The 414,450-nt window shown below is 48.0% G+C and carries 343 protein-coding genes, 16 tRNA genes, 1 rRNA gene and 5 pseudogenes (1 of these 365 cut by a window edge); 87 read left to right on the forward strand and 278 right to left on the reverse strand.

Annotated features, from left to right (window positions below; translation table 11 throughout):
• A protein-coding gene (locus AC50Y5_RS19195) for a polymorphic toxin-type HINT domain-containing protein (protein WP_494862982.1) crosses the window boundary here: on the reverse strand, positions 1-1,433 show its start. 4,945 nt of this gene lie to the left of the window's left edge; 1,433 of the gene's 6,378 nt are visible here — the first part of the coding sequence; the start codon lies at positions 1,431-1,433; the stop codon falls past the left edge of the window.
• An 83-nt stretch (positions 1,434-1,516) separates the two neighbouring features.
• A complete protein-coding gene (locus AC50Y5_RS19200) occupies positions 1,517-3,091 on the reverse strand; it encodes a carbohydrate binding domain-containing protein (protein ID WP_494862984.1) in 1,575 nt (524 codons plus the stop codon).
• Between the two features lie 408 nt (positions 3,092-3,499).
• On the opposite strand from AC50Y5_RS19200, the gene AC50Y5_RS19205 reads away from it, so the two are divergent.
• Positions 3,500-4,462, forward strand: coding sequence for an RluA family pseudouridine synthase (locus tag AC50Y5_RS19205; RefSeq protein WP_494862986.1), 963 nt, complete (start codon positions 3,500-3,502; stop codon positions 4,460-4,462).
• Positions 4,463-4,579: 117 nt separating this feature from the next.
• Here the strand turns inward: AC50Y5_RS19205 and AC50Y5_RS19210 are convergent, their stop codons facing one another.
• The 6 genes from AC50Y5_RS19210 to AC50Y5_RS19235 all read right to left on the reverse strand — a co-directional run bounded on the left by AC50Y5_RS19210 (position 4,580) and on the right by AC50Y5_RS19235 (position 11,186).
• Positions 4,580-5,218: a PepSY domain-containing protein gene (locus AC50Y5_RS19210; RefSeq protein ID WP_494862988.1), complete on the reverse strand. Its 639-nt coding sequence runs from the start codon at positions 5,216-5,218 to the stop codon at positions 4,580-4,582.
• Between the two features lie 129 nt (positions 5,219-5,347).
• Positions 5,348-6,157: a PepSY domain-containing protein gene (locus AC50Y5_RS19215; RefSeq protein WP_494862990.1), complete on the reverse strand. Its 810-nt coding sequence runs from the start codon at positions 6,155-6,157 to the stop codon at positions 5,348-5,350.
• Positions 6,158-6,284: 127 nt separating this feature from the next.
• Positions 6,285-7,976 (reverse strand): dihydroxy-acid dehydratase, encoded by a 1,692-nt coding sequence (gene ilvD / locus AC50Y5_RS19220; protein ID WP_494862992.1) that lies wholly within the window; start codon positions 7,974-7,976, stop codon positions 6,285-6,287.
• A gap of 24 nt (positions 7,977-8,000) precedes the next feature.
• Positions 8,001-8,666 (reverse strand): GntR family transcriptional regulator, encoded by a 666-nt coding sequence (locus tag AC50Y5_RS19225; RefSeq protein WP_494862994.1) that lies wholly within the window; start codon positions 8,664-8,666, stop codon positions 8,001-8,003.
• A gap of 340 nt (positions 8,667-9,006) precedes the next feature.
• Complete coding sequence (locus AC50Y5_RS19230) at positions 9,007-10,482, reverse strand: sensor histidine kinase (protein WP_494862996.1); 1,476 nt, start codon at positions 10,480-10,482, stop codon at positions 9,007-9,009.
• Complete coding sequence (locus AC50Y5_RS19235) at positions 10,479-11,186, reverse strand: response regulator transcription factor (protein ID WP_494862998.1); 708 nt, start codon at positions 11,184-11,186, stop codon at positions 10,479-10,481. The genes AC50Y5_RS19230 and AC50Y5_RS19235 overlap by 4 nt, the downstream gene beginning before the upstream one ends.
• A gap of 416 nt (positions 11,187-11,602) precedes the next feature.
• Here AC50Y5_RS19235 and AC50Y5_RS19240 point away from each other — a divergent pair, with 416 nt between their 5' ends.
• On the forward strand, positions 11,603-11,899 hold the full coding sequence (locus tag AC50Y5_RS19240; protein ID WP_099519187.1) for a DUF6509 family protein: 297 nt from the start codon (positions 11,603-11,605) through the stop codon (positions 11,897-11,899).
• Positions 11,900-11,966: 67 nt separating this feature from the next.
• Here AC50Y5_RS19240 and AC50Y5_RS19245 read toward each other — a convergent pair whose 3' ends face one another.
• From AC50Y5_RS19245 to AC50Y5_RS19275, 7 genes are all read right to left on the reverse strand, one after another.
• Positions 11,967-14,909 carry an S-layer homology domain-containing protein gene (locus AC50Y5_RS19245; RefSeq protein ID WP_494863000.1) on the reverse strand — a complete coding sequence of 981 codons (2,943 nt, stop codon included), beginning with the start codon at positions 14,907-14,909 and terminating at the stop codon, positions 11,967-11,969.
• Between the two features lie 1,131 nt (positions 14,910-16,040).
• Positions 16,041-16,310: a glutaredoxin family protein gene (locus AC50Y5_RS19250; RefSeq protein ID WP_056041432.1), complete on the reverse strand. Its 270-nt coding sequence runs from the start codon at positions 16,308-16,310 to the stop codon at positions 16,041-16,043.
• A 23-nt stretch (positions 16,311-16,333) separates the two neighbouring features.
• Complete coding sequence (locus AC50Y5_RS19255; protein ID WP_494863002.1) at positions 16,334-18,364, reverse strand: ABC transporter ATP-binding protein; 2,031 nt, start codon at positions 18,362-18,364, stop codon at positions 16,334-16,336.
• 62 nt (positions 18,365-18,426) lie between these two features.
• Positions 18,427-19,323 (reverse strand): ABC transporter permease, encoded by an 897-nt coding sequence (locus AC50Y5_RS19260; protein WP_494863004.1) that lies wholly within the window; start codon positions 19,321-19,323, stop codon positions 18,427-18,429.
• Positions 19,324-19,351: 28 nt separating this feature from the next.
• Positions 19,352-20,278 carry an ABC transporter permease gene (locus AC50Y5_RS19265; protein ID WP_056041425.1) on the reverse strand — a complete coding sequence of 309 codons (927 nt, stop codon included), beginning with the start codon at positions 20,276-20,278 and terminating at the stop codon, positions 19,352-19,354.
• Between the two features lie 48 nt (positions 20,279-20,326).
• A complete protein-coding gene (locus AC50Y5_RS19270; protein ID WP_494863010.1) occupies positions 20,327-22,009 on the reverse strand; it encodes an ABC transporter substrate-binding protein in 1,683 nt (560 codons plus the stop codon).
• A 14-nt stretch (positions 22,010-22,023) separates the two neighbouring features.
• On the reverse strand, positions 22,024-23,361 hold the full coding sequence (locus tag AC50Y5_RS19275) for an LLM class flavin-dependent oxidoreductase (protein WP_494863013.1): 1,338 nt from the start codon (positions 23,359-23,361) through the stop codon (positions 22,024-22,026).
• Positions 23,362-23,657: 296 nt separating this feature from the next.
• On the opposite strand from AC50Y5_RS19275, the gene AC50Y5_RS19280 reads away from it, so the two are divergent.
• From AC50Y5_RS19280 to AC50Y5_RS19290, 3 genes are read left to right on the forward strand one after another with little or no spacing between them, the layout of a single operon-like run.
• Positions 23,658-24,083: an ABC transporter substrate-binding protein gene (locus AC50Y5_RS19280; RefSeq protein WP_494863015.1), complete on the forward strand. Its 426-nt coding sequence runs from the start codon at positions 23,658-23,660 to the stop codon at positions 24,081-24,083.
• A gap of 33 nt (positions 24,084-24,116) precedes the next feature.
• The gene (locus tag AC50Y5_RS19285; protein ID WP_494863017.1) at positions 24,117-24,380 is read left to right on the forward strand and encodes a hypothetical protein; all 264 of its coding nucleotides are present in this window, start codon (positions 24,117-24,119) and stop codon (positions 24,378-24,380) included.
• On the forward strand, positions 24,358-26,013 hold the full coding sequence (locus AC50Y5_RS19290; protein WP_494863019.1) for a helix-turn-helix domain-containing protein: 1,656 nt from the start codon (positions 24,358-24,360) through the stop codon (positions 26,011-26,013). Before AC50Y5_RS19285 ends, AC50Y5_RS19290 begins: the two co-directional genes overlap by 23 nt.
• Positions 26,014-26,535: 522 nt before the next feature.
• Here the strand turns inward: AC50Y5_RS19290 and AC50Y5_RS19295 are convergent.
• The 7 genes from AC50Y5_RS19295 to AC50Y5_RS19325 form a co-directional block, all read right to left on the reverse strand.
• Positions 26,536-28,251 (reverse strand): ABC transporter ATP-binding protein, encoded by a 1,716-nt coding sequence (locus AC50Y5_RS19295; protein ID WP_056041417.1) that lies wholly within the window; start codon positions 28,249-28,251, stop codon positions 26,536-26,538.
• Between the two features lie 219 nt (positions 28,252-28,470).
• Positions 28,471-29,352, reverse strand: coding sequence for a carbohydrate ABC transporter permease (locus AC50Y5_RS19300; RefSeq protein ID WP_494863021.1), 882 nt, complete (start codon positions 29,350-29,352; stop codon positions 28,471-28,473).
• A gap of 13 nt (positions 29,353-29,365) precedes the next feature.
• The gene (locus AC50Y5_RS19305; RefSeq protein WP_494863023.1) at positions 29,366-30,247 is read right to left on the reverse strand and encodes a carbohydrate ABC transporter permease; all 882 of its coding nucleotides are present in this window, start codon (positions 30,245-30,247) and stop codon (positions 29,366-29,368) included.
• Between the two features lie 95 nt (positions 30,248-30,342).
• A complete protein-coding gene (locus AC50Y5_RS19310) occupies positions 30,343-31,668 on the reverse strand; it encodes an ABC transporter substrate-binding protein (RefSeq protein ID WP_494863025.1) in 1,326 nt (441 codons plus the stop codon).
• Positions 31,669-31,778: 110 nt separating this feature from the next.
• Complete coding sequence (locus AC50Y5_RS19315; RefSeq protein WP_494863027.1) at positions 31,779-32,567, reverse strand: response regulator transcription factor; 789 nt, start codon at positions 32,565-32,567, stop codon at positions 31,779-31,781.
• Complete coding sequence (locus tag AC50Y5_RS19320) at positions 32,542-34,323, reverse strand: cache domain-containing sensor histidine kinase (protein WP_494863029.1); 1,782 nt, start codon at positions 34,321-34,323, stop codon at positions 32,542-32,544. Before AC50Y5_RS19320 ends, AC50Y5_RS19315 begins: the two co-directional genes overlap by 26 nt.
• Before the next feature lie 374 nt (positions 34,324-34,697).
• Positions 34,698-36,071, reverse strand: a complete 1,374-nt coding sequence (locus AC50Y5_RS19325; RefSeq protein WP_494863031.1) for an aldehyde dehydrogenase — start codon at positions 36,069-36,071, stop codon at positions 34,698-34,700.
• 132 nt (positions 36,072-36,203) lie between these two features.
• On the opposite strand from AC50Y5_RS19325, the gene AC50Y5_RS19330 reads away from it, so the two are divergent.
• The 3 genes from AC50Y5_RS19330 to AC50Y5_RS19340 all read left to right on the forward strand — a co-directional run bounded on the left by AC50Y5_RS19330 (position 36,204) and on the right by AC50Y5_RS19340 (position 37,171).
• Positions 36,204-36,539 (forward strand): DUF1904 family protein, encoded by a 336-nt coding sequence (locus AC50Y5_RS19330; RefSeq protein ID WP_494863033.1) that lies wholly within the window; start codon positions 36,204-36,206, stop codon positions 36,537-36,539.
• Positions 36,540-36,701: 162 nt separating this feature from the next.
• Positions 36,702-36,854, forward strand: coding sequence for a DUF1540 domain-containing protein (locus tag AC50Y5_RS19335; RefSeq protein WP_074905010.1), 153 nt, complete (start codon positions 36,702-36,704; stop codon positions 36,852-36,854).
• Between the two features lie 56 nt (positions 36,855-36,910).
• Positions 36,911-37,171: a cysteine-rich CWC family protein gene (locus AC50Y5_RS19340; RefSeq protein WP_494863507.1), complete on the forward strand. Its 261-nt coding sequence runs from the start codon at positions 36,911-36,913 to the stop codon at positions 37,169-37,171.
• Positions 37,172-37,194: 23 nt separating this feature from the next.
• Here the strand turns inward: AC50Y5_RS19340 and AC50Y5_RS19345 are convergent, their stop codons facing one another.
• The 4 genes from AC50Y5_RS19345 to fur all read right to left on the reverse strand — a co-directional run bounded on the left by AC50Y5_RS19345 (position 37,195) and on the right by fur (position 43,737).
• Positions 37,195-39,300: a putative bifunctional diguanylate cyclase/phosphodiesterase gene (locus AC50Y5_RS19345; RefSeq protein ID WP_494863035.1), complete on the reverse strand. Its 2,106-nt coding sequence runs from the start codon at positions 39,298-39,300 to the stop codon at positions 37,195-37,197.
• A 25-nt stretch (positions 39,301-39,325) separates the two neighbouring features.
• Entirely contained in the window at positions 39,326-41,794 is a 2,469-nt protein-coding gene (locus AC50Y5_RS19350) for a putative bifunctional diguanylate cyclase/phosphodiesterase (RefSeq protein ID WP_494863036.1), read from the reverse strand.
• A gap of 113 nt (positions 41,795-41,907) precedes the next feature.
• Complete coding sequence (locus tag AC50Y5_RS19355) at positions 41,908-43,059, reverse strand: response regulator (RefSeq protein ID WP_056041403.1); 1,152 nt, start codon at positions 43,057-43,059, stop codon at positions 41,908-41,910.
• A gap of 195 nt (positions 43,060-43,254) precedes the next feature.
• Positions 43,255-43,737, reverse strand: a complete 483-nt coding sequence (gene fur, locus AC50Y5_RS19360) for a ferric iron uptake transcriptional regulator (protein WP_056041400.1) — start codon at positions 43,735-43,737, stop codon at positions 43,255-43,257.
• Positions 43,738-44,324: 587 nt separating this feature from the next.
• Between fur and AC50Y5_RS19365 the strand changes: the two genes are divergently transcribed.
• The gene (locus AC50Y5_RS19365; protein ID WP_494863037.1) at positions 44,325-45,926 is read left to right on the forward strand and encodes a sensor domain-containing diguanylate cyclase; all 1,602 of its coding nucleotides are present in this window, start codon (positions 44,325-44,327) and stop codon (positions 45,924-45,926) included.
• Between the two features lie 98 nt (positions 45,927-46,024).
• Here AC50Y5_RS19365 and AC50Y5_RS19370 read toward each other — a convergent pair whose 3' ends face one another.
• Both AC50Y5_RS19370 and AC50Y5_RS19375 read right to left on the reverse strand, forming a co-directional pair.
• Entirely contained in the window at positions 46,025-46,807 is a 783-nt protein-coding gene (locus AC50Y5_RS19370) for an SDR family NAD(P)-dependent oxidoreductase (RefSeq protein WP_494863039.1), read from the reverse strand.
• A 160-nt stretch (positions 46,808-46,967) separates the two neighbouring features.
• Positions 46,968-47,387: a helix-turn-helix domain-containing protein gene (locus AC50Y5_RS19375; RefSeq protein ID WP_162241938.1), complete on the reverse strand. Its 420-nt coding sequence runs from the start codon at positions 47,385-47,387 to the stop codon at positions 46,968-46,970.
• A gap of 216 nt (positions 47,388-47,603) precedes the next feature.
• Between AC50Y5_RS19375 and AC50Y5_RS19380 the strand changes: the two genes are divergently transcribed.
• From AC50Y5_RS19380 to AC50Y5_RS19395, 4 genes are read left to right on the forward strand one after another with little or no spacing between them, the layout of a single operon-like run.
• On the forward strand, positions 47,604-49,145 hold the full coding sequence (locus AC50Y5_RS19380) for a spore germination protein (protein WP_494863041.1): 1,542 nt from the start codon (positions 47,604-47,606) through the stop codon (positions 49,143-49,145).
• Between the two features lie 53 nt (positions 49,146-49,198).
• Positions 49,199-50,305 (forward strand): GerAB/ArcD/ProY family transporter, encoded by a 1,107-nt coding sequence (locus AC50Y5_RS19385; protein ID WP_056041393.1) that lies wholly within the window; start codon positions 49,199-49,201, stop codon positions 50,303-50,305.
• Positions 50,302-51,522 carry a Ger(x)C family spore germination protein gene (locus AC50Y5_RS19390; RefSeq protein ID WP_056041391.1) on the forward strand — a complete coding sequence of 407 codons (1,221 nt, stop codon included), beginning with the start codon at positions 50,302-50,304 and terminating at the stop codon, positions 51,520-51,522. The genes AC50Y5_RS19385 and AC50Y5_RS19390 overlap by 4 nt, the downstream gene beginning before the upstream one ends.
• Positions 51,523-51,551: 29 nt before the next feature.
• Entirely contained in the window at positions 51,552-51,767 is a 216-nt protein-coding gene (locus tag AC50Y5_RS19395) for a hypothetical protein (protein WP_056041389.1), read from the forward strand.
• Between the two features lie 32 nt (positions 51,768-51,799).
• On the opposite strand, the gene AC50Y5_RS19400 is transcribed toward AC50Y5_RS19395, so the two are convergent.
• From AC50Y5_RS19400 to AC50Y5_RS19410, 3 genes are all read right to left on the reverse strand, one after another.
• Positions 51,800-52,411 (reverse strand): DUF1349 domain-containing protein, encoded by a 612-nt coding sequence (locus AC50Y5_RS19400; RefSeq protein WP_235533292.1) that lies wholly within the window; start codon positions 52,409-52,411, stop codon positions 51,800-51,802.
• A 13-nt stretch (positions 52,412-52,424) separates the two neighbouring features.
• On the reverse strand, positions 52,425-52,889 hold the full coding sequence (locus tag AC50Y5_RS19405; protein WP_056041387.1) for a GNAT family N-acetyltransferase: 465 nt from the start codon (positions 52,887-52,889) through the stop codon (positions 52,425-52,427).
• Between the two features lie 97 nt (positions 52,890-52,986).
• Positions 52,987-53,550, reverse strand: coding sequence for a GNAT family N-acetyltransferase (locus AC50Y5_RS19410; RefSeq protein WP_494863044.1), 564 nt, complete (start codon positions 53,548-53,550; stop codon positions 52,987-52,989).
• 85 nt (positions 53,551-53,635) lie between these two features.
• Here AC50Y5_RS19410 and AC50Y5_RS19415 point away from each other — a divergent pair, with 85 nt between their 5' ends.
• Positions 53,636-55,699, forward strand: a complete 2,064-nt coding sequence (locus tag AC50Y5_RS19415) for an ATP-dependent helicase (protein WP_494863046.1) — start codon at positions 53,636-53,638, stop codon at positions 55,697-55,699.
• Positions 55,700-55,755: 56 nt separating this feature from the next.
• Positions 55,756-56,760: an HD-GYP domain-containing protein gene (locus AC50Y5_RS19420; protein ID WP_494863048.1), complete on the forward strand. Its 1,005-nt coding sequence runs from the start codon at positions 55,756-55,758 to the stop codon at positions 56,758-56,760.
• Between the two features lie 279 nt (positions 56,761-57,039).
• Here the strand turns inward: AC50Y5_RS19420 and AC50Y5_RS19425 are convergent, their stop codons facing one another.
• From AC50Y5_RS19425 to AC50Y5_RS19440, 4 genes are all read right to left on the reverse strand, one after another.
• Positions 57,040-57,543 carry a ferritin gene (locus tag AC50Y5_RS19425; protein WP_056041379.1) on the reverse strand — a complete coding sequence of 168 codons (504 nt, stop codon included), beginning with the start codon at positions 57,541-57,543 and terminating at the stop codon, positions 57,040-57,042.
• An 81-nt stretch (positions 57,544-57,624) separates the two neighbouring features.
• Positions 57,625-57,855: a DUF1450 domain-containing protein gene (locus AC50Y5_RS19430; RefSeq protein WP_056041378.1), complete on the reverse strand. Its 231-nt coding sequence runs from the start codon at positions 57,853-57,855 to the stop codon at positions 57,625-57,627.
• A 139-nt stretch (positions 57,856-57,994) separates the two neighbouring features.
• A complete protein-coding gene (locus AC50Y5_RS19435) occupies positions 57,995-59,410 on the reverse strand; it encodes a S41 family peptidase (protein WP_056041376.1) in 1,416 nt (471 codons plus the stop codon).
• Positions 59,411-59,484: 74 nt separating this feature from the next.
• A complete protein-coding gene (locus AC50Y5_RS19440; protein ID WP_494863050.1) occupies positions 59,485-60,471 on the reverse strand; it encodes a Gfo/Idh/MocA family protein in 987 nt (328 codons plus the stop codon).
• A 153-nt stretch (positions 60,472-60,624) separates the two neighbouring features.
• On the opposite strand from AC50Y5_RS19440, the gene AC50Y5_RS19445 reads away from it, so the two are divergent.
• A complete protein-coding gene (locus AC50Y5_RS19445) occupies positions 60,625-61,422 on the forward strand; it encodes a Cof-type HAD-IIB family hydrolase (RefSeq protein ID WP_056041373.1) in 798 nt (265 codons plus the stop codon).
• Between the two features lie 366 nt (positions 61,423-61,788).
• On the opposite strand, the gene AC50Y5_RS19450 is transcribed toward AC50Y5_RS19445, so the two are convergent.
• From AC50Y5_RS19450 to cysT, 4 genes are read right to left on the reverse strand one after another with little or no spacing between them, the layout of a single operon-like run.
• Positions 61,789-62,856, reverse strand: a complete 1,068-nt coding sequence (locus AC50Y5_RS19450; RefSeq protein ID WP_494863053.1) for a sulfate ABC transporter substrate-binding protein — start codon at positions 62,854-62,856, stop codon at positions 61,789-61,791.
• Positions 62,857-62,901: 45 nt separating this feature from the next.
• A complete protein-coding gene (locus AC50Y5_RS19455; RefSeq protein ID WP_099519152.1) occupies positions 62,902-63,966 on the reverse strand; it encodes a sulfate/molybdate ABC transporter ATP-binding protein in 1,065 nt (354 codons plus the stop codon).
• 3 nt (positions 63,967-63,969) lie between these two features.
• Positions 63,970-64,767, reverse strand: coding sequence for a sulfate ABC transporter permease subunit (locus tag AC50Y5_RS19460; protein ID WP_494863055.1), 798 nt, complete (start codon positions 64,765-64,767; stop codon positions 63,970-63,972).
• A complete protein-coding gene (gene cysT / locus AC50Y5_RS19465) occupies positions 64,764-65,579 on the reverse strand; it encodes a sulfate ABC transporter permease subunit CysT (RefSeq protein WP_414811819.1) in 816 nt (271 codons plus the stop codon). The genes AC50Y5_RS19460 and cysT overlap by 4 nt, the downstream gene beginning before the upstream one ends.
• A gap of 662 nt (positions 65,580-66,241) precedes the next feature.
• Here cysT and AC50Y5_RS19470 point away from each other — a divergent pair.
• Positions 66,242-67,603 (forward strand): DJ-1/PfpI family protein, encoded by a 1,362-nt coding sequence (locus tag AC50Y5_RS19470; protein ID WP_494863057.1) that lies wholly within the window; start codon positions 66,242-66,244, stop codon positions 67,601-67,603.
• Between the two features lie 199 nt (positions 67,604-67,802).
• On the opposite strand, the gene AC50Y5_RS19475 is transcribed toward AC50Y5_RS19470, so the two are convergent.
• Both AC50Y5_RS19475 and AC50Y5_RS19480 read right to left on the reverse strand, forming a co-directional pair.
• Entirely contained in the window at positions 67,803-68,438 is a 636-nt protein-coding gene (locus tag AC50Y5_RS19475; RefSeq protein WP_494863059.1) for a YigZ family protein, read from the reverse strand.
• 24 nt (positions 68,439-68,462) lie between these two features.
• Positions 68,463-69,812 carry a glucose-6-phosphate isomerase gene (locus tag AC50Y5_RS19480; protein ID WP_056041363.1) on the reverse strand — a complete coding sequence of 450 codons (1,350 nt, stop codon included), beginning with the start codon at positions 69,810-69,812 and terminating at the stop codon, positions 68,463-68,465.
• Between the two features lie 225 nt (positions 69,813-70,037).
• On the opposite strand from AC50Y5_RS19480, the gene AC50Y5_RS19485 reads away from it, so the two are divergent.
• Positions 70,038-70,934 (forward strand): NAD(P)-dependent oxidoreductase, encoded by an 897-nt coding sequence (locus tag AC50Y5_RS19485; RefSeq protein WP_056041361.1) that lies wholly within the window; start codon positions 70,038-70,040, stop codon positions 70,932-70,934.
• Between the two features lie 127 nt (positions 70,935-71,061).
• Here the strand turns inward: AC50Y5_RS19485 and AC50Y5_RS19490 are convergent, their stop codons facing one another.
• The 10 genes from AC50Y5_RS19490 to AC50Y5_RS19535 all read right to left on the reverse strand — a co-directional run bounded on the left by AC50Y5_RS19490 (position 71,062) and on the right by AC50Y5_RS19535 (position 84,491).
• Entirely contained in the window at positions 71,062-71,619 is a 558-nt protein-coding gene (locus tag AC50Y5_RS19490; RefSeq protein WP_056041359.1) for a DUF420 domain-containing protein, read from the reverse strand.
• Positions 71,620-72,182: 563 nt separating this feature from the next.
• The gene (locus AC50Y5_RS19495) at positions 72,183-73,811 is read right to left on the reverse strand and encodes a response regulator (RefSeq protein ID WP_494863061.1); all 1,629 of its coding nucleotides are present in this window, start codon (positions 73,809-73,811) and stop codon (positions 72,183-72,185) included.
• Between the two features lie 83 nt (positions 73,812-73,894).
• On the reverse strand, positions 73,895-75,643 hold the full coding sequence (locus tag AC50Y5_RS19500; RefSeq protein ID WP_494863066.1) for a sensor histidine kinase: 1,749 nt from the start codon (positions 75,641-75,643) through the stop codon (positions 73,895-73,897).
• Positions 75,644-75,741: 98 nt separating this feature from the next.
• A complete protein-coding gene (locus tag AC50Y5_RS19505; protein ID WP_494863071.1) occupies positions 75,742-77,445 on the reverse strand; it encodes an extracellular solute-binding protein in 1,704 nt (567 codons plus the stop codon).
• 24 nt (positions 77,446-77,469) lie between these two features.
• Entirely contained in the window at positions 77,470-78,351 is an 882-nt protein-coding gene (locus AC50Y5_RS19510) for a carbohydrate ABC transporter permease (RefSeq protein WP_056041352.1), read from the reverse strand.
• A gap of 12 nt (positions 78,352-78,363) precedes the next feature.
• Positions 78,364-79,293, reverse strand: coding sequence for an ABC transporter permease (locus AC50Y5_RS19515; protein WP_494863074.1), 930 nt, complete (start codon positions 79,291-79,293; stop codon positions 78,364-78,366).
• A 341-nt stretch (positions 79,294-79,634) separates the two neighbouring features.
• A complete protein-coding gene (gene ppnP, locus AC50Y5_RS19520; RefSeq protein WP_046233271.1) occupies positions 79,635-79,952 on the reverse strand; it encodes a pyrimidine/purine nucleoside phosphorylase in 318 nt (105 codons plus the stop codon).
• Between the two features lie 30 nt (positions 79,953-79,982).
• Complete coding sequence (gene tkt / locus AC50Y5_RS19525; protein WP_494863076.1) at positions 79,983-82,001, reverse strand: transketolase; 2,019 nt, start codon at positions 81,999-82,001, stop codon at positions 79,983-79,985.
• Positions 82,002-82,416: 415 nt separating this feature from the next.
• The gene (gene purU, locus AC50Y5_RS19530; protein WP_494863078.1) at positions 82,417-83,307 is read right to left on the reverse strand and encodes a formyltetrahydrofolate deformylase; all 891 of its coding nucleotides are present in this window, start codon (positions 83,305-83,307) and stop codon (positions 82,417-82,419) included.
• A gap of 65 nt (positions 83,308-83,372) precedes the next feature.
• Positions 83,373-84,491 carry a deoxyribonuclease IV gene (locus tag AC50Y5_RS19535; RefSeq protein ID WP_494863080.1) on the reverse strand — a complete coding sequence of 373 codons (1,119 nt, stop codon included), beginning with the start codon at positions 84,489-84,491 and terminating at the stop codon, positions 83,373-83,375.
• 102 nt (positions 84,492-84,593) lie between these two features.
• Between AC50Y5_RS19535 and AC50Y5_RS19540 the strand changes: the two genes are divergently transcribed.
• The 3 genes from AC50Y5_RS19540 (at position 84,594) to AC50Y5_RS19550 (ending at position 86,714) form a co-directional block, all read left to right on the forward strand.
• Entirely contained in the window at positions 84,594-85,031 is a 438-nt protein-coding gene (locus AC50Y5_RS19540; RefSeq protein WP_494863082.1) for a DUF2621 family protein, read from the forward strand.
• A gap of 267 nt (positions 85,032-85,298) precedes the next feature.
• On the forward strand, positions 85,299-85,790 hold the full coding sequence (locus AC50Y5_RS19545; RefSeq protein ID WP_494863084.1) for a LytA/YqiH family protein: 492 nt from the start codon (positions 85,299-85,301) through the stop codon (positions 85,788-85,790).
• Between the two features lie 18 nt (positions 85,791-85,808).
• A complete protein-coding gene (locus tag AC50Y5_RS19550; RefSeq protein ID WP_494863086.1) occupies positions 85,809-86,714 on the forward strand; it encodes a TIGR01777 family oxidoreductase in 906 nt (301 codons plus the stop codon).
• Between the two features lie 14 nt (positions 86,715-86,728).
• On the opposite strand, the gene AC50Y5_RS19555 is transcribed toward AC50Y5_RS19550, so the two are convergent.
• The 10 genes from AC50Y5_RS19555 to AC50Y5_RS19600 all read right to left on the reverse strand — a co-directional run bounded on the left by AC50Y5_RS19555 (position 86,729) and on the right by AC50Y5_RS19600 (position 97,379).
• Positions 86,729-88,378: a DUF6382 and FHA domain-containing protein gene (locus AC50Y5_RS19555; RefSeq protein WP_494863088.1), complete on the reverse strand. Its 1,650-nt coding sequence runs from the start codon at positions 88,376-88,378 to the stop codon at positions 86,729-86,731.
• 74 nt (positions 88,379-88,452) lie between these two features.
• Positions 88,453-88,965: an A24 family peptidase gene (locus AC50Y5_RS19560; RefSeq protein ID WP_494863090.1), complete on the reverse strand. Its 513-nt coding sequence runs from the start codon at positions 88,963-88,965 to the stop codon at positions 88,453-88,455.
• A gap of 48 nt (positions 88,966-89,013) precedes the next feature.
• Positions 89,014-89,973, reverse strand: a complete 960-nt coding sequence (locus AC50Y5_RS19565; protein ID WP_494863092.1) for a TadE/TadG family type IV pilus assembly protein — start codon at positions 89,971-89,973, stop codon at positions 89,014-89,016.
• A complete protein-coding gene (locus tag AC50Y5_RS19570; protein WP_494863094.1) occupies positions 89,930-92,206 on the reverse strand; it encodes a hypothetical protein in 2,277 nt (758 codons plus the stop codon). The genes AC50Y5_RS19565 and AC50Y5_RS19570 overlap by 44 nt, the downstream gene beginning before the upstream one ends.
• Complete coding sequence (locus tag AC50Y5_RS19575; RefSeq protein ID WP_494863095.1) at positions 92,203-92,952, reverse strand: pilus assembly protein; 750 nt, start codon at positions 92,950-92,952, stop codon at positions 92,203-92,205. Before AC50Y5_RS19575 ends, AC50Y5_RS19570 begins: the two co-directional genes overlap by 4 nt.
• A complete protein-coding gene (locus AC50Y5_RS19580) occupies positions 92,924-93,112 on the reverse strand; it encodes a Flp1 family type IVb pilin (protein ID WP_494863099.1) in 189 nt (62 codons plus the stop codon). The genes AC50Y5_RS19575 and AC50Y5_RS19580 overlap by 29 nt, the downstream gene beginning before the upstream one ends.
• Positions 93,113-93,150: 38 nt before the next feature.
• Complete coding sequence (locus AC50Y5_RS19585) at positions 93,151-94,017, reverse strand: type II secretion system F family protein (protein ID WP_494863104.1); 867 nt, start codon at positions 94,015-94,017, stop codon at positions 93,151-93,153.
• 12 nt (positions 94,018-94,029) lie between these two features.
• Entirely contained in the window at positions 94,030-94,980 is a 951-nt protein-coding gene (locus tag AC50Y5_RS19590) for a type II secretion system F family protein (RefSeq protein ID WP_494863509.1), read from the reverse strand.
• Positions 94,865-96,217 (reverse strand): TadA family conjugal transfer-associated ATPase, encoded by a 1,353-nt coding sequence (locus AC50Y5_RS19595; protein ID WP_081419070.1) that lies wholly within the window; start codon positions 96,215-96,217, stop codon positions 94,865-94,867. Before AC50Y5_RS19595 ends, AC50Y5_RS19590 begins: the two co-directional genes overlap by 116 nt.
• Positions 96,204-97,379 carry a P-loop NTPase family protein gene (locus AC50Y5_RS19600; RefSeq protein ID WP_494863106.1) on the reverse strand — a complete coding sequence of 392 codons (1,176 nt, stop codon included), beginning with the start codon at positions 97,377-97,379 and terminating at the stop codon, positions 96,204-96,206. The genes AC50Y5_RS19595 and AC50Y5_RS19600 overlap by 14 nt, the downstream gene beginning before the upstream one ends.
• Before the next feature lie 512 nt (positions 97,380-97,891).
• Between AC50Y5_RS19600 and AC50Y5_RS19605 the strand changes: the two genes are divergently transcribed.
• Positions 97,892-100,372, forward strand: coding sequence for a right-handed parallel beta-helix repeat-containing protein (locus AC50Y5_RS19605; protein ID WP_494863108.1), 2,481 nt, complete (start codon positions 97,892-97,894; stop codon positions 100,370-100,372).
• 131 nt (positions 100,373-100,503) lie between these two features.
• Here the strand turns inward: AC50Y5_RS19605 and AC50Y5_RS19610 are convergent, their stop codons facing one another.
• From AC50Y5_RS19610 to AC50Y5_RS19755, 30 genes are all read right to left on the reverse strand, one after another.
• Positions 100,504-102,174, reverse strand: a complete 1,671-nt coding sequence (locus AC50Y5_RS19610; RefSeq protein WP_056041325.1) for a hypothetical protein — start codon at positions 102,172-102,174, stop codon at positions 100,504-100,506.
• Between the two features lie 293 nt (positions 102,175-102,467).
• Positions 102,468-104,315, reverse strand: a complete 1,848-nt coding sequence (locus AC50Y5_RS19615; protein WP_494863111.1) for an ABC transporter ATP-binding protein — start codon at positions 104,313-104,315, stop codon at positions 102,468-102,470.
• Positions 104,312-105,508 carry a nucleotidyltransferase domain-containing protein gene (locus AC50Y5_RS19620; RefSeq protein WP_494863113.1) on the reverse strand — a complete coding sequence of 399 codons (1,197 nt, stop codon included), beginning with the start codon at positions 105,506-105,508 and terminating at the stop codon, positions 104,312-104,314. Before AC50Y5_RS19620 ends, AC50Y5_RS19615 begins: the two co-directional genes overlap by 4 nt.
• Positions 105,492-105,977: a lasso peptide biosynthesis B2 protein gene (locus AC50Y5_RS19625; protein WP_494863511.1), complete on the reverse strand. Its 486-nt coding sequence runs from the start codon at positions 105,975-105,977 to the stop codon at positions 105,492-105,494. Before AC50Y5_RS19625 ends, AC50Y5_RS19620 begins: the two co-directional genes overlap by 17 nt.
• Before the next feature lie 27 nt (positions 105,978-106,004).
• Complete coding sequence (locus AC50Y5_RS19630) at positions 106,005-106,346, reverse strand: lasso peptide biosynthesis PqqD family chaperone (RefSeq protein ID WP_494863115.1); 342 nt, start codon at positions 106,344-106,346, stop codon at positions 106,005-106,007.
• Complete coding sequence (locus AC50Y5_RS19635) at positions 106,339-107,289, reverse strand: aldolase (RefSeq protein WP_494863117.1); 951 nt, start codon at positions 107,287-107,289, stop codon at positions 106,339-106,341. The genes AC50Y5_RS19630 and AC50Y5_RS19635 overlap by 8 nt, the downstream gene beginning before the upstream one ends.
• Positions 107,290-107,512: 223 nt before the next feature.
• Positions 107,513-107,677, reverse strand: a complete 165-nt coding sequence (locus tag AC50Y5_RS19640; RefSeq protein WP_155973484.1) for a paeninodin family lasso peptide — start codon at positions 107,675-107,677, stop codon at positions 107,513-107,515.
• 2 nt (positions 107,678-107,679) lie between these two features.
• A complete protein-coding gene (locus AC50Y5_RS19645) occupies positions 107,680-109,635 on the reverse strand; it encodes an asparagine synthase-related protein (RefSeq protein WP_494863119.1) in 1,956 nt (651 codons plus the stop codon).
• A gap of 114 nt (positions 109,636-109,749) precedes the next feature.
• Complete coding sequence (locus AC50Y5_RS19650) at positions 109,750-111,087, reverse strand: UDP-glucose dehydrogenase family protein (protein WP_494863121.1); 1,338 nt, start codon at positions 111,085-111,087, stop codon at positions 109,750-109,752.
• Between the two features lie 73 nt (positions 111,088-111,160).
• Complete coding sequence (locus tag AC50Y5_RS19655) at positions 111,161-112,351, reverse strand: hypothetical protein (RefSeq protein ID WP_494863123.1); 1,191 nt, start codon at positions 112,349-112,351, stop codon at positions 111,161-111,163.
• 2 nt (positions 112,352-112,353) lie between these two features.
• Positions 112,354-113,754, reverse strand: coding sequence for a sugar phosphate nucleotidyltransferase (locus AC50Y5_RS19660; RefSeq protein ID WP_494863513.1), 1,401 nt, complete (start codon positions 113,752-113,754; stop codon positions 112,354-112,356).
• A gap of 18 nt (positions 113,755-113,772) precedes the next feature.
• A complete protein-coding gene (locus AC50Y5_RS19665; protein WP_494863125.1) occupies positions 113,773-115,017 on the reverse strand; it encodes a glycosyltransferase family 4 protein in 1,245 nt (414 codons plus the stop codon).
• A complete protein-coding gene (locus AC50Y5_RS19670) occupies positions 115,014-115,580 on the reverse strand; it encodes a putative colanic acid biosynthesis acetyltransferase (RefSeq protein WP_046233296.1) in 567 nt (188 codons plus the stop codon). Before AC50Y5_RS19670 ends, AC50Y5_RS19665 begins: the two co-directional genes overlap by 4 nt.
• Entirely contained in the window at positions 115,577-116,746 is a 1,170-nt protein-coding gene (locus tag AC50Y5_RS19675; RefSeq protein WP_494863126.1) for a glycosyltransferase family 4 protein, read from the reverse strand. Before AC50Y5_RS19675 ends, AC50Y5_RS19670 begins: the two co-directional genes overlap by 4 nt.
• 3 nt (positions 116,747-116,749) lie before the next feature.
• Positions 116,750-117,886, reverse strand: a complete 1,137-nt coding sequence (locus AC50Y5_RS19680) for a glycosyltransferase family 4 protein (RefSeq protein ID WP_056041302.1) — start codon at positions 117,884-117,886, stop codon at positions 116,750-116,752.
• Between the two features lie 29 nt (positions 117,887-117,915).
• Positions 117,916-119,409: an O-antigen polymerase gene (locus AC50Y5_RS19685; RefSeq protein ID WP_056041299.1), complete on the reverse strand. Its 1,494-nt coding sequence runs from the start codon at positions 119,407-119,409 to the stop codon at positions 117,916-117,918.
• Positions 119,410-119,504: 95 nt separating this feature from the next.
• Positions 119,505-120,968 carry an oligosaccharide flippase family protein gene (locus AC50Y5_RS19690; RefSeq protein WP_494863129.1) on the reverse strand — a complete coding sequence of 488 codons (1,464 nt, stop codon included), beginning with the start codon at positions 120,966-120,968 and terminating at the stop codon, positions 119,505-119,507.
• 4 nt (positions 120,969-120,972) lie between these two features.
• Entirely contained in the window at positions 120,973-122,211 is a 1,239-nt protein-coding gene (locus tag AC50Y5_RS19695) for a hypothetical protein (protein WP_494863130.1), read from the reverse strand.
• 68 nt (positions 122,212-122,279) lie between these two features.
• Positions 122,280-123,287, reverse strand: coding sequence for a GDP-mannose 4,6-dehydratase (gene gmd / locus AC50Y5_RS19700; RefSeq protein ID WP_494863132.1), 1,008 nt, complete (start codon positions 123,285-123,287; stop codon positions 122,280-122,282).
• 253 nt (positions 123,288-123,540) lie between these two features.
• Positions 123,541-124,479, reverse strand: coding sequence for a GDP-L-fucose synthase family protein (locus tag AC50Y5_RS19705; protein WP_494863134.1), 939 nt, complete (start codon positions 124,477-124,479; stop codon positions 123,541-123,543).
• Between the two features lie 256 nt (positions 124,480-124,735).
• A complete protein-coding gene (locus tag AC50Y5_RS19710; protein ID WP_494863135.1) occupies positions 124,736-125,425 on the reverse strand; it encodes a sugar transferase in 690 nt (229 codons plus the stop codon).
• A gap of 167 nt (positions 125,426-125,592) precedes the next feature.
• Positions 125,593-126,480: a UTP--glucose-1-phosphate uridylyltransferase GalU gene (gene galU / locus AC50Y5_RS19715; RefSeq protein WP_056041290.1), complete on the reverse strand. Its 888-nt coding sequence runs from the start codon at positions 126,478-126,480 to the stop codon at positions 125,593-125,595.
• A gap of 281 nt (positions 126,481-126,761) precedes the next feature.
• A complete protein-coding gene (locus AC50Y5_RS19720; protein ID WP_056041288.1) occupies positions 126,762-127,454 on the reverse strand; it encodes a CpsD/CapB family tyrosine-protein kinase in 693 nt (230 codons plus the stop codon).
• Positions 127,435-128,187 carry a YveK family protein gene (locus AC50Y5_RS19725; protein WP_056041286.1) on the reverse strand — a complete coding sequence of 251 codons (753 nt, stop codon included), beginning with the start codon at positions 128,185-128,187 and terminating at the stop codon, positions 127,435-127,437. The genes AC50Y5_RS19720 and AC50Y5_RS19725 overlap by 20 nt, the downstream gene beginning before the upstream one ends.
• A 678-nt stretch (positions 128,188-128,865) precedes the next feature.
• Positions 128,866-130,062: a GNAT family N-acetyltransferase gene (locus AC50Y5_RS19730; RefSeq protein WP_494863138.1), complete on the reverse strand. Its 1,197-nt coding sequence runs from the start codon at positions 130,060-130,062 to the stop codon at positions 128,866-128,868.
• A 233-nt stretch (positions 130,063-130,295) separates the two neighbouring features.
• Entirely contained in the window at positions 130,296-130,697 is a 402-nt protein-coding gene (gene ndk, locus AC50Y5_RS19735; RefSeq protein ID WP_056041281.1) for a nucleoside-diphosphate kinase, read from the reverse strand.
• A 70-nt stretch (positions 130,698-130,767) separates the two neighbouring features.
• On the reverse strand, positions 130,768-131,367 hold the full coding sequence (locus AC50Y5_RS19740) for a suppressor of fused domain protein (RefSeq protein ID WP_155973482.1): 600 nt from the start codon (positions 131,365-131,367) through the stop codon (positions 130,768-130,770).
• A 9-nt stretch (positions 131,368-131,376) separates the two neighbouring features.
• Positions 131,377-132,339 carry a class II fructose-bisphosphatase gene (glpX, locus tag AC50Y5_RS19745; protein ID WP_494863518.1) on the reverse strand — a complete coding sequence of 321 codons (963 nt, stop codon included), beginning with the start codon at positions 132,337-132,339 and terminating at the stop codon, positions 131,377-131,379.
• Between the two features lie 98 nt (positions 132,340-132,437).
• On the reverse strand, positions 132,438-133,238 hold the full coding sequence (locus AC50Y5_RS19750; RefSeq protein WP_056041279.1) for a pyruvate, water dikinase regulatory protein: 801 nt from the start codon (positions 133,236-133,238) through the stop codon (positions 132,438-132,440).
• A complete protein-coding gene (locus AC50Y5_RS19755) occupies positions 133,235-133,924 on the reverse strand; it encodes a helix-turn-helix transcriptional regulator (protein ID WP_056041278.1) in 690 nt (229 codons plus the stop codon). The genes AC50Y5_RS19750 and AC50Y5_RS19755 overlap by 4 nt, the downstream gene beginning before the upstream one ends.
• A gap of 302 nt (positions 133,925-134,226) precedes the next feature.
• Here AC50Y5_RS19755 and AC50Y5_RS19760 point away from each other — a divergent pair, with 302 nt between their 5' ends.
• The 3 genes from AC50Y5_RS19760 to AC50Y5_RS19770 are packed head-to-tail and all read left to right on the forward strand — an operon-like array spanning position 134,227 to position 136,819.
• Entirely contained in the window at positions 134,227-135,288 is a 1,062-nt protein-coding gene (locus AC50Y5_RS19760) for an ABC transporter substrate-binding protein (RefSeq protein WP_494863141.1), read from the forward strand.
• Entirely contained in the window at positions 135,263-136,021 is a 759-nt protein-coding gene (locus AC50Y5_RS19765; RefSeq protein WP_494863143.1) for an ABC transporter permease, read from the forward strand. The genes AC50Y5_RS19760 and AC50Y5_RS19765 overlap by 26 nt, the downstream gene beginning before the upstream one ends.
• Positions 136,022-136,045: 24 nt before the next feature.
• Positions 136,046-136,819 carry an ABC transporter ATP-binding protein gene (locus tag AC50Y5_RS19770; protein WP_494863145.1) on the forward strand — a complete coding sequence of 258 codons (774 nt, stop codon included), beginning with the start codon at positions 136,046-136,048 and terminating at the stop codon, positions 136,817-136,819.
• Positions 136,820-136,909: 90 nt separating this feature from the next.
• Here AC50Y5_RS19770 and AC50Y5_RS19775 read toward each other — a convergent pair whose 3' ends face one another.
• Positions 136,910-138,694: a M3 family oligoendopeptidase gene (locus tag AC50Y5_RS19775; RefSeq protein ID WP_494863147.1), complete on the reverse strand. Its 1,785-nt coding sequence runs from the start codon at positions 138,692-138,694 to the stop codon at positions 136,910-136,912.
• Between the two features lie 341 nt (positions 138,695-139,035).
• Here AC50Y5_RS19775 and AC50Y5_RS19780 point away from each other — a divergent pair, with 341 nt between their 5' ends.
• A complete protein-coding gene (locus AC50Y5_RS19780) occupies positions 139,036-139,242 on the forward strand; it encodes a YycC family protein (protein WP_494863152.1) in 207 nt (68 codons plus the stop codon).
• Entirely contained in the window at positions 139,239-139,481 is a 243-nt protein-coding gene (locus AC50Y5_RS19785; RefSeq protein WP_056041267.1) for a hypothetical protein, read from the forward strand. Before AC50Y5_RS19780 ends, AC50Y5_RS19785 begins: the two co-directional genes overlap by 4 nt.
• 187 nt (positions 139,482-139,668) lie before the next feature.
• Here AC50Y5_RS19785 and AC50Y5_RS19790 read toward each other — a convergent pair whose 3' ends face one another.
• The 3 genes from AC50Y5_RS19790 to AC50Y5_RS19800 form a co-directional block, all read right to left on the reverse strand.
• Entirely contained in the window at positions 139,669-140,376 is a 708-nt protein-coding gene (locus AC50Y5_RS19790) for a DUF2225 domain-containing protein (RefSeq protein ID WP_494863156.1), read from the reverse strand.
• A 14-nt stretch (positions 140,377-140,390) separates the two neighbouring features.
• Positions 140,391-140,771 carry a globin domain-containing protein gene (locus tag AC50Y5_RS19795; protein ID WP_172455524.1) on the reverse strand — a complete coding sequence of 127 codons (381 nt, stop codon included), beginning with the start codon at positions 140,769-140,771 and terminating at the stop codon, positions 140,391-140,393.
• 205 nt (positions 140,772-140,976) lie between these two features.
• A complete protein-coding gene (locus AC50Y5_RS19800) occupies positions 140,977-141,864 on the reverse strand; it encodes a LysR family transcriptional regulator (protein WP_056041264.1) in 888 nt (295 codons plus the stop codon).
• Positions 141,865-141,984: 120 nt separating this feature from the next.
• Here AC50Y5_RS19800 and AC50Y5_RS19805 point away from each other — a divergent pair, with 120 nt between their 5' ends.
• Positions 141,985-143,370: an MFS transporter gene (locus AC50Y5_RS19805; protein WP_494863158.1), complete on the forward strand. Its 1,386-nt coding sequence runs from the start codon at positions 141,985-141,987 to the stop codon at positions 143,368-143,370.
• A 108-nt stretch (positions 143,371-143,478) separates the two neighbouring features.
• Here AC50Y5_RS19805 and AC50Y5_RS19810 read toward each other — a convergent pair whose 3' ends face one another.
• The 4 genes from AC50Y5_RS19810 to AC50Y5_RS19825 all read right to left on the reverse strand — a co-directional run bounded on the left by AC50Y5_RS19810 (position 143,479) and on the right by AC50Y5_RS19825 (position 147,949).
• Positions 143,479-144,993, reverse strand: a complete 1,515-nt coding sequence (locus tag AC50Y5_RS19810) for a DUF3502 domain-containing protein (protein ID WP_494863160.1) — start codon at positions 144,991-144,993, stop codon at positions 143,479-143,481.
• A 115-nt stretch (positions 144,994-145,108) separates the two neighbouring features.
• A complete protein-coding gene (locus tag AC50Y5_RS19815) occupies positions 145,109-145,993 on the reverse strand; it encodes a carbohydrate ABC transporter permease (protein ID WP_494863162.1) in 885 nt (294 codons plus the stop codon).
• A gap of 12 nt (positions 145,994-146,005) precedes the next feature.
• Entirely contained in the window at positions 146,006-146,962 is a 957-nt protein-coding gene (locus AC50Y5_RS19820) for an ABC transporter permease (RefSeq protein ID WP_056041257.1), read from the reverse strand.
• 399 nt (positions 146,963-147,361) lie between these two features.
• Positions 147,362-147,949, reverse strand: a complete 588-nt coding sequence (locus AC50Y5_RS19825) for a TetR/AcrR family transcriptional regulator (RefSeq protein ID WP_494863165.1) — start codon at positions 147,947-147,949, stop codon at positions 147,362-147,364.
• Between the two features lie 125 nt (positions 147,950-148,074).
• Between AC50Y5_RS19825 and AC50Y5_RS19830 the strand changes: the two genes are divergently transcribed.
• Complete coding sequence (locus AC50Y5_RS19830; protein WP_494863167.1) at positions 148,075-148,926, forward strand: alpha/beta fold hydrolase; 852 nt, start codon at positions 148,075-148,077, stop codon at positions 148,924-148,926.
• 63 nt (positions 148,927-148,989) lie between these two features.
• On the opposite strand, the gene AC50Y5_RS19835 is transcribed toward AC50Y5_RS19830, so the two are convergent.
• Positions 148,990-151,251 (reverse strand): helix-turn-helix domain-containing protein, encoded by a 2,262-nt coding sequence (locus AC50Y5_RS19835; RefSeq protein ID WP_494863169.1) that lies wholly within the window; start codon positions 151,249-151,251, stop codon positions 148,990-148,992.
• A gap of 198 nt (positions 151,252-151,449) precedes the next feature.
• Between AC50Y5_RS19835 and AC50Y5_RS19840 the strand changes: the two genes are divergently transcribed.
• Entirely contained in the window at positions 151,450-153,018 is a 1,569-nt protein-coding gene (locus AC50Y5_RS19840; protein ID WP_494863171.1) for a glycoside hydrolase family 43 protein, read from the forward strand.
• Positions 153,019-153,034: 16 nt separating this feature from the next.
• Complete coding sequence (locus tag AC50Y5_RS19845; RefSeq protein ID WP_494863173.1) at positions 153,035-154,456, forward strand: glycoside hydrolase family 28 protein; 1,422 nt, start codon at positions 153,035-153,037, stop codon at positions 154,454-154,456.
• Positions 154,457-154,508: 52 nt separating this feature from the next.
• On the opposite strand, the gene AC50Y5_RS19850 is transcribed toward AC50Y5_RS19845, so the two are convergent.
• A complete protein-coding gene (locus AC50Y5_RS19850; protein WP_056041249.1) occupies positions 154,509-155,390 on the reverse strand; it encodes a helix-turn-helix transcriptional regulator in 882 nt (293 codons plus the stop codon).
• A gap of 85 nt (positions 155,391-155,475) precedes the next feature.
• Here AC50Y5_RS19850 and AC50Y5_RS19855 point away from each other — a divergent pair, with 85 nt between their 5' ends.
• From AC50Y5_RS19855 to AC50Y5_RS19875, 5 genes are all read left to right on the forward strand, one after another.
• Positions 155,476-156,366 (forward strand): pectinesterase family protein, encoded by an 891-nt coding sequence (locus AC50Y5_RS19855; RefSeq protein WP_056041247.1) that lies wholly within the window; start codon positions 155,476-155,478, stop codon positions 156,364-156,366.
• A 33-nt stretch (positions 156,367-156,399) separates the two neighbouring features.
• Positions 156,400-157,506: a dienelactone hydrolase family protein gene (locus tag AC50Y5_RS19860; RefSeq protein WP_494863175.1), complete on the forward strand. Its 1,107-nt coding sequence runs from the start codon at positions 156,400-156,402 to the stop codon at positions 157,504-157,506.
• Positions 157,463-158,587, forward strand: a complete 1,125-nt coding sequence (locus tag AC50Y5_RS19865; RefSeq protein WP_494863177.1) for a glycoside hydrolase family 88/105 protein — start codon at positions 157,463-157,465, stop codon at positions 158,585-158,587. The genes AC50Y5_RS19860 and AC50Y5_RS19865 overlap by 44 nt, the downstream gene beginning before the upstream one ends.
• Positions 158,588-159,063: 476 nt before the next feature.
• Positions 159,064-160,260 carry a sporulation integral membrane protein YlbJ gene (gene ylbJ / locus AC50Y5_RS19870; RefSeq protein ID WP_494863179.1) on the forward strand — a complete coding sequence of 399 codons (1,197 nt, stop codon included), beginning with the start codon at positions 159,064-159,066 and terminating at the stop codon, positions 160,258-160,260.
• Positions 160,261-160,367: 107 nt separating this feature from the next.
• Positions 160,368-161,165: an NAD kinase gene (locus AC50Y5_RS19875; protein ID WP_056041239.1), complete on the forward strand. Its 798-nt coding sequence runs from the start codon at positions 160,368-160,370 to the stop codon at positions 161,163-161,165.
• 67 nt (positions 161,166-161,232) lie between these two features.
• On the opposite strand, the gene AC50Y5_RS19880 is transcribed toward AC50Y5_RS19875, so the two are convergent.
• The 10 genes from AC50Y5_RS19880 to AC50Y5_RS19925 all read right to left on the reverse strand — a co-directional run bounded on the left by AC50Y5_RS19880 (position 161,233) and on the right by AC50Y5_RS19925 (position 172,203).
• Entirely contained in the window at positions 161,233-161,622 is a 390-nt protein-coding gene (locus AC50Y5_RS19880) for a helix-turn-helix domain-containing protein (protein ID WP_056041237.1), read from the reverse strand.
• Between the two features lie 27 nt (positions 161,623-161,649).
• On the reverse strand, positions 161,650-162,936 hold the full coding sequence (locus AC50Y5_RS19885; RefSeq protein ID WP_494863524.1) for an LLM class flavin-dependent oxidoreductase: 1,287 nt from the start codon (positions 162,934-162,936) through the stop codon (positions 161,650-161,652).
• 15 nt (positions 162,937-162,951) lie between these two features.
• Complete coding sequence (locus AC50Y5_RS19890; protein ID WP_056041235.1) at positions 162,952-164,121, reverse strand: LLM class flavin-dependent oxidoreductase; 1,170 nt, start codon at positions 164,119-164,121, stop codon at positions 162,952-162,954.
• Positions 164,118-165,461 carry an LLM class flavin-dependent oxidoreductase gene (locus AC50Y5_RS19895; protein ID WP_081419066.1) on the reverse strand — a complete coding sequence of 448 codons (1,344 nt, stop codon included), beginning with the start codon at positions 165,459-165,461 and terminating at the stop codon, positions 164,118-164,120. The genes AC50Y5_RS19890 and AC50Y5_RS19895 overlap by 4 nt, the downstream gene beginning before the upstream one ends.
• A gap of 43 nt (positions 165,462-165,504) precedes the next feature.
• Entirely contained in the window at positions 165,505-166,860 is a 1,356-nt protein-coding gene (locus AC50Y5_RS19900; protein ID WP_056041233.1) for an LLM class flavin-dependent oxidoreductase, read from the reverse strand.
• A 26-nt stretch (positions 166,861-166,886) separates the two neighbouring features.
• A complete protein-coding gene (locus AC50Y5_RS19905) occupies positions 166,887-168,239 on the reverse strand; it encodes an LLM class flavin-dependent oxidoreductase (RefSeq protein WP_056041232.1) in 1,353 nt (450 codons plus the stop codon).
• 228 nt (positions 168,240-168,467) lie between these two features.
• Positions 168,468-169,049 carry a nitroreductase family protein gene (locus AC50Y5_RS19910; RefSeq protein ID WP_056041230.1) on the reverse strand — a complete coding sequence of 194 codons (582 nt, stop codon included), beginning with the start codon at positions 169,047-169,049 and terminating at the stop codon, positions 168,468-168,470.
• A gap of 24 nt (positions 169,050-169,073) precedes the next feature.
• Entirely contained in the window at positions 169,074-170,084 is a 1,011-nt protein-coding gene (locus AC50Y5_RS19915; protein WP_056041229.1) for a FecCD family ABC transporter permease, read from the reverse strand.
• Positions 170,084-171,070 (reverse strand): FecCD family ABC transporter permease, encoded by a 987-nt coding sequence (locus AC50Y5_RS19920; RefSeq protein WP_056041227.1) that lies wholly within the window; start codon positions 171,068-171,070, stop codon positions 170,084-170,086. Before AC50Y5_RS19920 ends, AC50Y5_RS19915 begins: the two co-directional genes overlap by 1 nt.
• A 104-nt stretch (positions 171,071-171,174) precedes the next feature.
• The gene (locus tag AC50Y5_RS19925) at positions 171,175-172,203 is read right to left on the reverse strand and encodes an ABC transporter substrate-binding protein (protein WP_494863192.1); all 1,029 of its coding nucleotides are present in this window, start codon (positions 172,201-172,203) and stop codon (positions 171,175-171,177) included.
• Between the two features lie 261 nt (positions 172,204-172,464).
• Between AC50Y5_RS19925 and AC50Y5_RS19930 the strand changes: the two genes are divergently transcribed.
• Positions 172,465-174,057 carry a helix-turn-helix domain-containing protein gene (locus tag AC50Y5_RS19930; protein WP_494863194.1) on the forward strand — a complete coding sequence of 531 codons (1,593 nt, stop codon included), beginning with the start codon at positions 172,465-172,467 and terminating at the stop codon, positions 174,055-174,057.
• Positions 174,058-174,124: 67 nt separating this feature from the next.
• Here AC50Y5_RS19930 and AC50Y5_RS19935 read toward each other — a convergent pair whose 3' ends face one another.
• The 9 genes from AC50Y5_RS19935 to lipA all read right to left on the reverse strand — a co-directional run bounded on the left by AC50Y5_RS19935 (position 174,125) and on the right by lipA (position 187,711).
• A complete protein-coding gene (locus AC50Y5_RS19935) occupies positions 174,125-175,468 on the reverse strand; it encodes an MFS transporter (protein ID WP_494863196.1) in 1,344 nt (447 codons plus the stop codon).
• Entirely contained in the window at positions 175,465-176,799 is a 1,335-nt protein-coding gene (locus AC50Y5_RS19940; RefSeq protein ID WP_494863198.1) for an LLM class flavin-dependent oxidoreductase, read from the reverse strand. Before AC50Y5_RS19940 ends, AC50Y5_RS19935 begins: the two co-directional genes overlap by 4 nt.
• Positions 176,800-176,818: 19 nt before the next feature.
• Positions 176,819-179,971, reverse strand: a complete 3,153-nt coding sequence (locus AC50Y5_RS19945) for an IucA/IucC family protein (RefSeq protein WP_494863200.1) — start codon at positions 179,969-179,971, stop codon at positions 176,819-176,821.
• A gap of 4 nt (positions 179,972-179,975) precedes the next feature.
• A complete protein-coding gene (sbnB, locus tag AC50Y5_RS19950) occupies positions 179,976-181,013 on the reverse strand; it encodes a 2,3-diaminopropionate biosynthesis protein SbnB (RefSeq protein WP_494863202.1) in 1,038 nt (345 codons plus the stop codon).
• Positions 181,010-182,005, reverse strand: a complete 996-nt coding sequence (sbnA, locus tag AC50Y5_RS19955; protein ID WP_494863204.1) for a 2,3-diaminopropionate biosynthesis protein SbnA — start codon at positions 182,003-182,005, stop codon at positions 181,010-181,012. The genes sbnB and sbnA overlap by 4 nt, the downstream gene beginning before the upstream one ends.
• 5 nt (positions 182,006-182,010) lie before the next feature.
• Positions 182,011-183,852 carry an IucA/IucC family protein gene (locus AC50Y5_RS19960; RefSeq protein ID WP_494863206.1) on the reverse strand — a complete coding sequence of 614 codons (1,842 nt, stop codon included), beginning with the start codon at positions 183,850-183,852 and terminating at the stop codon, positions 182,011-182,013.
• Complete coding sequence (locus AC50Y5_RS19965) at positions 183,849-185,693, reverse strand: IucA/IucC family protein (protein ID WP_494863208.1); 1,845 nt, start codon at positions 185,691-185,693, stop codon at positions 183,849-183,851. The genes AC50Y5_RS19960 and AC50Y5_RS19965 overlap by 4 nt, the downstream gene beginning before the upstream one ends.
• A 290-nt stretch (positions 185,694-185,983) precedes the next feature.
• Positions 185,984-186,766 (reverse strand): YutD family protein, encoded by a 783-nt coding sequence (locus AC50Y5_RS19970; protein ID WP_494863212.1) that lies wholly within the window; start codon positions 186,764-186,766, stop codon positions 185,984-185,986.
• Positions 186,767-186,802: 36 nt separating this feature from the next.
• On the reverse strand, positions 186,803-187,711 hold the full coding sequence (gene lipA / locus AC50Y5_RS19975; protein WP_056041212.1) for a lipoyl synthase: 909 nt from the start codon (positions 187,709-187,711) through the stop codon (positions 186,803-186,805).
• 261 nt (positions 187,712-187,972) lie between these two features.
• On the opposite strand from lipA, the gene AC50Y5_RS19980 reads away from it, so the two are divergent.
• From AC50Y5_RS19980 to AC50Y5_RS19990, 3 genes are all read left to right on the forward strand, one after another.
• A complete protein-coding gene (locus AC50Y5_RS19980; protein ID WP_494863217.1) occupies positions 187,973-189,043 on the forward strand; it encodes a M23 family metallopeptidase in 1,071 nt (356 codons plus the stop codon).
• A gap of 277 nt (positions 189,044-189,320) precedes the next feature.
• Positions 189,321-190,259: a helix-turn-helix transcriptional regulator gene (locus AC50Y5_RS19985; RefSeq protein ID WP_063892662.1), complete on the forward strand. Its 939-nt coding sequence runs from the start codon at positions 189,321-189,323 to the stop codon at positions 190,257-190,259.
• A 34-nt stretch (positions 190,260-190,293) separates the two neighbouring features.
• On the forward strand, positions 190,294-190,782 hold the full coding sequence (locus AC50Y5_RS19990) for a DinB family protein (RefSeq protein WP_494863526.1): 489 nt from the start codon (positions 190,294-190,296) through the stop codon (positions 190,780-190,782).
• A gap of 104 nt (positions 190,783-190,886) precedes the next feature.
• Here the strand turns inward: AC50Y5_RS19990 and yunB are convergent, their stop codons facing one another.
• Positions 190,887-192,131: a sporulation protein YunB gene (gene yunB / locus AC50Y5_RS19995; protein ID WP_494863220.1), complete on the reverse strand. Its 1,245-nt coding sequence runs from the start codon at positions 192,129-192,131 to the stop codon at positions 190,887-190,889.
• 170 nt (positions 192,132-192,301) lie between these two features.
• Between yunB and AC50Y5_RS20000 the strand changes: the two genes are divergently transcribed.
• The 4 genes from AC50Y5_RS20000 (at position 192,302) to AC50Y5_RS20015 (ending at position 193,866) form a co-directional block, all read left to right on the forward strand.
• A complete protein-coding gene (locus tag AC50Y5_RS20000) occupies positions 192,302-192,493 on the forward strand; it encodes a hypothetical protein (RefSeq protein WP_150131560.1) in 192 nt (63 codons plus the stop codon).
• 49 nt (positions 192,494-192,542) lie between these two features.
• Positions 192,543-193,028 (forward strand): hypothetical protein, encoded by a 486-nt coding sequence (locus tag AC50Y5_RS20005; protein ID WP_056041204.1) that lies wholly within the window; start codon positions 192,543-192,545, stop codon positions 193,026-193,028.
• Between the two features lie 165 nt (positions 193,029-193,193).
• The gene (locus AC50Y5_RS20010) at positions 193,194-193,661 is read left to right on the forward strand and encodes a hypothetical protein (protein WP_494863222.1); all 468 of its coding nucleotides are present in this window, start codon (positions 193,194-193,196) and stop codon (positions 193,659-193,661) included.
• A 16-nt stretch (positions 193,662-193,677) separates the two neighbouring features.
• Positions 193,678-193,866, forward strand: a complete 189-nt coding sequence (locus AC50Y5_RS20015; RefSeq protein ID WP_494863224.1) for a hypothetical protein — start codon at positions 193,678-193,680, stop codon at positions 193,864-193,866.
• Positions 193,867-193,918: 52 nt separating this feature from the next.
• On the opposite strand, the gene AC50Y5_RS20020 is transcribed toward AC50Y5_RS20015, so the two are convergent.
• From AC50Y5_RS20020 to AC50Y5_RS20030, 3 genes are all read right to left on the reverse strand, one after another.
• Positions 193,919-195,844: an LTA synthase family protein gene (locus tag AC50Y5_RS20020; RefSeq protein WP_494863226.1), complete on the reverse strand. Its 1,926-nt coding sequence runs from the start codon at positions 195,842-195,844 to the stop codon at positions 193,919-193,921.
• Between the two features lie 187 nt (positions 195,845-196,031).
• A complete protein-coding gene (locus AC50Y5_RS20025; RefSeq protein WP_494863227.1) occupies positions 196,032-198,122 on the reverse strand; it encodes a YhgE/Pip family protein in 2,091 nt (696 codons plus the stop codon).
• 126 nt (positions 198,123-198,248) lie between these two features.
• A complete protein-coding gene (locus AC50Y5_RS20030; RefSeq protein ID WP_494863228.1) occupies positions 198,249-198,833 on the reverse strand; it encodes a TetR/AcrR family transcriptional regulator in 585 nt (194 codons plus the stop codon).
• 363 nt (positions 198,834-199,196) lie between these two features.
• Between AC50Y5_RS20030 and AC50Y5_RS20035 the strand changes: the two genes are divergently transcribed.
• Entirely contained in the window at positions 199,197-199,616 is a 420-nt protein-coding gene (locus AC50Y5_RS20035) for a DUF4395 domain-containing protein (RefSeq protein ID WP_494863528.1), read from the forward strand.
• 86 nt (positions 199,617-199,702) lie between these two features.
• On the opposite strand, the gene AC50Y5_RS20040 is transcribed toward AC50Y5_RS20035, so the two are convergent.
• Together AC50Y5_RS20040 and AC50Y5_RS20045 are read right to left on the reverse strand one after the other, a co-directional pair.
• Positions 199,703-204,802 carry an alpha-L-arabinofuranosidase family protein gene (locus AC50Y5_RS20040; RefSeq protein ID WP_494863230.1) on the reverse strand — a complete coding sequence of 1,700 codons (5,100 nt, stop codon included), beginning with the start codon at positions 204,800-204,802 and terminating at the stop codon, positions 199,703-199,705.
• Positions 204,803-205,082: 280 nt separating this feature from the next.
• Positions 205,083-206,228 (reverse strand): WD40/YVTN/BNR-like repeat-containing protein, encoded by a 1,146-nt coding sequence (locus tag AC50Y5_RS20045; protein WP_494863232.1) that lies wholly within the window; start codon positions 206,226-206,228, stop codon positions 205,083-205,085.
• Between the two features lie 248 nt (positions 206,229-206,476).
• Here AC50Y5_RS20045 and AC50Y5_RS20050 point away from each other — a divergent pair, with 248 nt between their 5' ends.
• A complete protein-coding gene (locus AC50Y5_RS20050; protein WP_494863234.1) occupies positions 206,477-208,507 on the forward strand; it encodes an acyltransferase family protein in 2,031 nt (676 codons plus the stop codon).
• A gap of 184 nt (positions 208,508-208,691) precedes the next feature.
• Here the strand turns inward: AC50Y5_RS20050 and AC50Y5_RS20055 are convergent, their stop codons facing one another.
• The 3 genes from AC50Y5_RS20055 to AC50Y5_RS20065 form a co-directional block, all read right to left on the reverse strand.
• Positions 208,692-210,182 (reverse strand): RtcB family protein, encoded by a 1,491-nt coding sequence (locus AC50Y5_RS20055; protein ID WP_494863236.1) that lies wholly within the window; start codon positions 210,180-210,182, stop codon positions 208,692-208,694.
• Positions 210,183-210,321: 139 nt separating this feature from the next.
• Positions 210,322-212,292 carry a hypothetical protein gene (locus AC50Y5_RS20060; protein ID WP_494863238.1) on the reverse strand — a complete coding sequence of 657 codons (1,971 nt, stop codon included), beginning with the start codon at positions 212,290-212,292 and terminating at the stop codon, positions 210,322-210,324.
• Positions 212,267-214,000, reverse strand: coding sequence for a WD40 repeat domain-containing protein (locus AC50Y5_RS20065; RefSeq protein ID WP_494863240.1), 1,734 nt, complete (start codon positions 213,998-214,000; stop codon positions 212,267-212,269). Before AC50Y5_RS20065 ends, AC50Y5_RS20060 begins: the two co-directional genes overlap by 26 nt.
• Before the next feature lie 237 nt (positions 214,001-214,237).
• Between AC50Y5_RS20065 and AC50Y5_RS20070 the strand changes: the two genes are divergently transcribed.
• The gene (locus AC50Y5_RS20070) at positions 214,238-215,266 is read left to right on the forward strand and encodes a DUF3829 domain-containing protein (RefSeq protein WP_494863242.1); all 1,029 of its coding nucleotides are present in this window, start codon (positions 214,238-214,240) and stop codon (positions 215,264-215,266) included.
• A 70-nt stretch (positions 215,267-215,336) separates the two neighbouring features.
• Positions 215,337-215,741, forward strand: a complete 405-nt coding sequence (locus AC50Y5_RS20075) for a transposase (protein ID WP_494863244.1) — start codon at positions 215,337-215,339, stop codon at positions 215,739-215,741.
• Positions 215,742-215,745: 4 nt separating this feature from the next.
• On the opposite strand, the gene AC50Y5_RS20080 is transcribed toward AC50Y5_RS20075, so the two are convergent.
• The 36 genes from AC50Y5_RS20080 to AC50Y5_RS20255 form a co-directional block, all read right to left on the reverse strand.
• Positions 215,746-216,963, reverse strand: coding sequence for a glycoside hydrolase family 5 protein (locus tag AC50Y5_RS20080; RefSeq protein WP_494863246.1), 1,218 nt, complete (start codon positions 216,961-216,963; stop codon positions 215,746-215,748).
• Between the two features lie 493 nt (positions 216,964-217,456).
• Positions 217,457-217,804, reverse strand: coding sequence for a hypothetical protein (locus tag AC50Y5_RS20085; RefSeq protein ID WP_494863248.1), 348 nt, complete (start codon positions 217,802-217,804; stop codon positions 217,457-217,459).
• Positions 217,805-217,867: 63 nt separating this feature from the next.
• Positions 217,868-218,242 carry a hypothetical protein gene (locus AC50Y5_RS20090; protein ID WP_494863250.1) on the reverse strand — a complete coding sequence of 125 codons (375 nt, stop codon included), beginning with the start codon at positions 218,240-218,242 and terminating at the stop codon, positions 217,868-217,870.
• Positions 218,243-218,620: 378 nt separating this feature from the next.
• Complete coding sequence (locus AC50Y5_RS20095) at positions 218,621-219,067, reverse strand: oxidoreductase (protein WP_494863252.1); 447 nt, start codon at positions 219,065-219,067, stop codon at positions 218,621-218,623.
• Between the two features lie 31 nt (positions 219,068-219,098).
• Positions 219,099-219,554, reverse strand: coding sequence for an SRPBCC family protein (locus AC50Y5_RS20100; protein WP_494863254.1), 456 nt, complete (start codon positions 219,552-219,554; stop codon positions 219,099-219,101).
• Positions 219,555-219,639: 85 nt separating this feature from the next.
• On the reverse strand, positions 219,640-220,164 hold the full coding sequence (locus tag AC50Y5_RS20105; RefSeq protein ID WP_494863256.1) for a YfiT family bacillithiol transferase: 525 nt from the start codon (positions 220,162-220,164) through the stop codon (positions 219,640-219,642).
• 97 nt (positions 220,165-220,261) lie between these two features.
• On the reverse strand, positions 220,262-220,642 hold the full coding sequence (locus tag AC50Y5_RS20110) for a VOC family protein (RefSeq protein WP_056041168.1): 381 nt from the start codon (positions 220,640-220,642) through the stop codon (positions 220,262-220,264).
• Between the two features lie 85 nt (positions 220,643-220,727).
• Positions 220,728-221,255, reverse strand: coding sequence for a DinB family protein (locus tag AC50Y5_RS20115; protein WP_442952558.1), 528 nt, complete (start codon positions 221,253-221,255; stop codon positions 220,728-220,730).
• A 117-nt stretch (positions 221,256-221,372) separates the two neighbouring features.
• Positions 221,373-222,119 (reverse strand): sulfite exporter TauE/SafE family protein, encoded by a 747-nt coding sequence (locus AC50Y5_RS20120; RefSeq protein ID WP_056041166.1) that lies wholly within the window; start codon positions 222,117-222,119, stop codon positions 221,373-221,375.
• A gap of 30 nt (positions 222,120-222,149) precedes the next feature.
• Positions 222,150-222,635 (reverse strand): hypothetical protein, encoded by a 486-nt coding sequence (locus AC50Y5_RS20125; protein ID WP_494863259.1) that lies wholly within the window; start codon positions 222,633-222,635, stop codon positions 222,150-222,152.
• 109 nt (positions 222,636-222,744) lie between these two features.
• A complete protein-coding gene (locus AC50Y5_RS20130; RefSeq protein ID WP_494863261.1) occupies positions 222,745-223,080 on the reverse strand; it encodes a hypothetical protein in 336 nt (111 codons plus the stop codon).
• Positions 223,081-223,243: 163 nt separating this feature from the next.
• Positions 223,244-223,738 carry an NUDIX domain-containing protein gene (locus AC50Y5_RS20135; protein WP_494863263.1) on the reverse strand — a complete coding sequence of 165 codons (495 nt, stop codon included), beginning with the start codon at positions 223,736-223,738 and terminating at the stop codon, positions 223,244-223,246.
• An 836-nt stretch (positions 223,739-224,574) separates the two neighbouring features.
• Entirely contained in the window at positions 224,575-225,216 is a 642-nt protein-coding gene (locus tag AC50Y5_RS20140; protein WP_494863265.1) for an ABC-2 transporter permease, read from the reverse strand.
• A complete protein-coding gene (locus tag AC50Y5_RS20145) occupies positions 225,217-226,080 on the reverse strand; it encodes an ABC transporter ATP-binding protein (RefSeq protein ID WP_494863267.1) in 864 nt (287 codons plus the stop codon).
• 3 nt (positions 226,081-226,083) lie between these two features.
• Positions 226,084-226,458 carry a GntR family transcriptional regulator gene (locus tag AC50Y5_RS20150; RefSeq protein ID WP_056041156.1) on the reverse strand — a complete coding sequence of 125 codons (375 nt, stop codon included), beginning with the start codon at positions 226,456-226,458 and terminating at the stop codon, positions 226,084-226,086.
• 385 nt (positions 226,459-226,843) lie between these two features.
• Positions 226,844-227,260, reverse strand: coding sequence for a GNAT family N-acetyltransferase (locus AC50Y5_RS20155; protein ID WP_494863269.1), 417 nt, complete (start codon positions 227,258-227,260; stop codon positions 226,844-226,846).
• A 234-nt stretch (positions 227,261-227,494) separates the two neighbouring features.
• Positions 227,495-227,926, reverse strand: a complete 432-nt coding sequence (locus AC50Y5_RS20160; RefSeq protein ID WP_494863275.1) for a hypothetical protein — start codon at positions 227,924-227,926, stop codon at positions 227,495-227,497.
• A gap of 226 nt (positions 227,927-228,152) precedes the next feature.
• On the reverse strand, positions 228,153-228,509 hold the full coding sequence (locus AC50Y5_RS20165; protein ID WP_494863278.1) for an SdpI family protein: 357 nt from the start codon (positions 228,507-228,509) through the stop codon (positions 228,153-228,155).
• Positions 228,502-229,083: a GNAT family N-acetyltransferase gene (locus AC50Y5_RS20170; protein ID WP_494863280.1), complete on the reverse strand. Its 582-nt coding sequence runs from the start codon at positions 229,081-229,083 to the stop codon at positions 228,502-228,504. Before AC50Y5_RS20170 ends, AC50Y5_RS20165 begins: the two co-directional genes overlap by 8 nt.
• 85 nt (positions 229,084-229,168) lie before the next feature.
• The gene (locus AC50Y5_RS20175; protein WP_494863282.1) at positions 229,169-229,363 is read right to left on the reverse strand and encodes a hypothetical protein; all 195 of its coding nucleotides are present in this window, start codon (positions 229,361-229,363) and stop codon (positions 229,169-229,171) included.
• Between the two features lie 318 nt (positions 229,364-229,681).
• Positions 229,682-230,026 carry a hypothetical protein gene (locus AC50Y5_RS20180; protein ID WP_056041152.1) on the reverse strand — a complete coding sequence of 115 codons (345 nt, stop codon included), beginning with the start codon at positions 230,024-230,026 and terminating at the stop codon, positions 229,682-229,684.
• Between the two features lie 61 nt (positions 230,027-230,087).
• A complete protein-coding gene (locus AC50Y5_RS20185; protein WP_494863529.1) occupies positions 230,088-230,399 on the reverse strand; it encodes an ATP-grasp domain-containing protein in 312 nt (103 codons plus the stop codon).
• Between the two features lie 34 nt (positions 230,400-230,433).
• On the reverse strand, positions 230,434-230,778 hold the full coding sequence (locus AC50Y5_RS20190; protein ID WP_494863284.1) for a hypothetical protein: 345 nt from the start codon (positions 230,776-230,778) through the stop codon (positions 230,434-230,436).
• Between the two features lie 149 nt (positions 230,779-230,927).
• Entirely contained in the window at positions 230,928-231,968 is a 1,041-nt protein-coding gene (locus AC50Y5_RS20195; RefSeq protein WP_494863286.1) for a YfiT family bacillithiol transferase, read from the reverse strand.
• A gap of 108 nt (positions 231,969-232,076) precedes the next feature.
• A complete protein-coding gene (locus AC50Y5_RS20200; RefSeq protein ID WP_494863288.1) occupies positions 232,077-232,622 on the reverse strand; it encodes an O-acetyl-ADP-ribose deacetylase in 546 nt (181 codons plus the stop codon).
• A 101-nt stretch (positions 232,623-232,723) separates the two neighbouring features.
• Positions 232,724-233,179: a hypothetical protein gene (locus AC50Y5_RS20205; protein WP_494863290.1), complete on the reverse strand. Its 456-nt coding sequence runs from the start codon at positions 233,177-233,179 to the stop codon at positions 232,724-232,726.
• 127 nt (positions 233,180-233,306) lie between these two features.
• Entirely contained in the window at positions 233,307-233,939 is a 633-nt protein-coding gene (locus tag AC50Y5_RS20210; RefSeq protein WP_494863292.1) for a hypothetical protein, read from the reverse strand.
• Between the two features lie 188 nt (positions 233,940-234,127).
• Positions 234,128-234,490, reverse strand: a complete 363-nt coding sequence (locus tag AC50Y5_RS20215; RefSeq protein ID WP_494863294.1) for a hypothetical protein — start codon at positions 234,488-234,490, stop codon at positions 234,128-234,130.
• A gap of 16 nt (positions 234,491-234,506) precedes the next feature.
• Positions 234,507-234,836 carry a hypothetical protein gene (locus AC50Y5_RS20220; protein WP_494863296.1) on the reverse strand — a complete coding sequence of 110 codons (330 nt, stop codon included), beginning with the start codon at positions 234,834-234,836 and terminating at the stop codon, positions 234,507-234,509.
• A 136-nt stretch (positions 234,837-234,972) separates the two neighbouring features.
• A complete protein-coding gene (gene bglB / locus AC50Y5_RS20225) occupies positions 234,973-236,043 on the reverse strand; it encodes a beta-galactosidase BglB (RefSeq protein ID WP_494863298.1) in 1,071 nt (356 codons plus the stop codon).
• 35 nt (positions 236,044-236,078) lie between these two features.
• Positions 236,079-238,634, reverse strand: a complete 2,556-nt coding sequence (locus AC50Y5_RS20230; protein ID WP_494863300.1) for a hypothetical protein — start codon at positions 238,632-238,634, stop codon at positions 236,079-236,081.
• A 5-nt stretch (positions 238,635-238,639) separates the two neighbouring features.
• A complete protein-coding gene (locus tag AC50Y5_RS20235) occupies positions 238,640-239,464 on the reverse strand; it encodes a carbohydrate ABC transporter permease (protein WP_494863306.1) in 825 nt (274 codons plus the stop codon).
• Positions 239,464-240,369 carry a carbohydrate ABC transporter permease gene (locus tag AC50Y5_RS20240; protein ID WP_494863308.1) on the reverse strand — a complete coding sequence of 302 codons (906 nt, stop codon included), beginning with the start codon at positions 240,367-240,369 and terminating at the stop codon, positions 239,464-239,466. Before AC50Y5_RS20240 ends, AC50Y5_RS20235 begins: the two co-directional genes overlap by 1 nt.
• A gap of 96 nt (positions 240,370-240,465) precedes the next feature.
• Complete coding sequence (locus AC50Y5_RS20245; protein WP_494863310.1) at positions 240,466-241,758, reverse strand: ABC transporter substrate-binding protein; 1,293 nt, start codon at positions 241,756-241,758, stop codon at positions 240,466-240,468.
• 37 nt (positions 241,759-241,795) lie between these two features.
• Positions 241,796-242,662 carry an AraC family transcriptional regulator gene (locus AC50Y5_RS20250; protein ID WP_056041471.1) on the reverse strand — a complete coding sequence of 289 codons (867 nt, stop codon included), beginning with the start codon at positions 242,660-242,662 and terminating at the stop codon, positions 241,796-241,798.
• Between the two features lie 247 nt (positions 242,663-242,909).
• Positions 242,910-243,827 (reverse strand): ketopantoate reductase family protein, encoded by a 918-nt coding sequence (locus tag AC50Y5_RS20255; protein WP_494863312.1) that lies wholly within the window; start codon positions 243,825-243,827, stop codon positions 242,910-242,912.
• Between the two features lie 152 nt (positions 243,828-243,979).
• On the opposite strand from AC50Y5_RS20255, the gene AC50Y5_RS20260 reads away from it, so the two are divergent.
• Positions 243,980-244,534 (forward strand): TetR/AcrR family transcriptional regulator, encoded by a 555-nt coding sequence (locus tag AC50Y5_RS20260; protein WP_056041116.1) that lies wholly within the window; start codon positions 243,980-243,982, stop codon positions 244,532-244,534.
• On the opposite strand, the gene AC50Y5_RS20265 is transcribed toward AC50Y5_RS20260, so the two are convergent.
• The 13 genes and pseudogenes from AC50Y5_RS20265 to AC50Y5_RS20325 form a co-directional block, all read right to left on the reverse strand.
• The gene (locus tag AC50Y5_RS20265; RefSeq protein WP_056041114.1) at positions 244,524-244,754 is read right to left on the reverse strand and encodes a hypothetical protein; all 231 of its coding nucleotides are present in this window, start codon (positions 244,752-244,754) and stop codon (positions 244,524-244,526) included. The two genes, AC50Y5_RS20260 and AC50Y5_RS20265, sit on opposite strands and share 11 nt — an antisense overlap.
• Before the next feature lie 231 nt (positions 244,755-244,985).
• Positions 244,986-245,402, reverse strand: a pseudogene (locus AC50Y5_RS20270) (GNAT family N-acetyltransferase); the annotation flags it as partial.
• Between the two features lie 223 nt (positions 245,403-245,625).
• Positions 245,626-245,991: a hypothetical protein gene (locus AC50Y5_RS20275; RefSeq protein WP_056041111.1), complete on the reverse strand. Its 366-nt coding sequence runs from the start codon at positions 245,989-245,991 to the stop codon at positions 245,626-245,628.
• Positions 245,992-246,123: 132 nt separating this feature from the next.
• Positions 246,124-246,591 carry a hypothetical protein gene (locus tag AC50Y5_RS20280; protein ID WP_155973476.1) on the reverse strand — a complete coding sequence of 156 codons (468 nt, stop codon included), beginning with the start codon at positions 246,589-246,591 and terminating at the stop codon, positions 246,124-246,126.
• A gap of 72 nt (positions 246,592-246,663) precedes the next feature.
• Positions 246,664-247,236 (reverse strand): hypothetical protein, encoded by a 573-nt coding sequence (locus tag AC50Y5_RS20285; protein WP_494863315.1) that lies wholly within the window; start codon positions 247,234-247,236, stop codon positions 246,664-246,666.
• Positions 247,237-247,337: 101 nt separating this feature from the next.
• The gene (locus AC50Y5_RS20290; protein WP_155973475.1) at positions 247,338-247,742 is read right to left on the reverse strand and encodes a hypothetical protein; all 405 of its coding nucleotides are present in this window, start codon (positions 247,740-247,742) and stop codon (positions 247,338-247,340) included.
• A 140-nt stretch (positions 247,743-247,882) separates the two neighbouring features.
• Positions 247,883-247,951: pseudogene (locus AC50Y5_RS20295) on the reverse strand (hypothetical protein); the annotation flags it as partial.
• Between the two features lie 6 nt (positions 247,952-247,957).
• A complete protein-coding gene (locus AC50Y5_RS20300; protein WP_494863318.1) occupies positions 247,958-248,209 on the reverse strand; it encodes a hypothetical protein in 252 nt (83 codons plus the stop codon).
• An 11-nt stretch (positions 248,210-248,220) separates the two neighbouring features.
• Complete coding sequence (locus AC50Y5_RS20305) at positions 248,221-248,685, reverse strand: hypothetical protein (RefSeq protein ID WP_494863324.1); 465 nt, start codon at positions 248,683-248,685, stop codon at positions 248,221-248,223.
• Between the two features lie 111 nt (positions 248,686-248,796).
• On the reverse strand, positions 248,797-249,279 hold the full coding sequence (locus AC50Y5_RS20310) for a hypothetical protein (RefSeq protein ID WP_494863329.1): 483 nt from the start codon (positions 249,277-249,279) through the stop codon (positions 248,797-248,799).
• Between the two features lie 183 nt (positions 249,280-249,462).
• Complete coding sequence (locus AC50Y5_RS20315; RefSeq protein WP_494863331.1) at positions 249,463-249,831, reverse strand: hypothetical protein; 369 nt, start codon at positions 249,829-249,831, stop codon at positions 249,463-249,465.
• Positions 249,832-250,009: 178 nt separating this feature from the next.
• On the reverse strand, positions 250,010-250,891 hold the full coding sequence (locus tag AC50Y5_RS20320; protein ID WP_494863333.1) for a methyltransferase domain-containing protein: 882 nt from the start codon (positions 250,889-250,891) through the stop codon (positions 250,010-250,012).
• A gap of 51 nt (positions 250,892-250,942) precedes the next feature.
• Positions 250,943-251,596: a DUF4279 domain-containing protein gene (locus AC50Y5_RS20325; RefSeq protein ID WP_494863335.1), complete on the reverse strand. Its 654-nt coding sequence runs from the start codon at positions 251,594-251,596 to the stop codon at positions 250,943-250,945.
• Between the two features lie 980 nt (positions 251,597-252,576).
• On the opposite strand from AC50Y5_RS20325, the gene AC50Y5_RS20330 reads away from it, so the two are divergent.
• Positions 252,577-254,031 (forward strand): glycosyl hydrolase family 28 protein, encoded by a 1,455-nt coding sequence (locus AC50Y5_RS20330; RefSeq protein ID WP_494863337.1) that lies wholly within the window; start codon positions 252,577-252,579, stop codon positions 254,029-254,031.
• A 107-nt stretch (positions 254,032-254,138) separates the two neighbouring features.
• Here the strand turns inward: AC50Y5_RS20330 and AC50Y5_RS20335 are convergent, their stop codons facing one another.
• The 6 genes from AC50Y5_RS20335 to AC50Y5_RS20360 all read right to left on the reverse strand — a co-directional run bounded on the left by AC50Y5_RS20335 (position 254,139) and on the right by AC50Y5_RS20360 (position 263,293).
• Complete coding sequence (locus AC50Y5_RS20335; RefSeq protein ID WP_056041090.1) at positions 254,139-255,791, reverse strand: extracellular solute-binding protein; 1,653 nt, start codon at positions 255,789-255,791, stop codon at positions 254,139-254,141.
• A 67-nt stretch (positions 255,792-255,858) separates the two neighbouring features.
• Entirely contained in the window at positions 255,859-256,740 is an 882-nt protein-coding gene (locus tag AC50Y5_RS20340; RefSeq protein ID WP_430153717.1) for a carbohydrate ABC transporter permease, read from the reverse strand.
• Positions 256,741-256,769: 29 nt separating this feature from the next.
• Complete coding sequence (locus tag AC50Y5_RS20345) at positions 256,770-257,741, reverse strand: ABC transporter permease (RefSeq protein ID WP_056041087.1); 972 nt, start codon at positions 257,739-257,741, stop codon at positions 256,770-256,772.
• 210 nt (positions 257,742-257,951) lie between these two features.
• Complete coding sequence (locus tag AC50Y5_RS20350) at positions 257,952-259,565, reverse strand: extracellular solute-binding protein (RefSeq protein ID WP_494863340.1); 1,614 nt, start codon at positions 259,563-259,565, stop codon at positions 257,952-257,954.
• Positions 259,566-259,603: 38 nt separating this feature from the next.
• The gene (locus AC50Y5_RS20355) at positions 259,604-261,955 is read right to left on the reverse strand and encodes an AraC family transcriptional regulator (RefSeq protein WP_494863342.1); all 2,352 of its coding nucleotides are present in this window, start codon (positions 261,953-261,955) and stop codon (positions 259,604-259,606) included.
• A gap of 168 nt (positions 261,956-262,123) precedes the next feature.
• On the reverse strand, positions 262,124-263,293 hold the full coding sequence (locus AC50Y5_RS20360) for an MFS transporter (RefSeq protein WP_056041083.1): 1,170 nt from the start codon (positions 263,291-263,293) through the stop codon (positions 262,124-262,126).
• 165 nt (positions 263,294-263,458) lie between these two features.
• On the opposite strand from AC50Y5_RS20360, the gene AC50Y5_RS20365 reads away from it, so the two are divergent.
• On the forward strand, positions 263,459-264,199 hold the full coding sequence (locus AC50Y5_RS20365; protein WP_494863345.1) for a MerR family transcriptional regulator: 741 nt from the start codon (positions 263,459-263,461) through the stop codon (positions 264,197-264,199).
• Positions 264,200-264,340: 141 nt separating this feature from the next.
• Here the strand turns inward: AC50Y5_RS20365 and gnpA are convergent, their stop codons facing one another.
• Positions 264,341-266,506 (reverse strand): 1,3-beta-galactosyl-N-acetylhexosamine phosphorylase, encoded by a 2,166-nt coding sequence (gene gnpA, locus AC50Y5_RS20370; RefSeq protein WP_494863347.1) that lies wholly within the window; start codon positions 266,504-266,506, stop codon positions 264,341-264,343.
• A 12-nt stretch (positions 266,507-266,518) separates the two neighbouring features.
• Positions 266,519-267,538: a glycoside hydrolase family 88/105 protein gene (locus tag AC50Y5_RS20375; RefSeq protein ID WP_494863349.1), complete on the reverse strand. Its 1,020-nt coding sequence runs from the start codon at positions 267,536-267,538 to the stop codon at positions 266,519-266,521.
• Positions 267,539-267,769: 231 nt separating this feature from the next.
• Here AC50Y5_RS20375 and AC50Y5_RS20380 point away from each other — a divergent pair, with 231 nt between their 5' ends.
• Together AC50Y5_RS20380 and AC50Y5_RS20385 are read left to right on the forward strand one after the other, a co-directional pair.
• Positions 267,770-268,711 (forward strand): helix-turn-helix domain-containing protein, encoded by a 942-nt coding sequence (locus AC50Y5_RS20380; protein ID WP_494863351.1) that lies wholly within the window; start codon positions 267,770-267,772, stop codon positions 268,709-268,711.
• 125 nt (positions 268,712-268,836) lie between these two features.
• Complete coding sequence (locus AC50Y5_RS20385; protein ID WP_056041055.1) at positions 268,837-269,196, forward strand: winged helix-turn-helix transcriptional regulator; 360 nt, start codon at positions 268,837-268,839, stop codon at positions 269,194-269,196.
• A gap of 114 nt (positions 269,197-269,310) precedes the next feature.
• Here the strand turns inward: AC50Y5_RS20385 and AC50Y5_RS20390 are convergent, their stop codons facing one another.
• The 7 genes from AC50Y5_RS20390 to AC50Y5_RS20420 form a co-directional block, all read right to left on the reverse strand.
• The gene (locus AC50Y5_RS20390; RefSeq protein ID WP_494863353.1) at positions 269,311-270,486 is read right to left on the reverse strand and encodes an MFS transporter; all 1,176 of its coding nucleotides are present in this window, start codon (positions 270,484-270,486) and stop codon (positions 269,311-269,313) included.
• Between the two features lie 331 nt (positions 270,487-270,817).
• Entirely contained in the window at positions 270,818-273,466 is a 2,649-nt protein-coding gene (locus tag AC50Y5_RS20395) for a glycosylhydrolase-like jelly roll fold domain-containing protein (protein WP_494863355.1), read from the reverse strand.
• A gap of 60 nt (positions 273,467-273,526) precedes the next feature.
• Positions 273,527-275,095 (reverse strand): type 2 periplasmic-binding domain-containing protein, encoded by a 1,569-nt coding sequence (locus tag AC50Y5_RS20400; RefSeq protein ID WP_494863357.1) that lies wholly within the window; start codon positions 275,093-275,095, stop codon positions 273,527-273,529.
• Positions 275,096-275,160: 65 nt separating this feature from the next.
• Entirely contained in the window at positions 275,161-276,030 is an 870-nt protein-coding gene (locus tag AC50Y5_RS20405) for a carbohydrate ABC transporter permease (protein ID WP_056041051.1), read from the reverse strand.
• Between the two features lie 2 nt (positions 276,031-276,032).
• Complete coding sequence (locus AC50Y5_RS20410) at positions 276,033-276,938, reverse strand: ABC transporter permease (protein WP_494863359.1); 906 nt, start codon at positions 276,936-276,938, stop codon at positions 276,033-276,035.
• Positions 276,939-277,089: 151 nt separating this feature from the next.
• Positions 277,090-278,673 carry a helix-turn-helix domain-containing protein gene (locus tag AC50Y5_RS20415; protein ID WP_494863361.1) on the reverse strand — a complete coding sequence of 528 codons (1,584 nt, stop codon included), beginning with the start codon at positions 278,671-278,673 and terminating at the stop codon, positions 277,090-277,092.
• A 41-nt stretch (positions 278,674-278,714) separates the two neighbouring features.
• The gene (locus AC50Y5_RS20420) at positions 278,715-280,484 is read right to left on the reverse strand and encodes a cache domain-containing sensor histidine kinase (RefSeq protein WP_494863363.1); all 1,770 of its coding nucleotides are present in this window, start codon (positions 280,482-280,484) and stop codon (positions 278,715-278,717) included.
• A gap of 429 nt (positions 280,485-280,913) precedes the next feature.
• Between AC50Y5_RS20420 and AC50Y5_RS20425 the strand changes: the two genes are divergently transcribed.
• Entirely contained in the window at positions 280,914-281,489 is a 576-nt protein-coding gene (locus AC50Y5_RS20425; protein ID WP_056041045.1) for a chloramphenicol phosphotransferase CPT family protein, read from the forward strand.
• 54 nt (positions 281,490-281,543) lie between these two features.
• On the opposite strand, the gene AC50Y5_RS20430 is transcribed toward AC50Y5_RS20425, so the two are convergent.
• A complete protein-coding gene (locus AC50Y5_RS20430; protein ID WP_056041464.1) occupies positions 281,544-282,665 on the reverse strand; it encodes an NADH-dependent flavin oxidoreductase in 1,122 nt (373 codons plus the stop codon).
• Between the two features lie 229 nt (positions 282,666-282,894).
• On the opposite strand from AC50Y5_RS20430, the gene AC50Y5_RS20435 reads away from it, so the two are divergent.
• On the forward strand, positions 282,895-283,326 hold the full coding sequence (locus tag AC50Y5_RS20435; protein WP_056041044.1) for a MerR family transcriptional regulator: 432 nt from the start codon (positions 282,895-282,897) through the stop codon (positions 283,324-283,326).
• A 256-nt stretch (positions 283,327-283,582) separates the two neighbouring features.
• Here AC50Y5_RS20435 and AC50Y5_RS20440 read toward each other — a convergent pair whose 3' ends face one another.
• Positions 283,583-283,942 (reverse strand): hypothetical protein, encoded by a 360-nt coding sequence (locus tag AC50Y5_RS20440; RefSeq protein ID WP_056041042.1) that lies wholly within the window; start codon positions 283,940-283,942, stop codon positions 283,583-283,585.
• Between the two features lie 661 nt (positions 283,943-284,603).
• Between AC50Y5_RS20440 and AC50Y5_RS20445 the strand changes: the two genes are divergently transcribed.
• Together AC50Y5_RS20445 and metE are read left to right on the forward strand one after the other, a co-directional pair.
• Positions 284,604-284,840: an RNA chaperone Hfq gene (locus tag AC50Y5_RS20445; protein WP_494863366.1), complete on the forward strand. Its 237-nt coding sequence runs from the start codon at positions 284,604-284,606 to the stop codon at positions 284,838-284,840.
• Positions 284,841-285,646: 806 nt separating this feature from the next.
• Entirely contained in the window at positions 285,647-287,917 is a 2,271-nt protein-coding gene (metE, locus tag AC50Y5_RS20450; RefSeq protein ID WP_494863368.1) for a 5-methyltetrahydropteroyltriglutamate--homocysteine S-methyltransferase, read from the forward strand.
• Positions 287,918-287,937: 20 nt separating this feature from the next.
• Here the strand turns inward: metE and AC50Y5_RS20455 are convergent, their stop codons facing one another.
• The 3 genes from AC50Y5_RS20455 to AC50Y5_RS20465 form a co-directional block, all read right to left on the reverse strand.
• Positions 287,938-288,879, reverse strand: a complete 942-nt coding sequence (locus AC50Y5_RS20455) for a LysR family transcriptional regulator (protein ID WP_494863370.1) — start codon at positions 288,877-288,879, stop codon at positions 287,938-287,940.
• A gap of 298 nt (positions 288,880-289,177) precedes the next feature.
• The gene (locus AC50Y5_RS20460; RefSeq protein ID WP_494863372.1) at positions 289,178-289,402 is read right to left on the reverse strand and encodes a hypothetical protein; all 225 of its coding nucleotides are present in this window, start codon (positions 289,400-289,402) and stop codon (positions 289,178-289,180) included.
• 655 nt (positions 289,403-290,057) lie between these two features.
• Entirely contained in the window at positions 290,058-294,173 is a 4,116-nt protein-coding gene (locus AC50Y5_RS20465; protein WP_494863374.1) for a leucine-rich repeat protein, read from the reverse strand.
• A 717-nt stretch (positions 294,174-294,890) separates the two neighbouring features.
• Between AC50Y5_RS20465 and AC50Y5_RS20470 the strand changes: the two are divergent.
• A pseudogene (locus AC50Y5_RS20470) lies at positions 294,891-295,646 on the forward strand (IS5 family transposase).
• A gap of 137 nt (positions 295,647-295,783) precedes the next feature.
• On the opposite strand, the gene AC50Y5_RS20475 reads toward AC50Y5_RS20470, so the two are convergent.
• Positions 295,784-296,401 carry a TetR/AcrR family transcriptional regulator gene (locus tag AC50Y5_RS20475; protein WP_056041024.1) on the reverse strand — a complete coding sequence of 206 codons (618 nt, stop codon included), beginning with the start codon at positions 296,399-296,401 and terminating at the stop codon, positions 295,784-295,786.
• Between the two features lie 395 nt (positions 296,402-296,796).
• Here AC50Y5_RS20475 and AC50Y5_RS20480 point away from each other — a divergent pair, with 395 nt between their 5' ends.
• Complete coding sequence (locus AC50Y5_RS20480) at positions 296,797-297,729, forward strand: alpha/beta hydrolase family protein (protein ID WP_494863377.1); 933 nt, start codon at positions 296,797-296,799, stop codon at positions 297,727-297,729.
• Positions 297,730-297,899: 170 nt separating this feature from the next.
• A pseudogene (locus tag AC50Y5_RS20485) lies at positions 297,900-298,997 on the forward strand (DHA2 family efflux MFS transporter permease subunit).
• 745 nt (positions 298,998-299,742) lie between these two features.
• Here AC50Y5_RS20485 and AC50Y5_RS20490 read toward each other — a convergent pair.
• Both AC50Y5_RS20490 and AC50Y5_RS20495 read right to left on the reverse strand, forming a co-directional pair.
• Complete coding sequence (locus tag AC50Y5_RS20490) at positions 299,743-300,594, reverse strand: TrmH family RNA methyltransferase (RefSeq protein WP_494863379.1); 852 nt, start codon at positions 300,592-300,594, stop codon at positions 299,743-299,745.
• 9 nt (positions 300,595-300,603) lie between these two features.
• Positions 300,604-301,269, reverse strand: a complete 666-nt coding sequence (locus AC50Y5_RS20495) for a potassium channel family protein (RefSeq protein WP_056041014.1) — start codon at positions 301,267-301,269, stop codon at positions 300,604-300,606.
• A 195-nt stretch (positions 301,270-301,464) separates the two neighbouring features.
• Between AC50Y5_RS20495 and sspI the strand changes: the two genes are divergently transcribed.
• On the forward strand, positions 301,465-301,695 hold the full coding sequence (gene sspI / locus AC50Y5_RS20500; protein WP_056041012.1) for a small acid-soluble spore protein SspI: 231 nt from the start codon (positions 301,465-301,467) through the stop codon (positions 301,693-301,695).
• 6 nt (positions 301,696-301,701) lie between these two features.
• Here sspI and AC50Y5_RS20505 read toward each other — a convergent pair whose 3' ends face one another.
• From AC50Y5_RS20505 to AC50Y5_RS20550, 10 genes are all read right to left on the reverse strand, one after another.
• Positions 301,702-302,961 carry an alpha-D-ribose 1-methylphosphonate 5-triphosphate diphosphatase gene (locus AC50Y5_RS20505; RefSeq protein ID WP_494863382.1) on the reverse strand — a complete coding sequence of 420 codons (1,260 nt, stop codon included), beginning with the start codon at positions 302,959-302,961 and terminating at the stop codon, positions 301,702-301,704.
• 248 nt (positions 302,962-303,209) lie between these two features.
• Positions 303,210-304,313, reverse strand: coding sequence for a M24 family metallopeptidase (locus AC50Y5_RS20510; protein ID WP_494863384.1), 1,104 nt, complete (start codon positions 304,311-304,313; stop codon positions 303,210-303,212).
• Positions 304,314-304,558: 245 nt separating this feature from the next.
• The gene (locus AC50Y5_RS20515) at positions 304,559-305,662 is read right to left on the reverse strand and encodes a Gfo/Idh/MocA family protein (RefSeq protein ID WP_056041008.1); all 1,104 of its coding nucleotides are present in this window, start codon (positions 305,660-305,662) and stop codon (positions 304,559-304,561) included.
• On the reverse strand, positions 305,655-306,356 hold the full coding sequence (locus AC50Y5_RS20520) for a ThuA domain-containing protein (protein ID WP_056041006.1): 702 nt from the start codon (positions 306,354-306,356) through the stop codon (positions 305,655-305,657). The genes AC50Y5_RS20515 and AC50Y5_RS20520 overlap by 8 nt, the downstream gene beginning before the upstream one ends.
• A gap of 18 nt (positions 306,357-306,374) precedes the next feature.
• The gene (locus AC50Y5_RS20525; protein ID WP_056041004.1) at positions 306,375-307,541 is read right to left on the reverse strand and encodes a Gfo/Idh/MocA family protein; all 1,167 of its coding nucleotides are present in this window, start codon (positions 307,539-307,541) and stop codon (positions 306,375-306,377) included.
• A gap of 20 nt (positions 307,542-307,561) precedes the next feature.
• The gene (locus tag AC50Y5_RS20530; RefSeq protein ID WP_056041002.1) at positions 307,562-308,590 is read right to left on the reverse strand and encodes a LacI family DNA-binding transcriptional regulator; all 1,029 of its coding nucleotides are present in this window, start codon (positions 308,588-308,590) and stop codon (positions 307,562-307,564) included.
• 184 nt (positions 308,591-308,774) lie between these two features.
• The gene (locus AC50Y5_RS20535; RefSeq protein WP_056040999.1) at positions 308,775-309,104 is read right to left on the reverse strand and encodes a hypothetical protein; all 330 of its coding nucleotides are present in this window, start codon (positions 309,102-309,104) and stop codon (positions 308,775-308,777) included.
• A 269-nt stretch (positions 309,105-309,373) separates the two neighbouring features.
• A complete protein-coding gene (locus AC50Y5_RS20540) occupies positions 309,374-310,960 on the reverse strand; it encodes a peptide chain release factor 3 (RefSeq protein ID WP_494863388.1) in 1,587 nt (528 codons plus the stop codon).
• A gap of 147 nt (positions 310,961-311,107) precedes the next feature.
• Positions 311,108-312,664 carry a glucose-6-phosphate dehydrogenase gene (gene zwf, locus AC50Y5_RS20545; protein WP_056040996.1) on the reverse strand — a complete coding sequence of 519 codons (1,557 nt, stop codon included), beginning with the start codon at positions 312,662-312,664 and terminating at the stop codon, positions 311,108-311,110.
• Positions 312,665-312,807: 143 nt separating this feature from the next.
• Positions 312,808-313,578 carry a YwmB family TATA-box binding protein gene (locus AC50Y5_RS20550; RefSeq protein WP_494863390.1) on the reverse strand — a complete coding sequence of 257 codons (771 nt, stop codon included), beginning with the start codon at positions 313,576-313,578 and terminating at the stop codon, positions 312,808-312,810.
• Positions 313,579-313,889: 311 nt separating this feature from the next.
• Here AC50Y5_RS20550 and AC50Y5_RS20555 point away from each other — a divergent pair, with 311 nt between their 5' ends.
• Together AC50Y5_RS20555 and AC50Y5_RS20560 are read left to right on the forward strand one after the other, a co-directional pair.
• The gene (locus tag AC50Y5_RS20555) at positions 313,890-314,264 is read left to right on the forward strand and encodes a hypothetical protein (protein WP_494863392.1); all 375 of its coding nucleotides are present in this window, start codon (positions 313,890-313,892) and stop codon (positions 314,262-314,264) included.
• Between the two features lie 91 nt (positions 314,265-314,355).
• Complete coding sequence (locus AC50Y5_RS20560; protein WP_494863394.1) at positions 314,356-315,039, forward strand: hypothetical protein; 684 nt, start codon at positions 314,356-314,358, stop codon at positions 315,037-315,039.
• A gap of 38 nt (positions 315,040-315,077) precedes the next feature.
• Here AC50Y5_RS20560 and AC50Y5_RS20565 read toward each other — a convergent pair whose 3' ends face one another.
• The 11 genes from AC50Y5_RS20565 to AC50Y5_RS20615 form a co-directional block, all read right to left on the reverse strand.
• Positions 315,078-315,737, reverse strand: coding sequence for a response regulator (locus tag AC50Y5_RS20565; protein ID WP_056040989.1), 660 nt, complete (start codon positions 315,735-315,737; stop codon positions 315,078-315,080).
• 40 nt (positions 315,738-315,777) lie between these two features.
• Positions 315,778-316,863: a sensor histidine kinase gene (locus AC50Y5_RS20570; protein WP_494863396.1), complete on the reverse strand. Its 1,086-nt coding sequence runs from the start codon at positions 316,861-316,863 to the stop codon at positions 315,778-315,780.
• Positions 316,864-316,942: 79 nt separating this feature from the next.
• Positions 316,943-317,635, reverse strand: a complete 693-nt coding sequence (locus AC50Y5_RS20575) for a PspA/IM30 family protein (RefSeq protein WP_056040988.1) — start codon at positions 317,633-317,635, stop codon at positions 316,943-316,945.
• Positions 317,636-317,637: 2 nt separating this feature from the next.
• On the reverse strand, positions 317,638-318,135 hold the full coding sequence (locus tag AC50Y5_RS20580) for a PspC domain-containing protein (protein ID WP_063892659.1): 498 nt from the start codon (positions 318,133-318,135) through the stop codon (positions 317,638-317,640).
• Between the two features lie 5 nt (positions 318,136-318,140).
• Positions 318,141-318,815: a PspA/IM30 family protein gene (locus AC50Y5_RS20585; protein ID WP_046232873.1), complete on the reverse strand. Its 675-nt coding sequence runs from the start codon at positions 318,813-318,815 to the stop codon at positions 318,141-318,143.
• A gap of 33 nt (positions 318,816-318,848) precedes the next feature.
• Positions 318,849-319,145: a LiaF transmembrane domain-containing protein gene (locus tag AC50Y5_RS20590; protein WP_056040985.1), complete on the reverse strand. Its 297-nt coding sequence runs from the start codon at positions 319,143-319,145 to the stop codon at positions 318,849-318,851.
• Positions 319,146-319,558: 413 nt separating this feature from the next.
• Positions 319,559-321,127 carry an ABC transporter substrate-binding protein gene (locus AC50Y5_RS20595; RefSeq protein ID WP_056040983.1) on the reverse strand — a complete coding sequence of 523 codons (1,569 nt, stop codon included), beginning with the start codon at positions 321,125-321,127 and terminating at the stop codon, positions 319,559-319,561.
• A gap of 85 nt (positions 321,128-321,212) precedes the next feature.
• Positions 321,213-322,142: a carbohydrate ABC transporter permease gene (locus tag AC50Y5_RS20600; protein WP_056040981.1), complete on the reverse strand. Its 930-nt coding sequence runs from the start codon at positions 322,140-322,142 to the stop codon at positions 321,213-321,215.
• A 32-nt stretch (positions 322,143-322,174) separates the two neighbouring features.
• On the reverse strand, positions 322,175-323,089 hold the full coding sequence (locus tag AC50Y5_RS20605) for an ABC transporter permease (RefSeq protein ID WP_056040979.1): 915 nt from the start codon (positions 323,087-323,089) through the stop codon (positions 322,175-322,177).
• A gap of 276 nt (positions 323,090-323,365) precedes the next feature.
• Positions 323,366-324,973, reverse strand: a complete 1,608-nt coding sequence (locus tag AC50Y5_RS20610) for a helix-turn-helix domain-containing protein (protein ID WP_056040977.1) — start codon at positions 324,971-324,973, stop codon at positions 323,366-323,368.
• Positions 324,966-326,729 carry a sensor histidine kinase gene (locus AC50Y5_RS20615; RefSeq protein ID WP_494863402.1) on the reverse strand — a complete coding sequence of 588 codons (1,764 nt, stop codon included), beginning with the start codon at positions 326,727-326,729 and terminating at the stop codon, positions 324,966-324,968. Before AC50Y5_RS20615 ends, AC50Y5_RS20610 begins: the two co-directional genes overlap by 8 nt.
• Before the next feature lie 280 nt (positions 326,730-327,009).
• Between AC50Y5_RS20615 and AC50Y5_RS20620 the strand changes: the two genes are divergently transcribed.
• The gene (locus tag AC50Y5_RS20620; protein WP_494863406.1) at positions 327,010-328,521 is read left to right on the forward strand and encodes a methyl-accepting chemotaxis protein; all 1,512 of its coding nucleotides are present in this window, start codon (positions 327,010-327,012) and stop codon (positions 328,519-328,521) included.
• A 100-nt stretch (positions 328,522-328,621) separates the two neighbouring features.
• Here the strand turns inward: AC50Y5_RS20620 and AC50Y5_RS20625 are convergent, their stop codons facing one another.
• Positions 328,622-329,110, reverse strand: a complete 489-nt coding sequence (locus tag AC50Y5_RS20625) for a SitI3 family protein (RefSeq protein ID WP_099518979.1) — start codon at positions 329,108-329,110, stop codon at positions 328,622-328,624.
• A 209-nt stretch (positions 329,111-329,319) separates the two neighbouring features.
• On the opposite strand from AC50Y5_RS20625, the gene AC50Y5_RS20630 reads away from it, so the two are divergent.
• Positions 329,320-330,357 (forward strand): NAD(P)/FAD-dependent oxidoreductase, encoded by a 1,038-nt coding sequence (locus AC50Y5_RS20630; RefSeq protein WP_056040966.1) that lies wholly within the window; start codon positions 329,320-329,322, stop codon positions 330,355-330,357.
• A 110-nt stretch (positions 330,358-330,467) separates the two neighbouring features.
• Here AC50Y5_RS20630 and AC50Y5_RS20635 read toward each other — a convergent pair whose 3' ends face one another.
• On the reverse strand, positions 330,468-330,845 hold the full coding sequence (locus tag AC50Y5_RS20635) for a VOC family protein (RefSeq protein WP_494863408.1): 378 nt from the start codon (positions 330,843-330,845) through the stop codon (positions 330,468-330,470).
• 207 nt (positions 330,846-331,052) lie between these two features.
• On the opposite strand from AC50Y5_RS20635, the gene AC50Y5_RS20640 reads away from it, so the two are divergent.
• Positions 331,053-331,538 (forward strand): RNA polymerase sigma factor, encoded by a 486-nt coding sequence (locus AC50Y5_RS20640; protein ID WP_494863410.1) that lies wholly within the window; start codon positions 331,053-331,055, stop codon positions 331,536-331,538.
• Positions 331,538-332,209, forward strand: coding sequence for a zf-HC2 domain-containing protein (locus AC50Y5_RS20645; RefSeq protein WP_494863412.1), 672 nt, complete (start codon positions 331,538-331,540; stop codon positions 332,207-332,209). Before AC50Y5_RS20640 ends, AC50Y5_RS20645 begins: the two co-directional genes overlap by 1 nt.
• Positions 332,210-332,374: 165 nt before the next feature.
• Here the strand turns inward: AC50Y5_RS20645 and AC50Y5_RS20650 are convergent, their stop codons facing one another.
• The 15 genes from AC50Y5_RS20650 to AC50Y5_RS20720 all read right to left on the reverse strand — a co-directional run bounded on the left by AC50Y5_RS20650 (position 332,375) and on the right by AC50Y5_RS20720 (position 353,060).
• Entirely contained in the window at positions 332,375-333,355 is a 981-nt protein-coding gene (locus AC50Y5_RS20650; protein ID WP_494863417.1) for a cell wall hydrolase, read from the reverse strand.
• A gap of 295 nt (positions 333,356-333,650) precedes the next feature.
• Positions 333,651-336,989: an ATP-binding protein gene (locus AC50Y5_RS20655; protein ID WP_494863420.1), complete on the reverse strand. Its 3,339-nt coding sequence runs from the start codon at positions 336,987-336,989 to the stop codon at positions 333,651-333,653.
• A gap of 189 nt (positions 336,990-337,178) precedes the next feature.
• On the reverse strand, positions 337,179-338,171 hold the full coding sequence (locus tag AC50Y5_RS20660) for an ABC transporter substrate-binding protein (RefSeq protein WP_494863421.1): 993 nt from the start codon (positions 338,169-338,171) through the stop codon (positions 337,179-337,181).
• On the reverse strand, positions 338,168-338,392 hold the full coding sequence (locus tag AC50Y5_RS20665) for a hypothetical protein (protein ID WP_494863423.1): 225 nt from the start codon (positions 338,390-338,392) through the stop codon (positions 338,168-338,170). Before AC50Y5_RS20665 ends, AC50Y5_RS20660 begins: the two co-directional genes overlap by 4 nt.
• A 49-nt stretch (positions 338,393-338,441) precedes the next feature.
• Positions 338,442-339,173 carry an SDR family oxidoreductase gene (locus AC50Y5_RS20670; RefSeq protein WP_494863425.1) on the reverse strand — a complete coding sequence of 244 codons (732 nt, stop codon included), beginning with the start codon at positions 339,171-339,173 and terminating at the stop codon, positions 338,442-338,444.
• Between the two features lie 29 nt (positions 339,174-339,202).
• The gene (locus tag AC50Y5_RS20675) at positions 339,203-339,946 is read right to left on the reverse strand and encodes an SDR family oxidoreductase (protein ID WP_494863427.1); all 744 of its coding nucleotides are present in this window, start codon (positions 339,944-339,946) and stop codon (positions 339,203-339,205) included.
• Positions 339,943-340,248: a phosphopantetheine-binding protein gene (locus tag AC50Y5_RS20680; RefSeq protein ID WP_056040947.1), complete on the reverse strand. Its 306-nt coding sequence runs from the start codon at positions 340,246-340,248 to the stop codon at positions 339,943-339,945. The genes AC50Y5_RS20675 and AC50Y5_RS20680 overlap by 4 nt, the downstream gene beginning before the upstream one ends.
• A 66-nt stretch (positions 340,249-340,314) precedes the next feature.
• On the reverse strand, positions 340,315-342,750 hold the full coding sequence (locus tag AC50Y5_RS20685) for a beta-ketoacyl synthase N-terminal-like domain-containing protein (protein WP_494863429.1): 2,436 nt from the start codon (positions 342,748-342,750) through the stop codon (positions 340,315-340,317).
• An 18-nt stretch (positions 342,751-342,768) separates the two neighbouring features.
• Entirely contained in the window at positions 342,769-343,659 is an 891-nt protein-coding gene (locus tag AC50Y5_RS20690) for a GNAT family N-acetyltransferase (protein WP_494863431.1), read from the reverse strand.
• The gene (locus AC50Y5_RS20695) at positions 343,631-344,914 is read right to left on the reverse strand and encodes a dicarboxylate/amino acid:cation symporter (RefSeq protein ID WP_494863434.1); all 1,284 of its coding nucleotides are present in this window, start codon (positions 344,912-344,914) and stop codon (positions 343,631-343,633) included. Before AC50Y5_RS20695 ends, AC50Y5_RS20690 begins: the two co-directional genes overlap by 29 nt.
• Positions 344,915-345,091: 177 nt before the next feature.
• Positions 345,092-345,475 carry a hypothetical protein gene (locus AC50Y5_RS20700; RefSeq protein ID WP_056040939.1) on the reverse strand — a complete coding sequence of 128 codons (384 nt, stop codon included), beginning with the start codon at positions 345,473-345,475 and terminating at the stop codon, positions 345,092-345,094.
• Positions 345,476-345,577: 102 nt separating this feature from the next.
• Positions 345,578-348,496, reverse strand: a complete 2,919-nt coding sequence (locus AC50Y5_RS20705; RefSeq protein WP_494863439.1) for an NHLP bacteriocin export ABC transporter permease/ATPase subunit — start codon at positions 348,494-348,496, stop codon at positions 345,578-345,580.
• 26 nt (positions 348,497-348,522) lie between these two features.
• A complete protein-coding gene (locus AC50Y5_RS20710; protein WP_081419050.1) occupies positions 348,523-350,679 on the reverse strand; it encodes an NHLP family bacteriocin export ABC transporter peptidase/permease/ATPase subunit in 2,157 nt (718 codons plus the stop codon).
• A gap of 196 nt (positions 350,680-350,875) precedes the next feature.
• A complete protein-coding gene (locus AC50Y5_RS20715) occupies positions 350,876-351,835 on the reverse strand; it encodes an NHLP bacteriocin system secretion protein (RefSeq protein ID WP_056040934.1) in 960 nt (319 codons plus the stop codon).
• A gap of 34 nt (positions 351,836-351,869) precedes the next feature.
• On the reverse strand, positions 351,870-353,060 hold the full coding sequence (locus AC50Y5_RS20720) for an ABC transporter substrate-binding protein (RefSeq protein ID WP_494863441.1): 1,191 nt from the start codon (positions 353,058-353,060) through the stop codon (positions 351,870-351,872).
• A 282-nt stretch (positions 353,061-353,342) separates the two neighbouring features.
• Here AC50Y5_RS20720 and AC50Y5_RS20725 point away from each other — a divergent pair, with 282 nt between their 5' ends.
• The 3 genes from AC50Y5_RS20725 (at position 353,343) to AC50Y5_RS20735 (ending at position 357,548) form a co-directional block, all read left to right on the forward strand.
• A complete protein-coding gene (locus AC50Y5_RS20725; protein ID WP_494863443.1) occupies positions 353,343-354,062 on the forward strand; it encodes a response regulator transcription factor in 720 nt (239 codons plus the stop codon).
• Between the two features lie 153 nt (positions 354,063-354,215).
• Positions 354,216-355,976 carry a glycosyltransferase gene (locus tag AC50Y5_RS20730; RefSeq protein WP_494863445.1) on the forward strand — a complete coding sequence of 587 codons (1,761 nt, stop codon included), beginning with the start codon at positions 354,216-354,218 and terminating at the stop codon, positions 355,974-355,976.
• 63 nt (positions 355,977-356,039) lie between these two features.
• Positions 356,040-357,548: an S-layer homology domain-containing protein gene (locus AC50Y5_RS20735; protein ID WP_494863447.1), complete on the forward strand. Its 1,509-nt coding sequence runs from the start codon at positions 356,040-356,042 to the stop codon at positions 357,546-357,548.
• Between the two features lie 102 nt (positions 357,549-357,650).
• Here the strand turns inward: AC50Y5_RS20735 and AC50Y5_RS20740 are convergent, their stop codons facing one another.
• Positions 357,651-362,153 carry an invasin domain 3-containing protein gene (locus AC50Y5_RS20740; protein ID WP_494863448.1) on the reverse strand — a complete coding sequence of 1,501 codons (4,503 nt, stop codon included), beginning with the start codon at positions 362,151-362,153 and terminating at the stop codon, positions 357,651-357,653.
• Between the two features lie 369 nt (positions 362,154-362,522).
• Between AC50Y5_RS20740 and AC50Y5_RS20745 the strand changes: the two genes are divergently transcribed.
• Entirely contained in the window at positions 362,523-367,004 is a 4,482-nt protein-coding gene (locus AC50Y5_RS20745) for an AAA family ATPase (RefSeq protein ID WP_494863450.1), read from the forward strand.
• Between the two features lie 59 nt (positions 367,005-367,063).
• Positions 367,064-367,924 (forward strand): alpha/beta fold hydrolase, encoded by an 861-nt coding sequence (locus tag AC50Y5_RS20750; RefSeq protein WP_494863452.1) that lies wholly within the window; start codon positions 367,064-367,066, stop codon positions 367,922-367,924.
• An 87-nt stretch (positions 367,925-368,011) separates the two neighbouring features.
• Here AC50Y5_RS20750 and AC50Y5_RS20755 read toward each other — a convergent pair whose 3' ends face one another.
• The 8 genes from AC50Y5_RS20755 to AC50Y5_RS20790 all read right to left on the reverse strand — a co-directional run bounded on the left by AC50Y5_RS20755 (position 368,012) and on the right by AC50Y5_RS20790 (position 380,699).
• Positions 368,012-369,019, reverse strand: coding sequence for a FecCD family ABC transporter permease (locus AC50Y5_RS20755; protein ID WP_494863454.1), 1,008 nt, complete (start codon positions 369,017-369,019; stop codon positions 368,012-368,014).
• Positions 369,016-370,023 (reverse strand): FecCD family ABC transporter permease, encoded by a 1,008-nt coding sequence (locus AC50Y5_RS20760; protein WP_056040923.1) that lies wholly within the window; start codon positions 370,021-370,023, stop codon positions 369,016-369,018. The genes AC50Y5_RS20755 and AC50Y5_RS20760 overlap by 4 nt, the downstream gene beginning before the upstream one ends.
• A gap of 33 nt (positions 370,024-370,056) precedes the next feature.
• Positions 370,057-371,034 carry an iron-hydroxamate ABC transporter substrate-binding protein gene (locus AC50Y5_RS20765; RefSeq protein ID WP_494863456.1) on the reverse strand — a complete coding sequence of 326 codons (978 nt, stop codon included), beginning with the start codon at positions 371,032-371,034 and terminating at the stop codon, positions 370,057-370,059.
• Positions 371,035-371,248: 214 nt separating this feature from the next.
• Complete coding sequence (locus AC50Y5_RS20770) at positions 371,249-372,904, reverse strand: helix-turn-helix domain-containing protein (protein WP_494863458.1); 1,656 nt, start codon at positions 372,902-372,904, stop codon at positions 371,249-371,251.
• Between the two features lie 400 nt (positions 372,905-373,304).
• On the reverse strand, positions 373,305-376,733 hold the full coding sequence (locus tag AC50Y5_RS20775) for an S-layer homology domain-containing protein (RefSeq protein ID WP_494863460.1): 3,429 nt from the start codon (positions 376,731-376,733) through the stop codon (positions 373,305-373,307).
• 206 nt (positions 376,734-376,939) lie between these two features.
• Complete coding sequence (locus AC50Y5_RS20780) at positions 376,940-378,118, reverse strand: Ger(x)C family spore germination protein (RefSeq protein WP_056040915.1); 1,179 nt, start codon at positions 378,116-378,118, stop codon at positions 376,940-376,942.
• Positions 378,093-379,211, reverse strand: coding sequence for a GerAB/ArcD/ProY family transporter (locus AC50Y5_RS20785; RefSeq protein ID WP_494863462.1), 1,119 nt, complete (start codon positions 379,209-379,211; stop codon positions 378,093-378,095). The genes AC50Y5_RS20780 and AC50Y5_RS20785 overlap by 26 nt, the downstream gene beginning before the upstream one ends.
• 18 nt (positions 379,212-379,229) lie before the next feature.
• On the reverse strand, positions 379,230-380,699 hold the full coding sequence (locus AC50Y5_RS20790) for a spore germination protein (RefSeq protein ID WP_235533281.1): 1,470 nt from the start codon (positions 380,697-380,699) through the stop codon (positions 379,230-379,232).
• A 201-nt stretch (positions 380,700-380,900) separates the two neighbouring features.
• On the opposite strand from AC50Y5_RS20790, the gene AC50Y5_RS20795 reads away from it, so the two are divergent.
• From AC50Y5_RS20795 to AC50Y5_RS20805, 3 genes are all read left to right on the forward strand, one after another.
• Positions 380,901-381,017 carry a ribosomal protein L7/L12 gene (locus AC50Y5_RS20795; protein WP_081419046.1) on the forward strand — a complete coding sequence of 39 codons (117 nt, stop codon included), beginning with the start codon at positions 380,901-380,903 and terminating at the stop codon, positions 381,015-381,017.
• 127 nt (positions 381,018-381,144) lie between these two features.
• Positions 381,145-382,605 carry an MFS transporter gene (locus AC50Y5_RS20800; RefSeq protein WP_494863465.1) on the forward strand — a complete coding sequence of 487 codons (1,461 nt, stop codon included), beginning with the start codon at positions 381,145-381,147 and terminating at the stop codon, positions 382,603-382,605.
• 287 nt (positions 382,606-382,892) lie between these two features.
• Entirely contained in the window at positions 382,893-386,813 is a 3,921-nt protein-coding gene (locus tag AC50Y5_RS20805; protein ID WP_494863467.1) for a reverse transcriptase domain-containing protein, read from the forward strand.
• Positions 386,814-386,988: 175 nt separating this feature from the next.
• Here AC50Y5_RS20805 and AC50Y5_RS20810 read toward each other — a convergent pair whose 3' ends face one another.
• Positions 386,989-387,900: an NAD(P)-dependent alcohol dehydrogenase gene (locus tag AC50Y5_RS20810; RefSeq protein WP_056041449.1), complete on the reverse strand. Its 912-nt coding sequence runs from the start codon at positions 387,898-387,900 to the stop codon at positions 386,989-386,991.
• 101 nt (positions 387,901-388,001) lie between these two features.
• Between AC50Y5_RS20810 and AC50Y5_RS20815 the strand changes: the two genes are divergently transcribed.
• The 4 genes from AC50Y5_RS20815 to AC50Y5_RS20830 all read left to right on the forward strand — a co-directional run bounded on the left by AC50Y5_RS20815 (position 388,002) and on the right by AC50Y5_RS20830 (position 390,710).
• Entirely contained in the window at positions 388,002-388,583 is a 582-nt protein-coding gene (locus AC50Y5_RS20815) for a MarR family winged helix-turn-helix transcriptional regulator (protein WP_494863469.1), read from the forward strand.
• Positions 388,584-388,640: 57 nt separating this feature from the next.
• Positions 388,641-389,453 carry an NAD(P)H-binding protein gene (locus AC50Y5_RS20820; protein WP_494863471.1) on the forward strand — a complete coding sequence of 271 codons (813 nt, stop codon included), beginning with the start codon at positions 388,641-388,643 and terminating at the stop codon, positions 389,451-389,453.
• A gap of 78 nt (positions 389,454-389,531) precedes the next feature.
• Positions 389,532-390,113, forward strand: a complete 582-nt coding sequence (locus AC50Y5_RS20825) for a Crp/Fnr family transcriptional regulator (RefSeq protein WP_494863473.1) — start codon at positions 389,532-389,534, stop codon at positions 390,111-390,113.
• Positions 390,114-390,170: 57 nt separating this feature from the next.
• A complete protein-coding gene (locus AC50Y5_RS20830; RefSeq protein ID WP_056040898.1) occupies positions 390,171-390,710 on the forward strand; it encodes an SDR family oxidoreductase in 540 nt (179 codons plus the stop codon).
• Positions 390,711-390,874: 164 nt separating this feature from the next.
• Here AC50Y5_RS20830 and AC50Y5_RS20835 read toward each other — a convergent pair whose 3' ends face one another.
• Positions 390,875-393,625: a winged helix-turn-helix domain-containing protein gene (locus AC50Y5_RS20835; protein ID WP_494863476.1), complete on the reverse strand. Its 2,751-nt coding sequence runs from the start codon at positions 393,623-393,625 to the stop codon at positions 390,875-390,877.
• Positions 393,626-393,840: 215 nt separating this feature from the next.
• On the opposite strand from AC50Y5_RS20835, the gene AC50Y5_RS20840 reads away from it, so the two are divergent.
• Positions 393,841-394,830, forward strand: coding sequence for an aldo/keto reductase family protein (locus AC50Y5_RS20840; RefSeq protein ID WP_494863478.1), 990 nt, complete (start codon positions 393,841-393,843; stop codon positions 394,828-394,830).
• Positions 394,831-394,877: 47 nt separating this feature from the next.
• Here AC50Y5_RS20840 and AC50Y5_RS20845 read toward each other — a convergent pair whose 3' ends face one another.
• Entirely contained in the window at positions 394,878-395,819 is a 942-nt protein-coding gene (locus tag AC50Y5_RS20845) for a helix-turn-helix transcriptional regulator (RefSeq protein WP_056040895.1), read from the reverse strand.
• A gap of 108 nt (positions 395,820-395,927) precedes the next feature.
• On the opposite strand from AC50Y5_RS20845, the gene AC50Y5_RS20850 reads away from it, so the two are divergent.
• The gene (locus AC50Y5_RS20850; RefSeq protein ID WP_056040894.1) at positions 395,928-396,743 is read left to right on the forward strand and encodes an alpha/beta fold hydrolase; all 816 of its coding nucleotides are present in this window, start codon (positions 395,928-395,930) and stop codon (positions 396,741-396,743) included.
• Between the two features lie 13 nt (positions 396,744-396,756).
• Here AC50Y5_RS20850 and AC50Y5_RS20855 read toward each other — a convergent pair whose 3' ends face one another.
• Positions 396,757-397,656 carry a LysR substrate-binding domain-containing protein gene (locus AC50Y5_RS20855; protein ID WP_494863481.1) on the reverse strand — a complete coding sequence of 300 codons (900 nt, stop codon included), beginning with the start codon at positions 397,654-397,656 and terminating at the stop codon, positions 396,757-396,759.
• 226 nt (positions 397,657-397,882) lie between these two features.
• Here AC50Y5_RS20855 and AC50Y5_RS20860 point away from each other — a divergent pair, with 226 nt between their 5' ends.
• Positions 397,883-398,701, forward strand: coding sequence for an arylamine N-acetyltransferase family protein (locus AC50Y5_RS20860; RefSeq protein ID WP_494863483.1), 819 nt, complete (start codon positions 397,883-397,885; stop codon positions 398,699-398,701).
• A 200-nt stretch (positions 398,702-398,901) separates the two neighbouring features.
• Positions 398,902-399,549, forward strand: a pseudogene (locus AC50Y5_RS20865) (transcriptional regulator).
• Positions 399,550-400,122: 573 nt separating this feature from the next.
• Here the strand turns inward: AC50Y5_RS20865 and AC50Y5_RS20870 are convergent.
• Both AC50Y5_RS20870 and AC50Y5_RS20875 read right to left on the reverse strand, forming a co-directional pair.
• Positions 400,123-400,995: a sugar phosphate isomerase/epimerase family protein gene (locus AC50Y5_RS20870; protein WP_494863533.1), complete on the reverse strand. Its 873-nt coding sequence runs from the start codon at positions 400,993-400,995 to the stop codon at positions 400,123-400,125.
• The gene (locus tag AC50Y5_RS20875) at positions 400,973-401,782 is read right to left on the reverse strand and encodes a phytanoyl-CoA dioxygenase family protein (RefSeq protein WP_494863484.1); all 810 of its coding nucleotides are present in this window, start codon (positions 401,780-401,782) and stop codon (positions 400,973-400,975) included. Before AC50Y5_RS20875 ends, AC50Y5_RS20870 begins: the two co-directional genes overlap by 23 nt.
• A gap of 292 nt (positions 401,783-402,074) precedes the next feature.
• On the opposite strand from AC50Y5_RS20875, the gene AC50Y5_RS20880 reads away from it, so the two are divergent.
• From AC50Y5_RS20880 to AC50Y5_RS20895, 4 genes are all read left to right on the forward strand, one after another.
• Entirely contained in the window at positions 402,075-402,908 is an 834-nt protein-coding gene (locus AC50Y5_RS20880) for a helix-turn-helix domain-containing protein (RefSeq protein ID WP_056040889.1), read from the forward strand.
• Between the two features lie 54 nt (positions 402,909-402,962).
• Complete coding sequence (locus tag AC50Y5_RS20885) at positions 402,963-403,595, forward strand: hypothetical protein (protein WP_494863486.1); 633 nt, start codon at positions 402,963-402,965, stop codon at positions 403,593-403,595.
• An 84-nt stretch (positions 403,596-403,679) separates the two neighbouring features.
• Positions 403,680-404,351 carry a nitroreductase family protein gene (locus tag AC50Y5_RS20890; RefSeq protein ID WP_494863488.1) on the forward strand — a complete coding sequence of 224 codons (672 nt, stop codon included), beginning with the start codon at positions 403,680-403,682 and terminating at the stop codon, positions 404,349-404,351.
• Between the two features lie 112 nt (positions 404,352-404,463).
• Complete coding sequence (locus AC50Y5_RS20895) at positions 404,464-405,447, forward strand: aldo/keto reductase (RefSeq protein ID WP_056040883.1); 984 nt, start codon at positions 404,464-404,466, stop codon at positions 405,445-405,447.
• A gap of 221 nt (positions 405,448-405,668) precedes the next feature.
• On the opposite strand, the gene AC50Y5_RS20900 is transcribed toward AC50Y5_RS20895, so the two are convergent.
• From AC50Y5_RS20900 to AC50Y5_RS21015, 24 genes are all read right to left on the reverse strand, one after another.
• Positions 405,669-406,346, reverse strand: coding sequence for an Lrp/AsnC family transcriptional regulator (locus tag AC50Y5_RS20900; protein ID WP_494863491.1), 678 nt, complete (start codon positions 406,344-406,346; stop codon positions 405,669-405,671).
• A gap of 147 nt (positions 406,347-406,493) precedes the next feature.
• Positions 406,494-408,056, reverse strand: coding sequence for an ABC1 kinase family protein (locus tag AC50Y5_RS20905; RefSeq protein ID WP_494863493.1), 1,563 nt, complete (start codon positions 408,054-408,056; stop codon positions 406,494-406,496).
• Positions 408,057-408,182: 126 nt separating this feature from the next.
• A complete protein-coding gene (locus tag AC50Y5_RS20910) occupies positions 408,183-408,485 on the reverse strand; it encodes a phasin family protein (protein ID WP_056040878.1) in 303 nt (100 codons plus the stop codon).
• Between the two features lie 295 nt (positions 408,486-408,780).
• Positions 408,781-409,533, reverse strand: coding sequence for an alpha/beta hydrolase fold domain-containing protein (locus tag AC50Y5_RS20915; RefSeq protein ID WP_494863495.1), 753 nt, complete (start codon positions 409,531-409,533; stop codon positions 408,781-408,783).
• Positions 409,534-409,750: 217 nt separating this feature from the next.
• Positions 409,751-410,677, reverse strand: coding sequence for a hypothetical protein (locus tag AC50Y5_RS20920; RefSeq protein WP_494863497.1), 927 nt, complete (start codon positions 410,675-410,677; stop codon positions 409,751-409,753).
• 262 nt (positions 410,678-410,939) lie between these two features.
• Entirely contained in the window at positions 410,940-411,512 is a 573-nt protein-coding gene (locus AC50Y5_RS20925; RefSeq protein ID WP_494863499.1) for a DUF4352 domain-containing protein, read from the reverse strand.
• A gap of 426 nt (positions 411,513-411,938) precedes the next feature.
• Complete coding sequence (locus AC50Y5_RS20930) at positions 411,939-412,538, reverse strand: tyrosine-type recombinase/integrase (protein WP_494863501.1); 600 nt, start codon at positions 412,536-412,538, stop codon at positions 411,939-411,941.
• 185 nt (positions 412,539-412,723) lie between these two features.
• Positions 412,724-412,802, reverse strand: a tRNA-Leu gene (locus AC50Y5_RS20935).
• A gap of 14 nt (positions 412,803-412,816) precedes the next feature.
• A tRNA-Arg gene (locus AC50Y5_RS20940) sits at positions 412,817-412,893 on the reverse strand.
• Positions 412,894-412,907: 14 nt separating this feature from the next.
• A tRNA-Cys gene (locus AC50Y5_RS20945) sits at positions 412,908-412,981 on the reverse strand.
• A 7-nt stretch (positions 412,982-412,988) separates the two neighbouring features.
• Positions 412,989-413,063 (reverse strand) — tRNA-Gly (locus tag AC50Y5_RS20950).
• Positions 413,064-413,070: 7 nt separating this feature from the next.
• Positions 413,071-413,145 (reverse strand) — tRNA-Gln (locus AC50Y5_RS20955).
• A 31-nt stretch (positions 413,146-413,176) separates the two neighbouring features.
• Positions 413,177-413,252: transfer RNA gene (locus AC50Y5_RS20960), tRNA-His, on the reverse strand.
• Positions 413,253-413,276: 24 nt separating this feature from the next.
• Positions 413,277-413,350, reverse strand: a tRNA-Trp gene (locus tag AC50Y5_RS20965).
• A gap of 9 nt (positions 413,351-413,359) precedes the next feature.
• Positions 413,360-413,443, reverse strand: a tRNA-Tyr gene (locus AC50Y5_RS20970).
• A 5-nt stretch (positions 413,444-413,448) separates the two neighbouring features.
• Positions 413,449-413,524 (reverse strand) — tRNA-Thr (locus AC50Y5_RS20975).
• 33 nt (positions 413,525-413,557) lie between these two features.
• Positions 413,558-413,633: transfer RNA gene (locus AC50Y5_RS20980), tRNA-Phe, on the reverse strand.
• Positions 413,634-413,645: 12 nt separating this feature from the next.
• Positions 413,646-413,722: transfer RNA gene (locus AC50Y5_RS20985), tRNA-Asp, on the reverse strand.
• 35 nt (positions 413,723-413,757) lie between these two features.
• A tRNA-Met gene (locus AC50Y5_RS20990) sits at positions 413,758-413,834 on the reverse strand.
• 17 nt (positions 413,835-413,851) lie between these two features.
• Positions 413,852-413,927 (reverse strand) — tRNA-Val (locus AC50Y5_RS20995).
• A 71-nt stretch (positions 413,928-413,998) separates the two neighbouring features.
• Positions 413,999-414,073: transfer RNA gene (locus AC50Y5_RS21000), tRNA-Glu, on the reverse strand.
• A gap of 35 nt (positions 414,074-414,108) precedes the next feature.
• Positions 414,109-414,199, reverse strand: a tRNA-Ser gene (locus AC50Y5_RS21005).
• 4 nt (positions 414,200-414,203) lie between these two features.
• Positions 414,204-414,279 (reverse strand) — tRNA-Asn (locus AC50Y5_RS21010).
• Positions 414,280-414,358: 79 nt separating this feature from the next.
• Positions 414,359-414,450 (reverse strand): 23S ribosomal RNA (locus AC50Y5_RS21015); the annotation flags it as partial.

Genomic DNA, 414,450 nt, shown 5'->3' on the forward strand with positions numbered 1-414,450 from the left:
GGCTTCGTTACTGTACCTCTATAGTTCTGCTCCCATGTTCTTGTATCAGAACCAGGTTTCGTTACGGTACCCGAATAATTAGCCCGAAACTGTTTTGTGCACACATAGTTTTTTGTCCCATTAGTCGGGCAGCTTTTAATAATATCTGGCGCTCCCGACAATCTATATAGCGCGCCTTTAAAGCCGCCACTATCATAGATTTTATAATCTGGACAATCCACACCTGATGAAGTAGCTTGCCAAACCCCATTATTATTATATACACCCGGAATATTGTTATAGCATTCCGCCTTTTCTATTCGAGAGGCAGCAGGCGTTTCGCTTCCGGAAATTGCAGTGGCACTTCCCGTAGGATAAAGTGTCCCACTATAACCATTTTGATTATAAAGAATATACGTATTTGCAAAATTATTCGTTGTGCTCGTCTTTTTTGCTGTCTCAGTACGTGAATCTGCTGGTATCGTATAGCTAATCCCAGCTGCCTTTACTTGATTCGCTTGTGCCTGATCCGCATAGGTTCCTTTTGTCTTAATCTCCTCTCTCATCACTTCCGTATTTAGATCTGGTATTCCATCCCCATTACTATCTTCTTGCACCCATGTTTTCTCCACATATCTCACATGATATTGGGTAAGCAGTTGTTTGCGTGTGGCATTAAATTGGACATAGTATTTATATACACCTTGATTATAATAATTCGCCCCAAACTCTGGTTCATAGAACTGAGAATCATTTGAATCATATTGCCGAGTTAAAGCAAACGACAATCCGTTTCTGCCAGGCAGCGTCATATCTGCTTGGTTCAAGGAAAGGCTGCCCGACAAACTGGAAATGGATTCATTATTCCCACCTACGCTATAAGGCGCCTCATTCATTGAAGTTTTAGAATAAACAGGTGGCTTTTCCATAACAGGTGCAGGGGTATCGGCTAAGGCTTGCATCGCCATTAAGTTGCCTTTTTCAGAAGCACTATTTTTCCCAGCACCAAAATCTTCTTCGTACACACTATCTGTGACCGCAGCATCAGGATCGTAAACACTTCCAGCTACAGATGATTCGCTGAGATCTACCACTGTCGTATTTCTAAAAACAGGATCAATTAAATCGTCGTATACACTTCCTGTAACGGTAGAGGATACGTTTACCTCTGCTGGATACATGGCTTGAACAGCTTCCTCGTAAGAAATACTTTCAAGCTCCGCCTTAAATAGCGCTGAATATACTTGGCTAAGCGTAAAACCAGCATCCAACTGTTGCTGTACAAAAGATTCCGTTACAGCAAATCGGTCTATTACGGTTTGCATTGTAAAATCAATATTCTCTTCTTGCTCTTGCGCGCTTACGGTCTGTCTTTCATAGCCGCCTACGGTTCCTACTAAGAACGAAAGAATAAGTATGATGGCTAGGTTGCGCATCAAATGCTGGAATTTCAACGATGATCTCTCCCATGACTTAACAGAATAGGTTTTGTTATTTAATAGTTAATCTAGATCTCATGTATCTTCCTAATTTTTTATTACTTCGTAATAATGAAATCATCGACATAGAACCCGCCCGTTCCATTTACACTTTCCACATACAAGGAAAGAGAAGCCGCGGTACCGCTATACTCATAATTCCCTTCCATATAGACCCATTCGCCATCCGTAACCGCAGTAGCGCTCACATTGTCATAATCATTAACACCGCTCTGAGACTGGCGATTAATTGTCATCAATAAATCGGTCGAAGGAACACCTTGCTGCAAGCGGAACGCCGCTTTAACTTTATATTTGGTATTAGGAAGCAATTTGCCTGTTAAATTGAGCAATGGTCCCTGCCACTGTGCCGTACGGTTGCTCACTTTCAAGCTGCGCAATCCACTGTTGGCTGTCTCTCCTACATTGGTCAAGACGACTCCATCTCCTTGCGCATTCCAGCCCTGAAGGGTCTCATCTTCAAAATCTGTTTTCACAACTGGAGGTGGAACGACATACTTCTCAACCTTAAACTCATCCAAATAGAAGCTTGCAGAGGCATTAGCACTTTCCATATAGATGTTCAAACTAGCGACTGGTCCTGTGAAGGTGTACTTCCCTTCAAAAGCAACCCAGCCGTCCACGGTTACATGATTTGCACTCACATTGTCATAATAATGCAAACCGCTGCCATCACCGCGATTCATGGTTAATAGAATATCTGAAGCTGCTACTCCTTGTGGTAAACGAAGCTTGCCAGAAATCGTATATGTTAATCCTTTTTTCATATAGCTAGTTAGATCTAGGGCTGGACCTTGCCAAGTGGCTGTCCTATTACTGATTTTTAAGCTGTTGCTTCCACTGCTTGCAGCTTCTTGCGTATTGGTTACCATTACGCCTTCACCTAGCGGGTACCAGCCTTGCGTAGTGCCATCTTCGAAATCATGAACCAGCGGTGCTGGCTCTGGCGTATAGGCTTCAATGCTAAAGTTATCTATAAAAAATGAAGCATTAGGGCTAGCGCTTTCCACATATAGATATAGGCTGCTTGCCGCGTCATTCAATTGATAAATGCCTTCAAGGACAGTCCAATCACCAGACGTTGCTGTTTTTGTATTAATATTATCGTAGGAGTTGCTGCCATCTGGCATCGTCCGGCGGATTGTCATCATCATCAAGGAAGCAGGAGTACCTTGAGGTAAACGTATGAATGCTTTAATCCGATAGCTTTGTTTCGGAGCAATTTGATTTTTCACATTCAAGATCGGCCCCTGCCATGTAGCGGTTCGATTGGAAACCTTCATACTTCGCATGCCTCCGTAGGCAACTTCTTGCGAATTGGAAAGTAAAACTCCGTCCCCTTGGCCTATCCACTCATAAACACCTTCATTTTCAAAATCTTGGTATAAATCAGGCCCCACTTCAACTGGAGGTTCTGTCGATGGTTCTTCCGTTGTTTTGGTGACCGCAGCGGTTAACCTATTCCCATTAGCATCATAGGTGAACTCCACATGATCCCCATTCGAATACTCAATTTTGGTCAAACGATTTAATGAGTCATACGTATACGTTGCCGCAAAAATCGAGGAACTGGCCAAACAAAAAATAATAACAGCAAGCATACCGATTTTCACGATAAATGCCCTGTTATTACCCTTAAAAATCTGTTCTCTTTTTAACTTTCCCTCTCTTGCCAACCCTTATCACCCTTTTGACTTCGAATTATGTACAAACATTACTATATGTTAATGTTTATTATTTTTCCTTAGCTTTTTTGTCGAATTAACAATTAATTTGTCGAATTCATAAAATATTTTACTTGATTCGACATTTCACTTATGCTCGCTACTAAAACCACCCTAACAATAGTAAAAAATCACAGTTTCTCTACCCATATAGGGGCTTTGCGCTTTTCCTATTGCATACACACAAGTTAGAGATGCCTCAGCCCATCCGCCATTTTTCAACCGCCGTACATAGAATTATCCCTTCCAACCGTGGTATAGTGATAGCAGCAGTGAACAAGCAGGGGGTATTTAAGCATGTCTAGGAAACAAAATGAAGGCGGCAAGCCGCGTAAAGCCGCGCAGGCCAAGCAATTCACGGTCAACGAGCCGTCGGAGCTGCTGGCTTTTTTATTGATCCACTTGGCCAGCATGGGACGCAATTCGGTAAAATCAGTTTTGGCGCGTGGGCAAGTATCGGTCGATAAGCGCGTACAAACGAAATATAATTTTCTGCTCGAAGTCGGTCAGACGGTTAGCATAAATACGGAAAAAGCGGTAGAAGCGCCGCCGCTGATGGGACTCACCATTTTGCATGAGGACGATGCCATTATCGTCGTGCAGAAGGATGCGGGACTGCTGTCCATCGCTTCCTCCAAGGATGAGCAGGAGGTTACCGCTTACCGCCAGCTGACAGCGCATGTTCGAACCTTTGATCCGAAAAATCGGATTTTCGTCGTGCATCGCCTGGACCGTGACACCTCGGGTGTCATGATGTTTGCCAAAACCGAGAAGGTGCAGCAATCGCTCCAAAACAATTGGCAGGAAGCCGTCAAGGAACGCTCCTATGTAGCGCTTGTCGAAGGCAAAGTACGCAAGCCCGAAGGCACGATCCAATCGTGGCTCAAGGAAAGCAGCACGCTGAAAATGTATTCCAGCTCCCATCCGAATGATGGACAGCATGCTGTAACCCACTATAAGATGATTCAGGCCAACGACAGCTTCTCCTTATTGGAAGTGCATCTGGAGACTGGCCGCAAAAATCAGATCCGCGTCCACATGGAGGATATCGGCCATCCGATTACCGGAGACAAAAAATATGGAGCGCGGCTCAAGCCAATCGGCAGACTCGGCCTGCATGCGCGCGTGCTTGCTTTCGAGCATCCGCACACCGGCAAGCTGCTCCGTTTTGATACGGGCATTCCCAAGCTGTTCCTTAATCCGTTTAAAAATGCTGCTCCAGCCCCGCAGGCTGGGCAAGCACCGAGAAAACAGCGCTAAAGCTGCATAAGCAGCTTTATGCCTGCTTATAAAAAAGGGAGCATCCGCAGATGCCCCCTTTTTTTTCCATTCCATCGCTTTATTTTCAAAATAAATACGCTCGCTTGCTATGATTGCTTAATCCTCATCATAATGATCATCGTCATCGTAGTCATCATCATCGTGGTAATCTTTATCCACGGACAGCACTTTTCCCGTTGCTGCATCGACTTCTACTTCAGCTTTACCGCCAGTAATGCGCAAATCGACCTCGTAAATGATTTTGCCATCTTCACGATCGCGTTCAACCTTAACTACCGTTCCTCCAACTTTAGCAACCGCAATGGCTCCGGCTTGCTCAGCCGTCTTTAAAGCTGCCGTTCCCGTACTTGTTGATGGGCTCGCTGCTGGCTGATTCACTGTCCCTGCGTTCGACGCTGTTCCTGCTCCAGTTGTCGCTTGATCTGCACGGCGATCGTCGTCATCATCGTCGCTGTCATAAATGCCTAGCAGCTTGCCGCTGTAAGCATCGATATGCACATCGACTTCATTCTTATAGGCTCCGCGCTCGACTTCCACCTCGTAAAAGATGCCTGTTTGATTCCGCTCCAGGTCTACACCGTCAATACGGCCGTCTACATGCTTCAAGGCGATTTTTTTGGCTTCGGCTTTGCCGATCAAGGTTTTCGTATTTGAAGCAGCCGTTGCTGCACCGCCCATTGCGCCGAGCGCCAAAGTAACCGATACAACGCCTATCCAGATTTTTTTATTCATCATCATCATGTTCCTCCCATTCTCAAATGTCTCTCGCTTGTCTCACCTTTACTTTACCTGCGGCAAATGAGATGACCATGACAGCAACATTAGAATTTGATGATAAAAAGCTGAGCTGGCGCTCATTTACACTTAGTCGTCTTCTCGATCGTCATCGTCCTCATCCCATGTGATAGACATAATGGCTCCCGTTACAGCATGTACCTGTACCGTTGCCTCACGGTCGTCTGGCGTGTCGATTTCAACTAAATAATACCGGCTGCGATCGGAGCTTTTCAGCTCAATGTCCTCCACCTTGCCTTTAATTTGCTTGAGCGCAATCGCTTCCGCTTCATCTGGAGATATGCCCTGCTTGGCAGGGGATGCTGCTGGTGTTTTTCCTCCGTTGCCGTTTCCGTTTCCGTCACTCGGCTTCGGACTTGGTTTGGGGCTTGAATTCGTTGCTGAACTTGAGCTTTGCCCTGGGCTTGAATTTGGTCCCGGACTTAAACTTGTCTCTGGGCTGGGATTTGGCGCTGGACTTGTGCTTGGCTCCGGGCTCGGCGTTGCCACTGGGCTCTGGCCCAGCGTCGGCTCTGCCGCTTGTTCCGAAGCTGAGGGATCAGTTGGCTGATTGGATGAGGAAACGGGCGGTGTTTCCCCAGCAGCAGGCAGCCCGCCATCTATTAGCTTTATTGAAACGATGCCTCCGCCTTTTGCATCGACAGCGACATCATATATGCCTTGATCAGCCTGCAGCTTTACTTCATAGACGTTATCGCCCAGCTTAGCGCTAACGATTTTCCCAACATATTGCTGAAGAACCTGCTCGCTCGCTTGCTCCTCCGTAATGGAAGGCCGCGCGTCAGCAACGGATTGCCACCATAATCCTCCCGCAATACAGATAATGACCACACAAGCTATCGTTAAACCAAGCATCAGTTTCTTTCGCTGTTGTCCCATCGTTACACCCCATTTAGATCAGAAACATGCCTTTCAAGCTCATAGCTCGAAAGGCATGCTGTATTACAACCTATTATATAACCTGTGGATTAGAATTTGGTGAGAACTACAACCTAGTCCATGCTGTTTACAAATCCAGATCGGTTACCGCGCCTTTTGAAGCGGAGGATACGAGCCGGGCATATTTGCCGAGCACGCCTGTTCTTACTTTGAGCGGCGGCTGCACCCACTTCGCAAGTCTCGACTCAAATTCCTGCGACGAAATTTCCATGTTCATTTCCTGCGTCTCGCTGTCGATCGTAATGATATCGCCCTCTTGCAGCAAGCCGATTGGCCCGCCAACCTGGGCCTCAGGCGTGACGTGTCCGACAACAAAGCCGTGCGAGCCGCCCGAGAAGCGGCCATCAGTCATAAGCGCAACTTCGCCGCCGAGCCCTTTTCCGCTAATCATCGCCGTAATGGAGAGCATTTCCGGCATGCCGGGTCCGCCCTTCGGCCCGACATAACGAATGACGAGCACATCGCCTTTTTTGATGTCATCACGCGCAATCGCATCGGCAGCCTCCTGCTCGCTGTCGTATACTCGGGCGGGGCCGCTAAAACGCATCTTTTTAAGGCCCGACATTTTAGCCACTGCCCCTTCAGGCGCCAAATTGCCTTTCAAAACAACCAAAGGTCCTGTCGGCTTTAATGGCTGCTCGAAGGAACGAATCACATCCTGTCCGCTGTCCAGCGGATCGGCTTCCGCCAAATTCTCTGCAAGCGTTTTGCCTGTTACGGTCATGCAGTCTCCGTGCAGCAGCCCTTTTTCAAGCAGCAGCTTCATAACGCCCGGCACGCCGCCGATATTGTTCAAATCCTGCATCACATATTTGCCGCTTGGCTTCAAATCGGCCAGATGGGGAACGCGGCTGCGCACCCGTTCAAAATCATCCAGCGTCAGCTTCACGCCAGCCGAATGCGCGATCGCCAGCAGATGAAGCAGCGCATTGGTTGAACCCCCGAGCGCCATCACGACGGTAATCGCATTTTCGAAAGCTTTCAGTGTCATAATGTCGCGGGGCCGAATATTTTTTCTCAGCAGCTCAATAACCGCTTTGCCCGCTTCCGTACATTCCACCGATTTATTCGGGGCAATGGCTGGTGTGGAGGAGGAGCCGGGGAGTGCCATGCCCATCGCTTCTGCCGCCGAAGCCATCGTATTCGCCGTGTACATTCCGCCGCAGGCGCCAGCACCGGGACAAACGCTGCACTCTACCTCATGCAGCTCCTCATCCGTCAGCTGTCCTTCCTGATATTTCCCTACCGCTTCAAAGGCAGTAACGATATCAACATCCTTGCCATGCAGCTTGCCTGGCTGAATCGTTCCGCCATATACATAAACAGACGGAAGGTTCATCCGCCCAATGGCCATCAGGCAAGCCGGAGTATTTTTGTCACAGCCGCCAATCGCCACCAGCCCGTCAAACCGCTCAGCATTAACGACCAGTTCAATGGAATCGGCAATCGTTTCCCGGCTCGGCAGCGAGAACAGCATCCCCTCATGTCCCATCGAAATGCCATCCGACACCGTAATGGTATTAAAAATAAGCGGAGCCCCGCCGTGCTGCTTGACCCCCGCCTTCGCTTCCCGCGCCAGCTGGTCGATATGAATGTTGCAAGGCGTTACTTCGCTCCATGTGCTGGCGACGCCAACCATCGGTTTTTTGAAATCCTCATCCTGAAACCCTACCGCCCGCAGCATGGCCCGGTTCGGCATCCGGTTTACCCCTTCGCTTATATCCTTGCTGCGTCCACGCAAATCTTCCTTCTCGGACATGTCCATCCATCCCCTCATCGTTGGTTAAATAATGGCATAAAGCTCGCGCATAGGGCGCAATAAATTTTGCTTCATCATGGCTGCCGCCCGTTCAGGGTCGCCAGCCTCCATAGCTTCAATAATTGCCTGATGTTCTTCGACTGATACATGCGTCGCCTGAACAGGCTGTTTTAGAAACACATATTTAAAGCGGCGAATATGTACCTGAAGCGAGGCGCTGTAAGAGGCCAGGTATTCATTATCTGCGGCTTCCACGATCACATTATGAAACTGCTCGTCCAGCTCCATCGCCTGAAAGGGCAGCCCCTGTTCAATCGCCGCTGAGAATTCGGCATTCAGCTGCTTCAGCTGCTCAATTTGTTCGGGCACAATGACACTGGCAGCCGTCTCTGCCGCTAAAGCGTGCAAGGAGGCCAGCGTCGAATACATTTTCAAAATATCGGACTTCTCCAAGCTTTTGACCTTCGTATAGTTGCCCGGATACACCTCGACGAGCTTCTGCACTTCAAGAATTTGCAAGGCTTCGCGGACAGGCGTCCTGCTGACCCCTAAAGCTTCCGCCAGCTCTGCATCGCCAATCTTCTCGCCGGGAAGCAAGGTACCATCAATAATCCATCGCTGAATTTGGGAAAGCGCTCGTTCTTTCGCTGAAATTTTAATCGGTGTTGTAAAATGGCTCGGAATAGGCATGCGCATCTTCCTTTCTTGTATGTAATATATCGCATACATATACGTATATCAATCTTTTTTTTATCCATTCCTTTGTTTCCCCGTTTAGACAAGGTGAAACGGCTTTCGCCGTCCTCTGGCGGCGCAGCGCGTTTCAGTCCGAGAAATATAGAGAAAGGATGGAAAAATCATATCCTTCCCTATATTTCAAGGTGAAACGGCTTTCGCCGTCCTCTGGCGGCGCGGCGCGTTTCAATCCGAGAAATATAGAGAGAGGATGAGAAAATCATTTCCTTTCCTATATAAAAAAAGAAAGCAGCCCTCCGGACTGCTTCGGGCTGCTTCTAGCATCGGGTAGCTGTTATTTTCCAGCTTCCGTTCTTTTCACTTTAATCGTCGCCGTCGTTCCGACGCCCTCCTCGCTTGCAAGCGTTAGGCTTGCGCCAATAGCTGCCGCGATTTCCTTCGCCAACGCGAGCCCAAGACCAGCGCCGCCAACGTCCTGGCGGCTTCTTGCCTCATCGACCCGGTAAAAGCGGTCGAATACTTTAGAGAGCGCCGCTTGCGGAATGCCGATTCCCCGGTCAATGACCCGGATCACGCTGTAATCGCCGCTCGCGCCAATTTCCAGCGTAATCGCAGCGCTGCTGTATTTGCGCGCATTATCCAGCAGGATGAACAGCAATTGACGCAGCTTATTCGCATCTGCATACCCGTAAATGCCCGGCTGGCGGCCTTCCACCCCGATCTCCGAAGTGTGCGAATACTCTGCTGCCTCTAAGTCCGCCCCAGCCAGCTTGCCGCCACTGCTGTCGCTGCTTCTGCTGCTTTCATTGCTTGCAAGTCGCACCTGAATATCTCGTCCATACGCCTTCTGGAAGGCTTTGGACGACTCGCCGGCGAGCTGCGCCAGATCAACGCTCTCCATCGTTAAGTTCCACTGCTCCTTGTTGCGAGCCAGCATCAGCAGCTGTTCGGTCATCTCCTTCATTCGCACCGCCTCGGAGTGTATCGCATCGATCGATTCTACGAACAGGTCGGGACGATCCAGCCCCCGGCGCTTCAATAAGCTGGCGTAGCTTTCAATGACCGTAAGCGGCGTTTTTAGCTCATGGGAGGCATTCGAAACAAACTGCTCCTGCTTCTCAAAATTCGTTTCCAGCAAGGCGATCATCTCATTGAAGGTCGCTCCCATTTCCGCAAGCTCATCCTGCGACTGGCCTTCCGGCTGGATTTTGATAAACGTGCCGCTGCGCTGGATTGCCCGCATCGTATGCGTCATATGGGCGATGGGACGCACGATGATGCTTCCGAGCAGACGCCCTGAAGCCACAACAGGAATCATCGCGATGGCCGTTACCGCCAGCAAAACAATTTGCAGCACCTTCAGCTGGTCTGCCGTGCCCTGCACACTTTCCGTCACCTGAATATTGACGACCGCGCCATCCGTCCAAATGACGGGAATCGATACAAGCGCGTAGCTATTCCCCTTGAAATCAATGTTTTCAATCCGCTTCTCCGCTGCATAAACAGCTTCCCGCTCGCTAAGCAGCTGCTCGCCTGGCGCAGTGACCAGCAGCTTGTCCGCCCCTTCGGCTGTCACCATGCGCAGCATGCCATTCAAGGGCACATACGCACGCAGCAAATCTGCGATCGGCACCGTCCCGGCCGACTTCAGCATGCCTTCGGAAATTTTCAGCGCTTCTGCCTCCACCCGCTCCATTTGGCTTGTCATCGTCAATTTGCTGAATAGCGCATAAACGGACAAGTTCATAGCTACGAGCAGAACCGCGAATAAGGCAGAGGAATAAAGATGAATCCGGCTGCGCAGCTTCATTGCGCTTCCTTGAGCACGTAGCCGACTCCGCGCACCGTATGGATGAGCTCGCTGGCAAAGCCTGTATCGACCTTTTTGCGCACATAGCGAATGTACACATCAACGACGTTCGTGTCGCCGTAGTAATCGTAGCCCCAGACTGCCTCAACTATTTGCTCGCGCCCCAGCACTTGGCGCTGATGCTTCAGCAGGTAGCTGAGCAAATCAAATTCGCGCGGCGTCAGCTCGATGCTTTTGCCCGAACGAATAACCTCGCGCGTCGTCTCATTCAGCTTTAAATCGCCAGCCAGCAGCCATGTCCCGTCCACTAATTGTGCGCCGCCTGCCTCTGCGGGAATCAAGCGCTGTCTAAGTGCCGCCCGAATTCTCGCCAGCAGCTCCTCAATTTGAAAAGGCTTCGTCATATAATCGTTAGCGCCCAGATCAAGCCCAGACACCTTGTCCTCTACGGAGCTTTTCGCCGTCAGCAAAATAACAGGCGTAGCAGCATCGGTCGCCCGGATTCGCCGTAAAATTTCGATGCCGCTAATGCCTGGAAGCATAACGTCAAGCAATACTAAATCCCATTCGCCTGTTCGGTACAGCTCAAGCGCCTGCAAGCCGTCATTCGCCTTGGAGACGCGATAACCTTCCGCTTCCAGCTCAATCTCCAGCACCCGGGCGATTTTTTGCTCATCCTCTACAATTAATATGGACTCATTCATTGCTGTCCCTCCCTGTCTCTCCGCTCCTGCCCACATCCTCAATCCAGCATGTGTGATTACGTTTATATTAGGCTATTTGTGGCAGAGGAAGCAACAACCGAGCCAAGCAGCAACCGCGAATACCCAAATGACAAACTGTTATTCCAATAAATTGGAATACTTCTGTTTCAAATTTCGACAACGCGATTAATAATAACTACAAGCTTGTATATGATTATGCGAGGGGGTCCATGTGATGAAGCTCCGCCGTTATTTGGCACAACTTGTAATCGCTATCTCCGTCCTGCCGCCTAAAGGCGACAATACCGACAAAGCACATAAATCGAGCTAATAAATCCAGCTTATACATAGGAAAGCCTGCCTTCGCGAAGCAACTCTGCTATAATGGAGGGAAAACCACATCAAAGGATGATACGATGATAGAAATTTCCAGCTATAGCGTGCAATATATTAAAGACCCTTTCGGCATTTTAACCGGTAAACGCTACGAGTTTATTATCGATATTGAAGCAGCCGAGGACGATGATATTTATTCGCCTAAAGGGCTTTATGTACGTGCTGTATTTGCCAAGGATGGCGACCAAGCCAAAATTGCCAAGCACGAAATCATCGAGCGCGAGACGGAGCGCATTTTGGATTTTGAGCTGGAAGACGAGGAGGAGCAGCTTGTGCTTGCCTTCTGCCAGGAGCATTGGCACGAAGCAGACGAATAAAAGGCTGTTGAAAAATAGGGCTGGCCCGCAAGCATATACATCTGCTTGCGGGCCAGCCCTTCGTTTATTACTCTGTTTTTGCAGCCTGAGCTTGCGAGAATAGCGTATGGAGCCTGTAGATGACGACCGTCGCATCCGCACGGTTGGTCGGATCAATCGCGCCGAAGCTGCCGTCCGGCTTGCCTTTCATTAATCCCGCTTGTGCCACAAGCGCTACAGCGTCCTTCGCATAAGCAGCAATGGTCTGACTATCGGTGAACACAGGCACACTGCCAGCAGGCAGTTCCGGCAGCGTCTGGCCTGTCGCTTTCCAGCCGCTGGCAAGCATTACCGCCATATCCTGCCGTGTAATCGGCTCGTTCGGCTCAAATAAGCTGCCTTCTCCGCCGCTTGCTTGCGCCAGAAGCGCTGTAATGCCCGCTTTCTCAGCTGCGGCAATATAAGGCGCATACCATGCGCTTGCAGCTACATCCGCAAAGCTTGACGTACCCTCTGGCACAAGTCCGAGCGTACCCACCAGCAGCTTGACGAACTCTGCTCTAGTTACCTGCGCACCCGGCTGGAACTCCGTATCATTTTTCCCTGTTATAACGCCCTTGCCATATAAAAAAGCAATCGCTTGCTGCGCTTCCGCGTACACGCCGCTCAAATCCGTGAATTCATAGCTAATGCCATCCTTCAATTCGCCAACGACAATCCCCAGCCCATTCGTCGCCATATACACACGGCCGTAGACCCTTGGATCGCCTGTAATCGCCGTATTAGCCGAACCGAATTGATGCTGGTCATCATTGATGCGAACCCAGTTTTTGCCGAGATCCTTCGAGCGGAAAATGCCATATGTGCCGCCGATCTTCGCGTAGGAATAAAGCGTCATATTTGTTTTTCCCGGTGCCGCTTTGCCAAAACCAATCGTTGCCGCTTCCTCCACGCCTGCAACCTTCGCAAACGTCTTGCCTGCATCGGTCGAATGCCATAAGCCATAGGCACTTTCGACTTTTTTGTTGTCTTTGGCTCCAGCGATCCAAATGTCGCCTTCTTTGCCTGGCATCGCCTTGAAGTTGCTTGTAATCACTTGCGGCAAGCCTGTCGCCTTCGATGCAGTGAACGTCGCTCCGCCATCCTTGCTGACGTAGAACACACCCGCGGCGAAGCCGTAGAAGAGCTTCGGATTTACCCGATCTGCCGATACGCGAGCCTTTTCCGGCAAGCCCTTCGAAGCCGTCCACGTTTTTCCTAAATCGGTGGAGTAGCTGACTGGCCGCGCTGTCTGTTCATCCGCGCTGCTCGGGCTCCATACGATTGTACTGCCGTCTGCGCTTACAGCAGCAAAGCCGCCGCTTGTTTTGTCCTCTTCCGCCGCTGTCCAGGCGTTCGCTGCCGGCGTCCACGTTTTGCCGTTATCTGTGGAAACACCCATTCTTGCTGCTGTCCCTTCCGCATGTCCGACACGTACGACGATATCTGGCTTCAGCTCGGCAAAATCAATATCCGTGCTCGTACCGATATACGGGCTCGTGATCATCTCCGGCGCTTGGTCCAGGCTTTCATGGCGGAAGCCGCCAATATCGCCCATCGCGCTCAGCAATGGCGCCCCTGACGGCGGGCTGATGAGGCCAAGTACAGCTGTTTCTTCAATACCGTCTGCCATGACGGTAATATCGACCTTTTTGTCTTTATCAAAATCCGTTAAGTTGCTCGCGCCGAACAGCGTTGCGCCCGTGCCGTACATCATATTGTCCGAATTAAACGGATCAATTTCCAGATCGCCAATCATCCAGCCAAGCTTCGGCGCGATTTCGGGAAGCTCTTTTTTCTCGCCCCAGTCCAGCCAAGGGGAATCCGCATATTCAATCGTAAAACGATTTTCCCGGTTCGGATTTTTCGAGAAATCGAGCGTCCAGAAAGGCTCCCACGTCGCACCGCCATTTGTACTGCGGTAAATGACATCATCCGGCCACCACTTGTTCATCGTCGCTACCATTAGCGTATTCGGCTGCCGCGCATCTACAGCCAGTCCGCCATACGGATTGTCCGTATTTCCGGTAGGGCTAATATCGGTCCATGCGCCGGTTGCCGTATCCAGCTTCCACACGGCGCCTTTGCCGCCATCATAAGGGCCGACAAATTCATTGTATGTAACGTATAGATGGCCTTTGCCGTCCAGCACCCCATGATGCGGTACAAAACCTTGCTTCGGCTGCCCCGCTACTGCTTCCCATGTTTCCCCGCCGTCCGTGCTGCGGTATATGCTTTGCTCATTGTCAGCCACGCCGACATAAATCGTTTGCGACTTTTTGCCCTTCGAGCCCGTCGCTTGATCGAACGTAATCCAAGCCACGCCAACGATATCGTCAAAATAATCCTTTACGTTGCCGCTCGCTGTAAAGCTGTCCACTTTGCTCCAGGTTTCGCCGTAATCCGTACTGCGCCACAGACCATTGCCGCTGCGCGCCCCGAGATACAAAATTCGATTGTCATTCGGATCGATGACCAGCCGCTCGCCCATCGAGCGCCCCGGCATATTGCCGCCAAGCTTGAACGGGAGCACTGTCCGCTGCCAGCTGTTTCCTTTGTCCGTCGAGCGCAAAATCATGCCCGGCGTATCTGTCCAATCATTCGTGTACGTGCCTACCGCCGCATAAACCCGATTCGTCTCCACAGGGTCCGTCGCGATGCTTTCCACGCCCAGCATGCTCCATTCCTCGAAGCCTACAAAATCCAAGAGCTGAATCCAGCTTTGCGTCGCGGAATCGAAGCGATAAGCGCCGCCAATGTCCGTCCGCGCATAAATCAAATCCTTCTCGGAAGGATTATACACAATGCCGGGAACAAAGCCACCACCCACGACCTTCGCCCTTCCCCAATCATAGGCGGGCTGCTGCCCCGCTGTTTTGCTGCTGTTTTTGTCTGCCGCTGGAGCTGGGGCCGGAGCCGCCGCTGCGCTTCCTACTAGCGAAGCCGTTAATGCCGCTGCTGTCAGCAGACTGCCAAATGTCCGAATAACCATTATAAATTCCACCCTTTCCATCATAAAGTTCCTGTTTCTGTAAGCGCAAACATTTGTGCGAATCGACATTTGCCTGCGCCAGCTTCGTTATCTAAACTATTTTACTCTATTTAAGGCTGGTATTTATACCCTTAAAATTGATTTTTATATCATGGAAAAATCAGGGGGAAGAAAATTGTAAGTTGAACCTTTTCGGCGGTCAGGTGCGATGGTCGCTGCTGCGAGAAAGATTGGGCTTCCGGCCGCTGTTGTTTTCCGATTTCTTTTATTATTCCTCGCTGAGGAAGAAATCCGAAAACAATAGTCCATGCTTACGAAGATGCTTTCCTCCGGAAAGCTTTAGGCGGACACTGAGCATATGCTTACGAAGCAGCTTTCCTTCGGAAAGCTAAGCTTAGCTTTAACTCCTCCAGCTCCAACCTTTCTCTCCGCCGCTCTCTGCACCTTCCCACTCAAACAAAAAGGGAAAAACCATCCATCAGTAACATAAACCTACTGACGGACAGTCTTTCCCTCTTAAAGCTTCAAAAGGTTACGCTTTTGGAATCTAAATACTTTTCACCATAAGCCCTACTAAGCTACTAATTTAGAGTTTTTAGGGCGTATATGCAAACATAAGCAAGCCAGATCCAGATCGAATTTAGCGTCAAAAGCGTTCCCTCTCCTGCTGGGAATATCCGCCTCATGAATAGAATCATATGACCGAAAATATGTACCGGAAGGAAGTCTCATGTTTTTGTTTCAGTGGTTAACTCCCGCGTATAGCTAGACTTGGCGGACACAGCAGCCGCTATTTCAACAAAATCAAGGGTTAAGGCACAGGCTGCGGACTCAGGAGCCGCTAATGAGCTGCTTTTAACCATTTTGACGGGTTTATGAGGACGATAGCGGTTTTCCTGTCCGCTTACGGCCAAAAATCAATTCAAAATCCAGAATAGCGGAAACTCAGTCCTCCAAAAAAAGGGAACACCAATAGCTGTATGCTCTTGGCAGCAATGGCATGCTCCGGTTTGCATATACACCCTAGAGCTATAAGTGCTTCTTCCCGTCTCTGCCCCTAGACCGTCAACTCAGGTGTAGCAAGGTACATCTGAGTTGACGAGCAGTGGGCTTCTCACGCTTTCGAACCCCTTAGCCTGCTACTGGGGCAGGTGAGATTAGCGCTTTGATTTTTTCCAAATCCCAGTCCGTAACGGCGGTGTAGACGCCGTCGCTGCCAATTTCCACTACAGGAACGTGGCGGATGCCGTATTTGGCTTCAAGGACGTCGCGCAAATAATCTTTGCCTTCAATATCGATATTTTCATAGGGCTGGTTGTTTTGTTCCAAAAATTGTTTCACTGTGCCACAATACTGGCAGCCTGTTTTGCTCCATACAATTACCTTTTTTGCTGCGGACATCGTTACAGCCTCCTTTATAAATATTAACCTAATACATAGTGGCAAGCGGCATAATGCTCGCTGCCAATGAGCTGCAGTTCGGGCTCCGCCTCCCTGCAGCGCTCCGTTGCCATAGGGCAGCGCGTATGAAAGCGGCAGCCGGAAGGCGGATTGGCCGGAGAGGGGATTTCTCCTTCAATCGCGCGAAATGTTCGCGTTCGCCCGGGGCCGGGCTGGGGGATGGAAGCAATTAATCCTTGCGTATACGGATGCGCTGGGTGGAGGAACAGTTCCTCGCTGGGCGCAATTTCGACCAGCTTGCCCAAATACATGACGCCGATCCGGTCGGAAATATGTCTGACGATATTCAGCCCATGGGCGATAAACAAATAGGTCAGATTCATTTTTTGCTGCAAATGCTGCATGAGGTTGACGATCTGTGCCTGCACCGACACATCCAGCGCCGATACCGCTTCATCCGCAAGAATAAAGCTTGGATTAAGCGCTATGGCACGGGCAATGCCAATACGCTGGCGCTGCCCGCCGGAAAATTCATGCGGATAGCGGCTGTACCAGTCTGCCTTCAGCCCGACAAGCTCCATGAGCTCCTCTACGCGCGCTTTTCTTTCCTTGCTGCCAGCATGGTCATGGACGCGCAGCGGCTCGCCGATAATGTCGCCGATACGCCAGCGCGGATTAACCGAGCCATACGGATCCTGAAAAACAATTTGCATATCGCGCCGCGCCTGCCGCAGCTCCGAGCTGCTTTGCCCGGTCAGCTCCCTGCCCTGAAACTTAACGCTGCCAGCCGTCGCCTGCTCTAATTGCAAAATGACCCGCCCAAGCGTCGATTTGCCGCTGCCAGACTCCCCGACGAGGCCAAAGGTTTCCCCTTTTCTAATGGAAAACGAAACATTGTCCACCGCTCTGACCTGCGGGCCTGAACGATGCAGCAAGCCTCTCTGGATCGGATAAAATTTGCTTAGCCCGCTTACCTCGAACAGATTTTCGCCTTGCCGGCCAGCTTCTTGGAGAGCCACAATCGGTGACTCAGCGCTTGTTGCATTTGTTAGCTCAGCACTAGCCGTCCACTCCTCGGATTGAACGAGCTGCTCGGCATGCCAGCATGCGCTCAGCCGTTCGCCTATCGCAAGCAGCGGCGGGCTTTCGCTGCGGCATCTATCCGTCGCATAGGAACAGCGAGGGTTAAAACGGCAGCCGGACGGCAGCTCCGACAAGCTCGGGATAGAACCCTCGATGGAATGAAGCTTGACGCTGCGGTCGCTGTCCATCGTCGTAATCGATTGCAGCAGCCCTCTCGTATACGGATGATGCGGCTGCCCGAACAGCTCGGCTGCGGTCGCCTGCTCGACAACCTGCCCGGCATACATAACGATAATGCGATCCGCCATCTCGGCGGCAATGCCCATATCATGGGTCACTAGCAAAATCCCCATATTAAATTCTTCTTTAAGCTCTTGCAGCAAATGTAGAATTTGCGCCTGAATCGTCACATCCAGCGCCGTCGTTGGCTCATCCGCAATCAGCAGCTCTGGCCCGCAAGCGAGCGCCATTGCGATCATAGCCCGCTGCAGCATGCCCCCCGACAGCTCGCCCGGATACTGCTTCATTCGCGCCTCCGGCTCAGGAATGCCGACCCGGCGCAGCAAATGGACAGCCCGTTCCCACGCCTCGCGCTTTTTGCCACGCTGATGGCGCTCAATAACCTCGGTAATTTGGCTTCCAATTGTAAAAATCGGATCAAACGCCGCCATCGGCTCTTGAAAAACCATCGCCATCCGCTTGCCCCGCAGCGCGCGCAGCTCCTTCTCCGGCATCGCGACGAGATCCGCATCTCCCAGCCGCATGCTGCCTCCGGCAATAACGCCGTTCTCATAGTCGATCAGGCGCATAATGGCTTTGGACGTAATCGTTTTGCCGCTGCCGGATTCGCCAACGAGGCATACCGTTTCCCCAGGCGCAATATGAAGCGAAACGTCTGTAATGGCTCTAAGCAAGCCCCGTTTCGTCTTAAAATCAACCGTCAGATGCTCCATCGTGAGCAATTGGCTCATTTACGCTGCCTCCTTCCGCCTTCCTTCTATCAAGCCCGACGTCTATGCTGTCTTATACTGTCTTATGCTCTGCTTTGCTTTGGATCTAATTGATCGCGAACCTTGTCACCCAATATGTTGATGGAGAGAACAAACAGCGTGATGGCAAGGCCCGGGAAGGTGCAAATCCACCAAGCTACGGTCAAATAGCCGCGGCCCTGAGAGAGCAGCGCCCCCCAGTCTGGAATTTCTTTTATCGTGCCAAGTCCTAGAAAGTTAAGGCCTGCTCCGGTCAAAATCGCCGTGCCAATGCCGATTGCCGCCATGACAAACATCGGCGATAAAGAATTCGGCAGCACATGCCTTACAAAGATCGATAGGCTGGACGTTCCAATTGAGCGGGAGGCGGTAATGAAGGGTCGGCCTTTAATGCTCATGATTTGCCCGCGCATCACCCGCGCGTACCCGGGTATCGATGCCGCCGCAACAGCCAGCACGACATTCATCAGGCTTGGCCCCAGCGCCGCTGCAATCGCAAGCGCCAGCAACACGCCCGGAATCGTCATCAGCACGTCGATCAGCCGCATAAATACAGCATCGACTACGCCGCCAATGTATCCCGCTATCGCTCCAATCGCTCCGCCCGTCATACAACCGACAAGCACCGATACGAAACCGATCAACAAGGAATCCCGGCTGCCATGCACGACAACGCTGAATACGTCACGGCCAAAATAATCCGTCCCGAACACATGCTGAAGGCTTGGCGGCTGCATAATTTGCTCCGTATCCATCAACGTAGGCGAATAAGGAGCAATCAAGCTCGGAAATAAAGCACAGCTGATAATAAACAACACGATAACGGCTGCGGCATAAATCAGCAGATCCGCAGGCGCCAGCCTTATTTTTTTGCGGGATTTCGCAGCACCTTCTGTCCTGCTCCCTTGCCATATCTGTTTGCCAATGACGGCTTGCTTCATATGAATCTTTTGCCCCTTTCTACCTGCGCTACTGGGTACGCCTTACGCGCGGATCGATCAACGTATAGGAAATGTCCACAAGCAAATTCACAACAATATACACGATCGCCGAGAAAAAAATAACGCCCTGCACGACTGGCAAATCCTTTGCCATAATCGCGTCAGCAATAATTCGCCCAATGCCTTGGCGTGAGAATACCGTTTCAATAACGACCGTTCCGGCCATCAAATCGCCAATAATAACGCCAACCATCGTCAATGCCGGAATTAGCGCATTTCGCAGCGCATGCTTATACATGATGAACCGCCCTGGCAGCCCCTTCGCCCGCAGCGTGACGATAAACGGCTCATTAATGACCTCAAGCATGCTATTGCGAACCATCCGCACGATAAAGCCTGAGCCAACGAAGCCCAGCGTAATGGCGGGCAGCACCAGCGTGCTGAAGCCATCCGAGCCCATAGCCGGAAACCAGCCCAGCTGCACCGAAAAAATCAGAATAAGCAAAATGCCCGACCAAAATGTCGGCATCGAAATGCCGAACAAACCAACCATTCGCGCGACGATGTCAATCCAGCGATTGCGATGAATGGCCGACAGCACGCCTAGCGTGACGCCGATGATGACCGCAAGAAGCGAGCTTAACGCCGTCAAAGCGAGCGTGGCGGGAAAGTGCTCGACGATCTTCGGCAGTACCGGCTCCGAATTAACGATTGATTTTCCAAAATCGCCCTGCAGCACATGCAGAAAATATTCGCCAAGCCGCTCATAGAACGGCTGGTTTAGCCCAAGCTGCTCCCGCAGGTTAGCAATCATCTCCGGTGTGGCCGAAGACGGATCAAGAATAAGGAGCGCAGGGTCGCCGGGCAGCACATTGACGATACAAAAGACGAGCACCATCGTGCCGACCAGTACCAGCAAGGACGTATAAAGCCGAACGCTTACCGCTTTTAACATACTCCATCTCCGCTCCTTTCCCACTTTTATTATTAAATTACGATATGATTACTTGGTTATATACACATCATTAAAGATCGGATAGCCCAGCGAGTCAAAAGCTAATCCCTGCACCTTTTTCGAGGCGGCTACTGTATAAGGGAACACATAAATCGGAATAATGACGGCCTTATTAATAATAAGCTGCTGTGCTTCCTTATAGATTGCTTCACGTTTCGTCTGGTCCTTCTCGATTGCGCCATCCTCAAGCAGCTTATCCAGCTCAGGATCGGCTAAATTCGGCAAGTTTTGACGGGACCCCGGCGCTGTTGTGTGATAGATGGAATAAAGCGCGTTAGGATCAGAATTGACCTGGCTGTTGCCATAAAGATCATAGTTATTGTTCGCATACACGACGGTTGCGACATCCTTCGTAATTTCCACATCTACCTGAATGCCCAGCGGCTTAAGCTGCTGCTGCACGATAGCGGCAATATCATTGCGCTTCTCGCGGTTCGGCGAGCCATCGACATAATGGAGCGTCAGCTTCTTGCCGTCTTTTTCCCTAATGCCGTCGGCCCCTGCTTTCCAGCCCAGCTCGTCAAGCAACTGCTTCGCTTTCTCGATATCCGGCTTTACGCCGCCCTCCAGCGAAGCGTCATAGCCGAAAATGCCTGGTGAAAGCGGCGACCACGCCTGCTCATACGTTCCGAGATACAGCGTTTTGACAATTGCCTCGACATTGATGCCCAGCTGCAGCGCCTGCCGAGCCTTCAGTTCATTCCATGGCGCCTTGCTATGATTAATGAACAGCGTATAAGGCAGGCCAACGGTATTAGCTTGGTATAGCTGGCTGTTCGCATCATTTTTCAAGGAGAGAATATTTTGCGGGGGTACCGTCTCAGCGGCAAGCACCTGCCCGCTTTGTACGCTTCCAATCCGCGTAGCCTCCTCAGGCACAATTTTGAAAATGATTTTATCCAAATTCGGCGCGCCCTGCTGGCTGACCGTTTCCGGCGCCCAGTTGTAATCGGGGTTTTTCTCTACGACGATTTCCGAATTTTCATCCCATTTTACAAACTTGAAGGGTCCTGTTCCGACGGGGTGCTTAGTGAATTGATCGCCGTCTTTCTTCGCCGCCGTCGGCGACACAATGCTGAGCAGCGCTTGGCTTACATTGCCCAAGAACGCCTGCGACGGCTCGGATAGGTTCAATTTGACCGTATACTCGTCAATAACCTCCGAGGATTCATAGGGCCTAACGAGTGCTAATGCATTCGCCGCTTTTGTCTCCGGGTCAATGATCCGGTCAAAGCTATATTTCACCGCTTCAGCGTTGAAAGGTGTGCCGTCCTGAAACTTTACATCCTGGCGAAGCTTGAACGTATATGCTTTGCCATCCTCCGACACCGACCATTCCGTTGCCAGCCAAGGCTTGATCTCTCCGCCTGGAAGCTGGACGACCAGCGTGTCGTAAAGCGTACGGATGACCCTGACCGCAACGGCAAGGCCGCTGCGATGCGGATCAAGCTGATCGGGAGAGGTCGCAAGGGCATAGCTCAGTTCGCCGCCTAGAGCAGGCGTGCTGCTCTGCTCCGCCGAAGCTGCTGGCGCCTCGCCAGTACTGCTTCCGCCAGTCGCCGCGCTGTTTTTGCCCGTACCCCCGCTGCATCCTGCCAGCACGAGAGTAACCGCTAGCGCCATGCTTGCCATTTTCATCCAAACGACTCGTTTGTTTAATGCTGTGCTCATATCTCTCATCCTCCCTAAACGGTCGTCACCTTGGTTTTGGCATAACGGTTTTCTGGCACAGGCACACCGAGATGTCCGCGCAGCGTGTCATGCTCATATTCCTCGCGGAACAGGCCGCGCTCCTGCAAAATCGGCACAACCTGGTCAACGAACTCCGTCAGACCCGTCGGGATAGATGATCCGACAATAAAGCCGTCTACCGCGCCCTGCTCAAACCATTGCTGGATTTGATCCGCAACTTTAACGGGAGTGCCAATGAACGTCGGCCGCGGCGTCGTTTCTTGGAGCGCCACTTGGCGAAGCGTCAAGCCGCCTTCCTTCGCCTGCCGCTTAATGCGGTCCGTCGTGCTGCGGAAGCTATTTTGACCAATGTCACCAAGCTCAGGGAACGGCTCATCAAGCGGGTATTGCGAAAAGTCATGGTGGTCGAAATACCGTCCCAAATAATCAAGTGCCTTCTCAATATTTACAAGCTGCGCCAGCTCCTGATATTTGCGTTCTGCTTCTTCATCCGTCGCACCAATGATTGGCGCAATGCCTGGCAAAATGGCGACATCCTCCGAAGAGCGTCCATGCGCAGCTGCACGGGCTTTCACATCATCATAAAACTGCTTGCCCTGCTCGATGGATTCAAAATGGGCAAATACCGCATCCGCTACTTTGGAAGCGAAGTTCTTGCCATCCTCCGACGAGCCTGCTTGAAAAATAACCGGATGGCCCTGCTTCGATCTCGAAATGTTCAGCGGTCCCTGTACCGAGAAAAACTCGCCTTTATGATTCAAGGTGTGCAGCTTCTCCGGGTCAAAAAACTGGCCGCTTTCTTTATCGCGAACAAACGCGTCATCCTCCCACGAATCCCACAGCCCCCGGGTGACGTCCAAATATTCATTCGCAATCCGGTAACGGGTCGGATGGTCGGGATGCTCGGTCTTGCCGAAGTTTTTCGCTGAGCCTTCAAGCGGCGAAGTGACGATGTTCCAGCCTGCACGGCCGCCGCTAATATGATCAAGCGAGCCAAATTGTCTCGCTACGGTGAAAGGCTCGCTATAAGACGTCGACAGCGTGCCGACTAAGCCAATCTTCGATGTAACCGCACCAAGTGCTGATAAAACCGTCAACGGCTCAAAGCGGTTTAAAAAATGGGGAATTGATTTTTCATTAATATATAAGCCATCGGCAATAAACACAAAATCAAACTTGCCAGCTTCCGCCTTCTGCGCCTGCTGCTTGTAAAATTCAAAATTAACACTGGCATCAGGCTGTGCGTCGGGGTGTCTCCATCCGGCAATGTTGCCGCCTACTCCGTGCAAAATGGCGCCTAGCTTCAATTGTCTCTTTTTAGTTGTTGTCAAGATTGTTCCCTCCTGTTGGTTGTTTGCTTTTAATTTTATTATTCCTAGTGGTTTTGTCGTATTTAATAATGATTGAAACGAGTTTACCATCGATTGCCGAATAAAAGCCAATAGAGCTTTTCTATTTTGGCATTAAAAAAATCGATGATCCCCTATTAAGAGGAAGCGGCGCTTGATTTTGTCCCAAGCATTTACTGCTGTTTGTCCATTGAACGTATTTGCAGCCTCCATTATGATAAATGGTGTTCGATAATGATTATCATTGTCTAAAGATAAAATAAAATGGGGGTACCAAATTGAAAACAACTAGAAATGTTGTCACGACTGCCGCAAGTCTTGCTCTTATGATGGGAATGCTATTGTCCGCATGTTCGGCAGAAGCGAAGCGCATTATATATACAGGGAGCGATGTTGGCGACATGCTGGCGCTCGGCGTAACGCCTATTGGCGCAGCACTGGGCATTATTAAAGAGCAAGTCGCATTTCCCGAGCTGCTGGATGGCATAGAGGATATTGGAGATTTGCTTGGCGATGCCGAAAAAATAACGGCGCTTGATCCCGATTTGATTTTGCTTGATAGCGGCGGTACTTATTATGAAGAAGGTGCTTTCGACACCTTGTCCAAAATCGCGCCAACGGTCACTTATGATCGTCTCGAAACGAATGAGCGCCTCCGCATGCTTGGCGATATTGTAGGCAAGCAGCAGGAGGCTGAGGAGTGAATTGCTTCCTATGAGGCAAAAGTTAAAGAGGCTGTGGCCAAGCTTAACGTCCAAACGGGAGAAAGCGCATCTGTCTTCCTTTTGCTTGGCAAGGAATTCTATGTCATGGGCGATAAAAGCTTCGCAGCTACGCTGTACCATACACTTGGCTATACGCCAGCCCCAGAAATACAGAAAAATCTGATTGACGCAAATGAACGATTCGCTAACATATCGAATGAACTGCTGCCTGATTTTGCCGGCGATTGGCTATTCGTCCTGACGGATGAAGACGATGCGGCGCGCTCTGCTACTTGAATCTTTATTTTTCTCTTTTAAGGCGGCCACTCCGCTGCTGGGCAACAATCCAGCAGCATTAATAGATGAAGATACGCTCTCCCATCACACACTGTTTGCTATTACAGCAGGCGATGCTTTAGGACAAATGGAGGGAAGAACGCCCATACAGGTTCGCCAAGGCGATTGCCTGCTGCTGCCCTCCGGGGAGATGCTGCGTTTCGCGGCTAAATCAGAGAGCAGCTTCCAGTGCATCCGAATAACCTTCGACCTTTATAAAATCGGACAAGCCTGCCCCGAAGCAAGCCTTGGTGATCGCTTTCCCTATTTTGTGCCGATTGCGATTCGGCCTCTTTCGCTGATGCTTGACGCTTTGGAGCAGCTATCGCTTATCGGACAAAACGCCCTCCCGCTCGCTCGCTTCAAGCAGCAAGTTAAACTGCAGGAGCTTTTTGCTGTACTGCTGGAGCAGCACGAGCGCAACAATCAGGAGGACAGCGCTGTCGCTGCGGTTGAATCGACGGTAGCTTATATGCAGGAGCATTATCGCGAGCCGATTACGGTCGAGAAGCTGCTTCAAATCTCCGGCGTAGGCCGCTGGAAGTTCAGCACCTTGTTCCAGATGCTCACCGGACACAAGCCGCTCGACTATTTAACCGAGCTGCGAATGAACCGGGCCAAGGAGCTGCTGCTGCTTCGCCAGCAGGAACCGCTCCGTGAAATCGCCCACAGCGTCGGCTTTCAGGATGAATATTATTTTAACCGCCGTTTCCGGAAGCAGATTGGGCTGTCTCCTAGACAATACGCAAGAAGAATCACGGATGCCGCCGCCTCTGCTGACTGGGCAGGCCGCGAAGTCAAGCTGCCGCTGCAATCGACACGCATTGTTGCAATAGGCTATTCGCTTGGCGACATGCTGACGCTGGGCATCAAGCCGATCGGAGCGGATTTGTCGCTTATCGGCAAACAGGTCGTTTTCCGAGGCGAGCTCCAGCATATTGCGGATATTGGCAGCAAGGGCGATACGGCTATTATTGCTGAGCTTGAGCCTGAGCTGATTCTCCATTGCAATCTCCAGCATGAGTCTCCAGAAGCACTAGCGAGCATCGCCCCAACTTTGTTTATTGAAAAAAATGCCTCCACTTATGTACGGCTTCGGCAAGTCGCCGACATTTTAGGTAGAACCGAGCAGGCAGAGCGCTGGATTTCCGGCTTCGAATCCCGTATGGACGCGATGTGGCAAGCTGTACGCCCGGATTTGCTGCCCTGTGAAACGGCATCCATCTTCGTTGTTGTCAGAGGCGATTTGTATTTGATGGGCAATCACGGTATGGCGCTGTCCATTTACCATCCGCATGGTTTTGAGAAGCCTGACAAAGTCCAGCAGCTGTTTCACGCCAACGTCCCCTTCATGAAAATCGATGCTGCACAGCTGGAGGAATGTTCAGGCTCGCGGATTTTTCTGCTGAGCACAGATGATGCTTTATCCAGAGAAACGATCCGCCACATCATAATGAGCAAAAGCTGGCAGCAGTTGCCTGCTGTACGCAGCGGCCGCTTTCACATGGCAGATGCGATGTGGAACTTCGATGATCCATTAACGCGCGATCGGCTGCTGAGTGTGCTGCCCAACCTTTTGCGCCAAAGCTCCTGAGCCGAAATTTCACAGCCTGTTAGGGAGTGTATTTGTGTTCACACGCAAGAACCTACGTACCACTAGCCAGCTTTATGTACTTCGTTTCAGGGGTTACTCCCTGCACAAAACTAGTCTTGGTGGACACAGCAGCCGCTATTATAGCAGGAACATGAGTTATGCCACTGGCTCCGGACTCAGGAGCCGCTAATGCGCTGACAATCACCACTTTGACGGGATTAGGAGGACAATAACGGCTTTCCTGTCCGCGCACGGCTAGAAATCGGGTCAAAAGCCAGATTAGCGGAACCTCAGTCCTCAAAAAAAGAAGGAGCGTCCCGGGCTGCGTGATCTCAGCCATCATCACAAGCTGCGGTTTCTCAACCTTGATATGAATGGCAAAAGGCTCAGCATGAGATTAATTCCCTCATACTGAGCCTTTTTTCCATCCACTTACGCTGTTAGTGTCTAGTTAGCGTTTTCTTTAGTAGTATCAAGTTAGTGGTGCCTATTAAGTGCCTAGTTAGTGCTTAGTAGCCTCTACTAGGCGCCGAACTGCGCTTTATGCAGGCGGTTATATACACCTTTAATCGCCAGCAGCTCATCATGGCTGCCCTGCTCTTTAATGCCTTCCTCCGTAACGACCACGATGCGGTCAGCGTTCTTGATCGTCGCCAGGCGATGCGCAATGACGAGCGTCGTGCGCCCTTTGGACAGCTCAGCCAGCGCCTGCTGAATCGCTGCTTCCGTAGCCGTATCAAGCGCCGAGGTCGCTTCATCAAGAATAAGGATCGGCGGATTTTTCAGGAACATGCGGGCAATGGAAAGACGCTGCTTCTGTCCGCCAGACAATTTGACGCCGCGTTCGCCGATAAGCGTATCAAGGCCTTGGCCCTGCGAAAGAATAAGCTCCTCCAGCTGCGCTCTGCGAGCCGCCTCCCAAATTTCTTCCTCGGTAGCATTCAGCTTGCCGTAAGCAATATTTTCACGAATCGTGCCATCAAACAAGAACACATCCTGCTGGACGATACCGATTTGGCCGCGCAGCGAATCGAGCTTAATTTTCCGAATATCGAGGCCATCAATCTCAATCGCCCCGCCCGTCACCTCATAGAAGCGCGGCAGCAGGCTGCATATCGTGGTTTTGCCGGCTCCCGATGGTCCAACAAGAGCTACCGTCTCTCCTGTTTTCACAGTCAAATCAATATGATTCAAAATCGATTTGCCTTCCTCATAACCGAAGGAAACATCGCGGAATGTGATTTCTCCTTCTAGGCGGCTAATCGCCTTCGCATCCGGCGCATCCTCAATATCCGGCTCCGTCTCGAGCAGCTCCAAATAACGCTTGAAGCCGGCAATTCCCTTCGGATACGTCTCAATAACCGAGTTGATTTTTTCAATTGGACCGAGAAACACATTGGAAAGCAGGACAAATGCCATAAATTCCCCGAACGTCATTTGACCTTGAATGACGAACCATGTACCGCAGGCGAGTACAAACAAGGAAACGAATTTCATCAGTATGTAGCTGATCGATGAGTTCCAAGCCATAACGCGGTAAGCGACCAGCTTCGTTTGAAGAAAACGGCCATTGTTCACTTCAAATTGCTCCACTTCATGCTTCTCGTTGGAGAACGCTTGAACGACGCGAATGCCGCTAACTGTATTTTCAACGCGGGCATTATAGTCAGCAATATCGGAAAACATCCGATGGAACGCCTTGGACATTTTGCGGCTGAAATACAGCGACAGGTAGACCATCAGCGGAATAATAATAAACGTCAGCACCGCCAGCTGCCAGTTAATGGTCAGCATGAGCCCGAATGCGCCCAGCAGCGTCATAACGGCGATAAACATGTCCTCCGGCCCATGATGGGCAATTTCCCCGATATCCATCAAGTCATTAGTCATCCGCGATACAAGATGCCCCGTCTTATTATTGTCGAAGAAACGGAATGATAGCTTCTGAATGTGGTTGAACAGTCTGCTGCGCATATCCGACTCAATCTGAATGCCCAGCTTATGACCCCAATACGTCACGACATAATGGAGAAACGCACTTACAATATAAATGCCAATCAAGCCTACACAGGCCCATAAAATCCATTTCCAATTGCCCGAAGGCAGCAGATCATCCACGACCCGGTTCAAGGCGAGCGGGAACACCAGCTCCAGCAAGGCTGCAAAAACCGCGCAGGAGAAGTCCAGTATGAACAACCCTTTATAAGGTCGGTAATATTCAAAAAAACGGCGAAGCATGTCATCATTCCTCTTCTGTCATAATGGCAAGACTAATTGGAAAATAATCCAATGCTGATAATGATTATAATTATCAGCATTCCCAGTTTATCGCAGCCCACTTTTTAAAGCAATGGACAAAATGGAGATTACCAAAAAAATAATACATCCCCTTTTACAATATTTAAAAAACAAAAAAAGACCTACATGAAGAGTTAGGTCTTAGAATTAATTAATCGCTTACCCTTTAACCGAACCTGCCGCAATCCCTTCAACAATACGATTGCTAAGGAACAGAAACGTGATCAAAATCGGAAGAATGCTAATCATGAGAGTGGCTCCAATGGCCCCCCAATCCGTCGTATACTGACCGATAAAATTTTGCACGCCGACAGTCAACGTTTTATAAGAATCAGAGCTAATAAACGTGTTAACAAAAATAAATTCATTCCAGTTATAAATCATGTTGATGATCGCCGTTGTAGCAAGCACGGAGCTTGTCATCGGGAATACAATCCGGAAGAACATCCGGTTGACCGAGCAGCCGTCAATGATAGCGGCTTCCTCCACCTCGCGCGGCAGCGCATAGTAGAACCCCAGCAGAATCATGATCGTTATCGGCATGTTAAAAGCAACATAAGATAAAATCAGAGACAGGGGATGGTCCGTTAGCCCCGCTTTATTAAACAGGCTGAACAGCGGAATTAGCGTGGAATGAACCGGAATCATCATGGCCACCATGAATAGGCCCAGGACAAGCGAGCTGCCCTTCCACTTCATTCTTGTGACGGCATAAGTGACTAAACTGCCCAGCATCACAGTGATAACCGTAGCTGAAACGGTGATCCAGACGCTGTTAAAAAAATAAACATCAATGTTCCCGGCGCTCCAAACCTTCTCATAGTTCTCCCATCGAGGATTCATCGGCAGTGACAAGGGCGGTAGATTGAATACCTCCTGATTGTTTTTAAGAGAGAAAAACAACAGCCAAACAAGAGGAAATAGCTGCAGCGCAGCTACCATAATCAAAACAGCATATAAAACGCTATACCCCAGCTTGATGCCGATCCCCGGTTTTAATTCCGGCAGCTCATTCCGAATTTTTATATTCCTAGTAACCATGAAGTCTTCCTCCTTACGAGTATTGGATCGTATCCTTTGAGGCCGTTAATTTGCGAATGACCCAAGTGATAGCCAAACAAATAACCAGCAGAAAAAAGCCGATTGCGCTGCCATATCCAAAATCGTAGGCTCGAAACGCTTCATGATACATGTACGAGGCCATAACTTCACTTGCCCCATTGGGACCTCCATCTGTCATAACAAAGATCAAATCAAAATATTTCAATGAGCCCACAACAGCCAGTACAATCGTTACTTTAATTACTTCCATCACAAGCGGCAGCTTAATCATCCAAGCAATTTGCAGGGCATTCGCTCCGTCAATTTTGGCTGCTTCCTCAAGTGACGCCGGGATGTTTTTCAGAGCCGCATAATAAATCAAAATATAAAAACCCGCATACTGCCACAAAATCGGAATAAATAAGGCATACAATACGAGCGATGGCTCAGCGAGCCATGCGGGAGGATTGGCAAAACCAAGTGATTCCAACATGCTGTTCAGCACGCCGTTAGTTGGATGATAAATTCTGAGCCAAAGCTGCGCAATCGCTACCGATGATAGAAGCATAGGGATGAGATAGATTTTGCGAAATAAATTCGCTCCGTTAATTCGCGCGGCTAACACCATTGCTACAATAAGGTAGAGCAGAAGGCTTATTCCTGAGAAAACGGCAAGCAGCAGAGAATGCCATGCGCTGTTCCAGAAAGTTGCATCCTTGAACAACGCGAGGTAATTATCCAACCCAACAAAGGTCATCGCACCAATGCCATTCCATTTATTCAAGCCATAATAAGCGGTTAAAACAATCGGAATGTATACAATAGCTAATATTAATAACAGAGACGGCAGCACATATAAAGCAATTATTTTTTTGTTAGAAAGCACTTTGTCCAAATGGGCCGACTCCTTTCCTTCATAATGAATGAGCGGAAGACATATTGGAGCCATGCCCACAGCTATGTCTTCCACCGATCAATCTCAGGGGACGATTATTTCCCTTCGGAAATGGCTTTATCATGCTCTTCCGAGAATTTCTCAGGTGTCACTGCCTTTCCAAACAGAGCTTGAATCATATTCAGATGAGTTTCGGCTGCACTCGCCTGCATTTGAACATCTGCAAACAAGGTAATGCTGCTTGCTTGATTCATTTCGTTAAATAAATCAATGTAAAGCTGCGGCAGCTCCATGCTGGATGTATCCACTTTAGTCGCAGGAATAACGCCCGCACCCGTCACCGCTTGCTCTCCCCACTGGGTTACAAAGTATTCGATGAATGCTTTCGCTTCCGCTTTTACCGCAGAATTTTCGGATACGAATAGACCGACACCCGGACCGCCTACCCAGCTGTTAATGTCACCTTTTCCGCCCTCAACTTTCGGGAATTTAAAGAAACCAACACTGTCACGGAATTCTTTCGGGATATCTTCATTTGTCGTAAAGTTTGGCAGCTCCCATGTGCCCATCATATACATAGCAGCTTTGCCATTCAGAAACTCCGACTTTGCTTCCTCATTGGACAAACCGTTGAAACCCTTCACGAATGCATGGCTGTCTACCAGTGTCTGTACTTCAGTCGCTGCTTGCAGCAATCCTTCGTCTGTAAAGGCTCCTTCGCCGTTTATCGCACCGGATAATGTCTGCTGCCCAGCGATTCGATCAGCTAGGTACATATACCAGAGCGAACCCGTCCAACGGTCCTTGTTGCCAAGCGCAATCGGCGCGATTCCATTTTCAGAAAGTGTTTTTGCAACAGCCTTTAAATCCTCGTAGGTTTGCGGGATTTCAAGCTTGTATTTCTCGAATATGGATTTATTATAGTAAACCGGAGCAATGTTGAATTCAAGTGGGAGCGCATACGTTTTACCATCAATCGCATATGCCTCTGTCGTACCGGATACGAACTTGCCGTTCAGCTCGCCGCTTAGCAAGTCGTCTACAGGTGTAAACAGCTTTCCTTCCACATACGGCTGCAAGAACCCGGCCGCCCACGTTACACCGACATCCGGCAGTTTATTGGATGCCGAAAGCACCTTCAGCTTATTTTTATATTGCTCGTTATCCAGCACTTCTTGCTTGATCGTCACATTCTTATGCTCATCCTGATAGGCTTTAATTATTTGATTTACGATTTTGTTTTGGCCTGCTGACACACCCTCTGGCCATAAATGCATAAAGTTAATCGTAACCTGCTCACCGCTCTCGCCTGCTGTCTCCTTACCGCCGCTGCTGCTTTCATTACTGTTTGTGCCGCAGCCAGCTGCTACCAGAACCAGACAAAACGCCAATAAGAGCATCAATCCTTTTTTCTTGAACACGTTTACATCCCCTTTAATTCTAATTAAAGCGTATTAAATCCGCTTTAATTAGATTGTAGCAATACTGTTCGCAAGCCGTAAGGACATAAGCATTGGGAGTAATACCATAATTATTGGATACTTTTTTCTGAATTAGAGACGCTTTGACGATACTGCCTTGGACTAGTGCCCTCTATGGAACGAAACACTTTGACAAAATATTTTGCTGTTTGGTAGCCCACCTGCTCTGAAATTTCTGCTATAGAGTCTCTCGTATTGACCAGCAGCTCCTTAGCCCGCTGCACTCGTCTGCGACTCAAATAATCGCTGAAGGTTAGACCTGTCTGCTCTTTAAATAGAACGCTGAAGTAGCTCGCATTCATATGCAAATGGTCTGCAACTGCACGCATGGTTACCTGCTGGCTCAGATGATCATCAATATGGCGCAGCGCTTCACGCACCTGAATGCTGTACTGCTTCTCCTCTTGCACCGTCCCCAGTAATTTGGGGTCAAAAAGTTTCTGCATTCTTACCATCCTGCTTATCTCTTCTTCCCTCTTCAAAGCCAGCTCGACTGCCTGCACTAATTTTTCTTTAACTAATGGCTTTAGCAAATAAGAGACGACCCCAAGCTGGAGCGCTTTCTGAGCGTAATCGAATTCAGGATGCCCGGAAATAACGATAACCACAGGGGGAGGTGTCAGATCGCCTAATCGTTCGACCAGCTCCAGGCCACCCACCTCCGGCATTCTAATATCGGTTACAAGCAGATGAGCTTCATTTTGCTGTAACCAAGCTAAAGCTTCCACCCCGCTGGATGCCATTTCGATCCGATGCCGGCCGCAGGACCACGCTTCCAGCGTTTTACGAATCCCCTGCCTTGTTCTAGGTTCATCATCCACGACTAAGATGGTCTTCATCTCTTCCATTCCCCTCCAATCTATCAGGTATTTCAAACGTAACGGATGTTCCGCGACCAGGCTCGCTCTCAATACTCAGCCCGCTTCCAGCCGCATGATAATAAAGCCTCAATCTTCGCTCCACATTTGACATGCCAACACCTGTACCTTTATTGCTGCTCCCATAACCTTCTTTCATGAATGCCTGAAGAGACTCTACTGCGGCGGCATCCATACCCGGTCCATCGTCCGTTATCATTACTCGCATAAACCCTTCCCGATTTGAAGGCTCGGCACGAAGGACGACCGTTCCCGGCCCGACTCGCTGCTCGACTCCATGCAAGATAGCGTTCTCTACGAGCGGTTGGATTAATAGTTTGGGCACGGGTACAGTTCTGCACGCCTCTGCCGCCTCTATTCGCCACGACAGTCTGTCCACCATTCGCATCTCCATAATTCTTAAATAACGCTCCGCATGATCCAATTCATCACCTATCGTAACCCACTCATCATCTTCCGTTCGGTTGATTACATAACGAAACAAGCCTGACATGGCAAGTACGACTTTCGCAAGGTCCTCTTCCCCTTTATCATCAAGCTCCCAATAGAACGCTTCCAATGTGTTAAACAGAAAATGAGGATTAATTTGGGCTTGGAGCGCTTTCAGTTCTGCTCGACTCTGTATAATTTCCTTCTGGTAGACGACCTCAATGAGCTCATTCAAGGAATCGACCATTTGGTTATATGTATGGTTGAGCTCATTGATTTCCATAGTTGAGGAGGTATTCGGGTTCGCCTTCAACGTGCCAAATCTAGCACCCCGCATCGCTTTAATCAAGTTTAATATCGGTCTGGTAATCATCGTTGACAAAATAAAGCTCAATACCAGAAACAACACCCCCCCGACCGCACCAGATACAAGAATAGCAGTCCGTAGAACTGAAATGCCTGCCGTTGCATAATTTACAGGTGTCAATATCGCCAGCTTCCACCCCGTTTCCTTCGATTGCTGCTCAATCGCTATATACGATTCATCGCCCACCGTAATCGCTTCTCCACCATGATCAAGAATATTTTCCTCCCTTGCATCCACAGCTAAATCCGAAAAAATTTCTTGGCCCGCTCCATCAAATAAAGCCATATGCTCCCGCGTTTCATTCTCATTTTCCGCTACGGCATTTGTAAGCTCAAAATAGCTTTTTTCAATATGAACGACCAAATAGCCAGCATGAATGAAGGAACGGTCCACTAAGCGAATATGGCGAATAGCAATGACAACGTTTGAATCCTGTGGGTCAAAGCCAAGCCATACCAAGCGACCTTTGCCGTTATCTGCTTGGTCAATCCACTCCTTCGGCACCCGGCTTTCCAGACTAATGTCATCTAGCGGAAACAGCCTTCTATAATCACTGCTGTACATTTCAAGCGCTCGGATCCCCGTGACATACGCTTCATATTTCCGCGCTTCCTGCTGCAGCGACTGACGCTCTTCAAAGCGGATCGTATTGCCAAACATTTCCTCTGTCAATAATCGCTGAATAGACGCATTCGTAGCCACCTGCGCAGTAAGCGTATCGATTTGTCCCAGAAGCACATCAAGCTTCCCCATAGCTTGAACGGCGGTCTGTTGAATATGCTTCTCCGCACTGTTTCGCAAGAGCACGGATACCTGACCATACGTAAAGTAGCCGACCGATGCCAGCACGATAACCATTACAAGCATAAATCCAATTAATATTTGATTGCGCAGCGTATTCAACTGTCCTAGCTTCTTCAAGAGATACATTCCTTTCTATCGTTACTTTATCGAAACTACTTGAATAAGCCGTCACTAATAGGGGCTTGCTGCAATTTTAGCTGATTCTCAAAAAATGCTATGGAGTTAGCTTCACGATACGACCTCTTTTTCATCCTATTGTTTGTTCGTATATTCTACTTTGTTTTCCATAAATTTAATATAGAGAGTAATTATACAGTAATTACAAGGTTTAAATTTTCTGTTTGCTTTCCGAATATTGTATAGCTTCTAAAACCGATTTCCGCTAACATTTTTGACTAGAGAAATCATTATTTTGCAAATCGCTTTAGAACAGTACCGTTTTCGTAGTATTAAAAAAACCTCCTAAAATTCAGGAGGCTTTACGATTGCAATTATCTGAGCAGCTTGCGTATCAGCTTCTTGCCCCACTTGGACGTCGGATAGCGGAAAGGCATATCAAAGCGCGTTGTTTGTTTAAGCAAGCTTTTCTGATGAGAGAAAGTATAAAAGGTTTTCTCCCCGTGATAGCTGCCCATGCCGCTGTCTCCCACTCCGCCAATCGGCAAATGCGGCGATGCCATATGCATTAAGGTATCGTTGATGCAGCCGCCACCAAACGACAGCTCCCTCGTAATCCGGCGCTGCACCTCCGTGCTCTCTGTAAACAAATACAGCGCTAACGGATGCGAACGCGCGGCAACGGCCGACATAACCTCCTCAATCGATTGAAACGTCATAAGCGGAAGCAAGGGGCCAAAAATTTCTTCCTGCATAACTGGCGCCTGCCAATCCACACCTTCCAGTACCGTTGGCGCAATGACCCGGCGCGCAGCATCCTTGTCTCCGCCAATTATAATGCGCCCGTCGTTCATAAAGCTGGCAAGCCTCGCGAAGTGCCGATCGCTAATAATATGCGTGTAGCTGTCATTATGGAGCGGCTCGCTGCCATACAGCTCTTCAATCGCAGCCTTCAGCAGCTTGACGAAGCGTTCCTTTACTTCTTGATGAACGTATAAGTAATCCGGTGCAACGCAGGTTTGTCCAGCGTTTGTAAACTTGCCGAATGCAATCCGCTTCGCTGCAAGCGCCAAATTCGCATCTTTATGCACGATGCAGGGGCTCTTGCCACCCAACTCCAGCGTTACCGGCGTCAAATGCTTGGCAGCTGCCGTCATTACGATTTTGCCAACGCCAACGCTCCCGGTAAAAAAGATATAATCAAGCTTCTCTGCCAGCAGCTCCGTGCTAACCTCGGCATCGCCAAGTACTGTCGCAGCCCACTCCGGCTCAAAGGCTTCTGCTATGATCCCTGCCAGGGAGTCCGCAACATTCGGCGCCAGCTCCGAAGGCTTCAAAATGACGGTATTGCCTGCTGCAATCGCTCCAATAAGCGGAACAAGCGCCAACTGGACCGGATAGTTCCATGGCGCAATAACGGCTGCAACGCCATAAGGCTCCGAAATGACTTTGCTCGTACTGCCAATATGCGTCATTGCTGTCTTAATGCGCTTTGGCTTCGCCCAGCCTCTTATATGCTTAATCGTATGCCTAAACTCCGTATAGATGAGGCCAAGCTCCATCGCATACGCGTCAAACTCCGATTTATTCAAATCCGTCTTTAAAGCTGCAAGCAGCTTCTGCTCATGCCTTTGCATCACCTCGCGCAGCTTTTCGAGCTTCTGAATGCGCGCCTCAACCGAGCGTGTCTTGCCGCTCTCGAACCATTGTCGCTGCCTAGCAACGACTTCAGCCACCGTTATTGCCATCGTTGTCCAACATCCTTTCCTTGCAATGAACCCCCGCTAAATAGGAATTTCTGTTAAGATAAAGATAACTTGCTTTATAGTAGACTGCAAGTTATGCAATTTAAAATGACGAACTAGAAGGAGAACTTTCATATGCCTCATTTATTATTTCGCGGTGTGCCTGCACCTAGCTTGCGCAGCATCGCGCCTGAGCTTGTTCAAGAGCTCGCTGTCCTCTGTGATTGCGGAGTAGATAATTTCACTATAGAGTGCCTCGCAACCACTTCCATTTATGGAGGACTTGCCGATGATTGTTCGTTTCCTTTTATTGAAATTGGCTGGTTTGAACGCGGACAGGAGGTTCGGGACCGCTTTGCCGCTATTGTTCACCGTTACATGGAGAGGCTTGAGTTGGCGGAAGCAGAAATCGCCTTTCGTACCTACAGCGAGAATGCTTATTACATAGAGGGCAAGCCTTTCAGATCCTGATAAATCAGGCCAGCTGCAGGAGTGGACAGGTTGTAAATGATGGTTTCATTTGGTAAGATAGACGGGTAACTATCTACAAAGCACAAATAACCCCTTACGCCAATAAGAGGTCAATAAGCTTTATATTTGTGCACCGACTACTAACCATGGGAGGTGATAGTAATGGCTAAAGACGTATTGTGCGAAGTCGACTCTTGCCGTCATTGGGTAGATGACAACAAATGCAGCGCTTCATCAATCTATATCGTCAGCAATAGCAGAGATGCTGCACACGAAGCTAGCGAAACAGATTGCCGAACTTTCGAAACGAAATAACTGATCTGATGGAAGGGATGTTGCGGTCCCTTCTTTCTTTATGTATTTTACCAATAATGATTATTATTATCAAGTGTTTTATAGAAATTTTTTTTACCCTTAGAGGAAAGGGGCTTACCGCCTTGAAAAAATGCCCATTATGCGGCGGACCGGGTGGCTGCGCCATAGAAGCGGGGCAAGTGCCCCACTCCTGCTGGTGCTTCCGGGAGCGCGTTCCACAAAGTCTGCTTGAACAAATTCCGCCTGCACAGCGCAACCAGTCATGCGTCTGCCAAAACTGTGTCCTACAAGCTAAAGCCGACCTTCAATTGGATTAAACGCTGCCACAACCAAACTGCCGTTAATGCTTCAATTCGCCCCATATGCCATCATTTTCCTCTTGGATCGCTAAATACTTTTCCTCCAGCACCTGAGCCGGCAGCGGACGGCAATAATAGTAGCCTTGAATTTCCTTGCAGTCATGACTGGTTAGAAAATCGAGCTGCTCCTTCGTTTCAATCCCTTCCGCGATTACTTCCAGCTTTAAATGCTTGGCCATGGAAATAATCGTGGCGACAATCGCTTGATCGCTCTCATCCGTTGTAATATCTATGATGAAGGAACGGTCAATTTTCAGCTTATATATTGGATAATGCTTTAAGTAGCTGAGCGAGCTGTAGCCCGTCCCGAAATCATCGAGGCTGATTTTAACACCGCAGCTATTTAATTCATTTAATATTCCAATGGAATGCGAGGCGTCCATCATCATGCTCTCGGTAATTTCCAGCACTAGAAAGCTCGGATCAAGCCCCGTTTCTTCTAAAATAACATGAATTTGCTGAACCAGATTTGGCTGAAGAAACTGTCTTGCCGATAAATTGACGGATACCGATGCGAAAAAAAAGCCCTCATCATGCCACTTCTTCATCTGCCTGCAAGCCTCGCGCATCGTCCACTCGCCAATGCTGTAAATCAAGTCGCTTTCCTCAGCTACCGGAATAAATACACCAGGCGAGATTATGCCTTTTATTGGATGCTCCCACCTAATCAGCGCTTCGACGCCAATCATCTTATTGTCAATGGAGCTAATTTGCGGCTGGTAGTACAATCTAAATTCCTCGCGTTCCATCGCCTTGCGCAGCTCGCTCTCCAGTTCCAGCCTAAGCTGAAGCTGCTCATTAAATTCATACGAATAAAACTGATATCCGTTTTTACCGTTGCGCTTCACTTCATACATCGCGGTATCGGCATTTTTGAGCAGTTGTACCGTATCCTGTCCATTGTCAGGGTAGACGGCAATTCCAATGCTGACCGTCGTATAAAAATCGCTGTCCTTCAGTCGGTAGGGCTGCTGAATAGCAGCGGTAATCCTTCCTGCGAGCAGACCGAGCTGCTGCTCATCCTGAAAGCGATTAATTAATAACGTAAATTCATCTCCTCCCATTCTGGCTACTAAAGTTTCACTGTCTCTTACACAAGATTGAATACGACAGCCCATCTCCTTCAGGAACACATCCCCGTAGGCATGTCCAAGTGAATCGTTAATATTTTTGAAACGGTCAAGGTCAAGTACCATAACGGCAAAACGGGAAACCTGCTTGCTCCCATCGCTAAGACTTGCACTGCTTCGCTCAATCATTTTCGACAGCTGTTGGTTGAAATGGGAGCGATTCGGCAAACCGCTTAAAGAATCATGAAAAGCCTGGTGAATCATATCACGCTCCGCTTTTTTTCGGGCGCTATTATCGCGGATGATCGTCAATACGGCTGGACGGCCGTTATGGTCAATCATTTTGCTCATCGTTTCAACCTCAAAAACCTCATCGCGAAAGCTAATAAGCTGAATTTCTTTAATATTGGTACGCTGCTTCGTCTTATACATCATTTTTATGCGCTTAGCTACATTGTCCCAATCGCTAGGATGAATAAACCGAAAAATATTCTGGCCAAGCAGCTGTTCACTGCTCCCGCCAATCGTCTGCTCAGCCACATGGTTGATGAAAACAATTTTTGAGTCCTGATGAATGACAATCGGATCTAAGTATATGTCTAGCAGCTCGTTGTAACGCGCCCTAATAGCCTCGCTTTCCATCTGCTGCCTAATCGATTCCGAACGATCCCGAATGAGAAGATGGCTGCCTAAGCTGCTGTTGCTGGCATCATAAGGGAGCTTGTACAGCTCCCAACTGATAACTCCCCCTTCCGAATCGTCAAAATATAAAAAATGACGCTCCGAACAGGTGCCATCTGGCCGGCTCAAAAATTGCTCAAGCCTTGCGCCCTCCTCCTTCGTTATCCGTCTCAGCTCTGACAATCTGGCTCCCGGAAGCAAATCGCGGATAGCCCCCCGCTGATATTGTTTAGCAGCCTCATTCATATGAAGAATGACGCCATTTTCTCCGATTGTAATGATCGGCTCAGGAAACTGCTTGTACATATTCGGCAAAGATTTCTTCCAATAGTCCACCTTATCACCTCCGCTCTCTGTTGAATCAGGAATGAAATGCTGTTTTCTCTTGGCGACCAGGTATGAAAAATTCCTCTTCTACATCAATAGCGGACAAAGGACGGCTGAAATAATAGCCTTGTATTTTCTCGCAGTCCTTGTCAGTTAAAATGTCCAGCTGGGCTTTCGTTTCAATGCCTTCGGCAATAACCTCCATATTTAAATGCTGGGCCATGGAAATAATGGTGGATACAATCGCCTTATCGTTGTCATTTTCCGTAATATCGCGAATAAAGGAACGATCGATTTTCACCTTGTGAATCGGGAACATCTTCAAATAGCTAAGCGAGCTGTAGCCCGTTCCAAAATCATCGAGACTAATTCGCACGCCAAAATCATTGAGCTGGTTCAAAATCGCTGTCGATACCGAGGCGTCCATCATCATGCTTTCGGTAATTTCCAGCTCCAAAAAATGCGGCTCAAGCCCCGTCTCCCGCAAAATATCCTTCACGTATTCGGCCAAATAAGGCTGATGGAATTGCTGGGAGGATAAATTGACCGAGACTGGGATGAGCGGCCCGCCCGCTAAATGCCATTTGCGCATTTGACGGCAGGCTTCCCGGAGCACCCAGGTCCCCAGCTCGTAAATAATGCCCGTCTCCTCCGCAATCGGAATAAATATGCCTGGAGACAGCACGCCTTTCGTTGGATGGTTCCAGCGGACGAGTGCCTCGACCCCAATCATGTGCTCATCCTCGGCTCTTATCTGGGGCTGGTAATACAGCTCAAGCTCGCCCAGCTCCACCGCTTTTCGCAAGTCGCCTTCCAGCTCGATTTTATTGCGCAGCTTGTCGTTGAGTTCGGCCGAATAATACTGAAAGCCATTTTTTCCTTTTTTCTTCACTTCGTACATTGCCGTATCTGCATTTTTTAGCAATTGGCTCGTATCCGTCCCATGCTGCGGATATAAGGCGATGCCGATGCTGGCCGATACATAAAAGTCGCTTTCCTTGAGACGATAGGGAAGCTGGATCGCATGAATAATTTTCTCGGCAATTTCCGTCACAATGCCTGAATCAGAATGAGGCACCAGCAGGGTGAATTCATCACCGCCCATTCTGGCAAGCATCACATTATAACCTTCTACACTTCTGCTGATTCGGTTGCCCATTTCTTGAAGAAACAGGTCGCCATAAGAATGGCCGAGCGAGTCATTAATCATTTTAAATCGATCGATATCAAGCACCATTACAGCGAAAACAGAATCGTCTTCCCTTGCTGCCTCGCTTGTCGGCTTCGGTCTCTCAATTTCTTCATCCAGCACTTGATTGAACATTCTGCGATTCGGCAAGCCTGTCAGCTCATCGTGAAACGCCAAATACCTTACCTTTTCCTCCGCCTGCTTTTCCTCTGAAATATCTTTGGCGATGACATAAATACCTACAACTGCATCGCCTACAACAACCGGAGCACTTACAACGCTAATATCTACGCGCTCCTCTCCATTTCGCAAGATGGCAGAGGTATAACGCTGAGCCTCGCCCTGAAAAGCTTTCGTAAACATCGCTACTGTATGCTCAAGCTGGTCTGGCGTAATATAGGGCAAAAGCAGATTTATAGGCTGATTGAGCAGCTGCTCGCTTTTTAGACCTGTAATTTCGAGTGCCATTGGATTGAAGCCAATAATCTGGCCTTGAATATTAACCGAAATAATGCCATCCAAATTGTTGTCGAACAATGACTTGTACCACTTCTCATGCTCATCGAGCTGCGTTTCCTTGCTCTCCAGCCGTTTGGAGATAAACAGAACGACCAGCGACATCATGCACGTAATCAGTGTTCCAGCAATAATGACATAAGCAAGCAGCTTAGTAGCCAGCACCATTTCAAAAAAGATCGCCGTTTTGATTTCCGAGCTGAACGTTGCCGCCATCATTCCGGTGTAATGCATGCCCGCAATAGCCGCTCCCATGATCATGCCAGCGCTAAGCTTTTTCCAAAGCATGACCTGCTTGCTCGTTTTACGGAAATAAAATACGAGCCATAAAGCGGTAACAGATGCGGCAAACGCAATAAAAATAGAAAGCAGAAACAGCAGCGGATCATAATGAATCTGAATCAGCATAGCCTCCATGCCTACAAAATGCATAACCGACACGCCGGTGGCCAGCAGCAAACCTCCTGCCAGCAGCCTGCCGATTTTCAATTCATCCCTTCCAATGACATACAGCGCAATGAATGCGGCCACAATGACGGCGAGAAGGGACAGCAGTACAACGATCAGGTCATAGGCTACGACGATTGGCAGGGAGAAGGCCATCATGCCGACGAAATGCATCGACCAAATGCCCATTCCCAAAATAACGGCGCCAATCGTAATACCCAGCCAGCGCTTGCGGCCACCGGAAATGCCGACCTTCTCGGCCAGATCCAGAGCTGCAAACGACGCTAGTGCTGCAATAATGTAGGAGAAAATAATCAGTGAGCTATCATAGGTGCCATGGAGATGCCCCATTTCTTTCCCTCTTTTCAGTTGGTAAATATTTGAATTTTCAGTAAATTTAGTCCATGATAATGAAAGATTAAAAATCTTCGTATAGACGGAGCAGCTATGCAATGGCCTTTCGCTTATTGCGCCGACAAACGCTGGCTATGCTTGTATTGCCATTGCTCGTACCATTGCTGTACCAATGTCAGCGGTTCGGCATCAAACTCCTGCCTCAGCATCTTCAGCAGCTGTTCGTATTGCCGCTGCACAGCAAACCGCTCATTCATTCGGTCATACAAGCGCATCAGATCAAAATAAATCTGCTCCTCGGAGGGCAGCTGTTTTTGAATGAGCAAATATTGCTGGGCCGCCTTTGCCTCATTGCCAATGGAATCAAAATGCTGGGCAATGTGCTGGGCATGGCGCAGCCATACGGTGCGAAGCCGCCGACGCTCCCTTTCGGCCCATTCATACGAATATTCCAGCAAGTAGTCGCCAGGATACATTTCCAGCATCTGCTGATGCTGTTCCAATGTTTCATCTGTTAACGGAGGGATTCTCTTGATTTTCCGTTCCCACTCCTCCGTATCCAGCAGTACGCCATTCAAATCGAGCGTGTAGCCCTCATCACGGTTAACGATTCGGATACCGACACCCTCTTCACGCATGATTCGCCGAATTTGATAAATCGCTGTATACAGCTGGGAGGTGCCTCTGCGCCATTCGATTTCCGGCCACAGCTGATCCAGCAAATCTTGCTTGCGAATCAGCTTCCCGCGATGCTCCAGCAAATAGGCGAAAAGCTCCTGCGCCTTCAAGGTTTTCCATTTGAGCGTAGCGCTCTCATCGCCCTTCGGCCCGATTCGCAGCGATCTAAAGCAGTGAATCATTTTAGCTGGTCCAGAAGCCGGCAGCACAGCAGGAGGAGCAATCCGAGCCCGCTTTAATAGCCGTTCAACCGTCATGCACAACCGCTCATGGCTGAATGGCTTCATTATATAATCATGAGCGCTAAGCTCGAATGCTTTCACCGCATATTTCTCTTGCTCAGTCAGGAAAATAAGCATAACTTCTGGAAATTGCTGCATCACTTGCTCTGCAAGCTGCATCCCGCCATGCTCCTGCATATCGATATCTAAAAATAAAGCGATCGGAGGATCGGCTAAAATATGCTGAAGCGCCAGCTCAGGATTGGAAAAGCTTCCCACAACATCAATGCCCCCAATTTTGCCTAACTCCTCTTCCAGGAGCTTGAGCGTAAGAGGCTCGTTATCTACCAATATAGTCTTCATGTTTTTGTCACCTTCTTAACTGGTAGTTTAAGCCGCAAGTCCTATACCTATATAACGGTTTACTAAGCCTTATTATCAATACCAAATAAAAATATGCAGTAAAAAAAAACGCTGAATCACCTTTATTTGGTGGAATCAGCGTTTTTCAGCCCAATGGCTGGCTTCTATGCATGCATTTCTCCATAAAATGAGCAATTAACTCGCTTTCGTATCTTTGCCTCGCTTGCAATCGCCGGCGTTGCAGCCTTGGAACATGCCTGTAAAATCCAATCGGTGGTCGGTAACCGTGAAGCCGAATTCGCGCTGTACGCGCTGCTCCAGCTCAAGCAGCCAATCCTCCTGAATTTCCTTCAGCACGCCGCACTTGGCGCAGATCAGATGGTGATGCATATGTTCTTGGCTGGCGTCACGCAAGTCGAAACGGGCAACGCCATCGCCAAAGTTCATTTTTTCTACAATATGCAGCTCGGTCAGCAGCTCAAGCGTCCGATAAACGGTCGCCAGTCCGATTTCCGGGTATGACTTCTTGACCAGCATATATACGTCCTCTGCGCTGAGATGGTCCTGCTCGTTCTCCAGCAGCACTCTTAAAGTCATTGCGCGCTGATGCGTCAGCTTGTAGCCCTTCGCTTTCAGCTGCTGGTTAATATTATCCATTTGAATGTCCAGTTCGCTCATCGCTCATGAGCCTCCTTTGCATCGTCCTGCGGCTTGTCATTTCTCAATTTGTAATCATTATCATCTTAATTTTATTATAGATATATCAAAAAAGCAAGCATACTAGCTTTGGACAGCCAAAACACTGCCATGCCGGATTCCAAAAGGAATGCTGAACAGCCAATAAGTCGTTGCAGCAGGCATCGTTTTCTTTAGCACTGCTACTGTTTGAATCACAGCTCACGCTGTATAATATAAATCACCAGCCTAGCTTGTCCACAACGGTACGAGCTTATTTCTCCAGCTTCACTTCCATTCAGAATATATTCAATACATGCTCCCATTTCATTAATATGCTTTCAAAATAGTGCATTTAGCAGCATCAGCTAGTCATTTCACAAATCCAATTTTAGCACAAAACCGATAATAACAATAGAAGCGACATTTCATAGCTATAACGCTATTAAATTTTCCTCTTTCATTATCCCTGATATTACATATAATTACTTTTATAGGAAGTTAAAAGGACTTTCAGACGATACAACAAAATCACTTTATACAACGTTTTCCTTTGGCATACTTCAGCGAAACGAAAGGAAGTCATTACGATGAAAGCCCCTCTCTCGGCGTACAAAAAGCGCAAAATTAGCTTGGCAACTGTACTTAGCGGTCTCGTTTTTTTATGCGTCTTGGTCACGATTATCCTCGTGCTGCTTTCGTCCTTCCAATCCAGCAAGCTTTTAATGGAACGTACAGCATTATCCACCAATTTCTCCAAAGCGAGCAAAATGAGCGATACGCTTGACGCGCTAACCAAAACGATACGGCTAAGCTTGAAACACAGTGTGCAAATAGAACAGGAGGGCATGTGGGACGAGCCTGATCAAGTTCAGCGGATGAATGAGGATTTAAATTTAATGAAGCATAGCAGCAATTTTTTCAATTCTATCGTAGTCGTGGATAAACACGGAATTATAAGAGGAGCTACGGAGGAAATAAGCAGCTTAATCAATGAGCCGATTACGTCAGCTTCCTTGAAACAAGCGCTGGCATCAAAGCGATCGAGCATATCGGACCCCTTTTTTGATGAACGGACAGGCAATTTATTTATTATGGTGAGCGAGCCGCTATATGACAAAAACCAGCAATACGAGGGTTTTATTGGCGGCAGCATTTATTTGAAGAAAAATAATGTTATGAATACGATTTTTGAGAAAAATACGAATGATTTTTTGGAGTCTTATTTTTATATTGTAGATCAGCAGGGCAACCTGCTCTTTCACCCCGACCCCATGCTCATTGGCAAAAACATAAGCAAAAATATGGTAGTGAAAAAGCTGATGGCTGGGCAAAACGGCAGCGAAATGATTACCAGCTTGAACGGCAGCAAGCTGCTCGTCGGATATGCCAGTGTTAAGGAAAATGGCTGGGGCATCGTGGCAGCCACTCCTATGCAAAGCATTAAGGACCAGCTCGTTTACCATTTCAAAAATGCTGCCGTCACAATTGCCATCCCGCTGCTGCTGCTTATATTCGCGGTCATTATATTGGCGCGGCGCATTGCCAAGCCGTTTCTAAAGCTTTCGCAGTTCGTCAGCCAGCTCGGGGACGCAGGCGAGCTTAGCTCCTGGCGCAAAAACCACTGGATTCGGGAAACGGATCTGCTTATTAAATCAACGATCAATGTTGGATCGCTTATTCAGGCTCAGCATCATCAATTAACGAAAGATGCGGAAACGGACCCGCTAACGGGGCTCATGAATAGGCGCACCTTAATCAAATTTTTGACGTTGTGGATGGAAGAGAAGCTGCCCTTCTCCATTATTATTATCGATATTGACCGCTTCAAGCGGGTCAACGATAAATTTGGGCATCAAGCAGGCGATGCGGTACTCAGGCAGCTGGCGCAAACGGTCATTCATGCCATTCGGCCAGAGGATATCGGCTACCGCTACGGCGGGGAGGAGCTTGTTATTTTGCTTCAGCAGACGGCGCTATCGGAAGCTTATTTAGTCGCCGAGCAGCTGCGGATTGCTGTGGAGGAAGGAGTAGATCCGGTCGTTGGGCGCGTAACGATTTCACAGGGGGTTGCCCAGTATCCGCTTCATGGCACCAGCCCCGAGGAGCTGCTTCTGAAAGCGGACCAAGCATTGTATCAAGCAAAAAATGCGGGCCGCAACCAGACGATTGCCGCGGCAGCAGAGGTATAGAGGCGTCAGCTGCGACAAAACAAGTCGCAGCTAACGCCTCTGCTTGCATACATAAAGGAAAGAAAATGGCGGATGCCGGGTTTATTTTTCAAATGAAGCTACAGCACCGCTGCTTTGCCGCCGTCAATATTGACGGAAGTTCCCGTGACGAAGGAAGCCGCTTCCGAGACGAGAAAAGCGATGACATTCGCGGCTTCCTCCGGATTGCCGATGCGTCCAAGCGGAATATCATGTTTCGGGCTCGCCGCGAACTCCTCCCACGACAGATCGGGAGCGGTCTGTTTCCACTTGCGCTCAATTTGATCGCTGCGGATGAGGCCGATGCAGACAGCATTCACACGGATGCCATCGCCCGCCAAATCCTTGCTCATCGCTTTCGTCAGCGCAAGGCCAGCCGCCCGGCTTACCGAAGTAGGCAGCGAGGAGCCTGCTGGCGTCTTGCCGCCAATAGCCGTCACATTTACGATGGCGCCGCCTCCTGCCTCGCGGAGATAAGGAAGTGCCGCTCGCGCGAAATGAATGGCCGCATACAGCTTAAGGTCAAGATCAGCTGCCCACGCATCCGGCACAACCTTATCGAACGGAAGCGCTGCCGACGTTCCAGCATTGTTTACGAGAATATCAACACCGCCAAGCTGCTGGACCACCTCGGCAACTGCCCGCTGTACGTCAGCCTCAACTGATACATCGGCGGAGATGATCAACGGCTTTTTGCCTGTCGCTTGCTTAATCCGTTCTGCTGCTTCTTGCAGCGGTCCCTCCTGTCTGGCAACTATCGCTACTTCTGCTCCCTCAGCCGCCAGCCGCAGCGCGGTGGCAAGCCCAATTCCTTTGCTTCCCCCCGTCACAATGGCGCGTTTCCCTTGTATACCCAAATCCATCTTAATTCCTCCTGTCCATGAAGTAATCGAACTCAATCCTTATTACCGCAACCCATTCAGTCTAAACCTGCTGTCTCTTATTTTCCATTATACTATACAAGCTGGGCTGTATAAAAAAACATGCCGGGTCTATTAAGCCCCGGCATGTTTCATCTATGAATTATAATCCTGCGCTATATCCAGGCACCGCGTAGGCGGATGGCGCTACACCAACCTCCTGCTTGAAGCGGCGGCTGAAATAATACGGATCCTCGTAGCCGACCTGACGAGCGATGCTGCGCACCGTCGCATTCGTCTCCTTCAATAGACCTTTAGCCCGGTCAATGCGAATGGCGATTAAATAATCGATCGGGCTGATGCCCATATGCTTCTTGAAGGCGCGGGAGTAATGCTCCGGCGTAATGCCAACCATGCTGGCGAGCATGTCCCGTGTAATTGGTTTGTGATAATGGCGTTTCATATATTCAACCGTCTGCCCAAGCTTGCTTCTTCCTCCTGCAACAGATTCGGTGTTATGCCTAAAGTGTGTATCCTCTTCTTGGAAGCCCATCCGTATCGAGTTTCTCATATGCTTTATCATTTCCCACCTTCCCGGCCTATTGGCACTGCTGAATGATCGCTCATCCATATATAATGATTATCATTATCAATTATAATTCAAGGCTGCTTTTTTTTCAACACCTCGCCATAATAATTCATCACTTCTGAAAATATTTGTTTCCTTACATAGGAAAGGAACGTGCTGGAAACGCTAATGGCACGGACTTGTTCTATCTTCTGGAAGCGAGGTACTGTCATGCGCGGATTCAAACGCAGCAATTGGAATCACAAAACAGCGAGGGCCGATTGGCAGCAGTCGGACAAGCGCCAGCCCGACGAGCAGCAGCCGCTTTCACAGCGATTGGATGAAAATATAACAGAGCTGCGGCGTGTGTATGCAGACTGCGCTGACCTCTCCTTCCATTCCTTGCGGATCGGGGAGCTTGCTGAAGCCATGCTCATATTTCATATCAGTATGTGCGATGATGAGCAGCTGAATATGTTCATTTTGCGACCCCTTGCGAGCGATGCCGGCCGCTTGACTGCTGCGACCCCTGCACAGCTGCTAAACCTTCTGCCCATCGCCGCTGCCAATACCGTGCGCACGCTGGAGGACGCTGTCGATATCATTAGCAATGGCATGCCGCTGCTCTTCATCGATGGCAGCGAGGAGGCGCTGTCGTTCGGCTTGCAAAAAATCGAGCATCGCAGCATTGAGGAGCCTTCAGCGGAATCTACCGTTCGCGGCCCTCGCGAATCGTTTAATGAAGTACTGTCCATTAATCTGTCACTGCTGCGCCGTAAAATGAAAAGTCCGAAAATGAAGCTGCTAACGATGACGATCGGCGAGTATACACGAACCGATATCGCTATTCTCTACTTGGAGGGAGCCGCAAATCCCGCCACCGTCGATGAGGCGTTGAAGCGGCTTGCCGCGATTGACACCGATGGCATTTTGGAAAGCGAATATATTGAGGAATGGATTGCCGACTCGCCTTATTCGCCGTTTCCACAAATGATTGCAACCGAAAGGCCGGACGTCGTCTGCGCAAATTTGCTGGAAGGGCGCTGCGCTATTCTAATTGATGGGACGCCGTTTGCCCTCATCGCTCCCGTGACCTTATTTTCCATGCTGCAGTCTGTCGAGGACTACTATCAGCATTTTATTATGAGCACCTTTGTACGCTGGCTGCGTTATGTTTTTTTTCTGCTGTCCCTGCTTCTTCCATCAGCTTATGTGGCGATTACAACCTACCATCAGGAAATGATTCCGACGGTGCTGCTGCTCAGCATCGCCAAGGCAAGGGAAGAAATCCCTTTTCCAGCGCTAGTTGAAGCGCTGATTATGGAAATCGCCTTCGAAGCGCTGCGCGAGGCTGGGGTCAGGCTCCCAAGACAGGTCGGATCAGCTGTCAGCATCGTGGGCGCGCTCATCATCGGACAAGCTGCCACGTCGGCAGGCATCGTCTCTGCGCCAATGGTTATTGTCGTGGCCACAACCGGTATTGCATCGTTTATGATTCCGCGTTATGCGGCTGGCATTTCCTCCCGTTTGCTGCGGTTTCCAATCATGCTGCTGGCAGGAACGCTGGGACTGATCGGCATGATGCTTGGACTGATTTTGATCGTCATCCATTTATCAAGTTTGCGTTCCTTCGGCGTTCCCTACTTGTCACCTGTTACGCCAGCTTCGATGGGGACTATTCGCGATGTCATCTGGCGTGCTCCTGCCTGGATGAACGAAGCCCGAAAAGAACGGCATTCCGGGCGCAGCAGCCCAAGCGGGAACAAAAAATAGCCGGCAGTGGCCAAAACCTGCCCTACATTATAACGGAGGAGGCTGAAGCTCCCATGCTTGAAACTGGAAAAATATCATCGTCACAGATGGCTATTTTGCTCTATCCGTCGATTCTCGCCACATCCATATTGTCTGTTCCCAGCATTACGATGACCCATGCCCATCAGGACATGTGGATCTCCCCGATTTGGGCAGGCTTGTTTGGCATGCTGACCGTATGGGTGGCGGTCAAGCTCAATCGGCTGAAACCAGACAGCACCCTGATTCGAACGAGCTTCAGCCTGCTTGGAGCTGTTCCGGGTTTTCTGGTAGGCTTGTTTTATATTTTTTATTTGCCCCATTTAACAGGCATCATTATTCGCCAATATGGCGAGTTTATTATTAGCAATGCGCTGCCGATGACACCGCAGTTCATTGTAACCGGATCGATGGTGCTCGTCTGTGCAATCAATGCCCGCCTCGGCATCGAGGTTATTGGGAGAAGCGCGCAGATTTTTACAGCCGTTTTTATTTTTCTCGCAGCCTTTATATTTGTTCTGCTGATCGGCCAGCTCCATCCTTCCGAGCTGCTGCCCATTGCCGAGAATGGAATTGGCCCTTCTATTAAAGGCGCGCTCGCGCCGGCTGCCTGGTTCAGCGAATATATTTTGATAGCGTTTCTGCTCCCCTACGTTAACGACCGTGAGAAAGCGATGCGAAAAAGTATGCTATCGGTACTGTTCGTCACCATCACGATGGTGGTCACCAATCTGGTGTGCTTATTCCTAATGGGCGATTTGACCTCCAGCTTTATTTATCCGGTGATGATTGCTGCCCGTTACATAACCATTGCCGATTTTATGCAGCATTTGGAAGCTCTCGTAATCGCTATTTGGATATCGGGTATTTTTGTGAAAATATCTGTCTTTCTGTACGTCTATTCGATTACTGTTGCCGACTGGCTTAAATTAAAGCACTATCGCTCCGTCGTTATGCCGCTTGCCTTTCTTTGCACCGTTTTTGCTTACTGGTCGGCCAGAAGCCAAGCGGATATCGCCAATTTGATCAGCGTATCTGGCAATACGTATACGATTGCCAGCCTGTTCATCCTGCCCTTGCTGCTGCTGCTGGTTAGTCTCATTAAAAACAAGCTGACCCGCAAAAAGAAGGCATCCTCATGATAAGCAGCAAGCTGCACAACCTGCGGCGCAAAATCGCACTCCTGCTTCTGGCGGCATGCAGCATGGCGCTTTTGCAAGGCTGCTGGGATCGTGTGGAAATTAATGACTTGGCAATGGTGCTTGCAACCGGCATTGACCGAACCAAGGATGGTAAAGTCCATCTTTCGATTCAAATTTTCATTCCACGCCAAAGCGGCAGCAGCGCGACCGGAGGGACCGGTGGCAGTGAAGGATCTCCGAGCGGCGTTACGATGGTGCAAACCGCAGAAGGGCTTAATATTGCAGACGCAATGACCCGGCTGCAGCGCAAAATTTCCCGCCACGTTTTCTGGGGACATTGCGAGGCCATTGTCATAGGAGAAAAGACAGCAAAGCTCGGCATTCGCGAGTACATGGACTTTTTGCTGCGCTTCTCCCAATTTCGTGAACATGCTTATGTTTATATTAGCGAGACTAAAGCAGAGGATATCCTCTCCCTGCTGCCTCCTCTTGAGCGAAGCTCGGCGGAAGCTTTGCGTGAAATGGGCAATATGAAGTTGGGTACCAAAATGACGGTGCTTGATTTAGCCCAAGCGCTGGAAGGTCTAAGCAAATCAGCCGTACTATCCAGGCTGAAAATTGCTCCACCCGCGCCTGGACAAAATAAGAAAGCTACGATGCCCTTTGTATTTGGACTGGCCTTAATTAAGGATGACCGGGAAATTCGCGTCGTAACCGAGCCGATGAGCCTAGGCATACTTATGATGCTGAATCAACTGGACAATATCGTTTTGACGGTTAACCCGGATAAAACCAACAAGCAAGCAGCTGTCACCATCAAACCGCAATTCATTCGTACGGAGTTTGTTCCCGGCTTTGCTGACGGAAACTGGACGATGAAGGTCAACATTAAAACAAAGGGCGACGTCATCTTGAATACAACTGATCTGTCGCTGCTGCCACCGCCGAATGTAGAAAAAATTCAGGCTTTGTTTGAAGAACAGTTTAAGCAGCGAGCGGAAGCCGCACTGCAATTAACCCAGCAAAAGCTGAAAACCGATTTTTTCGGCTATGCGAATGCGTACCGCAATCATTTCCCACACAAATGGAAAGCAAAAAGGGCCCAGTGGGAAAGCGACCTGCCAAAAATAAAAACGACAATCCATGTAGAGGCTCGCATTTTGCGCACAGGAAAATCCGGTGATCCGCAAGGGATACCGGGCCAATCCAATGAATAAATGCAACAAAACATACAGGAGGACTCTCGATGAAGGTGCTGTTTATTACAGGTATTCTGCTCGTCTCCGTCATTATTATATATGGAGAAACTCGCGGGCAGGACAACGGGCGCCGGGAAATGACTACGGCAATCGCCATAACAGCATTAACGGCAGCTTTGGCTATTTTGCTCGTTTTTTTCCCCGACATGCCTGGCCCCACCGAGCTTATTACCTTCCTGTTCAGCAGCATGGGCATGAAATAACCCCTCCTGCTTGCTGCTCAAGTTGCAATTCGTTAATTAACGCTGCGAATGTCGCCAATTACGTTTGTGCTGATTTTTAAATAATCAAATGTTGCGGTACTGCCTTCTCCAATCGGCGATTGGGCGACGACGCCAACTTTAATCGTTGCGGGAATGTCCATTCCAAAATAACGGACCATTTTCCATTTGACGCCATCCACTGAATAATGGAACGCAAAGCTATTGCCAGCCCGGGCAATACGCAAAAAAGGCCGAACGATCTGGGCATCGCTGGAAACACAATCATCGGATGCGCCGCGTGTCACAACGCTGAGAATGGACGGCATATCGTCAAAAAACTCCGAGCAAAGCTTGGCCCAGTGATCTTCGTCTGCCATAATCATCAAGCAGCCGGAATCGTACGTCTGCTTCATATCAACCGCAACGCGAGTGACGGCATAGAAATCGCCTTCAACTAATGTGTAAAGAAAAGGAGCGGAGTTTTTCGTGTTGCCTCCTGCCGGATCGATGAAAAAATCGCCCATCGGCGGCGCTTGCACGACCAACTGCTGGTGCTCATTCACTTCCCAGCTCTTCGGCTCATTAATCCAGGACAGCTCCTTGCTTAAGCTTTGCCTGCTGCATCCTTCAAATACGTTCATCATGTTCGCCCCTTCTTTATGCGCCGAAGCGCTTCTCATAACACATGCTCAGCTCATAATCGACATATTCGCCAAATTTCCCGATAAATATGTAGCCATGCTTTTCATAAAACTTCAACGACTCGGGCTGCTCGGGCCCCGTCTCCAGCCGGATGCCGGCAAAGCCGCGCAGCTGCGCCTCATTCTCCAAAAAGGAAAGCATAGCGGCAGCAATGCCGAGCTTCCGGCTTTCTTTATGCACGAAAAAGCGTTTCAGCTCCGTATATTGGGCATCCAGCGGCCGGATGGCACCGCACCCGACCGGTTCGTCCCCGGAAAAAGCGACAATAAATACAGTGTCTTGGATGCCTGGATCGGTAAAATCCAGCCCGTGCACCTCTTCCGACGGATATCGCTCCAGCAGCTCCTCGTCTAGCAATTGAATCAGTTGGTGCAAGGTTTCATCCAGTGGCTCTACTATACGAATGCTGATGTCTTTCATTTGTTATGCCTCCATAGCTGCTTCTAGCAAGTTAGTAAATGAATGGAATATTTGCCATATGGCTATCGTACCTGTTTGCTCTCTACTTCGCAATCCATTATTGCGTCAGCTGCTTTACCATTCGAATGTAGCGGTGCCCTGCCAGCTCCAGCTCTCCATCCTCGGCATAGCCCATCCGAAAATAAAGCGCCGTCGCCTTCTCGTTATCATCCAGCGCAATGAGCGATAGGCGCGGCCAGCCCGCATCCTTCGCCTTATTCTCCAGCGCGCCGATCAAAGCCCGCGCTATCCCCTTCCCCTGATAGGCGGGATTTACCGCCACGGAATCCAAATAATATTCGCCGGGCCTTGCCTCCGTCATAATTTGATAGCCGGCATGAGCTGGCTCCTGACGGATGCGCGAAAGCAGCGGAGCATCAAGCTTCGCAGCTGCATCACCGCCGTAACCGAGCGCCATGCCCGCGATGGCCTCCCCCTCCCAGGCGACAAGCACATGCTCGTAGCTGATTCTGTTTCCTTTTTCCACATAAAAATCCGCTAATCTATTCATCGCCTCCTGCTCGTCTTTAGCGCCCGTCAGCGTACAGGCGATATCGCCAATTGCTGCATGCAGAAGCGGCATAATTTGCTGTACATCTTCTTTTCTCGCTGGCACAATCATCTAGCTCAACTCCTATCGTTATTCTTTAATTAGTTTATCCTAATCCATTAAGCCATGCTATAATCAAGCACAGGTGATTATACATATGGAACAAACACGTACAAAATATTATCCCAGACCTTACGGCGTAACAACAAACATAATGCCACGGGCCAATCAGGCGGCAGCTGATACGAGCAAGCAGCTTGTCGGACGCGGCGAAAGCGATGCCGTTTTTTTTCGCTCGCTGGAGCAGCACGGCATTCAGCTCAATGAGGCGCAAATTGCCGCTGTCCGCCATACCGAGGGACCGCTGCTCACGCTCGCTGGAGCCGGCTCCGGCAAAACCTCCGTTCTCGTCTGCCGAACGGCTTATTTGCTGTCTGTCCGCAGCGTAATGGCATCCCAGCTGCTGCTCATGACATTTTCCAAAAAAGCGGCAGAGGAAATGAAGTCCCGCATTGCCACGCTGCCCGGCATTTCTGAAAGTGCTGCAGCTGCGGTAGAAGCCAGAACGTTCCATTCGTTCTGCTTGCAGCTGCTGCGCAGGCGGGGCATGAGGCAGGCGATATTAGGCGACAGCGGCCGGAAGCAAATTTTTTTCAAACGGCTGCTGCGCGAACGGAATTTGCATGAGACGTATCAGCCGGAGACGCTCATTACGTTATTTTCAGCCTACAAGCTGGAAATGCTGGAGCTTCATGAGCTGCCGGCCAAAACAGAAGAGGACAAGCAGCTGAAAATTCTTTTTGAATGCTACGAGCAGTGGAAGTCGGAGCAGCAGCTGATCGACTATGATGATATGCTGCTTGCCGCTTATCGGCTGCTCACGACCGATCAGAATCTGCTCGAAATGCTCCAGCGCCGCTTCCGCTACGTCATGATCGATGAGTTTCAGGATACGAATAAGGTGCAGTATGAGCTGATTAAGCTGCTTGTCTCGCAGCATGGCAACTTGATGGTCGTTGGCGATGATGACCAGACGATCTATTCATTTAACGGGGCGCGCAACGATTATATATTAAATTTCGAGCAGCAATTTCCGACCAGCAAAAATGTCGTGCTCGATATTAACTACCGCTCCGGAGCTGCCATTGTCGGGCTGGGCAATGCGATTATTAGCAGCAACAAGCAGCGCCGTCCCAAATCGCTCAAAGTAGCCAAGACGCAAAGCCTCTCCCCAACATTTGCAAGGCCGGGCAATACCGACGATGAAGCGCAGCTGATTGTTAATAAAATTACGGAAGCGCAGAGCCAAGGAAAACGCAGCTATGAGGATTTCGCGATTCTGTTTCGTACGGCGAGCAGTAGCCGCGCCATCTTCGACCAGCTGGTCATACGCCAAATTCCGTTTATTGATTACGGCGGGGGCGAGTCCTTTTATGAGCAGTGGGTTGTGAAGCCAATCATTGCCCATTTGCGGCTGGCGATCGATCGGCGCCATTTTGACGCGATGCAAAACATTCTGGCAACGCTTTATGTCAAGCCGGAGCAGGCGATGGCTTTCATCTGGAACGAAGAGAAGCAGCAAGCCAAAAAATGGCCGCTGATCCATCTCGTCCGCTTCCCGGGCATTAAGGAGTTTCATCAGGAAAAAATCAAAGAGCGGCTGCGGCTCATTCGCTCCTTGCCTAAGCTAAAGCCCGAGCAGGCGATTCGCCTGCTGCGCGACGGCTTTTATGACAATTACATTCAAGCCGATAAAAGCCAGACGCTTACCGAGCATAAGGACGCTTTGAAGGAAACGCTCGACGAGCTCGAAACCGCCGCCAAACGTTTTGCGACGATCACCGAGTTTTTGGCATTCGTGGACGAGATCGCACTGAAGCTGCAGGAGATGAGGCAGCTCAAGCTGGCGAGCCGCGGCGCTGACGCCGTTCATTTTATGACGATCCACAAATCAAAGGGGCTGGAATTTCCCGTCGTGTTCGTCAGCGGAGCATCCGATGGCATTTTGCCGCACAGCTCCGCGCTGTCCGCGAGCAAAAATAGCGACCGGAGCGCCATCCAGACCGGGGATGACGTCGCCGAGGCTGCGCTGGAGGAAGAGCGGCGGCTCGCTTATGTCGCCGTCACGCGGGCCAAGGAAGAGCTGTACATCAGCTCGCCCGGCTATTATCGCGGCAAACCGGCGCCCGTATCTTCTTTTTTGCTCAATGCTTTTAAATAAATACCTTAGATAAATATTTCAAATAAATATATGCCTATAAATGGGGTGTCTACCGGATGAACGATCAGCTTAGAACCTTTTTACAATTAGGTGATGCCGTTATTATTACGGATGATCAGCATCAGATATTAGAAATCAATACGAGCTATGAAGCGATAACCGGCTACAACCGCAGAGAAATTTTAGGGAAAACAGCCGGAATTGTTCGCACCAGCCTTACCCCCGTGCATATTCATGAAAGCATGAAGGAAGCGTTAAAGGCAAAGCGGCCATGGTCTGGCGTATTCATTAACCGCCGCAAGGATGGACAGCTCTGGCATTCCTCCATTACCATTACACCTTTATATATGGAGGAGAGCTGGTATTATATCGGTATTTTCCGTGAATTGGAGCAGCTCCCTAGCGGCTTCTATATGCCTCAGGAAAGGATTGGGCATATTCAAAGCTCGCTGCTCAAGGTGCTTGCCATTTCCTGCGAAATTCGCGATCCTGGCATTGAATCGCATCTTGTGCGGGTAAGGAATCTTACAGAGGAGCTTGTGCGTTATCATAATGAGCGGATGCAGTTAGGATGGAACGAAGAACGGCTCAGCCGCATCGCCTCGGCGAGCATTTTGCATGATATCGGAAAATCGGGCATTCCCGAGGGGATTTTATATAAGCCCGGTCCGCTCGCTGACTATGAACGCACCATTATTGAGATGCATACGTTTATTGGCGTCGACATAATTGAGAAGATTTTCAACGAGTTTAATGACGAGCTGTTTACTAGCGAGCTGACGGCGAGCAAGCATATTATTTTGTACCATCATGAATGGTGGGATGGCAAGGGCTATCCGCATAAGCTTGCGGGAGAAGCTATTCCCATTGAAGCGCGCATCGTAAGCATCGTTGATGTGTTCGACGCCCTTACCAGCAAACGCCCCTACAAGGAAAAATGGTCGGTGGAGCAAGCGCTCGCTTACATTAAAGAGATGCACGGCACCCAGTTTGACCCGGACTTAGTCGATTCATTTATTCAGCTGTTTGGGCAAGGTGAAACGGCTGTCGCCGTCCTTTAACGGCGTGGCGCGTTTCATTCCGAGAAATATAGAGATAGGATAACGAAATGATATCCTTTCCTATATTTCAAGCGTAAACGGCTGTCGACGTCCTCTGGCGGCAAAGCTACCGTTTCGCGTAGAAATATAGAGAATGGATGAAATCATCATATCCTTTCCTATATTTCAGCAAAAAGAGGGATTGGCGTAAGTGCCAATCCCTCTTCTTCATGTGCAGTACGTTATAAACGGTGTGCAGCGGACAATGCTAGAAACCCTTAACCGTGCAGCATGCTTCGCTTATTCCGCAGGAGGCGTGAACGTGCGCTGCGCAAATTCAGCATCCAGCATATAAAACGCGTTGCTGTCTTTATCAATGCGCTTCAGCTTCGAAATGATGCCGTCGAACAAGGACTCCTCTTCTACCTGCTCATCGATGAACCATTTCAGGAAGTAGATCGTCGCATGCTCGCGCTCGCTGAGCGCAAGGTCAGCAAGGTTGTAGAACTTGCGTGTGTTTTGTTGTTCATGCGCATAAGCACGCTCGAATGCATCGAGCATCGACGCATATTCGTTCTTAGGCTCGTGCAGAGCAGACAAAGTAGCACGACGGTTGCGGTCGTTCAGGAATTTATATATTTTCATGCCATGGAAACGCTCTTCCTCAGCCTGGATAATAAAGAAATTCGCAAACCCGTCCAGACTTTCGCCAGAACAGTAGGCTGCCATTGCAAGATACACATGCGCCGAATAAAATTCAAAGTTCATTTGTTCGTTTAAAGCTTCAGCTAATTGATCATTCATCACTTATGCACCTCTTCTTTTTCGGAGTTGCCTCTATCTTAACACAAAAAAGGAGGGCGGCAAAAGCCGCCCTCCCTATATTTATCCAATTAATTTTTTCAATTCCTTATAAAGCTTCTCGGCTGACGGAGCGCTGACCACCTTAGACTTCACCACGGCAAAACATTCATGCCTGCATGTTTTGCAATTTCCGAGACAATCGGACTTCTTCATCTTGATGTCGGGAAACTTATCCTTCATCGCCTTGTAAACTGGCTTCGTCCCGTTTTTGAAATTTTTGGTGCAATATTTGATCTTCAATAGGTGTGTCACCCCGCTGCCGCAATGGCCGTATGATTACGGTTGGCACTTTTGTGTACACACGCAATCGTCTGCTCAATCCAAAAGGCTCCCTATCAAATGATAGTAATAATCATTACCGTTGTCAATAGCCGCGGGGCGGCGGCCAAGCTTATTTTTTCAATAATTGTACGCCTCGCTGCAGCTGGGTATCTTCCTTCTCCAGCTTTTCCTTGAGCAGCTCGACGATTTGATACGCCGTCTTGTCATTGAGCGAGCCGGTAACGTCCAGCTTCTCTGCCTTCTGAAAAGCGCGCATCGCCGCCTCCGTCTCATCATCGAACAGGCCGTCTTTGCCGACGGGCGCATAGCCGAGCTCCTTCAGCATCGATTGCAGCGTCTTGACGTCTTCGCCGTAGCTGCCGTTTTTCAGCTCGCTGCCGACCGGAAGCGGACGCAAGCTTGCAAATGCAGGCAGGCTGACAACCTCATTTGGCATGACGCCAACTTTGTGAATCCACGTGCCAGCAGGCGTTTTCCACTGCGCCTCGGTCAAGCTGAGCACTGAGCCGTCTCTAAATTGCTCAAATGCTTGTACGACGCCTTTGCCATACGTTTTCTCGCCAACGACCGTTGCTCCCGCCGACTCCTTAAGCGCGGCGGTCAACACCTCGCTGGCGCTTGCCGACTGGCCGTTCACCAGCACAACGATAGGGATCGTCCACTCTTCTTTTTGCGTCGATTTATAAACAATCGGGTTGCTTTCTTCCTTATATACGACCTCTAGAATCACTTTCCCCTTCGGAATGAGCTTGCTGCCAATCGCAATCGTCGGCTGCAGCAGGCCGCCCGGGTTGGAACGAAGATCCAGCAGCAGCTTCGTCATGCCCTGTGCCTTCAGCTTCTTTACCGCTTCATCAAACTCCGTAGCCGTCTTCTGGGCGAAGCGGCTAATCGTAATATGGCCGATACCAGCCTCCAGCATCTCCGAGGTTACGGTGTAAACCGGAATCGCTTCACGCTTAAGCGTAATCTCGATAGGCTCCGTCTGGCCCGGGCGCTGCAGCGTCAGCGTCACCTCGGTACCTGTCTTGCCGCGCATAAGCCCGATAAGATCCTGAAATTTAGAATCCTTCGATTCCTTGCCGTCAACCGCCATAATGATATCACCAGACTTGACGCCTCCGCGCTCTGCTGGCGCACCCGGCGTCAGCCCAGAAATAACGAATTGGCCATCCTGCTCGCGCACCTCGGCCCCTATTCCGGAAAATTCGCCTTCATACCCTTGCGTATAGGCATCGCCCTGCTCCTCGATCAAATAGCGGGAGTACGGATCTTCCAGCGATGCTACCATTCCCTCAGAGGCGCCATTGATCAAATCCTCGCCATCCGCTCCATTTAAATATTTATCCATAATGGTATTGTAGGATACCGCAAAGTTCTGAAATGCCGGCTCCTTCAGCATCGGATACCGATGCCCCATCCAGAGCCATCCCACTGCGAACCCGGCAACCATAAATAAAATAGCCCCAACTAGGCCAATTAACAGCACTCTGCGCCGTGCAGCAGCATGTGTAAAATACCTCAACTCGTCATCTCCCCAGGTTCAACTCTCATCCGCTTTCTTTACTGTATCTTATTGAAGGGGGATGGAGCAAATTTTCAAAAAAGAACCCGCCGCTTCTCACGTGCCGAGGTGAGACAGGCCTCAATAACCGCTGTTCCTGCTATCGCATCCTCAGGACCAAACAGCGGCTGTGCCTCGCCCGCGGCAATCTGTGCGATTCTGTTGATTTGCATCACATAAGTGTTCAGGTTGAAAGGCCCTTCCTTACGCTGGCCATCCTCCGTATGTACGATAAAATAATCCTCTTCCCCCGGCCCAAAAGCGTTCGGCAGCTCAATCCGCCCCTTCGTTCCGAGAATTTCCAAGCGGTTGCGGTAAGCCGCCCACATGCCGCAGTCGAATACGAGGCTTACATCGTTTCCGAACTCCAAAACGCCAGAAGCCATCATATCTACCCCGCCATGCTCCTTGGAAAATAAACCATGGACGCTGGCTGCTACCGGCTCACCGTCCAAAATAAGCCGCGCTGCACTTATGAGGTAGCAGCCGATGTCATACAAGGAGCCGCCGCCCCATTCCGTGTTGTAGCGAACATTGCCTGTGTCTGCTGCATTATTGAAGGTGAACGAGCCTGTCATGACGCGAAGCTCGCCAATTTCGCCAGACGCGATAATCGCCTTAATCTGCTCATAGCGCGGATGATGGCGATACATGAAAGCTTCCGCCATAACGATGCCTGCCGTCTGGGCTGCCTCCGCCATTTCCCGGGCATCCGCTGCCGTGACCGCAAATGGCTTCTCGCAAAGCACATGCTTGCCAGCTCTAGCCGCTTTAATGGCCCATTCCTTATGTAAATGATTCGGCAGCGGAATGTAGACCGCATCGATATCTGGATCAGCGAGCAGCTCCTCGTAGGAGCCGTACGCTTTTTCAATGCCTAACCGCTCTGCTGCTTCAACAGCCCGTTCCAAGCTGCGGCTTGCAATCGCCACTGCCTCGCCTCGCTCCGCCTGCTGAATGGCTGGAATCATCGTATGTATAGCAATGCTCGCACCGCTTAAAATCCCCCATCTTAGCTTCATCCTTGCCCATCCTCTCCCTGTCCATTCTTTAACAGCCCTTTCTATTATACAAGAAAAGCGGTAGATCGCTTGTACGAATGGCGATTTTTCGCTACAATCAACCTAGCTTATGTACACGATAAAGATACCTGGAGAGGGGAACATATTGCCATTATGTATAAATTAATTGCAATTGATGTAGATGATACGCTGTTGAACGATGAACTCATTGTGACTGAAGGAACGAAACGCGCCATGGAGGAAGCTATCGCGAAAGGTGTAACGGTGACGCTAGCTACCGGAAGAATGTACGCTTCCGCCAGACAGATCGCTGAGCAAATCCAGCTCAATGTGCCCATCATTACGTATCAGGGGTCGCTTGTAAAAACGCTGCTGGACGGCAAGGTGCTGTATGAGCGCAGCGTGCCTACCGATGCGGCCAAGGAGCTGTATGCTTTTACTGAAAAACATGGCCTGCATTTGCAGCTTTATGTCGATGACCAGTTGTTTGTGAAGGAAGCGAATGAGAAGGCGCTAATGTATTCGCGCCTATCCAAAATCCCTTATACGGTAGCACCAGATTTCGAGGAGCTGCTGGAGCAGCCGAATACGAAAATGCTGATTATCGATGAGCCGGACTATCTCGATGAAATTGCTGAGCAGCTCAAGGCGCTTATCGGCGACCGCGTGCATATTACGAAATCCAAAGCTCATTATTTAGAGTTTATGCATAAAGAAGGAACAAAAGGACATGCGCTGCGCTTTATGGCTGAGCATCTTGGCTGCACGATGGATCAAACGATTGCAATCGGCGATGCGTGGAATGATCACGAGATGATCGAAGCGGCTGGACTTGGCGTAGCGATGGCTAATGCGATTCCGGCGCTGAAAGAGGTTGCGAATTATGTGACGCTTAGTAATAATGATGAGGGTGTTCGTCACGTATTTGAAAAATTCGTTTTAAACTCGTAAGGGATAGATATAGGTGAAATGGGATTCTTCGCTGCGTGAAAAGGTGGGGGTTACGATCGCCATTGCTGTTGAATTTCTTCGAATTAGCCGTGAACGGCTGAAATTCCACAGCAAGGAGATTAGGCTTCGAAGCCGCTTTCTTCCAGAAAGCTCTGTTGAGCACTCCGTTTCTCCACCCCCACCTTTTCACTCCGCTTCGACCCGCTCACCTATACACCCTTAAAGCGTTTACCGATTTTTTGGGGGCAATAAAACAAACCGTGAATCTGGCTCATTCAATAGCCAAATCCACGGTTTGTTTGTTGTTACAAGATTTATTACAATGTCTAATTACATTGTTAAGTGCAACTTAGCTTTTGATTGGAATTAAATACCCGCGAGCACTTGGTACCAGATGCCCTTTTTGGAATAGAGCGTCTTCTTTACCTCAGGCCAGCCGCCGAGGTAGCTGATGTCGAACAGCTGCTCAGGAACTACGTATTTACTCGCTGACTCCTTGGCTACCGTCTCATTTACGGGACGGAAGCCGTAATCGACAAGAACACGCTGGGCTTCATCGCTGTGCAAATAATGGATGAACGCTTCGGCCACCTCGCGGGTGCCGTGCTTGTCTACATTTGTGTCTACAACCGTTGCCGGGTTTTCAATCAAGATTGTGCTTTTCGGCACAACGATATGATAGTCCTTGCCCTGCTTAATGCGGGCGAGCAGCTCGTTCTCATACGTCACGATAACGTCGCCTACGCCGTATTCGAACGCCGCCATAGAAGCACGGCCGCTTTTATCGAGCGATTCCACGTTGGCATGGACAGCCTTGAGGAAGTTTTTGGCATAGGCCGGGTCCTTGGTGCCTGTCTCTACCTCTGACTGCTTCAATCCCGCTCCATAAATCGCATTAATGTCCCATTGAGCGCCGCCAGATGTTTTCGGGTTCGGATAGACGACCTTCACTCCGCTGCGAGTGAGATCGGACCAATCCTGAATGTTCAGCGGATTGCCCTCACGTGTGCCAAGCACCACAATCGACTTGGTCACGAATTCGCCGTCCGCTTGCTCCTTCCAATTCGGGTTGATAAGTCCCGCATCGGCAATTTTGTTGACGTCGCCTTCCATCGCCAGCACAGCAACGTCGGCATTAAATCCGCCTATAATAGCCCGCGCTTGCGTACCAGAGGCTTCATAGGATTCCTGAAATACAACCTTTTGTCCCGTTTGCTGCAGCCAGTAAGCCTGGAACTGCGGCAAAATTTCGGCGAAAGCATCCTTCACTATGGAGTATGCACCAATGACAAGCGTGACATCGCCGTTTGGAACGGAAGATTCCACCGCCGGATCACCCTCCTGCGCGTCGCCACAGCCCGCTGCTATAAGCAGCAGAGAGATGGCAAGCAGCAGGGCGAGCAAACGGCGGCTTGTTGTCTGAATAGCATTCATAATGGCATACAACTCTTTCTGCTCGATGTTTTCTAACCCAAGCTATTAGATATGAATTGGCATTGGATCTTCCTTCAGGCTGTTTTCCTGAATCCAGCTCTCTTGATCATTGAACAAATATGCCCGATGCACCAGCACATGAACGCGGTCGCCTGGCTGCAGCACATCCTTCTCCAGCGAACGGTAGGTGACGAGCTTAACCGAGCCTACCTCTAGCTCGACCAGCCACTCGCTGCCGCGGAAATGAATATGCTTGACGCTTGCTTCCAGCGCGGCAGATGCAAGGCGAATCTCACCCGGCTTGCCGATTTCGATATATTCGGGACGGATAAGTGCCTTCGTACCAGGTTTGCCAGCAGCAGAGTCAAAGCCCTTCAGTGCGCCAACATCCTCGACAATCGTTGACTCCCCGATGAAGCTCGCTACGAATGGCGTCTGCGGGTCTTTATAAATCGCCCAAGGAGAGCCCTTCTGCTCCAGCTTTCCCTTGCTGATAATCATAATTTCATCGGCAACCTCAATCGCCTCATCCTGGTCATGCGTGACGAAAATCGATGTAATGCCGACGCGCTCTATCATTTCCTTGAGCCAAGTGCGCAGCTCTGTACGGATTTTCGCATCAATCGCCGCGAATGGCTCGTCGAGCAGCAGCAGTTGCGGCTCAGGCGCAAGCGCTCTAGCGAAGGCAACGCGCTGGCGCTGGCCTCCCGATAGCTGATGCGCATAACGGTGCTCAAAGCCCTTCAGCCCTGTAAGCTCAACAAGCGTCATAACACGCTCGCGGATTTGTTCTTTCGTTTGCTTTTTGACTTTCAGCCCGAAAGCGATATTATCATAAACGGTCATATGCTTGAACAGCGCATAATTCTGGAACACAAAACCGATTCCGCGCTCCTGTGGCGGCAAATCATTGACGCGCTTGCCATGGAACACAATATCGCCAGAGGAAGGCGACTCAAGCCCTGCCAGCATGCGGAGAATCGACGTTTTGCCGCCGCCGCTCGGACCGAGGAGGCCAATAAGCTGGCCTTTCTTAATATCGAAGCTGACATCCTGCACCGCATGAAAATCCCCGAAGCTTTTGTTTAAATTACGGACTTCAATATGCATGGCTTAATGCACTTCCTTTCGTTTCTTGGCCCATTCCATTAATAGCAGCAATCCTACGGAGAACGCTGCAAGCACGAGCGCAACTCCGTTCGCAGCTACAACATTAAAGTTCTCCACATCTTGATACACGAGTGTCGTTGCCGTCTGCGTCTTATTCATAATATTGCCGGATACGACGAGCACGGCGCCAAATTCGCCAAGCGAGCGGGCAACCGTAAGCACAACACCGTAAATGACGCCCCAACGAATCGACGGCCACGTTACCTGCCAAAACGTATACCACGGATATGCGCCAAGCGTAGAAGCCGCTTCCTCCTGCTGGGCCCCGATTTCCTGCAATACGGGCAGCACCTCGCGCACCATGAGCGGGAAAGTGACGAACAGCGTTGCGAGCACCATGCCTGGCAAGGCATAGACGATTTTAAAGCCCGACGCTTCAAAAAAAGTTCCAATAACTGTACTTGGTCCAAGAATAAGGACAATCATTAGACCGCCGATAACAGGCGATACCGCAAACGGTAGATCGACCAAGCTGTTCAGCAGGCGCTTGATACGCGGCCCGATCCATTTTGCCCGTACCAGATAAAGCGCAAGCATAACGCCAAACAGCGTATTTAATGCGGTTACAATAACGACAATTAATGCAGTCATCTTAAGGGCATGAAGCGATTGCTGCCTTAGCAGCCCTTCAGTAAAGCCGCTCCAGCCCTCTGCCCAGGACCCGCGCACGATTTCGACAAGCGGTATGATGAGTAGAAGTATAAATACGACATAAGTGAGCGTAATCCATAGTTTTCTCATTGGCCCGGCCTCCTGGATTGAATCAGGTTAACCGTCCACAAAATGACGAAGGACAAGGTGAGCAAAATTACGGAAACCGCCGCCGCTCCTTGCGGATTATCGCTTTCGATTTCCCCAAAAATATAAACCGATGCAATGAGCGTTTTGCCAGGAATGTTGCCTGCTACAAGCACAACTGCCCCAAACTCGGCTATGCCGCGCGAGAACGCCAGCATCGCTCCGCTAATAATACCCGGAACCATCGACGGTAAAATAATGCGGAAAAACGTCAGCGCCTTCGATGCTCCCATCGTATAAGCCGCTTCTTCCTCCGAGCGATCCAGCTCCTCCAGCAAAGGCTGTACGGCGCGGATGACGAATGGGAAGGTGACGAACACCATCGCGATAATAATCGCTGGTTCATGAAAGACGATATCGAAGCCCAGCTTCGTCGCCAGTCCGCCAACAAAGCTGCGAGGGCCCAGCAGCAGCAAAATCATTAGCCCAGCAACCGCCGTCGGCAAAGCAAAAGGCAAATCGACGAGCGAGTTGAGAAATCTTTTCCCGGGAAATTTATAGCGAATAAGCACCCAGCCAATCATCGTTCCGAGAAAAATGTTGATTATCGTCGCAATAACGGCAAGCCTGACGGTAAGCAGCACCGCTTTCCACGCGAGAGGATCGCTTACGCTTTCCCAGAATGGCTGCCAGCCAAGCGACAGCGATTGCGTGTAAATGCCGAATATCGGAATAATAATCAGGATAATAAAATAAAGCATAACCGTACTTCGGAAGCCGAAGCTCCACCATTTGTTTCGAAACATAGCATTCACGTTGACATTACCCTCCAGACCATCGACTCGTGTCGTAGGTGAAACCACAGACGAAAAGCGAAAAGTAAAAATTGCAAGGTGAAACGGTTATCGCCATCCTTTGGTGGCGCGGCGCGTTTCATTCCGAGAAATATAGAGAAAGGATAGCGTTACGACATCCTTTCCTATATTTCAAGGTGAAACGGCTATCGCCATCCTTTGGCGGCAAAGCTACCGTTTCACGATGAAATATAAGCTCATTATAATTGTGAAACTTATAAATGCTTATATTTCAAAAAAAGATAATCCCTATTAACAAACTTGGTATTATCAATTTAGCAGATCATATTAGTCCAAGTCAATGCTAAATTGGCCTTTTGTTTGTGGAGTTCAATGGATTGCTGGAAATATAGTCTGCACTGCGTGAAAGGCTTGGCTTACGATCGCTGTTCCCTTTGATTTCTTCGATTCCGATGTCTCAAAAGGATTCCTCCGAAAATAGCTCCTTCGAGTTATTGCCAATTTTGATGTCTGGACTATAGGCTGGGAGCCATTTTGCCCCTAGTCTGGCTGCTCTCCCAACCCGGGACCGAATCCGAAGCAGCCGATTCCTGATATTCTACTGTAGGAGGAAAAAAACATTCGATTTCATCCAAATATCGTGAAACAAAGGAGAGTAAATAATGAAAGTCGTTCTGAGAATTATCGTTTGCTTGTGCTTGTTAGTTGTACCTGTAGGAGTTGCCGGTGCTGCCGGCTATGTGTATACAATGAATGATGTCATGTCGCTTTACGATAAAAATACTCCTTCTCTGCAAAATGTTCAGGCTCTCCCTTACGATTCGGGCAAGCCTACAGTAGCCGTTCTTCTCGCTGCGGAAGTTACCGAGGTTTTTGATTTCCTAGTGCCCTATGAAATGTTCGCGATGACGGAAGCCTATAACGTGTACGGAGTTGCACCCGACCGTGGTATCAAGTCATTAACAGGGGGCCTTGATGTTATGCCGCATTATTCATTCGAAGAAATGGACCATTTGCTGAATGGGAGTCCGGATATCATTGTCATTCCATTCATGCCCATGTTGGACGAAAATAAATATGCCCCCGTTCGCGAATGGATAAAAAAGCATGCAAGCGACCAAACGATCTTGCTATCCATCTGCAATGGAGCGGAGAACTTGGCTGACACCGGCTTGCTGAGTGGCAAATCTGCTACGACACATTGGGGTGATATTGGCAGGCTGATTAAGACGTATCCCGATATTGACTGGAAGAAGGATCAGCGCTTTGTCCCTGTCGATCATATCGTGTCCTCAGCAGGTCTTACATCCGGTATCGATGCAACGTTGTATGTGATCTCGCAGCAATTGGGAGAGCCTGCAGCCGCAAAGGTAGCTGCCGAAATGAATTATCCATCCTACGCTTATGTGCAAAATCCGGAAATGGATCCTTTCTCAACAGGACTTAGTGATTTAACATATGTAGTTAACAATGCTTATCAGTGGAATAAAGTTAAAGCGGGCGTCCTATTATACAAAGGTGTTGATGAATTGGCATTGTCAGCTGCATTCGACACTTATTCGGCATCCGGGACGACGAAGACGATAACGGTATCCAGCTTTAATGAACCAATCATTTCCAAACATCATTTGACTCTGGTTGCCAGAAACGCAATAAATCGTGCGCCGAAGCTGGATAAAATGATCGTTGTCGGATCGGAAGCCCAAACTGAAGCGGAGCAGGACATCGAACGCTGGAGCTCCGGCAACAAGGACACGCCACTACTCATGCTGCATGAAGGCAAAGCTGAACAGTTTGCTATGGAGTCCGCCTTTGAAGACTTAGCAAAGCAAGAAGATGTGCGTACAGCCCAATTCGCCGCCAAACGTCTGGAATACCGCGCGACCGAGCATCTAAACCTGCAAGGGGCTTCCTTTTCGTTTGAGGCATTCGCCGTCCCTGCCTTCATTATGCTTCTTTCCTTGCTGGCAGCTTATTATATAGACAGACGATTTTTTGCAAAGAAAACAAGACAGCAGAAATAAGCCCACCCTATTGAAATAAATCTCATTAGCATGATTGTTACAAAGCTTTGTGCCTTCGTTATATACTTCATTAAGCGCTAAAAATTTCGGCTTTGAACCGCTTCAGATAACGGCAAAAACGCCTTATTCATTATCCCCATCAGATGGGTTTATGAATAAGGCGCTTTTTTCAAAAATTTGAAAGCAAGGCGATTTTGTTTTATTCGCCCTCAATATAATAGACGCTATCGCCTGCTTCTATCTCGGCTTGGCCCTGCGTCAAATCCGTCATCCACGCGATAAAAGCTTCCGCCTCCGGCTCCACCGGCAAACAGCTGACGATGACGCGGTCGGTAAACTCCGTGCCGCCTACGCGTATGCCACGGCCGTGCAGCTCGTTCTCCAGCTTGCCATACCAAGTATAGTCAACGGAAACCCGCACCTCGCGGTGCAGGACGTTGACGATCTCATCGGCTGCTTCGATTCCGGCAACTGCGCCGTCCGTGTAAGCACGGACGAGTCCACCAGCGCCTAGCATCGTCCCGCCAAAATAGCGGGTGACGACGACGGCGATATTTTTGAGACCTTTGTGCTTAATGACCTCCAAAATCGGCTTGCCCGCCGTGCCGCTAGGCTCGCCGTCGTCAGACTGCTTCTGGAATTGGTCGCGCTCCCCCACCATATAGGCGGAGCAGTTATGCGTCGCGGTTTTGTGCAGCCGCTTGATTTCGTCAATAAACTGCACCGCTTCTTCCTCGGTCTCTACCGGCTTTGCATAGCCAATAAATCGCGAGCGCTTGATGACAATTTCGGCGTGGGCCTGCTGCCTAACCGTTCGGTAACGTTCAAGCTTCATCAGGAATGCTGCCTGAAACGACGCCTACAGGCGCGCTTCCAGCTCCGCTTTCTCCTTCTCGTAGCCCGGTTTGCCCAGCAGCGCGAACATGTTTTTCTTGTATGCTTCTACGCCCGGTTGGTCAAACGGATTTACGCCGAGCAGGTAGCCGCTGATGCCGCAAGCCTTCTCAAAGAAATAAACGAGGTAGCCGAAGGTGTATGGCGAGAAATCCGCAATGTTGACGATAAAGTTAGGAACTTGTCCGTCAGTATGCGCAAGCAGCGTGCCTTCAAATGCTTTTTTGTTGACGAAATCCATCGTTTTGCCCGTCAGGAAGTTCAGGCCGTCCAGATCCGCATCGTCATGGCCGATCGAAATATGCTCGGACACTTCTTTCACTTGAATAACGGTTTCGAAAATGTTCCGGTTGCCCTCTTGGATGAACTGGCCCATCGAGTGAAGGTCTGTCGAGAAATCAACAGAGGAAGGGTAAATCCCTTTGTAGTCTTTACCTTCGCTCTCGCCAAACAGCTGCTTCCACCACTCCGATACGAAGTGAAGCGAAGGCTCGTAGTTCACGAGAATTTCAGTTGTTTTGCCTTTGCGATACAGCGAGTTGCGGGCAGCCGCGTATTGGTAGGCTTCATTTTCAGCCAGATTCGGGTTGCTGTATTCTTTGGCAGCATCAGCCGCACCTTTCATGATTGCATCAATATCAACGCCAGCTGCTGCGATTGGCAGCAAGCCTACAGCTGTCAATACGGAATAACGGCCGCCAACGTCATCAGGAATGATGAACGACTCGTAGCCTTCTTCGGATGCGAGCTTCTTGAGCGCGCCTTGCTGTTTGTCCGTCGTTGCATAAATACGCTTGCGGGCAGCTTCCTTGCCGTATTTTTTCTCCAGCAGTTCACGGAACAGACGGAAAGCGATCGCTGGCTCAGTCGTTGTGCCGGATTTGGAAATAACGTTGATTGACCAGTCGCGGCCTTCAAGCAGCTGCGTCAAATGCGTCACGTAAGTGGAGCTGATGTTGTTGCCGGCAAAAAGCACTTGCGGCGTCTTGCGCTGCTCATGCGGCAGCAGGTTATAGAAGGAATGCGACAGCATTTCGATCGCTGCACGCGCGCCCAGGTAAGAACCGCCGATGCCGATGACGATCAGCACTTCGGAGTCCGATTTGATTTTTTCAGCCGCTTGCTTAATGCGGGCGAATTCTGCTTTGTCATAATTTTCAGGAAGGTCAATCCAGCCCAGGTAGTCAGAGCCTGTACCCGTGCCGTTATGTAGTTGGTCATGCGCAAGGCGAACTTGCTGCGTCAAGTTGTCGATCTCATTTTGCCCAATAAAAGTTAGTGCTTTGCTGTAATCGAAATGTACCGTTTTACTCATAAACAAATAAGCCTCCTTAGGAATATAAACAGCATCTCAGCCGTTTTCAAAATATTGTACGACTAACGGCGAGGCTCAAGCTCCCCCACTGATAATCAACATCATATATAGCGTCAAAATCTACAATATCGGATTTAAACTATAAAAACAAGCTTATAACAATGAAATCTTGGTGAAGAAACCGTATAATGAAAGGAAAACGCTAGCCATGGGAGGAACCTTTTGATGAAAACAGCAGCATTTATCGGACTTGGTGTAATGGGTATGGGAATGGCGGCGAACCTGCTGCGCAAAGGCTACAGTGTCACCGTGTACAACCGTACACCCGGAAAAGCGGCAGCGCTTATCGAGCTTGGCGCCACAGAAGCCTTGACTCCAGCTGAAGCAGCCGCTGGCAATGACGTTGTCATTACGATGATCAGCAATGATCAAGCAGTGCGGGACGTTTATTATGGTGAAAATGGGATTTTCAGCGCCGTCCGTTCCGGAACTGTACTTATCGACAGCAGCACTATCTCGCCAAGCCTGGCGCGCGAGCTAGCGGCAACCGCCGAGCAGAAAGGCGCCTCGTTCCTCGATGCTCCGGTTACAGGCAGCAAGCCGGCAGCCGATGCGGGAACGCTTGTATTTATGATTGGCGGCAGCAAGGCGGTGCTCGACGCCAATGACGACATTTTGCTGGCAATGGGCGGCAAGCTCATCTATATGGGATTAAACGGCAGCGGCTCCATCGCCAAGCTGGCGCACAATACAATTGTCGGCATCAACGTTGTGGCCCTGACAGAAGGCATGGCGATTGCCGCAAGCGGCGGGCTCGACAGCAATGCGTTTCTAGAGCTGGTGCAGGCCGGCAGCGCATCGAGCAAATCCGCTGAGCTGAAAGGCCCTAAGCTGATCAATGCCAACTACGATGTGCAATTTTCACTGGAGCTGATGCTCAAGGATCTCAAGCTGTCCTCCGTGCTGTCAGACAGCCTGCGTGTGCCTACCCCGCTGCTTGAGTCGGCGAAGAGCATGTTCCAGGTCGGCGAGTCGATGGGGCTGAGCGAGCTGGATATGTGCGCCGTAGCGCAAGCTTACGAGCAGTATATCGGGCGCAAGCTCGGCGGTGGCAGCCTGTAGGCCTCTTGCGTGCCAGGCTTGCCTTATATATTCCTTTGATTATAAAACCGGGTACGGCTTGTCCTTCTAAAGAGACATGCCGTACCCGGTTTTATTTTTGCAAGGCGAAGCGGTCATTCGCTCCTCCTTAATAATATGGCGATATCATCAAATACACGACAACACCCGTAAAGCTGACGTAGAGCCAGATGGGCATCGTCCATCTCGCGATTTTGCGGTGGCGCTCCACCTGCATCGAGAGGCCTCTGGCTACAGATATGAGCGCCAGCGGCACAACGACGATTGCCAGTAAAATATGCGTGATCAGCACGAAGAAATAAATGTTTTTCAACGCCCCTTCACCGCCGTATTTCGTCGATTCCGTCAGGTAGTGGTAGGTCACATAGGACACCAGAAACAAGGTCGTCGAGACGAACGCCGCTCCAATAAAACGGCGATGCAGCTTGATGTTCTTTTTGATTATCGCAACTAATGCGACGACCAGAGCAATAAACGTAAAGCAGTTAAAAATCGCATTGAGCAGCGGCAGCAGCTTCACATTAAAGCCAAGCTCCCCGTCATAGGCCGGCAGAAAAAACAGCACCGTCACAAGCCCTACGATTACAACGGTCAAAATCGCAATCAGCGGCGTATAGTTTTTGTCCGGCAGCAGTTTAAGCGACTGCTCCTGTTCCCTTTTATTCATCGCTTCTTCCTCCTACAAATATGCTTCATCTTCAAGGTGAAACGGCTATCGCTGTCCTCTGGCGGCGTAGCGCGTTTCAGTCCGCGAAATATAGAGAAAGTATGAAAAATCATATCCTTTCCTATATTTCAAGGTGAAACGGCTATCGCCGTCCTCTGGCGGCGTAGCGCGCTTCAGTCCGAGAAATATAGAGAAAGGATGAAAAATCATATACTTTCCTATATTTCAAGGTGAAACGGCTACCGCCGTCCTCTGGCGGCGTGGCGCGTTTCAGTCCGAGAAATATAGAGAAAGTATGGTGAAACCATATACTTTCCTATATTTCAAGGTGAAACGGCTATCGCCGTCCTCTGGCGGCGTAGCGCGCTTCAGTCCGAGAAATATAGAGAAAGTATGGTGAAATCATATACTTTCCTATATTTCAAGCGGAAAACAACAGCTTCCTTTCCGATTATGCCATGCCAAAGGAAGATTTTTCAGACGTTTATGTCACAAAAAATCGAATTCTGGGCATGAATTAGAAAAGTTGACACATATGAAGCTCGATCCGGGGACAATGCTGCTTATACCGAATGAAGCTCCCGATAATCCTGCGGGGTCAAGCCGTACACCTTCTTGAATACTTTGATAAAATAAGGCGCATTCTGGTAGCCGACTTTACTGCCGATTTCATAGATTTTCAGCTTTGAGTTGCGGAGCCAATAGGCTGATTTCTCCATGCGAATCCGCTGAATATAATCGCTCAAGCTTTCATCGGTTGCCGCCTTATACACTTGAGAGAGATACACGGGATGCAAAAAAACATGCTCTGCGATCATCGTCAGGGAAATCGTATGTGCAAGCTGCTCGTCAATGAATCGCTGCACCTTCTTAATGAGCCTGGATTGACTGCCCAGTGCCTCAGTCTCAAGCGCGCTGCGCATGTTTTCCGCCAATCGCATCAGCTTATCCCGCAGCTGCCGCTGCTGTCTTAAAGACTCGAATGTCATCATATGCTGTTCCTCTATTTCCAAAAAGTCAAACAAGCCATACCCGCTTTTATGCGCAATAAAGCTAAGTGTGCCTGTAACGGCACAATAAACCTCCAATGAATGCTCCGCAGAGCCATCAAACTCGGTCTCAAGCTCATCGAAAATCAAGCCCAGCTTCTCCATAAAGGAATCCCATCTCCCCGACTCCAGCAGATCTGGCAGCAGCGGCGGCTCATACAAATGCTTGAATGTACGGACCGGCGCCAGCACACGCTGCTCGCCGAGCGAGAGAAACAATCCCCTGCCAGCGCCAATATGCTTGAGATAAGCCGTCAGCGCCAGATGATAGGAGGATGACAAATGCTCGGGAAACGGCCCCCAAGCACTAATGACAATCGAGATTGACCCCTTCAAATATCGCTGCACCTGCTCCTGTAAATATAGGCAGCGACGCATAAGCTCCTGCTCCGCCATTGCGCCAGCGATGCTGCTGCTTCCATCCAAAGCCTGCACCACTACGGCCAAATAGTCACGTGAATCGCTGCACATCCATATTTGATAAAAATCGCTGAGCACCTCCTCGGCAATATTGCCGACCGCATATTCGAGCAAAGCCCGATCATTGTGCCCATATTGGAAAAAAGGCTCCTCCAAACGGATTAGCAGCAAACTGGCAGCATGCTCCAGCGAGAAAGGAAGCGCGAGCTTCTGGAGCCTCTTTTCTAAAGCAGCTGGTGTGATCGCCCGATTTTCGAGCAAATCAATCAGCAAATTCCGCTGCAGCAGCGGCAAATTTTCCCGTAATGCCCGCTGTGTGTTATCACGCGAAATGGCTGCTTCCTTTTCCTTCTGTACAGCCAGCAGCACCTTCTTAACTGCGCTAATCAAATCCTCGTCATTGACCGGCTTGAGCAAATAATTAGAGGCGCCGCTAGTCAGCGCTTGCTTTGCATATTCAAATTCGGCATAGCCTGTCAGCAAAATGACAGCGGTCGAGCCTGACGATTTGCGCACGCGCTCCATCAGTTCTAAGCCGGAAATGCCCGGCATCCGTATATCCGTAATCATCAGATCAATGGAGCATTTGCGCATAATGGCCAGCGCATCCGAAGCTGAAAAAGCTTTATGAATCTCAATGTCGGCCATACCGTATTCAAGCAGCGTTGCCGCAACCCCTTCAACTACGGAACGCTCATCATCAACGATCAAAAGCTGGTACATGGCCGAATCTCCTTTTTTCTCCCGACATACTTACAGCGTCCTGTGCAGCCTTCATTCGCTCACTCATACACTCCCGCTCGCTCTCACTCGCGTTCGCTTGGAAGGGCACTCCACCGTATCGTTGCGCGATGGCCCCCTTCAGCGGACTGCTCCAGCGTGAGGCCCGACGTTCCGCCGTATTTATGAACAAGCCGCTGATGGACGTTGCGCAGGCCGCAGCTCTCGTCCAGCACCGCATTAGAGCTGATTTTCTGCCGCAGCAGCCGCAGCTCCTGCTCACTGAGACCCACACCATCATCTTCACATACGATTTCATATCCCTGCTCGCCGATTAAGCCAAATACCCTAATCATGCCAGCCCCTTCTCTCGGCTCTATGCCATGAATAATGGCATTCTCAATAATCGGCTGCAAGATTAGCCTCGGCAAATTGAGCTCCAGCATCGCATCCGGAATTTTTATTTGAAAATGGATGCGGTCCATTCTCATATTTTGAATCGACAAATAGTTGTGGATCAGCTTGATTTCCTCGCGCAGCGTCGTTTCCTGCTGATCTACATGCGTCGTGTAGCGGTAATAGTCGCCAAGCTTGACCGCCATCGCCATTACCGCGTCCCGCTCGCCAATGCGCGTCATATTTTTAATGAAAAATAAACAATTGTATAGGAAATGCGGATTAATTTGCGATTGCAGCTGCTTCAGCGTAGCTTCTCTGGCATGCAGCTTCTCGGCATAGATGCTGTTGATTAAATGCTGGATTTGCTCGCTCATCAAATTGAACTGTTCAAATAAATAACCGAATTCATCATGCTTGCGGCTGCCAACACGTACGGAATAATCGCCCCTGCGCAGTCGCTTGGCGGCCAAATACAGCTCCCGGATCGGAACCTGCACATTACGATAAAGCAAAAATGCGGATAACACGCTAATAAGCAAGATTAAACTCAGCGATAGCCAAAACCAATTTCGGCTAGAGGTTATCGGGGTTAGAATGTTCTCCAGCGGCATGTATTCGATTAAATACCAGCCTGTAGCCTCCGACTTGGCATAAAGAATCATATACTGTTCGTTTTGCAGCGAGGCTAGAAAAGTCCCTTGCTTGACATCCTCCTTATTTTTCTCAAACAGAGGCAGCAGTTCATTAATTCGCTTCATGTCCGCTGTACGCGCAACGATGGGCGCTTCATTTTCATGATATAAAAAAGGGTCGCCAGGGCTGTCCGCCTTAAACCGGGTCAGCATATCCGTAATATCTCTCGTATCGACCCGAATCTCGCCTACCAGATCAGCTTGCTCCAAATCCTCATAAACGAACAGCGGCTCCACAATTCGATAAACGAAAGCGTTCGGTATTCGGCTATTATCCTCTGCGGAATAAGTCCAGATGAAGGGCTTGAGCCCGCCTCTGTGCACCATATTGACGAATTTTTGCTTGTAGGAAATCGAGTTATGCGTACTGACTACTTCTCCAGAAAGGGGCGCAAATAACGTATAAGCACGCTCCAGGATGCCTGCCTTCCCTTTAATCTCCAAATCCTCCTGCACGCTCAGCTTTGCCTCAAACAGCTCGGAATCCGTGCTGGAGGGGGTCAGCGATATAAAGGTCCGTACTAGCGGCTCAATTCCTAAATTATTGACGGAGATCATATATTGATCGAATTCAGCATCTATCTGCTGTACAAAAAAAGAAAGCTTGTCCCCGCTGTTTTGCCTGATCTGCTCTTCTACAACATGAATGCTTATTTGGTTCGAGTAGGAATACAAACCGACAATAGGGATGAGCAGCAGCCCCATAATGGCTAATATTTTTTTGAAAATATTTGATTTCTCCATTACGGAGCCTTCCTCCCTGAGCAAGAAAAGCGCCCTATTCCCCTCCTTAAGGGAACGGACGCTTCTGTTGTTTGCCTGATGTTAGATTGTTGGATGACTTATTTTTGAACAGCGGCATACCATTCATTAACCTCTTCGGTAATGGTGTCCCCAGCAGAAGCCTTCCACTGTGTGACGAACGTGTCAAAGGAATCAATCGGACTGCCGCCATAAATGATTTTATTAAACGTTTCCTTCTCGCTTTTGTTCAGGAAATCCCAACGCTTCTTGTAGGTTTTGGTCGGAGAGCCAATGTACAGATTAGGCATCGCATATTCCCGCTGGCTGTAGTTGACAGCACCCGCGGTAATGTTTTTATCCAGCCCTCTGGACTGCTTCTGCTCGAACGCTGTAACCGGCTCCTTGCCGCTTGCCAAATCGTTCATCGTCTCCATAACCAGAGAAGGGATGCGGGCCCCATCAAACAGCAGGGTATACTTTTCAACATTCATAAGCGGCTTGTCTGCCGGAAACTTAGCTTCATCCCAGACTGGCTGCCCATCCTGAAGCATAAAATCATAGCCTTCTTTAAAGCCGTATTCAAACGGACTTCCCGGCTGCGGATTGCCCTGCTGTTCATATAACAGATTGGCATACATAAAAAAAGCTTCCGGATGCTTGAAGTCCTTATTAATTAAAATAACGCCATTGCCCGTACCCGATTTGCTGCGGCCAATTTTCCCATCCGGTCCAGCAGGCAGCGGATATGCGCTGTAGTCGGCATTTTTATCCACCTCTTTAACCGCTGGCAGCGGCCAGCCTCCTGCCCAATACGGAGCAGCAACGATTCCCGCCTTGCCTGATGAAAATAATTCAGCCGCCTTGCCCTCATCGTGCAATCCCGCTTCCTTGTGGATGTAGCCCTTCTCCATCCACTCCTTCAGCTTCGCAAGCACCGTCTTCACTTCGGGCGCAATCGAGCCGTAGGCAAGCTTGCCTGTCGCGGCGTCCAAATTCCACTGCCCCGGCATCGCACCGTAAGCTCCGAACAGGAAATCCGCATCAGCGAGTCCCCATGTGTTCATGCCATTTTTCAAGCCAACAGCCAGCCCTACGGTGTCCTTCTTGCCATTGCCGTCTGGATCGGCATTCGTGAACTGCTCCATCATTTTTTCCATCTCTTCGATCGTTTGCGGCGCCTTCAAATTAAGCTTTTTCATCCAATCATCCCTGATCCATAAAACGGTATCATTATTGTTGGAGTAATCGAGAATCGGAATTGCGTACCGTTTGCCATCACGAACATAAGGATACCAGACTGTTTCGTCTTCCACCATCGCTGATTTGTAGGCATCGCCCGCATACTTGTCAAACAGGTCGCCAACGTCAGCGAACTTGCCGGAATCAATTAAGGCGTCAATAACATCCTGGGAGCCCCGGTATTGAATAATATCTGGAAGATCCTCGTTTGCGGACAAAATCAAGCGGATTTTCGTATCAATCGCACTGCTGTCAGCCGTCCATAAATAATTGAGATCGATATTGAACGTATCCTTGGCCCACTGGACATGAGGATTATTGTTGATGTCCTCCCCGGCGCGAAACTTCACATCAGTGGTCATCTGGCGAACGATATTGATTTTAAGCGGCTCCTCGTATTTGCCCGCTTTCATCGCTTCAGCTGCGGCTTCCACAGCTTGCGGCTGCGATGCGTTATTTGACGCTTCCTCATTTACTGCCGATGAGCAGGCGGTCAAAGCAGTCATACCCAGCATTAAAGCGCTCAATAAGGCGGTCGTTTTTCTCCAGCTTTTATTCATCATAGATACTCCCCCTATTTAATGGCTCTATTCCTTCACGGAACCGAGCACAATCCCTTTAACGAAAAATTTTTGCAGAAACGGATATACGATAATAATGGGCAGCGTAGCAATAAAAATTTGCGCCGTTTTCACCGTCCGGTTCGACAGCTCCTTCATTTCATCCGCATTGACACTCATGCTGCTTAAGTCCCGCTGGACTACAATCGTCTGCAAAAGCGTAGACATAGGATACTTTTCGGCATGAGTCATGTAAATAAGTCCATCAAACCAAGCATTCCAATGACCGACCATTGTAAAGAGGCCAATCGTTGCCAGTGATGGGAGCGATATCGGCAAATAAATTTGCCATAATGCGCGAAAGTGGCCCGCTCCATCGATAAACGCCGCTTCCTCCAGCGCTTTCGGCACCGATGTGCGGAAAAAATTCATCAATAAAATCGTATTATAAACGCTAACGGCTCCCGGAAGCACAAGTGCCCATACCGTATTGAGCAGCCCCAGCTTTTGTACGACGATATAACCGGGAATCAATCCGCCGCTAAACAGCATTGTAAATACGAAAAACCAGGCATATATATTTCTGCCCCTGAATTCAGAGCTCTCTTTAGACAAGGCGTAGCCAATCAGAATCGACAAGGAGAGCGCAATCGCTGTGCCAAGCACCGTTCGGATGATTGAATTTCCAAAAGAGCCGATAAAAAAAACATTCGTCAATGTAGACTTATAAGCATCTAGGGAAAAACCGATCGGCCACAGTTTTACCAAATTGGCATCGGCTGCCGCCGCGGTACTGAACGATACCGCAAGCACATGAAGGAGCGGGGCTATACACATGAAGGACAACAGGGCTAGAAAAGCAACGTTGAATGTAGAGAAAACACGATACGAAATTGAACGATGAAACATGCCGCTCCCCCCTTAAAAAATACGATAATTGGCCAGCTTGTAGGCAAGCCTGTATGAAATAATAATCAAAATAAAACTCACTAGCGATTTGAACACGCCTACCGCTGTGCCGAAGCCAAAATCGCCGCCTAGCAAGCCTACTCTGTAAACATAGGTGTCGATAATATCTCCTTTTTCATAAACAAGCGGGTTGTATAGATTAAAAATCTGATCGAAGCCGGCATTCAAAATGTTGCCGAGCGATAAGATCCCAACCACAATCGTAATGGGCAAAATAGAAGGGATCGTTATTGAAAGGGTCTGACGCCAGCGATTCGCTCCATCTATAAGCGCCGCTTCATAATATTCGGGATTAACACCCGCAAGCGCCGCTAGAAAGATAATGGTCGAGAAACCGAAATCCTTCCATACATCGCTGACAATAACCGTAAATCTAAACCAATTCCCATCTCCAAGGAAAAAAATCGGCTCGATCCCAAACACCGCAAGCAGCTGATTGACAAGCCCGCCATCTGTAGAGAGCATATCGAGCAAAATGCCCCCAAGAATGACCCAGGATAAAAAGTGGGGCAAATAGACGAGCGTTTGCACAAACCGTTTAAACAGCATTTTACGCACTTCATTGAGCAGCAGCGCAAAAATGAATGGAACAATGAGATGCGCTACAATTTTGATGCCCGCGATCAGCAGCGTATTCCATATCACTTGCCTTGCATCCGGATATTCAAACATCAGCTTGAAATTTTCCATGCCGATCCATTCGGAATCCAAAAATCCAAGCTGGGGCTTATATTCCTGAAAGGCCATAACGAGTCCGAGCATCGGCAAATAGGAAAAGATCAGAACAAGGACAATTCCCGGAATGAGCATGACGTGCAACGGCCAAACAAGCTTGAAATTCCACCTCCGCATCGCTCTTTGTTTCAATAGCTTCCCCTCCATTTAACCTTCTTCTTGTTTATTGTTAGCGGTTACAGAAGCTATTGTAGCTTTCTGGAGCAGCGCGGAGATATAACAATGTTTTAGGATTCATGTTGCATAGTTAAGGAAACGTCCAGTGAGGATAATAATGAGGAGCAAGATGGAATGAAAAGGATGGAAGAGGATGAATGAACGGTGATGAATGAAAAGGAACGGTGATGGACAACCATGAACGACGACGATGAATGTCCATGAAAGACGATAAATGACCTTGAACGACTATAAATGACTATAAAGAAAAATGTACGACGAAAAGGGCTGCTCCGCATATGCGAAGCAGCCCTTTCCTTGATTTGTGATTCTTATTCGTAAATGTACGAGCAGCAGTAGTCCGCTACCGTCGCAACTTGAAGCTTGAATTTCGTGTTGGCAGGCACAGTGAACTCGCCTTTGCCTTGAATGTGCAGCCACTCCGTCTCGCCTGGAAGCAGCACTTTCAAATCACCAGCAAGAATTTCCATAATTTCTACGCAGTCCGTACCGAACTCGTAGTCGCCTGGCAGCATAATGCCGAGCGTTTTTTTCGTTCCGTCCGCAAACAATACAGCGCGGCTTGTTACTTTACCATCAAAATAAACGTTAGCTTCTTTGACGACCGTTACATTTTCAAATTGAGACATGGCGGGTATAATCTCCTTCTATTTCGAAAATTAAAGTACGGATTTCACTTTGCTTACAACGTTCTCAACCGTGAAGCCATATTCAGCAATGACGCGGTCGCCAGGAGCCGAAGCGCCGAAACGGTCGATACCGATAATCGTGCCTTGATCGCCAACATAACGCTCCCAGCCGAATGGGGAAGCCATTTCGATAGCAACGCGAGCTTTAACTTCAGGAAGCAATACAGAATCTCTGTAAGCTTTGTCCTGCTTCTCGAACAGATCCCAGCTCGGAAGGCTGACAACGCGAACTTGAATGCCTTCTTCTGCAAGAGCTTTCTGAGCAGCAACAGCCAGTTGAACCTCGGAGCCTGTAGCAATGATTTGCGCTTGCGGCTTGCCGTCTTTTGCATCGGATACAACGTATCCGCCGCGACGAATGCCATCGCGAGCGTTATCTACAGAACCTTCAAGAATCGGCAGGTTTTGGCGAGTCAGAACAAGAGCTACTGGATTGCTTGTATTCTCCAGCGCATAAGCCCATGCTGCGGAAGTTTCGTTGCCGTCAGCTGGACGGATAACCGTCAGGTCAGGAATGATGCGGATCGAAGCAAGCTGCTCGATTGGCTCATGTGTAGGACCGTCTTCGCCGACAGCAATACTGTCATGCGTAAGTACGTATACAACAGGAAGCTTCATCAGCGCTGCTAGACGAATAGCTGGACGCAAGTAGTCGGTAAATACGAAGAACGTACCGCCAAATACTTTCAGACCTGTATGAAGGGCAATACCGTTCATTGCAGCTGCCATACCAAACTCACGAACGCCGAAATAAATATTGCGGCCATCGTAGCTGCCTGGCTTGAACACTGGCAAACCTTTCAAGTGAGTCATCGTCGAGCTTTCAAGGTCAGCGGAGCCGCCAACAAGGCTAGGAACATTTTTCGCTAGGCCGTTTAGTGCATTACCGGAAGCTACGCGAGTCGATACAGGCTTGTCTTCTGTTGTGTAAACCGGAAGGTCTGCATCCCAGCCAGCTGGCAATGAACCGGAAGTTGCGATTTCGAATTGAGCAGCAAGCTCAGGATTCGCTTTTTTGTATTCAGCAAACAAAGCATCCCATTTCGCATTGGACTCTTCGCCTTGCTTCTTCACTTCTGCGAAGTGTGCGCGAACTTCGTCTGGTACGAAAAATTGATTGTCTTCTTCCCATCCGTAGAACTGCTTAGTCAGCTTCGTTTCTTCAGCACCCAGCGGCGATCCATGAGGACCTGCATGTCCACCTTTGCCGCCTTTGTTCGGGCTGCCGTAACCGATAACCGTCTTCACTTCGATCAAAGTCGGTGTAGCATGGTCTGTTTGCGCTTCTGCAACCGCTTTGGACAAAGCTTCCAGATCGTTGCCGTCTTCTACGCGCAGCACTTGCCAGCCGTAACCTTCAAAACGCTTCTGAACGCTCTCCGAGAAGGACAGGCTCAGCTCGCCATCAAGGGAAATATCATTCGAATCATATAGGACAACCAGTTTGCCCAGCTGCATGTGACCAGCCATGGAAGCCGCTTCATGCGAAATACCTTCCATCAAATCGCCGTCGCCACAAATGGCATAAGTATAATGGTCGATTACGTTAAAGCCTTCTTTATTGTAAGTAGCGGCAAGCTGTGCTTCTGCAAGCGCCATGCCAACACCCATAGCCACGCCTTGTCCAAGTGGACCAGTCGTTGCGTCAACGCCAGCTGTGTGGCCAAACTCAGGGTGACCCGGAGTCAGGGAGCCCCATTGACGGAAGTTTTTCAGTTCCTCAATTGGAAGATCGTAGCCGGACAGGTGCAGCAGGCTGTAAAGCAGCATGGAGCCATGCCCTGCGGAAAGTACGAAACGGTCGCGGTTTACCCAAGTCGGGTTAGCCGGATTGTGAACCATGTTTTTAGCGAAAAGCTGATAACCCATTGGAGCTGCACCCATAGGCATGCCTGGGTGTCCAGATTTTGCTTTCTCAATCGCATCGATCGCAAGCGTACGGATCGTATCAATCGAAAGCTGGTCAACTGATTTTTGAGTAACTGTCATTAGCTTGTTTCCTCCTAAAAATCCATTCTGGTCTTCTTGTTTTAAGTGTTTCTCTCTCTTTAGAAGCATGGCAAGGTGAAACGGCTTTCGCCGTCCTTTGGCGGCGCGGCGCGTTTCATTCCGAGGAATATAGAGAAAGGATGAGAAAATCATATCCTTTCCTATATTTCAAGGTGAAACGGCTTTGCCCGCCCTCTGGCGGCAAAGCTTCCGTTTCGAGGGTGCAATATAAGCCCATTTATAAGTGTGAAACTTATAAATTCTTATATTTTGAAAAAGAACTTTCCTGCGGAAAGCCTGCATTTTTCAACATGCTTATAGGTGGTGCGCAATTGAACACAATGGCTTTGAACATTGTAACACCCGCCAGAGCAGTTTGCCTATTAAAAAATATTGATAAATAACCGCGAAAAACCTAATTAAATACGACAGTCTTATTATGATGAACGATAATCCGGTCCTCAATATGCCATTTAACTGCACGGGCAAGAACGACACGCTCAATCGTGCGTCCAATCCGCTTCAAGTCGTCCACATTGTCCCTGTGGCTAACCCGCTGCACATCCTGCTCGATAATCGGACCGCCATCCAGCTCCTCTGTTACATAATGCGCCGTAGCGCCGATAATTTTCACGCCGCGCTGGTAAGCTTGCGCATACGGCTTGCCGCCAACGAAAGCAGGCAAAAAGGAATGATGGATATTAATAATGCGATTCGGAAATTGCTCGATAAATTTCGGCGAAATAATTTGCATGTAACGGGCAAGCACAATAATGTCTGCTTTATCCGCAACGACCTCCATCTGCTTGCGCTCCGCTTCGGCTTTCGTATCCGCAGTGACTGGGATGTGATGGTAAGGAATGCCGAAGCCTTCAACCATTTCGCGCATATCCGGATGATTGCTGACAACCATGGCAATATCGGCGTCAAGATCGCCGGCTTTCCACTGCCACAGCAGCTCCATTAGGCAATGATCTTCTTTGGAAACGAAAATCGCCAGGCGCTTTTTGCGGCTTGCACGGAAAGTATGCCATTTCATATCGAAACGGTCGGCAACGCGGGCAAAATCCTCTACTAATACGGGCAGCTCCTTGTCGAGGTCAGCCAAATCGAACTCAAAGCGGATAAAAAACATTCCGCCCTCCGGGTTCATTGTGTACTGGTCGGACTGCACAATATTCGCTCCATGCTCATATAGAAAATGGGAAACGGCTGCCACGATGCCGGAACGGTCTGGGCAGGAAATGAGCATGCGAGCCCGTCCGCTCTTGGAGGACGGCTGCTGCGATATAGATGGTGATGACATGTATTTCAAACTTCCTTCCTTCAACTATTATCTTCATTTTATTCATCATTTATAAATCTTTATATTTAGAGCACAGCTTTGCCTGCAAACCATGCTGTAATCCGTTGATTAATTTGCTCTTCCGTCAGTGCTGACGACAATACGCTGCCTTCAATAATGAGGTCGTAAATCCGCTCCATTGGCTCGCGCGGATCAGCTTTTCTTGCTTTGGCATCCGCCTTGAGCAGTTCCCATGTCGATAGCACGAATGCACGGTCAATGCCTTGCGGAGCAAAAAACTGCTGGAGCTTCGCAACATCCTCCAGGAAGCTGTCGCCAAACCGCTGCTGGACTTCGCCGCGAAGCAAGGCGATTTCTATTTCATACATCGGACGCTCCGTTTTTGCATCCTTGCCAATCCATGGCGTCTCCAATACGAATGGGCGCCCTTTAAGTGCCTCATGATGGACAATGGATTGAATGGCATCATAGCCCAAATATCCCGAGCCTATCGGCGTATGGCGGTCCTTAGCCGCTCCACGCGGATTTTTGCTGTCATTCACGTGGACTACTGCAACTCGGTTAAGCCCTACCAGCTTGTCAAACTTGTCCAGCACGCCGTCCAAATCATCAACAAGATCGTAGCCCGCATCATGCATATGGCAAGTATCCATACAAATGGTCAAGCGATTGTTGCTTTGTACCTTATCAATAATCGCTGCCAGCTCTTCAAAGCTGCGGCCGATTTCCGTGCCTTTGCCGGCCATCGTCTCAAGCGCAATATTGACATTCGTTTCCTTCGTACCTTCCAGAACCTCATTCAGCCCTTCGGCGATACGGCCAATGCCATATTCAGCATCCTTATCGGTATAAGCGCCTGGGTGCAGCACGATGTTTTGCACACCAATGGCAGCAGTACGGCGGATTTCCTCCTGCAAAAATTCAACAGCCAGATTATAAGTGCTGTCCTTGTAGGAGCCGAGATTGACGATATACGGTGCATGAACAACGATCTCATCAATACCTGCTGTTTGCATCAAAGCTTTGCCTTCTTCAATATATAACGTGTCAATCGGCTTTCTTCGCGTATTCTGCGGTGCGCCGGTATAAATCATGAATGTGCTGGAGCCATAAGAAATGGCCTCCGTTGCTGCGGTCTGCAGCCCTTTGTCCGAAAATGAAACATGGGAACCGATTTTCAACATCGTTATATAACGCCCCTTTCGGTTTATCACACCTATTTTACAAGGAATGTCGAAATAAATCTAGGAATACGCTATAATTCATGCATGAGGTGAAAATTGGATATGAAATCAGCTCCTGATTGGTTTATGTATTTCATCATTTTCTGGGCAATCGTCATGGTCGTATTCATGGCAATCGGCGGTTTCTTTATGTTCCGCAAGTTTTTGAAGGTGCTCCCTCAGCGGGATGGCAAGTCAAAGCTCGATTGGCAAAATTATTGGGTGGACAGAAGCCGCAGCATGTGGACCCAGGAGTCGAAGCTTTTTCTTGATGAGCTGGTCGCGCCTGTCCCATCTGCGTTTCGAGATATAGCGAAACACTCCATAGCTGCCAAGATCGGTCAAGTGGCTATTGAATATGACGCCAAAGAGGTCACAAGAGCACATTGTGTAGAAGGATACATACGAGCTACCCCAAAAAGAGATTACAAAGTACTCGTTACCTTTCTTGAGAAGCAAGGCATTGATTACAGCCCTTTCAAGCATTTGCTCAACAAATAGCGTTTCTTAGGAGCTGCGGGGAAATTAGTACCCGCTTTTGTTGACAAAATCTCCACGGTTTTGGGAGTTTTGTCAACAAATTAGCGGTACTTTATTTCGTCGCAGTCTCTTAGTTCTATCATTAACGATTAGCCTGGCGCTGGCTGTTTAACGAGTCTTTCGTCCGTGTAAGAACATGTACGAGCACGGCGACGGCTCGCTCTGATCTCTTTTTTTTGGAACCTATTTCGATCAGATTTCGTTTATATTGCCAGGAGGTGCTTCACAATGACAAAAAATAATAAAACCAAAAAAAGCAGCTTGATGGTGACGAGCTCCCTATTAGTAGCAATTATGCTCGCAACCGCCGCTTGCTCAAGCAATAGCAATAACGCTCCCGCTGTATCCAGCAGCCCGGTTGCCACGGATGAGCAGCCAGCTACCGTATCGCCAACACCAGAGGAAAGCGCGGCACCATCACCGAGTGATGGCGGAAGCGTAACAGAGCCTGGCGAAGCGTCGCCAGAAAGCAGCACAGGTACAGACACACCGACCGCCAACCCAGATTTGAAAACCAGTGAAGGGGTATTCAATGGCATTATCGACACCCACTCCATTGAAGTAGATACGCCAAGCGGTACCATCGTTTTGCAAATTAATGATGAGCTGCTTGATGTCATTAATTCGCTGCCAGAGAAAAGTAAAATTAAATACCAATATGTTGAAAAAGATTTAGACGGCTTCACACAAATGTGGGCGGAGAAAATCGAGAAACAATAATCGAAAGCTGGTGGATGCATGCGGATCGCGGTAGCAGGTGGTACTGGTTTTGTCGGACAAGCATTGGTCAAGGCTCTTCTAGAGCGGCGTGATGAAGTATGGATCATTTCGCGCTCTGGACGAAGCCAAAACTCGCCTGTAGGAAAAGGCCTCCATTATGTAACATGGAGCGAGCTCGCCGAGCATCCTCAAAAGCTGGAGGGCATTGACGCCATCATTAATCTTGCTGGCGAATCCATCAATCAACGATGGACCGCCCAGGCCAAGCAGCGGATTCTAAGCTCCAGACTAACTGCTACCGCACGCATCGCCCAAATCGTCCAAGCTCTAAAAGGCAAACCGAAGGTTGTCGTTAATGCTTCAGGCATTTCAGCCTATGGGCTGTCAACTACCGAAACCTTTGATGAGTACAGCCCGACTGCCGTAACAGACTTTTTGTCTGAAGTGGTCAAGCAATGGGAAAAAGCTGCTGACGCGATTAAGGTAGAACGTCTCATTAAGCTAAGAGTAGGCGTCGTCCTGAACAAAACCGGCGGTGCTTTCCCATTAATGGCACTGCCTTATAAGTTATTTGGCGGTGGACGAATGGGCAGCGGGCAGCAATGGATATCTTGGATTCATCTCGAGGACATTGTCCGCCTCATTATCTTTTGCGTGGATCAGCCAAAGGTGAACGGGCCTGTTAACGCTTCTGCTCCAGAGCCTGTTACGAATGACAGCTTTGGAAGAGCGATTGGCAAAGCGATGCATCGGCCCCACTGGTTCCCGGTTCCCGCTTTTGTCATGAAGGCTGCAGTCGGCGAACTTGCAACACTGCTCCTTGATGGACAGCGGGCACTTCCACGTGTCGCCTTGGACAATGGATTTGTTTTTCGTTATCCGACTGTCGAGAACGCCATGGAGCATATGTATAAAAAGCCCTAAGCCTGTACCTTCCATCAGTTGCCTTGCTTCAATTCATATTTAGGACCATTTACCCCAGCTAGCTGGACGATGTCCCCTGCTGAAAAAGGATAGGTTTTGTAAGCAATCATCGTTTGCCCGTTCAGCATGCTTCCATTCCGAGAGCCAAGATCTTTGATGAAGCAGCCTTTGTCGTCTCTATTACATTCAAGATGAAGCCGGGATATTCCCTGCGCTTCGTCACCATAGCTGACCTGTTCACCAATACGGCCAATTGTAAATCGGCCTTTCTCCCAAATAAGCCTCTGCCCTTGCCCTTCCCACTCCCTCTGGAGTGAGAATCCGCTATCGGCAGTGGGCTTTTTATTATGCTGCCCTAGAAGTACCGTCGCTTCCTCTCTTCTAGTTGTTGCTGTTTGGTAGGACACGCTCTTTTTAAGCGGGGGTACAGCTTCCTCCAAATCAATAGATGATTTAGAATGTTGAACGTCGTCTTCCCCGTTTTGTATGACTCCTCTAAATCGTGAACGGCTAAACTCTTCTTCGATTCTATCTTCCTTTAGGCTCTCTTCTTCTACTAATTCTGATTCGGCGACTTTGCTTTTATTGACCCATAGGGCTAGCAGTCCGGCAACACCAATAAGCGATAAACCCAGACATATGAACAGCAAGCTGCTGGAAGGGGCCGCTAAATAAACATAGCGCCATATACAAGCTACTGCTACAAAGATCATCGCGCTTATCAGCCATTTTCCTTTTCGAGCTGGCGCAGGCTCCTCCTGAGTAAAGTTATATTGAGGCAGAGGTTCGACTTCTATATCCCAATCTCCGGCGGCAAAAAAACGTTCATTTAGAGACTCTTGCTTATTCGTTTCGCTTTTTTTAATATTGTCTCTATCACGGCCGAACTCGCCAGCTTCTACATAATTACTAGAGCTGCTATAATCGCCCACCTTGTCCGGCCTCATATTGCCAGCAATATTAGCACTGCTAGCAATATTAGCAATATTAGCAATATTAGCATTGATAGCATTACTAGAACTGCTAGCTGGATTTGGCCTACTTCTGCTTGACACAGATACAGGGAGGCGATATGTACCCTCATACATTATGCTAATGCGTTCCAGCAATTGAGAACGAATCGTGCTGACCGTGGCATCGTCTCTGCTTAACAAACGCAATAGATGCTGAAACTCCTCGCCATTTATTTCTTCTATATAAGAAGACCATCGTATTGCCAGTGCTAGCAGGGAGTGGATACAGTTTGGAGCAGCCTGGCCTGAATTTATCGATTTTAGAGGCATATAAACGAGAAAAATATCGCTTAGCTGCTCGCCAACAAATAGATATGACTCTTCCAGCAGGCAGCCTTCAGGACGAAGCATATAATGATGGCACTCATCGAGCGCTTCTATAATACCTAGCAGTACGGCATAAAACTTCTCCATCGTCAGCGATTGTATCTGCAAGCGATGAAGCAGCAATTTTTTGCCACTTATGCGATAGCTAAACGTAATAAGCCCATTCAGCTCGAACCATTCAATGGGCAGCAGATGTGGAATCGAGCTGCCTTGCAGCATTTGCAGCTCTACTTCTTCAAGCTCTTGTCTGCGTATGCCTCCCTCGCGATCCATAATTAGCTCATGACCACGATTCATCGCATAATCTACAATAAAGTTCCCCATCGCTTCTCCCCCTTAGCTTGCAGCTCTATTAATAGGAACAGCTGAACTTAAGTTAAACAAATACGCTGCTGGACTTATGTAAGCATGAGCCACGCGGTTAATGCCCCGGGTACGACTGCAAGCATAAATGGAAAGGTGGTTCCCCCCGCTGCCCAGCCTCCAAGCTCCTTACGTCTAGGCTCAGTACTTCGGTGCAGTAGCAGCAGCAAGCCACTCAACATCCTCCTGCTAAATGGCCTATTAAACAAGATTAGCAGCACACCAATTAAGCCTGCATACAAAATGGCATACATCATCATTTGCAGCACCATACTTGTGCCAACCCACATACCCAGTGCAGCGAATAGCTTAACATCCCCTGCGCCAATACCTCTCGCCAAATGCAAAATAAACAACGGGACAAACCCTGCAACAGCTCCGATTAACCCCGTCCACAATTCGCTCCAGCCGCCAGCAATTGTCTGATATAAGCAGCCTGCCGCAAAAAAAGACACGGTCAAGCGGTTAGGGATAAGCATGGAACGCAAATCTGTCAGTAACGCAGCGATGAGCAACACGGCTGCCGCTGCAAACGGTATGGTGAGCATAAGACTCCGCCCCTTTCTATTTGTAAGCTTATAGGCTTGCACACACTACTAATTTGATTTTTTCTCAACCTGAAAATGCATGGATGCTTGCTGATCGCCCACTCCTGCTGTCAGCTCCCACATGCCTGGCGTCGTATTGCCCGATACGAGCCAGGTCCACTGGACAAATCCGTCGCTGCCCGCTGTCGCCTCGCCAAGATGCTTGGCCTGGCTTTGCCCACTTTTGTACATCACCTTTAATGAAGCAGTCACTCCCGGCTTTGTAAGCACAATAGCGGTTGCTTTGTGGCCCGGCCTTAGCGGCACAGGCGATATCGATATAATCTGAATAGGAATATGTTCGGGATCATTTTGCGCTGCTGTATCTTGCGCCGCCGCGGCGTCGCTTATCCATACCCGCTCTGAAGCCTGCTCTCTTAAAATAAGCTTCTGCTTCATGAAAGGAAGCTGCATTGGAAATTCATATTCCGCTTCAATAATCAAATAAGGCTGCTGCTTATTTTTCAAATCCGGCAGCGCCAGCCTTGAAAGCTTGATTCTAGCCTTCTCCAGCACGGCCTCGTCTGCATTTTGACGGAGCAGCGGCTCTATCGCCCCTCTTCCAATTTCCGTTGCAGCCATATCTATAAGCGGTTTCCAATCGCCGCTTAACGCAGAGGAAGCTAGTGTCCCTGCCGGATCAGGCAGCCACTTGGCAGCATCAGATGCCGCCGCGCTCCAATCTGCCAGCGGCATTTGTCCGGCACTAAATTCTGGTATAGATGCGGATACTTTCTGATAGGCCAGGTCTACAGGATATATATGCGCGGCAATTTGCCGGGCGGATTGCGAGGCAGCTGCCTGAAGCGCTATTTGGAGTGTGCATAAACGTATGAATATGATGAATACCATCAGCACAAGCAGAAGCATTGGCATAACTAGCGCTGCCTCCATAACGATGCTGCCGTGCTCCCCCTTTCGGCAATCAGTATGACCAGCCAATCGTCTGCGTCGTTTCATAGCGGCCATTCGTCACCCTTCCCTGCAATAATCCATAGTTTCGTAGCAGCTGCATAACGCCAGGCAGAAACCACAGCTGTGCAGATGTCCGCACCTCTCCTGTCACAGCTGTGGAAACGCCAGATAGAGTAACCCCGCTATTTTGCTCAATGACTGCAATCATTCTGGATACGGATGCTTCTTTATTGGCCCCACCATGCAGAAGCATAAAAAGCCGTAAATAATCCGTGTACGAAATTTCCACATTTACATATTTAGATAATGGGGCCGATCCCCGATCAGCAAAGGCGAGCATATCTTCCATCGTCTTCTCCAAGCCGTAAATAAGCGAACACGATAAAATCAAGAGGGGATGTCCAGCAGAGCGGCAAGTAGATAAGCCTTCCATAGTACGAATAGCCATGCGTACGCTAAACAGCTCGCCATAAGCTGCGGCCACATTGCCTATGCGATTATGAAACCCATAAATCACATATTCAGCTTCTTGATTATGAAAGGTCAGTGCCTGTGAAAGCTCAGCGGTATCCCCCTTTTCAAGCATCATCTTCAATTGCTGCGGGGCAAAAACCGAATATCGCTGCAATACATATTCGCCTAAATATACGGTATCTCTAGCCTGCTCCAGCATATCGGCTACTCCGCCGAACAAGCCATTAGAAAGCTCCGCAGAAGCTTCAGCCTGCGCATGGGCATCCACGCTGAATGCTTTTGTTTCAGCATTTGAACCTTGCGCTGCGACTGTATTAAATTGCAAATTTCCTTTGTAGCGCTCTTCCAGCTGATTAAATAATGCCTGCTGCTCTTCTGAACCAGCCACGCTCTGAAAGCCCCCCAGCATATTCCCGGCCTGTTTCCATAACGAACCTAGCTGCTTTTCTTGCTCTTTGCGCTGCTTCTCGAGCCCTCCATTGGCTAGTTCCTGCTGACGCTTGGCAACGATGGAGCCTGAATGGACATACAGACCTGCATATTGTCCATACAACGTAATCATCTTCTCTGTTCCTGTACGGAGTATTGTTGTGTTACGATCTACTGAGTCAAGCAGCAGCGTAAAAGCTGAGGTGAATCCACTCGCTTCATTATGAAAAGCTGTATACGACTGTGCCTGATCGTCCAGTTCAGCACTATATTCTGTGAACCAAGCAACTGGTAAAATCAGCTGATCTGCTGTCTTTTGTATATCCTGCAATTCAGAGGCCGTTACAGACGGCAAGGTGTAGACATCGGAGCCTACGACTGGTTTGCCTGATACGCGGTCATATCCGCTATAAGCAGGAGACTGTCTCTCCTTGCTTTCAATTAGCCGCATTTCCCCGTTCAACAGCCGTGCTTGCTCCAGTTGTTCCTTTGCCGTGCTCCGCAGCTTTATATGTTCGCCCATCACCTTGGCCGTTCGTTTCTTGAGCTCATTAATCAGCGCAATTGCTTCTGATTTATATTCCGCTCTTTCCTGCGTATATTTGGGTGCTTTGCCTGCGGCTATTAATTGCTCGTCAACGATAACCCAGCCAGCATATTCTTCATAACGCCCGGCAAGTGATGATGCTGTGCCCTCCTCTGCACTTGAGGAATCCAGCCCCCCATACGGCAGCAGCGCCTTCAAGCCGCTTGTTCCCAGTTCCTCAGCTGCCTGCTTTTGCAAAGCTAATATACGGGCGAGGCTTGCTTGGCGCTTGTCATACAGCTTGCGCAGCTGCTCCAGCAAGTCCACTGTCACCGCAGACTCCTTCATCGCCCCCGCCATGGGAGCAAACTTTGAAGCCAGCTCCAGCGTAAAATCAATCGGTGCTTTATATTTCATCTCTTCCAGCACCTGTCTTTCAAATACCGTATGGCTGCCCAATACTGCAGCCTGATCCGTATGTGAATGGACTACTTTGGCATCAATTGGCCGAGAAAAGGCAGCGAATGACGCACTACGCTCCACATTCGTTTTCACAACCTCGCTGTAAATCGTATCTCCACTCGTACCGCCTCGCCCAAATAATCCGTATTGCTCATAAAGCTGACTGTCGAAGGCTGATAATACGGATCTTGCACCTGCTCTCGCTGCATCCTCGGTTATTTTATGGAGAGCCGCTATTCTGGCGTAGTCAATAAGGATCGACATGAACAGCAAAAGCGACGACAGTACCATAGCGGAAAATATAGTGACTGCACCGTCTCTCTGCAACAGCCATTTGCTTAAGCAGTATTTCCTAGCTAGACGCTCACTCAACCTTACAGATCGGCTTGCTTTCATTTTTCGCCTCCATTCAACAGGCCTTTGGCTTTGCTATTGCTGTTTTGTTTGCTGTAGGAGGTTAGTACCTGACTAGCCTGATCCTTCCCGCTGCCCAGAGGGCTTCCAGCAAATTTAGCCGTATAATACCTAACCAAATCAACGCCGCGAATAAAATCGACAGGATCGGTAACCGGACTGGAAGCAACCGTCTTAGGCTCCCCAATGCCTAATACACGCTCAAGCGGCTCCAGCGACACAGGCTGTAAAAGCTTTGTCTCAATATGGCGCTGAATGACCGTACGATGGTAGCCAATGCTCCCCTCAAAAGGAAGCCCTCGCTCAGCATCCATCCACCCTGCGGCAGCTGCTATTTTTTGTTCAGGCAAGCTATCTCCTGCCGCCCCGTGCAAAGGCAAAGCAAGCTGCACATCCGCTGATTCGCCGCCTAAGCCAAACAAAGAGCTGAGCATCCGATCCTCATTCATTCGCCAGTATAGGCTGTCGTATTCCCCTTCAGGCAATAGGCCCGTCCGTGAATTTCGGAAGCTGTTGTCCCAACCGAAGACCGTCCGCTCCGTTGTAACGGAAGCCGAATAATAAAGCACTGTCTTCTGGTACATGTACATTCCAAGCAGGAGAAACAATAAAATAACAGTGAGCAGCAGCGGGAACACAAGCGTTGATTCCAGCGTAAAGCTTCCCTGCTCCCCGAGCAGCCACTTGCGAACCAGCGGCCTAAGAGAAAATTTTGTCTGCTTGGTCATCGGCCTTGCCCATTAAACGCTCAATAAGTTCTATAATCCAATCCTTGAACAGCAATGCAATAATGATAACGACGGCAATAATTAAAATAATTTCCAGCGTGCCTAAGCCGCTCTCCGATTTCCAAAATCTTTTCCATGCTTTTTTTATTGTTGTCATCATTCCAGCTTCCTCTCTATTTTCAATTGCCCCGTTAAGGCTTACGACATTAACAGCATGGCAGGAGCAGCGATAAAAACCATCAACACGAGCAAAATGCCAACCAGCGGAAAAACAAGCTTGGAGGATGCCTCCTCGCCGCGCGCTCGCGCAACGGCCTTGCGCTTCTCCCACAGCGTATAAGACAGCTCCCGCAGCGCCAGCACAAAATGCTCCCCGCCCCGGCGATAATTCAGCAGCAGCACCGTCGTAAAAATCGAAACCTCCTGCACCGCGCAGCTGCGATTGAATTTCTCCGCCGCCGTACTAAACGACTCGCCATTGTGCAGTGAATATACGACTTTGTTCCATTCTTTATACAGCGGATGCTGAGCAGTATCCTTACCTTCAAGACAGCGCCCCAGCGCCTGCAAGGCGGTTTCACCTGCCCCAACCAAAAGCATCAGCTTGCTGATCATTTCCGGCAGCTCCAAAATAATTTCCTGCTTGCGCTGCTTGATCAGCTTCCCTGCTTCCAGCAGCTGGCGCACAGGCAGCAGCAATCCAAGCAGCGCACCCATTGCCAGCAGCAGCGGTTCGCCTGCTGCACAAGCAAGCCAAGCGCAGCCTATCATGGCGGCATATCCGTAACCAGCAGCGCCGCTGAGCAGTTCTTTCGTCTGCTGCAGCTGCCACCGGATTCCCCGTAAAATAACGAGCTTTGCGTGATAGCTGCTAAGTGAAAGGGCTATATACTCATACAAGCGGCTTCTTTCCACTAGCTCGCTGAACGGCTCAATGAAAAGCAAATGCTTTAAAGCATCCTGCTCGCGTGTTAGTTGGCGGGATGCAGCCAGAATCATTCGGAGTCGCTTCCCACCGATAATAAATAGCCATGCCACCATGAGCACAATCGGAATTGCTATCATTTGCGCCCTCTCCTATACTCGAATGCTCATTATTTTATGGATAAACCAAAAGCATACTAACAATGCACCAAGGCCAATCGTCAGCAGCAGATAGCCCTTGCCTCCATATAGAGGCGCCATATAATCTGGAGCCATTAGGTTCAGAAACCCAAGAAATATAAAGGGAATCGCCATCATAATGCGTGCCTCAAAGCGTTTTTGTGCCAGCAGCACCATAATATCCTGCTGAATTTCCAGCTTTTCGCCAATCGTCTGCGCCGTACGCTTCATCACCTCTACCAAATCGCCGCCCGAGCGCTTGCAGGCAGCAAATACATCAACGAATTGAACGATATCCTCTACATGGGAGCGGGCTGCTAAACTCCGTAGTGCCTGCTCCAGCGGCTCCGCATGCTCAAGACGGTGCTTCACGATTTGAAACTCCAACAGCAGCTCCGTTCTTGGGTCAGGATATAGCAGCTTTAAATCATCCAGCGTCGCAATAAAGGCATTTTCCACCGATCTTCCTGCTGCAAGACAGGATGTCAGCGAATAAAGCGCCTCCTTGAATTGCAGCTTCAGCCTCTCCTTGCGACGCGAAATTAATGAAGCTTTGTAATAACGTGGTGCGCATAATCCCAATCCGGCAGCGATGAGACAAACCAGAAGGGAATGGTACACCGTATACAGAGCTGTAAAAACAGCTGCATAACCGATAATCGCTGCCACTGCGAACTCGCGATAAGACAGCACATACCTATCATAATTTGTTAAATATCCGGTCTTGGCTGGCTGCCTGCTCGCATTACTCCCGTTCCCTTCCTCACCTTTGTCGCTTTCGAGCTCAAGACCGCACCAGAAAAGCACTCTAGTAAGCAGCGATTGCCCGACCTTCCCTGTATTCTTGGCTTTCTTGGCTTTCTCGGCTTTCTTGGTTTTCTTGGTTTTCTTGGTTTTCTCGTCTTTCCTGGCATTCCCCGGTATCTCCATAACGGTCCCCCTCCAGTGTTAGACCTGCCATTTGCAGCTTATCCCGGTGAAGGAGTGAATGGACGGTACGCTTTAAAGCTCCTAGCACCTTGCCGTCTTTCTCGCCCTCCTCCTCAAAACGGAACAAGGGGCGAATCTCGATTTCCCCGCCATCTATGCCGGCAATTTCAGCTATTTCCGTTACACGGCGCGTACGGTCGCGAAACCGCGATAGATGGATGACAATATCCAGGGCAGAAACGATTTGCTTCCGAATGACTTGAACGGGCAAATCAGCTGCCCCAAGCGCCATCGTCTCGAGCCTTGCCATCATGTCGCGCGCACCGTTGCTGTGACCTGTTGACATACCCGAGTGCCCGGTATTCATCGCTTGCAGCATATCCAGCGTTTCCGCTCCCCTTACCTCGCCAACGATAATTCGATTCGGACGCATCCGCAGCGATGCGCGAATGAGATCGCGAACCGTAATTTCCCCTTTGCCCTCGGTGTTGGCATTGCGCGTCTCCAGCGATACCAGATTGGCAACGCTGCGAATTTGCAGCTCAGCAGAATCTTCAATGGTTACAACTCGCTCATCAGCAGGAATGAACTGCGACAACGCATTCAGAAAGGTTGTCTTGCCCGTCCCCGTCCCTCCGCTAATAAAAATATTGTATTGCGCTGCGGTCAGCTGCTGCAGGAAGCTTGCTGCTTCTGCGGTTAAAGCTCCCGCCGCAACGAGCAGTTCCATCGTCATCGGGCGCTCAGGGAATTTGCGAATCGTCATTGCTGGCCCGCGCAAAGCTACAGGCGGCAGTACAACGTGGACACGAGAGCCATCCTTGAGACGGGCATCCACGATGGGAGAAGACTCGTTTACTACACGATTGACTCCTGCAACGACAGCCTGAATTAAGTCCTCCAGCCGCTCCTTGCTTTCAAAGGCAGCTGGCAGCTGCGTCATCGTTCCGCTTCGTTCAATAAAAATTTCGCCGTGATGATTGATCATAATTTCAGTAACTGACGGATCATCCATCAGCGGCTGCAATATGTCCAAGCCTCGAAAGGAATGAAACAGCCTGCGTACCAACTGGACCTTCTCCGCCGCCGTAAGCGGATGTCCGCTATTGCAATAGTCAAATACCGTCTGCTCCACGCTTCGCGTCAGCTCTGCATCCGTTACAGCACCGCTGAAATCAAGCTGCGACCTAATCTGGTTTCTTAATGCTAGCACCAACTCATCGGTTAGCAATCCGGATACCTCCCTCGCTTACCAATTGCTGAAACAACCGCTCCACGGCAGCTTTATACAATGGCGATGCAGCAACTGCCGCCGGCGATGGACGCCCTTCGGCAGCTTCGGGCAGCGCTGCGGCAATCGAACGGCTACCATTTCGCAGCTTAATCGTAAACATATCTGGAGGCCTCCCCTCTGCTTCATCACCTCCGGCTGGTACAATACGGCGGTTAACAACAAGTCGGATACGGCGGCTAAGCGACTGAAAATCTTCTTTCCACCTGCGTTCGGCGTAGCTAAACGCCAGCTCTGTCTTCCGCTGAATGGATGGGTCATCGGTAACCAGCCACAAAACCAAGCTGCTTTCCCTCCAAATCGACAGCTCGATCTCCCCCATCCCATCCTGCAAATCGATCAAAATGAGATCATATTGCCTTGAAGCTCGCAGCAGCTCCACCATCGCCGCTGCATCCGCTGGCAGCAAGCTGTAACGATCCTCCTCATTATCGCAGGGCAAAATAAAATCGGCTTTCAGCGCCGAGTGGCGCTTGCGATGCTGCGCAAGCCACGCTCCAGCCTTATCTGGCTCAGCCTTCAGATGATAAAGCAGCTGTGACATGCCTTCTCCCTCGGGGAGCACGAACTGGTCTCCCGCTCCCAGCCACACCTCAAGGGCGCTCCAGCGCTCCAGCGTCAAATAAAAGACGCGGCAGCCATGCTTGGCAGCTGTATTCGCCAGCTTGAGCGCAAGTGCAGTCTTGCCAACTCCCCCAGATGCCGAGCCGATAGCGATAACTGACGCGCTTCCCTCACTGCTTGCACGAACTGCACTCGACCGGACTGCGCCATGCAGAGCCACCAAGCTCTGCAATAGCTCCGGGAGCGGCTGATATTGCAGCAGCTCCGCATCATACTGGGCATATTGCCCCTTGGCAGCTACGAATGCCGCCACTGGCACACCAGCAGGCAGGTGTGGAGATGCAGCAGCCAGCATGGCAGGCTGGGCCGCAATCAAATCAACGGCATAACCTCCCTTGAGAAACTGGATGAGAGAGGCTGGATTCGTAAAAGCTGTAAGCTGCCACTGCTCGCCGAAGGGACTATCCCTCACATATTCTGCAAGCCTTATTGCATATTCCAGCTCACTTACTGCAACAGCTAATTGATAACGCACCATTCACCCTCCTTCCGAAGCAATGCTACAACCCGCAATCTGAGCTCAGACAACGCAAAAAAGCACCGTAAAGGCGCAGTTTACCTGCGATCCTTTACGGTGCTTCCGTAGTCATCCGATTTAAGATTGAGAAAAATTTATCACGTTTAAGTATGTACTGTCAACTGCTTTTTTCCACTGACTGATTCATATGTAAAATAAAATTACCATGCATCCTAAACAGGAGAATGAGTGATGCCTGACAAACATGAAGGTCTATTGTTCTCAGTCACTATCATCCTGATTACAAAAACAGCTACCTAGTTCCTTTATAGTTATTAAACTTATAATATGCTAAGATTTACTTGTATTTATTTTTTTCATAAAATAGAAATATAATACTTAATTTAATTTGCAGATGAGCCTTACTTTTCCTAGGTAATCACCTCATCCTTTAATCCAACCTTGCATTCGTGAACTTGCCTAGGCTGCTTGACAATGTCATTCCCATTATGAGTAAGGAGACAAATTAGCCTATGACATCTAATCACCTGAATTTTTCTGATTGTATTGGAACAGATACTTTAAATCTAAGCGAAATGAATAACAATTTTGCATTAATCGACAGCGAGTTTGCTCAGCGTGGAATAAATTTATTATGGAAAGGAGCAGATCCTACCGGGGCTACTGACAGTTCTGCTGCTCTGCTAAATGCCATTGCAGAAAACTCGGATACCATTTTCATCCCCAAAGGCGTTTATGCTCTCCATACAAACCTCACAGTCCCTACTGCAAAAAGACTTGTTTTTGATCAAAATGCCAGATTCCGACCTAATCGAAATATAACGCTAACCATTGATGGGATTGTAACCGCTAATGCCTTTGACTGGATTTTCGATTTAACAAATTCGGGTAAAATCGCTGGTTCCTTAAAAGTTGATAACATTTACCCACAATGGTTTGGTGCAAAAGCAGATAATATCACCAATGATTATTTAGCTATCCAACATGCAGAGGATTTAGCCAGTATCGGCAGTGCTACAGTTATTTTTTCAGGAACTTTCGCTATCAGTGCATCTATTGTCAAGAAGTCTAACTCCCATTGGTTTGGCTATAAATCAAAAATAAGAAGAATCGATAATGCAAATCCTAGCGGTTCTTCATTCAGCCTCGTATACGCTCCAGAGAATACAAAGTCATGGTCCATCAGAGGAATTGAGTTTGAAGCCATTGATTTAGGCACTAAACTGGCTAAAGGAATTACTTCCGGATTTGCTCCTTCAAGAAACAACTCCTGCATTGATGCCTATCGCAGCTACGATTGGGCCATTAAAGACTGTGTTTTCCGCAAGTTCTCACAAGCCATTCTTTATCGAGGTTGCAGCAATTTCTCTATTGTAGGCAACTCTTTCTTTTCTGATACTGGGAAAACACTTGCGTCCATGTTAGATGGAACATACCAACCTTATAACGATTATGGTTACACAGGAGCCATTATATTTGGACATTTGGGTAACCAACCCGATCCGCAAAAATCCAAAAATTTTATTATATCCAATAATTACATAGAAGCGATGGGTCTTGATATAGGCATTGACGCCCTTGCGCAAACTTATGATGAGAACCCTTGCATCATTTCAAATAATATTATTATAGGCGCGCAATGCTCTATTCAAGCATATCGTGGCAGTTACGATGATCTTGGATATGCGGAAACCTTTCGAGGCAATATTCAAATTGACTCTAATCGCCTCTATGTTGCATGGGAACAAGGGATATACATTAGACAAACGAATGGAATTGTTGTATCTAATAACCATATTGAATGCGCAGGACTGGCTCTTGCTGGCGCCAGCAACCCTGGAGGCTCGTCAGTTGGGGCCATCGTGACAAGAATAAATCCGTTTAGACTACCCAAACATTCTGCGCTTCCATCGGATCAGATAGGCATAGATATTATCAATAATCGCATTGTTAATCCTGGGAGAAATAACACAGCCATTGATGCGGCTATTCATGTGAAAATTCCCAATTGTCGGATCATTAATAATGATATTATTCGAGAAAAAGTAAACTTCCCCACGCTTGCTCAAGGCGCAGCCATCATAGTTGATAGCAGCGAATGGTTACTGAGTGCAGAAATTAGAGGCAATCGCATCGATTATTTTCAAACGGGGATTCAGTGGGCAGGCAGCCCGAGAGAGCATAGCGAGGTAGAACAATCAATAATCGAAGGAAATACTTTTAAAAATTGCGGAACCTATGGCATCCTTCTGGACACCTTTCGTGTAAATGGTACATTAATAAAATCAAATCAGTTTCACAATTGTACTCTTGCTATTGCTATGCGTAATACGCCTTATTCAACAATAGAAGACAATTATTTTAACCAGTGCATTAAAGGAATCCAACTTAGACCGGGGAATCTGGCAAGCGACTACGTCAAATTAAAAAGTGGAAACACTTATACCGGCATCGATAATGGACTTAAAGGAGGTGGGACACTTATAATCCGCAACAATGATTTTGTTGATGTTAAAGAAACTCATTCAGTAAGTCCTGATGGCGACACCTCCTTCCACGGACGCTGTGCCGTATGGGAAGGGGACCGTATTAATAATCGCCCAAAGCTTGCCAATTTATTCAATTCAGCTACTCCAGATGCCGCAAACACGGCTCGTGTGTGGAATCAGCATGATCGTGTTCAGAATAAAACCATTGTTAGCGGTCAAGTGTATGAGAAAATTTGCATTCAGGGTGGCATGTATGGAAGCCCACCTACAACACCAATCACTTGTACCGTTTCTGATAACTCAGCTGTAGCTACAAATGTTTCAAGTGTAATGAATATTGGCAGAGGCCAATATTTAATGGTTGGGACAAGTGTTAAATACGTCCTTGCCGTAAACTATTTAATAAACCAGGTTACTTTTGACAGCATTTTCACTTCTAATGCTATAGATGTTCCGATTTCTCTTAGCCCTCCTCAATTTGCGAATCTAATTGTATGTCCATAGCTTTCTCAAACTGCAGCTAGATAAACATAGTTAAAAACAATTACACCGTAAAAGACCATATTTACTTATGGCCTTTTACGGTTTTTGATGTCAGTAGATAAAAACTAAATTAGTATTTATCAAACCTACAGTTATCCGATATATTCAATTAAACATAGGGCAGACGGATTCGACTGTTTAACACTATTGCTTGATGAAATGATAATTTTGCATTTCTCATCGGTATCACATACGAAAAAAAGCTCGGCCGTAACATTAAAACCAAGTTTATGACGAGCTACATCTGCTACTGCTAATATAGTTGGATTGGCTTCCGCGGTTTTAAGTGTGAATGTGGCAGGGGTATCTTCCGTTACAGCGTTGGCAGGGGAATAGAGCCTTACTTGCGTAATAATAGAATTAATAGGCAATATAATTTCTAAATTTTGATTCCCCAAATAAGGAAATCTCCCGTTAGGTCCCTTTACAGATACAATCTTCTTTTGTACAATTCCAACATTTGCTCTCTCATATCCGAGCGTACACTCCCATATATTTTTAGGGCTGTCATTTAAACCACGACAATTTCTAAATTTAATTTGGGGTTGCCCTCCAAGATTCCCAAGCGAATTCGTATTTACATACGAAATAAAATCCTTCGGTCTAGTATGCTTGGCAATCTGGCAATTCTCATAAATGATATTATGAGGGAATGCCCATGAATTACCCGTGTAATAATATTGATGTTGCCCCATAAGCGTACAGCCATCAAATTTAATAATGGGCATTTTCACATTAGTTGATTTAAATAAGGCGGTAACCCACTGATGGCTCCCATCATTGTATTGCTGAGAATCACAATCGCAGCTTATGAATGAAACAGCACCATCAGCCCATTCACATTCAATTAGCTTCGCTAAACCATATTTTGTTTCAAATCTAGCCCCTATACATAAAAATCTCTGTACACCGCTTACATGTGAAGTTCCAAGCAATTTAAAAAAAGTAGTGTTACCAGCATTACTATCCGTGTTTATGAAGCTTCCCCCCCAGATATTGATATTTCCACCTTTTTCGAAATGCAGAAAATCTCCTCTAGAAGCCTCATATTGACAAGCAAAAAAATTATAATTTAGGAATTGGTCATTTGCTGTTGTACTTTCCGAAAATATCGTTTTATTCCATTTCCCATAAAAACCACAGTGAAACCACGTAAATTCACTATTTGTATTTAACCCTTCTAGCTTCCAACCATAATTAAAATTAATAAAATCGCATTTATCAAACGTATAGTTTTGAGCCCCGCCTTTTGAATACGAATACATAAAATTGGTTTGTTTTTCGTAATCACCGACAAATGTAATCCCTTCAAAATGAATGTGCAGCCATTTGTCATTATTGTAAAACAAATATCCGTTCGTACCTGAATTTGGTTTAAATAAAATCCTTGTAATTCCTCTTCCAGAGCCTCGGAAAGCTAAGCCACGAGCCCTCTTTATATTGGAATTCCCCAAAATTTTCGGATTACTGCTTGAAACGACATAGGTGCCAGCAGGCAAATCAATAACCGTATTTCCCTGTGGATTCGTTATTTCACTTACATTATTTGTAATGCGAGATTGAATGAAAGCTTCAAGATCAATAAATGCCTGATTCGAATTGGTCAATCCGGTATTATCAGCACTAAACCATTCTATATTGGAACCACGACTTTCAAATTCCTTATCAATTTTCTGAAAATTATTTTGTATTTCAATAATTTTCAAGCTTTCATCTCCAGCATTAACGCTCATTTTGAGATTATCTGTTTCATTAGATGCCACATGCCTCTCCTCCTATTGACTATAAATTTTTACTTCCTCTCTTTATCTAAATAGAGTATTATTTAAAAATTCATTTCATTAACCTGTTTACAGATGATTAAGAACTTCAATCAATGGAGGATAAAAGCTTTGATACAAGTAAAATATTCTTCTTGGCTCCATTGTGTGTTTAAGCTTTTGCAATGAGTATACATTCCTGCTTTAGTACATAAATAATCTCTATAAACTAAAAAAAAGCAAGAGAGTACAGGCAATTCCGCCGCACTCTCTTGCTTTTTTTACTATCCCGGTGCTTATCCCGGCCCGCCCGCCTGAAACTCCAGCAGCTTGCTGAACGTCCCCTTGGACTCGCGATAAAGCTGATTATAGCCGCCTTGCTGGATGATCCTACCCTCTTCCAAAACGATAACCTGATCGGCGTCACGAATCGTAGACAAACGATGAGCAATGACAATAATCGTTAGTTTGCCCTTCAGCTGCTCAAGCGCCTGCTGAATTTTTAGCTCATTTTCGCTGTCGAGCGAACTGGTCGCCTCATCCAATACAAGGATCGATGGCTGCCTGAGCATCGCCCGCGCCAATACGATGCGCTGCCGTTCACCGCCAGACAGCCGTACCCCGCGATCGCCCACGATCGTGTCCAGTCCCCGCGGCAGCGCGCGAACGAAGGCATCAGACGCCGAAAAAGCGAGCGCCTCCCACAATTGCTCCTCCGTTGCCTCCGGCAATACGAGCTTTAAATTTTCACGAATGCTGGCATTAAAAAGAAACGGATCCTGCGAGACATAGCTTACCGCACTGCGGTAAGCAAAGCGATTGCTATCGTCCAGCGGGGCACCGTCAAGCAGCACCGCTCCGTGCTGGGGTACGATCAGCCCGATCAACGTATCGATTAGCGTGCTTTTTCCCGCCCCAGACTTGCCGACAATTGCCGTCATGCTGTTCGCCGGGATACGCAAATTAATATGCTTCAGCGCATACGTCTCATCCTGCTCCCGATAGCGATAATACACATCCTGGCAGACCAGCTCATGCGCAAGCTTCAGCACAGCAGGCTCTGTCCGCTCTGCGCGCTCTGTCCGCTCATCTGTTCGTTCTGTCCGCGCAGCAGACTGATTCAGCTGCATCTCCTCGGCAACGCCACATTCCTTCATCAAGTCATTCAAGCTCTTGAACGCCGGGAGCGTCAGCACAATTTGCTCCATAGAGGTTTGAATAAGCGTCAGCTTCGGCCACAGCCTTGTAAAAATCAGCACAATTAATGTGAGCTGGGCTACCCCAACCTGCAGAACCTGCACCGATAAAAATACGCAGCCCGCAATCATCAATGCTGAGATACTTTTAAATATGAGCTGGCTATTGGATTGCAGCTTCACAAACTGCACATTATTGTGCTCCATTTGCTGCGTCAGCTTGCTGAACCAGGACAGATGGCTTTCCTCCAGCCGATTGCTTTTGATCTCCTTAATGCCATTGAAATGATCCGTTATGCCCGCCACATAGCTCTGTGACAGCTCTGTCAGCCGGGTACCAAGCGACCTTGCCCCTCGCGTATACTTACGTGAGAACAAGCTAAGCAGGCCGCCGCAAACTAAAATAAGCAGCGTTAGCTGATACGACAAATAAAACGCCAGCCCGATTTGCACAAGGGTAAAAATCCCCGTCGTAACTAAACGCAGCGAGAGCTGCATGCCCTGATTAACCCGGGAAAGCTCGGAAGACAAAATATGATTGAAGTCCGACTTGCGCTTGCCGAGAAAAAAAGCCCAGTTCGATTGCAGCAGCGCCTGATAAATATCCATCCGCAATTTCGTTACAAAGCTTTGAAGCAGGGCAAAGCCCTGATTCGTCTGCTGTCTTTGCAGCAGGCCCTGCCCGACGTTTATGCCAATGAAGAGAGCCAGTACAGCGACAAGCAGTAGCTCCTGCGGCAGCTCGCCAAGCCAGTGGCTGACTTGCGGTACGACTGGCAGGTTTACGCTTTGAACATTAATTAAACCGATGATGCCCAGCAGCGGTATTAAGACGAGCAGCCCTACGCCCTCAAGCGAACTCACAATCATGATGCCCAGCATGTTCAGGTACAGCTTTTTCCCTGCAAACTGATGCAGCTTCTTCATATATAGCAAAATTGGTTTCATATGCTCACCCTTTTGCGAGGCTGCTTGAGCCTTCGATAAAAATACAGAAACGGCCGCAGCGGAAAATAAAGAAAATGCAGTCCCTTAGGCAAAGGCAACGTCTGTGCATCCCAGGCACTCGGATATAGCTTGCCAATGAAGTGGGTCAGCTTCTCCCGGCTTGTCAGCAGCATATACGTATAACGCTTATAAAGCAGCGCCATCTTTTTCTCCTCTGGAATCGGGCTGATCGTAACGGTCTCCTGAATAAATGGAAAAATGCAGCGGACGAGCCTATGCGCAAGCGGGCTGTCGACCAACGGCAGCAGCTCTTGGGGAAGCTTCACCCCAAGCAGCTCCCGCACCAAAATAAGCGCCTGCCCTACAACCGCCGCCCCTCCGTTTCTACGCGTTTCCTCCATCAGCGATTCGCCGCCGTCCTCGCAGGCAGAAGCAAGCTGGGCAATATCATGCAGCCAGCGCAGCCGGAACCAGCCATGTCTTGCCCCATGGCTGACGAGATAATGAAACAGATGCTCCGGCCCCAAATAGGGGATCGGACTCCCCGTCTGCTCATAGATTCTGCGCTGCGCCCAAAGCTTCTCGAAGGATATTTCCTTCACCGCATCGGGGCTTAGTCGCCAGTGCAGCTCAATTTGCGTATGATTGGCCGTATGTTCAAAGCAGCTATGATGCGTTTTCCACTTTAAATCATTAAACAAGCGCGGCGCTGGGTCCCGATCATAATAACCAAGCTCTTCAAGCACCGCCTCAGCCCGGTCAACATCCTCTATGGGTACTAAAATATCCAAGTCCTTGCTCGTGCGCTGGGAAATATCGCCGTACAGCTCATGAGCAATAACGGGCCCTTTCAATTGCAAGGAGCGGATGCCGTGCTCTGCCAAAGCCGCTACAACTCGCTGCATCTCGGCGCTGAGCCTCAGCATCATCAGCGTATTGGCGTAATAATCCTGCTGGAGCGTCTGCAGCACCGAATTCGGCAGCACCGGCTTCGCAAGCTGCTTCAGCTTTAAATAGAGGCTTGGATATACGCGATGATGTCGTGCCAAGTCGATAATCTTCTCTCCATTCAGCCTGCTGCCAGCCCAGCGGCGGCCAATGACTTCCGAATCGGCATTCGGCTGCAAGCACTCAAGAATAAATTGCAATTCAAGCGGAAGGTTAGCCACTTCCCATTCATACGTTTTGTCCATAGCGATGCTCCTTCTCCCGCTTAATCTGATTACCAAACAAGCCAACGACGGTGAAACGTCCCATTTCCTCCACGCCCGTTATGTAGTAGGGGCCGCTGCGAAGCCAAGCATGGGCAATTAGTTTGCCTGATGCGTCCTTGGCTGTGCCCAAATAGAGCGTGCTCGCTATTTTTCTGCGTTTCAGCAGCTTCATCGCGGCGATTCCCTTAACGAGACATTCGCTTTCCCACCAAGTATAGCGGCTCATCTGCCGTATCGCTTTCGCCACCTCACCGAGCATCTGCTCATGCTCCACAACCCGCTCATAGGGCGTCTCCTTCATCGGAACACCTAGCGTAGGGGCAACTTTAGCGAAAGGAATCAGTTTGAGAAGGCGCGCCCAGGCAAGCAGCATATAGGCTTCGAACAGAAGCAGCTTGCTGCGAAGCGGAAGCGCGATGAAATGGCTCCATTTTTTAAGCAAAACGATCGAACCGCCCTTTCCTTGAACTATTCGCTAGCCTGCCGTATCCCCTGCTCCGCCACCCTGTGCGCCTGCATATGAGACAGGCTCAAGCAGCCCTTCCGCGTACAGGTCCTGTAAAAAGTCCGCCACCTGCTGGTCGCATGCCGCTGGCTCCACTTCATACTCTTTGAGCAATTGGGCAACAATGTCGCGGCGTGTCACGGGTGTCGCCGTCCGCTCCCAAATGATGCCGCCCAGCTTGCCCATGTTATAATATTTGCCCGAAGACAGACTTAACAGCACTTTATCGCCATCCATATCAGTAGCCAAATGACCTTCTGTCCGCTGGATAACCTGTTCAGGCTGCAGAAGCGGTCTAGCTTGTTTAGACATTTGCCTCACGTCCTTTCTGAGTCGCTGCCAGTATTAGATCAACCATTTCATAAGCGGAAAATGCCCCTTCTGCGGGACGCTGCAATTGATAAGCCTGCACGGTTGCTGCAAGCCGAACAGTGGCAGAAAAATGCCAATTTTGAAGCTTTAAAGGTGCGATTAGAAAATGTCGGAAGGTGTGGTTCAGCAATACAGGCAGCTTTGCTAGCGAATGCAGCTGTGATAGCGATACCGCATTTGCTTCTGTGCGCGAAAGCTCAAATACGGCGGCGAGTGGAAGTGGAGAGGATAGGAAGCTGGCAGATAACGGAACAGCGAATTTAGATACGGAATAGGCCAGCGGCTTGTAAAGCTGACTCGTTCTTCCAAGCTGCTCGACGCTTTGCTGCCACAGCTTTTGCTGCGGATAGGAGGGCATGATAATAGACGCGCCATTTGTGCCAGCCTCCGGTTCCTTTAAGGCAATTACATCATCACTAAGCAAGGGATAGCCACGGTCTATAAAAGCTGCGGCCAGCGTCGACTTTCCTGCCCCAGAGTCTCCTACGAAGGCATAGGCCTTGCCGTCTATGGCTATGGCGCTCCCATGCAGCGGAAGCTGCTTTCTTTGCAGGAGCAGAGCCCCTATGCATGTTCCAAGCAGGTAAAGCCGGAGCCTTCCCTCATCCATGTTTTCGCATGGCGCCACAATAATCCGTTTGCCCTCTTGAATGCAGAAGCTTGCGACCTCGTGAATATAAAAAAATAATTTTGCGCCGTGAACAGCGTAATGATCCTGCGTTTGATCCAAAATCGGCCACGTAAATTCTGGCTTGGCTAGCTCTATTTCAACATCTGCAAACGCTTCCGAATTTACCGACGCAAGCAGCTCAGGAAGCTCGATTTCACTCCTGATGCGGAGGCCGAAAGCGTCGTAGATTGCTTTTTTCCCCGTTAATATCATCGCGTTCACCCTTATATGAATAAAATCGCGTTGCTTCAAGCCATCAATCAAAAACAAGGTGAAACGGCTGTCGCCGTCCTTTGGCCACAAAAGCAATCGTTTCGCGGTGAAACCTATACTTTCCTATTTTTGAACAAAATCAACAAAGTCCTTGTACAAGGATTTCCTGCTGTATAAGGACCTTGTTGATCACTTTTACTGCATAAGTATAATGGATTTATTTCTAGGAAAAGGAAGTGCCTGGATCGACAGGGAACGGAGTTGGGTCATCAGTGACGTCAAAGTCCCCCGCTTTTACAAAATCAATGTAACGTGTACCTACGCCAGCCATCGTCTCGCTCACTTGCAGCGTTTCGAGAACCGGAGCTTGCCATTGTTGTTTTTCCATGTTTATTCACCTCCTTTCAAATGAAACTGCTGCACAAATCGGCAGGCCACCAAGCAATGCAATAAATAACGGCTGTTTAAATCAACCGCGTATTCCGGCTTTGGTGCTAAGCCCACCTGTTCCAACGAAGCCTTCATCTGTTCTACATTGAAAAACTGCGCAAGATACGGGTCCTCGCAATTGTGACGCAGCTCCTCTACAAATGCAGACCAAACCGGCGTCATTCGGTGAACCCAATCTGCCGCTTGAATGCCTCGCACCCGCTGGTTTAGCCGAATTTGATCGGGCAAATAGCTCGCCGTAGACTCGCGGATTAAAGCACGGTCGTAGCCATCATGAACGTATTGCTCAATCGGAACAGACAAGCAAAACTTCACAACCCGCGGATCGCTGGTCGGGTCCCGTTCCCATAGCGCGTAATTGAGCGATAGCTTCGTGCGCTGCGTACCGCTCATATTGGTCATCGCCATATCCTGAAATGGCCCCGGCTGCGCTTTAAGCGCATCCTTTTCAAAAACGCTGCCGGCTCCTGCCTGCCGCTCCTTCAATCTGGCAAAGACGTTCATCCGCTTGGCAAAAGCCGGATTGATCATGAGCGGCATCTCCTGCTCCCCATGATCCTGGTCCTGAGGAAACAGCTTCGGATAGGCGTTTTTCCCAACATAATACATTATCCGTTTGCGCCCGACTGCCTTGCGCTTGCCGAACATCGTCACTTCCCGGTACAGCCGCAGCCATTGCAGCCGCTTGAGAAGCAAGGAATAATAATCGATGGCAGGGCCCCACGAGATCGAATGGTTCCCCATTGCTCCCGTGAGCAAAATGCCCATTCCCTGCTGATGCGACTGCTCGTAAACCCCTTTAATCCAAAATGAATTTTCTACAAATTTAAAGGGAATCTCCAGCATTTCCAGCCATTCATCCGCTTCCGACAATGGACTGCGGCCCTGCATATCCAAATATTGATCGGCAATATTGCCGACAAACCCTACGGTTTCCTGGATAAAGGGACGTTCGTCTGCCATATGCCGCCTGGACGTCCAATCCTGAAAGTCCGGCTCTGGCACATAACTGAAGGTATGCAGCTGCTTTTGCTGCGCCTGCAACGATTTTGCCGCGAAGCTGACGACCGAGCCCGAATCGAGGCCGCCGCTAAGCGTTGCGCCTACCTTCCGAAACGTCCTCATCCGGGCATTGACCGCTTCCTGAAAAACCTCCTGGAAAGCCTCCGTATACTCCTCACGCCGCTTCAGCCGCAGCTGCTCTGGGGGCTCGATCTTGCTGTGCTGCCAAAAATCGAGCTGTCCGTCCATTATGCGAAAAGCATGACCCGGCGGCACCTGGCGAATATGCTCATAGGGCGTTGCGAACAGGTCGCTCGACTCATGAACTATAGCAACCGCCAAATAATCGGCCAGCCAGCTTTCATTCAGCTTTTTCTCCACATGATGGGCAGCAAGCAAGGGAGCAATAGTGGTGCAAAAGGAGCTTTGCTGAGCATCAGAGTGGATATACAGCGTACGGCTGCCGAACAGATCGGTCGCACCGAACAGCTGGGATTTGCGCTGATCCCAAATGATGAAGGCATAGTCGCCTATTAAATAACGCGGCGCTTCCTCTCCCCATTTGACATAGGCCAGCATAATCAGTTCGCTATCCGGCATGCGGGCTCGCCGCTCGCGATCGATGAGCAGCTGCTCCCACAGAAATGGACGATTATCGATCATGGCGTCAGCTGTAATCGTTAGTCCCAGCTCAGCTGCGTGAAAGGGCTGCGGCTGTCCGACCGATTCAGGCGTAATCCACTGGGCATGGCAGCCTAGGAAAACACGGCCGTCATGCCAAGTATCGACGGCATCCGCTGGATATTTTTGCAAGGCTTGCATTAGGCGCAACCCCGCTTCTATAGAAACGGGAGCTTCGGATTTATTCTGATAAATAGCGGCGATTGCGCTCATGCGGTACCTCTCTTCTTTTTGATACTAACTGTATTTATTATAGCATATATAGATACATTTTGTATCATTTTTATTAAAATAATTGTGCGTTTTTTTCCTATGCTTCACCATTTTTCACAGCGACAATAATGGTTTTTGTTCCTTTACTCCATGGTTCATATTGGGACGGCCCACCGAATAATAAATGAGCTGCGTATTGGCTAGTTCATGCTCACTATAAATGTTGCGGCCATCAATGAGATTAGGCGTTCTCAGCCAGGATTGGATACTTACCGGTTTAATATCGCGGAATTCCTTCCATTCGGTCAAAATGCATAAAGCATCCGCCTGAATGGCCGCTTCCTCTGCCTCTGCGCAATATACAACGCCCGATTCGCCAAATTGCTGGCGAAAATTAGCCGTCGCTATCGGATCGTAGGCTTTGACATTTGCGCCTCGCTTTACCAGCGCATCAATAATTTCAAAGGCTGGGGCATCGCGCACATCATCCGTTTCCGGCTTGAATGCCAAGCCCCAAATCGCAATGGTGCGGCCCGTCAAATCGCCAAGCGAAGCTTCCAGCTTGCGAATGACATTAAAGCGCTGGTCGCGATTCACATCTACGACCGATTTAAGCAGCTTGAAATCATAATCCATCTGCCCGGCAATTTGAATAAGCGCCTGCGTATCCTTAGGGAAACAGGAACCCCCGTAGCCTATTCCGGCTTTCAAGAATGAAGAACCAATTCGCTGATCATAACCCATTCCTTCCGCTACCTCGGTCACATCTGCGCCTACCTTCTCGCAAATGTTGGCAATTTCATTAATGAAGGAAATTTTGGCAGCGAGGAAAGCGTTGGAGGCATATTTAATCATTTCGGCGCTGCGAATATCGGTGCTCATAATGTGCTCGGTGAGCGGCCTGTGCAGCTCCGTTAAATATTTGCGCGCCGTCTCGCCTGATGTGCCAATGACAATGCGGTCCGGGTGCAGCGTATCTTGAACGGCTGTGCCTTCCCGGAGAAATTCAGGGACGGAAGCGACCTCGAACGGAAAAGCTGTCTGGCTGGCTATAATCGTCTGAATATGCTCATTCGTGCCGACTGGCACCGTGCTTTTGGTCGCAATAATTTTAAAGCCATTCATCGCCAGGCCGATTTCGCGTGCAGCCTGCTCAATGTAGTTCAAATTCGCTTTGCCGCTTGGGAGCGATGGCGTCCCTACCGCAATAATAATAATGTCGGATTTCCTCACCGCTTCTGGCAAATCCGTAGTAAATTGCAAGCGTCCCTCCGATTTATTGCTCGCTATGAGCTCTTTCAAGCCCGGCTCATAAATCGGCACCTCCCCTTTATTCAACAAGGCAACCTTCTCCTTCAGGTGGTCAACGCAGATGACATCGTTGCCCAGTTCCGAGAAGCATACGCCCGATACCAGTCCCACATAACCCGTTCCAATTACAGCAAGCTTCATGCTGCCCACTCCTCTCCATATGCAGCCCACACGCTTGATTGCAGACTGCTGTTTTATATACTTTGTCACTATGCTAAACCGAGGTGCGATAGGTACGATTGGCATTCGTTTCATCGGCAATCTGCTCTATCCATTGAACAATCTGGTATTTACACCGCTCATTCATGGCAATAGAAGCGCCCCGGCTCCAACCTTCCATGGCAAGCTGCGAGAAGCTTTGCTGCAGGTTCAGCTCTATTAGTGCCTCCCAAGTAACCAGCATATGCGGGTGCTTGCCCCGCAATGCTAGAATCGTATTCCGATCCTCCGTCATGGATGTCCTGACCAGCACAATCAATGGCTTCCCGAGCGAGACCGCCTCTCCGACTACACCCCAGCCTGGCTTCGAAATGATGAGATCCGCCGCCGCCGCGTAATTTTGCGATTCGGTGTAGCCTTGCGGAATTTGGAAAATATTCGGCCCATTCACCCGCATATTTTCCGATACGATAAATACACAGGAGTGATCGTTCCACAGAGAAAGCGAGTCTAGCGCTTCTGTCTCTATTCCCATGCCTAGGGCAAAATAAACGATCGTTTTGCTGCCGTCCGGATTCAGCTCCCGCACGATCCGCTGCACCTCAGCAGCTTGCGGCGTTCGGCAATAAAAGCCTGTTTCCAGCCCGCTTCCCGCTGCCCATTTCCGTTCCTCCGTGCCCGATCCCGCTAACGGAATAAAATAGTCCAGCTGTTCATAAGCCTGGCGCAGCGGAGCCAGCTGCTCCTGCTCCAGAAAAGCCGCATATGCGGTATGCCAGGTGAAGTTGGATATGCCCACCGATTTTACTCCCGCAAGCGCGGCTGCGGCAATCGGAATTGGAGAAATATCGGAAATGACCATATCCAGCCGTTCACTCATCATAAAATCAGCTTCCCGCCTTACCTCAGCTGAAAATGCCGCCATATATGGCGCGTAACCAAGCCTAAACCTTTCTTGATCGGGCTCAACCGAGCCTGTTCCTCCGCCAAGCACATAGCCAAGATCAGATGAACAGCTGCGGAACTCTATCCGTTCCGGGCTATATTCAGCGCTGTATTCTGCTAATGAAGCCTGAATAAAGGGAAGCGTTTTTCCCGAGCAGATTATTAGCCGATAACGCCGCGGCGAATAAAGCAGCAGCGTTCGAATAAGCGCAATGCTGCGCGTTGCATGGCCATAGCCATAATCTGAAATATAGTACCCAAGCGTTGTTAAACGGCCGTTCGTGCCGCGAGCGCCAAGCATGGTTATACCTTAATGCAATGCTCGGACACTTCGTCCCAGGTATGATAAATTTCCACAACCTGATTGCGCTCCTCGGCTATGCCGCTTTGCACGACAATAATTTCAAGCTCCGTTAAAGCACGAATGCTGTGAAGCATCTTCATCGGAATATGCAGCACATTTCCAGCTCCGACGCGCATAAAATTGCCATTTTGAATAAACTCCCCGCTGCCTTTGACGATGGTCCATACTTCCTCGCGCGCCGAATGCAGGCGATAGCTGAGGTTTTTGCCCAGCTGAATGCCTACGCGCTTCGTAGATACACAGCGGCCATCCTCATAAGTGCGGTCATCAAGCACTCTGATCCAGCCCCATTGGCGCTCGATATACATCGGCCCCTGGTCAGAGCTGATAAAATCTTTAATGCGCGGACTCGCGCTTTTATCCGTCACCAATATGCCATCGGGACTCACCGCGACTACGACATTTGACAAGCCGAGAATGGAAACGGGGATATCGATTTCATTAATAAGATGCGTATTAATGCAATCCTCGCTGATGATGCCTCTGCCTATTTGCTTGTTCTGCATTTCTTCGGTCAGCGTATTCCACGTGCCAAGGTCTTTCCAGTAGCCCTCATAAGGCAGAACGACGATGCTCGACGCCTTCTCGACCACTTCATAATCAAAGCTGATTTTCGGCAGCAGCTGGTATTGCTTTGCAAGCTCCTCATATTGAATCGGCAGCCCTCTGCTCGCCAGCAGCTCAATCACATATCCCAGCTTGAAGGCAAAAACGCCGCAATTCCAGAAGGCATTTTCTGCAATAAGCCGCTCAGCGATTTCCTCCGTCGGTTTTTCCCGGAAGTGGCTGACCGCAACATATTCACTGTCTGTCTTGCTTGCCATTACCGTACCCGCCACTGCTGAACTCGCCTTTTCCGGTATAATATAGCCGTATTTGGACGACGGATACGTTGGTTTCACGCCAATGAGCGCAATCTCGGCATCGGAGCGGTTCAGAACCTCCTCCAGCTGCTTTACCGCTTCAAAAAAATGGCTTTCCACATAGGGATCAACGGGCAAAATCGCCACCGCCTCATCCAGCCCTACTCCCGCATGGGAATATAGATAGGTGGCGGCAAGCGATATGGCCGCGAACGTATCCCGCCGATCCGGCTCGATAATGAGCGGAACGTCCAGTGAAATTTGGGTCTGCATCATTTCGATTTGGGCCTGGCTCGTCGCAATATAGCTGGAATCGCCCAAGCCATTTTCATTAATTTGGCCCCATACACGCTGCACCATGGAAACCATTTCACAGTTCTCATTTTCCAGCACCTTCAGAAACTGCTTCGATCTCGCATCATTCGATAACGGCCATAGACGCTTGCCTGAACCTCCGGACAATAATACCAGCTTCATCATGGATTCCTCCCCTTCTTATATGGAAAGCAGCAGCTTGCGATACTTATTAAGCGATATTTCCTTGCGCAAATGCGCCTCCAAATAATCCCGGCCACTGAGCCCCAGCTCCTCCAGCTCCGCGCCGCCAAGCTCAATCATCGCATTCAGCTTTCGCGCAATATCCGTATACTGCTGAGGCTCCGCCACGATCCCGCAGCCGCTCTCTTCAATAATCCGGTACGCCTCGCTGCCCTGCTCCAATACACCTAGAACCGGCTTGCCTGCTGCCATGACGCCATAAATTTTGCTCGGAACCGACACGCCCTTGATGCCCTTCTGGTTCACGACGAGATGCACATCCGCCGCATTAAGCGAATACCTGAGCTGCTCCTTTGGTTGAAAAGGCAAAAAGACTACGTTCGCGAGCCGCTCCCGCTGCACATAATCCTGCATCTGCTTCTTTACAGCGCCTTCGCCGATGAAGGCGAAAATAACATCCGGGTAATCCCGAAACCGGCTCGCAAGCTCCACCAGATTTTCCAAGTCATAATACAGGCCTAAATTTCCTGAATACATAATAACGAATTTATTTTGCCAATTATGCTCGCGAAGAAACGCTTGAACCTGTGGATGCTCCTTGGACAGCGGAATAATTTCCTCTTCATTCGTCCAGTTGTTAATGACCGTATTGTCCGTCACTCTCCGGCTGGCAAAGCGTTTAAGAAGGGTATCCTGCATGTCATAGCCAACCGTAATGATATGATCGGCGTATTTGCAGTTCAGGGTGTCCACCCAGCGCGCCAGCCCGAGCACCGCTTTATTGTTCATATAACCTGCGGCTGCTGCCTGCTCAGGGTTGAAATCCTGAATGTTGTAAATATGCTTGGAGCGCTTAAGCGTCTTGCCAATGGTTCCGATCAATCCGCCCAAAATCGGCGGCTGCGATATCGTGTAAATAAAATGAACCTTTTTCTGCTTCAGCAGCTGAATATTGGCATGAAAAAAGTAGGATGCGATATAACGCAGCCTACTCAGCTTGTTACGCTTATCTACCTTAGGCAGACGAATGCGAATAATTTGAATGCTCTCTAACTGGTCATAGACGACCCGCCGTTTGTCACCCGTTGCTTCCGCTTCCTTCTCGCCCTGCTCGGACTGGGCCGCGATGACCGTAATGTTGAAATCATCCTGCAAATATAAGCACAGCTCCGTCAGCAGCTGCCCAGTCGAAGCGAAATCGGGATAAAAATAATTTATTACGAATACGATATTAGGCTTCATGCCATGACCTCTTTCGCGAATCGCTCTCTTAAATATTGCGCCGGATAACCGGCATGAATTTCATTGGCCGGGATGCTTTTCAACACCGTGCTTCTTGCTGCCGCAACGGCCATTTCATGCAGGATGACCCCGGGATAAACGAATACATCGCTTGCCACCCAAGCGCCATCTTTAATGACAATCGGCCGGACTTCCAGCGAAAAAGCTGGATCATTGATTTTATGGCTGCCTGTGCATAAATAAGCATTTTGTGAAATGACGCAGTGGCTGCCCACTTCAATTTCATCCAAGCTATAAAACTGGACATGATCACCGATCCAGGAAAAATCGCCAATGCTGACCTTCCAAGGATACGTGAACTTTGCCGTTGATCGAATTAATACGTCCTTGCCGATATTCGCGCCAAACAGACGAAGCAGAAAGCTTCGCCACGCATACATATTGTGCAGGGAAAACCGGAACAGCGTGCCTTGAATGAGCCACCATAACAGAACATACGCGCCGCTTCTGCCCCTTGAATAACCAGCCTGCTCATACTGGTCCAAGCGAATGAGATTTTTCATCCGATTTTCAACAACTCCTCATAAACCTCCGTCGTTCGTTTCACATATTGCTCCCGGGTGAAGGATTGCTGGAGCAGCGAATAGCCTTCTTCTCCCATCAGCTTGTAATTTTGTTCAAAAATGCTCGTTATCGCCTTTTGAAGCGCCAGCTCATCCTGCGGCGGGACGAGCAGGCCGTTCGCCCCATTCAGCATTTCTGGCACGCCGCCAACATCGCTCGCTACTATTGGAAGCGAAGCCGCCATCGCTTCCAGCAGCACCGTCGGAAAAATATCATAGACCGACGGCAGCACGAATAAATCCGCCTGCTGCAGCAAATCGGCAACATCCCTGCGCATGCCGAGGAAATGCACATTGTCGAGCTTATATTGCTGGGCCATGGCAAGCAAGCCTTGCTTGTATTCCTGATCCGTATCGAAGGCAACATCGCCTACGATGACAAAATGCAGATTTTGCTCGACTTTCTTCCTCTTCATCAAGTGCGCAGCCTTGAGCAAATATTCAATGCCCTTCATCGGCGACAGCCTTGCCACCGTAATGACGATGCGGTCTGTCTCGGCCAGGTTCAGCTCCTCACGCAGCAAGCTATGGGCCGTTTCACTAGGCGCGTTGGTCGCGGAAGGCACGATCACCTCTATGCCATTATGAATTTTAACCAGCTTCTTTGACGTATGGCCGCCCCACTGAAACATGATTTTGCTGCGTTCGCACAAGACGATAATGCGATCATTAAACAGATGGTCCAAATAGCCGACAAATTTATAGGCGATCAGCGGCGTTCTTGGCAGCTCATGGACGGTTTGCAGCGTCGGAATACCGAGCATTTTACCGACAATATTGCCGCCAATGACTTCCATTTTATGCGAATGAATAAGCTTAATTTGATACTGCTTTACGATTTTTCGAAGTGCCCGCATCGATTTGACCAATTTAACCATATTGCGAAAATAATAAAGCGCATCGGTCGGCTTGCCGAAGACGGCAAGAGCTGCAAACAGCACCGTTGCTCCGCTCGCCTCATATTTTTCCACATAAGGGCTCCATTCCGGCAGCACCACATATGGCTTGTATTTCGCCTGATCCAGACCTTGAACCAGCTGCAGCAGCACCGTATCCACACCTCCAACATGGCTTGCATACGGCTGAATATAAAGAATATTTTCCACTTTCTATCCCTCCGTTGACAAAGCCCGGTTTACGGCAGATGTTACGGCTCTGGCATAATAATTCGGGTGCATTTTGCGCCAAAGTCCAAACTTCAGCTTCCAGCTCGACTGAATATACCGTTTGTTCACGAACACCCAGTCCATCGATTCCTTTAAGTTTTGCGGATCAAGCGGATCAATAATGAGGCCATTTTGCTTATCGACGATAATATCCTTCGTTGCTCCCGCGTATTTGGACGCCAGCACAAACGTATTCGTGCTTAACGCCTCGTTGACGACGAGACCCCACACCTCGATTAAGGAAGGAAAAATCAGGCAATCCGCTTCCACCAAATACCCAATCAGCTCATTCTTCTGCTTATAGCCTTCGAAGCTAATCTGCCCCGTTAGCCCATATTGCTCTACACGTGCCTTAAGCTTCTGCTCATCCGGGCCGGAGCCGACAATGGTCAGCTGCCAGGCCGCATCGCTATGCGTCTGCTGGATGGCGTCAATAATTTGCGCGAGACCTTTGCGTTCAATCAATTGTCCGATGAAAAGCAGCTTGATCGGCCCCTCATCGCTGCGTTGCTTGCTCTGCTTATGCTCGGTATATTTTTTATGGAAAAATCGAATGTCCACCGTATTGTAGCCAATGACGATTTTATCCTTGCTGACGCCGTAATACTCTAGGCATTCCGCTGACTGTGTCCCGTATGTAATAAAGGAATCCGTTAGCTTGAAAAACACTTTGCGCACCGTGTTCACCAGTTTATTCTGTACCCGGCTGCTTTCCAGCGTGCTCCCCCACCAAATGATAAATTTTTTCCGAAACAGCTTGCTGTACAGCAGTGCCGACCAATAACCAAGCGAATCGTAGCCTGAGGTAATGACCACATCGGGATTATGCTTCATCAGCCGCAAAAAAATGCCGGGATTAAGATGAACGCCCATATCCAGTTTTTGAATAAAAGCATGCACGCCCGGCAGACATTTGTATGCATATTCGATTTCGCCATAATCAATATCCCACTTGCGATTCTGCTCCTTCTCCTCCAAATACCAGACCGTCAGGCTCGTATTGTCATCATGATGCAGCTTGTTTAATACGGGTATGCGATAGGGCGCAATCGTATTGGTTAGAAGAAGTACCTTGTTCATAGGCTTGCTCCAATCATTTTTATATTCATTTAACTCGAGACACTTTTAAAGTCTGGATATGCCTGATTTAACGGCTCCTGTTTTTGCTTAAAAAACCAATATCCGATTAAAACAAAGAAAAGATATGCCGTTAAATAGGAGGTTCCGCTCATCAGCTCTCCTCTTAGCAAAAAAATTTGAAACGGAGCATAATAAGGCACACATAATCTCGCCACTGAAATTTCATTCGTTGTTACCGCTCGTTCATAGGCCTTCTGTGCCTTCTGAGTAAAATATCCATACAATATAAACAGAAGCACAACTCCAGGCAAACCAAAGTCAATGTAAAACTCTGCCCATAGCGGACATGATAAATTAGTAAAATCGTATCCGAGGGCATCCGCTACTGTCGTTCCTGAGCCAAAAGGTTTATTTGCCCAAATAAATCTTGGAACCCAGAAAAGAAAAGCAACTAATAACTGTTCCCCATTCGTATGACCAAACAGATCAACATATTTAACTGTGTTTAGCGTCATTTGAAAGGCATCATAATCTCCATCTGTCGCCATATTACTTTGGGCAGTAAGACTTTGGACAATTTTCGTCGTATCTGTTGTATGCCTAAACATATCTGATTTAGGAAATACAAATAGCAATAAACATAAAAGCATAATGACCCATTTATAAAATGATCGCTTCCCCCATGGCAATAGTAAAAAGCATAGGGTTAATATCATCGAGCCTATCCAGTATCTAGCTCCCGAAATAGGATTATTGATCATAAAATTAACGATACCAATAAAGAAGATCCATAGCTGTGTTCCTAAGGAAAGCTTTATTTTTGAATGCTTATAATATATAACGCCAAGTACAAGACATACGAATATGGATACCTTTAAAAAACTGGATAACAAAAGAAACTCAATTTTCCCGCCAAACTGAGCATTAAAGATTTGTCTATTGAGAAATAATGCACTAACGCCTCCAATTTTCAAAATAATAATTGCACATATAAACAGCGCAATCAGCGTAAAAATAATAAACTTTTTCTCGTTTACTTGTATTTTGTCGATTTTAAACAAATTTAAATTCGATCGATCATCATAATCGGCTTTTCTCTCCCGTCTCTTGTTCAAGCTATTATGGAGAAAACCACCAAGGTCGAAGGAAAGAATGCCCGCTATAACAACAAACAGCGCAAAGCGAATATCATCACTGGAGTAAGTTCCCGACAAAGGAAAACTCTCCGTAAGGACTTGTTGGAAAGGAACATAACCCATCCAAATGTATACAAAAATCCAGAAAAACAGTTCAATTAATCTTCTTGTATCGCCCATCATAAGTAAAGAAAGCCGTCCCATTGCATAAAACATAATAAACCAGCTCAAGCCCAGGTTAAGATAATTAAATGACGTATCTAGCAATACCGTTTTATAAAGCTCCAGTAAAGGAATTAGAATAGCTGTGTAGCAAAAGATAATGAAATAAAACCCTACCATATAATCAATTGAATTGTTTTTATGCAAAGCTAATTTAGGTTCCATAAGCACGTTCCTTTTGCGCAATTAAATTTTTACAGGTACGCTTATTTCATCAATCGCCTGCACTTTTTTAAAATATAGGAAAGTATATGAATTTTTCATACTTTCTCTCTATTTCCCGGACTGAAACGCGCCGCGCCGTCAAAAGACGGCGACAGCCGTTTCACCTTGACTTTTAGCTTCGCTACTAACCTGTATGCAAATATTAGATATAAGATTGTTGATATAATAAAGGTCAGTTGATTTCCAGCTGTAATTGAAATAATAAACATAATAATGACAAATAAGAGGTTAGCAAAAACCCCTCTTAAATAAACGAGCTCACCCCATAGATTCATTCTTTTAAAACAGGAAATAAACAATAAAACCGTGGTGGTGGCTGCTCCTATAATACTGGCGTAAATCAGTCCATAAACTTGATAATAGAAAACGCCAGCTATAGCTAATGGCACATAAATACCCAACTGAATATAAGATGTAATGGTTACTACCCGTGGCTTACCTATGGCACGCAATGCAACAACAAAAACATTCATAATACCAGCAATACTTGCGTTAAGCAGCATTAGACCGAGCAACGGACTTAACTCAATCCACTCATTACCCAATAATAAAACAATAATTGTTTCTGCGTTGAATAACACATAACCTGAAGTAACAATTGAAAACGAGAAGATAATAAACAGCATTTGTATAAACTGCACCTTCAGCTGGCTGTGATCCTCCCGATTAAGCTTGGAAAGCACCGGGAAAAAATATTGCCCGAGCGCATAAGACGCATCGCTGATGCTCATTTGGCTGAGCTTCTGCGACGTCTGATATAGTCCGAGCATCGTCGTTCCCAGAAAGCGGGAGGCAATGACCTTATCCAATTGATAAAGCACAAGTGTCGAAATGCTGTTCGCCCAAATCCATTTGCCGTATTTGCGAATATCGGCGATGCTGCCCATATCGCGGCTCAGCTTCGGCTTATCCTTGAACCAGACGAAGGAAGCCGTGCAGCGGAACAACTGGGCGATAAGCTGGCCGGCAATGACGCCAATTGGCGAATTCAGCACAACGACGAGCATGACGGATAAGCTTAAATCGAGCATAATCGTAATCAGCTGCAAAATGCCCGTTGAGCGAAAATCCTTATGGCGCATTCGCTCATACCATTTAATGCTGACCGCATTGGTTGCGAGAGGAACGCCCGCTGCCAGCAGCAGCAAGGACGTCGCCCGGCCCTCGCCGAACAGCTGCGCAATATAAGGCGCGGTTATGAGCAGTACGAGGCTGATGCCTACGCCTCTCGCCAGCATCATCGTCCAAAGCGCATTTTTCTGCTGATGGTTCAAGTCTTCTTTCCTCTGAATGATCCCTTCCATGACGCCAAGCTGCGTGAGCAGCTCAATAATCGAAAGGCTCACGAGCGCAATGCTGACCAAACCCATCTCAGCCGGACCGAGCATGCGGGCGATAATGAGGAACTTGACGCCCGTCAGCACCTTCGTCACAAACTGCTGGATAATGACCCAGAACGGATGGTCCTTCGCTTGCAAGATTTGCTTTATTTTGCCCATAAGCCTACCCATTCCTACTCATCATAATGTCTTCCTTCATTTGATCGTGATAATGTGTGAAGCCGGAAATTTGGCTGGAAATGATTTTGCCCAGCACCTTAATTTTCGTCTCCAAGGGCAGAAAACGGTACATATACGCCGAAATGCGATTATTCTCTTCCGTGAACAAAATATCCTGGGCGAAATTGCCCCATTTGTCCGCCGGCATTAAATTAACAACCATGCCGCCAAGCGCGGAGGGCAGCAGCATATTGGAACCATGCACCCCGACAATGACCGCGCTGGATGCATAAATCTCGCAAGCCTTCAGCTCCGCTTCCAGATTGAATTTGCTTACACGGCAATCATCAATCCAATCCGGGAAAGCGAAGGAGCGGCCGAGGCCGACTACGCTGAACTTGACGTCCTTCTCCTGCTTTCTAATTTTGCTGAAAAGCTTGACGATCTTGTTGCGCTGCGACCAAATAATCGGCTTAAGCAGCATGCGCAGCAGCTTATAGCGCTTCGCCGCTTTAATGACATAAGGATTATCGAGCCATACCCGATCCTCACGCCAAATAAAAGTAATTCGTGTCGGCCCAGGCTGGGGCTCCTCCATCTGAAACGGACGCATTTTCGTAAAATGCTCTATATTGAACCGGCTCGGGTGCGAATACGCTCTGCTGACGAAAACCTGCTCAAAACGCTCGCATTGCGCTGAAATTTGCTCATCCAGCTGTGGATAGAACTGCTGCGCTTTGGAGAGCGGCACATTGACCGTCCATACCTCAGCTGCATAATCCGGTACCATCCATTTCATAAACGACTGCACGAGGACGATGATGCCAATATCCGGATTTTCGATACGTTCACGTTCAGCGTTCAACAGCTTGAGCAGGGAATGACCGTAGAGAAAGTCGATGCAGTTAATGATGACCACATCACGGCAAGCCTCTTTAATCTCTACCTCAAGCCTGACCTGTTCATCAGCAGTTGGATGCTGGATGCTGTGAAGCAGCGGATTGCCGAGCCAGCCTTTGGATTCCTCATGACCACTAAGCGTGTACGACGCCCGGTCAATTAAATAAGGATAGGTCGTCGCATGACCCACTTTCAAATCCTCCACATATTCGCCGCCGCAGGCAGGACAGCACGCTTCCACGCATACATGAATGCCCTGCCACAGCACTCGTTCATTGGCAAGAACAACGCCGCAGTGCCGGCAAATGCCTTCATGCTCGATTACCGGTTTAATTTTAATCATCGCTCACTCCAGCTTTCTTCAATAATAAAGAGCGGCAAAATTGCTCTGCCGCCCTGTTCTGCTTTCTATTAAACGCCTGCCCCTGCTGCGCCAATCAAGCTGTTGTTATAGGCTGTTTCTGCACGAACCCGTTTCAAATCCTCATCAACCATCATATGAATCAACTGCTGAAAACCAACCTCCAGCTCCCAGCCAAGCTTCTCTTTCGCTTTTGTACAATCACCCAGCAGCAAATCGACTTCTGCCGGACGTACAAATTCAGGATCTATGACGACATATTTGCTGTAATCAAGCCCTACATAGGAAAACGCAACCTCCAGCAGCTCGCGAACCGTGTGCATTTCCCCCGTCGAAATAACGAAATCATCCGCTTCATCCTGCTGGAGCATCAGCCACATCGCCTTAATATAATCGCCTGCGAAGCCCCAATCGCGCAGCGCATCCAAATTGCCCATGCGCAGCTCATTTTGCACACCGAGCTTAATGCGGGCAGCGGCATCCGTTACTTTGCGCGTTACGAACTCAAGGCCGCGCCGAGGCGATTCGTGGTTGAACAAAATGCCCGAGCAGGCGAACATATTAAAGCTTTCGCGGTAGTTGACCGTAATCCAGTGGCCGTATACTTTGGCAACGCCATAGGGACTGCGCGGGTAAAAAGGTGTCGTTTCCTTTTGCGGCGTCTCTTGCACTTTGCCATACATTTCGCTGCTGGATGCTTGATAGAAACGCGCTTCCGGCTTAACGATGCGAACGGCTTCCAGCATATTGGTAACCGCAAGCGCCGTCAGCTGCGCGGTAGCCAGCGGCTGTGGCCAGGAAGCGGCTACGAACGATTGCGCCGCCAAATTATATACCTCATCCGGATTGGAAATGCGTACCGCTTCGATTAAGGAAGCAAGATCCGTCAAATCGCCGGAAATCCACTCGATCTGATTTTTAATATGAGCGACATTTTCATAGTTTGGCGTGCTCGTTCTTCTTCTCATGCCATACACCTTGTAGCCTTTTTCCAGCAAAAATTCGGCCAAATACGATCCGTCCTGCCCGGTTACACCGGTTACTAGCGCTCTCTTCATCTTCATTCCTCCAAAGGGATTATTGTATACTGTGATGGAAATGTGTCTGCGCTGCGTGAAAAGGACCTGCTTCCGATCGCCATTGCCCTTGAATTTCTCTGAATCTCCCATCAAACGGTAGAAATTCAAGGACAAAAACATATGCTTACGATGCTGCTTTCCTACGGAAAGCTTTAAACGAACACTTCGTTTCTCCAGCAGGCTCTTTTCACTCCGCTACGACATTTCATCACATGTGTCTGGTTTTTAAATATTAATGATTGACTAGAGCTTCCTTCTGATATGCGGTATATACCGAGCGTAGTCCTTCTTCCAGCGTAATGCTGGATTTCCAGCCGAGCCTGTTCAGCTTCGATACATCGACCAGCTTGCGCGGCGTTCCGTCAGCAACGGTTGTATTGAATGTAATTTCCCCTTCATATCCCACGATAGAGCCTATCAGCTCTGCGAGCTCTTTAATTGAAATGTCTTCTCCTACGCCAATATTGACGATGTCATTGCCTTCATAATGGCGCATTAAGTAGATGCAGGCATCCGCCAAATCATCGGAGTGAAGAAACTCGCGCTTCGGATTGCCGGAGCCCCATACTTCCACAGATGGCTGGCCGGATTGCTTTGCTTCATGAAATTTACGAATAAGTGCGGGCAATACATGAGAAGTTTTTAAATCGAAGTTGTCGTTGGGCCCGTAGAGGTTCGTTGGCATAGCGGAAATGTAGGTTGTACCGTATTGCCGGTTATACGATTGGCACATTTGGATGCCGGCGATTTTGGCAATCGCATAAGGCGCATTCGTTGGCTCCAGCTCGCCTGTCAGCAAATATTCCTCTTTCAGCGGCTGCGGAGCAAATTTAGGATAAATGCAGGTTGATCCAAGAAACAGCAGCTTGCCAACATGCGTTTGATAAGCGGCATCAATCACATTCGTTTGAATGAGCAAATTATCGCGAATAAAGTCGGCTGGGTAATCGTTGTTTGCCACGATGCCGCCCACTTTAGCTGCAGCGAGAAACACATAATCGAAAGCTTCTTGCTGGAAAAAAGCGAGCACCTCATCCTTTTTGCGCAAGTCCAGCTCCGCGCTAGTACGGTAGACAAGATTTTGATAGCCTTGCTCGTGAAGGGCTCTGACGATAGCCGAGCCAACAAGCCCGCGGTGTCCCGCCACATAAATTTTAGCTCCTAGTTCCATCCCTTTATTCCTCTCCCTTTTAGCGGGCTGTGCTTTTTAAGCCTTATATTTTATAAAAGCATGGTGAAAAAGACGAAGCGGAATGAAAAGCTTGGACTGGAGAAGCGACAGCGTTCGCTTTTGACCCGAAATTTCCACCGCAGATGCGGTTTAGATGGAGAAATTGGGGGTCAATGGCGATCGGAAGCCAAGCTTTTCATGCAGCGAAGCTTCTTTTTCATCATTCTTTTAAAATTAAGGTTTTAAAGCCACGCCCCTAATATGCATCCTTTGAGCCGAACATCACCTTAACAGTCAGCAAAATAATTTTAATATCGAAAATAATGCTTCTTTGCTTAATATATTGGAGGTCAAGCTCCACCATTTCATGAAAATTCAGTTCATTTCGGCCGCTCACCTGCCATAAACCGGTACAGCCAGGCGTTACGCGCAAGCGCAGCTTGTCATAGCTGCTGTAGCTTTCGACTTCCCGCGGCAGCGGTGGTCGAGGACCGACGAGCGACATATCGCCGCGAAGCACGTTCCAAAACTGCGGCAGCTCATCAATGCTCGTTTTCCGTATAAAACGGCCGATCTTCGTAATGCGCGGGTCTTCCTTCATTTTGAACATGGCGCCTTCTACTTCATTTTGGCTAAGCAAATCCTCCAGCATTTCCTCGGCGTTGGACACCATGGAACGGAATTTGTACATATTAAATGTCCGCTCATTACGACCAACCCTCGTCTGGTAAAAGAAGATTTTGCCGCGCGGGTCCTCCAGCTTGATGAGAACAGCCACGAGAATCAGAATCGGCGATAAAATCATAATGCCTGTAGCTGCCCCGATAATATCCACTGCCCGCTTTGCCATTAAATAGAGGCGCAGCGACTTTCTTTTTTCATAGCTTGCATTAAAACCGCCTTCCAATACGGCCCTGGCATCATTGCGCTGCGGGGATGGGGGCATTCGCAATCACCTCGATTAAATAGTAGAATAACGATTTCAATACTCTAAGCAAAAACGACTTCGTCGTCCTTCTGGGACGTGCGAAGAGCTTTGTCGGAGAATTCTAATCACATATAAGGATGAAACTTATAAATTCTTAGAATTCAAGGTGAAACGGCCGAAAGCTACTAGTTTGCTTTAATCAGCTGCTCTCTGACCAAAATATCCTCCAGAACGGATAGCAGCTGGCCGCGAAGCTCTTGGTTTTGCAAGGCGAAATCGAGTGTCGTTTTAATAAAGCCGAGCTTTTCGCCGACATCGTACCGAATGCCTTCGAAATCATAAGCAAAAACGCCCTGATGCTCATTCAGCTTCTGAATCGCGTCTGTAAGCTGGATCTCGCCGCTGACGCCCTCTTCCTGCTTTTCCAGAAAGCCAAATATTTCAGGGGTTAATATGTATCGCCCCATAATAGCCAAGTTCGATGGCGCCTGGCCTCTCGCCGGCTTTTCCACGAAATGGTTCACCTCATAAAGGCGGTCAAATTTTTCTAAAATGTCTACGATGCCGTAACGATCCGTCTGATCATCGGCCACCGTCTGGACGCCAATCACTGATTTTTGCGTTTTTTCATATTGCTCAATCAGCTGCTTCACGCAAGGCACTTCCGCCTGGACGATGTCATCTCCGAGCAGCACCGCAAACGGCTCATTGCCGATAAAATTTCGCGCACACCATACGGCATGGCCAAGCCCCTTCGCTTCCTTTTGCCGGATATAATGGATATCTACATTGGAGGAACGCCTGACTTCATCCAACAGGTCGAACTTGCCTTTGCTGAACAAGTTGTTCTCCAGCTCAAATGCATGGTCAAAATGGTCTTCAATCGCCCGCTTGCCCTTGCCCGTTACAATAATGATGTCTTCAATGCCTGACGCCACCGCCTCTTCGACGATGTACTGAATCGTTGGCTTATCCACGATTGGCAGCATTTCCTTCGGCATAGCTTTCGTTGCTGGCAGGAAACGTGTTCCGAGCCCTGCTGCAGGTATGATTGCTTTTTTGACCTTCTTCATCTTCCATCACCCTATCCCTATTTATTCTTTATCTATGAATGCCATTCTTAGAAGTTAAAAATGCTAGTTATTGCCTCTTGCCTATAACAAAAGGCAATAACTATTATTTTTAACAGGGCATTTAACCCTTCCTCACATCACACCCTCGACAATCATGTCTAAGGTCGCTTGACCCACAGCGTGACCGAGTGCCTACCCTGATAAAGGTGTTATAGGCATGACCTGAGCCGGGGGCTCCCTCATTCGTTTACCTTTTTGAAAATCAAGCTACGGCTTGCAGCTTAAGATTTTGCTGTTTCATAATATTGCAGCTGAATATCCTCGCTGTCCTTCGGATTGATTTTATTCATGACGACTCCGACAATTTGCGCCTGAACGCGATCAAGATTCGCCTTCATCTTTTTGACCATTTCCTTCTTCACCTTGCCTGCCAGCACAACCAGGACGACGCCATCGCAAAACGCGCTTACGATAAGGGCATCGGTTACAGCGAGCACCGGCGGCGTATCGAATAAAATCACGTCATAATGCTCTTTCCACTCCTGCACGAGTGCTTTCATCCTATTAGAGCCAAGCATCTCGGAAGGATTCGGAGGAATCGGACCGGATGTAATGACCGATAAATGCTCAACCATCGTATCCATAACCGCCTCCTGCCATGAAAATTGATTGGAAATGGCACTGCTGAGGCCGATGCGATTCGGCTTGTCGAACACCTGATGCAGTGACGGCTTGCGCATATCGGCATCAACCAACAGCACCTTGCGTTCCTCTTGGGCAATCGTGACCGCCAGATTGGTAATCGTCGTCGTCTTTCCTTCATCCGGCTGAGAGGAGGCAATCATTAAAATTTGCTTGGGCGTGTCGATTTCGGCATATTGGATGTTGGTGCGAAGCGTTCGGTAAACTTCCGAAATGGGAGAATTGGGATTCGTTAACGCTACTAAATTCGTCTCACTGGTTAATCGTCGCATGCTGCCCTTCACCTACCCCTTGGTTATTCAATACACGTTTGCGGGAAGGACGGACATCTTCCTTCGTCATCTTCGGTACAGAGGCAATGACGGGAATGCCCAGCACCGCTTCAACCTCGGACTCCATCTTAAACGTGTCATCCAAATACTCAATTAAAAACACAAGTCCAATCGCCAGCATAAGCGCTGCAACAAAGCTAACCAGAATGACGAAAATGGGATTGTTGTTAATGGGATATGCAGCGGCTTTTTCATTCGCCTTATCCAGGACTGTAACGTTGTCGACCTTCATAATGAGGGGAATTTGTTCCTTGAAGACGGTGGATACTGCATTGACCATTTGTGCGGCCCGTGCATACGATTGATCTCGAATCAGCAAATCCATGACCTGCGAATTTTCAGCTGAGGAGACAGATATTCGCCCGGCCAACTGTGCAGGTGTAATGTTCAACTCGGGATAACGCTCTGTTACCTGACCGAGTATCGTCTCTGATTTTATAATGACCTTGTACGAGTTGATCATCATAATATTCGTTTGCAGCGTTCCTACACTTGGGGAAAATTGGCCGTCAGGCAAGGCGGTTTGATTAACGAGCAGCCTGGCATGGGCTTGATAGATAGGGGTCGTAAAAAAGAAGCTTTTTACCGCTGCTGCCACACAGGCGATAAGAACAATGACCGCAACCAGCCCTATTTTTTTTCGGATCATTTTCATATATTGTTTCAACTCCACTGTTATCCCTCCACAGGCTATCCGTTTTTCTTTGTCTATTTCCCAAAAGCAGAAACTTGTCTCTTAGAGTCGAGACTTCTCAGTAGCTGACATAACGGCGTCAATCATCCATCCTTTCACTCTATTTCTACAACGTCTAACGCCTGCTGCGTGATACATTATGTATTTTTACAACCCTAACTTTACGATACAATACGTATCATGTCAATAGCTTTTTCACATATTTTCATAAAATTGCGTCAGAACGTAACTGAAAGCGCAATCCGAACAAAGAGAGCGTTTTCACTAAAAAACTCCGTATTATCTAGGGGAAATGGGCCTTTTTCATAAATTAAACTAACTTATATGCGGAAATTATACATTTATTCCTGAAGGAAAGATGAGGAAAAGCCCAAAATATAACGAGGTAGATTTGCAGACAAAATTCGATACAATATGTATATATAAGTAGATAGAAGGTCCTGAGACTAATGGCTTCGGCCAAAAGAGGTAGATGGGAATAACCGTGTGGAAGAAGCGCTAACCATACCTATATATTGACCCCTGATCTGATCGCCACGTCTCCTATTTATTAATGAAGGCTTATAATTATCCATGTCAAAAAACAGGGCATGGGAACGAATATCGTCCCATACCCTGCTTGCTGTCCTAACTATGGCAAATGCTGCGGTACTCCTCTTAAAAAAAGTCCATCAAAAACGTCTTATGCTGCGGTATCCGGCGTTCGAGCAGCGCAGCAGCTTCCGTATCGCCCGTTATCCGTCCCGCTTCTGCAAGCCAGGAGGCTTTACGGCCGCCAAGCAGCAGCGCTGACAAGGTCTGGATATCCAAGGCTAGCTGAGGAGCAGCCTGCGCTTGCTTGCTGCCCGAGTATTCTTCGCCAGTTCTCGTCAAACGTGCCGAACCAGCTGCATCGAATGCTAACCGGAATTGGCCGTTGTTCCATTCGGCGTGCGCATCTGTAATGACAAGCTCCAATGCCTCTTCCTGCTCGCACGAAGCGAAAGGATACTGGCTCACGAAAGCTTCCGCATCCACAATCCGCGTCATAAAATAAGACTGCAGCTCCTGCTTGATTCTCGGGTCCGGAAGCAGAAATGGCAGTGGATCATCATTTGCCACCGTCACAGTAACTTCATCCAGCATAGAGTCATGATTGCTAATGAATGTCCAAATCGCAGTGCGAGCTTCCTCTGTTGGTACAGCCAGCTCGTGAATCGTCATTTTACGGTTTTCGATTTGATAGCTCACATATCCTGCCACCTCATCGTCCGCATTATAATATACGGCTGTATGACCCGGCTTGTTGAGTATCCGCTGAGCCCACCACTCGGATGTTCTAACAAGCGTTCCCGTATACCGTGATACAAACTTGGCGTACACCTGATCCAGCAGCGCACTATCCACCTCTGCCAGCCGCTGCATTCGTCCGCTTGTCGCTTTACGCAGAGGAAGCTGGTTCGCTGCAATCGTATACGCCTTGCGCTCCACCGTCATCTCCCAGCCGAATTTCCGATAGAAGGCAAACGCAAACGGATGCAGCATGCTTACCGTCTGCCCTGCACCCTTCATTAACTCAAGCGACCGTTTCAACAGCTCGCTTACACAGCCAAGCCTTCTCGCCTCCGGCCATGTCGCAACTCCCGCGAGCCCGCCCATGGCGAACGGCTTGCCTTGCACCCAAATTTCCAGTGGCAGCAAAGTAAGCGCCGAAAGCAGCTGCCCTTGCTCATCGAATGCGCCCAGCTCATGCTCTGGGCGGAATTTTTGCTCGTCCTGCTCCCGCTGGCTAGGTGAAAGCTTAAATTGAAAGGCATACTCGGACAGCTTCAATCTTTCCTCAAAATGTTTGGCTTCCAGTGCTCTGATCTCCATCTCCAATAGCCTCCTTGTTTTCCCCTTTTTCACTATTCGCTTAGGCTTTCAAGCGTAGGTTCGTCCATCTGCTTTTATCATACATTAGGGAGCGGCCTAGCGGCAAAAGAAAAGCCGCCAGGCCATGAACCATGACCGGCGGCTTGCACTAATACAAAGACAGCGAGCAGCTTATTTCGCTTGCGAGCTTCGATAGTCGGCGAGAAACTTCTCAATGCCGATATCCGTCATCTCTATTGTTGAAAAAATAATTTGATTTCGCGAGCAGCGCTTTCATCTGAGTCAGAGCCATGTATGATGTTGCTTTCTACGGTTAACGCATAATCGCCGCGAATCGTTCCGGGCTGGGCTTCCTTCGGATTGGTTTTGCCAATGATGTTTCTTGCATTTTGCACCGCATCCGGTCCTTCCAAAATCATCGCAAACACTTTGCCGGAAGTAATGAAATCTACCAATTCGCCGAAAAATGGCTTTTCCACATGCTCCACATAATGCTGCTTGGCAAGGGCAACATCTACATTCATCAGCTTGGCCTGCACAATCTCAAACCCTTTTCCCTCAAACTTTGCTACGATATGGCCAATTAGGCCGCGTTTAACCCCATCTGGTTTCACCATTACAAAAGTACGACTCATACGCTAACTTCCTCTCTTCTATTCTAAACTGTTATTATCCATTTCATTTCCTGTCTGATCTAATGCTAGATTACGGACGGCAAGGATCAATTATAGAATAATCTGACTTTTCAAAGATTTCGTCGAAATCCTCAATTCCTTTTTCCAAAATGATCGCTGCTTCTTTTTCGGTAATCGGAACTGCCCATAAGAGTGGAAAAACTTCGCTGCCGACCTGCAGCTCCTCCAAGCTATCGCTTTCACCGCGCAGCTCATCAAGCAACAAAGCTTTCGCATGCCAGTTCTCTGGCGCTAAAGCACTTGAGCCCATGACGAGAGGTACGGACAAGTCGGTGGCGCTTTCAATATGATGAGCGATTAAATCGGCAAAATAATTAAAAATCCGATCTGCCTTCTCTCCGCCCAAATCCGATGGAAGAGCCATCATCCATTCACAGGCTGCGGGCTGCCCGGACTTGTAAACCGTATTGGACAAGCCAATTGTCACAAATCTTGAAACTCCTCCCCTATCAGGAAAAAGGTACATTTCAATATAGACGCCGCTCTCCATCTTGGACATGATTACCCGATATTCGGGCATGCCCCACTGCTCCATATAAGCACTAAGCAAAATGCTTCTGCGAACATCAAAGGCAAACCTATCATTTTCAGCAAAAAATTCCATTTTCATCAAAGCACCCTATCGCAAAAGCGGTTTGTTCGGTAAGTAATGAAGCGACTTCACGTAACGGATTGTACGTGTTTTGGCCCGCATGACGATGGAATGTGTTTCCGCCCGCTGATCGGGCAAATAACGAACACCGCCCATAAATTCGCCTGGTGTTACGCCAGTAGCAGCGAAAATCACATCATCCGTGCCGACCATATCGTTGATATACAAAATTTTGCGAGGATCAGACAGCCCCATAGAAATGCAGCGCTCATACTGCTCTTCATTTTCCGGCATGAGACGGCCTTGAATTTCTCCGCCCAGACATTTAAGTGCGGCAGCTGCCAGCACACCCTCAGGCGCGCCGCCAGAGCCTACATACAAATCAATACCTGCTTCAGGAAAGGACGGTGCCATCGCGCCCGCTACGTCTCCATCTGACAGAAACTTGATTCGCACGCCTGCTTTGCGCAGCTCTACAATGGTATCTGCATGACGCTCTCTGTCGAGAATCATGACGGTGAGGTCAGATACTGGCTTATCTAGGGCGAGGGCCGCTTTTTCAAGCGTTGTCACGATCGGATCGCGCAGCGACAGCTTCCCGGCAAGTGCAGGGCCCACTGCGAGCTTCTCCATATACATGTCAGGCGCATGCAGCAATTGGCCCTTCGGCGCTACAGCAAGGACAGCCATCGCATTATTCAATCCTTTGGCAACGATTTCAGTTCCCTCCAGCGGGTCTACTGCTACGTCAACCTCAGGACCGTTCATGCTGCCGACCTGCTCTCCGATATACAGCATCGGCGCCTCATCCATTTCGCCTTCGCCAATTACAACAGTTCCACGGATCGATACGGTGTCGAACATGCTGCGCATTGCTTCCGTTGCCGCGCCGTCTGCGCTATGCTTGTCACCGCGTCCCATCCAAGGAGAAGCCGCAAGTGCGGCAAGCTCCGTTACTCGTATAAGCTCCAAAGATAATTCGCGTTCCAGCATCTGTAATCTCCCTCTCCTTCGTATTGCCAACTTTTCGTCATCTATACCTCTTCGCACAGCAACCCTGGAAGTGTGGTGGAAAAAAGGCTGCGCTGCTAGCTGTTCATCATTTCTATAATAATGCCAGCTGTTTCCTCAATAGCCCGGCTCGTTACATCGATGACAGGACAGCCAAGCTCCTCCATGACGCGTGACGCATGATTAAGCTCCTCCATGATGCGTTCCATGGAAGCGTATTGGGCCGAACCCGGCAAGCCCAGCGTCTTCAGACGCTCAGAGCGAATGTGCAGCAGTTGTTCTGGCTGCATCGTCAAGCCGACAATAAGGCGGCCTGGCAGCGGATACAACTCAGCAGGCGGCTTCACCTCGGGCATCAGCGGCAAATTCGCTGCCTTAATGCCTTTGTGGGACAAGAATACGCTAAGCGGCGTCTTCGACGTCCGCGATGCCCCAATCAGCACCACTTGGGCCTGTATAAATCCTCTTGCATCTTTGCCATCATCGTATTTAACCGCAAACTCAATCGCTTCCATACGGCGATAATATTCATCATCCATTGAATGGAGCAGGCCTGGCTTGCGCTTCGGAAAGCTGCCAAAGGTATCCACGTAGGCTTGCATCATCGGCCCCATCACATCGACTGCGCGTACACCCCAGCGTAAAGCTTCTTCCTTCATGAGCTCGCGCAGCTCCGGCTGTACGAGGGTATAGCTGATAAAGCCGCCTGTGCGGGCTGCTTCAGCAACAACCTGAATAACCTCGTCCTCCGTCTTCATATGGCCATAACGTTTAATTTTGACATGCTCCGAAGAAAACTGCCGCAGCGTTGCTTTCGCCACTGCCTCTGCTGTCTCGCCCACCGCATCGGAGCACACGTATATGATTTCTTCTGTCATAAACCTTGTTCCCCCAGTTCCTCTGCTGCTGCGATGTCCGACATCAGACGAATAATATTGGATTTGGACACCCAACCGGTAACCTCGGGACCTTGACCGGACTCGTCCACCGACGTAATAACCGGCAAACAGTCCACTTGATGTAAAATCATTTTGCGAATCGCATCCGCCACCGAATCATCACTGGAAAGCGTCACGATATTCGGAAAACGCGTCATAACCATGCTTACAGGAATGGATGCAGCTCCCGCATTGCCTAGCGTAATTTTCAGCAAATCCTTGGGCGTTACGATGCCGACAAATTTTTTCTCTTCATTAACAATCAGCAGCGTATCCGCATTTTCGGTAAACAGAGTGATTACAGCATCATGAACGGAAAGCGTATCCGGTATGTTCACTGGTACTCCTTGTATTTCGGCAACCTTCATATGATCAAAGCGCTGCCTCGTTTCCGAATTGTCCACGCCGCGGTAGGCATTGCCTAGGAAATAACCGACTTTCGGCTTGGCATCAAGAAGCCCCAGCATCACGAGCAGCGAAAAATCCGAGCGCAGAGTAGGACGGCTCACGCCTATATAATCTGCAAGTTGCTCTCCGGTAACAGGCGCATGCTTCTTTACCAGCTCAATAAGCTCTAACTGCCTGGATGATAGCTGTATAACGTTCTCTCCCCCTCTCGACCATATCTATCTATAAGATAGTCATCATATTGAATGGTCATTATCCGCAATTAATATAACACATATAAATATGATGCACAATATATAAGACGTCATAAACCTATTAGTGTTTCTGATAGCAGATGAAAGAGAACGATATAATGCTCATAAATCCCCTTTTAGAGAAAAATGACCCCTATATGACGCCCCTTGCCCCTCAGGCGCAAGTGAATCCCACATTTATGGGATGGTGCATTCTCCTCCACCCTCTATAATTGAGAATGATTCTTAACAAAACCACACAAACACTTAAGGAGTTGGACAAACGAATGGGTACATTTCGTCACCAGATCAGCAGGCTGCTAATGGCAGGCACACTTGCTGTATCCATGATTATTGCCGGCTGTTCCAGCAGCGAGAAGGAGCCCCAGGCTTCAAGCCCTGCTTCGAATGCAACGGCGTCAGCGGAAACATCGGCAGAAACCGCTGCACAGCAGCAGGCAACAGCAACAGCAGCACAGGAAGCACAGGCTGTCACTTTTCTAACGCCAAAGGCGCCTTCGCTCATTCCAGCACTTCTTGCAGCAGACAAGCCTGCGGATACGATTGCGCTTAAAATAGAAACTTGGGATACGATTGAGCAGTTGCTCGCCCGCGTCCAAAACGGCGATGCCGCCTTTATTGCAGCTCCGCTTAATGTGGGCAGCAATCTTTATGCCAAAGGCTTGCCGGTTCAGCTCATTCAAGTCAATACATGGGGCTCCATGTACCTCATATCGACGGATACGGAAAAACAAACGCTCGCCGATCTTGCAGGCGAAACCGTCTATATTCCCGGCCAAGGCGGCCCTCCCGACACGTTGACGAAATATTTGATTAGCGAAGCAGCACTTGCTTCGGATATTGAGCTCGCCTATTCGACGATTCCGGATATGATGCAGCAGCTTGCTGCGGGTACGATCAAGCATGCCGTGCTGCCGGAGCCAGTCCTTAGCGGACTGCGCATGAAGCTGGAAGGCAAGCTGTCCGAGGTGGTCGATTATGATGCGGAATGGCAAAAAGCATTTGGCGAAAGCTTGCCGCAAACCGGCGTATTCGTGAATAGCGAATGGGCCAAAACCAATAAAGAAGCAATTGCCGCCTTCCAAAGCCAGTATAAAGCAGCGCTCGAGGAAGCCATTCAGCCAGGCGCTAATTTAACTGCGGCTGCCGAAGCCTTCGGCATGCCGGAAGCTGTTTTGACGCAGGCCATGGGCAAAATTACACTTTCCTTCAAGACAGCTGCGGAATCACGTCAAGAAACGGATCGCTACTTCGATATATTGCTGAAAATGGCGCCAGAGTCGGTCGGGGGCAAGCTGCCGGATGATGGCTTCTACTACGCGCCGTAATGGCTTGCGGCCAATAAGCGCCGCATTGCTCCTGCTGCTCGTTTGGGCGGGGGCGGCGCGTTTGTATCCGCCGGTCATTTTGCCCGGTCCCATCGAAACGCTGCAAGCATTGGCAGCACTCGTTGCCGAAGGAGCGCTGTGGGAGCCGCTGAAGCGGACCATCGCCCGTTTTGCCGCAGGCTTCGCGTTCGCCTTCCTGCTTGGAGCCGGACTAGGCGTGGCTGCCGGATGGCGGGACAGCGTACAGGCATATATTCGCCCCGCCATTTCACTGCTTCAGGCGGTACCGCCTGTGTCTTGGATGCTGTTAGCCATCATGTGGCTGGGCACGAATGGCGGGGCACAGGTGCTAATCGTCACGATTGCGCTTGTTCCTGTTTTCTTTTTCAATACGGTCGAAGGGGTCAGGCAGGCTCCGCGCGAGCTGCTGGAAATGGCCGCTGTGTACCAAGTAGGCGCAGGCAAACGAATTGCCGGCATTTATATGCCCGCATTGAAGCCCTTCTGGTCGGCCGCTGTTATGGTCAATCTCGGTATGGGCTGGAAAACGGTTGTCATGGCGGAGCTTATTAGCGGTCATACGGGGATCGGCGCGTCGATGAATACGGCGCGAATTTATTTGGAAATACCGGACGTTATGGCATGGACGCTCGTCATTGCCCTGCTCGGCCTTTCAATGGAGCAGATCGCACGAAAGCTGCTCCATCGCAAAGAACCGGCAGCTGCCGATTAACATGATCTAGAAGGAGAAACGCTGATGCAATTCGTCAACATCAAGCTGACCTTTGGCGGCAAAACCGTTTTCCAAGATTTTTCCCTGCAATTGGGCGAAGGAAACATCACCTGCCTGATGGGCGCCTCCGGCATTGGCAAAACCTCGCTTCTTCGCTGTGCAGCAGGCTTGGAGAAGCCCGAGCAAGGCCGGGTGATTCGCAACAGCAGCATCAACAAGCATCGCATTAGCTGCGTGTTCCAAGAGCCACGTTTGCTGCCCGGCAAAACGGTGCTCGAAAATGTACTTTGGGTGCTAGGTCCAAACAGCGCCAAGCCTGCTAAAAACAGCTGCACGCGCGATAAGGTCATTGAACTGCTTCGCGAAGCAGGACTTGCGGCTGCCATCCATCACTACCCCCACCAGCTCAGTGGCGGCATGCGGCAGCGTGTTTCGCTCGTGCGGGCATTCGCTGCCGGCCCTGATTTGCTGCTGATGGATGAGCCGTTTCAAAGTCTTGATCCAGCCGCAAGGCTTAACATGCAGCAGCTTCTGCTCAAGCTGTGGGACAAGGACAAGCCCACCGTGCTCCTCGTCACCCATGACTGCGATGAAGCTTTACGGCTTGGTTCGAGAATCGTTCTGCTAGCAGGCTCCCCCGCCTCAGTAGCCTTGGACGTTCATGAAGACCAGCATCTGATCCAAGTCAGCGAAGAATACCAAACGAGCAACATGCGCCCTGCGGAGACAAGCCTCGGATCAGCTTTCAACGAAGCAGATCAACAGCTCCTGAAGCAGCTCATTGGCGCGGAAACCTAAATTTAAACCTAAACCTAAGAAGCCAGCAGGCCTCGGGAAGCTTTTCCCGGCTCTGCTGGCTTCTTTTTCTTCAATAATAAGCGATCTATGTTATTCCTCTGTCATCTCCAGGAACAGCTTTACATCGGCCGTCGTCAACGCGACCGCCTCCCGCCAGAAATCGGGCTCCTCCAAATTGACGCCCAAATGCTTTTGCGCCAAATCCTCAACCGTCATGCGGCCGGTATCTTGCAGCAGCGCCACATAGCGGTCGGCAAAAGCTGCCCCTTCCTTCACGGCCCGTGCGTAAATGCCCGCGCTGAACAAGTAGCCGAACGTATACGGGAAGTTGTAGAAAGGCACATCTGTGAAGTAGAAATGCAGCTTCGAGGCCCAGAACAGCGGATGCACCTGTCCGAATGCGCCGCAGAACGCTTCACGCTGCGCCTCCTCCATCAGCTTGTTGAGCTCATCTACGGTCAGCATGCCTTCGGCACGACGCTCATAGAAACGAGTCTCGAACAAAAACCGCGCATGGATATCCATGAAAAAGGATACCGCGCTGCTCAATTTTTCTTCCAGCAGAGCGATTTTCTCATCTTTGTCCATAGCTGCCTTAAGCGCGGAATCCGATACGATCAGCTCTGCGAACGTCGAGGCTGTTTCGGCCACATTCATCGCATATTCCTGCGAATAGGCTGGCAAATCATTCATCACATGCTGATGGTAAGCATGCCCAAGCTCATGCGCAAGTGTCGACACATTCGATGCGGTACCCGAATACGTCATAAAAATTCTTGTCTCTTTGCTTTTCGGCAATGAAGTACAGAAGCCGCCTGGACGCTTGCCCGGACGATCCTCGACCTCGATCCATTGGTCTACAAATGCTTTTTCTGAAAAAGCGGCCAGCTCCGGGCTGAACTTCGCAAACTGCTCTAAAATTTGCGCCGCGCCCTCGTCATAGCTGACGACCTTCTCTGCCGTACCGATGGACGCGTACATATCGTGCCAATCCATTTGCTCGACACCAAGCAGCTTCGCTTTGCGCTGCATATATTTAACCAGCTCCGGCTTGCCCTCGTTGATCGCCGACCACATGGCCCCAATCGTCTTCTCGCTCATCCGGTTCATTTGCAGCGGCTCCTTGAGCGCTGAGTCCCAGCCCCGCTTGCCATACAATTTCAGGCGGAAGCCGGAAATCCGGTTCAAGGCGTCTGCGCACAGATCAGCCTGCTCGCCCCATTCCCGTTCCCACTCGGCAAAAGCCGCCTGCCGCACCGAACGGTCACTCGCTGACAGCTTATTGAACATCTGCCCTGCCGACAGCTCGCGCTTCTCGCCATCCGCGCCGATATCATTAAATTTCGCCCGCGATACGACGAGATTGTACAAATCTCCCCAGCCATGATAGCCGTCTACCGCCATATCTTCGATTAAAGACTCCAGCTCTGGAGACAGCTTCTCCTTCGCTTGCTCGCGGCGCTCCGTCAAGCTGAATGCAATCTCAGCCGCTGGCCCCTCGCTGATCCATGCTGTCCAGCTTGCATCATCAACGCTGCGCAGCACATTATCATAGCGCGTCAATGCGCCTTGGAAGGCCGCATTCAGCGTCTTGATGCGATCATTCAAGGCGGTTGCAGCTTTGTCCTTCATATTTTGCGCGGTCAAACAAGCCACGAATGAATCCGACTGACGCATCCGCAGCAAAACCGACTGCACAAGCTCCGTTGCCCTGTTTAAATAAGCGGCTCCCTCCTGTGGTGCTGCAAGCAGTCCTTCAAGCTCCGACAGTTCCTGCTGCACCGCAGCCAGCTCCGCTGCAAAAGCCTCCGAGCCCGCTCCTCCTGCATAAATCGAGTCCAAATTCCATGTTAATGAATAATGACCAACTGACATCCGTCTATCTCCTCTCCTAGCCCAATCTTCCTTAATGACTAAATCAACCAAGGTGAAACGGCTATCGCCGTCCTTTGGTGGCGCAGCGCGTTTCAGTCCGAGAAATATAGAGAAAGGATGAGAAAATCATATACTTTCCTATATTTCAAGCGTAAACGGCTGAAGCCGTCCTTCGGCGGCAAAGCTGTCGTTTCAAGGGTGAAATATAAGCCTATTTATAGGTGTGAAACTTATTAATGCTTATATTTCATTAAAAACCGCCCGTAAGATTCGCTTTTCATTTGCGCATTCTTTGGAGGCGGTGTATAACTTAATTATATACAGATTGGAGGATTTCTACCATGTCCCAGCCTTTACAAATTTCAGCGGATACTGCAATCAAGCTGTCCAAGCAGCTCGGCATCCCGATTGAGCACTTAATGCATATGCCAAAACATATTTTGCTGCAAAAGCTCGGTGAGCTCGCCAAAGCCGAAGCCGAAGCCGAGGCTAACACAGCCGCTGCGAACCCATCAGAAGATGAAGCTTCAGGAGACAAGCCTGTATGATTCCGTTTGAGAACACCTGGCCCTACGACATTATGATGAATGACATCTATGTACATGATTGCCCGTTTTGCCAGGCCAGCAATGTGCTAATCCCGATTCGTCCCAAGGAAATCCCGCTCATCCAGCAAGGCAAAAAAAAGCTGCTGGTCTTTCCCTGCTGCCACAACCGAGTAACGATTATCGATGTAGATGGCGACTACTTGCTGGCAACCGAGCGCTTGCGCAAGCTGGACGGCTAACTCGTTAGCGCGGACAGGTCCTATCACATATCCGAAGCATCCTGCTCCCGTTCAACTAATGGAAGCCTCGGACTATTAGCCGCTTGCCGCATAGCAAAAACAAGAAGCTTCCACACCCGCTGCTTACAGCGGAAATGCGGAAGCTTCTTCATTCGTTCCAGGCTGCTTCAAGCTTGCTTGAAGCGTATTATGCAGATGTCAGCTCGCCATGCGGCTCTTGCTCCAGCATTCTGCTCGTTTCCTGTTCCTCGCGAATGAGCTGCCACTGCTCGCGGCTCGCCCGTATCATCGCGGCATCCATAATGCGCTTGTCATTGACGATGCGCGAGAACCAGCGTACAGCCTCTGCGCGTTCGCCGATGCGTCTATTCAGCTCGCCAATCAAATACATCAGCTTGGCCCCATTGAGCTCCGCGCCTTCCCCTTCAAAAACTTTCACATACGCTTGCAGCGCAAATCTCAGAAAACGCTGCTCCTGGGCGTGGTTGCCCTCATAGCGGTACAACCATGCAATGTGATGCAAAATGCCAGCGATCACACGCGGGGATTCGCCCACCGATTGAGCCGACAACAGCGCCAGCTTGTACGTCGCCATAGCCTGCTGCAGCGAGCGCTCACCGCTGAACTCACGAGCAACCCAGCGCGAGCCGACATTTTCATAATAGCTCAGCTTCTGCTTATCGCTCAGCCGTTCTGTGCCATTCTCTGTCGTTGCATAACCGCAAGTCGGGCATACGCGAACGACATAATAATCGGGATTTATATCCGCTTTATAATAACCGCAGAAGTCTGTGTCTGACTTCACCGCTTTCTTAAAACTAGGACGCACGCGCGAGGTCATAAAACTTGTCTCACAGCAAATGCATTGTACTTTCGTTTCATATAGCGGTTCCATACAGACCACATCTCCTATTCTGGTGTGTTTACAAAATGATGGGCAGGTCCTGATAGTCTTTCGATAACAAATTGTCTCAGCTCGTCTTCAATGCCTACTTCCTGAAGCGCTCTGTTCATGCAATCCAGCCAAGCTTCGGCACGCGCAGGCGTAATCTCGAATGGCATATGCCGTGCACGCATCATCGGATGCCCGAAAGCATCGGAGAATAACGTCGGCCCTCCAAAAAACTGGGTGAGAAACATATGCTGCTTCTCCATCACCGGATTAATATCTTCCGGAAACAATGGACCGAGTAATGGATGTGCCTGTACCTTTGGGTAGAACGACTCTACAATAAGCCTTAAAGACCTATCTCCACCAAGTGCTTCATAGAGGCTTATATTCCTATTCATCGTCATTTTCAGCTCCAATTTGTAGGTATTTAGTATTATATCATAGAAAAATTTGACTGTCTCAACCTTTTTTCTCCGTATCACCTTGCTTCCAACCTAATAGTCCCGGTTCGTACTGGGCCATAAGACTATTATAATATAAATAGGCCTGCTTTTATTTTGTTATCCCCCTCTAAAAACGGCGAATTCGTGATCAATCATCTGATTAAATGCTCTGTTCGGACAGCCCCCGAAAGTACTCGATAACAACCTCGCGGAATTCCAGTGCAGCCCGGGAAAGGTACCGAGTCCTGTGCCGCAATAAAGCGATCTCCCGAACCAATTCGTATTTTTCTACTTGGACATAGTTGATAGCTTCCCGTGAATTCCTTGCCGTGCTTGGTATGAAGGCGATGCCAATCTCGGCTTCCACCAGTGCGCTTAGCCTTGCAGGTTCATTGCCCTCATACACATAGTGAGGGGCAAATCCAACCGATTGGCAAACAGAGTCCACCAAATCGCGGGTCCCATAGCCTTTTTTCACACCGACGAACGATTCATTTCTTAGCTCTGTTAAGGATATGCTGCTTCGGTCTGCCAGCCGATGCCCCACTGGAACCGCTACGAGGATGGGATCCATGAACACGATTTCACATTCAATGTCATCTCCATTTATAGGAGGGGACGACAAGCAAAAATCGACCTCTCCTCTATGCAGAAGCGTTACCATTTCCTGCGTAGTCAGCATTTGCACATGGAATTGGAGATTGGGCCGCTTTTTTCGGAACTCGCGAAGGATATGGGGCAGCGTACTTGCGGCGGTCACCGCCAATTTCAAGGCGCCATGCTCCGGGCTGGATAAATCGCTAAGCTCCTGCCTCCCTTGTTCCAATTCAAATAAAGCCCTTTCTGCACGCTGAAGGAAGCGGTTTCCGTACTCATTGAGCCGCAGCTTCCTTCCAACTCGATCGAATAAAGGGACCCCTAGATTTTCCTCTAAGCGTTGAATCGTTTTGCTTAATGACGATTGCGTAACGTGCAAGCTTTGGGCTGCTTCGGTCATATGTTCCAATCGAGCCACTGTGATAAAATATTGCAATTGAAGAAGTTCCATTTCCGCCCTCCATTCATTCACTCATTCCTTCAAGTGAATGAAATCATAACATAAAATGCGTTGGAATGAATAAGCGATTTCAAGTACGATGAGAATAATACACGTTGGGGGTGACCAAAAATGAATGTTCGCAACAGATGGTTATTGATTTCCGTTGGACTGGGTGTGCTTTTGAACCCATTAAATTCCTCAATGATTGCTGTTGCTATTGCAAGGCTGCAGGATGTGTACCGCCTTGCATTTACAGATGTTTCATGGATTATTTTTGTATTCTACATTGCGAGTGCTGTCGCTCAGCCTGTGATGGGAAAAGCCAGCGATTTATTCGGTCGCAAGAAAATATTTCTTACGGGGCTTGTTGTAGCCTTCGTTGCTTCTTTATTAGCTCCACTATCGCAAAGCTTTGGGCTGCTCATCGTGTTTCGCATTGTACAAGCAATCGGAACAAGCATGATGGTTGCGGTTGGCATGGCCATTGTACGGATTCATATTACGGAGAAACAAGCGACTGCGCTGTCCGTTATGTCCATATTCCTTTCAGGAGCGGCGGCAATCGGCCCCTTTATTGGCGGAGTTTTGATTCACTGGTGGGATTGGCATGCGATTTTCTTCGTCAATATTCCGTTCGTAGTAGCAAGCTTTCTATTAGCTTGGAGGACGATTCCAAATGACCAGCCGCCAACAACCGTTACTCGGGACATGTCCTTCCGTAAATGGTTTGCTTTGATGGATGCGCCAGGGATAGTGCTCTTCACAGCAGGTCTGGTTGCGCTGCTCGTTGGCTTGCTGTCAGCAAAATCAGTAGGGCACGTCTCCGCTTGGAATGTCATTGCCTTGCTTGCAGGACTTGCGCTGCTGGTCGCTTTCGTACGACACGAGCTAAAGGCAGCATCCCCTTTTATTCCTTTGCGCGCATTCGCCAAATATCCTGCGATGACTTGGGTCAACGTCCAATTTTTGCTCGTTAACCTGCTTTTTTACTCGATCTTTTTCGGGCTTCCATCCTACTTGCAAATGGTACGTCATATCAATGAATTCCATACAGGCATCCTCATGCTAAGCTTGGGTTTATGCTCGCTCGTCGTTTCTCCAATAGCAGGACGATGGATCGATAAATCAGGTCCTCGCCCCGCCTTGCTAGTATCTGCAATACTGATGGCACTGGGGTCCATTTGGATCGTGACCTTGGATGCTTCTTCACCAGTTATTAGTGTATGTTTCGCTTTAGCCGCATTCGGTGTTAGCAACGGGTTGAATAATGTCGGCATGCAAGCCGCTTTGTTCCAAAGCTCTCCAAAAGAAATCATTGGTGTAGCTTCCGGGTTGTTTAATACATCAAGATATTTGGGGACCATTCTCTCATCCTTACTGATAAGCATCGTAATGGGAGGTGCGTTCAACGCCGGGGGATTTCGAGTGCTTGGCATTATCCTTACGGTAATTGCAATTTCCTTGGTATTCATGAATCGGCGGCGCTTGGAGTCAGGGCAGCTGGCAAGTCCGTAAAGCAGGCTGCACATAAAAAAGGCGGTACAGCGCTCGTGTAAGCAGCTGTACCGCCTTTCTCTTTCCTAACTCGTGCACTATGCGACTGCTTCCATAAGACAGACTGCCTTACGGCTTGGCAGCGTACCATGCGGAAAATTGCTTCTGGTATTCCTCCTTGTATTTGTCAAAGCCTGCGGCCTTTAGCTTATCCAATGCTTTCGGGAAATACGTATCGTAGTCCAGGAAGCCGCTGGCTATTGGCGACAACAGCTCCGAGAATACGCCATTGATTTTGGTTTCCTCGTTTTTGACTGGCGTATTATCGAAGTTGAAGCCTGCACCCTTCGAAATAATCGCATCATCGTCCCATGCTTTATACTGGGCAATAAAGTCTTCTGGAACCGTATTGTCGAAACGCATAAAGTTTTTATTCATCAGCAGCCAATCCGGTATAAGCGAATCGGTAGTGGTACGTGTCAGTCTGCCGTTCTCATCAAGCGTGTAGTCCTTATCCTTGATGCCATACGCGAACAAATCGTACAGCTCCTGATTTTTCTGAAGCAAATTGAAGAACATCACATAACGCTCGGGATCAGCAGCATTAGCCGATACAAACCATGCGGTGCTATACGTGCCACGGCTAATCTTTGGCTGATCCTTGCTCAAAAAATAGTTGGCAAGCTTCGCTGTCGGAACAGCCTGCGTTATCGAAGCCGCGCCTTCAAACGGACGCGCTGCCGTTCCAGCCCAGAACATCGCCTTGCCGGAGTTCCAATCGGATTGCAATTGAGGCAGGTTAGTCGCAGCATATTTAGGAATAATGCCCTTCTGGTACCAGCCCTTCATTATCGCGGCATATGCTTTGAACTCCTCGCTTTCAAACCAGCTGATCACTTTGTCATCCTTGGCTGATTCATCAATAGCGAGCATATCATTTTGCCAGAACAAATTTTTGTCCGTATATTCGTACATCAGCAATCTGCGGGCGTCCGTGCTTGCAAAGCCAATCAGCTCAGGATGCTTCGCATGGACTTTGTCATAAAATTGCTCCAGCTCCGCCAACGATGAAAGGCTGGTCATTCCAACCTCCTCCAGCAAATCCTGGCGCGCCAGCACGCTGTAGAACTCCCCCGAGTTTGGCTTATTGCCTACCGGAACCGCATACTGCTTGCCGTCAAGCTGGAAGGCCGTAAAGGAATTGTCATCAATCGATTTCTTCAGATCGCCAGCCGCTTTTTCCATAAATGGCGTCAGATCGGTATAAAGTCCTTTTGCTACGGACTTGACCATATAATTCGTATCCGTATAGGTTGCAAAATCCTCGCCGGTTGACAGCATCAAATCGGTTTTCCCGCCGCCGTATTCTGTCCAGGGCAGAAACTGAAATTCAATGTCGGCGTTGATTTCTTTTTTGATCAGATCCTTAAATTCTGCTTTGGAAAGCTCCTTCATGCGGTTCGACTCGTCGCCGTAAAGGACGATTTTGAGCTTGGCCGGCTTAAGCCCGCTGCCAGCGCTTTCATTATTTGTGCCATTAGCAGGCGATGCAGATTCATTCCCGTTATTGCTTCCCGTGCCGCAGGCAGTGACAAGCAGCAGCGCTGCCAAGAGCAGAGCTGACCATACGCGTTTCTTTACCATGTGTGAACCCTCCTGTATTGTTTTTATGTTTGTATATTGTTCAATGGCAACATGGACGCTGATCTAATATAAAGGAATTCGTCCATCATACCATGTACAACCGCAAAAAGCCGTATCAGCCCTTGACGGAACCGACGATAATTCCCCTTACGAAATAACGCTGGAGGAACGGATACAAAATCGCGATCGGCAGCACGGTCAGACAGGTCATCGCCATCTTGGCCGTCTCCAGAGGAGGGGCAACGATAGCGCCGCCAATTTGCGCGCTGTTTCCAGAAGCCAAATATTGAATGTTAGCCATCATGTTGTACATCATGTATTGAATCGTATACAGCCTCTCCTCCGAAACAAGCAGCAGCGGCAAGTAGAAATCATTCCAGAACTGCAGCGCATAAAATAGGGAGATCGTCACAAGACCAACCTGTCCAAGCGGCAGCATAATACGGAAAAAGATATGAATATGGCCCGCACCGTCGATTTGAGCGGATTCGATAATTTCATGCGGAATGCTTTTGAAATAATTGGCCTGCAAATACATAAGAAACACGTTGAGCAAGTAAGGAATGAACAAACCAGCAAGCGTATTGTCCAGATGATAATATTTCGTAGCTAAAATATACCAAGGCAGCGTGCCGCCACTGAACAGCATCGTAAAATAAGCCATAAAGGCGAAAAAGTTGCGGTAGCGGAAGCCCTTCACCGATATAACGTAGGCGTAGGCTGTCGTAACGAGCACGGCGGACGCTGTGCCGAGCACCGTAACGACTGCGGACGTCAAATACGCTTGCAAAATTTGCTCCGCCTTCGAGCCAAACATAAAGGCATACGTGTCTAGGCTGAAGCCCCGAGGCAGGAAGGAATAACCTTCCGCTGCGAGCCTCGACTCTGTCGAGAATGAGCCTGAGACGGCCATTACGAACGGAATGAGGCAAATAAGGGCGAATAGGCTGATGCAGGCATAAAAAAAGATAATGAGCGTTTTGTTTTCTTGATTAGCCATATCACATGTCTCCTAAAATAGTTTGCTTTCCTTGTCGTACCATCCAGCCAGCTTGTTTGCGATCAGCACGAGCAGAAACCCGAAGACGGACTGATACAGCGTAATAGCTGAAGCGAAGCCGAATTCGCCGGAGCGGATGGCTGTACGGTATACGTACACGTCGATAATGTCGGTAGTCGGAAGCAGCAGCGGATTCAGGAAGGTGACGCCCATAATCATGCTGAGATCGCCCTTGAGCATCCCCCCGATTCCAAGCAAAGTAAGCAGGATGATCGACGGAATTAGCAGAGGCAGCGTAATGCGCGTAATCAGCTGTATGCGCGAGGCGCCATCTATTCGCGCGGCCTCATAATAAGAAGGATCGATGCCTTGCAGCACCGCATAATAAATGATGGCGCCATAGCCCGCGCTTTTCCAAATATTCGCAAGCACGAGCACAACTACGAACAGCCACGGATTGGAGTACCAGTCAACAGGCTGCATACCTACTGCCTCGAGCAGGCGGTTCATAACCCCCTTGTCAAAGTCGAGGAAGGAAAACAATATCGCCCCAATGACGATCCAGGAAATAAAATAAGGAAAAAACATGACGCTTTGCGTAATTTTGATAAAAAGCTTGCCTCTCAGCTCATTCAGCACGATCGCGATGGCTACTGAGAAAAACGTACCCGTAAGCATGTACAATACGTTCAGCATGACGGTATTGCGCGTGGCGCGGATCGCATTGTCCATGCTTGAGAAGAAAAATTCAAAGTTTGCGAAGCCTGCCCAAGGACTGCCGAATATGCCGCCGTTGAAATTGTAGTTTTTGAATACGAGTATGAGCCCGCTCATGGGCAGATAGGCGAATAGTACAAGTACAATAACGCCAGGCAGCGCAAGCAGAAACAGCGAGCTGTCATTGCGCAGCGACTTGAACCGTCGCCTTCCGCCTGCTGCTTTGCTAAGCTGAATAGCTTCGTCTGACATGATGTTTCACTCCCTCTGGTTTTAGTTTCGGTCTGTGGGTCCACTATAGCCCCGCTCAAAATGAAAGCGCAATCACAAATAAATGAAAACGCTTAAACAGTGCGAAATGGGCAGGCTTAAAAAAAGTGAAATCCCTTAAAAAATAAAAAAAAGCCCTAGAAATGGGGCTTTGCAGCGAGGATCACAAGGCTTATATAGTAAAAGGAGGTTGTCCAATAAGTCCCCAAAATAAAAAGATGGGCGGAAAAATATCATGTTTTCCGTCCATCTTTTTTTGTACTTTCGCTTTGCAGGAAAGCAGTGAGGCGGATGCCCACCGCCTTCAATACCGAACCGCGCGGTTTTGCAAACCAATGTTCGGTGCAGCCCTCATCCTTTTGCTCTCGCTTCGCAGCTGCTTTAAAAAGCTTGCAATATGCGTTTAATTACTTGTTTGGCCTGCTCGCGGGCACGCGCGGGATCGTCCGATTCGGCAATGCCGATCCCCGCTTCCGTTACCGCGCCAAACAGCATATAAGCGGGCATGTCCAAGGGCTGCCTCTTCATAAGACCCGCTTCCATTAATTGCTCCAGCAGCAAAGTCGACAAGCCAACCACGCTTTGCCGCTCCTTCTCCCGCCATTCCGTCCAGCCGAGCACAACCGGAGCGTCCCTTAATACGATTTGCCGGTACTCCTTGTCAAGGCATCCCTCCAAATACGTATCGATGGCGGTCAATGCTTTTTCCCATGGGTCGTTCTTTTGTGCAATGGTCGTTGCGATTTGCTGCACCATACGATTTAGAAGCCGATCCACCACCTGGGCAAACAAATCTTTTTTATCCTTGAAATAGTAGTAGACCGCTCCTTTCGTCAGTTGTTCTCGCCTCACAACTTCATCAATTGAAGTTCCCGCATAGCCGTATTCGGCAAATTGCAATTGCGCCTGCTGCAGCAATGCTTCCTTCGTCCATTCGGCATCTTGTTTTTTTCGTCGTTTTTCGCTCATAACTGTATTATAACCGCTGAACCGCTTATTTGGAAAAGCTTTGGCCCGCAACATACTCTCGGTATGTATAACATACTGAGAGTATGTTATACTTTCTGCACAACCAAATTGGGAGGCTGATGCGATTGAAAATAGTATCCATTGAGGCAGGCACCATTCGCTACCGGGATGAGGGCTGCGGCAGTACAGTCGTTTTTTTGCACGGAGCTTTGAGCAACGGACATACATGGCGGAAAGTTGTTCCACTCTTGTCGAGCGAATTTCGCTGCATCGTTCCCGACCTTCCGCTTGGCGGCCATGCCATTCCGTTTGCCCACAAGGCGGATCTTTCGCCGCACGGCGTTGCGCTCCTTCTAGAACAGTTTTTCGAAGCCCTGAAGCTTGACAACATCGTTCTTGTCGGCAATGACACGGGGGGAGCTTACGGGCAAGTTTTTGCATCGCTTTATCCGGAACGTGTTTCTCATCTTGTCCTATGCAACACTGATGCATTTGAGGTTTTCCCTCCCAAAGCGTTTGCCTCACTGAAAGCCGGTGTCCGCATTCCCGGCTTTACGTGGCTCATGGCCATATTATTCCGTTGCAAAGCTTTGCTTACAACGCCTCTCGTGCTCGGCCTCCTCTCTCATCGCCTGACCAAGCATGAGGCGTCCACGCTCTATATTTCATCGTTTATTAAGCAACGCGGCATTCGGGCCGACTTCAGGAAGGTCGTAAAGGGCTGGTCTCCCCGCATCACGCTGCAGGCTGCCGAGCAACTTCGCCAATTTCGCCAACCAGTGCTTGTCCTGTGGGGAGCCGACGACGACAAGCTGTTTCCGCAGCAATTGGGGCTGCGGGTCAACGCTATTTTTAAACAGTCCACCTTCAAACTCATACAAAACTCGCGCACATATGTCCAGGAGGATCAGCCGGAGGCCTTTGCAGCTGAGCTCGCACATTGGCTGAACAACTCCTCTTCCGAACTCGACCGATAGTTGCAATAGAAAGGAACAACAGATGTGAATGTCGGGACAGCCCCTTGATTTTCACCCGAATTTTCAATTTCCCTTCTGCAAAATATAATTCAGGCGCCATTTGGATGGCGTTACGCCATAGCGTTTTTTGAACAGCGTTGTAAAATAGGTGCTGCTGTTATAGCCTGATTTTTCAGCAATTTCACGGATGTCGAGTTCAAGCTCGGCAATGAGGAGGCTGCGAGCATGCTCCAATCTAACCAGATTGACAAAATCGGGAAAGCTGCTGCCCGTCGCCTCTGTAATCAGGCGGCTCAAGTAAGGCGGACTAATCGTCAGCTTCTCTGCAAGACCGTTCAAGGAAAGCGTCTGGTCACCGAAATGGCTGCGGATATACGCGATGGCTTCACTAGCCAAATTGCGGGTTTGTACTGTATTTACTTCATTCAGCTTCCCATATGCCTCAACACACAGCTGCTCCAGCCATGCTCGCAGCTCCGTGTAGCTTCGCATACGCCAGATGCGCTGATAATGATCCAAGAAATCCGTATGCCGCGGCATGCTTTCGGCAAGGCCGGTTTCCGCTATTTTCTGAAGATCTGAAGCTAGTCTGGACAACGCAACCGTCGCCTGCTCTACTTTGTAGCTGCATGCGACTGCAAGCAAACGCTCGACCGCTTTTGGCAGCAGCTCGCGCTCCTGGCTTCTGACCGCTTGAAGCACAAATTCAAGCGTGCTGTCAGGAACGGAGCTGCTGTTCAAATGAATGATGTCATCTGCAAAGCTGAGAGATAAATGCTCATGCAGCTTTATATATTGAAGGCTGTTGCTGGCTTCGTCGTACATTTGCTTCAGCTGCAAGGAATCGGCAGATAGACGGCTTATGCCAATGGAGCATGCAGCCCCATCCCACTGCCTTATGGAGCCGCATAGCTGTTCCCATCGTTCGCGGAACGTTACATAATCTCCAAAGCTGCCGTTCTCCGTCTCGCTGACAATGAGAACGGCGGCTTCATGATGCGGGAAGAAGCCGCGGCAGGTGCCCGTCCCAGCAAATAGCTGCTCAGTCAGCTCTGGCAAGCCGCGGATATGTTCTCTCCACCTTGTCGCAGTCAGGCTGCCATCTCCGCTGGACAAACCGATATGCAACACAGCCACGCAAAATGTCCCATTGTCACCTGTCTGATTTATCGGCGGCAGCGCAGAAGGCACATGCTCGTCAGCCCGGTAAGGCGACGTTAGCCAGCGCAGCAGCGCGCTGTCTTCATTTTCCTGCTTGAGCGCCTTGACCCGATGCCCAATTTTCTCAAGCTCCCGGTTCGCTTCATCAAAACCGCCACCCTGCGGGAATGCAAGCCGATCGTCGGATAAATTGCGTATCGTCCCAAACAATGTACCGATTGGCTTATACATGCGATAGGACACAAAGGCAGCAATAGCTGAAGCAGCAGCTATCAGCACAAGGCAAAGCCCGACCATTAGATTGCGGGCGCTTGCGATGTCGCGGACGCTGTTTTTATAGGAGGTTTCCGAAATAAACCACAGCCCTCCATTTTGCGACTGATGATACGTAATCAGTTTTTTGTCCCCGCCGTCTGTTTTCCATACAAGCGTGCCCTCCTTGCTTTGTACAGACACAATTTGCTGCAGCAGCCTGCTATCGAACGCTTCCTCCGAAGAGTTGCTCTGCATGAGCACAATTCGGTCTGCATTTAGAACCGCATAGCGCGTATCTCCTTCATTGCTCGTATTAAATAAGTTTTCCTGCAGCTTCCTCAGGTTGATCGTCATCGCGATGGCACCATTGTATTCGCTGCTGCTGAAAGCTCGATCATTATAAAAAATGGTCATCATCGTTTCGCTTTGCCCATTATTCAGCGTCGCATTCCAGACAAACGGGGATTGCCTAATTTCGCTGTCCCGAACCCGTTCGAACAGCTCCTGCTTTGCCGCCTTGCCAAGCGGATTGTTCTCGAACATCATGACGGGAGCGCCCGGCCCCAAAATATAAGCGTTTTCAATAAAATTGTTGATCGTCAGCGTGCCGCGAATTTGGCTAAGCGCACTATAGAGCTGTTCGCTCCAACTGTTGTCTCCGCTCTGCATAACGGTATAAATGTTCGGATTATGGTAAAAGTCCATCGTGTAATTTTGCACCATGTCCATATATTTCATAAATACCGTCTCTGTATTGAGGAGGACGGTCTCGTTCGTTTTATTGACATTGTCTATCGTTTTTTCCCGGAACCAGAAAAACAGTACCGTGGACAGAACGAGCACCGAGCAAATCGAAATCAGCGCTAAGCTCATAAAAAAACGGACTTGCAGTTGCTTCTCTCCTGCCATCGCTATCGCCCCTTTATAGTTTCCACTATACACATTTCTTCGAGGAAAGTTAACTGCCTTATCAGCTGAAACTAGCACAACCATGACAAAAATATATAAAAAATATAAAATTGAGCATGAATGTTTCAAGATTATGATGTTTTTTTGATCTATACTTGTATGGGCTTACATTTTATTTACTGCTAGGAGGCAAATAGCATGCGCACATTCCAAAATCCTATTCTACCCGGCTTTTATCCCGATCCGTCAGCGATACGCGTCGGAGAAGACTATTATTTGGTTACATCAAGCTTTGAGTTTTTCCCCGGAGTTCCGATTTTTCACAGCAAGGATCTCGTCAATTGGCGGCAAATTGGACATGTGCTTGATCGTCCTTCCCAGCTCAATTTGGATGCAATTGCTCCATCAAGGGGCATTTGGGCGCCAACGCTGCGCTATCATAACGGGACCTATTATATGATTACGACCTTTGTAGACAACGACAAAGAATGCCATAACTTCTATGTCACCGCAACCGATCCCGCCGGAAGCTGGTCGGACCCCGTATGGCTGGAGGATGCGCCGGGCATAGACCCTTCCTTGTTTTTTGATGAAGACGGCAAGGTGTATTATACCGGGAACCGCTTCCCCCCAGAAGGGCAGCTTTATCCGAAGCATATGGACATTTGGCTGCAAGAGCTGGATTTGGAAAGCGGTAAGCTGGTCGGACCGAAGACGAGCATCTGGCAAGGCGCACTGAAGGTGGCCCACGCCCAAGAAGGCCCTCACTTGTACAAAATCGGCAGCTGGTACTATTTGCTGATCGCTGAGGGAGGAACCGGCCATACCCATGCGATTACGATTGCGCGCAGCGAATCGGTAGCCGGTCCCTATGAGGGGTATAAGGGCAATCCGATTCTCACTCATCGCCATCTGGGCCGCAGCTATCCGATTGTCAATGTCGGCCATGGCGAGTTAATTGAAACCCAGCATGGAGACTGGTGGATGCTTTGTCTCGCTTCCAGGCCGTATGGCGGCTATTATCGCAATTTGGGGCGTGAAACGTTCCTTGTGCCCGTTGTTTGGGAGCGGGAATGGCCGGTCGTCAATCCAGGCAAAGGAATTTTGGAGCTGGAAGCTTTGGCTCCAAGCTTGCCGGAGACGCTATGGCCGCAGCTGCCGGCGCGTGATGACTTCGACCAGCCGGAGCTCTCGCCGATCTGGAACTTTATTCGCACCCCGCGCGGCGATTTCTGGAGTCTCACAGAAAATCCGGGCTCATTGCGCCTTAAGCTGAAGCCGGACTCCATCGCTGCTGACAGCAACCCTTCCTTCGTCGGACGCAGACAGCAGCATATGAATTTCCGTGCTCAGACCACCATGAACTTTGCACCAGAGCAAGCTGGCGATGTCGCCGGCATCGTCCTGCTGCAAAATGCCGACTTCCAGTTCCGCGCAGAATATGGCAGCTATGATGGAAGCTCAGAAATCCGCCTTACCGAGCGGAGGCAAGGGGAAGAAACCGTGCTCGCCGCCATTCCTTACAGTGGAAGCCATCTAGAATTGAAGGCCGAGGCGCATGGCCAAAGCTACAGCTTCTGCTGGCGAGAAGCCGGGTCGCCAAATTGGCAGCCGCTTGGCGAAGCAGCAGATGGTACCCTACTCAGCACCGATAAGGCCGGAGGTTTTACGGGCGCCTATATGGGGATGTATGCTGCCTGCACCCATGCAGATCGCACACATTTTGCGGATTTCGATTGGTTCAGCTACGAACCGATTGCAGATTAGGCGGGAGGCTTGACGAATGGATACTACGGAAAAGATGCGATATCCGCTTCCGGCATTGCCGACTATCCCAGACAAAAGCTTCCTCGTAACGGAATTTGGAGCTGCGCCGGGCAGCCTGACGCTGTGTACCGCATCGTTCCAGCAGGCGATCGACGCCTGCTCCGCAGCGGGAGGCGGCCGAGTGATCATTCCACCGGGCCTATGGCGGACCGGGCCGCTGCGTCTGCATAGCCGGCTCGAGCTTCATGCGCAGCAAGGCGCACTGGTTATGTTTGAGCCAAAGGCCGAACTGTATCCGCTGGTGGCCTCGCATTTTGAGGGAGAATCGGCTGTTCGCTGCCAAGCGCCGCTCGATGGCGAGAATCTGGAAGACATCGCGATTACGGGTGAGGGCATTTTCGATGGGGGCGGACAGGGCTGGCGTCCGGTCAAACGCTTTAAGCTGACGAATGACCAATGGAATGGGCTGCTTCAATCCGGCGGGGCCGTTAATGAGGAAGGCGATATGTGGTGGCCGTCGCTTGAGGCGATGGAAGGAGAAGCACTTGCTCATGGGCTGCACCAGCGTGGCGTGACGACTTGCGAGGCGTATTTGCCTGCAAGAGCCTATCTCCGTCCTACCTTGCTTAGTCTGCGCGGCTGCTCCAGGGTAAGGCTTGATGGGCCAACATTTCAAAATTCCCCCGCTTGGTGCTTGCACCTGTATAACTGTGAGCAGGTAACAATCCGGCGGCTGAACGTTCGCAATCCTTGGCATTCCCAAAATGGAGATGGCCTTGATCTGGAATCCTGCCGCCACTCGCTCATCGAGCATTGCACCTTCGACGTTGGCGATGACGCTATATGCTTGAAGTCAGGCAAGGGCGAGGAGGCCAGAAAACGGGCACTACCCTGCGAATTCGTAACGATCCGGCATTGCACCGTCTACCATGGCCATGGCGGCATCGTAATCGGAAGCGAAATGTCCGGCGGCGTCAAAGCCGTATATGCCTCTGACTGCCAGTTCATCAGCACGGATATTGGCTTGCGCTTCAAAAGCGTTCGCGGCCGCGGCGGCGTAGTTGAAGATATTGTCATGGAAAGAATTCAAATGGCGGATATTGTGCGCGAGGCCATTTCGTTTCATTTCTTTTATGCCGGGGTGGAAGGCTCGGAGGGCTGCGATGAGCAGCTTTTTGAGGTGACAGAGGAAACGCCCGTCTTCCGCAATATTACACTGCGCGAGCTGACCTGCCACGGAGCTGCGACAACTTTGCTCATAAACGGGCTTCCCGAGCTGCCGCTAAGCGGCTTAACGGTTGATGGGCTCGAGGCAACAGCGGTTAACGGGGTAATCGCCCGCTATGCCGATCATTTAAAGCTGGAGAAATTGAAGCTTCATACGTCAACGCTCTCCGAGGTTCAGCTGTATCAATGTAAATATTCGACCGTTGAGTAAGCATTGGCATAAAAAAGGACGGCAATAGAGGCTCGCAGGCGAAGCACCTCCCTTAAAAAGGCTGATGCGGCGGAGCTTGTCCGTTTTTTGCCTGCTTGCGGTACTCCATCGGCGTGAGGCCGGTCGCTTTTTTAAACGTCTTATTGAAATGGGATAAATGCTCGAAGCCTACAGCTAACGCGATTTCCTGAATTTTCTGGCGGGAACCGCCAAGCAGCTGCTGCGCTTCACGAACCCGGATGTGAATGATGTATTCCCGAAAGCGGAAGCCGGTAAGCTTATGAAAAATTCGACTGAGATAGGAGCTGCTCAAATAAAAATGCTTCGCCGTATCCTCCAGCGTCACGGCTTCACGATAATGCTCACGCACGTAAGTCGCGATTTCAGACACTTTATGATGCAGCGAGTAACGAGAAGGATTTGACCGGCTTGCCGTATTCTCGAAGCGGCCTAGCAAAATGATCAGCTCCGCCAGCAAGGATAGGCAATAGGATTCGTAAAAAGGCTTTTCCTGCCGGCTTTCATCCAGCATTTTGTTAAGGAGGCGTTCCGTTTCCCCCTGCTCGCGCAGCGAAAGCGGGAAGACGCGAAACCCTCGTCCATGAAGCAGCAGCTCCAGCTTTTGCAATGCTTGCGGCAAAATGACAGGGTCATAATTAATGAGGATTCGCTCAAATTCCGCTACCTCGGAGCTGGCCGTCGCATGAATTTCATGCCCGGCAATCATAATAAGCTCGCCTTTATGCACGGTAACCACCTGTCCGTCCACAAAATAGACACGCTCGCCATCCAGCAGGTAGTACAGCTCGACCGAGGCATGGCTGTGTGGACGAGGCATCGCGGTGGCGCCTTTGCGCTTCATATGCTGAATGCTCAGCTTGCCGTCTTCCATATGATATTTCGGATTGAGGCTATCGGACGCAGACGCGGTCATGGGCATTCCTCCGTATGGAAACAAGGTTCACAATAATACCTCCCATTATAGATAAAACTTCGCTTATTTGAAAGGAGCGCTCGCTATGCTGATTACCGTATCCAAAGAAGACCATGCTGATTACAGCCGCTTGCAGGCGGCCATTGACTCTATTCCGGCGGAATGTGCCGAAGCGGTCACGATTCGCATCAGGCCGGGAATTTATGAGGAAAAGATCACGATTCCAGCCTCTGCCCCGCCTATACTGCTGCTCGGGGAAGACAGCGAGAAAACGATTATTACTTGGTCAGACAATGCCCATACGCTGGGACCGGACGGGGAGCCGCTCGGAACGTTTCGTTCAGGCACTTTAAATGTATGGGCAGAAGCATTCACAGCGGAAAATGTGACGATTCGCAACGCCTCGGGGCCCGGCACAGGCCAGGCTGTAGCCGCGTTCGTCGATGCCGATCAAGCTGTATTCCGCCGCGTCAGGCTGCTGGGCGATCAGGATACGCTCTATACGGGCAAAGGCAAGCAATATTATAGCGAGTGTTACATTGAGGGCGATGTCGATTATATTTTCGGGGCAGCGACGGCTGTATTTGAAAGCTGCCACTTGCATAACAAACGCTCCCGAGGCTATATTACGGCCGCCTCGACACCCGAGGATGCCGCGTTCGGCTATGTATTCCTCGATTGCAAAATTACCGGAGCCGAAGGAGTTGTGGATGTTTATTTAGGCAGGCCATGGCGGCCCTATGCCCATGTTGCATTCATCCGCACATCGATAGACGGCTCGATCACACCTGAAGGCTGGCATAACTGGGGGCAGCCGGATCGTGAAGCTACAAGCCGCTATGAAGAGTTTGGCAGCTTTGGAGAAGGAGCAGCTGCGGGAGCGCGCGTTTCTTGGTCCAGGCAGCTTGAAGCAGACGAAGCGGCCAACTATCGCATCATTGCCATCCTTGATGGCTGGCATCCCGAAGGCTACTGATCAATAGGACGATTAAAGAGGGAGGGCAACAGCATGTCCTTAAAGCTTGAGCAATATTTGCAATCGCTTGTCCAGCAGGCAGCTGCTAATAGACAGTCCGCCCGTGCTGCTGCGAATCCCGAGCAGCGCCGGGAAACGGTTAGGGCTTCGTTTGGACAACTGCTTGGCCATTATGCTCTGAACGAGCATCAGCCTCTGGAGCCGCGCTTGTTGGAACGAACGCAATGCGAAGGCTATATACGGGAGCGTGTGGAAATCGCCACGACGGACGGGCTGCGGATGGCCATGTATGTGCTGCTGCCGGATAATCCCGCGGCGCAGCCCGCTCCGGCTGTCATTGCCTGCCACGGCCACGGATACGGCAGCCGGGAAATCGTCGGGCTTGATCCAGATGGCTCGGAACGCTCCGGCGCTTCGGGCTTGCATAAAGATTTTGCCATAGCGCTTGTAAAAGAAGGGTATGTGGTCGCAGCTCCTGAGCTGCTCGGCTTCGGCGACCGCAGGCTGGATGAGGATAAGGCCGCAGACTCGCCTGCAAAAAACTCCTGCTTCATGCTAGCTGTGCATTTGCTGCTTACGGGGCGCACACTTGCAGGCTTGCGCGTCTATGAGACTTCGAGAGTCATTGATTATTTGCAGGAACGCAGCGATGTGGAATCCAATAACATCGCAATCATGGGCATTTCCGGCGGCGGTCTTGTTGCGGGCTTTACGGCCGCTTTGGACGACAGAATCCGCTGCGCCGTAGTCAGCGGTTATGCAAGCTTGTTTGAAGGCAGCATTTTGGCACGCAATCACTGCCTGGACAATTATATTCCGGGCGTGCTGCTGGAAGCGGAAATGCCTGAGCTGCTCGGACTCATTGCGCCGCGAGGCCTTTTTCTGGAAGCAGGGGCTGTTGACCACTTATTCCCGCAGCAGTCTGCACGGCAGGCATACGCCGAGCTGGGCAGCATATATAGCGCCGCCGGGGCGCCAGATGCTGTGCAAGCTGTCTTTTTTGATGGAGGACATGAAATTCACGGAGAAGCTGCTTACGCCTGGCTTCGAACTCAGCTGCTGGAGCAAACGACAATTGCAGGAGGGGATCGTTACGATGACGGAGCAACAACAGGTTCATTTGACAGGATGGGCGGGTAAAATAGCTGATACCATCATGAGCCAATGCGGCTCGGACGGCTTGCACCATTATCCAATGGAGCGTTGGGCCTATGTTCCCGGCATGCTGCTGATGGCGATGGCCCGTGCGGGCATTCAACTGAACGATAAACGATATTATCATTTCATGCAGCTCCATATGGATCACTATATTGCAGAAGACGGAACGATACGCTCCTATACGCTGGAGGAATACAACCTGGATCAGATCAATCAGGGCAAAAATTTATTTTTTCAATATGAGAACACGGGTGAAAAACGCTATTCGAAAGCCGCCGATACACTGGCTGCTCAATTGATTAGTCAGCCCCGCACCTCCGAGGGCGGCTTCTGGCATAAAAAAGTGTACCCATTCCAAATGTGGCTTGATGGGCTGTATATGGCTTCCCCTTTTCTGGCGGAATATGCGAAAGTGTTTGAACGTCCGGAGCTGCTCGATGAGGTCGCGCATCAACTGCTGCTTGTCGAGCGTAAAACCCGCGACAAGCGCACGGGGCTGCTGTATCATGGCTGGGATGAATCCGGGGAGCAGGAATGGGCAGACTCGCATACCGGCCTGTCTTCGCATTTTTGGAGCCGGGCGATGGGCTGGTATGCGATGGCTTTGGTCGATTGTCTGGAGCATTTCCCGATTGATCACCCGAAACGCGGTACGCTTATCGGCATTTTTCAGCGGATGTGCCTTGCGCTTGTTGACGTGCAGGATAAAGACAGCGGCTTATGGTATCAGGTGCTTGATCAAGGAAAGCGGAAAGGCAATTATTTGGAGGCGACAGGTTCGATCATGTTCGTCTACGCGATGGCTAAAGGCTTGCGTCTACGTTATTTGGAGTCCGGCTTACGCGGTGCCATGCTGAAAGGGTACGAAGGGATTATCCGCCATTTGGTCACGGAGGATAGCCAAGGCGTCCACCTACATCAAATTTGCCATGGCGCGGGGCTCAGCAAAGATCGCAATGGCTCCTTCGAGTATTACATTTCTGAAGCGGTCGTATCTGACCATTATATGGGTATAGGCCCCTTGCTGCTTGCGTCGCTTGAAGTTGAACGTTATTTGGAATAAGCCTGCTTGGATCGGCACCCACACAGCCTTCATAGTTTGGCTCCAGCACATAGATGTACAATCCTTTATATGAAAAAAGGCCCGCATATACCTATGCGGGCTTTGTAAAAGGATTAGGTTTAATTTAGTGGTAGCCTTCGTAGTCCTCTTCTCCTGGTGCTGTAAGCGATTCCCTAATTACATAGACGAAAGCGCAGACGAGGATGCCAGCGATTATACTCATTCTCATCACTCCAAGCATTCAAAGGTAATTCCATTGTACCATAAAATAATCCCGCGTCTACCCTTTTTGCAAGCGTTTTCTTTCCGGGACCAAAAATATTTTTATAGGCTTTTCCTCCTTTGCAAGTGATGGATGTCCTAGTTTCTGCATAAAGATGATAAAAGGACTTCTGCCAGATCTACGGGCTGCTTGCCTATTTTCCGGGACAAGTCCCTTTGACTGTGAAGCGTCATTTTGAGGGGAGGTCTTGACCATGCTGCGCACGCTCTCGCATCCCGCTGCCTTAACAGGATTAGCTGCTGTGTTCCTCACCCTGCTAATGGCCGTATTTCCGAATGAAGCGCTGGAATCTGCCCTGCGAGGCTTATCGATATGGTGGCAGGTGCTGTTTCCTGCCCTTTTCCCCTTCTTCGTCATTTCCGAGCTGCTGCTTGGCTTTGGCATCGTCCATTTTTTCGGCAAGCTGCTGGACCCGCTCATGCGCCCGCTGTTCAAGCTTCCCGGTATTGGCAGCTTCGTTGTGGCGATGGGCTATATATCCGGCTATCCGGTTGGGGCTAGGCTGACAGCCAAGCTCTATGAGCAGCAGCTCATCAACCGCACAGAGGGAGAACGGCTTGTCGCTTTTACGACGACTTCCGACCCCATCTTCCTGATCGGCGCCGTATCGGTCGGCTTCTTCCACAATGTCGCTCTGGCGCCCGTGCTTGCGGCCGCCCATTATGGCGGTGCGCTCATCATCGGCCTGCTCATGCGCTTCCACGATCTGCATGCCCCGATTACCGAAGCACGGCGCAGCAGCAGCCTGACTGAGCTCGACACAAGGCCCGGCCCGGTACAGCATCCGCTGCATACGACAGCGTTTGCGCAGCATTCGCAGCACTCGCAGCACTCACAACACTCGCAGCACTCACAGCACTCACAACACTCGCAGCATTCACGCTCGCTGCGCCGTTCGCGCCTTGCGGACGCTCTGAAGGCGATGCACGAGGCTCGGCTGCTCGATGGACGGGGCCTCGGCCAGCTGCTGCAAGAGGCAATTCAGTCTGCGCTGCGGCTAATGATCGTCGTCGGCGGCCTCGTTGTTTTTTTCTCCGTCATTATGGAAATGCTGACGTCAGCGGGCCTGATCACCATGCTTGCTGCCATGCTGCGGCAGCTGTTTGAGCTGTTCGGGCTTCCGGCAGCACTCGCCGATGCCGCCATTTTCGGCCTGTTCGAAGTAACCCTTGGCGCCCGCGCCGCTGGTGAAGCCGGCACAGGTCTGCTCCATCAAACGGCAATCGCAGCATGGGTGCTGTCATGGGGAGGTTTGTCCGTCCACGCCCAGGTGGCCAGCCTCGTCAGCAAAACCGATATGCGCTACAAGCCGCTTATGCTCGCAAGGCTGCTGCACGGTTTTATCGCATTTGGGCTCGTTTATGCGTTATGGGGCTGGCTCGGGCCCTAATACCCAGATTTATCGGATGAAATGTGCTTCTCGCATTGAATTTACGGCTGTATTCCGATATCATTTAAGGGAACGTAACCAGAAGATTTGAAAAGGGGCTGCATTCCTTGAAATATGCCGTTATCGACAGAGGCGATTCCATATCCCAGTCACTGGCGGAACAGTTCCATACACTGGCGGCGGAGCGCGGCTTCACTCGAAATGACGACGCACCTGAAATTGTCGTATCCATCGGTGGAGACGGTACGCTGCTGCAAGCTTTTCACAAATATGTTGATCGCATTATGGATGTTGCCTTTGTAGGGGTGCATACCGGACATTTGGGCTTTTATGCCGACTGGCAAAAAAATGAGCTGCCTGAGCTCGTCGCTCTAATGGCCGAGAAGGAGCTCAGCATCGTCCGCTATCCGCTCGCGGAAATCGAGGTCGAGACGGCCGAGGGAAAATTTCATTATATGGCGCTGAACGAGTTCACGCTTAAAGGGGTAGACGGCACGCTCGTCGCCCAAATCAATGTCAATGATGAGCCTTTCGAAATGTTCCGTGGCGATGGTATCGTCATTTCGACGCCTTCCGGCAGTACCGCCTATAATAAAAGCGTCGGGGGCGCAATCGTCCATCCGTCCATTGCATCGATACAAATTGCCGAAATTGCTTCCATTAACAATCGCGTTTTCCGGACGCTGGGCTCTTCGCTGCTGCTGCCGCAGCATCACCACTGCGACATCATCTCGAAGAAAAACCAGCGGATGCTGCTGACCATCGACCAGCTCAGCATTTTGCGCAGCGACATTTTATCGATACGCTGTAATGTGTCGAGCCGCAAGGTCAGCTTTGCGCGCTATCGCCCATTCCCGTTCTGGAACCGGGTCCGCGACGCTTTCGTGGATATGCACGAAGTGTAAATCAGAGCAAGTGCCGAGCAAAGAAGCTGCCCCTCAGGCGATTAGCCTGCGGGGCAGCTTCTTGCTTTTATTTAAACAGCTCGTCGTTTATCACGCCGCCTTCTTCCTTGCCCATATCCTTCTGCTTGCCATAACGGGAAGGCGGTATGCCCACCATACGGTGGAAGATGCGGCTAAAATAAAATTCATCGCCATAGCCAACTGCGGCAGATACTTCCTTAACCGGACCTGCATTATGGTAAAGCAGGCGCTTGGCCCGCTCGATGCGCAATCTCGTTAAATATTTAATTGGCGGCTCCTTCATCGTTTGTTTAAACAGCCGGGAGTATGAGCTTGTTGTCAGTCCCGCCATTGAGGATAACGTAACCATATCGATTTTGTCATGAAAATGAGTTTGCATGTAGTGTATCGTCTTCTCAATCAGTCTCTTCGATCCATTCAACGATGTTTCTCCCATAGCGCTCACTCCTCTGGCTAATTAACCTTAGACCTTGCAGTGCTGAGCTGGCGCCTTAAGCCCCAAACGCTCACGCAATGATGCTCCTTCATAGGCTGTTCGAAACAGCCCTCTATTTTGCAGCTCAGGAATGACTTTTCCCACAAAAGCTTCCAGCCCGCTCGGAAAAATTTGCGGCATCACATTAAAGCCATCCGCCGCTCCGCCGTGAAACCATTTTTCCATTTCATCGGCAAGCTGTACCGCCGTTCCCGTAAAAGCATAGTGGCCGCGCCCATTCGCAAAGCGGTGAACAAACTGGCGAATCGTCATCCGCTCCTCTTCGATAAGCTCAAGCAGCAGCGATTGACGGCTTTTCAGCGAATTAATTTCGCCAAGCGATTTTGCCAAATGCAGCGGTACCGGGCCATCGAGCGGATACGAGGACAAATCTGCGGCAAAGCGCCGCGATAATCGCCTCAGCGCATCCTCCATATGAACGAGCTGATTCAGCTCTTCTTCGAGCTCCCGGGCTTCCCCAACCGTATCCGCTACGATCGGACATAGCCCAGGCATGATCAACAGCTCGCCAGCCTTTCTTCCGTAAGCCGGAAGACGGCCTTTGACGTCTGTATAAAAAATACGAGCTGCTTCAAAGGTTTGCTGGGCTGTAAAAATAACGTCGGCTATTTCCGCGCCCATCGCTTTGCCGCTTTCCGAGGAGCCCGCTTGGACGAGCACCGGATAGCCCTGCGGCAGACGAGGAGCATGGAGCGGCCCTTTCACCGCATAATGTCGAGCAGCCCCAACACCGTTAGTGCTGCCAGCAGCATGAACAGCGGCTCCTTCCTCCTCCATGCTATCCCACAGCTGCTTTGCAACCTCAACAAATTCCTTCGCTAATTGGTAGCGCTGTGCATGCTCGGGATGGGCTGCTCGGCCAAAATTAAAGGCCGTCTCATCGGCGCTTCCCGTCACAATATTCCAGCCTGCTCTGCCGCCGCTAATATGATCAAGCGTTGCCGCTTGCCGGGAAAGATGATATGGCTCATAGTAGGTCGTCCCAACGGTAGCAATGAGGCCGATATGTCTTGTAGCAGCAGCTAGCGCTCCTAGCAGTGTAGTCGCTTCCAGCTTATTGATCTTTCCGAAATAGGCATCGCTGACAAAAATAGAATCCATCAGCCCGCGCTCGGCCACCTCTGCCAAATGGCGGTAATAGCCGATATCCAGCGTCTGGCGGGGCTGCATCCCAGGATGCCGCCAAGCTGCTTCATGATGACCCGTTCCATGTATAAATACATTTAAGCGTATTTTGCGATTGTCCTCATTCAGTTGCAACTTCCCCCTTTACCGCACGGCGTGAAATGAATTGATCGGCCTTGGAAGCGCCAGTTGGTCCCGCAGCGTCCCGCCATCAATCGCTGCCTGGCGAAATACCCCTCTTCTCTGCAGCTCTGGAATGATCCGCTCTTCAACATACCTGAAGCTGTCAAGCGCAGCATGCGGCGGCAGCTCCATATGAAAACCGTCAACTGCGCCTGAAAGCTGCCACTTCCGCATCCAATCTGCTAATTGCTGTGCGTTTCCCTCACGGGAAAACTCATCTTCTGTTGCCCGGCCTTCGCAGCCGCCGCCCATTTGCAGCGAACATTCCGCACGGTTGGCGCTGCTATGTACAACCGGCATTACACTGGCCAAAATCCGGCATTGCTCCGGCTGCCTTCCCTGCTGACGCATCAGCTCTCGCAGCTCGCATGCCAGCTTGGCCGCCTCCTCCAGCGACTGCGGCTCAATAATGATGACGTCTGCCCCACTGGCTGCTGCCAGCATATCTGGCTGCTTGTCTGCCTGCTCCCTGATCCGAGCTACTAGCGGCGGATAGCCTTGCGGGGGACGAGCAATATTCAGCGGGCCACGCGTACTGTAATAGCGTCCTGTATAATGAACCTCGCGCACCTTCGCTTCATCAAATTGCAGCCCTGCCTGCTTATCATACATAAGCGCGTCATCATCCCAGCTGTCCCACAATTGTCGCAAAGCTTCACCAAACTCCGCAGCGGCGGCAGCCTCGTAGCAGGGCAGCCGCATTTGCTGCTTATCGGTTCGAGCGAAATTTGCAGCCGCATTTTCCTGCCCCGGCAGCACAAGACAGCCTGCTCTGCCGCTGCTCATATAATCCAGGGCAGCCAGCTTGCGCGCCGCGTGAAAGGGCTCATGGAAGGCGGTATGAATTTCCGCAATGAGGCCAATTGTACTCGTGGAAGCCGACAAGGCGGCCAGCAAAGTAAACGGCTCCAGCACGGCAGAAGACGCGGCATACCCATTAGCCGAGGCCCGTTGACCGACAAGCCCAGTTGCTTCCTGAGGCGTCGGGCTCATGCTGCTGTCAGGCACAAGGATTGCGTGCAGACAAGCACGCTCTGCCGCCTCCGCCAGTTGTACGCAATCCAAGTAATCCAGGCCATCTATTGCAACGGTCATGTACAGCTGTCTCTTCTCGCTCCCGCCGCCCATCATATGTGAGCCTCCACCTTATGCCGGCCAGCTGGACGGCTGAACCCGTAATGCTCTCTTAACGTATTTCCCGTATATTCGGTACGGAACAAGCCTCTATTTTGCAGCTCGGGTATAACCTTGTCGACGAAATCGCTCAGCCCATCCGGCATATGCGAAGGCATCAAATTAAATCCGTCCGCCGCCCTGCCGACAAACCAACGCTCAAGCTCATCTGCGATTTGCAGCGGCGTACCCGTAAGCGATGCATGTCCACGCGATCCTGCTGTGCGCATAATCAACTGCCTGAGCGTCAGCTTTTCCTTGCGGGCCATGCCTTCAACAAGCTCAAAGCGCCCTCGGTTGCCGTTGATTTCCTCATGACGCGGCAGCAGATGGAGCGGTACTGGCTCATCGAGCGGACAATCTGTCAAATCGATCTTGAACAGTGTCGACAATCTTTTCAACCCGTACGCAACAATCGTCAATTCATCCAGCTCACGCTGCTTGTCCTGCGCCTCAGCTAGCGTATCTCCGATAACCGGGAAGAAACCCGGTAAAATGCACAGCTCGTCCGGGCTCCGCCCAAACGGCTGCATACGCGATTTGATGTCTGCGTAGAAAGCCTGTCCGCTCTCGAAGGTAGGCTGCGCAGTGAATACCGCTTCCGCCACCCTCGCAGCGAACGATTTGCCATCCTCGGATGACCCCGCCTGTACGAGCAGCGGATGCCCTTGAGGGGAGCGCGGCATGTTAAGCGGGCCGCGCACCGCGAAATGTTCGCCTTTATGATTAAGCGGATGGATTTTCGCCATATTGGCGTATAAGCCGCTTGCCTTATCGGCAACGAGCGCATCATCCTCCCAGCTGTCCCAAAGCGCCTTCACCACCTCAACGAACTCGCTTGCCTTGCGGTAGCGCTCGTCATGTGGCGGCAAAGCCTCATCCGTAAAGTTATAAGCTGCGCTTTCGCTTGCCGTCGTCACAATGTTCCAGCCAGCGCGTCCAGCGCTTAACCAGTCCAGCGAGGCGAATTTGCGCGCAATATGAAAGGGCTCGTTAAAGGTGGTTGAGGCTGTGCCAATCAGCCCAATCTTATCGGTAACGGCGGCGATGGCTGACAGCAGAGTGAACGGCTCCAGTCCATGCAGCACTTTATGCTCAACAGTCGGAGGCAGCACTAACGTGTCCGCGAGAAACAGCGAATCCAGCTTGCCGCGTTCTGCAATTCGTCCAAGCTCGCGATAATAATTCAAATCGGTAATGCGGTGCGGATCCGTTGCTGGATGGCGCCAAGATGCCTCGTGATGTCCCGTGTTCATCAGAAATAAATTGATATGCATGCTCCGCTTAGCTGAAATCATTACTTCATTCCTTTCGACATAGCATGATAAGGCATCATTGCCGTTATTTCTTGGCTGCCAATGGCCTCGTCTGCCCATAGATGCTGGCAGGGCGCTGCAGGCCATAATGCTCCCTTAAAGTGGTTCCTGTATATTCACTGCGAAAAATACCGCGGTTTTGCAGCTCCGGCACCACCTTGTCCACGAACAGCTCAAGGCCCTCCGGCAAATACGGAGGCATGACATTAAAGCCATCTGCCGCGCCGCCGCGCCACCATTTTTCCATTTCGTCGGCAATTTGCACCGGCGTGCCCACCATCGAATAATGCCCCCGCGAGGCGGCTGTTTTAACAATCAACTGGCGCATCGTCAGCTTTTCCCGGCGGGCAAGCTCCACATAAAGCTGGTAGCGCCCGCGGTGGCCATTCACTTCGCTTTGCTGCGCCAGAAAATCGACGGGTACCGGTTCATCCAGCTCGAACCCGGTCATATCGGTGCTGAACAAATTGGACAGGCGCAGCAGGCCATAATCAAATTGAATGTGGTCATGGAGCGCTGCCTCCCGGTCTCTAGCCTCAGCTTCCGTATCGCCGATAATTGGGCAAAAGCCCGGCAATATTTTCAGCTCATCTTGCTGCCTTCCATATTTCTTCATCCGCGATTTCAGATCCGAATAAAAGAGGCAGCCGTCCGCAAAGCTGTTTTGCGCCGTAAACACAACTTCCGCAGCATGCGCGGCAAATTCCTTGCCCGTCTCCGAAGCGCCGGCCTGTACCCGCACGGGCTGCCCTTGGGGGGGCCTCGGCAAATTCAGTGCGCCCCGCACCGAAAAATAGCTGCCTTCATGGCGTATCTCATGTATGCTTCCGGGATCGGCATAAATGCCGCTCGCCTTATCCTGCACAAGCGCATCATCCTCCCAGCTGTCCCACAGCCGCTGCACTACTTCCAAAAACTCGGCAGCGCGCTTATAGCGCTCCCCATGCTCCGGAAGCTTCTCATCAGCAAAGTTGTGGGCAGTTGCATCATTGGTTGACGTCACAATGTTCCAAGCGGCACGGCCACCGCTAATAAAATCAAGCGAAGCAAACTGCCGCGCTACATGATATGGATGGCTATAAGTCGTAGAGGCCGTACCGATTAATCCAATCCGACTAGTCAGCATAGCAAGCGCAGAAAGCAGCGTAAACGGCTCCAAGCTTTGCAGTACCTTGTAGCGAATAGTCGGGGGCAGCGCATACGAATCAGCCAAAAATAAGGAATCCAGCTTGCCGCGCTCCGCCGTTTGCAGCAGCTTGACGTAATAGCTTGCATTCGTTACATCCTGCGGGCGGCTGCCCGGCAGCCGCCAAGCGGCCTCATGATGGCCGTTGCCCATAAGAAACACATTCAGGTGAAGCTGCCTGTCGGTCGCCTTCATTCTTTCCTCCCCTTCCACTTGCCCATCTATTGGGCGGAAATGACCGACTGCCTGGACGAGGAACGCTCTGGCCGCTCCAGCCCGTAATGCTCCCTCAGCGTCGTGCCTTCATAATCGGTACGGAACAAGCCGCGATTTTGCAGCTCGGGAATTACCTTCAAGGCAAATTCCTCAAGCCCGCTTGGGAAATAGGGAGGCATCAAATTAAAGCCATCGGCTGCCCCCTGCTCAATCCAGCGCTCCATCTCGTCGGCAATTTCAATCGGCGTGCCAGACATTGAATAATGCCCGCGCGACGTTGCTGTCCGCAAAATAAGCTGACGGATCGTCAGGTTTTCCCGCTGCGCCAGCTCCAGATACAGCTGATGCCGCGCTTTTTGCGAATTGATTTCATGATTTTTCGCCAGCTCTGCGAATGGCAGCGGACCATCCAGCGGATAACCCCGCAAATCCATCTTGAGCAAATTAGATAAACGGTACACCCCGTATTCCGGCTGGGTCAGCTCGTTCAGCTCGCGCTCCTTCTCCTTCGCCTCCGCCGATGTATCGCCAATGACAGGACAAAAGCCTGGCAAAATTTTAATCTGCTCTGGCGAGCGGCCATATTTCGCCATCCGCCCTTTCACATCCGCATAGAAGCTCCGTCCATCCTCAAGCGTATTTTGTGCGGTAAAAACAGCCTCCGCCATACGAGAGGCAAACTCTCTGCCGGTATCCGATGCTCCCGCTTGCACCAGCACGGGATGTCCTTGAGGCGACCTTGGCAAATTCAGCGGGCCCTTCACATGGAAATAGCGGCCGACATGGTTGATTTCATGCAGCTTGTCTGGGTCCACATAAAGTCCCTGCTCCTTATCGGCAACGACCGCGTCCTCCTCCCAGCTGTCCCACAGCCCTTTCGCCACCTCCATAAACTCGCCAGCCCGCTCATAACGGTCGGTATGCTCCGGCAGCGGAGCAGCGCCAAAGTTGAAGGCCGTCGCATTGCCCGTCGAGGTGACAATGTTAAAGCCCGCCCGCCCCCGGCTAATATGATCCAGCGAATTAAATTTGCGGGCTACATGAAAGGGCTCGTTATAAGTTGTAGAAGCCGTTCCGATCAACCCGATGCGGCTTGTCGCGATCGCCAGCGCCGACAGCAGCGTGAACGGCTCCAGCGCCTGCTGCACCAAAAACTGCATCGTCGGCGGCAGACCGTAGGAATCGGCGAGAAATAACGAATCCAGCTTGCCGTCTTCGGCAATTTTCGCCAATTTTATATAATAGTCGATATCCGTCACCCCATTCGGGTCGCTGCCCGGATGGCGCCATGACGCTTCGTGATGACCTGTATTGCGCAGAAACAAGTTCAAATGCATTTTCTTTTTGCCATAACTCATCTTCTACCACTCCTCAAAAGGATATAGGGTCACCCTGGAACAGGATGGCGACTCTGCGTTCTGAAATTGATAACGATTTTCATTTACGATTTTATCGAAATACTTAAAGTTAATCCATGTATATTTTTGCCCTATTTTTCTAAATTAAAATTATTAAAAAACTCTTAGAATCATTAGATTCCAAGAGTCATTGAATTTAATACAAATTTAAACAACAATTAGCATTAATTATTTGTTAACAATTGTAAGAAGCTCTCGTGCTGATGTGCGTGGAGCGGCATTGGGAATAACCCGCGGATAGCCAATGTGGAGCACGGCGACAATTTTCTCACCCGGCCGCACGCCCACCCCAGACTCATCGCGAAATTTAGGATTATACATATAAGGATTCGACTTCCACACCATGCCAATTCCCTGCTCCCATGCAGCAAGCTGAAGATTTTGAATGAGACAGCATACGGCCGAAAAATCCTCATCCCACTGCTTTTGACGGGGATCCTCCTTCAGCACGACCATTAAATGCAGCGGGGTATGCATGTATTCCTTCATCCGGTGCTCGCCATATTTCGCCAGCTCCTCCGGCGAGAAGGTAGAAAGCACCGCATCGGCGAAAATTTTGCGCCCCTCCCCTTCATATACGATAAAACGCCAAGGCTCGCGCAAATTGTGATTAGGGGCCCAGACGGCGACATCGAGCAGCTCCGTCAGCGTCTCCACGGATACAGCATCATCCTTGAAAACCCTCACCGTACGCCTTTCCTTTATGATTTGCGATACCGTATTCGGCAAAGCGGACCTGTCCGTATGCATCGTTATCTCCTCCTTTATGTCCTGTTAGGGACGATTGCGATTGCGGTACAGCAAATAAATTAAATAAGGCGCTCCGATAGCTGTCGTTATAATGCCTGTAGGAATTTCAATAGGCGGCAGCAGCGCACGTCCCAGCAGGTCGGCAGACATCACGATTAAGCCGCCAACTAAAGCCGATACGCTCAGCAATCTGCGGCTCGTCTGGCCAACCAATTGCCTCGCAATATGCGGTCCCATCAAACCAATAAATCCAATCGTTCCGGCCATCGCGACAGAAGCGCCTGCCAAGCTTACGCTAATGAGCAATAAAAGGCCGCGTGAACGCTCGACCGCGCTGCCAAGCCCGATCGATAGCTCATCGCCAAGCTTCAAAATGTCCAAAGTCCGCGACATAAGAAGCGCTGCCGGAAACAACACGAGCAGCCATGGAAGCAGCGGCCAAAAATGATCCCACGTTCTGCCATATGTGCTTCCCATCAGCCAGATCATCGCCTGCTTGATGTTTTGAACGTGACGCGTCGTCATCCAAAAGGTAATATACGCGTGTGAGGCCGCGCCCACCCCCACACCGACAAGCAGCAGCCGCATCGGAGCTGCGCCACGGCGCCAAGCGAGAAAATAGGTAAGCGCAGCAGCACCCAGCGCCCCGCTAAACGCAATAAAGGGCAGCAGCGCAATCGGCACTGACGGCAGTGCGATAATGGCGGTAACGGCCATAAGAGCAGCACCACCGTTAATGCCAATGACGCCTGGAGCGGCTAGCGGATTGCGGGTAATCCCTTGCAAAATCGCGCCCGAAAGCGCCAGACCGCAGCCGACCAAAAAAGCTACCAGCGACCTTGGAAACCGCAGCTGATTGACAACAAACTCATATTCAGGCTCGCCGATGCCAATGACTGTTTTCCATGCCTGAGATAGCGGAACAGGGTATTCGCCGATCATAATGCTCATGGAGAGCACGATAAAATTAGCAGCAATAAGGACAACAATAACGGGCCACAAACGGGCAGATGCGGATAAAGTGAAACGGGACATTATCGTTTCTCCCTCCTTTGGGCCAAATAAATGAGGAAGGGAGCGCCTGCCATCGCCGTCACTACACCTGCCGGAAGCTCCTGATAGGGAAAAATAAAGCGGGCGGCGATATCCGCCAGCAGCAGCAAGCCTGCTCCAAACAGCGCAGAATAAGGGATGATCCAGCGATAGTCCAGTCCGACCATAAACCTGACGATATGCGGTACCGCAAGGCCAATGAAGCCGATTGGCCCAGCAATAGCCACAGAGCCTCCCATAAGGCACATGACAATGAACAGGGACGCCGTTTTCATTAGCCCGACTTTCAGCCCCAGCCCATGGGCAACCTCATCACCTAGACTCAGCAAATTAATTTGCCGGCTGAGCGCCAGAGCCCCTGCTATCCCGACCATCATGTACGGCAGCACGCGTACGAACATTTCCATACTGCCGCCGGTTAATGAACCCGCCATCCAGAAGCGCATTTCATCCAGCGACTCCTCGCTGAAAATTAGAATGCCTTGCACCATGGAAGCAAGCAGCATATTGATAGTGGCACCAGCCAAAATCAGCTTAATGGACGTCAGGCCTCCCCTACCCAGCGAGCCAAGCATAAATACGACGAGACAGGCAAGCCCAGCCCCGAGCAGTGCCGCCCACATATGGATGAGCGAAGACGTAAAGCCAAATACAAACATAGAAATGACGAGCAGCAGCGCCGCTCCATAGTTGCTTCCGAGCATCTCGGGGCCCGCCAGCGGATTGCGGCTAATCGCCTGCATAATGCTTCCCGCCATGCCGAGCGATGCACCGACCATCATCGCCATTAGGGCGCGCGGAACCCGGACCGAACGAATGATCAGATGCTCCCTTGAGCCGTCAAAAGAAGTAAAAGCTTCGATGACCGTATGAAGCGGAACCATTGATTTTCCTACAGCAATGCTGGCAGCAAGGCCTAAGATGACAAATACAAAACCGAGCACAATGCCCGTAAGCCGAATGTTCAAATCTGTTCCTCCCTAAAAGCGTGGCAGCAGAGCGCCCAGCTCTGCCTGAACAGGGACACTCTGCCTACTCACCACGCTTCTACTACACTAAACGCTAGCGCTAGTTACGCTTTGACTAAGAACTTAGCCAAATCATCAATCATGATATTGACGGCCTGTATGCCATGTCCGCTCAGCCAAACCTCCCAGCTAGCTACGTAGACGCGATCATTTTTCACACCTTCAAGCGTATTCCACAGCGGATTGCTTTTAATTTTTTGTTCAAAATAGTCCTGCTCGCTTTCGCGTCCGAACAAAATGATGGCATCGCCATCCAGATCGGCAATTTGCTCCTCTGTCGCATTAAAGTTAAAATCGTCATCCCCGCTTTGTACAGCTGGACGCTTAATGCCAGCACGCTCTACTACACCTCCAGTAAACGAAGGCTTCAAATAAACGGAAACGCGGTCTTTCCTTGGACGAAGCAGCGAAACCTCCGTCGTATTCAAGCTGTCGCCAAGCTTCGCATGAAGATCTGCGATATGCGCATCCAGCTGCTCAATCAGCTTCTTGCCCTCTGCTTCTTTGCCAACTATAGCTGCATGCAAAGCCAGGTTCGCCTCCCATTGTGCGCCGCCTACCTCAGTAAATACGGTTGGCGCAATTTGCGATAGCTGCTCATAGATGGCCTCCTGCGTATCTTTAATGCCTATTATGACATCGGGCTTCAACGAGGCAATCGTCTCCAAGCTTGGCTGCTCTACCGTTCCGATATTCGCAATGCCTTCTGTTCCCGTCAAATAGGTCGCAAAACCGTCATCTACAGAAATAATCGATGGCGCGCCAACCGGCTTCACGCCAAGTGCGAGCATATTATCGAGTGCGCCATTATCCAATACGACAACCTTCTGCGGATTAGGCGCAACGACTGTTTCTCCCATCGCATGCTTGAAAGTACGGTTTTCTGTCGATTCTGCTGCATTTGCTTCAGCGGTTGGCTGCTCACTTTCTACCGCAGCTGGGCTAGAGCTGTTCTGCCCTGACGATGCACCGCCAGATCCATTTGCCGCAGCTCCGCAGCCTGATACGACGAGCATCAGCAGCAGCACCAGTACCGCGCGCGCCTGCCAATTGATTTGTAACTTGAATAACATTGAAAAACCCTCCCTGTATGTATCTTTGGCCCATAACGACCTTTTTTATGAGAACTATTCTCAACGAGAATCATAAAACGTTTCGCTCTTTTTGTACATCGAACTTTTTGTCCGATTCCATATAAAATTTTATCATTTATCGAATGGCAGCCGATAGCCTATTTTCATAATTGACTATGATAATGATTTTCATTTACAATAAACAAGACCGCTTGCAGCGATGGATGCCTCTTACCAGACTAATAGACTGGAGACGCCAAAATGAAACGTACAATGGTTTTTTTATCTTCCATTTATAAATACAGCAAGCCCGCTCACGCTGCTATTCAGCGGACAGCACCCGCTCCGATGCTCGTCTTTCTTACCCGAGGCTCCGGCCTCCTCGCTATTAACGGGCATGAGCGAAAGCTTGAAGCGCTTGAGCCGCTTCTGCTGCTTCCCGGCATGTCCATACGCTTCCAATCAGATCGGGGAGATTTTGAATATTATGTGCTGATTCTGGATGCGGTTGGCGTTGCCAAACAGCGTGACAACCGAAAGGTGCAGCTTCCCGAGCTGCCGGCCGAGCTGTTTAACAGCGGCATCAAGCTGCGCAGCCAGCAGCAAACCTCCGAGAGGATCATACGTCTATATGAGACAGCCTCGCAAGTTGACAAGTTTGAAAGCAAGCCTGAACGCGAGCTGATGATGCAGCTGCAATTTCAGGAGCTTTACAGCACGGTTCTGCTTGAGCTGCTGGAGCTTAATCGCATTCCAACGTCTGAGAAGGGCATGCAGGAGAGCATCAGCTACCTCCATAAACATCTTCATGAAAAAATCAATCTGGAGCAGCTTGCCAGCATCGCCATGCTGACACCAACCTCCTACTCCCGCAAGTTTAAGCAGGTAATGGGCGTCACTCCCTTTGAATATTTAGCGGATCTTCGCGTCAAGGAAGCAAAGGCCCAGCTCTCGCTGAATGGGGCATCTGTCAGAAGCGTCTCCGAGCGCGTCGGCTTTGGCAGCGAGTTTTATTTCAGCCGGGTATTTAAAGCATCGGTTGGCATTTCTCCCAATCTTTATATGAAGCGCCATCAATTAAAAATCGCGGTCGTCGCCTGCTCCAGCTTTGACGACAGCTTGCGCTCGCTCGGCATTTTTCCGATTGCCAACATGAACTGCTTCCGTTATCCCGGAATGGGAGAAGCCGAGCATCTGGGCAAAGTGACCCGTCATTTGCAGACGTTGATGCAGCTCAAGCCCGACTTAATTCTTATCGATCGCTATCATCATGAATATGAGGAGCCGCTTAAACAAATTGCGTCCACCGCATGTTTGGAGCATCATGCCGACTGGCGTATCGCCTTGCATAAAATTGCAGAAATGATCGGCTGCGAGCGAACCGAGCAGGCGATGCTCAGCGAGCTGGCGCAGCAAACCGACGATGCCCGCAAGCTGCTCGGCCGCTCCGTCGGCAGCGGAAGTCTGACATTAATGCGGGTTACGCATAACGCCGTCCGCATTCAAGGAGCGCCAGACCATCCGCTCAATGAGCTGCTGTTCACCGAGCTTGGACTGACGGCGGGCAGCTCTTCTCCCGCCATTGACCACAAAGTCGAAATGCAGCCGGAGCAGCTCAGCGGCCTGTCCATTCAATCCGATTATTTGTTCGTTCAGAAGCTGCATCATGGACCGAGCAGCGACCAAATATTGCAGCGGATGCAGAGCAGCCCCTTCTGGAAAAAGCATGAGGCTGTCCAGAGCGGCCGCGTGCGCTTCATCCCGAATTGGTATGCCATGTGCTGGACGCCGATCGGCCGCAAAACGATTATGGATTCGCTGCTCCTTTATACGAACGGCCAGCAGCATGGTTAATTTTTCACCACGGATGAAAAAATCCCGCTTTCAACAAAAAGAAGCCTATGCGGCCGCGGTATCGCGGCTACATAGGCTTTTTGAATGTTTCGCCCGCAGGTCGGGGCGTAGTGGCGTTATTTTCAGCAGTGGCAATCGTGTCAGAAAGAGTTTCGGGATTTGCTCTAGAGTCGCTTTTGGACTTGCTCCCGCCTCCAAGCATTTTGTAGCTCCAGCCAGCATTAAGCAGCATGAGAAAAGCCGACATGAGAAAAACGCCCCTTATCCCCACGTAGCCATAAGCTGCCCCAGAAACGATAGGCCCAAGAACAGCCCCCAGGCTGACTGCGCTCGTATCAAAGCTGTATGCCCGCGTCTCCATCCCCTTCGGCACATACTGCTTAATGAGCGTCCGCACCGTCGGAATGAGCCCGCCAATGAACATGCCCAACAGAAACCGCAGCAGCAGCAGCTGCCAATAATAAGCGACAAAATAATGCAGCAGTACGATTAGGCAAGCGCCGAGCATCGAGTAGCTTAATATGAGGTGCGGGCCTGTGCGGTCGGAGCGCCTGCCCAGCAGCGGTGCAAAAATCATATTGGACACACCCGTTATCGAGCTGACCAGCCCAACATATAAAGCCAGCATGCCAGCCTCGCCATGCAGCTCCTTGACGAACAGCGGAATAAACGGCAGTGATCCGGTCAGCGCAAACTGAATCATGACGCTGACCGCCAGCAGCGCGGGAATTTGCCGGACCCTACATAGCACGAGAAAGCCGCCGATCGTGGAAACATTTTGCTCGGAGCGCTGATCGGCTTTCACAAAATGATCCTTCACGATGATAGCAGTTAACAATGCCGCCATAAACATCACCGTACCCGTTATGAAAAAAACGCTCCGCAGCCCAAGCCATTCCGCCAGCAAGCCGCCAATAAGCGGCCCCATGACCGTGCCGGAAATATTGCCGGAATGGAGCGTGCCCATCGCAAAGCCCATTCGGCTGCTTGGCGTATTCGTCGATACGATAGCCGTTGCCGAAGGTGAAAATCCAGCAAAAGCGCCATTGAGCAGACGAAGCAGCAGAAGCTGCCATGGCGCCTCAGCGAAGCCCATCATAGCAATGACAACAGCCATGCCGAAGCCTGCGCGCAGCAGCATCATTTTTCTCCCATAGCGGTCGGCTATTCTTCCCCAGATCGGCTGGCAAATGAATAAGGTCACATAATGGGCAGCGAATATCGCCCCCGCCCAAAACCCTGCTTCACTGACCGAGCTCACGCCCAAATCCTCAAGAAACAGCGGGAGAAATGGGATGACCATCGTCGCGCTGCCCGTAACGAGAAAATTGCCCAGCCATAAAATGGTGAGATTCAGCCGCCAGTTAACCGCTGCTTTGTCCGCTCCTGCCGGCGCCCCTTTCCCCTTCACGCGTGAACGCCAGACCGAGCCGCGGCGCTGCGGCCGTAATGCTCCCGCAGCGTGCTGCCAGTATAATCGGAACGGAACAAGCCGCGATTTTGCAGCTCAGGAATGACCTTGTCTACAAAGTCATCCAGCCCCGACGGCAGCGAAGGCGGCATTAAATTAAAGCCATCGGCTGCTCCTGCGACTGCCCAGCGCTCCATCGCATCTGCTATTTGTATCGGCGTGCCCGCCATGGAGAAATGTCCGCGCGAAGATGCGGTGCGCATCATGAGCTGGCGAATGCTGAGCTTTTCCTGCTGCGCCATTTCAATAAACATTTGATGCCGGCCCTTCTGCGAATTGATTTGCTCGGTTTGCGGCAGGTCGGCATAAGGCAGCGGTCCATCCAAAGGATAAGCAGACAGGTCTATCCCAAATAAATTAGACAGCCTGTATAATCCGTAATCGATTTGTACCAGCTCATGCAGCTCCTGCTCCTTTTCCTTCGCCTCTGCTTCCGTATCACCAATGATGGCGCAGAAGCCAGGCAAAATGCAAAGGCTATCCGCACTGCGGCCGTATTTCGCCATTCTCGATTTCAAATCGCTGTAAAAGTCGCGCCCGCCCTGCAGCGTGTTTTGTGCCGTAAATACAGCCTCCGCCGCCATCGCGGCAAATTCCTTACCCGTATCCGAAGCGCCTGCCTGCACAAGCAGCGGGTACCCCTGCGGCATGCGTGGAAGGTTCAGCGGACCGCGAACCGCATAATGCTCTCCCTTATGATCGATCCGCTTGATCCGTTCAGGATTCGCATATATGCCGGACTGCTTGTCGATGATGAGCGCACCATCCTCCCAGCTGTCCCACAGCGATTTGACAACCTGCAAAAATTCCTCGGCCCGACGATAGCGCATCGAATGCTCAGGAAGCTGCTCGTCGCGGAAGTTGAAAGCCGTCGTATTGCCGGTAGAGGTCACAATATTCCAGCCCGCCCGACCTCCGCTGATGAGATCCAGGGAGGCGAATTTGCGGGCAATGTGAAACGGCTCATTATAAGTGGTCGAGGCGGTGCCAATGAGCCCGATATGCTTCGTTGCCATCGCAAGCGCGGACAGCAGCGTAAACGGCTCCAGCCCTTGAAGCACCTTGTATTGAATCGTAGGCGGCAAACCGTATGAATCGGCCAGAAAAATCGAATCCAGCTTGCCCCGCTCCGCGGTCTGCGCCAGCTTTACATAATAATGCACATCGACTGCTCTCTCCGGCGTACTGTCGGGATGCCGCCATGAAGCCTCATGATGGCCGGTGCTCATCAGAAATAAATTCAGATGCAGCTGCTTTTTCGTCTGGGTCATCGTTCTCAGCTCCGTTTCTTTAATCAAGGTAAATGTGCTGCGGCTGCGCGTGGCTTAAAAACTGATGATGGGATATCGCCCAGCCGTAAGCGCCTGCATAAGGAAATAACACAATGTCCCCGACACGCACCCGCTCGATATAGCTGTCACGCGCCAGCACATCTTTAGGCGTACACAACTCGCCGGCTATCGTTACCCGGCTGTCAGACAGCTGCGGACGTTCAAAGGAATAGGGCCAGCTATCCACCGCTATAATGCGGAACGGATGGCTGTGCTGCCATGATGCCGGCAGGCGAAAATGGTGCGTACCGCCGCGCAGCAGGGCGAAGCGGCTGCCATGATTATTTTTCACCTCGGCTACCTCAGCCGCGTAATAGCCGCAAGAAGCGACAATGTAGCGGCCGCATTCAAATACGAGCTTGACGCCAGAGGCACATAGCGGAGCAATCTGCTCCCGCAGCCCGTCCGTGAACCGTTCCCACTCGAATTGGCGCAGCAAATCCGCATAATTGACGCCAATTCCACCGCCTACATTGAGGTAAGCGATGTTCAGATGAAACTGCTGCGTCCACTCCGCAGCACGGCGGCAATAAAAGGCGAGCAGTTCCAAATGCCGATCGACGCTCAAATTATTCGATAGCGAATGGAAATGAAAACCGTCGATTTTGATATGGCTTAACGTGCGCGACAGCTCCAGCAGTTCGGGAATTTGCTGCTCGTCATTGCCGAACTGCGATTTCCGTCCCGCCATTACGAGCTTTGCATCCGGCAAAGGAATGCTCACATTTACGCGCAGCAGCACCGTCATGATTTCCCCGCGCCTAGCGGCAAGCTCATTCAATCGCAGCAGCTCATGCCTGCTTTCCACATGAATATGGCGAACCTTTCGCTCCATAGCCTCCATCAGCGCTTCATCGGTTTTGACGGGACCTCCATAAATAACCTGAATGGTAGCATCCACCTCGCGCGCTTTGCGGATTTCGCCTGCGGAAGCTGTCTCAAACCCATGAACATAAGGAGCAAGCGCTCCTATAATAGACGCCTCGGAGTTTGCCTTCAGCGCATAAAACAGCTGGCAGAAGTCCGGCAGGCTAGCGGTCAGGCGGCTAATATGCGAGCGAAGCTCTGCCAAATTGTACAAATAAGCGCAATAGGGCTGCTCGGCATGCTCCTGCTTATCCGACATTACCCGCTTCAGCACGGAGGCAGCAATAGGCCCGTCCCTGCGCTCCGCCACCGCATAAAGCGGATTCGGCACCGTGACATAGGACGGATTTTCGCCGCGCTGGCTGAACCAGCTGGACAAATTCGCTTTGGCTGGCAGCTGGGGCGTTTGAAATAAATCGGTCATATACGGTTCAGCCTCACTGAGCCGTGAAGAACGGCGAAGCGTATGAAGAACGGTTTGCCACAGCGCCAATTCCTCCACATCCAGCGAATAAGCAATAGCATGTATAAGATGGCCGAAATGGTTGACCAGCACATAATATTTAAATCGATCCCATGCCTGCTTGTCTGCATAAAGCGCCGGATGGCCCTGCGGCAGTGTAAAGGTAGTTTTACCAATTGAGCTGTGCCCACGTGCTGCGTAACTGGACTTCCTCCCGGAAGCTGGCTGTCCATGCCGCTCTTCACTAAGGCTAGTCCCTTCCAAATCACGGACGTAAAAACGTGCCGGCCAGCCCCGCTCCAATGCCACAAGCGAGTTTTGCACATGTGCTTCCATGCTGACTCCATGCTCTGCAAATAGCCAAATCAGCGGCACCAGTGATATTTCTACATACTGCTCCAGCCATTTCTGGGCAAAGGAAAGATCAGGTGCCGCCTGCCGAGACTCTGCAGCAAGCTGGATGAAGGCACCTATTGGCGCAGACTTCGGTTCTGCTCCCTCCTCAAGCAGCGCGGCGACTACTAGCGGGCTAGCCGCTTCTTCAGGCTCATCCCCCGACGTCATATAAGCCGGATTGCGGCGGAACACGACGCCGAAACTCGCGGCCAGTTCCGCCGCTTCTGTTGCGCTTATAGCAGACTCTAGTGATTCAGATGGCACATCCTCCAGCAAATTGATCGTCTGATAGCCTTCTTCAAGGATAATATGGAACGTTTCTCCAAACGGGCTGCTTTGCTCCAGCTGCGCGAGAATTCGGCTTGCCTCAATCGTTCTTACCAACTGCTCTGTTGGATTATTTCTCACAAAATGAGTAATTCGCACTTGCAGCGGCAGCTTGATCATATAAGGGCTTTGCACATCCCAAACCGTGCGCACAGATGAGGTTGGTACCACTTCATTCCCCAGCGGGCCCAAATGCACAAGCCCGCCTTGCTCCATAAGCCGCTCGACCACAGGCAAGCGGAGCAAATACGCCGCCTGCCAAGGATGAACAGGCAGAAGAACGTAATGCTGCCGAGCAGCAGGCAGCAGCTTCAGCGCGGCAAGGCGCACCTTCTCAGGGGTAACCGAATCGCCTTTCTCGCCCAATGCTTGATCTCCAATCCACTGCTGCTGCACGAGCTCCGGCTCAGCGGCAAAATAATGCAGCGTAAACGCAGCGCCAAGCTCGGGCGCGTAGCGGACTTTATCGTCCGCCGTAAAACCCTGCGAGCTTTTCGGAGCAGGATGGAACGGATGGCCCTGCAGCATCGACTGCTCTGCCAGCCGAATTCGCCCGCTGCCATACGTCCTCGCAAGCTGGCTCCCGCCACTGCCTGACTGCTCTAGGAAATGGCTCATATTGCTCAACGAGCTGGAGATTTGCGCCAGAAACGCCTCTTCTTTGCTTGCATCTCGGCTTCCGCTCGCAAGCGAGAGCTCGGCTACCATAATGGCCGCTAGCCCAGTTGCACCATCCAGCCTGCTAAACGGGGCATGACGGGCAGCTCTTCCTGTTCCCTCCACCAGCCACAGCGAATCGCCATATTTATGATGGCCCATCGCCGATAGCCAGCGAATAGAGCCAACAATTGCGGAACGGGAATGGGGCAGCTCCAGCATAAATGCCCCAAGTCCACCTTCACGAGCGATCGCCGTATGAAGCTCCATCGGCAGCTGCTGTTCCTCATGAAGAAGCGGGCGAAAATGTCCCGCTTCCCGCATATATGCATTGAGCAGCCGCTCCACATGCGCTTGCTCCGCTATTGAAGGCGGAGCCGCGATTGTTTTCCGCTCACTCATGGCATCACCCTGCAGATGGCGCGGCCTGCTCAGCGCCAAACAATTCCAGCTCGCTGCCAATGCCCGCCTCTCTCGCCTTCCGATAAATTTCTGCGGCGCTGGCAATGTCCTCAATGGCCATGCCCATTGGATTCAGCACGATAATTTCCTCATCATTCTCGCGCCCCGGCTTCCGGCCAGTGACCAGCTCGCCCAGCTCGCCATACAGCTGCTCGCGTGAGTAATTGCCCTCCGTGACGAGCTGATGAATAATTTTTTTCTCCCGGTTTGCCTGCTGCCAATCGTCAACGACGATTTTGTCCGCACGGAGAAAAACATCCTTTTGCAAATCCATTATCGAAATATTGCTGACGAAAGCGCCTTTTTGCAGCCATTCGAATGGAATGTACGGCTGGTCGGCTACGGTGCAGGTGACGATCACTTCGCCGCTGCGAACAGCCTCTTCCGCACTTCCCATAACTGTAATGTTCACATGGTTGAAGCGCTCGCGAAGGCGTTCGGCGAAACGCTCCGCCGCCGCTGCATTCAAATCATAAAGATGCAGCGTCTTTATAGCTGGAAACTGCTCAAGCATCGCCTGCATCTGCATACCGGCAATCGCGCCACAGCCGATGCAGCTTAAAGCAGCAAAATGCTTTTTCGCCAAATAACGGGCGCCAATAACGGTAACGGCTGCGGTACGCATGCCGCTAATCAAGCTCGCCTCCAGTATTGCTACCGGATAATTGCTCTGTGGATCGTTCAGCACAATGACGCCGCTAGCCCGCTCAGCGCCAAGCCGTGATGGATTGTCATGCTTGCTTCCGATCCATTTAATGCCGGATACCGGCTCGTTTCCACCCAAATGTGCTGGCATAGCGATAATCCGGTCGGCAATATGCCCGCTCTGTTCATTGACGCGCAAATAGGGTTTTAGCGGCTGTACAAAATCCCCCTCCGCATGCAGCGCAAGTGCCCGGCTGACCGCCTGCACATACAGCTCTGACGAATCGCCTCCCGCCCGGCGAATATCCTCGCGGTTCAAATACAGCATTTTATTCATACTAGTGCTCCTCCTGTTTGTTCAAGCATACTGACCCAATCGTCGTTATAAATCGTATCCATGTAACGGTCCCCGCGATCGGGGAATACGGTAACAATCGTCGAGGACGGAGAAATAGACGGCAGCAGCTTGCCTAACGCGGCTATGATCGACCCCGTAGAGCCCCCGGCAAAAATCCCCTCTTGTCCAAGCAGCTGCTGGCATCCGGCTACCGATTCCAAATCGCGCACATAGATGACCTCATCGATTTCCTCCCTGCTGAGCAGCTCCGGCACGCGGCTTGCGCCAATGCCAGGAATTTCTCTCGAGCCCGGCTGGCCGCCGAAAATAACGGAGCCTGCCGCATCCACTGCGATTACTTTCATTTGAGGATTCGTCTCGCGCAGCCGCCGGGCAAAGCCCAAAATACTGCCGGTCGTGCTGACCGCACAAACCAAATAGTCAATTTTTTCATCGATTTGCTCTAAAATTTCGCTCGCCGCAGTAGAATAGTAGGCTTTCCAGTTCCACTCATTGGCATATTGATTGATCCAGTAGGAATCCTGAATTTGGCCCAGCAGCTCATTGACCCGCTGAATCCGCGTTTTGAGATAGCCGCCCTGCTCATCCTTGACGGTAACCATATCAATGTTGGCACCCAAGCTTTTAATAATTTGCAAATTCGTTTTTGATATTTTGGGATCGACGACACAGGTAAGCTTCAGCCCCTTAATCTTCGCAACCATCGCCAGCCCGATGCCGAGATTGCCGGAAGTGCTTTCGATTAAATGCGTATTCGGCCCGATTAAGCCGCTCTCGAAGCCCTGCTCAATCATATACAGTGCGGATCGATCCTTCATGCTGCCGCCCGGATTCATCATCTCCAGCTTGGCGAACAGCCGGACGCTTGAGTCTGGAAAAATTCTTTTCAGCCGGACGAGCGGCGTTCCGCCCACACAATCTACTACTGAAGTCACTCCTGCCTCTTGCCTGCGCACCGTATTCACATTCATCTTGTTCACACTCCTGTTTCTCTCATTTGATATAGCGGATTGACGACTGAATGATTGCGGATCACATGCTCGCCGAACAGCCTGCGCCTCGTTAACTGCCCGACTTCTATCGTTTCAGCAAATAGATCATAGCGCTCTGCCTTATGCAGACCGAATGCGCTCAAATAGCTATGGATCGGCGCCGCAGCGGCTTGCCAAAACTCTGTCTCCTCTAGCCCGTAATGCTCCTCCAGAACGAGACAAAGGTCAGCCAGCATAATTTGCAAAAAAGAATCCATCAGAAAATTCCGAATCTTTTGAACATTATTCGTTTCCATTGGCGATGTGCTGTAGCTGTTAGGATGCAGCGGATCGGAGTCCAGTAAATGCTCGGGTCTCGATTCCTTCTCCCCATCGCGGGTATGGAACCGCACTCCGCCGGGCAAATCCCGAAGCGCAATTCTTGAAGGCACGCCTTGCTTGTGAATGAGCACCAAATTTTGACCATGCGATTCCATTGCAATGCCGTGCTCGAACAGCAGATGAATGAGCGGCAGCATGCTGGTTGTAAGCAGCTTGTCCAGCCAGCTTCGAAGTCCTTCGCGCTGCACCCAGCTGTCGATAAACGGCTTGCCATCTGCGCCAATATGGCATAAAACGGTGAACGGAGCTGCTTCCTCTCCCTCCTCCAAGTGGACATACACACTCTCGCGCCATATTGCGCCGAGCGTGCCATAGCCGGCAGCCCGCACAGGGCCTGGCAATAAATTGTAGCGGAAGGAGACGCCCGCATGCTCCTTAAGCAGCACAAGCTTAAGCTCATCGCGCAAATAGCGGTCACTAGCCACAATGCTTTCAAGCCAATCCGATAAAATCGGGGCATTCGTTACATGATGCGTTCCGAGAAGGCGTACAGCGGATGTGTTGACGATGCTGATCGCGGTTTTGACATTATTTTTGAGCCGGTTATTGCGATTGGACAACGAGCGGATCGACTGCTGCGGAGAATAATGATCCCCTTCTTCGCCGAGCACAACCATACGTCCGCTGGCCATGAAGCGGAAATATAGTGGAGCGATTTTCTCCCGCCACTGCCAGGGGTGAACCGGGACGAACGTAAATTCCGCCGCCGCAAGCCCTCGCTGCTCCAGCTTTTGTACGAACCGGGCAACGGTCTCCTCGCCAAGCTCGCCAGCAATATGCTCTGACCATGAACGATCCTTGGATACGGCGAAAATCAGATCCTCCTTATGGACCGCCAGCCATACTAGCTGGAAGCGTCCATGAAATTCCGGTCCATACCGCGCATTATCCTCCAATTGAAAGCCGATTCGCGATTTGAAGCACGGATGATACGGATGCGCCTCGATGACGTCGCCTTCCAAATCCGCCAGCTCCCGGCTCCCGCTAACCGGATGCAGCAGGCGGTGACTGCGGGCCGCAGCTTCCTTGACCAGAGTCTGTTCGATCTCCTGCGTGAAGCGCTCTAGGTATCGCGGCGGCTCCACCATCGCAGAAACGATTTCCTGCAAAAATAATGCAATATCCTCGGCCTCCTGCCCGAGTCCATCCTGATGCTCCGCTGCCTGTCTATACAGCAGCTGGTTGGTTAAGCGAAGCTTGCCAAAGCTCAGCTTGCGCCGGAATGCACAGCGATAATAGACGGGACGCCCTTCGGCATCCGTTCCCGTGATCGTTATTTCTTCCGCTCCATCAGCAGCGATGCGGCTGTCGTAAGCAATCATCTGCTCATACAGCAGCGCCTCCAGCAGTTGGCGAAATACGCGCCGCCGCGCTGGCGGATAAGCCTCCGAATGGACAATCTCCTCTATTCCCGCCTCGGGCTGCGTCAGCTCAAGTGCCTTCATTTCTTGTTCTCCTCCTCTATGAAGTCCGATTGATCACGCCCAGCTTCGCGGTTAGCTTTACGGTTACTGTCACTGTCACGGTAGCCAGCTAATGCATTCGCAATCCAGTGGTCCCGCTCTCCGCCATCTCCTCGCAGCCTGCGGGCGGCAAGCAGCCCGACGAAGACGCGATTTTCAAACAGATTATAGGCCCCAAACTGCTCTGCAAGCTGCGGAAAATCCCGTTCATACTCGCCGATCGCATCCGCAACCGCCTGCCAAAAATGCTGCTCCGCGAATGAATAATGCTTGTTCAAAAACAACGCAAGCTCCGCCAAATTCACAAAAAACAAAGCATTATGCACAACGTCCCGAACCTCATGCTTCACATCCGTTTCCGGCAAGGCCGCGGAGTCCGCATTTTCTCCGTTATAAAACAATACGCCGCCGGAAAAGTCCTTTACGGCTAGCCGCGACGGTACGCCGCTGCGATGCAGCAGCACAAGATTTTGCGCGTGCGCTTCAACTGCGGCTCCATGTGCAAACAACAGATGGAGCAGCGGACGCAAAACAACGTCGAGCAATTGACGGAGCCATACCTCTACTCCTGACGCTTGCACCCATGGCGCGATAAAGGGCTGCCCGTCTCGCCTAACATGGCATAGCGCCGTGAATGGTACCGCCTGCTCACCTTGATCTACATAGAGATGGACGCTGTCCCGCCATAAGGCGCAAAGGGTTCCTTCTGCCCGCCCGCGCACTGATTCTGGGAGCCGTTCATAACGGTAAGAAATACCGAGCCGCTCCTGCAATAAAATGAGCCGCAGCGTTTCGCTCAAATAACGATCCCCCGCCACCATAGCCGCAAGACGGCTTGAGGATCTCGGACCGTTCCTTGCATGCCGCGGACTAATCGTCCGCATTGATGAAGTATTGCGGATGCTTAGCGGCAATTTAATCGACAGCCCTTTAAGCTCTGTGCGGTTAGCTAAAGTACGAATGGATTGTTGGGGCGAGTAGAGGTGGCGGCTTTCGCCTAATACGACGATTTTCCCTAAAGCGATCTCTTGGAAAAATAGTCCAGAGAGCACCTCCCGCCACTGCCATGGATGTACAGGCATATATACATAATCCTTCGGTTTGCTGCCTTTCTGCTCCAGACGCTGCTCCCACTCCGTGAGCAATTCCACGCCAGCGTCCGCACGGATAAGCTCTCGTCCATCTATCCCTTCGGATGCCGTCACTTCCACATCCTCACGCCAGACAGCGAGCCAGAGCAGCCGAAATTGCGGATGAAATTCCGGACTGTATGCCTCATTATCAGCCATCGTAAAGCCGATTCTCGACTTGAAGCATGGATGGTACGGGTGCCCTTCCAGCACATCTCCCTCTAGCTCGTCGTAGCTGCGGCTGCCGCCCCGTTTATTGCTCTCCTCCTCGCTTATCCACTGCAAAGCAGCCGCTTCCTTCAGCAGTGTCTGCTCAAGTTCAGCGGCAAAGGCGCTGATCTGGCTAGGTGCCTCAGCAAGTGAGCGAGCCATTTCCTCCAGAAAGAGGGCAATATCTTGCGCCTCTTCCTGCCTTCCATCCTGAAGGCGAGTTATGATGCTGTTCGTCAGCTTTATTTTTCCAAAACTTAGCATTTTTCTGCCTTGGCAGCTATAATGGACCGGCCGCTCTTGATCATCGCGACCGAAAATAAGTATTTCCAGCTGGCCATCCCGCTGCTCTGTGCATGTGAAAGCGGGTAGCCTTTCAAATACGAGCGCTTCAATCAGTTGGGTGAACACCCGCCTTCTCGCCCTCTGAAAAGCCTGTGAGCTTGCCAGTTCGCCTATTGCTGCCTTATTCGCGTAAGCCATTCCCGTTTGAAGCACCTCCTGGAATTTTTAATTGATTTTCATTATCAATGATATCGGCAACGACTGTGACCGTCCATGTAGCATTTTGTCCGATTTTACCAATTGCTGTTGAACCAAGGTGAAACGGCTGTCGCCGTTCTTTGGCGGCGCAGCGCGTTTCAGTCCGAGAAATATAAGTCCTATTTATAAGCTACAACTTATAAATTCTTATATTTGCAAAAAAAAAGCAGGAACCTGGATGAGCTCCAGCATTCCTGCTTTATTAAACTTAAGCCTGTACCCGAGCCTGCTTATTCTGCGGTTGGCTCGGAATGATTTGTTTTCGGCGGGCGGTTTTTACCGCGATATGGCGATTTCTGGCGCTGCGGCTGAGCCGGCGACCCTTCATTGCTTTCAGCGGAAGCGGCAATTTCCTTGCTTGCCGCAAGACCTCTCGGCGGCTTCTTGCCGCCGCTGCGATCAGCACGTTCTCCGCCCCCGCCACTGCCACCATTCGGCCGGTAGCTGCGGCGCTCACGCTGCTTGCCTCCGCTGCGCTGCGAAGAATCCTCGCTGCGATTGGCAGAGCTGCCGCGTGAATGATGACTCTGGCCTTGCTGGCTTGGCTTCTGGCCCTGATTCAGAGGGCGTGCTTCACCAGGAGACTTGGCTGCCGCAGCAGCAGACTGCACAACATGGCCGTCTTCCTCCTGCCCCACCGTCTGAAAAGCCTCCTCCAGCGCCGTGAACAGCTTGTCGTTGAGATCAGCCGTCAGCGCATCCTCCTCGTACACTTCCTCAAGCTCGGGAGACTGCTTCACGCTTCCGGTCTTCTCCAGCACAAAGTAAGGGCAGCCGAAGTTGCAATATTCATTAATGTAATCCGATGCATAAGAGAACATCGTATCACGAGTTGACTTCATATGGTTGTCTTTAAAAAAACCTTTCAAGCGCAGCTGGCTATAGCCCCAGTCGCCCACGATATAATCATACCGCTCCAGCACCTCGCTGTAGCGGGCACGAAAGGCCTCTTGATTCCAGCCATTTCTGTTCTCATGAACAAGCTCATAAATTTTACCACCGATTTGAATCAAGACGACTTCCCACCTCTCGAAGCTTCAGTTCAAGCTTTATACGTTGCTCAGCTCGCGCTCCTCAGCGGCGACAGCGGAATCCGTCTGCTCATGCGCATGATAAGAGCTGCGAACGAGCGGGCCAGACTCGACATGCCGGAATCCGCGCTTCAATCCTTCTTCCTTCAAAGCGGCGAATTCATCTGGATGCACGTAGCGAACTAGCGGCAGATGGTTTGGCGTTGGCTGCAAATATTGGCCTAAAGTCAAAATATTGCAATCCACAGCACGCAAATCATCCATCGTTTTCAAAATCTCTTCAAATGTTTCGCCAAGGCCTAGCATAATGCTCGACTTCGTCGGAATTTTCGGATTCATCGCCTTCGCGCGTTTGAGAAGCTCCAGTGAACGGGCATATTTGGCCCGGGCACGCACGCGGTCAGAAAGGCGCTCTACCGTTTCAATATTATGGTTCAAAATATCCGGCTTTGCATCCATGACCACTTGAAGCGCAGCTTCATTGCCAAGGAAGTCCGGAATAAGCACCTCGACGCGGCAAAACATAACGCGCTCGCGGATGGCTTGAATCGTTCCGGCAAAAATGGATGCGCCGCCGTCCTTCAAATCATCACGTGCTACGGATGTTACGACGCAGTGGCGCAGCCCCATCTGCTCAGCTGCTTCAGCAACGCGTTCCGGCTCCTGTGTATCAAGCTCCGTCGGCATACCTGTCTTCACCGCGCAGAAGCGGCAAGCCCTCGTACAAATGTCACCTAATATCATAAAGGTTGCTGTACGATTCGCCCAGCATTCATAAATATTTGGACAACGCGCTTCCTCGCATACCGTATGCAGCGTCTTGGTGCGCATCATGTCTTTTATTTCGGCGTAATTGCCGTCAGTCGTTAATTTAATGCGAAGCCAATCGGGCTTCGGCAGTTTTTCTGTTTGTTTGGTTGGTTTCATCCGGCATCCCTGCTTTCACTCCATTTAACAAGGTCGTATCTTCAAACGCTCTAATGGTCCCGTCTCAAGATAAGCCCTGGCCGTATCACTTTCGCTATTATAGCATGTTTCTTCCCTATGTAGCACGTTATCGCACATTAGATTCATTCGAATTTCAGATAAAAGCCATACAGATTTACGATGGATGACGAGTGTGCATGCTTCGCATAAAAACCAATGATTTGCAAAACCTAACCATCAAGCCATACAGCTACAGAAAGGATGGACAGCTTGAAACAGACCGTGCGATTTGCAGCAGCACTCACACTATCCGCCTGCCTATTAACCGGGCACTCCGGGCAAGTCCTTGCGGCGTCCCGACCTGCAGAGCATCAGGATGAAAGCCTTTTGCCAGTGCATTCCGCGCAGACCACGCCCAAAGCTGCCGAAGTGTTCGCTACCCGGCAATCGTTGTACGACAAATTAAGCTTGATGACGGGCATATCCTGGCCCCAGCTTGCCGCTATTGATCAATATGAGCGCACGCTGTCCAGCGCACGCCCCAAAACGCGGCCGCTTCTAGGCCAAACCGTTGGCGTCTTTATTGAAGAGGATCAATGGAGCGGCCTGCTGAATCCGAATAAAGCCGACGTATCGCCGCTTTCTATTCGCTGGTTCAACGGCATTGGCCGGGACGGCGATGGCGACGGACAAGCGGAACGCAACAATGATTTTGATTTGCTGTATGCGATCGCTAGCAAAATTTTGCAGCATGGAACGACTGAGGACGATTTGGCTATCGGACTATGGGAATATTATCATAACAGCCGATCTGTCCAGCGCATCCAGCAGTTTACACGCATTTATGAAACGTTTGGGCGACTAGATCTATTTGAGCATGCTTTTCCGCTCCCAGTCGGGAATAACTATTCTTATAAAAGCACTTGGGGCAACGCCCGCAGCTGGGGCGGCAGACGCAGCCACGAAGGCACCGATCTGTTCGCTGGCTACGGCCTCTCGGTCAAAAGCACCTGCTACGGCATTGTCGAGGTGAAGGGCTGGAACCCATTCGGCGGCTGGCGCATTGGCATCCGTGATCTCAACAATTATTACCATTATTACGCGCACCTATCCGGGTTCGATAAATCGCTCGCCGCCGGAACCGTCGTCAAGCCGGGGCAAGTGATCGGCTGGGTTGGAAGCTCCGGCTATGGCAAGCCGGGAACCCAGGGCAAATTCCCGCCCCATCTTCATTACGGCATTTACCGTGACCGCGGCTTGATCGAATGGTCCTTCGACCCGTATCCGCTGCTGAAAGCATGGGAGCGCGAGGAACTGCGGCGATCAAGGTGAAACGGCTGTCGCCTTCTTTGGCGGAGCGGTGCGTTTCATTCCGAGAAATATAGAGAAAGGATTGCGTTAGGATATGCTTTCTCTATATTTTGAAAAATGGGTAAATAGCAGCCCAGCTCCACTATGTACCGCTAATTGCTGGCCTCTGGCTGGCGACTAGCGGTTTTTTTTCATGGATAGCAGCCTTCATTTTTCGTGAGCAGCCTGATTTAATGATGACAAACATGTTGTCACTAATGGCATGCTATACTGGGTTAAAAAGGGAGGGAGGCCACGTTTGAAAAGGAATGATCGCCTCATTGCCATTATGATGGCTTTGCAGCAGCGGCCCGAGACAGCGCAGGCTTTGGCCAGCAAGCTTGAAGTATCCAAGCGAACGATTCTTCGCGATATGCAGGCGCTGGCCGAGATGGGAATACCGCTATATGCCCTATCGGGACCTGCGGGAGGCTTCCGATTAATGGAGGGCTATAAGCTGCCGCCGCTGCATTTCGATTCACAGGAAGCGCTCGCTGTGTTGTTTTCGCTGAATGCCATGACCAAAATGGCCGACACCCCTTTTAACCAAGCACGTTTTACAGCTATTGATAAAATTCGAGCCACGATGCCGGAGCATATTTTGCAGCATATAGAGCCGATCCTGGATCGTTTGGAGATTGCCATTCCCGATCGGAATTACAAAACGCCGCTGCTGGAGGAACTGCTGAAATATGCAGGAACGTCGATCTGGATTCGCGCCTTCTACCGCTCCGAGCAGCATCAAAGGTCGCTTGAGCTGCTGCCCCTTCGGCTCTACACAGCCCATGGCTTCTGGTATTGTGAAGCTTATTCCGTCGTGCATGAGGAACAGCGAACGTTCCGCGTCGACCGTTTTGTCGAATTGGAGCCCATTGAGCCGCCACTAGCGGCTTTCGCGTACTTGGATAAGGCTGCACCTGCTGAAAATAACGCCGTGAAGCTCGTACACATCGCTGCCCAATTAACGTACAGGGGAGCTTTGCTCGCTGAGCAGGACCCCCACTTTGGACAGCTGGTCAAGCAGGTCGACAGCCAGCTTTGGAAGCTTGAGATGGATTTGCCCATGTCCGAATGGGATTGGGCCGTTCAGTTTTTCACCTATATCGGCATGGATGCCGAAGTGACAGAACCGCCGGAGCTGCGGGCAGCTATCTATCAACGAGTATGCCAGCTCGCTGCCCGCTATGAGCAGCAATAAAAAAATAATCGACCAAACAAGGAGACGATACATGATGTCAGGAACATTTGCAGTTAGAGATCATTTGCTGGAGGAGCTGGAGCTGTCCGTTCGGACAAGCTGCTCCTTAATTGCCCAAATCCAGCCAACCGAGTGGGACTTTCGTCCGCAGGACAATATGCGTTCGCTGAAGGAGCTTGTTCATCATTTGGCAGCTATTCCCGCTACCGATCTTGCTATTTTGCAGGAAAGGACAGAGCAGGAAGTTGCAGAGGTTGAAAATGGAGCCGCTGGCATCACCAGCCCGGACGAGCTGATTCAGCGTTTTCAAGCTAACCTTGAATTGTTCAAGCAGTATATCCTTTCCTTAAGCGAGGATGAGCTGCTGACTAAATCTTCTAAAGCTTATTATTTGGAGCATGGCATGGTTCAGGTCAAATGGCTGATTGAGGTCACTACCCATACGTTCCATCACCGTTCGCAGCTTTACAACTACTTGAAGCAAAACGGGCATGACTTGAATTTCTTCATGCTGTACATGTAATTCAGCTACTAACTAAAAAATCATGAATGAGCCACTGAGGCGACAATTGCATCAGTGGCTTTCCTTTTTTCAGCTTCCGTATTGCAGGCTCCTTGCTTCTGCTTCTAATGCTCGCTCTCATTGTCTGCACTCGGCGCAGGCAGCACCGGTGCATCAAGCTGCTCCTCCAGCATGCTGCCGTCCGATGGCTGCGTCACTCCGCTTCCTTTTGACAGCGGAAGAGCAATATTAGGGGCTCCAGGGGCAGAGCTGCCAACTGGATTGCCTTTGTTGTCGTAATAATACATCGGGACGTCGCCAACGACGAGCAAATAGGAAATCGGAATTTCCGTCTCCACCATTTGCGGCTCCGTTTCGAACGGAATAATGATGGCAACCTCCGCGACAATATGAATATACACCTCAATTAAAATCATATTGATGCCTGCATTTTGCTGGCGTGTGCTGAGATCTACTTTAACCGCGCCGACTGGCTCAAACTTGACGGGAACACGAGGACCATAAGACGCGATAAGCGGACTGCCCAGCGCATTGCCAATAGGGATATGCTCGGGAATTTCCTTAAGATGCTCAAGCGTCGATTGCACCGTTTCAATCGTCTGCGCCCTAATTTTCGTATGCTCGTTATAGTTCAGCATAAACCCCGATACTTTGCCATTGCTGTTCATTTTCCAATCGACCAGCTTCTCGAACTCGGACTGGCTGGACACCTGCTCCGTCGTCGCTTTATTAATTGCCTGCGTTGCTACTTGCTTAATTCGCAGCTGGGCAACCTTAGTAAGCGGCTCGCGCAAATGCCTATCTACGTATATAAAAGACTGAATGCCGCCAATGAGCAGCGTTAGCACAATGATGACCGCCCATATTTTGAGCTTTCGCATGGGCGATTTCGGCTTTGAGCCCCAGCTTCCCCCGCCGGACGACTGTGACTGCCCAGGCTGAAAAGCATCATAAGCAGCTGGCCTGGAAGCCGTACGCCCTGACGGCGATTTTGCTACAAAACCGCTAGAGCTGCTGCCTTTGCCAAACAGCGGCTTGCCCATTCCCCAGCTTTTGGGGCGACTCTTGCCGGAGCTAGGACGGCTTCCGCTGCCCCAGTTTTTGGGCCGGCCCATGCTTGCGCCAGTCAGCTTGCCGCTGCCCCAGCCTTTGGGGCGGCTAATGCCTGCGCCAGTTAGTTTGCCATTTCCCCAGCTTTTGCCGCTGCGGCTGCCTGAATTTTCGCTAACGCTTCCACGACTGCTCCAGCTCACTGTCTTCACCCGCCGCAGCGGCAGTCCAGGCCAGGATAGCTTGCGATTGCGGTTCAACAGCTGAAGCAGTCCCCATTTTCGCCCCCATCTTGCCATGCTTCTTTCGCCTCCCGCCATAAGGATCGTCCCACTCCGTATTCAAGCTTATGCTTGGCTAGGCAAAAAAAGAAGATGACCCTCCCACCAGCCTTGCCCTTGCTAAAAAGCTTGATTGTTCAGGTTATAGCTTTCATCCTGACGGTGAAGCCTATATAATGGAGGAACTTATGGTGCAATTGGATTGGAGGCTGGTACCCATGTTCACCTATCGGGAGAAGCTGTATATGCTGAAGACGCTGAAGCAAAACAAAGCCAAACGTTTATTCGGCTTGCGGAAGCTGCCGCCTGAGCATCAGGCTCTCGTCGACAAGCTGGAGCAAATGGTACGCAACGAGCAGGTCAACAAGGCGCATTTGTAGCCAGCGCCCTTTACGCTAAAGTAAAATGGATTCAACGATGGAGGAAATTATGCTAACTTTTGAACAAAAGCTTGAAATCATTACGTCCTTTCCCGAGCTGGAGCGCAGCGATGTGTCGCTCGGACGCGTTAATTTTCAATATGCAGGCAGCGTATACGACCGCAAAAATGTCGTTTACCACCTTCATCCAAACGGCAATGGCTTTGTTTACGCCGCCCTGCTGGACGGCTATGACATCGACGACAAGGGCCTTGTCAACATTCGCAGCCTGGATGAATCCGAGCTTCGCACATTGATTGCCGAAGCGATCAAATCGCTATCGTTCAAGCCTGAAGTGCCGCTTACCAGAGCACAGCGCAGAAGACAAAAGGCCAATTCCGATCAGCAATGGGCTAACGATGACGCGCAGACGCTTCAAGTGAGATTCGAGGAAGATACTTGGATGATTTACGATGGCATGAATTTGGAGATGGCCTTCGAAACCTACGAAGAGGCTGTCGAGTATTTGGAAGAGGAAGGCTTTTCGCGGGAATAGCCGCCTGCCTGTCCTGCCGTTTTCTTTTTCAAATAAGCTACAAAAAGCACCTCCAGCAATGTTGGAGGTATTTTTTGTCTTATTCATTTAAAGAAATATTGCTAAACAATTCAGATAAATCCTTCTGAAAATCCGGCTATTTCTGACAATTTTAGAGGTGGTTTTATGCTTTTTGAAAACGAGACAGGCTACCGTATTCCAATTTACATAACAAAAATGAATATAGATGATGTAAAAGGAATGCGGCCAAACTGGACACCAGGTTTTAACTGGCGATTGTACTTTCAGATGGGTAATGTGGAAGTGTATAAAATCTGTGTCGTCGGCTCTGATCAAATAGAGGGTGCCATAGCATTAGAAAATCGTGGCGACCATGAATGGATACACTTTATTGAAAAGGCTCCTCATAATCGCGGGGTGAGAGAAAAATATAAATACGTGGCCCACCATCTCTTTGCTTATGCTGCTCAGCGACATATTGAGCAAGGTGGAGACGGATTTGTAGCTTACGAAGCAAAAAGTGGACTTATTCATCATTACGTCAATGAATATGGCGCAGTCTCTATGGGCAGCAGTCGTATGTTTATTCCTAATGTTGCTGGGCATAACCTGATTAGGTTATACTTGAATTAAAGGTGGTGGATTTCAAATGAACAGTAGCAACTATGTAAAAAGCTCTGGCAGAGGACGCACAGATGTAGCAGACACTCGTTTTAATGTTTATGAAATCTCCCCGACTATACCCGGACCGAAAGACGAACAACGCGATAAAGAAGTTAGCGAAGCCATTGAAGAGTGGAAAAATTTGAATAGCAATCGTGAAAAGCTCCGCCAATAGGCGGAGCTTTTTTACAACAAAAAACTATATTTTTCTAACCCATATCATCTTATTAATACGCCTCAAGCTCGCGCTTTGGCAGCATTCGCACGTATTTATCAGACAAGCCCATCAGCTTCATAATATAATCATAATCGCTGCGGTATTGCTCAAAATTCGTAACCGGCTCCATCGTATCAAGCGATACGGCAGTGCCGTCCTCAAAGCCTTTGCCGGGAACGAACAAAATATCATTGTTGAAAAATGATCCGCTCGGCAAATAATAACGCATCCCGAGCACGTTCCGATCAATGTTCAGCAGATCATGGCCAAACAGCGTAGCACCCGATTCCTCCGGCTTAAGACCAAGCAAATTAGCAATCGTCGGCATCATATCCAGCTGTCCGCCGACCTGCTCGACTACCTGCCCTTTGCCGCCTTTGGCACCGCCTGGAACATGGACGATAAACGGAATATTAAAGCGGCTGAGCCGCGCATCATACGTCATGCCAAGCTCCGTCTTAAATTGCTCTGGATCGATTTTGTCAGGCTGCAGTCCGAAGTGGTCGCCGTACATAACCAGCACTGTATTATCCCACAATCCCTGCTCCTTAAGCTTGCTAATCAATGTACCGATGGCATAATCGGTATAATGAATCGCCGTCAAATAGTCGCCTAGTTGCGTTCCTGCAAGCGAATCCGGCAGCGTTAGCGTTACGCGGTCAGCTGGCACTTTAAAGGGAAAATGGCTGGAAGCTGTAACGAACTGCGCATAAAACGGCTGCTTCATTTCTGCAAGCTTTTGGACCCCGACCCGATAAAGCTCCTCATCCGACGCGCCAAAATCATTAAAATGGTCATCCGTATAATAAGGCTTATCATAATAAGCATCAAAACCAAGCGCTGGATACAGCTTATCGCGATCCCAGAACGTCACGTTATTAATATGGAAGGTAGCTGTATCATAGCCTTGCTCCTGCAACAGCTTCGGGAGGCTTGGAAACGCCCGGTCCCCGTAGCCTTTGGACATCGCTTCGCTCCCAACCGGATAAATCGACGTATTCGACATAAATTCGGCATCCGACGTATTGCCTTGACCGATTTGCTGATACACATGAGGAAAATAATAGCCCTCATCCGCCAGCTGATTGAGAGTCGGCGTAATTTCTTGGCCGTCCACCTTAAGATGAATCGGGAAGTTTTGGAAAGCTTCCATTTGCAGCACAATGAGATTTTTACCTGCTGCCGTACCAAATTGCACAGGCTGCTTCGCCGCTAGCTTGCCTTTCGCATCCTTATTTGCTCCAGCCTCAGCATAAGGATAGCTCGCTTGGAGCTGATTAATTTCAGCTATCGTTTCTGACAGACTGCCAGTTTCGGTCTCAATGGCTTCCGTGCTGGCCTGCCAAGCGGCAGATGCCTGAAAGCCGATAAAACCGAGATTTTTAGCCCGCTCCAGCTCATTAGCAATCGACTGATCCATATAAACCTGGCGGCTGAGAAACGATGTACTGCCGATCAGCACGACAAGCAGCACCGATACTCGGCCCATACGTTTGTATTCATACACTTTCCGCGTGCGAAATCGCCTCACCGCATATACCGCCAGCCAAATGGCCACATCAAGAAAATAAGTAAAATAGACAGGCTGGATTAGCGTCTGAACGCTTGCCCGTACTTGACCGACTTGATTAATCGATTTCAACACATTATACGTCGGCACCGAGCCGTAATAGTCAAAATAAACCGTCGAGGCAAACAGCAGCAGCGACAGCACCGCATTAACGAGTAAAAAAAGAGCGCCTTTGCGCTTGCCGGGGGCAATCAGCTCGAACAGTAATAATACGCCTAGCAAGCCTAGGCCGTCCATCGCCACATCTCTAATCGTAATCGTATCAAAAATAAAATAGCGAAATAAAGCCAGCTTGATCAGCAGCGCTGCATAAACAAGCAAAAAAGGCGACCGCTGCTTATTTTCCCCAAATAGCTGTTGTTGCATAAGCCTCACTCACTCTCTCGCATTCCACGTTAATATAATCAAGGTGAATATTTAAAAAAAAGAAGCCATCAACACGTGATGGCCGCTTCCTGAATGATAATTGTTAAGATTATATTAACGCATTTGCGTGTTGAATGAAAGAGGAGGTTCTTTCCGATTATTCCTCTTCATTCATCCTGCTGCTTCATTAAGCGGTAATGGCTTGTAATTTTTCATTTTTGCCAGTCTGGCGATAAAAATACAGGAAGGTCAAGGCGAGCGCAATAATCGCAAAAATGCCTAAAATTAACATTTGCTCGCGCATAACCCCATAATCTCCGCTTGCTACAATCGCTTTGAAGCCAATAATGCTGTGTGTCATTGGCAGCCAAGGGTTCACCTTCTGCATCCAGTCAGGCAGCATCTCCAGCGGAAACGTTCCTGCGCTTGAGGTCAGCTGCAAGATCATCAGCACGATGACCGCAAAGCGGCCCGGATTGTCAAGCCATGTGACGAGCATTTGGACAATCCATGTAAAGGTTAAGCTAGTAATAATCGTGAATAGGAAAAATAATGGCTTGCTATGAACTTCGAGCTTGAGGACGTAGAGCAGAACCGTGTCGGCAATGACCGACTGCACGAGACTGACCATCGTAAACGTCATCGTCCGGCTGACAAAACGCTGCATAGGTGTAGCACTGGCAATGCCAGACTCTCTCAAAGAGAACACCGTCGTAAACACGAGCGCACCCATAAACAGCGCCAGTGATAGGAAATAAGGCGTAATGCCCAGCCCATAATGGCTTAGCTTATGATCGGTGTTTTCCGTAATTTTGACTGGAGCAGCAAACATGCTAACCGTGCTGTCTCCTGACTGTACTTCTGACGATTTACTCGCCGCTTCATTTAATTGGCTTGCAAGCTCGCCCGATCCGTCAACAAGCTTTACGGAGCCGTCGGCAAGCTGGCCTGCTCCATCGTCAAGCTTCTTCGAGCCGTCGGCCAATTCGCTAACGCCGCCGTTCAGCTTGCCAAGTCCTGTTTGCAGCTTGGCAGCTCCAGCCTGCAGACTTGAAGCACCTTCTGCTGTTTTCTGGCCGCCGGCCGCAGCTTCCTTCATCTTGGTGCTGAAGGTATGCAGCCCTTGAGCCAGCTCCTGCTGTCCGCTGCTAAGCTTAGCTGCTCCATCCAGCAGCTGCTTCTGTCCTTTAGCAAGCTCCGTGCTACCCGCCAGCAATTGCTTCTGTCCGTCATGCAGCTGCTCGCTGCCGGACGCCACTTGGCGACTGGCCGCCAGCAGCTTTGCCAGCTGCTCATTGCTCTGCAGCTCCGGGCTGCTCGCCACGAGCTGCTCCAAACCATCAGCGACCTGGCTTGCGCCGACCGCAACCTGCGCGCTGGCCTTCTCCGAAGCCGTCAGGCCAGCGGACAGCTTCCCGCTTCCAACGCTTGCCGCTTGCAAGCCAGCTTCAAGCTTCGCAGCGCCATCGCCTGCGCTGCTTGCCCCAGCGCCGAGCTTGGCAGCGGCCGCAGACAGCTCACTGAGCCCGCTCGACAAAGTCGCGGTTCCCGACTTCAGCGTGCCTGCGCCTTTGGCAAGGTCGCCCGCTCCACTCGCAAGCTGCTTCACACCTGACTGAACGTCCGCTGTGCCGCTCGCCAGCTTGTTCAAATTCGTTTTCAGCGTCGTAATGCCTTCGCCCAGCTTGCCGGCCCCATCTTGCAGCTCCGTTGCACCGGAGCCTGCTTTTCCAAGCCCATCGGAAATTTTATCGATTTGCTCAAACATGCTGCGCGTATAGGCTTCCGTTATTTGCACGGACAGCTTCGACTTCAGCTCTTTCATTGCCGTGCTGCCGATTTGTGCGCCTACAAAGTTATAATCGCTATTCGGTTCAAAAATAATTTCCGCCTGCTTCGGCTCAGCCTCTGTCAGCGTCGCCGCATCCTGCGAAAACTGCTCAGGAATCGTTATCGTCATATAATAATGATTATTGCTCATGCCGGTCTTTGCCTGATCCTGCGTAACGAATGACCAGCTAAAGTCAGTATTTTTCCCCAGCTCATCGACGAAATCCTCGCCAATATGCAGCTGCTTGCCTTCATAGTCTGCCCCTTGGTCAAGATTAACAACCGCTACCGGCAGCTTGCTCGTCTGTCCGTAAGGGTCCCACGAGCCTTCTACTAGAAAGCTGCTATACAGCATTGGCAGCAGAGCAACCCCCGCTAACGTCAGCAGCACCATCGGCTTCTTGCCGAGCAGCTTGATTTCCTTCCAAAACACTTGAAATACACCCATCGCGAACACGTCCTTTTTCAATATGCTGATCTATGCTGCTTATATGTTGAACCAATGACCATTTCGGTATATTGGTCAGTTTTTTTCAAAAAAATAGGCATCGCCGTCTTGCTCTGACTTTGCCCATTACTTCACCGGATCGGCGACAATGCCATATGCGATGAAGGAAAGCATATTTTGTTTAATCTCATCCTTGCTAAGCGGCTCGCTCAGCTTATTCCAATCGGACGTCAATCCAATGTACAGCCGAAAAATCATAAACGCGGCAATCGCCGGATTGCAAGGCTTCACCTCGCCATTATCAATCGCCCGTTCAAGCTGCTGCTTCAGAAAATCCAGCGCGAACTGTTCCATTCGGCGAATGCCATCAAGCGCCTGCACCGTTCCAATGTCTCGAACCTCCTGCGAAAGCTTCACTGCCAGCTCATGGTCGGAGCGGAAATCGAGAATCGAATCAAGCACATTAAACAAATTGTCGCTAAAAGCCGCATCCTGCTTCGTTCCCTCGCACATAATGCTTTGCAGCTCTACAAAGGCTTTGCCGAGAATTTCCTCAAACAGCTCTTCCTTCGTTTTGAAAAAGGTGTAAATCGTCCCTTTGCCTACATTTGCGATTTTCGAAACAAGATCCATCGTCGTCGCCTTATAGCCAAACTGTGCAAACGACTGCGCCGCCGCTTCCAAAATCAATGTTTTGCGATCAACCGCCATCCCCATAACCTCCCTTGCAAAAAGCGTTACAACCGTTTATTGCTCAACTTAATGATCAAAATTGACTAAAATTCACTTTCGGTCAATTGGTCATAAATTAATTTAACACACAGCGATGCAAAAGTACAATCTTTTTTTCATGCGTTTTTTCAAGCATTATTTCTTGAATCATTTCCTTGCATTTCGCCGCCATTGCACAGTCCCAAGGGCGAGAAATAATAGTAGCTAAAATATAGCACCTTTATAGCCCGGTTTAAAGCTTGTTTCCTTTAGACGACGATACAAAATATTTGTGTTGCTCAAATTTCAACTACGGCATACAATAATACCAAGTAAATAAATTGGAATTAGAGGTGAACGGTGATGCGTGAAGTGCCGATGCGCTATGTAAAAGCGAACCAAGTTGGAATCGTAGCTTTTGTTCTTCTCTCCTTTTTCTTCAATCAGCCTTTGTTATTGGGACTATTATGGATGATTCAAGTGGTCGGACTTGCTTCCGCGGGGAAGCTTAATCTTTTTGTCCGGATCGCGAAGCTGTTTATAAAAGAGACAGGCACAGAGATGCAAGCGGCTGAGCTTCAGCGTTTCAACAATGTGCTGGCTGTGCTCTTCCTTACGTTGGCGCTCGCAACCGCAGCGTTTGGCTGGGACATTGCAGCGTATGCGTTCTCCGTTATGCTGCTGCTAGCCGCCAGCGCCGCCTTGCTAGGTTATTGCATCGGCTGCACCGTTTATTTTTGGTACAAGCAATTTCGCGCAGGCCGGAAAATAGGCGGCATTTAGCAATCGCTGCAAGCAGCAATATAAAAGCAGCAAAAAGGATCTCCATTCCAACTGCTATCCAGCAGGGAAAGGAGATCCTTTTTTAGTTATTCGCCTTGCAAGCCCAGAAGCTTGTAGATCATTAATGCTGCCTGTGCCCGTGTAGCCTCGGCCTGTGGAGCAAATTCATTTTGGCCCATGCCGCTCACGATTCCAGCCGCTTGCATGGCAGCAACACCTTTTTTGGCGTATACCGAAATAGCATTCTCGTCTGAAAATGGAGCTGCTGCTTCCTCAGCTAACTCGAGCTCCGCATATTTCGTTGCCTGATAGGCCATGACCGCCATATCTTGTCTTGTAAGTTTGTCGTGCACCCCAAAACTGCCGTCTGATTTTCCTTTAACGATCCCGAGTTTATAGGCTGTGGCAACGGCGTCATAATACCATGTGCCTTGCTGGACATCACTCAGCGGTGTTAGAGCATTCGCCTCCGTCAAATCCAGTCCATTCATTAGCATGGCAATAAATTCCTCTCTCGTTATGACAGCTTCCGGTTTAAATTGTCCTCCGCCCGTCCCGCTGATGATATCGCGTGCAGCTAACGCACCAATCGCTTGCTGCTGCCATGCTTTCGTTACATCCTTGAAGCCGACTTTCTTGTACACGACAGCATATTTGCTGAAATGCTTGGGCTTAAACACCACGCTTCCGCTTAACGAATCATATTTGCTATTTTTCACAGCTTCCAGCGCTCCACTATCCGTGATATAGCAAATAATGACTTGATGCGGATTTTCACCAGGCTGCAATGAATATGGAAAAGCTACAACGATATCCTCTCGCCCATCAAAATCGCTGACCTTCACCCCATCCACTTCCAACTGAAAGTCATAAACGACTGCACCAGTCAATTGCTGCTGCGTCTCGGAAGGAAGCTTGGAAATATCCGCTTTCGTTATAGTTAGGGTCAAGGTTTTTGGCGCTGTGCCTTTATTATTTTCAAGCCATTTCAAGGATAACGTTACGATGGCAAAACCCGTATCGATTTCGAGCGACTCGGCTTTCTCTGTGCTTCCAGCTTCCAATAATCGCGTGAGCGGGATTTTCACTTGCCATGCATTTGCCTCTGCATTTGATTTGATCTTCAGCTTGATTTTGCCATCGATGGCGCTTTCCAGCGCGGCCTTCACCGTTTTTTCATCCAACTCCACCAGCTGCTTGCCGCCTCCCGTCACCACAGGTGTCGCAGTTGGCTGCGATGAGCTCGAACCGCCAGACGGGCTAGTTGTCGGATTCGGTGTTGCGCTTGGCGTCGGTGTCGCACTCGCAGTTGGCTGCGGCGTCTCGCCTGGCGATGGTGTCGCACTTGGCGTCGGCTGCGGCGTTGTACTTGCAGATGGCTCAGGCGTCGGCGTTGGCGTCGGCTCCGGTGTCGGGGTTGACGTTGGCGTAGGGGTTGGACCTTCATCCTCTTCCGCAACAGTGACGATTGCCTCCGCCGTTAAGTAGGTGCCGGCCACCTCGCCTTTTACTTTGAAAAGGCCTGTTTTGCTCATTTGCTCCTCATCTATTTTTCCCCATTGCACGTTTGCATGCTGCTCGCTGCCGTCGCTCTTGCTGACGGATACGGAAGCTGGAAGCAGCGGCACCGCTCCAACAGCTGCCTTAACCTGTACAGGCTGAATCGCTGTTATGGCTGCTCCAGGCACTGTTCTCAGTCTTAATACAGTGACCGAATAGGCGGGAAAATCATAAGTAAAGGATTGGCCTAATCCGGCAACCTCCTTCACCTCAGGCATTACATTTTCCGGTGTGGCAAACGAGTTTTCCGCCGCAGCCGATGCCGCTTTCAGCTCCAGCACGGTAGCGCTGCCGTCGATATAATCAGCATCCACATTTACGATTGAGGTTTGCTCGCTGCCGCCAATATTCACGACTTTGACGATTAGATCACCTGTTTTCTCATCCTTCGTCGTCACGCTGTAAAGTGGGCCAGGGTCCCGATCCACCTCATGCACCAACACGCCATCCAAATAACAGCGGATGAGCGAGCCCTGCAATTCGATTTTAATATCATACCAACGATTGGCTTCTACTCCGCTGTTCAAGGAATTGCTGATGTTTGACTTGGTGCCGCCAACCGCTTGCTCAATTACAGTCAATGTATTCGACCAGCCGCCAAGATTCCACCAATAATAGTTGTCGGTATCCTTGGCGCCAAATCCGATCAGGAAGCCTTCGGAGCCCGTCGTCTTCTTCGCTTTCAATTGCAGCGTGTAATTGCTCCATTGCTGGCCTTCCTTCAATAGAAGCCGCGCATCCGTTGTACTGGTGGAGGTTTGCTTCAGCACGCCGCTGTCAATGGACCATGCGCCCTTGAAGCTGCTCCACTGTGAAAGCGTCGACGGATCGCTGAAATCATTTTGATGTAAAATCGTACCGTCGTTAGCCGTAACCGTTACATCATCATACTCTACACCTGTGTTCCAAGCGCCGAGTGTAATCGAGCCTTGGACGGTGCTGCTGCTATAGCTTTTATTTTTCTGAAGCTGGGATGGCATAAGCTGCTGGCCGACATGGCGGCTGAACAGCTGCTGCACGTAATAGTTCGGCGTTCCGTACGCCTGGCTGTTGTCAAACCAAATTAAATCGGTCGTCCACTGCGTGTTGCCTTGCCTTGCAAATAAAGGCGCGAACGAAGACATCGCTACCACGTCCGAATTGCGCTCAAGCCCCGTCATAAACGCCGCTTCGGCAAGGGCGCTTTCCATATTGTTTTTTTTGCCCGTTCCGTGCGCTGCATATTCGCCTACAAAAACCTTAGGCCCGCTGCGGCTGTAGTGGTCATACCGATTGACATTATTGTAAAACCACTGCGGGCTTTGATACATATGCTCATCGACCAAATCCGCTTTATTGCCATTGCTTCCAAGCCAATCATAGGCATAATGGAACATCGAATCCTCTGGAAAAGCGCCCGCGCTCAGCACCAGCTGAATGTCGGGATATTTTGCTTTTATCGCATCATAAAACACTTCATACCGGTCCAAATAATCCTGGCCCCACAATTCATTGCCTACTCCAAGATATTTCATCTGAAAAGGCTCAGGATGACCGTTTGCAGCGCGTACGGCCCCCCAAGTGGAATCAACCGGCCCATTCGCGTATTCAATGAGATCAAGCGCGTCTTGAATATAAGGGTCAAGCTCGTTCATCGGCACTTTCGGGGGATTGCCGTGACAGGACACTTGACCGATAAAAATAATCGGCAAAGGCTCCGCGCCAATATCCTCAGACAGCTGGAAATATTCATGGAAGCCGAGGCCAAACGATTGATAATAATTGGCCGCCCATTGATTGCGCTGGACTTGGCGCTCCGCTACGTCGCCAATTGTATTTTTCCATCTGTAGCGGTTTTCAAGAGAACCGCCTTCGACGATGCAGCCGCCCGGAAAACGGAGAAAGCCCGGATTTAAATTGTCCAGCATTTCGGCTAGATCGTAGCGCAGCCCGTTTGTGCGATTTTGCCACGTCTTCTCCGGGAACAGCGACACCATATCCAGATCGATGACCGCCTGCTCCGTTCCGATAACGACGAGCTTGGCGTTCGTGCTGGCGGCATTCGTTTGAATCGCACAGCCAAGCTTCTGCCAATCAGCTGTAAGGCCTGTCACCTCGCAGGAGCCATAAACCGCGTCATCTTGTCCTCTAAGCTGTGCCACTAACGGTTTTGTCAGAGGACTTGCGCTCCGTGCATACACGCTGAAATGATAAGTTTCGCCGCTTGCTACAGCTAGGCCAGAATAACCCGCATTCGCTAACCCAGCGCCTGCCCCGGCAGCACTTCCCGCATTCGTAATCGTCAGGCGTGCGAATCGCGGATTGCTGGCGTTCAGCGCTCTATCCGTTGCGGTCGTCAGCTCGCCCGAAGCGCCGCCATAAGCGGTTTTGCTCCAAGCATACAAAGAAGTGCCGAATTCGAAGGAGCGATTTTGCACCATTTCCCCATATAATCCGCCGTCCGCCGCATAGTTGATATCTTCATAAAAAATGCCGTATAGCGTCGGGCTCACCTCATGAGCCGCCTCTCTTCCGTTAATATTCAAGGTGTAGGATGCCGAATCCAGCTCCCATACGACGATGGTAAAGGATTTTGTATCCTGCTCCGCCCCTTTCGCAATCGTCGCTGTCAGAATGACCGTCTTATCGCCTTGACCCGCTTCCGGACGCGTTACCTTCCCCTCTGCATTCACCGTTGCCGGATCAGAAGAAGCCCAAGTCATAGCCGTCCCCCCAGGACCTGCCGCGGGAAGTGTCAAATCCTTCGTCTGCTGCGTCGTATCGCCCAGCTCCAGCCAGTTTTTATCATAAGCAATGATTTCGATATCGCTTAGCGCCTCTCCAACTAGAGAGACGAGCTCGCTTGCCGATAAGGCGCGGTCATAGATGCGGAAATCGTCGATTTTGCCGTCAAAATAAGGATCAGCCGCAAATTGGGATTTGCCAATATAATTGTTCGTCGTAAAGCCAAGCTCGGAGGGATCATTTTGCATATTGCTTACGGTGGCCACTTGAATGCCATTGATAAACATCGCATACGTGTTGCCGGAAATGACAACCGCTACATGCTGCCATGAGCTGGAGGCCGGAAAAGCCGGGCCAGCCAAGGCATTTTCCCCGTTCCCTTGCGGTAGTGCCGCGAAATGAGCCACACCAGCATGATTTTTCAAAGTCAGAAACATCCAATTTGTCGTGCTGGTACCAAAATCAAACACTCGCGCCCACGTTCCCAAGCTGTCCGCCTTCACCCAAGTGGCGATGGTCATATCATGGGTGGACGAAAGCAATCCATCGGGCAGCTTAACATAACCATCCGTTCCAAATAAATCAATGGCTCCATTTATTTTGCCATCTGCCGTGAAGGCCGCTCCTCCTGCCAATAAACCGTCATGTCCGTTCAAAGAGCGGTCTTTCACCGTGCTGCCTGCTGTTTCATCAAAGTTGTAATGAAGCAGCAGACCATCGGGCACTGCTGCAGCTGTTGCTTCTGCATGAGCTGTTTCATCAAGAGTTATATCTTCAGTGACCCTTTCTTCAGCAGTTGGGTCATCCGCTGCAAACACCGGGGACACAACAGAGAAGCACAGCAACAGCACCATCGTGCTTGCGATGACATCTCGTAAAAGCTTATTGCGCAAAAAAACCATGAAAGTTGAACCTCCTTGTTTTTATTGGCATGCGTATTCACGTTCTTCACAAATAATAAAGCGTTTTCATAAGTTGTTGAATACAGATTTATGGTGGAAATGTGTAAATTTATGTTTGAATTGGAATCCACGTACCAAGAGAAGAACAAAAAAATAACCTCTTGGCGATTTGCCAAGAGGTTTGTTTGTCCAAACGGGCGCTGCCTGATGATGTTGTTCGGCAAGCGGCTGTGTTATAAAATTCGCCATTTTGCAAATGCTAAATAGGCTCTAATGCTGCTTATGGCTTAGTCGGAATTTCAAGCTTCGTATACCAGGTTTTCCCGCCGTCCACCGTGCTATAGATCGCTGGTGAATTCAGGCTCGTATCCGCCATAAACCCGACATAGGTGCTCGTAAACGAGATCGTATTGGCATAACCGACCGTATCGGACGGCGCAAACCAGGTTTGCCCGCCATTGGAGGAACGTCCGATTCCAATGCGCTGCGCCGCTGGGGAATAAGCGCTCAAAATCGCTGTTCCACCCACAAGCTCAAGGTCGCTCGGATGTCCGCCCGGTGATGCCGGCCCTTGAGTTACGAGTCCCTTTGCTTCGCCAGGCGCTTTGCCGCCGCCCGCTGTACTTTGGCTAATGACTTTGCGCCAGCTTGCACCGTTGTTAGCCGAAGCATACACCGAATACGATTGCTGCGACATGCCAGCTCCGCCATTAAATTGCGCCCAGACTTGAGTGCCATCAGCAACGATTTTACCGCCGCTCAGCTCGTCCGCCTTCACATGGAGCGAAGTTGTCCAGGTCACGCCTCCGTCCGTCGTTCTCGACAAGTTATAGCCGAGTCCCGGCAGGATGACTAGCGCCCAGCCTTGCTTGTCATTCACAAACTCCGCATAGCGCGTGTTTGCCGGGGTTGCGATTTTCGCCCAGCTTTTCCCGCCATCCTTCGTTTTATAGGCAAAGGCATTCGTATAACCAAAGCCATTATTTTTATCTATAAAATGAATACGCTGCAGCTGAAGCTTGCCTGTAGGCAGCTTCGTAAATTTGCTTCCGCCATCCGTCGTAAATAGTAAAGCGTTCGGACCATTGCTTGCAGATTTAGCTAGCGCCCAGCCCGTCGTATTGGAGATGAAGTCGAGCTGTGCAAACTGCCACGTTCCTTTATAAATCGACTGCCAATGGGAGCCTGAATCGGATGTCCCGATTAGAAAGCCATTTCCGGCCGCCCTTCCCGTCGTTGCATTTAAAAATTGAATATCGCTAAAATGGTACGCGCTGTCGCCTGCTGGCTTGCCGCCGAACAAATCCTGACCTGCTGCCTGATCCGCAGCTTGCGCGCTCGGCAGTACCGTAGCCAAACCAATTGCAATTGCCGCTGCTGCCATCATGCTTTTCCCTTTGGAGATCGATCGTTTGGATGTTTTCATTATAAATGTCCTCCTGCTTCGTAGGTGGTGTAATAAACATTATGATTCTGTATTCTTAATACCCTTCATCCACCAAAACGAATCTTATGTCTAAATAGTTGCATGGTAAAAGATCACAATTTCAATACCTGATTTGTAACTTTTTATCCTTTGCATTTTTTTATAATCATTATGATAATAAAGGTAACAGCCCTCATTCGATTCAGATGTTGTGCAACAAAATTAGACATAGGCAGGTAAGAGGCAAAATGGACAACCGCAGGCAGTCACAAGGACATATGGCACGAAATGTAGACGAGCAATCAGGAAATAAAACGTACAGGGCTGGGCTTGACGGAATCAGAGCAATCGCCGTAATTGCGGTTATTGTGTATCATCTTCATCCCGGATGGATGCCCGGCGGACTGCTCGGCGTAGGCATCTTTTTTGTCCTATCCGGTTATTTGATCACTAGTATATTAATGCATGAGCTAGAACGACATGGAAAAATAGATTTGAAAGCTTTTTGGACCCGCAGGGCAAAAAGACTGCTTCCCGGCATGCTGTTTATGATCGCGGTCACCGGGTCAGCGACCTTGCTGTTTGCTTATCCGCATTGGTCTCCTTTTTTAACCGATTTGCCCGGCGTACTGCTATATGTGAGCAATTGGTGGCTCATTTTACATAACGTTTCTTATTTCGAAAGCTTTGGCCCCGCCTCGCCGCTCGGCCATTTATGGTCGCTTGCTGTAGAAGAACAGTTTTATTTGGTGTGGCCGCTTATGCTCTTAGTAGGGCTGCGTTTTTTGAAACGGCGCCGTGCGCTGCTGCTGGGCATACTTGTGCTGACACTATTATCGGCTACTGCTATGGCATGGCTTTACGAGCCTGACAGCGATCCTAGCCGTGTTTATTATGGAACCGATACGCGCATGTTCGGCCTGTTAATAGGGGCGGTGCTAGCTTTGATATGGCCTTTTCATAAGCTTAAACCACGCGTATCCAATGAAGCGCGGCTTACGCTGGATATCATTGGAGGAACGGCACTGCTCCTAACGCTGCTAGCTTTTTGGTATACGAACGAATATCAGCCCTTCTTATATTTGGGGGGCATGCTGCTGCTGTCCGTTGTGTCCATGCTGCTCATTATGACAGCGGCGCATCCAGCCAGCCGAATTGGCCGTTTGCTTTCGATTCCGCCGCTACGGTTTATCGGCGTTCGCTCTTACGGGCTATATTTATGGCATTATCCGGTCGTTATTTTGACGGGCCCAGCTGTTGATACGGGTGAAGTTTCGGTTATGCGCCTAAGCCTGCAAGTTGTGTTGATGCTTGTGCTTGCCACCGTATCCTATAAATATGTTGAGCAGCCCCTTCGTCACGGAAGCATTAGTAAGCTGTGCAAGCAATTCCCCAGTTGGATGGCCGCCCATTCCTATCGAAGAGCCTTTATCGCTTTCTTCAGCGTCTGCTTAGTCGTCACGATGTCGTATGCGCTCCGAATGGATGGGTTAGCGTCGATCTGGAGCAATAAACCGTTCTCACATGTTCAGGCGTCGGGTAATTATGCCGCGGGGAATGCCGATGGTTCGGAGACGGAGCCCGCTGGGCAAGGGAGCTCTGGGGCTGGTACGGGCGTTGCACCGAGCGAGCCCAGCACGGGCGCACCCGAGCAGAAGCCGTCGCCAAGCGGGGAGCCAAGTGCAGTGGCAAGCCCGGAAGGAAGCGGCGAAGCGATCACCCATGCAAGCACCGAGCCGAGCCCGTCTGTTAAACCGAGCGAGTCGGGTGAGGATGGAGTCAAGCGGGCGCCTGAGCATGAGGAGCAGCCTCCACAAGCTGAATCGAAGGTAACCGCAATTGGCGATTCCGTCATGCTCGACATTCAGAGCGCTTTGGAAAAACTCGTTCCGGGCATAGCGGTAGACGGTCAAATTGGCCGACAAATGTCCCAAGCTCCGCCTATCCTTGAGCAGCTCCAGAAAAACGGCAAGCTTGGCGACACCGTTATTATAGAGCTGGGAACGAATGGCGCTTTTGCAAGCAAGCAGCTTGCGCGAATTTCCGAGCTGCTTAAGGACCATAAAAAAATTATTTTAGTGAATACACGTGTTCCCCGTCCATGGGAGCAAATCGTCAACGATGCTCTAGCCAAAGCAACTAAAGATAATAAGAATATGGTACTTGTTGACTGGCACGCTGCCAGCTCGGGGAAAGACGACTATTTTTCACAGGATGGTGTTCATCTGACGGCAAAAGGGGCAAAAGTGCTGGCTGCGCTGATTGCTCGAGCTGTTTAAAGCTTGGATTTGCAGCACATGCAACATCTTGTAACGCCTCGTAACATCTTGTAACATTAAAAAACCGCTTGTCATTGTCATAAGACATTTGACAGGCGGTTTTTTTGGACTCAAAGCAATTGTTTTCAAAGTTCTTTATACGCTTAAGCGTACCGTAGAAGCTGCCATGCTTTTAAGCGGTTGACTAACCTTTAATCGTTAAAATCGGTTCAACCTCGGCTACGACTTGGGCCATGCCGTGTTCTTCATGGGATTCAATAATGGCATTGATATCTTTATAGGCATAAGGAGCTTCTTTCTTTAATTCCTCTTCCCACTTCTTCAAAATATCCGGCCTCGACTTAATATCGTTGCGGTTCGGATCAATCGGCGTAACCACATTAAACTTGGCAATAAATTCACGAAATAAAGCATCATCCACCTTGATCGAGTCGCCTCGGGAAAGACTTCTGCCCGCACCGTGGCTGGCACTGAACAGACTATCCCGATTGCCGAGTCCTGCAAGAATATAGCTTTTTGCGCCCATTGATCCCGGGATGAATACAGGCTCCCCCGTATATTGGAAAGGCGTATTCATCATTTGTTCTGCCGACTTTGCAGTACAGGCCCCTTTGCGGTGGATAAAACCCGCGCTGCCATCAATCGTTTCTTCCCAAACAAAATTATGCGGCGCATCGTACAGTAATTTATAATCGAACGACTTCAAGCTTTGATGCAATGCTTTTTGCAGCATGAGTCCCAAAAACAAGCGATTCGCAAAAGCAAAATTAGCCGCATTATGAAGGAGGTTCCAATAACGCTTCCATTGCAGCGCATAGCGCTCAGATTGCGGCAGCACATAGATGCCATTGCTCGGATGCTTTAATGATGCAGGATAAATGTCTTTCAGCATTTCCTTTATATTTACACCTGCATGATGTCCAATGGATACGGAGCCTGTGTGAATCATCACGACCACTTGGCCGTGCTTAATGTTCCACTCGTTAGCCAAGGCATGATTGCGAATATTTACTACCTTTTGTATCTCGACAAAATGGTTCCCGCCGCCAATGGAGCCAATCTGGCTGTCATAGGAAAGCTCTGAGCTGCCCAGAAAGCTGTCGAGTCCGTCTACTTCGCCTGCAATGAACGAGCCGGAACGATTGACTCTGGCAAGGTCTTGCTCTTGCTGCCTCGCATCATAAAAATCCCACAGTCCCTGGCGACTGCTCCCTTGCTGCGATGCCAAAACACCCACTAAGCCTTCTTTGAAAATCGCTTCGCGCTGCGATCTTGTCATCGGGATGTTACGGCCGCCTTCGAAGAAAATGTGGCGAATGTCGGCTTCAATTTTTTTGAGATTAGAACGAATGTCGTCCTCCTGAAGCGAGGTCGTGTACAGCCGCATGCCGCAGTTAATATCGTTGCCTACAGCTTGGGGAATGACGAAGCCTTTTGTAAGGAGGGTTGTGCCTATCGGGATACCGCTTCCTTTATGGAAGTCCGGCGTAATCGCAACTTCTTCGATCTTGGCATCCGCATTGGAAAAATAGCCGGTCTGCTGCTGCTTCAGCATTTCGACCGATTCATTTACCGTTAGGAGCTGGTCCAGCTCTGCCAACGCATTTTTCTCAAGCTTCATATCGTCATTAATGAAAAAACGTACAGGTACATGGCTGCTATTTTTAATTTTCAATCAAGAACCATCCTTTTCGTTCGTTGGTTTATTTTTATTATTGAGCGTTTGAATGTTTTCGACAGAAATGCATAACATGGCTGCTCACCCTTTCGTTGTTGATTTATTTAATGTTGTATGATTGATTCTAGAGTTATTATTACAAAGAAAATTTCTCCCGTTTCAATGCTTCTACATAACTGATCATCGGTTCTTTCTCCATCAGATGGATTAAATCAATGATCTTTTTCTCCATAACGGCTAATTCATTCTCATTCCTAAACAATTCAATAAACGGATCATAGAGACATGGATTTTTCATAGCTTCAGGGTTTCGATTGTCTACTAAAGACGCCCACTGTAAGTAGCTTTCACAAATCCATTGTACCAGAGTACGCTCCACCCGTATCATATCCGGACACAAAGAAAATACATTTGGCGAGTAATCTATATTAAGCTCCTTTGCCTTAAACAAAAAAGCAGGTGCTGCTCCTACATTTTCAATCCACCAACTCAACGAATTCCCGTTAAAATGAGAGAGTTCCCCTTTTTTCTCACCCCAATGGATTTTGCCGATTTTCCTTACGGCATGTCCTAAATACCGTTTTTTGTAGGTGCCAATCGTATTGCTGTAGACATCAATCGGATGTTTCGCAGCCATAGACTGCCACCCGGATTGATGAAAAGCATAGGTGCCAACATCAATAAAACCATGCTCTTTTCTGAAACATCCCCCTAAAATATAAAACATAAGCAGAGGCTCGTATATTGGATACACCTGTGCCGCCACTTCATTTCCCTCTTCCGCCAGCTTCATATACAATAACGTGTACTTGCAAGCCCTTTGAGCATGGGTAAGTTTCATTTGCTTCAATTGAGGATACCAATCCTCAGCCGTAAGCTCATAGCTAATTCCTGCCGCTTCGTAAGGATGAAAGTAAAGGGGATGCGATTTAATTCCCATCTTTTCACTAAACTGAACCAAACGACGAAAATATTCACTGACATACACCATATCAACATCGCTTTCCGCTACCGTTCGTCTTCCTGTATCTTCTGCTTCCTCTAATCTCGTAAGATAGGATATGAGCTTTAATATACTATCATCGCCCTGTTTAATGGCGAAATCCACCAAGTCTGCATCATAATCGGTAAGAGGTATAGTGAGCACAGGAAGTTTATTTAGAAAATCAGACATCGGCTGTCTTAGCATGAATTCTTTTTCGCCTAAATAGCTCAAATATATATCTTCCGGCCCCTCCACCTGTTTGATTTGGATTCGGGAGTAATCACAGGTGTTGTACAGCTGATGATTAAAATAATACCGCTCTCTTACATTATCAATTTCGGCACTTTTCGCTTCGATGTTATAATAGCAATGGAACGGAAAACCTTGAATGGACAGACAACTATTATTGTACAATCTTTGTAAATCCACTGTATTCGCCACATATGCGTTGGCATTCCCGAGCCTTTCTTTATCATATTCATGAATAAAAATGTTGCCATCGCTGCTTTTCCACCACTTGATATATGCTCCACTCGCTTCTTTTATTTCAGTAAGTCCTAATTCATTATCTAAGAGCCATCTTGAAATATCAGAATCGTATACTGTTTTTACAAGCCATTGCTTTTGCTTTTGCAATAACCCATATTTAACAGCCTCACTCTCCAAAAACTCCTGAACGCTGTCTGCTAAAATGGAATAGGTACCCTGAATATAACGATATAGCTTGCCATCCTTACCTATGAAGTCACCGCCATCACGACAATCATAATAAATACATTCCACTAAATGCTGTCCCTTATCATATAGGTGTTTGGGATACCTATTACCATTTGGTTCATTTCCTAATACATTAAATGTAGTACCTTGATACGCTATCGATCCGAAATTATATCTAAGTCCCCCATATTGCTCTTGAAAATCCAGTAAAGCCGCGAATACAGGGATACCATGCTGTTGAAGGCTCTTTGCCAGCGTCGTTCTATCGGTTATCGTTCTTCTATGATAGCACTGCGCAACAAACTCTTCGGCTAAGCCAGACAAGCGATTTAACTGATTCATACAAGGATCATCCCTTTCTTCCAGGCGCATATCCGCCTTAGACCAACCGAATTTTCGTTTCAAAGCTTATCGCTGCTCGGCTCGCCGAACCACAGATGGATACACTATTGAAAACCATAAAACGGGAATACGACCACTCATAAGGAGAAAATTTATTGATTAAGACCGATGTGCTATACTTCCTGATTTCAACGTCAGGCGAGTTGTACACCCATACTTCATCCATTTCCATGTTTACAACGATTTCTTCTACAACAGGTCGGGAACACTCAAACATTATTTCCGCCTCGCTTTGCCCTTCTCTCCATTTCCGCAGCACAGCAGGGGTATAACTTTTATATTCGGCAAAAACAACTGTGTCTTGAGCATCTATATGCAAAGCACAACAATCCTTATTGACCTCTAGCTGCAGCGTCTCCACACGCATTCCAGCGTTAAGATGTACACGCTTAATTGAACGATGTTTTGTCGCATAAACTAATCTGCTGCTATCGGCTGTAAACGCAATTGCACGAATCATTCCCATATGAGAAGGAAGCCCCAGCCACAAAAAATCATCCTGTTTAAATATCACCTGTGCGCTAGCCAACTGCCATACGGCGATCGTTTCACCAAATACGGCAACAGCAAGCCGCTGCTCATCGGGACTAATCTGAATAGCAGCAATTTTTTGTTTTTCATAAGTATGCTGCAGCATAACCTTGCTGGTGCTTAAATCGATCACATAAAATGTTTTATAATATTCAGGGATAGGATAACCATCATCTCCTTGTGGATCGTAACTGCCGGCTGTCGGAACAATGACTAAATAGCTTCCTTTTGGACTAAAAAAGACGTGGGTGTATTCCTCATAATAGGCATTGCGCTCCAGTTGCTCCCAATCCAGACCTGGATATAAAAACTCAGTATGCAGTCTTCTCTTGGCGACATCATAAAGCTTCACAATACCGACACCCAGCCCAACCGCAAGATAACGAGAGTCCGGGCTAAAAGCAAGGCAAACCTCTTCCGCCTTCTCCTCACGGTAAAGTGGCACATTATCCTCAAACGAGACAATCTCTGCTCCATCTTCAGCATTCAGAAGCTTGAGAATACCATCTCTGTACATAACAGCAAGCATCGTGCCTTGTGAATTATGTTGGAGCTCTATAATCCAGACATTTTCCTTCTCGCCGATTTCTATAAAGACTTGATGCTCTTTGCGAGGCTCTTTGGCATGAAGCAGCATTCGCTGCTCTATTTGTTTACGTAGTTCATCTACCTTTCTTGTAAAAGATGAAGGTGCAGTTTCCGGAAGCTCCTTCAGCCTATTAAGAGCATCTACAACATTATTTTCGCGATAATGTGACTGTGCCAAATAATACAGCGCCTGCCCTTTCAAATCTGCAGGCAGAGAATTTTCATAGATCAACCAACCCAACGAACGAACAATCTCATACTGATTCTGATCAGCATCAAACGCCGGTATAATCCCCTGTATAAACTGCAGCAACTGATCCGTCTCTTTATTCAGGCCAAAACGTTCCTGTCCGTTCACTGCATGCTGCCGCAGCAAAGACGTGACTTGCTTCGCCTCAGCCACCTCCCCGGTGTGCAACAGAGCTTCTATGTATATGTATATTTTACGAAAATTCAAATACCATTCTTCCTTCGGACTTAAAAAAGCTCTGCTGAACTCAGAAGAAGGGGTAAGCAATTTTATTGCGTCCTCGTATCTGCCATCTTCATTATAAGCAGCAGCATGAGTGACGATTTCCTTTAAATGCTTCACTTATACCTTCCTTTCACGAAATAGGTTTGCAACCATATGGACCATACTTTAATATAATCGGCTTTTACGTGGGATTTTTTCACTATAATAGTTTACCATTGAAGATCAGTATTCAATTTTATTCAAATATAAATAACCACATAAATAAATTCACTATTTTTATTATCAATGTATTAACAAATATGAGTTTATCGCCGATAAACAACAAGTAAATACACATAAAGGGAGAAATAAAGAATGAGTAGATTCATGGTTATTGGTTTGGTTATAGCAATTATGACGATGACAGCCTGCAGCCCGCTTTCTGAAGCAATAGGAACAGAAGGTACAAGCGGTTCTGCTGTGAATGCTTCAGCGGAGCAAGAACTCGAAACGAAGAAATACAATGCCTATATCGATTTGGCAAATACGATGAATGATGGATTGTTTGAAAAACTGCTGACTGTTTATGTACGCAAGTTCGGATTGGAACAAGAAATGGTTATCCCAAAAGGCTTCACTGAGTTTAACAGCAGTCCGTTTGGGCTGGATGCGGTTGACACAATGAATGAAACAATGAAATTGGCTTCAAGTGAACCTGCCTTCGGTGCGGTTGACGATTCTATAAAACAGCTGATTCCATATATGACGGACATTATGAAAACGCTAGATGAGGCTTTAGAGTATTATCAGGAGGGAACCTATAAGCAAGACGATTGGAAGCAAGGGAAGGCACTTCACGCTAAGCTATTCGAGCTGTATGGGCAATACGAAACATTGTCGGAGATATATTTCCAAGATTTAGAGAAATTAACAGAGCAGTCAAAGCTGGAGGAAATGGAAGCATTGAAAGCTTCAGACTACATGATTCGTTACTACGCAATGAGCTTATTAATGCGTGCCCAAAATATTCAAACCGCCTTCTATGAGAAAAATATTGGGGAAGATAACATTTTGGAGTTTGATGTGAAGGAATATGAGGAATTGCATCGCCTGCTGAATGAGGATATTCTTCAATTTAATGAGTATCTTAAGGATGATGAGCGTCGCAAGAAGGAAGGGTGGGCCTCGGCAGGGGGTTTCACTAGTTCGATTAAAGATGTACAGACAGCATCTGCGGATATATTGGAGACACTCAAGACAGGTGACACGACAATAAATACTTTTACGAAAGGCTCTGTCATGGCCGGAACTGGAAAAAATGATATTTTTGCAACCTATAGCAATAAGGTTTCATTTCTCGTTAGCGGCTATAATACAAGTATAAGCTTGCAGGTATACAATTAAATAGAGCTTAGATAATTAGCTGCAGATAGAAACAGGCAGAGCACGGCGTAATTAGCCGAGCTCTGCCTGTTTGTGGGTCTATAGCCTACGCCGCAGCCGTTGGGCCATTGAAACCTTTTTCAAGTGGATGAAGCAGCACTTACAGATCAAGCATTTTTATGGGACGAGTGAGCACGCCGTTACCAACCAGATTTGGATCACACTCATCGCCTTCTGTTTGCTCGTGCTGGTGAAGCTGGAAACGAAGGTGAAACACAGCTTGCTACAACTCACGCGCTGGCTGACGAAGCTACTTGTAAAGGCCGAACATTATCGCCTACAAAAATGTATCATTAAACTAAATGGAAAGGCTACCTTTGAGAGCTGTTCGACCTTTTTCGTTGTCTTGTTTATATCGGCTGTGGTTGTTTCTTTTTTTAAAACGACGCGCTCCTTTTGCAAGGAACACGCCAATTTCACCGATGAAGTTCAATGAGCAGTTATTGGATGCCTTGCATAATTGCATTAATAATGCCTTGCTGTGTTACGGTGTTGTTGGAACGATTGAACAGTGCAAATCCGTGCTGGCCATTGTAGCCGTTGTCCCAGTATACAGGAACCATTTTGTATGTCTTGGCGGTTGACGTAACGGCTTTGGCGAATGCTGCGCGGTACGCATTGTTTGTGGAATCATATGCGGTTTTGTCAATCGCGCCAAATTCGCCAATTACAGCAGGGTAGCCTTGAGTCACAAACTTATTATACACGGAATTGAACTGTGCGTTTAGGTAATCCTCCTGTCCCCAAGTAGACTTTTTGGAAGGATTCGTCGCAGTGGCTCCCCATTGGGTGATATTGCCGTTTTCCTCGCCTGCAAAATCCCACGGGGAATAATAGTGCACCGAAATCATGATCCTTTTCTCCGAGATAGGGATTGTGGAGGATCTGTACGTGTCCGTTGGGAGGACAAAGCCATAATTGCCAACCGTATAGTCAATATTCGTATTCCAGCCTGGAATCAGCAACCATCTGGCACTGTTATTGCCCCCGGTCTTTCGGACTGTATCTACGAAAATTTGATTGTATGCATTAAGATTAGCGTAGTATGCAGAATTCGGATTCCCGTAAGTACCGTCAAACACTTCATTCATCGATTCGAAAATAAGCCGCTCGTCATAGTTGATAAACTTGTTGGCAATTTGCTGCCAAACACGTTCGTATTTCTCCTTGATGGCAGCCTGGTTTCCGCTATTTACCAGTAACCATCCACCCTGGATAGAATTAAAGCCATCGCCATGAATATTAATAACAACATATAGACCTTCATTGTAGGCATAGTCAACGACCGTTTTCACCCGATCCAGCCATGCGGTATTAATCGTATAGTTGGGAGCGCTTCCAATATGACTCAAGTAGGAGACGGGGATGCGAATCGTCTTGAAGCCTGCTGCCTTCACCTTTTTTATCAGCTCCGATGTAATAATAGGATTGCCCCAAGCTGTCTCGCTTGGTGTACCGTTCACCGTCGCCTCAAGCTGATTGCCCAAGTTCCATCCTGCGCCCATTTCGGAAACGATTTGCGAAGCCTGCAATGACCTGAAATCAGATGTAATGGGTGTTGCTGCCGATGCCTGAGCACTCCATCCCGTAAAAATCATTGTAGTCAGCAAGACAAAAGCTAAACTGCAAACGCCGTATTTCTTCATTTTTGCGAGCATGTCTAAACCTCCGCTAATGTTATTTGGTTGCGCAACAAGCAGAACAGATACCATAATTACTCATAGTCAACGATATAAAAATCCCCGCCCTCCCTTCTTCATCAGTCCAGCTTGCGTTGTAAGCAAGGATCGGCTCTTGCAGGCATGACCAACCAAAGGAAACAACTGTCTCCCTCCTCATTAAGTAACATATTATTGGATAATAAGGATGTGTATTCCTATTTTTTATCTATATGCTTACAAGTACGTTGATCCGAAAATGAGTCTTCAAGCAAAGTGCTCATAAAAACAAAAAAAAGCAGAAACCCCTGTGTGACAAGGCTTCCTGCTTTTTTGGATTTATTATTTTGATTATATCTAAATATACGTTCTCTGACTTGGGCACGGTCAAAAACATGAATACAGCAATAAGTCAGGCTGTTGTTTTCTTCAGATAATCCCATGAAACTGAGAATATTAATAAGCCTTTCGTTGTTGATATATTTAATTAACCTTATTCAAGAATGAAAAAATCGTCAAAAACTTCACCTTCCAATGTGAAAAGCAGCTTGTATAATCCAATCTTTTCAGCTTTATATACAATTGGAATATAGGATACTGCATAATCAAAGCCGTATGAAATCAGTTCGTTATCTTTTGTTTCATCCCACTTATCTAGGAATAGAGCTACACTTTCCATCTTAACAGTTAAAAATGCATGGTCGAATTCCTCGCCAAAAACTTCACTAAATTCATCTGGATCTTCTTCAATATAGTTGTTAAAACTCAACCAAAAGCTTGCAAGGCTTGTTTTTTCAATGTTATATTTTATCGCCCATTGTTTTAATTCGTTTATCATCATTTCTGCTCCACTTATTGAACATTGCTGACTTGTTTATCTTATTAGAAATTGTGAAAAATGGCTCTAGTATCTCATTGTTAAATTACTTAACAATGCTTCTCCATTTGAGCTGAACTGTTTATTTTTCTCCAAAAATTGTTCCACTTCGGATAAAGCTGCAGGTCTATAACCTGGGCCACCACAACCGCAAGAGTGATAAGTAAATCCATTACGATATAAAATCTCTACTTTCATCCATTGCTTAATATCATCTTTTTTAGGAGCTTGGAAGTCATGCCCCATATCCTTCATGATTTCGCTGCATTGCGGACATTTATATTCTCTATTCCCTATTTCGGCTTTGCTAAGTTCTTGATCGGATGTTTGCTTGAATACTTTTCTACAACTAAAACAAGCATAGATATCTTTATATGGTCCATACATGGCGTATCTGCACATAATAATTACCTTCCTTCAAAATTATAATTCCCTTAGTAATAATTCATCTATTAACTGTTTACTGTCCTTTATGATTAAAGTTTGATTGGGCCGATCAGGATTCCAGCCCGCTTTCAAACCGTAATCAATTAAAACAGATCTAATTAATGGCTTGTAAAGATTTATATAATAGCATTCTTTCCAATCAAAAATGATCTCAATGAATGAATTTCGATGTTTGCCAGAGTAAGCTCGAAACACGACATCATATGATCTTTCGTTTACCATACCTATGAACAAACGATGATGTACAATAATAGAGATTAATTTTTTTCTAAATACCTTCATGTTCAACTCCAGTTAAATATATATTTTGTCCCGTATCTACTAAACAAAATATCATTGAATTCCTGCAGTCCCAAAAGTATCATTAATGGCTTTCTCATATTTATCCCACTTAAAGAAATAAGGCCCTAGTTGAATACGTTGATTGTCCGGCTCTTTTCTGAAATCTTTCCATACAACAATATCATCTTCCCTTTCGATTCTAACAGAGATAAAACCACATTCTTCATCTCCGCACCAAGGGCATACTAGTATAGGGTATCTTGAATACATATATTCGTGTTGTTTTTTCAGTAGAAAATAATCAATCATTTGCCTTTGATTCTCTTCGCTTCCCCAACCTAGAGATGGAACCATATCATGCTTTTTGAGCATTTGGTAGAGTGATCTTCCATCAATAAGGATATCAGCAAATTTGGTGTTTTTATTTCCATCCTGATCAGGATCATAATCATCAAAGCGACTTGATGGTTTCGTTTGTAGGTCATTGATTGTTTTCATGTTTTCTCCTTGCTACTTGCACAGATTTCACCTAACGTTGTTCGATCCATATCTTTAATTGTTGATTCCGATGCTCCAAAAACTTTTGCATATATTTCTTAAGTATAAGTCTATCAACTGCTTTTCCAAGTATCCCAAATGGGGCTTCAAAATACAGCGTATCCGTCATAATAGTCTTATTACCTAGTTGTTTGAATTCGTGCACATGCCTTAAGCTTTTAAACGCTCCCTTTTGCATGTCATCGACAAATAAAACAGGTTCTTGATATTCCGTCATTTTCGAGGTCAGCCTTTGCCTCACTAAGAAATGAGTAGCTTCAAAAGTTACGGTTTGGCCTAATCCGATCGTCTCTGAGGCAGCTTCCATAATGGCTTTTTCTTTTGTGTGTTTCCAGACTGTTTTTGTGTGTACGTCTATATCTCTTGCTAAGTCAAAACAAACCTGAATAGGAGCAGAAATCTCAATCTGAGTCTTAACTGTAATCAAATGATTTCCGCCCTTTCTGTTCTTTGCTTTTTCGAATGACTAGCTCGAATATTCTTTTCCATGTACTTACAAAATCTCATTTAGCTTAATATTCATTCGTTTTAAAAGAAGATTGGATTTGAGCTATGTGATGTTCGTTATGCCATATAAATCTTTGAAGGGCTATATCTAATGTTACTTCGCCTAGCGCTTGAGTTTTCAAAGTTCGCCTGAAATCTTCAGTTCTTGAATGGTTAAGTAAGATCAGAAATCGTCTATGAAGGATTTCAATTAGTAATAAAGAGTCTTCAATAGGTATATTTTTATAGTCGCTTAATTCTGCCCATAAATCTTCCCGATAAGAGTTCGCCATCGGTCCCTCTTCAGTTAGCGCCCTCTTAAATCTTAAGTAAGCATTCATATCATTATCAGCAAGATGATGAACGATTTGCTTCACTGTCCAGCCATCTTGGCGGTATGGAATGTTAATTTGAGCAGGCTCCAAATCACTCAAAATCATTCTTAACGTCTTTATGATTTCTGGTATTCGATTGATGAGGAAAACCCGTTCTTCATCTGTTCGATTAATTACTGGTTTAAACTGACCTATAGGAAACCGAATATGATCCATTTCTCCATCGACTCTCCCATCAAGATTTGCATTAATTATGCATAATGCTCAAGCACTCTTCGAAAACTCTATTCATATATTTTTATAACCCTCTTCTCTACTGTTTGTTCCCAACAGCAATCCATCTTCTATCTATATCCTCAAATACAAATTCCTTATTGTTATAATCCGTCGTTGACAAAGGTCGAACGATCTTAACTCCTAATGTTCTAAACTCATTCTCCATTTCCTCTTGGTTATTTGTTATAAAATAAGCATCATATCCATAACCATGAATTTCTCGATTAGGTGCGATAACTTCTTTAGTCGATTTAGTTAAAACGATCTCTATTTGATCCCTATATAAACAAATATGCGGTTCCTCTGAATCAAGATAACGAACGGCTCTAAATCCAATCAATTCATAAAAGGCTGTTGTTTTGTTTATATCAGAGCTTGGAAAAATTTGAAGACAGTGCGTAAAGCTTTTAGTCGACATATATTTTCATCCTCTCCTGAAACCTTTACGGTTCAATCAGTAACTTAATATTAGACTTCTGTTGATGCTGACCAAATCTTCTTCGCTATACATTCAATCTTTTTCTAATCATTCTGATTTGGCCCCTATGATTGATTTCATCTTCAAATACATGAAACCACATAAAATAATGGTTAGCTTGTTTGTTGTACCAAAATTGCTCCTCCATATATAGCCAGTCATCATTAACTGATTTCAAAAAGTCCAATGTTCTATTTCTTACTTGCTCCATTTTAGTAAGATAAAATAGTAAGTCATTCCCTTTTATCTTTTCTTGTCCTTCTTTACCTAAATCAAGTGCAGGGCCCCAAACTCTAATTTCTTCTTCATTTAACTCTCTATTTTCAAACGTTTCTACCTGATAGGCATATTCAACAGCGGCAAAGTGTAATAATAAAGCACCAATTGAATTGCTTTCAGAATCCAGTAAAAAATCAAGCTGATCCTTCGACAAATCTTTCACTGCCTCTAGTGTAGTAAATCTTGCATAATTCATCATGGAAATCAGTCGACTGATCTGAGGAGAATATCCAGGAATATCGGTTATTAAGTATATATTGTCCATGTTCATCATTGAGTGCTCCTCCGTATTTTATACTAAGTGAAAATAAAGCCTTACGGCTGCTTCCCAATCAATCCTCTAATAATTTCCGCTATAATATCACTTTACATTCTGATGATTTCTTAGGCCCTACACGAGCTTCAGCGAACCCAGAATCGTCCACACCCCCGAGAGGATGATGAGCCACAAGGTCAGCTTTTTAAACAGCTGGTCATCTAACTTTTTGATCGCTATAATGCCAATGAAAACACCGATTAACACGCTTGGAACAAATAGCGAGGTGTACATCATCACTTTTGGAGTCAGCAGGCCGCTATAAAAAAATGTACCTATTGTGATCATGTTTAAAATAACGCCGTAAACGGTTATGTTGGCTCTAAATTCATTTTTGCTGTATCCCTGATTGGACAAAAACAGCGCTACCGGAGGCCCGCTGAGCGAGATGCTTCCATTTAATAAGCCACTTGTCATGCCGATCGGTATAAAAGCGATTTTATCATTACGGACGGGGAAGGATTTCCCTGATAACAGTATGCCGGCAAAAGCAATAATTAATATTCCTGTAAATCCTTTTAGAAGGTCTGCACTGAGATAGACGAGCAACAAGGTTCCTAGCGGCGCAGCCAATAGGCTTGATAGGATTAAGATCCATATTTTTCGAATAGCGATATGCCGCCAACTATTTAGGAGTACGATAATATTCGTGCATAGACTGAGGATGACAACGATCGGAACGACCTCTTGCAGCGGAATCATTTTCACCAAAAAAGGCATAGTCACTAACGCGAAACCGAAGCTGGTTAACCCTTGAACAAACCCCGCTATCAGCACAATAAATATGCCTATGATGAGAAAAACATTGATTTCAATGACCATAAAAGCTCCTTATGCTCCAAATATGGGCCATTAGTCGAAGCGCTGGGCTTCCTTCAAATGCCCCTTATCATATTTATGTTTCTTGTTTTTATATAATATTGTACCGAACTGCTCTGTTGGCGGTATAACCCGAATGATTCGGTTCGCCTCGATTGATTTCGTTAATACAATTTGATAGTCCTCAAGTATATATTCCATGAAAGCAGCATCGGTTAACGTCTCCTTATATACGGAGGGCTGTTTTTTGATTTCTTCTTTTCCCAGCTTTAAAAAATCGATATCGGCTCTAAACCTCTCTTCTGTATGCCATACCGATCTTTCGCCAATCCGCCAAACAATTGTCTCTTTCATTTGTTCCCCTAGCTGTGTTAGCGTTGCTATAGGCTTTTCAAATTTATCTCCCGTTGCAGCACCTATAAAATGACTAAAATAGGCCGGCAAATCCTGCTCTTTCACTCTGAAAATAAAACCGTTATATCGCTTTCCATCTTTTTTGAAGCTTTTTAATGCCTTCATCCACCAGCGATTCAGAGAAAGATGTCCCGTCACTGGAAAATATTTTTTGTGTTGTTAACTGGCGACCAGTGAACGACAAGCATAGGGCCAGCTCCCTTCCATTTCATAATCATTCTCGTAAATCCACGATCCATGAAAATTCTTTGGCTATCGCATATACGATTTCTTCAATTTCGTCTTCCATTTGCCCGGTACTGGCTTGGGGGATATCTATCTCAATTAAATTTATTTCCTTAACATCATCTAAAGTATCAAAAGCATAGTTTCCATTCTGATTGGCAGAAATACCTTTTGCAGTAACTAACTCTCCGTAAATCATTTTAGAAAATTTTAATCGACTGGTTCGTTCAAAATGTAATGTCTCAACAAAAAAAGCTTCAATAACTTCTGTTCTAATCTTTTTACTATAATGCTGATCCGAATATACACTTACATAGTCATACATATAATCACCCTGTTATCGTTTTATCAAATTTGTGCATGAATACTCTTCCAATCGTCTAAACCTGACTTGCATAAGATGATATCCATTCTATATCTCCTCCCTATACGTTTTCTGAACGGTACGCGGCCGAAGTACGAATATATGGTTATGAGAGAATACTCGCTTATTCAAATTGCTTTCCAAACTTATGTTTTAAATAATATTTCAATCCTGCTCGATCGACATCTGAAAATTTGCGCGGGTCATTTTTCATTAATAAATAAAGATCTTCAATAGCTTCCCATCGAATATGTAAGGTTTCATCTCCAACAGATAATAATTGACCCTCCGCTCTACAAATAAAGTACATTCCTATTGAATCCACGGGTCCCTTAATGGTCTGATACACACAATAAGGCTCTAAGCATTCCACTTCAAAATCAGAATTAATGCCAACCGTGTCAATACGCTTTTCACTGCCTTCTACTTCTGTAACAGTCAAACCTGTTTCTTCCAGCACCTCTCGTTTTAATCCAGTTAATATAGATTCATAGGGTTCCAATCTTCCACCAGGCAGCTCTATGGCTTCTTCATTTTTCTTATTGCGAACCTGGACAATAATTTCTGTACCCTTATTTCGATTCCTCTCAATAAATGCTCTCGTATTTACATAGAACATATGAGTGTCACCTCCTATTAAGTTTATATATATTTTCACGCCTGTCAGAATACCAGCTCGCAATCATGATTCTCCCACACATCAAAGCCATCCCGGCACGCGGTGCTCGGTCACACGTCGGCGGTCAAGTCTGTCCGCAACCGGAGTTACATTATAGGCTATGCCTAGTTTTACATTCTTCGATTTTTAGATCATAAAAATGATTCCAATATACATGCCAATCACCGGGATTTTTTAATGAAACGAGTTCTAGAGTCTTTAAAAGTATCCTCCTTTAATTTCATTACCTGTTTTCGGATAAATTTCAATAAATAAATGCTTCCACTCAATCATGAAATCACTTTTAAAAGTCCTATTATAGAAATCAATATGCTCATTCCAAAAATCAATTGATTCACAATAGTACTCTCCAAGGATGAATGACGGATAGTTATGAATTGAATCAACTTCCTTCGGGTTATTATATAGTTGCAGCCATCTTTAAATTAGCGTCTATCATCTAAACCTGACTTGCATAAGATGCTATCCTGCTCGTTGCATTGCTAACGGTGAAGAGCCTATTTTTTTCTAATTCGTGAAATGCCATATATAACAGCAAAAATTACGAAGCCTACAAATACGAATAGATTAGTTATTGGCTCATTAATTTTAGGAATTGAATCTTGAAAAATCTTTAAAAAAATGAATACTCCTACCGTTAAAATAATTAAGATAATAGATATTGGCTTCATTATTTCCCCTCCCTAATTACCAACATCCGATGTAGGTTGCATTCAATAAGAATGCCTGCTTATAGCTACGATTCCGCGTGAAGTAGTGGCAGCGCTACTCTTACATTACTTAAACTCTTTCTTCCGATGAATGTGGACTGACACAAAGTAGGATATGACAAACAGGATTGTTGCCATACACGAAGAGATCATACCAACCAGCGGGTGACGAAGCTGCATGCCTCCTGTAACAGGGGCCAGTAACGCGGCAAGTACCAGCATCATCCCTATCGCAGCAAAGCCCGAGAAAAATACGACAAGTTCATTTTTTTCCGTGCCAATCTTCAACATGATCGGATACATCAAAGACACTAATGTGATCGACAACGTCAACCCGAATCCATAACTATAAATCACAATCTTCGGATCGAGTTCAAAACCCGCAACGTACACAAAACCAAGCGTGAGCAAGCTCATAATCACACCAAGGAGGATTAGTAAGGTAAATGACACATACTTCGCCCCAATAATCGTACGACGCCTGATTGGCAGCGTCAGTTCAAACTTGTTCCATTTAGAAGTTTCATCCACTCGCAGCGAGGCACCGGTATTGACAACAAACAGGAATATTTGTATGGACAAAATCATGGGAATCGCAGCCGACTCCTTAAGAACCAAAGGAACCAATGATAAAAATCCAGCCATTATTAAGGAAAGTCGGATATTGCTTGCCATGGAATAAAAATTGTTGCGGAGTAGTCCCCTCATTTATTGATCCCCCTTAACTAATAACAACATAATTTCATCAATGGTTATATCATCAATGATGATTTCACGATGCTTTTTGGCAAACTTAGCTTTGTCAGAGATCAACATTTCGATCTGCAGTCCTCTTTTCCTGTATGCGAGATACTCCAACTTGTCAATAATCTGAAACTGCTCCGATTTGCAACGAGCAATCCCGTAATTGTATAAAAGCGTATCTTTTTTCTCTGTTAAAATGATTCTTCCATTGTGAATAAATGTGATATAATCTGCAATTTTTTCCAAGTCACTGGTGATGTGGGAAGACATGAGAATAGAATGTTCTTCATCTTCCACAAACTCTAAAAATAAATCCAGCATCTCTTCTCTGACAACAGGGTCAAGTCCGGAAGTCGCCTCGTCCAACAGCAACAGTTTTGCTCCATGCGACATAGCCACTGCCGTGGCCAACTTCATCGTCATGCCACGCGACAAGTCTTTTACTTTGATGTGAGCAGGCACCTGAAGTCTGCGAATTAGATTCTGAAAGAGATCATCGTCCCATTTTTGATAAATATCTTTGAATACTGCAGCTAATTTATCGGCAGTGAGATCCCCCGGGAAATTAATGGCATCAAAAACAACCCCGATATGATTGCGGATGTCCGGTTGTTCATCTGTCATCTCCTCCCCAAAAATTTCGATCTTCCCGCTGTCTCTCCTGATTGTATTCAGAATTGAACTAAACGTCGTTGTCTTACCTGCTCCATTCTCACCCACAAACCCCATGATACTTCCTTGAGGAACAGAAAAAGAAACATTATCCAAATGAAAATGAGATCCGGCATAGGCCGTCGACAGATTTTTAACTTCCAAACTATAATTCATCGACTAGTCCCCCTTGTAGAACATGCTTAAAAGCTCCGTAAGCTTTTCTAATTTTATCCCGCTTGTTCGTGCGGTTTCCGCAGCCAGCATTAAATACTCTTCAATTTTTTTCTGCTGTTCTTCTTGTATAAAATCCCTGTTCTGTGCAGATATAAAACTGCCTCGTCCAACTGTCGTTTCAATAAACCCATCTCGTTGCAAATCTTCATATGCCTTTTGCACTGTAATTACACTTACATGAATCGTCTTGGCGAGCGAGCGCATAGACGGAATCGGATCGCCTGTTTTTAATTCTCCTTGCATCACCATCGCTTTGATTTGTGTTGTGATTTGTTCATAGATAGGCTTACTCGAGTTGCTGCTGATAATAATTTCCAATCAAGCTCACTTCCCAACAATGTACTTATCGTTGCAGTACATTATATATCACTACAGCACAGTTTTCAATAGAACATCCTGGTGAACTTCCTGTGCACCATGTCCCTCATTTTTATTACATTGAAATTCAAGTGAAATCATAGAGTAATTGGACGACCGACCGGTCGGATTTCGAGGAGGATAAGATGAACAAAATGCGTTCATTTCGCGGAGAGACAAAACAATTGATTATGGAGAAGGCTGGAATAAGTATTGTTCTTTCATGTTATTGAGGGGGATGCTAAACAATGGCAGGAGAAGTGGGAAGGATATTAGGACAGAACAGTCAAATAAAGAACGCTTGTATATGTTGGCAGAGCAGCTTGCAAGAGACTTCCAAAGTCCCTTATCCGTGGAATCGGAATAATTTACAAGAAGTCAAGTGATCCTCCCAAATTATGCTGTGGATGTTATGCTTCCATAAAATTATATATACATTTAAATCGCTCTCCCCCAGGGTACTTCTCACTGCTGATGTCGAAAGTCTCTTTATTTCACCCAACAATTTGCTGCCAAGCCCTTTATTTCTGTGATTGGGATGTTCGGCTATATGTTTTAACTCTGTTTCCAATGTATGATGGATCAAACCGATAATTCCTGTCAGTTCATTTTCAAAATAAACGCCATATAAATCTCGATTTTTTAGCGTTTTATAGTTTTTGCATTCATGAATAATTCGCTCCGGTTTCGGACTCATACAGTAAGAAAGGAATTGATATACCTCTTGATCTGAGATTTCCTTGATTCTCTGTATCTGCATCATGTAATCATTCCTTCTTGTAGCTATAATGTGTTTTAAAAAATTGATTTTCATTGCTTTCCAATGAAATTTTTGTAATGACGAACCTGAGAAGCTCAAGTGATCAACTCAAACGGGTAGCCAGACTTAGACTCGCAGCGTTTATCTAATTGATTACACTTCCGTTCCTAGAACTTCTTCCAGATCAAGGGAGATTACCCGTAACGTGAATTCAATGTTAGATGACATACTACTCTTCTATGTAGTACTAACACTAATTCTTATTTTCTTTCCATATATGACTTTAGAAATTTCATTTTGTATGTTGAGTAATCCTTCATTCACCCAAAGCCTACTAGTCGCCACTCCCCCTCCCATACCACCAGAAACTATATCTCCGTTATTAAAGAACTCAAAATAGATACCTCTTCCATATTCATTTTTCCAATATAAATTATCTATATCTTCTAAAAGCTTACTAAGTGTTTGCCAGTTGCATCTTATTATTTTCACAGGGCATACTACATATATTTCGCCCCCATAATCACCCTCCATTATTAGATATGCATTTTCATAGTTCTTAGCCTCTTCTAGAGATTCAATAGATTGATGAGGTATTCCATGTGCTTCGCTTAATATATGCCGAAGGGGACTATGATGATCTGGGATTTTATTTTCTTCATTAGACATTGATTGTCAGCCCTTCTGTTTTTAAAATGTTATATGTTCCTTTACTTAACGCTCTTGTATTCACAAACCCGAGAGTCTTACATGTAGAGAACAGATCGCAGCTCATAGTTATTGTCCAGTTGAATCCGCTTCCTGCTCCGCGATTTCGACCATACCAAGAGCCACATGACCCGCAACTAGAATACGATGTTAGATGACGTTTGCACCCTAAGAGTTACATGCAACATTAGTCTATCTTATTCAATTCCATTCCTTTAAGCCTTTTTTCTACTCTTATAAACATTAAAACGAAAAATAAAATCATTAATCCTATTAATATCATCGTTATGGATATCCCTTTAAACAATAGACTTATTACACATCCAAGTATCAAAAATATGATCCCATACTGCTTCATTATTTCCGCACTATATTTGTTTGCTTCTTTCCATAGATCAATATTTTTCAATGATCTTGATGTTCTATAACCATATGTTACATTGATTTCTTTTGGAGGATATTTCTTTAGTAAGAATCCGCTTAAATAAAAGACTAGAGCAATCACGACGCTTAATATAACATTACCGATTTGGCTTTTATCCATTTAATTCTCCTTTTATTTTTTGGTCTTTGAAATTTCCACTCCACTCTTCACCAATCATCCCGTAAGTTACTCGATCTAAATATTTGCCGTTTAGAAATTCGAAGCATCGAACGGTTCCCTCTTCCTTAAACCCTAGGCGCTCTGGAACAGCTCTACTTCTAATATTGCTGGTAGCCATGCATATTTCAACTTTGTTTAATTTAAGTTCTTCAAAAGCATATTTCATAAATAACGAACACGCCTTAGTAACTAAACCTAATCCTTCAAAATCTTTAGATAACCAATATCCGATCTCCGTCTTCTTGCTATGCCAATCAAAATATAAAAAGCCAATTGATCCTGCTAGTTTTCCTTTATGCCAAATCCCAACCCAGTAGCCGTTATTAGCTGCAAATGAACTTAATGTTCGTTCGATAAATTTCCTTGTATCATTTATTTCGTGTGTATGATTAGGAAAATTAAGCCATTCTCTAATGCTGTCTCGACTATTATCCATTAACTCAAATAATTCTTCCGCGTGTCTATTTTCTAAAAGTGAAATGTAGGAATCCTGATCTATGATTGATTTGAACATATTTTGCCCCCTGAAACTGAATTTGTGGATTTGTACAATGCTCGAATACGCTGCTATGTGAAATAGATTCCTTTTTAGATTTAGACTACCTAATTCTCTTATTATTGTTGTCTCGAAGATTATTTACTAGAATTACAGTGCTGATAGCAAAATACCCCACAATAAAAACTAATTGAGAAGATCCAATATATAATGGAATTCCAGCTTCCCATAAGACAAACTCCCACCCAAAGAACTTATTCAATTCTCCAGAAACAGATAGATCATGGTCTTCTTTCATTTTAATGACTCCATAAATGGTTGACGTAGAAACCCAAATCAAAAAAATTATTATTCCTTTTATGCCTCTATACCTATTCACGATTTTTGACGAATAATAAAGCATTATAGAAATTATAGAATAAGAAATTAAATAAAGTAGCCATGATTCATATCCGTATTTGAACGGCCACGTTCCTAAGAAGATTCCTGAGCACAAATAGATAATGAAAATAGAAATGGATCCAATAATTCCTTTCATTTAACCATTCCTTCTATTTATGAATTATGCCGATTTTATTTCATGTTCTTGTATGGTTGGGTAGCGTTAAATCTGAATTTAATACTCGCCATTATATTCAATAAAACTTGTTCGTCTAAATCGTGCTACATGACTTGGAATATAACTATTCCTTGTATGTGGGGATAGATTTTCTATAAAAGTGATAGCAGCTTCTACAATTTCATTAGTTTGAAAAACACTTTCATCTAAATATCCGCTCAGCAAGGCTGCTTCACCCTTAACTTTTAAACAAAGATACCCAAATCCAGGGTCTACTATAACCAAGTTGATAATCTCTTCTTCCTCTTGCTCTCTTGAACTATCATAAAATCTTAATAAAAGGTCATCCTCTTTATAAAAAACATCAACATCACATGAAAAGTTCTCAAATATAAATTTCATTTTTCACTTTCCTTTCATATAACGTTCTCCATCTAAGACATGACCCGGCCTTAGATAACTCTTATCTTAGGTCGGGTCGCGTGATGTCTGAATATTCTTCTTTGCTTGCATATTGACAGTAAAGTCGTTTCAATGGACTGATTCCATAACTCCCTAGCGAATGACCATCGTTTATTTCTACCAGCTTCATATTTCCTTCTTGATCAATGCCAAAATCCATACCATATGCAGCTGGCGCATCAACAAAATCCCTAACCGCACTTTTTATAATATTTAAATCCAATTTCGAATCCCAAGCACCTTTATAATATCTGATATCAAGTATTTGTCCGTATCGTATAAAACAACGCCATTCCGTTGTAATATGTTTTATTTAATGAGGCTTTCTTCTTGATATACATACATTTTTATAGTTTGACTTGAAGCCTTCCTAGTCTTGTTAATCTTGATTTTATTGCCCCTTCAGTCCTCTCATTTATTATTGATAAGTTCTTTATTGATTCTCCTTGATCAAAATCACTTACTAGTTTTTCATCCTCTTCTTCACTCCATGACTTCCCTGATTTTGAAGGTACAATTAATTCTTTATTCTCGCGCTTCTCTAGTAATTCAATTCCTTTTAATGCAGTATATAACGCTCTTATTACTTCCGGTTGTTGATAAGGACTGTCATTGTGATAGATTTCACCTGTGATCGGGTCAATACCATCGGAAAGCAAAGTAATAATTTCTTTTGCTCTGGCTGCATTCATTAATATCATTCCTTTAGTTTTTTCTTTTAATCCCCAAAAAATCCATGTCTGATAACGGTACTGTATTCACCAATCAGAGAGCCCTAAGCGACGACGTAGGAATGTAATGTTATCTTAGGGATTGGCATACCCTGAGAAACTCACAAATATTATTTCGATTCTAATATGTTTTTTATAAAATCAGTTTTTGCCTCTGTATAAGCTTCTCTGTCTTCTCTGTTTTCTTCCGCTAACTTTCTTTTTAGTTCGGCATATTGCTCAGCCAAATTAGGCTGTTCACGAAGTTTATTTCTGAATTTAATTTGTTTTTCCCAACGTTCTTCATCCTCTAACATCAGATGAAGATGACAATCTCTTCTATCATTTTTAACTTTGACAAAAAATCTTCTCCACTCATGCCCGTCCAGTTCCAGTGGAACATAATTCCAATTATCAGTTTTTAAACTTTCAATGATTTCTTCTAAAGCATTATAGGTCTTGATTTTTGCCATCATATCAATAATTGGTTTGGCTGGAAGATTGGGAATTGACGTACTACCAATATGTTCTATATCCCTCACCCCGAAAGGATAAAGATTTTCTCTTAAACGATCAACTTCTTGTGTCCCCTTCACTAACCAGGTGGAATCAGGAATCTTAATCTCAACTGGTTCTGTGGCCCAAACTGGCCAGTTATTCACTTTAACAGAAGATTGGATTTGAGCTATGTGATGATGGTTATGCCATACAAATCTTTGAAGTGCTATATCCAATGTTATTTCTCCTAAAACTTGAGTTTTCAAAATTCGCCTGAAATCTTCCGTTTTTAAATGGTTAAGCAAGACCAGAAATCGTCTATGAAGTATTTCAATTAGTAATATAGAGTCTTCAATAGGTATATTTTTATAGTCGCTTAATTGTGCCCATAAATCTTCCCGATAAGAGTTTCCCATCGGTTCATCTTCAGTTAGCGCCCTCTTAAATCTTAAGTAAGCATTCATATCATTATCAGCAAGGTGATGAACGATTTGCTTTATTGTCCAGCCATCTTTGCGGTATGGAATGTTAATTTGAGCAGGCTCCAAATCATTCAAAATAGTCCTTAATGTCTTTGTAATTTCTGGTATTTGATTGATGAAGAAAACACGTTCTTCATTTGTTGGATTGATTACTGGTTTAAACTGACCTATAGGAAACCGAATATGATCCACTTCTCGATCAACTCCCCTTAAAAAATTTGCAGTAATTATGCTTAGAGTTCTGGTATTTGTATACGATGTTATCTGATGTTTCTACCTTCTTGAGATTGCTGTTTGAACTTACATACCCGATTCTTCAAGCATCTTCTGATAGATCTGATAGTTTTCTTCATCAAAACAAACGAATTGTATTCTATCTATAGCTGAATGCAGTTCAATATAATTTTTGACTGACTTCAGCGCGATTTGAGCTGCAACATTTTTGGGAAATCGATATATCCCTGTACTTATGTTAGGAAAAGCTATGCTTCTTATATTATGCTTACATGCAAGTTCTAAGCTATTTATGTAGCAGCTTTGCAGTTTTTCTTCCTCATTATTTTTTCCGTCATTCCATACCGGCCCTACAGTATGTATGACATATTTCGCACTCAACTTACCAGCAGTCGTTATAACGGCTTCTCCTACAGCACAACCACCTTGTCTGGCTCTTATTTGTTTGCATTGTTCAAGTATTTCACTTCCACCGGCACGGTGAATGGCGCCATCTACGCCTCCACCGCCTAGTAAACTAGTGTTTGCAGCATTGACAATACCTTCTACTTCAGATTTTGTAATGTCCCCATGTATCAATTCGATGGTTGTCGAATTAAATTCTTTCCTCATTTTTTTCAACCTGCCTTTCGTACCTTTCAGATAACGTTCCTGTATTTTGGGCGCTATACCCACCTTAAGCTCGATGGGAGGCCGTGGATATGATTAACCACTCACAACCGTTCTTGAGATCGTACTATTTGCTCTATTAATTTATCCTGTCCTATTAATAATTTATTCGAGGTTTCTTTATAATCATGAATTGATATAGCATATTCTTTGGGATCTGATGGACAGACGCTCCATCCCTCTCTTAAAGAATAACCATAAGAAATTTCTATTTGCTGATTACTAACTCTTCTGATTCTAAAACATCCTGTATATTGATCTGAGAAATCAATTGGTAAGTAGCGTTCTTCTTTACTATCGAGGTTAATTATGTTTTCAATCCAGTATGATAATAGACTTTTTAAAGATGCAGCTATCTTACAGGAACCATCCCTTTCAGGTTGTATCTTATCCTCTATCTCAAAATAATAAGTATCAGCAATGACTAATAATTCCATTTCTTTAAAGCTTACGATTAAATCTTCATGAGCTGTACCATTCTCTTTAATAAATACCTCCATTGAGTTCCTCCAAAATAAGACTTCTTGTTCTTTCATCTAACGCTTTCGTATTCACGATATCCCATCGACTTAATAGAGTAAAAACAACGGACATATGCCTGCCGCGCTAATATGGTGTTCAGTGAAGTCATCTCTCTTTTCCGATTAAACTCACATACTCACGTTCAATTATCATGACTCCATTATTTATAAGTTTCACACAGTTTACATTATCCAAGGAACCCTCAATTTGTATGAAAGATTCACTATCTACTATGCAAAATGGATCTATAGATGGTTGTTCACCACTCACAATTTCCCTTGAATTAATCGGAGCGCCAAATTCCCTATAGGTCTGAATATTATTTAAATCATGTTGGTTCCATAAATCAATTGAAAGATTAATAAGAGGAGAAAGCTGCTGGCCACTAAATATCCATGTACCATCTCCAATGACTATCTCATCTTCAGGTATTATCATATGTAGTATAATTTCATTAGGTTGATACATCCAAAACAATCTAATATGACTAAACTGCTCAGAGTCTAACAATAATTGTTTATAACCATGTTTAACATGCTGATCATAAGCCAATTTGAATTTCTTAGATAATAAGTTCGTATTCCAAGAAATTATTTCATCATGTGTATTGTTTTCTGACTCCCAATAGCCCGATTTAAAAGGGAAGTAATTATAAAATGAATTATAAACTTCTTCTACAAAATCAATTGAAAAAGATGAATAAGGAAAAGAATAATACACCGAAAAATATGCAGGCACAAAGTCACTTCCTAGGTGATAGATTTATATATAATTTTCTTTTATTCATGAACTTGATAACATGAAGTGAACATAGGAATCAAGCTTATTGTTTCCCGAATTATCTAATCGCAATTCAGCTTCATCGAATACCTCCAATACTCATGAATTTTAATCAATTGCGATTACGTTCTTGTTATTTACGAAAATTAATTAATACTCCATTCACTAATCCTGTTATATGAATACTTTAAAGAACGCTCATATTGAACTTGGCCATAATAAACTCTTACTTCCAATTTTTCTGAAATTATTGTTCCTATTTCATCAATTGATTTATTTGTATTCTTTATTGTAAGCATCACTGGACATTCATATTCTCCTTGTTCCCAATTATGTTCTCTTGCAATATTAAAATAATATTTCGTATTTTGATCCGTTTGGGATTCACACCACTCCCATGTATCTTCATAATCCCGGTAATATTCAGGTAACTCTAGAGCAGTTTGAAGTAACTCCGTTATATCATTTAATTCCTTTTTAATAAAAAACCAAAATTGATTTTCTCTCATATTTTAATCACCTATTTCATTCATTGTCATTTTTGTGTTTATACCATCCCATAATCCTATTAAGAGTTTCATCAACTTTCTTCTGAAATCTCTCAACATATTCATCTTTTATTTCATTGGGATCAGACCCATACCATTCATAGCAATTAATTAATAGAGGACGGATTTCATTCAATTTATTTCCACAAAGTAAATTTTGCAATTCACTTGTTAAATTATCATGTTCATCTTCAGGGGCCCCACCCTTAATAAGTCCCAAGGGATCGTAGCTGTTTATTATTTCTCGTAACTCTAAAAAATCAATTAGGTGTTCTTTTGGTTTATTCTTCTTTGGATTCTTATTCATTTTTTAATCACCTGGGCAATAAGTCATATATGAAATTTCGTCCTCACGACTTGGAATAATATTACTATAAAATCACACAAAAGGGGAGAATACAGGAACTTTCATTCCCATATCCTCCCCACAAGAGGCCTTGCTATTATTCGGCACCAGCAGCGTTCAATCCCTCTATCAGGATGAACAAAGCAAGCGCCTGTCCATAGCCCATCGGGCTAAGTGGAATGTCCTTATAGAACTGGGCATTCGTGCCGACAGGAGTTCCGTAGGACACCTGCTGTACAATTCCTTTTTCATCAATGTGCCGCAATACAGCTTCAAGTGCCTTCAAGCCTGTCTGACGATAGGCCTCATCCACGTAGCCATACCGGATTCCCTTGAGAATGCCGTAGCCAAACGCTGCTGTAGCCGAGGCTTCTTTGTAAGAGTCCGGATCATCCAGTACAGTGTGCCACATGCCATCCGCTTCCTGAAGCTTGCTCAGTGCTCTGATTTGAGCGGTCGCCGTATCCAGCAAATAGGCTTTCAGCCCTTCTTCTAGCGGCACAATATTAAGGAAATCAATAACTCCCGCCGTGTACCACGCATTGCCTCTGCCCCAATGGACAGCACCATAATTATGATTTTCGTTAAAATCCCAACCGTGATAGAATAATCCGGTTTTCTTATTATACAAATATTTGATATGCACAAGGAACTGTCGCTTGGCTTCTTCTACAAACTCAGGTTTGTTAAAGTAAACCCCTGCCTTCGCCAAAAATAGAACCGTCATGAAAAGGGTATCTATTAAAATTTGGCCATCATTGGCATCTCCAGTTATCATATGCTGAAATGCACCATCTCCCGTGCGAAGCAGCCCCTTCATAATCCAGCCGCTCCATTCCTCACAAACACGTTCATATTCCTTGTTCCCGGTAATCTCACAGAGCGAAATCAGCGTAAGGAGCGGGGCGCATGTATTCACATTTTTTTCCGGCAATCCTTCCATCAGCCTGGCATTGTACCATGACTCCAGAAATTCCAGCACCTTGGCATCCTTCGTTGCCTCATAAAGCTGAAGCAAGCCATATAGACCGACACCTTGCGGCCATTCCCATAAATGAATATCAATTAGTCCGATCGGAAATTGCTCATCCATTGCTGTATTTTCCATGGACTCCATCGCATGGGATACTTTGCTTATTTTCTCCAGCAGCATCGTTCTGTTCAGCATGTTCGTATTCGCTCCTTTGCTTTGTTGCCCCAGGCTCAGTTCCCCATGTCCAGCAGCTGCAATTGTCCTCTCACGCCATAACCGCCGTGTATGATTTCCTCTCCTTCTATAAGGAAAGGCTTATCCATCCCCCATTGCATTTGACCGTATATCGGGTCTGCTAGAGTAAGCGATAAGGTTTGACTGTCGAATTGCGGGCTTGCAGCTAACATTTGGTTTTTGAAATGGCTGAAACTACCGAACTGCTGCTCGCTGCCTGCCCTTATAATCCAGGCGTTGCGCAAGCCGTGCGAAATGAGCTCACGCTCTTTCGTCACCCCAGCTGTCTCCATAGCTGCCCCATTTGCCGCATAGATGGCTGCATATCCTTTATCCAGACGGGCAAAATGCCAGTTCCCCTCCCTTGTCCATTCCGTAAAGGAATAGGAAGGAAAATAAGCATGTGTCCAATCTGAGCTTTGATTAGTCGGAATGTCAAAAATCATGAGCGCTATGCTCTCATGCTGAACGACGTCGGGCAATATTCCATTGCCTGCCCAAAAACAAGGCCTGCCGTCTCCATGCTTATAGATTTCTGCCGGATGATTCACCCAAATTTGCGCCTCAGGAGACAATGATAAATGATTGACATGCTCCTGATAGCCTTGTTTGCCTGGACGAAACCGAATAATGGAAGATAAAGTGTACTCCGCAGTGCGATAGTGATAGAGCTGGGCATAACCGCCCTTGCCCTGCTGATTGGTGAACACTAATTGCTGATTTTCCCCGAGCAGCAGATGCTCCTGGTACGCTGCCGGTGGCATATAATCCGATAAACACAAGGCGACATTGCTAATTGAATAATTGTTTACATTGCCGACTCCATATCCAATCCAGCACATGGAGGTCGTTCCCGCTGCATAATGGCCCAACAATTCCTTCTCATAGCTGCGGCCGAAGGTTGTCGTCATCACTCCTCGATGCATTTGGACGGTAATATAATAGAATAAGAGGTCCATTGCCTGTTTCGCTTGTTCCCGGAGCCGGTCACTATGGGCAAATTCATAAATATGCAGCAGCCCTACCGCATCAATAGGAATATAGGCGCTGGAATTCCATTCTGCCAGTCCTTCGTCAAAAAAGCGCTCGAACCATAACGCAAGCCTCTGCTCTGCTTTTTGGCGGTGCACTTCACCGGATTCCCCGCTGTTGCCAAACGTTTCTTCCTCGAACAGCTGGCCCGCCAGCAGCTCATTGGTATGAAACAATAGGGCATGGTTTTCACTGAAAAACCACATCACATCATCGCCCGGCTCATCAATCCAATAGCGATAACCCAGAATGCTTGCTTTTACCCGATCCCAGAACGATTCGGTAAACAAACCGCTATTTCGCTCATCTCTCCAGAGGCGGAATAGCCCGACCAGGTAAAAGTCACTGCAATCCTTCCGCTGTTCTATCCCTTCCACCCCATCCAGCAAAATCTTCTCTGCTGTCTGGAGATCGCCTCCTGTTTTCAGCATGGCGATGGCCTTATGTATATTAGGACTCCCCTTCTCGGCCATACAGCGCAGAGCGAGAGATTTTCGAGCTTCTATATCCGCAGCCTTCTGAGCAGCCTCGTCATAGGCAGTATCATAGGATTGACAACCAAATTTCTTCGTCAGTACAACGTTTGAAACGGAAATGGTTAATGTGAAATAAACGTAATGATGGCCGATTTCATTCGTATGTGCCAAGGTCAGATCAGCTGCACCTTCAGCAATGCGTATCGTTTTATTTTCCGTCCCATCAAAAAAATTGCCATACAGTATATCTGCCTCTGTAACGATGTCAGGAAAGGGGAGCGGGAGCCGCAGCTTGATCTCCTCCCCTTTAAAAATATCCGAAGGAAAATAAGCCTGTTCAAGAGCTTGCTCTGCCGATTGCACAAGCTGCACCAGATCGGGAGCGATAGGCAAGGAAATAGCCAATTCCTCGCCGCCTTGATATTCCACTGCGAAAGCATACATCGTATCCCGTTCGGCAAGATCCTCCCAGCAGGCATAAATTTCATTGATTCCGGCCACAAGCTCTGCTTCAACGACGATTTCCTGCTCCTTGTTCCGGGTGAGCGGGGCAAAGTCTGCCACCAGCTGTCCATTAATCCACAGCGCCAAGCTGCCGTAGGTTCTCACCCGTAACGAGGCAGTATGGCTAGCAGGCGATACAAGCCGTGTCGCCGCATAGCTGCGAAGATGGGTCGGGACGAACCAAAATCCTGATTTCTCCACCCTCGGATTATTCCATGGCGAATACAGCTCCCAAGACCTCCCACCCTCTATTCCCTGCAGTCTGTCTCCTGGCGTTGGAAACTTGCTCCATTGATCGAAGAAGCGAGCCGGGGGCTGCATTCTCCGATTCTCCACAAATTCCTTGCGGCAAGGATTTTCATGAATGGCAAATCCCTCTATAAGCCAATCATTAATATCCCCCTCCATCGTTGTTGGAACAAATTTAACAGGCTTCGTGTAAATTCCGCTAATCAACCAATGATTAATCATTTGATTTTGCCCTAATTTCATGGGCTTATAATACAAGGCGTCAATTCCGCCAATTATGGTGTCAGACATTCTAATCATCCTTTCATACCTGAAGTAATCATGCCGCTAACAAAATAGCGCTGGAAAACGATAAAAACGACAAGCACTGGAATCATCGTGATGACGGACATGGCAAGCAAGCTTCCCCAATCCACGCTGTATTCTCCTATAAAATTAGACAGTGCCAGCTGGATCGTGTATTTAGCTGGATCACTAATTGCAATGAGCGGCCATAGGAAATCATCCCATCTCCACATAAAGGAGAAGATCGCCAGCACGGCAAGAATAGGCTTAGCCATGGGAAGAATAATGCTCCAGTAAATTTTCCACTCTCCTGCTCCATCCATCCGTGCAGCTTCCAGCAGCTCATCCGGTACCGTCAGCAAATACTGCCGCATCAGGAACACCCCTGTCGGGGTAGCCGCAGGCGGGATAATAATCGCAAGCATGCTGTTATACATGCCAAGTGCGCTCAGCACCTTGAATATCGGAATCATAATGACCTCGATTGGAATCATCAGGGTGGAGATAAAACCGATCAAAATGATAGAGCTCCCGCGAAAGCGGTACTTGGCCAATGCAAAGCCTGCCATGGAATTGATCAGCAGCAGGAGCAGCGTTGAAGTGAGCGTCACGATCGTACTATTTTTGAAATACAAGCCAAAATCGCCTTTGCTGAACGCCTCCTTGAAATGCTCGAAGGTTACCGGCTGCGGCCATAGTTTTGGAGGATAACTGTACAAATCGCTATTCGTTTTTAGAGCAGAAATGACGACCCATAATACCGGCAGCAGCCAAAAAAATGCTGCTACACTTAACAGACTGTAGATGGCGATTTTGGTTAGAGGCCTAAGCTCCATTAGACAGCACCCCCTTTGGAAATACGGAATTGCAGGGCAGAAAACCCGCCGATAATGACAAATAACATCACGGACATCGCACTAGCCAAGCCAAGCTCCTGCTTCGTAAAGCCAATCTCATAAATGTATTGAACAATATAGGTCGTTTCTTTGCCCGGCCCGCCGCCTGTAAGCGCAAACATAAGCGGGAACGCTTTGAACGCATCAATCAGAGACAGCATGAATACGAGCAAACTAGTTGGCTTCAAGAGCGGGAGTGTAATATGGCGGAACACCTTTAGTCCCGTTGCCCCGTCCAATCGAGCAGCCTCATAATAATCCGTAGGTATCGCCTGCAAGCCCGCTATGAAAATGACCATGAAAAAGCCGGCCCGTGACCATACCGTCGCGATAATAACAGCCGCATTGGCCCAGAATGGCGAGGTTAAAAAGCCGACCGGCTCCACTCCGATCAGAGTAAGCATGTGGTTCAAAATGCCAAATGAATCTCCAAAAATCCACTTCCAGGTCAAACCTACTATGATAAAAGAAATCATCGTCGGCCAATAAAATATGGCTCTGAACAAGCCGCGCATTTTAATCTCACGCGCAAGCAGCATCGCAATGCCTAATGCCACTGCATAAATGAGCGGAACAACAATCGCCGCATAAATCCCCGTTCGTCCTATCGTCGACCAAAATTCCTTATCCCCAATAATTTTGATATAGTTGCCGAGTCCATTGAACTTCATTGGATTCAAGCCATCATAAACATGGAAAGAATAATACAAGCCCAATAAAGAGGGAATTACGATAAAAACACCAAATATCAGGAGGTTGGGAAGTATGAACAGATAAGGAGCAATGGCGAGCTTCCTCGTCTGTCCTGCCTGCTTTTTACGGTTTAAACTTTGACCTCCGCTCATCTGCTTGCCCCTTCCATATGAATAAAATGAAAGGGCGGCCTGACAGAAACCGGTCCGCCACCCCTCTATAAATACGATTTGTCGCCTTAGGCTGGCCTACTGGCTTCCAATAGCCTCGTTAATCAGCTTGGCTGTCTTGTCCATTGCTTCCTGAGCAGTTGCTTTATCCGACAGAACGTCAATAATATTATTTTTCAAGTCCGTCGAAATTTTGGAGATAAGCGTCTGTCTGGACCAGTCATTGGCTGCAAGCGGCGAAGTATTTTTGAGTTCATCCGAGAAGACCTCATACATTTCCTTGCCAAACTCATAATCCAGCACAGAGCTGTCCTTGCGCGGACTCATAAACAGTGACTCTTGATTATATTTAGAATTCACTTCTTTGGACGTCAAATAGTTAATAAAGGCTGCTGCCTCCTGCTCATTGCCACTGCCTTTGAAAGCCATAAGGAATTTCCCGCCTGGCACCGAGGAACGTTGTGTTCCTTTCGGCATATAGGTAACTCCCCATTCAAAATCAGTAATGTCCTTGTAATTGCTAATCATCCAGTTGCCAGCCCAGTGGGCAGCTACCGTCCCGGAACGGAACAAATTGTTAGGATTCTCCCCGCCGAGCCATACGGATTCCGGCATGATCCCATCCTTATGAAGCTGCTTAAAGAGCTCCATACTGCGAACTCCGGCTTCACTATTAATCGCTGCTGCGCTGCCATCTTCAGTCACAATGCTTCCGCCGTTCTGATACAGAAGCGTGGACCATCTATGCGGTGTAACATCCCAAACCATGCCATATCTTGCTCCGCCTTTGGCCATAACCTCTTTCAGTGCAGCGATATACTCATCCCACGTCCACACTTCCTCTGGAGAAGTCGGTACTTTAACGCCCGCTTTATCGAATAAGGTTTTGTTATAAATCAGCCCATTCGCTGTTACATCCATTGGGGCAGCGATCAGCTTATCATCAATCACATAATAAGGCTTAAGCGAATCAATAAATTGACCCTCGAACTGATCGGCACTTTCCACGTAAGGGGTAAGATCCACTGCCTGATTAGCGAACGATCCCGTATCCGTGATCCGACTCAGAGCAGGCGGCTTGCCGCCAGATATCATCGTTTTCAATTTTGTTTGAAGATCCTTGAAGCCGACTTCAATCAGATTGATTTTGACATTGGTATTGGACTGCTCATATTCTTTAATAATCCCCTTGATGACTTCTCCTTCGTTCCCATCAGAGAACCACAAGAAATCTAGAGTAGCCTGCTTGGCACTCTCAGTGTTACCTTTACTGCCAGTGCTATTATCGGTATTGCCGCAAGCAGTTAGCATAATGAGTGACATAATCAAAACCAGACTAAAGCTGAGCTTGAAGTTCGTTCTTCGTTTCATACAAACATCTCCTTTGAAATGATTAATGAATTTCGCTTTAGTTAAGCACTTTATTTTTTCGGAATAGCTGTGGCGATGCACCAACATATTGTTTAAAAGCTCTACTAAAATATTCTGGTGTGTTGAAGCCCAGCGTTTCTGATATGGACAAAATCGGCTCATCCGTAGACAGCAGCAGCTTTTTGGCCTCAGCCACCCGTTTTCGTATCACGTAATTGCTCACTGTGTATCCCGTCGTCTCTTTAAAAGAGTGGCAAATGTAATATTTATTCAAATGAAGCATCTTGGACAGCTCATCCAAAGAAACATTTTCTGTATAATTTTGGTTCAAATAGTTAAGAACCCGGCTCACGCTTGTTTGCTTCTGAGTAGAAGATGGAATCTCATTCACCGACTGCTCCATTTTCATTTTCCGGTAGATACGCAGCAGCAATTGAGTCAGGCTCATTTTGACCATCATTTTATATCCTGTATTTCTGGCTTCCATCTCCTCCTTGATTCCTTTGAAAATGCTTTTGATCTGTTCACGCTCCTCCAAGGACCAGTGCACCAACAATCCATTAGGATGACGAAAGATAGACATCAGATTTTCGAGTTGGCTAACGCTGAGCATGTCCAAAAGCAACAATTCTGTAAAATTGACGAAGCTTCGCTTGTATACGATTTCTCTTGAGGGATTAATCCGGTGCGGCACCGCCCCTCTGAATACAAACATATCCCCAGGCGAAGGCTTATAGATTCGATCTCCGATTAAGAAGGTCGCATCCCCCTGTATAAAATAATGAATTTCATAACCGTTATGAGTATGAATAGGCCATTCATCCTGAAAATTATCCGCTTCTGACCGCACATAAACTTCATTTTCCTCCAAAGCAACATTCGTCGGGGTGTGGATGGATAGCACCAATAACTATCTCCCTTCTATGAATAGAATCAGCAATATTGATCAATAATTAAAAATGATAGCGCTTTATATTGAATTGTATCATAGTCATTTAAATAGAATCAGGACTATATTGCTGTATTGTTGATCAGAATTGTTGAAAATAATAATTAATGATTTCACAAATAAAAAGAAGACCGCATGCACAGCCCAGAGGCTGATCATGCGATCTATTAGGGAATGGTCAAATTTGACAATCCAATATCTGTTATCGTTCATATGGTGTGGATTCATTTTGACTTAAAAACTTCATTAAGTCGTTATTCAACTGTACAATTTCGTTGTTTGCATTACTCGCATAATCCGGCAACATCATATCCTTTACCATGTTCGTCCGTAACCATATCATAAAGAAAAAATCCAAAATCCAATCCGGACATCTAAGCAAAATTTTAATTTTAGACGGATCAAACGTAACACCAGCTTTTTGTACAGCCCTTAAATTCGCTTTCAGCGTGTATGTTATTTGATGTGCCGTTTTTCTGGTTCTAGCTGTTTTGGGGTCAATGATCTTATTATCACTTTTCAAAAAACTAAGCATTGCAATATCCGTTACGGCATGAGTTATTAAATACGCACTTATATCCTTATTTATTTCGTAAGGAAGTTTTGCTATTCTGAATAATCTTGCGAGTTTTTCTATACGTTCTGTCACTGCGCCATTAATTTCTCCGAACCTCGTAGCCGCTAATAACTTTGGTGGAATTCGAGCGTACAATATTCCATCTTTAATCTGTCCCCCAACGCCGGGGAAGCCTGGTAAAAGTCTATCCCCTACAATATCCATCCATGAAGAAAATCCAATTGGATTACTAATCATTGTAACAATATTTTTGCTTTGATTGTCTTTTAGTGCTAACAACGCTGATTCGGATCGATCGTAACGAACGGTAACGAAAATAAAATCATAAATATCACCATTTTCAAGCTCATCAATGACATTTACTTTTATAGATTTGACCACACCTTTTTCATTATATTTCAGGCCATTTTCTTTCAATGTATTAAATCGATTAGAACGTGCTAACATAGTAACGTCAAGCCCTGCTTCAATGAATTTAATTGCGTATATGCTCCCTATAACACCTGCACCAAAAATTAAAATTCTATTTTGTTTTACTGACATAAAAATCACCCCTATTTTTTAACCATTTTTTCTTGAATATCAGACAACATGTTGTATGATATAATCATAAATCTTTATGATGCCTTCATCAAACATCAGTTTTTTATGATTTGTCGGATGATATTCTTGTTCCCAATAGGAGACTAAAAAAAATGAAAAAGCAGCCCCAAATAACGGAAAAAACAAGACAAGTGTTTATAGATGTTTTTTGTGAGTTATATAGTCAAAAGCCTATTGAAAAAATCTCGATTCAAGAGATTGCGAATAAATCGGGATATAACCGCAGCACATTTTATCAATACTTTACTGATATTTACGATTTGTTAGACTTTGTTGAAAATGATTTATTGAACTACATAAAAGAAGAATTGGCGAATAATGAGCTTTCTACACATACTGCTGTTCAAAATCCGTTTCATTGCATGGAGAAAAGGGAGTATCTCTCGATTCTCAAAGCCCTCTTGGGCGATTATGGCAGTATTCGTTTTTTAGAACGCTTGAAAAGAGAAATCACCCTTGATAGCTTGGCATTAAACCTTCCGCAAAACAACGCCATAACGCCATACTTGATTGAGTTTCACATATCAACATCACTTTCTTTATTTCGTCTTTGGCTCCAGCGACAAAAGGATTTATCGCCAGAAGAATTTTTCGAGTTAGTGGAAAACCTATATACAAAGGGGGTAGCGCCATATTCTAAAAAATGAATCTACTTAGCCCATTCAATAAAATAACAGATAGCTTTGAATGGCTGGACAAACCCTCCCCGAATTGATGAAGCCTTTCCTGCCATTCCTTTCTCTCTACGATGGACTCCACGTTGAATTTTTCTTCATCCATTGCAGTCACTTCATCCATCGGCATCGTGGAATGTTTTTCCGGTGCAGAACCCGGTGGCATTGACGTTCGATAATGGTCTTGAACCATCCCGGAAACGCATCCGTCTCTTGCAATTTAGCGAGATTGACGAAGGCCTCCGCGAACGCTTCTTGAACCGCATCCTAGGCTTGAATGCTACGTTAGTCGCAATTCCTACATGCAGAGTTAGCTGCAGAAATAAAAAGAAGACCGCATGCACAGCCAGAGGCTGATCATGCGGTCTATAATTAAATAGTCAAATGATACACTAATTTGTTCCGTCTAAGTTTATAAATGAACTTAGTTATTCTTTATCCAATACCTTTTAATTATATTTCCATCATCCTCAATGAAATCTGTGTCCGGTTTTCCGCCATTATTAATGATCGTTTTTTCAGATCCTACATTACCAGCATCACAAACAACTAGAACATCTTCTATTCCTAGCTTCTTTGCCTCGATTAAAGATAATTGCAATAAAACTGTAGCGAAGCCTTTCCGTCTTTCGGACGGTCGAATGCCATACCCAATATGCCCAGCAGCATTAAACAAAAATTCGGATAATCGATGCCTAATATTAACTGCACCTATCACCCTATTTCGATCATTTATCAGCCAAAACGTTGAATCCGGAACCCAGCCTTCGGGTATTCCCAAGCCCAATTCATGCTTAGACAAAAAAGATAGCATCTTTTGAAAATCACTTGGATCTTTAGATTATTCATGTCTTTTAGGTTCTTTGATTAATTTTGGAAGTAGGGATGCTGCTATAGCGAACACGAGAGCCTTAATTAACAGCTAGGGGACAGGTCATTAGAATTAAGTTCACAATGATTGTATGGTTGAATCATCTTACATGGTTTCAGCTTCGGCCAGACCGAGGGCGAATTCCCATAACGTGAATTGATTTTTTTAATGATTCTTGCCTTTCCCAGAATAATTATTTATTATTACGCATTCCTTCAGTTCTTTCCATGTACTCGATATAAGATTCTTGAATTTTTCTCTTACATATTTCTTCCCATATATTTTTTAAGCTTTCATAGTTATTTTCATCATCAAATGATTCCGGATTCATATCACCACCAAAACCAATCCAAGCATTCTTTTCGAATTCTGACTCGCCTTCACTATCAGAGTAGGCAATTTCACTTGGAGCCTTTGTATAAGATAAAGATTCACAAGAGTTTTCTAAGCAATGGTAACCAGGATGATACGATCCATATCTGCAATACAGAGGAGCCTTTCTGTTCTTTTCTTTATCAAATCCACAATACAATTCTAAAATGACATGATTAATGGCCATATTAAATTCCTTTCTTGAATTCTTCAACAATTTCATCGTTTTTCGATACTTGCAGATACGGTTGTCACAATCACAAACCTTCACAGATTTAGATAGCTCTTATCTTAGTACATGCAGGGTTATTTGCTGAATCTACTTATAGTTTTTAAAATGTTTTAATTCCTCTAATGCTTCTTCTCGAATAGTTTCTATATCTCCATAGATTCCTTGTGTCGCCAAGTAATATCCGTCATCCAATCGATCCAATATTTTAGATAACTTATCATCAACTAATAAAGCAATTCCTTGATCAAGGATATTATTAATATATCTAAAAAAATTCTCATTTGTCATACGCGCCTCTTCAAGTTCAGTTACCAATTCACCTATTATTTTGTATAGTGGTTCAAAAAGTGTATTCTCACAACTGGCTTTTTTTAGCATTGAAATGGTTTCTTTAAGAGACTTATTATTGGACAATGAGACTTCAATTAATTCATACGGAAAATCTTCCATATCCTCAATCACAGTATCTACCCATTTTATGATGTCTTGTTTACTAAAGTATCCGATAACTAATCCAATGTAATGGTATCCGCATAATTGTTTTATGGTTTTCATGGCTTTCTCCATGTTCTTTAGAAGTTCTTCTTAAGGTGATAATAATGCCTTCTTTGAATTTACTAAAAGGCCTTAGTCTCTTGAATAAATCAATGCTCCGCCTGAGCCCATAATAGCTAATTTTTTGCCCGATGGTGAAAATCCACATTTAATGTTTCCATCTAAACGGTTTATATCAAGCATAATAGCATCATTTAGGTATGTATAAGCTGCTTTAAAAACATTATCTATGATTACAGATGCTCTTGGCCACCAAGGGTAAATAACCTCAACGATCCAGCCATCGTTTGTTGTATGAATCCCATCCCCTGATTCAAAACCAAAAATACTTATATACTCATTATTTAATGGCAATTGAAAAGTTAAATCGTTATTACTCATTCTTTCGTAAGTTAAATTAGAATCCCTATCTCTATGTATTAAAACCCCTGTTCTAGCTTGATTAATGCTATAGCCTGAACTGCTAATTAGGACAAGTTCCTCATCACTATTCCTCCCACAAGCCATACAGCCAGCTGCGGGAATAATAACCTCAGTCTCCCAAGGATGCGGTGGTTTGGCTGGTTTCATTGATTGTGCTTTATATAACAAATCCACTTCAAATTTAGTTCTTATTTCTCGTGGGGGTTTGTTAAAAAATTTCATACTATACTGAGCTCCTTAATGGGTTGTATATCTTGGTATCGCTTTGTTAAACAGTGTGGTTTTAGCCACTCCTTATGCTTACCAACATACACATCTTTCTTTTATGTTAACCTGTAATACTTACTGTAAAAATCAATTACTTTTTCTCTAGTCATGTAATCATCATTTGTTTTATATTGCTCTATGTATTCCAATATCTCTTTAGCTAATGTCGTATTTAATTCTTTCAAAAAATGAATAGTCTCATTAAGTCCTGCACCCATTAGCAATTCTCCGTCAATATAGCAGCCTGCATCAAAATCTTTCATCTTAGCATTCCAGATTAGGAGAGTGTCCTCGGGATAACCAAAGGTAAAAAGCAAAATACAGAGCGTTTTCAAATACTCATGTTCTTCTGTATTAGAATCATTCGTTTCTTCAATTAGTAACGACCTAATTTCTTGTAAATTTTTTAGCTCTGGTTCTAACCCGAAGCGTTCTAATAAAATATCTTCCCTGTCCATCATAACCCTCCCCCGTATTTAGCCTATATCATTTTTTCTAAATCTTTTATTTCAAGAATCACGGAATGATAGTAATTTCCAACGAATCGTATGCTATCTCTCTTTGCCTTATTAAACACAGCCGAACATAACATATTTCCTGTTCATTCCGATTCTGTCAGATCCGCTTCCGTAAAATTACAGGTCTTCAGATTCGAATTTATAAATTTGCTGTTTTTTTAACTTGCATTTGAAAAATCAAGGGCAAATATGCACTCTATAAATGAGCATCCACTCAGATTATAGTTTTGAAGGCTCCCTTCTTCTACCTCTATCCCTGAAAAAGTCTTTTGATCGGCTTCAAGTAATTCTTTAAATTGATCGATAGTCAGTTCCATTTTGTTTTCATGCCGTCCGATAATTTTCAGGAGTCCCTGACTGTACCAAGGGCGAATGCCCGCAGTGTGAATACGCTGATAGATGATATCCATGCCTTCCTAAGTTACTTCAATGAAATTCCAAGTCCTATTTTATAAATATAAAAACAATAAGAAGCTTCATGTTTAGCTCTTCCTATTACATATTCATTACTCTTAATCAATTCCTTTAAAATTTCAGGTACTTCAATATCCCATTCGATTTCTAATAGTTGTACTGGAAACTCACTATACGGATTTTTTGTATGAATATATATTGCATCACCCGAACCAAATTCAGGATTAATATAAATCCAAGTTTGAAAATCAATTTTACTCCCGCTAGATTGCTCTTCAATTCGATCTAAGATATTTAGGTAATATTTAAAATGACTTTTTCTATGCCCAATACTTTCGTCCGTTAATCCTTTCCAGTCAAGGTGCATATGCCAGTGGTTATACCACGATTCATCCTCAAAATGAAATTGATGACTAAAAATCAGTTTTTCTATATTTTGATAATGCCGACGTATACCACGGAATTTTTTCATATAATCCCCTCTAAAAAAACTGATCATTATGGTGTTCATTAATTACATATAACGTTCTTTAATTCACGTAAAGCCCCAGTCCTATGATGTATCTGCCTTCTTGAACTGCTGTTAAAATGTCAATATGGTGTCATAATAAATGTTTTTTATGTAATTTTGATCTCCATAACGAATCACTTTGGGATAATCTTCGCTGCTGATTTCCAACTTCAGTAAATCATCATTACTCTCTTTTATTTTACTTTTTATCTCTGCCCTTGAGTGCATATTATATAGTATATTTCTTATTTTCTTATCATGTTTAATTTCATAGCGGACTCCTAGTTTCACCATGTTATGCTGATCAGTGAAGTCGTTAAATAAATCTATTAATATAAAACTTTCCTTATCATCTTTCTTAAAAAATACAAAAACATCTCCCTTTCCTGCTCTACAAGGTCCTTCACCATATATTAAATATTGGTCATATAATCTTGTTATATCGAAACTTATATTTAGCTGTCTCATTAATTCTTCTAGAATAAGCGCCTCATTTGTTTCATCCATCAAATCAAAAAACGGTAAATAAAAAGAAAATTCAATATATTTATTCATTCTTAATTCCTTTCATTTATTCATATAGTTATTTTAACGCACATATTCCATATAACTTCTCTGTCTTCACGTTCTCCGACGACTGTCGGAGGTATTCTGCTGAATCTCCTACCATCAATCCGGCTTGATGGCACCAAACCGCTACGTGAATATAGTGTTATCAGAAATTCTTGTCTTCCCCGACTACTTTAAATTTAAATCCTTTAAAACCTCTTTCAAACTGTCATCATACATATCCTCTAATCGTTCCATTTCTGCTTTGTCATTTTCACTCTGTTTTTCAAAATACTTTTGGGCAGTCCCATCTAGGCCACTAAAATCAGCTTTAAATAAAAGCTCTTCATCCGATTCTGATGGTTTAATAAAATAAGCCAAAATGTCCTTACGCTCTTCTTGCGTATAAGGTGTTCTTGCTCTCATCTTTGAGTCGATCAAATTTAATATTTCGATCGTACTTGTATAAAATTCTTGGTGAAACCCATTAGGCGTCTTTCGGGCTGGAATATACTTTTCATTCTCTGACGTACAGGCTACTAATGAAATAAGCAGCAACAGACAACATCCTTGAATTACCATTCGCACAATTTATCTTTAACTCCTCGCAATATTCTCATAAACCCATTTATGTACGGATTCACCTCACCACTTTAAGGGCCAAGTGGAAGGACGTGGCCACACTGAAGTGATGCAATTTTGTCTGCCTGATTCCCCTTCTTCCTTCAAACAACTTTCAAATTCTCGTTACTGTACCAAAAGAAATCTTCATATTTGGTGCATATGTTAACCAAGATTGACTATTAAATTCTTTAGAAAATGTTAATTCTGCTTCGTATTGTTCTTTAGCTTCACTATCATTTAATCCTCTAGTCAATAAATCGTTTATTATTCTCTTTGCATCACCAGGTTCTTGCCCCAGTCCCTCTTCCTTTAATGAGTCAAAGAGCTTAGTCTTTTTTTCATTGTCCATGTTTTGATCTAAAAAGTTAACCTTATCACTAACTCTACATTCCACATTTTCCAATCCTAGTTGACTCATTAGAATGGGCAAAAACATTCCAATGTTGCCATCCTTTCCAGTACGTTTATAATCATCCTCAAATATTTTCTGTAGCGCACCTAATTGAATGACTTTACTTTGTTCAATTCCGTCTAAACGATAGTTTGCCATATTACCAATCCAATGAGGCTCAAAACAAATGATTTTCCCGCTATCCAACACACTGTCAATCATCTTTTCAAGAATTTTTTTAGCATCATTCATATGTAATAAGAAAGCATGACTCATGGCTATATCATAGTTCCGTTTCATTTCAAATTCTTCAATATCACACGCAATAAATTCAGTTTCGTAATTTAGATTCAAGAAAATTTCTTTAGCTTTATTTATTAAATCTTCCCCTTTGTCAATGCCAGTGTAGGTCGATCCTTCAGGTAACAAAGGAAGAAGTTTAAGTCCCAAATATCCAAACCCACAACCGTAATCAATAATACTTACAGGGTTATTAATTTTCCATACGCTCTGCACTAGAAATTGCAAGTAATCATCATTGTAATACAGCCATCGAGTATTTCTTAGATATTCAATTTGATTATCCCAATAATATTCTGACATAAGAATGACCTCCTTATTATTAATTAAAGTCTTTAGACAGCTTCAGTTGAATTACTCCAAATCTGGTCCGCCTGCATATAAATCTATATCTAATGAAGCATTTAGCTTTGATAGTTTCTCAATGATTATTGGTTTAAGATTAATTCCCGACATCTGTTCTTTGTAGCCGTAGTAAACAACCCGAATTTCTTTATGAATTTCAGCGGATTCAATAATTTGAATCAAATTTGATGTTTCTAATTTATTTATTAAATTTGCTAATTTCTCTTCAACTTCACCCGTTTTCTTATCTTCTAATTGGAAAGTAAACCCGCTATCTTCATGGAATCTATTCGTATTTCTTTTTGAAATTTGAGTTCCTATCTGCCATGTTTTTGAGGGTGCCAGATTAATTCCCTCCAATAATTTCTCTAAATTAGTTACGTTAGATGAAACTGATAAATATACATGATTCCCCGCACTCATTCCCATAAATCTAACCTTGACTTCAGGTGAAGTATCTAAATAAACCACGAAATAATATTCTTCATTCACAATAGAAAAATAAACTTCAGCAGATTGTTCTCCATCATTCATTATCACATCTGCTATTTTAGGTTTGTCATTCTCATAAACCAATTTATTTACGGATAAATATTGTTTCGTTAGCTCGAAGGATTGTTCTTCTATTTCCTTGCGTGCAACTTTCTTAAGTGTCTCAATCATCTTCGAACCTCCTTAAATAATGACTTTCAGACGATTTCTGATAACATCTGCCTGCCGTCTGCGAGTTGCTTTCTTAAATCTTCTATCCATCTTTGGCTTATATTTATGGTCTTCATAATCTGTAATAACCATATCTGTGATTTATTATCAATCACCTATTTTTAATCCTAAAATTGTCTTTTTACTGATTCCAACATGAATAATCTTCCAACCCGTTTCAGTATACCAAAATTAGAATTTTACAGCATAAAAAAGAGACCCTTAGCCAGCTGCCAGCAGGCTTCGAATCTCCGATGCTTTTGATATATTCCATCTATATCTTGTTTTTAATATAAAACTATGATTCCTGTTTCTATCATGCTGCTTTTCTACGCATATCCATGTTTATTTCCGTTCCTACCTGATTAACGATTTATTCAATATGTTACTTTTTGCGCTCCCTTTTCATTTCGCATTCCCCCCTCCTTCACCAATATTATTTACATGCTGAAGCTTGCTACTCAGTCCATCCATAAATCACCCTATTCAACATTATGAACTCCACTATTCATGTTGATTCGTAAGCCTAACTAAACACCCAATTTTATCCAATTTGTCAAATAGCCCAATCGAATCCATTAATCCATGTATATAATAGATTACTAGCTGGAAAGGAGATGATTTGAATGGGATACGGATATGACAAAAAGAAAAAGGTTAAAGTAATTTTTGTTAAACCTGGTCAAAAAGTTCTTATTATCGGTAAGAAGCATTGGACAAAGAAAAATCATTGCTAAGCTTGTGGAGTGCTTGTTCATACAAGCGCTCTTACATACTCTTATATATAAACATCCCCATCCACTGTTCAACTCATCCTATAAATAATAAAACCCAAAATGATTAAAATTCATTGCTATCATTAACTTATGCAATTGTTAGCGGCCGCCCCATTATATTAACCTGAATACAGGCAATGACTATTTCGTATTTGGGAGGTACATATGAGTCAGACGATCATTTATCCAGCACCGGAAGGTGCCATTGGTTCAGATAACTATCGCGTTCGCGTACGGGAAATTGGAGGCGACTGGCAAGAGCTGTTCGTGTACGAAGTCAAGGTGGATATGCATAACGTTCGCAAAGCTTCCATGGCTTATTTTGATATGGAGGGCACGGTTGAGGTAGAAATCGACTGCTGCTTCACGCCTATAAGCAGCGTCATCGTACGCCCCCTATCGACAGGCATTCAGACTGAATATAGCAGCCATTCCATTCGCTTCACATTGGATCGACCTGAAAAGTTATCAATTGAGGTTAATGACGAGCGCTTCCGCAATTTGCATCTATTTGCCGGTAAGCCTGAGCTGGAGGCACCTAGGCCCGGAGATCCAGGCGTGCTCGTGCTGGAGAGAGCCGGGAAGCCCGCCATTCACCGAACAGAGGATATTTTAAAATTAGCCGAGACCCCGACAGCTGAGACGGGGCACGCGCCCGATGTCATTTATTTCGCTCCCGGTATGCATTATTTAGAAGAAACAATACTCCGCATTCCTTCAGGCAAAACAGTTTATATTGCCGGGGGTGCCATCGTTGTCGGCTCGCTCGTCTGCGAGCATGTTGAGAATGTAACCATTAGAGGAAGAGGCATCTTGGACCTGTCCGATTTCCATCGCTATTCGGCTTTCCGTGGCGTACGTATTGTATTCTCGCAAAAGATTCAGGTTGAGGGGCTTATTTTGCTCGATCCGCCCCATTACAGCATTTATATTGGAAAGTCCTCTCATATAAGCATTAGCAACTTCAAATCGTTCAGCACAAGAGGCTGGTCAGATGGCATCGATATGATGGCTAGCTCCGATATTGACATTGATGATGTTTTTCTGCGGACATCCGATGATTGCATCGCTATTTATGGCACTCGCTGGGATTATAAAGGAAATACGCGCCGCGTGCGTGTCCGCAATTCAGTGCTGTGGGCGGACGTCGCTCACCCGCTAATGATTGGGACCCATGGCGATCACCATCATGACGGAGATACGATTGAGGATATTACCTTTATGAATTTGGACATCCTTGAGCATCACGAGCCTCAAGAAAATTATTGGGGAGCGCTGGCCATTAATGCAGGAGATAAAAATATTGTTCGCCAAGTGCTGTACGATAATATCCGCGTCGAGCCATTCGAGCAAGGACAGCTGATTGACATTCGGGTCGTGCACAATGCTGATTATAATCCTGTACCTGGCAACCGTATCGAAAATATTACGTTCCGCAATGTCGCCTATAGTGGAGAGAATAGCAATCCCAATCGGATTTACGGTTTTGATGAACAAAGACCTGTCGAAAATATTACTTTTGTTAACCTCCGCATCAATAACCAATGGATTAGTGATGCTTCTAAGGGCCATTTTCGCATCAATGCATTTGCCAAGAACATTACGTTTTTGTCCGATTAATAGGAAACAGCCCCTTCGTCACCAAATGACGGAAGGGGCTGTTATTTGTGCTGCATTTCCCGTTACATCGAACATGTTGCCGCTATACGCAACATTGTTCCCTTTACTTATTTACCGCCTGCATCCAAATAAGCCTGCACTTGCTTGAGCACTTCCGCACGTACCGTTTCTAGTCCGGAATCGCGCATTTGTTTGTTTAAGCTTTGCGCCATTTCCAGCCAGTTTTTCTCGTATCCTACCTTGAGAATTTGCTCGACCTCATCAAATTTCGGCTTGATTTTGGCAAGCTCTGTCGCCACCGGCTTGGAATCGAAGATAAAGCCCGAAAGCGCAATTTGGAAGTAGTTTTTGTTATCAAGCGCATACTGCAAATAGTTCATCGTAGCCGGGTCCTGATCTGAATTCAGCCTCGATAAGCTCGGATTCCAGGTTAGCTCATACGGCTGGAATTGATATTTCGTCGTATTTGCCGTTGTTTTGTAGCCATTGTCGCCATCGGCTACCCAATGCTCGCCCTCAATGCCAAGCTCGAATAAATCATGATTGGCCTTGCTGCTGAACAGCCAATCAAAAAACTTCATTGTGCGATCAATATTTTTGGAGCTTGCCGGAATAACGACGCTGTTGTTCGCGCGGAAATCCGTACGAATAGCGCCTGGCTTCATATTGCGGACATCGTCGCTCTCATACACGAACGGCTCGATATCCAGCCCTGTACCGTATGCTTCTTGCAGCTTTTGACGATCTCTTGAAATGCCGCCAATCGTGCCTTCTCCAGCGCCGCCCTTATCTGAGACAACACCCGTTGCTGGAGCTAGAGCATCCTTGTTAATGTACTTGCTCCAGTCCACCCGCTTCTGGAAGTGGCCGTAAATCGAAGCATGCGTATTGAACGGTGCAGGGAAGCTCGCAAATTCCGAATCCGGATCACCCAATGTTGCGGCGCCGATAACCTTCTTGCCATCCTCCGACAGCGCGACACTGAATGGAATGCCTCCGGTAAAGGAATCGCTTCCAATCGCGGCTAGGCGAATATCGGTCCGCCCATTTTCGGATGGCGTGAACAGCTTATGAAAGCCTCGGCCTCCTAAGGCGAGTGGCGTATAGTCCGGCTTCTTTTCTTGAACCTGCTGAAGATAAACTTCTAATTCCTCCAACGTTGTAATCGGGCCGAGTCCCAATTCCTCGCGAATATCTTTGCGGATACTGATGACGTTAAGATCTGTATAGTAGTAAGTAAGCGGAATCGTATAAAGATGGCCATTAATTTTGTTCGCTTCAACGAACTCCGCAGGGAATGCCGCTTTCAGCCCTGGATATTCATCATTGTTAAAATATTTATCAAGCTCTGCATAATAGCCGAGGCTGACATGATTGTACAAATTCATCCACCCCGCATCAAACATGACGTCAACGGCTTCGCCTGTCGACATCTTCAATTGCATTTTTTGCCGATGATCCTGAGGCGTGTTGTATTCAAATTCAAGCTTCGTATTAAGCGAATCCTTGCTCACTTCTTCAAACTTAGCGAGAACCTTATCCAAATCCGCAGGCTTATCGCCGAATAGCATGAACTTCAAGGTCACCGGATCCGGTGCTGCCGCATCTGGGTTACTCGTACCTGCCGTCTCGCTGCTGCTTGGGGAAGGCTTCCCGCTCGCATTGCCGTTAGTTCCGGTGCTGCCGTTGTTTCCACTGCATGCCGCCATTAAAAATAGCACCATAACCAGCGTTGCCGCCATAAACATTTTTGCTTTCATTGTTTTTCCTCCCTTTTTTGTGCTGCTGAATCTATCTGCATCTATCTAAAATCATTCTGCGATGAGATTAGCCTTTGACTGAGCCAACGAGCAGCCCTTTTACAAAATATTTTTGCAAGAACGGATAGAGGAATATGATCGGGCCGATCGTCACGACTGTCGTTGCGAGCCTTGAGGTCAAAGTAGGGACAATATAGCCCGGAGCCGTTACGCCTGATGCAAGATTGTTGGCAAATGCCGCATTATCCAAAATTCGTTTAATCAAATATTGCAGCGGAAACAAATCTTCATTCGAAATGTAAAGCATCGCCTCAAACCATTTGTTCCAAAAGGCGAGCGCGTAGAACAGGCTGATCGTCGCAATAGCGGGCAAGGAGATCGGAATCATAATGCGGAACATAATATAAACATCATTGGCCCCGTCAATTTTGGCCGATTCGCCAATCGATTCATCAATGGAATTGAAGAAATTACGCATGAGGAACATATTCCATGGGTTAATAAGGGCGGGAATAATCAGCACCCAGATCGTATCCTTAAGCCCTAAATATTTGGAAATGAGCAGGTATGTAGCTACCAAACCACCATGAAACAGCATCGTAAAAAAGACATAAAAGTTAATCGAATTGCGATATCTGAGCGATTTGACAGACAGCGGGTAAGCAAGGGCACAAGTGACAATCATCGCCAATACGGTACCAACGACCGTCACAAAAATCGTAACGCCATAGGATTTATAAATTGTGCTGTCCTTAAGCAAAAGCTTATAAGCTTCTAGGGAAAATTCCTTAGGAAGCAGCGTAAATCCGTTTCTAATGATGGAGCCCTCCGTGGATAATGAACCGCTGATGACGGTCATAAACGGGATAAGGCATACGAGAGCAAATACCGTAATTCCGACATACATGAGCGATAGGAGCAGCCGGTCTCCAGCGCTTTCTTTTATCATGCTACGCCACACCTTTACTGATAGATTTATTAGAAGAGCGCTGAATCAGGCGAAAATTTCCTTGCCAATTGGTTTACCGTTACGACCAGCACGAAGCCGACGATGGATTGAATGAGACCGACGGAGGCGGCCATGCTCACATTGCCCAAATCCACCAGTGCCCGATACACATAGGTGTCGATGACGTCGGTTGTCGGATAGAGCAGCGCATTTTTTCCTACGATCGCATAAATCATGCCGAAATCCCCGTAGAAAATGTTCCCCATAGCAAGCAGCAGCAGCAGCATAACCGTTGGCTTCACCATCGGCAGCGTAATATGGCGGATTTTGCCCCAGCGCGTGGCGCCGTCCATGGAAGCCGCTTCATAAATTTCCGGATTAATGCCCGATATGGTGGCCAAATACACGATTGAGCCAAAGCCTGCGGCATGCCACAGCTTGATGATGACGAGAATAAGCGGCCAATACGCAGCTGTGTTATAGAAGGCCAAGCCTTCTAAACCAAAATCCCTCAGAATTTGATTAATCAGCCCCTCTTTGTACAAGAGGAATGAGGTAGCAAAGGTCGCGACCACCGTCCAGGACAAAAAGTTCGGCAGGGTTACAATCGTTTGTGCGATCCGTTTAAAATATTTTCCTTTCAGCTCCGAGAAGATGATGGCGATGATTAATGAAGCAAGGGTGCCGAAGCCGATAAATAGGAAATTTAGAAACAGCGTATTAAAGACAACACGATACACATCGCTGGATTCCAGAAAAAACTGAAAGTTTTTAAAGCCAACGAATTCGCTTTTCAAAATCCCCTTTACCGGATTGTAATTTTGAAAGGCAATGACAATCCCGAACATCGGCAAATAGGAAAAGACAAACAACAGCAGAATGCCGGGCAGTGTTAACAAATACAGCAAATGATTTTTTCGAATCTCCTTAAAAAAAGAGGGCTTCTTGTTCAGTGTGATTCGCTTTAATGCTTGGTCTTGATGCGCTATGGAATTTTCCATGCTGAACCTCCTTTATCTGATTGTTGACTATATAAGCTCCAACTGGCTCCTTTATTATTTCGTTTCGGGCTGTTCGAGGCTAGAATTCAATCTAGGGAAAACCATGTTTATTACCATTTATGAACTATCTAATCTCACTTTTTCTACCTAAAACGCACAAAAAAGGGCCGCCCCCGCCGTCATGAAATGACTTTGTGGGCTAGCCCTTATCTAGTGGCCACCGCTATCGATATATGCCTGTACCTGTTTTATAAACTCTGCCCGGATCTTCTCCAGTCCCAGCCTGCGAAGCTCGGCATTCAGCTTGCTTGCCTCTTCTCGCCAGTTCGGCTCAAGCCCGGCCTGCGTAATGAGATTAAAAGCATCGTAGCGCGGCTGCACTTTCGCGATTTCAATTTTCACCGGCTCGGGATTAAAGGTAAAGCCGCTTAAGGCTACCCGATAATAAGAATCCTCGCTCGCCTGATATTGCAAATATTGCAGCGTCTGCTCGTCATGATCAGCATTCAGACGGGATAATAACGGGTTAAGCGTCAATTCGTAGGCGGGAAACAAATAATCCTTCGCATACGGCGTCATCTCATACATATGGTCGCCCTTCTGGTTCCAGTGCAGCCCTTCAATACCTAGCTCGAATAGATCATGATTGGCCTCACTCTCGTACAGCCAATTCATAAATTTCATCGACTCCTCCTTATGCCTGGAAAAGATCGGGATGACGATATTATTCCACGCTTTATAGGAGGTTCCTATCGCCTTCGGCTGCATCGTGCGAGCCGCATCATTATAAACAAAAACCTCTAGATCCGCTTCCGGCACGGCTGCCTTCAGCCGCTGCTTGATTTTTGAAATGCCGCTTATGGCCCCTTCTCCCGCAGCCGCTTTCCCCGTAACGACCAGATCCTCTACATTGCTCAGCACATCCCTCGGAATGAAACGGCTGAATTCTACTCTCTTATCATTGTGGCTGTAGAAATAATCGGATTGATTAAACGGCGCAGGCAGCTTGGCGTAGTCCGCGTCTGGATCTCCTATTGTTGTTGCGCCTAAAACATGCTTGCCGTCGTCAGACAAAACTAAATTAAATTCAACGCCCGTCCCATAAATCACATGAGGCACTGCTCGAAACCGGGTTTGCTTATCGTTAAAATTATAAAACATATCAAAAAATCCGCGATTGCCAATTCCGAACGGAATGATTTCCGGATTGTTTTGCTCAACCTTTTCCAAAAACACTTTGAACTGTTCCATGTTTTGAATCTGGGGCAGCCCATATTTCTCCCGCAAATCCTTCCGAATGAAAATCGTGCCAAAATCCGCATAATTGCTCATCAAAGGAATCGTATACAGGCGGCCATTGATCCGATTAGCATCCAAAACCGCTTGCGGGAACGCCTGCTTCAAGCCAGGGTACTTCTCATTCTGAAAATAATCATCCAAGGGCTGGTAGTAGCCTTGTCCAATGTTTTGCTCCAAATTCATCCACGAAGCATCGAACAGCATATCAATCTGCTCGCCTGCAGCCATTTTCAATTTCATTTTCTGATTGTAGGTATCGGCCATATCCCATGAAATGTCCAGCTTGATGTGGAGGGTATCTTTCGTTAAACGCTCAAATTCCGCCAAAATTTTGTCCATATCGGCTGGCTCGCTCCCAAAGAACATCACCTTTAAGGTGACGGGATCATCCGCTTTCTCTTCTTGCTTTGTCGCCGCATTCTTTAGGCTTTTGGCAGAGCTTCCTTGGCAGCCCGCTGCAAGAAGAAGACAGGCCAACACGAGTATAAGAGCTAATCTATAATTTGATAAGTGACTTGCCTTCACGACTAATCCCCCCATTCCACGCGAAATCAATGGCTGCATCAGCCTTCTTGCGTTTGGATATCCTTCAATTTATCGATTAATTGGTATTCCTTGCGAAAATGAATCGGCGACTTTCCGGTATACTTTTTAAACGCGGCATAAAAATGATTTTTACTGGTCAAGCCGATCATTTCACATATCGTTCCTGCCAAATGATCCGTTTCCAGCAATAGCTGCTTCGCCTTCTCAAAACGATAATCCGTCAAATATTGGGTAATGGATTTGCCTGTCTGATCTTTAAATATTTTGCGGGCATAATTGGTAGATAAGCCCACTTGCTCCGCCAATCCTTCCACCGATAAATTCGGATTAGCGTATTCCTGCTGAATGAGATCCGTAATGATCAAAACGACCTTCACGTTTTTCTGCGATGAATTTTGATCTCTCCGCTCCATGATTTGCCCACATACCGCCTGAAATTCGACTTCCATTTGTTCAATCGTTTCCTGCTTTCTTATTTTCTCCGGCAGGGCAGAGATGCCATTGTACATTAAATCCTCTTCGTTCAGCATGCCTTTGAAAATTCGGATCATGCTTCCGCATAGCTGGGACAGGAAAAACATAATTTCATCGTACGGATAGCCCTTTAATTCATGAAAAAAATCGCCAATCGCCTGCTGGAGCTTCTCCCGCTCCCCCATCTTCAGACTGTCCGTTATCGCTTTCTCGAACGCGACAGGGTATTCATGCTCCTGCTGCTCATTAGCGCGAATAGCTTCAGACGTGATGAAAGCATGATGGCCGTAAATCAAACGATAACGGGACGCATGATAGGTCAAATTCCAGGAATGCGGAATTTCTTCTATCGTATGAACGACGCTGCCTACCGCAGCCGTCACACTGATTTTCAAATAAGAGGAAATGCTAGCCTGCACATCCTGAATCATTTTCAAAATAGCATGCTGCGTAATCTCGCTCTCGGATGACCAATGCAGCAGCATAACGATGCCATCATCCTGATCGTCAAACACAGCTGCTTGAAGCTGGCCTGCAATAATTTCCTCGGCAATATTCGCCGCAGCATACTTAATTAAGGACACATCCATTAAATCCATCCGTCCAAAATGCTGCTCGAAACCATCCAAGCGCAGCATGCACACCTGAAACCGGTCACCTTTAAAACGAATGCCCAGCTCTGAAAGCTGCTTGTCATGCACATGCGGAACGTACCCGCCTTTCACGACAAAGGTCAGCAGCTCCTTCCTTCTCGCAGGCTTATAACCCGAAATATTATGCTGCAAATCGCTCACTTTGCTTTCCAAATGCTGAAAGGATTTTGTTAAAAACTCATATTCATTAAGCTGTGCGCCATCACGCAGCTCTCCGAGAGAGGAGCCCACTCGTTTAATCAGCCGATGTATCGGGGTGTAGATTAAGCGAATAGAGAACAGCACCGTCAGCGCCGCAATCGCGATAAAAATAAAGGTCAGCCATACAATAAATTGCTTTAATTTATCTACCTTTGTGAGCAGGCTGTTTATTTCCGCCATGCCAATGAAGCTCCAGCCCAAAGAATCCGCTTTCATATATGAAATCAGATAGCTTTTGCCATCAATCTCTTCCCTCAATTCGCCTTTGTCGAATTTCGATTGAATCACTTTCTTAATATGCGCCTCGCTCCCCCAATTTTGGTTGATCAGGCTGGAATCAGAATGAGAGATAACGGTTCCTTCCTCGTTAATGATCATCGATTGAAGGGATTCATTGCCGATGCCCTTGGTGACTAGATTTTGCAGCGTCTGCTGGTCCAGATTTACAACAAACGTACTGTCCACGATTTCTTTGGTCGCATATTTGGAATAAACGAGCGAGATCAGGTTTTTATCTATTTTCAGATCCGATTTTAAGGCGACCAAATGGCGCGGTATAAAAATGCCCAGCTTGGACGTATTCGTATTTTTAATAATTTGGGTCATATCTTGATCATAAAAATCGTCTACGGTTTGCAGCATCGTCTCCGATGAGAAAACGGCATCATTTTCAAAATTATAAATATATATCGATTCAATTAAGGGGTTGGCTGCCTTTAAATCAATTAAATATTGATTAATTCGGTACGTATCCAAAACGGAGAATTGTTCCCCGTACAACCCGTTAATGATATGCTCATTGCCAATATAGACGGATGAAAAATAATGATAGGTCGATGAAAGCAGCACATTCGCCGTATTAAAGGATTGATTGTTCATCGTCTCCACCGAGTCGAAAATATCATCGGTCAAATTCCCGGTCACTTTATCGACGACAAGAAATGAAAAAATACCGATTAATATAAAACTGACGATTAAATAAGAGAAGATCATTTTTAACAACAACTTGCGCTGCTGCACGAATTGCTTTATACCCCACATTGATTCCTTGCCCCCCTGCTTGCTCGATTCCAAAACTACGAATAATAATGATGATATCATGCGCAGATAAGAGAAGGAACAAGCAGAGGGATGAACTTGAGGCCAGATCAGCCATGAATTTTAAAGAAAACTATGTAGGATGATGATATTTGCTGAATTAGTACTGCGTTATACAAGCTTATGCTTGTGAACTCTATTAACCATTTCTGAAGATGCAAACATAATACTAAACAGGATCAGCAAAATAATGGGTACCATGAACATACCGAATTGGCTTGCAATAATCCCCATTAATAATGGAATCAGAGTTGAACCCGTATAAGCGCTTGCCATTTCAAGTCCAATTACACTCGGAGAAGCTTTTTCCCCAAATCGTTCCGGTGTTGCATGAACAATACTAGGATAGATGGGTGCGCCACCTAGCCCTACTACAAACAAAGCTCCTGCAGCAACCCCGTATGGAACCGGTAAAATAAGAACCAGCAGTCCCACACAGCCAACTAATCCACCATATCTTATAAGGCTTTTACTTGATACATAAGTCGAGAGAAATCCTGAAAAGATACGTCCTATTATGATGCCAATATAAAATAAGGAGGACAGGGCCGCTGCTTTCCCAGGAGAAATCCCTTTACTAGCTATAAAAAAGGACGCCATCCATAGACCTGCGGCTGTTTCCGAGCCATTGTAACAAAGCATCGAAACCATGGACATTTTAACACCACGGATTCGCAAAGCCTCTCTGTTACTGACTGCTTTCTTTTCGTCGTCATTTCCTAGCTTTTTATTATCCAATATTCTCCACAAAGACAGCGATGCCAATAATATTACCACTATAACAGTAAGTAATATCGCTATCGTAACGTATCCTGCACGCCAGTCACCTCCATTATCAAGCGAAAATGACATAACAATAGGTCCCGACATGGCTCCAACTCCCCAGAAGCAATGCAGCCAGCTCATATGCTTGGCTTTGAAATGCAGCGCTACATAGTTACTTAATGCTGCATCTACAGAACCGGCGCCTAAGCCCAAAGGAATTGCAAGGAATATAAAGAATAAAAACTCGTTTGATAAAGAAAATCCAAATAAGGCGATCGTTGTTGATAGGATGCTGAATAAAGTTACCTTACCTGTGCCAAATCTATGCAACAATCTGCTTGCAAATAAACTGGATATAACCGTACAAAATGAGATCACTAACGATATATAACCTGCCATTTCTGTTCTGGCGCCAATATCGAGTTTCATAACTGACCAAGCACTGCCTAGCAAGGCATCTGGCAATCCAAGACCTATAAATGCGAGATAAATAATAATTAGCAGTAACGTAACCATCGTTGCTCTCCCCCTGTGTTTCCTCTTTATCGATGCTTTACAAGTTCTCTAAGTAAATGCGCATATGAAAGTTTAGTTCTATTCGCCTTTCTAATATGCTACAATCAAAAATTATAAACTTTAAAGCAACTTTAAAGTCAATAACTTAAGTAAAGGAAATAATACATGGAACCATTAATAAAGATCAGCGATGTTTCGGAAGCTCTCGGTGTGCCTACATCAACTTTGAGGTTTTGGGATAAAGAGGGCCTGATTCGCTTTGAACGCAATGACGATAACAACTACCGGAATTTTTCATACCAAACGATGCTCGATATTTGTGATATTATTTTTTTTAGAAGTCTTGAGCTCCCCTTATCAACAATCAAAATCATCAACACCAAGAGTGCCGATGATTTAAACTTATTATTGAGAGAAACAAAGACTGAATTGGAACAGAAAATCGCCTATTTGCAGCAAGTGACCGAACGAATCGAAGCAAGAGAAAAAAAGCTCGAAAAATACCAGCATATGCAAGATCAACCACTACGCGTAATAAAAGCCAAGCTATCACCAGTCCGTTCTTTTAATTTTCAGGATAAAGAAATGGTGCAGTTGTATTTGGATGACCCTGGTCTATCGGCAGATATACTTGCTGGTCCTTTTAATGATTCGATGGTCTGCGGCATGTTTGTAGATTCGGAGGTAAAAAATATTATACGCGAAGGTGACGATGAAGAAAGAAATTATTTGCATGGATTGCTCTGGATGAACCGCGACAAACAAATGAATGCAGAGGAATTTTGGAGCACTTCACAACGTTTGGGGTACAAGCCAGGTCAGATTATTTGCAAATATCTTGTTTCAACCAAGGAAGAAGGACAAGAACTGCGTAATTTTTTCGAAGCATGGCTAGAGATTGATTAATTCGTTTCCCTCTTGCCCGCATTACAGTCGTGCTGCTCATGAGACGTGTATAGGAAGCAGAAAGCCGCTCCATTAGAGAGCGGCTTTCTGCATTTGATAACCTTTGACAACCTTGCGGATTCATTAATTAATATTCTATGTTTATAAACCGCCAATCGTCATGATCGTCGTGTCATATGGAGCTAATTCAAGCGTCTGTTGTCCATATTCCGTATCAATTGTCGTGCTTTGAAGCTGATCGCTGTTGTTAATTACAACGAGTAATTTACTTTCCGGATAATATGCACACTCCGTATATAAGTTATCCGTCATGTATTTCGTTTCATTCAGCTCATTGCCGGCATAGCGGATCAGGTTCAGCAGCAATCGGGTATTTTCCAAGCTGAATTCGAACGAAGGAAGGTAGATTCCCTTGCCTTTGCCAAAAGCATGCGTAGACAGCGTGATTTGTCCGTCCGTTTCATGCGCAACCGCAGCTGACCCGTCGGTAAGATAGATGCCCTTCTTAGCTGCAATGCTAGCCCCAACAGGCACCAGTCCGTGCTCGTCACGAGCCTCGTAAGTCCATTTGCCATGAACGACTCTGGCGCCGGTATCCTCATCCAGACCGAGAATATGGGCCATTCTGAAAAAGCTGTCATACCCTTCTACCGCCGAAGGCTGGTTAATCCCGATAAACGTACCACCCTCATACACCCATTTGGTCAGCATGTCCACGCATTTGCTGTCGTTCCAGTGCGTTCCGCCGCTCCATGCTGAACCGGCCGAGCCGGCATTAATCACCACATCATAGTCCTGTAGTTTTCCCTGACGGATATCCTCAAAATCGATGAATCCGACCTCAACCGGCAAGCCAGATAACGCCTCATTGATATGAATCAGATCATGCATGTAGGTCTCATGGAAATGGCCGGACAAGGTCCACGATCGGAGCTTGCCCCAGCTGTGCAAAATCGCAACCTTCGTCTTGATCTGATACGGCTTGCCTTGCTGGTGCAGCTCTTTGATCTCCCTGAATTCATTGGCAATCTTCTCAATATAATCGCAGAATTCCGGGTAAGGCTCCACCAAATGCAAATATCCGCCCAATCCGATCCGATCAATTGGCTCTCTTAGCAGGGCGCGACGGATATTGATCCAGTACTTCTTGGCATCCAGCGTAGGATCGCCGCCCTCCATAAAGGTAGGCAGTCCGCCTAATCCGACCGGGAATAAATAAGGATGCAGCCGGATTTCATGCGTGTCCACTTTTACCCCTGAACACATTCGTGCTTCATAACCCGAGAATACGCATTTGATCATGCCGTCGAAGCCAAACTCCGGAAAACGATCATTATATGGCTCCATGCCCACCCAGCTGTCATCATAGAAGACGTAAGCCAGCTTGCCATGCTTATGCACAATATCAATCAGCTGTTTGCTGAAGCCAATGACAAAATCATTAATAAATGCCATCCAGTCGAGCTTGCGCTGCTCCGCCGGAATATGACTGACGCGGTATTTGCCGCCATTTACAAAATCCTCGGCCGTCAGCGAATAGCCATACTTTTTGGCGAACAGATCAAGCGCTTTGGCACTCACCGTGAAATCATAGGAGCCCCAATCCGAGAACAGATGGCGATTGCGCTCGCTGCTGCCCCAGATCCAGGCAAAATTATAAAATAAGGAGGTAAACCGGACTACCGTTGTTTCCTTATGCTGGGCGCACCAGTTTTCCGTCCAGTCGAGCATATACTGCTGCGTTTCCAGATACATTGGATCAATCTGCATTAGATGCTCTTTGTCCCAGTTATTCGTGGTGTGATTGTACATGGAGATCTCTTCCCAGATCCGGTAGGCCATGAAGCTGACCGTGTATTTATGCCAAGGCACAATTCCGGTAAGCACCACATTCCCCGATTCGCGGTCATAATTCCACTGCTCTCTCGGAACCTCTTCCCCGGTCGTCCGGTCAACAATTTGCCAATATTTAAACGCCTCTTTGGAATCATTGACTCTGAACTGCTCAGCGAAAAAGTCCTCCATCAAATAAACGGATAAATAATCCTGCACCGCTACCTTCGGATTCGTAATTAAAAAACACTGCTGCAGCTTATCTAAATTCTGCGATGCCCACTCATTATGGTCTCTAACGATACAGATTGTAGAATAGATACCGTAGCCTGCGTTAATAATCTCATCTGACAACTTCGTGCCGTCACTGTCACGGATGACATCGGCGCCCCAGCGCTCCGCTAATTCCAGCGTCAGTGCCTCATAACCAGCTTCACCCGGCAGGGTAAAGGCTCCCGTCGTTTGTTTAGACAAATGGATTCCCTCCTATTTAAGCATATCGGATAGAAAAGCGAGTGCTAAGCCTTGTCCCCAGCCCTGAATCCAGTCTTTTGGAATATTGCGGTACCCTTCCCGGTCCTTCATGACTGCCGTTCCGCCAGATACAGAAAGTACCCGTCCATCCTCACTAATGTTTTCCATGATGCCTTTGAGGGCCTTCTGCACATATTTGGTGTGCAGCGGGTTGCCGTTATTGATCATCGCCGCCGCAATTCCGCTGGACGCAGATACCTCCTCATAGGATTCCACGTCATCGAGCAAGGTCCGCCACAAGCCGTTCTCCGTCTGCACTAGCTTCAGTGCGGCCAACTGATCCCGGAGCGAGCACTCCACGTCCATACACTGCGGATACAAATACCATTCCTTTAGCAGCGGCTTAACCTGCGACATCGTATAAGCACCCCAGGCATTTGCTCTCGCCCAGTAGAACCCAGACATATGATCCTGCTTCACATTATTGTAGCCATGGTACCAGAGGCCGGTGCTAGGGTTTTGCAGGTATTTAATATGCCAGTAATATTGATTCAGGGCATCCTGAATCATCGCCTGATCTTGCAGCTTGCTGCCTACCCGCAGCAGGAAAAATGCCGCCATAAACAGCGTGTCCGCCCAAGCCTGCTCCGGAAAATCGTTGGACACGGACACCGTATGCTGCAGCACATGATCTCCGAACCGCAGCGCACTATTTTGGAGATAATCCACCTTGCTCATCACAATATCCCAATATTTCTGGTTGCCGGTTTCTTCATACAACGTAATCAGCACATGGCCCATCGCACAGGTGTTGACCGTCCAGCTCGGCAAGCCCAGCTCAATATATTCATCCGCCCAACTGATAAGCGCATCCAAATACTCTTTATTTCCTGTTGCCTGGTAAGCTCTGGATACACCATAATAAGCTACTCCGCAAGGCCAGTCCCATGTTAAATCCATAGCTAGTGTTTTTCTCGTAACTTTGTCTATAACGCTTAAAATCTCTTCCCTGTCATAAGTAATTTGAAGCATATTAAATACCCCTCTCCTTCGCACATGTCTCCCAAAGGCGCCTGAGAGCCATCCGAGTTATTGTAAACGCTTTATAATCTCTATTGTAAGCATTAAAATAGTCTACATCTAAGCATATTCGTAGAAAAAATGTGCAATTTCGATCATTTATTTTTGTGCGCTCATTGAATTCGGCAGTGCTTTCACCTATAATCAACTCAAATTAACGTAATGGGAACGAGAGTGTGGAATATGCCTAGAAAAAAGAAGCCCGTCATCGAATACCGCCACTACAGCTTGCCGATCAACTTCCCTGTTCTGCTGTTAAGCGGGGAACGCTGGCGAATTTCGGATATCAAAAGCGAGCATCTTCATTTCCATAACCACTTGGAGATCGGTATTTGCCATTCGGATAGCGGCAGCATGGAGATCAAAGGAGAAACGGTACCTTTCAAGGCAGGCGATGTGACCTTCCTTCCCAGATATCTTCCCCACACCACGTATAGCTCGCCTAATGAAGCTAGTCTATGGTCCTATCTCTTTTTTTCACCGGAGGATCTGTTTCAGCAAACCTTTAAGAGTGCTTACAGCAGCTTCGAGCCGAACCTGTGGAGGGTCCAGGGAAAGCACTGTATTTTAAATAAGGAGCAGTATCCCAAAATCTATTCCCTTGCCACGTCGGTTGTAGAGGAATTGAAGCAGCAAAATCCGTACTATCAGGAAAGTGCCTACGGCTTATTGTTATCCCTTTACATAGAGCTCATTAGAATTCATTCCACGAATGAAATGCTGGCCGAACAAGAAACGGAGCAAGGTCTGAAGTGGGATTTTGTCATCTCTCCAGCACTGGAATATATCACGACAAACTATATGACCCCTATTACCATCGATTTTCTGGCCGATCTATGCCACTTAAGCACCACCCATTTCCGCAGAAAATTCCATGAAATCATGGGCAGCGCTCCTCTTGATTTCCTGAACAGCACCCGGATCGAAGAGGCCTGCAAGCTGTTGAAGAGCTCAGATTTTTCGATCCTTTCGATCTCCGAGCAGGTCGGCTTTCATTCCATTTCCAGCTTCAATCGCTGCTTCTCCAAGCTTATGGGAGCATCTCCAAAAGAATGGCGCAAAGGGGCGAAATCCGAAGCACAATCAGCAAAGGCGTCGATATTGGAATTTACGGGGTGGGTTTGAGGGGCTGGTAGCAGGGCCGGGCAGCATGTGGTAAGCAGCATGATCCTTTCAATAAGATTGCATAATGATGTATTATTAAGTATGCATATTTATATCATATACTTACCAAAAGGAGAGTGTAGCTTGTGAGCGAAACCTATATTCCAACTGGCGTGAAACTAAAAGAAACTGGCTTTGGATACACGTTGTCCTTAATAGGCGGTAAATATAAAATGATCATTATGTATTGGCTGTCTGAAAATAAGGTAATGCGGTTTAATGAGCTGAAACGATCTATCGGTACCATTTCCTTTAAAACGCAAAGCATCATGTTAAAAGAGCTGGAGGCAGATGGGCTTATCATACGCAAGGAATATCCCCAAATACCTCCAAAAGTTGAATATTCATTATCTGAAAGTGGTCTTTCTCTCATTCCATTGTTAAATATGATGTGCGAGTGGGGAGAGAAAAACAGTTCGCCAGCTCTGGAGGCTGTACAGCGGTAGGCATAGTTGTTTTGTATATATGACAAAGAAGTATCTCCTGAACAGGGAAATACTTCTTTTTTATAGCAGTCTTGCAGTTGGTTAAGCACCAATCTTTTAGATATTAGTTTTTTTCTATATCTTTCTAAGTTCTGGTGAAGTTTTAGAGCGGGTTACTCGTAAATATACCATAACGGTTGTTGCAGCGATGGCAATAACCGCAGCTCCAATCCAACTAATCAAAGCTAAGGAAGCTTGTTCCACGACAACGCCTCCAATTCCTGCACCAGCACCCATAGCAAGCTGTAAAACGGAAGTATTCATACTCACCATAATGCCTGAAGCAGCCGGAGCAAGCGTCATTAAGTGATATTGCTGAGTTGGACTTGTTGACCAAGCGGAGAGAGCCCAAAATATGAGTACAAGGAAAGCGATAGCAGGCCATTGGCCTGATAATGACAGTAGAACTAAGGCTACTGCATGCAGTACCATACTGACAAATAAAGTACGAGGGAATCCCCATTTATCTGTACTATAGCCGCCAAACTTTGAGCCGAATAAGCTGGCAATCCCGAAAGCGAATAAAGCAATGATGACTGTTTTACTGTTCATCCCTGTAACCGACAGCAGGAAGGGAGAAATGTAGGTGTAGACAATAGAATAACCAGAAATCCATAAGAAAGTGATCATTAGGGCTGCCATTATTTTCGGTTGCTTAATTAAAGCAAGCTGTTTGCGCAAGGGAACCGATTCATCGCCATTTGAGCGTGGGATGACTAAGAGTATAACGATCATCGCAAGAATACTAAGTGCACCGATTCCCCCGAAGATTAATCTCCAATCATAAACGGAAGCAATAACTCTGCCTAGCGGAACACCGATAATCAACGAGGTGCTAAAGCCCATAAGGAGCGTTGCAATTGCACTTCCTTGTTTATCAGGTGGAGTCATCTTGGTAGCGACAGTAAAGGAGGTTACAACGAATACTCCCATGCTTAGTGCAAGAATAACGCGTGAGACTATAAGAAATCCAAAGCCAGGTAAAACCACGGCGATAATATTTCCAATCACAAATACCCCAAGTGAATAAACTAAAAGCTTGCGCTGCTCCATTCGTGCTGTAAATGCGATAAGGAAAGGTGTTCCAAAAGCATAGGCGAGTGAAAAAACAGTAATGAGCTGACCAGCAGCAGCGACGGAGACATTAACGTCTCTTGCAACTGTGTCGAGAATCCCTGCTATGATATACTCGGATGTTCCAACCAAAAAGCTAACAGCAGCTAATAAATAAATTTTCCAGACATTTGACATAAAATTATCCCTCTTTCTTAATTTCAATATTTCCAGGCGTATAGAAATTATTTATTTCATGCTCTGAGTATAAAGATTGCACTATAAATATGTAAGTACGCACTTTTAGTACAGGTACTGTGTTAAAGGTTAGTGTCACCCTGAGCATATACACTAAATTAAGTTAACACCGTACCGGCATAACGATTGCTGAATCCATACTTTATGAATCTCAAAACCAATGAAAAGGGACCCCGGTTCAAAATTGATTTATTCGCGACAAAAAAGCAGAAGCCGCCTGTTATGCCAGGCGACTCCTGCTGCAAAAATATGGATTCCTTCATTAAATAAGTTAATCTTCTGACACATCCACCCGTACAGGCCCAATGAGCCCGCTCGGTTCCTGCTGCGAGAAAGCCGACAAGTAGTCGCGCTGGTCCTTCACGAGCGTATTCGTAACTTCAATGACAAGCTTATTTTTTCCTTTTTTCAGCAGACCGCCGATTTCTAGCTGGTAGGGTGGACATATACGCACGCCAGCTTGCTCTTCGTTTACCCATACTTCTGCCGTTTCATAGACTTCCCCAAGATTTAATAAGGCTTGATTCCAATGCTGCGTACATTCAAACTCCGTTTCATAACGAAAGGTGCCGGAAAATCGCGGTAAATAATCTGGCTTGCTCATGTTTGTTAAAGCCGTCATTCTCCCCCATTCATTGAACGAAGGATAGTGCTCAGCATCAGCGGTGGAAATCGTCCATTCACCTGCTATATCCATTCCTGTTACGGTCCGCTGCTCTGGAAGCACGGTGAAGTCTCCAAGATCAGCCCCATGGAGAAGAACAATCGATTCATAGGGATGAAGCTCCAGCTGCACCGCTCCAGTCTCCCTGTTTGCCTTGCATTTGGTCAACCGATTCAGAAAAGCATCATAGGCATATATTTCGCCTTGGACAGGCAACACAACTTCCGTAAAAATGCGTTGATGCGGGTGCTCGTTAAAAAACATGAATACAGCCAAATTTTCATGAACATAATGATAATTCCGTAGATATGGCTCGTAACTAGCAGCTTTCATATCGTAATACCCATCAGCCATTAATTGTTGGGCTAGTTGGTCTAATGCGACAAGCTTTACGTTCCGATGATGAGCAAGACCGGTTAGCTCGGCAGATACGTCACTGCCTTCGCTCGAGCGTGCAGGCCAGTCATCAATAAAGCGGATGGCAACACCTTGATCGGCGAACTGGACCAAACACCGGAGTATTGCCGCTGGCAGCGCCTCTGCATAAGGAACGATGAGGCAACGATAATCTTCCTGATTAATCAGCAGCCTGCTATCCTTTACACTCGCCGCCTCCACAAGAATATCAACGGGAACAACATCACAGTCGATCTGATTTTGCATCAATTGCTTGACTGGCTTATGAAAATACATCGCCTCCCCCGACCATTCGGCCTCAGCATGATAAACGACTGCTGCGGTCGCCACATGCCGCCCGCCTGAAATCAGGTGACTCATCCGATTCATATAATGATTCAGATGCTTATAATAGCGGTATTGCGGATTTTTCCCACCTGCATACAGATGCGGCGGGCAATCTGGATCCGGAAACGTTTTTTGACTGAATGCATGTGGAACAAAATAATTGACGCCACGAACGAGCATATGGTCAGTGAGCCATTTCATCAGCTTTAGCCCTTCTGCCCATCCATAGGCTCCATACAATTCGCACATCGTCCGGCCCTTTTTGTTCGGATCGATATGCCCCAGCGACACACCTAGCTTTGCAAGGCCATAGTGGAAAAATTCACTGTCTGTCTCCCCTGCCGGCCAGCGAAAAGACATTTCATCGAAGCCTGGAACGATCTGCCACAGCACCACATCGATACCCGACATGTCCTGTCCCCAAAGCGAGCGGAAGAAGTGGCCTGCGCCGGAGCCAAGCCTTGCATGAACGTTGTTATCTTCCAGCACATGTCCAATGTATTCTACCCCGTGGGCTCTGCACCACTCTCCGATCTGGCTGCAGAAGCTTTCCCCGTAAAGCTTGCTGACGATATTCATATATGCATACCGAACCATGCTCGACTTTTCCCCCGCCTCATGCCAGAGGAGATGCAGCAGCTTACGGTAATCCTCCCCCAACGCCTGTTCAAGCAGGGCCGGCATTTCATCGCTCCAAGGCAGTGATACGCCTTGTTTTCCCAGCTTCGAATTGAAATCAAAGGTCGTCTTATCGTTGTAGAACCCGGGTTCATCTGAAAAAAATCCAGCAAATGTATTTCCAAAATCTGCGTGATACCTATTGTAAAAAGCCTCATAAACCGTATCAAGCAAAATACGAACCGAATTCCGAACGAGCGGGTTTAGATAATCCTCCTGCGCCTTGCTGCCGCCATCCTTGTTTTCTGAAACGATGAATACCCGCCAATAGCCTTCAGGAATATCCCAATATAGAATGCCGTCATGCACTAGCTCAGTTAAGTCTATGCATTCACTGGTTAACGTTTCATTGGTTGATGCTCGACGAACAGCGACTACTGAGGTGAGCTTGTTTTTGCCAGTCGCGTATTGGCTCTGCGAAATGGTGGGCCGAAGTCCGCTCAGCAGTAATGTATCCAGCAGCAGAGAGGTGCCTTTGGCAGGACCGATGGTATCGATATAACGTTCACCCAGGAACTTGCGATGAAGCTCCTCTGGAGCCTCCTTCACTTTGCCTGCCGCATGTCCGGTTGGAAAATGGTCGTCATCCAGCATCCACACCTTCATGTCGCGCTTTCGAGCTTCATCCATAATGATGTCCATGTCCGCCCACCACTTCGGCCCAAGGAAATCCGGATGAGGCCGTGCCTCTACACAAACAGCACCGATTCCAGCCTCATGAATACGTGCCATCTCTTCGCGAATCGCTTGCTCCTCCTCGCCATGCTGCCAGAGAAAGGGAAGGATATAATTATGTTCTCGACCTTCAAGCACTTCCTTCAAAAGATTGCTCATCCTAGCCTCCCTCCTGATTCAAATCCTTTATCTTTAGTGGATTAATTTTTTACTGGATTACTACTTTACTTTGGCATACCAGTCTCTGGCACGCTTCGTCACTTCTTCTCCACCCGACTTATTCCACTTGTCTACGAATTCATCGAATTTGCTGATTGGGTATTGTCCAAGTATAATTTTGGCTGCATATTCCACGAACAGCGTCCGATTGTTAATATCCGGATAGCCCTCGTATACACTGGCAGACATACCATCGCCGGCGATGACCTTGGCATATTTTTGAGCTTCCTGCATATTGCTAGTCACCTGATCGACGATCCACTTACTCTCTTCCGATGCGGTGCTTTCAAAAAGATCAATGGTAAAGTCAAGTGTCGACGAGCTTGAATATGGATTAAGAACTAGATTTTCCTGCGTACTCTTATCGTCCGGAAGCTTGACGGCTTTGCCATCCTTCATTGTATAGTGCATGCCTTCCACACCGAGGTATAGCGCTTTAAAATTATTTTTGTCATACATATTGTTCAGCAGCTTTAAGGTAGCCATTAGTTTCTCTTCATCTTTATTGTTCTTCACGACCCATTGCGGGGGAGCAAATCTTTTCCCGGTGTAAAAGCCCTCATAACCTTCAACTTTAGGTACAGGGAGCACGGAAAATTCTGCTTTCACACCCGTATTTTTTTGCAGGTTTTCCAAATTGAGATTGAGCTGCTCCACCCAGTGGAAGTAGTTCCCGGCCTTATTGGACGTAATTTTCCCATCCCACTTTGCCTTGTCGTTCAGAAGCGTCTCCTTATCCAATAAGCCGTCCTTATACAGCTTGGCGATGAACTCTAAAGCGGCTTTCATATTCGGTGTTACGGCTGAATAAGTAAGCTCGCCATCGTACAGATCCCACTCCGGGAACCCTTCAAACATGGCCACACCGTACATCGCGAACAAGTGGTCCATCCAGCGAGCATCTTGACGGCCGCCAGTTGGAATCTCATCCTTCTGACCGTTGCCGTTAGGGTCCTGATCCCGGAACGCCTCAAGTACTTTGACGTACTCGTCTTGCGTTGTTGGCATCGGCAGGTTCAGCTTGTCGAGCCAATCCTGACGAATCATCCCCGCATATCTTCCGTAGTCGACCGAGCCAGGGATGTAATAGATTTTCCCCTGACCGGTTGGATCATTAGCCTTGACAACATCCCACATTTCAGTAGGTATCGTTTCCCAAAGATTCGGGGCATATTTCGGCAATAGCTCTGTCAGGTCGGCAATTGCGCCATTTTTGGCCAAGCTGTCTTCCATGCCCTGTTGGGGAGTAAACAAATCTGGCATTTCGTTCGCCGCAATCTTCAAGTTCAGCTGATTCAGGTAATTCGTTCCACCGTTCCATTCCACATAAGGATGGATGACGCCTACGCCAAGCTTTTCCTTATAAAATTCATACAGCTGGCTGCCTTTGGTGATCGGCTTGTAACCGATGTTGGTGCCCCATACTTCAATATCGACTACCCCATCTGTACTGCTCGTTTGACTCTGGGCAGCATCATTCGAAGTGTTCGTGTTGCCGCCGCAGCCGTTTATAACCGTAACAGCCAAAATTCCCGCCGCTATCGTTAATCCCATTTTTTTAACGTTCATTTGTTTTCCCCCATATCTTTCCGTAATATGTTTAAGGCTGTTCGCCTAAAAACCTAAAAGGATGACTAGCCTTTTACCGAACCGATCATTGCCCCTTTAACAAAATACTTCTGTAAGAAAGGATACACCATAATGATCGGAAGGATAGCGAAGATAACCGTGGCCGCTCTTAAGGTTCGCTCGTTGTAGTTCAGATCAACCGTTGATGCAGCGCCCGCCATAATGACGTTATCGTCTGTAATAAACTGCCGAATCTTGATTTGCAGCGGAAACCAGTCGGTATTTTGCAGGAAAAGGAGCGGATGCTGGAACTGATTCCACAACACCACGCCGTAGAACAAAGCCAGTGTCGCAAGGACTGCTTTGGACAGTGGAAGCACCAATTGAAACAGCATCCGGAAATATCCACAGCCTTCAAGCAAGGCCGCTTCCTCCAGCTCCTTCGAAAATTGTTTAAAAAACGTTCTCATGATAATCAAATTAAAAGGATTCAGAATATGCGGTATGATGAGCACCAACGGATTATCATAAAGTCCTATGCCGCGAATCGTCAGGAAGTAAGGTACGATAGGGGCTTTGAAGATCATGGCGATTACGACGCTGATCATGATTACGGGCCCCCAGCGGAACTCCGACTTCGAAAGCGGGTAAGCAAGCAGCGCGGTCATCAGCAGCGCCAAAACCGTTCCAATCAACGTCGTGACCAGAGTTAGAAAAAACGATTTCCATAAGTCAGGACGATCGATAATATAACTCCACGAGTCGAAGGTAAACTGCTTCGGCCATAAGGTGACCAAATTCATATCCACAGCGTTTTTGGAGCTAAGCGAGGTAGATATGACAGACAACAGCGGGATGAGAGCTATGACGGACAGGAGGATGAGAACGATCGTAATGCCTGATACAAATATTTTTTCGCTTCTCGATTCGAACATGTCTACCAGAGCCCCCCATCCGATACTTTCTTCGACATTCGATTGAATATATACACCAGTATCAGTCCAATAATCGACTGGAATAATCCAACCGCCGTAGCGAAGCTGTACTGCGCTTGCTGAATGCCGGTCCGGAACACGTACGTATCCAGAATATCTCCTACGTTGTAGGTCATCGGGGTGATTAGATTATAGACTTGATCAAAGCCAAGATCCAAAAAGTTGCCGATTTCAAGCAGGAACAGTACCAGTACGGTAGGCAGCAGCAGCGGGAAGGTGATATGGCGAATTTGTCGGAATTTGGACGCCCCATCCATCATCGCGGATTCGTACAGTTGAGGGTCAATCGCACTGATCGCCGCTATATACACAACGGTTCCCCAGCCAGCATCCCTCCAGATGGATGAAAGCACGTAAATGGGCCGGAAGTATTCGCTTTCCTGCATCGCCAGCAGAGGTTCAAAGCCGAACCAGCCGATAACGATGTTAAACAATCCGCTTAATGAAAAAAAATCGAAAACGATACCGGCAACGATAACCCAAGATAAAAAATGCGGAATATACAAAGCGGTCTGTATTCCTTTCTTGAGCGCCGATTTTCGAATTTCATTGATCATCAGCGCCAGAAGAACCGGCACCGGGAAAACCAGTGTGAGCTTGAGAAAACCTAATATCAGCGTGTTTCCGAACACTCGGGCAAAGTCAGGATGCTCCAGCAAAGTCTCAAAGTGCTTGAAGCCTACCCAAGGACTATCAATCAGCCCTTGAAACACCGAATAGTCCTTGAAGGCGATTACAGCACCAGCCAGTGGAATATATTTAAATATAATGAGAAAAACGATTCCCGGAATCGCCATCACATACAACGGCCAATACACCTTCATTCGATAAAATGCAACTTCTTTCAACTGATCACCCCCAATATCTCGTTGTTGTATTCGCTTACATGAATAATATACAACTAGGGGTTGTGTCTCTCAATTGGGCATTTTTAAGGATAAACAAGGGCATTTTTAAGGAAAATAGAAAACCACTCCTTCAGGGAGTGGCTAAATAAGGCTAGCTGCTTGGCAGCCGCTTGCGATATTCGCTTGGTTTGCAGCCCGTTAGTTTTTCAAAAAGCCGTGCAAAATGCTGCGTATCCGAGTAACCTACCCTTTGGCAAATTTCGTACACCTTTAAATCGGTTCTTTCAAGAAGCTCCTTTGCTTTACCGATGCGAATTCGGCTCAAAAAGCTTACATAGGTTTCTCCCGTCTTTTGTTTGAAAAACTGGCTTAAATAATAAGGGCTGATAAAAAAACGCGCAGACAAATCCGCAAGTGTAATCGGTTCATTATAATGGGCAGATACATATTCCTTCACCTCTGCAATAATATCCTTCTTCTTAGGTATGTTATGCTCCAGCTTGAACTCGATTATTTTTCTAATGGCTTGAACCATCCATTCCTCCAAGCATTCTAAGGTCCGAAATCGGGATATACCGTCCAATGACAAAATATGACGGCCCAAAAAATCATTTTGCTGCAGCTGCTGAAAGGACATTTTCCGAATGCTCGCTAACAGTATGTTCACACAATGCATCTGTAAATCAGCGGGGGTCATGCTTGGTTCGGAATCCATCAAGCGAAAAATATCGTGTATGATGCTTACACATTCCTTTTCATCCATGTTCTCAAGGGCCGCTTCCAGCTTGGCGATGCTCTCTTCTGGAACAGATTGAATCCTTCCTGACAGATTTGTAATATCAGTGAATGATATTACCGTGTTCGCTCCCTTGACGACTTTATAGCTTAGCGCATAGCGGGCTTCTTCAAAAGACTGGCTGATGCCAGCGGCCCTTTCCTGAATCGTTCCAACACCGATGGTCATAAAAAGCCCCAGCTTTAGGTTTACTTCCTCTTGGAGACGCTGCACCGCACGAAGCAGCTCCGTATAGCGGATAGGCCCTCCGTGAGCAACTACCACGGCAACCTGCGCGCCTGTATAACGAAACCGATACACTCCGTCATACTGCTCAAGAGCCAGATCTATTTGACAGAGCACCTGCTGTAGACCGACTTCCTTTAGAGCATCGAATTTACGATCAAATTCAAGTACAAACCCCACGAACCCGTTTCCCTTTGTCGGGATTTGCGCCATTTCAAGCCACTCTTCCATAAGCTCCGTATTATCGCTGCCGACATCTAGGATATCCCGCAGAGCGTTCTCTTGAATAAGATGATGGACCTCCTGCTTCAAGTCAGCTACTTCCTGCCGCTTAGACCGATCTGCACGAATCGCTTTCATGGCTTGATGAACGCAGCTTTGAAGCTCCTCTTCCTCGACCGGTTTATTGATATAGGCTTGTACGCCTAATTGCATACCTCTCCGTGCATATTCAAATTCAGCATATCCGCTTAAGAGAATAAATGTAGTCTGGCTGCCCTTGTCTTTCAGCAGCTTAATCATGTCGAGGCCGCTAACTTGAGGCATCCGAATATCCGTAATTACAATGTCCGGCTGCAATTTCTGAATTAAGCTTCCTCCTTCCAAGCCATTATAGGCTACGCCGACCACTTCACATTCCGGGATATACCGGTTTATTAAGAGTTTGATGCCATCCACAATGCCTTTCTCGTCATCAACCAACACCAGCTTCATGCCAAAACCCCTCTCCTTCTATTTTGCTGCCGAACAATATCCTACCGTTTAGGAATTAATATTTCGACGATCGTTCCCCGATCAAGTCTCTGGCGAATCGTTAAATAATAATCAGCGCCATAATGGAGTTTAATACGCTCAGCTATATTTTTGAGGCCTATCCCGTTACCCTCCGATTCATCAGCTCCACCTAATTTATATTTGTCCGATTCAGCATACTCCAACAAGGCACGCAGCTCTTCTTGTTTCTCCAATGAAATACCGGCTGCATCATCCATTAACCGAATGAGCATTTCTCCTTCGTCCGTCCAGATGCCTTCAATCTCGATATTGATTATCCGGCTGTAGTCCTCAAATCCATGATTAATGCTATTTTCAACAATGGGCTGAAAAATGAGGGGAATGATGCTGCAATTCAGCATCTCTACGGGCATTCTGATATCCAGTCTGAACCTATTATCGAATCGGATATTTTGCAGCTCTATATAGTTAGTGGTATATTCCAATTCATGCTTCACGCAGTGGTGCTTGCCTTCTTTGCTTAAAGACAGCCGAAACATACGCGCCAAAATTTTAATCATATTCGAGGTTTCCTCGTCCCCTTTAACGAGCGCCTTCATACGGATAGATTCCAACGTATTATAAAGGATGTGGGGATTGATCTGATTCTGGAGAGCCATGAATTTGGCCTGTCGCTGCTTGATCTCCGCAATATACACATCATTAATTAAGGTTCGAATCGTTATAATCATTTTGTTGTAGCTGTGCACCAAGCTGCCAATCTCATCGTTAGCCTGCTCTTTCTCTATGGGCAAATATTGGCCTACCTCTGCCTGCTTCATGCTTCTGCGGAGGGCTTTAATAGGCTTCGTAATCTTATAGCTCAAACTAAACGATATAAGAGTGATGACGAGACAGCTCATCAAAATGACCGACACCGTCACTCCCTTGATTTGATTGATGTTGTGGAGCAGCTTCGAGCGGGGAATTTCGGTTCTAATAAGCAAATTACCCTGCGTGGTGCTGCCCGTTAAAATAATGCTGTCATCGCTGCCATTATCCTGCAGAAGCTCTGTACCGGATTCAAGTACTTGCTGCCAGGATAAGCGGCCGCTGGCCGCATCGGAATGATAGACGATTTCATTTTGGCTATTGCTTATGATGACGCTCATGCCGTATTTGTCCCGAGCCAAAACAAATTCATGATCAAGCCGCAGCAAAGTAAACGGGTCCAAATCTATGAGAAGAAGGCCTGCATAGGCTCCGTCCGAACTGAACAATACCCGTCCGACCGTTACTACAGCTCCTGCCCCCTTATCCTCGTAATAAGAACGATCATGCAGCCCGGTAATAAAAAAAGTATCCTTTGTGCTGCTGAGCTGTTTATACCATTCACGGGACAACAAAATATCCTCTACCACTCTGCTAGTTGTAGTCGTATATTGATACACGTTAGTATCCCGGCTGATTAGCATCACGGTACTAATTTCTGGTTTGAGCAAGGCCACGCGCATTAATAGCCGCTGAACCTCCATTTTTTGAACGATTAATTCATCCATTGGCAAGCTTCGCTTATCTCCAATTCTGTAGATCAATTCATTGTCAACCAATACCGACTTGGTGACCTTGTCATATTCCTCCAGAAATTCGTTTAATGTCGTCTTGAGCTGCGACGTATAAAGAGAAGCAAATTCTTGAGAGGAATCCTCCAGCGCCCCCGCCGATTGACGAAATATGATAACGCTTACAAATACTAAAGGAATAACACAGGCCAGCAAATAGCCCATTAATAATTTGTATTGAAACCTCATGTTTTTTACTTTTAACCTTGCCCTTCGCATCCATCTCATATGCTCCATCCCCTAGCCCTTCCATGTCAAACACCTCGTCTAACTATTGTACATGCCGCGGTGCATAGACGCTACCGAAGAGCACCTGAACAAAAACTGGAACAGCTTTATATCCAATTACACGAAAATATACGTTAAAAATCGCAATTAATCAAAGGGGCATTTTTAGTTTTATGCAGGGGTATTTTTGTGGATTGGGCTGTAAAATCGGAAGGAGAAAGGTCTCTTTGGAGAAATACCAACTTTCAAATGGCGTATACGTTCTTTTATCAGTGATCGGAAATGGAATATAATGAGGTCGTAGCCTAAGCGATGGCGCGGGAGTAATGTGCTTTGTGAATATAACATTATCTGAAAAATACGCAAATCTTATATGTGAGGGTGATTCGTTTGAAGCAAGGAATCATTGTATTGATGAACGGAACTTCAAGTTCAGGAAAGACTAGTATTTCTATTGAACTGATGAATCAGAAAGAGATTCTTTTTCATCATTTATCAATAGATGATTTTATCAAGGATTTTTTTCGAAATAAATTTTCAGATATTGAACCTGCAAGAGAAGTAGATGAGCAAGTTATCGCACAAATCATGTTTGATCCCTTACTCTCAATGTACTATTCGACAATTAAATTGTTTTCAGAAATGGGCTTGAATGTAATAGTAGATACTGTAATCGACAATGACAAGCGGTTTAATGAGTCTCTTGATCTATTTTTCGACCAGCCTACGTTATTTATAGGTGTAATATGCTCGAAAGAAGAACTCATAAGAAGAGAGCAAGCAAGAGGAGATAGAAATATAGGACTAGCAGCTTCACAGTTCAGCAAAGTATATTGCATTAATGAATATGACCTCGAAGTAAATACAGAAGAAATGAATCCAATAGAATGTGCCGAAAAGATATTAAGTTTTATTAAGTCCAATAAGGAATACTCGGTATTTAAGAAATTAAGTAAAAGAAGCTAACGGATAGATTAGCTCAAGATAAATAAGAAAAGCAGCCCCTATGGGGCCACTTTTCTACTCAACGATATTAAACCATCCTGGCGCTGCTTGAATAACATTCCCAAGTTTTTCTGGAATATGAAGCTGGTCGAGTTTTGAAACGCTTAGTACGGAATCGACCTCAGCTTCACGTCCATTTTCAACCTTTTCAATCCAATCGGGGTTCATAATTAACGCATGCCCAATAGCGAATAACGGTAATCCTAATTCCATTGTTTTAAGAGCATCATCTGGTGAGATTATGGAACCGGCCGCCAACACAGGCACCTTACCGTTTACTCTTTCAAGAATCAATTCAAGCTTTGTTTTCTCATCTTGACTATCTATAGGCTTGGAAAACACATGATCTAATGAAGCATGTATATAATCTAAATTTTGTTCAACAAGGAAATCAATTAATTTATACGTGTCCTCCATACGTAATCCGTCCACTTTTGAGGATTCTTCAGGGGACAAACGATAGCCTAACATAAACGGTTTTGTAGCATGCTTTTCAATGACCTTTTTAATTTCTTCGATAATTGCCAATGGAAAACGCAATCGATTTTCAATGGTTCCTCCCCATTGGTCTGTCCTTTGATTGGTTGCAGGAGACCAGAAGTTTTGAATTAAAAATCCATGAGCCCCATGAATTTCGACGCCATCAAAGCCAGCTTCAATTGCTCTTCTCGTTGTATCGCCAAAAGCACGTATAGTCGACAGGATTTCCTCATGTGATAGCTCTCTTGTTTCTGCACTTGGGCCAAAAGGAGTAGCCTCCGGCTGATAGACACTCGCACTGACTGCATCCAATCCCGGCAAGGCTTTATCCCCTGCATGAAAAATCTGCAGCAAAGCAGGGGAACCTCCACTTTTGGCTGCATCCGCTAATTTTCGTAAACTTGGAATAAATTCATCGTTGTATCCAGCAAATTCATTCGTAAAACCTTGCCCATTAGGTGAAACATGAGTACAGCCAGTAATGACAAGCCCTACTCCATTTACTCTCTGTTTGTAATATTTCACCTCTTCATCTGAAATGGTAAGGTCGTCATTACTTGACCAAGTTGTCATAGGTGCCATAACGACTCTATTCTTGATTGTAATTCCGTTTCTGAACGTGAAGGATTCAAATAGCTTACTGTATTTTTGATTCATTTTAATAACCTCTCCATTCAATATTTTTCGACAGCGGCTTTGTCTAGTTGCTTTCCTACCTTTCTGGTCCATCGCCTCCTGTCATAAGTTCTGACTCAGTGTATTCTATTGACGTTAGGGCAAGTCAAGAATAAATTTTCATATGATTAAAACAAGATTTTTGGATTTTCAGAATTCTTTATGATATCTTTCTAGTTACAGTAACTGTAGCTAAAGGTGGGACAGATAAATGATGTATTCAATGAAATATGTAGTGGAGAAATTAAATATAACGGCAAAGACACTTAGATTTTATGAAGAGCAAGGAATACTGCCCAATGTATCTCGCAATGAGAACGGCCGCAGAGTTTATTCCGAACAACATCTAGATTGGGTTTCTTTTATTCGTTGTCTCAGAGAGACAGGAATGTCTCTTGCTAAGATAAAAGAATATAAGGATCTTTATGGAGCAGGAAATGCTACTTTCTTGGAAAGACAAGAAATGTTGGTGAAGCATAAATTGGAATTGCAGAAGAAAATGGAAGAAGACTTGAGGTGCTTGGAGGAAATAAACTATAAGATAGCCATGTATGAACTTCAGAAAGAAGAGGTTAGGAAAAATCCTAATCATAACTTTAAATGCCATGGTTTAGAGAATAAGGACGTGAACTCATATACTTAAGCTAACAGAGAACGTTAGCTGCACAACACAGCGGCATTCTATCGTGTAAAGTAGTCAATATAAAAAACAGTCCCGATTAAATATTGCTGCTCATCGGGACTGTTCAGGTTAGTTATTAAGTTGTCCTCGGGTCCCGCCGCCAATAGGCACAAAAAAAATCGTCGATAAAATTCTCCCCGACGCTCAACGCGGAGCTGCGCGTAGATTTGCGTGGTAGGGGGTTGTCATATAGAACATACTCAACAGCCAATGAACATTATGGTTTTAGCTTCGCAATAACAACGTAATAAGCAGATCTGGCTACGTTCGATGGATTCCATGCAGTGAAGAACCATGTGCTTTCTCCCGAGGAATAGTTATTGAGCAAATAACCTTGTTGTGTGCCAGTTAAAAACCAAGAACCACTAATAATGTTGTAGCTGTTTCCATTAACCGTATAGTTTCTAGAACTAAATGCAGGAATTGTCACTGGTGCAAAGGTAAACCGCGCAAAACCATCGCCAAGCTGCGTAATTCGAACGGCTTTTTTAATACTTACAACGAGACTTTTACGGCTTAAGATCTTCTTCCCCGACTTTAATGCTACCTTTTTGTTTCTCAAAGGTACTTTTCTCATAATCTATCATCTCCTTATTCAACATACTATAGATTATGAGATGAGAGATGATATGGAGTGGACGAAAGCATGATGTCAACTTGCTGAATTTTGATCCAATGGTCCGCCCAGCTTCAACATCCTGGAGATGTTCTGTACAGCAAAGCTAAGGTTATTGCTTCCTTGGCTCAAAGAAGCAAGAGAGATTTGTCAGTTAAACACGCTGAGTTACCCCTTTCACTGGCTTATCCAATACTGCTCCACCTTCTTTTGTTAGTGAGTATAAAGATAAAAACATACTTCAGTCCTAGTTGTACAAAAATAAGAATAAAATCGTTATTTCCCTACAACTCATGCTCGAACTATCCCCGTCGAATCCAAATACGGATTCGAGGTAAAATAAAGACTCCATTCACATATCGTTGCGTATATAGCCCAATGAATCATGAAACTTAAATCAATTGAGCTTACGATTTTGAACTATAATTTTGCCGTTAGTTCTTTAAAGCATAACCCTGCATCAGCGGCAAAAAAATGTTTCAATCCTTAACAAAATTCTAAAAAAATAAAATACTTGATTTTCACCTTCTACTCATGCTGGTACTTGACAGGAGTGTGTTATATTAAAACAATCAACGTTCAAAAGTAATGAATTCTATATAAAGAGAGAGAGGAATTATTTATGAATAAAGCGTCTGTGCATACTGAATGCAGTCAAGATTGGCATCTTGATCACTTTGTGAAAAATGAGCTCGAATGCATGATCATCACAAAGAATGGCGTACATCTTAAAGGGGAAATTCAATTATTTGATAATTATGTTGTTTTAATTCGTGCATACAACGGGGTCCAGAGTGTGGTCTACAAACATGCAATATCTACAATCATGGCACAGCAACCAAATAAACAGGATGAATAAAGAATAACAGGAATTTGATCTTATTATTCAAATAACCAAGCTGCCGATTATAAATTATCATTTGATTGTAAACGCGAAAAACCCTGATAGATCAATGTTCTTGATCCTATCCGGGCATATTGTGAGTTATAACATCTTTTGAAACAAAAACAGCCCGTTTAAGGCTGTTTTTATATCATAAACTTGAGACAGTTTATATCGTTCGTTGAGATTAACCACTTAATTTTATATGAATTTCTGAGACAATACTTATTCTCTCTAAAAGACAGATTGAAAATCTTATTTCTAATTATTTTTTCTTTCTATTATTTATTTTGAAGATTGTCTTTCCAAGCTTATTCATGTATCTCTTTGTATTAGCATCATTAAATGAGATTTAATCATCATATCTTGTTTCATAGTCAAATAGTTTTAACCTGATGTTTTCAAATAGGATTACCTTTTCAATCTGTCGTCTTCTTTCCTTTTCGAGTTTTACTTGCACATCTCAATATTTCATAAAAACAGTATCCATTAAGGAATGCTGTTTTGGCCTCATATTCTTCCGCTCGTGCGCAAGTCGATCTTGTGCACGAGCGGGACTTTCAACTGCCGCGCGATCACATCGCCGCCTCCGCCGAACACCTTATGGCCGATATAGTTTGTTTATTGGACTTTTTTTACTTTTTAATCAATATATTGATTTAACAAACTTTTCGTTTTAGCCATAGTCAAAAACTATGCCAAGGCATAGTTTTTTTGTGTTTCCCGATAGCAGCTTCCGCGCTCTATACTAAAGCCAACATTTACTCAAGGAGCTGTTACAATTGAAAACATCCATTATCGGTTATCCACGTGTCGGCGCGCTCAGAGAGCTTAAATTCGCATCCGAAAAATACTTCAAAGGCGTACTTCCCGTCGAAGAACTGCAACAAACGGCGGCTCAGCTTAGATCGGCAAACTGGAAGCTTCAGCAGGAGAACGGCGTCGATTTCATTCCGTCCAACGATTTTTCCTTCTACGACGGACTGCTCGACACGGCTTGCTTGCTTGGGATCGTTCCGCAAAGATACCAAGAACTCGGCCTAAGCCCGCTGGAGACGTATTTCGCAATGGCGAGAGGCTATCAAGGCGAAAAAGGCGACGTTAAAGCGCTGGCGATGAAAAAATGGTTCAACACGAACTATCACTATATGGTTCCCGAAATCGATAACACGACAAGCATCCGTTTAGCCGGATCGAAGCTGTTCGACGAATTTACGGAAGCAAAACAGCTCGGCATCGCAACCAAGCCTGTGCTAATCGGAGCATTCACCCTGCTCAAGCTCGCGAGATTCACCGGCTCGAAGAAAGCGAAGGATTTCGTGCCTGCGATTATCGAAGCTTATACGGCTGTCCTTAACCAATTGAACACTCTTGGCGCAGCATGGCTTCAACTGGATGAACCTGCACTGGTATCGGATTTGACTGCGGAAGATATCGCGCTGTTCACAGAGCTTTATAACGGTATCCTGTCCGCTAAAGGTAGCGTAAAAGTTGTCGCGCAAACGTATTTTGGAGACATTCGCGACTGCTATCAGGATCTTCAAGCGCTGCCGTTTGACGGGATCGGGATCGACTTCGTCGAGGGCAAGCAGTCTTTGGACCTCGTGCGCAAGCATGGCTTCGCAAATGACAAGGTGCTGTTCGCCGGCGTAATCAACGGCAAAAACATCTGGAAAAACCAATATAAGCAGACAATTGCCCTCGTTCACGAGATCGGCAAGCATGCAAGCCAAGTCGTGCTCGGCACTTCATGCTCGCTGCTTCATGTCCCATACACGATTAAGCACGAAACGAAGCTGACGGCGGCGAATAAGCAATATTTCGCGTTCGCGGAAGAAAAGCTGCGCGAGCTTGCAGAACTCAAGTCGATACTGGAGCAAGCGAGCCATGAAGCATCCGCTTTTTATACGGAGAATGAGGAGCTGTTCCGTGCATCGCGCCTCACGAACGACAACTCGGTACAAAAGAGAGTGGCGGAATTGACGGACGCCGACTTCACGAGACTTCCTGCTTTCGCCGAGCGGGAAACGATTCAGAAAGCGAAATTCAATCTACCGCCGTTACCTACGACGACGATTGGTTCGTTCCCTCAGACGGCTGACGTCCGCGCGAACCGCGCAGCCTTCAAGAAAGGCAACATCACCGAGCAACAGTATAAGCAATTCAACTTTGACCGAATCGCAGAATGCATCGTGCAGCAGGAAGAAATCGGAATCGATGTCATTGTTCATGGCGAATACGAGCGAAACGACATGGTCGAATACTTTGGCGAATGCTTGGATGGCTTTATCTTCACTGAGAACGCTTGGGTGCAGTCTTACGGAACACGCTGCGTAAAACCCCCGGTTGTATGGGGCGACATTAGCCGCAGCAAGCCGATTACTGTAGAATACTCGGCGTTCGCTAAGAGCCGTACCAAGAAGCTGGTCAAAGGCATGCTGACGGGTCCGGTAACGATCCTGAATTGGTCGTTCCCTCGCGAAGATATCAGCCTGAAGGAAAGCGCTCTTCAGATCGGTCTTGCGATTCGTGACGAAGTACTCGATCTCGAAGCCAACGACATCGAAATTATCCAGATCGACGAAGCCGCATTAAGAGAGAAGCTTCCGTTACGTCATTCCGACTGGCAGAGCGAGTACTTGAGCTGGGCGATTCCTGCCTTCAGACTCGTGCATAGCGGCGTCAAAGCCGAAACGCAAATTCATACTCATATGTGCTACAGCCAGTTCAACGATATCATTCGCGATATCGATGCTATGGACGCCGACGTCATTACGTTCGAAGCGTCGCGCTCAGACTTGGCCATCATCGACGCAATCAAAGAGTGCGGCTTCCGTACGGAAGTCGGCCCAGGCGTATACGACATCCATTCGCCTCGGATCCCAAGCGTCGAAGAGCTTAAACAAGGACTCGATCGCATGCTTGACAAGATAGAGGTCTCCAAGTTATGGGTTAACCCGGACTGCGGACTTAAAACTCGCGGTGTCACTGAAACGTGGGCCAGCTTGAAGAACCTTGTCCAAGCAGCCAAAGAAGTAAGAGCAACATTGTAATAACATACAAAAGGATGGGCTCAAGCGAGCTCATCCTTTTGTTTAATGATCGGATAGCCGAAATCCGTAATGACCGTTTTGAGCTTCAGAACGTAGGCGGCGGCCAGCTGGCTCAAACTCGCCTTCTGATTCACGATATAACCTACCTGTATGCTCTCGTCCGTACGAAGCCTTACGGATTTGATTTGCTCCCCGTTAAGATCCTTATTCAGTACGCCCGAGCTAATGGTATAGCCATTGAGTCCGATCAGCAGGTTGAATAGCGTGGCGCGGTCACTAACCAGTATTTTCTTCTTGTACGTTCGTGTGCTGAGTATTTCCTCCGCGAAGTAAAAGGAATTATATTCGCCTTGCTCAAAGGCCAAACACGGGAAGTCATCCAAATCTTCGATGTCCAGCAGCTCCTTGGAGGCAAGTGGATGCTCCTCACTAATGAATACGTGCGCTTCCGCTTGGAACAGTGGATGGAATCGCAGCTCGTTGTCCTTTAATATCTTCTGAATCACCTTTCGGTTGAAGTCGCTCATATAGATGATTCCGAGCTCACTTCTCATATTCCGTACGTCTTCGATAATCTCGTGAGTGCGTGTTTCGCGTAGCGTGCACTCGTACTCGTCCACATTAAGCTCCTTCAGCAGTCCGACGAAAGCCTGCACAGAGAAGGCGTAATGCTGTGTTGAGATCGAGAACAGCTTCTTCGAAGGCTTACGATTCATGTACCGCTGCTCGAGAAGCTCGGCTTGCTCCACGACTTGCCTAGCGTAGGATAAAAACTCCGCTCCGTCGCTTGATAGTACGATTCCCTTGGACGATCGAAGGAAAATCTCAATACCGGCTTCCATCTCAATTTCTTTCACCGCGTTGGACAAGCTCGGCTGCGAAATAAACAGCCTCTTTGCCGCTTCGCTTATGGAGCCGCTTCTAACGATGGTCAAAATATATTTTAATTGCTGCAAGGTCATTGGAATACTCCTTTAATCCAAAATTTAGCAAACTATCTCTGATACAGCAGAAAATTTTGATATTTACTCCCCACTAGATCGAGTACTTTTCATAACTTCCTTACATCGTAAACTGCCTATAAGAATAGAATATAGCATGATACCAATAAATTATACTTGGATATAGATTTAAGCTATAACCATGAAGGTCATGCCCCTTTTGTGAGTTGTAACTCACTTTGGCACTAAACTACTAGCTTTAAACGGCATTCTGTAACCTTCATTTGACACAAAATTTAATCATTTTTGGCACAAAGCGTTATTCTCTGTAATTAATTTCGGCACAATATTGGTGAAAAAAGCTTACACCTCCTAAATTATAAGTTTTTTGTTGGCTGTCAGAAGCAAATTCTCTTGTAATTGTCTTATTTAAAGACCAATCGAGTACGTACTGTTCGGATAAAGAAAGTGAATGTGTTTCCTCTATGTGTGTTAAATACTGTTTTTTTTCATCATGTGGTAAAATCCCACATGCCATAAGCATGGCTCTGCGACTCCAAGGATCTAACGTAGAGAATTGATCCTTTATCTCTCTCCTCATGCCCCGCTGTTCTACCAAATGCTTTGAACTTTTTCGTAAAGCTGCCTACCGTGATACTCGATAAGACAGAGCAGATTGTCTCCGTTAAATACTTCAAAATCGAAAGGTACGGGTTTCTTGTAGAGGCAATCATCATATCTGTACTGACGAATGAAACTGAGCTGATGTTGAGGTGAGTCTCATTTAGAGCATGATTCAATCGCAATATAAAAACTTGGTAAGCCACCGTTATTTATGGAATGCATCATACAATCTTGATAAAACTTTGCACCATAATCTCCTCGCGCTTTTCAGTTTGAACTATCTCTACTGCACTCGACTTATCATACTATTAATTGGAACTAAACTCCCGCTTGTTTGGAACGGATCAAGTTCTGGTCATCGCAAAATAACAAGAACTTGCTCCGAAACTACAACAGCCCGAAGATCGTGGATTTCATTTAGACAATTTTCTTGTCAACCGACATTTCACACATATCTGCCAGTTACTTGTACGACAAAAAGGAGCTGCCACGAGGTAAGCTCCTTCACTATCGTTATACAGACGATTCTATGAATGAGTATCTCGATTAATTGTGGATTGATTACTTTGCTTGATTTAATCGATAAAATGCACATATTGCAGGAACCTTTTCAGTATAACCGCTGCCTGCGCCCTCGTTACATACTCCCTTGGGGCAAAGCGTCCGTCTACCATCCCTTTCATAATGCCGTCTTCCGATGCTCGGACTACCGCAGCTTGCGCCCATGAAGAAATGGAGTCTCGGTCCGTGAAAGCATCCAGATGGCCTCCCTCTTGCCCTTCGCTACCGGTTCCATGGCTGGTGAAGGTTAAGGCGCCAGCAATCACTACGGCCATTTGCTCGCGGGTAATTGGGTCGTTAGGCGCAAAACGGCCGGCACCGATGCCGCTAATCAGCCCGCTATCCACCGCCGCATTTACTGCAGATGCATACCATGCGGATGCAAGGACATCCGCAAAACGATCACCGCCCTCGCTCTCCTTCACGGATAGCCCTAGCGCACGAACGAGCAAGGCTGAGAATTCCGCTCGTGTAATGGTTCCCTCTGAGTCAAAACGGTCGGCTGCCACACCGTTCACCAGCAGCTTGGACGCCAGATGCTCCACATCCGCTTTCGCCCAGTGTCCGGTTAAATCGGCGAACGTTCGGGCTTGCACATTTACGACTGTGTACAAGCTGTTATGTGGCACGTTCAGAATCGCTTCGTTAGTGCCGTCTGGACCGGTTCCCATCTTTGCCGGAACAAAAACGACGGTTCCGTTTTCCGGGATATACTGAACGGCAACCAGGTTACGGTTTGTGATCTCTCGGTCCAACTTAATGGTCCGGATCGAGTACGATCCGCCATAGTCGCTCACCTCCAACATTTGCCCGTTTGCTTCGACCATCACCTTGTAGTCAATGACGTCGGCGAAAACAGAAAAACCTTGGGAAACGCCGATCCGATCGATCTCTTGTCGAATATGCTCGCCAGCCAGCACCTGTATGATGTTTACGGTCAAATTCGATATTTCCGCGTCAAGACGCTCCGACAAGCCGATCAGATCGATCGCGCTTAACCGCAATTGGTAGCTAGAATCCTTCAACCTCACCTCAATAATTGTATTAGGATTAGCTTTGACCATATCCGCGATCCAGTCACCCTGAAACTGTGCCTGTACCGCTTGCTCCCGATTGCCGATTGTAATGCTGACAAACGGTTCCATCGCATCTTTCAGGAGTTCCAGCACTTGCTCCCTCGTCCGTTCGGGGAGGATGACTTGCTCGATCACCGTGCCGTCCGAACGCTTGACTTGTTTGATGTCGGATAGATCGACAAGAATTGTAATCCCGCCATTCGGATCTAACTTCACAGTCGTCCCCGATGTGACCGGTCGATTGCCGTTATCCGACGAAGACGGGGTGGATATCCCAGTAACAGTGATGGTTTTCACTACTTCATTGCCTGCTTCGTCTAGGGCATAAACGGTATAGTCGCCGTTGGCAGTAGTGGTGAATTGAGGTATGGCCAAAATATCGGTTCCTTTCGTTCCGCCGGCAAAATCAACCCCACTAAGACTTCCAGGCAGCCAACGGAGCTGTGTCAGCTCATTTCCCGCAGCTCCGCCGTACACGCTTGCCATCACACTGATCGCTTTACGTTCCGATCCGTTCGGCGCAACCGTCAGGGCAACTTCGGGCGGTATCGCCACGATACGTATTCCGTTCGCGTCCGGTGCTACGTAAGTTAGCGAAGCCGGGCGTCCGCTGGAGGTGCGAACGATGCTTGCACCGTTCGGGAGCTCCAATGATGCAGCAACTTTAATTCCGTCAACATCCGCGAGCCCAGCAGGAACTTCGAATTCGAAAGTAAGTTTTGTCACTGCCTCGCCGCGCACTCCCATATATGGGGCATATACCGTCTGAGTGGCGGAATTGTCTCCAACTATGATCGGAACGACCGGTGTCCCTATCACGGTTACTTCATATCCGTAAAATACCGTAAAGCGAAGCGTGTCGCTCGTTCCGTACAAATCATTGGCCGATGCGGTTAGCACCATCCCCACCCAAGCGGCTTCAAATACCGCCATAGCATCGTTCAAACTGACAATAGCTTCATCCAAACGAGTCTGAGATTGATTTTCCGCATCGTCGGCAATAGCCTGCGCTGCATCTATCGCGGTCTGCAGGGCAGCGCGGTCTCCTGCTGTAGTCTGCCCTACATCCGTACCTTCTGGATGATCCGTCAACGCCTGCTGCGCCGCCGTGATCGCCGCCCCCAGCGCCGTTGGAGCACCCGCTTGTATAACAGCAGCATTAAAGACTTGAACCGCTGAATTTAATTGGTTAACAGCAGTATCCAGTTGATCCTGCGTGTAATTGCCTGCGTTATCGAGAATCTGCTGCGCCGCATCCATCGCAGTTTCGAGCGCGGTGCGAGTTCCTGCCGAAGTCTGCCCTACATCCGTACCTTGCGGATGATCCGTCAACGCCTGCTGCGCCGCTGTGATCGCCGCCCCCAGCGCCGTTGGAATGCCCGCTTGTATAACAGCGGCATTAAAGACTTGAACCGCTGAATTTAACTGGTTAACTGCCGTATCCAGTTGATCCTGCGTGTAATTGCCCGCGTTATCAAGTATCTGCTGCGCCGCATAGGACGCGGTCTGCAGTGCGGTGCGCGCCCCCGCTGACGCCTGCCCCACGTTCTCCCCTTGCGGATGATCCGTCAACGCCTGCTGCGCAACCGTGATCGCCACGCCAAGCGCCGTCTGAATGCCCGTTTGAAGAACGGCGGCATTAAAGACTTGAACCGCTGAATTTAACTGGTTAATAGCAGTATCCAGTTGATCCTGCGTGTAATTGCCTGCGTTATCGAGAATCTGCTGCGCCGCATTGGTTGCGGACTGCAGTGCGGTGCGCGTTCCCGCTGACACCTGCCCCACGTTCTCCCCTTGCGGATGATCCGTCAACGCCTGCTGCGCCGCCGTGATCGCCGCCCCCAGCGCCGTTGGAATGCCCGCTTGTATAACAGCGGCATTGAAGACTTGAACCGCTGAATTTAATTGGTTAACAGCAGTATCCAGTTGATCCTGCGTGTAATTGCCCGCGTTATTGAGAATCTGCTGTGCCGCATTGGTTGCGGACTGCAGTGCGGTGCGCGCCCCCACTGACGCCTGCCCCACGTTCTCCCCTTGCGGATGATCCGTCAACGCCTGCTGTGCCGCCGCGATCGCCGCTGCCAACGCCGCGGGATTGCCGGCCTGGACAATTTGCGCATTGAATGCCGCGATTGAAGAGGCCAGAGGAGTTGCGGCGTTAGCCAGGTCGGAGGCGATGGAGGCATTACCGATTCCGTCGATAAAAAGCATGGCTGCGTCATAGTCTGCCGATAAGTCGTTGTAGGCATTGGTCGAAACTTGTCCTACGCTGGTGCCTACCAGGTAACTTTTCAACAACGACTTGGCGCTAGAGACCGCTTGAAATAACGCCGTTCCGTCCACAAACGTATGTCCGTTGCTCGACGCATAAACGGCTACGGGAGAATTCGCAATTCCGAATATTTTCAGATTGCCCGGATTACCCGCAAATACACCTGTCCCAAAAGTTGTTGCATTGCCTAACACAGTTATGCTTGTTAAGTTGTTATTATAGAATGAACTACTGGCGACATTCGTTACGCTGGCCGGGATGACAAGTTTCGTAATGTGATTGGTGTCGAAAGCCCCGCCATTAATCGTCTTCAAATTTTCCGATAATTTAATCGATGTCAAATTATTCATATAAAAAGAATAGTTGCCGATCGTCGTCACACTATCTGGAAAAACGACTGTTGTAAGCGGATTGTTCTCGAATGCGCTGGCGCCGATCGTTAACAAACTGTCTGGAAGGTCTATGGAAGTAAGGCCAGTATAACGGAATCCATACGTTTGAATTACCTTCACGTTGTTCGGAATCACGACGCTCGTAATTTTAGGTTTGCCTGTACCGTACGTATCAAATGCTGATCTCCCAATTTCGGTTACCGTCGTACCTGCGTACTCAGCGGGAATAACCACATTCAGATCCGTACCCCTGTAGTCCGTGACCGTTGCGCCATTGGAACCGATTGTAAAAGTAAAATCGTTCTCAGCTGCATAAACAGGTAGAATCTGCGAGAATGAAGTCCCGAACGTAAATAATGCAATTAATAGACATAAGACTGATTTTTTCATGATTTTTCTCCTTTACTATAACTTGAAGTGAGATGACGAAGAGTAGAAAATTGTCGGATGAGTGGGATAGGGATAGGTTTCTGCAACTGGATGGCAACTACATTTGATTATAACTAAGGCTAATAAAAGAATAATGAAAAAATCAGCCAATTTCGCGCAGTATCAATACTTACGAGTTTTTGACGTTTTTGTAAAGTCGGTTTTGAAAAATGCCGTAATATCTAAAAGTGATATTGGAGGGTCTCTTGGGGTATTTTTGGCGAACGAACGAGAGGAAATCGGAGTCGGGATGGTCAGGCAAATTAGTGTCTCAACGAGGCGATGTGAAGCATTCGGCAATCGGTTGCATGCTGTCGTCGATCCAGCCAACGCCAAATGACAAGAACTTGAGCGTATAACTAAAAAAGATCGTGATTTACGGACATTATTTAGAAAATATTCTTATCATCTGACAATGAGTCATGTGACTAGGTCAGGAATCTTTTTCTTTCCTCATGGAGGTAGAACAAGGAGCAAGATCACCGTGGATCTTGCTCCTTGTTTGTTGTGTTTTTGTCCGTTGAAAATAATATTATGTTGGTTATAAAAATATCCCGATGTACCAAGGCTTTAAGTCACATCGGGACTGACTAAGTTGTGACAAATTTACGTTCCTAGGACGTGTCTGAAAACTAAAGAACTTTGTGTTATGATTTGAGAAAAACGATTGGAGCATTAATCATGATACAAAGGCGGTATGAACTTAGCGATGAACAATGGGAACAAATTAAGGATATGTTCCCTCCCTATCAAACAGGACGTCCGTCAAAATTAAGCAATCGCATCATGTTTAATGCCATTCTTTGGATCGCTCGTAGCGGTGCTGCTTGGCGTGATTTGCCAGAAGAACGTTACGGTTCATGGAAAACAGTCTATAGTCGTTTCTGTAAATGGAGAGATACGATTACTTGTTGCTATCTTCCAAGCGCTTCAAGTAGAAGCGGATTTTGAAAACTTGAGCATTGATTCTACATCAGTTAAAGCCCATCAACACAGTGCCGGTGCTAAAAAAACGCAGAAGGACACGAAGTAAATCAGCACATTGGCATCATTCGTGGTGGAAAGACAACCAAACTTCATACTTTAGTCGATGGCTTAGGAAATCCCCTCGCTTTTCTTCTGACGGGTGGTCAAGTCTATGATTCCACTCCAGCGATAGATTTACTCCAAGAATTTAATATTACGGGAAGCCACATTCTTGGCGACAAAGCGTATGGCTCTGAAGCGATTCGGAATTGGATTACGGCCAGACAGGCATCCTATATCATTCCGCCTAAATCAAATAGTCGAAATCCATGGAAAGTGGATTGGTATTTGTACAAAGAACGACACTTAGTGGAGTGCTTTTTCAATAAAATCAAACATTTTCGCAATCTGACGCGGAAATGGTCAGGATCTAGCGTCGTAAGTTCGTTATGCTTGCGTAACTCTTAATCGAACTCTTTGTCCCCATGCTCGTCCGTACTCCCGTATCCCTTCATAGAGCGCATTAGCAAACCTTTACCGGTCAGGGGCCGTAAAGGTTCACTAATCAATTCATCGCAAACACAATCAAAAATCTTGTCGAGGTGTTAAAGGTTCGCACGGAAACGCAACCCATCGATGAGAAGAGAAACAATATTTTTTACATGCTCTATATCACCATTGTTGTTTACTGACGTACAAAGGCTCGCAACCGCCCACAACAATTCGTCTGGCGTAATTTCAGTACGTACTTCATTAGCAGTTGTTGCTCTTTCAATCAAAATCTTCAGAGCAGGGCTTAATTCCTCTACAAAACAGATAGGTAAAGTTTCGTATGCTGGATCGTTAGAATGTAGAGCTGCCGCGAGTCCACGTTTAGTCGCTATGAACTCCAAATAGCGCAACATCCATCGTTCTAGTGCCTCAACAGGTTTATATTTATCGGCTAAGTCTATCGCAGCATCTGCGCAAGCATCAATCTCCTGACGAAAAACAGCTTCAATTAAATCAGAGCGTTGTGGAAAATGACGGTAAACAGTTCCTACTCCAACGCCAGCCTTTTCCGCAATCTCTCGAACAGGAGCGTCTACCCCTGAAGTTGCAAACACTGTCATTGCTGTTTGGAGCAAAGCATTAATGTTGCGCTGTGCGTCGGCACGCACGTATCGAGTTGTTTGCTGTCGAGGCTCTAATCCATCACTTCGATCTTCCGTTTTATCGTTCATTTAAGTAATATCCCCCATTAGTAAGTTCTATATCCCAATAAATATAATATAACACTAAATTGACTGCACTGAATATTCTGATGTGCAACAGTCATGACCATTACTTCAAATAGTTTAAGAAATATTAATATATTCGAATTTGATAGTGATGAAGACCCACAAAGTGCCTTTCTCCACTTTTTTAATATTGTCGCATATTCAAAAACATCATGGGTAATAGAAACTCAATAATTAGTAACTATTTTTCATCAGAAGAGAATTATCATAAACCTCTTGTAAACGGAACAATATTCCGTATATAATAGGAACGCGGTTCCGTTTATGCCCGACTATAGCAGAACAAAGGCGGATTCGCAAATATTAAAGATTAGAAGAGAAGGGACGGAATATTTATTATGAAAATCAATATGAACGCACCCTCTACCATCGCCTCTGTGAAGTCGATAGTGCTAGAATCCCTAGGTCGTGGCGAGGATTTGTTAGTAAAAGTATCAGCGCCAACGACCGGTCGAGACTTACCTATCATTGTTTTCTCACATGGTTCTGGCTCATCGTTGGATGGTTACGGCCCCTTGGTTGACTTCTGGGCTGCACACGGCTTCGCGGTCATACAACCCACCCATCTCGACTCGAGGACAGCGGGTCTCCCTAAGGACGATCCCCGCATACCTGGGATCTGGCGTTCCCGAGTCGAAGACATGAAGCTGATTCTCGATCAGCTTGATCTTCTAGAATCTGCTGTTCCCGGTCTGAGCGGTCGCCTTGACCGAAGCCGCATCGCCACAGCCGGACACTCCTTCGGCGGCCAAACGGCGGGCAATCTTTTGGGCCTGCGAGTTCTCAACCCGAAGACCAAGAAGGAAGAGGACCTATCCGACTCGCGCATCAAAGCGGGTGTGCTGTTCGCCACCGCTGGGCAAGGTGGGGACAACCTGACACCGTTTGCGGCCGAGAAAATGCCGCACCTGAACGTGAGCTTCGAGCACATGACCACTCCTTCCCTTGTGATCATCGGGGACCAAGACTACATCCCGCAAAAGTATCAGCTGACCGTCCGCGGCCCGGAATGGATGGCAGACCCTTACTTCTTAAGCCCGGGAGCCGAGAGCCTGCTCACCCTCTTCGGTGCAGAACACTCACTTGGCGGAATCTCAGGTTACGAGGTTAAGGAAACAACGGATGAAAACCCAGAACAAGTCGCTTTGATCCAGCGGGTCACATGGGCTTATCTTCGTCATGCGCTCGATATTGAACATGACAGCTGGTCGGCAGTTAAAAAGTCCTTGTCAGAAGATAACAATCCAGTCGGTCGAATTGAATCCAAGTAAGTTCTAATAAGCCCTAGACTCGCTCCTTTACCAGCCTCTCACTGGCAAAGGAGCATAACTACTGTACGTCTATAATGTAAAGGATAATATACAGCAAGGGTGGCATGACATATATGGTAAATAAACGATCTGTCCAGCAAATCAATCGAATAGGCATCGTGGCAGTTCTCATGCTGGGAACGTTTATTGCAACTCTCAATCAAACGTTAATGACTACAGCGCTGCCACATCTCATGCAAAGTTTTCATATTACACAGAATACGGCGCAATGGCTAACCACGGCATTCATGTTAGTAAGTGGTATTATGATTCCGATAACAGCTTTTTTAATACAAAGATTCTCGACGCGATCATTATTTTTTACAGCTATGGGTCTCTTTGGGTTAGGTACTTTAATCTGTGCGACTACTCCAGATTTCTCGTTCTTGTTGACTGGACGAATTGTCTAAGCTTTAGGCGCGGGTATTATCATGCCACTTCTATTTGTTATATTTCCAAAAGAACAACGGGGAACGGCTATGGGAATTTTAGGCCTCGTTATTGCATTTTCACCGGCAATTGGTCCATCCCTGTCCGGTTGGATTATTGACCATTATCAATGGAACGTGCTATTTGAAATCCTTTTACCGATTGTTCTATTCGTTTTGATTGCTGCTTATTTCATATTAAGGAATGTAACCGAAAGCACTTCTCCAAAGTTTGATATGTTGTCTATCATTTTATCTTCACTTGGCTTCGGTGGCTTGCTATACGGGTTTAGCATTGCGGGAACGGCTGGTTGGGGCAGTTACTCATTTATACTAACAATAATTGGTGCTTTGATCGTTCTAGTTTGGTTTATTATTCTACAATTAATATTAGAACGACCCATACTCGAGTTTAGAATATTCCAATACAAAGTATTTTCTTTGGCTATGACCCTTGTCGCTATTATTTTTATTGTTTTTATCGGTGGCATGACCATGCTACCTATCTACACACAAAAAATGCTGGGGTATTCCGCTTTGGAATCTGGATTGATGTTGATGCCCGGCGGGATTGTCATGGGAATCCTGTCACCAGTCGCAGGAAGAATATATGACAGAGTTGGTCCTAAATGGCTTTCCATCTGCGGGCTAGGTATCGGAAATAAGTGCCCAGGTACTCCTGTTTATACGGTCAGCTCCATCGGCAAACACAATTTCAAGCCCTTTATAGTCGAATTCATTACCCAAAGTCTGGAATGTCTAATTTATTTATTTGATAGTGAACTCCCTCGTTCAGCATAGTTAGGCAATATTTAAACCTGCTCTTAAGACTATATTAACTTCATTATGCTTTAAATATAAGAAAAATAATTTTTTCCTAGTATATCCTCTAATGGAATACTTGACTGTGTTGTTGACGATTGATAAAAATTAATTTATGAACAGTAGTGCTTATATCTTCCTCTGAAGAAGTTAACAGCTGTCTTAAAACCGAGTCTACAAGGCAAATTAAAATTGCAATTTGTTATATTTATCAAGATCATTCACCTCTCTGCTCTTCATTAGTTTAAAATCGATGAAATCTAATATACTTCTTTGATCAATTATATTGAGCTTTCTATACATAGATAAAAGACTTCCTTCCTGTGCAGTAAGTGAATTCACTTAAATTACCCTGTGAGATTCCGAGGGCTGCTGAAAACTCAACTTGGCTTTGATTAAGTAATTTACGATAAGCTCTAATTTTTTCTCCGATCATAACAAGTTCACCCTTTCTTTACTGTTCCCCTAAACAATCGTGCAAAAACTAAATAAGCACCCGGATTATCTCAATCTATAGTAAAAAAAATCATAGGGTCTAAAAAGGATATTTATTATCAATTATTTTCAAAATCCACAAAATCATTCACTAACAAAATGGCAGAAAACCCTTACGTATCAAGGACTTTTCTGCCACAAAGTTGTCTCACTATGATGTTATAAGAAGTCTCAAACTATCATATAATTAGTCTCAAAATATGTTATAACTCACAAATGACCTAGAAACTTAAGCATACCGTCTCTGCCTCATCGCCTCATGCAGCAGCACGGTTGCCGCCATCGCCACATTCAGCGATTCCGCCCGTCCGTGCATCGGAATAATGACCGTCTCATCGGCTGCCTCAAGCGAGCTTGCAGACAGCCCTTCCGACTCATTGCCGAGCAGCAGCCAAGTCGGTGCAGTCCAATCATACGAATAGCAAGTATGCGACGCTTCGAGGCTCGTCCCAACCAGCGCAAAGCCGCGATCCTGCGCCGCAGGCAGCAGCTCCGTCAAGTCCGCCTCTATAATCGGCAAATGAAATAGCGAGCCCATCGTGGAGCGCACCGTTTTCGGATTGTACAGATCAGCGCAGCCTTTGCCCAGCACGACGCCATTGGCTCCAACCGCATCCGCGCTGCGAATAATCGTCCCGACATTGCCAGGGTCCCTTACCCCATCCAGTACAACGACCAATCCGTTAGCTGAAAATAAAGCATCATCCGCTGCTTCCAGCTTGCGCACGACAGCAAAAACCGGCGGCGGCGTATCCGTCCCCGAGCATTTTGCCATAACCGGCCGCGCCGCCTGAATCCATTCGACGCTGGCACCTATTCCCGCACTCTCCGCAGCACTGCCCGCATATCCGCTTCCGCGGCCACCCTGCTCCGCCATCTTCCGCAGCTCCTCCGGCAAGCCGCGCTCCGCATCGTACACAACCGCTTCGATTTCCGCTCCGGCGGCAAAAGCTTCCTGCACCAAATGAACGCCTTCAATGATGAACTTGCCGAGGCGGTCGCGGTATTTTTTGTCCAGCAGGGAAGCCCACTGCTTGACACGGTCATTTTGAATCGAGGTTAAAAGGCTATGATTGTTCATATTTATTAGTCAACCTTCCGAATAGGCAATTTCTAAATTGGATAAGTCTGAATTTTTCCCTACAATAACTAAAATATCGATATCGCGAATGAGATCATCCGCATATGGCGCAATGTTCATATTTGAACCCGTCTTGATCGCCATGACGTTGCATTTGAATTTGGCGCGAATGTCGAGCTGCTTTAAGCTTTTGCCAATCATCGCTTCAGGCGCTTTAATTTCAATGATGCTGTAATCCTCGGAAATTTCAATGTAGTCCAAAATGTTAGGCGAGATCAAATGATGCGCCACGCGCAGCCCCATATCCCGCTCTGGATATACAACCTTGTCTGCGCCGATTTTGCTAAGCACTTTGCCGTGCAGCTCATTTTGCGCCTTTACGATAATGACGCCAACCCCCATATCCTTCAAGATGAGGGTTGTCAAAATACTCGACTGAATATCCTGCCCGATCGCCACGACCACGACATCAAAATTGCGAAGGCCCAGCGCCCGCATCGCTTCCTCGTCGGTGGAGTCGGCAATGACGGCATGCGTCACATGATTGACCGCGTCCTGTACGCGATCCTCGCTCGTATCAATCGCCAGCACCTCAAAGCCCATTTCGGTGAGCGATGATGCGACGCTAAGACCGAAGCGGCCTATGCCAATGACGGCGTATTGTTTTTTCGGCAAAACGCAACTCTCCCTTCCTATATGTACGAAAATCTGCTATCGACCATTATAACACACGCACCCGTGCAGAATGAAAAAGTGCAGCTGCGGACATATTAATCAGGCACGCCAATTAGCAGGTTTTTAGCGGCCTCGCTTACCATGCGCAGGACCACTGCGGTTGCGCGTAATAACGACGACTTGGAGGGAATCCGGTTGGATAATCTGGATTTGCGTCAAGCCATTATAAGGCGGGTACACGATAAGCCGCTCAATGAATTAACCGAAGTGATCGAAAGCTCGATTGGCAATGACGAGCGTGCGCTTCCCGGACTCGGCGTTTTGTTCGAAATGATTTGGAAGCAAATCGACGAGCAGGAACAAGCCCGTCTGGTAACAGCGCTGCATACGCAGCTAGCACGATTCGCCCAGCCCGCCACGAATTAAAATGCTTTAACGGGTCAACGCGGTATACACCGTTTTGCCGCCAACGATTGTCCGTTTGACCCATGGATGGCCTTCATAACGATCAACAATAACAAGGTCTGCCGCTTTGCCCCGTTCCAGCGAGCCAACTTCACTTGCTATACCCAGCGCTTCAGCTGGAGCGAGCGTAGCTGTGCGAACTGCTGCGGGCAAAGCGGCTATTCCTTCATCCGCCAGCTTAAAAATCGCATGCAGCAGCGCCGACGGATGATAATCTGAGCAAATGATGTCTGCCGCACCCGCCCCAATCGCCTCAGCCGCCGATAGGTTTTTATCATGCGAGCCGCCGCGCACAATATTAGGCGCCCCTACACATACATGCAAGCCCTGCTGCACCGCATATAGAGCCGTTTCCAGCGTAATCGGAAATTCTGAAATACTGACGCCACAGCCCTTCAATTGATCGACTCGCTCGCTTGAATCATCATCATGCGAAGCGACCGATATGCCCCGCTGCACGGCCAGCTTCCCAAGCTCCTCTAATCCGGCCCAATCAATTTGGCGCCTATTTTCCATCAGCTCTGCTACGATGGCATTTACTTCATCGATGCTGACCGATTGATTTTTCATCACATAACGTTCGAACGAGCCTGGCTGCCTGTACTGCCCTTGGCCCGGCGAATGATCCATGAAGGACAAATAATCAATGGCACCTTCATCCACATAGCGCTTCACGATAGGCAAACCCGGCAAATACGAAATCTCGTATCTCAAATGAATTAGATTGCGCACGACAGAGCGCCGCTCGCGGTAGCTGCGAATGAGCTCCACCATCTGCGTCAGCAAATGCTCGCCCCTCAGACTAAGCCCAACGCCAAGCGATAACGAATGGTACATCGTCGTTATGCCATGCAGCGGAAGCTTGCGTTCAAATTCCAGCAGGGACATGCTTAGCGGGAACAGCGTATTTGGTCTGGGCTGCACCTCTTTTTCAATCGCATCACAGTGTATATCAATGAGTCCAGGCAGCACATAACAGCTCTCCTCTTCGATGATTTCAAGCGCTGCGTAGCCGCTATTTCCTACACCTCGTCCATCATGTTCATGCTCACCAACATTTTCAGCAAAGTCGCCATGCTGCGCTAGCCAGCTCTGTACCTGCTCTGCGCCAAGCAGCACTTCCTCTATGATGCCGTCCCTAACGATAACTGCCCCTTCCGCTACTGCATCCGGCAGCACGAGCTTCCCTTTAACCATCACAACCGATTGCCGCATCTCTGTCTTCATCTTGCACGCTCCCCTTTATAATTTTGCCAAAAATATAAAGTGATTATGTAGAAGCTACTAAGCTGTCAGACAAGCTTTATTAAAGCTTAACATACCATTTTTGCGTTCAATAACAAAGGGGTTGTCCCGTCCATGTGCAAGATCAATTGCAAGATCAATCACCAGGTGAAAAATAACAAAAAACCTCCTGCCATTCAACATGGCAAGAGGCTCTTATAAACCCATTCATCCTCCGGCAATATCGCAGATTACAAATGCTGAAGCTCCTTCGGAAAGCTCGTCAGCACCTGCGGCTTGCCATCGTCACCGATATAAATATCGTCTTCGATGCGGACGCCGCCAAGCCCCGGCACATAAATGCCCGGCTCTACGGTGAACAGCAGCCCCGTTTCAATCAGCGATTCATTGCTCCCGTGAACGGAAGGCAGCTCATGAATATCAATGCCGAAGCCATGCCCCACGCGGTGGGTGAAATATTCGCCATAGCCTCGTGAGGTAATGGCTTCGCGGGCAGCGCGATCGACTGCGGCGAGCGTCCTGCCAGCTTCTGCTGCCGCGATCCCTTGACGGTTCGCCGCCAGCACCGCGTCATAAATACGCGCCTGCTCGGCTGTACCTTCACCGATCACAAAGGTGCGCGTAATGTCCGAGCAATAACCGCCCTTGTACACGCCCATATCAATGAGCAGAAAATCATTTTCCTTCAGCCGATATTCGCCCGACCGGCCATGCGGCAATGCGGAGCGAGCTCCGCCCAGCACACTCGTCTCAAATGCAGGCTTATCGCCGCCCAGCACCCGAAGCCGATATTCTATCTCGGCGTTCAGCTCAAGCTCCGACACGCCAACAGCCGCCTTGGCTGCCGCTTCCTGCAGCACCTTCTCCGCAATTACGACTGCGGCGCGCACAAGCTCGATTTCCTCCGCCGACTTGCGAAGGCGCAAACGCATCAGCAGCGGCTCCACATCCCGGAATGCGGCCTTAGGAAATACTCCAGCCAGCTGCTCATAGGTTGCCACATTCAAATGCCGCTTTTCTATGCCGATTGCAGCCGCACTATTATCCGCCTCTTTGCCCAGCAGCTCGTAGGCATTGTCCGTATCCGATATCGCGACCAGCTTCGATACCATCGCCGCCTCGCTCGCACTCTCCTGATCCAAAGCCGGGACAAACAGCGTATATGTCGACTCCTTCGGGTTAATGAGCAGTCCCATAAAACGCTCATGCGGGTCGCTATGAAAGCCCGTCAAATAAAAAATACTGCCCGGCGACGTAACGAGCGCAGCCTCGATTCCAGCAGCCGAAAGCTCGGCGATCAAGCTTGATTTTCTAAGTTCATAGGGGTTATACACGTTTTACTCTCCTCCTCCATCTAGTGCACCAATTGCTAAATCCAATAGCTCTATCATACCTCAAATGAGCCTGAAACTGGAAGCGGATGGTGCAAGACAAACGAGAGCCTTTTGTGAAAAATAGCGCGTTAACACCGGATAGCACCTCCCCCTTGCTAATCCAACGACCTGCATCTATAAGAAAAAGCCCGCCAACCCGCGATTTACGCGAATTAACGAGCCTGCTTCAACTGTCTATTGCCAGCCTATTTGTCCAGAGTATATTCCGCCAAACCGAGCGGAAATACCATTGGCTTCTCGCAGCTGCTTTGCATCACATAATGCTTGCCTTGCTCCGCCGCATCATGGAAGCCATGCATCGCTTCCAGCACATGGTAAGCAAGCTCGCCGTTTGCCCGGTGCTTGCGGCCCGTCAGAATGGCTTGCGCCATGTCGGCTGCGCCAATGCCTCTGCCATTTTCCGAATGGCCGTAAGCAAGTGGAATCGTCGACCATTCCGAAGCCCCGCCGCGGCGCAGCTTGATTTCCCCGCCGAAATTGTTCGGGTTCGTAACTTGAAGCGTGCCTTGGCTGCCGTACACCTCAATGAATGGCAGCGTGGAGCCGCCCTTCACATCAAAGCTAGTCAGCAGCGTCGCGATTGGCCCAGCGGCAAATTCCATAATGCCGGCCACATGCGTCGGCACTTCAACTTCAATTTTTTGCCCATGCTTCGGCGCGCTCGTAATCGTTCTCTCCGGGAAGGTAATGCGAGTCGAGCCCGTTACACGGGCAATCGGTCCTAGCATCGCAATTAGCGCCGTCAAATAATAAGGTCCCATATCGAACATGGGGCCGCCGCCTTGCTGGTAATAAAACTCGGGTGCCGGATGCCAGCTCTCATGTCCGCCGGACATCATAAAAGCGGTAGCGCCGATAGGCGTGCCAATCCAGCCGTCTTCAATGATTTTAATGCACGTCTGGAGTCCGCCGCCAAGGAACGTATCGGGCGCACTGCCTACGAGCAGCCCTTTCGCCGCCGCCAACTCCAGCACCTGTTTGCCTTCCTCGCGCGTAACCGCGAGCGGCTTCTCCACATACACATGCTTGCCAGCTTCCAGCGCCTGCAAGCACACTGGGGCATGTGCGGCTGGAATCGTTAGATTAATGACCAGCTGCACTTCCGGGTCCGCAAGCAGCTCAGCAACCGAGCAGCCGCGAATGCCATACTCCGCGCCTTTCTCCTTGGCGCGTTCTACATCGAGATCCGCACAAGCGACAATTTCCATGGAGCTGAATTTTGAACCATTTTCCAAATAAATACGGCTAATATTTCCTGTCCCGATGATCCCAACCTTGACTTTACTCATGTTTGCCTCCGTCTCTGCCTGCCGCAGCTGCTTTGCCTTCCGCACACCAGTTAAACCCGCGTCTCATCATTTCTTTAACAACTGGAATGTCTACAATATTAGCCTGGTGCCCAAGCGAATTATAGTAGACGCGGCCTACGCCCCAGCGCTTCGTCCAAGCGACCGGCATATCAACCGCTTTATTCAGCGCATGAGGACCGTCTGCAACGGGGAAGCGCGTCGTCGCCAGCACTTCGACCGCTGGGTCCACATGCATATAATACTGCTCGCTGCTTACTGTAAAATCCTCAATGCCATCGGTCAGCAGGCTGGACGTGTTGGTCACATTGACCACATATTCCACGCCGTCATTGCCGGGATGCGATACCCACTGGCCGCCCGTCATGAACTGCCATTCTACGCTTTCGCGGAAGGAGTCGCACATGCCGCCGTGGCAGCCGGCAAGGCCGACGCCGCTTTGAACCGCTTCGGACACATTTTTCAGCTGATCGCCCGTAATCTTTCCCATCGTCCATACCGGAACGATCAGGTCCAGCGCCTTCAGCTTCTCGCCATCCTCAAAAGCCTCCAGCGTATCCGAAACCTCAACCTCAAAGCCTTCTCCTGCAAGCACTGCTTCAAAAATAGCTGCTACCTCTTTAGGCTGATGTCCGTCCCAGCCGCCCCATACGATTAATGCCTTCGGTTTGCTCATCGTCTTATCGCATCTCCTCTATTTATACTCCGCCAGCTTCACCCAACGGCGCTCTGTAATGGACTGCTCAACTGCCTCTAGCACCTCTTGGCACCGAAGGCCATCGTGGAAATTCGGCACCGGTTGACGATCCTCGTGAATCGCCAGCATCAGCTCCTGCATTTCATGCGTGAACGTATGCTCATAGCCAATCGTATGTCCCGCCGGCCACCAGGCATCCATATAAGCATGAGCCGGATCGGTCGCCAGCACGCGGCGGAAGCCCTGAACGTCATCAGCATCGTCGGTAAAATAAACCTCCAGCTCATTCAGACGCTCGAAATCGAATTTGACACTGCCCTTGCTGCCGTTAATTTCGAAAGCATTGGTAGAGCGGTGACCTGCCGCGAAGCGCGTCGCTTCGAAGCTGCCGAGCGCACCATTTTCAAAACGAGTCATAAACAGCGTCGCATCATCCACCGTTACTTTGCCGCGAGCACCAGAAGCATCCCCTTTGGCGCTAAGCCCCGTCATTTCCGATGGCAGCGGGCGCTCTTTGATGAACGTTTCGCTCATGCCGATTACCTCGTCAAACTCGCCAACAAGGAAGCGCGCCAAGTCGATCAGATGAGCGCCAAGGTCGCCATGCGAGCCTGAGCCGGCAACTTCCTTCTGCAAGCGCCAGACGAGCGGGAATGAAGGATCAATGATCCAATCCTGAAGAAATACCGCACGGAAATGGTAGATTTCGCCCAATCGGCCATCGCTGACGAGCTTCTTCGCCAGCTGCACCGCTGGTGCAAACCGATAGTTAAAGCCAACCATATGCTTGATGCCAGCCTCTTCTGCCGCATCGAGCATTTCCTTCGCATCCGCTACATTGAGTGCCAGCGGCTTTTCGCAGAACAGATGCTTGCCAGCTGCGGCAGCCGCCAGCGCAATTTCCTTATGCGCATCGCTTGGCGCATTAATATCAATCACATCGATGTCGCTGCGTTCAATCAGCTTGCGCCAATCCGTCTCGGCGCTTTCCCAGCCGAACTGGCTTCTAGCTTGCTCCAGCGCCTCGGCGTTGCGCCCGCAAATCGCTTTCATCTCTGGCAGCGCTGGCGTCTTCGGAAAAAACATCGGCAAAGCCCGATAAGCATTGCTATGCGCTTTTCCCATAAACTTATAGCCGACCATTCCCACACGTACTTTCCCCATATCAATCTCCGCCTCCCGATTTATGAAGATGTTTCCCGCTTAATCAAATGCACAGGCAGCAGCCCTTCCTCCGCCTGCTCCAGCAGTTCCTTCTCTGGAGCGAGCAGCCGCTGAGCTGCCCTTCTTCCCATTTCGTAAAAAGGTACCGCTACCGTCGTCAGCTTCGGGCTCACAATAACCGAGCCTTCCGAATCATCATAGCCGACGAGCTTCACATCAATCCCAGCCTCGATTCCATACGCGCGCAAGCCATCCATCAGGCCAATAGCCATCCGGTCATTAGCGGCAAAAACCGCATCCGCCTGGCCGCTGCGGATGAGCGCTGCGACAGCTTCCGCAGCTTCAACCCCACTCTTGCGGCTGTAATTGCCCAGCAGCGTCAATGACGGATCATAAGCAAGTCCCGCATGTGCAAGCGCCTGCTTGTAGCCGGTCATTCGGTCCATACTGCTTGAAAACACATCTGGCCCATTGAGAAAAGCAATCCTTCGGCTCCCGCCGTCGATCAAATGCTTGACGGCCTCGTAGCTCCCCGCATGATGATCCGCATCGACGGACAAATATCCTTCCTCCGCGAAGCGCTGGTTAACGAGGCAGAACGGATAACCCTTCTCCTGCAGCTCCGCAAGCGCTTTCTTCTCTTCCGGCACATTTTGAGCGCCGAGCACAATGCAGGCATCGATCTTCTGCGCTAGAAACAGCCTGGCATAATCACGCGAGCCGCTAGGCTCTCGAAAGATTAACAGCACATCATACCCATATTGCTTAGCCGCCTCGCCAATGCCGCTCAAAATTTCTGCAAAATAATACGTGGAAAACAAATGAACTTTAGGTACAAATGGCAAGATAACGCCCAAATTGCCGCTGCGGCTTCTAGCAAACTGCTGCGCCAGCGCACTTGGCACATAACCAAGCTGCTTTGCCGCATCCTCTACTCGAAGCCGAGTTTCTTCCCTGATAGGCCCAACCTTATTAAGCACTCTGGATACTGTGGCTTCGGATACGCCCGCAAGTGACGCAACTTCTTTTCTACTAACCAAAGCAAGCATCCTCCTGATTCTCAAGCAAATTCAATCAATGTACACGCGTACATTATTTCATGAAAGTGGAAGCTCGTCAATACTAAAAATAAAAGCATAAACAGCAAAGAGCAGTGCTGAACCCCGGAAGGCCTGCCCTGCTCTTTGCTGTTTGCTTCTTTGCTGTTCTCAACCGCTGCTTACAATGACTTCCTTAGAAGCTTGACGGCGGCGGAGGTGGCGAATACGACTGGTTGCGATCTGCCTTTGACGCACTAACAAGGAGCAAAACGCCTGTAATTAAATGCATGATCATGCCCACAATCGGAATAACCGCAATAACGGACGTCACAATACCCAAAATGCTGCCATGCTTATCGGCATTATGCTGCGAAGCCAGCACCAAGGTCACAATATGCAGAGCCAGCATTACAACTAACGGAATATAAGAAAGACCCATTACAATCAGGCCGCCCATAACTGGGACTCCTATAATAATTTCAAAAATTCCTGTAATCAACAATAACGTTTTTACATTGCTCATTTTCCTTCAACCCCCCACTTCGATGCAATCGTCACCATGCAAGGAAAACAAATACAAGCTTCCTTCTCATATACTCTCCTATTGTATTCCAATTCGACTAGGTTTGACAATGCTTTTCCACAAGGTGAAACGGCTGTCGCCGTCCTTTGGCGGTGCAGCGCGTTTCAGTCCGAGAAATATAAGCCATTAATAAGGGAGAAACTTATAAATGCTTATCTTTCAAAAAAAAACGCCAGAGCCGCTTGCCTGCCCTGGCGTTTCCAGCGCGATTAAGGCGCTGTTTCTAGAAATTTCGACGTAGGATTTTTGTCCATCGCCGTCCTCATCGCATATTCATTCTCGAACAAGACGACATAATTGCCCTTCTTATCTTGAACGAGCGTGGAGTTAATCCGGAATTTCGCCGGATCGATTTTGTCATCTACAATCCAGCGTGCAAACTGGAACGTCATGCGGTGCAACTGGATTTCGACGCCATACTCCGCACGCATCCGATATTCGAACACCTCAAACTGCAAGTACCCAACGACGCCCAAAATCGTTTCATCAAAGCCGCCAACCGAACGGAACACCTGAATCGTGCCTTCCTCCGTCAGCTGGTCAACGCCTTTTTGATACTGCTTATGCTTCAAGGCATTTTTAACCGTTACTTTAGCAAAAATCTCTGGTGAGAACGTCGGCAGCTCATCAAATATGACTTCCGAGTTTTGCGACAGCGAATCGCCAATCCGGAAAATGCCCGGATCGAACAAGCCGATAATATCGCCCGGATAAGCCGTCTCCACTATGTCGCGATCCTGCGCCAAAAACTGCTGCGGCTGCGCCAGCTTAATATCTTTGCCCGCACGGACATGGCGAACGCTCATCCCACGCTCAAAGCGCCCGGAGCAAATGCGCAAAAAGGCAATCCGGTCGCGGTGGGCCGGGTTCATATTCGCTTGAATTTTAAAGACATAGCCCGAAAACTTCTCATTCGTCGGTTCAACCGGGCCGGATTTACTCATGCGCTCTGTCGGTTTTGGCGCCAGCTCTAGGAAGTTATCCAGAAACGTTTGGACGCCGAAATTGTTAACCGCACTGCCGAAGAAAATCGGTGTCAGCTCGCCAGCGCGTACTTTCTCGATATCGAATTGATCGCCTGCTACATCAAGAAGCTCAAGATCCTGCACGAGTTGATCATGCAAATAGTCGCCTGCCATCTCGCGAATAATCGGATCGTTGTAATCATCCGTTTTCCGAACTTCAATCGTGCTGTGGTCATTGCCTTGGAACAGCTCGACCTGGTTTTTCATCCGGTCATAAACGCCGCAAAGCTCGCGGCCCATGCCAATCGGCCAGTTCATTGGAACCGAACGGATGCCAAGCACACGCTCCAGCTCCTCCATCAGTTCAAACGGACTTTGTCCTTCACGGTCCAGCTTGTTGATGAAGGTAAAAATCGGAATGCCGCGTTTACGGCAAACTTGGAACAGCTTGATCGTCTGGGCCTCGACACCTTTGGCAACGTCAATCAGCATGACCGCGCTATCCGCTGCTGTCAGCGTCCGGTACGTATCCTCACTGAAATCCTGGTGGCCAGGCGTATCCAAAATGTTGACCCGATGGCCGTCGTAATCGAATTGCATGACGCTGGAAGTAACGGAGATTCCACGCTGCTTCTCAATTTCCATCCAGTCGGAGGTCGCATGGCGGCTTGCTTTCCGCGCCTTAACGGAGCCTGCCAGACGAATAGCTCCTCCGAACAGGAGGAGCTTCTCGGTTAGCGTCGTTTTTCCCGCATCCGGGTGAGAGATAATCGCAAAGGTGCGGCGCTTATCGACTTCCAGCTGCAATTCATTGCTTAGCGTTTTGCTCATTGCTTGCCTTCCCTTCATTCATACAGCGCACGGCCTAAAGGCGGTGCGCTGTGGAATATCTTCATTTGAAATTATGCGAAATTGACGCCCAGCCTGCTGCTTGGAGACTGCGAAGAAATAAAGTACCGCTAATTTCCTCGCAGCTGCTTACTTGCCGCTGTTCGTAATCCAGATCACTTTGTCTTCGTCCTGTCCATTGACCGGCCACCAGTGGAAGCCATCCTCTGCAAGCAGCTTATCTGCCGCTTCCGGACCCCATGAGCCAGCAGAATAAGACCCAAGATCCTTTTTGTCCTCGCCCCATGCTTGAGCGATTTTGTCAACAAACTCCCATGCCTGCGCTACTTCATCCCAACGGGTGAAGTAAGTGGAATCGCCGCGCACCGCATCGTGGATCAGACGCTCATACGCTTCCGGCGTATTCAAGCCGATTTGGCAGCTTTGGCAAAATTCCATAGCCACGGGCTGTACCGAATTGTCGGCACCAGGTGTCTTGGCATTGACTTTAATATAAATGCCCTCCATCGGGTTAACCCGAATGACGAGCAAATTCGGCGCAAGATCATGACGCTGCGCGAACAAAACGTTTTGCGGCATCGACTTGAATTCAATAACAACCTCAGTCGTCTTCACCGGCAGGCGTTTGCCTGTACGGATATAGAACGGAACGCCAGCCCAACGGAAGTTGTCTACCGCTACTTTAGCAGCGAAATACGTTTCCGTCGTCGATTCCGGATTAACGGAATCCTCTTGGCGATAACCGGCCAATTCCTTGCCGCGAGCCGAGCCTTCGCTGTATTGGGCGCGAACGACGTTTTTGCGAACCTCATCGCTGGATTTGTAGTTGCGCAGCGAGCGCAGCACTTTCACCTTCTCATCGCGAATATCTTCGCCATGCAGACGGCTAGGCGGCTCCATTGCAATCATCGTGAGCATTTGGAGCATATGGTTTTGGCCCATGTCTCTTAATGCACCGGATTTGTCATAATAACCGCCGCGATCCTCTACGCCAACCGTTTCCGACAGCGTAATTTGCACATTGGCGATATGATTATTATTCCACAACGGCTCAAAAAATGCATTAGCAAAACGGATAACCTGAATATTTTGCACCATTTCTTTACCCAAGTAGTGGTCAATGCGGAAAATTTCCTCTTCCTTGAACACTTGGCTCAGCTGGTCATTCAGCTTTTGTGCGGATGGAAGATCGTAGCCGAAAGGCTTCTCAATAACGACGCGGCTCCAGCCTTTGCACTCAAGCAGCCCGCCGTCGCGCAGGTTGAAGGACACCGGTCCGAACAGCGCAGGCGCAAGTGCTAAGTAGAATAAGCGGTTGCCTGGAATATCAAATTTCGCTTCCAGCTGCTCCGAAAGCTTGCTCAGCTCGCGGAAGCCGTCCACCGTGTTAATATCCAGCGACATATATTCGAAATGCTCGGCAAAACGATTCCATAGCTCGGCATCATCCGCCTTGTAACGGCAAAATTCCACAATGGAATCATAAACGTCCGAACGGAACTGCTCGTTCGTGCGAGGTCTGCGGGCAAGGCCTACGACTGCAAATTTTTCAGACAATTTTCCTTCTTTATATAAGCTGAACAGGGCAGGGAACAATTTGCGCTTAGCTAAATCGCCTGTTGCTCCAAACAAATAATATACGGCGCCTTGCGGCGATAGCGTTTCGGGATTCGTATTTTGCTCCATATTCCTCATTCTTTCCTATGAATTTTTATACGTCTTTGCATGGTATGTAGTTTAACATATTAATCCTGAAACTGCTACGCAATCCACCATAAAAAAAACTAATAACGATCGTTATTTCTCCTGATTCCATCACAATATTTCATCTATTGCGAAGCGCTGTAATCTCCCGAAATCAGCGGGATTCCAATGACGACCTCCAGTTGTCCCGTATCCGTTCCTTTATGCACGGCAACCTGCATATTCGCCTCCTTGCCGCCAGTCTTTACAGAAGCTTTAAGCCCTCCAGTAAAAAAGCTTTCGCTCACCGTCCCGGCATCATCATACCGATCCACCTGTTCAGCGGCTGCAAGCTGCGCAAGCCTCTCTGCAACATTATTATATTCTGTCAAGCCTCTGATGGTTATTCCTCCATCATAAGAAATATTTGTCCTTCTCATAGCAGACTCGATATGATCTATAGCTGAAAGCAGCTTATGCTGATCCGCTTGTTTGCTTGATTCGGTGGAAAAAAGCAGCAGCATCTGCTGTTTCCCTTGCCCGGCTGACGCCGTCACGGTCATAGACAGCTTGCCGCCTACTTCCGGCAGCAGCGTGCTCAGCTCCCCTTCCGCATCGCCCTCGTAGCGTGGAAACAGCTGCTCCCGCAGTTTAGCCGCCTCTCCGCTCGCATACCAGCGCAGCGTCCAGCCTGCTCCGGGCGCCCCGGACTCCAGCAGCCCATCGCTCCAGCTCCACATTTGCTTAACGTCATGCTGAAGCAAGCTGCCCTCCGCTTTCCCCTGCGTTGTCAGCTTGTCCTGATTAACGAGCGCCCATACCGCGCCAAAAAGCAATACCATTGCTGCTGCCAGCACGCCGATTCGGCTGCGCCGTTTTATTTTATCCGGTTCCGTGTACCTGTTCAGCTTTGCCATCGAACACATCAGCCTCCTTGGTCTACATAGCCTTCCAAATCATGGATAACGCTTCCATTTTACATGAAATTCCATAAAAGAACAGGAGCGATATATTTATTTTTTCCTGTGCTGCTTTGAGCCTCTAGCCTTACATTTCCGCTTGCCGCTTATTTAAAAACGCGATTGCTGTTTGAATTAGGCAGAAAAAGGTGAATTTACTGTAGATAGGCTGCTTTCTTCGCTCATCTGGGTAAACATCCATACACATCCGCCTGTAGGTGAATATACTGCTTGCAAAAGCATAAAGCCCAATAGGAGGTTACTCGTATATGGAACAAATTTATCCGCTTGAAGAAGGCGTCATATCGCGTTTTTGCGGAATGCCCGTTTGCATTGTGACCCATGACGGCGCAAGGCATTTCGGCGTGTTAAGCCACTGCCGAGGCGGCAAGCTTACGCTGAATGAACAACCGGGCGCACAGATGCTGGCCGAAGCCGAATCCCCTAAAGCCGATAAGGCCAAAGGCAAAAACAAAGGCAAAGCAGGCAAAGCAAGCAAAACAGCCAAAGAAAAAGTCGCTCAAACCCAAGCTTATCCTTATGATCCCTACTATTATAATTATAACCCGGGGTACAACTGGCCGTATGGCGGCGCGTTCGCTATTGACCTTGCCCTAATTGCCTTTTTGTTCCTGCTCATTTAATAAGCCAGCTTTCGACAGCGATTTTCAGCAGTATTTGCAGCTGTCATCCTTTATGCTAACTACAGGAAACCGATTGAAGGAGGTTATTGAAATGTCCATCCGCCCTATCGAACGTACGAACCGGAGAGCCATCTTCGAGCCTATACAGCGCATCACGCCTTATGCCAGTTATCCCTACAGGGACATGGAGTTTCAACGGCCTCCCGAGCATGATTTTGACTGGAATGATCCTTATCGCGAAGCTGCCGGCCATGCGGCCGTCTGGCTCGAACAATATAGACAAGCCCACAAAGAGGTGCAAGTCATTGCTCTCAAAATCCGCAATGATTTCAACGAGCGCTGCCTTGTCGAACAGCTGACGAAGCTGACGGGCGTCATAAATCGCCTGCAGCAAGCTTTTGTACAGGTAGCCCGCTACATTAAGCCATCGCTGTGGGATCGTGCGCAGCAGGCCATGAACCATCATGCGGCGGAGCTGGTTGGCTTTATACGGGACGACATCACAAGCCGCTGGATGCTGCGTCCTGCCATTGCCGCTTCCATCTACCGCGAGTACCCGCTGTCAGGCCAGCATTTGTATCGCCAGCTTCTAGGCCCCTACGGGCTAATGACGACGCTGCTGCAGGCCTTGTCGCTCGGCGGCGACGAAATCCGGACAACCGATCTCTTGAAAAATAGTGCCGAGCGTACGCAGCCATACGCCACTTACTACAGCTCGATGAAAATGCATTATCCGCTTCCCCCAAGCGGCCTGCTGCTGAACGATGAAGGCTAACCAATAACTTTCAAAAAAATAAGCAAGGAAATTGCCTCCTATTCGGCAATTCCTTGCTTATGTGCGTATATGGCAGCCTGTGTCCGGTCATCTACGTTAAGCTTATTGAAAATGTTCGTAATATGAAACTTCACGGTTTTCACCCCAATGAACAGCTCATCCGCGATTTCCTGATTCGACATCCCCTGTGCGACCCGCTTCAGCACATCCATCTCGCGGTCGGTCAAATCATCATGCAGCGGAGCTACGACGGGCTGCTTAGGCTGGCGCATGCGGCTCATCATCTTGGCCGCTACTTGCGATTCCAGTACCGATTGCCCGCGTGCGGCCGCACGGATCGCATCCGCTATTTCGTTTGCTCTAGATGTTTTCAATAAATAACTGAACGCACCCGCTTCAATGACCGGATACAGCTTGCTGTCATCGAGATAGCTCGTCAGAACGATGACCTTGCAATCCGGGTACAATTCCAGCAGCTTCGCTGTTGTCTCCACGCCATCCATGCCATCCATCACCAAATCCATCAGCACAACATCCGGCTTATACGATTGGGCCATACGAATACCGTCATACCCGTTGCTTGCTTCTCCGACTACTTCTATGCCTTCTTCCGTATCCAATACGGCAGCAAGGCCGATTCTCACCATCTCGTGATCATCTACCAGCAGCACTTTTACGGGTGCAGCTAATTGTTCCATCGACTCCACACGGCTCCCCCACTTTCGTCCTTTTCACTGTTTACCCATTTATATCCAGCGGCACCGTAATATGAATCAGTGTGCCCTCCCCAGGGCGTGATGACATATACAGCTTGCCGCGCAGCTCATTAACCCGCTCCTCCATCGTGAGCAAGCCATAGGAGGTTTTCTTCTTCTGCTCCAGATCAAAGCCCACACCGCTATCTTGCAGCAGCATGCATACGGCTCCATCCTCCCGATAAAGCTTTATGTTCATTGTATCCGCTTTGGCATGTCTAAGTGTATTGGACAATGCCTCCTGCGCAATGCGGAACAAATGATCCTCCGCCGCTGGCTTCATCGTTATGGAATCATCCAACGACAAATCAATCGTCATCGGCACTTTTTCCTTAAGCTCACCAACAAGCAGCGTCAGTGCTTGAGCGAGATTTTTCCCATCGAGGTGTACAGGCCGCAAATGGAGCAGCAGCGCTCTCATCTCCGACTGGGCCACGGAGGCCATCTCTTCAATCAGCTGCACCTGCCGGCGCGCCCGTTCCCAATCGCGCTCAATCGTCCGGCTCACCGCCGTCGCCGTCATCGAAATTGCGAATAGCTGCTGGCTGACCGCATCATGAAGCTCGCGCGCAAGCCGCTGGCGTTCTTCAATAACTGCAGAAAATTTAACCTTCTCCGTCCATACATCATCCTGCTCTTCCCGTTGTATGCTTTCCGAGTGTTCATCATGCTCAGCCGAATCAATCGTCACCGGATAGCTGCGTTTGCGCTGCTGCTCGGTCAACCGCTTAATGACCTCACGCAGCTTCGAATTTTGCAAATAATTGTTCAAAGCAACAAGTGCCATTGCTGCTCCAGTAATCGCGAGCCCAATAACTGCCCATTTCGCCTGCAGCGTAAATAAATTCACATAACCGATGCCTTGCAGCATAATGACTGCGAGGCTAAGTATAATAAGAAGCCATAGGAGCGACTCCGTTAAGTTTTTGCGCCGATTGGCTGCATCCCGCCCATTGCGCTGGCCGCCCAGCTTCTGTTGATGATGGCCTGGGCCTGGTAACGGCGGCCTTTGATCCTGGTGCTGCGGCGCAATAGGCTGATCTCCTTGCATGGGCTTCTCTTCGGCCAACCTGCTCACTCCTTAAACGACAAGCAAGAAGGAGCAGACCGGTTGCCCGGTCCGCTCTCTTCTCATCCTGCGGGTTGTATTATTCCTGTGGTGCTTTATCGAGCTTCAGCTTGTTTTTGAGCGCATCCAGCTGCTCATCCACTTTAAGCTGTTTTTCGGCTTCTACTGCATTAAATGGTGCAGCCGTACCGCTGTAGGAATACGGTGTGCGCAATACATCCGCTTCCGCTTCCATTTGCAAAATTTTCTCTTCCATACGGTTGAAGCCTCTGGAAGCTGTACCTTTATCAATGGTATTCGTAGTTGTCAATTGAGCAATATGCTTTTGCGCTTTCGCGACTTGAGCACGGGATGCCAGCTCATTGCGTTTGTTGCGAAGCTGATAAAACTCGTCTTTCAACGCATGCAGCTGCTGAGTCAGCTCCTCTGCTTGCGATTTGGATTGAGCATACAGATCCGTGTATTCAATTACTTTTTGATCGAAGAACAATTTTTCTTCCAGCAATTTGCGGGCAAGCTGCTCTTGATCATTGCGGATTGCCGCTTCTGCTTTCGACTCACGGTCAGCCGTGCTGCGAACAGCTTCCTCCAAACGCTGCTTCATACGGCGCTCGTTGGCGATTTGCTTCGCTACTGTAACCTCTGCCGAATGAATTTCCGCTTCCATGTCACGCAGGTACTGATTGAGCATCACAACCGGATCCTCCATTTTGTCCAATACCTCATTCACCGATGCTTTCGTCATATCTTTCATTCTTTTGAAGATTCCCATAATTATAACTCTCCCTTCTCGTGTTTGGCTAATTTTGCGCGTAACTCATCGATTTCTTTACGAAGTGCCTTTTTCTCCAAATCCTCAAACATGCTGTCAAATTGCGACGAGGATGGGTTTGGTGGCGTCTGCCCAGTTTGACCGTTCCATTGCTGCTGTGGCCCTTTGGTGAACGAGCCTTGGAATTGCGAACCGAAGTTTTGGTTTCCACCAGCACCGCCGCTGCCATAACCGTAGCCATTGCCTTGCGATCCTTGACCGCCATTGCCGTAACCGTTGCCGAATCCATTTCCAAACCCGCCATTGTTATAATAAGGCGGCTCTTTCGGAACGACCAGACCAGCCAGTAAGTAGATAAAAATAACGATTCCGCTCGAGAATATGGTCACTACGATGAGTAAAATTCTGAGCAGTGTTGCATCTATATTGTAGGCTTCGGCAATCCCGCCGCATAAGCCGAATAGTTTGCTGTCTCGTGACGAACGGTATAGTTTCTTCAAATCAATCAGCCCTCCTTCTGCAGCTTCCTTTTGAGCTGCTCCAACTCTTGCTCGATTGCCGATTGAATCGAATGGCCTGCTTCAGTAGCGAACTCTCTGCCCATCCGGCGCAAATCATGCAGGCTCTTCGCTTCCAGCTCCATGTTGCTGATGCTGTCTTCGAGCCTTCTGAACATGCTGCCCGGCTGTGCGCCTTGCTCGCCAATTCCGCTAAACCTTGCATTCATTCGCTGCTGCAACCTTAGCGATTCCATTCTTGCTGCATAATATTCACGTCTATCATAAACCGATTGGTATTCACTGCGCATTTCACGAAGCTGTTCTTCAAGGCCGAGCGTATTCAACCTGCTTTGCTCGTACAAATCGCGGTATTGCGCTGCGCGCTCCTCGCTGCTTGCCTTCTCGTGAAGCGCCAGCCTTGCCAGCTGCTCCTCGCCTGCCTTCAAGGCAGTCATCGCTTGCTGTTCACGCTTTTCCTTCTGCTGCTCAGCTTGCAGCCATTGGATCTTCAAGTGGTTGGTGTGCCCTGTATATTGCTCATACAAGCGTTCCGCCTGCAAAATATCTTCCCTTGTCGACCAGAGAAACTGGTCAATCAGCTTAACGGGGTCCTCTGCTTTTTCCAATCGTTCATTTAGTGTGGCGACCGTGATGTCGCGAACTCTACGCATAATGCTCATTGGCTTCCCTCCTTAATCTCCATCTATATTTGATTAGTAACCGCGATAGCTGCTTTTTTTCAGAAGCGAAACGCCGTAAACGACGAGTCCAACGGCCAAGACCAGCAGGATCAAGCCTGAAAATTTTGAGAAAACACCGAGTGCACCGATCGTTATGAGAATGCCGCCGATCCATTTCTTATTGTTGCTCCAGCCAAGAACACCTAGGCCGATCAGAATGAAAGGGAACAGGAAGCCGATTAATCCACCAAGATGTACGCCGAGAAATTTGAGAACGATGAAGCTTCCTACTATCGCCAGGATAACACCTAGCAGTTTTTGATTTGCCATTTGTTTGTCACCGCCTTCCGTGTTGTGAATTGTGAAATGCCGCAAACCCAATCGTTTGTTAGTTCCTTGTACTTCTTGCTTTGTTTCGCTTGTTTCATTTGCTTCGTTTATTGCGGTGTTGCTTATGTACTTATTGTAGGTTGTTTTGCATGTTTCTAAAATGGACCTGCGGCTGTTTTTGCACTAGACCTTGGTCGGGGAGGCATGCTGTACCGCAGTCTTAGTGCGGTTTTTTATGTGAAAACAAGCGGGCAGCCCCCTCTACCTGAGGAGGCTGCCCGCTCGCTTGAATTACGTTGTCTACCGGTATTTTTTTAAATATAGGAAAGGATATCGTAACGCTATCCTTTCTCTATATTTCTCAGATTGAAACGCGCCGCGCCGCCAGAGGACGGCTTTCGGCCGTTTCACCTTTATTTGCTAGCTAAAAACTTGTCAAACTGGCTTTGCTTCTCAGCAATGATTTTCTCGATGCCTGCGGATTTCAGCTTCGCTGTATATTCCGGCAGTACTTTATCCACATCGACCGAACCTGTTTCGAGTGCCGTCAAATACTGTTTGTCGACGTTGACAACTGCGCCGATCTCCGCTTTCAGAGACTCGCCGTCAAAGACGAAGCCAAGGCCAGGAGAAACTTTGGCATTTTGGTTAAACTCTCTGAATTTTTCCCACTTGTTCGGGTCCTCAGTTTCCCATACATAGTTCAGGAACTGGCTGCCGAACATCCAAGCTGCGCCTGGGTTGTAGTTTTTCGTATTATCACTGGACTTAATCACTTCATCGCTAACCTTCGTATAATGGTCATTCTCGATACCGAAGTTAAGCAGATTGTTGACATATTTGTCCGAGTGAAGCAGATTGATGAACATCATAGCGCGAGCAGGATCCTCCGAAGTGGAAGAAATACCTAGCATCGAGCCAGCTGTTTCCGAAGTCGCAATCGTCTTCGTGTTCAGCTCCAGCTGAGCAAGCTTGCCAGTCATTCCTGTCTGGTTCTCAAGCTCTTTATCTTTGCCTGGCTTCAGCGACGAAGTCATCGAGAATACATTGCCTGCTTTCATAGCATCGTAGTTCATCGTTTGGTTCGTTGCTGCGTCGCTGTTAATGTAGCCTTTTTTGAAATAGTCGCGAGTCAGCTTAAGCGTATCGACATAACGCGCTACATCATAGTTCGCTTTAACCGTCGTGCCATCTTCATCTTTCAAAATAATGCCCGGGATCGACGTATCGCCCAGCGCGTCATAATTGCCGAAATAATGCGAGTTGAACGTCTCGCCGTCTTTCAAATAAAGCGGAGTCAATTCCGGATGCTTCTCTTTTACAACTTTGTATACGTTGTCAAGATCAGCAATCGTTTTTACTGCCGTCATATCGATGCCAAGCTCATCGGCAATGTCTTTGCGGTAAATGATGCCGCCTTGCGCCGCAAGCTCTTTATTCGTTGGAACGCCATAGTTTTTGCCGTTGATTTTCGCGCCTTCCAAAAATACAGGATCAAGCGTTTTCAAAATATCTTGGCCATTTTCCTTGAGCAGATCGCCCAAATCGAGGAATGCGCCTTTTGCAACGTTAACGGCATGCTTATTCCATTGCGCGGTGAAAATAATATCAACCTTTTGGCGCGAAGCGATCATGAGATTGATTTTATCATCCCACGGACCCCAATCGATGGGCATTAAATCAATGGAAGCATTGATTTTATCCTTCAAATATTCATTCAGCTTCGCTTCCACTTTCGCTTCATCTGCCTGTGGTGCTCCTGTGTACACGAGTTTAATCGTATACGGCTCCAGGCCCGCAGCTCCATTGTCAGCTGGTGTTGCCGCCTCGGATGCAGCTGGGCTTGCCGCTGCTTCCCCTGCATTGCTTGGTGAAGCATTTCCATTCGTCGCACCACTGCCGCCGGAACAAGCATTCAGCAATAAAGCAAAAGTGAGCATCGTGGTGGTAACGCCAAGCACTCCCTTATTTGTTCTAATCATATCCCCATTGACCTCCCCAAAATGATAAATCTATGCTTGCACCGGCATTGATCCGGTAACAGCCCTTAGCAGGCAGAGCCTGCCGTCAGCCTTTTACAGCGCCGACGGTCAAACCCTTTACAAAATACTTCTGGAAGAACGGATAAGCGAATACGATCGGTCCAATACCCATAATCGCCATAGCCATACGCACCGTTTCATTCGGGAAGGAGACTTGGCCTCCCGCTGCGGCAATGGCCGATGCCGCGTTGCTGTTGCTCGCCAGAAACTGAATGTTGAGCAGCATTTTGTACATGAGATATTGGATGCTCAGCGTCTTGTCATCGGTAATAAAGACGAGGCTGAGGAACCAATCGTTCCAGTAGTTGACGGTGCTGAAAAGCGCAACGGTTGCCAGCACGGGCAGTGAAAGCGGCGTGACGATACGGAAGAAAATCAGCATCTCGCTCGCTCCGTCGATTTTGGCTGCTTCGAGAATGGCTACTGGAATCGTCGACTGGAAAAACGTGCGAATGACGAGCACGAAAAACGCAGAAACGAGCAGCGGCAGCACAAGGGCCCAAATGTTGTCCCTCAGATTCAGCATGTTCACGTAGACAAGATACCAAGGCACCAGCCCGCCGTTGAACAGCATCGTGAAGAAAATAAAGAAGGTGAAAAACTTGCGGTGCGGAAAGTCCGTCCGCGAAATCGGATACGCATACAGCGCCATAATAATGAGGCTGAGAATGGTACCGGCAATCGTTACGAAAATCGTAACGCCGTAAGAGCGCAAAATTTGCTGCCAATCGGTAAAGAGAAACTTATAAGCGGTAAAATCGATTTGACTTGGAATGAAGCTGTAGCCTTTCGTCAGCACATCCTGCTCATTCGATAGCGATACCATGACGATCAGAAGAATCGGCAGCAGACAAGCGATCGTATACAGCATAAAACCAATGTTGATGATCGTGTTCGCTGTAGGTGAAATCGCGTTGAACGGGTTCGAGCCCGATTTGCTCATTTCAGTTTGCATAAGGTTTGTTTCCTCCCATTTTTATCCATACTCTAAAACAATGCGCTGTCCTTGTCGACTCGGCGAACGAACCAGTTCGACAGGAATACGAGTATGAAGCCGACCAATGATTGATACAGCCCCGCTGCTGACGATAAGCCAATATCGCCCATTGCAATAAAGGTGCGGTAAACGTACGTGTCGATAACGTTCGTTACTGGGAACAAAGGACCCGACTCGCGCGGCACTTGGAAGAACAAACCGAAATCCGCATAAAATACCCGTCCAATTTGCAGCAGCGTTAGTACGATAATAGTTGGCATAAGCAGCGGAATCGTCACACTTTTGATTTGCTGCCATTTGCTGGCGCCGTCTATCGTTGCCGCTTCGTAATATTCGTCGTCAATGCCAATAATAGCCGCCAAATAAAGCACGGTGTAATAGCCGACATTTTTCCACGTATTAATAATTGGCAGCAGGAACGGCCATATTTTCGTCTCGAAATACCATTGCAGCGGCTCTAGTCCCAGCCATTTCATAATGGAGGTATTGACGAAGCCATGCGTATCATGCAGGAATCCGTACACCAAATAGCTGACTACGACCATCGATAAAAAATAAGCTAGGAAAATGACGGCTTGATGAAACTTAGCCATCAGCTTGTTTTTCATCTCATTGAGCATAATCGCAAATGCGACCGGCACAATCATATTCAGAATAATGAACGAAATGTTGTAAAGCAGCGTGTTTCTCGTAATAATCCAGGCGTCTGATGTTTTAAACAAATACTTGAAATTGTCGAACCAGACCCAAGGACTATTAATGATCCCATCAGTGTAATTGACGTTTTTGAATGCGATGACGGTTCCTAGCATCGGAATATAGTTGTTGAAAATCAAAAACAATACTCCGGGAGCCATCATGACATAGAAGATCCAATATCTTCTCATGTTGGTAGCGAGCGTCATATTTTCATCCTTTCTCCATCCCTCTCTATGTTTAAATTGTAATGAAAAACGGAGCCTCTCATCTATCGGCTCCGTGACTGTATTAACGCTATAATGACTTATTTTAGAAGCGTGGTGAAAAAGAGGCTCCACTGCATGAAAAGATTGGCTTACGATCGCCATTACCCTTGAATTTCTATGAATGAGCCGCAACTTGTTGAAATTCAAGGATAAAAGCGAACGCTGCCGCTTCTCCAGCTCAACCTTTTCATTCCGCTTCGCTTTTTCACCACGCTTCTAAATATGCTGAACCTTTTTGCGGTATTCCTGCGGGGTGAGACCCGTCTCTTTCTTAAACAGCTTGGAAAAATGGGAAAAGTTCGAATAGCCGATCATGACCGCAATATCGCTGATTTTCGTATTCGTCTTCTCCAGCTCTTCCCGGGCGCGGGCGATGCGCATTCTGACGAGATAATCTGTCAGCGAATGCCCCGTTTCCCGTCGAAACAGCCGGGACAAATACGCCGGATTCAAATAGACGGCTTCCGCCGCATGCTCGCGGCTGAACTGCTCATCCAGGTGCTCCTCCATATAACGCTGCACCTTGGCTACGACCTGCGATACGTCCTTGCCCGCCGTTCCGGCATAGTCCGTTAGCTGCATGCATACTTGATGCGTCCAGCTGCGCATGCGCGGCAGCGACTTCATTACTTGCTCGCCCGCCTCCCATTCGCGCTTTGCGAATACGTCGGTTATAGCGACCCCCTGCTTGCTTAGCCACTGGAATACCATATTCATAAAGCCGAAATAAAACGAAGCCAGCTGCGTATAATCGCCGTTGTTGTGCTGCAAATGATCAAAATGCTCGTCAATGCGCAGCAGCAGTTCCGCTCGCTTGCCCGGTGCAAGCAGCATCGCCCAATCGGTGAAGGGCAGCGGCTGTGAAGCTGTCGATACGCTCGAAGTCTGAATGCTATGGCTGCTTTCGTGTATAACGGCGCAGGCCGCATTTACATTGCTGCGCTCCAGATCAAGCAGCCGCTGCACGCTGCCGCGAAGCTGCTGGGCCACCGTCGCGGCGCCGATATAGCAAGACAGCTGGCAATGCAGCAAGCCCCGTGCCTGCTGGATGAAATTTTTGCAGCGAGCAGCAATCGCCTGCTCGTCCTCCTCATTACTATAGAAGAGAGCGTACAAAATGCCGTTTCCGTCGTGCACAATATGCCCGGGCTTGCCGCCCAGCACGAGCTCGGCCGCGGCATTTTTCACCCCGTAGGTCATAATTTCCTCATCGCGCGCCGACCATTCCTCTCGCCAATGCTCGATGCTGATCAGCACCGCACGTATTTCACTATCCGCACGCAGCGGTATGCCGTACGTTTCCATCGAAGAATCCAGATGCACAGGGGCAGCCGAAACCCGGTAATGCAGCATATCCTGCCAAAAACGCTCAATAAGTGCTGGCCGCTGCTTGTTCCACTGCTCATAATAATGGCTGTAGGTGCTGCGGATTTCTTCAAGCTCCTCCAGCTCCACAACCTTCTCAATCGCGTTATGAATGCAGGTTTTCAGCACCTCATGATCGACCGGCTTCAGCAAATAATCGAAGCAATCCAGTTGCACCGCCTGCTGCGCGTATTTGAAATCGGCATGGCCTGTCAAAAACACGGTGACGGAGGATGGGGAATGCTCATTGACCCACTCCAATAGCTGAATGCCGTTCAAATCAGGCATATCAATATCCGACAGCACGATGTGCACCTTCTCCTGCAGCAGCACTTCTTTGGCTTCCTCCGCATCGCAGGCGGTAAACAGCTGACCTATCGGCACATCCGACCAATTAATGCCCTGCACTATGCCGCGAACGGCAATATCCTCATCATCTACTACTAGCAAATTATACATTCGAAATTAGCTCCTCTTCCCCTACCGGGAATCGAATGGTAACGGCAGCGCCGCCTTCTTCTACATTTTTGAACGTAATGGCTGCCCGTTCGCTATAAATTAATTGCAGCCGATGGATGACATTCATAATGCCGAGCCTGCTCGTCTCGCCTTCGATAAGCGGAATTTTGCGCTGCAGCTTGTCCAGCACCGGCTCCGAGAAGCCCGTTCCGTTATCGGTAATCGTCAAATAAAATCCGCCATCCTTTTGCGCCTCCACCCCAATATGTATGATGAATGGCTTGCGGCGGTTTTTGAACCCATGAATAATGGCATTTTCCACAAAAGGCTGCACCGTCAGCGCCGCGACCTTGTAGTTTCTCACAAATTCCGGCACGTCATATGTAAATTGCAGCTTGTCCGGAAAGCGCATTTTTTGAATCGTAATGTAGTTGTCAATATGATCCAGCTCCTCGCTGAGCAAAATCATGTCGCGGTTTGACCGCATAATAAAGCGGAAATAATCGGCAAGATGCAGGGACATTTTTTTCACCGATTCCGTATCGCCAAGCGCCGCTAAATTATAAACAATGTTCAGGCTGTTCATATAAAAATGCGGGTTGATTTGCGCTTGAAGCTGCCGCAGCTCCCCCTGCTTGACGCGCAGCTGCTCCTCGTAAACGTCGATTTTGAGCGTCGTAATTTGCTCCGCCATTTTGTTGAAGGTGTTGCCGAGAAAAGCGAACTCCAGCGATTGCCCCGACTGCTTCGCCGCAAGGCGGACATCGAGCTGGCCGATGGCGATTTTTTTCATTCCGAGCATGAGCTCGCGCAGCGGCTTAAACAGCATATTTCGCATAAACAGCAAATAAATGCCCAGCAGCAGCAGAAAGCCAAACGGCGCAAGCAAAGCTGCATTTTGGAAAAAAATGAGGCTTTTCAGCAGCGTCTGCTCTGGAACCAGCACCCTATAGGAGATATTCGCCAAGCTGCTGTTGCGGTTCAGCACCAAATACGATTGCTTCGTATCGGGATCGACGACCGAATTGAGCGACTCCGCCCCAGGAGTCAGCTGCCCATTCAGAAGCCGCGGCGCTTGCTCCGTCAGTGCCTGGGCGGACTGATCGCCTTCACGCAAATAAATGCCGTTGTTCCCGATGTCGCCATCGCTCCATTGAATCGCCAGCAGCCGCTCCAAATCCATCACCCGAATGATGCCGCCGACGTAAAGCCCATCTCTGACCTCAATAAAGTTAATGAGAAAATAATGCCCGGGAATACGTTCGTCGTATTTGACCTCCCACGTTTCGGGATCATTGAGTAGCGCTTGTCCTCCCTTCGTCAACTGCACCATATTTTGCTTAATGATTTGCCGCGCATCCTCATACACCGCATTGTCTGTGCCAAATATGATGTCATGATCGTGATAGACGAAAATGCTGTCCAGTAGGCTGTACACGCCAACGTCCCGGTTCAGCTTAGAATCGATCTGCACCTTGGTGAGCATATACCAGTCGCTGTCCATCGGAAACGAGGTGAGGAGGCCAACATCGGAATCCAGCACCGACATCTGGTACAAATATTCATTGATCTCTTCCAAGTTATGATCCATCTGCCCGCCAAAAATATCGAGCGTATTGCGATAAGTCTCCGAAACCTTCTCCCGCACAATTGTTTTCGCATACATATTGTTGATGAGCATGTATACGACAATAGGGAGCATAACGCCCATAAAGCCGATGATCAGCTTCGTTTTAATCGATTGCCCAAACCTCATAGGCCGAAATCCTCCCAAATTAATCTACTAATTACTCCTATATTACCATTGAAAGGCTTTTCTTTGAATCATAATCTATGAGTTTAGCAGCGGTCATTCTTCCTTCAAAGTGCCGTCTAGCGGACGGTTATCATTCGTTTTTGCCGTTTAGGAAAAAAGACGCAATTTAAACCTATGAAAGTTTGTCGAACGCTGTAGAAATATAGCATTTTAAGTGTTATCGTGGAGTTAACCTGGGACTTTATAAAAAAGTTTCGCAAATGAAAAGGGGGACAACCTTATGTTTCTCAAGGATGCTCAATCCAAGGCCATGACAGCCTTGCTAGAAGAAGCCAAAAAACGCTCCGAGCTATTTTCACAGCATGATTTTTCTCCATTTGCCCTGCCTGCTGTCCATTCAGACGCAACGAAAGCCATTGTACAGCATTTTAATGCCGCCCTTCAGATGGTGACCCAGCAGGCCGCAGATGCGGAGCTTCGTTTACAGCTTGTAACGGAGGCTATCCAAGTTGGACTATGGGATATGCAGGTCATTGCCGGAGATCCGGTCAATCCGAAAAACACGTTCATTTGGAGCGATGCGCTGCGCAAAATGCTAGGCTATCAGAATGAAGCTGATTTTCCGAATATACTGGACAGCTGGTCGTCCAAGCTGCACAAAGATGATCATGATTGGGTACTTGCTGCCTTTGCCGACCACTTGAACGATCGAACGGGGACAGTCCCTTACGATTTGGAATACCGTTTGCTGCTGAAAAATGGTCAATATCGCTGGTTCCGTGCAACGGGCACGACGGTAAGAGACTCGAAGGGTGTTCCGCTCCGCGTAGCTGGCGCTTTATTCGATATCCATGACAAGAAAATGAAGGATCAGGAAACAGCGGCTCTCGTTACGCGCTACGATCTGATTAACCGTGCCCTAGTCGAAGCCCCATGGGATATGACGGTTGTAGCTGGCGACGTGGTTAATCCAAATAATGAATTTTGGTGGTCGCCCCAATTCCGCAAAACGCTCGGCTTTCAAGACGAAAGTGATTTCCCTAACGTATTCAGCAGCTGGAGCAGCAGGCTGCATCCTGACGATGCCGAACGGACGGTGAAAGGATTTGCGGATCATATGAACGATTACAGCGGTAAAACGCCGTATGATCTGGACTACCGCTTAAAGCTGAAAAATGGCGAATATCGCTGGTTCCATGCAGGCGGCGAAACGATCCGGGACTCTAAAGGCGTTCCGCTTCGCGTTGCCGGCACGATTCGGGATATTACATATGAGAAAAATAAAGATGATGTCGTCAAGCTGTTGAATGAGAAAACCGAGCAGCTTTCGCAATCGATTATGGATATGGTCAAAGGCATTAACAATGTAACGACCCAGGCGCAGGAGCTCGCCGTTGCCCAAGAGCAATCGACCGAAGCCGCCAATCATGCCAAAAATAGTGCTGATGAAACGAAAAACATTTCTAATTTTATTAAAGAAATCGCAAATCAGACGAATCTATTGGGCCTCAATGCTGCGATTGAGGCAGCGCGTGCCGGAGAGCTCGGCCAAGGCTTCTCCGTCGTCGCCAATGAAGTGCGCAAGCTTGCCGTCCACAGCGCCGATGCAACGGTCAATATCGAAAACAGCTTGAACACGATGAAGGATTATATCGAGGAAATTCTCCAGCACATTCACAACATGGCTAGCTTAACGCAGACGCAGGCTGCCCTGACCGAGCAAGTCAACGCCTCCATGGATGAAATTAATGACATGTCGCAATCGCTGGTCGATATTGCGAAGACGTTGTAGGTGCTGAGTCTTTAATGAAGAAAAAGACGATTGCCTCTCCTTTTTTAGAAGGGGCAATCGTCTTTCTTCTATTATAATAATTCAAACTTATATGAACAGCTTATATATGGACAAACGATCTAAACGGCTGATACTCCATCGTGCCGATTAAAGCTTTCACACTGTCATGCTCCCAGAAGCCAAAATCATTATTGACGTAGAAGGCGTTATTTTTCCGATAAAAAATTTCTGAATCACTGAATGTCAGGAGGGCATCCGAGCCCGCCATATCAAGCAGGCTGAACACCATTTGGAGCATCAGCTCGCAAGCCTCCGGCTCTGTATCGTACGAATTGTACAGCTTAAAGCTCACATGCTGCTGGTACATAAATTCATCTTCCAAATAGTCGGAATCCCATCCAAATGACATATCGAGCGTATCGATAACCGTCATCGAAAACCCGATTCTTTCATTAAACTCATCCACCCGAAAACCACCCGCAAGCGGAACCAGTTGCTCGGTCACAAAACCCAGTTGCTTAAAAACCTTTGTCACCATCGACTGTGTCAACGACCGCTCCTCAAACATTAAGGAATATTGCAGTGCCATAAATTCCCCTCCGCTTTATTGATATCAGCATCCTACATGCATCATAGCAAATAGCTCTGAACGGATTCTGACCGGATACTGACCGGAGCGTTAATCGGAAAAATTTTCTTTTTTGCCATATGCCAATTGTTGACGCCCCCCTTATTCTCCTTTACTATAGAAAATAGTGAGTTGATAATGATTTTCATTATAATTGGAGGCTAGCTCAAATGTCTGAATCCTTGGAATTATTTGATGTAACGATTATTGGTGGAGGCCCTGCGGGCATGTACACTGCTTTCTATAGCGGAATGCGCGATTTGAAAACCAAGCTGATTGAAGCTCAAAATGAGCTTGGCGGCTTTCTGCACACGTACCCGGAGAAAATGATTTGGGACGTCGGCGGCATTCCACCGATGCGCTGTGACAAGCTGATTGCTTGGCTGGAGCAGCAGGCGCGCACGTTTGACCCTACACTCGTCTTCAACCAAAAAATCGTCGGCGTCGTCAAGCAAGAGGATGGCAACTTCCTTCTTACCTCGACAACTGGCGAGCAGCATCTATCGCGTACGGTCATTGTGACCGTAGGCCGCGGCATTACGCAAATTCAGAAGCTTGATATTCAGGGTGCTGACCGCTACGAGGTGACGAATCTGCATTACACCATTCAAGAGCTGATCTCCTTCCGTGGAAAAAGAGTGCTGATTTCAGGCGGCGGCAATTCCGCCGTCGATTGGGCGAATGAGCTTACGGGTATTGGGGCAGAGGTTATCGTAATTCACCGCCGTGACCAATTCAAAGCGATGGAGAAGCATGTCGCGGATATGATGGCAACTGCTGATGTACGTACGCCTTATTTCGTCAGCCAGCTGAATGGGCAAGGGGAGACGATTCACAGCGTTACGATTACCCATGCCGAGACGGGCGAATCCGAGGTGCTTGATGTTGATGCGGTAGTCGTCAACCATGGCTATACGAGCGACTACGGCCCGATTGCAGAATGGGGCATTGAGCTGGGCGAATGGGCAATCAACGTCAGCAACCGTCTGGCGACGAATGTGCCGGGCATTTTCGCAGCTGGCGACTGCGTCCATTATGACAGCAAGGTCAGGCTGATTGCCGGAACGTTTACCGATGCTGTGCTTGCCCTGAACAGCGCCAAACTGTACATGGAGCCGGAAGCGGATCAATACGCCTACGTGTCCTCCCATAATGTGCGCTTCAAAGAACGTAATAAGCAGCTGCATATCGCCTCTATTAAATCGTAAAGTTATCTCTTCCATAAACAGAATGCTTATTGCGAGCTATGCCCCTGTCCGGGTTCATCCCCGGATAGGGGCTTTTGCGTATAGACGTCTGCCTTCGGCTTATTAAATGATTAGGAGAGCCACTCTAGAAACTCAAGGCGGTTGCCAAATGGATCGTTTAAATAGAAGCGTTTGACCCCTTCATCTGCCCTAGCCTCGTCGTCGATTACCTGGATATGATGCTGAAGCAAATGCTCGCGCAATTCATCTAGGCTCTGTACGTGAAAGGCAGGATGGGCTTTCGTTGCCGGAACAAAATCCCGCTGTACCCCAATGTGTACTTGATGGGTGCCGCATTCAAACCAGACCCCGCCACGTTTTTTCAGCATTTCCGGCTTTGGAATTTCCGTCCACCCCAATATGCCGTTAAAAAAGCTCCTTGCCTCTGTTTCGCAGCCTTCCGGAGCTGCCAGCTGAACATGATCAATACCATAGAAATGATAAGCCATATATTCCGCCTCCTGTTTCATATAGTGAAACATAGTTTCATTTTATGACTCTATTTTAAATCCATTCCCCATAAAAATCCAGCCTTTTTCACTTTGATGAAGTAAACTAAATTATCATAGCCATGCTTTCAATCGGTTTAAAAAATATTGCAGGGCATCTGTAACGAAATCCAATGTTCATGCACTTATAGGGTAGGAGGTGTAGAAATGGAAAGCATGGAGCAGCTCTATAGCACGTACGCGCAAACGGTTTATAAATATTTGTACAGCTTGACGCAAAATGCCGATTTGTCGGAGGAGCTGACGCAGGAGACCTTTTATCAAGCGATGAAGGGGATCCACAACTTTCGCGGCGATTGCAAAATGTCGGTCTGGTTATGCCAAATCGCTAAGCGCGCGTGGTATAGGGAGCTTAATAAAAACAAAAAGATGCCATCCGTTTCCTTGGATGCATGTGATATTCCTGTTTCTATGGGGCAGCAGGTCGAAGCAGATATTTTACATAAGGAAGATAAGCTCTCCTTGTTTCGCATGCTGCATCAATTGGATGCAACAACGAAAGAAGTGATGTACTTGCGGCTTTCCGGCGAATTAAGCTTTGCCGAGATCGGAGAAATTTTGGAAAAAAGCGAAGCTTGGGCCAGAGTAACCTTTTACCGGGGCAAGCAAAAAATGATGAAAGGGAGCGTATAATGGGACAACAATTAAATTGCCATATTGTGCAGGATTTGCTGCCCAACTATATCGAAGGGCTGACAAGCGAAGATACGAATGAAGCCATCCAACAGCATCTCGCTTCGTGCAGCGATTGCAGGCAGGTGCTCGACAGCATGATGACGGAGACCGAGGGCTTTCAGGCGGCCCCACAGAAACAGATCAATTTTCTAAAAAAAATCAAACGAAGACAATGGGTCATAGCTGGCATCAGCGTCTGTATTGCCGTTATTATTTTGCTGACAGCCCTCTATTTTTTTGGCATGAGGAATTTTGCTATAGCCAGCAAGGATATTGCCATCAGCGAAGTCTATCAAATGAAGGATGGCTCCATTCATTACCGAATGACAGCCAATGTGAATGGCTATCTAAGCAACGTAGGCGGACTAACCGATACCAATAGAGAAGTACACAAAATTAATGAGCGTAGGCGTTTCTTTTCTAAACAGGATAAAAAGCCTGAAATATTGCCCGAATATTGGTCTTCACTGGACAGCCCCGATCCTACGCAAGAGAAAACAATTATTTACTACGAAGGCAAGGACGAAAACGACCGTCTCATTATTTGGGAAAAAGGCATGGCTATTCCTAAAGCAACTGCCGAGCAAGAAGCTGACTATAAACGTATGAATCCCAAGCCGGCTTCCTAGGTCCATACAGCAAGGTGAAACGGCTGGCGCCTTCCTTTGGCGGCGCGGCGCGTTTCAGTCCGAGAAATATAGAGAAAGGATGGGAACATCATATCCTTTCCTATATTTCAAAAAAGTCCGTTACGGCTCACTACGCCATAACGGACTTCTCTATATGTGTCGTTCCTATTTTGCGAAGCTATGATTGCCGATTGTCGTAATGACTTCTAGGCTATCCCAGAACGCGCCTTGGGATATATTAGGGTTAAAGAAGTAGATGGCGTTTTGCACATTGTTTTTGCCGTTGAGCGCTTCCTTAGCTGCGCGCAGGGAGCCTTCATTGGGCTTGCTTTTATCAAGGAGGCCATTGTGGGCTGGCGGGAACTGTCTGCCGGAATAAATCACTTCACGAATCGTATTCGGAAAACGGGAGTCCTTCACTCTATTCAAAATAACATTCGCCAAGGCAAGCTGCCCTTGATACGACTCATAGCCTGATTCAACCATTGTAATCTTGGCAAGCAGCGTCAAATCTGCTTCTGTGAACGGGTCAGCTGCGTGATCGAAAATCGAAGGAATGACCACCTTCAGCTTCGTACCTGCTTTAAGCTTGGTCTTGCTATCCAGTCCGTTGCGCTTAAGCAGCTCCGACTTGCTGCTGCTCGTTTCCTTGCTAATCTCGTCTATACCGTATTTGTCTGTTACTACTGCTGGCTTCACAGTAGCAAGCTCAATATCGCCTGACTGTGCATTCACTTGCAAATCGGCATGCAGCATTTCGGCTAATTGGCGCAGGGACGCATACAGTCTACCTTCCTTGAAAACGGGAGCCGCATCCATCACATAGCGCTCATCGTTGAAATAGACAACAGGCACTTCGTTTCCGAGTACGATTTTATCATTCAATGCCGTGTTTATCGTTACTTCCTCATTGTCGCTATCCCAGCTCGACTTGGCACTGAACAATTCAGCGATGCGGGCCAAAGGCACATACAATCTTCCATCCAGAATAAACGTAGAATCATTCAGCACTACTTGCTTGCCGTCGAGTTTAATCTTCGCGTCATCCGCGGCCGAAGCGCTTGCCAAGGGCCCGATGCATAGCAGAAGCATTCCCAAAACCATAGCGAATATTAGCCGTTTAACCGGCCTGCTTTCTTTAATCATACGTACCTCCCAGAATATTGTGGTCGTATTTCATTTGAAGAGATGACAGCAAACCGTCGCAGCTCCTCAGTTAAAACACGGCCCTAGCTGGAGCAATCTCCCAGCATTCTTTCTCTGGGCAAAATTATAACACAGCTAAATAGGTCTGTAGGATTAACATTTTCACAGAATTAAGCGTAAACGGCTGAAGCCGTCTTCTGGCGGCAAAGCTAACGTTTCGTGGGTGAAATATAAGCCTATGTTAAGTTTGATACTTATTTATGCTTATATTTTAATAAAAAGCTTGTTCCACCCGCTATTCAAAAACGTACAGCGGAAGCGTGAAATAGAAGGTGCTTCCTACTCCCAGCGTGCTCTCCACATGAATTTCTCCCTCATGATAGTGGACGATTTCTTTGGCAATCGCAAGGCCAATTCCGCTCCCCTGAACCGCCTGCCGATCATGCTTTTCCCGAAAGAAGCGGTCAAATACAAACGGCAGCGACTCCTTCTGCATGCCTGCCCCATTATCCTGAACACGTATGGTGAGCTGGCCGACGGAATCGTCATCGCCTGCCCATTCTTCGATCGCACAATGTATGCGAATTTGCCCTTCCGCCCCCGTGTGCTGAATCGCATTAAACACAAGGTTGGTCAGCACCTGCGTAATTCGGTCCATATCCACAACGACATGGTATTCGGCCAGCTTTGCTGCATCGAATGACAGCTGAAAATCATATTGCAGCCCGGCGCGCACGACATCGAGCATGAATTTATCCTCGATTTTCGCCACCAGCTCCTGCAGCGTCATCATGAGAAAGATCATTTCGGATTTGCCTGATTCCAGCCGCGACAGCTCGAATAAATCATGGATTAAACGGTTTAGACCGAGCGCTTTGACCAAAACCATCTGCAAATATCTTTTTTTATCCGCTTCCTGCTCCACCAGTCCAGATACGATCGCCTCCACATAGCCTTGAATCGCCGTCATCGGCGTACGAAGCTCATGGGAAATATCGCTGAGCAGCCGTCTGCGTGACAGCTCCAGCCGGCTTAAATCTTTGTTTTTGCGCTCCAATTCCACCGTTCGCTCATGAATGCGATGCTCCAGATTCGTGTTCAGTTCGGAAAGCTGCTCGTTTAGCTCTGCAAGCTGCTGGGCATTCAGGCTCACTTCCTGAACGGACCTTTTTAACAGCAGCAGCGTACGAACGCGGCTTACGAGCTCATTGCGCCCAATCGGCTTCGAAATATAATCATTTGCTCCGGCGCTGAAGCAGGCCTTAATCGTATGATCCCTGCTGCTTGCTGTCATAATTAATATAGGCAGCTCAATTAAATTGTACTTTTCTCTAATCAGACCGCACAGCTCATAACCGGACATGCCAACCATCATTAAATCGGCAATAACCAAATCCACCTCATGCAGCTCATCCATGCGAGCCAGCACCTCAGCGCCGCTAGTCGCGGTCTCGAATACGCATGGCAGCGGTGCCAGCTGTTGAATGACCACTTGCAAATTCACTGGTTCATCATCCACAATAAGCACGCGATAAGGACGCTGTACAGACAGCTCTGCATCGCTTCTATCCCCTGCTGGAGCGTATAGGGATGCTGCCATCGATTCAGCATCACCCATGAGCGCCTGCCTGCCCGTCTCCTTCTGCGTCATCAACGTTCCAGCCGAACGATTTACCGGCTGATGAAAAATCGTGAAGCTGAATAGAGAGCCCTGCCCCACCTTCGACCATACTGTAATTTCCCCGCCATGCAGTTCGACAAGCTGCTTCGTAATTTTAAGTCCAAGACCTGCTCCCGTATCATCAATGGATTCAAGCTTCTCAAACGGATTGAAAATGATTTCAAACTTGTCTTCTGCTATGCCGATGCCGGTATCCTCGACGTGAATTTCCACATAGTCGCGGTAATGCTGTGCGCTTATCGTTACATATCCCGATGGCGTATACTTGATCGCATTGCCTATTAAATTAAACAAAATTTGCTGCATCCGGTTTTCATCGGCATAAATAGGCGGAAAATCCGTGCCAATTTGATTAAGGAGCACTAGATCTCTGCCCGTCACCAGCGGCTTGACGACGGTCAGCACAACCTGCACCAGCTGATGCAAATCGATTTTTGCAATATGAAGGCGCATATCATTATTTTTTAATAGAGCGTAATCCAAAATATCATTAATCAAATAGGACATGCGCTGCCCGCTCGATACAATCATATTCAAATGCACACGCTGGCTGTCCTCCATCCGATCATGCATGCTGTAAAGCAGCGACTGCGCCAGCCCAATAATGCCGTTAAGCGGTGTACGAAGCTCATGAGAGGTGTTGGCCAAAAACTCATCCTTTACCTTATCCAGATCTAGCAAGCGGGCAGATAAGCGCTCATTCGTTTTAATGGCATTGGAAAATTTGATCGACACAATAATGGATAAGCAAATAATTAAAAACAGCAGCCCGTATGGAAAATAGATGCCCGTTCTAATCGTGTCATTGCTCATCAAAATATCGTTGACGACCGTAATAAAAAAGACGACGGTGCCCGTCAGCATCAAATTTGCGCCTGACAGCCTGCCAATGGCAGCCTTAAATACATACTGAATGAGCACAAAACCAATCCCAATCGCATAAACCTGCATGACAACGGCCAGCTTCGTAAATATTTGAACCGGCGTCACCACAATAAACAAGGTGAGCAGCATGCCTGGAATCCACAGTATATTGCGCATTCGTTTTGTCATTTGGCGTGGAAAGCTGTAATAGAAAAACAGCACAAACAGCGGGGCGCTCCCGAGAAAGCCTAAATATTCGATTTTCACTAAAACATTATCGTTTAAGCTTTGAAATAAGACGGATAACGTGTATTGGGATTGGGAGCTATTTTTCATAGCCAGCAAAATGCAAATGAGGCCAAAAAACAAAGATTCCCAATTTTTACGCAAGAGGATAAACAAAACGATGTGGTAGAGCCCCATAATGAGCATGCAGCCTATTAACATGCTTTCGAACACAAGCTTCTTTTTCATATACGAATGGAGGCTGTCGTATTCTCCCAAAGTTAAAGAAGCAAACAGGCCTGCTTTGCGCTGCGTGTAGTTGGACACTTGAATGACAATGTCTGCCTGCGTCTGTCCTACCTCCAACCGAAGTACTGACGGCATCATATACGGTGTCGCCTCTGCCTCGCTTCGACCAACAACTCCGCTTTCAGAAACGAGCCTCCCATTGATCCACATGCGGTGGGCGGAGGTTATCCCTTTAGCAACCAGGCCCAGCTCGGTGTCCGTCTTCGGCAATTTTATGACAAGATGATAGGTGGCATAGCCCTTGCTTGTGTGCTTTTGTCCGTCAACTTCATGCTTGCTCCATGAGCTGGGCACTTTTATGTAGCCAGCCTCGCCGACATTCCCCGCTGTAAAATCATCAGGCTCCAACAGCTGATTCCAGTAAAATTCCCACTCGCCGTCGAGCGAGCTGCCATTACCCGCAATCTGATCCTGTGCTGTAATCGACAGCTTCCCCCTGCTCGCTTCTGGTTTATCCTTATCCAAAGCAGAATTAAAAGTCATCAGTATGATGAATATAAATGCAGCCAGCGCTATCGGAACGAAAAAATAGAGGAAAGGCACACGTTTCTTCATGGAAGCTTCACCGCTGATTACCCCTTTTTATTACAAAATAAGATGGCCGAAGCAGTAACGCTCGCCTCTGCATCATACCATATCCTTTTTTTAAAATATAAGAATCTATAAGTTTCATACTTGTAATGGGCTTATATCTCAACGCGAAACGATAGCTTTGCCGTCAGAGGACGGCGACAGCCGTTTCTCTTATATTGCAAAGTTTTCAAGCCGTTTTTGAATTTCCTTCTGCTCCATATGGAGATAGGTGTTAATCCACTGGTGGAGATGATAACGCTGCGGATCGACGGCAATGGCAATATCATCATCGTGATCGTCCAATTGCACGAATTGCATCTGGAGCGAATACGAAGGGTATTTTTTCAAATAACGGGAAATTTCAAAGGCATCATAAACGGCTGCCAACACATCCCCTTGCCTTACGCCATCAAACAGCTCGGCCGAATTCGGATAGCTCGCCTGGCTTTGATTTGGAAAAAGCTCCTGGGCAAAGCCCGCATAAGAGGTGCCTCCGACAATGCCCACCTGCTCCCCGCGGCCTTGGATGAGGGCAAGTGGATCAGCAGCATCGCCTTTTTCAGTAATTGCGGCAAGCTGCATACGGTTAATCAACAGCGCTTGTTTCAAATTCAAATAGGCATCGGAAAATAATACCCGCTTCGCCCGCTCCAAGGTAATGCTCAGCTTGGAAACGCCGATATCCGCCTCCCCTAGGGATACTTGATTAATAACTTCATTGAATGAATCAGCTGTACGTAAAAATACTGCTTGTACGCCAAGCTTAAGAGCGATGTCGTTTGCAAGCTCAACATCGCTTCCGCGGAGCACTCCTTGATCATCTACATAAAAAAACGGATAGCGGTCCTCCTGATAGAGGGCTACCCTCAGCTTGCCTCTGCTCAAAATGTCCCGGATGTCCTCCGGGTAAGTCTTTAATTGCTCCTCTGTATAAACCGGAAGCTCCACCTTACTTCCAGCATTCTCCCCCACCTCCGCTTTAGCAGCCGGAACGGCAGAACTTGCGGGAGATGGGCTGGAGGCGGCTGGACTTGCTGCATGAGCTTGTTTGTCAGATTCCAATTGATAGGCCTGCTGTGACGTGCTTGCACATGATGCTGTAATAAAGCCTATTGCCAACACCAAAAACAAGCAGAAGGCCAAGCGATCGTATTTGCCGATCATTGCTGGCCATCCTCCCCTCCATGCGAAACTTGAGTTTTGCGAAAGCATACTGCGCATACGGTCATGTCATACACAGCGATACGAACATGGCAAAGCTTGCAGCGTGGAATCGAGACGGTTGCCAAGCCTCCAACAACCTCTTCCAGCTCCTCCTCCAACAGCTCATCAGCCTGCCCATTTTCCTTTTTCTGATCGTTCTCGGCCTGCTGCTGATACCCCATATGCCCGCCTCTTTCAAAGGTTACCTTAAGCCGCGCTCTCATGTCCTTGCTAGAGAACAGACTGAATACCGTAACCCCATGTCGTATTTTGACCGCTCATGCCATGACCGTAATCAAGAAGCAGGCCGAGCCCGTGGGCGAGCTCTTCCAATTCCGGCAATGGCGGTTTTAATGCATAAATATCAAACGCCTTGCGATTACTTCGACCAGCAGCCGCTTGCCTCTCCCTGCGAAAATACCCAAATGTCAGTGCATTTACACTGACGCGGAACGGCGACAGCTCCTTGGCGAAGCTTTTAACAAAAGCGAGCGCTCCCTGATTATATACCGGGGACGAAGGAAAGCCGTCGTAATGCAGCGAATCTGCCAGCATCGGCACGATAATCTGCCCCCGCTGCTTGCGGGCCATCACGCTCCCCGCCGCCCGGCTGTACAAAAACAGCTCGCTCAGAAGGCTGTAGCTCTTCAAGGCGAACTCGGCGGGATCATGCTGCAGCGCCTCCAGCTCGTCGACCCAATCATGGCCATGAATATACAGGTCAAGCCCTTGCATCTGCTCGGCTATGCCCGCAATAGCCGACTCGACTGCTTTCATTTGGACGTCCGGCGCAACAATCGTCTGACATTGTTCCTGCAACGGAGGCGGCAGCTCTGCCTTAAACTGCTCCGCCTGCTCAGGCGTCTGGAAGCTCGCCGCAACCCGGATGCCCCGCTGCAGCAAATATAGCGCTATCGCTGTGCCCAAAGCACTTTCGGCATGATGCAAAAATGCGGTTTTCATCCTCATTCCCCCTCCTATCCCAATCCAGCTTAACGCAAAAACCCGCCATCTATTTTCAATGTTTGACCTGCATGATAGCTTGCTAGAGGTCCCGCCAAATACATAACCGCTTCGGCTACCTCCTCAGCTGAGCCAAGCCTCCCGGCTGCCGTATGCTTTAAAAAATCAGCCATTTTCTCCGCTGGCACTCCTTGGGCCATTTCGGTCTCAATCATGCCTGGCGCAATAGCGCTAACTTGAATGTTTCGCGAGGCGTAAAGCCGGGCATACAGCTTCGTTAAGCCCATAATCGCGCCTTTGGATGCCGCATAATTCGTCTGGGCTTCGCGTCCGTAAATGCCGCTGACGGACACCATATTAATAATGGCGCCCTTCCCAAGGCGCAGCATATAGCTGACCGCCTCCTGCGAGCAGCAGCAGGTGCCGATAAAATTCGTATCCAGCACCTCATTCCACTGCTGCTCTTCCATAAATAGCGCCATTTGATCATTCGTACGTCCTGCATTGTTGACCAGCACATCCAGACGGCCATACGTATCGAAAACGTCCTTCATTACATTTGCTACAAAATGATGATCGCTGACAGAGCCTTTGTACAAACTAATCCGTCCGCCAGCTTCCTCAGCCTCGCCCCGCAGCTGCTCCGCCGCTTCATCATCCCGCACATAAATGCCGGCAACGACAGCTCCTTCTGCAAGGAATCGCAGGGCGATGGCCCGGCCAATGCCGCGTGTTACGCCAGTAATCAAAATGACGTGATCACGAAAGGTCATGGCCCTTCGGTCCCCTTCTGCTGGCTTGCCATAATCAGCTCGGCTATGGACTGGACATTTTTCAAATGAATTTTTAATTCATCGGCAGGAATTTGCTCCACCATTACCCCGTACAATTCTTCCATGCCTACCATTACCTCGAACGCTTCTACCGAATCCAGGCCCAGCCCATCGCCGAATAAAATCAAATCGTCTGTAATTTCCTCCGCTGTAATATCCTCAAGCTTAAGCCTGTCAATTAACAGCTGTTGCTTAATCGTCTGTTTAATCGTTTCCATGTCTAAAATCTGCTCTACGCTCATACGTATGCGCCTCCTTAGTATTAACCTTTTTTATGCGTGAAAATAGCTGCCGCGTGCCAGTGCCTGTCAATCGTTCCATGCGCTTACAACTGCCGCGCAGTAGCTGCCGTTGACCGTCGAGCTTATCGCTAACACATGCTGAAGCTGAGCCGTTTGCTGCGGCAAACCCAGATGGGCATAGGCGCCGCTCGCCACTTCACTTGCGGCTTTGCCGTTCACAAGCTCCGCAGCCGCAGCAAGATGCAGCATCGAGCTGTAGGATTCGCCGAAGCCGGCGCATTCATTGAAGCTAATAATGGGCGGCGTCTGGCCATGGGCGGCCAATGAAGATAGAGCGCGATGCTCGCCTTCTGTTTCATCAGGCCTGCCGACCGTATTCAGCAAAATCAGGTCAAGCTGCGCCATGCCAATTCCCGCTTCATTTAATGCTTCGGTTACCGCTTTGCAAAGCGTCGCTTCCTGCTGAGAAGCATTTGCCGCTGTTCCAAAGGCGGTGCCAAAGCCGCTTAATTCCGCATAAATGCCGGTCTGCCTTTGCCTCGCTTGCTCCAGATCACAAAGCACCATACAGACGCTGCCCTCTACCATCCGAAAGCGGCTCGCCTGCAAGCCTTTCGCACGGTCAATGTCGCTCGACAGCGCCGAGCGTTCATCTCCCGCTCCAATAAGGCAGGAGGACAACGTACGCTCGCGGATTTTGCCAGCAGCATACAGCGCTGCCGTCAGGCCCTCATTGCCTCCCGTGCTGAATGAGCTGTTGAAGCCCAGCAGCTTCAGCTTCTCCGCCGTCTGCCCGGCAATTGAATTAATGACCGTATGCGGAAAATAAATGCTGCTCGCATATTCCGGCCCTTTCACAAATACCGACTCCAAATATTGCGAAATGCTATCTGTACTGCCCCGGGCTGTGCCAAAAATAAAGCCGAGCTCTTCCTTCTCCGCCTCGGTTATTTGCGCGTCCCCCAGTGCAGCAAGTGCTGCTCCGATCGTATTTTGCGACAGCTGATTCATTCGGCGCTCATATTTGCTTTTGTCATACTCCTTCAGGGAAAAAGAGAATGCGCCGACTGCTTCTGAGGAAGCGTCCTCTGCAAGCCCATTCAGGATGCTGCCCTGATGAATATGGCCGCCTCCAACAGCGCCAAGCCCGGTAATGACAACCCGCCGCTTGGCGAGCTGGGCTATGCTTTCCGTATGCAGTATCGCTGCTTCACTCAAATCATCCGTCCGCAGCACTAATGAAACGTTGTGTCCGCCAAAGGCGGCATTATTGCTGACGATATACTTTGGACGCATCGGGCGCATGCTGTGCTGAATAATATCCGCCTCTTCGCAGCCTTCGCGCGCCGTGTCAAAATGCAGCGTTGCCGGCACATAGCCTTGCTTGATCGCATAAAGCGAAGTGACAAGCTCAAGGGCAGCAGCGGTACCTAGGCTGTGCCCAAAATACGCTTTGCTTGAGCTGACCGGAATGGTCAGCTGCTCGCCAAAGCTGCGTTTCAAACCGCTAATTTCCGCGCGGTCATTCGCCTGCGTTCCGGTGCCATGCGCGTTCACGTATTCAATATCCTGTTTGGCAACCTGCGCAAGGCTCAGGGCCATATCTACCGCCCGCTGCATCCCTGCGCCTTCCGGATGCGGAGCCGTCATATGATGGGCATCATTGCTCAGCCCATAGGCACATAGCTCCGCATAGATGGTCGCTCCGCGCGCAGCAGCGGCATCCATCCGCTCCAGCACGATAAATGCTGCGCCTTCGCCCAGATTAAGGCCAAAGCGGCTGCCAAACGGCGAGGATGGCAGCGGATTAAGCGCCCGGAGTACATTAAATCCGGCATATACACTATGCGACAGCGGATCTGAACCGCCTGCGAGCATGACATCGGCATATCCCCAGCGAATCATATCGCTGGCATAGCCGATTGCATTGCCACTAGCGGCACATGCCGTATTTAACGTCGCCACCGGTCCCTGCACGCCCAGCAGCCGCGCAGTATCATCCCCCTGCTGGTAAAAGGGATAATTAGCTGTATTTTCCTCATCCAGCGCCGACAAATCCCACTGCTTCTCCAGCGATAATATGCCGCCGTTGCACGTTCCAAGCGCCAGCCCAATTCTTGAGGCTGGGATCTGATGCGCAGCAGCAGTTGCAGTTGCAGCGACATCTGCTGAATCAACTGCTGCTGTCTGCACAGCGGAATCTCCTGGTGCTATAGTAAGGCCACTGCTGTGCAGCGCCTGCTTCGCAGCCGCAATGGCATACCGCGCACACCAGTCCATCGACTGATCCGCCGTATGTGCAAGTGCCGATTCCCGCCACGATTCTTCCAATTGTCCGGCAAGCGAGCTTAACAATGTGTCCGTCTTAAAACGGGTAACTGTCCCAATTCCTGTCTCTGACGCGAGCATTCGCTCAAAGACGGCCTGCGGCTCATTGCCCAGCGCGCACAATACGCCTATACCTGTTACCGCAATACGATGGGTGCGTTCATTGTCCTTCATGTTCATTCCCCCAAATCCCTACTTCAATGGCAAATAACTAATCCGCTTCTCGCTCGTCTTCCATGAATAAGGCGCAAGCCATTGCTGCGCGAGCTTCATCATGACAGGGGTCCCTCGGTTCACTGTAAAAATGCCGTAGGGAATGCCCGCTTCCAATTGAAGGCGGATCGACCTCGCCAGCATATGGAAAGCTAGACCTATCTGCTGATATTCCGGCGAAATGTATACCGCATCGTACAATATCGTCTCTTCGTTCAGCCGGTACGTCATCGACCAGCCCTTAATGCCCTGCTCCGAGCGTAACCCAAGGCTGTTGCTTGGCTCCAAAGGCGCAAAGGTTTTGAACGGCGACAGGAAATCTGGAAAAACAGCTGCCGCTGCTTCAATCGATTGCTTAAGCTCCTGTTCCTTCTTGTCTGCCCACAGAAACAGCTCCAAGCCGCTTGGCAAAGGCCGTTCCCGAAGCCAGCCTGCGCGGGCGATATCGCGATTAATATGGAAAACAACCGCATCGCATAATGGATGTGTCCAGCCTTCTTTTTGCAGCCAAGCTTCTATCGACTCCGTAGAGGACTTTCCGGAATAATAATAAACTTCAAGGCTTGCCATTTGCTTCTCAAGGCATAGGCTTCGCACTTCTCTCATTATGGAGGAGGCGATTGCCTTCCTGCGCCATGGCTTCGCTACGAACAGGCATTGCAATATCGCATGCTGCGCCCCTGCCCCTTCCCGCAGTTCCAGCACAGCCAAGCCTGCCGGCTCATCTCCCATTTCCGCCCCTATCAGCAAAAAGCGGCTTTGCCCTTGACCGCTCCTCTCGCTCTGCTCCAATTGCAAATAAAGCCACTGAAACATGAGCGGCTTGTATTTCAATCTGTCATTAGGCGCTAATCTCTTTATCTTGTACATGAGGTTCCTTTCTGGCTGACAGAAGTGAAGCTGTAGCGCAGTTAATAGATACATTAGCCGCCGTAATAATGGGATCGATAATCGGATTGATTGCCAGCAATAAAATGATCGTCACTTCAGCCGGAAGCTTCAGCATCCCTGCTATAATCGCGATCATGCCAATGGATACGACGCCCGGCGAACCTGCTCCTGCGATAGAAGTCAGCACAGCTCCGACCAGCACCAGCATCCACTGCATCATCGTAAAGTCGTATTCATACAATTGAGCGGTAAATGCAATGCCTAGCGTATAGACAAGCACCATGCTGTAACGGCACATAATCATGCCGATCGGTACAACCAGTTGAATCGCATGCGGCTGCAGCTGCAGCTCTTTGCTTAAAGCATGCATGCAGGATGGAACGGTAGCAATGCTGTTTCGCGTGCCAAATGCTAAAATAAGCGACTCCTTCAAAGCGCTGATGACCACCTTGACCGGCTGGCGCAATTGCATTGATAATGCGGCGACGGAGACGATAATTAAAACGACGCTAACGAGATAAAACATCATAATCAGCTTGAGCATGGCGGGCAAAATGTCCAAGTTCAACGTGGCAAACTGACCCGCCATCATGCAAAACAAAGCAAACGGCAGCGCGTACATCGACCAGGAAATCGCCTTTTGAAAAGCACGGAACAGCACATCCGCCAGCTGCAGCACATCTTCCCCTTGACTCGTTCGCATCATGCCAACGGCTACGCCGACGATAACGGAGAAAAACAAAATTTGCAGCGTATTGTTTTCCATCAGTGCTGTAAAAATATTAGACGGGATCATATCGAGCAAAAACAGCAAAATCCCTTGCGACTTCTCCTCTTCTACAGTCGCTCCATTTGTACTGGAGTCGTTGACGATCGCACCAAGCACCTGCTTCGATTGCTCCGGCAATCCGGCCCCCGGATGTCCGATTTCTCCAAATACCAGCCCGAATACGCCGGAAATGACGAGTGCAGCGGCATAGACGAGGCACATGCGTCCAATCGTTTTCATGGCGCCGCTATTGATGAATAAGCTGCCGATGCTGGAAATAATGGCGGTCATCATAATCGGAATGACACACATTTTCAGGAAGGATAAATAAAGATCGCCGAAATCCGCTACAGAATGAGCGATACTTGGCGCATAGAGGCCAGTAGCTATACCCGACACCATGCACAGCATAATCATCCAGAAAGACTTGATCCATTTGAATGACAAAACAGACACAACCGACACACAAGCACCCTCTTGTTAGGCATTGCGACGAAGCAGCCTCCGCTGGAAACCGCGGGCACTCGCTGGCAAGCAGCTGTCCCTCTCATCGCTTCTCTATAAATTTGGAGTGACATCGTGCCTCAGCGGCGGATATCACTCCAATGCAAGCTCTATTTAAGTATGAAAGGAATAAAGGAATTAAGCATTTCTGATTTGGTCAGCTGTTGCATTACCGATATTTTCGCCAACGCGGATTGCTGTGTTAGCTGCATTTTCGGCAATAGAGCCTACGCCATTAAAGAAATCATTAGCTCCCGATTTGCTGCCGCCAGCAACGGATTCCAGTTCTGTTTCTGTCAGTTCATCAGCCGCGCCGCGTACTTCCGGCAGTACGATTGTCGCGTGGTAGCCAGTTGCATCAACGATGTTGATTTTAAATTCTTGTGGAACCTCATGTCCTGTTGCTGCTTTAATTGCTGCGTAGATGTCGCTTACTGCAAGCGCGCGGAATTCTGCATCCGAATTCGCTTTCGTGATTACTGCATTTACCGTATCCGTAACTTGCTGTTCATTCCAACTCATGATTTAATTCCTCCAATAAATGTAGTTTTGTTTCTTACAGGTATTAGAATAACAGCCCAGCTTCAATCTGCTCTCAACTCTCGTTCAATTTTAGTTCAATTGTTACGCCAATTGGCGGCTGGCAAGCTCCGCGAACAAGCCCTGCTGCTGCAGCAGCTCCTCATAAGTGCCGGATTGAATAATTCGCCCTTTATCAAACACATAAATGTGATCAGCCTGCGTAATCGTGCTCAAACGATGGGCAATGACGATCCTCGTCACCTGCAATTTGGTCAAGCTTTGGCTGACGATGCTTTGCGTCCGGTTGTCCAGCGCACTCGTAGCCTCGTCAAAAAAGAGAATTTTCGGCCGCTTGGCAATCGCTCTCGCAATCATTAGGCGCTGGCGCTGCCCGCCGGAAAGCGTGCCTCCGCCTTCGGATATAACCGTATGCATCGCCATCGGCATGCTGCGGATATCGTCATCAAAGCCCGCCATCTCCGCTGCTTCCCAAGCATCCTGAAGCGTCAAATCGGAGGTGCCAATAATATTGGTGAAAATATCGCCGGACATCAGCTTGCTGTTTTGCAAAACAACGCCAAACTGGCTCCTCAGCAGCCCCACATCAAGCGAGCGCAAATCCTGTCCGTCAAAATAAACCGAGCCGCCTTGAGGCTGCTCAAAACCAAGCAATAGCCGCATAAGCGTGGACTTGCCGCAGCCGGAAGCACCGACGAAGGCGACATACTGCCCTGCTTTAATGTTCATCGACAGATCATTCAGCACAAGCGGCTGATCCTCAGCATAGCGAAACTGGATATGGCGAATTTCAATCGCCCCGCTCACTTCGCCCGGATCTTCCAGCTGATCATGCATTTCGGGCAGCGTCCTTAAAATCGGCTTCGCCCGCTCATACAGCGGCACGATATGCACGACCGACAGCAGCGCGGAAGCCATCGCCAGCATCGCCATTAGAAAGCTGGAGAAGGCGGAGAAGAAAGCGATAAATTGTCCCGCCGACAGCGCGGAATTGCTGGAAACGACCAAATAAAACAACACCATGGAGGTGACCAAGGGGAAAAAGGATTGAAACACGCTGGAGTAGTTATCCAGCATTCTAACCTTGAAGGACAATTTCTTTTGCTCCGCAAACGCTCTTGCCCATAAGAAGAAAGCGCGGTTTTCCGCCGCCGCCATGCGAAATTTGCTAATGCCGTTCAGCAGCTGGAGCACTGTGCCGGAAATACGTCCTTGAATATCCAGCAGCCTGCGCTGGTAACGAATTTGCAGCAAGCCAATGGTAACCGTAAACGTCATGGAAATGAGCACAAGACCCCCGGCCACTAAAGCAAGACTCGGGCTGTAACGAAACAGCAGCGCATATTGAAAAATAGAAAATACACCCGTCAGCAGCGAGCCCAAAACCGCCCCTGATAAAAGCTGCCTGATCGTATTTATGCTGCTCGCTCTCGATGCCAAATCGCCAGCGGTATAGTTGCGGAAAAAGGATACCGGCAAATTCAGCAGCCGATCCCAAATCGCCGCCTGAATCGAGCTTTCTACCCGTCCCTCCATTCGCATCGAAGCGAGCGACCCCGCCAGCCGGAACAAGGCAATCGACAGGACGGCAGAGACGAGAATCAGCGCCATCTGGACGAGCGGTCCGCGATAAGATTCCGGTATAATCGTATCTACCAATATGCCGGTAGCAACCGGCAGCATAATGCCTAGCAAGCCGGCTAACGCACCCATGAGCAGAACCATAATGAGATCCCGCCGAATCGAATGATGCGTGCCAAACTGCAAAATGTCTTTTATGCCGAGCACACGAGCTGGAAACGTTCGATAAAACATATAAGCCATCGGCTCAAGGCCCGCCGCCATATCGGCATGAACGATGCCTTTTTCGCCGCTAAGCGGATTTTCCCACGTGTAGGAGCCGGCAGAAGCCGGAATCAGGGCAACGGGCTCACGGGATAATTCCATGAACGCGACCAGCGGCCCGTTATCCTCCTTCCACCATTCCCCTTTGAGTACGACCTTGCGGGAGCGGACGCCAGAGGATTCAGCCAGTTCCTGAATAGGTGAACGCTGCGACTGTTTTTTAAGCTTTCTGCCTACAGGCCTGATGACGATGCTGGCATATTCGCCGACGATGCGGCAGGCCATAAACAGCGGATCGGTTGAATGGAAAGCAGCAGCTCGCTGATCTTCCGGTCCTGTAACGGCAAGCAAGCGCTTGAGCGCATGATCCATTAGCGAATCGTCATGCTCTGTTCGCCGAAGCAGGCGTTCATGCTCCTGCAGCCGCTCCTTCGTCAACAGCACAGCCAGGCGGCTTGCAATTAATTGATGAAATGCATATAAGCCTTGCAGCTGCTGATCATTTTGCAGCCAATCAAGCGTGCTCCGCAATTCGAGCTCCGCAGCCTGCTTCGTTTCCAGCCAGCTGGAGGAGGTCACGGGTATGTAATAGGGCTCCTCCGCTGTAATCGGATGTTCGGATACCCAGTAAACGACGCCGTCACGTATTTTCACCCATACCGTTTGCAGAGACCGCCAGGTTTGATCGGGTGCCAGCTCAAGGTGCTCGCTTTGCTCCAGCAGCTCAAACTCCGGCGGGGCATTCCGCACACTCAGCGCCGCTGACCAGCAGCCTACCCATTGATCAATTAAAGGGCCAAGTTTCTCGTCGCTCAGCCTGTATTCCGCCCTGCGGCTCATAAACATATCCCGGTTCATTTGGAATACCTTCGTGCCTACGGATGCTGTCAGCAGCAAGCCCGCTTTCTCTACCCCTGCATAATCCTCAAAACCGAATAGGAGAGCCCCTTCCTCCAAACTGAATAAATAGCGCCGCTTGTTTCTCGTCCCGCCATTTTCAAGCTCAAGGGTCACGGCGAAAATATCCACATAACCGGAATCGACGTACCATACATCATTTTGATCGGTTATTAGGATCGGTCTGTTGCCTTCCACCTCATGACAGGCACCGTATTCTTCAAAAAATGAATGCAGGTTGAATTTTATTGCTTCAGCCACTTTTCCACCTCCTTTTCGCACCATGTCTATTGATTTTGAATGAGACGGGTATAATAGCCATTTCGTTCCATGAGAGAAGTATGCGTGCCCCGTTCAATAATCTTTCCGCGCTCCAGCACAACGATCTCATCCGCATCCCGGATGGTGCTGAGCCTATGGGCCACCGTAATACAGGTCAAGCCTCTGCGCCTCAGACTATCGTCTACCTTTTTCTCCGTTGCCGGATCCAGCGCGCTTGTCGCCTCATCCAAAATAACAATCGATGGGTTGCCAGCCAGCGCCCGTGCAATTTCCAGACGCTGGCGCTGCCCCCCGCTGAAATTGCCGCCATTTTCCGAAATCATATGCTCATAACCGCCGCTGCGCTCCGCAATATGATCATGGATCACCGCATCCTTTGCAGCCCGAACAACGTCTATCTCCGGTATGGTAGAATCCCAAAAGGTAATATTCTCTTTAATCGTTCCTTCCAGCAGCACAATGTCCTGATCGACAACGGCAAGCGAATTGCCCATCCGATTGCGGGAAATTTCATCGCGTTTTAACCCGTCGAAGCGGATATCGCCGTCCCACGGTTCGTAAATGCCGGCAATCAGCTTCGCAATCGTCGATTTTCCGCTGCCGGAGCCGCCAACCAATGCGACCTTCATTCCCGGCTGAATCGATAAATTAAACCGGTCAATCAGCGGACCTTCCAGCTTGCTGTAGCCATACGTCAAATTGCTAATTTCAATTTGCCCCGATAGCTTCGCCATATCAGGCGACTCAGAAGCCTGCTCCTGATTTTGCTGCATTTGTCTATCAATCGGATATTGCAGCACATCATCCAGCCGCTTCATGCTTCCTCCCGCTTCTTGAATCGTGCCCGCCAGCGCAACCATTTCGTTGACCGGCTGACTGAAGCTTGCGGCAAGACTTTGGAAGGCGACCAGCGAGCCGATGGTCAGCGCCCCATCCATAACCTGAAAGCCGCCGAGAAACAAAGTCGCAATGGCGCTTAGACTCGTCAGCAAAGCAGGAACGGCCATTAGAAACTGATTCGACACCCCAAACTGCTGGGTGGAATTAAGCAGCTTCGCCTGGTAGCCCGACCATTTGACGAAAAAGTCCGCCTCGGAGCTGTTCGATTTCAACGTCTCAATGACTTGAAGTCCATTCATGGATACGCCTTGCATCTTGCCAGCCTCCTGCAGCAGGCGCAAATTTTGATCGTTGCGTTTGCGAGTAATAAACCGCATGAACACAAGGTTAAGCAGGGAAGCCCCGATAGCGATGCCGGTCAACACTATGCTGTATTGCAGCATCAGCAGCAAATAAAATACAATCATGACGCAGTTGAGCGCCGCTACAGCAAGCTGCCCGGAAAGCAGTTGGGCAACGCGGTCGTTAATGGCAACTCTTGCCGCAATATCTCCACTGAACCGCTGGGAGAAAAACTCAATCGGCAGCCGCAGCACATGCCAGAAAAAACGGCTGGATGAGCTTAGAGCAAGCTTCATTTCCAGCCTGAGCAAGTAATAGCGCTGCAGCCACGTCAGAAACGCCCGGAGCAAAGCGGTCAGCCCCATGCCGATAAGCAGCGGGAACAGCCAATTTTTCAAATTGCCCAGCAATACTTGGTCAATAAACACCTTACTGAACACCGGAATAACTAGGCCCGGCAATACGAGAAATAATCCAGCCACTATGGCGAAGATGAGCGCCTTTTCCGACCCTTTGATTCGGCTGGACAGCGAGCTTAGCACACTTGGCGCTTTCCCTTGACGGACATACGTAGGGGATGGCTTAATTGCAATGGCAACGCCGGTAAAAGATTGGTCAAACTCCTCGAATGTAATTTCACGGGGACCCGTGACCGGATCATTCAAAAACACGCGATCGTTATGAATGCCCTCCAGTACAAGGAAATGATTGAAATTCCAGTGGATGATCAGCGGCCATTCCATCGTTTTTAGATCTTCCGGATTTTTGCGATACCCTTTCGCTTCCATGCCGTATTGGCGCGCTGCCTTGAGCACATTGCTGGCCTTGCTTCCATCCCGGGAGACACCGCAGGCAATTCGCAGCTCCTCAAGCGGAATGAAGCTCTTGTAATAAGCGAGCACGATAGCAAGTGAAGCCGCTCCGCACTCTACGGCCTCCATTTGCAATACGGTTGGCGTCTTTACTCTTTTTGAGGCCACGAATCCGCTCTCCTCTGTTAGGCGTGGTTAAAAGAGGCTGCGCTGCATGAAAAGATAGGGCCTCCGATCGCCATTAGCCTTGAATTTCTATGAATATACCCGTGTCCGGGGAAATTCAAGGCTAAAAGCGAACACTTGCGTTTCTCCAGCCCAAACTTTTCATTCCGCTGCGCCTTTTTCACCGCGCCCTTCTTAATTATTTAAAATATGGAATGACGGTCGCAATTGGGCGCTGCGAGCTGACCGTGATGGAACCATCGACCATCATGCCGCTGTTCAGCCGAACGGGCGGACCTTGCTCCGTCGTCCAGCTGTACCCGCTTGCCATCTCGGAATTAGGGGCAAGATTGACGCGAATTTCAAGCGATACGCCCTGCGACGCCATTTGCTGTACAAGACCTTCATTGCCCAGCGTAGACATCATTCCCTGCACCGTTACTGGAAACTCGGATACCGAGACGACCTGCCCAACCAGCGAGCCAAATTCTTCGCGGTTAATGGAGCCTGGCGAAACGCGTACCTCCATGCCCGGAAGCAGCTGCCTGCCCTGACTGACCGGCACATACAGCACGGCAATCAATTCATCCGTCTGCACGCCGTACGTTTCCAGCCGGATAATATCAGAGCCGTCACCAATGTAATTGCCGGTTTTCACCAAAACCTCTTTCACTTTGCCCGTATACGGGCTTATTACTCTTGTGCTGTATTCATAGCCGAGCTGCTGCTGCTCGAGCTGCTGCTTCAGGCTTTTAAGCTCCGCTACACGGCCTGCCCTGTCTTCAGCTGTCGCCCCTTCAAGGCTCGCAATGGCAAGCTTAGTCTGTTTAATTTGCTCCAGCAGCTCCGGCTGCTCCATCCGGCCAATGACCTCGCCTTGCTTCACCGTGTCATTTTCGACCACACGAATATCAGACATCGCTCCTGCCGCAGAGGCATGAACCGTTTTCAGTCCGCCTGGGCGAATGAGTACACCCGGCCCATCCGCTTTGACGGTCATTGTGCCGAATATCCCCCAATACAAGGCGGCGACAATGAGCAAGCCTACACCCGTGAGCATAAGCCAGCCGCGAGGCGAGGTTACCCGAACCAAATTGTCGAGCTGCTCCGGGGAAGACAGCCGCTCAAGTGCCACTTTACGAAAAACATGATTATTCATCGCTACCTCCCAAGTGTTGAAGCCTAACACTGCCTTACAATGGATTTGGAAGGAGCACCTCATCCAGACGATTGAAGGTTCCTGCCTCCAGCTTTTTCATGACGATGCTCATGCCCTGAACGTCGCCCTCTGCATCGAAGGAATGCTGGCCTGTGACCCCTTCCCAGCCCTTCAGCTCGGACAGCGCGGCAGCTATCGCTTTCGGGCTGCGGGAGCCCGCTTTCTCGATGCCGTCAGCAAGCAGCCTCAGCGAATCGTAGGCCTGTGCAGCCCATTTGCCCGGCTCCTTCCCATATTTGTCGATATACTGCTGCCGGAAGCTTTGATTAAGCTCGGAAGGTCCAAGCTCATAATAAACGGAAGCGACAATCGTTCCTTCCACCGCTTCACCCGCTTTGGCAAATTCCGCCGAATCCAGCGCATCGCCGCCAATGACGGGAATATCCATGCCAGCTGCGCGAATGGCTTTTACGAAGGAGATTCCTTCGCTTGCCCTCGCGGCCACCATAATAAGATCGCTATCAAGCGTTTTCCACTTATCGACAATGCGCAAAATATCAGCCGTATCCTTATAGCCTGATAGACGGTCAACGACGCGAAGCCCCGACTGGGATGCCTGATCTTCGAAAGCATTCGCCAGTCCTCTTCCATACTCGTCGTCCGTATAATAAATCGCTATATTCCGGTGCTTCGTTCCTCCTGCGTACATGGCAAGCGCCTGTCCAAGCTGATTATCATTAGGAATATTGCGGAAAATATAAGAGCTGTTCACATCAGTCAGCTTCGGTGATGTTGATGCCGGCGTCAGCAGCACAATGCCCGCATGCGCATAAATGCGTGATGCCGGTACCGTTACTGAAGAACCACGATGGCCGATGACTGCACTGACAGCAGGGTTATCCGCAAATTGCTGCGCAATCGCCATGCCTTTTGTCGTAGAGGCTTCATCATCCATTTCCATCAGCTGGATTTTCTTTCCGCCCAGAACACCTTTCTGATTGATTTGCTCAAGCGCCAATTGAAGACCTTCATGGAATTGATCGTTCTGCTGCTCAAATGGCCATACCGCTCCAATGACCACCTCGCCAGACGAGCTGCTAAGCGCCCGCTCCCGAGCTTGATCCGGTTCGGAGGCCGAAGCGCATCCGCTTATCGTCAGCGCGATTCCGAGCAGTGCGATTTTCCATAACAGCCCCTTTCGGCGTGTTTCCCCAATAACATTCACTAGGCTATCTCCCTTCAAAACTAAACCTGACTAAACCTTTATACCTATCAAGTCCTACTGCCCTACATTATAAAATAGCCCAAAATGTTAAACCATCAATTCAAAGTCAAGATAACCTCAATTTCATTTAAAATCTGATTTATCCAATCGACATATTTTTGCGAACATGAGATACTTAAAACAGGATAATTTTGAGACTTTCGGCAGGGTATGCCGCTGCTAGAGAAGAGAAATCTACTCGCTCGCAACCAGCAAGCTATACAAGAGGAGAATGGCTATCTTATGTCTTCAAAGAATACGATTTTGATCGTGGATGACGATCATGAAATTAATGAATTGCTGACCATGTCTCTGAAAAGGGAAGGGTTTCATACGCTCTCTGCCTACAATGGGGTGGATGCCCTTAGAGCCGCGCAGGAGCATGCTCCTGATCTGGTGCTGCTCGATGTGCTGCTGCCAGGCATGGACGGTTTTCAAATTTGCAGCGAAATTCGCAAAACGAGCAATGTGCCGATTTTGTTCGTCAGCTGCAAGGATGAGGATATTGATAAAGTGCTGGGGCTTGGCCTTGGAGGGGATGACTTCATTTCGAAGCCGTTTAGCCCGATTGAGCTAATCGCCAGAGTTAAAGCACATATCCGAAGAAGCAATTTGCTGCATAAGCACGAAGAGGTATCCGATAAAACGTTAAAATTTGATCAATTGCTCATTGATCCTGCCACCCACCTTGTGCTCGTGGACAACAAGCCCGTTTCCCTATCGGCCAAGGAATTCAAGCTGCTGTTCCATCTCGCTAAAAATCCAAATCGGGTATACAAAAACGAACAGCTCTTCTCGCTGCTCTGGGATGATGTTCATATGGGAGATACGCATACCGTCATGGTACATATTTATAATTTGCGAAAAAAACTGGAGAAAAATCCAGCAAAGCCGCATTATATCCGCACCATTCGCGGCGTCGGCTATAAGTTCAACGACAAGCCTGCCGAAGCCAATGAGTAAATGGGATGGCATCGGTTCATTTTTATTCATCCCGCAGTATAAATTCCCTCTCATTTAATCTAAAAGCCCAATATTATTTCATTGTTGGATATGGTAGAATTCATAACATATAAGTGAAAGAAGCCATTTTCGTCTACTACACAGGGGGCTGCAATGAGCGTTTCCATTATTGTCTTTGCCGAGCGAATGAACAGGCTCCATTTTTGTATCCAAAGCATTCAATTGCATACAGCTTATCCTTATGAGCTGATTGTAATCAATGAGCTGGATGACCCTTCCGGACTTGAGCGATATAAGGGCATGCCGGGATTTCGCTGCTTAACTTGGCCTGGCTCACTCAGCGCTGCCGAAGGGTTCCAAATCGGAGCTTCCCTGGCTGAAGGCGAATTATTAGTATTTATGCATGATTATATCGCGGTGACCAGCCAGTGGCTGGCCGATCTTGCTGGGTGTCTGGAAGATAACCGCAGCCTTGCGGTTATTAGTCCTATGATGAATGACATAACCGGGGAGCAGCGGCTGGAATACGATTACTCTGATATCGCCTCGCTTTATACGCTGGCAAAAGGAAGACGTGCGCTTCGTTCACGCGGAATCCGCAAAGTGAACACGCTGGCGGGACCCTTGCTCGTCATACGCAAGAGCGCCTTCATCGAAATGCGCGGTTTTTATTTTCAGCCTGAACAGGGCAGCCTTGCTTTTTCAACTGTTGGCCTAGATGCCATTCCGGCTGGCTACGAGCTGGCTGTCGCCCAAGATTACACGGTCATTAATCTTCTCCCTACTGAACACGACGATCATAAACCACCTCAGACCCACCCTCCAATTCTCAATCGTCCCTTTACCGTAAGCCTATGCATGATTGTAAAAAATGAAGAGCAGACCCTTGCGCGCTGCTTGTCCAGCGTCAATGCTGCCGTCGATGAAATTATTATCGTCGATACAGGCTCAATCGATAAAACCAAAGCCATCGCTAGTGATTTTACCGATAGCATCTATGATTTTGCCTGGGTGAATGATTTTGCCAAGGCGCGTAATTATGCTTTCAGTAAGGCGAAGATGGACTACATTTTTTGGCTGGATGCTGACGATGTGCTGCTGCCTGAGGATACCCAGCTGCTGCTGCAAACCTTGTCCGAGCTGACTTCAGATGTGGATGCCGTGTCCATGCCGTATCATCTTTCGTTTGATGATGACGGCAATGTTTCCAGCAGCTTGCGCCGCAACCGTATCGTGAGAAGAGAACGAGGCTTCCAATGGATTGGACAAGTTCACGAATATTTGGCCGTACATGGAGAAATCCGTAAGTCTGATGCGGCCGTTACCCATCGACGCGAGCATTCCCAGTCCATGCGCAATCTGCTCATTTATGAGGAGCGGGAGCAGAGCGGGGAACGCTTTTCGGCACGCGATCTTTTTTATTATGGAAATGAGCTGAAAGATCACAAGCTGTGGGATCGCGCCATATCCCAGTACAAAAAGATGCTGGACCAAGGAGAAGGCTGGCAGGACGATAACATCGCTGCATGCGGAAACGCTGCGGATGCTTTTCATGCTTTGGGGAAGCTGGGCGAAGCACGAAAAATGGTGCTGCAATCCTTCACCTATGCCTCACCCAGACCGGAAAACTGCTGCCGCCTCGGTTTTTATCATATGGAGGAGGGTGACTATGCCGGGGCTATCTCGTGGTACAAGCAGGCGCTGCACATCCCTTCCTTCCTTCAAACCAATTCGCTTCAGGCACACGGCTGCCGGACTTGGGTGCCTCACTTGCAGCTATGCGTATGCTACGATCGTTTAAATATGCCGGAGCTAGCGCGGATGCATAACGAGGAGGCCGCTGTATTTGTTCCGAATCATGAAAGCGTATTGCGGAACAGGCTCTATTTTGCTGAACACTTAGTTAGTCATTAGCTTCCGTTGAATAACCAATTTACATATAAGCAGGACATTATACGAAAATGAGGGTGAGTTAAAATGAATGACCGTTTGTTGAAGAAGGAAATGCGCAAATACCGCAAAGCGGCGCAGCAGAGCAATTCATTACGTCAAAGCGCTTCCAAGGTTTTACTCGCTTTAGGAGCTGTAGGCTCCATGACTGGCACGGTATCGGGACTTGGCATTTCTGGTGTCCATGCAGCAGCAGCTGAGCCTTTCCGGTTCAGCGATGTCCCGCAAAGCTCATGGGCTTACCCGGCGGTCATGAAGCTAAGCGCGATGGGGATTATCAGCAATAATAAACAAAATTTATTTTATCCCAATGAAAAAATGACCTATGAGGAAGCGCTCATTATGACGCTCCGGCTTAAGGGTGTGGAAACGCCCCCGAAAAGCGCAGCGAAGTCTCCGCTTTCAGCCAGCCTATGGGCTCAGGATTGGATTGCTTTAGCTATTGAACAAGGTATTATTGTACCAGAGGAAGAGAAGGCGGCCTCCGAAACTTGGGGCAAAACGAATGTCTCCCGCGAGTGGTTGATGAAAGTGATTGTCCGGGCACTCGGCCAAGAAGCATCAGCCATTAAGCTTACAAGCAGCAAGCCCTCCTTTGTTGACGCTAAAAAAATATCTCCTGCCTATTTGGGTTATGTAAATGCCGCCATTAAACTTGGTGTTGCAAGTGGGTATGCAGATCGTACCTTCCGTCCGGAAATCAGCGTTACTCGACTGGAAATGGCTGCTATCGTAGCAAACGCCGAGCTTTATGCGAACCAGACCGATAAAGTCGTCCGCGGCATGCTCGTCCGTTTATCTGCGAACGATATCACTTTATTTTCCGACAGTGGCGAATCCATTCATTTTGAAATCAATGCAGGCACGGTTGTACAGGGCACGCAGCTTCAGCCCGGACAGATGATTGCGGTCGTCTATACGGGAGAAACTGCCTTCTATGTGGAACCGAGCGCCAGCCTGTCTTTCATCGAAAGACAAAATCAACAGGCGCAGCAGGATTGGCTGAAATCTATTTTTGAAGGCATTGTCGTTTTTGATGCCAGCCAAGCTGCTACTTATGAGAAATATCAAGTAGTTACTTATAGCGGCAGCACCTATGTGGTGGTGAAATCTCCACCCGCCGGGCTGCCGAACAACTCAGCTGATTATATGGTTCTTGCAGCCGCAGGAGCGAATGGCTCATCTGGAGGTGCAGGCGCGGCCGGTGCAACAGGTGCTACTGGGGTAACGGGTGCTACTGGCGTTACAGGGGCTATCGGAGCTACTGGAGCTCAGGGCGTTCAGGGTAATACTGGTGCTACAGGAGCTACTGGTGCTCAGGGCGTTCAGGGTAATACTGGTGCTACAGGAGCTACTGGTGCTCAAGGAGTTACTGGCGCCACTGGAGTTACTGGAGCTCAGGGCGTTCAGGGTAATACTGGTGCTACAGGAGCTACTGGTGCTCAAGGAGTTACTGGCGCCACTGGACCGACTGGTGCTCAGGGCATTCAAGGAGTTACTGGCGCTACCGGCGCTACAGGAGCTACAGGTTCTTAACGTTTTTATGTATCGTTTCAAGTGATATCGCGGTGTCGACTATAAAATGCGAAAAGACACTGCCTTGCTTGGCAGTGTCTTTTCGCATTTTTCTACTTAAAATTAATCGTTGATTAGCTCTGCTTGCAGCAGCATTCGATAAATCAGCACGGTCGTCTCAGCGCGTGTCAATAATTTTTTCGGCTGCAGCTTATTGCCATAGCCCTTTACAAGACCTTCCTTAATAGCAATCTGTATCGCTTCGCGCGCCCACTCCCCAATTTGATTAACGTCAGCGTATTCGGATAAATCCACTGTTGTATTGTCATTTATTGCAAGCGAAGCCCCTTCTGCCAGTCTCAGCGCACGAACGATGATGACAATAGCTTCTTGCCTCGATACCTGCTCGTTTGGCCTGAACGTTCCGTCTTTAAACCCGTCCATAATACCATAGGCCTTTACAGAAGCTACAGCGCCACTATACCAGCTCGACTCATTTACGTCGTGGAAGTCCGTATGATTTCCTACGTTCGGCAAACCTAATGCTCTTGCAAGCAATCCGGCTATTTCAGCACGGGTAATGGGAGCTTCCGGATTAAAATGGCTTTCATCCTGGCCATTAACAATCATTCTGCTGTTCATGCTGGAAATTTCTGCAGCAGCCCAATGTCCTTGAATGTCCACTAAATCGGATTTTTTGAGTGCGAGTGCATAGGTACTGTTCGTAAACCCTTGAATAATGGCAGCCTGTCGTCCATTCAGCTCCATAAACACCGTTGGTGCTGGATGTACGCCAAGCGTCTCATCCCACACTACTGCTGTTGAGGCCATTCCGGAATCATTCTTTGGCAAATAAATGATCCTCTCCACATAGCGATTGAAGCTGGAAAGCTCTTTTGGCCCGCTTGGGGTGATCAGTTCAATTTTAAACTGAAGGGGATTTCCCACGAGCTGAAAGCCGCCTTTTTCTGCCTCATGCTGTAAGCTGGCTATCGTTTTACTTTTATCAATTCCTATCATAATGCGAATATCAGTTGCACTGCTCCAACCGTATTCCTTGCTTGTCAGCTCGGCCATAGGCAAACGATACTGTCCGTACTTCGTCATCAATGTAACGCTCGAAGCCTTTTGGGAGAGCATGACCGCTGCATCAGCCGTAAGCTGCAAGCTGACTTGGTCCGCCTCATTTTCGATGAAAATAGAGATCGTCTGCTCTGGCGAAGAGGACAATGAACCCGTCGCCTTACTGATGGTAACAGCATCCAATTTGGCATTGATACGCTTTGCCCCGTTTGCTTCCATCTGGAGCGAAGCCGCACCCGCTATTTCTTTATCATTAATTCGAATTACAATCGACTTATCCGCTGCAGAAGCAGTCGTACTGGAGGTGCCGCCTGAATTGGAATTAGCGGCTGCTGCGCGGTTTACGTTGAGCTTATAGTTTTTAATCGTGCCATCCTGCGCCTCGATCCGAACCTCAAACGTATTGTTACCCGTAGCAAGCGAATATTCATCGGTTGCCGTGCCACTCGTCACCTGTGTACCGTTTACGTAAACTTCGGAATAGGCATTTGACGTGGTCAGTGTCATGTTCAAACCAGCTGTCGACTGACTCACATTGACAGTATAATCCGTAATGGCCGGATCAAAATTGAAGCTCACCGCGCCTTCAGCTCCCGCTAATTCCCATTCCGACAAATCCGCATTGCTGCTTAAAGGAACGATATTTTGAATGTTAATCGTAGCAACAGCAGCATTTCCTGTGGTATCCAGGGCGTAGACAGAATATACTCCGTTCGTCTGTACGGTAAATGGATCCGTTATTTCCGTGCCATCCGTTTCAAAATAGGAGACATTGCGACTTCCTTCCGCCCATTTTATCGAAGCGATGTGGTTGAATTCCCCTATAGCTGCTGCCGACGTATGAACAGTCACCGTTCCAAAAGTTGCTGCAGTTGGGTCTGCTTGCAGTGCAATAGTTGGAGGCTGATCATAGACGAATGATACCTCTACAGTTTGGTCCAGCGTAACTCCGCTCTCCTCTTCTTCGGCAAAATAAGTAACGTCCTCTGAGGCTGTATTACTCACCGCAAAGACAGCAATTCCATTTGAATCGGTCACTACAGCAGGCTGAGCAATTATGGAGTGCCCGCCACTTGCTTGAAGCCGCACCGTTTGCCCCACTATCGGATGGTTATGATCATCCAGCAGCTTCACGGAAATCAAGGCGCTGTTGCTGCCGTCTGCCCGAACCACTGCCGCACTTGCGGTGACGGTTGATTGGGAGGGGCTTACCTCCCCGGCGATGAACTCGATTTCTTCGCTCATCCGTATCGTCTGCCCATCCACAGTTGCGCTCACAATCGCTTGACCTAACGTATTCGGAGCAGTCAGCGTTGCTGTATACGTGCCGTCACCGTTATCCGTCACTGCACTAACAGTACCCAGCGTCGTAGCAATCGTTACCGTCGCTCCACCGGATGTCAAACTGTTCTCCCGTGCGTCGCTCAGACTTACATGAATCGTTGTCTGGCTTGCTCCGTCAGCGGTTAGGGACCCATCTGACACTTGAATTCTGCTAGTTAATACGGATGGAGCTCCTGGAACAAACGATACGGTTGCCGTATCGGCAAGCGCCAGACCGCCAACTTTGGCGCTCACAATAGCGGTGCTTGCTGTTGATGACGCAGTCAGCAGCGCCGTATACGTTCCGTCACTATTATCCGTAACGACACCTACGGTACCCCGCGTCGAAGCAATCGTAATCACTGCCCCTCCGCTCGTCAAGGTATTGCCCTGCGCATCCTTCAGCTTAACGCTTATCGTCGTCTGGCTCACGCCATCTGCGGTCAAGGATGCATCCGCCGCCTCCACAGTGCTCGTTGCCGTTGAAGCGGCACCGACTACAAACTGCACGATCGCTGTTGACGCTATCAACTGGCCTCCAACAGTTGCACTGACGGTCGCGCTGTCTATTGTTGCTGAAGCTGTCAATGTCGCCGAATAAGTTCCGTCTCCGTTATCGGTTACGGGGCTTACCGTCCCCTTAGTAGCAGCAATCGTTACCGCTGCTCCTCCGCTCGTCAAGATATTGCCCTGCGCATCCTTCAGCTTCACGCTGATCGTCGTCTGGCTCGTGCCATCGGCGGTCAAGGACGCATCCGCCACCTCCACTGTGCTCGTCGCCGTTGAAGCAGCTCCGGCCACAAACTGCACGCTCACTGTTGACGTGATCGATTGACCGCCAACGGTTGCGCTGACGGTCGCGGTACCTACCGTTGTCGAAGCTGTCAGTGTCGCTGAATAAGTTCCGTCTCCGTTATCGGTTACGGAGCCCACGTTCCCCCGCGTCGAAGCAATCGTTACCACTGCTCCTCCGCTCGTCAAAGCATTGCCCTGCGCGTCTTTCAGCTTCACGCTTATCGTTGTCTGGCTCACACCATCGGCAGTCAAGGTCGCATCTGCTGACTCCACAGTGCTTGTCGCCGTTGAAGCAGCTCCAGCCACAAACTGCACGCTCGCTGTTGACGTGATCGATTGACCGCCAACGGTTGCGCTGATGGTCGCGCTACCTACTGTCACAGGAGCAGTTAAACTTGCCGTATAGGTCCCATTTCCGTTATCCGTTACAGCGCTTACCGTTCCCTTCGATGCAGCAATCGTTACTGCTGCTCCTCCACTCGTCAAGGCATTGCCATACACATCTTTCAGCTTCACACTTATAGTCGTCTGGCTCGTACCATTAGCCGTTAGCGTTGCAACACTCGTTTCAACCGTGCTTTGCGACGCAGACGGCGCACCTGCCACAAACTGCACACTCGCTGTTGATGGTATTGCTTGACCGCCTACGGTCGCGCTCACGGTCGCACTGCCCGTTGTTGTCGGCGCAGTCAAAGTCGCCGAATACGTCCCGTCCCCATTATCCGTTACGGCGCTTACGGTTCCCTTCGTCGCCGTAATCGCAACCGTCTCCCCTCCCGTTGTCATTGCCGTTCCTTGCGCATCTTTCAACTGCACGCTCACGGTTGTCTGGCTTGTGCCGTCGGCAGCAAGGCTCGCCTGACCGCTTGAAACGGTGCTCAAGGCCGGAGAGAGCGAATAGTCTGGGACCATGTATGTTTTAAAAGAAAAATCACGGCTGCTGGCAATAGAATAACCTCTTGTATAAGTATCAGTAGAGCTGTTATACCATCCAAAACCCGAGCCGCCTGCATATTCCGTAGTAACAACCATTCGATACATCGTTTCCTTTGTTAAATAAATCGATGTCCCGGAAAAATCAACTGCGTTCCAGTCTGACCCCGTTGCTGCTAATTGTGCAGATCCAAGCGGGGTTGACAGGTTGCCTTCCTTATAGATGCTAATGATAAGAGCCCCAGGAGAACCAAAGGAACCAGAAAGATTTAAATGAATGGCATCAAGGTATCCCGTTACCGCTGGGGTAAAGGTTTGATAGCGCGGGTTCACAGCATCTACCCATATATTCCCATACACAACTAAACTCTCCTGATCCAATACTGCAGTTCCCGCCGCCTCAGCTAAGCGTACAGATGGCAGCTCCAGTAAAAGTACAACTGCAAGAAATACAGCAATCCATCGTTTATTCCATTTCCATGCTTTCATCATAATCCCCCAATAAATAAATTCATTCTAACTGTTAAAAAAAGTAATTCCGCCAACTACTAAAGCCACCGCAAAAAAAACAACGCTATACCACTTCGTAAACCTCCAACTCGTACCATCGCCATCCCACCATATTTTCGCTAAAATTACGATTCCCAAAATGATGGTGCTGACAAAAGCAATGAGGGCATCCGTCATCGTCTGTTCACCCCAGCCTCTCTCCATGTTCTATGTATGTACCAAATTAATGTAAAAAGCGCTATAACCCTATACCTCTTAAGGAGTATTTTCACTAAAATCGCCCGTAAACGGCGCACGATTCATTATAATAGAAGGAATGAAAGAGTAATTTGACGCCAGAGGTGTTAGGTAATGACAGGAATGCAGCCTTTCGATGATACAACCGGCCAATTGGAGCCAAGTCTAGCTCCCGCCGCGATGCCACTTAGACAATTTATGGGGGAAGGGAGGGGGATGCCTCCTGAGACTTTTCTGCCTTTGGCGAAAGCGCTTGTGGCAAGCATAGGGGAGCTCCATCAGCAGCATATGATACATCTTGATTTGCGGCCGGAGAGAATAACGATTTTTCCTGATAAAAATAGTGCTGCCGTTAATGATCGCGGATTTGCCGTACAGCGCACCGCCGACCGCTATGTTCGCCCGGCCGGACATTTGATCTCCGAACCGTCACTGGCCTACTGCTCGCCGGAAAACACCGGGCGCATGCAGCGGGCGGTCGACGAGCGAAGCGATCTTTATTCTCTGGGCGTCATTTTTTACGAAATGCTGGCAAACCGCCTGCCCTTCGTCGCAGACAATTCGCTTGAATGGGTGTATATGCATTTGGTACAGAGCCCTCCGCCAATAACGGATCAGCAGCAGGCTTGGCCTGATGGGCTGGAAGCAATTATTATGAAGCTGCTTGAAAAAAATCCAGACAAACGCTATCCCAATGCCTCCCTCCTGCTCGCTGATTTGGACAAAGTTGGCCACTCCCAGCCTGCTTTTATACTGGAGCCCGGCTTTCACGGCAGGGAGTATGAGCTTTCAATACTCACTCAGGCTTTCTATTCCGCCTGCTTCGGTTCCACAGAATTAGTCTATATTTCGGGTGAAGCCGGTATTGGCAAAACCGCCCTCATCGATGAAGTATTTCGCAAACAGCTGCAGGCACAGGATTTTTTCTACATAACAGGGAAGTTTGAGCAGCTTGCGAATGAAAGCCCCTATCATCCGATTATTCAGGCGTTTCGCGGACTTATTCGCCACTTGCTTGGTGAGCACAAGGATAAGTCTGAACAATGGAAGCTTCGGCTGCGGGAGGCACTGGGGGCAGGTGCCGGCGTCATTACCGCCATAATCCCTGAGGCTGCCCTGCTGCTGGGCGATGTGCCTGTGGCGGAGGAGCTGCCTGCCCATGAATCGCATAAACGCTTCATATACGTTTTCCGCAAATTTGTGCAGGCTTTAGCTTCAAAAGAGCAGCCCATTGTGCTGTTTATAGATGATTTGCAATGGGCAAATTTATCGTCGCTGCAGCTTATTCATGCTCTAGTCTGCGATCCAGAATGCCAGTACCTGCTCTTTGTATGCGCGTATCGCCATCTGGAAACCGATCGCAGCAAGCTGCCCGGATATGAGCCGGATGGGAGTATCTCGGAGCAAGCGGTCGTTCGCCATCTTCATCTGGCGCCGCTCGATATTGAGCCGATTCAGCAGTTTGTCATGGAGGCGCTGAACAGCCCAGCCGAGACAACCTTGTCTTTAACGGAGCTGCTTTATCATAAATCTGGCGGCAATCCCTTTCACTTCAAGCAAATTTTGCTTCGCATGCAGGATGACGGCAGTTTAAGGTATAACTACGATAAACGCAGCTGGCAATGGGATTGGGAGCAAATAATCGAGCAGGAGCCAAGCTTTGCCATTCATGATCTGATGGCGTATAGATTGAACAGACTGTCTTCCACGGCGCAGAAGCTGCTCCAAATCGCATCCTGTGTAGGAAGCACCTTTTCGCCGCATGTCATTGCACAGGTCGCCCGACAGAATATCGAGGCGCTGTCCACGGAATGGCCCGCTATTGAGGCAGAAGGAATCATCCTTCCCGTTCAAAAGCAGCAATATCGTTTTGCCCACGACAGTATTCAGAAGCTGATTTACAGCCAATTGGACGATTCAGCGAAGCAGGACCTGCATGTCCAAATCGGCCGTTTTTTGAACAGGCAGCACGAGGCTGCATCGGAAGCTGGGATCGAGGAGCATGCGTTTGATGCCGTCAATCATTTGAACAGGGGCGCAAAGCTCTTCTTAGACCCGGATGAAAGGCTTCAGCTCGTGAGGCTTAATTTAGAGGCAGGAACACGGGCCAAAGCCTCCTCCGCCTATGATGTCGCCTTAGGCTATTTTCACAAAGGGGTCGTGCTGCTGAACGAAGACGATTGGGAGGCGTCCTTTGAGCTTTGTTTTGACCTCTATGCCCAAAAAGCGGAATGTGAATATATGTGCGGCCATTACGAGCAATCCGGCGCCGACATCGATCTGCTGCTTAGCTATGCGCGCAATCCGGCTGAACGAAGCAGCGTGTTTATGATACGAATTATGCAATATATCAATCAGGGCAAATATTTAGAAGGCACTGCTCTCGGCCTGCAAAGCTTGAGGGAGCATCACATTATCATTGATCCTAATCCTGGAAGCCAAATGCTTATGATTGAAGGCTTGCGAATTGAAATGCTGCTGCGCAACCGCTATGACAAGCTTGCCCAGCTGAAGGAAATGACTGATGCGGACCGGATCGCAGCGATGAATTTGATTTTTGCGATGGTGCCCTCTACCTTCTTTACGAATAAAAAAGTATATTTTCTGCTCATATGCCGGGCGATCCAGCTATCGCTTAAACATGGGAACACACCTGTTTCTGCTGCTGCCTATTCGGCTTACGGCATGATTTTGGGCATTTCAATGGGGAAATTCAACAAGGGCTATGCCATTGGCAAGGTAGGCGTGGAGCTTTCCGAGCGATACAATATCTCTTCCGTTAAAAGCAAAACCTATACGATCTACGGCGGAGTATTGTGCCAATTTGCCGGCAAGGCTGGGGAAGGCGATTTTTATGTATCCCAAGCGATGCGTCTAGGTATGGACTCTGGCGATTATGTGTTTGCCAGCTATGCGATCGGAGCCCATATCAATGCCCTGTACGCAAGAGCGCCGCTAAGCGAATTAAATCGGAGAATAGCCGACTATATGGTTGTACTGGATACGACGAAGGATGAATTCGTACGGCAAAATTTTTACCTTTATCAGCAGTTTTTTCTCGCGCTGCAAGGCCGAACGAATGCGCCGGACTCCTTCAGCGGACCTGGCTTTGATGAAGAGCAATTTTTAACGCAAATTCGCCGTGAGGAGACGGCAGCTACTACCTTATTTCAATTCAGCTCTTACAAAACGCAGCTTTGCTGCCTTCTGGGGCGCTATGACGATGCGATTCAATGGGCCAGCCAAGCGAAGACGCATGAAGCCTACGCCACGCATTTGCCCCATTTGCCGGAATGCCTGTTTTATGAATCGCTAGCTATCATGGCGGCCTATCCCGATCTGCGCAAACACCCGGCTATGAGAAATAGCCTGCTGCGCAATCTTGGCCATTTGCGAAAATGGGCCCTATGGAGTCCGGATTTTTATCAGGCAAGATCCCACATTCTTTATGCAGAATATGCTCGCGTCTGCAATAAGCGAAGCGAGGCAGAGGAGCTTTATGACAAAGCGCTGCGCCAGGCCAGAGAGGTGAGCGATATTCAAGCGATCAGCCTAGCAGCCGAACTCGCAGCGAACTACTATATGGCTCAAGCTAAGATCAAGACGGCTTTATTTTATTTGCAGACCGCACACGACGGGTATATGCAGTGGGAAGTGTACGTAAAATCTAAGCATTTGGAGGAGCAGCTGCTTAGCTTGCGGCGGCAAGAGCAGACACAAGCAGATTCCGCTTCTGCACGAATGTCCTTATACGCCCTGCCTGCCGATACGGATAGGAGCCAGAAGGAGCAGCCAGCTGCTCCAGCCTACTTCCACAGCAACGAAACGCTGGCAACGGAAAGCCTTGATCTCGCCGCCATATTGCAAACCACGCAAGCGATAGCGAACCCGCTCGATATGGACGCCGTGCTTGCGGAAATCATGAGAACGATATTGAGGCACGCTGGCGCAAGCAAGGGAGCCTTGCTAACAGGCAGCCATGATGTCCTTTCTGTTCAGGTTTATGCCGCCTCGGAGGAGCAGACTGTCCCGGCCCCTTTTGAGCTGAAGGACAGCTCCCTGCTGCCAGAAGGCATTATCCGCTATGTGCTTCGTACACAGGAGAAGGTTCATTATGCCGGAGCCGAAGAAAGCTGGCTTATCCATAACCCTTATATGGGAAAGCATCGGCCCCAGTCGGTTATATGCATCCCCGTTGCTGTTCACGGCACCATGCTCGGCGTGCTTTATCTTGAAAATAAGCTGGCAAGCGGCGTGTTCACAGCTGAACGCATACCGGTATTGCTCGCTATAGCCTCTTACGGTCTACTAATGTGTGTTCTGCAAAGCTTGCCGGAGCAACCCGAGCTTCAGGCCAGCAAGGAAACCGATGATATGCAGCCGCCTCCCAGCTTGATTGCAGAGCCGCTTACGGAGCGCGAGCTCGAGGTGCTTGCCCTGCTTGCCTCAGGCTTATCCAATAAAGAGATTGCCGAGCATCTCATTATCGCCCTAAGCACGGTAAAGGTGCATGTAAAAAATATTTTTGCTAAACTCAAGGTCAATCGGCGCACAAAAGCAGTCGCTCAGGCGAAGGAGATGAGGCTGCTCAGCTAATGCTGTCAGCCCTATCCTACTTTTCGCAAATGTAATCGGCTCACCAAATGGAGGTATTCATGAACATGATCCCTACACCCCCACATTCATTTGGATCAAGTGCATATGTCACCACTGGCGATGGACGCAAGCTGCATTATATGGTCAAAGGAAGCGGCAAGGTGACGGTCGTTTTTGAATCAGGAATGGGATTTTCCCGTTCGACCTGGGGCCTCGTTCAACCAATCGTTGCCAAGCATGCCCGCGCCGTCGTTTATGACCGTGCGGGCAGCGGACGCAGCGATGCCGATACGGCTCCCCGCACGCTTCATAGACTCGCCGATGACCTCGGCATTTTGCTCGAAGCGCTTGGTCCCGGCCCCTTTATTCTCGTGGGCCACAGCTGGGGCGGCCCGATCGTTCGTGCCGCAGCAGCGGCAAATCCTTCACGCATACGCGGTATTGTATTGGTCGACCAGTCCGACGAAAATTGCGCGATGTACTTCGGCAAAGCTGTGGCTAAACGGTTTGCGATGAGCCGAGTGCTTTTTCCGCTATTGGCACGGCTCCGTCTATATCGCCTGCTTGGCAGCCGCCCCGGCAGCGTGCAGCCTGCCGATGTAGCAGCAGATCATCGCAAGGAGGATTTTACGATTGCGGCTGCGAGCACGCTGGCGGCTGAACTAACGCCATTTCTGGACGATTTGGCCTCGCTTCGCACCACGCCTCCAGCGCTTGGAGATTTGGAGGTTTGCGTCATTTCGGGAACGAAGCCGATACGCTCGGAACAAAAAATAAGAACGGCTATTATAGCTGCCCATCGCGATACCGCAGCTTCCTTGCCGGGCGGCAGATTTGTCGAAGCTCCCCATTCCGGCCATCTCGTCATGTTTACCGATCCAGCTATTATCATTGAAGAAATTTTGAAGATGAATGTGTAAATGAATTTGAATGGATTCATGCAGAAAAAGCCCTGCACCAGTGGAACTTCTTCCACATGGGGCAGGGCTTTTCGTGCTGAAGCCACGCTATTTTTTCAACAGCAAATATGCAAAATACGGTACGCCGATCAACGATACCATAATGCCAGCCGGGATACCATCAGGATCGACAATGTTGCGGCCAATCGTATCCGAGAGCAGCAGCAGCAACCCGCCGAGCAGCACAGCGACCGGAATAAACAGCTGATTGCGCGGACCAACCATCGTCTTTGCAATATGCGGAGCCATTAGCCCCACGAAAGCGATGCCGCCCGTCACAGATACCGCAGCAGCAGCAGAGGCTACGGCAGTGACAATCAGCATGAGACGCTCACGTTCAAGATTCAAGCCGACACCCCGCGCCGACTCCTCGTTCAAGCTGAGCAGATTGAGCCGCTGAGCTTTATACAGAGTGAATGGAATAAGCAGGATGAGCCAAGGAAGCAGCGCCCAAATAAACGGCCAATCCGTTCCCCATATGTTTCCTGCCAGCCACTTGGATATAAAATCGACCTTGGAGCGTTCCGCTGCGGAAATGATGACGATCATAATACCCGACAGCGCCAGAGAAAAACCGACGCCGACCAGCACCAGACGTATCGGATCAAGACCGCGGCTTCTGCTGTACGAGAAAGCATAGATTAATGCAGCCGTGAGCAATGCCCCGATAAAGGCAACTACCGGCAAAACATAAACAAACGATCCTACGCTCACCGGAACATATAGAAAGAAAATCGCAATGCCTACGCCTGCCCCGGAATTAATGCCGATAATGCCCGGGTCCGCCAATTCGTTGCGGGTTACGCTCTGCAAAATCGAACCGGATAAAGCGAGCGCCATTCCTGAAAGCAAGGTAATAAAGATGCGAGGCAGCCGTACCGAAAACAGCACAAACTCCTCTTTAAACGTGCCTTGCCCAAGCAAAACGGGAAGCAGCCGGTCAAAGGACAGAGATGCATAGCCTAAGCCCATGCTCACCACCGCAACCACAGCGATTAACCCTAAGCCGACAAGCAAAATCAAACGTTGTTTACGAGCTAGTGTACGTGGAATCATGAGAAAGCTTTGCCTCCTTTACGCACGACAATGAGGAAAAAAGGCAAGCCCACCATCGCCACAATCGCGGCCATTGGCGTCTCATAAGGCGCATTAATGGTGCGGGCAAGCGTATCGGCAAGCAGCATAAAGGATGCGCCTGTAAATACCGAAATCGGCATGATATACCGATAGTCGGTTCCAACAACCAAGCGAACGATATGGGGAATCATTAAGCCTACGAAAGCAATGTTCCCAACCAGCGCAACCGCTGCCCCCGTAAGCATAATGATAAGAACAAACAAAATCGCTTTGATTTGTACAAGCTTTTGCCCGAGTCCCACCGCCACATCATCGCTTAGGCTCAAAATTGTCAGCTGGCTCGAGAGCATAAGCGCTACCAGTATGCCGATCAAAATAACCGGAGCGATCGCTTGAAGCTGTCCCCAAGTCGTGCCAATCAAGCCGCCAGCCGTCCACATGGACACATCCTTGGATATTTTGAAGGCTAGGCTGATACCGCTTGAAATGGCGTAGAGAAAAGCTGAAATCGCCGCGCCCGCCAGCACAATCCGCATGGGAGACAGGCTCCCCCGGCGCATAGAGCTAAGGATGAGCACTAAAGCGGCCCCCAAAGCAGCGCCTAAAAAGCAGGCGATCATCATGCCGAAGTAACCTAGCCCTGGCAAAAATATAAAGGTCAGCGCCAGCCCCATGTTCGCGCCCGAGGTTAAACCCAGCAAGCCCGGATCAGCAAGCGGATTGCGGGTTATTCCTTGCATGATCGCGCCAGATACAGCAAAAGCCGCTCCAACCAAAATAGCAGCCAGCTCGCGCGGCACCCGAATTTCACGCAGGACGAGAAGGTTGTCGCCCTTGGAATCGGATGTCAGAGCGAGCCATAAGTCCTGCAAATGAATTTCCTTTGCTCCTAATAGAAGCGAAAGAATGAAGCAAACGACCAGCAGCAGTGTGCTGCCGGCCAGCTTCCAGGAAAACGAAATTGCGCCTTGTTTCTTTTTCAATTCAATCTCATCTTTTCTTCAAATGGGATAGGATTATTGGCCGAGAAAGCTTTGTTTGAAAAACGCAAGCTGATACTCCAAGCTCAATGGATCGTTGAAATAAAACCCTTTCGCATCGACCTCGAAGACGTGGTTGTTGACGACGGCAGGGACGCTTTTGTAAATTTCGGTATTTTGGAACGAATTGTCTTCATCCGCATTTTTACTAAAAATGACGTAATCGCCCATATAGTCCTTCAGAACTTCGGTCGACACGGCGAAATAACCGTCTGTTTTCGTGCCTTCCTTCACTTTTTCCGGCATGCCAAGACCAAGATCGCCATAAAGCAGCTCGGTGCCGCGGCCAAAATTGTAGCCGTAAACGTAAAGCTGCTTATTGAACGTTTCGATAACCGAAACCGTCACATTGTCGCCGACCTTCGCTCTAATTTCTTCGCCCGCTTTTTTCGTTCTTGCGGAAAAATCATCGACCCAGGCTTGCGCTTCTTTTTCTTTATTCAGCAATTTGCCGATTTCGAGCTGCTGCGTCAAATAATCGACCTTGTTGTACGTAAAAGTAACCGTAGGCGCGATTTGCTTGAATTTATCAATATTTTTAATGTCGGAAAGCCCGATAATCAGATCTGGCTGCAGCTCGATGATTTTCTCAACACTTTCGTCGGAAACGGCCTCCACATCCTTTAACCTCTCTTCAAAATTCGGGTTCGCCTTGGACATTTCATCCGCACCGACTAAAGGCACACCTAGAGCCATGACGTTGCCCGTCAAAAATCTCGTCAGCACGACGACGCGCTGCGGATTTGTCGGCACCTCGACTGGACCATTTTCAGATTGATATGTAAACGTTGCAGATTCCGCCTCTGCCGAAGGTGCAGCTGACGCGCTAGTATTGCCCGTATTGCTGCTGTTTCCCGCATTGCCAGCAGCTCCGGCATTGCCTGCTTGATTTCCGCCGCAAGCGCTAAGTGCAACCGCCATAAGAAGTAGAAGCGGAATAAAAAGCTTTTTCATAAGATGACTCTCTCCCTTTTTTAAAATATCAGAATGTATATAATTTTTTCTATCCTTTCTCTATATTTTTCTCGGACTGAAACGCGCTGCACCGCCAAAGGACGGCGACAGCCGTTTCACCTTGTGATTATGAAAATCATTCGCATTTGCTTTCATCATTATAGTGGTCACCTATGCGCCAAGCCATGCCTTTTTGTTCGAAAAATAGCTTGGACTATTGGCTGCCCGTAAATAAAGCTACCGCACGTCCAAGCTGCAGCCGAATCGAAATCGGGTTGTATGGCACCCATTCGTCCTTATCCAGCACATGTACTTTCTTTTGCTTCACTGCGGGAAGGCTGAGCCAATACGGCGACTCAAATGTTTTCTGCGCATGGAGCGTTGAGCCCTTCTCATCTGGAAACGCAATGACGACGATCCGGTCCCCCGCATATTCCGCAAGCTCCGCTGCCTCAATCGGCACAGAATGAAATTGCTCCCCCAGCTTGTCCATCTCCTCCGCAATCCGGGCAGGCGGCCGCAGGCCTAGTGATTGATACAGCACATATCCTACATTTCGCGCCCCATATATGAGCAGCCTCTCCGGCTTAATGACTAGTATGGTGATTGTCTCGCGCGCGGCGGGACTTTGCTCGATGAGAGCACGCGCCTCCTGCTCCTCCTGCTCAAACGTATGCAGCCACTGTTCGGCCACACTTACTCGCTGCACCACTTGGGCAATGAGCCGCAAATGCTCCTTCCACCCCATGTCCATCCATGAAATTTCCACGACAGGCGCTATCGCCCGCAGCTGCTCGGGCCTCAGCCCATACTGCTGCAAATGCTGCTTCGCGGCAATAATGAGCTCCACCTTCGCATCCAGCAATACCGATTTGACCTGTTCAGGCGAGCTCTCGGCATGGATGAAGCGCATCGTTTGTGGAGGCGGCATATCTGCGGTGCTCACAAATTCGCTGCTTACCGTAATCGTAACGGCAGGCTCCAGTCCAAGCAGCATTAAATGGCTGGCGTAAGGAAGGAGCAGCACGGCTACATGCTGCAAGGAGTCTCGGCTATACCCTGAAGGAGCAGCGCCCGTCTGCTGTTTGAAGCGTCGGCTCAAATAAAACTCATCATGGTAGCCTACCTTAAGCGCAATTTCCCTAAGCGTGCCCGAACCGTTAATTAGCAGCTCCTTGGCACGGTGGACGCGCAGCCGTGACAAATATTCATTAGGGGAAAAGCCGTTAAGCTGCTTAAACAAGGTCGAATAATGCGACGGACTTACACCAGCCATTGCCGCCAGCTGCTCCCGTGTTATTTTTTCATTAAAATGGTTTTCCATATATGCGATGCTTCGCTCCATAGATGGTTTGTCGCTCGTTGCATATTGGGCGTCCATCCGCTCCAGCAAGTACAGCAGTATTTGGTGAAAAAGAATTTGATTTTGCATATGACGCACCTCATGCGCAGGCAGTCTATGGACATACAGCTCCTCCATCTGCGAGACAATGGCTGGAGCATGAGGAATAAACAAGCTATTCAGGCCACCAGCTACCTCGCTTTTCCGTACGATGGCACCCGCGGCTAAAGTACGCTGCTGCTCGATTGTGCCAATGACCAGCTTATAGGCATGCAGCGGCTGCACCGCGCTAGTCACTAAAGACACATGGGTTTGCGCTGGTAGGACGATAACACTGCCTTCCGTCAGCTCATACGTCTGATCGTTCATTGTAAGCGTGCCTTTGCCGCTGGCAATCGCTAGGAGTGAGGCTGCATTCTCGTTTATTTTATATATGGGCATATTTGAAGTGCTGTACAGCGAATGAATGCTGGCAGCCGCATATAGAGGAAAATGAGACTCCGCCCACTCAAACTCAACATGAATCATCCTTACAGCCCCCGATGTGATCTATTTATGGACCTTCTATTATACTAACCACTATTATCCCGATTATATAAAAAAATAGCTATAGCCTTGAAAATTTATAAGCATAGTGAAAAAGAGATGCTGCTTCGCGCATATTTTATGCTTTTGCATACAAAAAAAACGCTCGGGACACCAAGCGTTACGAAATTGTAAAATATTGAGTTTATACGATATAAAATAGGAATAATCATACAGCTGCCCAAACGCTCACAGATCCAATAAAGCCTTTAAAATGATTCGACATAATTCGTCTTATTTCCTGCCCTGCTGGGCGTTTCGCTTCATTTAAAAAAGCAAAAAACACCTGCAAGTTACAGGTGCCTTTTGCCTAGTCGTTGTTATGAAACGTTTTAGTATCGTCCTAACCAATAAATCCCGCTGCTTGTAAAAATCTATTCAGCATCACTGCCGCCTGCGCTCTAGTTGCAAAGTCTTTAGGCGCGAAGGTTTGGTCGGCCATTCCGGTAATTATCCCTGCTTTAGCTGTCTCGGCAACTGCGGTCTCAGCCCACGGGGAGATCAGATCCTGATCGGCAAATGCAGCCTGCGCCCCGCTATCTACTGGCTCAGTTCCGTCTTTGGAGACAATCGTCAATGCTCTGGCAATCATAACCGCCATCTGTTCCCGGCTGATCTGCTCATTGGGCCCAAAGCGCTCAGTGGTTAGTCCTTGAACAAGTCCGGCTCTTACTGCTGCTTCTACCGAAGAAGCATACCATGCAGTCGGGGCTATATCCGTAAAACCTTTATACTCGGAGTCATGCTTTAAAGAGATTCCCATTCCGCGCACGAGTAAAGAAGCAAATTCAGCCCGCGTAATGCTGTCATTCGAAGCGAAACGCTCAGCGGAAATGCCATTAACAATGAACCTGGCAGCAAGCTGCTCAACCTCTGCTTTCGCCCAGTGTCCTTGCATGTCGGCAAAAGAAGGAGCGTCCTTCCTGATTACAGCATAGATGCTATGATGAGGAGTTCTCATGACGGCCTGCTTGCTGCCGTTGTTTCTTTCGCCCAATTGGGTTGGAATATATGAAACCTGTCTAGTCGCAGGATCATAATGCACGGCAAAAACCAAATCTCCCGCGGCTGCCTGATCAATTACAATGGCTTGAACCATATACGTTCCACCAAAATCGCTAATGTCAACCGTCTGCCCGTTCGCTACAGCCATTACTTTGAAATCAACGACGCTGCCTAGCAGACTGAACCCTTTGTCATTTCCAACCCGCACAAGCTCATTGCGCACAGTATCGCTGACTTGCTCCATCGTCGAATTGATTTTCAAATCGGATACGGAAACGCCAAGCCGCTTCGCCAGCTTCTCCAGATCAAGCACGCTAGCCTTAAGCTGCATGCTGGAGCCTTTTAATTCGACCTCGATTACGGCATTCGGGAAAGTCTTCCCAATAGCTGCAATCGATGAAGCTGGAAGCTGAACCTGAACGGCGCTTTCCTTATTGTCGATTCTAATTATAATAATCGGGTTCGCTGGGTCCTTGAACTGGCCAGCAGCCTGATTCAAAATACTTTCCGGGACCATCAGCTTTTGAACATTCGTTCCATCCGGTTTCTTCTCGGTTACCAGTACAGAAGGATCAACAATGACCACAACTCTGCCTGACGAATCCGTCACAATTTGATAGTTAGGCCGTACATTAGAAGAAGTCGAAGCTGGATTTGGTGACGGAATCGGTGTGGCCGTTGGGCTAGGACTTGGTGTAGCACTTGGTGTCGGTGTTGGGCTTGGCGTAGAATCGCCTACCGTTATCGTCAGCGTCTGAGCTGCTCCTCCACTAAACATAAATGTCAGGCTCGTTGTACCGACCGGCTGCGACATCATATATGCCTTCAGAATCGTTACTGTGCTGCCTGTTACAGTATAATCCGTTCCTAGAACGAGCGCCGCTGCGCCGTTAGCAACGCTGCTAAGCGTGTTGCCGTTCAGCGTCAGCCCCGTTGCCACGTCAACATTTGCCACTGCTCCCGTGTATTTATCAAAGCTGGCAGCCACAGGGCTGATGAGGCTGTCATTCGGTAGTGGAACAATGTTCGCAACCTCCATTTTTCTCACCGTTTCATTGCCTGCCAAATCCTTGGCGTAAACCGTATAGCTGCCATTGCTGGCCACATCAAAGCTTCCAGCAGCCAATAGGTCGGTTCCAGCACCCGCAAATGCGGCCGCACCATGATCGCCCGGAAGCCATTTCAAGCTGTGCAGCGAATTGCCAATACCATAGGTTGACGTGGTGACGTTCAGCGTTACCGGATCATTCGTCTGTGCGGTCGTTGATGGCGTTATAGAAATAACTGGCGCATCTGGCATCGTTACCTGAAAGGCCAAATTATTCGTTGATCTCGCTAAATAATAGTCATCACCTGCATAATGTACAGTGAAGGTATGAGTTCTCGGCTGCAGTGACGAAACCGTTAAGGTTGCCGTTCCGTTCGCAGCAAGTGAAGAGGAGCCCAGCAGCAAGCCCCCGTCCCTGAACTCAACGTTCCCAGTCGGAATGTCGAAATCACCAGTAAGGGAAGCGGTCAAAGTAATGGGCTGGAGATAGGTAGACGATGCTACCGACGTTTGCAGCGTTACCGCAGGCTGCAGAAATATTTTCACAGGCGTTGCTTGCGACCCGGTGCCATTTCCCCCATCACCAAGCATATATTCACTTCCCCACGACCATAATCGGCCATCTTGGTCAAGCCCATACGATACATCAAAACCGGCAGTTAGAGAGACAAATTGAAAAGACGTACCATTATCCGATACGGCTACTTTATGGGGAGCGGAATTTAATGTTGTGCCGTCTCCAAGCTGCCCGGCAGCATTCAATCCCCATGTCCACATATCACCGTTTTCATCGAGCGCCAGTACATGCTTGTTGCCTCCTGAAACTTGTGTGAACTTCACCGGGTTCCCGTTGTCTAGCACCGGATTTTTCTCTGGGAACCATCTATCGCTGGAGATTTGTCCATCACCAAGCTGCCCTTGATCATTTCCTCCCCAGGTCCATACGTTGCCGATGCTGTCGATGGAAAGCATCAGAAACGTACCCGTACCATAGCCTGCTCCGACTGCGATGGATTGAAATTCGGCTTCCAACGCGCCATCCATCACCCCTAATGGCGTGGGCATATACTGGCCATGGAAAATCTCCCAAATATGCTGCGTCGAATCGATTGCGATTCCGTTCTCCTCATTTCCCTCCAGCGTTTCAAAAACGACAGGGTCTCCGTTGCCGTCCGTCAATTCCCTTTTAGTAGGGACATAAGGATCAGGTGTCCACGTTCTGAAACCCCATATCCAAAGCGTTCCATTGCTATCCAACGCAAGCGAAGTAGTGCGCAGGGAGGCGATTTTCTTAAAGGTGACAGCTGTACCGCCGTCCATCACTTCAACCTTTGTCCAGACCATCGTACTCGCAGTCCCAGCGCCAAGTCCCAATTGGCCATCTCCATTATCTCCTGTCGACCACAGCTGCCCGCTCGTGTCCAAGGCAAGTGCGGAATTGAAGCCTGGCTTCACTTCCTTGAACGTCACAGTTGCGCCATTATCCATGACCGTAATCTTTTTCGGAGTATGCGAGGAAACGTTTGTCCCGTCTCCAAATTGACCAGATATGTTGCTGCCCCAAGCCCAGATTTGACCACTTGCATCCAGCGCCATTGTGGTGCCCAGTTGTGAAGCAACGGATGTAAACATCGTCCCCGCTGCAGATGCTTTTGGTGGCAGCAGCATCGGATATACAAATAGAATGACAACCATTATTGCAGCAAGCCATCTTTTCACAAAAATCCCCCTCAATTATATCGCTATACTGTATCGCTTAAAATAATGATAGATTCTGGCGCTTTAGGCACCATTACATTAAGCTAAATTATATTATTCTTAACAATTCTACCATAAAGTAATAGTAGGATTTATATTTTTTTATTCTATCCATTCCAATGTAAATACCGCGCTGTCGACTATTTTCTCCTAGTCTTCAACGCGGTCTAATTTCGCTTCGTTCCTCTTGTGCCAAACTCCTGAATATCAACTTCCACCACAATAGAAACAGGCATTCGACTAAAGCGATCCTCCCAGCCATCCTTCACCCGTTTCCATACCGCCGGCTTCTTAATGCTGAGGCGCTTGCCGAAACCCGCTACATCAACCTTGTACTGGCGCTGCGTCTTGGCGAGCGCTTTTTCCGCCATTTGCTTAATCATGACCGCCGTAGCCTTCTCTGCACGATTGATGAAATCAGCATCAAATGCGTCGCCAGGAAATGCCCAATCCTCCCGCAGCTTGCCCGTTGTCTTAATCTTCACCTGAAAAGAAATTTCGTCCCCCTGGACGATCGGCTGAATGCTGGACGTCATCTTCCGCACCTCATAACCAAGCATGGCGCCGCTGTCCGGCTCAATCCCCTCCACAATGCCATTAGAGTGATTGTTGCCAAGCAGCCAGTTCAGCCCCACCGTCTCGATTTCACTGAGAAAGCCGATCATCCGGGCTGTTGTCCCCCTAATGACTGCTGCGCTCGTGAGCTTCGCCCCTTCTGGCGAGTTGCCTGCGCCTTGAATGACAAAGCTGGACTGCCCGGTCAGATGCTCCGACATATTGCCAAGCGTTAGCGCCGGAGGAATACGCAGCGTCTTGCGATAATTGTCCGTTAGCTCGCGCAGCTCCAAAGCCGGGGTTTTCGTACTCTTCTGTTGTTGATAAATATCGCTCGCCTTTCCGTGAGAAATGACGACGCGGATGGAACGCCGTGTTTCGGTATTGCGCAGAAAAAAGTTAATGACATTTTTCAGATCAAGCTCCCGAGCCGCTTTCTCGCTAATAACAATGACTTGCAGATGCTCATAATTAGGTGGCCTTGCAGATCGGGTAGACAGCTCTCTAATGTTATCGAAGACGATTGGCCCAGCGCTGGACATGTTGACGTAATCCTTCTGCACCTTGCTGCTGGTGCTCTCCGAAAACTGGTTGGGCAGGGCAAATTGATGGGTCATGGCGATGATCGGCCTGGCCCCTTCCTCTTGTCCAGCTGGAAAATCAATGCCGACTCCAAGCGCAATGCCCGTTTCCTCAATTTCATTACGATCCCAGCAGCCCGTCAGCAGCAAAGGGATGACGAGCATGAGCAGCACAACAGACCTATTACGCGCGCTTATTTTTAGTTCCATGCCCCACCCTCCTCACCGCCGCCACTATAAAAAAAATAATGGGAATGGTGCCGAACATAAAAAACGAAGCATAACCGATATAGTCGCCAAGCTTAAACAGCTTGTTCAAATTGCTTGGCCAAATGGCAATCAAAAAAATACAAGGCAAAGACAAATAGGCGAATAGCTGAAATTTTTTGCCCGTTAGCTGTCCAAACCCCAAGCTTCCTCCATAATGGTACATCACGAAGGCTGTAAACATCGATATAACCCACAAGACGGTAAACAAAGATTCGAATCGCTCGAAAAAACCGCCGGGCAGCTCAATGTTCATTGCGACTGACATCGTTGGCCACGTTACGGTCTGCACCTCCTCCACCGTTAAGGAGCCAATCGCAACAGCAACAACCAGCGTATATAGCACCGCTGTCAAGCCGATTCCGGCGAAGGTTGCCTTGAGCGCCTTGCGGGCATCCGTCATGAAGGCCGTCACGAACAGCATCACTTCAAACCCGCTGTAGGATAAAATCGATGGCTCAATTCCTTTCAGCACCGGCGCAATGCCTTCCCCCAATACCGGGCGCAAATTGTCCAGCTCAAAGTCACCGAAGCTGAAAACGATAAAAGCAACCATAATCAGGACAATGATCGGCAAAAAAATCTCGATAAGCTGCGCGATCGCGTTGATTCCCGCTGTCGTCATATAAATGGCAACCCCCATAAACGTGAGCATGATAATGGCGATCGGCGTTTTATCCAGCAAATACATGCGCACAACCTCCCCCATGACACGCAGCAAGTAGCCAGCGGAAAAAATATAATACAGGCACATCATAGCCCCAACGCAGGAACCGATCCATTTTCCAATAATTTCCTGGCTATATTGATAATAGGTTCTGCCGGGAAAGCGCTGGCTAAGCTTTACAATAATGAAGCCGAACATCATAGCCAATATGCCGCTAAGCAGAACAGACAGCCATCCGTCGGGCGTTCCCGCACTCTTGCCAACGCTTTGCGGCAGCACGAGAATGCCTGTGCCGATCATTGCTTTCGCCGTCATCATCGCGGCTTGAGTAGCGGTAATCGATTCCTTGCTCCTATCCTTTGTCTTCATGCTGCATTCCCCTTGTCTCTATTTCTGCCGCTTATCGTCCTGAGGGCTGACCATGGCGGGACGCCGTTTCAACATATGGAGCGGAAAACGGAGGAAAAGGTCCTTCCACTGCGAAGGGCGCGCTGGCACAAACGGCGAGAGGTAAGGAACGCCGAAGCTTTTAAGCCTGGTCATATGAACGGTAATCAAAATATAAAACAAAATGACCCCATAAAGGCCCAGTACCGCAGCCGCCATCATCATGCCAAAGCGCAAAATGCGAATCGCCAGACCCGCCCCATACTGTGGAAAAGCAAACGAGGATATCGCCGTCAGCGCCACGACGATAACCATAATCGGACTGACAATTGCAGCTTGTACCGCGGCTTGACCAATGACAAGTCCTCCGACGATGCCAACCGCTTGTCCAATCGGCTTTGGCAGCCGCAGCCCCGCCTCGCGCAAAATTTCAAGCGTAATTTCCATAATGAGCGCTTCTACAATTGAGGGAAACGGCACGCCCTCTCTGCCTGCAGCAATCGATATGGCCAGCTTGGTTGGAATAAGTCCATGGTTATAGGAAATAAGAGCAATATACAGCGAAGGCAGGAACAGAGCGATAAAAGCTGCTCCATAACGCAGCAGCCGAATGAGCGAGGAAGGCAGCCAGCGCTCATAATAATCCTCTGGCGAGCTCATCATCATCGCAAACGTTACGGGCACAATGAGGGCAATAGGGGTTCCATCGATTAGAATAGCAACCCGGCCTTCCATTAAAGCACCCGCCACCCGGTCAGGCCGTTCGGTATTTTGCACCTGAGGAAATGGCGACATCACATTGTCTTCAACGAGCTGCTCGATATAACCGGATTCCAGCACCTCATCAATATCAATTTGCTTCAGCCTGCTTCTCGTTTCCTCCACCAACGCTTCATCTGTGAGCCCTTTCATGTACAGTAAAGCGATATCGGTCTGGGAGCGCCTGCCGATTTTGTACATGTCCATCGTGAAGCTCGGGTCTTTGATACGGCGGCGGAGCATGGCTGTATTGCTGCGCAACGTTTCGGTGAAGCCGTCCCGCGGGCCGCGCACGACCGCTTCCGAAACCGGCTCCTCAATCGAGCGGCGCTCCCAGCCATGAGTGTCAATGACGAGCGCCGTATCTGTCCCATCCAAAAGCAATACGGTGTTGCCAGACAATACCTCCATGACACAAGCATCAAGTTGATTTTGCGCCTTCACCTCGCCTGCCGAAATAATCGCCTCGGCTATCGTCGCCCTTCTGTCATATCCGGCAGCGTTTTTCTCCAGATGCAAAAGCGGCTTGAGCACTTGTTCATGAATCATCGGCTTGTCGACCAAGCCATCGATATAGATAAGCGCAGCCTGAAAGCCCAAACGGCCCATCATGAACGAGCGAATAACCACGTCTGGACTGTGCCCGATGCGCTTTCTCATTTCCTTCACATTATGGTGAAGCTCTTCGAACAGCTTCGTGTCATTCATCATGATGGTCCACCCCCTTATGCTGCAAATATCCGAGAATAATCGAAGTTAGCTTTACCCAATAAGTGGATTTTGATGCAAGTGAATGGAGCTAAGCACAGCCCCCTTTCTAAAAGCAAGAGCAGGCCAAATGTTATGTTATAATGAACCATCATATAAGATACACTTTCCAATCAAGCAGCAAATATAGATGAACGATTGCTTATGCTGATCGCCGCAGAAAAAAGGATTCAAGCGATCAAGGAATACCGGGAAGTAAGCGGTGTTGGCCTCAAGGAAGCCAAAAATTATGTGGATGATTTGGAGCGGAGGCAGCGTTGACCCGCTTTGAGTTGCCTCTTGTACTCCTCTTTTCCAATTTTGAATCTTTAGTGTCTATCCTATTTCACTACTCATAAAGTGATAGAATAGAGTATTCCTTTCAAAATATAAATGAGGAGCAAAACAAGTGCGGTCACATCCAATTTATTTTTTACGTATAGCCGGTTTGCTAGATGGTATTTCTTTATTAGTGTTGCTAGGCATCGCGATGCCCTTGAAATATATTTGGGGGTTCGATAAAGCCGTAACGATAGTAGGGAGCATTCACGGGGGGATATTCTGTTTATATGCAGCAGCTATCCTTTATGCTGCGGTTCGGGTGAAGTGGAGCCTGCTTTGGTCTGCCGCAGCTGCCATCGCCGCTTTTGTGCCATTCGGCAACTTTGTGCTGGACCGGAAGCTGAAGAAGGTGCAGGCCAATTATAGCTTACGGACTTTCAACTACGCGGTGCTCGTATACAGCATTGTGTTTTTTTCCTTTTTCGATTTATTTTCCCAGCTTCCGGTCATGAGTACGTTTGCAGCCTCTGTCGGCGCCAGCTCATTTATTGTAGGCTTTGTCATCGGGCTGTATTCGTTATCCAATACGCTCGGCAATATTTTATCGGGGATAATGACGGACCGGATCGGGCCCTTCAAGATTTTAATGGTGGGGCTGGTGCTATCCAGCAGCGCTCTGCTGCTCTATCATTTTGTAGAAGAACCGTTATTATTGATCATCGTCCGAATCATTCACGGTTTTGTTGCCGGATTAATTGTTCCCGCAGCATTTACCTTTTCGGCAAACACGACGATTAATGGCCAGCAAGGGAAAAAAGTCGCTTTCACCGGCACATTCGTTGGGCTGGCCGCCATTATCGGTCCTGCTTTCAGCGGCATTATGGCCAGCAAAACGTCCGTACCCTTCGTGTTCACCTGCGTCGCCGTGATGGGGTTTGCCCTTGCCATCTTATCGGCCATTTTTCTCAGCAAATATAAAATTGCCAAAAAAGAGAAGGACGACGCTGCCTCTTCGCCAGCAGGCTCGATTTTTAATGCGGGCGTGATCAAAGCGTATGGCGGTGCTTTCTTCTTAATGTTCTCCCAAGGCGTTATCGCTTATTTGCTGCCATTGCACGTGCAGTCTTTAGGATATGATTCGAGGTTAAGCGGCACTTTAATGAGCACGTTTGGCATTATTGCGGTACTCATCTTTGTCCTTCCGACCAATCGTATTTTTGACCGCGTTGCCCCAGCCAAAACGATGGCGCTCGGCATAGGCTTAATGGGATTAAGCCAGCTGCTCATTAGCCAATCGACGACGACTCTTACTCTATATGGCGTGCTCGGTTTATATGGGATCGGCTTTGCCTTCCTGTTTCCATCGATTAATACGATGCTGATTAATGCAACGCCAGCAGAGCTGCGCGGGAAAGCATACGGTTATTTTTATGCCTGTTTCTCCTTAGGGGTAGTTGTAGGCTCTTCCTTGTTAGGCTGGCTGCCCTTCAATACGCTTCAAGGGTTTATGTTTACTGGCGTTGTCCTGCTGCTGTTTGCCGCTTTTGTAGCGTTGAATGGGAACAAGGATCGTGCTATGAATTTTTAAAAATTTATCGATATTTAGCATATTACTCCATGCACATGATACCGATTTCATCTTGTGAATTTTCTAGGCCTAAGATCAGATTTTTTCTATTCAAAGCATTTAAATAAAAATACTTTGAATAGAGAAAAACCAATATCTTAAATTGATGTTTAATTACGAAGTACAAAAAAAGCTCTTTAGTTTCATCTATTACCTAATCACAATAAACTTCTTTTATCTTCCCGATTCAATGAGTATAATAAAAAAGAACTTCATTTTAGTAAATTATACTTAATATTGGAGGAATCATGTCAATTATTAAAGATAGATATTTGACCTTATCTCCCAGAAAAGATTACTTAGCTGACCCTGTCGTTTTAGCTCAGGCCTGGAAGAAATCTCAAAATTATATTAGAAGGCATAATTGGTATGCCGACGTACTGGAACTCGACCTTTCTACCATTAATCTGGAGAACAATTTAACATCATGGGCCAAAGAATTGGATAGTAACCAATATGAGCCAAGAGAATTATGGCTAGTCCCGGCACCTAAAACATCAACTTGGTTCTTCCCAGAAGAAGGTCCTACACATTGGAGACCAAAAGACAAAGAATTGGGTCGAGATCACGATGAAAATTTCATTCCCGAAGAAGACTTTAGCCTCAGACCACTAGCCCACATTGACATTAAAGACCAGTCCATTGCTACGGCTGCCATGCTCTGTTTGGCTGATGCAATGGAGACTTTACAAGGACCAACCGAGGGAAATGACTTTCTAGAAGCACAGATTAGAAAGGTATTTAGTTATGGAAACAGATTGCACTGCAGGTGGGAAATATTTAATGGAAAGCAAACCGCTAAATTCGGCTGGGGAAACTCCAAATGTTATCGAATGTATTATGATGACTACGAGCAATTTTTGAAGCGTCCTAAATTTATGTGCCAGTATTATAGTTCTAACGCACAACCAAATACTAAACAATATGTCGTTACACTTGATTTAAAAAAATTTTATGATCGTATTGATAAAAAAGCATTAGTTAATGAAGCTAAGTTTTTATATAAAGAATATATGAAAGTGTATGGAATAAACAGCCTTTTAAAGGATGACGCTTCCTTTTGGCAAACTCTGCACAAGGTCTTTGCATGGAAATGGAATACAGAGGACAACAACCACGCAATGAGAGTTTTCGATATTATAAATCTGCCCAATGGTATACCCCAGGGACTTGTTGCGGCAGGTTTTTTTGCCAATATATATATGCATCGTTTCGATCAAAAAGTTGGTGAGCTCTTACATGAGGAATTAGAATCTAATAGTTCTCTATTTCATTTTACAATTCACGATTATTGTAGGTATGTGGATGATATACGTTTAGTAGTTGAAACCAACGAGAATTGCCCTCCTGAATTTCTGCTTAAAGGAGTTCTTGAACATATCGATCTGTGTCTTTCCCAACATCTTTCCACAATTAGAGCTGATAAGAAACTGGAGCAGCTATGCATTAATGATCAAAAAACAAAAATTCAAAGCTATCAGGAGATTTCAAGTCAGAACGACTTATCAGCCCGTATGAAGATGATCCAAAATGTAATTAGTGGCACACCGGATATCGATTCTCTTCGACAAGTTATCGGTGACCTTGATGGTCTACTTCAGCTTTCAGAGCAGTTAAGTCACAAACCAAATGATTCAATAAACGGACTTGAACTATCAAGAATTGCCTTGCCTAACGTTGACGTTAACTCTGACACACTTAAACGCTTTGCAGCGAAACGTCTTGTCGATGCTCTAAGAATGCAAAAGGGAATAAGCATTCCAGAAGATACTGTTGTACAAAAGCCCCAGCATAATGGACAACAGAACGAAAAACTATTAGATCACGATTTTGAACTCTACGCCCGTAGATTGATTTCAAATTGGTCTAGAAATCCGGCTTTGTCCTCTCTACTTAAATTCGGATTGGATCTCTATCCGGATGCTTCGCTGCTTAAAATAATACTAAAAGCTCTAGATTCTAAAATGTTTAATATAGATTTTGACAATAAGAATGCCCATCGTCATAAACTTGCCATGGAGTATGTTGCTGCGGACCTTCTCTGCTCCTGTTCTGTATGGCTTGGATACCGAGAAAAGAAAACTTATCAATATATTCTAGATATTCAGACATTTAGGGAGACACTGGCTCAATTCGCTCGAAAAATACTTGATGAGGTTGCTCGTTTCCCTTGGTATCTTAGCCAACAGGCTGCTCTTTATTTGGCATCTCTGGATCAACCTTATTCACCAACAAAATTAATGAACCAAAAGGGACTAAACCATTACTATTTATTGCATCAATCCTTACTTTATGAATCAATTGCAAACACAGATCTACTTATTATCGAGAAACGTATGATTGTAGCATTAGTAGCACAACAACTTAAACCCAATTCCTCCCGTTTTGCACTTTGGGTTTCTGAGATCTATAATAAGTTATCCATGGAACAACAAATACGTGTTTTAAAACTGCTCGTTATGAATCGTCCGGACTTAGTTCAGGAAATTATGAAAATCACTAATATTGAAATAGAAATACATGTTGCTATCCCAGAACTCTCTTCTATTTATTACAGAAATTCTTTCGAAAATCAACATAACAAAAAACTTTTCACAACCTTGATCAATAAAAAGAGATATAATCTAGCATCCGTTATCACTAGTATAGATAATCCCTTTCAACAAGAAAATGCGCTCCTGCTTTTTATCGAAAAGTTAGTAAGTTCAGACTTTTACGATAGATTAAAATCTAAGCAAGGGTTATCAATTGAGGAAATTGAAATTACATTCAAACATTTGAATTCCATTCAGAATCCGAACCGATTAGATACGTTTGATCTTCGGTCTTCAAGTTCCTCTACACCCAAGATACCATTAGACCATTTATTTGAAACCTCTTGGATTAACGAAGAACATCGATGGCTTTACAACCTTGGCAGTATATTAAGATCGTGCATTACGGGGGAATATGATTTTACAACACATTCCTTTTTAATTAGGCAAGATAATAATGTTTCCTCTGGTTATAGAGGGTTAAAATCCACTTGGTTTACCCGACGATTAGGCATGTCCGTGTTTGCTGAGGGTATATTTACTGAACCGTTACCATTGTCTCCATGGATGAGCGAACTTCTTTTGAGTATGTTGCAGTGGCCTGGAATCCAATATTTTGAGAAATATCTTCAAGGGTTCAACACTGCTCCAAATCGTGAAGAACTCCTGAAAATTATTCGAAAGCGAATAATTGAACAAAAAGAAATATATGGTAATTTCTCCAATACACCTACTTATGTACTACCTGTAATCAATCGTAAACGAGAAGAAGACGCTCAGTTTCGAGTAGTTATTGTACAGTCCTTGCTGCCAAGCAGTAACGAATTTAATATGAAAGATCCTCTCTATTGGACGTCTGAATTTAAGAAAAAGCATCGTGCTCATACTTACGATGTTTGCAGCTTAGTAACTAAACATCTAGCTGCAACATCACAAGCCACTACAAACCAAAGAAAAGCGGCAAACACTGTCGATATGATAGTTTTCCCGGAACTTTCAGTACAAGCCGACGATATTGATTTATTACAAAGACTATCTCGGGAAACTCGCTCCAGCATTTTTGCGGGAATCTGCTTTCAAGAAAGAAATACTGATAAAGCACACATTAATCAGGCCGTATGGATTTTATACTCTGAAGAAAGCCCCAATGTTATTGTGTGGCAAGGAAAACAGCATATGACCGTTGAGGAGGATACGATGAATATACAAAGTCATCGACCTTATCAATTACTCGTAGAATTTAAAAAAGCAGGAGATCGTACTATTCGCGTAGCAGGTGCCATATGCTATGACGCTACTGATTTGACATTGGCTGCTGATCTTCGTGATATTTCAGATATGTTCGTCATTGCTGCAATGAATAAGGATATTGATACGTTTGATCATATGATTACATCTCTAAACTATCACATGTATCAACCAGTTGTTCTTGCTAATATTGGTGAGTATGGTGGCTCTGCCGCCTATGCGCCGTTTAAGGGACACGATAAACTGATTGCCCATGTACATGGTAGTAACCAACTTGCAATAAGCATGTTCGATATTGATCCTACATTATTTAAATCTAAAACCAAAAGCAAATCTAAATCTAGTAGGCAAGTAAAGACCTCGCCCGCGGGGTATAATCGACGATAATAAGTAATAAGAGCGTACAAACACAAAGAAACACGTTAATTTCAGCGTATTTCTTTGTGTTAAATATATTACATTCAGTTCACTTTAATTATCACAAACTAAATGAATATATTGCGATAGAAAAAACATTAAATCTATAAAAATCAAATTACTTTCATTAAACTGTCATTCCCGCCTACTGCACGGCAATGACCACATTGCCTTTTTTATGCCCTTGATCCACATAGCGATGCGCCTCAGCGATTTGCTCCAGCGGGTAGCTCCGGTCGATCACGCCTTTGAGCTCGCCGCGCTCAATCAGCTCCTTCAGAAACAGCAAATCCTCCACAAACACCTTCGCGACGCCCTGTCCCTCCACCGTTAAAAATGTCCCGTTCGGCGCCAGCGCCTTGCGGGCATGTGCTTTCGTGGTTTTGCCCACCGCATCTAAGATGATATCGTAACGCTCGCCTGTTTCCGCAAAATTATGCAGCGTATAATCAATAACATGATCTGCGCCGAGTGCCCCTACCCATTCCACATTAGAGGTGCTGCATACGCCCGTAACGTCTGCTCCAAAATGCTTGGCAAGCTGGACTGCGGCAGCGCCTACTGACCCGGAAGCTCCATAAATCAGCACCTTTTGGCCGCTTTGCAAAGGCCCCTTGCGAAAAAAATGCAGCGCCGTCGTTCCGCCGAATAGAACAGCAGCGGCTTCTTCATAAGAAATATTGGCTGGCTTATGCGTGACCAGGTCCTTTTCCGAGAGACAGACATATTCGGCGTAGGCGCCAAAACGCATGCCCGTGAACGCGTAAACGGAATCGCCTATGTTGAATTTTTTGACATCCTTGCCGACCGCTTCAACCTCTCCCGTTAGCTCCACGCCTAAAATCGGCTGTCTTGGTTTAGTTATTCCGAGGAAGAGCCGCATGGGGAGCCGATATAAAAATGGACTTTTAAAGCCGCGAACTCGGCAATCCCCGGATGTAACAGAGGTCGCATGCACCTTGATTAAAATTTCATCGTCCTGCGGAGCCGGCTTATTCACTTCTTTGACCTGTAAAACCTCCGGTGCTCCATACTTTGTGCAAAATACAGCTTTCATCGTTTTCGTTGCGTTCAACGGTTTCATATAGATATCCTCCTGCGTGCATTTATATGCCATAAGTATAGAGGCAGGGAAGAACAGCAAGTAGCTACTTAAGTATGGTTTTGAAAATGGCGCTGGCGACACGATTCCCTTATCGGTTTAGCCTGACTCCCCTTTTATTGACATCTATCATTCGATATAGTATGTTTTATTTAGTTAAGCACTTAACCATATTCCTTGAAGGTGATACTATGAAAGACTTGCAGCAATATGTACTCGATTTGCCGCTTCATAATTCGGTGTTTTTTTCAATGGTTGAAACAACGGCGAGGCTAGTCGAGGTATCGGAGAAATATTGGCAATCCAAAGGACTTAATGGAGCCAGGATGCGCCTTTTAGTTGAAATCATGAAAGCAGGGGGCACCATCCTTCCCTCCAAGCTTGCAGCCAAAATCGGCGTCACCAAATCGAATATCAGCCTGCTGCTCATACCAATGGAGAGTGATGGGTACATTCGCCGGGAGCCTCATCCCAAGGATGGCCGAAAATCCGTCATCTCGATAACCAATGAGGGGCAGAGCCTGCTGCTGCAATATTTGCCCGAGAACCGACAAGGGATTGCCGAAAAAATGCAAGCGCTGGAGGAGCATGAATTACATCAGCTTTTAGCTTTATTAACGAAGTTGAAACAGGGCTAAAGCTCTTTTTACCCATTTAGTTAAGGACTTAACTTTCTGTAGGAGAGGGTGGTATTTTTGTCAATCGTCATAACAGGAGCAAGCGGCAAGCTGGGGACTCTCATTTTAAATCAACTGCTCCACAAAGTTCCAATGAACCAGATCATTGCTTGCGTTCGATCTCGCGAAACGGCCAGGCCCTATGAGGAGCTGGGGATTACGGTACGTTACTGCGATTATGATCGCCCCGCTTCTCTTGAATCCGCCTTCGCAGGCGCATCCAAGCTGCTATTCATTTCGAGCTCCCATCCTGATGATTCGATTCGTATGCGCCAGCATACCCAAGTGATTGAAGCAGCCAAAAAATCAAAGGTCGAGCAGCTGCTCTATACCAGCTTTGCTTTTCCGGAAAAAGGCTCGATTCCGCTCCCTCACTTGCATTTAGCTACCGAGCATGCCATTCAAGCCACGGGTATCCCCTATACTTTTTTACGGAATGCCTTATATATCGATTTTATTGATACCCTTGATTTAAAGACGGCTATAGAACGCGGAGAATTGCGTGTGCCTCCCGGAGATTGGCTGTTTAATTCCATTCCTCGGCAAGATATTGCTCTAGCCGCTGCGGCCGTTCTTGCTGAACCCGGCCATTTGAACAAAACCTACGAGCTTACGGCATCCAGCCCATGGTCGTTCAGCGATTTGACTGCTGCGATGGCCGAGCTTGCCCGCAAGCCTATTTCCTTGCAGGAAGACGCCACCATTCAAAATTGGATATACGGCTTTCTCCGCAAAATCGATGCTTCATCCACCTCCAATGATTTGGAGCAGCTAATCGGTCGTCCGTCCACCTCATTAAAAGAAAGCATAAAACCATTTATCTCTTTATAGCTTTATAGCTTTATAGCTTTATAGCTTTATATGATCGCTGTATACAATCATTCCATTTTAGTAAGGAGCCATTTCTTTATGACGCATAGGTGGGAAGCTATATTTACCAAGCTGCAACAAATTTCGCCTATTCCTGAAGAGGAAGAGCAGGCCTTCAAGCGGTTAGTCGTGTACAAATCCATTGCAAAAAACAGCCATTTTATTCAAGAAGGAGAACAGGCAGACTCCATCGGTATATGCGTCAGCGGATTGTTTCGATTGTATTATACAACGCCTGACGGAGTGGAGTTCAATAAAAGCTTTTGCGCTAAAAATGATTTTATCGCGGCTTACAGCTCTTTGCTGGAGAACGTCCCTGCTTATTTTTCCATACAGGCGTTGATGGATAGCGAATTAATGATTATTCCGTATAAGGATTTTCAATCGTTGTATGACCGTCATATTTGTTGGGAACGGCTGGGGCGAGCTTTAATCGAGCAGTTATATGTAAAAAAAGAAAGGCGCGAGCGCGAGCTGCTTTTTCTGTCCGCTGAAGCAAGATACCGCATTTTTCTTGAGCAATACGCGTTAGAAGCCAAGCATGTTCCGCAGTATCATGTGGCCTCCTATCTGGGAATTACCCCTGTCGCCCTAAGCCGAATTCGCCGAAAATTAACCTAGGTTAATGAAAAGCTCCCCTCCTTGCTCTACAGTTGAGGAAAGAAAGGGGAGATTTTTTTGAAGCGATCCGGGCATACCATTCTCATTACCGGCGGGGCCTCAGGCATTGGGCTAGCTTTAGCTGAGCAATTCATCCGGCATAATAATCACGTCATCGTTGCCGGCAGGGATGAGCGCAAATTGCTAGAAATGAAAGCAACCTATGCGAGCATCACAACCTATGCTTGTCATATTGAGGTCGAAGAACAGCTGAATGCGCTTGTCGCGCAGCTGTACAATAACCATCCAGAGCTGGACGTTGTTATTAACAATGCCGGAATACAATATAACTATTCCTTATTGGAGGCGCAGCCTGCTTCTAAGCAAATAAAGGAAGAAATCGCGATCAATTTGACCGCACCTATTGTTCTTGCCTCCAAGCTGCTGCCGCTGCTTGCCCGCCAGCATGAAGCCGCAATTGTTAACGTTTCATCTGGTTTAGGCCTCGTTCCGAAAAAATCTGCTCCCGTTTATTGCGCGACGAAGGCGGGGTTGCATCTATTTTCCAAATCCCTCCGCTATCAGCTGGGAAAAACAAAATATCGCCAGATGAGTTAGCTTCGCAATTTATGGATTATTTTCAAAATAACCGCTTGGAGGTGCCGATTGGCAAAGTGAAATGGCTAAAGACTATCCAGCGCTGGTTCCCGTCGCTTGCCGAGCGCATATTGAAAAATAGTTAGCTGCTTTAGCGGCATTACCCCACACGATTTTATTTTTCATTAAAATATTCCTAACTCGCGGGCGCGTGCTACCGCTTCAGTTCGCCGCTTGACCTGCAGCTTGTCGAATATGTTGCGGTTATGGCCTTTGACTGAGCTTAGGGCGAGAAATAGCCGTTCGCTAATCTGACGGTTCGAGAGCCCTTGCTCAATCAACTGCAGCACCTCCAGCTCTCTTCCAGTTAATGGCTCAATAAGCGGCTCAGAGGCGTGTTTCAGCCGTGGCTTCAGCCGGTCTTTGCCTTCTGGACCTTCTGGACCATTTTGGCCTAATGGGCTTGCGTGACTTAGCTTGCCTATTTTCTCCTCGGCTTCACATGCAGCGAGCACCTGATTCCGATAGCTTGAGCCAGCTCCTCGGGCAACGATCTCTCGCAGCAGCTTGCGAATGGGCAGCCCTTCATCGACAAAAACGCGAATGAAGCCGCCGGGCTCAGCAAGCACCAGCGCTTCGGCCAACATAGCTGTGGCTTTGACCTTATCGCCATGTTCATACCAAGCGGCGGCTTGTGCCACACTTGCCTTGAGCCGTTCATACGGCAGCTCCTTCGCTTCCGCGTGCTCCCGCCACAGCTTTAAAATCGCAAGCGCAGCGGCTGGATTCCCTTGCGCTAATTCACACTTTGCCTCGCTGATCGCCAGCTCATTTTTTGCCGCAAGCTGGGCGGCCGCTTCGGTGCTGCCTTGGCGAAGCAGCACTAGCACCTGCACCTCTGCAATGGCCGGCATTTGCAAAGCATGCTGCTGCTGGCGTGCTGCATGCTCTGCCTTTGCCAGCAGTGCAGCCGCACCGCCGACGTCTCCTCTCGCCAGCAGCAGGCGTACAAGAAATACCTCGACCTCAATGGCATGGTCTGTATGCTCCAGCTGCTGCGTGAGTGGAAGGGCTATTTGGGCATACTGCTCAGCGGCATTCAGCTCATTCCATTGGTAATAAATGCGGGCTAAGCCCAAATAGGCTACGCCTGCTGCGGGCAGCGGCGGCTCTCCCGCCAATTCAAGCGCGTGACGATAAGTCCCTGCCGCCGTATCAAGCAAATTTTCCGCTTCTTGAATGCTTGCAAGGCCAATCGCCGCCATAAACGAAATGATGACATGCCCGATCCGCTTGCTGCTGGCCAATGCTTCGGCATAAGCCCTGCCCGCAGCGCCATATTCTCCCTGAAGCTGATACGCATAGCCGAGCGTCCACGTCGTAGCTGTGCGAACAGAGTGATTATCCGGATGCAAATAATCGAGCGCACGCCGCGAATGAGCCAAAATCATGTCTGGCTGGTGCTTGCTCACCGCAAGCGTGGCGCGAATCGATGCTGTATGACCGATCCAATCACGGGTGTTCGCATCTTGGCAGGCGTCCGCTTGCAAAAGCTGTTCAGCAGCTAGCAGCTTCTGTTCAACACCGCTTAATTGTCCCGTCATCAGCAGCGCCGAAGCATAGAGCACGAATAGGGAGGGACGTGCCGCAAACTCCTTTTCCGGCAGCGAATCCAGCCATTTCAGCGCAGGAGTGACCATCCCTCGAAAAATAAGGGAGACGCCATCTCCCTCCAGCAGTCTGGCAGCACCTTCAATGTCCTGAGCGGCTGCTGCATGGTGAAAGGCTTCCAGCACAAAGCCATTTAGCTCATACCACTTGCTCGCACGCCGATGCGATTCATTTACGCCCTCGCCTGCCGCATCCACAGATGAGCTCCCTTGCTGCTTCTGGGCAAGCCGCTGCCGCAGCAAATCGCCAAACAGATGATGATAGCGGTACCAGCGCCGCTCATTATCCAGCGGGACGATAAACAGATTAGCACGCTCCAAATATTCTAAAGTCGTTTGCCCATTTGCTTGGTAATCGCCTTTGGGATTGGTTTCGGATAATAAGCCCCATTCCCCGTTTTCTGGGCGAAGCACAGCATCGCAAAGCGGACCGCAAAAACGGTCGAGCATGGAGGTGCCCAATAAAAAATGCTGAATGGCTGCAGGCTGCTGCTGCAGCACTTCTTCAACCAAATAATCCAGCACAAACGGGTGGCTGCCCGTAAATGAGTGAATAAAGCTGGACGTATCCGCTTGCCCCTGCATGGAGAGTCCGGCGAGCTGCATTCCTGCAACCCAGCCTTCTGTGCGATTCTCCAGCATGGCTATATGTTCGGTCGTCAGGCTCAGACCCATCACCCGTTCAAAAAATTCGCTTGCCTCGGGCAGCGTAAAGCGCAAATCAGCAGCGCGCACCTCGGTTAGCTGGTCCCGCACACGCAGGCGGGCCACAGGCAAGTGATGAAGCTCACGGGTGACAATTACAAGATGCATGGGTGGCGGCAAGTGTTCAAGAAGAAGAGTGATAGCTTGATAAATCGACTTATTTTCTAATTTATGAAAATCATCAAGTACAACCAGGAATGGGTGAGTAATCGAGGCGATTTCGCTCAGCAGCGCCTTGACCAACGTTTCAATGGGCAGCGGCTGAGGAGCTTGGAGCAGCTTTAGCAGGCCAACGCCAAAATTCGGCGCGACCGTCATCAAAGCAGCGTGCAAATAAAGCATAAAAGTGAGCGGATCGTCGTCCCCTTCATCCAGTGAAAGCCAGCACGCGGGCCTTCCGCAGCTTCTGATCCAATCGCTGGCGAGCGTTGTTTTGCCAAAACCGGCAGAGGCCGAGATGACCGTCAGCTTGCGGTGCAAGCCTTCATTCAACCGTTCAATTAGACGGGGGCGCAGCACAGCGTTCGAGCGCGGCACCGGTATATATAGTTTTGTAGACAATATTGGGGTTATCATAGCTCAATTATAATAATCGCATTCCTGCATCGTCAATCCAATAGATGATAGATGTTTGCTGTGCCAAGCCCGTAAGCTGGTCCTGCCGGAACGCAACGCTCCTGTTATATTTTTTTCGAATCAAAACAAAGGGAAAGTCATATTTCACCTATTTATGCAGGTTTGCTACGATTGCAGCAAGATGTAAAGGAGGCTTAACAATGAACTATCGAAAATTAGGATCCAGCGGCCTAGTCGTAAGTGAATTGGCTTTAGGGAACTGGATTACTCATGGGGCACAAGTAGATAATGAGACGGCTAGCGCCTGTGTTCATGCTGCATGGGATGCGGGGATTACGACGTTCGACACAGCGGATGTTTATTCGGAGACGAGGGCAGAAGCGGTGCTCGGACAAGCTCTGAAAGGCATTCGCCGAGAAAGCATCGAGCTGTGCACCAAAGTGTATCATCCAACAGGAACGGGCCCTAACGACAGAGGTCTGTCTCGTAAACATATAATGGAGGCTTGCCATGCTTCTCTAAACCGCTTGCAGACGGATTACATCGATGTCTATTATGCCCATCGCTTTGATCCGGAAGTATCGCTCGAAGAAACCTTTCTTGCTTTTTCGGACTTGGTGCGCCAAGGCAAAGTGTTATATGTAGGCGTCAGCGAGTGGACAGCCGAGCAGATTAGCAAAGGTGCTGCACTTGCCAGGGAGCTGCGTGTTCCATTGGTGGCCAGCCAGCCCCAATATTCCATGTTATGGCGCGTGATTGAAGCGGAGGTCGTTCAAGCCAGCGAGCGGGAAGGCATCGGACAGGTCGTCTGGTCCCCTCTTGCCCAAGGCATTCTTACGGGGAAATATTCGCCGGGTAAGCCATTTCCGCAAGGGTCGCGTGCAGCGACGTCGGCGGGTGCTCCCTTTTTCGAGAAATTAGCAGGCCAATGGCTGCGCACTGAAGTTTTGCAGGCGGTATCCAAGCTCTCCACTACTGCACAAGAAGCTGGGCTGACATTGCCACAGCTTGCCATCGCTTGGGTGCTGCAAAATCCACAAGTATCGGCCGCAATTATTGGAGCTTCGAATCCTGGGCAAATTCAAGAAAACGTCAAAGCCGCAGGCATTCGACTTGCTCCTGATTTGCTCAAGCAAATCGATGTGATACTAGAGGGGCTAATTGAGCGCGACCCTTCAAAAACCGGTTGAACTTGTTCTGGTTACTGGCTATATAAGTTGAACTAGGAAAGCTCATTTTAATCATATTTGGCCATCAGCTCAGATAAGGTTCTTTTTATACAATCCAACAGCTCTGGCGAATTTTTAATCGTCACAACATGTCCCAAGCTGATGAAAAACTTTGCAAAAAACAGCAGGTCACCTCTCGGGATACTGCCCTCGAGCCAGCCGGTTCCATCGCTTCGAATATGAAGCTTGGGTTCCGGCCAAGGCTCTCCCTCGCACATCTGCACCCCCTCTTTCGTAAGTTCGGCATAAAGTGCCACAGCATCCTGCTCTATTACGCCCTTCGCTTGTCTATTTTCAAGGTGAACATGCCTAAAATCCCGCGGTTCTGCTGTTGAAGCAGCCACAGCAACCATTCGGTCACAGCGAAACAAACGGAAGTCATCGCTCTGGAAGCAATAGGCGAGGCAGTACCATAAACCGTTCCTTGTATAGATGCCAATCGGCTGTACCTCGCGGCTTGTTCGTTTTTCCGAGGACTCGTAATCAATGAGCAGCACTTGCTGCTGGATAGCTGCATCCAGCAGAATCGATAAATACGGGGATTGGGCCTGCCTCGCAGGAGATACAAAATCAACGCGGCTCTTCATTTGATCAATGCGGTCCCGGGTATCCTGCGCCATATAATGATAAAATTTTCGCAATGCCGAAGAAGCATCAGCTTCAAATGGAAGCGATGAATAGTGGCGAAGGGCATGAATGGAGAAAAAGATAGCGACGGCTTCCTCCTCGGAGAAGGCAATCGGCGGCAAAATTCTTTCCTTCAGCACACGGTAGCCGCCATGAGGCCCCACCTCCGAATATAACGGCACCCCTAATTCGCTCAATTCCTGCAAATCTCTTAATATCGTTCTTTGCGAGACGCCAAACTCTTGAGCAAGCTCCTTTACGGTAAACTTGCGTTTGTGATTGACAGCCATCATTAATTCCATAAGTCTTTTGGATTTAGACATCCTAACACTCCGATTATTTAATTATGACAATAGTTGTCACTATTATCTGTTATCGTTGATATGAAATCAAGTGGACTGCTATCCAAAAGAATACGAGGAGGATATAGCATGCAACATTTTCAGGACAAGGATACGGCGGCAAGAAAATATTTCAAATCGGGCAATCATACGCTCTCTTATCTCGACTTTGGCGGAGAGAGCCGCCATATACTGCTCACCTTGCATGGGCATATGAATGATGCTAGAACCTATTCGGAGCTGGCGTCCAAATGCACGGATTGGCGAGTTATTGGTTTAGACCAACGTGGACATGGCTGGAGTGAGCATCCTCAGGATAAGGATTATTCAAGGGAAAGCTATTTGGAGGATATTTTGAACCTGATTCGCATAGAGCTAGGCGGACAACCGGTCACCCTATTGGGCCATTCCTTAGGCGGAGTTAACGCTTATCAGTTTGCCGCACGCTACCCCGAGCTTGTCCATGCTGTTATTGTCGAGGACATCGGTGTCGAAATTAACGCCGACTTGTCCTTTGCCGAGACACTTCCCACGCGCTCCTCATCCCTGCAGGAACTGAGAAGATCACTTGAGCTTGCCGGCATTAAGGCAATTGATTACTTCTCAGAAAGTGTGTTTGAGGATGAAAGAGGTTGGGGATTCCGCTGCGATTTAAAAGGAATGCTCATTTCTCAGCAAAACTTAAATGGGGCTTGGTGGGACGACTGGCTAGCCTCCCGTTGTCCTATTTTGCTTATTCATGGCAAAAAAAGCTTCGTATTAAACGCAGACCAAGCCGAACTGATGGTATCTCGAAGACCAAATACAACACTTGAAGTTTTTGAAAAATGTGGCCACGGTGTCCATTCGGATGATCCGCATCGTTTTTATCAAGTAGTCAGCGAGTTCCTAGCCAAAGTGTTCTAAGCTTACGCTTCACTTACATGGATTCAGTTTCTATCGGGGCCACTTCTTCCATTGTCCGATGAAAGGCCGATAAGGCAGCCTTGTTCACGTCGGTTCTCCAAGCGGTATAGAGGGGAACTGGCGGGACACTTTCTTTAAAAGGACGATAGACGACGCCGCTGCGCTGAAAGACAGCTACAGAAGACGGAACGATAGAAACGCCTAAATTCGCAGCCACCAAATTGACGATTGTATACATCTGGGTCGCTTCCTGTACGACGTTTGGATAAATGCCGTGCTTCGCACAAAAGCCTGTAATGAGATCATGAAAAGAGGCGCCGAGCTTTCGCGGAAACAATATAAACGGCTCTGATTCTAAATCATGGATAGAAATTTCCGTAAGCTTCGCTAATGGATGCTCTTCAGGCAATACGGCAACAAGCGACTCGCTTGCTAGCGTACGATAGCTAATATGCTGAGCCGGTTCGATAAAACGCAGAAACCCGATATGAATCGTTCCGTCACGCAGTGCCAGCCATTGCTCAGCAGACGTCATTTCGCATAAAGTAAGCTTGATTCTCGGATATTGGTTCCTGAACGCTTTCAAAATATGTACCAAGCTCTCACCTGCCGCTGAATCCACAAAGCCAATGACCAGTTGTCCGATAATGCCTTGGCTGGTTAACTGAGTCGTTTTAATGGATTGCTCCAATTGGGCTAATATCATTTTGGATTCCTCTAAAAAAACGGCTCCCGCTGGCGTAAGCCGAACTTGCCTCTTGTCGCGTTCCAGCAGCTTTACGCCAATTCCCTCTTCCAGCTCCTTCATTTGCTGGCTTAGGGGCGGCTGCGTCATATTCAACTTTTGTGCGGCACGGCTGAAATGAAGCTCCTCCGCCACAGCAATAAAGTATTGCAGCTTACGAATATCCACTGGCTTTCCCTCCCCTGCTCTAACTCATCTATTAACCTATAAGTATAAGGACATTTCTGGCCCAATGCGAATCCCGAAAAAACTGTATCCATACAGTTTGCAGCATTCCACATTGTTCAGGCCGCGATTTCGGTTTATCCTTTAAATAACGGATTAAGGCTCGTGAGCCTATTCCCACCTTTCCAAGCTGCGCTGCGGCTTGAGAAATCTTTTGGAGGCGCGGACGATGAACGAACTGAACGCTTTATTTCGCAAAAAAGTAGGGATTCCAGAAAGCGAGGTTATTCCTTTCGATCGCTTAGCCTACGTGCTTGAGAGATTGGCAAAAACCGTACCTTTTGAAAATTTAAATATAATTAGAAAAAGCAGCGCTGTTATAACGAAAGAATATGTCATTCAAAAAATTCTAAAGGATCAAGAAGGCGGGCTTTGCTACGAAATAAATGCGCTGCTTTATCTTTTTTTGATCGAAAATGGATTTGACGCTGTTTTGACGCGCGGGGTTGTCTACAATCATGATACGCAAGCGTATTTCACGCTGGGAAGGACGCATTTAACGACTCTGCTTACTCATGAGGAGCAAACCTATCTTTTAGATTCGGGATTTGGAGGAAATTTGCCGTTAAAGCCTGTTCCTTTAACAGGTGAAACGATCACGTCGAGCAATGGCCAATTTCGCATAAAAAAAGAAGATAGCGAGCATGGAGACTACCTTCTTGAAATGAAGCTGAAGCATAAGGATACCGATTGGAAAGTCGGCTATGCCTTCGATTCTCAAAAGCAGCTGACTGACTTAACGGAATGTAATGCCATCCGCCATATTGTATACGAACATCCAGAATCCCGATTTAATAAGCATCCATTGATCACACAAATAACAGATGATGGAAGCGTAACTTTGACCGATACTTCTTTAACACAATGGAAGGACGGCGTTTTAACAAAAGAGCAGATCGATATGGGGGACTACGAAAGGCTGCTGAAGCAGCATTTTGGAATGTCGAGCAAAGGAAGCGGTTATGGCCCGAGCTTGGAGAAACGGTGATTGAGGAAAAATGATGGATTGTTCATTTGAAAGGCTCACGATATAATAATAGCATATAGGCCGTGAAGAACACGCCGCTTCCATACATTGAACATCCTGATTGAGTAATTGGGATGGTCTGTATGGAGGCGGCTTTTGTTTTTAATGCGGAGAGTTACAAATAGACAAATCTAATTCAAGCAAAAAGGAGGAAAAACACCATGCCGCGTTTTGAGCAGCAATATCTGGATTGGATGAAGGATAATCTTGAAAATGAAACCAACCCTCGCAGGCTGGAGCTTCTTCATAAAGGGCTCGGTCATGGTACGCAAGAGTTCCTTCGGCACGTGTGGTTTCCCGCTGTCGGTCATTTTAATCACTTGCATCCTGAGTGGGAGGTGCGTGATTTCAGCAATGGCTACCGTTATCTGGATCTTGCCTATATGCCCGGTGGTGCAAAAGGCGGAATAGAAATCCAAGGGTATGGCCCCCATGCTAGAGATCTTGATGTAAGACGCTTCAAGGATTTATGTCGCCGCCATTGCCTGCTGTCACTGGATGGGTGGACGTTTCTTCCCATTGCTTATCCTTCAATCGTAGATGAGCCAAAATAGTGCCAACAGCTCGTTCTAGCTTTTATCGGGAAATTTATTGCCTCCGACGTACCTTCGACATTATCCTGGCTTGAAGCTGAAACCGTTCGGTTTGCTCGCCGCCTTTTGCGTCCAATATCCCCTTTGGAGCTCGCCAGCCATCTTAGGGTAAGTGACCGACAGGCCAGACGTATCTTGCATGAACTAGTTAAGCTTCAAATAATGGACATAGCAAGCGGCCAACTGCGCGCCCGTACTTACAAGCTTCGCTTTTAATTAAAAAATAAGCAGGACGAGGTATCATCCTGAATTTGGCGGACTCAGGAGCCGCTATTTGTTAAAATCAACGGTTTATTAAGGTGCTCGCGGACTCAGGAGCAGTTAATAGCTGCAAATTGCTAGTATTTACTTGATTATTCAGGCAATAACGGCATTCCTGTCCGCATACGCGCCCAAATGAATAAAATCGCAGAAATAGCGGATCTACAGTCCTCGAACCAAAATCAGAATGATTCATTTTACCGTAGGAGGATTGTTATTCGAAACAACAACCTCTACCTCTACCTCTACCTGCACCTTGAGCATATTAGACAGTTGAGCATCGCTGAACCCAACAAGCCGCCTTTGGAAACCAATCTATCCATGTAGGATATTTCTCGAAAAGTAGGCAATGGGTTCTCTGCTGTTTATTCTATCGGTGCACTTCACAAGCAAACATATGATTCAACTTCTTCATCATTAACAATAAGGTAAAAAAACAGCATACAAAAAGCGTCAGTACAGCAGGTATTTCTACTTGTACCAACGCTTTTTCACTATATTGCTGCAGCAACACGCTGCACCCTAGACTCAATCTAAGGAATTCCACAGCCTGCGCGCCCGTTCGGCATACAGCAGCGATTCACGCCAGCGGTCGCTTAGCTCAGCCGTTGTCCTCTCGCCTGTACCCTCACCTGTGTGACGGGTCATCGCATAAGGCGGCGGCCCCAGCTCGCAGACGAATGGAAAGCTGTCCCCTGGCTGCGAACGCAGGAGCCATTGTTCCATCCCTTTGCGCCACCAGCGCTCAAAAAGCGGCAGCATCACCTTCGCCTCTTCATGCTCCATGCCGATTTGGATTTGCTCCCCATTCGAGATACGGGCATGAATACTGCTTGTATGCACGAGCAGTTGCTGGAGCAGCTCCTCGGCCTCAGGCCGAACGCTCCGCATTTCGCCAGCCAGCACATAATGGGAAAAATCAATCGTCAGATCCAGCTGCCCCAAATCTCGCACATAGCGGGCAGTCCGAATTAAATCCTGCGTAATCGTTCCCCGATGGGTCTCGACATAAACCGGAATACCCGCTTGACGGGACAGCTCCTTAATCGCGCCAAGTAAGCTTTCGGCTTCTATTCCCGTTACGAATGGCGTCATGACCTGTGCGTTAATGAAAGAAATGCCGCCAAAGCGCACCGCTTTTTCCAAAAAGCTTTCCATATCCGCTGCGCTTGCAGGATACGCATTAACACTCAGCTCAAGCTGATGCTGCGCCAGTAGCTCCTTCCACTCCGCTTCCTGCTCCTGATCTGGAATAAAACCATTAAGGCCGTCGAATCCGGCGCCTGCAATGCGCCTTATTTTCTCCGCTGTCGTATCGGCAGCAAAATCAGGCACCTGCTCCATGCCCCACCAGGACATCTGAACGCTGAGCTTCCGGTCAATGCGGGTAATTGGCTTCATATTCAATGCCGCACGGCCCCCCGTCCGGATTGTTCTCCCGATCGATCATGCTGCCATCCGCACGATACAGCGGGCGGTAAAAATGGCTAATATGCGTCGCAGATTCATTCGCATAATGGCATATAAAGGCGCGACGGAACCGATCCTTCGTTTTGTTGCGGTACGACCCATGAATAAGATTGCCGTTAAAAAATAATGTATCTCCCCGCTCCATCCTTGCTGGAACCGGCTTATTATCCTTCGGCGGTTTTACAAAATGCCTTGTAAATGACTCCGTCACATCCGCCTCCTCCGGGCAGGACAGCTCATAATCATGCGTCTTCGGCACGACGAGCATGCCGCCATTTTCCTCATCCGCCGCATCAATCGCCGTCCATGCCGCAATACAATTGCCCGGCTCCACCTTCAAATAAAAATTATCCTGATGCAGCGCCTGCCCCCGCGAGCCCGGCGGTTTATAGTAGAACATGCTTTGCGCGGCGATAGGCTCCTCTTCATATAAATCCCTCAACACATCCATCACCGGCTGGTGCAGCATATAGCGCTTTGCCGTCTCATTGAAGCGGTGGGGATGCATGACCCGAGGATAACGCTTCAGCGGATCGGTCACCTCCTCGCTCAGATCAGGCTCAAAATAACCGGGAACGCTCTGCTTGCTAATCTCTTCAAAGGTTGAATCGATTTCGGCAAGCTCCTGCTCGCTGAATAAATTTTTGACGATTACATACCCGTCACGACGGTATTGCTCCAGCTGTTCAGCCGTTAATGTCAGGGCACCAAATGTCATAAGGCCTCGCTCCTTTTTCACATAGCGGCACTGTGGCGTGCCTGATTTTTAAGGTTTAATGGGTGCTGCTTGATAAATCAAGTATAGGGCGAGAGCGCTATATGAAGGAATCAACAATCATACTGAAAACTACATCAATTATGCTATTTTAAAAATAACAGCGTATATGCCCTTTTTTTCCTCCGCTTCATTTGCGCTCTACTAGCTGGTTTTCAGAGCAATAGCCAAGACGACAGCAAAAAGGTAAACTAATTGTATTCTGCAAGGCTGTTTTGGAAAGGATGGAGCCGCCATGAAGCGAAACGATTGGGACAGACGCCAGAGCAAGGACGCTGCCGAGCAGTCCGTTATTTTTGCAGGCCATTTTTCGGAAAACGATCATTATCATACGGTGCGGCCACACGGCAGAAGCGACTGGCTTATGTTTTATACGCTGCAAGGCGAAGGCTTTGCACTGACCGCTGCTTCGCGCCAGCGCTGCTTGCCGGGCGAGCTGACGCTCATTCGGCCAGGCTGCATGCATGAATATGGAACAGCGGCGGGCAAAACGTGGCAGTTTGTGTGGGTTCATTTTCCCGATGTGATAGCTGAAACGGGTCTGCTCCCCGCCACCGATCTGATTTCCTGTCCAATTCGCCAGCCCTCAGCGGGCAAGCGAATTTATCGGGCTTTTCGGCGGATATTGACCGACTCGCTGGCAAGCAGCCTGTATGGCGAATCATTATGCGAAAATGCGCTGCGCGAAATTTTGCTGCTGCTGGCCCAGCAGATGAACAGTACGGCGGATGCCCGTATTGAAGAAGCGATGCATTTGCTCGCCGTTCATATGACTCAGCCGCTTTCTATTGGAGAGCTGGCTCATACGATTGGGCTTTCTCCGTCCAGATTGTCCCATCTATTCAAGGCTTCAACCGGCTATTCGATCATCGATATGCATAACCGGATGCGTGTTCGCCAAGCTGCCCTGCTGCTGGAGCATACGAAGCGGAGCGCTTCTGAAATCGCTTTTGACGTAGGCTACCAAAATTATAATCACTTTGCGGTGCAATTTAGCAAGGTTTATGGCATTTCCCCACGCGCTTACCGCAACTGGAAACAAACGCCTGATCATTTGGCACAACAATAAGTGGAAACCAAACTCTTAGAAATGGTAAAATAGGAACAGGGAAGGAGGTCAACTATGACCACGGAAAACGAAGTAAGCGAAGAGGAACAACAAAGCGAGAACCCACAAGAGCAAGAAGCGAAACAAATTATTTTGGCGGTATATGCTCGCACGCTCCAAATGCTTCAAGCCGAGTTTGAAACCTATCAGGTTGAGGGACAGATTACTAACAATCCCAACTACGGGCCCCTGTTTGCCTACCGCTTGAAAGAAGCGGATACCGATAAGGAATATGCTTGCGGCTTTTTCATTAATGAACTGCTTGAAAAGCATAAGGATGCTGAGAGGGCAAGCCAATGGCTCGCTTCCTTCTATATCGATATGATTGACAGCGGTATCAGCAAGCCGCTTCAGACACCTCCTCAGTCCGAAGACGAAGCCAAGAAGCTGATCGATGAATATATCGTGCCGCATTGCGCGAAGTCGGTTCGGGAAGAATTTAGTCCTGAGCAGGTTTATGTCGATTTGGACATGAATGAGCAAATTGGCCCGGTTATCGAAGCCGGATTCCCTGCAATTACAGATGGCAACAATGTATGTGCGATGCCTTTCGCCTACTTGCTCACGCTTCATTTAATGAATCGTGATCCAGCAGATCCGCTCGTTCATGGCCTGTACAAAATCCGTGAAGAGAACGGTTTGGAATAACAATTGACAATCGGCTCTGCCGACAATTATACTGTACATAAAAATAGTACAGTTCATCGTTCTCTTTTGGCAGCTTCATGCCGAATGGTGAACGCATTTGATCTGCGAAGAGGAGTGTCACCCTTGTCTAATTCCGAAAGTTCATTCAGCACGGTTATCCGCGAGCGCCGTTCGGTTCGCAAATACGATCCAACTGTTAAAATGACGCAGGAAGAAATTCACGATATTATCGCTGACGCGGTTCTTGCGCCATCCGGAAGCAACCTGCAGCCTTGGCGTTTTCTAGTTATTACGGATCAGGAAACGAAGCAAAAGCTGCTTCCTATTGCCTTCAACCAAGAGCAAATTGTAACTTCTTCTGCGGTCATTGCCGTTATGGCCGATTTGGAGTTTTATAAGCATGCCGAGCGCATCTATGAAAAATCAATTGAAGCTGGCTATATGACTCGTGAAGCTGCCGACAAGCTCAGAACAAATATGACAGGCTTCTATTCTAATGCTCCTGCTGAACGTCTGCTCTCCTCTGTACTCGTTGACGGCGGACTTGTGTCGATGCAGCTGATGCTGGCTGCGCGTGCCAAAGGCTTCGATACCGTACCGATGGCTGGTTACGACGTAGCGAAATTCCGTGAGCTGATGAATGTGCCTGACCAATATACGAATGTCATGCTGATTGCCCTTGGCAAAGCATCAGAGGCTGGTCACCCGACTACCCGTCTGGATGTTAATGACGTTACACATTGGAATCATTTCTAAATCAATTAGCAAAAGACCGTTTTCCACTAGAGCTGCCTAGCGACGCCTCTTATGGAAAATGGTTTTTTTTCAAATCGAGCGATTTCCTAATTCGAAAGGGGCTTAATGGAACATGGAATATACGAAACTAGGACGAACAGGCCTTGAAATATCACGGCTTGCGCTTGGCTGTATGACCTATGGGGCTCCTGATCGCGGGACGCATCCTTGGTCGTTAGGTGAGGATGCGAGCAGAACGTATATTAAGCAGGCGCTTGAGCTGGGCTTTAATTTTTTTGATACAGCAAACGTTTATTCAGATGGGACAAGCGAGGAAATCGTCGGCCGGGCGTTAAAAGATTTCGCGAGCCGCGACGACGTCGTAATCGCAACCAAGGTTCACGGCCGGATGCGCCCCGGCGCTAATGGCGCAGGCCTCTCGCGCAAAGCCATTATGGCGGAGGTTGATCACAGCTTGAGGCGGCTTGGCACCAACTATATCGATTTGTATCAAATCCATCGCTTTGACAATGGTACGCCGATTGAAGAAACGATGGAAGCGCTCCACGATATTGTAAAGGCCGGAAAAGCCCGCTATATCGGCGCGTCCTCCATGTATGCCTGGCAGTTTATGAAAATGCAGCAGGCTGCGGAGCGGAACGGCTGGACCCGCTTCGTCTCGATGCAAAACTATGTCAATCTGCTTTACCGCGAAGAGGAACGGGAAATGCTTCCCCTTTGCAAAGCGGACGGTATCGGTGTCATTCCTTGGAGCCCGCTTGCCCGCGGCCGCCTGACCCGTGATTGGGAGCAAGAGAGCGAACGCTCAAGGACAGATGAGTTCGGCAAAACCTTGTATGTCCAAACCGCAGAAGCCGATCGGAAAATCGTAGATAAAGTAGCTGAAATCGCTGGCAAACGTGAAATCCCTAGAGCGCAGGTCGCGCTTGCCTGGGTGCTGCAAAAAGACTCGATTACCGCTCCAATCGTCGGTGCAACGAAGCCCCATCATTTGACGGATGCTGTAGCTGCCCTGGATGTTAAATTAACAGCTGAGGAAATCGCCGCCTTGGAGGAGCCTTACGTTCCCCATCCCGTTATGGGCGGTCTAAGCTGACGTCAGCTTGGTTATTAGCTGCTCCATTCTTTATAGCCCCAGTTACCTTCTATGCAAAAATAGCCCAGCAAACGCCGCATGATGCGGGCAGTATGGCACTTTATCACGCCATATTGCTCCGCATCATGCGGCATTTCTGAGTTCAGGGGATAATGGCTGTTTTAAAATTAGTATCGAAATATCGTCGCCGTAGCTCTCGAACAATTATGCAGCTGTTTGCATTAAGCCAGTGCCTCCTTGACGAACTCGGACAATAACTTTTGTTCTTTATTAGAGAGATTCTGGATCATATTTACGAACTCCGACACCAGCTCCGTAATCTCTTTACCCAGCTCCTCTTGAACGGTTTGGATAACCGTACCCAGAACCGTTCCAACAAATACGAGCAGCCCGGAATGGTCATTCGGCGTTTTATTAACAAGCAGTCGAATGACACTCTCCGACTTGCCTCCAAGTTTCTTTAAATAGGCGAGCAGCAGCCCAATAATGTAGCCGCAAAATTCAATATGGGTCGCTTTGTTAGGAATGCCATCCAATATTTTTCTAAGCAGCTCATTGATGTTCATATGATTCTTGCCGCTGAGCAATTGCTTAATCGTACTTGCAGTTGCCTCCCAGTCTCCAGGATTAACTAAGTCAGAACGCTCCTGGTGAAAAAGCTCCGCCGCCTTGACTGTCGGTGCAAACACAACCTGTGACCTTCCTGTTTCTTTTTCATTTACCTCATAGCTGCGCGATACAAAACCCATCTTCTCTATTTCCTTCAGCATGTCATAGGCTGTCCATTTGCTTACGCCTAGGGCTTTTGCTAACGTCTCATAATGTATCGGTAATGAAGTGCTTTTATACAATTCCATGAGCTGGTCTAGAAATTGTAATCGGCGTTTCGTAAGCCCCATAAATCCACCCCTATTTTCAGCCAGCAGCTGGTTGCCTCTTGTCTGTCTACCTTTGGCTGGTTTGCGGCTTAATGTTAACATCCCCTCTCAGTTCCGTCAACAAGCGTTCCAAGGCAACAGCTTGCCGTTATTTGGATCATCCTGTTGTCAGAAACGCCCAGAACGGATAATCGCATAGATCAGCCAAATAAACATGGCCAAGGTAACACCGAAGCCGATTTCTATAATAGGCAGTCCCCAAAACAGCGTTTGGGAGTGGTTTAAGGCTGCACCGACAATTAAGCCAACCATCACTAAACTAAGCGCAAGCAAGACAATACTGAAAGACAGCTGGTTGCTGATCCGATCCATTTTTTTCATGAGCGTGTCGAGCTGAGGTGATTCCACTTCCATCCGTAGTTTTCCCTTCCGTACGACGAGAGAAAGCTGTTTCAAAGTGACCGGAATGTCGCTGATCAGCTTAAAATAATCTGGTGCTTCTTCCAGAAGCCCTCTCCATATCTCCCTTGGGTCCAATTGCTCTACAAATAGTTTTTTTCCGTATGGCTCAGCAATATCAAAAATTTTAATTTCCGGATCGAGCGCAACTGCCACCCCTTCCATCGTTAGCAAGGATTTTCCGAGCAGCGTTAATTCCGATGGAATCCGAATATGATGCCGGTTGGCAACCATAAATAAATCTCCAATAGCTGTTCCAAGGCTTATCTGATTGAGCGGCACCTGATAATACTTCTCCCTCATTTCATCCACATCGGCATATAATTTACTCTGATTCACCTCATCCGGAATAACTCCCATATACGAAATGGCTCGAATGACACCTTTAGAGCTTTGATTGCGCAGGGCGATTACAAGCGAAGCAAAATGCTTTTTTGTACCGGGAGATAGCCGCCCTACCATTCCAAAATCAATCAGGGCCAGTCGGCCGTCAGGAAGTGCCATGACATTGCCAGGATGCGGATCTCCATGGAAGAAGCCATCGACTAGAACCTGATGAAAAATCGCCGTTGCCAGCCGATCCGCAAGCCGTTTATTGTCTAATCCCATTCGTTTAAGCTGCTGCCGATCCGAAAGCTTCACTCCGTTTACATAGTCTGTCGTCATTACACGCTTCGTACAATATTCCCAATGCACCGAAGGTACAAAAATGTACGGCAGCTTCTTACTATAGGCAATAAATTTCTCTGCACTATGCGCCTCCATTGTATAGTCCATTTCCTGACGGAGCGCTTTGCTCAGTTCCTCAACAATCTCAATTAATCGATAGTGCTGGGCAAATTCAAAAGCACCTTCACCCAATTTAGCCACATCCGCTAATATATTCAAATCTGTTTCAACCAGCTTTTGAATGCCTGGACGCTGAACCTTAACGACAACCTCTGCTCCATCCCGCAGCGTAGCGCGATGAACTTGGCCAATAGAGGCCGCTGCAATCGGTGTAATGGAAAAGTTCAGAAACAAATTTTCAATCGTATCACCAAGCTCCGCTTCAATAATTTGGGTTACTTCCTCATATGGAAATGCAGACACATGGTCCTGCAAACGTTCCAATTCAACCAAAATATTTGCCGGAATTAAATCTGGCCGCGTGCTTGCAATTTGCCCCAGCTTAACAAAGGTTGGACCTAATTCCTCCAGCAATGTCCGAATGCGTTCGCCAACACTTCTAGTTTGTATCTCTTCCTGCTCCGGTTTGCGTATAAACCTCAATCTATCCCTGGCTCCGATACCATCTGATACGTATCCCAGCCCGTTTCGTGCTATCGCAGTAACAATTGTCCGATAACGCTGTAACTGCCTAATCCTTTTTCCATGCTGCAATCGTGTAGCCTCCTGTCAATCCGCGCTTTGCTCTTTCTGCTCAAGTGCATCCAACCGTTTTTCAATTCGCTCGATATCCTCGCGGGTAGCTATTTTCCCTTCACTTAAAATAGCTCTTACTCGTTCCTGCGCCATGGCTTCAATTTGCTCACGCAGCTCTTCTCCTTTTTGAACAAGTGTATGGGTTAAGGTTTTGGATTCTTCTTTACTAACCTGTCCTTTCTGCACCAATTCATCAATCGTTTTTTCCACCTGCTCCTTGCCGGTAACAGCGATCCCCATTGCCAGTGACATAGCTTTGCTTATTGTATCTTTCATCTTCAAACAGCTCCTTTGCTTTTATAGGTTATAAAATACACAAAAAACCAAAAAACTATACAAAAAAATAGGCAACCTGCCGCACAGGCCCAATTGCTTTTGCCACTTATAGTGAAACTATTTGCAGACGAGTTTTTTGGTTTTTTGTGTCTACAGATTACCATTAAAATAATAAATCGTCAAATCAATACCAGCTCCCCATGAAGCCAAGCTAACTGCCTTGCCATGGGCAACTGATACTATGAATGGCCATGCATGTACTAGGTCATGATTCAGTTTCGGGGTATGAGAGATATTATATGTGAGCTCTTAAAAAGTTATAAACAATATCCAGGATTTCTTTTGTCCAAAAACCTCTACCGTGTCCGGCGCCCTTTACTTTATAAAAAGTTACGTCATGTTGTGTTTCCTTTAACGCCTCATAGATCAAAACACTTTGGTTAAAGGGGACCGTATCGTCCTTGTCGCCATGCATAATCAAAAATGGAGGTAACATCTTATCCTTAGAAATATAAATGATAGGATTAGTCAATCGAGCTTTTTCCTTATTTTCCTGGATTGGAGCGCCGATAAGTGTAGATGCAGGCGATTCCGGCGCGTCATGGTCTGTATTGCTGGGATACTTGCTCATCTGCAACATATCAGAAGCACCATAAAAGTTGACCACAGCCTTTACCTCACTGGTCTGGTCTTGATAAAAATCCGTTTCAAATTCCTTTACACCTTCACTGATACCAACCATAGAGGCCAGAAGTCCTCCTGAAGAATCTCCCCATACAGCAACTCTTTCAATATCAACCTTATATTTTTCATGATTTGCTTTCAGATATCGGATAGCCGTCTTTACGTCCTGAATTTGGGCTGGAAATTTCGCTTCAAGAGAGTGCCTGTACTCCACACTGGCAACAACAAAGCCTATTAAGTTCGTTCCGCATCCGGATAAAAAGACATCCGAATACGGGATGATATAACATATAGAAGGACGCGTGGGCTTAAAACATAAGAGATAAGAGCCGCAAATGGTCCGCCGCGCCCTCCGATTCCTCACCGTCCTGTCGCCGCTAATTGCGCACCTACATTTTCACCGTGTTTTCACGGCGATTTAGGCGTCCGGAGCGTCCATTGGTGTTAGCGGAGCCTCGCGTAGTTAGGACGGCTAAGTCCACGGTAAAACTACGGTGAAAAGTATATGGCGTGATTTTGGCGGTGATGGAAGGCGAAAGGTCAGAACTGGGAATTACGTAGTATACAAATAGTGCAAACGATTATGAGGCGCGCCAATAGAGTGACTCCACTTGTGCGCGCTCTACGAACGCCTCCATACCGTCGATTAAGTCACGTCTGCCTGCACGTTTAAGTAGCGGGTAGAGTACAGATACGTGGCGAACGGGAACTCCGGAGACATTAAGCGGTTCTAACGATCCCCTCGCGTAATAAATGCGCAGCGAGTCCGTATGTGTGCGATATTTCTCGATCGTATTGCAACGCTTGTCACGTATTGTTTCGCGACTTAGCTTCGCATCAACCCATACTCGTCCGTTAACTACGAAGTCCGGCAAGCATCCGTTAAGGCGAAAGTCTTCGTTTACGGCTTCGCGTCCATATATAGCTACCAGGACTGCGAATAGCTTCCGCTCGAAGTTGAGTCCCATTCGTGCAGCTTTACCGCTATGTCCCCGGCTAACGAATCGGTCGTACGGCGTTTTGTACGCGGATAATAGCTGCTTGAATGTTCCGTACTTCCTTATAATGTGGTAACGTAAATGCGGGAATTGCTGCGCTAATCCTTCAGCGGAAATTCCATCGAACGGAAAGCGATCGCGATACATCTCATCAATTGCATCAGTCCATAGTGCATCTACAACCGATCTACTAATTCGGGCGAATTCCGTTTCAGATAAAGCGTACAAATCGCGTATAAACGCCGCCTGATGTTTATTTGTTACGACGTTGTAGTTATCCGTAATTTCATAGCATCGCGCTAACTCTAATTCCGTAGGAACGCCGTTAGGAGCGTAAATTCCATATTCAACAAGCCCTTGTCGATAGCTTCCGAATGTACGTACGAACCTTTTCCGGATAGCATCGTATTTCAACTCCGTATAATGCTGCCGAATTTTCGTAACGTCTATATCCGCGTCGATCATTTCATCGATTAACTGGAATAGCGCCTCTTTCTGCGTATTAGGCATACCGCAGCTACCTCCTTCGTTATTTCGTCTTATACCTACGTAGTCGTTCGCCGATTCACTTTCGCACACTTTCCGTAAAATAAAAAAAAATAAGCGGCCACTCCCCGTAAGGAATGACCGCTGTTTTGTATTTGTTATTGGAGCGAATAGTCGATCGTTGTCGTTGCTTTGAGCGCTACCCCGTCCGCAATAGAGAGGCGCAGACCACTTACGTCTTTCGGAGTTTCAAACACTACCGCGCGCTTACGTGTGAGGCCTGGATTTACCGTTTCGTATACGAGGTCTTCCGTTTCGCCTTTACGTATACGCCGTCATACGTCCCGTAGGTCTTACCGTCAGCATCCGATAGTTGGAACATACTTGCGCTAATGTCGCGCGGGTCGCTGTCGTTGTTAGTAATTGATACAGTTATAATAACGAACTGATCCTCCGTTGATTCTCCGCCAAATTCAGACGCCGTCTTCAGACCGCTAACCGTTACGTCGAATTTACCTACCGTTGCTTTTTCGCCGACACTCGGCAGCTTAGGCGTAGGAGCTGGCGTGCTAGATGCGGTCGCTTCACTCGGTGACGCGAACATTATAGACTGCGAGCTAGGGCTGGGACTTTCGGGCGTATGCCGTTGCTGGTAGACCGGTGCGGTTGATTTAGAAACAACCTCCGGCTTACTACCTTCGTTTAAATTTCCGTAAGATATCACAAATACAAACATACAAACAAATACGATAAACCCTTTTTGCCAGCGCGTGTATTTCGGTATGATTTTTGGAAAGATGAATGCGACTGCAAAAATAACACCTACAATAATTGATGCGAAAAATAACGCTCCAAGCATAATAGTCCCCCTGCGATTTCCTTTTTAGGTAATACGTATATTATCGCAGGACGTAGCTTTTCCAATTAAAACATTTTCTCGATCGGACTGAATTTACGGTGTTTATCATGCACCTCACGGCTGAATAAATTAACATAGGTACGTACTTGATCAAGGGTAGCATGTCCCACAGCTTGAAGCGCAAACACGTCTGCTCCGTTCTGTACGCTCATCTTCGCAAAAGTGTGACGGAATTGTGTGTGGGCTACATCGAACGTCTGTAAGGCCCGCTCTGCGTCCGTAGAATGCGACTTGTTCCTGCACCTGCCGCCTTGTTACCGGAGTGTTGTCTATTGTAACAAAGAGTGAATCATGCTCAAGTTGGCCTCGTAGCGCTACGTACTTCGAAAGTTGTTTCTTCATCAGCGCTTGAATAGGTACAAGCCGCTACTTGTTATTTTTACCGTTTACTAGTATGGTGCCGTCTTTCCAGCGGATATCACTCAACACTAAGTCCTCTAATTCCCTTAAGCGTATCCCCGTCTCCAAAAACAACATCATCACCGTAAGGTCGCGTACACCGACGAAGGTCTTCTGGTCTGGCTGCGCAAAGAGACGGTGTATTTGTTCGATTGAAAACGTCTTAATAATTGTATTCTTTTGATTCAGCAACTTTACGCGGGCCATCGGCGAACGTAGCAGATAGCTTTCTTTCACAAGGAAATTAAAAAGGGTCCGAATAGCTCTCAGCACACAGTTAATCGACGTCGCTTTCTGCTCTTCGTCAAGGAGGTATAGGATTACGTTCGTTTTAATTATCTCCTCCGTAACCTTATTCGGATCGGTAGACACTTTTTGTTCGTCGAGTATCCGTTTAAATTTGCCGAGTTCCTGGCGGTAAAACCCGATTGTATGCTTACTGATATTACGTATCTTCCCGTCGCGTAAAAATAAATCGACGGCGCTGTCCCAGTCGTCCACCGCGTATATAGGCGCATGATTCGGCAGCAAGTCCGTTTGATCTAACGCGTTCTTTCGTCTAGCCATTTCGTAATTCCTCCGTCGCGATATTCGTCGAGGGATACGCTGGAGTCTACGATAAATACGATTAAAGTCGTGTGCGTTGCGTCATATCACCGCGCTTTATTATCGCGCATTACTAAACGCAAAAACGCCGACTGCACATGCGCGCAATCAGCGTTTAAATCACCGTAAAACCTTCGTTTCTTATATGCCGGCGAGAGGACTCGAACCTCCACGGTTTCCCTCACGATTTTGAGTCGCGCGCGTCTGCCATTCCGCCACGCCGGCGTTTTAAAGAATAATGGCGTGCCCTAAGAGATTCGAACTCCTGGCCTTTTGATTCGTAGTCAAACGCTCTATCCAGCTGAGCTAAGGGCACACACTATGAAATTGTGGAGGCGCCACCCAGACTCGAACTGGGGGTAGAGCTTTTGCAGAGCTCTGCCTTACCACTTGGCTATGGCGCCATAAAGATGGAGCGGACGACGAGATTCGAACTCGCGACCCTCGCCTTGGCAAGGCGATGCTCTACCACTGAGCCACGTCCGCAAAAGAATGGCTGGGGATTCAGGGATCGAACCTGAGAATGACGGAGTCAAAGTCCGTTGCCTTACCGCTTGGCTAATCCCCAACAATTAAGTATTTTTTAGTTTGAACAATAATGGGGCGGACGAGGGGAATTGAACCCCCGAATGTCGGATCCACAAACCGATGCGTTAACCACTTCGCCACGACCGCCATATTATATTGTTCAGTTTTGATTGGCAGGGGCAGCAGGAATTGAACCCACACCAACGGTTTTGGAGACCGTTGTTCTACCCTTAAACTATGCCCCTAAGGTAAACTGGTGGAGGATGATGGATTCGAACCACCGAACCCGAAGGAACAGATTTACAGTCTGCCGCGTTTAGCCACTTCGCTAATCCTCCATGAATGGTGCCGTCGAGAGGACTTGAACCCCCAACCTACTGATTACAAGTCAGTTGCTCTACCAATTGAGCTACAACGGCATGGTACAAACTTTTGTTTACCAATCATCTTAATGGTGGCTCGGGACGGAATCGAACCGCCGACACGAGGATTTTCAGTCCTCTGCTCTACCGACTGAGCTACCGAGCCAGATGTTTTAAATGGCGGAGCTGACGAGATTCGAACTCGCGGTCTCCTGCGTGACAGGCAGGCATGTTAGGCCTCTACACCACAGCTCCACATCATATTCTCGGATCATTCCGAAGGTAAAGTTTGGTTGCGGGGGCAGGATTTGAACCTGCGGCCTTCGGGTTATGAGCCCGACGAGCTACCGGGCTGCTCCACCCCGCGTCATCGTAAAAGCAATATGGTGGAGGCTGAGGGGATCGAACCCCCGACCCTCTGCTTGTAAGGCAGATGCTCTCCCAGCTGAGCTAAGCCTCCGTGTTGATTAAGCGACTTTTATATCTTACCACTTTTTCGAGCATTTTGCAAGTGTTTTTTTAAAGTTTTTTTGGTGACCCGTAGGGGACTCGAACCCCTGTTACCTCCGTGAAAGGGAGGTGTCTTAACCACTTGACCAACGGGCCATGTTAAAATTCTACCAACATACTTTAAGTAAATATGGCAGAGAGGAAGGGATTCGAACCCTCGAGACCCGGTTAGAGCCTACACGATTTCCAATCGTGCTCCTTCGACCACTCGGACACCTCTCTATAATGGCTCCCCGAACAGGACTCGAACCTGTGACAACTCGATTAACAGTCGAGTGCTCTACCAACTGAGCTATCAGGGAATATAAAACGTTACTTACAAGGTATTGCTACCCTGAAAACTGGATGCGAAAGACAAAGTCTGAAACTTTAGCGTGTTATTAGGATAAGCCCTCGACCGATTAGTATTCGTCAGCTGCACGCATTGCTGCGCTTCCACCCCGAACCTATCAACCTCGTCGTCTTCAAGGGGT

The sequence above is a fragment of the Paenibacillus sp. JT22N7 genome (assembly GCF_059383875.1).

Coding starts and splice junctions, on each gene's coding strand:
- galU (WP_056041290.1), bottom strand. CDS start 126,480: ATGAAGAAGGTCAAAAAAGCAATCATACCTGCAGCAGGGCTCGGAACA.
- AC50Y5_RS19925 (WP_494863192.1), bottom strand. CDS start 172,203: ATGTTATTCAAGTTACAAATCAATTGGCAGGCGCGCGCGGTACTGGTG.
- AC50Y5_RS20560 (WP_494863394.1), top strand. CDS start 314,356: ATGTCCATCCGCCCTATCGAACGTACGAACCGGAGAGCCATCTTCGAG.
- AC50Y5_RS20445 (WP_494863366.1), top strand. CDS start 284,604: ATGAATAAAGCGTCTGTGCATACTGAATGCAGTCAAGATTGGCATCTT.
- AC50Y5_RS20600 (WP_056040981.1), bottom strand. CDS start 322,142: ATGCAAACTGAAATGAGCAAATCGGGCTCGAACCCGTTCAACGCGATT.
- AC50Y5_RS20200 (WP_494863288.1), bottom strand. CDS start 232,622: ATGAGGAAAGAATTTAATTCGACAACCATCGAATTGATACATGGGGAC.
- AC50Y5_RS20300 (WP_494863318.1), bottom strand. CDS start 248,209: ATGGATATCATCTATCAGCGTATTCACACTGCGGGCATTCGCCCTTGG.
- yunB (WP_494863220.1), bottom strand. CDS start 192,131: ATGGCAAGATGGGGGCGAAAATGGGGACTGCTTCAGCTGTTGAACCGC.
- AC50Y5_RS20175 (WP_494863282.1), bottom strand. CDS start 229,363: ATGAAAGAAGACCATGATCTATCTGTTTCTGGAGAATTGAATAAGTTC.
- AC50Y5_RS19560 (WP_494863090.1), bottom strand. CDS start 88,965: ATGCTCACCATACCGTTTGCAGCGGCAGCCGTGTTGCTCATCGCTGCG.
- AC50Y5_RS20565 (WP_056040989.1), bottom strand. CDS start 315,737: ATGGAACAATTAGCTGCACCCGTAAAAGTGCTGCTGGTAGATGATCAC.
- AC50Y5_RS19540 (WP_494863082.1), top strand. CDS start 84,594: ATGAAATCAGCTCCTGATTGGTTTATGTATTTCATCATTTTCTGGGCA.
- AC50Y5_RS19335 (WP_074905010.1), top strand. CDS start 36,702: ATGGCTAAAGACGTATTGTGCGAAGTCGACTCTTGCCGTCATTGGGTA.
- AC50Y5_RS20440 (WP_056041042.1), bottom strand. CDS start 283,942: ATGAGAAAAGTACCTTTGAGAAACAAAAAGGTAGCATTAAAGTCGGGG.
- AC50Y5_RS20735 (WP_494863447.1), top strand. CDS start 356,040: ATGAATGACCGTTTGTTGAAGAAGGAAATGCGCAAATACCGCAAAGCG.
- AC50Y5_RS19690 (WP_494863129.1), bottom strand. CDS start 120,968: ATGGGCAAAATAAAGCAAATCTTGCAAGCGAAGGACCATCCGTTCTGG.
- AC50Y5_RS20320 (WP_494863333.1), bottom strand. CDS start 250,891: ATGTCAGAATATTATTGGGATAATCAAATTGAATATCTAAGAAATACT.
- AC50Y5_RS20255 (WP_494863312.1), bottom strand. CDS start 243,827: ATGTCAGTAAAACAAAATAGAATTTTAATTTTTGGTGCAGGTGTTATA.
- AC50Y5_RS19355 (WP_056041403.1), bottom strand. CDS start 43,059: ATGAAGACTATATTGGTAGATAACGAGCCTCTTACGCTCAAGCTCCTG.
- AC50Y5_RS19235 (WP_494862998.1), bottom strand. CDS start 11,186: ATGAATGAGTCCATATTAATTGTAGAGGATGAGCAAAAAATCGCCCGG.
- AC50Y5_RS19785 (WP_056041267.1), top strand. CDS start 139,239: ATGATTCCGTTTGAGAACACCTGGCCCTACGACATTATGATGAATGAC.
- AC50Y5_RS20435 (WP_056041044.1), top strand. CDS start 282,895: ATGATGTATTCAATGAAATATGTAGTGGAGAAATTAAATATAACGGCA.
- AC50Y5_RS20670 (WP_494863425.1), bottom strand. CDS start 339,173: ATGAAAACCGCATTTTTGCATCATGCCGAAAGTGCTTTGGGCACAGCG.
- AC50Y5_RS20050 (WP_494863234.1), top strand. CDS start 206,477: ATGGACAACCGCAGGCAGTCACAAGGACATATGGCACGAAATGTAGAC.
- AC50Y5_RS20930 (WP_494863501.1), bottom strand. CDS start 412,538: ATGGCTAGACGAAAGAACGCGTTAGATCAAACGGACTTGCTGCCGAAT.
- AC50Y5_RS20655 (WP_494863420.1), bottom strand. CDS start 336,989: ATGAAGAAACGTGTGCCTTTCCTCTATTTTTTCGTTCCGATAGCGCTG.
- AC50Y5_RS19915 (WP_056041229.1), bottom strand. CDS start 170,084: ATGTCCCGTTTCACTTTATCCGCATCTGCCCGTTTGTGGCCCGTTATT.
- AC50Y5_RS20825 (WP_494863473.1), top strand. CDS start 389,532: ATGACGCATAGGTGGGAAGCTATATTTACCAAGCTGCAACAAATTTCG.
- AC50Y5_RS19500 (WP_494863066.1), bottom strand. CDS start 75,643: ATGGAGAAATCAAATATTTTCAAAAAAATATTAGCCATTATGGGGCTG.
- AC50Y5_RS20665 (WP_494863423.1), bottom strand. CDS start 338,392: ATGGGGTATCAGCAGCAGGCCGAGAACGATCAGAAAAAGGAAAATGGG.
- AC50Y5_RS19905 (WP_056041232.1), bottom strand. CDS start 168,239: ATGAGTTATGGCAAAAAGAAAATGCATTTGAACTTGTTTCTGCGCAAT.
- AC50Y5_RS19620 (WP_494863113.1), bottom strand. CDS start 105,508: ATGGACAAAACGTATGAATGGGAAGTGGCTAACCTTCCGCTTGAATTG.
- AC50Y5_RS19415 (WP_494863046.1), top strand. CDS start 53,636: ATGGAACAAACACGTACAAAATATTATCCCAGACCTTACGGCGTAACA.
- AC50Y5_RS19385 (WP_056041393.1), top strand. CDS start 49,199: ATGCTTGAAACTGGAAAAATATCATCGTCACAGATGGCTATTTTGCTC.
- AC50Y5_RS19365 (WP_494863037.1), top strand. CDS start 44,325: ATGAAAGCCCCTCTCTCGGCGTACAAAAAGCGCAAAATTAGCTTGGCA.
- AC50Y5_RS20170 (WP_494863280.1), bottom strand. CDS start 229,083: ATGTTCAAATCAATCATAGATCAGGATTCCTACATTTCACTTTTAGAA.
- AC50Y5_RS19270 (WP_494863010.1), bottom strand. CDS start 22,009: ATGAGCACAGCATTAAACAAACGAGTCGTTTGGATGAAAATGGCAAGC.
- AC50Y5_RS19515 (WP_494863074.1), bottom strand. CDS start 79,293: ATGGAGGGGAAGCTATTGAAACAAAGAGCGATGCGGAGGTGGAATTTC.
- AC50Y5_RS19470 (WP_494863057.1), top strand. CDS start 66,242: ATGAAAGTCGTTCTGAGAATTATCGTTTGCTTGTGCTTGTTAGTTGTA.
- AC50Y5_RS20750 (WP_494863452.1), top strand. CDS start 367,064: ATGAACATGATCCCTACACCCCCACATTCATTTGGATCAAGTGCATAT.
- AC50Y5_RS20675 (WP_494863427.1), bottom strand. CDS start 339,946: ATGACCTTTCGTGATCACGTCATTTTGATTACTGGCGTAACACGCGGC.
- AC50Y5_RS20025 (WP_494863227.1), bottom strand. CDS start 198,122: ATGGGTGTATTTCAAGTGTTTTGGAAGGAAATCAAGCTGCTCGGCAAG.
- AC50Y5_RS19315 (WP_494863027.1), bottom strand. CDS start 32,567: ATGAAGACCATCTTAGTCGTGGATGATGAACCTAGAACAAGGCAGGGG.
- AC50Y5_RS20395 (WP_494863355.1), bottom strand. CDS start 273,466: ATGAGCAATCTTTTGAAGGAAGTGCTTGAAGGTCGAGAACATAATTAT.
- AC50Y5_RS20190 (WP_494863284.1), bottom strand. CDS start 230,778: ATGAATGCAGCCAGAGCAAAAGAAATTATTACTTTGCTTTCCGATGGT.
- AC50Y5_RS20115 (WP_442952558.1), bottom strand. CDS start 221,255: ATGATGAACATGGACAATATATACTTAATAACCGATATTCCTGGATAT.
- AC50Y5_RS19330 (WP_494863033.1), top strand. CDS start 36,204: ATGCCTCATTTATTATTTCGCGGTGTGCCTGCACCTAGCTTGCGCAGC.
- AC50Y5_RS20745 (WP_494863450.1), top strand. CDS start 362,523: ATGACAGGAATGCAGCCTTTCGATGATACAACCGGCCAATTGGAGCCA.
- AC50Y5_RS19455 (WP_099519152.1), bottom strand. CDS start 63,966: ATGCATATTGAAGTCCGTAATTTAAACAAAAGCTTCGGGGATTTTCAT.
- AC50Y5_RS19880 (WP_056041237.1), bottom strand. CDS start 161,622: ATGGGAGAAACATCGTTGAATGGATCGAAGAGACTGATTGAGAAGACG.
- AC50Y5_RS20330 (WP_494863337.1), top strand. CDS start 252,577: ATGAGTCAGACGATCATTTATCCAGCACCGGAAGGTGCCATTGGTTCA.
- AC50Y5_RS19895 (WP_081419066.1), bottom strand. CDS start 165,461: ATGATTTCAGCTAAGCGGAGCATGCATATCAATTTATTTCTGATGAAC.
- AC50Y5_RS20035 (WP_494863528.1), top strand. CDS start 199,197: ATGCGTGAAGTGCCGATGCGCTATGTAAAAGCGAACCAAGTTGGAATC.
- AC50Y5_RS20080 (WP_494863246.1), bottom strand. CDS start 216,963: ATGCTCGCAAAAATGAAGAAATACGGCGTTTGCAGTTTAGCTTTTGTC.
- AC50Y5_RS19760 (WP_494863141.1), top strand. CDS start 134,227: ATGGGTACATTTCGTCACCAGATCAGCAGGCTGCTAATGGCAGGCACA.
- AC50Y5_RS19605 (WP_494863108.1), top strand. CDS start 97,892: ATGACATCTAATCACCTGAATTTTTCTGATTGTATTGGAACAGATACT.
- AC50Y5_RS19295 (WP_056041417.1), bottom strand. CDS start 28,251: ATGCTTCGCCGTTTTTTTGAATATTACCGACCTTATAAAGGGTTGTTC.
- AC50Y5_RS19580 (WP_494863099.1), bottom strand. CDS start 93,112: ATGATGACAACAATAAAAAAAGCATGGAAAAGATTTTGGAAATCGGAG.
- AC50Y5_RS20000 (WP_150131560.1), top strand. CDS start 192,302: ATGGTGCAATTGGATTGGAGGCTGGTACCCATGTTCACCTATCGGGAG.
- bglB (WP_494863298.1), bottom strand. CDS start 236,043: ATGCTGAACAGAACGATGCTGCTGGAGAAAATAAGCAAAGTATCCCAT.
- AC50Y5_RS20015 (WP_494863224.1), top strand. CDS start 193,678: ATGAACAGTAGCAACTATGTAAAAAGCTCTGGCAGAGGACGCACAGAT.
- AC50Y5_RS20740 (WP_494863448.1), bottom strand. CDS start 362,153: ATGATGAAAGCATGGAAATGGAATAAACGATGGATTGCTGTATTTCTT.
- AC50Y5_RS20515 (WP_056041008.1), bottom strand. CDS start 305,662: ATGAGTAAAGTCAAGGTTGGGATCATCGGGACAGGAAATATTAGCCGT.
- AC50Y5_RS19405 (WP_056041387.1), bottom strand. CDS start 52,889: ATGAAAGACATCAGCATTCGTATAGTAGAGCCACTGGATGAAACCTTG.
- AC50Y5_RS20920 (WP_494863497.1), bottom strand. CDS start 410,677: ATGCCTAATACGCAGAAAGAGGCGCTATTCCAGTTAATCGATGAAATG.
- AC50Y5_RS19965 (WP_494863208.1), bottom strand. CDS start 185,693: ATGGCTTACGCGAATAAGGCAGCAATAGGCGAACTGGCAAGCTCACAG.
- ppnP (WP_046233271.1), bottom strand. CDS start 79,952: ATGTCTCAATTTGAAAATGTAACGGTCGTCAAAGAAGCTAACGTTTAT.
- AC50Y5_RS19615 (WP_494863111.1), bottom strand. CDS start 104,315: ATGAAACCAATTTTGCTATATATGAAGAAGCTGCATCAGTTTGCAGGG.
- AC50Y5_RS20245 (WP_494863310.1), bottom strand. CDS start 241,758: ATGAAACGAAGAACGAACTTCAAGCTCAGCTTTAGTCTGGTTTTGATT.
- AC50Y5_RS20390 (WP_494863353.1), bottom strand. CDS start 270,486: ATGTCAAATGTCTGGAAAATTTATTTATTAGCTGCTGTTAGCTTTTTG.
- zwf (WP_056040996.1), bottom strand. CDS start 312,664: ATGGAGCAAAATACGAATCCCGAAACGCTATCGCCGCAAGGCGCCGTA.
- AC50Y5_RS20780 (WP_056040915.1), bottom strand. CDS start 378,118: ATGGAACTAAAAATAAGCGCGCGTAATAGGTCTGTTGTGCTGCTCATG.
- AC50Y5_RS19765 (WP_494863143.1), top strand. CDS start 135,263: ATGATGGCTTCTACTACGCGCCGTAATGGCTTGCGGCCAATAAGCGCC.
- AC50Y5_RS20475 (WP_056041024.1), bottom strand. CDS start 296,401: ATGAACGATAAAACGGAAGATCGAAGTGATGGATTAGAGCCTCGACAG.
- AC50Y5_RS20785 (WP_494863462.1), bottom strand. CDS start 379,211: ATGAAGACAAAGGATAGGAGCAAGGAATCGATTACCGCTACTCAAGCC.
- AC50Y5_RS20455 (WP_494863370.1), bottom strand. CDS start 288,879: ATGACCTTGCAGCAATTAAAATATATTTTGACCATCGTTAGAAGCGGC.
- AC50Y5_RS19815 (WP_494863162.1), bottom strand. CDS start 145,993: ATGGCTAATCAAGAAAACAAAACGCTCATTATCTTTTTTTATGCCTGC.
- AC50Y5_RS19850 (WP_056041249.1), bottom strand. CDS start 155,390: ATGACCGCGTCTGCGTCCGATAGCCTCAATCCGAAATATCATATGGAA.
- AC50Y5_RS20465 (WP_494863374.1), bottom strand. CDS start 294,173: ATGAAAAAATCAGTCTTATGTCTATTAATTGCATTATTTACGTTCGGG.
- AC50Y5_RS20160 (WP_494863275.1), bottom strand. CDS start 227,926: ATGTCTAATGAAGAAAATAAAATCCCAGATCATCATAGTCCCCTTCGG.
- AC50Y5_RS20810 (WP_056041449.1), bottom strand. CDS start 387,900: ATGAAAGCTGTATTTTGCACAAAGTATGGAGCACCGGAGGTTTTACAG.
- AC50Y5_RS19835 (WP_494863169.1), bottom strand. CDS start 151,251: ATGGCAGGAGAGAAGCAACTGCAAGTCCGTTTTTTTATGAGCTTAGCG.
- AC50Y5_RS20340 (WP_430153717.1), bottom strand. CDS start 256,740: ATGATAAAAGAAAGCGCTGGAGACCGGCTGCTCCTATCGCTCATGTAT.
- AC50Y5_RS20850 (WP_056040894.1), top strand. CDS start 395,928: ATGCAACATTTTCAGGACAAGGATACGGCGGCAAGAAAATATTTCAAA.
- AC50Y5_RS20345 (WP_056041087.1), bottom strand. CDS start 257,741: ATGGAAAATTCCATAGCGCATCAAGACCAAGCATTAAAGCGAATCACA.
- AC50Y5_RS19425 (WP_056041379.1), bottom strand. CDS start 57,543: ATGAATGATCAATTAGCTGAAGCTTTAAACGAACAAATGAACTTTGAA.
- AC50Y5_RS20265 (WP_056041114.1), bottom strand. CDS start 244,754: ATGGTTCAAGACCATTATCGAACGTCAATGCCACCGGGTTCTGCACCG.
- AC50Y5_RS20795 (WP_081419046.1), top strand. CDS start 380,901: ATGCTGATCGCCGCAGAAAAAAGGATTCAAGCGATCAAGGAATACCGG.
- AC50Y5_RS19230 (WP_494862996.1), bottom strand. CDS start 10,482: ATGAAGCTGCGCAGCCGGATTCATCTTTATTCCTCTGCCTTATTCGCG.
- AC50Y5_RS19940 (WP_494863198.1), bottom strand. CDS start 176,799: ATGACCCAGACGAAAAAGCAGCTGCATCTGAATTTATTTCTGATGAGC.
- AC50Y5_RS19980 (WP_494863217.1), top strand. CDS start 187,973: ATGGACAGCTTGAAACAGACCGTGCGATTTGCAGCAGCACTCACACTA.
- AC50Y5_RS20240 (WP_494863308.1), bottom strand. CDS start 240,369: ATGAGCGGAGGTCAAAGTTTAAACCGTAAAAAGCAGGCAGGACAGACG.
- AC50Y5_RS19370 (WP_494863039.1), bottom strand. CDS start 46,807: ATGGATTTGGGTATACAAGGGAAACGCGCCATTGTGACGGGGGGAAGC.
- AC50Y5_RS19205 (WP_494862986.1), top strand. CDS start 3,500: ATGTCTAGGAAACAAAATGAAGGCGGCAAGCCGCGTAAAGCCGCGCAG.
- AC50Y5_RS20815 (WP_494863469.1), top strand. CDS start 388,002: ATGGTTTTGAAAATGGCGCTGGCGACACGATTCCCTTATCGGTTTAGC.
- AC50Y5_RS20925 (WP_494863499.1), bottom strand. CDS start 411,512: ATGCTTGGAGCGTTATTTTTCGCATCAATTATTGTAGGTGTTATTTTT.
- AC50Y5_RS20730 (WP_494863445.1), top strand. CDS start 354,216: ATGAGCGTTTCCATTATTGTCTTTGCCGAGCGAATGAACAGGCTCCAT.
- AC50Y5_RS20020 (WP_494863226.1), bottom strand. CDS start 195,844: ATGCAACAACAGCTATTTGGGGAAAATAAGCAGCGGTCGCCTTTTTTG.
- AC50Y5_RS20895 (WP_056040883.1), top strand. CDS start 404,464: ATGGAATATACGAAACTAGGACGAACAGGCCTTGAAATATCACGGCTT.
- AC50Y5_RS20005 (WP_056041204.1), top strand. CDS start 192,543: ATGCTAACTTTTGAACAAAAGCTTGAAATCATTACGTCCTTTCCCGAG.
- AC50Y5_RS19535 (WP_494863080.1), bottom strand. CDS start 84,491: ATGTTGAAAATCGGTTCCCATGTTTCATTTTCGGACAAAGGGCTGCAG.
- AC50Y5_RS20360 (WP_056041083.1), bottom strand. CDS start 263,293: ATGGTTACGTTACTGCTAATTATTATTTATCTCGCATTTATAGGTCTT.
- AC50Y5_RS20520 (WP_056041006.1), bottom strand. CDS start 306,356: ATGAGCAAACCGAAGGCATTAATCGTATGGGGCGGCTGGGACGGACAT.
- AC50Y5_RS19660 (WP_494863513.1), bottom strand. CDS start 113,754: ATGAAGCTGGTATTATTGTCCGGAGGTTCAGGCAAGCGTCTATGGCCG.
- AC50Y5_RS19825 (WP_494863165.1), bottom strand. CDS start 147,949: ATGAGCGAAAAACGACGAAAAAAACAAGATGCCGAATGGACGAAGGAA.
- AC50Y5_RS19390 (WP_056041391.1), top strand. CDS start 50,302: ATGATAAGCAGCAAGCTGCACAACCTGCGGCGCAAAATCGCACTCCTG.
- AC50Y5_RS19445 (WP_056041373.1), top strand. CDS start 60,625: ATGTATAAATTAATTGCAATTGATGTAGATGATACGCTGTTGAACGAT.
- AC50Y5_RS20130 (WP_494863261.1), bottom strand. CDS start 223,080: ATGTATGACTATGTAAGTGTATATTCGGATCAGCATTATAGTAAAAAG.
- AC50Y5_RS20880 (WP_056040889.1), top strand. CDS start 402,075: ATGAAGCGAAACGATTGGGACAGACGCCAGAGCAAGGACGCTGCCGAG.
- AC50Y5_RS20620 (WP_494863406.1), top strand. CDS start 327,010: ATGTTTCTCAAGGATGCTCAATCCAAGGCCATGACAGCCTTGCTAGAA.
- AC50Y5_RS20685 (WP_494863429.1), bottom strand. CDS start 342,750: ATGAAGGACAATGAACGCACCCATCGTATTGCGGTAACAGGTATAGGC.
- AC50Y5_RS20725 (WP_494863443.1), top strand. CDS start 353,343: ATGTCTTCAAAGAATACGATTTTGATCGTGGATGACGATCATGAAATT.
- AC50Y5_RS20085 (WP_494863248.1), bottom strand. CDS start 217,804: ATGATGATAAACGAATTAAAACAATGGGCGATAAAATATAACATTGAA.
- AC50Y5_RS20690 (WP_494863431.1), bottom strand. CDS start 343,659: ATGTACAAGATAAAGAGATTAGCGCCTAATGACAGATTGAAATACAAG.
- AC50Y5_RS20490 (WP_494863379.1), bottom strand. CDS start 300,594: ATGAACAATCATAGCCTTTTAACCTCGATTCAAAATGACCGTGTCAAG.
- AC50Y5_RS19245 (WP_494863000.1), bottom strand. CDS start 14,909: ATGGTTATTCGGACATTTGGCAGTCTGCTGACAGCAGCGGCATTAACG.
- AC50Y5_RS19545 (WP_494863084.1), top strand. CDS start 85,299: ATGACAAAAAATAATAAAACCAAAAAAAGCAGCTTGATGGTGACGAGC.
- AC50Y5_RS19865 (WP_494863177.1), top strand. CDS start 157,463: ATGACGGAGCAACAACAGGTTCATTTGACAGGATGGGCGGGTAAAATA.
- AC50Y5_RS20155 (WP_494863269.1), bottom strand. CDS start 227,260: ATGATGCAGATACAGAGAATCAAGGAAATCTCAGATCAAGAGGTATAT.
- AC50Y5_RS20120 (WP_056041166.1), bottom strand. CDS start 222,119: ATGGTCATTGAAATCAATGTTTTTCTCATCATAGGCATATTTATTGTG.
- AC50Y5_RS20420 (WP_494863363.1), bottom strand. CDS start 280,484: ATGAGGTTTCAATACAAATTATTAATGGGCTATTTGCTGGCCTGTGTT.
- AC50Y5_RS19900 (WP_056041233.1), bottom strand. CDS start 166,860: ATGAAGGCGACCGACAGGCAGCTTCACCTGAATGTGTTTCTTATGGGC.
- AC50Y5_RS20610 (WP_056040977.1), bottom strand. CDS start 324,973: ATGTATAATTTGCTAGTAGTAGATGATGAGGATATTGCCGTTCGCGGC.
- lipA (WP_056041212.1), bottom strand. CDS start 187,711: ATGAAACCAACCAAACAAACAGAAAAACTGCCGAAGCCCGATTGGCTT.
- AC50Y5_RS19505 (WP_494863071.1), bottom strand. CDS start 77,445: ATGATGAATAAAAGCTGGAGAAAAACGACCGCCTTATTGAGCGCTTTA.
- AC50Y5_RS19225 (WP_494862994.1), bottom strand. CDS start 8,666: ATGCCTATTCCGAGCCATTTTACAACACCGATTAAAATTTCAGCGAAA.
- AC50Y5_RS20325 (WP_494863335.1), bottom strand. CDS start 251,596: ATGATTGAGACACTTAAGAAAGTTGCACGCAAGGAAATAGAAGAACAA.
- AC50Y5_RS19710 (WP_494863135.1), bottom strand. CDS start 125,425: ATGCCCCCATCCCCGCAGCGCAATGATGCCAGGGCCGTATTGGAAGGC.
- AC50Y5_RS20845 (WP_056040895.1), bottom strand. CDS start 395,819: ATGTCTAAATCCAAAAGACTTATGGAATTAATGATGGCTGTCAATCAC.
- AC50Y5_RS20535 (WP_056040999.1), bottom strand. CDS start 309,104: ATGAGCAATGTAAAAACGTTATTGTTGATTACAGGAATTTTTGAAATT.
- AC50Y5_RS19475 (WP_494863059.1), bottom strand. CDS start 68,438: ATGAAGCTTGAACGTTACCGAACGGTTAGGCAGCAGGCCCACGCCGAA.
- AC50Y5_RS20415 (WP_494863361.1), bottom strand. CDS start 278,673: ATGAAGCTGGTGTTGGTTGATGACGAGAAAGGCATTGTGGATGGCATC.
- AC50Y5_RS19420 (WP_494863048.1), top strand. CDS start 55,756: ATGAACGATCAGCTTAGAACCTTTTTACAATTAGGTGATGCCGTTATT.
- AC50Y5_RS19795 (WP_172455524.1), bottom strand. CDS start 140,771: ATGAATAGGAATATAAGCCTCTATGAAGCACTTGGTGGAGATAGGTCT.
- AC50Y5_RS20715 (WP_056040934.1), bottom strand. CDS start 351,835: ATGAATAATCATGTTTTTCGTAAAGTGGCACTTGAGCGGCTGTCTTCC.
- AC50Y5_RS20550 (WP_494863390.1), bottom strand. CDS start 313,578: ATGGCAAAGCTGAACAGGTACACGGAACCGGATAAAATAAAACGGCGC.
- AC50Y5_RS20285 (WP_494863315.1), bottom strand. CDS start 247,236: ATGAAATTTTTTAACAAACCCCCACGAGAAATAAGAACTAAATTTGAA.
- AC50Y5_RS20645 (WP_494863412.1), top strand. CDS start 331,538: ATGGGACAACAATTAAATTGCCATATTGTGCAGGATTTGCTGCCCAAC.
- AC50Y5_RS20530 (WP_056041002.1), bottom strand. CDS start 308,590: ATGCTTGCTTTGGTTAGTAGAAAAGAAGTTGCGTCACTTGCGGGCGTA.
- AC50Y5_RS19730 (WP_494863138.1), bottom strand. CDS start 130,062: ATGGAGATCAGAGCACTGGAAGCCAAACATTTTGAGGAAAGATTGAAG.
- AC50Y5_RS19460 (WP_494863055.1), bottom strand. CDS start 64,767: ATGAGAAAACTATGGATTACGCTCACTTATGTCGTATTTATACTTCTA.
- AC50Y5_RS20220 (WP_494863296.1), bottom strand. CDS start 234,836: ATGAATAAGAATCCAAAGAAGAATAAACCAAAAGAACACCTAATTGAT.
- AC50Y5_RS19655 (WP_494863123.1), bottom strand. CDS start 112,351: ATGCTTGGCGCTCGCGGCACGAACGGCCGTTTAACAACGCTTGGGTAC.
- AC50Y5_RS19400 (WP_235533292.1), bottom strand. CDS start 52,411: ATGATGAACGTATTTGAAGGATGCAGCAGGCAAAGCTTAAGCAAGGAG.
- AC50Y5_RS20205 (WP_494863290.1), bottom strand. CDS start 233,179: ATGGAGGTATTTATTAAAGAGAATGGTACAGCTCATGAAGATTTAATC.
- AC50Y5_RS20555 (WP_494863392.1), top strand. CDS start 313,890: ATGGAACAAATTTATCCGCTTGAAGAAGGCGTCATATCGCGTTTTTGC.
- AC50Y5_RS20790 (WP_235533281.1), bottom strand. CDS start 380,699: ATGATGAATGACACGAAGCTGTTCGAAGAGCTTCACCATAATGTGAAG.
- AC50Y5_RS19930 (WP_494863194.1), top strand. CDS start 172,465: ATGAAACGTACAATGGTTTTTTTATCTTCCATTTATAAATACAGCAAG.
- AC50Y5_RS20590 (WP_056040985.1), bottom strand. CDS start 319,145: ATGGCAAATCAAAAACTGCTAGGTGTTATCCTGGCGATAGTAGGAAGC.
- AC50Y5_RS20480 (WP_494863377.1), top strand. CDS start 296,797: ATGAAAATCAATATGAACGCACCCTCTACCATCGCCTCTGTGAAGTCG.
- AC50Y5_RS20870 (WP_494863533.1), bottom strand. CDS start 400,995: ATGAAGCCAATTACCCGCATTGACCGGAAGCTCAGCGTTCAGATGTCC.
- sbnA (WP_494863204.1), bottom strand. CDS start 182,005: ATGAATGTGAATACGGTGCGCAGGCAAGAGGCAGGAGTGACTTCAGTA.
- AC50Y5_RS19265 (WP_056041425.1), bottom strand. CDS start 20,278: ATGTTAAAAGCGGTAAGCGTTCGGCTTTATACGTCCTTGCTGGTACTG.
- AC50Y5_RS20040 (WP_494863230.1), bottom strand. CDS start 204,802: ATGGTTTTTTTGCGCAATAAGCTTTTACGAGATGTCATCGCAAGCACG.
- AC50Y5_RS19640 (WP_155973484.1), bottom strand. CDS start 107,677: ATGGAAAAACAACAATGGCAAGCTCCGGTTCTCGAAACGCTGCAAGTG.
- AC50Y5_RS20575 (WP_056040988.1), bottom strand. CDS start 317,635: ATGGGAATCTTCAAAAGAATGAAAGATATGACGAAAGCATCGGTGAAT.
- AC50Y5_RS19380 (WP_494863041.1), top strand. CDS start 47,604: ATGCGCGGATTCAAACGCAGCAATTGGAATCACAAAACAGCGAGGGCC.
- AC50Y5_RS19805 (WP_494863158.1), top strand. CDS start 141,985: ATGAATGTTCGCAACAGATGGTTATTGATTTCCGTTGGACTGGGTGTG.
- AC50Y5_RS19790 (WP_494863156.1), bottom strand. CDS start 140,376: ATGGAACCGCTATATGAAACGAAAGTACAATGCATTTGCTGTGAGACA.
- AC50Y5_RS19495 (WP_494863061.1), bottom strand. CDS start 73,811: ATGTACCAGCTTTTGATCGTTGATGATGAGCGTTCCGTAGTTGAAGGG.
- AC50Y5_RS20165 (WP_494863278.1), bottom strand. CDS start 228,509: ATGGATAAAAGCCAAATCGGTAATGTTATATTAAGCGTCGTGATTGCT.
- AC50Y5_RS20010 (WP_494863222.1), top strand. CDS start 193,194: ATGCTTTTTGAAAACGAGACAGGCTACCGTATTCCAATTTACATAACA.
- AC50Y5_RS20770 (WP_494863458.1), bottom strand. CDS start 372,904: ATGATTCATGTTGAGTTTGAGTGGGCGGAGTCTCATTTTCCTCTATAT.
- AC50Y5_RS20885 (WP_494863486.1), top strand. CDS start 402,963: ATGACCACGGAAAACGAAGTAAGCGAAGAGGAACAACAAAGCGAGAAC.
- AC50Y5_RS19770 (WP_494863145.1), top strand. CDS start 136,046: ATGCAATTCGTCAACATCAAGCTGACCTTTGGCGGCAAAACCGTTTTC.
- AC50Y5_RS20090 (WP_494863250.1), bottom strand. CDS start 218,242: ATGTGCAGATACGCCATGTATGGACCATATAAAGATATCTATGCTTGT.
- AC50Y5_RS19750 (WP_056041279.1), bottom strand. CDS start 133,238: ATGACAGAAGAAATCATATACGTGTGCTCCGATGCGGTGGGCGAGACA.
- AC50Y5_RS20180 (WP_056041152.1), bottom strand. CDS start 230,026: ATGAAATTTATATTTGAGAACTTTTCATGTGATGTTGATGTTTTTTAT.
- AC50Y5_RS20540 (WP_494863388.1), bottom strand. CDS start 310,960: ATGAGCAAAACGCTAAGCAATGAATTGCAGCTGGAAGTCGATAAGCGC.
- AC50Y5_RS19720 (WP_056041288.1), bottom strand. CDS start 127,454: ATGCGACGATTAACCAGTGAGACGAATTTAGTAGCGTTAACGAATCCC.
- AC50Y5_RS20215 (WP_494863294.1), bottom strand. CDS start 234,490: ATGAGAGAAAATCAATTTTGGTTTTTTATTAAAAAGGAATTAAATGAT.
- AC50Y5_RS20840 (WP_494863478.1), top strand. CDS start 393,841: ATGAACTATCGAAAATTAGGATCCAGCGGCCTAGTCGTAAGTGAATTG.
- purU (WP_494863078.1), bottom strand. CDS start 83,307: ATGTCATCACCATCTATATCGCAGCAGCCGTCCTCCAAGAGCGGACGG.
- AC50Y5_RS20070 (WP_494863242.1), top strand. CDS start 214,238: ATGAGTAGATTCATGGTTATTGGTTTGGTTATAGCAATTATGACGATG.
- AC50Y5_RS20910 (WP_056040878.1), bottom strand. CDS start 408,485: ATGAAAGATACAATAAGCAAAGCTATGTCACTGGCAATGGGGATCGCT.
- AC50Y5_RS19340 (WP_494863507.1), top strand. CDS start 36,911: ATGATTATTATTATCAAGTGTTTTATAGAAATTTTTTTTACCCTTAGA.
- AC50Y5_RS19855 (WP_056041247.1), top strand. CDS start 155,476: ATGCTGATTACCGTATCCAAAGAAGACCATGCTGATTACAGCCGCTTG.
- ylbJ (WP_494863179.1), top strand. CDS start 159,064: ATGCTGCGCACGCTCTCGCATCCCGCTGCCTTAACAGGATTAGCTGCT.
- AC50Y5_RS19600 (WP_494863106.1), bottom strand. CDS start 97,379: ATGGTGCGTTATCAATTAGCTGTTGCAGTAAGTGAGCTGGAATATGCA.
- AC50Y5_RS20755 (WP_494863454.1), bottom strand. CDS start 369,019: ATGATTCCACGTACACTAGCTCGTAAACAACGTTTGATTTTGCTTGTC.
- AC50Y5_RS19255 (WP_494863002.1), bottom strand. CDS start 18,364: ATGAGCCAATTGCTCACGATGGAGCATCTGACGGTTGATTTTAAGACG.
- AC50Y5_RS20650 (WP_494863417.1), bottom strand. CDS start 333,355: ATGATTAAAGAAAGCAGGCCGGTTAAACGGCTAATATTCGCTATGGTT.
- AC50Y5_RS19670 (WP_046233296.1), bottom strand. CDS start 115,580: ATGAAAAATCTCATTCGCTTGGACCAGTATGAGCAGGCTGGTTATTCA.
- fur (WP_056041400.1), bottom strand. CDS start 43,737: ATGAGCGAACTGGACATTCAAATGGATAATATTAACCAGCAGCTGAAA.
- AC50Y5_RS19945 (WP_494863200.1), bottom strand. CDS start 179,971: ATGAGTGAGCGGAAAACAATCGCGGCTCCGCCTTCAATAGCGGAGCAA.
- AC50Y5_RS20660 (WP_494863421.1), bottom strand. CDS start 338,171: ATGATCGGCAAATACGATCGCTTGGCCTTCTGCTTGTTTTTGGTGTTG.
- AC50Y5_RS19375 (WP_162241938.1), bottom strand. CDS start 47,387: ATGATAAAGCATATGAGAAACTCGATACGGATGGGCTTCCAAGAAGAG.
- AC50Y5_RS20375 (WP_494863349.1), bottom strand. CDS start 267,538: ATGCTTCAAATTACTTATGACAGGGAAGAGATTTTAAGCGTTATAGAC.
- AC50Y5_RS19650 (WP_494863121.1), bottom strand. CDS start 111,087: ATGAAGCTTGCTGTAATTGGAACGGGTTATGTGGGACTGGTATCGGGC.
- AC50Y5_RS20875 (WP_494863484.1), bottom strand. CDS start 401,782: ATGACATTTGGTGCCCTGACATTAACGGCTGAACAGCTGGAGCAATAC.
- AC50Y5_RS19840 (WP_494863171.1), top strand. CDS start 151,450: ATGCGCACATTCCAAAATCCTATTCTACCCGGCTTTTATCCCGATCCG.
- sbnB (WP_494863202.1), bottom strand. CDS start 181,013: ATGAATAAAATGCTGTATTTGAACCGCGAGGATATTCGCCGGGCGGGA.
- AC50Y5_RS20105 (WP_494863256.1), bottom strand. CDS start 220,164: ATGGATCATATTCGGTTTCCTATAGGTCAGTTTAAACCAGTAATTAAT.
- AC50Y5_RS20585 (WP_046232873.1), bottom strand. CDS start 318,815: ATGAGCATTATGCGTAGAGTTCGCGACATCACGGTCGCCACACTAAAT.
- AC50Y5_RS19630 (WP_494863115.1), bottom strand. CDS start 106,346: ATGTCTAAACAAGCTAGACCGCTTCTGCAGCCTGAACAGGTTATCCAG.
- AC50Y5_RS20680 (WP_056040947.1), bottom strand. CDS start 340,248: ATGAGCGTAGAGCAGATTTTAGACATGGAAACGATTAAACAGACGATT.
- AC50Y5_RS19780 (WP_494863152.1), top strand. CDS start 139,036: ATGTCCCAGCCTTTACAAATTTCAGCGGATACTGCAATCAAGCTGTCC.
- AC50Y5_RS20900 (WP_494863491.1), bottom strand. CDS start 406,346: ATGGGGCTTACGAAACGCCGATTACAATTTCTAGACCAGCTCATGGAA.
- AC50Y5_RS19450 (WP_494863053.1), bottom strand. CDS start 62,856: ATGAATGCTATTCAGACAACAAGCCGCCGTTTGCTCGCCCTGCTGCTT.
- AC50Y5_RS19215 (WP_494862990.1), bottom strand. CDS start 6,157: ATGGGACAACAGCGAAAGAAACTGATGCTTGGTTTAACGATAGCTTGT.
- AC50Y5_RS19910 (WP_056041230.1), bottom strand. CDS start 169,049: ATGCATACGGACAGGTCCGCTTTGCCGAATACGGTATCGCAAATCATA.
- AC50Y5_RS19570 (WP_494863094.1), bottom strand. CDS start 92,206: ATGAAAGCAAGCCGATCTGTAAGGTTGAGTGAGCGTCTAGCTAGGAAA.
- AC50Y5_RS19845 (WP_494863173.1), top strand. CDS start 153,035: ATGGATACTACGGAAAAGATGCGATATCCGCTTCCGGCATTGCCGACT.
- ndk (WP_056041281.1), bottom strand. CDS start 130,697: ATGAGTCGTACTTTTGTAATGGTGAAACCAGATGGGGTTAAACGCGGC.
- AC50Y5_RS19395 (WP_056041389.1), top strand. CDS start 51,552: ATGAAGGTGCTGTTTATTACAGGTATTCTGCTCGTCTCCGTCATTATT.
- AC50Y5_RS20095 (WP_494863252.1), bottom strand. CDS start 219,067: ATGAAAACAATCAATGACCTACAAACGAAACCATCAAGTCGCTTTGAT.
- AC50Y5_RS19480 (WP_056041363.1), bottom strand. CDS start 69,812: ATGAGTAAAACGGTACATTTCGATTACAGCAAAGCACTAACTTTTATT.
- AC50Y5_RS19775 (WP_494863147.1), bottom strand. CDS start 138,694: ATGTCAGTTGGTCATTATTCATTAACATGGAATTTGGACTCGATTTAT.
- AC50Y5_RS20380 (WP_494863351.1), top strand. CDS start 267,770: ATGCCTAGAAAAAAGAAGCCCGTCATCGAATACCGCCACTACAGCTTG.
- AC50Y5_RS20460 (WP_494863372.1), bottom strand. CDS start 289,402: ATGCTTATGGCATGTGGGATTTTACCACATGATGAAAAAAAACAGTAT.
- AC50Y5_RS19485 (WP_056041361.1), top strand. CDS start 70,038: ATGAAAACAGCAGCATTTATCGGACTTGGTGTAATGGGTATGGGAATG.
- AC50Y5_RS19260 (WP_494863004.1), bottom strand. CDS start 19,323: ATGAAGCAAGCCGTCATTGGCAAACAGATATGGCAAGGGAGCAGGACA.
- AC50Y5_RS19290 (WP_494863019.1), top strand. CDS start 24,358: ATGCGGCGCGCTCTGCTACTTGAATCTTTATTTTTCTCTTTTAAGGCG.
- AC50Y5_RS19820 (WP_056041257.1), bottom strand. CDS start 146,962: ATGTCAGACGAAGCTATTCAGCTTAGCAAAGCAGCAGGCGGAAGGCGA.
- AC50Y5_RS20595 (WP_056040983.1), bottom strand. CDS start 321,127: ATGATTAGAACAAATAAGGGAGTGCTTGGCGTTACCACCACGATGCTC.
- AC50Y5_RS20280 (WP_155973476.1), bottom strand. CDS start 246,591: ATGAAAACCATAAAACAATTATGCGGATACCATTACATTGGATTAGTT.
- AC50Y5_RS20260 (WP_056041116.1), top strand. CDS start 243,980: ATGAAAAAGCAGCCCCAAATAACGGAAAAAACAAGACAAGTGTTTATA.
- AC50Y5_RS19490 (WP_056041359.1), bottom strand. CDS start 71,619: ATGAATAAAAGGGAACAGGAGCAGTCGCTTAAACTGCTGCCGGACAAA.
- AC50Y5_RS19680 (WP_056041302.1), bottom strand. CDS start 117,886: ATGAACAAGGTACTTCTTCTAACCAATACGATTGCGCCCTATCGCATA.
- AC50Y5_RS20890 (WP_494863488.1), top strand. CDS start 403,680: ATGGTGAACGCATTTGATCTGCGAAGAGGAGTGTCACCCTTGTCTAAT.
- AC50Y5_RS20030 (WP_494863228.1), bottom strand. CDS start 198,833: ATGGCGGTTGATCGCAAAACATTGATTTTGGAAGCGGCGGCGCAGTCG.
- AC50Y5_RS19550 (WP_494863086.1), top strand. CDS start 85,809: ATGCGGATCGCGGTAGCAGGTGGTACTGGTTTTGTCGGACAAGCATTG.
- AC50Y5_RS19705 (WP_494863134.1), bottom strand. CDS start 124,479: ATGGAACTAGGAGCTAAAATTTATGTGGCGGGACACCGCGGGCTTGTT.
- AC50Y5_RS19960 (WP_494863206.1), bottom strand. CDS start 183,852: ATGAAGGCACTTGAGCTGACGCAGCCCGAGGCGGGAATAGAGGAGATT.
- AC50Y5_RS20430 (WP_056041464.1), bottom strand. CDS start 282,665: ATGAATCAAAAATACAGTAAGCTATTTGAATCCTTCACGTTCAGAAAC.
- AC50Y5_RS20525 (WP_056041004.1), bottom strand. CDS start 307,541: ATGGGGAAAGTACGTGTGGGAATGGTCGGCTATAAGTTTATGGGAAAA.
- AC50Y5_RS20230 (WP_494863300.1), bottom strand. CDS start 238,634: ATGTCTGACACCATAATTGGCGGAATTGACGCCTTGTATTATAAGCCC.
- AC50Y5_RS19635 (WP_494863117.1), bottom strand. CDS start 107,289: ATGATATTAACGGGGAAAAAAGCAATCTACGACGCTTTCGGCCTCCGC.
- AC50Y5_RS19860 (WP_494863175.1), top strand. CDS start 156,400: ATGTCCTTAAAGCTTGAGCAATATTTGCAATCGCTTGTCCAGCAGGCA.
- AC50Y5_RS20045 (WP_494863232.1), bottom strand. CDS start 206,228: ATGAAAACATCCAAACGATCGATCTCCAAAGGGAAAAGCATGATGGCA.
- AC50Y5_RS19810 (WP_494863160.1), bottom strand. CDS start 144,993: ATGGTAAAGAAACGCGTATGGTCAGCTCTGCTCTTGGCAGCGCTGCTG.
- AC50Y5_RS20305 (WP_494863324.1), bottom strand. CDS start 248,685: ATGAAAAAATTCCGTGGTATACGTCGGCATTATCAAAATATAGAAAAA.
- tkt (WP_494863076.1), bottom strand. CDS start 82,001: ATGACAGTTACTCAAAAATCAGTTGACCAGCTTTCGATTGATACGATC.
- AC50Y5_RS20310 (WP_494863329.1), bottom strand. CDS start 249,279: ATGAATAAATATATTGAATTTTCTTTTTATTTACCGTTTTTTGATTTG.
- AC50Y5_RS19665 (WP_494863125.1), bottom strand. CDS start 115,017: ATGAAGCCTAATATCGTATTCGTAATAAATTATTTTTATCCCGATTTC.
- AC50Y5_RS19890 (WP_056041235.1), bottom strand. CDS start 164,121: ATGATGGGCGGCGGGAGCGAGAAGAGACAGCTGTACATGACCGTTGCA.
- AC50Y5_RS19410 (WP_494863044.1), bottom strand. CDS start 53,550: ATGATTGTGCCAGCGAGAAAAGAAGATGTACAGCAAATTATGCCGCTT.
- AC50Y5_RS20765 (WP_494863456.1), bottom strand. CDS start 371,034: ATGAAAAAGCTTTTTATTCCGCTTCTACTTCTTATGGCGGTTGCACTT.
- AC50Y5_RS20860 (WP_494863483.1), top strand. CDS start 397,883: ATGAACGAACTGAACGCTTTATTTCGCAAAAAAGTAGGGATTCCAGAA.
- AC50Y5_RS19210 (WP_494862988.1), bottom strand. CDS start 5,218: ATGATGAATAAAAAAATCTGGATAGGCGTTGTATCGGTTACTTTGGCG.
- AC50Y5_RS19325 (WP_494863031.1), bottom strand. CDS start 36,071: ATGGCAATAACGGTGGCTGAAGTCGTTGCTAGGCAGCGACAATGGTTC.
- AC50Y5_RS19300 (WP_494863021.1), bottom strand. CDS start 29,352: ATGGTTACTAGGAATATAAAAATTCGGAATGAGCTGCCGGAATTAAAA.
- AC50Y5_RS20640 (WP_494863410.1), top strand. CDS start 331,053: ATGGAAAGCATGGAGCAGCTCTATAGCACGTACGCGCAAACGGTTTAT.
- AC50Y5_RS19250 (WP_056041432.1), bottom strand. CDS start 16,310: ATGTCCGCAGCAAAAAAGGTAATTGTATGGAGCAAAACAGGCTGCCAG.
- AC50Y5_RS20275 (WP_056041111.1), bottom strand. CDS start 245,991: ATGGCCATTAATCATGTCATTTTAGAATTGTATTGTGGATTTGATAAA.
- AC50Y5_RS20630 (WP_056040966.1), top strand. CDS start 329,320: ATGTCTGAATCCTTGGAATTATTTGATGTAACGATTATTGGTGGAGGC.
- AC50Y5_RS19575 (WP_494863095.1), bottom strand. CDS start 92,952: ATGACCAAGCAGACAAAATTTTCTCTTAGGCCGCTGGTTCGCAAGTGG.
- AC50Y5_RS20635 (WP_494863408.1), bottom strand. CDS start 330,845: ATGGCTTATCATTTCTATGGTATTGATCATGTTCAGCTGGCAGCTCCG.
- AC50Y5_RS19585 (WP_494863104.1), bottom strand. CDS start 94,017: ATGATAGCAATTCCGATTGTGCTCATGGTGGCATGGCTATTTATTATC.
- AC50Y5_RS19240 (WP_099519187.1), top strand. CDS start 11,603: ATGATAGAAATTTCCAGCTATAGCGTGCAATATATTAAAGACCCTTTC.
- AC50Y5_RS20400 (WP_494863357.1), bottom strand. CDS start 275,095: ATGAACGTTAAAAAAATGGGATTAACGATAGCGGCGGGAATTTTGGCT.
- AC50Y5_RS20405 (WP_056041051.1), bottom strand. CDS start 276,030: ATGTTCGAATCGAGAAGCGAAAAAATATTTGTATCAGGCATTACGATC.
- AC50Y5_RS19645 (WP_494863119.1), bottom strand. CDS start 109,635: ATGAGCGCAATCGCCGCTATTTATCAGAATAAATCCGAAGCTCCCGTT.
- AC50Y5_RS19740 (WP_155973482.1), bottom strand. CDS start 131,367: ATGAAAATGGAATTTTTTGCTGAAAATGATAGGTTTGCCTTTGATGTT.
- AC50Y5_RS20290 (WP_155973475.1), bottom strand. CDS start 247,742: ATGATGGACAGGGAAGATATTTTATTAGAACGCTTCGGGTTAGAACCA.
- AC50Y5_RS20355 (WP_494863342.1), bottom strand. CDS start 261,955: ATGTGGGGTATAAAGCAATTCGTGCAGCAGCGCAAGTTGTTGTTAAAA.
- gmd (WP_494863132.1), bottom strand. CDS start 123,287: ATGAAGAGAGCGCTAGTAACCGGTGTAACCGGGCAGGACGGATCGTAT.
- AC50Y5_RS20110 (WP_056041168.1), bottom strand. CDS start 220,642: ATGTCGACTAAAAGCTTTACGCACTGTCTTCAAATTTTTCCAAGCTCT.
- AC50Y5_RS19510 (WP_056041352.1), bottom strand. CDS start 78,351: ATGTTTCATCGTTCAATTTCGTATCGTGTTTTCTCTACATTCAACGTT.
- AC50Y5_RS20615 (WP_494863402.1), bottom strand. CDS start 326,729: ATGAGGTTTGGGCAATCGATTAAAACGAAGCTGATCATCGGCTTTATG.
- AC50Y5_RS20700 (WP_056040939.1), bottom strand. CDS start 345,475: ATGAGTTGGAATGAACAGCAAGTTACGGATACGGTAAATGCAGTAATC.
- AC50Y5_RS19695 (WP_494863130.1), bottom strand. CDS start 122,211: ATGATTAAAATTAAACCGGTAATCGAGCATGAAGGCATTTGCCGGCAC.
- AC50Y5_RS20805 (WP_494863467.1), top strand. CDS start 382,893: ATGTCAATTATTAAAGATAGATATTTGACCTTATCTCCCAGAAAAGAT.
- AC50Y5_RS20125 (WP_494863259.1), bottom strand. CDS start 222,635: ATGAAGGCATTAAAAAGCTTCAAAAAAGATGGAAAGCGATATAACGGT.
- AC50Y5_RS20505 (WP_494863382.1), bottom strand. CDS start 302,961: ATGAAGACAGAGATGCGGCAATCGGTTGTGATGGTTAAAGGGAAGCTC.
- AC50Y5_RS19440 (WP_494863050.1), bottom strand. CDS start 60,471: ATGAAGCTAAGATGGGGGATTTTAAGCGGTGCGAGCATTGCTATACAT.
- AC50Y5_RS19350 (WP_494863036.1), bottom strand. CDS start 41,794: ATGGGGCATCTCCATGGCACCTATGATAGCTCACTGATTATTTTCTCC.
- AC50Y5_RS19990 (WP_494863526.1), top strand. CDS start 190,294: ATGTCAGGAACATTTGCAGTTAGAGATCATTTGCTGGAGGAGCTGGAG.
- AC50Y5_RS20135 (WP_494863263.1), bottom strand. CDS start 223,738: ATGTTCTATGTAAATACGAGAGCATTTATTGAGAGGAATCGAAATAAG.
- AC50Y5_RS20235 (WP_494863306.1), bottom strand. CDS start 239,464: ATGGAGCTTAGGCCTCTAACCAAAATCGCCATCTACAGTCTGTTAAGT.
- AC50Y5_RS20140 (WP_494863265.1), bottom strand. CDS start 225,216: ATGAGGGGACTACTCCGCAACAATTTTTATTCCATGGCAAGCAATATC.
- AC50Y5_RS19685 (WP_056041299.1), bottom strand. CDS start 119,409: ATGGAACCTAAATTAGCTTTGCATAAAAACAATTCAATTGATTATATG.
- AC50Y5_RS19565 (WP_494863092.1), bottom strand. CDS start 89,973: ATGGCCGCTATGAAACGACGCAGACGATTGGCTGGTCATACTGATTGC.
- ilvD (WP_494862992.1), bottom strand. CDS start 7,976: ATGTCCGAGAAGGAAGATTTGCGTGGACGCAGCAAGGATATAAGCGAA.
- AC50Y5_RS20365 (WP_494863345.1), top strand. CDS start 263,459: ATGGAACCATTAATAAAGATCAGCGATGTTTCGGAAGCTCTCGGTGTG.
- AC50Y5_RS20625 (WP_099518979.1), bottom strand. CDS start 329,110: ATGGCACTGCAATATTCCTTAATGTTTGAGGAGCGGTCGTTGACACAG.
- AC50Y5_RS19555 (WP_494863088.1), bottom strand. CDS start 88,378: ATGGGGAACTTTATTGTAGATTATGCGATGAATCGTGGTCATGAGCTA.
- AC50Y5_RS20145 (WP_494863267.1), bottom strand. CDS start 226,080: ATGAATTATAGTTTGGAAGTTAAAAATCTGTCGACGGCCTATGCCGGA.
- AC50Y5_RS19800 (WP_056041264.1), bottom strand. CDS start 141,864: ATGGAACTTCTTCAATTGCAATATTTTATCACAGTGGCTCGATTGGAA.
- AC50Y5_RS20605 (WP_056040979.1), bottom strand. CDS start 323,089: ATGACGCTCGCTACCAACATGAGAAGATATTGGATCTTCTATGTCATG.
- AC50Y5_RS20335 (WP_056041090.1), bottom strand. CDS start 255,791: ATGAAAGCAAAAATGTTTATGGCGGCAACGCTGGTTATGGTGCTATTT.